Here is a 461,373-nt window from a genome sequence, read left to right as displayed (position 1 = left end):
TAAACGGTTGTTCATCTGGTAAAGGTCCTGTATGATGGCAGCCTGTTCTCCCGTTATGCCGGGCTGTTGTAACAATATATCGAGCTTGCTTTGGAATACGGCAAGCGGTGTTTGCAATTCGTGTGAAGCGTTCTCGGTAAACTCTTTCTGGGTACGATAACTGTTCAGACTATCTGCCATCAATTTATTCAAAACAGTATTTAGTCGAGAGAACTCCTTTATCCCGCTGTTGGGTAAGGCCGGAATCGTACCGTTCTCCAACTTAAAAGCCTCGATTGCCGTCAGAGTCTTGTCGAACGGGAGCCACAATCGTTTGGAAATAAGACGCATCGTCAATACGATGGCGACCCCCAATATGGTAACGATAAGCATGAACTGTATGACAATGCCGTGTAAGATATCTTCTTCGAGATCTATTGCCGGAACAGGCTTGCCCTGCTGTACGGCTTCTATGATATCTATCATGTCTTCAGCATAAAAATTTTTCGTCAGCAGGTAAAACAAGGGCGTTGCCAATGCCAAAAGGATCGCCACGCAGATAATGAAACGTGTCAGCGATTCATACATAAGGCTTTTCTTTTTCATAGCTCCACCCATTTATAACCTGTACCGTATATGTTCTTTACACAATCCTTGCATCCCGCATCGGCAAGTTTGGCTTTCAGATTTTTGATATGCGTATAAACGAAATCATGGTTATCCATCATATCGGCCATCTCACCGCTGAGATGCTCCGCCATCGCGCTTTTCGATATGACACGGTTTTTGTTCCCGATGAAAAACAACAGAAGATCGTATTCCGATTTAGTAAGCACGATCGGCCTGCCATTCACGGTGACGGACTTTTCCAGTAGATTAATCTTGATGCCGTTATTTTCCAGTACATTGCTTGCGGAAAATGCCTTTCTTCGTATAACCGCGTAAATACGCATGCTCAACTCTGCCAAATGGAACGGTTTTGCCAGATAATCGTCGGCTCCTATCTCCAGCCCTTTTACTTTATCGTCTAACGAATCTTTGGCCGATACGATAATCACACCGGCAGGATTGCTTTTGCTTCGAATATCACTTAAAATATCAAGGCCGTTTCCTCCCGGCAACATCAAGTCGAGCAGAATGCAATCATACTCGTACATATTTACTTTCATCTTGGCATCGGCATACGTGAATGCCTGTTCGCATAAGTATCGTTCGCCATTCAAATAGGCGACGATACTATCCGATAATTTTCTTTCATCCTCTACAATCAATATTTTCATAAAATCCGGTCTATTCCATTAACATGACGATACAACCACCTATTTATCGCAAAATTAGTGATTTGTACGCGAATTATCATTTCTTTTTATAGATTAAAAGCATCATACCCGGTAATACCAACAGAAGTAGGGGTAGGCCGACGGCGAAACCTCCTATTACAGCCACGGCCAACGGTTGTTGCATCTGTGCGCCCAAGCCGATACCGAGTGCGAGTGGCATGAGGGCAAGTACCGCACCGATGGCTGTCATGAGTTTCGGACGGATGCGCAAAGCGATGGCATAATCGACTGCTTCGGAAATATTGCCGCCGCGATTCCGATTCATCCTGTACTGCCAGACTGTAAAGATGGCATTTTCTGCAATAATACCCACCACCATGATAATACCCGTATAACTGCTTACATTGAGCGGTATTCCCGTCAACCATAAAGCCAGCAAGCAACCGCAGATGCCCAAGATGGAAATAAAAAGTATGATAAGTGAGATACGCCATTCTCGGAAAAGAAACATCAACACCGCGAACACGAGCAATATGGCAAGCAGGAGAATCATCGTCAGTTCGCGAAAAGATTGTTGCTGCTCGGAATATGCACCGCCGTAGGAGATATTGTACCCGAAAGGCAGGGTGAGCTTCGTGCTCAATGCTTGTTGCAGGTCGGAAACCGTGGTCCCCAAATCCCTGTCTTCCAAACGTGCGGTTAGTGTAATATCGCTTTTCAGATTTTCGCGGCGTTGCTCGATTTCTCCGGGAACCACGCGGACTTCACAAAAGAAACCGATCGGACGAGTACTGCCGTCCGGCAGGAAAACGGGCTGCTGTTTCAGCAATTCCGGGGAATTCTCCCCGAAGTCCGTGAAGCGCAACAAGATGCGGCGCATCTGTTCTCCCTCTTGCACGGAGCCGATTTGTAGTCCGCCCGTCATGGCAGCTTGTGCGGGATTGGGCTCGATCACGTGGGCGGGTTGGCAGAGTGGGATACCTCCCGTATGGGCTGTAAGTTGTTCTTGAAAATCGGTTAAGCTGATTCCGAACAGCGATAGTTTGTTTTGGTCGGGAATGAACACCAATGACGCCCCCGCGGGTACAAGACCATTGTCTATATCTACAACTCCCGGTACGGATTGCATGATTTTTTCCACTTCTTTTGCCAACTCTTGCAGGGTATTGTAGTCATCGCCGAAAATCTTTACTTCGATAGGCTTGGGCGTACTCATCAGGTCGCCCAGCAAATCGGAAATACGCTGTCCGAAATCGATGGTCATCAGCGGTACGGCAGCAGAAAGCTGGTGGCGCAAGTCGCTGATGACTTCCGGGGTACTTTTCGTCCTGTCTGTTTTCAATTGAATCAGATAATCGCCGAAATTACTGGGGCGCGTCTTGAACGACATGCCTAGAGCTGTCCGGCGCGAATAGGTCTGCACATCGGGATGTGCCATGATGACATGTTCCATTTGTCTGCAAAGCCGATCGGTCTCTTCAATATCCGTTCCGGCGGGAGAATGATAGTCCAGTACGATCGTTCCTTCATCCAAATCAGGCAGGAAACCGGAAGATAAACGGGTAGAAGCGTACCATCCACCTACCCCCAAAGCTAAAACAAACAGAAAAGCGGCTATCGGTTTTCGATAAATTACGGTCAGAAAATGTACCTTTTTTATCGAATTCTCTTCAAGCGACTCGGTATCCGGAGTCTTCGGGCGCAACCGTTCTTTGTAGCCGATGATCAAATGCAGTACAGGTAGCAGCAACCACGTTACCAGGAACGAGGCCACGAGCGTGAGTTGCATCGTGTCGGAAAGCTCCTTGAAAAAACTGCCGGCCAGCCCGCTCATCAACCGGAACGGGAAATGGATGACAATCGTGGAAAGAGAAGAAGCCACCATGGCGGGGAAAAGATTGCGAATGGCATGACGTACTACGGTGAAACGGTCCACGCCAGGTCTTTCTTCATGTTCTCGATAGATTTGTTCGATAATGACGATGGCATCATCGATAATCAACCCCACCGAAGCGGCCATTGCACCAAGCGACATAACATTAATGGTTATGCCGGCCAGATAACAAAGCAGGATACTGAATGCCACGGTGACGGGAATGGTAAGCATTACCACCAGGCTCGACCGCCATGACCGGAGAAACAGCACCATCACGATAATAGCCAGAAACAGCCCCTCGTATATGGTTTTCAACACGCTGTGGATACTGTCACCCACAAAGGCACTCTGGTTATAGTAGGGGTTCAACTCGTACCCGGATGGCAGTTGCTCGCGTATCTCTTCGGCTTTGCGTTCCACGTCGCTCGCGAAATCCAGCAAATTCACACCAGGTTGCTTTACTAAATCCACCAACACGGCATCACGGCCGTCAGCATTGATCTTCAAAAACTCCTGCTGCTCTTGGATTTCGACCTCGGCTATATCGTTCAGGCAGACGATTCGCTTGCCGTCATTGCGAATTATGACGTTGCGAATATCTTCGATGTCATTTAGCCGCGTATCGGTCAGCGTTAGGTAAAGGCGGCTGTAATCCGCCACGTTACCGTTACCAAGCACGAAATTCGTTTCGTTGAACGCTGCTTTTATCTGTGCCGGAGTAATTCCGAGTGCCGTCATCTTCGCCGCGTCCGGTTTTATAACAAACTCCTTCGCCTTGCCCCCGCGCACAACCACATTGCTGATGCCGTCCACTTGCGAGAACATCGGACGGACAATCAGATTACCCACGTCCCGCAGGGCAATGCGGCTGTGAGTATTGCTCTCCAACGTGAAACCATAGACCGGAAAGAGCGACTGGTTCATGACTTCTGTCGAAATAACCGTACCGTCTGGCAGGTAATTCTTTATCTCGCTGATTCGACTTTCCAATTGAGTTTTCAGGGCATAGATATCCATCCCCCAGCGGAAATATACATCGATCACGCAACTGCCCCTACTGGTACTGCTCTTCACGACAGTTACTCCCTGTACCTTCTTCACGGCACTTTCCAGAGGTTTGGTTACAGTGATCATCATGCGGTCGACCGGCTGCTGTCCGGCATCGGCTATCACCGTGACACGAGGAAACAACACTTCCGGGAACAAATTGGTTTGCATCCGGGTGTAACTCCATATTCCGGCAAGCAATAGCAGTAATCCTACAAATAGGATGGGGCGACTGTACAACTTGTGCAGGCATTCTTTCTGTATCCCGTTCATAACGCTTCTTGTTTTATGACTTCTACACTTGCTCCATTCTCCAACCCGTAGCCTCCGGTAAGGATGATATTGTCCCGCGGAGAGAGACTGTCCGATACAATTTCTATCGAGATAGAATTGCGGCCTACCACCTCTACGGGAACTTTCACGACTGTACTGTCGGTGGAAAGTTTCATCACCCAATATTCCGAGAGCGTTTCATCGCTTTGTACGGCACTCTTGGGGAGTATCATGCTTTTCCCGTTAGTTGGTTCGCTTACAGCAAACAAGGCTTTGACATACAACCCCTCGGGAAGAAACGGGGATGGAGCGGATGCAATCACGCGTTCGGACTGTGAAACCGTGTTCATCGTGGCCAACGGCAACTGTACGGTTGCTGGTAAACGAGTCCCCTCGGGAAGTTCCAACGTGAATCTATCTCCACTCCGCACGTGTTGCTGTTGTTCATAAGGGACGTTTATCTCGAAAACGAGACTTTCCGACTCGGCAATCGTGCAAAGAGTTGTCCCTTCCGCCACGTAATCCCCTATCTGTTGTTGTACGTCGAGAATAATACCGTTTCGCATCGCTTTTATAGGGATAACACGGTTCGTACCGCTTTCTCCCATGGCGTGTTGTTCTTTACTTTCAAAATTATAAAGGAGTTGTCCGCCTTTCACTCTACTCCCGCTTTGTACGAACATTTCCGCGATAAAACCGGAAACGGGAGCTGTTATTATGGACTTGTTGCGATACACGGTGGTTGCCGGCAAGATCATCGTCTGTTCGATATGTCCATAAACTCCACGCGTAAGCGTGACTGCGGTTTTGGGTTGTTTCGTGGATATTTTATCTTCGGACGAGCTTTTCATGCCGCAGCCGGCAAGGCACAGCACGAGCGATAAAAAAACAATAAGATATTTCATAATTGCAAATGATTTGATGTTACCAATTCCAATAGTTATAAGCCGCGATGACAAGCTGTCTATTTGTTTGCAGCAATAAATAGTCCCGTTCCGTTTGGATCTTGTTTCGCAGCACGGTGATATAATCCAGCACCGAAACCTGCCCGGCCTGCATCTCTTTTTCGTAGCCCGACAACACGTGTTCATACTCCGAGAGTTGTTTGTTTAGCGATTTTCCCCGTTCGTCGTACCCCGCGAGTTCCGACAGGCACTGGCTTATCCTCATGCCCCGTTGATATTCGGCATGGCTTTTATAGTTCTGTATACTGCTCTGTTGCAGTTGCACTTGACGCTCTTTCCAACGTTTCTGCCTGCCATCGAAGATCGTCCAGGAGAATGTAATTCCGGCACTCCATCCGAAATGCCGGTACCAACCGGCAAAATCACCCGTCTGCATACCGCCATTCACGAACAGATCCAAACGGGGTTTGTATTGCAGGTTGAAGGAATGTAAGGATGCGGCAACATTCAGACTGTCCAATCTGTATTGTTCGGAGAAAAGGCTTCGTTCACCGACGGGATGCGACAATACCGATAAACACTCCTCCGTCAAAGCGACATCGTCCGTGTTGTCGATACCGCAAAGTAAATTCAAATCCATCAGGTGGGTATGATAGGATTGCCGGAAAGCGGTACGCGTTTCAGCATTGGATTGCTGTTCGATCAGAAGCAGACGCACGTCCGACTGCTTGGCCATCCCGTTTTCTGATAATTTTTGAACGGTACGTATCTGTTTTTCGAGCAACGAGGCGACAGAATCGGCAAAGTGGATTTGTATTTTGTCGAGCAGGCAAAGCAGGTAATGTTCTGTAACGAAGCGTTCCAATTGGTGTTTCTCAACGCGGATATGATTATTCGCCAAATCCTCGTTAATCATGGCTTGTTCCCGTGCTGCTTTATAGGAACTTTTGCCCAACAGAGGTTGGGTCCATGTAACTCCGGCATGAAAATAACCGCTGCTTTCACCTAAATCATAACCATAATAATCTGTAGCGTCTTGCGCGTTCCATTTGAAGGCCGTATGCCCACCGTCCTTTGAAATGATAGGTACGAACAGGTAATCACCGTTCAACTCCAAGCGGGAGTGCATGTACATAGCTTTCAACCGTTGGAGTTCTGCTTGTTGCATTAACGTTTGGTTCGCGTAGTCTTTTATCAACGGACTATTTTCTTTGGCAGTTTCTATATAGTAATGCAGAGACCGCTCATGCTTTTCTTGACCGTGTGAATACAGGCAAGTAAAGCCAAATACAAGAGACAATAATAATCGAATCATATTTTAGTTTTTTCACAAAAATGGAATATGATTTTGTGGAAATTTGGAAGATCGTATGCGATGTCCTGTTATACGCGTTTAAAAATATCATTTCCTGGCTTGAAATGCTCGTACTCGGTCTTCCTAATTTTTCGTTTTTTATCACTATCTTTGTGTTTAGATAAAAAATTGTAAAACTCAATACGTGCGAGGGAAACAGAGGCATACGATTCATTTTTCTAGGGGAAAATCTTTCTCTGTGGATGAGTTGTATGACTGTTTTTACGATGAATTGGTTTTGTGGGCTGATACCATATTGAATGATATGGGGGAGGCAGAGGATTTGGTACAGGATTTCTTCGTGCGGTTGTGGGAGAAAAAATTGAACGAGAATCTGGAGGGAGAGCGGGTAAGGTCGTACTTGTATGTTTCCGTGAGAAATATGGCTATCCGGAAAGTAAAAGATCAGAGTCGGCTTCGGAGGATTCCGGATATATCAGTCGTGGAAAGAGTGTGGGAGGACGAAGAGGTAATGCACGATGAAATGATAGATCAAGTGTTGAAAGCCCTTGAGGCGTTGCCTCCCAGAAGCAGGGAGGTGTTGGAATGCGTGCATTTGAAAAACATGAAATATGCCGAAGTGGCAGAATTATTGGGAATTTCGGTGGCTACGGTAAAAACATTGCTGGTGCGTAGTTTGAAGACATTGAGAGGTCTTGTTTCAGATACAGCTTTGTTGTTGTTGCTTGTTTATAGGGAAGACGGCGGTAAGCATTCGAATGTAGGAATGTTCAATAAAAAGTTCATTTGAGTAAATGTTAAGTAGTATGATCAAAATGCTATCATGTTGGTATTATATTCCTATCATGTAGCAAGCCGCTCCCATTCCGCTCCCATTCCGCTCCCATTCCGCTCCCATTCCGCTCCTATTAGAATAGTAAAATATTAGATTATAATAGCAATTATTAGCAATCGGATAGGTATATGATAGGAACTTGCTCGCAGTACAATAGCTCGAAGAGATAGATGTTTGATTAAAATACTTGTTTTACAGGGACAGACTTTTGTTTGCCGAGGTTTCCCGTTGGCATGATGAGATGGATGATAACGATTTTTTTTGTATCCTTAATATGCTCTCTATGAGGAGAGAAATAAATAATTGCGATAAATTTTGAAAATATTTTCATTTTTCAGTCAACCGTTTTGCTTTTTGATGTCTACTATATATGAACATTGAACGAAACAATATGAATCGAGAAGAATGGGATATACGGTTACTTGAATACTGGCAAGGGGAATCACTCTCTCCGGAAGAGATACGAGCCGTGGAGAATTGGCTGGGGGAGAAAGTCGAGAATCACCGGTATTATGAGGATTTACAGCGCTCGTTTTTACGTCAGCGTTGGGTGATGCGGGAAAGATTGGTTAGCCGGAAGGGGGAACGACGTTTCCGGCAGGTGGCAAGGAAGAGGACGATGCTCCGGCGAGCCGTGGCGGTTGCCGCTTGCGTGAGTGTTTTTGTTTTGGCAGGAATCGGGTATTACTGGAGGGGCGAAGAGATGAAGGACGTGCAATTGGTGGAAAACGGGGCGATCCATCACGGTTCTTCCAAGGCTTGCTTGTATCTTTCGACGGGGGATATGGTGGAATTGGGAAAGGAAAGGAAGTCGTTACAAGAGCGGCAGTCCGTTGCTATTAACGTGGAACAGGAGGGGATGGTGGCTTATCGGGATTCGATGACTACGAGAGAGGTAGGGGATATGGTGTATAACAAGCTGGTGGTGAATCGAGGAGGAGAGTACCGGATCGTGTTGGCAGACGGTTCCGAGGTGTGGGTGAATTCCGAGAGCGAGTTAGTCTACCCGGTACGTTTCGCGGGAGAGAAGAGGGTGGTGCAGTTGAAAGGAGAGGCTTATTTTAAGGTGCAGGCAGATGCCGACCATCCGTTTATCGTGGAGGCGAACGGGGTGGACGTGGTCGCTGTCGGGACGGAGTTCAACGTGAATTCCCGGAAAGAGAAAGTGGTGGAGTCCGTGTTGGTGAAAGGGCGAGTGGAGGTGGAAAATGGTATCCGGCAGGTGATGCTAAACCCGAACCAGCTGGCTGTTTGTGACGTGGAGACGAATGGAATCATGGTGAAGGAGGTGGATGTCAGGAAGTACATTGATTGGAAAAACGGGGACTTTGTGTTTAGTGACGATCGCTTGGAGGATGTGATGAATAAGTTGGCTTTATGGTATGATTGTGACGTGGTTTATTCCGATGAAAGCTTGAAAGACATCCGCTTGTCCGGCGACATGAAACGGTATGGCGAGGTGGAGGAGTTCCTGCACTTTTTGGAGATAAGCACGGGAGCACGTTTTAACGTGAAAAATAAAACGATTGTAGTGAGTATAAAATAAAAACGGAAAGATTGGCAGATCCTTCCGTCTTGTAGTGAACGCCAGTTGGCTCTGGCTAATAGTAATTTATGAAAACAAAGTTATGAAAAAAAGTGGAGAATGTAAAGGAAATTTACGCTCGGCTCAAAAAATCTTTAGAGTGATGAAAATGATGTGTTTTCTGATGTTCGTGTTACTGGTTCAGGTTCGAGGTGATGTGATTGCCCAGAATCAAGTGGTCAGCGTGGACATGAAAAATTGTAGTGTGGAAGAATTTCTTCGGGAGATTAAGGAGCAAACGGGTATTCGTTTTATGTACAAGAGTGAGTACGTGAAGGCAATTCCTCGTTTTGATGTACGGGTAGAAGATCGAGGAGTGATGGATTTGTTGGAAGAAGTTTTTGCCGGTAAAGGGATCAAGTGTTTGTATGACAATGGCGTGATCATACTTACGAAACATGAAGCGAATGATGGAAAAGAGGATCGTGTGACGGTTAAAGGTGTCGTGAAGGATTCTCGAGGAGCGGCTTTGCCCGGGGTAACAGTTGTGTTGAAGGGTACGACGACGGGGGTGGCTACTGGAATTGCAGGGGATTTTGTTATAACGCTTCCTAAACGGGATTCTTTGATCTTGGTTTTCTCGTTCGTGGGGATGAGGACAAAGGAAGTGAAATGGAAGGGCGAACCGGAGCTTCGTGTCGTGTTGGAAGAGGATGTGAGCGAGATGGATGAGGTCGTGGTGACCGGTTACCAGGTGATTGACCGCCGAAAGTCTACGAGTGCTATTAACTCGGTGAAAATGGAAGATATTATGATTCCTGGTGTAACGACAATAGATAAGATGCTGGAAGGTCAGATTCCAGATTTGATGGTGATGACGAATTCCGGTGAATCGGGTGTTGCCCCGAAAATTAGGATTCGGGGAACTTCGACGTTGATTGGGAATCGGGAACCATTGTGGGTGGTTGACGGGGTGATTGTTCAAGATCCTGTTCAGATTTCCCCGGACGAGTTGAATGATCCGGATTATATCAATCGTATCGGTAATGCGATTTCGGGTATTAACCCGCAGGATATTGAACGTATTGACGTGTTGAAAGATGCTTCTGCTACGGCTCTTTACGGTACGAAGGCGGCTAATGGTGTGATTGTGATCACCACGAAGCGGGGACATGTTGGGGAACCGCAAATTTCTTACCGGGGAACCGCCACGTTGAAATTAAGACCTCGTTATTCTGACCGGAATATTGATTTGATGAGTGCTAAGGAGCGGTTGGGTGTTTCCAGAGAGTTAGCGGAAGCGGGATATCAGTATTCTTCTGACGTGACGTGGGTGGGATATGAAAAGTTGTTGCGGGATTTGTATAACCGGACGATTACTTATAAGGAGTTTGAGAATCAAGTAGCTTATCTTGGAAAGACAAACACGGATTGGTTTAAGTTATTAACACGGGATGCTTTATCTTCTTCTCATACGTTAAGCGTGACGGGAGGTACGGAGAAAATTCGATATTATTCATCGGTTGGAGTGAATATAGAGGAAGATGTGGTGAAACCCAATCTGGACAGACGATATACGGGTACATTAAATTTGGATATGAATTTTGCGTCTTGGTTGGCGGCCTCATTCAATATGAATGCTAATACTTCGAAACGGAAATATTATCAGGATGAGATTGCGCCAATTAATTATGCCTATAATACCAGTCGTGCGATTCCTGCTTACACGGAGGATGGAGAATATAGTTTTTATCAGGTACCGGGAGGATCGTTTAGTTATTATAACTATAATATATTGAATGAATTGGAGAATAGCAATAAGGAACAGGAGAGTTCTGCCGTGACGTTTCGAGCGAATCTGGATATAAAACCATGGGAATGGTTGAAAATAGGAACGATCTTGTCCTATTCTGTTACAAATACGGATATTGAGGGATATTGGGGGGCTAAAAGTTATTATGCCGCAAATATCCGGTATAGTAATTATGGTGATAAATTGGACGAGAGTACTCTTATGCCTAAAGGGGGAGAGTTGACCGTGCAGAATGTTCGAAATAAAGCCTATATGTTTCGTTTGCAGGTAGATTTAAATAGGTATTGGGGAGTAAGTCAGCAACATAGTATAAATGCCTCGGCCGGGATGGAAGTGAACTCTACGAAATATGATGCTTATCAGAATATCACCCGGGGGTATGATCCGGAGCGGGGAAAGCAATTTGTTACGGTGACTCCGGGAACTTACCCGTCGTATGATGAATGGGTGGCAACAAATGTACCGCAAATAACAGATAATCTGAGTAATATGTTGTCGTGGTACGGTAGCGTATCGTATAGTTATGGGAATTTATTCACGCTGAATGCCAATATGCGTTATGATGGTTCGAATCAATTCGGGGAAAGAAGTAATGATAAGATTTTACCGATTTGGTCGGCTTCGTTTACTTATAATATTGCAGAGCATTTCGCGGGTGATGGCGATTGGTTCGATGATTTGCGTTTGAAGATGTCTTACGGGTATCAAGGGAATATGTTGGATAATCAGTCTCCAGTGATGGTTATTACCAAGAAACCGGAAGATAATCATTACGGGGAGTATGTATCGAACATTAACATTTACCCGAATCCTGCATTGAAATGGGAAAAAACGGGATCGTTGAATCTGGGAGTGGAATTTTCTATGTTTAAACGTCGTTTGATGGTAAGTGCTGCTTACTATCGGAAAAAGACTACTGATGCTTATATGGAAAAGGAAATATCCGAAGTGAACGGGATGGCCTCGTACGTGGTGAACGGTGGTGAGGTCGTAAATAGTGGGTATGATGTTTCATTCACTGTGAGCCCGATAAAAACGGATGATTTGCGTTGGTATATCTCTACTTCATTCTCTCATGCGAATAATGAAGTAAGTACTTTGCCTTCGGCCGATCAGTATGAACGTTCAAACTTTCTGAATGGGACGGCTGTTGTGAAAGGAAAGTCCGTGAGTTCATTCTATTCTTATAAGTTTATTGGACTGGATCCGGAAAATGGTCTTCCCTTGTTTGATGACATGGAAAATGAACGGGAAAAGCTTTACGGGGCGACAAAGTATGAAACGTTCACGCAAGTATTGGAGTCATCCGGACGAAGAGAACCAACCGTATTTGGAGGACTAAATACGACGGTGAATTATAAACGTTGGCGGTTGAATGCGGCATTTACTTACAGTTTGGGGGCTAAAACACGATTATTCAAGTTGTATTCGGATAATTCAGCCCGGATTCGTCCGGAGAGTAATTTGAATAAAGTTTTTTTGAAACGTTGGCAACATGCAGGAGATGAGAATTACACGAATATTCCGGCTTTTATAGCGGATGGAAGTTCGTCTGCTAATTTGTATCACTGGTCGGGTTTCACTTCCGGTCAGGTGCCCGAAATTGCGAGTACTCGGTGGGAAATGTATAACTATAGTAATATCCGGGTGGTCCGTGCCGATTATTTGAAGTGTACAAATTTAGGGTTGACTTACTCGTTTGATGCGGGTTGTTGGGGAATTTCGTTGTTGGAAGTTTCGGCTTCTGTCAGTAACCCGTTTATTTGGACTTCAAGCAAGTTAAAGGGCCAGACACCGGTGCAGAGTGGCTTTACTGAGGTACAACTATCTGAACGAACGACTTTTACTTTTGGATTAAATGTGACGTTTTAAATGTGATGTGTTATGGCAAATAATTTTTTTATATCGATAATTGTTTCTTTGCTTTTTTGTATATCAGCATGTAGTGAACAAGGAAAATATTCTATATCTGGAACATGGAAAGGGGGAAACGGTAAAGTAGTTTACTTGTTAAATAGTTGGGCGGATACGACGGTACGTGATTCTGCCGTGGTTAAAAATGAAAAATTTCACATGGAGAAACCGATTGACCGCATCGAGCGTTGCGTATTGATTGTTGGTGATGGCAAAAGGGAAATTATGTTGGATGAAGTACCTATTGAAATAACCATAGAAGGTTTTTTGGGTGGAGTTTTGGAGGAGTTGATTCCCAGAAAATTAGTCGTAACGGGGAGTCCGGAACAGGATTTGTTGGAAAAAGAATGACTAAAAAAGCAAAAAATAGCAGATTTGAGCTTTTGTTTTGAGTTTCAAGTGGTTGTGGCAGTCGTTGGCTTTTTGTGGCATTCGTGAGGAAATGCGAAAATGGCGGATTTGAGAAGTAGAAACGCTTTCAAGTCATTACCTCAAAGAAACGCTCTAATAAGCATTTTTAACGGCTTCGGTTTTTACTTCTCAATTCTGCACAGGTTGTGAATTTGCCATGCAACTCTCATGATTTAATTTTGCACAGAACAAAAAGCAAGGAATTATGAGAAGTACATTCAAGACAGTCTTCTATGTAAACGGAAGCAAGGAGAGAAACGGAATTGTCCCTATCATGGGACGTGTGACAATCAACGGAACTATCGCACAGTTCAGTTGCAAGCTGAGCGTGACCAAGGCGATATGGGATGCCAAGGGCAACAGAGCCAAAGGCAGAAGCAAGGAAGCCAATGAGGTGAACTTTGCGCTTGATAACATCAAGGCTCAAATCGCTAAGCATTACCAACGGCTTTCCGACCGTGAGGCGTTCGTTACCGCTGAAATGGTGAGAAACGCATATCAAGGCATAGGTACGGAGTATGAGACATTACTCAGAGCTTTTGACAAGGAGAACGCAGCCTTTGCCCAACGCGTGGGAAAAGACCGAGCTGTCCGAACCTACCGCAAGTATCTGACGGTAAGAAAGTACGTTGCCGAGTTCATCAAATTTCAGTACAAGCGCAGCGATATGTCCATGAATGAGCTTACCGAGGAGTTCATCCGTGATTTTTGTCTGTATTTGAAGAATGTCATTGGACTCACGCAATCTACTATTTGGATATACTCCATACCATTGAAGCATATCGTCACGGCAGCACACTACAACGGCAAGATACAGAGAAATCCGTTTGCCATGTACCACGTTGACCCAGACCACAAGGAGCGTGAGTTCTTGACAGAGGAAGAATTGGACATATTTGCAGGAATAGAGTTGGAAAATCCCAACTTTGCTTTTGCGAGAGACTTGTTTATGTTTGGTTGTTGGACAGGTATCTCTTTCGTTGACATCAAGAATCTTACAGAGGACAATGTTGCCATTATAAGTGGGTCTCCATGGATAGTTTCTCAGCGTCAAAAGACAGGCGTACCATTCAAAATTAAACTGATAGATGCAGCCATACAGATAATTGAACGTTACAAGCCATTGAGAAAAGATATGCACTTGTTTAATATTGGCTCACTTGACATGGTAAACAAGCGTATAAAGAAAGTGGCAAAAATGTGTGGCATCAAGAAGCGAATTTCATTTCATGTAAGCCGGCATTCGTTCGCAGTTTTGGCTTTAAACTACGGTATGCCGATAGAGAGTGTAAGCAAGATACTGGGACATACGGACATCGCCACAACACAAATTTACGCAAAGGTGACAAGTACTAAATTGGAGCATGACATATCAGCTTTTGAAAGTCGAATCAAGGGGCATATGCCGACAATGGGGGGAATGGCATGAAAAGGACTGTAATCACCGTGGACGGAAATGGAATGTTATCCATTCCGTCCAACTTGCAAGACTTGTGGATGAGTGAGGGTGAATTGGTTGATATGCTTCATGTCACCGCCATGAAACTCCATGCTGTGATAAGGTCAATATACAAGGATGGTTTATTGACGGTGTCGGAAGTCCAACAGAAACAGGAAACTTCCAATGGCATTTGGCAAACGTTGTATGGCTTTCCGATGATTGTTGCCCTTTGCTTCCGTATAAACTCATACGGGGCAGCTCGGTTTCGTGCCACCATCTTCAAGAGATTGTACGGGGCAAAAGAGAAAAGTAGTGTCATTATCCTACAACTCAATAGAAGAACAACCGCCTTTAGTTGAATGTCCTCTTGTTTGTTGGCTTGGCGCTGTCGTACTGTCGTGAATAAGTACTGAAGCATAAGCATGACATTCTTACTTGTAGGGGGATGAGTTCTGTTCATAAAAATGACGGACAAAACACCCATTATTTTTGTTGAATTGTTGAATATGATGAAAGAAGTATTGAACATCAGGCATTTACGGCTCAACATATTCTCAACAAATCTCTCAACAAAAGAAAGATAATGTTGAAAAGAGAAAACCATGAACACCATTCCTTTCTTTCTTTTTTGCCCAGTAATTTGTTGTGTAGAGCTATTTGTTGAGAGTTTGTTGAGGGTATAAGTGGCTGGTTCTCATAAAGATAACACCTATCTTCAACAATTCAACGTTTTACATGCCCTCACTTGGTACGCTGTAAAATGTGCTTGTGGATTAATTGGCAACCGCTCTATTCTCCGAAATGGTTGCAGCAACGTTCCTTGGAGGCTTTGCGCCTCCAGCCACTTGGGCGAACCTCCGCAGTGTTTTAGCATGGCATTAGATTTATGCAGACTATACCGAGGACACACAGCACACTCGGCATAGTTCACAAAGGAAATCAACAACACACAACTGAAACACTTGGCAAGTTTCACACTGAAAATATCACCTTTTCCTTTGCAAACTCCATGTACAAAGTAGCTTGTGTCTGTGACCTTGTTCTTTCAATGTGGCAGCTTTGATGTTTGGCGTAAATTGAGAGAATTAAGGTCTGCAACCTTGGGCATGGAAAGCCGAAAGGCAAATATCTCGTCTTTTGTTCTTAGAGGAGGGAGCGAGGTTATGTTTTGGGAACCCCAAAACGCCTCGCTCCACCATGAGGGCGAAGAAATTTTGCTCCCAACGGTTGCAGAAAGTGAGTGTACCAACTGTAGGCAGTGCATAGAAATATGTAAATAGATTTGTCAGGTGTAGTTTATTCTTCCTTTATTTGCACAAAAGTATGTTTTGAGTGTTATAAAAAATAAAAAAATGCACTATTACGTTGATACTTTTGTATTTTTGCACTCAGTTATCTTGGACAGCAGAATTTGAAACACTGAAAATCCGTAATCTGTCTATATGTAAAATCTTTAAATTTGGATTATTATGACTAAGAAGTTTTGGTTAATAGCACTCATCGTAGCTTGCACTGTTGTATTTGGCAGTTGCGATAAGTCTGAGGAATTGAGTGTTGAGCAATGTAAGTTGGATATGAATCTATTCAACCAAACCTATACTGTTAATGATGAGGGGTGCTGTGTGCTAAAAGGGAGAAAGCCAATAGCAGCAGAAGAAATACAGAGTAAGGTCAAGGGCTATGGTTGGGAGAGTATTGCCACTTATGAGGTACAGGAAAACGGAAAGTTGAGCAAGGAGGAATTTTGGAAAGACAGATTTGGTGGCAGCCCTACACACTTTTGGTTTGAGACATCACAGCAAGCTTTTAGTTATTTTTATAGTGATGCCTTGCCAGCCTTTTGTTTCAGTCGTGTATCATGGACTTATGACATGGACAAAGGCTTCATACTGTTTGGCAGCAACAAGCAGACAACAGACAGCAGATACATGCAGATTCTTAAGCTTGACGAGTCGAATGGCAAGACCTTAATGTACACCATACAAAAATTGGGAGCGACGAGTGATGGCAGCAATGGTTACAAGTCTATATATGGCATGATTGTATATAAACGCATGACCGAAACCGATTTGGAAATGATGAAGAAAAGTTACACGTATGATACGGATATTGACCGTTCTGTTCCCGACAACTGCAAGTTTAAGATTAAGGCATACTATGCAGAAGACGACAAAGACAACACAGACCCTGTGTTTCAGACCTTCTGCCTTGTAACATTTGAGCTTACCGATGAATATGGTTTCAACTCTTCAGATAATGCCTATTACAACTACTACGATTCAATTACTTGGACGAGTGATTGTCGTGATATGCCAGATAGCTTTGGAATCATGGAACGTAAGACAAACTGTTTGAATACTTCCTATTGGTGGAGCACATACTTCTTCACGCCTCATGACAATACTATTGTCTATGCCAATGGCTATAAAGATGGCCGTATTGTCTATCAAGCCCGAAAGAGGCTCTATTTGGTGAATGATGGATTCTTTGGTTACGATTGGGATAACGTAAGGTATAATTCCAAGAACCCCGAACTAACAGAATATTGCTTGCTGGACAAGAGCCGTGAGTTTATCCTAACTCCACCTACTGCCTACAAAGAAGACATTACAAAACCGTATGCAGAGTTACGTATTGTACTGAAAGGAGCAAAAGACAAAAACGACAAGGAATATATGTTAGGCGTGCTTGAACGTGAAAGAGAAGGTCTGTTGAAGATTATGGACCAGTACTATGAAGCACATAGTACTATAAAAGAAACAGAAAAGGCTTCGCTGTGTAAAACGTTTAAGGCACTACCCGAAGATGCTGATATTAAAGCATATTGGCGTACAAAACATTCTCGCATGGTACTGATACTTAAAACTGACGGGGAAGACCCTATAAACAGTGAATACTATGTGCATGCGGAACCAATTAAATGATAAATAAGTTTAATGTGGACAACAATAGTCATAAGGCGAAGTTAATCTTTGTTTTATGACTATTGTTTTTTTGCACCAACATAGTGTGGTTTCATTTTTATTTTGTATTTTTGCAACTGTAAAGAGTTGTTAGGCAAAGCAAACATATGCATATTGCAGAAGTTGTGACTATTGCCAAATCATTACCTCTATTGAGGTTGAACACTTATAAATCGCTCATTTTAAGCTATTCAGCAGATTATAGAAGAATTTTTCGGAAAAATATTTGAATTTGAATCTTTTGCGTACCCTTGCCATGGGATTTCCCTTGCCGGATGAAGAATGGGAGGCTCATAATGCGGAGATAGATATGCTTGTCGATTCGAATCTGAATAGGATTGCGACAGTCTATTTCCTTGAAAATTTAATTACGATGAACAAATATCCTTCTGCGAAGGTTTTGGAACATTATGATCATTTGACCCAAGATGTGAAAAATTCTTACCCGGGGATGTTGTTGAAAGAAAAGTTTGATATACTTAGGCAAACGAGTGTAGGGGGAATTGCTCCGGATATTGATTTGCCGGACGTGGATGGGAATCACGTGACGTTATATTCTTTGCGAGGGAAGTATGTGCTAGTGGACTTCTGGGCCTCTTGGTGCAGACCCTGTCGGGAAGAGATCCCGAATCTGAAAATGATTTATGAGAAATATAAGAATCAAGGATTTGAGATTTATAGCGTTTCTTTGGATGATAAGCGAGAATCTTGGATTGCGGCGATTACTGAATTGGATTTGCCGTGGATTCACGTGTCTTCATTGAAAGGATGGGATTGTCCCGTGGCAAAGCATTACAATGTAACAGGAGTTCCAAAGATGTTTTTATTGGATCCGGAGGGGAAAGTTGTTGCCATAGATTTACGTGGTGAAGATTTGGAGAAGAAAGTGAATTCTTTTTTTAATATATAATACGATCAGCATGAAAAAAGTTATATATATAGTAGTTTGTGTCTTTGCGTTATTCGGATGTTCGGGATTTCTCGAAGAGTATTCGCAGGATAAGGCTTACATCCGAAGTTATGAGGATTTGGATGAATTGTTATTGGGAAATGCTTATTTCGTGAGATATCAGACGCGCAATAGCTGGCAATTTTCGGGAGTATCCGGGGATCTTTACTATCCATGGATTCACGTGTTGGCTGATGAATTGTGTCAACAAACGGGAGGTTTTTCGTGGGTTGCGGGTGGTGCTTGTGGTTCTATTTATGGCTACTATACCTGGCAGTACCGTGTTTATGAAAACGTGGAAGGGAAACAAGTATGGGATGACGGGGCGGATTTCAGACATCTGTATTCCCATATAAATGCTTGTAATATGATTTTGGAGGAGACGAAAGCATTTGAGGAGATGACGGAGGAGGAAGATGTGCAGAACGTGAACCGGATTAAGGGCGAATGTCATTTTTTAAGAGGGTGTTACTATTTTTTATTGGCTAATTTTTACGGGAAACCTTATGTAGCATCAACGGCAGAGAGTGATCCGGCAGTTCCGATCAAGACATCAAATTATGTGGAGGATAAGTATTACAGTCGAAATTCCGTGGCGGAGGTATATAAACAGATTGTGACGGATTTACTCGATGCGGAGAAGTTTCTGAAAGATGTTCCGAAGAAATCCATGTGGAGAGCGGATATAAATGCCGTGAGATTGATGTTAAGCCGGGTGTATTTGTATATGTGTTTGTATGAAGAGGCAGAGAAGTATGCGGCATTGGTAACAGAAAATGGACCTCAACTAGAAGATTTGAATAGTTTTTCCGGGAAAGAATTTCTAAGTACGAATTTGTCTGAATTGATTTTTTCGACCGGGGCGTCTTCATTACCCGGAAACGTGACATTTTATTCTCGCAATGATGGGACGGAACCGGGTTTTGTTAGCGGTAATGATATGCGAATTTCTAACGAATTGTATGAAGCGTATAATCCTCGAAATCCGATAGATTTGCGTTTGCAATATTTTGTTCTTGACTATGATGGGTCTATTCGTTATCGAAAATTACAAGGAGAGACTTTTCAGACAACAGATTTGTCAGATGTTTTCTTGATGCGAACAGCGGAGGCGTGGTTGAATCTGGCGGAAGCGGCGGCCTGTGCAGGTGATGAACCGACAGCAAGGAAAGCTTTAAATACTTTGCGAGAGAAAAGAATTAAGCGAGAGTTTTTTGATGAATCGGAAGTAAATGGTCTTACTGGAGAGAACCTCGTGCAGTTTATCCGGGAGGAACGTAGACGTGAACTTTGTCTGGAAGGACATCGATGGTTTGATTTAAGGCGTTACCGGGTGGCAGAAAAGTATCCGCAGGAAGTAACTGTGGAGCATGTTTATGTCAATAAAACGTATAATAGTTCGACGTATGAATATGAGACATTATGGATACGAAAATTTGTATTGACAACGGATGATCCCGCATGGGTAATGCCTTTGCCTAAAGCGGAGATCGATAAGAATACAGGAATGCTTGATAATCCTCGGAACGAGAGGGGGTATGAAGATGTAAACAATTAATGATGAATACAATGAAAAAGTATATATTGGGATTTGTAATTGCGGTTTGTTTATGGGCTTGCAGTAAGGAAGACTGGCCAAGTAACGATCAGTTAGAGGTTAATTTTTTTGCCGTGCCAGAAGGTGCGACAGGAGAGGAAGCTGAGTTACGTCGAAAATTTTTTGACAAGACGGGGGTGTATTTGTTGTTTAGTGATACATTGGGATGTCGGAATATTACAACGTTATCGGGGGAAACAATTGTAGAATGGCAAGTGGTTGATTTGATGTGGAATATGAATACAAATAGTTTTGCAGATTCTTTGGGTTTCTTTCCTTATCAGGTTATCGGGAAAAAAGAGGCAGCAGCAAAATTTGTACAAGATGAGTTATTAACGGGTTTGCCGGAATTGTTTTATCCCTATTCAATTTTGTTGACAGAGCGATTGGTGCTTTTTGAAAATTTTTATGGAACGTATGTTCCGGGTGAGGTTGCCGTTTATTCCGGAATGCAGGCAACGGCAATCGCTTTAGGGGATATTGCGACGGCATCGGACGAGGAGAAAGAAACCTTGAAGAACGAGATCATGAAAGCGATGATTGTTAATAACCTTTCTTTGATTAAGGATAGTGATCTTGCCGTTTTTTATAGCTATAGTACAGATTATTATGATATTTCTTCGTGGAATGTGCCTTTCCCTGTGGAAAGTGTTGGATTTTTGCCCACCTATGCTTCTAGCTGGATGGTGACTTTTAATACTAAAAGTTTAGATGTTTTGGCTTATGTGGAGGAGATTTTTAACTTGTCGGAAACGAAATTCCGGGAAACCTATGCCGAGTATTCCGTTGTGATTGAGAAGATGGAAGAGATGGTGAAGGTGTTGCGAAAATATGGAGTAAACGTGTACTAGTTATGAAAAGGTTTATTATAATCAGTTTGTTGTTGTCTTTTGTCGGGCTTGGAGTTTCGGCTCAGGAAAAAGGGTTTGTCATCAAGGGACAAATACCCGGGATGAAAGATGGCATTAAGGTTTCGCTTTTGACGGCAGAGACAGCACCTTCGGAAGTAATTGTTGAAACAACCGTGAAGAACGGTTGTTTCGAACTCAGGGGACAGGTGGAGGGGCCGATGTTGTGTACTTTGATTACGAATAATCTGGCTCTTGTTTCTGATCAGGATGAAACCGAGAAGATTAGATGGACTTATACACCGGTGTTTGTGGATAACGTGGAGATGGCAGTAGAAACGGAGCATTATGATAGTATCCCATTTTCAGACCCGATAACTCCTTGTTTTAAGATTATAGGAGGAGAGGTGCAGGCAGATTTTAATGCATATAATCTTTCAATCGTGAAAGATAAAGATAGTAAAGAGAAACAATGGGAGTTTATTCTTTCACATCCTCATTCCGTGGTATCAGCTTATTTGGGGAATATTATGATGCGGGGTGGTTATGAATTAACCCGAGAAGAGGTGGAGAAGTTAGAACAAACGATTGTTTCTATTCCTGCAGATCCCGTTCGTTTTAAGGAGTTCAAGCAGAACTGTGAGTATGCAAAACAAACGGTGAAGGATAATGTTATCGTGAATTTGGCCTTAAATGACGTGAATGGGAAGGCTTGTGATTTATCGGGGGTAATTCCTCTAGGGAAATATGTGTTGGTTGATTTTTGGGCTACATGGTGTGGACCTTGTATGGCAGCGATTCCACATGTAAAGAAGTTAGTAGAGCGGTTTCCTGATACTTTTACAGTGATCGGAATATCTTGTGATACAAATTTGAAAGCTTGGAAAGTTGCAATTGAAAAAGAGAAAGCCACATGGCCGCAGTATGTGCTCACGAAAGAAGGCTACAAAGATTTTTTGACCAAATATCAAACAAGTGGAGTGCCTTATTTCTTAATTCTGAATGAGGAAGGAAAAGTGATTTGTAATCCGGGATACATTGAGGATGTTGAACGGGAAATAGAACGTTTGTGTAAATAGTATTGGAAGATGCATAGGATTGTTTTAAGTATATCGATTTGTCTGTTAATGATGAACGGATACGCTCAGCATGGCGTGAAGTTTATGGAGGGAAATTTTCAAGAAGCCTTGGAAATCGCAAAACAGCAAAATAAAATGCTTTTCGTGGATGTTTATACTTCTTGGTGCGGACCTTGTCGCTGGATGAGCGAGGAGGTGTTGCAGACGCCGGAGGCTGCCAAGTATTTCGATAAATATTTTGTGTGTTTCAAGATTGATGCGGAAAAAGGGGATGGGATGGCGTTTGCTGAAGAATATGGCGTACGTGCTTATCCTACTTTTTTGATGATATTGCCGGATGGTACGTTGCGGCATAAGATTGTGGGGGCAGATACGTTGCATATTTTTATTTCCCGGGTGGCGCGGGGATTAAAAGAGAAAACTTCGTGGGGGTATTTTATGAAGAAGTACTCGGAAGGAACTTTGCAAAAAAAAGAAATTCCGATGGCGGTGGGTGTGTTCCGGGAAGCCGGGATGAAAGAAGAAGTGAAAAACTTGTCGGATTCTTTGTTTGGACTGTTGTCTTCGAAAGAAAAATTTGCTTCTCGTTATTGGGTGGTTTATGAAGAGTTAAAATATAGTGATCTGTTTGCTCCCCGGTTTAAGTTTTTCGTGGAGAATAGGGGTGAAATAGCAGGCAAAAAATATGAAGAGGTTTCTTTCAAGATTATTTGTACGATGTTGTCTGATCATTTGATTAATAACACGACAGGACGAATTACGAGTAAGGAAAATCCTTGGAATTGTGGGGACGCAAACGAGATGCCTTACATGCGTTCATTGATCAAGATGTCCGATTTGCGTGATAAGGAATTTTTCCTTGTTTGGTGCGATTTGGCTGAGGCTTGTTATTTCGGGCAGGCGGATCAAGTAAAGGAATATATTCGTAAAATGACGATTTTACCTGAGGCAATTGAATTTGGACGTTCTTTTGTTTGGGCATTTCAACAGTATTTCCCGGATGAAAAGGAGGAGTTAATAAAATTGAGAGAATTGTGGAATTTGGACGAGGATAATTGCAGAAAGTGATAGGAATTAAAAATATGTTTGATGGCCGCATCTTTTTTGATGCGGCTATTCTATGAAGGAGTTTGGCGAAGTTGGGAGGAAGTTGGTTTTACATATCTTCTATTGACAAACAAATGATTTCAATTTGATAATTGGGCAATAGTTTATTTTTAAGATGTTCTACATTGGTAGCTAATAATTCGGGTTTGAAATTTTTCTTTTGTCATTTTACTTCAGTAACGATAGTTTGATTTTTCTCCAATTTCAAGGTGAAATGAAATCCTGTACAATTAGATCCATTTTGAATTTTTTTGCAATAGGTATTTCAAATGTTTGATATGTTGCAGTATATCAATTTATAGACGTTATGTTCTATTGTAAAATTTTATGCTCTTAACTTTGTGATGCTCGTAATTGTTACGGTCGTAACAAAGGTAGTCTAAAATTTAAATATAAAGATTGATTATGGCGAACTATTGATTTATTGATATATTTTTTATTTTTGGAGGAAGATTTTTGAAAACTGCTTTCATGGATATAATTGAAGGGATAAACGGGAAAAATAATCGGGTGTTCAAGGTTTTTTTTGAAGAGAATTTCTCTTCCATCGTGATGTTTGCCGATAAATACTTGGACGATATGGAGGCGGCGGCAGATGTTGCTCAGGAGTGTTTTATCCGTTTGTGGCATGGAAATCAGACTTTTGAGTCGGAGGATAAAGTGAAAGGTTTTTTATACACGACCGCAAGGAATTTGGCCTTGAATGAATTGAAGCATGATGCGCTTGTCTCCCGGTATGTACAAAAGGGAATGTTGGAATCGGAGGAATATTTGCGGGATAACGTGGTTGAAGAAGAGGTGTACGCGATAATTTATAAGGCGATAGATGAGTTGGCACCACAGTCTCGAAAGGTTATTCTGTTGTCGCTTCAAGACCTTTCAAATGGAGAAATTGCCGAGAAGTTGGGAATTTCGGTTAATTCGGTGCGAACATTGAAACAGAATGCTTATAAGAGGCTAAAGGGATTGTTGAAAGAGTATTTTTATTTTCTTTTCTTGTTGGATTTTACGAGCTGGTCTTAGTTTTTATATTTCTGATATTCACGTGTTTTTAGTGCTTGCTTTCGAAAAGTGATGAATAAAAAATAATTTTTTTTGTAAGGGGATTCATCGTTTTTGTTTTTTCAGTTGTTATATGTATGTAATCAAAATAAAAATATGGATGTGATTTCACGAAATAAGAGGATTTGTCAGTTAATTGCTAAACAACTTTGGGAGGGATTGGGTGATGATGAAAAACAAGAGTTGCAGGAGTGGATTCAAGCGTCCCCAGAGAACAAATTGCTTTATGATGAGCTTGTAAAACGGGAACGGGTGAAGCAATATGTGAAGAAACGGGAATCTATTGATGTCGGTCGATACGTGACGATGTATAAACGGGAGCTAGGAATAAAGAGCAAGTGGAGAGTAATTAATCGGTGTTGGAGATATGCGGCAGCTATTCTAGTGTTGTGCGTCGTGGGTGTTTGTATTTGGATGAATAAACAAGAAAAGGTTGGAATTAGTGAAATTGCCCAAGCCGTGATAGAGCCGGGGAAGGCGAAGGCTTTGTTGGTTTTGGATGATGGTCGGGAGATTGAGCTGGGGGACCAGAAAGCAAGTAAGGATTTAGAGGAGAGTGGAATTGTGATCGTAAGTGATTCTTCCCGGATAAAGTATAATCAAGAAGAGAAGGCGGAAGAGAAAGAGGTTATGAATAAAATCATTGTTCCCACGGGTGGGGAGTATAATTTGATTTTAAGCGATGGAACATGGGTATACTTGAATGCCGAGAGTGTGATTACATTTCCAAAAAAATTTGTAGGAGAAAGACGGGAAGTTATTTTGGAGGGAGAGGCATACTTTCACGTGACGGCTTCTAAGGAGCATCCCTTTATTGTAAAAACGAGAGATATGGATGTACTTGTGACTGGGACTGAATTTAACGTGAAGGCCTATCCCGATGAATCGAATGTGCAGACCACGTTGTTGCAAGGGAAAGTGGTCGTTTTTGTCGGAGAGGATAAAAAAGAAAAAGTGGAGATTCGGCCTAGTCAACAGGCGGAATGGGATCGGGGTAGAGTGAAGTTGCAAGTGCGAGAGGTTGATCCGGATTTGTTCGTGGCATGGAAAAACGGGCATTTTATTTTCCGGCAGGATCGTTTGGAAGATATCATGAGGGCATTAGCACGGTGGTATGACATGGAAGTAATTTATTTGGATGCATCAATAAAAGATATGGCTTTTGCCGGTAAGCTAGATCGTAGTGAAGATATTACACCGATATTAAACGTGTTGCGAGCTACAGATAAGTTAACGGTGAAGGTGAATGGAAAACGAATTATTCTGGGAGTGAAATAAAAACAGGTGATACTGCGAATATCACCCGTTAAGACTTTCACTTTGTATATAAAGTGTTTTAATTAAATCTGTACTACAAAATTATGAAAAAAAAGTGGAAAGGATACTTTCCCCACGGGGAAATGTATGTAAAAATTTTTAGAATGATGAAATTGTGTACGTGTCTGCTATTATGTTCCGTCATGTCAATATCGGCAAATGTGCGGGGACAACATGCCAAAATGAGTTTAGACCTAAAGAGCGTGACGTTGGAAGAGGTGATCTGGGCTTTGGAGAAAAAGAGTGATATAACATTCTTTTATAATGTTACGGATATGGAGGGGATTGACAAGATGAATGCCGTGTTTAAAGATGTACCTTTAGAGAATATTTTGAATGAGGTACTGAAAGGTACAGGACTTTATTACGAGATTCAGGGAAAGGTGGTTGTGATCAAACGGAATTTGTCGTCGTTTGTCGCAGATAGTTTGAAATCTATAACGATTAAAGGAATCGTTACGGACAATAGGGGAGAGGCTTTACCCGGAGTGAGCATAATTTTGAAAGGGATGCAGACGGGAGTTGCGACTGGGATAAAAGGAGACTTTTCATTGAACATATCTAAAAGGGATTCAGTCGTGTTGGTTTTTTCTTTCGTGGGGATGAAAACGAAAGAGGTAAAATGGACAGGACAAGCTTTATTGAAGGTTGCTTTGGAAGAGGATATTAACGAGATTGGGGAAATTGTGATTACGGGTTATCAGCAGCTAGATCGTAGAAAATCAACCAGTGCAACCAATTCATTTGGTATAGAAGAAATCAAAATCCCGGGAGTGACGAATTTGACTCAAATGTTGGAAGGTAAGATTCCAGATATGGTTGTTTTATCGAATAGTGGTGAAATAAATGCTACTCCTCGTTTACGAATTCGGGGAACTTCCACGATTATTGGTAATCGAGAACCGCTTTGGGTTGTAGATGGTATTATTGTTAGCGATCCGGTGAATCTGTCTCCTGACGTGTTGAATGACCCGGATTATGTGAATCGTATCGGTAATGCAATTTCAGGGTTGAATCCACAGGATATAGAACGTTTAGATGTTTTGAAAGATGCTGCCGCCACGGCTCTTTACGGTACACGTGCTGCTAATGGTGTTATTGTAATTACGACGAAGAAAGGGAGAACGGGTAAGCCCATTGTTTCTTATTCAGCAACAGCAACTTTACGTCAACGTCCACGTTATACGGATCGTAAGATTAATTTGATGAATTCGAAGGAAAGAATCCAATTTTCTCAGGATTTAGTTGCTAATCATTACGTGTATCAACAAAATATGCCTTTGGTTGGATATGAGAATGCATTGAGTAAATATTATGATGGAACCTACACGAAGGAACAGTTTCAAACGGAAGTTGCCAGGTTGCAGACTGTTAACACGGATTGGTTTGATTTGTTGACACATGATTCTTTTTCTCATGATCATAGTATAAATGTATCTGGTGGTTCCGAGGCGGTTCGTTATTATGCATCACTTGGGTATACGAATGAAGATGATGTGATACAATCAACTACAAATCATCGTTATACGGCAACGGCCAAATTAGATATGACGCTCTCTCCCAAAATACAGTTGTCATTTAATTTGAATGGTTATTTGAATGATAGAGAATACAATCAAGGTGAAGTGAATCCGATTGATTATGCCTATCATACAAGTCGTGCAATTCCGGCATTTAATGAAGATGGTACGTATGCTTATTATCAAAAATATGTATATTTTGTAGGTTTTTTGAATTATAACATACTGAATGAGTTAGAAAATAGTTTCCAAAAACAAAGTGTGAGTGGTTTTACTGTCACGGCCAATTTACGTTACAATATAACAGATTGGTTGAACGTGAATGCTATCCTTTCCGGTACTACTTCTGCCGCAGAGATTGAAGGCTATTGGGGAGAAAAGACGTTTCATGTTGCGAATTTACGCCGTTCGGAGTATGGCGAGAAAGCTCCGGAGAATAGTATGTTACCTTATGGGGGAGAGTTGACAACTAATACGACGAAGACTAAAAGCTACACGGCTCGTTTACAAGCTAATTTGAGTAAATATTGGGGAAAAAACCAAGAACATTATTTGAATGTGGCGATTGGTGCGGAAGTGAATGCAACAAATTATAACGCTTTTTCTTACACACAGAGGGGATATTATGCAGACCGGGGAAAGTCGTTTGTAACAGATATTGATCCGGGGTATTATGCTACCTATTATGCAAGTTGGGTAAAAAGTAATGTTCCGGTCATCACAGATAGTCGTACTAATTTGTTGGCTGTTTACGGAACGGTTTCTTATAGTTATAAAGATTATTTCACATTAAATGCTAATACTCGGTATGATGGGTCAAATAAATTTGGTTCTCGTAGTAACGAGAAAATATTACCGGTGTGGTCCGTTTCCGGTATGGTCGATTTGAAGACGGTAACAAGGATTAATGCTACTTGGCTTAATTCTTTTACGATGAAGGCTTCCTATGGGGAGCAGGGGAATATGCTGGATGGACAGACTCCAGTTTTAGTACTTAAGAAAGGTAGCTATAGTGATTATTACGATAAAATGACTTCTACTGTGGCTAACGGAGGTTTTGCTAATCCTGATTTGAAATGGGAGAAGACGCATTCTTCTAATTTTGGTCTTGAAGCCTCATTCTTTAAAAGCCGTTTGATGGTAGGTGTCGAGTATTATTATAAGAAAACTACGGATGCTTTTATGAGTAAGCAAATTTCGGATATTAATGGGTTTACTTCTTATACAGTTAATTCTGGAACAGTTATCAATAAAGGGTATAATTTGAATCTAACAATAACTCCTGTTAAATTGGAAGATTTTAATTGGATTTTTTCCGGCTCATTGTCAAAAATAAAGAACGAGATGAATACTGCTCCCGGCCAAAATACCTATGAATTGAATGATTTCTTAAATGGTACGGCTGTCGTGAAAGGGAAAGCTATAGGTACGTTTTATTCTTATAAGTATGTCGGATTGAGTCCTGTGGATGGAGGACCATTGTTTGATGATTGGGAAGAGCGTCGTGTAGAATTAGTGGGACTTGATAAGTATAATACTTATACCCGTGTGTTAAAAGCTTCCGGCCAGAGAGATCCGGATGTAACAGGTGGTATTTCGAATACATTTACGTATAAGCAATGGAGACTGGGGATTCAGATGAATTATAGCTTGGGAGCAGAGACTCGCTTGTTCCGAATGATGGAAGATTTTGTGAATGGTTATTCGGCGGAATCGAATGTTAACAGGGATTTACTTAAAGCTTGGAAAAAGCCTGGAGACGAATTATATACAGATGTACCGGCTATTATGGGGCGGGGGTCAAACGGATTCGGTTATTATAGTTATCATTGGAGTGCCAGTACTTCTGCCGATGTGGTGAAAATTGCAAATAATGCATGGACAATGTACGATTATTCAGATTTGAGGGTTGTAAGTGCCGATTATCTCAAGATTTCCAGTATCTCTTTGACGTATGAGATTCCCAAGAAAATATTGGAACGTTGGCGATTGAACCGCTTGGCATTGACTTTAGGAGCTACAAACTTATATACTTTTTGTAATAGTAAGTTGAAAGGACAAACCCCAACGCAAGGAGGTTTTTCTGAAATTCAGTTGTCTGATACACCTACTTATACGATAGGATTAAACCTTCAGTTCTAGTATGATTATTTAATAAAAGAGAAAAGATATGAGATATTTAGTATATATAGGAACGGTAACAATCTTTGTCTTGTTGGCGAGTTGTTCGGATTTCTTGAAAGAATATTCCCAAGATACCTATTATGTCACATCGTATGAGGATTTAGACGAGTTATTGGTCGGGGATTGTTATTTGCCAGTTCAAAATTCAGGATCTTCTTCTAATTATGGTTTTTTTATCCATTTTTTGGCAGACGAATTGGAAGAGCAGAATAGTTATTGTATGGCATGGGGTGGAAGTGGTGTCGGTAGTCTTAAAGGTGACGTGTTTGGCTACTACACGTGGCAGCAAAGAGTCGGACAGAATGATGCTTATTCCGGGTTCTTGGCAGAAAATGCGACATGGACAGAGACTTATCGATTGATTAATGTGGCTAATAATATTATTGCTAGCGTTAAAGATGTCCCACAAAATTCTGATGAAGAGAAAATAGGAGCCTTGCGTGTGAATGGAGAAGCTCATTTTTTACGTGCAACTTATTATTTTTGGCTAGCTAATTTGTATGGTAAATCGTATGATCCTTTAACAGCGGCGACCGATCCGGCAGTCCCGATAAAAACAGAGGAAAAGGTGAATGACATAAAATATTCTCGTAATACAGTGCAAGAGGTGTACGAGCAGGTTCTGGGCGATTTGAAGATAGCTGAAGAATGTTTATCGCAAACAACGCATCAGAGTATATATCAGGCTGATATAAATGCTGTGAATTTGTTATTAAGTCGAGTTTATCTTTATATGCAAAATTGGAAGTTAGCGTCTGATTATGCAGATAAAGTGTTGAAAGCAAATGGTTATTTGATTGATTTAAATAGTCGGAAGTCTTATGATGGTTTCCTGTCAAAAAACTCTAAAGAAGTTCTTTTTTCTATGGGAGGGAATGATGTGCCTTGTTTCTTGAAATATGATTACCAAAATTTCCGGGTGGCACATGAGTTATATGATGTGTATGCGGAAAATGATTTACGAAAAAGTCAGTGGTGGTGGAAGCGCAACACGTTTATCGGGTATACCAAGATCTCTTTCGGGCCGGGGGTTACAGGCTATCTTGATCCGGAAACAGATGCTAATTATTATAATGTAGAGTATAATACCGGTTGGTTTAATCAACAATGTGAGGTTTCTGATAAGTTCCTTTTCCGTACGGCAGAGGCGTATTTAAATAAAGCGGAGGCAGCTGTTTATTTGGATGACGAGGATGAGGCGAGGAAGCAATTGAATGCATTGCGTGAAAAACGTTATCTTGATGGTAGTAATTATGAAGTTACTGAGGCTGGGAGAGACTTGGTTGAAGTAGTTCGAGAGGAACGTCGTAAAGAACTAGCGTTGGAGGGACATCGTTGGTTTGATTTGAGGCGTTATGGTGTGTGTGAGAAGTATCCGGATTCGAAATTATTGACACATAATTACACGTATTATGATAATGGCGCCTCAACACAGATGTTAGAAACTCATGTATTTACGTTGGAGCCTAATGATGCGGCTTATATTTTACCTATTCCTCAGGAAGTTCTTGATTTCAATACCGGTATGGTAAATAATGAACGTCCTTGGAGAGCGTATACAGTAACAACCCCTAAAGATTAAAGTAAAATTATGAGATATTGTTTTATATATATAAGTGTATTGCTCCTGTTAGGAGTGGTTGCTTGTGGTGATGAAGATGCATTGACTCCTGAGGTAGACACGATAACGGATTGTTTTGCACCAGATCCGAATGCAACGGATGAGGAATCTGTTTTGCGTCGAGAGTTTTATACAACAGAGAAAAGTTATTTACTTTTTAATGATACTCTTCGTCATGAAGAGTTAGGCATTGATTATAACGGTGATATGCAGTATAAAACTGAACTATTGGATATCGGATATACGTTAGGTAGCGGCATGGTTGGTGGCTCTATTGATTACAAGTATGGCTATTTACAATCCATTGAGGATAAAAGGGCTGCAGTAACTTTCTTGAAAGAGTATGTTTTGCCGCATTTGTCAACATCGTTAAAACCTTTCTCTTGGTTTGTTCCTGCTTCTATTTCTTATATGTCCGGTAATACTATGGTTACTTTAACGGCTGTTGCGGGACAACGGAGTGTCGTAATTGCAGTAGGGAGTGACATCACGAGTAAAACAGATGTACAGAAGAAAAGTTTGGCTTCTTCTATTTTTGCGAGTTATTTAGGTAATCAGTTTATTAATAATGAAGCGGCGTTAGAGGAGTTTTATGCTGTATGTGATGGATTGCATGGGGGAAAATTTAGCACAAAAGATAACCCGACTCAGAGCGAGGAGATTAACATGAAGCATCAGTATGAAGCAGGATTCGTGACGCAACATTATATTCGGTTCGGTTCTTTTGAGATGCGAACAGTGGGCCTCTATCCGACAAAGGATGAAGATATTACCTCTTTCACGGAATTTATTTTCACGTATACAATGGAAGAGATTAAAGCGAAATTTGCAGATTACCCTAAAGTAATCAAGCGGGCTCGGATGTTAAGTGATTTAATAGTTGATTTAGGTTACATATATTAAAAGATATAGCGATGAATTTATACAAGATTGCCGTATATATGCTACTAGCTCTATTGGGGCTTGGCTGTAGTGATGATGATAATTTTACATTGCCTGCTATTACACCGGAGGCATCCGGAACCTTTACAGACGAACGGGATGGTTTTGAATATCATTGGGTACGTATTGGTGGAAAGGATTGGATGATGGAAAATTCTCATTATAAAATAGATGATCAGACCAAGTGTCGTTTTTATGTAGATTATGCACATAGTGGAGAGGGGAATCCTGAAGATAAATTTTCTGAAAAATATGGGTTTCTTTATACTCGTCAAGGTGCTTTAGAAGCTGTGCCGGAAGGATGGCGTTTGCCTTCGGATGAAGATTGGAAAGGATTGGAACAAGCATTAGGAATGTCAAGAGCGGAAGCGGATGAGTTGGACTGGAGAGGTGATGTGAGCGGAGCATTGATGAAACAAACTGACGAAGGTGCCATGCTAGGTTTTCAAATGGCAGGTTATTATACTCCTTACATGATCATGGCAACTCCGGGATACCGATTTATTGGGACTTATGGTTTCTATTGGACCTCGACGAGAGATGATTCTAAAGAGGGAGAATATTATTATTATAGAAAATTGTATTATGATTCTTCGCAAGTTTATCGTCAAAGTATGGAAGCAGAGGCAGAAATGTTGAGTGTTCGTTTTGTACGTGATGTAAAATAATAAATATGGAAATGATGAAAATATTCTCTTTATTTATAGTTTCCCTTTTTGGGTGTATGTCCTTATTTGCACAAGAAAAAGGTTTTGTGATTAAGGGACGTATTCCCGGGATGCCGGATGGCGTGGAAGTATCGCTTTTGGCAGCAGAGAAAGATTTGTTGGGAGGTGAAAGTTCTACATTGGTTGAGACTACGGTGAAAAATGGTTATTTCGAATTACGTGGTAAACTTGACGCTCCTCTCTTGTGTACGTTAATAACGAATAATCAGATGCTGCATTTGAAAGATACTTCATGCCAGATAAAATGGACATATACTCCATTATTTGTAGAAAATGTAGAAATTGCGATAAAAGCTGATGATTATGATAGCGTTACTTCTGAAACCCCTTTCATTGTAGAGGGGGGAGAAGCACAGCGGGATTATGCCGAGTATCAGCGTTTGAAAGAAGAGCGACGAAGAGGCGAAAGTGCTGAATGGGAATTTATTCTATCACATCCTCGTTCTGTTGTTTCTGTTATGTTTGCTAATCAAATGCTATTAAGAGGGTATAACCTGACTGGAGAGCAAGTGAAAACATTGGAAAAGTCTATTCTTTCAGTACCTACAGATACTGCACGTTTTGCGCTTTTCCAAGAACGGATCGCACATGCTAAATTGACGGTTATCGGGGCTCCATTAATGAATTTAGAAATGAATGATCTTGACGGAAAATTAATAAATCTAGTGGATGTTGTCCATGAAGGTAAATTTATGTTGGTTGACTTTTGGGCAAGTTGGTGCGGAATGTGTATTCATGCTATGCCCAAAGTGAAAGCTTTACAGGATGAATTCAAGGATCGTTTGTTAGTGATCGCTGTTTCATGTGATAAAAATTTGAAGGCATGGCATAAAGCAATGGAAAGGATAAATGTTCCTTTCCCGCATTACGTGTTGACGAAACAAGGGTATAATGACTTTTACGTGAATAAATATCAAGTACGTAACGGGGTTCCCTATTATATATTGATTGACCCGGATGGGAACGTGGTAAAAGCACCAAGAGGGGCAGAAGAAGTACGTGAGATATTAAAACAGAATAAATAGGACGTGACATGAAGAAATTTGTAATTGTTAGCATGATAATTTTGTCCGCTTTATCTCTTTTTGGACAAAAGCATGATAAAATTTATTTTAGTGGTAGCGTGAAAGGGTTTGTCAATACTCCTTGTGTGGTTTGTGATTTTTCAATGGAGGGAGTAGAGCCTGATACGTTGAAAGTGGCTGCAAATGGAACGTTTTCTAAAGAATATATGTTATCACGGGCCAAGGAGGTCTTTTTGAAGATAGGTGAAGGGAAGCAAACAAAGTTTTATGTGGCATATTTTGTCCCGGGAAAATCTTTACATGTTGATTTTGTTGCTGAGGGTGAAAGTGTTATTCCCCATTATAGCGGAGATACGGGAAAAGAAACGGCCTATCTTAATTTGCATCGGGAGCTAATCACGCTTTCCCCGATGTTTTCAGCACAAGCATGGCAAGTGGTGCCTGATTTTAAAGCTTGCGTCCGTTATGTTGATGAAAAGCTTGTTCCGATAAAGGAAGCGCTGGATAAAGTGGATGATAAGGTCTTTGTGGAAAAAGAAAAGAAAGGTTTGAAGAATGAACTTGCCAGTCATTATTTCAGTTATGCAGATGCTAAACAAAAGATAGGTGTGGACATGGAGAAGGATGTGGACTTCATGAAGTATGTAAAAGGGATTGATTTTAATGATACTTTACAAGAGAGAGCTTTAATGTATTATTTGAATTGGTATGTGGGGGCACACCCGAATTTATACCCAAAGGGAATGCCTGTAAATGCAGTGAAATTGCGTTGTTTGAAAACGTTCGTGTCAAATCAAGATATGCGAAATAAGGTTGCACGGACACTTCTTACGGCACATTTGTTCATGCAGATGTTGGGTGCTAATATTTCGGAAACACTTCCCTGTGTTTATCGAGAATATTTAGATGTTTCTACGGATGCGCAAACTTGTGAATATGCACGTGCTCAGTTAAAAATAATTGATAACACTGCCGTGGGTACAGATGCTGCAGATTTGAAAATGGTAGATATTAATGGAAAATCTTTTTCTTTAAAAGATGTCGTGGGGAAAGGTAAATATACTTATATCGATTTCTGGGCGACTTGGTGTGGACCTTGTTGTAAAGAAATTCCATTTATTGAAAAATTAGTAGCGAAATATAAAGATCATTCGGTTATTCGTTTTGTTAGTATTTCAATAGATACAGATATTGCTGCATGGAAAAAGAAATTGATTACGGATAAGCCAACTTGGGAGCAATATCTTATCCCGGAGGCGAACCAAAAAACTTGTGCAGAAATTTATGGTATTACAAATATTCCTCGTTTCATGATATTTGATAAAGAAGGAAAAATGATGGATGCTTCAGCTCCTCGTCCATCAGAAACTAAAACTGACGAGCTATTGAATGGGTTAAAATAAAGAGATAAAAAGATGAAAAAATTAATCATATTAGGATTGTTTATTTGTATTGTGTGTGTTGCTGAAGCTAGTAAGCCTTATCAAGTTAGTGGAAAATTGAAAGTGCCGAGCGATACACTTCTAGTTATATCTGTGAATACAAGTACTGGTGTTGCTTCTAAACTGGATACGCTTGCATTACAGGATGGAACGTTTGCTTTTAATATGCCGGATACGACTGTAGTTTATTCTGTCGGTTTGATTTGTAAACCCTTGGCTGGTGATGTGAATGGCTTGATTGCTGCTATGTTCAACCCGATTCGTTTGATTGTTGTCCCCGGAGAGAGGGCCGTTGTAACAGGGGAGGCCGGAAATTATCAGATTATGGGGAGCGAATTTTATCAAAATTTGCGAAGTGTCGAAAATCAATTAAAGAGTTATCAACAGGAATCAAATAGATTAAGTTCTCGAGTTGCAGAGATGGAGGGACGAGGGGATCATGTTGATCTTATCAACCTTGTGCGGGATTCTTTAAAAATGGTTCAGAATGAAATTTCAGAAACCGTGATCACATATATAAAGAATAATCCGGTGAAAAAAGTTTCTGCTGCTTTAATCAGTTATGTAGTAGATGAAAAGAAACGGACAGCTTTTGACATGTTGGACAGTAGTATAAAAGGTGGGGTGATGGCTACTTATGCTTTGACGCTTATCAAAATGGCTGAGAAACAAATGGCACAAAAGAAAGCTGCAGCTAAAATTCAACCAGGAATGCCTGCTCCACAATTCACCTTGAAAGATCTGCATGGAAAAGATGTTCATCTTGCTGATTTTCGGGGTAAATATGTTGTACTTGACTTCTGGGGTAGTTGGTGTGGATGGTGTATTAAAGGGATTCCCGATATGAAAGTTAGCTATGCAAAGCATAAGGATAAAGTGGAATTTATCGGAATTGCATGTAATGATACAGAAAAGAAATGGAAAGCAGCTGTTGAAGAGCATGGATTACCATGGGTGCAATTGATTAATGATGAAAACGTGAATGTATCTTTGATGTATGCCGTATCGGGGTATCCTTCTAAATGTATTATTGATCCGGAGGGGAATATTGTGAAGATGATTTCTGGTGAAGATCCTAAATTTTATACGTTTTTGGATAATTTGTTAAAGTAAGAATCTGTTTTGAAATGAAAGTTGCGTTGGCGAGTTGAATCTGCGGATATATAAATAATTGGTTATCATTTGACTACTTGAAATTGCTTTCATAGCTTAATGGTGTCCAATTATTTATATCATGGGAAACAGTTATTTTAACATGATATAGGAATGATTGGAATATGGTAGAATCGGAAAATAGAAAAGAGAAGTACACGATTCCTTTACGGGAGTTTTTTGACAAGGGAACGACAAGGGATGTTGCTTGCAGGATAGAACGTTTAAAAGCGTTGAGACGGGCTATTATCGGACAAATGAAAGAGATAAATGCGGCCTTGTGGAGTGATTTGAGAAAATCAGAGGGTGAGGCTTACCTGACGGAGATTGGTATGGTGCTGGGAGAGATTAACTATCATGTGAAACATTTGAGACAGTGGGCGAAGTCTCGACGACAGGCAACCCCACTGGCTGTTTGGCCCTCGAAAAGCTGGATCATGTACGAGCCGTATGGTGTTGTGTTGATTATTGCCCCTTGGAATTACCCGTTTCAATTATTGTTGGAACCTTTAATTGGTGCCATCTCTGCCGGAAATTGTGTCGTGTTGAAACCGTCTCCTTTTGCCCCGGCAACGGCAGAAGTTATAAAAAAGATTGTAGCAGCAGTTTTTGAACCTGGTTATGTTTCTGTGTTTGATGGAGAAGGGAATGTGGCAGAGCTATTGTTGAGTGAGCGTTTTGATTATATTTTTTTCACAGGAGGTTCCCATTTCGGACAACATGTTATGGAAATGGCGGCGAAACATTTAACCCCAGTAACTTTAGAGTTGGGAGGGAAAAGTCCTTGTATCGTGGGACGTGGTGCGAACGTGGAGATTGCGGCTCGTCGTACGGCTTGGGGAAAATTTATTAATGCCGGGCAGACATGTGTTGCCCCCGATTACGTGTTTGTGCATGAAAATCAAAGAGCAGAATTTGTTGAGGCTGTAAGATTGACCGTGAAACGATTTTATGGGGATCGCCCGTGTGATAGTCCCGATTATCCGCGGATTGTTCACCGGGAGGGAACAGAACGGTTAGCGAACTTAATACATGCTTCAGGACAAGTGGTTTTTGGAGGGGAAGTGAACGTGGAGGAAAGGTATATTGCACCTACGGTACTGATAGACGTGGAGGCTGATAGTCTGATCATGCGGGAAGAGATATTTGGTCCCATTCTGCCTGTGCTGACTTATAGGGAGATAGATGATGTGATTCGTTTTGTGAATAAACGGGATAAACCCTTGGCGCTGTATTATTTCGGACCTAAGCGAGAGGCTCGTGAAGTTTTAAGTCGGACTTCTTCAGGTGGGGCTTGTGTGAACGACACGATTGTGCATCTGGCAAATCCCCGTTTGCCTTTCGGAGGTGTGGGGATGAGTGGAGTTGGAAAGTATCACGGGAAAGCGAGTTTTGAACTTTTCAGTAATTTACGTTCCGTGGTAAAATCTTTCACATTTTTTGATAACCCTTTTCGTTATGCCCCGTATAAATGCTTAAATTTATTGAAAAGATTCATGTAATAAAAGTTCGTTAAAAGTTTGTCAAACTTAAGTGGCTTTGGCTATAAATAGGATGAGTTCTTTGAAAAGTTTGTAATAACTTGTGGAGCTGGGTTAATACCAGACACGCAAATAAATCGTTCAAGCATATCGGTTCAGATCCCAATTGGTAAAGTCTGCCTTTCCGTCATATTATTGTCGTTTTTTTGCTGACAAGATAATGGTTGTACTAATCAACTAGGTCCTTGGCCATGTTTTTCAAGATCTAACAATCCGGTGTTCGGATGTGATCTAAAGTCATGCATTTATGGTTATCGATGTCAATAACTCCGATGCCCGACAGGCACTCGGATTGATATTACTTATGTTTATAAACTACAGCTGCATGTGTAAAATAGGATATTCTTTCCCTTCACCGTCCAGGTTTGACCTTTTGTATATGTTAAAGCCTATATGTTTATAAAAACCGACAGCTTGAATATTTTGCTCATTCACATCGACTTTCGTTACTTGTAAATTATCTATGGCATAAGTAATTAATTTTTTCCCTATTCCTGTACCTCGATAATTATTGTCAATAAATAGCATTTCAAGGTTCCCTTCTGCAATCCCCATAAATCCGATTAAGATTCCCTCTTGTTCAAATCCGAATAGAGTGACATGCTGGAAATATATAGGAAGTTGTTCTTTGTAATATAAAAAGTCTTCCTCTTTAAGAAAATCATGTGTACTCGATACTGCACTTTCCCAAATTTCCATTAAACGAGGATAATCCGTAACTTTTATTTTTCTAATCATAATTGTAATTTATGTTATAAAGTTAGTAATTTATGGCTCACGTGAGCCTGAAAAGTAGGTAAATAAAAAAGAGGTCCTTTTTGAACCTCTTTCGTGGGCGCTGAGGGATTCGAACCCCCGACCCTCTGGGTGTAAACCAGATGCTCTGAACCAGCTGAGCTAAGCGCCCTTGTTACTTGATTGTGAAGCTCTACTGGCTTTCAACTTCTTGGCTCCTCAGGTAGGACTTGAACCTACGACCTACGGATTAACAGTCCGCCGCTCTAACCAACTGAGCTACTAAGGAATTTTTCTCAAAAGCGATGCAAATATAGAGGTTTTCAGGGAAACTGCAAAATATTTTCAAGAAAATTTCAAGAAAAATGTGGATGGAAACTATTAATTCGTGAAAATGGAAGAACAACATGCTGAAAAATTGTAGTTTTGTGCATCAATTAAAAAAATGGCAGCTATGGATTACATGAAAGAATTGAACGTGGCCATCACGGTGTGCGATAAAGAGGGAAAGATCCTTCAAATGAACGATAAGTCACAGAAAACAAATCACGGTGATCTCGTTGGTCAGAATGTGTTAGATTGTCATCCGGAACCAGCCCGCACTAAATTGGTGCAGTTGATGACAGAACATGCTACGAATGCTTACACGATCGAGAAAAACGGCGTGAAAAAATTGATTTACCAAACCCCATGGTACGAGAATGGCGAATTTATGGGATTGGTGGAATTTTCTTTGGAGATTCCTTTTGAGATGCCGCATTACATCCGCAAACCGAAAACGGAGTAAAATTTCGATTCGTTTGTAAAACTTTTTAATGATTAATAAGGTATAATCGGTATACATGATAACGAATATACCTATTAACCATGGAAAGAAAACAAAAACTAACCACCGAAGCCGGGACTCCGGTTGGTGATAATCAAAACATTCAGACTGCAGGGCCTCATGGACCAGCTCTCTTACAGAACGTTTGGCTAATCGAAAAATTGGCTCATTTTAACCGGGAGCGAATTCCAGAACGTGTCGTACATGCCAAGGGGAGCGGAGCATTTGGTACGTTCACGGTGACAAATGACATTACCCGTTACACCAAAGCGAGTATTTTTGCACGGGTTGGCAAGAAAACCGACGTGTTCATGCGTTTCTCCACGGTAGCGGGAGAGCGGGGTGCAGCCGATACGGAACGGGATGTTCGGGGATTTGCCATGAAATTCTATACCGACGAGGGAAACTGGGATCTGGTCGGGAATAACACGCCTGTTTTCTTTATCCGGGATCCGTTGAAGTTTCCCGATTTTATTCACACGCAAAAGCGGGATCCGAAGACAAACCTGAGAAGTAACACGGCGATGTGGGACTTCTGGAGTTTGTCACCAGAAACTTTGCACCAGGTCATGATCTTGATGAGTGACCGGGGGATTCCTCAGGATTTTCGCCACATGCACGGTTTCGGAAGTCATACGTTCAGTTTTTATAACGAATATAACGAACGTTGTTGGGTGAAATTCCATTTGCGTTGTATGCAAGGAATCGCCAATTTCACGAACGAAGAGGCGGAAAAGATCGTGGCGAAAGATCGTGAACATTCCCAGCGGGATTTGTTTGAGAGTATTGAGAAGGGAGATTTTCCCAAATGGAAAATGTGCGTGCAGATCATGCCGGAGAAGGATGCGGAAACCTATCGTTTCAATCCTTTCGACTTGACAAAGGTTTGGAGTCATAAGGATTACCCGTTGATTGAGGTGGGTGTGATCGAATTGAACCGAAATCCGGAGAATTATTTTGCCGACGTGGAACAGTCTGCTTTCAACCCGGCCAACGTGGTCCCGGGAATCAGTTTTTCACCGGACAAGATGTTGCAGGGACGTCTGTTCGCTTACGGTGATGCACATCGTTACCGTTTGGGGATTAATGCGGATTCCATTCCTGTAAACGCACCTCGCTGTCCAATGCACAATTATCACCGGGACGGTGCCATGCGAGTGGATGCTAACGGTGGCGGTGCCGTGAATTACGAGCCGAACAGTTTTGGTGGCCCGGTAGATAATCACGCTTATAATCAACCGCCTTTTGAAATTCAAGGAATGGCTAGTCATTATCAACAAGATAAAGATTATTACACGCAACCGGGTGATTTGTATCGTTTGGTTCCGGAAGATGAAAAAATGCGGATCCATACGAATGTTGCTGCGGCGATGGAGGGCGTTCCCATGGATATAAAAGTGAGGGTTGCTGCTCGTTTCTATCAGGCAGATGAACGTTGTGGTAAGGGAATTGCCGAGGCGGCAGGTTTGAATATGAAAGATGTGCTTGCTGAGGTGAAACGTCAGCAGCAAGAAGATTAATAATAATTTTTACAGACTGACGGTTGGGGAATACGTTGTGTGTTCAAAAATAAGTTAATGTAAAAATCTCCCCAACTGTTAGTCTTTGTTTATTCGGTTAGATGCAGTTAGCGAGAATTCTGGAAAGTTTTCTTTTATAAAACGTTGTGGGAATTTCTTTACGACTTCCCGGAATGAATGTTCGATAAGCTCTCCAATGAATTTGTCGGGAAGTGTGCCGTGCATATCAATTCCATTCCAGTATTTTTTATTGAAGTGAAATGCAGGGGTTATTTCCGGATATTTTTCACGTAACTCAAGGGCCCAGCTCGGATCACATTTTACAGCAATCCATTCGAATGGCATGATGTCCGTGCAACAAAACATTTTGTTGAAAACTTTGAAAACTAACGTGGTTTCGTCAAAAGGAAATTCTTCTGTCGTGTGCGGAAAAGATAGACAATATTCTCTTAATTCCAAGATATCCATAATTGTGACGTGCTAAAATGATAGAGAATGAACTTTGAAAATGATATAAAATTAGAAGCACCGATAAACAGTGACTTCTAATTTGAGGTGGAGTAGCAGGGAATCGAACCCTGGTCCAAACACGGAATCAATATGCTTTCTACATGCTTATCTTTTTGTTGGTTTTCGAGTATAGCCCGGAAAAAAGCACCCAAACTGTACCTTAGCTTCTGTTATTTCATCAACGTCACGAAGCAAAACGTTGACTAACCTCGTATTGCCTGCACCCCGAATGCTGGTTGGCACAAGGTGGGACCGCCAGCGGGATGTCTTGTCTCCACTACCTTGAGCGGAGATTAAGCCTCAATCTACTATTATTCGATTAGGCAGCAAGAGCGTAATTTCTTTCGCCAATTAAAATTTTGCGTCCGGGATTAACGGGCCGGCTTCACTACGCCCGACATGCTTACATACCTATTCTTCATGCTGTCAAATCCACGTCTACCCCCTAGATATGTGAGTGCAAAGATAAGAAATATAATTGAAAATGGAAAATTATTCCATCAAATGCTCGATGAGTATTTTGACTCCGATCGCGATGAGGATGATTCCACCGAATAATTCGACGTTGATACCTTTGATTTTTCCGAAACGGTAACCACCGATAACACCGATCAGGGAGAGGGCGAATGTCACGAAACCGATGATGAAGGCGGGGAAATAAATGCTCGTTTTGAGGAAGGCCATACTGACTCCCACGGCAAGGGCATCTATACTGGTGGCTACTCCTAACGTGAGAAGAGTTTTGGTGGAAAAAGATGAGATCGTGGTTTCTTCTTCCTCGAAAGACTCGTAGATCATCTTACCGCCTAGAAAACCGAGAAGGATGAAGGCAATCCAATGGTCAAAGGTGGTAATGTATGAACTGAAACTGACTCCCATGAGCCAGCCGAGTAAAGTCATCCCCCCTTGAAAACCACCCATTGTAAGGGCCAGACGTAAAGATTGTCGCATACAGAAAGGGCGCATGACGATCCCACCGCTGATACTTACGGCAAGACTATCCATGGCTAATCCGACTGCAATCAATAATATGGTGATAATTCCCATGCGCGAAATTTTTGACAAAAGTATAAAAATGATGAAGGAAATGAGCGTAAAAAATGTAACTTTGTATAGATAGAGTGATTATTTATAATAAATATAGATATGAATTTGCAAACGAAGATCACGATTGTTGCTCCAGATTTTTCAATAGATTATAATTCCAAGCTGATGATGTTGGGATCGTGTTTCGCGGAAAACATAGGGAGTAAGTTTTCCTATTATAAATTTGACGTAGATGTAAATCCTTGTGGGATAATTTATAACCCGTTATCCGTGGCCAATGTATTACGTTTAATCATGGAAGGAAAACGATTTGAAAAAAACGATTTGAGAAAGGTAGGGGAGAAATGGGTGAGCCTGTATCACCATGGGGCATTCTCGTCAACCGATCCGGACGAGTGTCTGAGCCGGATAAATGGACGTTTGGAGAAAGCTGCGGAAGAACTTTGTTCTTTAGATTTGTTGGTAATTACTTGGGGAACAGCTTGGGTGTACAAGCACGTGCGGGAAAATATGATCGTGTCGAATTGTCACAAGATCCCTGCGCAAGAGTTTGAGCGTAGTCGTTTGAGCGTGGAAAATATTGTGGAGGAATACGTGGAGTTAATCGAGCGTCTGCGAGAGATAAATCCTGGACTTCGCATATTATTCACGGTAAGCCCGATCCGGCATTGGAAGGATGGCGCTCATGGTAATCAGTTGAGTAAGGCTACATTATTGTTGGCTATCGATCAATTGCGGGAAAAACTGGAGTACGTGTATTATTTCCCGGCTTACGAAATCGTGTTGGATGAATTGCGGGACTATCGTTTTTACGCGGATGATATGTTACACGTGTCTGGCTTCACGGTAGATTACATTTGGGAACGTTTCCTGTATAGCTTTATCACTCCCGATGTGTTGGGGTTAATGAATCAGATCGGGCGAATCAATAAAGGAATGGCACATCGACCTTTCGATTCGAAGTCCGAGGATTATCAACGTCTGGTAAAGAAAATGTTGGCTGAGATGGCTATGATTTCCCATTCCTACCCGATGATTGATTTTTCGGCAGAAGAGGAAAAACTAAGGAATTTAAAGTTTAGAATTTAAAATTTAGAATTGCACAGGAGGCACCGCAACCGTATCTTGCTCCACGACGGGATTCAATTCTTGTAGGTAAATAGTTGTTTTTACCGGGTATGCACCTGAATATTTTTTACGGATTCGTTTCAAGGCGGGGATGGCTTCTATGCGGGTGCGGAAATTACCTACCCGGATTTTGAAATCGGGATCAGTGTATTGCAGGTATGCAGGTATGTCCGGAAACTCTTCTTCAAATCGTTTGGTATAGTTTTTCAACGAGTCGATATTCGTGTCGTATGAACTACGGGATAGGATTTGGATGCGATACCCTTGAAAGAGCTGTTCTTTCCGGCTCACGGAAATGCTCAGTTTTAATAGTTGTTCGATTTTCGGATCGGCATGAATGATCACTTTACCACCGGTAATGGAATCTGTTTCCGAGAGTTGTTTCACGAAATCGCTCTCTTTTTTGACCGGGGCAATAGAATCTGTTTGCGCCCAAGCGAAGGACGTGATGAAAAGTGATAATATGACGAGTGTTAATTTCATGGGTAAATATCTATCGTGTGTTCAACTAATTCGACTTCAGTAGGCAAAGATAGTATAATTTGTCTTTTTGTGATAGAAAAATAGATAAATAACACTATTTTTGTAATCGCAAAATTTAGCGTTCTACATGAAAAGAAGAATAAGATGAATCAAGTAACAGATCAACAAATCATTGAAATATTGAGAAAAGAGGCCGTTCCGGCCTTGGGGTGTACCGAGCCGGTAGCCTGTGCTTTAGCGTGTGCAAAGTGTAAAGAAGTATTAGGAGACGTGCCCGAGCATTTGGACGTACTGGTTAGTGGTAATATTTACAAAAATGGTATGGGTGTTGGTATCCCGGGAACAGGAATGGTCGGGCTGCCTATCGCCGCGGCTTTAGGAGCTGTTTGTGGAAAATCCGAATACGGCTTGGAAGTGCTGAAAGAGGTGAACGTGGGGGATAACTTGCAGCGGGCAAAAGATATGTTAGGTCAAGTGAAGGTTTCTTTGAAAGAGGATGCACCGGATAAATTGTACGCCGAGGCTTTGGCCACGAAAGGAAATGATACGGTAAAAGTGATTATCGTTCACACGCACACCAATATCGTTTTGGTGGAAAAGAACGGAAAAGAGATTTTCAAAAGAGAATTTCGTCTGGATACCTCAAAACCGGAAGATAAAGGACCGGAGTTGAGCGTGAAGCGGATTTGGGACTTCGTGCATCAGGTAGACGTGAAAGATATCGAATTCGTGTTGCAGGGAGCCGAGATGAACAAAGCGATTTCGGCCGAAGGATTGAAATCGGAATATGGATTGCAGATTGGAAAAACGTTAAAAGAAAATATAGATAAAGGATTGTTGGAAGATGACTTGCTGAATCGTACGTTAATTCGTGCCACTGCAGCATCGGATGCGCGTATGGACGGGTGCCCGAAGCCGGTGATGACAAATTCCGGTAGTGGTAATCAAGGAATCACGGTATATTTGCCGGTAGTGGTGGCTGCCGAGCAATTCGGGGCTTCCCGCGAGCAATTGGCTCGTGCCTTGGCATTGAGTAACCTGATTGCCGTGCATATTCACTATTATATGGGACACCTTTCAGCCCTTTGCGGTATTCTGATTGCCGGGACAGGGGCTGCCTCTGCAATCACCTATCTGATGGGAGGAACTTACGAGAACATGGTGAACACGATCAAAACAATGTGTTCAAACTTGACGGGTATGATGTGTGACGGGGCAAAACAGGGATGTGCCTTGAAGGTATATTCCGGGGTATCGGCTGCCGTACAAGCTGCCTTGTTGTCAATGAGAGGGATCAAGACGAACAATGACGGGATCGTGGAGGAAGATATCGAGCGTACCATCCGTAACGTGGGATTGATCGGTACAAAAGGAATGGAGGAAACGGACAAGACGATCTTGAATATCATGTGCAATAAAAAATAGCAGAAGGAATTGAATCCGTACGTGAATATACACACGCATCATGTTGGCGAAGGAATTAACATTCTGGATGTTGGTGAAGGAAAGGCGTGGGTGGAAAAAGAAGAAAAACGGGAATGGATAGAGGGGCAGAACGTGTTTTACTCCGTGGGTATTCATCCCATGAAGTTAAACGAATCGGGAGAGAACCTTTTTGCGGGAATAGAAGATACGGCACGGATGGAAAAAGTAATAGCGATAGGAGAGTGCGGTCTGGACCGTCGCTCTCCTATTGGCATGAAAACGCAGGAAGAGATACTGGCAGTTCAAGTCGGTTTGGCAGAAGCACTGCGTAAACCGTTGATTATTCATTGCGTGAAGGCGTATTCGGAATTGATTGCCATGAAGAGGCGAACGGGATCCTCCGTACCTTGGATTGTTCACGGGTATAATAATAACGAGCAGATATTAAGGCAATTGTTGAACCACGGGTTGTATATTTCCGTGGGAGCGGCTTTGCTGGATTCGCGCTCAAATGCTTTTCGATTATTGCGGATGATCCCGGCAGAGAGATTGTTTTTGGAGAATGATGACAAAGAGGTGGAGATTTCAGTCATTTACGAGGCTGCCTCTGCCATCTTTGAGGTCGACGTGGAGGTGTTAAAGGAAATAACGAGGAATAATTATAATAAAGTTTTTGGAAAATAGTATGGATTGGCTGAGTAGAACGGAGTTGCTTCTAGGAAAAGAACGGTTGGGTTTGTTGAAGAAAGCTCACGTGTTGGTGGCAGGATTAGGAGGAGTCGGGGCGTATGCCGCCGAACAGTTATGTCGGGCGGGGATCGGAGAGATGACGATTATTGACGGGGATCGCGTGGAGGTGACGAATAAAAACCGTCAACTTCCGGCGTTGGATAGTAACATCGGTAAAGCGAAAGCCGAGGTGATGGCAGCCCGTTTCCGGGATATAAACCCGGATATCCAATTACACGTCATCAATGATTTTATCAAAGACGATCGCATGATTGATATTTTGGAAATGGCGAAATATGATTACGTGGTGGATGCCATTGATACATTAGCCCCCAAGATATTCTTAATATACCATAGCTTGCAAAAGGGGTACCGGGTCGTGAGTTCCATGGGTGCCGGAGGGAAAATGGATCCTGAACAAATCCGGATAGCCGATATTTCGAAATCGTATAATTGTAATTTGGCTCGCATGTTGCGAAAAAGGCTACATAAGTTGGGCGTCTACAAGGGGGTGAAAGTCGTATTTTCTCCCGAAGAAGTCGATCCGGAAGCGGTTGTTTTAAGCGAGAGCGAGAATAAAAAGTCGAATGTCGGGACTATTTCTTATATGCCGCCCTTGTTCGGGTGTTTCTGCGCCTCTGTGGTTATCCGGGATATTACCAATCCGATTTGACAATATTCGTCTCGCACAAATTATTTCAAAAAACACTCCCGTCATTTCGTGCCAAGTGACGGGAGTGTTTTTTGAAATAAAACGACGTTTAATATCCTTTCCCCTTCTTTAAGCTCGTAACTTTTGTGCTGTCAGCCGGTCTATCTTTGACTCGGCGTATTCTTTGGTGATCGTGATCGATTCGCAATTTTGAGAGGGGATCTCGAACATCAAGTCTGTCATAATCGCCTCGCAAATGGAACGTAGTCCGCGGGCTCCCAGTTTAAATTCAACAGCTTTGTCCACGATATATTCAAAGACCTCTTCGTTGAAATTCAGCGTGATGTTATCCAGCTCGAATAATTTCACGTACTGGCGGATAATGGCATTCTTGGGTTCCGTGAGAATGTTGCGCAGGGCTTGACGATCCAGCGGTTCCAAGTAGGTCAGTACCGGAAGACGACCGATGATCTCGGGAATCAACCCGAAGGATTTCAAGTCTTGCGGTGCGATGTATTGCAACATATTATCCCTGTCCAGAACGGCAGTTTCTTTGCTTGCCGTGAATCCGACAACCTGCGTGTTCAGGCGTTGGGCGATTTTCTTCTCGATCCCGTCGAAAGCTCCCCCGCAGATGAACAGAATATTTTTCGTGTTCACGGGGATCATCTTTTGGTCAGGATGTTTACGTCCGCCTTGTGGGGGAACGTTCACGATAGAACCTTCCAGTAATTTCAACAACCCTTGTTGAACCCCTTCGCCGCTCACGTCGCGTGTGATGGACGGGTTGTCTCCTTTACGGGCAATCTTATCAATCTCGTCAATGAACACGATGCCTTTCTCGGCAGCATCCACGTCATAATCGGCAGCTTGTAGCAGGCGGGTCAGGATCGATTCGATATCTTCGCCCACGTAGCCGGCTTCCGTCAACACGGTTGCATCGACAATGGTGAACGGCACGTGTAGCATTTTGGCAATTGTGCGGGCCAACAGCGTTTTCCCGGTACCCGTGCGTCCGACCATGATGATATTTGACTTTTCGATCTCCACGTCATCATTGGAATGTTTCTGTGTCAACCGTTTATAATGATTGTAAACAGCCACGGCGAGATGCTTTTTCGCCTCGTCTTGCCCGATGACGTATTGATCCATGAATTGTTTGATCTCGATCGGTTTTTTGATCTCGATGTGATCCATATCAAGAGGGGTAGAGTGACCTCGTTGTTCTTCCTGCACGATGTCATACGCTTGTTGCGCGCACATATCACAGATAAAACCGTCTACCCCGGAAATCAGAAGATCGACCTCACTGCGCGATCTTCCGCAAAATGAACATTTGTCTTGCATTACTTGTGCTCCCGAATTAATACTGTGTCAATCATCCCGTATTCTTTGGCTTCTGTTGCCGTCATCCAGTAATCGCGGTCAGAGTCTTTTTCTACTTTCTTGATCGGGTTTCCGGAATGATCGGCGATGATTTGGTAAAGTTCTTTTTTCAATTTCATAATCTCGCGAGCCGTGATCTCGATGTCGGAAGCTTGTCCTTGAGCTCCCCCCATCGGTTGATGGATCATGATGCGCGAGTGCTGCAATGCCGAACGTTTCCCTTTTGTCCCGGCCGTCATCAGTACGGCACCCATGGATGCGGCCATCCCGGTACAGATGGTTGCCACGTCACATTGAATGTATTGCATCGTGTCGTAAATACCTAATCCGGCGTAAACCGAGCCACCCGGGGTGTTGAAATAAATTTGAATATCCTTGCTCGGATCTGCCGATTCCAGGAATAGCAATTGTGCCATAATAATATTGGCAACGTCGTCATCAATAGGCACTCCGAGGAAAATGATGCGGTCCATCATTAACCGGGAAAACACGTCCATGCTTGCCACGTTCAGCTGGCGTTCCTCGATGATGGTCGGATTTATATAGCTAGAGACGGCAGACTCGAACCGGTGAAGGTTCAAGCTGCTAATCCCTTTATGCTTGGTGGCATATTTTTTAAATTCATCTTGTGAAAACATAATCTATGTATTTTAGTTATACGGGTGCTAAGTTACGAAAAAAAGGAAGGAAAAAAGAGACTTTTGTCTATATTTGGGTTTAAAATTTGTGTTGTTGTGTTTAATCTAATAATGTATTGCTATGCGGAAACAGAAAATTTGGTTATTTATCATGTTTTTCCTCCCGGCAATTTCGGTTTGCGGTGATGGGGTTTACAAGAAAAGCGGGAAGGGATTTCGGGATTTGAACAAGAACGGCAAGCTGGACCCTTACGAGAATCCGGCAGAGAGCATGGAGGTGCGTCTGCAGGATTTGCTCCGACAAATGACGTTGGAGGAAAAAGTAGGGCAATTGGCTCATACCTTGGGATGGAATTATTACGAGAAAGATGAACGTGGTCAGGTCCGGTTGACCGACTTGTTTCGGTCTGACCTGAAAAATCGTCATATCGGGTGCTTTTGGGCGACGCTACGGGCTGACCCGTGGACGCGAAAAACGTTAAAAACAGGTCTATCTCCGGAAGAAGCCGCGGAAATGACGAATCTCATGCAACGTTATGCTCAAGATAGTACCCGCTTGGGTATTCCCTTGTTTCTGGCGGAAGAGTGTCCGCACGGGCACATGGCCATCGGGACCACGGTGTTCCCCACGGCTATCGGGAGGGCGAGCACGTGGAACCCGGAGCTGGAGAAACGGGCGGCCGGGATCGTGGCTTTGGAGGCCCGTTTGCAAGGGGGACATATCGGTTACGGGCCCGTGCTGGATGTTGCCCGGGAATTACGTTGGTCCCGGGTAGAAGAAGGGTATGGGGAAGATCCTTTCTTGAGCGGGAGCATGGGAAGTGCTTATGTCCGAGGGTTACAAGGAGAAGACGTGGGGAGTGGCGAAAATGTTATCGCCACGTTGAAACATTTCACGGCTTACGGGGTACCTGAAGGCGGACATAATGCCGGAATGGCACACGTGGGGGTGCGGGAATTATTGACGGAATTGTCCTACCCTTTTGAAATGGCCGTGAAAGCGGGAGCTTTGTCGCTGATGACGGCCTATAACGAGGTGGATGGAATTCCTTGTACGGCAAACCCTTTCTTGACAAATCAACTGTTACGGGGGCAGTGGGGATTCTCGGGATTCGTGGTTTCAGACCTCTATTCGATCGACGGGCTGGTATCGCAGCGAGTGGCTGCCAATCGGGAAGAGGCCGGGATGCTAGCCTTACGTTCGGGAGTGGATTCCGATTTGGGGGGAAATTGTTTCGCTGCCGGATTGGTGAAAGCTTGCCGGGAGGGACGATTGGCAGAAGCTGACATTGATCGGGCCGCGTGTCGCGTTTTGCGATTAAAATTTGAAATGGGATTGTTCGATAATCCGTACGTGGAGGTGAAGAAGGCGGGAAAGCAGATTGGCACGCCAGAACATCGGGAAGTGGCGAGAGAGGTGGCTCGTCAATCTGTCGTGTTGTTGAAAAATGAAAATAAATTATTGCCATTGTCAAAGGAAGTGAAGCGGGTAGCGATTGTCGGTCCGAATGCCGATAATGTTTATAACCAACTGGGGGACTATACGGCACCGCAGGCTCCCGGTTCGGTGATTACCGTGTTCGAAGGTATCCGGCAAAAGTTGCCCGGGGCCGAAATCCGTTACGTGAAAGGGTGTGCCGTGCGCGACACGTTGAACACGTCGATCGAGGAGGCTTGCGAGGTGGCAAAGAATTCCGACGTCGTGGTGGTTGTTTTGGGTGGTTCCAGTGCACGGGATTTTGAAACAGACTTCTTGGAGACTGGTGCCGCCATCACGAATGCGCGAAGAGTGAGCGATATGGAGTCGGGAGAGGGATTTGACCGGACGGGGTTGTCGTTAATGGGCAAACAGCTGGAATTATTGAAAGCGTTGTATGCCACGGGTAAACCGATCGTGTTGGTCATGATCCAGGGACGTCCTTTGGAATTAAACTGGGCGGCGGAGCATATTCTGGCCATATTGACGGCTTGGTATCCGGGCAGTGAAGGTGGTCGGGCGATAGCGGACGTGTTGTTTGGGGATTATAATCCAGCCGGGCGACTCCCGTTGTCTTATCCTCGTCACGTGGGGCAATTGCCCGTGTATTATAATCATAAATCTGCCGGGCGGCAGGATTACGTGGAAGGAACTGCTGCTCCGTTATACCCTTTCGGGTACGGGTTGAGCTACACGACATTTGCTTACGATGGGGTGAAAATGCGTGTAGAGGGAGATTCGGTGCGGGTTTCGGTAGATGTGAGAAATTCGGGGGATCGTGTCGGAGATGAGGTGGTCCAATTATATTTGCGAGATGAACAGGCGTCGGTAGTTACTCCTTTCATGCAGCTCAAGGCTTTCCGCCGGGTGTCGCTTGCCGCGGGAGAGAGCCGGACGGTTGAGTTCGTCCTAACCCGAGAACACCTGAAAATTCTCGATTTGTCGCTGAATTGGGTGGTTGAACCGGGCTTTTTCACGGTTTTAATAGGCTCATCCTCGTCGGATATTCGGTTGACGACGAGATTCCGAATAAATTAATCGCGTTTTTATGGCGAAATCATAAGGAAATAAGCTGCCACGAAGAAAAAACAATCGTGTAATTGGCAATACAAATTCGTTTCATCATTCGACTATGAAACGTGGGGGACACGTTTGTGATCTGTTTGTGGCAGCTTATTTCCCTATTAACCTGGAATTATTTCCAAGTGATCTCTAACACGTGATCGATATCTGTGGGAACTTGTCCTAATTGCAATAAAATTCCTTCTTTCGTTTTCGTGTATTTCACCGGAGTTTTGTCTTTGAAATGCACGATGGCTTTCACTTTTTTATTCGTGATCGGGAGTAAAAGTTGGTCTTTGTTCAAGTTTAGGATGTGGACGTAGAGTTTATTCCCTTTTTGGGTCGTGACACCCCACTCTTGATGAGGAATGATTCCGGCACGGGTGCCTTGGACGGTTTCGCCGTAGACGCGCATCCATTCACCGATTTCTTTCAAGTGGATTACTGATCCTTCGGGGAAATCTCCTCCCGGACGGGGACCCACGTTTAATAGTAAATTTGCGTTGTTTCCGGCAGCCCCCACCAGCGTGTGGATGAGTTGTTTCGTGGATTTGAAGTTCCGGTCGTTGATGTTATATCCCCACGTGTTGTTCATCGTTTCACAACTCTCTAACGGCAAGGCGCTGATTTCTGCATCGGCGGAGTAGCCGGCTTTGTTTTGTCCCGGTAGATCCCGTTCGAACATCTGAAAATCTTCCCCGTCAAAAGGTGCTTTGTGGTGATTATTCCCGATCAGACATCCCGGTTGAAGACGGTGAATTAAGGTGTATTGTCTTTCCAGTTGCCAATCCGCGTTGGGTTTGTCCCACCAGCCGTCGAACCAGATACCGCCGATCGGGCCGTAGTTGGTGAGCAATTCGGTCAACTGGGCATCCATGAATTTCAAATAATCTTCCCACGTGCCGGAAGGGGTACGTCCCGTGTTCCGTCCCGTGCGTCCCCACGGGTAGTAATCCGGGCGATGCCAGTCGATGTGGGAATAATAAAGGAATAGTTTGAGCCCGTGTTTTTGGCAAGCCTCGGCAAGTTCTTTGATCACATCCCGTTTGAAAGGAGTGGCTTTAACAATGTTGTAATCCGATTGTTTCGTGTCGAACATTGAAAAGCCGTCGTGATGGCGGGAGGTGAAACAAATGTATTTCATCCCGGCATTTTTGGCGATACGAACCCATTCGTCAGCGTTAAATTTCGATGGGTAAAATCCGTCGGCCAGTTTTTGGTACTCCTCTTCATTCAAGCTTTTGTTGGTCAGCACCCATTCGCCATCTGCCAGCATACTGTATATTCCCCAGTGGATAAACATCCCGAATTTGGCATCCCTGAACCATTCCCGGTTTTCGAGGTTTTCCTTGGAGGGGATGTACTTGTTCTGGGCAGAACAGATTGAGGATGAAAGTAATAATAGTGTAATGATGAATAATGTATTTTTCATAGCAAGGTTTTGATTAAATTTTCACGAAATTAATGAATGTGAGCTAATATTGAAAGATGATATTGTTTATATTTTTTTACACAAAAAGACTAGTAATTCCAAATGCTTTGAGAAATGAGAACGTAGATGCTTGATCCCGTTGCGAAGTAGAGTCTTAACCGTGTTGATAGAGATGTGCAATTTGTTGGCAACTTCTTGATATTTCATGTTTTGCATGAAAATAAGAGTAATGATTTTTTGTGTCTGTTCTGGCATTTGGGCAAGTTCATTCTTGATTTCTTGAAGGATTTTTTCATCAAAAGTGCTTGTTTCTTCATCAACAACTTCTTGTTTGATCATGTCAATGTGGTAACACATGATGTCTTTTTTTTCAATTTTGTCAAGACAAGCGTTTCTGACGGAATTGAAAAGATAAGTTTTAATCACTTTTTCGCCTGATGATAGAATTTCTTTTTTTTCCCAACAACGCATGAAAACGTCTTGCACGATATCTTCAGCATCGGCGTCTGTTTTTAGGTAATTGAGAGCATAAAGACACAAATTTTTTGCGTGCTTGTCGAAAATGTCTTTAATGCTTAGATTAAAAGAGTTCAGAGTTTCCATTCCATACGATATAATTTTACAAATTTAAATGATTATTTTTAATCAAACAATAAAGAAGGAATTGTTCGTAAAAGAATTACCAGATTTAAAAAAAAGATTACAATTCGAGTCACCCGTTTTTTGATTTTTCCGTCTTTGCTAACGAAATGAAATAATGGGTAAGTATTTATGGATAGAATCAACGATCATATTATTGAGCAAATAATTGCTTTTTATCTCGGAGAAATTTCCGATAAGGATAAAAAAGAGTTGGAAGCTTGGGTCAATGAATTCAAAGAGAATGAAGATGATTTTAAACAGATTTTGAGAAAATGTCAACATTTGCGATTGGGTTTGCTTGAAGAGAGAGCGATCGTGATGAAAGCTAGAATTATGGAAGAGTGGCGTAAACGTGAGCGATTGAAGTATCGGTATCGGGTGTTGCGGCTGGTTTCTTGTGTGGCGATACTGGTTTTGGGAATTGTAATGGGATGTGTGTATTACGAGAGCCGGAATTTTGAAAGTAAAAAACTTGAGCAAGAGATAAGTTTGTTGGATGCCAAACAAGGGGAGAGAGTGGCAGTATTGCAATTAGCTTCGGGCGAGAAATGGATTTTGAAAGAGCGGGATGAACGGGAATTGGAAATTGGAGATGGGGTTGTGCTAAAAAAAGATTCGATACAGGGAATACGAAATTTTGTGAGTCCTGAAGATACGATTACTGAAAACACCTATAATACCGTAATGGTTCCGAGAGGAGGAGAGTATAATTTGACATTGGCAGACGGGACAAATGTTTGGTTAAATTCTGATTCCGAATTGAAATTTCCGGTTCGTTTTCATGGAAATTTTCGAGAGGTTTATTTGAAGGGAGAAGCTTTTTTTGAAGTGAAATCTAACCCGGAACAACCTTTTGTCGTGAGGATGGGAGAGGCTGACATAAGGGTTTTAGGAACATCATTTAATGTGATGAATTATGAAGATGAAAATCGGGTAGAGGTGGCCTTGCAGACCGGTAAAGTAAACTTTACGGTTAATAAGACAAAGCAGGTTTATTCGTTGAGTCCAGGGAATGTGGTTCGGATGGATAAGAAAAATCTGGACGTTCAACTGGCAGAAGAGGATGTGAGCATGATTAGTGCTTGGAGAACGGGATATTTTTATTTTGAGAACATGCCAATGGAGGAATTAGTTGTTAAGTTGGAACGTTGGTATCAAGTAAAATTTGTTTTTGCTAATGATGAGGTGAAACGGATGCGTTTTTCAGGAGCTGTAAGGAAGTATCGTGAATTAAAGTACGTGCTGAAGATTATAGAGAAAACGAAAGATATTTCTTTCGTGGATTTTGGAGATCGGATAAAAGTGTATCAAAAATAAAATTCCCACAATGTGGTTGCAACACATTGCGGGAGAGTCGTAATATTTTTTAATATTAACTAATTCGATAACAAAAGTATGAATAAAAAACGAAAGATTAAGCTTGTTGGGTACAACAAGCTGACAAAAATTTGTCTGATTATGAGATTGAGCGTTTTTTTTATGTTTGCGTTTATCATGAATATAACGGCAAACACAGTAGCTCAGAAAACGATGACACTAACTGCTAGGCAGATGACGTTCAAAGAAATTTTTCTTGAGCTTAAAAAGCAAACAGGTTATACCGTAGTGTATAATAACCAACGATTGAATGTTGATCGGCAATTGAATGTTGAATTTAAGGATGCTAGTGTGAAGGATGTGTTGGATAAGATTTTGGTGGGGTCCGGTTTAACTTACGAGATGATGGATGATTTTATTATATTGTCTTCTATTGCCCAGCGTCAAAAGGTCGGTGTTCGGATTGTGGGGAAAGTAACTGACGAGAAAAATTACCCGCTCCCCGGAGTGACAATTATTGTGAAGGGACTAACTCTCGGGACAGTGACAGACAAGGATGGGAAATATGCGTTAACATTGATGAAAACGGAAAAGTTGTCGTTGCTTTTTTCTTTTATCGGGATGGAAACTCAAGAAGTGAAGTACGTGGGAAAAGATACGATAAATGTTACGATGAAAGAAAGTGCAGAACAATTGGAGGAGGTTATAGTTAACACAGGTTATCAACGAATTGATGCAAGAACGACGACAAGTGCAATTACATCCATTAAGGCTGATGATATCAGAGTGCCTGGTATTACAACAATTGACAAGATGCTGGAAGGGCATGTGCCGGGAATGATATTTATGCAGAATTCAGGACAGGTCGGTGCGACTCCGCGATTGCGTATTCGAGGAACGTCGACCGTGTTGGGAAATCAAGAACCCTTGTGGGTTGTAGATGGAATTGTGCAACAAGATCCCGTGAACGTGGATCCTCAGCAGTTGAATGATTTGGATTTTGTGAATTTGCTAGGAAATGCTATTTCTGGTTTGAATCCGGAAGATATCGAACAGATTGACGTGCTAAAAGATGCGTCTGCAACAGCCATTTATGGTGCAAGGGCTGCCAATGGAGTTATCGTGATAACTACAAAAAAAGGGAAACAGGGGCCTCCGTCCGTGTCTTATTCTTTCGCGGGGACTTATGCTCGTCGTCCTCGCTATTCTGATAGAAGCGTGGATATGATGAATTCACAGGAGCGTGTGGAGTTGTCTCGGGAATTGATTGAGCGAGGAATGACATACCCGAATATTTCTTCATGGGTGGGGTATGAAAAGGCCATTCGGGATTATTATAATCGAGAAATTTCTTTTAGCGAGATGAAAAAAGAGATTAATCGTTATGAAACAGTTAATACCGATTGGTTTGATTTATTGACGAGGGATGCACTTACCCACCAGCATACGTTGAATCTGTCGGGAGGATCTTCTCAGTTAAATTATTATGTTTCTGTTGGTTATACAAATGCTCAGGGGAATATAAACGGTGAGTTGAATCGGAATTACACGACGTCTGCAAATATATCAGCAAGTTATGACCGATTCTCCGTGCACTTTAAATTGAATGGAAGCGTGGAGAAGCGTAAATATAAACCATCGGATATTGCTCCTATGACTTATGCTTATCAAACTAGTCGAGCGGTGCCGGTTTACTCGGAAGATGGAAATTTATGGTATTATTATCGTACGGGATATGAAAATGATCAAATCACGTTTAATATTTTAGAAGAAATTGCCAGTTCTTTTTATGATATAAATACGAATAGGATGAGTTTTTCAACTTCGGTTGACTATCGTGTGACAAGTAATTTGAGCCTTTCGACTACGTTGGCTTATAATTTTTCGAATAATTATCAAGATACGTATTATAATGAGAAGTCTTATCGTGTAAGAGCATTAAGGAAGGATTATATATTAACTAGCATAAACGGGGGAGAGAGTGCTTGGAAACAAGCGACAGGAATACCTTTTGGTGGCGAATTGACAGACGAGTATCAACGAAACAATAGTTACACCGTTCGTTTGCAAGCTAATTATAATAAGTCATTGGATCAAGATGACAAGCACGTGATTTCAGCTGCAGTTGGTGGAGAATTGTCCTCTTCAAGATATGTGGGAAAGAAACAGATGTATAGAGGTTATTTGCCGGAACGTGGCAAACAAATGGCGCAAGTGGATCTTGCAGAATATCAGACATTAAAGAATTGGTATCGTGATGACCCATTGGCTGCTGGGGTGAATACAGATAATCTGACAAATATGATTTCGGGTTATGCGACGGCATCCTATACCTATAACAGGAATTATACTTTTAATGCGAATATGCGGATGGATGCTTCTAATGCGTTCGGAGATAAGAGTAATGATAAGATTTTACCCATTTGGTCTGTGTCCGGTTATTGGAATATTAAAAATAGTGTGTTCTCTAATCAAAAATTCCTAACAGAATTGTCATTACGCTCTTCTTTTGGTTATCAAGGAAATATGCTTAGTAGTGAGAGTCCGGAAATGATTCTGAAACGTGGAGCTTTGAATCCTCAATTTGATGAATATACGTCGTCAATCGTGTCTTTTGCTAATCCTTTTTTAAAATGGGAGAAAACACAATCAGTAAATTTCAGTTTGGATTTTGGATTTTTAAAAAATAGGATAAACGGATCTGTTTCTTATTTTTATAAAAAAACTCGAAATGCATTCTTGAGCAAGACTGTGTCAGAAATTAATGGGGTAGATTCTTACACGGTAAATCAAGGTACGATAACTAATCAAGGTGTAGAACTCTCATTGAGAGTAACTCCCGTGAGTTCTGTTTCAAAAGGGAATCCGGATGGTTTCCGCTGGACATTTGATCCTCAATTGGGAAGAATTGTTAATACGTTGATTGATAAAGCATTGAAGCGTAAAGATAAGACTCTACACGACGAATATACGTATAATGATTATTTGAAAGGAAATGTACAAGTTCCAGGACGTTCGTTGAATTCGTTCTGGTCCTATCGATTCAAAGGTTTGGATGAAACGGATGGAAGGCCTATGTTTTATGGGGCAGAGGAAACTTGTTTGGTTGATGGGGAAGATAAGAAGACACTTGACGTTTATAATGCAATGTCTAAAGATGATGTATTTCTTGCGGTAATGGATTATTCTGGTCGCCGGGTTCCCACCTTACAAGGCGGACTTAATAATACGTTTTCTTTTAAACGTATGGTCTTAAGTTTGAATTTGGCCTATAGTTTGGGTTCGAAAATCCGTTTATTGAATTTGTATAATGATGTTGCCCGTCGTAATGCATCTATTGCTCCTCAACCTTTGGCAAATGTACGACGAGAGTTTCTGAAACGTTGGCAATACCCCGGAGATGAAAATTATACAAATATCCCGGGTATTATATCTGGACAAGAGTTCACTGCAACATTGAATCCATGGTGGAAAGGGAAGCCGTGTGAATTTGCCGAGAATATTTGGCAGATGTATAATGATGCGGACATACGTGTTGTGAGTGGTAATTATTTGAAGTTGCAGCATTTGTCGTTTCGTTATAGTTTGCCGGAGAAGTTTTGTGAGAAATTGTATTTGAAGTCCGCTTATTTTGGTTTTGCAGTAACAAATTTATTTACGATATGTAACAAAAAACTGAAAGGACAGGCACCAACGCAATTCGGAGGTTCTTCTTCGAATATCAATATGTCAGAACGACCAACATTTTCGATGAATTTTAGTGTTTCTTTTTAATGAATAGGATATGAAAAAATTTATCTATATTATTATCAGTTTTTTCCTAGCCGGATGTTCCGAATTTTTGGAAGAAAGGTCACAGGATAAATATCACCCTTCTTCGCTTGAGGATTTGAATGAATTATTGGCCGGTAGTGGGTATTGGGACAAGAGCGTTGCTTTTCAAGGTATTCACGTGATGGACGATGACGCTAGGGAAAAAAATGGGCAACGATTTTCGTCAACAATACCTGACGGATTAGGCTTTTTTAAGTGGGAGGCGAATCCTTATTATGAGGATGATGATCCGATATGGAAAATGATGTATAAGCATATCGCTGTGGCTAATGCTATTCTTGTTAATGCAGATCAATTCAAGGATGATGAGTTGTATAATAAAATAAAAGGTGAGGCTTATTTTATTCGGGCTGTAAATTATTTTGAATTAGTCAATCTGTATGCTTTGCCTTATGTGAAAGCTACGGCAACTACAACATTAGGGATTCCATTGAAATTGACTAATTATGTTGAAGATAGGTATTTTTCTCGATCTCCAATTGATAGTGTATATCATGTTATCGTACATGATTTGCAGATGGCGGCATCTTTATTGAAAGGAGTTGAACAGCCGAGTGTTTTTAGAGCTAATGCAACAGCAGCTAATGCTTTGTTGAGCCGGGTATATCTTTATATGGGTGAATACGAAAAAGCAGTACAGGCTTGTGATAGTGTGCTAGAGGATTCGAGATATGTTTTATTTAATATGAATGGACAGGAGCCAACAGCTAGTTTTACGAAATTAGCTACTTCTGAAATTATATTTTCTCAAGGAGGATATACGACACCTCAACAATCCGCTTATTTTTTGAAGACCTATTTTTTTGGTTGTTCTTCCGTGTTACGAGATTTATATGTAGATAAAGATCTGCGTAAAAAAATATTTTTTAAAGAAAGTTCATCGGGGAGAGCTATAACTTATTCTAATAAAATAGGTGTGAATGATGTAAAGCCTGTGTCTGATTGGGGGATGATTCGTTTGGCGGAAGTATTTTTAAATAAAGCGGAGGCTCAAGCATTATTGGGGAATGAATCCGATGCAATCAATACTTTGCAAGATTTGCAAAAAATGCGTTATTCTGAAATACCGGAGTTCGTTGGGAGTGGGTTGGAGTTGATAGAGTTCATTCGAACGGAAAGACGTTTGGAGTTATGTTTTGAGGGACACCGTTGGTTTGATTTGCGTCGGTATTCTGTTTGTCCGAAATACCCGAGTACGCAAGAAATTATTCACGTGGTTCATGAATATACCACGAAAGAGGTGCCGACGGAGATTTATAAATTAGCTGCTTATAACGTTGATAATCGAGGATGGGTGTTACCGATTCCAGGGTATACAATCACTTTTAATGGCGTGATAATGATACAGAACGAGAGAGAGGAAAGTAAAAAATATGAATATATAGCATCTGAACATGAAAAATATGATTAAAATGTATTATTGGGGACTGATCTGTTGTTTTTTGAGCTTCTGTTGGGCATGCACGGACGATAGTGAGGATGTGAATTCGACGGATTTGGATATAGATTGGTTTGTTGTAGAAGATAGTGAAAATCCTATAGATCATTTGATTTATACGGTGTATGAAAAGTATGGTGTTCCTATTTATTATGATGATACGATTGGCAAGCGTGATCGTGGGGAATATAATATGTCGGGAGAGAAAATTATTTTTTACAAGGTGTTACAGCCGGAGTACACGATTTCTTCTCACACATCCACTTTGACAATAAAGAAAGTGGATAAGGCGAATAAAGAGACGTTGAAAGACATCGTGGAGATCTTGAGGGATGAGGTGTTGCTTCTGTTGCCGGAGAAATTTTTTCCATTGTCTTTTTATGTTGTGGATGAGTTGAAAGAGTCTGGGACAGAGAGTAGTTTTTATAAAGGTTTAGAGACAACAATTTTAGGAAATGTTGTGTCATTGGCCTCAATGTCAGAAGAGGAAAGAGTAAAATATTCGACAGATGTTCTGGCACGACTTTGGGCTGCCGGATTGATGAAGTTTCATGAGAGAGAGATAAATGAATTTTTTCGTATCACGAATGAAATTTTCGGGGCGAATATATACGACAAAGATTTAACGACAACAACTATTCCTCATAAGGAGTCCAATCCGGAAGATGCAGGAATGCTTTATTATCATACCACATATTTGGAAGATTGGGATTGGTGGACAGTAAAAACTCCGACACAAGAGGAGGATTTACGTTCTTTTTTGATTGAAATTATTAATGGTGATCAAGAGGTGTTCTTGGATAAGTATAAGGATTGCCGATACGTGCTTGCAAAATATAATTATTTGAGAGAGTTGATGAATAAAATATTAATTGGTAACAAATTTTAGAGATGAGAGGTTTATTATTAATTGTTTGTTTTTTAGGGATTGCAATACAAGGAATTTCACAGGGCATTGTGTTTCGAAATGGGAGTTTTCAAGATATATTGAGAATGTCCATGAGAGAAGGAAAGCCAATTTTTATCCATATCAGTAAAGCTGGGGATAAAGAAGGAGATTTAATGGAGAAGAATGTGATATATAATAAGAAGGTCGGAGATTTTTTTAATGCTAATTTTATATCTTTTCACGTGGATGCGGATAAACAAGAAGTTCTGCCGTATAAACAGGCACCGGAAGGTGTGCATTATTGGTTTTTGAACGAATGGGTTGAATGGATTGATAGAGCGGAAGGTTACAAAGATGTAAAAGATTTTATCGCTTTAGGAAAGGCTATTTTAGACAAATGCCAGAAAAGAGAACTTCTAGGAATTCAGTTTCAAAATAAAAATTTGGAGGAAGTACTTAAAGTTGCACGCAAGGAGAAGAAGCCAGTGTTTATAGATGTCTATAAAATTGATGATGGGATGTGTAGAACAATGGAGAAGAGGGTGATTAGGGATGAAAAAGTAGGCGAATTTTTTAATGCTCATTTTTTATCGATAAGAGTGGATGTGGACAAGGAAGAGAATGTTGCCGTATTGAAAAAATATGGAGTATCGAAGGGTATGTATTATTTATTTTTGAATGAAGATGGTGAATTGATCCATAAAACTTTTGGAATTATGGATACTGGAGATTTGATTTTTGAGGGGAAGAAAGCATTGGAAAAATATGGTAAATTATAGGTCGTAAAAGATGAGGAAATTGTTATTAGTATGTTTTTTCCTTGGGTATTCCTTGTGTGGGAGTACCCAAGGAATAGAATTCAAGGAAACAAATTTTGATAAAGTACTTGAAATAGCAAAGAAAGAGGGAAAGATGATTTTTTTGGATGTTTACACTGTTTGGTGCGGACCGTGTAAGATGATGGCCAAAGACATCTTCCCTCTTCAAGAAGTTGGGGAATTTTATAATACCCATTTTATTTCCATGAAAGTGGATGCTGAAAAAAAGAGAATATATTCATTAAAAAGTATAATGTTAATTCCTTCCCGACATATTTGTTTTTGGATGAGAATGGTGAATTGATTTATCGTGCTTTAGGGCATATGGAAGCGAAGGATTTTATAAATGTGGGACAATGTGCTTTAACAGAAATGAAATGTAAGGATAATTACTCCTATCTGTTGGAGCAATATAGTATTGAATGGCGGAAACCTCACTTTTTAAGGAATTTTTTGCAAGTTTCTTTGGATCGTGGATTTTATTTGGCAGATCTGATGAAAAGATATTGGACGTCTCAGAAAATAGGCGTGATCAATTCTTGTGGTGTGGGTGAAATATTGAAAGAAGGTAAGACAATATCTATGGACGTTGACAGCTTTATGGCTGATGTAAATGCTCGAAATAGAAAAGCGGAAGAGAATGTTCCTGAATTTTTTAAGAAATATCCGGCAGAACCGATTACTAGTAAAACTGATTTTTGCGTGGGGATAAGTAATATGGTTGCTGAAGGTTTGCTGAAAGAAATGAGCGAGCAAATTATTTTTCAAGTAAAAGAGTATGCATTACAAATGAAAAGTCGTGAATTATTTGATTATGCGTTAAAATTATGGGAACAATTGTCAGGTGCTCAACAAATGGATGAACGTGATGTCATGGAACTTGAATTTTTGCAAGCAACGGATAATCGTAAAGATTATTTGAAAAGGGCAAATCAATTTTTAGATCGTATCATGGGAACATTGTCACGCGAGAGATTGTTGGAAAAAGGGAACGAGGAAATAGCTGTTTTTGAAAAATATGGTATCGTAGATGATTGGAAGGAGCGCATCCGAGAGATGTATTGCGATCAGTATTTCAATTATGTGGAAAGTATCGGACGGCAATGTATGCAATTTTCTAAAAATAAAAAAAAGCTGTATTCTGAATTAATTCGTTGGGCGGAATATGCTATGCAATTGAAGCCGAATGGCGAGCGTGCTAAGAATTTTCAGAAAGATATACAAATTTGGGGAGGCAAGAAGTAATGTGAATTTGCCGAAAGTAAGATTGTAAACTTTCGGCGATTTGGTAGTGTAAAATAAACTGTGTTAGCAAAGTTAATACTTTATTCCTTGCTGACACAGTTTAATTTACATCCTTGCGATTTTTTTATTATATAATGAGAGTTCGATATAATTCAAAATGGAATAATATTTTTTTAATAGCAATATTATTGATGTACAAAAGAATAGCTTGGTTTTTATATCAAGTTTACGTTAATATACCAATTTATTTTTGAAAATAATTCCGTAATATACTTGCAAGTCCGAAATATAACCTTACCTTTGTTCCAGATTGAGTTGAATTATTTGTATTTAAATCACTTTCCTATCAATGTATTTGTATCGTTAAGTAGACTTTTTTCCAATGAGACCATTCTCAATCCTTATTTATTAATTAATCAAAAATTGTACTTGATGAACATTTACATTTCAAATTTAAGTTATGGCGTTGATGACGCAGATTTAAACACGTTGTTTGCAGAATATGGAGAAGTTACTTCTGCAAAAGTTATTATGGATCGGGAAACTGGTAGATCAAGAGGATTCGGTTTTGTTGAAATTGCTGATGAGGCAATGGGACAAAAAGCAATCGATGAATTGAACGGTGCCGAATATGATGGTAAAGTAATTACCGTGAACGTGGCTAAACCGAGAGAAGAAAGATCAAACGGTGGAGGTCGCGGAGGATATAACAGAGGTGGCGGAAGTCGCGGAGGTTATAATTCAAACAGAAGATATTAGGATATTTATATTTATTCTGAAGGAAAGAGGCTTGGAAACGGGCCTCTTTTTTTATTTTTAAAGATGTAACAACCAGAATAACAAGCCTGCAGGAAGGTAGTCGGACAGTTCTTGCCGGAGTTTTTTCAAGGCAACTTCGATGTGTTTTTCTACCGTGCGGGGCGAGATTTCCAATTCTTCGGCGATTTGGGCAATGCTTTTGTCGTTGAAACGATTCATGATAAAAATTTTCCGGCATTGGGGTGGAAGTTGGTTGATCGCTTTTTCAATATGTTCTTGAAGTTCTGACTCCACGTAATATTCCCAGGTGAGTAATCCGGTAATGTCTCCTTTTTGTAAAATTTGTTCTTGATATTTGTTGCGAACGTTTAATTGTTCCAGGTAATTCAGGCAACGGTTGTGAACGGATGAGAAAAGATAAGCTTTCGCGGATTCCATGAAGAGGGAATCTTTTTTCTCCCAGAGAGCGATAAAGACATCGTGCACGATGTCTTCCGAGATCTCGATCTGGTTCGTGAAACGATTGGCATACACGATTAATCCCGAATAGTACAGGTTAAATAAGGATTCGAACGTCTTTTTCTCTATCTTTATCATACATCTGGTTTCCTACATCAAAACAAATTTAGGATTAATATTTTAGATATTGATAAAATAAAAATGCATTTTTTTCAGAAAATGACTACGTGTATTTTTTTCTTGGCCTGTCTTGGTTATAAAAAGAGAAAAAAATGATGAATGCGAAAGAGCAGATCGAGAAGAATACCACGGAGTATGATGAAGCCCGCTTGGAGGAGGCGTTGGATATTTTGATGCAAATGCGGGCGGTGGATAAAACGAAAGGTTATCGTCGGATCATGGCCTCCGTGAATCGTGGCACTTGTCGCCGCCGATTCATTTTATGGAGTCGATATGCCGCGATTGTTGTCGTGATCGTGGTAGTGGGGGTGATTTGGGGCGTGAGAGGGAGAGTTGATCGTGTTGTTCCGGTCATGCAGGTGCAAGAGATTGTTCCCGGGGGGATGAAGGCCAGGCTTATTTTAGCGACGGGGGAAAATGTGGTTTTGGACACGTTGACATTGGAAACTGCAAGTATCTGGGAGGCTGGCGCCACGATCCGGAAAAACGGGGGAGTTCTGACTTACGAGAACGCGAGAAAGGAGGAGGTTCGTCCGATGGAAGTGATGTATAACACGTTGGAAGTTCCCCGGGGAGGGGAGTATGACTTGGTGTTGGAAGATGGGACGCGCGTGTGGCTGAACGCGGATTCCCGGTTGAAGTATCCGGTTGTTTTCCCCGGTAGTGAGCGTCGCGTGATGCTGGAGGGAGAGGCTTATTTTGAAGTGGCTAGAGACACGAATCGGCCGTTTCTGGTGGAAACGGGGGTGCAATCGTTGCGGGTGTTGGGAACGGCGTTCAACGTGTGTGCTTATCCGGACGAACCGGATATTTACACGACATTGGTGCATGGGAGCGTGGCGTTATCGACTGGCGGGCAAGGACACGAGTGCGTGCTTGTACCCGGAGAACAGGCTGTTTGTCACGTGCATAACGGAAGTTTTACAGTCGGGAAGGTGGACGTGAGTCAGGTGGCGGCTTGGAAAAAGGGACTTTTCGTGTTCGAGAATCAGAATCTGGAACAAATCATGTTGAAATTGGCTCGCTGGTATAACGTGACGGTGTTTTTCCGGAATGAAGCCGCCAAAACGATCGAGTTTAGAGGAAATTTACCCAAGTATAGTAATTTTAGATCGGTGTTGCAAGTGATAGAAAAGAGTAGTTATGTGAAGTTCGATGTGAAAGGAAAAACGGTTACCGTGAGTATATAAAAAAATCGGGGGAATTTGACAGCTTCCCCCAAGATTTGAAAACATCTGTTGACAGCAGATGTAATGTTAAACAAAATCATAAGCAAAGTTATGAAAAAAAAGATCAGATGTGAACATTTTCCGGAAGGGAAGTGGCAAAAAATTTTGTTGATTATGAAGTTGAAGCTTTTTATTTTGTTGTGTTGTATTCACACGTTGGGTGCCACGACTTATTCTCAGAATCAAAAGCTGGATGTGAAGTTCGAGAATGAATTAATTGTTTCGGTGCTTGATTATTTGAAGATGCAAACGGGGTATCAGTTCTTTTTCCAGAAGGGGGTCGTGCCTGAAACGGAGAAGATTACGGTGAACCTAAAAAATGCCACGTTGATAGAGGTGTTGGATAACGTGCTAAAAGACCACGGGTATTCGTACGAGGTTTTGGAGGGGGTGATTATCGTGCGGTGCGTAGAGGAACAAAAGCAAGTCAAGAAAATGGTTGTCGGTATTGTCACGGATCAGAGGAAAATCCCGATGCCGGGAGTTACCGTGAAGATTTTTGGTACGAACATCGGGACGGCGACGAATGCCAAAGGACAGTTTTCGTTGATCTTGCCTATGGAGAAAGGGGCGTTGGAATTTTCTTTTGTCGGGTATAAATCTCAGAAAGTGAATTTTACCGGAGTAACAAAGGATTCTCTTCGCGTGGTGATGGAGGAGGATATTCAGGCGTTGGATGAGGCTGTCGTGGTGGCCTATGGAACGACGAATAAAAGAGAGATGACGGGGGCCGTGTCGGTTGTGAAAGCTGAGGAGTTACAAGGCATACCGTCCTCGGATATTGCCTCTCTTTTACAGGGGCGGGTGGCCGGTTTGGATATCACGAATATGTCCGGGGCTCCGGGAGGTGGTGGAACGGCAATCACTATTCGGGGATATAATTCTTTGAATGTAGAGCAGGGAAGGCGTTTTTCTGATCCTTTGTGGGTGGTTGACGGGGTTCCGTTAAATTCTTTTTCTTCACCGATTACCGGTACTAATTTGTTGGCAGATATCAATCCGGATATGATTGAGTCGGTCCAGATATTGAAAGATGCTTCTTCGGCTTCTATTTATGGTTCTCGTGCTGCTAACGGGGTGATTATCGTGACAACTAAAAAAGGGAGGAAGAATCAAAAAGCGACGTTCTCTGTAAATGCTTCTCAATCTTGGGGTGTTGTTGCTGAATTTCCAACGGTGGTTATCGGGAAAGGAGAGCGGGATTTACGTCTTAAGACACTTGAAGGAACACAAAAGGCTTATCTGGATAAGACAACCAAGCGATATAAATATCCCGTGTCCAATGAGGAAGTCTTTTGGAATGATCAAAGTGCGTCGTATGATTATTTCTTTTCTGCCCGGCCAGGTTACCCCGCTACCTTGATTTATCAAGATAGTTTGAACGCTTTTTATAATAATGCGACGAATTTTTTCCCGGCGTATTTTCGTACGGGAAAGGTGACGAATGCCAATATCCAGACTTATGGTGGAGGGGAGAGAATGACTTACGGGATCGGTTTGGGATATTACAATGAAACAGGGGTGTTTGTCGGGACCGGGTATAATCGGATGGATTTGAATTCATCGTTGAACGTTGTGCCAGTCAACCGGGTAAACGTGGATTTACGTTTTAACGCGACGTTAACGAATCGCGACAGGGGAGAAAAGGTTGAAGGTTTTGGTACGGCACCCATGGTTGAGGGTGTGCCGGGTGATCCTTTTTGGCAAAGTACGTTGTTACCGGGGAAAGGGACTGAAGCCTGGGAGGCCACGATTGATAAATTGAAAGGGACAAAGGAGAAGAATCGTTCCGTCCGTTTGCGTACTAATTTTAAGATCGGGTACGAGATTATTGACGGATTAAGTGTCTCAACTTCTTTGGCAGCAGATTATTCCATCCATCGTAGGAATTATTTCCAACCCTCTTATCTGAGCGGTAAGGGGTATTCGATGAGTCTGGGTGAGACGGGAATAAATTTGATGGTGCTGAACGAGAATTTGTTATCCTATCGAAAAACGATAGGTGAAGATCATATTTTTGATTTTCTGGCGGGTTTTTCTTATCAATACGATCAAATGGAGTATAACGGGGGAACGGCTGAAAATTCTCCGAGTGATAAGATTTATTATGCACCAAGTGGATTACCGGATTTGGGACAGGAAGTAAATGAATGGTCAGGAGAAACGGTCCCGGTGGCGTTTCAACATTATCAGTCAAATATGGAGGAACAAAAGTTATATTCTTATTTTGGACGTTTGGAGTATAATTACCGCTTGAAGTATTTGTTGTCTCTAAGTTTTCGTCGAGATGGGAGTTCCGTGTTCGGGCGGAATAATAAATGGGGAACTTTCCCCTCGGTGGCTGCCGGATGGAGTTTTTCAGAGGAGCCTTTTATTAAAGATAATTTGGGGTGGCTCTCGTTCGGAAAGTTTCGGGCTAGTTGGGGACGTTCCGGGAAGATGTTTGAATCCCCTTATTTAGCCTACGGTTTGATGGGTCCCGGAGATTATTCGCATTTAGGAAATCCTACATTGAAGCCAGTATATGGCGGGGGACTTTATAATGAAGATCTTTCTTGGGAAGAAACCGATCAGTATGATTTCGGTTTGGATGTCGATCTTTTTGAGTATCGATTGGGTGTTGTTCTTGATTATTATTACCGGTACACGGATAAGTTATTGTATCGGGTTCCTCTTCCCGGAGATTATAATGGTTTTGGGATGCAATGGGCGAACGCGGCCGCTTTGTCGAATGAAGGGCTTGAGTTGTTGATTAAATATGAAATATTCCGTCGTCCCGATTTGTATTGGAAAATTTCTGTAAATGGGGCTAGAAATTGGAACCGGATTGAAAAATCGTACAATGGCAAAGATTTGGCATTTGGTATTACGGGTAAGCCTCTGAATCGTATTTATGGATACAAAACGAATGGATATGTGCAAAAACAGGAGGATCTTCCTCTGTATTTCACAACACAAGGAGAAAGCTATTATCTCTATCCTCTGGCAGGTTCTTACACTTCTTTTTATCGTCCGGGTGATTATCATTACGTGGATGTAAATAGTGACAGTTATATTTTTAATGATCAAGTATTTTTGGGAAGTGCCTTACCTATTATAAGTGGGGGAATTGTAAATGAATTCCGGTGGAAGAATTTTGATTTGAATTTTTCGATGCATTATTCCATCGGGCGGCACATGGTGAATCAGTTACCTTCTATATCCTTGGTTTTTTCGACTAACCCGACCGAGAAATTTTACAAGCATCCCGTGTTCGTGGATATAAATAAAACGACTTTCTGGCAACAAGAAGGGGATGATTCGGATTATGCTAAATTACGTATCGGGAGTGAAGGGGAGGTTTTAGACAGGCAAGTGGAGAAGGTGAATTATTTGAAATTGAAGACATTGACGGTCGGTTATAATCTACCCAAATCGTTGATTTCTAAATGGGGAATGGAGCAATTACGGGTGTTTGTGAGTGGTGAGAATCTTTTGACTTTTTCCAATTATTCAGGGGTAGATCCTGAAGCGGTGAGTATTGTGAGCGGGGTGGATTATGGAACGAATTATCCATTAGCCCGGAAGTTTACTTTAGGTCTAACAGTAAAATTCTAGTTATGTGTAAAATACGATATTTTGTGATAGCGCTATTCGGTTTATACTTGTTGTGTGGGTGTGAGGATGCGTTGACCGTGAAACCGGAAAATTCACTTACCTATGAAAATGGTTTGAGTACCCCGAAAGATTTTGAATCTTTCATCAATGGGATTGATAAAGCACTAAAAACAGTGACTTATATGAATGAACCCAATCTGCAAATAAAAAAAGGGGTGTACGTGGATGAGTATTACGATGATTCAGAGATGGAATGGGCGCAAACATTAAGTTACCCTTCCTCTGAGCTTTCCTATTGGAATACCTGGAGTTGGCAGATGTATTATGAGCCGATAGCTAGTGCTAACGTCGTGTTAACTTACGCGGATGCGGCAGATTTGTCTTCAGAAAGGCGTGATTTGTACAAAGGACAGGCATGGTTTTACAAGGCTTTATTGTATTTGGAGATTATCCATCAATGGGGGGATTGTATGTTGATTCGCGATCAGGTGGAGCTGTTGCCGACGGCAAAGACGGCTTGGGACGAGGTGGCTGATTACGCGATTGATATGGCAACGAAGGCGGCCGAGGCATTACCCGAGTTTGATAAAATCAGAATGGCAAACGGGAATGTGGCAACATATAAATCTATTCCTTGTAAAGGAAGTGCAAATGCTCTATTGGCACATCTCTGTGCTTGGAAAGCGGGAGGGAAATATTTTGCTCATCATGATGCTTATGATGAAATGGAATTGTGGAAAAAGGCAGAGGAGGCATGTACTCAGGTTATTACTTCCGGTCAGTATGATTTGGCAGCCAATCCTGAAGAGGTGTGCACGAGCGTGTTATTGGGTGGTAGTAGGGAGAGTATTTATGAAACGATCACGCGTAATTTTTGGAACGAGGATATATTAGCGCCTGTAGGACCTAAACATATTGTAGAGGAATATGCCGGATGGCCAGTATTTCCAACAAGCCAACCTTCATTTGTTGCATACAATACTTGCCGTATAAAAGCTTCTTCCATGAAGGAGATGTATCCTCAAAATGATTTGCGTCGGGAATCTTATTTTTATAAATTGGATTCTATGAGTCATGATACGTTATTGCCGGTGACCGGAGGATACGCTTATATGTACAAATATCGTAAATTTTACACGGAAAGGACGGATGACGGGTATATCATGCTCTATGGTTTGGATCAGAATAAGATTTGGTGGCGCTTGGCGGATATTTATTTGTTGCGCGCAGAATGTCGTGCCCGTTTAGGAGGTAGTTATGTGGAGGGGGCTATTGATGACTTGAATAAAATCCGGAAGCGTGCAGGTGCTAAGCTTTACGATGCCTCGGAGTATGGGGGAGACCTGAGATATGCCATTTTTAAAGAACGGGAGAAGGAGTTGTTGCTGGAGGGGCAACGCTATTATGATATTATCCGGAATGATTATGTCCGGACAGAGTTGAGAGGGAATTTCCGGACGGTAACTAATCAGGATTTGAAAGATGGTGCTTTGTTTTTGATGATCGGCTCCGGAGCTTTCAACCGGAATCCCTTGCTTCGGCAAAATGCGTATTGGCATCGACGTTTGTAAATGAATTTGTTGAATCATGAAAAATAAGTTTGGTTTATGAAAAAGATATGGCTATTATGGGGAATTATTACTCTTGTCTGGGCTTGTGATACGGAGCAAAAGGTGATTGACACGGGTGTTTCTAATCCTTATTTTGATGGGACAATTATGGATTATTTGCGTTCAAATAATAAAAATTGGGATTTGACGGTGGAGATGATTGAACATGCCGGTCTGACGGATTTGTTCGAGGGGCAGGTGGATACTTGTCCGGCAATCACGTTTTGGGCACCGCCGGCGTATTCTATTTTACGGTTTATGCTGGAGTCTCAGAAAGCTGCTGTCCCCGGTGAAGTTTATACACAAGTTACGGATATTCCTAAAGAATTATGCCGGACCTTCTTGTTGAAACATGTGGTGAACAAGAAATATTTGAAGTCGGATATTGCCTACATTAATAAAGATTATTTTATCAATGAAGAGAAGCAAGATGGGGGAACGGATATGACTTGTATCGGGGGCAACAAGCTTCGAGCTTATTTACGAGGGTCTTCGTGGGCCGGAGTGGCAGATGTCGGGGCCGTGACACTTAATCTTTATTCTATGGAGCACGGGGATATTCCTGTGGCTTCACCGGATATACAACCCAAAAATGGTGTTGTGCATGCATTAAATTACAGTTATAATTTTGGGAAAATATAAAAGTCTGGAAGATGAGAACGATAATAATACTTTTTATGCTGGCTATTCCATTCTCGATTATTAATATCGGATGCCAGGATGTTGAAGTCGGATATTTGAGCACGGAGTATGCCGGGTATAGTCTGGATTCCTTAGTGATAAATTACGAATTGGATGCGACTCCACCGGAAGAGGTGCCGAATCCTGAATACCAGATGTATTTGGATATGGGATTTAGTCCGGAAGAGATCGCGATGTTCTTTCAAATTTACCCGACAATGTTAGTCGGAGGTGGAGCAGACTGGTTGCGGGTGACGTATGGTATGCCTTGGACTAGTACTCCAATTGAAGGTATTGAAGGAAGTAATCCGATTTGGTGTCAAGTGAAATCAATTACTTCGGAAGGCGGAGATGCTGATAAATTAGCCGCTTGTATTTCTGTTCGAGGGAATGGCGTTCTTTCTGTTCCGGTGGAAAATGACATTCCTCGGGGCAGGTATAGTATATCTTTAAATTTTTGGAATGAAGGGTGGTCAAAAGATGTGAATGACTGTTTTACGATTATCGTGAAATAATAATTGCACGGGGTGTGTCAAAACTCCATATTCAAACTCCCTCTTCCTTCGGAGTATTCTCTCTATAAACAGGGGGAGAGTTAAAATGAGTTTTTGGCACACCTTCGTTTTTTATTTTATAGACTTTTCTTGGCTTTATGTATTTCCGGTATTTAGTTTCTCTTCAGTAAAAGTTCAATTTAATTTTTCCCATGAGGGAATTTTTGAGGAGATTATTTTACTTTTGCTGTAGAATTAAACACATAAAAATAGAGAAGAAATGACAGCAAATTGGTTTGAAGCGAAGGTAAAATACGTGAAAGTGGGTGAGGATGGAAAAGAGAAAAAGATGTCCGAGTTGTATTTGTTAGATGCAATGTCCTACACGGAGGCCGAGAGCCGGATTACGGAAAATCTGCGGGAGATGATCCAAGGTGATTTTTATATCGTGGGGTTGAAAAAATCGAATATCACGGAGTTGGTGGAGTCGAATGATGGGAATGATGATAAGTGGTTTAAGGCGAAAGTGGCGATCATAGATGCGGACCAGATTAGTGGTAAAGAGAAAAAATCCCATCAGTATTATCTGGTAGCAGGAGCGGATATTGAAAGGGCATTGGTTAATTTGCAGAAGAGTTTGTCGACTTACGTGGTGCCTTTCGAGATCAGTTCCCTGACCGATACAAATATCATGGACGTGTTCCCTTATTTCTCGGATGATGCGGAGCAACCGCTTCCATCTAACTTGAAGCCTTTAGATGGCATGGATGCAGATGTGGAAGAATTTAATTAAGAAATATTTTTTCAGACGAAAACGTTTGTGAAAAAAGCCTTTTCCCGAGCTTTATTTTGTTGAAATGTTTTGTATTGTATTGATTTACAAAAATATAACATGGATAAAATAAGGCTCTATTTTTTTCTTCAAAATTAGTATTCTACTTTTAACTTTTTTACCTTTGCCGGATTAATTTTCTTCAGGTCGTTTGTTATGGACAAGAGACATGTTGTTATTGTTATTAACGATCGGATGAAACTTGAAAGAGATTCAAACGTATTTGGAAATAATTAATCTATAAAGTTATGAAGACAAGAATAGAACATGATTTACTCGGCAATAAAGAAGTGCCAATGGATGCGTATTATGGCGTTCAAACTTTGAGAGCTATCGAAAATTTTGCTGGTATCAGCGGGTATACAATCGGTATGTTCCCGAATTACGTGAAGGCTTTGGCTATGGTAAAGTGGGCTGCTGCGAAGGCAAACTTTGAATTAGGTTTGATTCCTGCTGATATTACAAATGCGATTACCGCAGCTTGCGAAGAGATTATCGATGGTAAGTTGGCAGATCAATTCCCGGTAGATATGGTTCAAGGTGGTGCCGGAACTTCCACGAACATGAATATCAACGAGGTTGTTGCCAATCGTGCTTTGGAATTGTTGGGACACCAGAAAGGTGAATACCAATATTGCCATCCGAATAATCATGTAAATCTTTCTCAATCAACAAATGATGCTTATCCTACTTCATTCCATTTGGCAATCATTTTAACCAATAAAGAAGTAGTTGCTGAAATTAAGTTGTTGGTTGATTCTTTCAGAAGAAAAGCAAAAGAATTTGAACACGTGTTGAAAATGGGACGTACCCAACTTCAAGATGCAGTGCCGATGACTTTAGGACAAGAGTTTGAAGCTTATGCTGTAACTTTGGAAGAGAATATCGAGCGTTTGAACGAGGCTGCCAAATTGTTCTTGGTAGAGAACATGGGAGCGACGGCTATCGGTACGGGTATTAACTCAGAACCGGAGTACGCGGAAATTTGCGCTCGTGAACTTCGTATTATCAGTGGTGAAGAGTTTGTTCTGGCTCCGAACTTGATTGCTGCAACCCCGGATACCGGTGCTTGCGTGTCTTACTCTTCAGAATTGAAACGTTTTTGCGTTCAGTTATCTAAGGTATGCAATGACTTGCGTTTGTTGTCCAGTGGTCCGAGATGCGGTTTGAACGAGATCAACCTGCCTCCTATGCAACCGGGATCTTCTATCATGCCGGGTAAAGTGAATCCGGTTATTCCGGAAGTGGTTAATCAGGTTTGTTTCCGCGTGATTGGTAATGATACGACCGTAATGATGGCTGCTGAAGCTGGTCAGTTGGAATTGAACGTGATGGAGCCGGTAATCGTTTACGCTTTGTTCAACTCTATGCAGATGTTGACCAAGGTGATGGATCGTTTGAGAATTTTGTGTATCGATGGTATTACAGCTAATGCTGACCGTTGTAAGGATATGGTGATGAACAGTATTGGTATCGTTACTGCTTTGAATCCAACTTTGGGATATGAAAATTCATCACGTATTGCCAAGAGAGCTTTGACGGAGAACAGAAGCGTGTACGACTTGGTATTGGAAGAAAAATTGTTGACGAAGGAGGAGCTGGATAATCTGCTTCGCCCCGAATTAATGATTGCTCCGAAAAAATTCTATAAGAAAAAATGATTAGAAGTGTTTTTTGTAACAAAAAATAAATACTTTTGTGAAAATTAATTTAAAGCATGAGTTATGAAAAAGAATTTTAATCAAATGATTGCAGTTGCGATGATTGCCGTATCATCAATCGCTTTCACCGGATGTTATGGTTCATTCTCTTTGACTTCCAAGTTGTATAATTGGAACGGACAAGTTTCTAACCAGAAATTTGTGAATGAGTTAGTATTTTTGGGATTGTGCATTCTTCCTGCATACGAATTGTGTACTTTGGGTGATGCATTGATTTTTAACTCTATTGAATTCTGGGGTGGTCAGAATCCGATAACAATGAAAGCCGGAGATGTTGAAGAGGGACAGGTTATGTATGCCGGACATCCTTATCACGTAACAAAATCTTTGAATAAAGTTGTTGTCGCTAGTGAAGAGACTGCTGCTGTTGCTGAATTCCAATATTTCCCGGAAGAAGAATCTTGGTATTTAATGGATGGTCAGAACAAGGCTAAGGTGATGAAAAATACGAAAAAGATGATGAAAGCTGTTGCAGCTATCGACTAATTTTTTTCGGTTCAGATAATGAAAGGACGTCTTCGGGCGTCCTTTTTTTATGGAGTTTAACTGATATATCGCCAGTTGATTTTAGTTTTGAAAAGACGTTTGACTTGGGTGGCAAAGGTTTGATTCACTTCCTTTTGCAGGAGGGGATCGTCTTCCAGAATAATCGTGGCCGCTTGAGCTGCCTCGTTCAGGATACGCCCGTCCTTACCGAGATTGGCAACTCTCAAGTTGCACGTTAACCCGCTTTGTTGCGTGCCTTCGATGTCTCCAGGGCCACGTAGTTTTAAATCGACTTCGGCAATCTCAAAGCCATCATTCGTGGAGGTCATGGTTTCGATTCTTTTACGGGACTCGTTAGACAGTTTGTAGGAGGTCATCAGAATACAGTACGATTGTTCGGCTCCCCGTCCGACACGCCCGCGTAGCTGGTGCAATTGGGATAGTCCGAAACGTTCGGCACTTTCAATGACCATGATGGAGGCGTTGGGAACATTCACCCCGACTTCGATCACGGTGGTTGCCACGAGAATACGGGTTTCTCCCGATACGAAACGCCTCATGTGTTCCTCTTTCTCTGCCGGTTTGAGTTTCCCGTGAACGATGTCCGCCGTATATCCCAAGGGAGCGAAATAACTCATCACGTGTTCATAGCCTTCTTCCAGGTTTCGGTAATCCATCTTTTCCGATTCGGAGATCATGGGGTACACGATGTAGGCCTGCCTGCCGAGCTCCAGTTCTTTCTGGATGAATTTGTAGACTTGCAGGCGTCTGGTTTCAAAGGCGTGGTGCGTGGTGATGGGTTTCCTGCCGGGAGGAAGTTGGTCGATCACCGATACATCCAGGTCTCCGTAGAGGGTCATGGCGAGCGTCCGGGGAATGGGAGTTGCTGTCATGACCAGTATGTGTGGAGGGATCGTGTTCTTTTGCCACAGTTTAGCTCGTTGGGCAACACCGAAACGATGTTGCTCGTCGATAACAACAAGTCCCACGTTTTTAAAATTCACCACGTCTTCCAGTAGGGCGTGTGTTCCGATCAGGATTTGCAGACGTCCGTCGGACAGGGCCTCGTGAATGATTTCCCTTTCTTTTTTCTTGGTGGAACCTGTTAGTAGGCCGACGCTGATCGGGGTGTCCTTCAGAAGCCCGGATATGGTTTCGTAATGTTGGGTGGCGAGAATCTCCGTCGGGGCCATGATGGCGGCTTGGTAACCGTTGTCGAGGGCGATCAGCATACACATCACGGCAACAAGGGTTTTGCCGCTACCCACGTCCCCTTGTAACAAGCGGTTCATTTGTTTGCCGGAGCCGCAATCGGAGCGGATTTCTTTAATAACCCGTTTCTGTGCATCGGTTAGGGGAAAGGGTAGGTGATTGTGGTAGAAATCGTTGAAATAATCCCCGACTGTGGTAAAGAGATGACCTTGGAAGGCTGCCTTGCGGTTGAATTTCAGTTTTAGTATGTTGAGTTGAATGTAGAACAACTCTTCAAATTTAAGCCGGTATTGGGCCTTGCGGAGCATGTCCGGGTTTTCCGGGAAATGGATGTTGTACAAGGCCTCGTGCAGGTAGATCAAGTTGTGTTTTTTGATGAACCATGCCGGGAGGGTTTCTTGAATCCTGCCGTTGATAGCTTTGAAAATATTCGCTTGTATCTTGTTGATCAGCCGGGAGGTCAGGTAACTTTTTTTCATCTTCTCCGTGGTGGGGTAGATGGCTTGGAAGCCCACGAGTTGCTTGGCACTCGTTTCATACAGGTCCATTTCCGGGTGGACGATATTCATCTTGTGGTTGAAGATGGTGGGCTTGCCGAAAATCAGGTACTCCTTATCGGGGTTGATCTGGCTGGCGAGGTATTTGTGACCCGTGAACCAAACGAGTTCCAGTTCCCCGGTTCCGTCGTAAGCCGTGGCGACCATGCGCATCTGTTTGCCTGCTCCGACGGACGTGAGGTTCATGATTTTGGCTTTTACTTGAATATAAGGAAGGTCTGAGGTGAGCTCCCGAATCGTGTAGATGCGGGTTCGGTCGATGTATTTATAGGGAATGTAATAGAGCATGTCCTCGTAACTTTGGATGCCCATTTCCTGCTCCAGCAACGAGGCTCTTTTCTCCCCAACACCCGGTATGAATTTTATGTTCAGTCCTGCCAGTTCCAAAATGCAAATTTTCGGTGGTTCATTTCTCGAACGAAAGTAAAAAAAATAGATGACTTTAGTTGAGCATATCGGGAATAAATTTTAATTTCGTGGTATAAATAATCAGACAGACAGTTTACCGGGAGATGTATAATTATTTAAAACAACGATTTAAACATGCCATTCGTTTCCGACATAAAAGAGGGTACGGGGTGCATTCTCCGTTTGTTTTTGATTTGATCACGAATGTGATAAAGGAAAAAGCGGTTTATTACGATTTCGAACGGATCGAGGCGATGGGGAACATTCGGGAGAAAGAGCGGAAATTGTATCGTTTACTTTTTCGGTTGGCAGAATATTTTTCTTACCGGAACGTACTGTGTGTTGGGGAACGGTCGCCATGGGCCTCCATGTATTTGGCGGCGGTTTCGAAGCAGATGGTATTGTTGAACGGGGGATGTGCATGTTCGGGGGCCGAGTACACGGAACAGGTAAAACCGGGAGATTTGAAAGGTCGCGAGATCGATATGATTTTCTTGGGAAGAGCGTTCGAGGAAGACTGGGATGAAGCTTGGGAAGAGGTTTTGCGAGCGCGAAGACGAGGTCCTTTATGTATCGTGGTTAAAGATATTTATAAGGGGCGTTTTAATTCGTTGGTATGGCGCCAGTTGAGGCAGGAGGGAACTGTTTCGATCGATATGATGTGGTACGGGATTGTATTCTTTGACACGAGGTTACAGAAGGGAAGGTATAATATGATAATTTAAAATTTAGAATGTAGAATTTAGAATTTAGAATGAGGAGGGTGGGGGTGTGTGCGGTTGAAATCTAAAATCTGAAATTTAAAATCTAAAATAAGCATGAAGGTATATACAAAAACAGGAGATAAGGGGACGACGGCTTTGATCGGGGGAACCCGGGTCGCGAAAAATAACGTAAGACTAGAGGCTTACGGGGGTGTTGACGAATTGAATAGTCATTTGGGAATGATTCGGTCGTACCCGATTGCCGCGGAGCATGTGGAGCAGTTGATAGAGATTCAAAACGTGTTGTTCGTGGTTGGGGCCAACTTGGCGACGGACACGACGGTGAGTAATATGCAGAAGAAGTTGCCTTGTACGGACGAGGACGTGGCTTTTTTGGAGAGGGCAATAGACAAGATGGACGAGGAGTTGCCACCATTGCAATATTTCGTGTTACCGGGGGGGCGACCGGAGGTGTCGGCTTGTCATATAGCCCGCACGGTTTGTCGTCGGGTGGAACGCCGGATTATTGATATGAGTGAGGAAATTGAGGTGGAGGATGCTATCGTGCGGTATGTGAATCGTCTTTCCGATTACTTGTTCGTGCTAGGACGTAAGTTGGCAAAGGATTGCGGATTGGAGGAGGTGAAATGGGTGCCGAGGAGTTGAAAATTAATCCATTTACGATGTATGAATTACGATTGACGAAAAGCGTTGATTCGTAGGAGGGAATCTAAAATTAATAAGGGATTGAAAATGAAGAAAATTGTAGATAGTGGCCGGCAAGGTGGTAACTTTTCAATGGCGGAAGTGTTTCGCTTTTTGAAAGAGTTGAGGGAGAATAATAATCGGGAGTGGTTTCATGCACATAAAGAGTGGTATTTGACCGTGAAAGCGGGACATGAGGATTTCATCAACCGGGTAATTCCTGCATTAGCGGTGAGAGAGCCGGAAGTGGACGGATTGATGGCAAAAGATTGTATTTTTAGGATTTACCGGGATATCCGGTTTTCGCCAAACAAAGAGCCTTACAAGACGCATATCGGGGCGTACATGGTGAAGGGTGGTAAGCAAAGTCCTCGGGCGGGGTATTATGTGCATATCGAGCCGGGAAATTGTATGATCGGGGGCGGAATCTGGTGTCCGGAGCCGTCGTTGCTAAAGGCTTTGCGGAAAGACGTGTATGACAATATAGATGAGTTTACGGGGATTATCAGGGACACTGAATTTCAGAAGTATTATGTGTTGGAGGGGGAGAAACTGAAAAAGGTTCCAGCTCCTTTCCCAAGTGATTTTCCCGAGGGAGAGTTGTTGAAATACAAATCTTACACGGTGTCGAATTATGTTCCTGATTCATTTTTCGAAGGGGAGGATGTGGTCGAACGGTGTGTGGAACGACTTTTATTGATGCAACCTTTTAATCGCTTTTTGAATTACACGGTGGAGGAAACGTGGAGGTGATTGCTTGTGGCAGTTGGTTGGTTAAAAGGGGGAAATTTGTGGCAGAATTGCTTTGATAATAAGGAGGAAAGTAGTATATTTGTAATATGGAAAAAATAAAAGAAAAGATGCCGCAGCTTCTGAAAAACGCCACGCAGAGGGAAGAGATTTTACAAGGAATGATAGCTTCATTTCAATTGGAAGGGATAAAAATTTCCCAAGAAACGGCTTATACTATTTTGGAACGGGTGGATTTGAAACTTAAAATGTGTAAGCAATGATCTGCTCCATTCTGGAGTAGTCTTTTCGTGCGACTTGCTGAACAGCGATAATATATTCATTGAAATCAATCTTTTTAAAATTTAAGCCGGGGTACCCTTGTTTTCGAGCCATGAGGTTGGCGAGGATGCGGAAGGTTCTGCCGTTGCCTTCCCGGAAGGGGTGGATGAAAAGTAATTCACCGTGAACCTTGGCGATGTCTTTTATCAAATCCTGCTGGCTGGTATAGCGGTCGGGAAGCTGGGAAAGAATTTCTTCTTCGAAGATGCGCATGCTATCCGGAATGAATCTTCCGGCGGGGAAGACGAAACCACCTTTAGAGATATTTACAGAACGGAAATGCCCGGCAAAAGAGTAGAGTTCTTTTAGTGCCATACGGTGGATGTCGCAGATATATTTGACGGAAAATTTTGTCTTGGGGGTTAGCTTTTCCGTGAACAGGATTTCTGCCATCAAGAATCCTTCGAACTCTGCATTGTGAAGCGTCTCCTCGTCCGTGATCCCGAGTAAATTCGGGAGAATCTCTCCCTCTTCGCCATTGGTGGTGTATCTGTTCATGGCATTGATTTTTAACAAAGTTATAGAAATCTGTCAATTACTCCAAATTTATTTGTGATTTATGATTTATGATTTATGCTAAAGCCTTATCTTTGTACATTCGGCAAGGCCGAGTTACAAGTTGACAGGTTGTAAGTTACAAGTTCTTGGGAATAGTGGCTCACCTGCCGATGGACGTGTCGGGATTCAACTTGTAACCTGTAACTTGTAAATTTGTAACTAAAAAAGGATGAAAGTATTATTATTGGGTAGCGGTGGACGCGAACATGCGTTGGCGTGGAAAATAAATCAGAGTGAAAGATTAACAAAGTTATATGTTGCCCCGGGAAATGCCGGAACGGCAGAGATAGCTGAGAATGTAAATATTAAGGTAACGGATTTCGATGCGTTGGCGACTTTCGTGGAAAATAATGCGATCGATATGTTGGTTGTCGGACCGGAAGACCCGCTGGTGGAGGGGGTTCGAGATTATTTTGAGGCAGATGCTCGTTTTGCTCACCTGATGATTGTGGGACCGGGAAAAGCGGGTGCTATTCTGGAAGGTAGCAAGGATTTTGCGAAGGAATTTATGTTCCGTCACCATATTCCGACGGCCGGTTACTTGACGGTGACGAAGGACAATCTGGAGAAAGGTTTTACCTTTTTAGAAACATTGAAACCGCCGTATGTACTGAAAGCAGACGGTTTGGCTGCCGGGAAAGGAGTGCTTATATTGGAGAATCTGGAAGAGGCGAAGAGGGAGTTGGAGTTGATGTTGGGAGGAAAGTTCGGGAAGGCCGGGAATCAGGTGGTGATCGAGGAATATTTGAAAGGAATAGAGCTTTCCGTGTTCGCGTTGACAGACGGAAAAAGTTATAAGATATTGGGATCTGCCAAGGATTACAAGCGTATTGGAGAGGGCGATGTCGGTTTGAATACGGGGGGAATGGGCGCCGTTTCTCCTGTACCGTTTGCTAATGACGAGTTCAATCGGAAGGTGGAAGAGCGGATAGTACGCCCTACGATTGAGGGATTGCAGAAGGACGGTATCGACTATAAAGGGTTTGTCTTTTTCGGATTAATGAATGTCGGGGGTGATCCTTACGTGATCGAGTACAACGTGCGTATGGGAGATCCGGAAACAGAGGTGGTGATGCCTAGATTGAAAACGGATATTTTAGCTCTTTTCAAGGCAATGGCCGAAGGTGAATTGGAGCAGGCGGCATTCGAATTGGATGATCGTTTTTGTACGACCGTAATGCTCGTTTCGCAAGGGTATCCCGGAGATTACGAGAAAGGAAAAGAAATCACGGGAGTGTCGGACGTGAAAGGAAGTATCGTTTTCCATGCGGGGACGAAGTTGGCCGAGGGAAAGGTTGTGACGAACGGGGGACGCGTGATTGCTGTTAGCTCGTTCGGAAAGACGATGCGGGAAGCATTGGCTCAGTCTTACGAAAATGTAGCTAAGATTCATTTCGAGGGGATGAATTTCAGAAGGGATATAGGTTTTGATTTATAAAGGGTCGGATGATGGGATTTAACGCCATTTTAAAAACCAAGAGGGTTTATATGCTGTATTTGCTGCCATTTATTTTGGCAGCAATCGCTTTTCTACGTTTTACTTTCGGGTCTGATGATTTTTCCGTTTGTTCGGATTTGGGCGTTATTTCTATTCCGGCTTTTCAAGAACAGGGCGGTTTGGGGTGGAAGGGAATCGGAGTGTTGGCTTTGCTGTGCTTGTCATTTCTAGTATTTTTTGTTGCGGACAGGTATAAGTTTTTATCCCAAATTACGGTTCTCCCGGCGGTAGTTTATGCTTTGCTATGTATAGGTGTGATCTGTCGTTACGGGGTGAGTAATTATTTGGTGGCGGCCCTGTGTGTCGTGTTGGCGGTGGATCGTTTGCAGTCGGCCATCGTGAACACGCAATCTAATGCTCCTGTGTTTGGCTTCGGACTTTTTTCTGCGCTAGCGGTTTTGCTTTGTCCGAAATTGATCATGTTAATTGTATGGGCGATTATCGTCCTCCCTTTTTCGGGAAGGGCGGCGTTGAAGGATTTGGTGGCATTGTTTATTGGTATATTTTCTGCACTATTCTTTACGGGGTGCTATTATTTTCTGACCGATCGGTTGGCGACGTTACCGAATGTGTTCGTGCAGGCATTGATGGGCGGGCAAGTATTTTGGAAAATCATGCCAGAGAAAATGGTCGCCTTTGTGGTGATCGGTGTGCTGATCATTGTGTCCTTGTATAATGTCGTGGTAAATTATCCGATGGCGATTGTGGCGCAGCGGCGCGGGATGTTGTCTATGTTATCGATGCTGCTATTCGTGGGGAGTTCGTTGTTTTTCATCCCGTTTAATTGTCACGGGATCACCTTGATTACAGCGATCCCGTTATCTTATATGTTTACCCAATATTTTATTTCACACCGGACCCGTTGGTTGGGGAACGTGTTGTTTTTGTTATTTATCGCGGCTTGTGTGCTTTTTATTTTGTAGGTTAATAGAATGTCAGCATTTCCCCGCGCACATGGTCATTGATCTTTCCATGATCGTACACGATTTGCCCGTTCACGAGTGTCATGCTTACCTGATAGGTAAAGGACATTTCTTCGAGGGGAGACCAACCGCATTTGTAGAGTAAATTTTCTTTCTTTACCCTCCACGGGTGTTTTTCGAAGATGGCAATGTCTGCTTTGTAACCTTCCCGTAGATAGCCTCTTTCTTCGACATGGAAAATGTCGGCGGGTGCATGACACATTTTGTCCACGATATTTTCAAGCGTGATCTGACCTTTCTCCATGAGTTCCAGCATGACAACCAGCGAGTGTTGCACCATCGGGCCTCCGCTGGCTGATTGGGTGTACACTCCGGCTTTTTCTGCCGGAAGATGGGGGGCGTGATCTGTGGCGATGATGTCCAGACGATTGTCATTCAAGGCTTGCAACAGGGCTTGACGATCTTCTTCGGTTTTGATGGCAGGATTCCACTTGACGAGGTTCCCTTTGGTGTGGTAGGCCTGATCGTTGAACCAAAGATGATGAACGCATACTTCTCCGGTGATATGTTTTTGAGTGCGGGGCCCTTGATCCAGTAATTCCAGTTCTTCTTTTGTGCTTAAGTGAAGAATGTGCAGGCGGCTACCGTACTTGCGTGCCAGCTCGGCAGCCAGCGAAGAGCTGGTGTAGCAACACTCTCGACTACGGATTAAGGGGTGGCAGAACGGAGGAATGTCTTCCCCGTACTGTTGCTTGTAGAGTTCCAGGTTCCAGTTTATCGTGGGCGAATCCTCACAATGGGTTGCGATAAGAATGGGGGATTCTGCGAATATTTTTTCCAAGGCTTCCCGATTGTCCACTAGCATGTTTCCCGTGGAAGAACCCATAAATACTTTGATTCCGCAGGTTGTGTGTGGGTCTACCTTTTTAATTTCCTCGATATTATCAACAGTGGCACCGAGGTAAAATGAATAGTTGACAGCCGCATTCTCCTTGGCTATCTGTTGCTTTTCCCGGAGTAACGCGTTGGTTACGGTGGGAGGTTTCACGTTAGGCATATCCATGAAAGAGGTCACACCTCCTGCAGCTGCCGCCCGACTACCTTCCCGGATATCTCCTTTGTGTGTGAGTCCGGGTTCGCGGAAATGTACTTGATCGTCGATCACTCCCGGTATGATATATTTTCCCGTGGCATCAATAATTTTGATGTCTCCGGGGACTGCATCTAGCTTACCTTCTATGATTTTTTCGATACGATCGTTGTGAATCAAGAGGTCTCCCTTGAAGGCTCTCCCTTCATTTACGATGGTTCCACCTTGAAATAATAAACGCATATTGATTTTAGATTTTAGATTTTAAATTTTAGATTCCGGCCGCATGGGGCTGACGCTTTAACTACCCCCTCTGGCTCCCCCTTGCACAGGGGGAGGACTGAAATGCTCACCGTCTTTGGCATAGCTACCAGTTCCTCCTTAATTTTTAATTTTCTTACGTTTTCCCAGGCTCCGGAGTTTCATCGTGATAACTCCCCAAAAGGCTTCGTTGAAGATGCCACCACTCATTTTGGATGTACCGAGGGTACGGTCGGTGAAGATGATAGGAACTTCTTTCAGCTTGAATCCCATGGTCCATGCCGTGAATTTCATTTCGATCTGGAAGGCATAGCCTTTAAAACGGATGTTGTCGAGATCAATGGCTTCCAAAACTTTCCGGGTGTAGCAAACGAATCCGGCTGTGGCGTCATGTATTTTCATGCCCGTGATAAATCTCACGTACTTGGAGGCGAAATAGGACATGAGTACTCGTCCCATAGGCCAGTTCACGACGTTAACACCTGTGACGTAACGGGAGCCGATTGCCATATCGCCTTCCCCACTTTTGCAGGCGTGATACAGTTTAATCAGATCATCGGGATTATGGGAAAAATCGGCATCCATTTCGAAGATGTAATTGTACCCGTGTTCCAATGACCATTTGAATCCGGTGATATAGGCCGTGCCGAGTCCCAGCTTTCCTTTACGTTCGATCATGTGAAGTTGCGGGAATTCGGATTGAAGACGTTTGACAATTTGAGCCGTGCCGTCGGGAGAGTTGTCCTCTATAACGAGCACATCAAACTTTGGTTCCAATTTAAAAACATAACGAAGAATATTTTCGATATTCTCTTTCTCGTTATAAGTCGGTATGATGACAACTCTGTCGTTCATGGTCTATTGTTTTATAAATATTCTGTAATCCTTTCCAATTTGTTTCCCCTCGAACCTTTTATCAGAATAAAAGCATGGCGGATCTCGTGCACTTTGAGATACTCGATCAGCGTGTCCGTGTCGGGAAAGTAACGCGTAAAGGTATAGTTATTTGCAATGGTTTCAAAACTCGGTCCCACGAGGAATACTTGGGGAAAATGGTTTTTCTTCATGAGCTCCACGATGTTTTTGTGGGATTCCTCGGAGATGGCTCCCAGTTCACGCATCTCCCCGATAATTAGTAATTTGTTGTCTGCCTTCATTTCTGCAAAATTGGAGATGGCGACTTGCATACTACTTGGGTTGGCGTTGTAAGCATCCAAGATGATCGTGTTGCGATTTGTTTTCAGTAGTTGCGAGCGAAGGTTAGAGGGGGTATAAGCCTCGATGGCGGCTTGTATTTGCAAAGGATCGATATTGAAATACATTCCTACCGTGGTAGCAGCCATGGCGTTATCAAAGTTATATCCCCCGATGAGCTTCGTCCGGATATATAGTTGTCCGTGGTGGGTCTTCAGTGCATACACGAGGTAAGGGGTGGTCTGAACGATTTCCCCGTTCGTGAAATGACCATCTATGCCGTAGGTGTATCTTTTCTGATTTTCTGATAATTGGCATAGTAATTTGTCTTCTCCATTTACGAATAAAATTCCCGATTTTTCCTTCACGACTTCGTAAAGGGCGCTTTTGGTTCGGATGATATTTTCGTAACTTCCGAACCCTTCCAAGTGGGCATATCCGATGTTCGTGATGATACCGTAATCCGGTTCAACGATCTTGCATAGTTCTTTTATTTCCCCCGGATGATTGGCCCCCATCTCCACGATGCCGAATTCCGTGGAGGCATCCATGCTTAACAACGTGAGGGGTACTCCGATGTGGTTGTTTAAATTGCCTTTTGTGGCAATGGTGTTATATTTTTGAGAAAGAACGGCGTGACACAATTCTTTGGTAGTCGTTTTTCCATTTGTGCCAGTGATTCCCAAGATAGGAATATTTAATTTCCGGCGGTGATGGTTCGCCAATTGTTGCAGGAATTGCAGGGTGTCGGGAACGAGTACGCATTGGGGTGCCGTGTTGTAGGCAACTTCGTCAATGACGACGTGTTTCGCTCCTTGGGCCACCGCCTTCGCTGCAAAAGTGTTACCGTTATGATTTTCACCCTTCAAGGCGATAAATATATCTCCATCCTTTACCTCTCTAGAGTCTGTTGTAATCCGGCTACCCGCCAGAAAAGAGTTATATATTAGTTCGAGCTCTTTCATTTTTTCATAATATCCGATCAGAGTGACAAATTTATAAAAATAAATGAACCCTGAAACGATTTTGGAGGTATTGATTTTAGATTTTAGGCTTCAGGGGTATGACCGAGCGGTTTTTTCATTAATATTGCAGAAGATTAATACAATTACGATGAAAATAAAAACAGGTATAGGGATTGATATCCACCGCTTAGAGCCGGGATTGGACTTTTGGCTAGGAGGAATTAAACTGGAACATGAAAAAGGGTGTGTAGCCCATTCGGACGGGGATGTGTTGATTCATGCGATATGTGATGCACTTCTGGGTGCTGCCGGATTGGATGACATCGGGGTATATTTCCCGGATACGGACCCCGCTTACAAGGGAATTGATAGTAAAATTCTGTTGAAGAAAGTGATCGACATGATCGAGGACAAAGGGTTTGCTATCGGTAATATTGATTGCGTGGTATGCCTGCAAAGGCCCAAAATCAAAATGCGTACCTTGGAGATGCGGGAATGTTTGTCTGAAATCATGGGGATTGATGTAGATGAGATTACCATCAAGGCTACCACGACGGAGAAGTTGGGATTTGAGGGGAGAGAAGAAGGGGTTTCGGCTTACGTGACGGTGTTGATTATTAAGTTATAAAAAAGGGACTCATTGCGAGTCCCTTTTTTATAACTACTTCTTTGCATGCAGTTTCAATACTTTCCCGTCAGGAAGGGTTAGTTCCGCCTCTTCCCCTTTTCCAATCAAGCTTACTTGATCCTTTTTGTACATGAAACCGGAAGCCATGCGTTGTTGCGATAATTCGTATGTTTGGTCGTCAAGTTTCACAACCGCCAGTTCTTCCGCGGGATAGAAGGTGATTTCTACTTGGTATAACATTTTGGTTTTGCCATCACCACCTTGGAATATCATGTTGACCACGCTTTCTGGGGTTTCGGTGTATAATGTTTCTCCGCGTTGTTCGATGATCCATTGTCCGTTTACTTGTCTTACGTTATAGGTATCATCGTCCTCCACGTTCCAAGCATAACCGCCTCCCGGTAGTTCGCGTCTGTTCAGTAACGGGAGGTTTTCCATGTCGGGAATGAATATTTCTGCCAACGTGGAGTCGGTTGAGAACACGATGAACGTGGAAAGCGTGGCTTGCGGGTCGTTGATCGGGTTCATGCGAATGCCAGATTCAAACAAACGGATACAGTCTTTTCTAGCTTCAGACCAAGTGTAGCCTGCAGCACCGTTACATCCGTGAGCGTCGTTTGCGACACCGATGATTTCTTCTTCTGTTTTAGGCACGAAAACGAGAGTTTGTTTCCGGTCTTTGTCCGTTAATTTCAATTCTTTGTTTTCAATGCTGTACGAGGTCATAGTGGCCAACGTCTGCATGTACTCGCCCTCGAACTGGAGATCCGGACAAGCCATCATGGTGCTTCCGCCCGGTTCAAACTTGATGGTATTCCCTTTCGTGGAATATTTCCCAAAAAATCGGTTACATCCGGAGAAGCCGTACATCGTGTTGGTGTCGGTCAACATAAGGGTGGGAACTCGTTGCGGAAGAGCGGTTTTCCCCTTTGTGGTTGTCATCTCTTTCAATTGCCATTCATTGGCCGTCAGTTGCGCTTTGTCACCGTTATTGCTTTTACAGCCGGAGAAACCAAGCGTCACGGCGATCATCATTAAAATAGTTGTTTTTCTCATATGTGTGTGAATTTGCTTTATCTGTGAAAAATTTATTATTTGAATCTTATCATGAATTCATTTTTAGTAATTCGTCAATATGCGTACGGTCGTTCCATAGCTGCGGTACTTTATTCTGTCCACCGAGTTTCCCTTTTTCTTTCAGCCAGTCGGTGAAGAGGTTGGGTCGTGCTGCATGAAGAATCAAGCGCTGAAGAGACATATCTTTATAACGTTTGGCCTCGTAGTCTGAGTTTACTTTCTTTAGTTCGGAATCGAGAATATCGGCAAAATTTTCCAAGTCCGCGGGTGGAGTACCGTATTCGATAATCCATTCGTGGGCTCCTTTTTTACCATTATCCATGAAGACCGGGGCTGCCGTGAATGCCGTGACCGTAGCTCCGGTTTTCTCACAAGTCTGTTTTAAAGCCTCGATGGCGTTATCAATGATCAGTTCTTCCCCGAAAGCGTTGATAAATAACTTTGTCCTTCCCGTGATTTTGAATTTGTAGGGGCGGGTAGAGGTGAACATAATCGTGTCTCCGATCATGTAGCGCCAAAGTCCTCCGTTGGTGGAGATGACAAGCGCATAGTTCACACCGGTTTCCACTTCTTCCAGAAGAAGTGCGCGGGGATGCGGTTTGGCCAGTTCGCTGATCGGCACAAATTCATAGTAAACACCATAGTCCAGCATCAGGAGCATGGACGAGTCGTTGGGGTCATCTTGTAACCCGAAAAAGCCTTCCGATGCATTGTAGGTCTCCATGTATTTCATTTTCGGATCGGGCAACAAGCGTTTGTATTGCTCCCGGTAGGGGGTGAAGTTTATGCCCCCGTGGATAAACAGTTCCAGGTTGGGCCATACTTCGTGAAGGTTGCTTTTGCCCGTGCGCTCCAAAATCCGGTTGATGAGCGTGAGAAACCAAGAGGGTACTCCCGCGAGACTGCGTACATCTTCTTTGATGGTGGTGTCGCATATCTTTTCGATCTTCTCTTCCCATTCACTCATGAGCATGATCGATTGGTCGGGAGTCTTCATCATGTTGGCCCAAAACGGGGTATTGGAAATCAGTATGGCAGACAAGTCTCCGTAGCGACAATTGTTGTTCGTCTTGGATATTTCGCTACTTCCCCCTAGGGCTAAGGTCTTTCCGTTGAATACTTGTGCCTCCGGGTAAAGTTTGTTGAATATGGAGATTACATCTTTACCACCCCGGAAATGGCAGTTTTCCAAAGATTCTTTACTGACCGGGATAAACTTGCTTTTCGCAGCAGTTGTTCCTGACGATTTGGCAAACCACGTGATGGGTTCCGGCCATAGAAGGTTTTGCTCGCCGTTCATTAATCGTTCGGAATAGGGCGCCAGCTCTTCATAATGAATGATGGGAAGGCGCTCCCGATATTGTTCGGCCGTCAGAATAGAATTAAAATCGTATTTTAGTCCGTATTCCGTTTCGGCAGCTCTGCGAAGTAATTCAACCAACGTGTCTCGTTGCACTTGAATCGGATTTTCTTTGAAGAAATCGATTTGTGCTAATCTTTTGCTCGAGAACATGGATATGATGGAATTGATTACGGGCATAGAATTAAGTTAAAAGTTATAAGTTAAAAACTAAAAGTTGATCCACACTACAAAGTGTAACAACTATTGTACCATTTGTTATTTTTAATGATCGAAATCCAGTTTTAATTGCGGGTCGAGCAACGTGAAACTTTGTCGATGGTAAGGGGTGATACCATGGAGTAAAATGCCTGCCCGATGTTTTTTAGTCGGGTAGCCTTTGTTGCTGATCCAATCGTAAACGGGATACTTGTCATGCAATTTTTTCATGTATTCGTCCCGGTGTGTTTTGGCCAAAATGGAGGCTGCCGCGATGGCCATGTATTTCCCGTCCCCTTTTACGATACAATGGTGTTCGATATTCCGGTAGGGTTTGAATCGGTTGCCATCAATCAGAATGTGTTCCGGAGTGATTCTTAATTGCGCCAGAGCCCGGTGCATCCCTTCGATGGAGGCATTGAGGATGTTGATCTTGTCGATCTCGTTGTTGTCCACGCTGGCTACGGCCCATGCCAAGGATTCCCGTTCAATGATCGTGCGCAACTCCTCCCGTTTCTTTTCGGAGAGTTGTTTCGAGTCATTGAGCATTTCGTTGGAAAAGTCTTCAGGGAGGATTACCGCGGCCGCGAAAACCGGTCCTGCCAGACATCCTCTACCGGCTTCATCGCATCCGGCCTCGATTTTATCTTGATAGTATTTTAATGTCAGCATACTTCAATGGATTCATAAAATCAAACTAGCAATGTTATCATTAAGACAAATATAGAAAGAACTTGTGAAATAATGGCGGGATTTGGATAAATAAATAAATTTTAGGGGTAACATATTGCAGGAATTATTGCTGGGATGTAATTTTGTATAATTATTGTAATACTTGAAAGGATGAAAAAAATATTGATTGTATGGATGGGTATTTGTGCCTTTTTCTTTTACTCTTTTATTCCGGCACAAACTGAATTTAGCACAACGAAAGAGGTGGAGGATATAGATTCGACTCTAGCTGTGATTGCCTATTTTAATAAACACGATACACTTGTTTACTGGATTAGTGAGGCGGAATGGAGTGTGAATGGCGAGGACACGGTGAGGACATCCGGCGTGTGGACAAAAGTTATGGTTACGGTTACGGATTCGACAAAGAAGGGATACGCGATGGAATACCGTTTCTTGGCATTTGAAGGCGACTCGACAGTCTCTTCTGAAATAGGTGATTTCCAAAATCAGCTTGTTCGTAAGTTGAGTGAAAAGCTGGTTGGCACAACCATTCGTTTCCGCACGGATGAGTGTGGGCAGATTTTGCGATACGATAATTTGAAAGGGATAAAGAAACAAGCAAAGGCCCTTTTCAAGGAGGCATGTGATGAATTGATGCAGTTGCCACTCATGGATAGTTTGCGAATGATCGGTTTGGATATGACTTCTTATTTGAAATACGTGGATATGGATGAATTGGTGAAGGGATATGTGGAGGAGTTGGAATTACTGTTTCAATGCCATGGTTATTCCTATGAATTGGGACAGACACAAACGAGTGAGGAGGCCACGGAAGATCAATATGCATCGGATTCTTATACATCGGTCGAATATGATGCCGAGACGGGCGATTATGAATTGGTGTTTGATGTAAATAATAACATTCCACGGGAAGAGGTTAAAGATTTGCTTCGGGCGCTGATGCAAGGCGTGAAGGGAAATGATGAGTTAACTTCTAATTTTGAGCAGGAATTTGACAAGCAGGTGAAAGATGAGGCGGTTTTGAATACTTATTTTCGAATAAAATATTTTCCAGAGGGATGGCCTTCCGAGGTGGTAAGTCAAACGAACTGGATGATCGGAAATAGAGGAAAGTTAAAACAGACCTATATTAGATGGGATTATATTTCTACTTGTAATTAAGATGTAAAGCATTTCCCGTTGATTGACGTGAATGATGTTTTTTAATATGAACGTTTAAATTGTAAGGAGTGTTCACGAAAGAAGAGGCAAAAGAGATGCGAGTAAAGTTCTGGGATGGTTTCAAGCGTTATTGCAAACGGAAACATATTTACCGGAAATGGGTGCTGACGGGGGTAAAAATACGATCTACGCAATTGAAGTTTTACGTGGATCGGGAGAAAGCTCTCGTGTTGTTTCAGATAGATCATAAGAACGAATTGCGTCGATTTGAGGTGTATGAGTGTATGCTCTCTTACCAGACATTATTTCGGGCAGAGTGTGGTGACGATTTGAAATGGGAAGAGGAGTATTGGGGTGTTGAAGGACAGGAGATCAGTGCTATTTATTTTGAATTGCCGGGAGTGAATCTTTACCGGGTGGAAGATCATGAGCGGATATACGCGTTCTTTGCCGAGAAAATGCCTTTGCTTGAAGATCTTTATTACGAGTATAAAGATTTGATAAATGAACGATTAAAACAAGATAATAATTAAAACGCTGGATTGCGATGAAAATAAATAAGAGTGGGGCCGCTCTTTCCCGTATCGTGCAAATCGGGGAGACGCTGAAAGAACTTTCCCGGAAGAATGGGAAAGAGTATTTGCCGTTGAATAGGGGTGTGAACCAAGTGGTAAATATCGACTTGACAGAAGTCGTGAAATCGATCGACTTTAATTCTCCGGAGATTCAAGTCTACCCGCATGGGGCCGGACGTCCGGACTTACGGGTGGCGATTAACGAGGAGTTCTTTGCCGGGAAGTCTTCACCGGATAATATACTGATCACGGCAGGAGGGATGCATGCCCTTGATCTCGTGGCACAGACCGTGAATATCGGAAAGTTATTCTTGCCCTCGTACTATTGGGGATGTTATTTCAAGATGCTCAAGATTCGTTCCGTGGAGAGCGAAGGATATGACAGTCAGTCGGATTTACTCTCTATGATCGATCGTCTACGGGGAAATGCCGTGCTGATCAGCGATCCGAGTAACCCGTTGGGAGACAAGCACGATGACGAAGAACAGTTGAACATCATTCGGGTGTTGAATGATGCCGGAGTGGTGATTTTTTATGATTGTCCTTATCGTCGGTTGTTTATGGATGCTTCGGACGATTATTATACGCATCTGATGAACTTGGATAACGTGATTATTACCGAGAGCTTTAGTAAGTCGGTCGGTTTAAGCGGACAACGACTTGGATTTATCCACACGTGTAACAAGGAATTGCATGATGAATTGGAGGTGAGAGTAATGTATAACACGAATGGAATTAACGGTTTCGCACAGGAACTTGTATTGCGTTTACTGACAACGCCGGAGGGGAAAAAGGCCGTGACTGAATTTAAAGAACGTACCACCCGGGATATAGCTTTAAATATCGAGTATTTGCGGGGAAGAGGTTTGTTGGCTGAAGAGTTTTATCATGGAACCACACCGCGGGGTATCTTCGTGATCGTGAATCGTAGTGAGGAAGAGCTACTGAAACATTATATCGGTGCGGTATCACTCTCTTTCTTCACGAAAACCCGACAAGAGTACGCGAAAGATTATTCCCGTATCTGTGTCTCCGTACCTCACGACAAGTTGATGAAATACTTTGAAACGGTTTGATAAAGTCTTACAGATTCCTCCTCTTTGAGGATTTGTAAACTTTATGAACTTTGTAACTAAGTTTTTCGTAACTTTGTCTAAATAAAAGCAAACAGAACGGTTATGAATCAAGCATTATCCTTTCCTCGTAAGATGCCTATTGGCATACAGAGTTTCGAATACATTCGTCAAAACGATTTCATGTATGTAGACAAAACAGAGTTTGTCTATCGTCTTGCGACTATGGGTAAGCCCTATTTTCTCAGCCGTCCCCGGCGCTTTGGTAAGAGTCTGTTGCTTTCAACGATGGAGGCTTATTTTCTAGGCAAACGGGAACTTTTCAAGGGACTTGCCATTGAAAAGTTGGAAACGGAGTGGAACGTTCATGCCGTGCTGCATCTCGACCTGAATGCCGAAAAATACGATTCTCCCGACCGATTACACGATATGTTGGAACGGCAGTTGCTTCACTGGGAAGAGATTTATGAAACCGGAGGCAAGGGGATTACTCACTCCGGTCGTTTCATGGAAGTCATTCGAAAAGCGTACGAGAAAACCGGACGGGGGGTTGTTGTCTTGATTGACGAGTATGATAAACCTTTGCTCAACAGTTTTCATGATGAGACTTTGCAAAAAGCCTTCCGTGATACGCTGACCGCTTTCTACTCCGTGTTGAAAAGTGCTGACCCGTGGTTACGCCTTGTTTTCATTACCGGGGTAACCAAGTTTGCACAGATGGGAATATTCAGTAATCTCAATCAACTTAAAGATATTAGTCTCGATCCCCGGTACGCCACGCTTTGCGGCCTTACCAGTGAAGAGATTCGAGCAAACTTTACCCCGGAGTTAAAGTCTCTGGCCGAGGCAAACAACCTTGACGGGGAGGCTTGCATGGAACGTCTCACCCGTATGTACGACGGGTATCATTTTAACTACCGAGATTGGGTAGGTGTCTATAATCCGTTTAGTATACTTAATGTGTTTGACACGACCATGTTCGATAACTTCTGGTTTGCTAGCGGGACTCCCACTTTTCTTGTTGAAATCTTGAAAAAGACAGATTTCGATTTACGTGAACTCGATGGTATAGAGGTTTCTGCCGCATCCCTTACTGATGACCGGACTGACATCAACAATCCAATTCCCATGATTTACCAAAGTGGTTATTTGACTATTAAGAAATACGATGAACGTTTCCAGATATACACTCTCGGTTTTCCCAATGAGGAAGTAAAGTATGGGTTTCTCAACTTTGTTACTCCATTTTATACTCCAGTCAAGGAAACAGACACGAGTTTCTATATTGGTAAATTTATCCATGAGTTGGAATCGGGTGATCCCAATGCCTTCCTCGCTCGCCTGCGAGCTTTTTTTGCCGGAATCTCTTATGAGTTGAACGATCGTACTGAACGTTATTACCAGACCATCTTTTATCTCGTTTTCAAGCTCATGGGACAATTCTCCGAGGCTGAAATACGAAGTGCCAAAGGACGGGCTGATGCTGTTGTGAAAACTGCCGACTACATTTATGTCTTCGAGTTCAAGCTAGACGGCAGTGCAGAACAAGCCCTTGCACAGATAGACGATCGGGGTTATCTCATCCCCTATACTGTCGATGGTCGGAAACTTGTGAAAATCGGAGTCAATTTCGATCCGAAAGAAAGAAATATCGGGGAATGGAAAACGAATTAATTTAGCCTCAATCATCTACTGTCAAGCTAAATTCCTTGTCGGCAAATAACTCTGCTAGGCCGGAGATTTGCTTTAAACGGAGCAACTCGTCCTTATCCATCCCGATGTTGCGCATGATCCAACTGTCGGACATTCCGGCTTTGGTCAGCTCGGCCACGATTTCCGTCATCAATTCGATACTGTGTGTTCCTCTTGCCCGGTTGTGCCGGATAGTAGAGGCCATACGGTTGGAAATATCTTTATTGATGACAACGACCGGGAGTAACCCTTTTTCCCGTTCGAAGATACGTTGGGAGGTCTTCATGACTTTATAGCGGTGAAAACCATCCACGAGTTCATAAATATCCTTTTCCGGAATGTAGTAACAGACACAGGGCATCGTGTAACCGTCTTCCCAGATGGATAGTTCCAATAGCTTCATTTCCGGGGGAGCGACGACATTCGGGTTGTAGGTATTGGCCACCACCTTGTCAACCGGGACGGCAATAACGTTGTACACGGGACTTTTATATTCTTCCATAAGACTCTATGATAGATTTATATTTTTGCATAACCTTAGCCCGGCGTTCTCGTTCGGCTTTCAAGGGGGAAAATCCCATGTATTTGCAGGCGTGATCGTTTTTCAAGATGCAAATACAGATACGCTTGAACGTGGGGAGTTCTTTAAACTCCGGGATATGTATATCATCTTGATAATCCATGCGCACGGGCTTTTTATCTGTCTTGTAATTTGTCGATTCACTAACCGTGATGGGGATTCCCATTTGTCGGAGCTTGGCGATGGTCTCTTCTGCCAGGCAACCACCTTTGTTTCGCCAGAATTCCATGCTCACGGAGAGCTTGTGCAAGTAGTTTTCCCTTGCCTCTTCCGGTAGGGTGCAAAGGAGAAATTTGAAGTAATCCGACCAAGTCATGTTCTTCGGTAGGGTGATGGCTTGCCAGCCCATGGCGGATGTTCCCCCGTATAACCCGGTAAAATTAACCCCGTTGACCCGGCTGATCATCTTACCCCACGTATCCGGGTCGATGGCCCGGTAGAGCTTCAAGCTGGAAAGGGCCTGCGAGATAAACGGACTAGCCACTCGCTGCCTTTCAAGAGGCACCCCGGCTTGGTAGTAAAGATCGTACAAGTGGTTGTAGTCCCATTGAAATTTTCCGTTGGCCGTCCAGACATCCGTGGTGAGCCAGTCGTATATGGGGTAAGCGTTGAAGATGTTTCTCGTTACCTTGCGTGTCCATTTCAGGTGCTTGTAACTGTGGTAATTCCTATCCCGGTGGATGGCTTGCCAGCGGTGGTAACTTTCCTGCGTGCGAATCCCGATGAGGCAACAAGTGCGCCGGGCATTTTTCTTCCGGTGATACCATTCCGCGAACCCGACTTGAAAATCGTAGTCCCACATCTGTTCGGTGTAAAAATCAAAATCTTCTTTGCGATAGCATGTTTGGGGCATATCCCTAACCCATAGTTCTCGTAGATTGTCGTCCCACGGGCGCCAGAAACGCTGGTACATGGAGGTACAGGTGGAGACTTTGAACGGGATACATACCCGGTAAACTTCCAGCAAGTCCGCGTTGTCTGCGAGCGTGCGGTCCACGTACCGGATCGTCTCGTTGTACTGCACCTCGTAGTCCATGTGGAAAACGCCCAGTTTTCGATTGAGCTTATGCTGACGGATATAGTCAATACAAAGGTTCAGTAAAACCCCGCTGTCTTTGCCACCGGAGAAAGACACGTACACGTTATCGAAATCGGAAAAGATTCGTTCCAGTCGGTTTTGCACGACATTATACACGCTTTTTTTTATTTTCATAAGCTGGCGGATATACCATTTTTATATACAATTTCCACTCTTTTGAAACGATAAAACCGTTTGTCTTGAAGGTTTCTGCATCTCGAGTGTGGGAAACGGCAAAAAGAGGTTGTTCCCCTGCAAATTCTTTTTTCGCGAAGTCAATCAAGGCAGATAGTAACGAGGGAGTGCTTCCCGACACGTAATAATTATCAATACAAGCGCCCGTGCTCTTCATGTCAATAGGCATGAAACCTTGCACCACCCCCTTGTCTGTAGCCACAAGCCATTTGTGGTGAGCGGAGGTCTTAAACGGATAGTTGTTATTGTACCGGAGTACGGGAATACTCATTACCAACGGTGCCACGAGTTGGTATAACCGAGGGTCCGTACCGTGTAATTTTTCTATGTCCATTACCGATCGCTTTTTGCAAAACTAATAAAATTAAGCAATGATTCAAAATAATAATAAATAAACCTTTTATCGTGGGCTTGGGCTAGCTAGTATCCAAGGTGTTTCTATGATCTTGTTTTTGTTGTTTTAGGCATGGGGACTATAACCTAATGTCTTGTTCTGACGTTTATAGGGTGAATATTTTTATTCTAACTAAACTAAATTTGGTCTATGGCAGGTACAACAGTAACAGTCCCCGGTAAAGGGGAGAAGAGGAAAATCGTATTCTTGATTGTTTTTATTGTTGCGGCAATCGTGGTTGCAGTCCTATGGTGGCTGGATTATAGGAAATATATCCGCACGGACGATGCAAATCTTGACTCGTTTCGAGTGAGTGTTTCGGCCCCGGTGGCGGGACAGGTCGTTCGCCTGTACGTGATGGAAGGGGACACCGTGAAACGGGGTGACACGCTGTTGATGCTTGACCATAGTGCCTGCACGGTGATGGCTCCTGTAGATGGCATTATCGGGAAACGTTGGATACTACCGGGTGACCGGATTGAAGCGGGACAAACGGCATTGACCTTGAACCGGGCGACAGATATTTGGGTGGCAGTTTATTTGGAGGAAACGAAGTTCAAGGAGATCTATCTCGGGCAGAAGGCTCAATTCACGTTGGACGCGTACGATAAACTGACTTTCGAGGGACGGGTGTATTACATCGGGGACAACACGGCCTCGGAGTTCGCTCTTGTCCCGCCGAACAATGCCTCCGGTAATTTCACGAAAGTAACCCAACGCATACCGTTGAAAATATCTATCGATAAAGTGGAAGGTGACGACGAGCAGAAGGCCCGGGTAAAGCTGGTTTCGGGTATGTCTGCGACGGTTAAAATCAAAAAGGAGCGACCATGAACGCTATTGCCGCTACGCCGTTAGGAAACGGGAGTTACAAGTGGTTCGTGTTGTTTAACGTCATGTTGACAACGTTCATGGCCGTGCTTGATTCCACGGTCGTCAACACGGGTTTACCCGTGATTATGGGAACACTTGGTGCCTCCATGAATAGTGCCGAATGGATATTAACCGGTTACATGCTTTCCATGGCAACCATTCTTCCGGCCGCCGGGTGGTTATCCGATCGTTTCGGTTACAAGCGAATCTTTATTTTCTCGCTGACGGTATTTACCATCGGTTCGTTCATGTGCGGCAATTCCACGGCAATCGGGGAACTGGTATTCTGGCGTATATTCCAAGGAATCGGGGGTGGTTTGCTGATGCCCGTGGGGATGGCTGTGGTCACCACTGTTTTCCCGGTGGAACAACGGGGTATGGCACTCGGATTCTGGGCGATCGCCTCGGCAGCCTCTGTCTCCTTCGGACCGCTTATCGGGGGGTATCTCGTGGATAACCTGAATTGGAATTATATCTTTTTCGTGAATATCCCGATAGGAATATTCAGCATTATATACACGATGATCGTGCAGCGGGAATACAAGTTGGGGACGAGGCAAAAATTTGACATACCGGGTTTTATCACGTCTGCCATATTTTTGCCCGTATTCCTATACGGGTTGTCCGAGGTGACATCAAGCACGAACACGAAAGGATGGTCCAGCCCGTTGGTGTTGGGATGTATGTGGGTGGCGGTAGTTAGTTTCGTGTTATTCCTTTACACGGAATTGACGGTAAAACATCCCATGATTAATCTCAAGATCTTCAAGGATCATAATTTCTCACTGGCAAACCTGATCGTGTTTATATTCGGGATCGGGATGTTCGGGAGCACCTTCCTAATCCCTTTGTACATGCAGGATTCACTGGGGTATTCGGCCTATCAGACGGGATTGTTCTTCCTGCCCGTGGGATTTTTGCAGGCAGTGGCATCCCCGTTGGCGGGCAATGCTTCCCGGTGGGTGAACCCGAAAGTGGTGATCGTGCTGGGATTATTCCTGTTGTGTGCCAGCTTTTACATGAACTACTCCTTCTCCTTTCTCACGGATAAGTGGTACATTATGGTTAGTCTCTATTTGCGGGGAGTCGGGTTAGGAATCCTTTACCCGCCTTTGCTTAACGTGTCGTTGCGGCAAATCGACAACCGGCAAATGGCACAGGCATCAAGCGTGACGAACATCGTGCGGCAAATCGGGGGAAGCTTCGGGGTAGCCATGTTCAGCCATTTGTTGAGCCAGCGCCAGACATACCACACGGAGCGTTATCACGAAACGATTGCCTACACGGGAGAAACTTATTCGAACATGGTGGACGGGTTAAGTCGCTTTTTTAGGTCGAATGGTGGATTGGGACACGCGGAATCCGTGTCTTATGCGAAACAATATATACTCGAACACGTGGATATGGAAGCCTATATCAGTGGTATTAACGATGTATTTTTCGTGGCTTTCATAACCGCGTTGATGGCCGTGATTCCCATGTTTTTCTTGAAAACCAAACGAAAATAGATCTGTCAGCTTACCCCTCGATTTCCTCCCCGTAGTCTTCTTCCGCGCTGAAACAGTTAAACGAGTAGATCGTTTTGTGGCGATACCGTTCGCCCGGATTCAAACGGGTGGAAGGAAAATGAGGATGGTGAGGACTGTCTGGAAGCATTTGCGCCTCCAGGGCAATTCCCGAATAAGGACCGTAGTGCTTTCCGCCTTTTCCGTTGGCCACGTTAATCTCTTGGCCCGTGTAAACTTGCAAGCCCGGGTAATCCGACAGAATGGTAACCGTGATCCCGTTTTTCGGGTGGGACAATTCGGCCATGAGTTGGGGTTCTATCGGGTTCTCGAACGTGTAGCAATCATCCAACCCCTCTTCCTGCAAGGTGAGGAAAAGCGGTTTGTTGAAATTGAAAGCGTGTTTTTTATCCGCCGATAACACCGTCCCCGTTGGGATTAAATCGGGCGTTATTTCCAAGTATTGCGAGGTATAAAGCCGTAGTTCGTGATTCCCGATATTTTCGTCGGTCGGTCTTAAATTGAAATAGGGGTGTTGCGTGAGGTTCACGTGTGTCGGTTGATCGCAACTGGCTTCGTAAACCACCCGGAACACGTTGTTTTCAATGGAATAGTACACCGTCGCGTCCAGCGTGCCGGGAAAGCCGTTTTCCCCGTCCGGGCTTGTGTAACGCAGGATGAGGTGTTCGTCGTCCGGTTGTTCCACGTCCCACAGGCGTTGGTCGAAACCGGGCGTTCCCCCGTGGAGGGTATTCCCTTTTTCATTCTTGTTCAACGTGTAAGTCGTGTTGTCAATCGTAATCTCCCCGCCTTTGATACGGTTGCCGTAGCGCCCGATGAGCGCGCCGAAATAAGGATAATTCTTCCGGTACTCCGGGTCAATATATTGTTCAAGGGTATCAAATCCTAAAACCACGTCTACGAGCTTCCATCTGCAATCGCGTACAAATATGTTTTTAATAATTCCACCCAGATTACATACGTGAATTTCAAGGCATTCATTCTTGAGAATATATTCTTTCAGTTCCATAATCTATGATTTTAATCGCCTCATAAAAATAGATAATAGAACGTAATTTTCATTCATGTCGGATATAAAATTTAAAAGAAAATACGTTAACTTTGTAGACATGTGGCATTAGCCCCCATTTTAAATTCTAAATTTTAAATTCTAAATTACTTAAAATGGATACAGGCGTGTTGGAAAAAAGATTTGAAGAAATTTACGGGACAACAGTAGAACACCTGTACTTTGCTCCCGGGCGGGTAAATTTGATCGGGGAACATATTGATTATAACGGGGGACGGGTTTTCCCGTGTGCGTTGAGTTTCGGGACTTATCTGGCCGTGACTCCTCGGGACGATCAGAAAATAGCTTTCGCCAGTATGAACCAAACTTTCCGGCTGGAATGTGATCCGACTATTTTCGAGCATAAACCCGCGGAATGGGTAAAATATCCATTGGGCGTGGTGAAAGAATTCGCGGATCGAGGATTTAACCCGTGGGGTTTTGACATCTTGTACTTCGGGGATATTCCGAACGGGGCCGGCTTGTCTTCGTCTGCCTCGATCGAGGTGGTGACGGCGTTTATGCTGAACGATCTGTTGCATGCCGGACTGGACGTGGTGGAGTTGGTGAAAATGTCTCAACGGGCAGAGAATCTCTTCGTGGGGATGAATTGCGGGATCATGGACCAGTTCGCCGTGGGCATGGGAAAGAAGGAACACGCGATCGCGCTGGATTGCGGTACGTTGGATTACGATTTGATTCCGCTACATCTCAATGGATATAAATTGGTGATCACCAATTCAAATAAAAATCATGATCTGGTCACTTCCGAGTATAACGTGCGACGAAGCCAGTGTGAACAAGCGTTGCTCGATATAAATCAAGCATTGAACGTGAAACACCTGTGTGATTTGAGCGAGGAAGAGCTAGAACGAGCGCGACATCTGATTTCCGATGAAACCGTTTATCGTCGGGCTCGTCATGCCGTCACGGAGAACGCCAGGGTGAACGAGGCCATTGATGTGTTGCAAAGGGGAGATTTGGTGCGTTTCGGGGAGTTGATGAACGAATCGCATCGATCCTTGAAAGAGGATTACGAGGTTACCGGTGTCGAGATGGATACACTGGCCGAGGAGGGGCAAAAGTTACCGGGCGTGCTGGGTTCCCGGATCACGGGCGGAGGCTTCGGCGGGTGTACGGTGAGCCTCGTGAAGGAGGACAACGTGCAGGAATTCATCGAGAAACTGGCTTCCGTGTATCACGATAAAGTCGGGTTGAATGCAGAGTTTTACGTGGCGGATATTGGTGACGGGGTAAGAAAGATATACTAAGTATAAACCATAACAATAGGAAAAATGTTGAACACGAGTTTTGAGTTCTGGGATTATTTCATTTTCGGGGCGTATGCCTTAATGATAATCTCCATGGGATTATGGGTATCAAGAGGCAAGAAAGGCGTGCAAAAGACAACGGAGGATTATTTCCTCGCCAGTAAATCGTTACCGTGGTGGGCCATTGGAGCCTCGTTGATAGCGGCCAATATCTCTGCCGAACAATTTATCGGGATGTCCGGATCGGGATTTGCCGTGGGCTTGGCCATCGCTTCCTACGAATTCATGTCAGCCTTGACCTTAATCATCGTGGGTAAATTCTTTTTACCTATATTTATCAAGCAGGGACTTTACACGATTCCCGAGTTCGTGGAAAAACGTTTTTCCACGAACCTGAAGACCATCCTTGCCATTTTCTGGATCGCCTTGTTTATTTTCGTGAACTTGACTTCCGTGCTTTTCTTGGGGGCAAAAGCCATTGATACGATTATCGGTACGGGTAACGGGGAGTTATTTATTCCAGCCATCGTCGGGCTGGCCTTTGTCGCGGCGGCATACTCCATTTACGGGGGATTGTCGGCAGTGGCTTGGACGGATGTGATTCAGGTGGCCTTGCTGATCGTCGGGGGTGTTATCACCACGCTGATCGCTTTGGATAACGTGTTGCCCGGTGGCGGCGTCGTGGAGGGATTTAACCACGTTGTAGACACGGCGGAAGATAAGTTCCACATGATTATCTCGAAAGATAATCCAGAATTCAAGAACTTACCGGGTATTGCCGTGCTTATCGGTGGCTTGTGGGTGGCAAATCTCTATTACTGGGGATTCAATCAATATATAATCCAGCGGACGTTGGCGGCCAAGTCGTTGAAAGAGGCTCAACGAGGTATTGCTTTCGCTGCGTTTCTGAAATTGATCGTGCCTTTAATCGTGGTTATTCCGGGAATCGTGGCTTTCGTGATGTACACCGAATCCAAAGACCCATCCGTGACAGCCATGTTCGAGATGACGGGAGGAAATGATAAAGCCTACCCGTGGCTGATCGGGACGTTTGTCCCCACGGGATTGAAAGGTTTGGTGTTGGCAGCGTTGGCGGCAGCTATTGTTTCTTCACTGGCTTCCATGCTCAATTCGACTTCCACTATTTTCACGATGGATATTTATAAGCCTTACATCGATCGGGATGCCTCTCACAAAAAATTGGTGAGCGTGGGCCGAATCACGGCAGCCGCGGCCTTGGTTATCGCGGGTTTGATTGCCCCCATGATGGCTAATTTCGATCAGATGTTCGTGTATATTCAAGAATACACGGGATTAGTGAGCCCCGGTATTCTGGCCGTCTTCCTGATGGGTTTATTCTGGAAGAAGACAACGAACCGGGGAGCAATAACCGGAGTGCTGATCTCTATTCCCGTGGCGTTGTTGTTGAAGTTCCTGCCCATCGAAATGCCATTCCTCGATCAAATGATGTACACGTTCCTGTTGACGATGGTAACGATTGGTATGGTCAGCTTGGCCACCTGCAAGACGGATGACGACCCGAAGGCCCTCGTGTTGACATCTGAAATGTTCAAGACGGATAAGGCATTTAATATTTGTGCCTACGTGATCTGTATTTTGTTGGCCGTGATTTATACAACTTGTTGGTAAGTCCTATGGTATCAGTCTATCTCCCCTAGCACTCCTTACATGGTAAGGAAAACTGCTTGCTTATAGCGTATAAAACGCTGAGTTTGTTATTTTTCTTGCCAAACGGAGAGCGATTGCCAGTATTGGGGGAATCCCATATCTTTAAGGTCAAGCAGTCGATAATCGGATTTGAGCAATTCTTTGATATTTCTTTTAAAGTCGCTTCCGGGACTGATAATATCAAGAATCCAACTTTAAGGATTGGAACAAGCGGCTCAATGTGGCAAACGATACTACTTCGAGTGCCATCCAACTTGGCGGCATAGGAGGATTATCGTATTTTGATTTGTAGTGCTTGATAAAATCTTCGTTGCTGCGGTTTACATCTGTTTCGATATGCTTTATTAGGTCGTCATAGCCGAAACGATATAAACTTTCATCATCGTACCAATGGCTACCACCTGTGCTTTCGGCGTATACCTGTACGATTTTTGTACGCGCTGCCACTTCTATTTTTTCAATAGCATTGAAAATAAGAGAACGCAGTCTGCGGTCAAAACAATAAAGGTCTATTATGTCTTTGAAGTGAATATCTTTGCGAGTAAAGTTGTGTCCAGAATCTTCGCCATTTTCTTGAAACGGATAAGTGTATGCACGAAGTCGGTAGTAGCTGATATTAAACAAATAAGCAGATAAACGTGTATTATCTAGGAAAAGTTTACTTTATATTTCGTTGTAAAGTGGTGTATAAGTACTAACATTATTTATCGCGGTATTGGCCGTTGTTGTCATTTATTTGCCTCAACCTGTAAATGGCGACAGAATCCTCTTGCGGAGGAGCATATGGGATATTGTTGAGATGTTACTCAAATATAACCCAAATAAAGAAGTAAAGTTACCCAAATAATCCCACTTATTCGTTGCTCAACCGTTGCACATCCGTTGTTCAACCGTTCCCCAATGGTTAAGCTTCGAGTAAGCTTCGGGACATCATCGAAAAAGGGGTATTATTTCCCTAGTATTTCAGTAGGATTTCCCTTGGTTTTCATTAAGAAGTCCTTTCATTCTATCGGCATCTAGTACAGACAATGGAGCCGGACGTTTCACGGTTTTGTTATTAAAAATGTCAAGACGTTTGTATCTGGGAAAAAAATACTAATTTTGAATCCATATAAAGTAAGTATTTTTTTATAATTATTACGAATAGTCTTGATAAAATCAGAGGATGTTTTCATAAAGAAGTTTCGAGCGGGAAACGGTAGTGTTTTCAAGGAGATTTTTGACAATTATTATCTCCCCGTGAAATCATATGGTTTCCAGTATGTCGAAAATGACGAGATGGTGGAAGATTTTGTTCAAGATGCTTTCCTGAAGGTGTGGGAGAAGCGGGAAGACTTTTATTTTGTTGCGGCAATCAAGAGTTTCTTGTATATGAGTGTAAGAAATGCTTGTTTGGATTACCTGCGTCACCAAAAAGTGCAACGTCGTAATGAGCCGGAATTAATCCTGTGGCTCACGGAGGAAGGAGAGGAAGAATTTGTTCTTGAGGAGGAAGTGCATGCGATGGTGTACGATGCAATAAAAGATTTGTCGGAACGTTCTCGCCGAGTCGTGATCATGACGATGGAAGGTCTTTCCAATCCTGAAATTGCAAAAGAACTGGGGATTTCCGTGAATACGGTGAAGACGATAAAATTGCGTGCTTACAGAATGTTACGGGAGCGATTGAAAGGTGTCCAGTGGTTGTTGTTACTTCTTTTGGGGCTTTAAACTTTAAAGAATTTTTTTTAAGAGGGTGTCACCCTGTGGGGAGGTATTCACGTTTTAGGGGAAATTTTTGAAAAAATGGAGAAAATTGATCCTAGGATAGAGTTTGTTATTTATCGTTTTTTGCATGGGAAACTCTCCACATCTGAACGAGAAATGCTCGAATCTTGGTTGCGTGAAGGAAAGCATAGGGAATTGCTCGAGAAAATTTGCAACAAGGAGAATATGCTGGAAAAGTCGTTCTATTTTGATCGACTGAATAGAGGAAGGGAGAAAACTTGGTTGCGTTTGGAACGGGCCACCGGGTTACGTCGTCGTGTCGTATTACGTCGTTGGACGATTGCGGCTTCATTGATTGTTCCTCTTTTGATCGGGGCGTTATATCTAAACGAGCGTCAGATTACCTCGAAAGTACCTGGACGACAGTTGGAACGGATTGTCCCGGGAATCTCTACGGCACAACTTTACCTGCCTGACGGTAATGTGGTTGACCTTGGTAAGGATAGTGTGTGTAATTTACTGTTGTTGAAAGGTGGACGTTTTGTGAACGAGCGGGGTACGTTGACTTACAAGGGGGATAGTTCGGGGGTGAAAGTTGCGCAATACAGTGAAGTTCGGATACCGAGAGGGGGAGAATACAAGGTTGTGTTGCCGGACGGTACAATCGTGTGGTTGAATGCCGAGTCGTCACTTCGTTTCCCAACCTTATTCACGGGAAAGGAGAGAAAGGTGTACGCGAAAGGTGAATTGTATTTTGATGTGAAACACGACGAGACCAAACCTTTTATCGTGGAAGTGGAGAAAGATTATGCGGTTCGGGTACTCGGGACAGAATTTAATCTCCGGGCATATAGCGGGTCTCCCATTGCAACAACCTTGGTGGAAGGACGTGTACAAGTGAAGGGAATGGATAATATAGTATTGTTATCTTCGGGACAGCAGGCTCTCGAAGTGCCCGGAACTCATGACATAGAAGTGTTTGATGTCGATGTGGCACCTTATGTGGCGTGGCACGAGGGAAAGTTCCATTTTGTTCATGCCCCGTTGAAGGATATAATGGAAGAGTTGGCACGTTGGTATGATGTTGAGGTCGTGTTTGAGAATCCGGCAGTGAGAGATGAATGTTTCACGATCGAGATGCAGCGGTTTGATGATTTTAACAAGGTATTGAGATTAATAGAACGAACAGATATAGTGACCATTTCGGTAGATGGCCATATCGTAACAGTGAAATGATAAAAACGAGAGATCTAGTCCATCTCCCGTTTTTAAGTAAGGTGCCTGAGGCACAATGTGAAATTTTAATTCTACAAATTTATGAAAAAAAACAGAACGAGTGGGTTCTTTAGGCGAACTTATGGGAATTTTTTGTTGATGATGAGATTGACAATGTTGTTCCTGCTGATGACGTTTGTCTCGTTGACGGCTACAGCCTTGGGCCAACGAATGACAATCAAGTTGAACAATGTTGATTTGCAAGTTGCTTTTAACGAAATTAAACAGAAAATGGGGTACACGTTTGTGTACAATGATCAAGTGGTGAAGAATGTGGGGAAGGTTTCTATTAATGTTACATCTTCGGATATAAAGTATATCTTGGCTAGATGTTTAGAAGGGACATCTCTCGATTTTTACATTGAAGATAATATCGTGGTGATTAAATCAAAAGTAGTCCAGACTCAGGAAACAGAGAAAAAGCCAGTAACCGTGAAGGGGAAGGTAGTTGATGAGAAAAAACAACCTTTACCTGGTGTTACTGTTTTGCTAAAGGGTACTACCTTGGGAGTAACAACCGGGGGAGAGGGGGATTTTTCGATTATGATTACTGACACAACCAAGGCTGAACTTGTATTTTCATTTATCGGTATGGAGTCTCGAACAATCCCTTATAAAAGTATTCCTAAAGGGGAGTGGACGATCATTTTAAAAGATGATGTACAAGAGATGGATGAAGTTGTTGTTACAGGTATTTATTCTCGTAAAAAAGAGAGTTTTACCGGGTCGTCGACAACTTATACGGCAAAGGAGTTGAAAACTATCGGTAACCAAAACGTGCTTCAAAGTCTGAAAACGATGGACCCTTCATTTGCTATCATGGAAAATAACCAGTTTGGATCGGACCCCAATCGTTTGCCGGATATTAATGTACGGGGTAAAACTAGCGTGATAGGTTTAACACAGGAGTATGATATTGATCCGAATCAACCCCTGTTTATTTTAGACGGGTTCGAAACGACTTTAAAGACTATCAGTGATTTGAGCATGGATCGCGTGCAAAGTATCACGGTGCTGAAAGATGCGGCGGCCACGGCAATTTATGGTTCGAAAGCGGCGAATGGTGTTGTTGTGGTGGAGACGAAGGCTCCCGCTCCCGGTACATTGAGGTTAACGTATAATGGAAATTTGAATCTTTCTTTTGCCGATTTGTCAGATTACAATTTGATGAATTCTGCTGAAAAATTGGAGTTTGAACGTTTAGCTGGGTATTATGGAGATTTGGATGTTAATGGAGAGATTGTGTCGGAGGGTTATCAGCAATTGTACTATCAGCGTTTGGCTGAAGTGAAACGAGGGGTGGATACCTACTGGATGAGTGAGCCGTTACGGTTTGCAACTTCTCATAGCCACAACCTTTTTGCTGAAGGGGGGGATGACAGAATGCGTTACGGATTGGGATTCAGTTATAACAAGACTCAAGGTGTGATGAAAGGATCTGATCGGGACGTGATTAATGGTAACGTGCAATTATTGTATCGCTACAAGTCGTTGTCATTCAAAAATTATTTGAACTTGGATTACTCGATGTCTTCACGCGAGAAGGTGGCGTTTTCGAAGTTTTCACAGGCAAACCCGTATCACAGGAAAAAGAATGAAAATGGTGTGGTAGAGCAGGTGTTAGAAATTTACTCTGATTCAGATGCAAATTCATCCACTTATCTTCAAGAATTGAAAACGTACAATCCTCTATATGATATGCGTTTAGGTTCTTCCGATGAAACCACGTCTTTCGGTTTTACTAATAATTTTGAGATCGATTGGCAGGTGTTTGATGGTTTGAGGGCAAAAGGTCGTTTTAGTATTTCAAAATCAACGGACCGGGGAGAAGTTTTTAAATCTCCCAATGCTTCAGATTATGTCGAAACCGCTTCAACTGAACGCGGATCGTACCGGGAAACAAGAAATGAAAATTTGAGTTATGACGGGGATCTTAACGTGACCTATGCTAAATTGTTTAACGAGGTACACATGGTGAATGCCGTAGGGGGAATTCGTTTGGCATCAAGTAAATCACAATCTAGTGGTTACGAGACTATTGGGTTTATTGATGACCGTTATTCGAATCCTTCTTTTTCTTCTGGGTATCCTACTGGAAGTAAGCCGTCTTATTTTACTAGCGAGAAACGTTCGGCGAGTTATTACCTGAATGCTGGTTATGCTTATGATGATCGTTACTTGCTAGACGTGAATCTTCGTTCAGATGGTTCTTCCGTGTTCGGCTTATCTCAACAATTCACGACAACTTGGGCCATCGGGTTAGCGTGGAATATGCACAAGGAGGACTTTTTTCAGAACCAAAACTGGTTGAATCTTTTGAAATTGCGTTTTTCTATAGGTAATCCTGGGAATCAAAATTTTGATGCTTATATTTCCATGAACGTGTACAAGTATGCGACTAGTTACCCAAATCCTTTTGGGGTAAGCGCTATTGTTTCTACTTGGGGAAATGACAATTTAGATTGGCAAAAAACAATCGATCAGAATTACGGTATTGATTTGGCTTTTTTAAATAATCGTTTGAAAGTTACAGTTGATTATTTTTATAAAAATACGGATCCTTTACTAGTTTATGTCCAGACGCCAACTTCTACCGGGACGTCGACAGTTCCTATGAATCTGGGTAAACAGGTTTCTCAGGGATTGACGTCGACATTGAATTACATGATCCTGCAGCGAGAGAACATGAGTTGGAATTTTAATTTTAACGCTCGCCATATTACTTACGAGTATCGGAATATCGGGAACGCTTTGGATAAGTTTAATCAGGAGAACAGGAGTTCGAATTTGGTGAGATATTACGATGGTGGAAGTCCTTCTGATTTGTGGGCCGTGCGTTCTGCGGGAATTGATCCGGCTTCCGGGCGAGAGATATTCATTAAAAAAGATGGTACGCAGACATTCGAGCACGACTATGCGGACAAGGTCGTTGTCGGGAACTCTGATCCGAAGGTGGAAGGGGTAATCGGTACTTCTTTCTATTACAAGGGATTTTCTGCTTCTATTAACTTGCGGTATCGTTTGGGAGGGCAAATATTTCTATCAACGTTATACGACAAGGTGGAGAATATCTCGAAAAACGCCTTGCAATACAACCAAGATAAGCGGGCATTGTACGATCGCTGGCAAAAACCGGGAGACGTGAGCAAGTATAAAGCAATTTCATTGACAGATGTGACCCCGATGTCATCTCGTTTTATCGCAGACGAGAAGACCTTGAGCGGGGAGTCTATTTCTTTTGGATACGAAACTCAAGCCAAGTGGTTGCATCGTATCGGGGCATCTTCGATGACTATCCGGGGATACATGAATGATATTTTCCGGGTTTCTACGGTAAAGAATGAACGAGGGTTAGATTATCCTTTTGCGCGTGCCGTGGCTTTTTCTCTTGGATTAACGTTTTAATGAATTAAAAAGTTTGTTTATGAATTTAGTAAGAAATATAAAATCGGGTTTGATTGTCGGCGTGATGTTGTTGCTCGTGTCGTGCAATTCATGGTTGGAGGTTGATCCTGACGATAGAATAATGGATAATTCTTTGTTTAAAGATAGAGAAGGTTTTCTTGCGGCTTTGAATGGCGTGTACTCGGAAATGAATGATCCGAAATTGTACGGAGCTAATTTAACAATGGGGATGCTTGATGTTATGGCACAATATTATAATTGCAACTTTACAGATCATGATTATTCTGTTTATGCGAATTATTCATACACGCAAAAGGGATTTAAAAGTACGCTGGATAATATTTGGTCCGGGTTATATTCAATGATTGCAAATTGTAATGCGATACTCGCTCATTGCGGGGATGGGAATCCGGTTTTATCTGATACTTATTATCGCCTTGTGAAAGGTGAGGCCCTAGGTTTGCGGGCAATGATGCACCTTGATCTTGTACGTATGTTTGGGCCTGTTTATTCGGAAGAGAACAAAGAAATTAAATGTATTCCATACATGACTAAAGCGGACCGGGGCGTGCAACCATTGTTGTCTGCCGATAGCGTGATATATTACGTTATCAAGGATTTGGAAATAGCGTCGAGTCTACTTTCAACAGTTGATCCCGTTATCACGGAAGGGGCTAGGAATCATGATTCGGAAAAAGGTACGAATGATTTGTATTATAGACAATATCGTATGAATTATTTTGCCGTGAATGCTTTGATGGCTAGGGCTTATTTGTGGATAGGGAACACGCAAAAAGCAGGGGAATGTGCACGGACTGTGATAGCAAAAGTGAGTAACGAGGATAAGCCTTTATTCCCGTTGGTGAATGTTGACTATATGACAAAGAATTCGCCAGATGGGGTGTTTTATCCCGAGGTATTGTTTTCTCTTTATAATACTTCTCGCGAGAGTAAAGTGTATAAGACTTTTTTTGATCCCTCTTTATCAGTAGTTAAAATGTTGACTATGAGTGGAAATCTTTCAACGGGACGAGTAAATGGCACGTATGATGATAAGGATGATTATCGTTATAGAATGTGGGCTTCTACAATATCCAATAGCAAGGAGGTGACCTATTTAAATAAGTATAAAGATGAAACAGAGGCGGATTCCGCGTATCATTATCGTTATATGATTCCTTTAGTTCGTGTTAGTGAGTTATATTTGATCGCAGCCGAGTGTGAAACGGATGTTCCGACGGCTCTTGAAAAGTATTTTAACAAGTTACGTTTTGCTAGGAATTGCGTAAATCAGAATGCATCATCCGTGGAGGAATTAAAGGGTTTAATTCGTTCTGAATACGTGAGGGAGTTTATAGGAGAAGGACAATTATTTTTCTATTACAAGCGGAACGGTTTGCAGACTATTCCTGATGGTGCGACGACTAGCGGCACGATGAATATGCAATTGGAAAACTACGTGTTCCCTTTGCCAGATAGCGAGACGAGCCAACGAGCAGGGTCTCAAGATAATGTTTCACAAGAATAAGTAATGGTTATGAAAAAAATATTATATATTCTCGCTCTTGCATGGCTTGTTTGCTGCGTGGCGGGTTGTGAAAAGGAAGTTAAGAATTACGATGGACGGGAAGGGGTTTATTTCTACGTTCAGTACGGGGCAGAATGGGGGGATACTACGATTTGGGCGAACCAGTCTTTTACCCCGGTAGAGTTTGTTAAAAGTACAGGTGATTATCACGATGTGAAATTGCGGGTAATGACAACCGGTAGAATTAAGGAATATGACAGGACTTTCCGGGTTGTTGTTGACAAGGACTCGACTACTGCTGTCGAGGGGGTGAATTATGATCCTTTCGACGAGTTTCAAGTGGTTAAAGCTGGGAGTCATTATGCAGATTTGGTGATTCGTTTAAAGCGAGATGAGAGTATTCAAATCGAAGAACGGGTTTTAACATTGAAGTTAGAACCGACGGATGATTTCGAAATTGGAATTAACTGGTGGGGAGAGGTTCCCGGGTTATGGTCTAGTACTGGAGGTAATGATTTTGACGTTTCTATGCACAAAATTACCATGAATGATTTTCTTGTTCGACCAACCCGTTGGATACCTGCAATTGATTATGCACCAGGACAAACAGAGGGGGGACTTTGGGGGGCTTTTACGAGAAAGAAATATGACTTGATTTGTGAAAAGTTTAATCTGACGTATGATGATTTTGCCTCGGAAGTGACAATGCCAAATGCCAAACGAACAATGATCGCAAATTATTTTGTGGATTACTTGCAAGAACTTTATGACAAGGGTACCCCGGTATTGGAAGAAGATGGCCGTGCCATGTGGTTCATGGGAGTATCGTGGAAATCAATCGTGGGACAACCCTGGATTCCGGCAGAATAATGGTTGAACAATGTAAATCTGAAAATTATGAAACGAGTTATATTATTTTTTTTAACGAGCGTGTTCATTTGTTTGGCCGTGGCTTGTTATGACGACAAGGGTTCTTACAATTACAAGGACGTGAACGAGATTGAAGTGGATAGCCTAGGAAAATCACATAGCGTGATTTTTAAGAAAGACACATTAAAAATAACCCCCTTGCTGAAATTTACGGAAGATAGTTTATCCCTTGATCGTTACGTTTATGAGTGGCTGGTAGTCCCGTCTACCGAGGAACTAACCCGGAAAGTGATCGGTACGGAACGTGATTTGAACTATTTCGTGGAGTTGGAACCGGGGGCTTATACTCTTTACTTGAAGGTGAGAGATAAGTCTACTGGTTTGTTGTGGATGAATTATACTTCGCTTGTGGTCAGAACTGCGACAAGTTTGGGATGGCTGGTTATCGGGGAAGATGTCGAAGGGTTCGTGAACTTGGATATGGTTGCTATGGCGGGTGATACAATGGTGTTATATAATCAATTGTCTAATAATGGTTTGCCACGATTGAAAGATCCCAAGAGAGTTGTGTACACGGGACGTGTGAGAATGTCTTCTTACGCACCTCACGAGAGATTATGGATAGCAACCGGGGAACGTTCGTATCACGTGAATCCATCAACCTTTGAAGGTGATCTGGCAAGCACGTTTGAACCGTTGGTTTACTCGTATTTTGAGCTGCCGCAACAATTGAATCCCGTGTACATGATTACTAAAGCGGCGGGTAATGGCGTAATGAATAGTTCTAGGACGGTTGTTTGTGAAGAAGGACACGTGTTCCATTTATCTAGTTTTTTGTCAAGTAGTGAATATGCAGATCCGATCAATCGGACAACGGATTCTCCTAACGTATTGTTTAAAGCGTACCCCTATATTTTTGCTTCTTTGGGATACGCTTCCGGTGGGATACTTTATAATACTGATAAGAATCAATTTGTGAGATATACAAGTTATTCCACAACTTGTTCATCTTTATCTGATAAGGCTGATGATGCTTTCCCGTGGGTGCAACCCGAGGGGCGTACGCTCGTGTATGGAGAGAATACCATGGATACCGAGGGTGGGGGAAATGGTAATTCATTCGCCTTGATGAAAGATGCCGGGACGAACGGGTATTATATCTATAAATTTAAAGCTTCTGGTCAGAAGGTGGCTGGATATGAGGTAAATAAGTCGCTTGCGACGGATATTGACAAGGCTGAGTTATTCGCTTTTGCCTCCAATCGTTCCATTTTATTGTACGTGGTGGGTAAAACCTTACATGCTTATGATTACAAGAGAGACTACGAGAAGAAATATTCGATAGAAATGGAAGATGAGATTACGATGGTTAAATTTGATGTTTTCTCGGGATATGGAGATTATAACGATTTATATGTAGCAACTTATAATAGTATAATGGGAGGAACTTTACAAAAGTATGTGTTGGGAACCGATCAAAACACGTTTGAGTTGAAACCGGACGAGAAATGTAAATGGAGCGGGCTGGTAAAGGTGAAAGATATCGATTGGAAAAATGGTAATCAGTAATATGAAGATAAAATTAGTTTTTTGTTGGATGATAGCGGTAATTTTGCCGCTGTCATCTTTTGCCCAAGGGGTAGATTTTAAGGAGTTGACAATGCAGGAGGCTTTGGCTCTTGCGGGGAAAGAGAAAAAGATGATATTTATTGACTTCTACACGACGTGGTGCGGACCGTGTAAGATGATGTCTTCCGAGGTGTTTACACAAGAGCAGGTGGGGACCTATTTTAACCGGGTGTTCGTGAATATGAAAGTGGATGCAGAGAAAGGGGAAGGAGTGGAGTTGGCAAAGAAATATCAGGTGAGGGCTTACCCGACGTTTGTGGTTTTGAGAGCGGATGGGACGGAGGTTTATCGAACATCCGGGGCTCGTCCGGCGGAGGAATTTGTTGATAAGATTCGTAAAGGGATTGATCCCAAGTGGTCACCTGAAGGGTTGAACCGTCGTTATAAAAAAGGAGAACGGACCCCGGAACTGGTGAACGAGTATGCCTTGTTGCAGATGGAAACAGGGAATATTGAGCTGGGAAATCAAGTGATACGGGAGTATTTTGATAAGTTGTCTGCCAAGAAAAGGGTGAAGCCGGAGAATTTTTTCCTTTATACTCGTTATACCTTGAATTACGGGGATCCGAAAGCGGATTACATGTTTGCCCATAAAGATCGTTTTGTAAAGGAGAATGGACGGGAGAAAGTGGAGAGTTTGTTGTATAACTGGTTACGGCAGCAGATTATGCTTTTTGTTTCGGCTCGGGTAGTTTCAAACACGGAAGTAAACGAGGAGAAATGGATACGGTTGAAAGAGAAGATTCATGATGCGGCTTTGGCGAACGGGGAGGTGCTGACAGCACTGGAAGGGATTGCCGAGGTACGGTTGAAAAATAGCATGAAAGATTATTTGGATATCTGTCGGGAGAAGTTTCCACAACTGGAAGACCGGGATCGTTTCTCGATACTGGTCGGGTTTGGTGTTTTGAAGGAGCAGAATGAAGAAATTCGACAGGCTGCGGCGGATTTGTTAAGGGATAATCTAAACGTGGCGGAAGGATTCAATAAACGGGTTCTTTACTCGATCATGCTGGATTTGGAGGGAAAGAAGGAGTTCCGTTTACGAGCCGCGATTGATGCCGCGGAAAAGGGGAAAGTGATTGTCACCTATTCTTCTAAGGGGAAATTTATGCAGGAAGAGCACGAGTTTGATAACTATATGCTGGATATCAGTATGGCGGGAAAAGATACTGTATCCGCGGGGATAAGATTTTTGTGTGATGAGTTGGCGATGCCGACTGCTGAGGGAACCAAGCAGAATCCGCATTTTAGTTTTATGATTGTGCCGGGAGAATTTGCCGTGTTAAAACTTGATTTGGAAAAGGGAAAAGTGCCCGTGGTGAAGTGGGAGAAGGGAGGACCTGTTTCCCGTGATTTCGTGCGGCTAAATTACGATTTGCTGACCCCGGAGGAAAAGGCCTATAACCAGTTAATGATTGATAATGTCATTCAAGGGGGAGATATTCGGAATTATCCCGAGGAGTTTCAGCGGTCATTTGATGCAAATAAGCGTAAAACGATGGAGTTTATACGGAATAATCCGGATAGTTATATCGCGGTTATGAAGTTAGCCGAACATTATATTTGGTTTGATGAGAATGAAACAGAGGATATTTACAGTCGTTTCCCCGCGAATTTGAAGGGAAATTCTTATGGCCGTATTATTGCACAACGTTTGAAAAGAAGTCAGGATTTTAGGATAGGTATGCCTGCCAAGAATTTCGAGAAGAAAGATATGAACGGGGAAACGGTGTCTCTTGAGAAGCTACGTGGAAAATACGTGTTGTTGGATTTTTGGGGAAGCTGGTGCGCTCCTTGTCGGGCATCGCATCCTCATTTGAAGGAGTTGTATGAAAAGTACAAGAAACAAGTTGTTTTTATTAACGTGGCCCAAGAGAACGTGAAAGATCAGAACGAAGCCCGGAAGCTTTGGAAAACGGCAGTGAAAGAAGACGGGTTGACATGGACTCAAATATTGAATAACGAGGGACGGGAAACGTGCGATATGATCCGTCTGTTTAATATTTATTCTTTCCCGACCAAGGTGTTGATTGATCCGAACGGGATTGTGGTTGCAAGGATGGTGGGAGGATTGGTTGATGCGGGGGAGGTGTTAGAGAAATTGATTGACTAACTGTATTTTAATACTTAGATTATGTATGTCCTGTTAATTTTGATCATTGTTGATATTTTAGGTCTATTTTCAGTTTTAAAAAGAAATGATTTAGACCCGATGTATAAAATTGTTTTCACGTTATGTATCATTTTGTTACCCATTGTAGGTATCATCATTTATTATTTATTTTCATCAAGAAGGAAGAGAAAGAAATTTGATATTTCGAAACGTTGGGGGAGGAGTTCTAAAAGGTGATGTGATAGAGCGTAAAGAGGGGAATATTCGTAAAATAGCTGTAAGACTTTTTAGTGTTACAGCTATTTTTAGGAATTTACTGAATATCTTTTTAGACAACTTCTTTTCATTTATTAATGTGTTGCTTTCAAATATTGTAGGTCTCCATACCAGTAACTTGCAGTTGTTCCTCCATCAATGAGGATGTCTGCACCAGAAATGAATCGTCCCCGACTTGACATTAAGAATTCTGCCAAATCACCCACTTCATCGGGAGTTCCGGCTCGTCCGGCTGGTGAAGCTTGAATCATCTTCAGATAGCCCTCTTTGCGAGGTCCTTGTAATTCGGCATTTGCTAGTGGCGTGATGATGATGCCGGGTGATATGGAATTGACAGTAGCTCCACGTTTACCCCATCGAGTGGCTTCGTATGCCACCTTCAATACATTGCATCGTTTGGAATATTGGTAAGCCTTAAGTGTATCGGTGATTGCTGTTACGAAGTCTAGATTTAAAAGGTCTTCCGGTTTACTCATTGCTAAGGCATCATTTTGTTCTTGTGGAAGAGCCGGCAGACGATGGCCACTTTGTGAAGAGATGATTACGGCACTACCTCCTTCCGCGATCACTTTGCCAAATTCTTCCAAAAGGACACTTGTCCCGTACATATCCACGCGAAGTATTTCGTGTACAGGTGCTTGCGAAGGACTAACTCCTGCAGCATTAACGACATACTTTACTTCCCCCCATTTTACTGCTTCTGCGACTACAGCCAATATGTCTTCCTTGCTACCTAAGTCAGCCTTGATGATGCTACTCTCGAAGCCTGCATCACTTAGCATTTGGGATGCAATTTCAGCATTTTTTAAGTTATAATCAGCTAAAATGATATGTTTACCTGCAGATACACGGCGAATAATTGCAAGTCCAATACTTCCTGTCCCGAAAAGTACGACTACTTCTTTTTTGTTTGTCATAATGTCTCTATTTTGTTTTAATAAAGCAAAATTACAACAAGCCTTGGCAATTTATCTAATACAAATAACGGAAATGCTTACCAATATTACGGAAAGTAAAGGTGTATAAACAAATAACCCCGCCGAAAGGCGGGGTTATTTGTTTTATAGTTGGTTAACAACTTCAACGCTGTTCATACCGGTTTGGATGGCCTCGATGTTCATCGGGATCATCTTGTGGTGACGAGGGGGTAAAGATTTTTGCAAACCTTTTTCCACGTTGTCAAGTTTTACGATCGGTTTTACCTTCAAGAATCCACCAAGAACGATCATGTTGAATACTTTCGGGTTTCCTTGCTCTGCGGCAATGGCTGTTCCTTCGATCTTGTAGATATTGATATCTCTTCTCGTCGGTTCGTGAGTGATACCGTTCGGGTCATAGATCAAGGTACCTCCCGGTTTTACCATGCTTTCGAACTTATCCATGGATTGTTGGTTCAGAACGATAGCGGTATCGTATTTCGTTAAGATCGGGGAGCTGATGCGCTCGTCGCTCAAGATAACGGTCACGTTGGCGGTACCACCGCGCATTTCAGGACCGTAAGAAGGCATCCAAGCAACTTCCTGATCTTGCATAATTCCGGAGTAAGCAAGAATCTTTCCCATGGAAAGAACTCCTTGTCCACCGAATCCTGCTATAATGATTTCTTCTGTCATAATCTTTAATTTACGATTTATGATTTGGGATTTACGATTCAGATAATCTAAAATCGTAAATCTAAAATCTCAAATTATTAAATGTCTTTGATGTCTCCTAACGGGTATTTCGGGAACATGTTTTCCACCATCCATTTGTTGGCTTCTACCGGGGTTACTTTCCAACCGGAGTTACATGTACTAACGATTTCCACGAAAGAAGTACCCTTGTCTTTCCGGGTGTTCTCGAATGCCTTGCGGATAGCGGCTTTTGCTTTACGCACGTTAGCCGGGGTGTGAACTGACTGACGGGTTACGTAGCAAGTTCCATCCAGTTGGGCAAGTAATTCGGTTAATTTCATCGGGAATCCGTTCAATTTGGCGTCACGTCCGTAAGGAGTGGTAGCGGTTACCTGTCCCAAAAGGGTGGTGGGTGCCATCTGTCCTCCGGTCATACCGTAGATCGCGTTGTTGATAAAGATTACCACGATGTTTTCACCACGGTTACAAGCGTGCATGATTTCCCCGCATCCGATAGATGCCAAGTCACCATCACCTTGATAAGTGAACACGTAACGATCGGGGTGAACACGGCTGATACCGGTTGCAACGGCCGGGGCACGTCCGTGTGCTGCTTCTGCCCAATCAATATCCAAATAGTTGTAGGCAAGTACAGAACATCCTACCGGAGATACACCGATGGTTTTGTCCTGGATACCCATTTCTTCAATCACTTCCGCGATAATTTTGTGAACCACGCCATGGGAACATCCCGGACAGTAGTGCATCACGTTATCGGTAAGCACGGGAGTTTTCTTGTAAACAATATTCTCCTCTTTTATTATATCTTTTAATTCTACTGACATAGCTTATGCTCCTATAATTTGTTTTTCAAGTGCTTCAACGATCTCTTCCGGTGTCGGGATTACTCCTCCGAAACGTCCGTAGTGTTCTACCGGGATGTTATTGGCCACGTTCAAACGAACGTCTTCTACCATTTGACCGGCGCTCATTTCTACAGTTAAGATTCCCTTCACTTGTTTAGACAAGCGTGCGATTTCTTTTTTCGGGAAAGGATAAAGGGTAATCGGACGAAGGATACCTACTTTAATTCCTTTTTCACGGCATAATTGTACTGCTTTTTGGCAAATACGAGATGCTGATCCATAAGCCACGAATATGTATTCCGCGTCGTCACATTGGATTTCTTCAAAAAGAACATCGTTTTCTTCCATCATTTTGTACTTCTCTTGAAGTTTGTGGTTGAATACCTCTTGTTTGTAAGAGTCCAATTCCAAGGAAGTGATCGTGTTGTGAGAACGATGTGCTTTCTTACCGGTTAAAGCCCAATTGTCAGACATCTTGTCGATATCTTCTTGAGTCCAACGGGGTTTGTATTCGCTCAATTGAACTTTTTCCATCATCTGTCCGATAACACCATCGGCAAGGATCATGGCCGGGTTACGATATTTGAATGCCAAGTCAAAACCAAGTCCTACGAAATCGTTCATTTCTTGAACGGAAGCGGGAGCGAGGACGATCAAGTGATAGTCTCCGTGACCACCACCTTTGGTTGCCTGAAAATAGTCACTTTGTGCCGGTTGGATGGTTCCCAGTCCTGGGCCTCCACGTACAACATCAATCACCAAGCAGGGAAGTTCTGCTCCTGCCAAGTAGGTTAAACCTTCTTGCATCAACGAGATACCGGGGCTGGATGATGATGTCATTGCCTTTTTACCGCAAGCAGCGGCACCGTATACCATGTTGATAGAGGCCAATTCACTTTCGGCCTGCAATACGACCATTCCTGTTTCCTCCCACGGTTTGCGTAACATGAGAGTCTCCATGACTTCGGATTGCGGGGTAATAGGGTAACCATAATAAGCATCACATCCACAACGGATAGCAGCTTCGGCTAATACCTCGTTCCCTTTCATTAATTTTACTTCTGCCATTTTCGGTAGTTTTTATTCTTATTGTACATTCATTTTGTAAACGGTGATTACCGAGTCTGGGCATACCAACGCGCAGCTGGCACATCCAATACATGCTTCCGGGTTTACCATCTCGGAGTAGTGGTATCCTTTGCCATTCACTTCTTTCGCTAAGTCAAGAGTTTTGGTAGGACACGCGACCACGCAAAGGTTACATCCTTTGCATTTTTCTTTGTCAACGACGACAGCGCCTCTAAATTTTGCCATAATTGAATTGATTATGATTTATAAATAAATTCTCTTTTTGCCTTATATTTTGTAACACATCTACGGGATAAAATTACAAACTTAAATTGAATCGTGAAATAGTTTTCCTGTATTTTAACATTGTTTTACTTTCATGTTAAGGCTGTTGAGCCGGAATTTGTTTCGATTTAATTTCAGTAAATTGAAAACTTGAAGTTGAAAATTGAAAATGAGATTTTTGTAAGACATTTTCAATTTTCAATTCTCCATGTTCAATTATTTCGTGTGATCTGCCGCGAAGCGTTTCAAGCGTTCTTCCAGTTCCGGCATTCGGTTGAGTCCGGTTTGAGAAACACAAGCACGAAGACCTTGTTTCTTGGAACCCGTGTCGCGTAACGGGATGGCTGATATACCGTAATATAGAATCTCTTTCGTGAGGTCTCCTCCGGTGAAGCCCGGGTAGATAATCGTGAAATAGAATCCGTCGGCGATAGGTTCTTCCAGATCCCGGTCGTACACGATCTCGAAACCATACTTGGTGAACAGCTCTTTCATGGCGTGAGCCCGCTCTGCATATTCCCGTACCCCGTCGAGGATGTTGATGCGTCCCTCGTTGGCTGCTTTCAAGATGGCGGCCATGGCGTACTGGCAGGAGTGAGTTGTCCCGGATGATAGCGTGTATATGATCCGGTTCACGATGGTATAACCCAAGGTGCCCATTCCCCCGAAACGATCGTGCAAGTTATCATATTTCCGGTTGTATAAAGCGTCAGAAATACACATGATTCCCAGACGTTGTCCGGCGTAACTGAATAGTTTGGAACCGGAGATCATGACAATGTAATTGTCCGTGTATTTACCGACTGACGGTTGGAACGGAGCTTTACCCGGTACGGAAAGGTCCCGGCGGAAGTCCATGGCGAAATAGGCTAGGTCTTCCAGTACGATCACGTCATATTTGGTGGCCAGCTCTCCGATAATCTTCAGTTCCTTGTCGGTGAGACATATCCAAGCCGGGTTGTTCGGGTTGCTGTACAGGATGGCGGCGATGTTTCCCTTGGAAAGGTATTCTTCCAGTTTTTCCCGTAATTTTTCACCCCTGTAATTGTAAACGTCAAATGATTCAAACGGTTTGCCGATTACTTGCATTTGTGTTTTTTGTACGGGGAATCCCGGGTCAATGAAAAGGACGGTGTCTTTTCCTTTTTTGCATTCCGTTACAGCCATGAATGCGGCGAAACAGGCTTGCATGGAACCCACCGTCGGGATGATGCCTTCCGGTTTGATGTTGATGTCCACGAAGTTCTTCACGAACTTGGAGCCTTCTTCCTTGAACTCCTTGTGTCCTTCGAGCATCGGGTAGAATTGAGCGCAGCCGGCACGTAGCGCCTCGATCTCGGCATCGATACCGATTTTAGAGGGGGCAAGTCCGGGAACACCCATTTCCATGCGGATGAATTTCTCCCCGCTTTCGGCTTCCACCATGTTTACCACTTTCACGATGTCGCGTATCGTGGCATCTTCCATGTCACGGATTCCGCAAGCTTCTAGCTTCTGGTCAACGATTTTTTTGTCAATTAGATTATTTTGCATGACTATTTTATATGATTTATTCTATTTTTCTCAGCATGTACGCGAGTTTAATAAAAAAATGTCATTATATATTCCGGAATCGTTTTAAATTTGAAGTGGAGTGTCTAATTTAGTTTGATTCTGAAATTGATTATTAAATACGGTACTTGTATACCACTTTACAACGAAATATTAAAGTAAACTTTTCCCGGGTAATACACGTGGCATATTCGATGTTCTTAGGGATTAAAGACGTATCAAAGACGAATCAAAGACGTTACAAAGGCGTTCGTGAACGTCCCTGACACGTCTTCGTGGCGAAATGAATTGGCGCTTGTCTTGGAAGCTAATCCCTTATCCATTTGATTATGAATGGTAAATATGCCTTCTTGTATGCAGGAGTTAACCTCTCACAACGAAATCGAGTATAATTACCTTAAATACATTCTTGTACATACCCTTTCGAATCTGTTTTTGTTTTCGTAGTTTTGCACGATGATAATAGCAAGGTTGAGATGTTGATATGACATCACATTTTCAATTTTCAATTTTCAATTATTATGAATCTGGAATGGTACATTGCGCGTAGATTGTTGAAAGGAGACGGCACGAAATCCGTGTCGGTGCCGATCGTGAGAATTGCGATTGTTGGGATTGCTTTGGGGTTGTGCGTGATGTTATTGTCGTTGTTTATTATCACGGGTTTTAAGTATGAGATTACTGAAAAGTTGTCGGGTTTCACGGCTCACTTGAGTGTGGTGCCTTTTGTCCCCGGCTCGGTGGGTGAGGGAGGAGTGGTCCGAGAAGCGGAGAGTCTGATGCAAGGCTTGAAAGACGTGAAAGGTGTGAAGAACGTGTACGGGTATATTGAGAAACCTGCTATTTTCAAGAGTAAGGAGGAGATTCACGGGGTTGTGTTGAAAGGGGTGGATGTGGGGTATGATGTTGCTTTTTTCAGGGAGAATTTGAAAGAGGGGGAGATCCCTGACTTTAAAACAGAAAAGGCATCGAATGAGGTGTTGATCTCCGCGTCGGTGGCGGATATGTTGAAAATCGGTGTCGGTGGAAAAGTTACTGCCCATTTCGTGCAGGACCCGCCGAGGGCAAGAGTGTTTACCGTTGCCGGAATTTACGACACGGGGTTCAAGGAGTATGATGACGTGATGGTGTTGGTTGACAAACGGCATTTGGCAAAATTGAATGATTGGGAACCGGGGGAGGTTTCCGGGATTGCCATCGAACTGGAGGACGTGGAACGATTAGATGAGGTGATCGTGGGGGTGGAGAATGTCGTGTATGATGCAAATGGAAATTACGAGGTGCAGACGCTTGCCGATGTGGCTCCGCAGATTTTTGACTGGTTGGCCTTGCTGAACATGAACGTGTGGGTGATTCTGATTTTGATTGTCACGGTGGCCGGTTTTAATATGGTGTCGGGGTTATTGATCTTGATTTTGGATAAGACCTCGTTGATTGGAATATTGAAAGCGTTGGGTTATAAGAATGTTTCCTTGCGAAAATTGTTCTTGTATATATCGGCGGGATTGATTATTAAGGGGATGTTGTGGGGGAATGTGCTGGCCTTTGTTTTGGCAGGAATTCAGGCGATGTTCCGCGTGATTCATCTTGATCCTGTGACGTATTATATGGATACGGTTCCGATTAATTTTGGTTTGGGGTACGTGGTATTATTAAATGTAGGGGTGATTGTGGTAACCGTTTTAATGCTGATTGTACCGACAATGCTGATCTCCAAGATCAGCCCGGTGAAGGCGATTAAATTCGAGTAAAGTTATGAACGTGAAGAATGATTACGTTGGTAGAGATTGTCTCTTGGCTTGGTTGAAGGAACACCGTCATGGCGTGATGGGAACGGTGATTTTTCATCTCGTGCTGGCTATCTTTTTAGTTTGTGTCGGAATTTCACGCTTGGATTCGCAACAGCGGATAGAGATCGAGATTGATATGCCGGAGCCGGAAATTGTGCAGCAAAAACAAGAGGAACAAGAAAGAAAAGAGCAGATCCTTCGACAAAGTGCAGACGAGGAGGTAGACGAACTATTGCGTTCGCTGGCGGTGAACGAGGATGTAGTGAAGAAAAACGCGGAGACCCAACCTCATGAACGGGTAAAAGAATATATCGAACAAATTCAGGAAGAGATTGATAGTGATTACGGAGGGCGTTATCGGGCGAATAAAAACAAGCATTACAAGGAGGATAGTATTCGTGCCCAGCGCGACAAGAAGGAACGGATGCTGGATTCACTTCAATCCACGGTATACGTGGGGAAGAGTAGCGTGTCATATAATATAAAGGGGCGTTACAAGACTTATTTGCCGATTCCGGTGTATAAATGCGAGTTTGGTGGAAAGGTCGTGGTGGCGGTAGTCGTGAATCGACAGGGACGGGTTATTAAAGCCGAGATCGTGGATGCAGAGTCAAATAAAGATGATACTTTGCGAGAGGTGGCAGCGGATGCCGCTTTGAAATCGGAGTTTAATGCTGACGAGAAAGCCCCGGAGCGACAGTCGGGAACGATCACGTATAATTTTGTCAAACAATGACATGGCTTTCTTCTTCCTTTTTTTCCAATTTTTTCAGGTTATTGTATCCTCGGGCGTGTGTAGTGTGTGGTGACGTTCTGGTTGATGGAGAACCTTTTTTGTGTTCTGTTTGTTTGAGCGGATTGCCTTTAAATGACGGAATTGACGAGGAGGCGGATGAGGTGCTTGCGAATGATTTGGGGATCGGACATTTGTATTGGTTGTTCCGCTATGATCGGGCAAGTGATTTTCATAAACTGGTGTATGCTATCAAGTATCGTTTCAACAAGGAGTTAGGTGTATGGGCGGGGAAGATGCTGGGAGAACGGATGAAAGATATCAGCGGAATTGACTGTATTATTCCCGTGCCGTTGCATCCCAAACGGGAAAAGGAACGAGGTTTTAACCAGGCTTTTATGATTGGCACGGGGATTGCAAGTGTCTTAAGTGTTCGGGTGGCGTCGGGTGTGTTGAAGCGAGTGGTAAATACTCCTTCGCAAACAGGTTTGGAGCGGGGACAGCGGGCTGATAACGTGGCAGAGGCTTTCGAGTTGGGAGATACGGCTTGTGTGGAGGATTGTCATGTGTTGCTGGTGGATGATGTTGTGACAAGCGGGGCGACTATTCGGGCATGTATGATGGAATTGAGTAAAATCAAGGGAATACGGGTGAGTGTTGCTTGCTTGGGAAAGTCCGGCAGCATCTAAAAAAACTTGAATCTTACATCTAAAATTGAAAGGATTTTAGCTTTTTTTCCCTAGTTTTGTAAAGTTAATATTTTTGAGGACTATGAATAAATTTTTTTGGAACGGATTCTGTTTTGTCGCTATTATCGTGGCGTTGATTATATATGCCTGTGCAAACAGGGGTTACCCGCAGGGAGGAGAAAAGGACGAAACACCACCACAGGTTGTCAAGGAGGTCCCGGAGTCTTTTTCAACGAATTTCAAGGGTAAACAGATCGATATTTATTTTGACGAATATGTTCAGCTAAAGGATATTAACAAGAAATTCGTGATGTCTCCCCCGATGAAGAAAAAAGCCCGGGTGAGTTTGCGAGGAAAATACGTGCGGGTGACGTTTCAGGATTCTTTGAAACCGAATACAACTTACACGTTGGATTTTGCTGATGCGATCGTGGATAATAACGAGGGAAACCCGCTTGGTTTTTACCGGTACGTGTTTTCCACCGGGCCTCAATTGGATTCGATGGAATTAGGGGGACAGGTGATCGATATGGAAACGCAGTTGCCCGTGCTGGGGGCCACGGTGATGTTTTACCAGAATACGGCGGATTCTGTCCCGTTGACAGACTTGCCGAGTTACGTGGCTAAAACGGATAGTGCCGGAATGTTTCGGGTGACCAATATCAAGAATGATACTTATCGGGTTCTGGCGATAGATGATGCCAGAGGTAATTATCTGTTTGTGCCTTCGGAAACAAAAGTGGGTTTCGTCGATTCTTTGGTTCAAACCATATCATTCCCCACGACGGTTTATGATACAATTCATCCGGACACGACGGTGATTGAGGGGCGGAGAACGAAGAAGGGCGTGGAATTCAAAGTATTATCAAAAGATACGGTTATTCGACGTGATTTCACGATGTTCGGGCCGACAAACTTATTTATCCCCATGTTTGATGAGGAAAAGACGCTATTATACCTGGTTGATGAGGCTCGTAAGGAACGGGAGCGATTGGATTTTACTTTCAGTGTTCCTGCTGAACATCAGTTAAAGGTGCGATTGCTTGGACTACATTTGTTGGATAAGGTTGATCAGGATGATTGGTATATCGAGGAGCGTTCTGCCGGAAGGGACACGGTCCAGTTGTGGATAAAGGATTCTTTGGTGTACAAGGTTGATTCGCTTGTGGCTGAAGCTAGTTATTTGCGAACGGATTCACTCGGTAAGCGTGTGTTGCTTGCGGATACGATTAAATTCTACTACAAAGATAAACCGGACCCCAAGGGAAAACGTAAGAAGGAACAGGATTCCATCCCGGCGATCAAGTTTATGGAGATTAGCGCGGGTGTCGGTAGTACGATGGATTTGAACAAGAGCATAACGTTGGAGTTTGACCGCCCGATCGTGGAGGACGGGTTGAAGAATATTCAGTTGTTTGAAATGGTGGATTCTGTTTTGACCCCGGTTGACTTTAAATTGAAACATGACAGCCTGAAAATCCGTAGGTATTATTTAGAGAAGGAATGGAAACCGGAAACGGAGTACCAGTTGTCGATTGATTCGATGGGGATATATAGTATTTACGGGTTGTATAACAACAAACTCGAGAAGAGTTTTAAAACGAAAGCGATCGAGGATTACGGGAGTATTATCGTGAACGTGAAAGAGGCAACAACCCCGATCATTTTACAACTTTACCAGGGTGATAAGGAGATCAAGGTGCTGGAAGAACGAACGATCAAGGGAAATGGTAAAGTGGTCTTTGATTACCTGGGAGAGGGAACTTACATGATCCGGGCTATTATTGATCGGAACGGGAATGGGAAATGGGATACGGGTAATTACCTGAAACATTTGCAACCGGAAGAGGTGAAATATTTGCCTACGGAGATAAAATTGAAAAAGAATTTCGATGTTGAGCAAGACTTTGACATGAGTAAAACGTATAAGAGGGAAGATCCGAGTAAAAAGAAGAATACAGAAGGAGATAAAAAAAGAAATAGAACTAATCGATGAGAACGATTATACTGATAATTACATTGTTTGTGAGCCTTCCTGCCATATCGCAGAAGAAGTTGCCTAACGTGATAGAGAAACTGACTTACAGGGGCTATTACAATTGGAGCTTCATTTGGATTAACGCGGGTTCGGTGGAAATGACCGTACAGCCTTCCGGCAAGTACCCGAATGCCCAGCGCATATTTGCCGTGGGGTATTCCAATCCTTCGTGGGATTGGGTGTTCAAACTGAGAGATACGTTGATTTCGTATCATGACAGCTTGACCTATAAGCCTTACGAGTTTTCAAGGAAAGCACACGAGGGGAATTACCATAAAACTTTCGATTACGTGTGGGATTATGATAACGGTGTGGTTCATGCCGATATACAACGGATCGGGAAGTATCAGCGCAAGGACACGATTAAGTTATTGCCCGACACGTACGATATGTTGTCCGTGGCATGGTATGCCCGGGAGTTGGACTTTGACAGTTATAAAAAGGGAGACCAGATCCCGATACGTATTTTACTGGACAATAAAGTATACGATTTGTACGTTCGCTACTTGGGAAAAGAGAAAGTGAAAACGGATAGCGGGCGGCGGATGTGTCACGTGTTTTCTCCCTTGCTCGTGGCCGGAGACGTGTTTAAAGGGGGAGAGAATATGAAGGTCTGGGTAAGTGATGACGAGTATCGTATTCCCGTGATGGTTGAAGCCAAGATTATCGTGGGATCGGTGAAAGGCATCTTGGATGAGGCCAATAGTAAGTTTTAGCAATTGAAAATATTGATTACTATGAAAAATATTGTATTTGTTTTCGTGATGGTTTTAATGTTAGCTTCTTGTAAGGAGGCTACGAAGAATCTGATGTCTTCCGTGACAGGGAAAATCAATCAAGTATTGGTTATTGCCGAGAAGAACACGTGGGATGGTCCTGTGGGGGACACGATACGGGAATTTTTTGGACAGGATCAAGATGGATTACCACAGTCGGAGCCGATTTTTGATGTGCTTAACTTGCCGGAGAAGTATTTCGATAAAAATATGAAGGGGCATCGCAATGTATTGCAGGTCGTGATTTCTTCTGCTATTGATTCTGCTTACGTGCAATACGTGGATAGCCCGTGGGCCAAAACACAGAAGTTTATAAAAATTGCGGCACCGGATCGAAAAACGTTTTTCAAGTTGTTTGACGAGAATAAGTTGAAAATTCTCGGTATATATGCCAAGGCCGAGCGTGATCGATTAATATCAATTTACAAGCGGACGGCGGATACCCGGATCTTTAACTTGTTCAAGAAAAAGTATGATATCTTGTTGTATTGTCCTACAGGTTATTACGTGAATAAAGACACGACGGATTTCGTGTGGATGTCGAGTGAAACAACCAAGAATAGTAAAGGTATTATATTCTTTACTGAAAAGTATGAACATGAAAGTCAGTTTAATTACGCGATTATTTTTGATCGGGTGAACGAGGAGTTGAAGAAACATATCCCTGGTCCGCGTGAGGGTTCGTATATGGCATTGGATTTGGAGGTGCCTTACACTGCCGTGCAATACAAGTATAACGGGCATTACGCCGTGTTGTTCCGCGGTTTGTGGATGGTCGTGAATGATTTTATGGCGGGACCGTACGAGTTGAACGTGGTGCTGGATGAAGAGCATCAGCGGGTGATTTATATGATGGGGTACGTGTATTACCCGAATGAGGAGAAACGGGATATGATGAAACAAGTGGATGCTATTCTGAATACCATGGTGATTGATTATAAAGATAAGGAAGAGAAGACGAAGTAATCGATGAGATATTTGATATTATTTTTGGTGATAGCATCCGCATGTACGGATGCTATTTCCGTGAATGTACAGGACGGGATTGAACGGTTTGAGGTTTATCGGAATCTGGTGGAAGGTAAACGGGTTGGTATCGTGGCCAATCATACGTCACGTGTAGATACTATGCATAGTGTAGATTTTTTGTTGGGTAGAGGCATTAACGTGGTACGGATTTTTTGTCCGGAACATGGATTTCGGGGAACGGCTGATGCCGGGGAGGCTGTGGGGGATTATATCGATGCTGGGAGTGGTTTGAAAGTGGTATCCCTGTATGGAAAGAAAAAGAAGCCGCTGCCGGAGGATCTGTCGGGAATTGACGTGATGATTTTTGATATGCAGGATGTGGGCGTGCGTTTCTACACGTATCTGTCCACGTTGCATTACGTGATGGAAGCCTGTGCAGAGCAAGGTATTCCATTGATCGTGATGGATCGTCCGAATCCGAATGCTTTCTATGTGGATGGTCCGGTCCTGCAGAAAGAGTTTAAGTCTTTTGTCGGGATGCACCCGGTTCCGGTCGTGTACGGGATGACGATAGGTGAGTATGCCGGAATGATTAATGGGGAAGGTTGGTTGAAAGATAGCGTGCTTTGTGACCTGACCGTGATTCCTTGCGAGGGATGGAGCCGGGAACAACCCGTGGCATTACCTTATGCCCCGTCTCCGAATTTACCGGATTCTGTTTCTATTATGCTTTACCCGTCAACTTGTTTTTTCGAGGGAACGGTAATTAACGAGGGACGTGGAACATTACGTCCGTTTCAAGTGTTCGGGCATCCGAGCTTACAAGGTATGCCTTATGCTTACGTGCCTCGTCCGATCAAGGGTATGAGTATGCAGCCAAAGTGCAAGGGACAAATTTGTTACGGTATGGATTTACACGGGGAATATGACACTATTTTAAAAATGAAACGTCTGAATCTGGCTTGGTTGTTACTAGCTTATAAAGAGTATAAAGGCAAGGAACCCTTCTTTAATGCTTTATTCAATAAGTTGGTAGGAAATGATAAAGTGCAGCAACAATTGAAAGATGGTGCGACGGAAGAAGAGATTCGAGCCGGATGGCAGGATGAAGTTGCAGAGTTTATGAAGATGCGAGAGAAGTATTTGATTTACGATTGAAAAGACGTTGGTTGGTGGGGGAGGAAGCTGTGTTGTCGTTTTTTGAATAGAGATTTTAAAAAAGAAATTTATTCATATACATTTGTAGAAAGAATTCCTTGTCGAATATTTGAATGGGGAAAAGGTTTTGGATTATGGAAAAGGATGAACGGGATATTGTTGATCGTTTGAATGCCGGGGATAACAAGGCATTCGAATATGTTTTTGTCCAATTCTATCAATCATTATGCTATTTTGCTGATAAATATATTAACGATAAAGAGGCAGCTCAAGATATTGTTCAAGAGATTTTTATTTGGTTTTACGAGAAACGAAAGACATTTGACAGTTTGTTGACAGTCAAGTCTTATCTTTACGGATGTGTATATAATAAGGCGATAAATTTCTTGAAAATGAACCGGAATCAAGCTCGGATTCGAGAACAGATGAAAGGGCTTCTTGTTGAAGAGGATGAGAGTTATGAAGAGTTTCAAGTGGAGACGGAAGTGTTTGAGGAAATATTTAGGGCAATAGAAGAACTTCCGGTTGAATGCAGGCGTATTTTTAAAATGAGTTATATAGAAGGGCAAAGTATAAAATCAATTATGGAAGTGTTGAACGTGGCAGAGTCTACAATTAAAACTCAAAGACAAAGGGCAAAAAAAGTACTGAAAGACAGATTGCAACATCTTTATCCATTAGCAATGATAATTTTTTCTATAAATTGATTTACTTTTTTGTCATCCTTTTTCTTTTTCACTTGCTTTACTAAAAAAAGGAATAATGAAATTAGTAGAGCGAAAGAGAATAGCACATTTAATATTTCTTTCTCTTTTTGATTTGACAAATAGGGAGCAGCAGTTTGAGTTGAATGAATGGATTGAAAAACGGAAAGAGAATCAAGAGCTTTTAAAACGTTTAGAGAATTCTACGTATCAGTCTCAGCGTTATTCGGCATATTCCGAATTTGATGCGCTTGAAGGGTGGAAGAAAGTAGAACCTCGTTTAAGAAAAAGGAGTAAAAGATTGTTTTATCGTTTTATTCCTTATGCGGCAGTTCTACTTGCAACTATAGGTATCGTGACATTTTTGTATACCGGATCATTTGTTCACAGGGAGATCGATAACAGGCATGGAGTTACCACATTACCTTCGGGGGTACGGTTAGTGTTGGAAGATGGGAGAACATTGGAGTTGAATACGAGCCGGAGTGTTGGGAATGATTCTGTTGCTGGGATTTTAGAAAATGATGGACAACGACTTGTTTACAAACATTCCAAGTATGCTGTTATCCCTCAACGGCATTTGTTGCAGATTCCACGGGGAGCAGAGTATATGTTGGTGTTATCGGATGGTACGAAAGTATGGTTAAATGCTGAAACAGAATTGAGTTATCCTAGTTTTTTTTCAGGAGAAAGTCGTAAGGTTCATTTAAAAGGAGAAGCTTATTTTGAGGTGACATCCGATGCTTCAATGCCTTTTATTGTAGAAACGGATCGTATGCAGGTAAATGTTTTGGGCACGTCTTTTAATGTTTCGGCTTATCCGGGGGAAGTACAGCATACCACACTGGTGGAAGGAAAAGTTCGAGCTCTGTCAGATGGGACGAGTGTGGAGTTAATGCCTGGGGAACAAGCACTGCTTACGGATAGTGGGATAACCGTGCAGACTGTGGATGTCAATAATTATGTGGGATGGAAGGAGAAAAGGTTTGTATTCAAAAATAGACCGATAGAAGAGGTCGTACGAGAGTTAGAACGCTGGTATGATGTTCATTTTGTAATTTCTCGGGAAGTGCAAGGAATTCGTTTAACGGCTAATTTACCAAAGTATGAAGATGTTGATAAAATATTGGATATTATCGAGGACATAGCTCAAGTAAAATACGAAATAAATGGAGGTGAAATTATTATAAAATCAGAACAAAGAAAAACAGGAAAGTATTAGCACTACTTCCCTGTAATTGATCAATTAAAGTACCCTATTGGCGTAGGGCATAATATTAATTCAAAGACAAAGTTATGAAAAAGAATCAAGAATTTGACGTTGGAAGAAATTCTTATGTCGTTAAAAAGATTTGTTTGATGATGAAACTACTCGTGTGTTTATTGACATTGGGGTTTTCAACGGTACTGGGAAATACCCATGCACAAGTGAAATTGAGTTTGTCCATGACAAACGCTACGTTACCGGAGGTGTTTGAAGAAATAACCCGGCAGACCGGTTATCATTTTGCCTATAGTGATAATCTGTTGGAAAAGCAGAAAAAGGTAACGGTGTCTTTTAGTAAAACTGATTTAGAAGTTGTATTGAAAGAGTGTCTGAAGGAGACAGGATTGGGGTATCGTGTAGAAGATAGGATTGTGATGATTTCTTCAAAGTTCTTGCCCGTTGAAGAAGAGCCCGTTAAACGGGAACTTCGCGGAGTGGTTCGGGACAAGGAAGGATTGCCTTTACCGGGAGTTACTGTCATGATAAAAGGGACTACTCAAGGCGTGGCTACCTATCATGATGGAACGTTCGGCCTCATGATTACTAAAGGGGAAAAGATTACTTTGGTTTTCTCATTTGTGGGAATGCAAACCAAGGAAGTTGTAGTGAGTGATGCGGATAAAATGTTAGAAGTTATACTTGAAGCTGTTGTTGAGGATTTACAAGAGGTGGTTGTTACGGGATACTCTGTTTTACCTAAAGAACGATCTACGGGATCGATTAACGTGATTTCCAAGCAACAATTGGATAAACCGGCAACTAATTTCGCTTCACGATTGATAGGTACTACGGCAGGACTTGCTTCAACTCTTGATGCTGAAGGAAATCCGACATTTGAAATTCGGGGACAAACCTCCTTGTATGCTAATGCACAACCTTTACTTGTGGTTGATGGATTTCCTGTGGAAGGAGGTTTTAATAGTATTAATCCGAATGATGTTGCCAGTGTGACGATCTTGAAAGATGCTGCCGCTGCTTCTATCTGGGGAGCACGGGCTGCTAATGGTGTGATCGTCGTGACAACAAAAAAAGCCGAAGCTGGGAATCGTTTGAAAATAGAGTTGAGTGCTTTTGTGAAAGTCAGTCCCAAACTGGATCTTGATTATATCAATCCCTTGGCTAGTTCGTTGGAAACGATTGATTACGAGGTGAAAGGTTTTGATCGTTGGGGGACAATTCAAAATAACGGTAACTTGCAACAGGATTATTATCGGGCCTATTCTCAAGGATTGACTGCATTGAATGAGCATCGCCTTGGGAATATATCTGAGAAGGATCGGGATGATATTTTAAATTCTTTAAGAAAGAATGATAACCGAGACCAGATTCGGCGTTATATGTTGGCAGTGCCTTTTAGCCAGCAATACAATCTTACGATTTCCAGTGCTTCACAACGTAGCAATAATGTATTATCATTGATGTTCTCGGACCATCAATCTCGGTTTAAAAATACGGATTCTCAAGAATACATGTTGAATTATCGTAATATGGCAGAGGTTACGAAGTGGATGGATTTTAGTCTTTCTGGTATGTTGCATTATAGTAAGGATAATAATAACGGTTGTTCTTTAACGGATATTCAGAATCTTTCCCCTTATGATATGCTAAAAGATGAGGCAGGGAATTATACGAATGTGATTCGTGATTATTATCAACCAATTATTGATAATCAAGTTCCTGTCGATAGATTCCCTTATTCGGATTGGAGTTATAACCCGTTAGTAGAAATGAATAATCGAGATCTTACGACTCAACTCCTGAACGTCCGATTGCAGGCTGGGGTGACGCTAAAGCTTATGAAGGGGTTTACTTATGATGCTAAATTTCAATATGAATTACTACAAAATGAAACGCGTAATTTATATAAAGAAGGCTCTTTCTATGTTCGGAATATGGTGAATACGTCATCTACCTGGAATAAGGCGAGCAATACGATCACTCCGAATCTGATGAACGGGGAAATACTCGATGAAAGACAAGTACGAACAACGGGATATAATTTACGTAATCAGTTAAATTTTAGCCGGAGATTTGATAAGCATGAGATTGATGCTATCGTGGGAACAGAGATTAGTAATTCCATCACTAAAGGTACAATTTCTCCAACAGTTTACGGTTACAATGATGACCGTTTAACCGTAGGGGCGTTCCTTAACGGGACAACAGTGACAGATTGGATGGGATATAGTAAATCGTTTGCGTACACACCGACTTACTCTTACCTTACGAGCCGTTATTTTTCTTTGTATGGAAATTTAGCTTATACTTTCGATGGCAAATATACTTTATCGGGTAGTGTCCGTACGGATGCTTCAAATTTAATCACGGATGATCCGTCGTATCGTTACTCTCCTTTCTGGTCGGTAGGTATGCGTTGGCAATTATATCGGGAGAAATTCATGGATAATATCGAATGGTTGGATCGTTTGACCTTGCGTGTCACTTACGGGTACAATGGAAATGTAGACAGCAGTACATCCTTTAAACCTCTTATTTCATTACAATCTACCCCGGATTTGTACACGGATGATGTGGTGGCGACGATTGCCAGTTTCGGAAATCCAACTCTCCGTTGGGAAAAGGTGGGTACACTTAATGTTGGATTTGATTATTCTCTGTTTGAAGGTAAGTTGTTCGGAAAATTGGATTTATACCAGAAAAAAGGAAAAGATTTGTTGGCGACAATATCCATCCCTTCTATTAATGGTACCACAAGTCAAAAGTTTAATAATGCAGCTATGCAGAATCATGGAATCGAACTGGAAGTTGGAACAACTATTCCAATCACGGAAAATATCACTTGGTTTGGAAATTTGAACTTTGCATGGAATCGTAATAAGATTACAAAACTTTTCCGCCAGAATTATCTTTCTTCCGATTTGGCTTATGGAGATGCAACCAGTGCTTACGTGGAGGGGAAAAATTCACAAACTCTTTGGGCATACAAGTATGCAGGCGTTTATAATGTAGGAACTGACGATTCTCCGAATTGGCAGCCTATGATACAGGGACCGGATGCAGAAACTCGTTTTGCCCTTTCAGACGGATGGCCAATCGGGGATGCAACTACTTATATGTTGGATATGGGAACTAAAGTAGCACCTTACACGCTGGGTTTTACCAATCAGTTTAGAATTTATGATTTTGATTTTTCTTTTATTATTACCGGAAAATTCGGTCATGTCTTTAATCATCATTCGTTCAATTATCCAAATGTTACCTCCAAATCTTTACCTAATGCGAGGTATTCTGAGGTGTTGAATTGTGATCCGATGAAGATGTTACCTTTGCCTCAGAATGATGTAGAAAGAACATACAGTAATTGGTTTACCATGTACAAGAGTATGGATTATTTGGCAGATAATGCCAATCATGTTCGTTTGCAGGAAATTAACCTAAGCTATAATGTTCCGTCCCGTTTGTTGAGTAAGATTGGTCTTTCAGCTTTGCGTGTTTATGCACAGGCTAACAATCTGTTTGTGATTACGAATAACAAATATAATGAAGATCCTGAAAACCCGTTGGGGACTTATCGCTTACAAGCTCAGTATACCTTTGGATTTAAGTTGGATTTCTAAAACATGAGGCCATGAAAAAAGTAACTGAATTATTAAAAAAAGTAACGTTAATCGTTTGTGGAATCCTGTTGTTTACAGCGTGTGATGATTATTTGGATGAATTACCTTCCAAGAGTTCTCGTCTTCCTGTTACTAAAATAGAGCAATTGGATGCGATTTTAGCTAAATATCAGGATTTTTGTATAGAAGCTAATAAAGCGGCTTTTTGTGGGCATGATGATTTTGGTTTTCCGATAGCACTATATGATGCACAGCCTATGTTTTTCCCCGGACCCAACCAGATTCTGCAAAGTTATTTATGGGATTTTGAAAATTTGGAGAAGGCAGGAAGTGATGTATTCTGGGGAGGAAACGGGTACAATCAAGCGGGAGAATATAGTAAAATATTCCGTGCGAATATGGTGCTTGCTGGGTTAGATAATGTTGAAGGAAGTCGTGAGGATAAAGCCCGGTTAAAAGCGGAAGCTCATTTTATAAGGGCTTACAGTCATTGGAATTTGGTTAACACGTATTGTTTACCTTACACGGAGGCGACAAAAGCAGAACCCGGTTTGCCTTTGAAAAAGTTCACGAGTTTTGAAGAATCAGCCGCTCGAGCTACGCTTGAAGATACGTATAAATTCATCGAGTCTGATTTGCAGGAGGCGTTAAAATGTCAGACGGCTTTGGTGCAAGCCGGAAAGCCTAAACATTGGCGGGCAAATACGGCAGGCATTAATGGTTTTGCTGCTCGGTACTACTTGAACCGGAATGATTATGTGAATGCGTTGAAATATGCCGATAATGTGTTGTCAGAGTATAACACATTGGTGGATTACAATACGGAAATGGGGGAAGAAGATGCGATGGGATTCGGGATTTATTTTCCAACAACTTTTGATTGGGATACGGATGTTTATACCAAACGGATCGAATGGAAAGAGACACTATACATGAGATATCTTTATGCATCAAGTGTGGATGGTCTCTATTTCCCCAGTCAGGATTTGCAAGATCTGTATGATAAGGAACATGATCTTCGTTATAAATATCATTTCGTGGAAGGTGTTATGGATATGTATCGTTGTGACTATTCTTATCCGGTGTATGTTTTTTTCTCGATGACTCATATGCCTAGTGGACCGAGTACTGCCGAAATGTATCTTATTAAAGCAGAATGTCTGGCTCGCCAAGGTGATTACATGTTGGCGATGGAAACGTTAAATACGTTGAGAGCTAAACGTATGCTTCCGGGAGAATGGGTGAAATTGCAGGCAAATAATCCGGCAGAAGCCATTCGGCACATTTTAGAAGAAAGACGTCGGGAAATGCCTTTTGCCCAACGTTGGTTTGATTTGCGACGGTTAAATAATAACGAAGATCCCAATGATGATGTAGAGGCTGTTTCCCGTACTTTCTATCGGGTCAGTTCGACAGCTATTTATAGTAAGGAGGCTCCGGTTACTTATACTTTGGAAAAGAATTCCCGTAAGTATGCTTTCCCTATTAATCAGAATGAAATAGAGGTATCAAATGGTGAGATGAAACAAAACACGTATTAAAATGAAAAACTTGGTATTATATTCTTTTTATACAATAATCATTGCTTGGTGTTGTGCTAGTTGTGCAAAAAACGTTACAACTGTAGAAGGCAATATCGGATCGGAATGGAGTGGTAAAACTATTTATTTACAATTGATTAATGAGGAAAAAATGATTCCGGAGATCATTGATTCTACAACGATTCATGAAGGCCACTTCTTTTTTGAACAACAGGCTCGTGAGCCACAAACTGCTTTATTGAGTATTGTTGATCAACATAAAGCGGTATGGACTTCCCAGTTTATTTTAGAAAAGGGAGATATTAAGATTATTGGAAATGAGCAAGGAGGTGTGCGAATTTCTGGTACTCCGAATAATGAGTTATTGCAAGAGTATTTGAATCATTGGTATGTCCCATTCAATAAAATGAAGCAAATATCCAACGAAGTATCTCGTCTGGAAAAAGTAGGGCAGTTAACGTCAGCCGTGTATGATTCGTTAGATAGAATCAGTAGTGGTTATATGCGGGAGATGCGTTTGCTTGCATTGGAGTTTGTTAAAGAAAATATCAATACCCCTGCAGGTAGGAGTCAGGTCATGGAGATAGTGGGACTTCCAGAACGTTTGCTGGTAGAGATCCCGGAGAAGGCAGATTCTGTTAGTTTACGTCATCCGTTAGTACGACAGATCGTGAAACGGGTTAATACTTACAATGCTGTTGCTGTAGGGAAAACCTATCAAGATGCAATAGTTCTTGATGTTCAAAATCAAGAAGCTCATTTGTCTGATTATATGGGGCAAGGTAAGTATGTCCTGATTGATTTTTGGGCTTCATGGTGTAAGCCTTGTTGTGCCGAAATGCCTGAGTTAAAACGATTGTACGATCAATATAAACAACAAGGATTTGAAATTATCGGGATCTCTTTGGAGCAAGATAAAGATTCATGGAAAGCAAAAATAGAAGAATTACAGATGGATTGGCCACAACTACTTGATGTGAAAGAAGAAGCCGCTCGTAAATATGTTGTTGGTGCTATACCCCATACCGTGTTGATCGATCCTTCCGGGGTTATTATCGCTAAAAATTTGAGAGGAAAAGAACTAGAAGAAAAAATAGCACAAAGTATAAAAAGCAATGATTAGAATGAAAAAGTATATTGTCTTATTTTTATTGTTTGGTGGAATCGTAAGTACAACCAACGCCCAAATTAAAATACAGGGGACCGTTAAACATTACAAAGGAGAATGTTTGACTCTATCGTATTACGAGGGAAAGCATGAATTGATAGACACGCTTCAAGTAGGGAAAAGCGGTAAGTTTGTCTATCAGCATGATCAACATCTTCCGGCTTCGTTATCTGTAATGGAGCAGAAAACCCCTCTTTACTTGGAACCGGGTGATCAGTTTAGTGTCGTGATTGATTTGAAAAAAGAAGGTAGCGAGCGTGTTATTTTTAAAGGAGATCGGTCGGCTGAGAATAATTACCAATATGCGATGTCTCAATTAGCTTCTTTACAGGAAGAACTGGTGTCTGGGGAATATGTTGCTTTTAAAGATTACCAAAAAAAGTTAGATGAGAAAGCCCGTATTGCTCAAGAACGGTTGGAGAAGGTTGCAGATGAGCAGATTCGGGAAAAATGGACTCGTTTGCAAAATGTAATACCATTGTATATGGGATTGGATTATTATGGAATCGTGCATCGGGTTAATCCGGATAAAGTCGTTGTAGATCCGGACTTTACCACTTTTGTACAAAGTATTGATTTGAATGATCGTAACCGGGTGGATTACAATGTGATTTTTGGAGTTATTAATTGGTATTTGGATAAAGCTGATAAAACAGATACCCGTGATCGGTCTATTCGTTATCTTGAGAGGGTGGAAAAGATGATCACTGATCGGCAAATTAGGAACGAACATGCCACTGCTTATATGAATTGGAGATTAAAAGGGAAGAAAGTAACTAATATGCAGGAAGTTTTTGATAAATATAAAACAGTTTGTACCGATACAGCTTCGATTGCGGCTTGTCAGGAAAAACTGAATGTATATCTGAACTATTTTAAGATTCGCAATGGGATAGAGGCTCCCGACTTTGAAATGGTGGATGTAAACGGACAAAAATATCGTTTGTCTGACTTTCGGGGAAAGATGGTATATATTGATGTTTGGGCTACATGGTGTGCTCCCTGTAAAGCGGAAATCCCTCATGTGGCAGCGTTACACGAGGAATTCAAAAATGATGACCGGATTGTGTTTATAAGCATCTCGGTTGACACTAGAGCTAAGGTTTGGAAAAAGATGGTTGAGGAGAAGAACTTGGCTTGGCAACAATTTATAGTGGAAGGAGGAACGAATTCTTTTTTCTATAAGCAATATGCGATTGAATTTATTCCTCGTTTTATGTTGATTGATAAAAATGGGATAATTGTTGAAGTCGATTATATGAAGCCTTCTGTCCTCGGATGCGCTAATCATATAAAATCTATATTGGACAAGTAAAACAAAGGCGGGGTGATCCTCGCCTTTGTTGAATATATATAAATTTAATTGAAGAAACCCACGGTTCAGTATATGAACTTCCCGAGTTCGCTGATAATCGTGAGCTTATTACCTTTCCCCTCCTCGTTGTCGTAACAACGGCCAACGATTTGGGCATCAATATTAAAGCTTTTGGAGATGGCGATAATGTCATCGGCAATCTCTTCGTCCACGTAGATCTCCATGCGGTGGCCCATGTTGAACACCTTGTACATCTCTTCCCACGGGGTCCCCGATTGTTCTTGAATCAACTTGAACAAGGGAGGAACGGGGAACATATTATCCTTCACGATGTGCATGTTCTCTACGAAATTCATGACCTTGGTTTGGGCTCCACCTGAACAGTGAACCATGCCGTGGATTTGTTTCCGGTACTTGTCAAGCACCTGCTTGATTACCGGGATATATGTACGGGTCGGGGATAGCACCAGTTTCCCGGCATCAATTCCTAAGCCTGCGATTTCGTCTGTCAGTTTGCATTTTCCGGAATAAACGAGCTCTTCCGGTACGGAGTTATCATAGCTTTCTGGGTACTTTTCGGCCAAGTACTTGGCAAATACGTCGTGTCGGGCAGAGGTCAGGCCATTGGAACCCATTCCACCATTGTATTCTGTCTCGTAGGAGGCTTGCCCGTATGATGAAAGTCCAACGATTACATCTCCCGCTTTGATCCGGTCGTTTGAGATCACATCTGAGCGTTTCATCCGGCAAGTTACAGTAGAATCCACGATAATAGTTCTTACAAGGTCTCCTACATCTGCGGTTTCTCCCCCGGTAGAATAGATATTGACACCTAATTTCCGGTATTCCTCGATCAGCTCTTCCGTCCCATTGATAATGGCGGCAATTACTTCTCCGGGAATTAATTTTTTATTTCTTCCAATGGTAGAAGAGAGTAAGATATTATCCACTGCTCCCACGCACAGTAAATCATCGATATTCATAATCAAGGCATCCTGTGCGATCCCTTTCCACACGGATAGATCTCCGGTTTCTTTCCAATACATGTAGGCAAGTGAAGATTTTGTCCCGGCCCCGTCGGCGTGCATGATGTTACAGTAGCTTTTCTGTCCTCCGAGGTAATCGGGGATGATCTTACAGAAAGCTTTCGGGAAAATACCTTTGTCGATGTTCTTTATGGCATTATGCACATCTTCTTTGGATGCAGACACTCCTCGTTGGTTATATCTTTCGTCTTTTCTCATAACAATTGAAAATTGAAAATTGAAAATTGAAAATGAATGCTTTTTGTGCATATTCAAATTCAATCGTTCAAATTATCTTGATGTTAGCACTGACTTATTATCTCTGCGCAAAGGTAGATATAATTTTCAATTTTCAATTTTCAATTTTCAATTAATTGCTCGTTTATCCAGTAATTCCATGAAACGTTCCTTGTAAGAATCAGAAATAGGGATATAGAGTTTTCCGAACACGATGCGATTACGTTCGATGGTTTTAATTTTATTGATATTGACGATATAGGAACGGTGTACCCGGATGAATATATCCCCGGGAAGATGATCCTCGATACTCTTCATGCTCATCAGCGTGAGGATGCCGCCCTCCTTATCTTCGGTTTGGATGCGAATGTAATCCTTCAAACCTTCGATGTAGAGAATGTCTTTCAACTGGATTTGAATCAGTTTGTAGTCGCTTTTCACGAAAATAGAATCCGGCACATTAGCGGAAACGTTCTCTGCCCGGCTCATCTCGATCCACCGTAAGGCCTTCGTGGCTGCCCGGAGAAATTCCGTGTAGTTGAATGGTTTCAGCAGATAGTCTAGCGCATCAACCCGAAAGCCTTCCAGTGCGTACTGTTCGAAAGCGGTGGTGAATATGATTTTCACTTTGTTGCCCACGAGCCGGGACAGTTCTAACCCGTTGAGTTCGGGCATCTGGATATCTAGAAAAACCAGATCTATCGGCTCTTCCTCTATGACGGAAAGCGCTTTCACGGCACTATCGCATTGTGCGACCAAATGTAGGAACGGAGTTCGGCTCACGTAACTCTCTAACAAATCCAAGGCTAACGGTTCATCATCCACGATGAGGCAATTCAGAGTCATATCCTTTCGTTTTAAAGTTGAATAAGTAGTTCCGTGATAAATCGGTCGTTAAGGGTTTCTGCTTTAAAAATATATTTTCCCGGGTAGAGTAATTCCAGACGGCGTTTTAAGTTCGTTAACCCGATACCGGAACCACTCCGGTCATTATCTTTTTTCGGATAGTTACTGTTCTCCACGAGACAGTTAAGCCGGTTATTTCCCTGTAATTCGAATTTGATGTTGATAAATGATTCTTGCGTGCTGCTAACCCCATGTTTAAATGCGTTTTCGATCAGAGGGATAAACAAGAGCGGGGCAATCATGGCCCCGTTGCCTCTTTCCGGGATGGAAACTTCCAGTCGTGTACTCTTGGGCAAGCGGAGGCTCATTAGCTCGATATAGCTTTTCATGAACTCGAATTCTTTATCTACCAACACGAAATGCTGGTTGTTCTCGTATAAGACGTGACGCAGCATACGGCTGAGATCATGGACGGCATACTGGGCCTTGTCTTGGTTGATAGCGATAAGCGAGTAGATATTATTTAACGTGTTGAATAAAAAGTGCGGATTCAGTTGGCTCTTTAAGTTTTGAAGTTCTGCCTCGGCCTGTGCCTTCTTTAGTTCTTGCTTCTCGTTCTCTGTTTCATACCATCCTCCGGTCATTTTGATCGCCACGCTAAGGGCGACAGTCAGTGCCATGAGCATCATGTCCCGGGCGATAAACACGTATCGGGGAGGTTTCGGTAAGGAAGCCTGTAATTCTTTCATGGTTTCTGGAACGGGTTCTGACAAATGTTTCCGGTGAAAGTCCTGCCAGAAATGAAGGCTGACTCCCAAAAGCATCACGAGAACGATATTACTTAAAATGAATGTTGATACTTTTCGGCGGAAAAGTTGTCGTTCGATCAGCCAGAGGAAATTAGTGTAAAATATAATAAGGCAACTTAACGGGACAAAACAATACCCCAAATATCTATTCAAGGTAATCGAAACACCTTCTCCGCGATAGAAGAAAAAGGGAAGAGCAAAGAATATACCCCATCCAAGCACATGGATAGCTCCCGTTAATATCTTCTTGTTTCTAGTCTTTTGCATTATATCATCTTTCTCCACTTGCAAAGGTAATAAAAAGTTACAAGTTATAGGCTTGCAAGTTACAAGTTTATGGAAGAAGTTCTGTCGAACCGGTAACTTGTAAACTTGCAGCCTATAACTGCCGGATTTCCCGGCAATCTATTCGTATCGTATTGCATCAATCGGGTTTAGCTGGGATGCCTTTTGTGCCGGATACCAGCCAAAGAATATTCCGGTAACTGTGCAGACCAGGAAGGAAAGCACGACAGAATACATCTGAATGTATACGGGCCATCCGATAACGTATTTAATAATAAGTGATGAACCGATTCCAAGGAATACCCCGATAATACCTCCCGTGACGCTGATAATGACCGCCTCGATAAGGAATTGGAATAGAATATGTCGTCCTTTTGCCCCGATAGACATACGGAGACCGATCTCCCGGGTTCGTTCGGTGACAGACACGTACATGATGTTCATGATTCCGATACCACCGACAAGCAATGATATACCGGCAATACAGGCTAACAGCACGGTCATCAAGTCGGTTGTCGTGCTCATCATGGAGCTGAGTTCTTCTTGCGAGCGCACGTGAAAATCGTCTTCATCCCCCGCGGCTATTTTGTGATTCTGACGTAGGATAGCAGATATTTCCTCGATAGCCTCTTCCGAATCGTCCTCCGTGACGGCCGAAGCGAATATTCCTTGAATATAGGTGATGGCCAACAGGCGTTTCTGGATCGTGGTATAGGGTGCGATAATCATATCATCCTGATCTTGTCCCATGGAGTTATATCCTTTGGGGGTTAAGACCCCGATAATTCGGAAAGGAGTTTTGTTGAACCGGATGGTCTTTCCCAGCGGTTCTTCTCCTTTCGTGAATAGGTTATCGACAACGGTTTGTCCCACGATACATACTTTTGCCGAAGTTTTGATGTCGTGATCCGTGAACATTTCGCCTTCTCCCACGCTGAACTTCCGGATGTCAAGATAATCTTGATTTACTCCATAGATAGTTGTCGGGGCATTATTGGCTCCGTATATCACCTGACCGCTTGAATTGACGGAAGGGGTACATTTGTCTATCAAGTCCACGTCACGAACGATCGCCTCGTAATCCTCCAGTTTCAGTGTCTGCATACTGCTGGCACTTTGACGGACGCCCCCGAACTTCCCGTTCCCGGGATGGATCATGATCATGTTGGACCCCATCTCCGATATTTGGTCACGAATGCTACGTTTTGAACCTTGCCCGATAGCCAGCATGGAAATCACGGATCCAACCCCGATAATGATTCCCAACATGGTCAGAAATCCCCGAAACTTGTTGTTAGCCAAGGCTCGTAAAGCTATTCGTATTAAATTTGCGTAGTTCATGTGTTAATTTTAGATTTATGATGTTAGATTTTAGATTGAACCACCTCTCACTTTCAGGTAACAATTCATACTAAATTCTAAATTTTAAATTCTACATTTTAATCATTCTCCTTCGGTAGCGAATCCAGTACTTTTTTGGCCGAGGCCACGTTTGGGTTAACCGTGTCTTCCGTGATGTGACCATCCCGCAGAACGATATTTCGACTACTGAACTGGGCAATTTCGGGATTATGGGTTACGAATATAATGGTTCTTCCTTCTGCGTGAAGGCGTTGAAAGAGCGTGAGAATTTCAAAGGAAGTACGGGAGTCCAAGTTTCCCGTAGCCTCGTCGGCAAGCAGGATCACCGGGTCGTTTACGATCGCCCGGGCGATGGCAACACGTTGTTGCTGTCCTCCGGACATCTGATTGGAACGATGATTGATCCGGTCGCTTAGACCCACGGCTTTTAAAGCTTCCATCGCTTTTTCCCGACGCTCCCGGGATGAAACGGCTGGGTTGTAAAGTAACGGTAATTCCACATTTTCCAAGGCTGTCGTTTTGGGTAACAGATTGTATGATTGGAACACGAATCCGATCTTGCGATTTCTCAGTGTGGCCCTGTCATTTTTCCCCATATCCCGGACTGCAATCCCATCGAGATAATAGTCCCCCGAGGTGGGTGTGTCGAGACATCCGAGGATATTGAGCAAGGTGGATTTCCCGGAACCACTCGTACCCATTATCGTCACGAACTCTCCGGCACGGATCGAGAATGATATACCGCGCAAAGCATGAACGGTTTCAGATCCGACCTTAAAATCCCTCCTCAGGTTTTCTATTTTTATAATATCATTTGCCATGATTTCAAACTTATACGATGATTATTTTTTCTTTTGTCCCGGACGCGGTGGCATGAACGGATTGGATTCCTCGCTACCTCCTTGAGGGGCTATCTTTTTACCGCGTTCAATACCCACGATTAGGCGGGAACCTTCCTGTATCCCCTCTTTCACTTCCGTGTATATTCCGTCGCTGACCCCCACTTTGATCACTTTGGGAACAATGCCTTCTGCCGTTTGCAACCAAACCACTTTTTCTCCTCTTCCTGCTTGTGGAACTTGTGGGGTTTGCGGATTTGCTGGGTCAGTTTCCGGGGTAAAGCGGAAAGCTTTTAACGGGGCTAGCAGAATGTCGTTTTTCTCCATCGTGTAAACCGTGATATTTGCGGTCAGTCCCGGTTTCAGTTTTAATTCGGGATTCGGGGCATCAATAACTACCTCATAAGTTACCACGTTAGACTCTGTGGTCGGATTCAATCGTACCTGAGTCACGTCTCCCTCGAACGTGTCATCCGGGAAAGCGTCAACCGTGAACGTTACGCGTTGCCCTTCGAGCACCTGACCGATGTCGGCCTCGTCCACGTTAGCGATTACTTGCATCTTACGCAAATCGTTAGCAATCGTGAACATGGTCGGGGTTTCGAAACTGGCGGCAACCGTTTGTCCCTCTTCCACTTCTCTGGATAAAACTACGCCATCGATTGGCGAGTAAATTGTGGCATATTCAAGATTTGATTGTGCTTTTACCAGCGTGGCTTGTGCTTTTTCGTAAGCTTGTTGTGCTTTCTCGTACAAGTATAATGCTTCTTCGTATTCTGTTTCGCTAATTAAATTTTTTTCATGTAACTGGCGCAGGCGTTTGAAGTTTTTATCCTGGTATTCGAATTCACTTTTGCTTGATTTTAGATTCGCCATTTCGGATCTCAGTTCGGCTTCCAGTAGTTTCCTGTCTAGTTCGGCGAGTAATTGTCCTTTTTTCACGACAGAATTGTAATCCGCGTAAATGTGTGAAATCGTTCCGGAAACTTGAGTACCCACGTCTACTTTGGTGATTGGCTCTATCGTTCCCGTGGCAGTCACCGTGTTATTGATGGAGCCTTTTTTCAGTTCGACAGTCTCGTACGCTATCACTTTTTTATCTCCCGAACGGAAGAAGAAAAAGGCCCCGACAATAACGGCTATGATGATGATTATGGTAACAATCTTTTTCATGTTGTTCTATAATTAATATTTTACATTAGATTTCGATAGGTTGATTGCGGTAGAAATTGAGTAGCTTGAGTGAAAGAATCGCCTCGAACTTTGCTTGAATCTGTTCCTGCAAAGCCGAAAGATAATTGTTCTTCTCCGTGAGCAGTTCCACCGTATTTTTCATGCCGGCATTGAATTGTTCTTGAACGAGGTTATAACTCATCGAGGCCGATTTCACGCTGTTCGTGGCTGCCACATATCTGCTTTGCGCTGAGATTACATTCTGGTGGAGAGTCTCTACCGTTTTCCACAATTCCTTGCGGGTATTCAATTCTTCCAGACGGGCTGTTTCCGTTTGTAATTTTGCTTTTTCAACAGCTGATTTAACCTGGCGATTTTTAGAAATGGGGATACTGATATTGATCCCCACATTCTCGTTTAGTCGATTATTTAGTTGCTTTGAAAAAGAGTGGTCTGATTTCGAGTCATGATTCGTCCCCACGGATGCGCTAAGTGAAATGTTGGGTAAACGATCACCTGCCGCAATCTTTTCTTCCAACTGGGATGATTCCACGTTTAACTGGCTATTCTTCATCTCCGGCATAGTTTCTAGGGCTACCTGATAAACTTCCATGAGGGAGGGCGCCGGGGTGAGTACCTGGGTATCCTCCAGTTCCGGGAAATAGACTTCAAAACTATCCGTTGGTTCCAATTCCAATAATTGTTTTAGTTGTAATTTATTTAAAGTGAGAGTATTCTCTGCCATTGTCACGTTGTACTGATCGTTGCTGTATTGTGCTTCAATTTGGGCGTAATCGCTGGCAGCAATTGAACCGGCAGCCAGTAATTCTTTGGAACGTGCCAACTGGGCGGCAGAGGTTTCCAACGTTTGCCGGTTGGTTTTTAGCGATTCATTCGCGTAAAGTATTTGCAGGTAGGCCTCTGTGACGGCAATTTCAATGTCGTTCTCAGCCATGTTTACCTGATACTCCTGTGCCGTGTTCGTGATTTGTTGTTGACGGATGGAGCGGGTTAATTTGCCTCCGTTGTAAATCGTCAGTCCCCCGTTTAGGGTGTAACTACCCGTGTAGGCGCTCTGTGATTTAAATGTACCATTTGTTTGTTCTGTTTTTTGGTGTCCCCAACCTTGAGAACTACTGAATGTCAACGAGGGAAAAAGTTGTGCTTTCGCCTGTAACAAATCCACGTTAGCGCTTTGTTGCGTTACTTTTGCCGATTGCACCTGGATGTTATTTTTCCGGGCATAATCGATACAATCCTTCAAATTCCAGGAAGAAGTGGGCTTTTCCTGTGAAAAGCCCACTAAGGACGGAATGATTATAAAAAGGATGGTTGCAATGTTCGTTTGTATATTCATCTTGTTTTCTTTTTTTGCTTTTTACAAAGATATAAGGTGTTGAAAGCGAATACAATTAATTTAGATGTTGAGATTTTTTTTCTCGATGAATAAGTGTTTTTTCTCGACGAGAGGGTATTATTTTGGGGGGAGAGCTTCGTAAACTTTGGGCTATGTCATCGTTATACTTTCGTTTACCTTGATTTTTATGAATTTATTCATTACTTTAGGACGGAATTATGAGAAAGTTGTGTTTTGTGTAAAATTCTAATCTAACAAATTTATGAAAAAAGTGACTCTTGTATTTGTCGCGGTTGCTGTTTTATGCGGGATGATTTGTTTCTGTACGAATGGTGTATCTGAAAAAGAGACAAAAAAAAGTTTAATGATTGAGGTACCTGTTCCCGAACGTCCCGCGGGACAAAAGGATGTAGTGAATTTAGTAACGCCGAAACTGGATACCGTGCGGGTTGGGTTTATCGGTTTGGGAATGCGGGGACCCGGTGCCGTGGAGCGGTTTTTACATATTCCCGGAACGAAGGTGGTTGCCTTGTCTGATATTCGTCCGGAACAAGTGGAGAAATGTCAGGGTATTTTGAGGAAAGCGGGAGCTCCGGAGGCTGCCGGTTATTCCGGGAGTGAGGATGCTTGGAAGCAACTTTGCGAACGGGATGATATTGATTTAGTGTATATTGTAACCGATTGGCTACATCATACCCCGATGGCTTTGTATGCCATGGAGCACGGGAAACACGTGGCGATTGAGGTGCCTGCCGCCATGAATATGGAGGAGATTTGGGCATTGATTAATATGGCAGAGAAGAAACAGTTACATTGCATGATGTTAGAGAATTGCGTGTATGATTTCTTTGAGTTGACGACGTTGAATATGGCACAACAAGGGGTATTTGGCGAAATCCTGCATGTGGAAGGAGCTTATATCCATAATTTGGAGGAATTCTGGCCTTATTACTGGAACAATTGGCGTATGGATTATAACCGGAAACACAGGGGAGATGTTTATGCTACTCACGGTATGGGACCGGCTTGCCAGTTGCTGGATATTCACCGGGGTGACAAGATGAATTACTTGGTATGTATGGACACGAAGGCCGTTTCTGCCCCCGAGTATTTGAAGAACAAGACCGGGGAAGAGGTGAAAGACTTCAAGAACGGGGATCACACGATCACCTTGATCCGTACGGAAAACGGGAAAACCATCCAGATTCAGCATGACGTGGTCTCTCCTCGTCCGTATAGCCGGATGTACCAGTTGACGGGAACAAAAGGATTCGCCAACAAGTATCCGGTTTCGGGATACGCTTTGAAACCGACACAAGTTTCATCGGATGTGGCTCCCGATCATGAGAATTTGAATTCACACGGGTTTGTTCCGGAGAATGTGAAGAAGGCTTTGATGGAAAAATATAAACACCCGATTCAGATCGAATTGGAAGAGCAAGCCAAGAAAGTCGGGGGACATGGTGGAATGGATTTTATCATGGATTACCGTTTGGTATATTGTTTACGGAACGGACTACCGTTGGATATGGACGTGTACGATTTAGCAGAATGGTGTTGTTTGGGTGAGCTGACAGCTCTTTCGCTAGAGAATAACAGTGCTCCCGTGGCGATTCCTGATTTCACCCGCGGAGGTTGGAACAAGACGAAAGGGTATCGTCACGCGATGGTGAAATAGATTTTTTTAATGACTACCTCCCCCAACCCCTCCTTACACAGGAGGGGAAACCGCTTGGTAATCAACCCTCCCCCTGTGTAAGGGGAGTTGGAGGGGGTAGTTTGTTAATTCGGAATAAGACTTATTCGACAGAGCCTTTATTTCTGTAGCATATTTTATTTTTCCAATGCTTTCTTGATCTGTCGTTTTGCCAATGTCAGCGGGGCCAACGAACAAGGTCCGTTCACACAACCTCCGTCACAAGCCATCACTTCAACAAACTGAGCTTCCGGTTTCTTCACCATAGTTTTCAGTAAAGTTTGGTTCTTCTTATCAAGTCCCTCGATAGCGAGAGTCGTGTAACCATTTCCAACAGCTTCTACAATGGCATTGCGAACACCTCCGGCTTGGGCATATCCGCGGGAGAATTTCGTTACTTCCGGATTCAAGGGTAATTCTTCACAATTTTCCGGATTGATATCATAAGCTACCATGAATGCACCCAACTCTTCGAAGCTCATCACGTAGTCCACTTCCGGAACATACATTTCAGCCTCGTAACGTTTAGCCAGACACGGGCCGATGAATACGACTTCGGCATCCGGATGTTGTTCTTTTACCCGGCGGGCGGCGTACACCATCGGGCTACGGGTGTCGGAAACGAACGGTTTTACCATGGGGGCGTGTTTGTCCACCCAACCCACGTATGCCGGGCAGCAAGAAGTAGTCATGAAAGGTTTTCCTTCTTCCATGCGTTCCAAGAACTCGGCAGCCTCGTTACGCGAGGTATCTTCTGCTCCTAAGGCAACTTCTACCACGTCATCGAAACCGATGGCCTTGATGGCGGAAAGAATCTGTCCCGGAGTCGCGTTGAACTGTCCGTAGATAGCCGGAGCCGGTATAGCGATGATTTTCTTGTCCGGAGCGGTAATACCCTTGTACACGTCGATCACTTTGGAACGTTCCATGATGGCCCCGTAGGGACAAGTTTGCATACATTTCCCGCAATAGATACATTTATCTTTATCGATGTGCTCGGTGCCGTCTTCCCCTTTGGTAATTGCCTTTACCGGGCAAACATCCTCGCAAGGTACGGGCGTGTACACGATCGCGTGGTAAGGACAAACTTTAGAGCATAGTCCGCAACCCACGCAGTCTTCTTGCGTGATGCAAGCTTTACCCCCCTTGAAAGAGATGGCTGCTTTCGGGCAGTTCATCAAGCAGGGACGCCCTTCGCAACCGCGACACATGTTGGTCACGAAATACTGGGATTGCATACAAGCACTACAAGCCTCGTGAACCACGGAAAGAATATTCTCTTTCGTGTTCTTGTTGTCAAGTGCTTTCTGTGCGAATTCAGACAAGGGGATCAGGTCAATTTCCTCGTCCGTGATCTCGAAGCCCAAGATGGAAATAATCTTATGCTTCAAGATGTAGCGATCTTTATGCACGCAACACTTGATCGGTCTTTTATTTTTGGGGCGCATTTCTACTGGAATGTACTTCACCCCATCTACTAGATTTTCTTCCTTTAAAAGTTTTACAATTCTAATCAGTAACTCACGTTTCGTGAGCATAGCAAAATTGTCATATAACATTTCTTACTTCCTCTTTAACGATTTGTATTAAACTATTTTTACTAACGCCAGCAATACGTTTTCCATTTACTTCAATAAACGGTGGGGCTTGTTCACTTTCGCCACACTCTAAACAGGGAGAATAGCTTATATTAAGATGTTCGAGGATATTTTGGGGAAGAGATTCAATCACATCTCTCAACTCTGCGCCACCCATGACATAACACATGGTGCCCACGCATATTTTTACATTTACTTTTTTCATCATGTTGTGAGTTGGTTTTGTTTTTGATTTCATTCCCTAAATATACATAATCTCTACATCTTTCAAATACTTTGTCTCCAATAAAAATTTTATTTTTTTGACCACGTTCCTCCGGATCTCCAACTCCACGGGGAGATTGGGATCTTGGTGTGCCGTGTTGATACGGGTTCCCACGAGTAACGTGATCTTATCACTATTCAACAACATTCTCACCATCATTTCTGCCGGTCCGGCTTCCCGACGGTGGTCAATATCTCCTTCCGTCAGGATGCGTTCCACCTTACCTAGCGTCAGGATTCCTTCGGTGACAAGATCAACGCCATCCATCTTGGAGATGGGAGGGAGCTCTTTGTCCACGATGTTCATGTCGACTTCCATTTTCGTTCCCAGTTCACGGGAGATAATGGTTGCCGTGGTTCCCCCGCACAGGATCTTTTTCCCTTGAAATTCCCGAACCCGGTTAGCCAGGTATTTATCGTTCTTTTCGTCGTAGGGAGGACCCGTACACACAAGCAAGTTACGGGGTTTTCGCATATAGATAACACAACAACTCGTGTCGTCCTTCAACGAGTAACCGTCGTTCTTTTCCGCTTGATTCACTATTTTATGTGCCAATTCCTTGGCCGATATATCATTGTATTGATTTACCAAGTTTGCAATATACTCCTTTGCCCCGTCTTCCCAGCCAAAGGGCATTTTAGCCGTGCCCATTCCGGATTGGCTCACCCCGTCACTGAAGAAGATAATCCGGTCTTCTTTTTCCAGCGTGAACTCGGAAATCCACAGGAACGTGTTCTCAAGGTCTTCCCGTTCCACCGGGATTTTTTCCTTGGATATGCTGACGAAACGCCCATTCCGGTACAAATAGTAGGAGGGAGTTTCATACTCTATAATTTTCACGTTACCGAAACAATCGATGTCACAGATGCAAAAGGTCGAATAACTGATCTTTCTCACCATGTCTTTCGGTAAGGTATTCATGATCGAGGTGGAGGTGCGCAGGATGCTCTCGTTCATGGCGGTAAAATTCATGGCCATGGTTGCCGTCATCGTGGATAGGACACAGGCTTTGATCCCGCTTCCCAAACCATCTGACAGCACGCTGATAACACGCCCTTCGCCTTTTAATTTTTGAGACATGAAGCAATCCCCGCAGACCACGTTGCCCGCTTTATTCTTCTGGAAGAAGTCAACCTCGATGAAATTACCGTTGTTTCTCAAGACAAATGAAATTAGAGTGGTTTCTTTTGATCATTTTTCTTGTAAGCCTCCATCACGGTGCGTAACGTGGCATCCGTGAACGCGGCATTTTCCCCGAGCAAACAAGCTACTTGCTGGACGGTTTCCATGTGTTTCTTGATTACCTCCTGGGTCTTTTCAAGCATCCATTCCTTACGGACGTAAGGTTCGCGTAAATCTTGCAATAACCCGAAAACCAACCGGTGAGGTTGTATATTGTAGATGGATATAATCCATGTCCGGTCTTCTTCCCGAACCTGCCGTTCGATAATTTCCTTTCCGGTTGTCAACACGGCACGGAACAAGTCCTCGTAGGAACAGATGTTTTTCAGTGCCACCCCGTTTAATCCGGGATCGACCTCGTAAATGGAGGCAATGTCCTCTCCCATGAGCGTGGCGCAGGATTGATTCATGTCCACTACTTTCAATTCCGAGTTGACGAGTAACACTCCGGCCGAAATCTTCTGGAGAAGTACAGTGGCCTTGTCATGTGCAATTTTTCTCATGTAAGATACACACATGTTCTCTTCAGCCCGTCCTTCCAGCATGGCAATGGCGAAGTCGCGACAAGTGTCGTAGCCGCAACCACTACAATTTAATTCATCCTCCGGTCCGGTTTTACCCACGACGGCCATGGCCTGTTTGATCTCCTCTTCCGTGTAGGAATGATCTTGCACGTGGGGGTCTTTACAGAACAGAATCTGCAAATCGATATTTTTGAAATCATCCTTGGGATTCCCCAATTCCGATTGATGAATAATCTCGTATCTTTTCAAGGCGGGGGATATATGGCTTAATTTGGCAGGCCCGTTGATACATCCGCCCTTACAAGCCAGTAATTCCAAGAAAATGGAATCGTTCTCCCGGTGCGCATCCAACTCTTTCAACACGTCTTTCACCGTAGAAAGCTCCGAGAAAGCCATGTGATGTATTTGTTTTTTGCCTTCGTGCATTCCTTTTAGCATCCCTCCTTCAATGGGGTAGTAAGCGCCCATGCCGGAACGGTAAGGAACAAAACAGGCTTCCGGCTGATGCGGTGCGATATTTTTCAAGTTGATGTCGGATTGCTCAAACCATTTTTTCAAGTCTTTGAACGTGATCACCACGTCAATGAGGTTGTTAAAATAGTCGGCTTCCAGTTTTTTGCAGATACAAGGACCTGCAAACACGATTTTCACGTCCTCCCCGTACAATTGTTTCAAAATCTTGGCGTGAGCCAGCATGGGAGAAATAATCGGGGTAATAAAACGCACGTGTTCCGGGGAATATTTCCGGATGTATTCAACGACAACCGGACAAGCCGAGGAGATGTACACGCCACTCTCGGCTTCTTCCAAGAATTTTTCAGTCCTATCCGTGACAATTTCAGCTCCTAACGCGGTTTCCGATACACTTGTGAACCCCAACCGCTTGATGGCAGCAATCAACACGCTGGAATGAATCCCTTCGAATTCACTCACGTACGAGGGGGCCAGTGATAGAATGACTTTCGGGTTTTGCGTCAAGGTCAATTTCGCACGGGTTAACCCGTCACGAATTTTTTTAGCCCCTGTCGGGCATACTTGCGTGCAATGCCCGCAGTAGATGCAACGGTCTTCAATGATGGATGCCTGGTTGTTTTCCATCCGGATTGCCTTCACGGGGCATTCCCGGATACATTTGTAGCAATCCTGACAATTGTCCGGTTCTGTATAGATGGGTCTTAGTTGCATGGGAACTCTTCTTGTAAGATTTTGTACAAACGCGATAGATTTACTTCTTCATACACTTTGTCATCGATCCGGATAATAGGCCCCTTGCTACACAATTCTTCACACAAGTGCCCGCAGAAATCGATATCTGCTTCCAAGTTGTTTTCACTCAGATATTTCTTGATTGCACCGAGGTTGGTATTGTTCCCCCGGGAAAAACAAGAACTTCCTAAACAGATTCTGATCTGACGCTTTGGCATACTTGTAATTGTTCGATTATCCTATTGCTGCTTTTTATGCTGCAAAAGTAGAATATTTATTGTTATAAACCCAATTATATTGCAACTTTAATATTGATATCTCATTTTTACTTTCAAATTGTAACTTTTTTATGCTATTGAAGGGAAATCGCGTGTACATTGCAATACCTGTAAGCGTATCTTTTATCTAGCGCACAAAAAAAATAGCTCCTTTTTACGGGAGCTATTTTTGTATGAACTTGAAATATGTTTATTTCTTCTCTTCTGCTTTCTTCTTGAATCTTCTAGCCAAGTCGAAAGAAATAGGAGTTGCGATGAACAGTGATGAATATGTACCGACAATGATACCTACTAACAAGGCGAAAATGAATCCCTTGATAGATGCACCACCGAAAATGAATATCGCTAACAACACGACGATGGTTGACAATGAAGTACTGAACGTACGACGTAGCGTGGAGTTCAACGCATCATTTACTACTTGTTCATCGTCCCGTTTCGGGTATAGTCTGCGGTACTCACGGATACGGTCGAATACAACCACGGTATCGTTGATGGTGTAACCCACAACCGTCAATACGGCAGCGATAAAGGATTGGTCAACCTCCAAAGAGAACGGCAACAGGCCAGCAAACAAGGAGAAGGCTCCGATTACGATGATCGTGTTGTGAGCCAAGCCGACAACAGCTCCGGCACCATATTGCCATTTTGAGAATCGTACCATGATGTAGATAAAGATACCGACCAAGGCAAACAATACCGACCAAACGGCAGCTCTTGTCATGTCTTCTGCCACGGCAGGTCCGATTTTTTGGGTCTGTTGTAAGTTCACGCTACGGAATGTTTCGTAATCCGTTCCGGCAGGAAGCATCTCCTGTAACCCGACATATAATAATGAGTCAACATTTGCATCAACATCAGCTCCGGTTTCAGCAATCCGGTATTTCGTGGTGATCTTCACGTTGTTTGCAGTTCCCACGGTCTTCACCTCGGGAGCACTTCCGTAAACACCTGCCAGTTTCTCGGCAACATCACCCACATGTACATCTTGTGCGAAAGTTACGGTATAAGTTCTACCTCCCACGAAGTCGATACCTTTATCCAAACCTCTGGTGAACAGGGATATGAAACAAAGTAGGATTACGATACCTGAAAGCGTGTAACTGATTTTCCGTTTTTGCAAGAACGGGAATTTAGTATTTCTCAACCAATCTGCAGTAAACGAGGTTGTGAAGGTAACATTGTCACTCTTGGATGCAGCTCTTTCAAGGATCAGACGAGTGATGAAGATAGCTGTGAACAGTGAAGAAAGGATACCGATAATCAATGTGGTTGCGAAACCTTTGATCGGGCCTTCTCCGAAGTAGTACAGGATAAATCCGGTTAATAACGTCGTCAACTGACCGTCGATAATAGCCGAGTATGCATTACTGTAACCTTCCTTGATAGCAAGTTTCAAGCCTTTTCCGGCTCTGATTTCCTCTTGAATACGTTCGTAAATCAACACGTTGGCGTCGACAGCCATACCCATGGTCAACACGATACCGGCGATACCGGGTAAGGTCAGCACGGCTCCGATGGATGCAAGAATACCAAACAAGAAGAACAAGTTGGCAAGCAACGCGATGTCAGCGGCCAAACCGGCACTCTTGCTATAGAAGAATAACATGTAGGCCAATACCAACACGAACGCGATGATGAATGACCACATACCGGATTGAATAGCTTCTTGTCCCAATGATGCTCCTACCACCTCGTCCGCGATGATACGTGCGGGTGCAGGTAATTTACCGGATTTCAAGATATTTGCAAGGTCACCTGCTTCTTTCACGTCAAAACGTCCGGAAATTTGAGAGCTACCTCCCTTGATTTCATCGTTTACGTTAGGAGAAGATGCAACCATACCGTCAAGCACGATAGCGATGCAACGTCCGATATTATCTTTCGTTAAGCGAGCCCATGTTTTGGTCCCCTCGCCGTTCATTTGCATGGAAACCACCGGACGACCTTGTTGATCGTAGTCTTGTCTTGCATCGATTACAGCATCTCCTTCAAGCGGAGCTTTGCCGTTACGAGTGGTAATCTTGATAGCATGTAAAGGAACCATACCGTTTACAGCTTTCATTTCCCACAATAAGCGTGCGTTTCTGGGGAAAGCTGATCTTACTTGCGGTAATCTTAAATAGGCGTTGATTTTAGCCGTATCTTTTATGTTGGCATATCCGATGGTTGAACCTCCAACGGGTTGTCCTTGCTGGGTCATGTTGGGCGACAATACGGCAAAAAGCGGGTGCTCTTTCTGGTATTCGGCCATGCTGCTTACCGTTTTCAAAGAATCGGATTCGCCTTTGATCGCGTCCAGAATAGCAGATTCCTTATCTTGTTCTTGTGCCGTTTCGCTTACTTGTGTGGTTGTTTCTTCATTTACTACATTGGAAACTTGTGCGTCAAGAACCTCTTTTAGTTTTTGATCTGCAGCAGCCAAATAGTTGATGAATGCATCTTCTCCGGCATCTTGTCCTTTCGCGTTGTCGAATGTTTCATAGAATTCCAATGCAGCAGTTCCTTGCAACAACTCTCTCACACGTTGCGGTTCTTTGATACCCGGCAACTCGATAACGATTCTTCCGGAGATGTCGGCTTTACGGATATTGGGTTGAGCGACACCAAAACGGTCGATACGAGTACGAAGAATGTTGAACGTGTTGTCGATTGCTCCGTCAGCTTCTTTGCGGATCACGTCAAGAACTTCCTTGTTGGTGGCTCCAACCTTGATCTTTTCTTTCATTTCGTGCGTACCGAAAATAGCCGGGGATGCCAGTTGCGCTCCCGGGGCAATCTTTTCGAAAGCCTCACCGAAAAGAGTCACGAAGTCTTTCGGACTGGAAACTCTCATCTTCACGGCTTCCTCTATCGCCTGATTGAAAGCGGGATCCGTGCTGTGGTTTGCCAGACTTTTTACCACGTCTACCACGTCAACTTCCATGGTTACGTTCATACCTCCCTTCAAGTCCAAACCGAGGTTAAGTTCCAGTTCCTTACATTCCTTGTAAGTGAATTTGGCTAAACCGAGGAAATTGTAGACGGGTTGGTTCGCAACCGAATCTAAATACTCTTTCTCTTTAATAGGGTTACCGTTGGCGAACTCCTTCGCCGCGTTCTCTACCTGGTTGGTTTTATAAGTAAAAAACAACTGATAAAGACTCACCAATGCCAAAGCAACAGCGAGTAGTGTAATCGCTCCTTTATTCTGCATCTGTTTAATGAATTTATAATTACTTAAGCTTCAATTCTTCTTTTAACACATATTTAGTGCGCAAAAGTATAACAATTTTTTCAAAATTACTATACAATTAGGCAGATACTTTTAATGTTAACGCCTTATTTCCATAATCAATGACCGCCTCGTGCCTGACAAGAAAGTCGCTTCCCAACAATCCGGCAATCCTGCGCTGCAGGTGTTTGTCGTATAGAGAGTTCACGTACTGCAAGTCGATGACCGCCGCGTGTACGTTCTCTATCGTGTGGTTGCCAATTTGTAAAGCCGTGATATTCACAAGCTGAACCTCATTGATTTCTCCGCACACCCCCCCGGAGTTAATCTCGGAAACATCATCCAGCGGCTCGTAAGTAAACGGCGTAAGTTTATCTATGACCGTCACGGATGCTCCCGTGTCTATAATAAAATCACCCTCAATGCTACCGATTTGCAGAGAGACGATGATGTGAAAACTGTTATCTTCCAGCTCAACGATCTCTATCGGAATTTTTATCTCCATATTTTAAAGTTTGCACAAACATACGCATTTTCGCCGAAATCCAAAAAAGTGGAATGTTAATTTCGAGAAGAAATCGAGGAAAAAGTGGTTATTGGTTATTGTACCAGTTTATTTTTTGAGAGTAATACATGATGATCGCCAAAATAACGAAGGTAGTTATATCCGATTTTGTCGTGAGATGCTAACTCTTACATGCAAGAAGGAATATTTACCATTCGTAATCCAATGGACAAGGAATTCATTTCTAAGACAAGCGCCAATTCATTTCGCCACGGAGGTGTATCAGGGACGCTCGTGAACGTCTTTGTAACGTCTTTGATTGGTCTTTGATACGTCTTTGATCCCTAAGAACATCGAATATGCCACGGAAGATATGCGTGTATTACCCTGAAAAAGGTTACTTTGAATTTCGTTGTAAAGTGGTATAGAAGTACCTAAATTTAAACGGTGTGGAATATTGGTGTTTGATATGTGTAAAAATTCTACGCTTTCCTATTGCCTCGTGATGAAACCTGAAAACCTTTTTTGCAGGAAATCAATTCGATATATTTTTTCCCTGTGTTTTGGTGTATTTGTTGTGTTGGAAAAATTGCGAGAATGTTTGATTGAAAATTAATATATGTGATATAAAAATGAAGAATCTAGATTTTTTTCAGAAAAGCGTTAGTAAAATCGGCATGATGTTATTGCTTGGTGGCCTGTGTATGGTGGGAACAATTTCTCGAAGTGTTGCGGGCGAAGTCGATTCGACGCGAGTGACAAAGTGGAAAATATTTGGTCGAGTGATTGATGAACAAGGAGAACCAATTATCGGGGCCGCCATCTTGGAACAAGGAACAACCAATGGATGCGTGACCGATACGTTGGGCAATTACAAGTTAACGGTAAAGGCCGGAGCCGTACTTCGGGTTTCTTTTGTCGGGTATGTTACCCGGGAAATCGTGTTAAAAAAGGAAGGGATGCGAAATGTCCGGCTGCGGGTGGATCATGAAGAGTTGGATGAGGTGGTTGTCGTGGGATATGGTTCCGTGGCCCGGAAGAATTTTACGGGGTCCGTGAGCGTGATTAACACCGCCGAATCTCCTTTGGCTTTGTTGCCGAATACGAACTCGATGGATGCGTTGCGGGGAACGGTAACGGGTATTACCGTGTCGCAACAACAAGGAGCGGGACAGGCGCCTTCTTTACAAGTACGAGGGCAAAAATCGATCGGGAGATCGACATCCAACCCGTTGATCGTGATGGATGGGGTGATTTTCATGGGGAGTTTGCGGGATATAGACCCCAATATTATCGAAAGCATGAGCGTGTTGAAAGACGCGACGTCTTTGGCTGCTTATGGATCACAGGCTGCCAACGGGGTGGTGATGATCACGACGAAACAGGGGAAATTGGGAAAACCCGTGCTGAATTTTAATGCATCGTGGACGTTGTCGGAGATGGCGAATCGTCCGGAGGTGTTGAGTCCGGAGAATTATATTAAAAAAATTAATGCGACCCAGCATCTGGCGGAGGACGCCGATCCGTCAGCTTGGATGAGTGGATTCGAGCTAGAGAATTATAAAAACGGCAAGACTACGGATTGGTTGGATTACGTGAGCCGGGCGGGACTGATGCAGAGTTATTCGGCATCCGTATCCGGAGCGACGGAAAAATTGAATTATTTCCTATCCGCTTCTCACGTTGATCAGGAGGGGGTGATTGTTGGCGATGATTATAAACGGGAGGCTTTGTCGCTCCGTTTGCAAAGTGACGTGGCTTCTTGGTTGCAAGTCGGGACACAGATGGGATATACCTTTAATGATTACTCCGGTCCCACGACTTACAATCTGGTACAGGCCTTGCGTTTGACCCCTTACGGCCGTGTGACTCGTCCGAACGGTGAACTGGAGAAGTTCCCGAGAGAATTGGGGGCCGGGTTGACAAATCCCTTGTGGCTCGTGAATAGCGGTATGGTGGATGATCATGATACTTATGCCACGACTTTAATCAAGGGGCATGTGCTTGTGAAATGTCCTTGGTTGGAAGGACTGACTTACCGGGTAAATGCCGCTTATTCCTGGGAGAACGTGGAACGGGATTATTTCGAGCATGAGGGGTATTTTGTGGCAGAGGGAACTTCTGAAGATCGGTATTCAGCCTCGGCATTATCCGGTTTCTTGAGTAAGGCGAACGGGTATAGCGCCCGCACGAAGAACACGTACTGGGTAATGGACCATATCGTGAATTTTAATCGTCAGTTCGGGAAACATTTTATTGATGCGACCTACGTTTACACGAGGGATTCCAAACGGTATGACTACCGGAAGATGACCGGAAGTGATTTCTCGGATCAAGGGAATACCGTCTTGGGAGCCGATGGACTGGTATATGCCAAAACACAGAAAATCACGAATATCGATAAGACAAAGCATAATAATATCGGGTATCTGGGGCGAATCAGCTATAATTATAACGACACGTATCATGTAAGTGTTTCCGTGCGTCGGGACGGATCGTCCGTGTTCGGGAAGAATTCGAAATGGGGAGTTTTCCCGGCAGTCGGGGTGGCATGGACGGTTTCAAATGAACGTTTTATGAAACGGGTGTCGTTCATCGATTATTTAAAGTTGAAGGGATCGTGGGGTAAGAATGGTAATCAATCTCTGGATCCGTACATGACATTGTCTCGGATAAAGTTAGGACAACAAGGCGGCATCGGTTATCCTTTCGGCAATGAATCGACGATTAGCTGGGGCCAACGCTATGATAAACTGGGAAATGCCGATCTGGGTTGGGAGACAACAGAGGCATTTAACTATGGGTTTGACCTCGGTTTGTTGGGTAGCCGGATTTATTTGGAATTTGACGGTTATTTCTCGAAGACGACCGACCAGATTTTTGATCGATTGTTGCCCGTGATGAATAACGGGTTGACAAGTATGAAAGCCACGATGGGGCAGATTGATAACTGGGGGATAGAGGCCACGTTGACCACGCGGAATGTCTGGACGAAAGACTGGAATTGGAGTACGGCCGTGACGTTCTATCTGAACCGGAATAAATTGAAAGATTTATACGGTGACGGGAAAGATGATATCTCCAATAGTCTGTTTATCGGGAAATCCTTGGGAGCCATTTACGGTTATAAGTCAATAGGAATTGTACAGGAAGAAGATATTGAATACATCGAGGCAAATAACGCGGCACCCGGTGACGTGAAGTTTGCTAATTTGGACGGGAGCGAGGATGGTAAGATTACGGCAAACGATCGTACCATCCTGGGATATAACAAGGAAAACTTCCGGATGAGTTTGAGTAGCACGCTTAAATACAAGAATCTGGAGTTGTATTTCTTGTTCGCTGGCGTGTTCGGGGGAAATGGTTACGGGCTGAGCCAGAACACGTATGCTTACCAAACGGCAACGGGAACCGTGTGGGATAATAACCTGAATCATGGTTGGTGGACCCCGGAAAATAGGAGCAACAAGTATCCTCGTGTGGATTATGCCGACAATCGTTTTACCCCGCTGCAAAGTTATGGATTCGTGCGTTTGCAGGATTTAAGCCTTTCCTACACGTTCCACCAGGATTGGTTGAGTCGTTTGCAAATAACGGGTTTGAAGGTGTTTTTTGCAGCCAAGAACTTGTTCACGATCACGAATTGGGATGGTGGTGATCCGGAGATAAAGCAAACCTTGGGCGGTAGTTACGGTTATCCGTTAGCAGCCATGTATTCATTTGGAGTTAATTTGACATTTTAAATTTGGAGCGTGATGATGAAAACTAGAAAATATATTGCGGTTATTTTTGCCGTTATGGTAATGGGAATTTCCGGATGTAACGATGATCTTTTTTTGGAAGAACATCCCGACACGTTTTACACGGCTGAAGATGCTTTCAAGACCGTGGATCAGGTAAAGGCTTGCGTGACGAATATGTATGCCCACGCTCGTTATTGGTTACAGAATGACGTGTTTTTAAAGGGGGCAGGTACCGATATGTTTGATACCCCGATGTGGCGGTCAAGCGGTAACGGGATGTCTAATTTCTCTTCGTGGTCCACGGATAAAAGTGAAGTGAAGAATATTTACGAGGCTTATTATCAGTTAGTGAGTTATGCCAACCAGACGTTGGAAGGGACAGAAGTGAAAACCTTGAACTGGGATAGCGAGGATGACCGGGCGCGGGTACGGGCACAGGCTAATTTCTTCCGGGGATTTGCTTACCTCACTTTGGGTGAGTTGTTCGGGGGAGTTCCCGAGGTGACGAAATTCTACCAGGAGCCCCGCTATGATTTTACCCGGATGACCCGGGAGGAGACGTATCGGTTCGCCATTCAAGATTTGAAGCATGCGGCGGATACTTTGCCTGATTATCCGGGAGAGGCGGGAGACGTGGCGAAAGGTGCGGCCTATCATTATTTGGCAGAGGCTTATCTGGCCTTGGCTACCGAGCTGGGGGATGATCGGGAATTGTTGCAGCAATCCATTCTTTACGCGACCAAGGTTACCGAGTTACACGCTTTGATGACCGAGCGGTTCGGTTCCCGGGCAAAGCCGGGGTCCGGTGAGGCCATGAATGGAGTCGAGGCTTATTACCCGGACGGGGATGTCTTTTTCGATCTTTTTCAACGGGGGAACTTGGATTATGCCGAGGGAAATACCGAGGCTTTGTGGACGTTGCAAAATGATGTGACGGTTTGGCATAACTTCGGGGGAAGTCATTTTTTGCCTTACGCCGGAAGTTTTTCTCCCGTGTTGAGGGAGATGCGTTGGAAAAGCGAATATTCGGAATCGAATGCCGGGTATGGCCCGTGGAACACGAATATTGACGAATCTGTCTATCCCGGGGGAAATCTCTGTGCCTACGTCGGTGGCCGGGGGGTGTCTTTTAATGCCCCGACAAACTACATGATCAATGATATTTGGGCGGGTGATTTTGCCACGGATATTCGGAATTCAAAGGCGAATATCCGTCGGGAATTCGTGTGTATCGATACGAAACACAGTAAGTACGGTCAGATCGTGACGGCCGATATGCTGGACGAATCAAACATGGATCACTATTACCCGGTATGGACCAAATTCGCTCCCGTGGATGATTGGGGATACGAGGATTTGGTATACGGGGGAAATCGTACGAATACTTTCCGGGACGAGTATGCCTGTCGTTTAGCCGAAACTTATTTGTTACGGGCGGAGGCTTATTTCCGTATGGGGGATGCCGGTAGTGCCGCGAATGACATAAACCAGTTGCGCGGTCGGGCGCAATGTAGCCGCATGGCAACAGCGGGAGATATTTCTTTCGCTTTTATCTTGGACGAGAGAGCAAGGGAGTTGTTTATGGAGGAAAGAAGATGGTGTACGTTGTTGCGTATGCAAGGCTCTGTCATGGAGGATCAACTGCGGGCTCACGCGTATTACATTGCTGATTACCCGACTTACACGGGAACCATCGAGTGGAAATTATTCCCGATCCCGCAGAAAGCGATTGACGCGAATATTGATGCCAAGTTGGAACAGAATCCGGGTTGGAACTAGAAAACTGAATTCTGACATAGGTTTACCTTGGTTTACAGTAGCTTTTTTAGGATAATACATCCTTGAACCTACTGTAATCCTACTGAAAAGCTATGGAAATAATCCTGCTTATTCGTTGCTCAGCCGTTGCGCGTACGTTGCTCAGCCGTCCCGTAATGGCTGAGCAACGGGTAAACTTCGGGTAATCGCCGGGTATGTGGGATTATTTGGGTATGTTTACTACCTGATTTGGGTTGGATTTGGGTAAGATTGCGGGGATAAATTTCTTTACTTTGCAGTTCGCTGCCCTTTAAAAGAATAGGGAGGGTATATTGGAAATAAAAACCGTCCCGGCGCCCCAGAACGGTTTTTTAAAGAATGATCGTGAAGTACTATTGTTAGTTAAAATAATTTCATGTTGTCAAGTACATCCATTACTGATCTAACAGCTTTAGCTGATTGAGCTAATAATTCTTGTTCATCTTTATCAAGTTTTACCTCGATGATTTTTTCGATACCGTTCTTGCCCAAGACTACCGGAACTCCTAGATAGATGTTGTTCATTCCGTATTCACCGTTTAACAAGGCGCAAACCGGGAATATTCTTCTGTGGTTGCATACGATAGCTTCAACCATTTGGGCTGCTGCTGCACCGGGAGCGTACCATGCTGAGGTTCCCATCAATTTAACCAACTCTCCACCGCCAACTTTCGTTCTTTCGATGATGGCGTTCAACGTGTCATGGTCAATCAAGTCCGTTACCGGAATACCTGAAACCGTGGTGTATCTTGGGAGCGGAACCATCGTGTCCCCGTGTCCGCCTAATAACAAGGCTTGAATATCTTTCGGGGAAACATTCAATGCTTCAGCCAGGAATGCTCTGTAACGAGCCGTATCCAGAATACCGGCCATACCGAACACGCGGCTTGAGTCAATCTTGGCCGTCAAGTAAGCGCAGTAGCACATTACGTCAAGCGGGTTGGACACGATAATGATCTTGGCATTCGGGGAGTGCTTGATAATATTTTCAGTAACTGATTTTACAATACCGGCGTTTGTTGCGATTAAGTCATCCCGGCTCATTCCCGGTTTACGGGGAAGACCTGAAGTGATTACCACAACTTCTGAATTATTGGTAGCCTCGTAATCGTTCGTTACACCTTTGATACGGGTGTCATAAAGATTGATCGGGGCGGTTTGCCACATATCCAATGATTTACCCTCAGCAACGCCTTCTTTAATGTCCAAAAGAACAACTTCATTGACAATGTCCTTTTCTGCGATGCAGTTCGCGCAAGTTGCACCAACGTTTCCTGCTCCTACAACTGTTACTTTCATTTCTGTAATTTTTTATTGTTATACGTTTCTTAAATGGCTATTTGTTGCTTTTTTAACGCCGTCAAATGTAAGCCTTATTTTTTACATCAACAATCTTTATGCCGAAAAATTACAGAATTTTTTCTGTAATAATTTCGTGACATAAAGGCACGAAAAGAACGAGATTCTTATTGAATACCGGTTTATGCTTACAATTTTCAATTAAATTGCTGCCAAAGGCGACTTGCCACGGCGTGCATTTTCCCCAGAATTCCGGCGGGTTTATATTGCCCGTTTTCCAGACGTTTCTGAAAAGATTGGTACCAGATGGCCAGCACGATGCCCTTCATGACGCTGGAGAGGGATATGCTCCACCAGATACCGTCTAACCCGAGTGAAGGGAAGGTAACCAGGTAATAGGCCAGCGGGATGCGGGCTCCGGTAAGGATGATGCCCACGATGGCGGGCGGGGTGGTTCGTCCACATCCGTTGAAAGCCCCGGCAGTGACCTGTTCTATGGCCGAGAATATCTGCGAAATAGCGAGAATTTTCAGGTACGCGCTTCCTGCAATCAGGGTCTGTGGTTCGTTGATAAACACGCTGAATATTTCTTTACTGAAGAACAGGAAGGCGAGGCAGGCAATTAGGGCGATTCCCCCGGCTAGCTTCAACGTGTAATGGTATCCCAAGCGTATGCGGTCCAAGTTGCGGGCCCCGAAGTTTTGTCCCGTGAAGGCAGCCAGGGCCGTAGAAAAGCCTGCGGCTGTCATCCACGTGATGGCCTCGATCTGCGCGCCCACGCTCTGCACGGCAACCCCGATATGGCCCCATTGGGCTGCCACGGTGGCCAGTGTCAGGGAGAACATGGCGAATAAAGCGCTTTGCATGCTTACGGGTAAGCCGAGAGAAACGATACGTTTCACGAACCGGGCTCGCAGTCGGGTGATAAAATAGAGTTTCCCGATGGATGAATTACGGAAATAAAGGTTCCAAATGAAGATGGAAAATACGACTAGCTGGGAGAATGTGGTGGCGATGGCCGCACCTGCTGTTCCCAGTGCCGGAACGAAACCGTACCCGTATATTAACAGGGGGTCGAGGACGATGTTGAATATTAATCCGGTGGCGACGATTTTCAACGGGGTTTTACTGTCCCCTTGCCCGTTGTACAGTCCGCTATACGTGTTGTTGTTGAACGTGAAGAATAGGCCGGGCGTGACCAGGCGCATGTATATGATGGCCAATTCCGAGATGTTTGCTTCCAGATGGAACAATCCGACCAACATGGGGGCCGCGATGTAAATCATGCAGGCGTATCCCAAGGCAATGATGGATGACAGCATGGCCGATTGGTTGGCATATGCCCGGGCTCTTTTGCTTGCCCGTGCCCCTAGGGATTGGGAAATCGTGACTTCTGCCCCGACTTTACTGATAAATGATAAAGCGTTACATATCCACGTGAAAAATCCGGCCACGCCGACGGCTGCCACGCTCTCGCTACCCAAATGTCCCAGCCAGATCATGTCGGTCATGTTGTATGCCATTTGAACGAAAGAGGCCGTGATAAGGGGAATCGCCATGCTCCAGATTCCCTTGCTGATGCTCCCTTGTGTCAAGTCGTTTGTCTTTGTCATTTCCTTGTGTTATTGAGGCTTGCAAAAATATAAACTTTTTATCATCTCCTATTCTCTTTTTTGTATTTTTGTCACGTTATAAAAGATGAATTCAAAATGAAAAATATTGCCATTATCGCCGGAGGAAATTCCTCAGAGTATGAGGTTTCCATAAAATCCGGGAAGAATATATACGCCGAGGTGGATGAAACCAAGTACAACAAATATCTCGTTATTCTGAGAGGACGGGATTGGCACGTGGAGATCGGGGAGGAAAAGTACCCCGTGGACAGGAATGATTTCTCGTTTACCCGGAACGGGGAGAAGATTCTGTTTGATTTTGCCTATATCACGATACACGGTGTTCCCGGGGAGAACGGGTTGTTGCAGGGGTATCTGGATATGATGGGTGTGCCTTACGGCGGTTGTAACGTGTTGGCTTCTGCTTTGACTTTCGACAAGCATACGTGTAGTACTTATTTGAATAGTTACGGGGTAAACGTGGCCGATTCCGTGATGTTGAGCCGGGGAATGGAATATGACGTGAACGAGATTATCAACGAGGTGGGGTTGCCTTGTTTCGTGAAACCGAATGCAGAGGGTTCCAGTTTCGGGGTGACGAAAGTGAAGGAGGCTGCCCAGTTGGAAGAGGCTTTGAAGAAAGCTTTTGCTCTCTGTCGGGAAGTGTTGGTCGAGACGTTTATAGACGGGACGGAATTGACTTGCGGGGTCGTGAAAGCCGGGGATATGGATATTACCATGCCGATTGCCGAGGTGATACCCAAGAATGAGTTCTTTGATTTCGAGGCAAAATACAACCCGACAAAGTCGGATGAAATTATCCCGGCTCGTATCTCTCCCGAGTTGACGAAACGGATCAAAACCTTGTCCTCGATGATCTACGATATATTAAGGTGTGAAGGGATCGTTCGGGTGGATTATATCGTTCGGGAGGACGAGATTTTTATGTTGGAGGTGAACACTACGCCGGGAATGACTTCCAATAGTTTCGTGCCGAAGATGGTACGTGCCATGGGAGGCACGCTTCGGGAGGTGTTGACGAAGATTATAGATAACAAGTTAAACGGATAAATTTAAATTTTTGTGTTCAGATAATGATTCCTCCCCCCACGACATCGGGCCCTTCGTACAGGACGGCACTTTGTCCCGGGGTGATCGAGTCCATGCCTTCGTGAAATTCTACCCGGAGCAAGTCGTTTTCGTGATAGACGGAGGCTTGCGCTCCCCGGTTGCGATAACGGATTTTGGCGTTTACTTCGAAGCCATCGGGTAGGGAGGCGTATTTCATAAGGTTGATGTTCTTTGCCCGGAACGTGGTTCCTTGCAATTCTTCCCGGGTTCCCAGTACGACTTCATTGCTTTCCGGACGGATGTCGACCACGAACATGGGATGCCCCAGGGCAATGCCAAGTCCTTTGCGTTGGCCGATCGTGTAGTTGGGGAATCCCCGGTGTTCTCCCAGGCGTTTGCCGGAAGTGTCGACAAATAATCCGGGACCGTATTTCTCGGCAAAGTTTTCCACGTTCTCGGCGAGGAAGGTGCGATAATCATTGTCTGGGATGAAACAGATTTCCTGACTCTCGCTTTTCTTGGAGAGTTTCTCGTATCCTTTCTCTAGGGCAATTTGTCGTACTTCAGGTTTTGTTAATTCACCCAGAGGAAAGATCGTGCGGGCAAGATTCTCTTGGGTTAACGTCCAGAGGAAATAAGTCTGGTCTTTGGTCTCGTCCACTCCTTTACGCAGGAAATAACGTCCGTCTTGTTGACCGATGCGGGCGTAGTGTCCCGTGGCAATATAATCACATCCCAACTCGTCGGCCAGGGTGATCAGTTTTCCCCACTTGATTGTGGAATTGCAGAGAACACAAGGATTGGGGGTGTGTCCTTGCAAGTATTCATCAATAAAATTCCGGATCACCAGATCATTGAAATCTTTACGAATATCGAGAATATGATGTTCGAATCCCATTTGTTGGGCCATGTGTTTGGCCTCGAAAATAGCATTCACGCTGCAGCACCCTTTTTCTTTCTCCATGCAAGCTTGGGAGATTTGATCGTATACCCGATAAGTAACTCCTACCAGTTCGTACCCTTGGTCTAGGAGTAGCATGGCAGCTACCGTGCTATCAATTCCGCCGCTCATCGCCATTAACACTCGGGGTTTTGCCTTCGGCGAGTTACAAGTCCGATCTATTTTAGATTTCATAATCTGTTTAGTTTCTTGATTTTAGATTTATGATTTTAGATTCTTTTCTATGAATGAATGTTTTTCAATCATAAATCGTAATTCTTAAATCGTGAATTAGTTCGTTTTCAATTATCTCATCATGAATTGTGTTTCACTGTGATAATCATCCTTTTCAATGTCGATTTCGGGTTCCACGAGTTGGGGCGACCCGGCTAATGAAAATTGGATGTATTTAATGGTTTTCCCTCGTGATAACCATTGTCGTTCGTAAAACGTTTTGATGCCTAATATCTTATCATCCAGTCCGCTCCCGTAAAGATCGCTCGTGTTGATGTTCACGGGTAGATGATTGATTTTCACAAGCTCTGCCGTGTATTGATAGAGGAAAGGACTGTCTGTTTTCAAATGAATGAGCCCGTTCTCTTTTAAGAATTTTCGATATAGGGAAAGGAAACGGGTTCCCGTGAGACGCTTGCGGGCTTTTGCCATTTGCGGGTCGGGAAAGGTGATCCATATTTCGGAAATTTCTCCGGGAGCGAAAATGGATTCCAGTTCTTCCGCGTGGGTACGCAGGAAAACGACGTTTTTCATCCCTTTTTCTTCTGCCGCTTTTGCACCTGTCCACATGCGGGCTCCCTTGATGTCCAATCCGATGAAATTCTTCTCGGGATAAAGTTCGCCCAATCCCACGGAGTACTCTCCTTTGCCGCATCCCACTTCTAAAACGATCGGGTGATCATTGCCGAAAACTTGTTCTCCCCATTTCCCTTTTAGTTTGTAATCCGTGCGGAATACTTCTTCATGGGTGGGCTGGAACACGTTTTCCAAGGTTTCCATTTCGGCAAATTTCGCCAGTTTATTCTTCGCCATAATAAGTTGTGGATTTTATTTTAATGCCAATATTTTTAATCCCTGTCAGTTGTTTATCTTTCATCCGATGTTTGATTTCCACGGTATAAATACCGGTGGAGTCAAAATGGAAAATCCGGTCAATCGGTTGCACGACTGTTTTTAGTCCCGTGAGTCCTTGACCGACCCACCTGCCGTTATTGTCGACAAGGATGATGTCAGAATTCTCTTTATCCACTTCTAATCCTTGATGTCGGATGGTCAAGTAGCAACTGATGTTTCTTTGTTTATAGTCGGTAGAGTGACGGATGCAGGTGCTGAGGTGGTAAGTGCCGGGTTGCGTGATGTCGAGTTCGAATTTGTAATTACTATCTCGTTCCCATGTCTCGTTGGCAAGTGTTTTGTATTTCCCTTGTGTAGTGGAAAAATTACAAGCTATGCAGCCAAGTAACAGGAAGAGAATGTATATGCAAAGTTTGTTCTTCATCTCGCGTTCAGTCATTTATTGCTCGTTTTTTACCAAGGCTTCCAGTTCCGCGATCATCATGGCCGTGGCTCCCCAGATGAAATTTTCTCCGATCTTGTACCCCGGGGCAATAATTTTTTGCTCCTGTCGGTACAATACCTGACTTGTTTTATTCCTGTCGTCCAGTAAGTCTTTTAACGGGATGATAATCACTTTTTCTACCTCATTTTTCGAGAGTACAAAATTAGGCATTTCCGGGATAGTTCCAACAAAGGGAGTTATATTAAAGTTACTTAATGGAATATACACGTCGCTTAATTCCCCGATAACCGTGACCTCCTTGGAAGTCACTCCGATCTCTTCCTCGCATTCGCGTAATGCCGTGTGCAGGCTGTTCCCGTCTCCCGGTTCCGTTTTACCGCCGGGCAAGGCTATTTGTCCGCCATGGTATTTGCCCACGTTTGTTCTTTTGATGAAGGGTATCGCCAGATCACCTTGGTGGGGGATAAGGAGTAGCATGACGGCACTATTGATGGGAAGACCTTGATGAATTCCCTCTTTCCCCTCCACGTATTTCGGCTGGGGAGACATCCGGTCTTGTGCCGCTTCCCCGGGTAGTTTGCTCGTAAATTTCTGGCGTAACGCTTCGATTGTCATGGTTTGAAATGTAAATTGCGCGTGAATTGAAAATAGTAAGATCGTATTTTAATTTTGTACGCTATTCAACACTCTCAATAGATTATCTCCCCATAATTTATGCAGTTCCTCGGCGGTGTATCCTTGTCGGAGAAGTTCCACCGTGAGGTTGATCACTTCGTTGGCAGCCCGGCAGCCGGTTAGTTTTTCTGTGTCATCCCCGTCAAAGTCCGTGCCGATACCCACGTGGTCAATGCCGACCAGTTGCACGATGTGATTGATGTGTGCCACGGCGTCCAGAATCGTTGGGTTCGGTTGTTTGCTTAGAAACCAGTTGTAGAGGCATACCTGTACCACTCCACCTTTGGCTGCGATCGCTTTGATCTGATCATCCGTGAGGTTGCGCGGGTGATCGCATAAAGCCCGTGCGGAGGAGTGGGAAGCGATAATGGGTGCCGTGCTGAGTTCCAGTACATCCTGCACTGTTTTTGCGCTGGTATGCGAAATGTCGATGATGATACCGAGGCGGTTCATCTCTTTCACGACTTCCCGACCGAATGGGCTCAAACCGTTGTGTTCCGGTTCTCCTTTGGCGGAATCACAAATATCATTACTTCCGTTATGACATAAGGTGATGTAAGTGATTCCCATGTCTTTGAACATGGTAAGATTACCGAGATCTTTGCCTATGGCATACCCGTTCTCGATGGCAAGGAAGATGGCTTTTTTCCCGGCATTCTTTAAATAGATCAGGTCGTCGACAGTATAGGCAATGCCTACTTGGTCCCCGTTTTGTTTTACTTGCTCGGAAATTTGGTAAAGGATGTCCACTGCTTTTTGCGTGGCTGCTTGCAGGGATTCATCATCCCGGGCGTCCTGATGAAGATAGGCAACCATGAAAACGGCATCTTCTCGTCCTTCTTGCATCTTAGGCAGATCCACTTTTACATTCTCATGGCGTTGTCCGAAATTGAATCCTTCGGTGAACTTCATCGGTGTGTCGCAATGGGAATCCACGATGAGGCTGTTCCGGTGTATTTCTTTGGCTTTCTTAAACAAGGTGGCCTCGTCCACGAAATAATAGAATAATTTCATCATTTGTTCGTCCGGGCGGACGGCCATTTTCTCCGGGTGCCATTGCACGCTGAATATGCGGTGGCCGGGCATCCCTTCCATGGCTTCCACGATGCCGTCGGGGGAGGTGGCACTTACCCGGAAACCGGGTGCTACTTCTTTGATGGCCTGGTGATGATACGAATTCACGATTAGCGAGTCTGTTCCGAGGACAGCATGAAGCGTGGTGTTGGGGATAACGTTTACCGTGTGGGAACCGTATTCCCGGCTGATGGACTGGCTGTGTTTCAGTAGTTGCTGGTCATGCTGGGAATAGATGTCCTGATAGTTTGTCCCCCCGAAAGCCATGTTGATGATCTGGTGGCCGCGGCAGATTCCGAAAATAGGTATTTGCCGGTCGGCAGCTAGTTTTACCAGTGTGAAATCGAATTGATCTCTGGCAGCATCAATGTTACCGAGAGGGGGAAGAGGTTCCTCGTTCCCGTACAGCGGATTAATGTCCCCGCCTCCGGTAAGCATTAGTCCGTCGAGCGTTTCGATGGTCTTTCGGAGCGTCTCGATGTCGTTATGTACGGGAAGTAGCACGGGGATGGCTCCTGCTTGCAGGATCGAGATCACGTACGAGTGTTCGATACATGAATTTCCGTTTTCAAAATTGGCGGAGATGCCGATCAAAGGCAAATCGTGTTGTGACTGGCGATTGTCGATCGCCTGGTATAGGGTGTCCAGCTTGGCCGGATAAACAATATTGTTCATTGTCGTGTAAATTAAAAATAGGGTTACCAATAAAATTCTGTGCATGGCGTGTACGTGATCAGGGGAAATGTAGTTCCGCTCCTTTCGGGTGAACGACTAATTCCACGTTTGCACCCAGGATCAGGGGAAAATTGTTGCGTACGTGTCCGACCGGAAGGCCGAAGCACACGGGGTACGTGTAATCTTCCACGGCTTCATGGATCAGTTGATACACTTCTTCTTTAAATCCCGGGGTCGAGTCTTTCCCGAATTCCCCGACGACCAGTCCGGCCAAGTGCTGGAATTTCCCGGCGTATTTCATACATTTCACGCTCCGGTCGATTTCGTACAGATCGTCAGACGGGTCCTCGATGAAAAGGATTGTTCCTCTCGTGTTCCGTTCGATGCAAGTGTCATGCAGGTTATTCACCCATTGCAGCATACCGCCGATCATTTCGGTTTCCACGATTCCCGTCCGGTTGAACGGGTGGGCGGGGATGGCGTATGAGGAGATGATCCCGAAAAGGAAATTCCGTAATTGCGTGACTACTTTCGGAGAGGTGTTCTTGTAGTTGGACGGCATGAAGGCGTGTAAACTCTCGATCCCGAGAGAATGGAGTTTGGCATGTAATACCGTGATGTCATTCATACCGATCACCCATTTGGGGTTTCCTTGGAATATGGAGTAATCTGCTTCCTGCACGATACGTAACATACCGTAATCTCCCGCCATGCACCAGATGGCCCGGATGTCCTCGGCGTCAAGGGCTGTTTGCAAATCATGTAATCGTTCTTCGTCCGTGCCTGCCAATCTTCCGTGTCGGGAGAGAACGTGTTGTCCGGGTACGGGTTCCAACTCCCAAGAAGTCAGGAGCGAACATGCTGCATCCAGCTGTTCTTTTGTCGCGATACCCGAGGGTGAAATTAAAGCCACCTTGTCTCCCGGCTGCAGGTATATAGGTCGTAACATAAAAGTTGAAGTTTTGTTATTATAGTACGAAGGTAACTAATATTTTTCTAACTTTGCGCCACTAGAGTTCAAAAGTTTATAAACAGGATATATGAGTAAGTTCAAGAGAAATTTGGTTACCACGGCCTTGCCCTACGCGAATGGACCCGTGCATATCGGACACTTGGCAGGGGTATACGTGCCTGCCGATATTTACGTGAGGTATCTGAGGAAGAAAGGCGAGGATGTGGCATTTATCGGTGGATCGGACGAACACGGGGTGCCGATCACGATCAAGGCTCAAAAAGAGGGAGTGACCCCGCAGGATATTGTTGATCGTTATCACAAGATCATTAAGGATTCTTTCGAAGAACTGGGTATTTCGTTTGATATATATTCCCGGACAAGTTCAAAAACGCACCACGATTTGTCTTCCGCTTTTTTCAAGAAGTTGTATGACGAGGGGAAATTTATCGAGAAGACTTCCATGCAATTCTATGACGAGAAGGCCGGACAATTCTTGGCAGACCGTTATATCGTGGGGAAATGTCCCCATTGCGGAAACGAACGGGCATACGGGGATCAGTGTGAGGCTTGTGGAACTAGCTTGAACGCTACCGATTTGATTGATCCGGTGTCTGCCATCACGGGAAACAAACCGGAACTGAAAGAGACAAAGCACTGGTATCTGCCTTTGGATCAGTATGAAGGTTGGTTGAAAGAGTGGATATTAGAAGAACATAAAGAGTGGAAACCGAATGTTTACGGACAATGTAAATCCTGGTTGGACAACGGTTTGCAACCTCGTGCGGTGACCCGTGATTTGGATTGGGGTGTTCCCGTTCCGATCGAGGGAGCCGAAGGAAAAGTGCTTTACGTGTGGTTTGATGCCCCGATCGGGTATATTTCAGCCACGAAAGACTTGACTCCGGAATGGGAAAAATACTGGAAAGATCCGGAGACTCGGATGATTCATTTTATCGGGAAGGATAATATTGTTTTCCATTGTATCATTTTCCCGGCCATGTTGAAAGCCGAGGGTTCTTATATATTACCGGATAACGTGCCGGCTAACGAGTTCTTGAATTTGGAAGGTGATAAGATTTCCACTTCCCGGAATTGGGCGGTATGGTTGCACGAGTATCTCGTGGAGTTCCCCGGTAAACAGGACGTGTTACGTTACGTGCTGACGGCAAATGCTCCCGAGACAAAAGATAATGACTTTACCTGGAAAGATTTCCAAACCCGGAATAACAGCGAGTTGGTGGCTATCTATGGAAACTTCATTAACCGTACGCTGGTATTGACGCAAAAGTATTTCGACAACCGGGTACCGGAACGGGGAGAGTTGACGGATTACGATAAAGAGGTCTTGGCCGAGATTCCACAAATCGTGGAACGTGTGGAGAAGAGTCTGGAGACCTTCCATTTCCGCGATGCGTTGAAAGAGGCAATGAATCTGGCTCGTTTGGGGAATAAATATTTGGCGGATACCGAACCTTGGAAAGTGATCAAGACGGACGAGGAACGGGTGAAGACGATTTTGAATATCTGTTTACAGATTTCTGCCAACCTTTCCACGTTGATGGAACCGTTCATGCCGTTCTCTTCCCAGAAATTGCGAGAGTTCATGAATATTGACGTGATCGATTGGGATAAAATGGGAGATGGCGTGATTCCTGCCGGACATGAGCTGGGAGAGGCCGGGTTGTTGTTCGAGAAGATCGAGGATGCAACGATTCAAGCCCAGATCGATAAATTGTTGGCCACGAAGAAAGCAAACGAGATGGCTTCCGTGAAGGCTGCCCCTGCCAAGGAGAACATCCAGTTCGAGGATTTCATGAAGATGGATATTCGGGTAGGAAAGATCATTGCTGCCGAGAAAGTGGCTAAGACCAAGAAGTTGATGAAGTTGACCGTGGATACGGGAATTGATCAACGTACGATCGTTTCCGGTATCGCTGAGCATTATACTCCGGAAGAGGTGATCGGTCGCCAAGTCAGCGTGTTGATAAATTTGGAACCGAAACCGTTGAAAGGTATCGTATCGCAAGGAATGATCTTGATGGCCGAGAATGCCGATGGAACGCTTTCTTTTGTCTCTCCGGATAAAGAGGTGAAACCGGGCTCGGAAGTACGATAACTAATCACTACCCCCTCCAACTCCCCCTTACACAGGGGGAGAGTTGATTACCAAGCGGTTTCCCCTCCTGTGTAAGGAGGGGTTAGGGGAGGTAGTCTGATAGGAAAGGGACTTTTTCATTCCCTTTATCCTTATTCATTTAACCTTAGATCAAGATTTCCCGATAAATCGTTTCCCTTAAAAATTTGAACTTTAAAGGGGTGAATTAGGATTTCGTTAACGTGTGATCTTTAGTGTGAAATACCCGTTAAACCCTTTGCCGAGCGGGGAAAGCCGACTTGGTTAAAAAAACTAAAAGAGAGGATTTTCTTTTTTAAGCCTAACATATATTTAACCTTATGACAACTAAAGTATAACTTGGATAATTTCCCCGCTAAAGGGAAGTGTCGTACTTTTGTATTGTTGAAAGACAACAACAACGAAATAAAGAGAGTTAACAAAAATGGTTGTTTAATTTTTAAATATAAAATAAAATGATGAAGTATATTATCATAGTATTCGTGGCTGTAATTACAGTGTTTATCGGTGGACGTAGTTTGAATCATGCCAGAGCAGAACATATCGTGTGTGCTTATGCTGATCACGAAAAAGTGGAAAACACGACTGCAGTTGCTCCAATGCAGCAAGTAGCAAGTCAAGACACGATCTTCGGACCGGTTAGTCTTCCCGAGGTGAAAGTGTATGTGAAGAGAAAAGTTAATCACGTGATATAAGACAAGGTTATCGACAAAAAAAAAAGGTCGGCGTTGCATCAGTAGCGCCGACCTTTTTTATGATTTGTTACTTGTTTTTTTAGAGCTCATATCTCTTTATATTGAACCCGGAGGAACAGTCAGGTTCCTCCGGGTAGTAATTATTTGGGTCATACCACCATCGTTGCGTTGGTTCTGTCAATTGACAAGATGGCTTTGATCCGGTTTTCTTTAGCTATCAAGCATAATCCCACTAGTGGGTTTACTCAATTTCTTGGGTACAACGTGTTCCCGTTTTCATCAACAATAGAGCCGGGACCGGTGATATTAATCTCGTCGATGTTGGCGATTTGGCCTACGGTCAATGTAGGGGATACTTTTACCTCGTTGCCTTTATTATCTTTATATGTATACCCAACGGTGAGTGTCGTTCCACTCGGAATATTGATAGTCCCTTTCGTTTCAGAACATTGGGTGAGGTCGCAATTTTGGTAGATGGTAATATCTTTCCCGTTCGTCAATTGTTTGTAAACGTATTTTACGTACACCCAGCAATCCTTGGCTACACCATCGACTACCACTTTAGGAGTGAAAGCTTTACCTGTAGGACCGTAATAACCTGCCCACCAGCCGATGTAGTCATCGGTACGGCCGTCCAAAGTAGGAATATCCGTTATCTGTTCAGCCACCTTATTGTTGCGTAACTCGATAGTGTATGTGTTGTAAGCGTCAGCATCTGCTGAGTAGTTGGCAATTGTTCCGATAAAGGCGTGTGAATAACATTGTTCCAAATCATAAAGTTTGTCTTTAACAGAATCTGCCGGAGCATATACCTTTTGGAAGGAGATACCGCTCACCGAGTTACCCTCGATAAGTACGTTGCGGTCAAATGATTGTAGGTAACCGATAAGACCTCCGGCCTGATAAATACCATCCGTGTTAGGGGTGTTAAGCTTGCATTGATCGACCGAACAATTGCGAATCGTCACATCTTTGGCGCTGCTGCTTACAAAACCAACTAATCCGGCAACCTTTTGGATACTCGTGACCGTAGTGTTCTTTACATGGCAGTTTTCCAACGTACCACAATCCATGCGGCCAACTAGCACACCGCCACGTAAACAGGTTACGTTAGCCACCTCGATTGTCAAGTCTTTGATAGTGCTCTGAAGAACATAGAACAGACCTCCATACTGATATCCTGGTACATCACCTTTTTGGGGGTCGATATTATTCACATAAAGATTGCTAATCGTATGGTTGCCACCATCGAACTCAATGAAGACGTTGTTTTCTGCATTGATCGGAGTCCAGAGGTTGTCGGTGCTGCCTTTCAGGTCGATATCGGCCGTTAACACGATCTTAGCACATTGGCGGTTAGCAACCAGTTCGGCTGCCTTTTTCAGTGTTTCGGCATCACCTACAGCGTAGGTCTTTACGATTCCGGCACCCTCTTCGAGTGTGATTTTGTTAACCGTACCGTAGATCTCCACGTTACCTTTCTTCACGATCAAGGTTTCTATCGTAACATCTTCGGGGATGATCAACGTGTTATCGGCTGTTGTGGCACTTACCTCATTGTAGTTGGCGCCATTCAGCGTAACGGTTGATTGGGGCAATTCAATGACCAGGTTGTTCGTGTTGGGAGCCGTGATATTAACGGTCTTGGGAGCAGCACCGGTCTGTTCAGTAGTATATTGGATGGTTACTTGTTGATTCGTAGTCGGCAGCGAGATGGATAATTCTTTGGCGGCCTGTTCTTCGGTCAGCGTGTGCGGAATCTCTATTGCTGCATCGCTCGTCGGGGCTTCTTTCACAATGATTGTGGTTGCACCGTTTTTGATAGCCTCTGTCACATCGGCTACCGTAGCTACCTCTACAATTTCTTGTTCGATGTCTGGTTGCTCAAAATCCGGATCGATGGTAACGTTGATCGTACCTTGCTTCGTCAACAAGTTACCCGATACGTTCGTTTTGTAGTTACGGCGAACCGGAATGTTCTTGAAGTCGTTATTCTCGCAAATCAGTGTTTCGTTATTGTAGAATTTCATCGAAAAGTTAACCAAAGCTGCCTCTTCAACAGGTGCCCAGATGTAGTCCACCGTCAGTTCACCGTTTGCTTGGTTGATGACTTTGGCTTCGTATTCCACATTGGCAGTTTGCTCTCCAACCGTACCCGTCTTGGCGTTGAATGAGGTTGGCAGGGCCGTAAGGGCAACTTTTACCTTCGTCGGTTTCAGTGTGTTGTCGGGAATAGCAGTCATATCATTGGTCTTCACGTTCAACTGACCGAAAGGACGACGAAGTACCCAACTTGTTTCTGCAAAGGATTCGGTAACCGTGTAGTCTGTTTTGCAGAAAAAGAAAGCATCGAACTCATCGTTGTTACCCACATAGTCACCTATTACCGTGATGTTGGTCAAATCACTGGTATTGTAATGCAGGTCACTGAACGTACCGTTGTTAGTTTCAGTAGCGCAGTCAGCCCAGAACACGAAATCGTATTTCTGCTGAGCCACCAAGCGCAGGTTGAACGTGGCGGTCTTTTTATTCTCGCTGGTTTGTACTTCTACGACCATGGGATCGCCGTAAGCCACTCCTTCACGGTAAACCTGGAGAATACAACGATTAATTTCTACTGCCTTACCGTAATCGGCTGCGTTGGCATACGTTCCGACTGCACGGCTCTGCATCCCTTGCGGAATGGAGATGGTAATTGTCTGAGTGTTTGCTCCGTCGGGAGCGAAAGGAGCTTCCTCCTTCTGACACGCGGTAAGAGCCACAACGAGGCTCACTACCAATAGAAAAACTTTTCTCATACTTTGTTAAATGTTGCTGAATCATCCCTACACATCCGTTTTAGGAAGGGAGGAATAATTCAAATTGTTTATATATCAGTTTTCAGTTCATTCATCTTACGTTTAATTGCCACCGCTTTTCTCGAACGTGGCCGTTATGTTGGTCGCGTAGTTCCGTTGCAAAGGCAGGTTCACGAACTGTCTGCTCACGTTTCCCACGGTCACATCGATGGCTTGTTGGCACTTATCCTCAGGGACGAGAATGAAATCCTCACAGATTATGTCCGATCCGGCAACCGTCGGTGAAAATGTATGTGCTATATTTTTCCATTCGGATACGGCCTTGGTCCTGACGTTGTATTGCGTCGCTACTTGTCGGTAGGTGACCGAAACTGCCATACCGCCGGTGACGAACGGTGCGGAATTCCGTATGTTCACCCGGCCGAAAGGGCGGGTGAGTATTACCGTCCCGGAGGAGTTCCCGGTAGCCTTGTAAGAGACGCAAGCGGAAAATGCATCGTATTCGTTCGCTTCCGTGTACTGGTCATTGTTCCCGAGGTTTTTCAGTGTGACGGCTTCCAGATTCCCTGTGTCGTAAAACTTATCCTCGAATCCATCCTCGTTACGGGTTGCGCAGTCTGCCCAGAATACGAGATCGTAGGTCTGCTGACTGCTCAGGCTCACGTTGAACGTGATGGTCGATCCCGTTATGGCTACCGTTTGTCGCTCCCCGACAGGTTGCTCGTTCCGATAGACCTGGAGAATGCAACGGTTGATTAGCGAACCATCGCCTGTGCTACCGCGTGTTCCCACTTCCTGTGGGATCGAAACGGTAATCGTTTGGAAAATCGTTTCATCGGGACTGGTCGTTTCCTCCTTTTGACATGAGGTGAGCACCATCACAAGTCCCATCATCCAGTATAATTGTTTTCTTATCATATCCTTATCTATTTATATTATCAATCGCATTCTTCATCAATCTTCGAAACGAGCTGTTACCACGGTCCTGTAATTCGATTGCAAGGGCAACACGCCGAGTTCTCTCGTTACACCTCCTACGGTTATCACAAGGCCGACGGGCGTTGCGTCTTGGGTGGGCACGAAAAGAAAATCCTCGCCGACCATAGCTGATCCTGCAGCTGTCGCCGGGAAGGAGTACGTGATTTCCTGCACCGGTTCAGAGGTCAGTCCTGTCAGCACGTCGTACCTTGTCGGAACGTTCCGGTAAGTAACCGAAACTGCTTTGTCGGCGGTAGTAAAGGGCTCGGTGTTCTTTATGTTCAACTTCGCCATGGGGCGGCGGAGCGTTACTGCACTTTCACCACCTTTCCAGGTTACGCGTTCCACTGCGGCGAACGCATCGCGTACGCTCTCGAATACCGGCATGGAAGAATTCCCCTGCCCGATGTTCGAATTATGTCGGTTGTCGAGTACCTGCCGTAAGTCCTCGGTCGTGTACTCTCCTTTGCCGTAGTCTGCCCAGAAGAGAAAATAGTAGTCACCGGGTACCAGTGTAATCTCGATGGCGGCTGCAGAGAGAGTCCCGGTTGTCGTTTTATGCATCACGCGACGTGGGTTCGCATCGCACGTCCACGCTTCGAAAGTATAGACCAATAATTCATCATCGGGTATTTGGATGTTGAACTCTCCATCCAAATTTGGATTAATGGCAATACCGAAATCGCTGTTGTGCGTGAGGAATGCTCCGCTAATGGTTGTCAGTTGGCCCTGTTGGATGGGAACCGCATCGAAATGCTTGCTATTCAGTAGTTCCCCCTCGTTGTTGTATATCGACAAGACTACTTGCACGGATGATTCCGATCCGGTAACGAAGACATAGTCGCTGGCGAGACGAGCCTTCCCGTTCGCAAGTCGTGTCATGGAACAGTTGAACGATATACCCGCACTAGCATCGCTGGGCTTATTCGTGTAAGCGTTGAATTCCGTTGGCAAGAAATCCGAATATGCCACATGGACCTTGAGTGTCGAGAGATCGAAATCGTCGGCCTGCTCGCCGAGGAACTTCTCGATGTCGGTGGTGATGAACTCGAATTTACCCATCGGTTGTTTGAGCGTCATATCCAGAGTTGCGGCACCCGATACCTCGATTACCTGTTGTGCAACGTAAACCTCCTTAAAGTCATCGTTTCCGACGTAAGGCGTATTCACACTGATGGATGATAGCGAATTTGTCTCATAGTATTTGTCCTCCACCGAATTTTCGTCCACGTAGTCCATCCATACCGTGATATAATATTTACCGTCAGCCAATTCCAAATTGATTGGGTACTGTCCGTTCGATGCCGGTTTGTAGGACTGGACTTTCTTCTCAAGTAATCTACCTCTGTCCCCATTCTCATCTTGACCGGATATTTCGATGATAAAGCGTACGTCACACGTTGTGGAAGAAGTCTGTGTGTCGAATTGCATGGATGGGTCGAGTTTAAGATTCAAGCTCACGTTACTAGTGCTTGTCGGCGTCGGGAATTCACTTGTGATGCCGGAGGTAACCGAAAGCTTCTGCGTGACACCGGTCATTGAGTTGTCTTTTAACTCGCTTTGTGTACGCAGCGAAATCACACCCCCCACGGGTGCCAAGTCGGACGTGGATTCTGTCTCCTTGTTGCAACCGGCAAGGAGCGTCAGTGCGAGAAGCAGGAAAACTATCTTTTTCATTTGAATTCTTTTTAGTCGGGAATAACAATTTCTATATCGGGACCTTCGAAACTGGGATCGATGCCGATACCGGGGGAATAGTTACGCGTGAGGAACTCATCGCGTATGGTTGTCAATTTGCCTCGTACGATTGGTACGTTGATACCTTCGATTCGATTCAACAGGTTACCTTCGCTGTCCCGGATGACAAGATTGACCTTCACGGCTGATTCCGATCCGTTGACAAAAATGTAGTCGCTGGCCAGATGTGCCTCCTTTTCCGAGAGTGGCATCATGGAACAGTTGAACGACATTCCCATGCGGGCATCGTTGGGCTTGTTCGTGTATGCATTGAAGCCCGAGGGGAAGTACCCGGCATACTCTACCTGTACCCGTATTGTTGTCAGGTCGGGAGAATTGGATAACAAGTCTTTGGATATGCTGCTGGTTTTCAGACCCCGTGTGGTCAGTTTGTCGAGGAACTTGTCGATATCGGTGGTAATGAACTCGATCTTGGCCATCGGTCGTTGGAGCATCACGGTATCGTCTACCGTCTCGTTCCACCGGTCGCGGTATTCTCGCAGATCAATCTCCTGTCGTGCGGTGTAGGTGTCCTTGTAATCCTCGTCGCCAATATAGCTCCCGGCTTCCGGCACGCTGATCGCGGAGAGCGAAGGAATGTTGTAATATTTATCCGTCACGGAACCGTTGTCCACGTAATCCATCCATGCCACAACGTGGTATCGGGCAGCATGCAACGCCATTGAGGTGCGGATCGTGTGGTGTCCGTCCGATGCTTGGTCGCAAGTAAGTACTTGTCGTTCTACGGGTTCATCGCCGATCTCATCGCGGAACACCTCGATGATCCAGCGCACATCGTGTAGCTCTGCTCCCGACGCTTTGGAGCGTCCTGTCGGTTCATACGGCTCTATCTTCGGGTCGATCGCAAGACTCAGGTTCATGTTGACCAACGTGGGATCAACACCATCGTCTTTCGGAAATTCCAATATGGTCTTCTTACAGCCCGTCAATACGAGGACGAGCAAACAGGCGATATATAATTGTCGTTTCTTCATCTTTCACTCCTTCCTTATTTTCCAAACCGGTAAACCAGATTAACACCTACCTTCGTCAAGCCCCAGTAGTTGTAGGACATGCCTTTTTCAAAGCGTGCTCCGTTGGGTATATTATAATAGGTGTCGTATTTCGTGTAGATGTATCCCGCACCGAGCGTGAACTCCGCAGCCCAATGGCGGATGAGAGGCAGCGCGTAGCCGTAGCTCAGGCCCGCGCCGTAGAAACCGTCAGGTGACTGGTAGCGGTTTTTGTCATTGACCGAGATGTTGAAGGAGCCGATATTGAGATGGGCGCCAAAAAAGTGCCCTTCCATCGGGGTCTTCAGCCAGTAGCGGAACTCGGGTTGGATCACGAGAAAGCGCAGACGGTAGTCGCGTGCCACGGTGTAAGGGCTGTAAATAATCGGTAGATCAACCGAGTAATGGTCGCCGAAGCTGTACTCCACGCCGAGATTGGCGACCGTGGCGGCCAGATACGCCACGTTGGTCTTCACGGCCCAGCGGTAACGGCTTTCGGGTTGCGGCTTCACGACGGGTTCGGTTATTTCGACAACCGGTTTGGGGTGCGGTTTTGTGGGTACCTCAACGACAGACGTTTCGGCTTTCGGCTCAGATTCGGGCATTACGGTAGTCTCTTCCGACTTCTGTTCGGGTGCAGGCGTGGGAGCGTCGCAGACGATCAGCATGCGGGCACCGCGCAAGGCCGGAAAGATCTCGGTAATCATCCGATGCCACGTTTGCCCTCCGTCAATGGAGCGGATAGCAGCCTTGCGACTATCCTCGTTTGCAACGGAGGAGATGATCTTCAGAATACGCTCCTTGTGGGGAAAATTGTTTGCACGTAGATAACGTTCCACCGAAGACCAGTCTTCGCCCAAGTTCTCTATACGTAACACACCGGGCGGAAAACTTACAATTTCCCGCAGGTAGGAGGCTAGAGCCTCAACACGCCGATCCGCCAGTGCGCAGTTCTTGGCGGTTACACCGTCCGGTGAGGAACTCACCCCTATGCGCACGTATTGCAGGCCTGCCTGCTTGTCTTGTACCAGACGGTCGACATAGCGCACGAGGTCAACCAGTTCGCCCGAGGGCGTTACGGTTACGGCATTTACCTTATACACGAAGGGGAGCCGTGCCGCATCGTACAGCGACACCGTATCGCGTCCATCTGTGGGTAGTAAAAGTACATATTTCCGGTATTTTTCATGACCTCCGGCAGGTATATCCTCTCTTACATTCTGTGTCATAGCGGTAGGTCCGCACAGCAGAAAGCCGAGCAAAATAGCTGTTCGAATCTGTTTTAAACGATACTTACAGCCTGAAATATTTTTGTACTGGCTATTCATATTCATTCTTTTATACATATTATCACCAAAATAGGAAATGTTCCTCCTTCGTCTGTTTCGATATTGATTAAAACGCTGATCCTTAACCGCAAAATTATAAAAAATAGTTGAAAATATTATTCTTCCACACGCTGCTTTTTATATTTTATGAATTTTCAATTTATAAAAATGAGTGTTTATTATGTTTATATAAACACTTGGTTATATTATGCCGTTATATTATTTTTGTAAGCAAAAGAAAAATTTTATAGTTATGATGCAAATTCGCAAAATGTGGGTTGCATATATGGTAATGTGCACCTGCTCGTTCTGGTTATCCTCTTGCACGGATGATTACAATGACTCGGAACTCAGAAATGACATTGAAAATCTTGAAGACCGAGTTACAACCCTTGAAAAATGGCAAAAGTCCGTCAACGGAAACATTCAGTCTCTTCAAAACCTCGTTGCAGCCCTTGAAGACAAGGATTATGTTACGGGAGTGACCCCTCTTGAAGACGGAACGGGATATGTCATCACATTTCTCAAAAGCGGTAACATAACCATCAAGCACGGTGAAAAGGGGGAACAAGGAAACAAAGGAGATACGCCCGTTGTCAGCGTGAAGCAGGATGCCGACGGGAAATACTACTGGACAATAAACGGCGAGTGGCTGCTTGACAATGGAAATAAAATACCCGTAACCGGAGAGAAAGGCGACAAGGGGGATACCGGTTCTGCCGGAAAGACGGCCATTGCTCCCCAAATGCGCATCAATGCCGAAAGCAATGAATGGGAAATTTCAACTGATAACGGCACAACTTGGACTTCAACGGGCATAAAGGCTACCGGAGAGAAGGGCGATTCCATGTTCAGTGCCATAGACACGAATAACGGGGATTACGTTGAGTTGACTCTCGCGAACGGCACCACAAAAATCAAGTTACCCCGCTACACCTCTGCAATACGTTTCGAGAGCTATGAAATAGCCGATGTTTATGTGGTGGGAGAAACAGAGTTAAATGTCATCTTGCCCAACAACCTGACAAGCAGTAACTACAACAATCTTATGGCAACGGTAACTCCCACGAGTGGAACATATACACGTGCCGGCAGTAATGGCTGGTCGGTAAGCGTTGATTCTCCCGACTTTTCTAACGCATTGATAACAACAACTGTAACTGTTAAAGGCAACAGTTCGCTTACCATTGGCGACCAAGCTCTGCTCAGCGTGATATTGACATACACGGATGGAACACAGGTGACGGCATCCCGTCTCGTGAAAATCACTCCACTCGGCACCAAAATGGCAACTGACAATAACATAGTCAAAGGCGACTATTACATGAGTGACGGGTCGTTCGTGAACAAGAGTGAAACTCTGACAGAATTGCAAAAAACGGCGTGTGTCGGCATCGTTTTCGCGTTGGCGAATGAAGTCGACCAGTCGGATTATTCAAATACGGGTATCGGGCAACAAAAATGTCACGGCTATGTCGTAGCCTTGGCTGATGCCACTGCCACGGTCTGTATGTGGGGTGTTAAGGGCACGGCATTGAATCTCTTTCCGGAAAATGTTTCGAATAATCTGACTTCCCCGGAAATGGATTGGAACGGTTATGATTATACGCAAACAATCATCACTCAAGTTCGTGGTACAAGCAAGCTGAAACCGGATAAAGCGGAAGGTTATCCCGCTACCTACTATGCTGTTGTGGATTATGAGAAGAAGGTAAAAGCCCCGAAGAACAGCAGTGGTTGGTTCCTTCCCTCCATCGGTCAGATGTACGAGGTTTACCAACAGCGTGATTTACTTGCCGCTGATCCCCTCGGTAGAGCCTTGAGGAGCAACTGCTATTGGTCCTCTTCTGAGGTGTCTTTCAGTTCGGTGAACGACGCCCCCTTCGTGTACGTAGAGACTGGTCGCGTGGCCAGCAACACGAAGAATGCTGATGGCTACGTGCGTCCCATTTTGGCTTTCTAGCCAACTCTCCCCCTGTGTAAGGGGGAGTTGGAGGGGGTAGTATTTCCTCTCCTAAAGGACGTTCTTCGCCCCCTCGCAAACAGCGAAGGGGCAGCATTTCTTACCGAAGACGGATCGTATTTATTTTGATTTGATAAAATAATACTTATTTTTGTAAGTGTTCCTATTTATCGGAAGTCTGATAGGAAAGCGTGATAGCAAATTAAGTATAGGAATTTGATGTATAATATTGATATTCAGTCACCGGAATTTGTGAAATGTTTAGAGCAGGGAAAACAGGAAGCATTTCAACAATTGTTCGAAACATTCCATAAAGCGTTATGTTTCTTTGCAGCCCGTATCGTGCGGGACCATTCGGAGGCGGAAGATATTGTGCAGGATGTTTTCCTTTCTTTTTGGAAAATGGACCGGGGTGGCTTTCCTAACGTGAAAACGATAAAAACTTTTCTTTACAATAGCGTACAGCATCGGTGTTTGAATTATCTCCGGGATTTGGAAATTCGGGATCGGAATTATAAGAACCTGGGACGGGAAGAGTTGGATGAAGACTATTTTCTTTGTCAGCAAATTCGGGCTGATGTAGTGGCAGAACTTTTTGGTGCGATTGACGAGTTACCGGATAGATGCAAGGAAATCTTTAAGCGTTCATACGTGGACGGCCAAGAGGATCGGAAAATTGCCGAAGAGTTGAATATATCTTTGAACACGATAAAAACTCAAAAGCAGCGGGCAAAGTCCTACTTGCGGGAAAGGTTGGGAGATTTGTTCGTTTATGTGGGTATGTTTTTCCCAGGTTTATGATTCTAGGGGATTGCCCTAAGGTTCCCCTATCTTTTCGTGTACTCCAATTGATATTTTATTTGTTAAGCTACACAATTACAGCCTTGTAACCTTTGCATTATAAAACTTCAAAAACTCCACTTCACCCACTTGCTTTAAAAATTTCTGATTTTCGATAAAGTTTTGCCCATACTTTAACCAACGTTTCGTAAAACCTTTGAACTTGATACAAGGGAATAGATGACACTGGTAGCAGTGTGTTATTCCTTTCTCAACACAACATTGGTGAAATGTGCTACATTTTTCACAGCGGGTTTTGTTTTTCTCTGCTCCTGGACAAGGTTTTTCCTCTCGTGTATAGACGGGACAACCACCGCAAAACACACCACAAGCAGGAATGCGACCGCGGTATGGTTTTATAACAGATAAGGTCTTTGACATCCAAAAATTAGTCAAACACAATTTATTTGCCTGTCGCTTTTGTTCCTTTTCGACCACGTATCCTTTTTTTTCAAAGAATGGACGAGCGGTTAAACTCACTTCTGATGTGATTTGTATAATACCTTTTGTAATGGCATATCGTTCTATTTCTTTCAAAAGCATCGTTGCGATGCCTTTGCCCTGAAAGTCCGCGTGAATGAACATGGAGTGCAGATAGCCTTGCGGCGTAATGGACGAAAAGCCTACAATCCGAGATAGCTGATTAACAGCCACAATAAAATAGTGAGTCTTTATCATTTCTTCTATGTTGGAAAGATCATCTCCGCATGAAGCCCAATCTTCAACTTCTTCCTGTGAATAATCACGCTTGTTTACTACGAGTACGGTATTCTTATATAAGTCTCTTAACTCTGCACTATCAGATGGTTGTGCTATTCTGATTTTAAAATCCATTTTCATCTTTGGTTTTGTGTTTTTTTGTATAATATTTTATGGTACTTATATACCACTTTACAACGAAATATAAAGTAAACTTTTCCTAGATAATACACGTTTATCTTCCGTGGCATATTCGATGTTCTTAGGGATTAAAGACGTATCAAAGACGAATCAAAGACGTTACAAAGACGTTCGTGAACGTCCGCGATACGTCTCCGTGGCGAAATGAATTGGTGCTTGTCTTAGAAATGCATCCCTTATCCATTGGATCACGAATGGTAAATATACCTTCTTGCATGTAGGAGTTAATATTTGGCAATATCCATTATCGTTGGCATATTGCTGATGTAATTACGGACTTCTTCAACTGAATCAGGAAACCATCCCTGATACTTATTTCCTGCAAAGTCAGAATGGTAAGAAAAAAAATGTCGTATGCATCTTTCGGATTTAATGAGATATATCATCTTGTTATATGTAAATTCATGAGTTGAACAAAGGTATGAAAAAGCATGAATGATTACCCACGACGCCTGCTTTTTATTTAATAGACAATGAAATAGAATAGCATTCCCATCTCAGACGAGGAAAGTGGAAGGTGGCAGTGAAACTGACGGAGAAGGGGGAGAATGAGTTTTATACTGTAAACTCGTATATAAATTCTTGAATTTTTTTAATACCCTTGTCACCTATTTCCCGGTTGAGTGTGTTTAAGGTGTAAAATCAGATGTATGAAAATGGAAAAAGAGATACATGAATTGCTCCTGGCCTATTTGCGGGATGATATTTCGGAGGAGGAGATGATTCGGCTTCAAGGGTGGCTGGATGAAAACGAGCGGCACCGGAAGTTACTGGATGAGCTTCGGGATAAAGAGGTTCTGCAACAGGAAATCGGGGCGTACGCGTCGTTTGATACTTCCCGGCGTTGGATTCAGTTGAAAGAGGAGATGGATAAAACTTCCCGGAAACGTCGTTTGTTGTTGCGTGTATGGAAGAGCGTGGCGGCCGTGTTCGTGGTAGCTGTCGCGGGGGGATTGTTGTATTGGCAGATAACGGATTCAGCCCGACCGGTGGAGGAACAAGTTCTTGTCGCACAGATCCGACCGGGGGAAACTCAAGCGGTGTTGATCACGGGAAAGGGACAACAATTGTTGCTACAGGGATTGAAAGATACGTGTTTGGATATCACGGGAAATGAAACCTTGAAAATAAGCAAGGACGGTAGTTTGGAATACTCCTTGTCAGCCCTCTCGCGGATGCCGGAATGGCACACGTTGCAGGTCCCGAGAGGAGGGGAGTACAAGATCGTGTTGGATGATGGAACGGAAATTTGGTTGAACAGTGCTTCTGAATTGAAGTATCCCGCTCACTTTGTCGGTAATGAAAGGCGGGTCTGTTTGGTTGGAGAGGCCTATTTCCAGGTGGCTCGGAATGAAGCGGCCCCGTTTATCGTGGAAACACGGGATATGGATGTAAAGGTGTTGGGAACGTCCTTTAACGTGTCGGCCTATGAAGATGAGGAGAACAGTCACGCGACTCTTGTGGAAGGCCGGGTTGAAGTCGATGATAAGGTTAACGGGGAAAAGGTGACATTGACACCCGGTGAACAGGCGTTGCTACAGGGAAAAGAGATGGTTGTTCGGGAGGTGAACACCAAGTTGTATTCGATGTGGAGGCTGGATCGGTTTACGTTTGCCAGCGAGGACATGGAGGGGGTAATCCGGAAATTATCCCGTTGGTATAACGTCAATTTCTTCTTCTCGAACTCTTCGATGAAACAAAAACGTTTCACGGGGTCTCTACCGAAATACTCGGATATATCCCAGGTTTTGAAGATGATAGAGATGACAACGGATATTAAATTTCAAGTGAAAGGAAACACGATAATAATACAATAAAAAACAGGAAGTGTTCGTACCACTTCCCGTTTCATTGAAAAATTGATTCTGAAATAAACAATTTAACTTCACAAAGTTATGAAAAAAAAATCAAACTTGTGGGCATGGTATGTCCATGGCTTGCGGAAAATTTTGCTAGTTATGAAAATTTGTTCTTGTTTACTGTTATGTATGATGCTGTCGGTTTCGGCGATGAGTTATTCTCAAAACAAGAAATTGACGATGGAGAAAAAGTCGGAGAATTTACTTTCGGTCTTGAAAGAACTGGGACAGGTAAGTGATTACGAGTTTTTTTACAATGATAACGAAGTGAATCGTTACCAGGTGAGTTTTTCGGTGAAAGATGCCAGCGTGGTGGATGTTTTGGAGGAGATACTGAAGGGGATACCGTTATCTTATCGGATGGTGGATAATGTCATTGTGATTACTCCCCGGGAGCTAAAGGAGGAAGCTCCGAAGAAAATCGTGATTACCGGAATCGTGAAAGAAAAAGGAGGGGATATTTTGCCCGGGGTAACCGTGTTGTTGAAAGGAACGGCGATTGGGACGGCGACAGATGCGTCGGGACAGTTCCGCCTGGAGTTGCCCCGTCAGGATTCGCTCGTGTTGCTTTTTTCCTTTATCGGTATGAAATCTCGGGAGGTGAATGTCGGGAAGCAAACGGAATTGATAGTCTTCATGGAGCCGGACGTGGAGGAGATGGAAGAGGTGGTTTGCACGGGTTACCAGACTTTAAAGAAGGTGAATACCACGGGGTCTTTTTCCTCGATTTCTCCGCAGGCGATAGAGTTGAGGGGAAGTGCCGGCTTGAATCGGTTGTTGGAAGGACAGGTACCCGGTTTGACGATTTACAACAATGATGTACGTATTCGGGGTGGTAGCACGATTTCGGAGAAGGTTGGAACGAAGCCTCTCTATATTGTGGATGGGTTTGAAGTGGACGAACTGCCGGAAAATATGGATCAAGTGGAGCGTATCACCGTGCTGAAAGATGCGGCAGCAGCTGCTATCTGGGGTACACGTGCGGCAAATGGCGTTATCGTAATCGAGATGAAGAAAGGGGCAATCGGACGGGGTAAGTTGTTGTATTCCGGGAACGTGAATGTAATGATGAAGCTGGATTTTGACGATCTGAATCGAGCCGATTCGAAAACGGTTGTTGATTATGATTTGGAGGTGTTTGACAAAGGTTTGTTGCATGGCAGTACGTATAATGGGCGTGCTTACGGGTATTCTCCTTCATACGGGTTGATCTTTGACTACGAGAATAATAAAATCAGTCGTACGGAGTTGGAGGAGAAATTGGCGGCTTTGGGGACGATTTCCAACGAGAAGCAGATTGAAGATAAATTATTGCGATCGGCAATAAGGCATAACCACACCTTGTCTTTGTCCGGAGGAAACGAGGCGTTTGCTTATTTCTTGTCGGGAAGTTATACGGGTGAAAATTCCGTGTACAAGGATGGGAGTGAAAATTCAACGTTCAATATCTTATCCAAGAATAGTTATTCGGTTACATCAAGAGTGAAGGTCCGTGCAGATATTAACGCGGTATACGGGAAGGAAAATTTGGGGTATAATGTTGAAAGCGAGATCCGCTCGATTCAACCTTACCAGCTATTGGTGGACGAAGAGGGGAATCGGGTGAAGGATTATGCCAAATTCAATGTTGTCAAGAATCAGGACTTGATGGAACAAGGGTATAAAGATTACGGTTTCAATATATTGGACGAAGTCGATCTGGCAAATAACAAAACAAGTAAGTTTAGTTTGCGGACGAAATTGGGACTTGACGTGACTATTTTGGAAGGATTGCAAATGAATATGGATTACCAGTACGAGCGGATACATAGCAAGAATAAAAATCTTCGGGATGAGGAGTCTTATTATGTGCGGGACCTGTTGAATTACATGACAAACGTGGAAAATGGTGAGCTTGTGAATCATTTGCCGATGGGGAATATTTTGGATATGACAACCACGGATTTGACGGCTCATGCCCTAAAGGTAGGAGGTGTGTTGAATCGGACTTTCGGGAAAAAGGGGGAGCATTACGTGAATGTTGTCGGAGGTTTTGAATTGCGTAAACGTACAAGTGAGTCGAGTAATTATCGTAGATTGGGGTATAATGATGAATTGTTGACCTACCAATTGTTTGACGAGCAGACCTTGGCAAAAAATGGCATTTATGGTTGGAACGGTTGGCACAGGTATTATGCCGATTCGTATAATAGTTTTTCATATCGGGATAACCGGGAAGTATCCTATTACGGCTCTGCGGTTTATACTTACGATGCGCGTTACACGCTGAGTGGAACGTTCCGGGTGGATGAGTCCAATTTGTTTGGGGCTGCCAAAAAATACCGTCGGAACCCGTTGTGGTCGGTCGGGATGAGTTGGAACGTGCATAACGAAGACTTTTTCCATTCGAACGTGATCAATCGTTTGACAACCCGGGTAACTTATGGGTTAACGGGTAATTTTGACCGGAGCGGTTCGTCCACGCCTTTATTGACGGTGCGTAGAAATTTCAATAGTGCGATTGGTGCTTATTACGCGAGGGTATCTAACGCGCCAAACCCGAAGTTAAGATGGGAACGAACGAAAACATTGAATCTCGGCGTGGAGGCCGAATTGTTCCATTGTCTGGCTCTGTCGCTGGAATATTACGATAAGCGTAGCTACGATTTGTTGGGGAATATACAATTGGATCCGACTCTTGGCTTTGACGGGGAATATATCAATGGCGCCAATATGTGGAATAAGGGGATTGAGGCGCAACTGAATGCGAAGGTATTGGAGAGGCAGGATTTTCAATGGTTCGTGAATTTTGTGTTCGGGTATAATAAAAATAAGATTACCAATAACGCTATTTTAGATAGTAATCCGGCTTATAACCTCACGCATGGATTGACTGAATTTGTGGCAGGTCACCCGAGAGAGGCGTTGTGGAGTTATCGTTGGGCGGGGTTGGACGAGAACGGAAATCCGTTGACATACGATGCCGATGGAAATAAGACCGATGTCGCGGTGGCGGAATCGGTGGAGTGTAATGGTACTTACCGCCCGAAATATAGCGGAAGTTTTTCAACGGACTTCAAATACAAAAGTTTAACGTTGATGTTCTCTTTTATCTATAATTTCGGTCACGTATTCCGGGTGGCTTACCCGACGATGGATGCCGGTTCGGCTGCGAAAGGTTCTACTGCGAATCTGAGCGCGTTTGTCGGAAAGCGTTGGATGAAGCCGGGAGACGAGGCGATAACGGATATTCCCTCTATCCGTACCAAGGATTATAGGAGTAATGACAGGGCCAGCTTGGCTGTTTATTCTTCCAATAGCGTGCGGAAAGGGGATTTTATCCGGTTGCGGGAGATAACTTTGAATTATGAATTGCCCAAGCAGTTGGTTAAGAAATCTCCGTTTGCCCGGGTAAGTTTGACAGCCCAAGCAAACACGGTGTGGATGTGGACGAAAAATAAAGAGGGTTTTGATCCGGAGGTGGTAGAGCCTGTTCGCGGAACTTTGGGATTAAGTGAAGCTCCCTCTTTCACATTTGGTTTGAAAGTTGAGTTTTAATCATGAAATAAGGATGTTATGAAAAAGATATATATTATCGTTTTAACGACTGTTTTGTTGTGCGGGTGTAACTCTTTTTTAGATGTGACGCCGAAAGGGAAATTGATACCGAATAAAGTACAGGATTTCGATGAGTTGATGGGCGATCCTTTAAACGTATCGGCAGCCTACCCTTTGATGGAGATGTGTAGTGATAATATTTGTATGAAAGAAGACTATCTTACCTATTATATCTTGTCGGACAATGGAAAGGCTTATACATGGCAGGAAGAATTTTACCGGGCAGAGGAAGACGATATGACTTGGAACGGAGCCTATTCGATTATATATACGTGTAATCTGGTTTTGAGCGAGGTGCCCGGAATAAATGACGGAACGGACGCTTACAAGGCACAGGTCATGGCAGAGGCAAAAGTGAACCGGGCATTTTATTACTGGTTCCTGCATTCCTGTTATGCGCCTGCTTATGACCCGGAAACGGCAAGTACGGATTTAAGCGTGCCGTTAGTATTGGAGCCGGATTTGAACGCTAAAGTGAGTCGGACGACTTCAGACAAGGTAGTCGCGCAAATATTGAAAGATTTGAAAGATGTGGCCATGGATTTACCGGAAAAGAGTGCTTCGGAATATCATATTCCTCGCGTGGCGGTGTATGGTTTGGCCGCCCGGGTGAATCTTTTTTTCGGGAATTATGACGCGGCACTTGAAAATGCCGAAGAGGCGTTAAAGTTGAATAGTGAATTGTTGGATTACAATACGTTTCGTTTTAACGACGAGAGTAATCCATACGGAGGTGTAGATAATCGTCCTGATCCGGAGTATTCTCCGGAAATGATCATGTATCGTTCTTCTGCTTATAGTAGTATTCTTACGACCTCCATGATGTCTCCTGAATTATTGGAAGTTTTTGATACGGAAGCCGATTTGCGTTATAAGTTTAATTTTACCACGCTTGGTTGGGATGGAGAACCGAGCGGGGATCCTTACCCGGCGATTTTGCCAGATTTGGATTATAATATCGGTGTACCCGAGATGATGTTGATTAAAGCAGAATGTTTGGCGCGCAAGAACGATCCGGAAGCGTTGAACATATTGAATACGTTGCGCAAAAAGCGGATTGCCGCGGATAAGTATGCCGATTTGCCACAAGTGAGCGCGGACAAGTTGTTGAAAGTGGTGTTGGAGGAACGGCAGCGCGAATTGGCATTTAACGGGGTACGTTTCTTTGATATGAAGCGGCTTGCGAAAGAGGGAATTTACACTCGAACTCTTACTCGTCAATTCGAGGGAACGGTTTACACGCTGGAGCCTAATTCTAATCGGTATATGCTCCCGATTGCAGCGAAAGTTCGGTTATTGAATACGAATATCGTGCAGAATCCGAGATAGTTATTTCTATTATTAAAGCCCGAGTAACCGGAGTATTTTTTACTCGGGCTGTTACACTATAATTTTTAATTGTATGAAAAAAGGGATTTTATTGTTCGTTTGTATTGTTATGTTGTTACCCATCCTGTTGCATGGTGAGGTGAAACAAGTGAAAGTGTGGGGTAAGATTACCGGGTTGGCCGGACGGGAGGTCGTGTTATTGGATTCGGATTGTAAAACTGAGATCGTACGGGTGAAAGGGAATAAAGACCGTTTCGAATTGACGGCAAAAGTGGAAATAGAAGACGCTAGACCTTATTTCCTGTATCTGCCTGCTTTGGGGGATTTGGATCTTTCGATGCATGTCCCCGTGATGTATTTTTTTATCGATACGGAGAATATTCAAATTGAGGCAAGGATAGAGAATGGGAATTTAGCTAGGAAATGGATAAAGGGCTCCCCGGTTATGTCTGAATATTTGGCATTTATTGCCGCAAATCCATATCATGAAGAGTTGAATAGGGCCGTGGATGCTTATAATATAGCATTCAATGAATACAATAATGTGAATCCGACGGAAGAGAATCTTCAGATTTTAAGACAAGCAAGACAGCGAGAGGATTCTTTGGCTACGAAGCAAGCGGAAGCATTTTGGGCTATGATTCCGGAGAACCGGGATAGTAAAGCCTTGGCAGTGATTATTTGTAATCATTATGGCGGAGCTTCCGTGGATGTGTTAGAGAAGATTGTTGATCAATTTGGCGAGAGCGTTCAAGCGTGTTATCCCATTCAAAAAGTAAAAAAACGGATTGCTCAAGTGAAAGCTTCTGCCGTGGGGAGCGTGGCACCGGAATTTGAGTTGAAAGATTTGGAGGGTAATCCGGTGAAGTTATCTTCTTTTAGGGGAAAATACGTGTTGATTGATTTTTGGGCTTCTTGGTGTGGACCGTGTCGAAAAGAGATACCCAATATAAAGCAGGTGTATAACTCTTTTGCTGACAAGGGGTTGGTTGTGATTGGTGTTTCGGTAGACCAACATGAGGGAGAATGGCGGCAAGCGGTGGAAGAAGAGCAGGTGAAATATTTGCAGTTGTCTGACATCGAAGGAATCACGTGGAAATTGTATAATTTTAATGGGATACCTTTTATCACGCTGATTTCTCCGGATGGTGTTATTTTGGAAAGAAATTTGAGAGGGACGGAGTTAAGAAAAAAGGTGGAGGAGTATATCTTGGGTGCTCCGTATGCTTCCGTTAAGAAGGGAATGGACGAGATAAACGAACAATATAACAAACTGGTAGAGGTGTATCGTGGAGTAGGGGATGTTATGAAAAAAGCCGAGATGTGGGAAAAGGTGAAACTTGAAAGACAGAAAAGAGCGGATTTCTTGTTAAAGGGATTAAAGCAATTGGAAGGAAGTGTGTTGGGGGTGAGTTTAGTGAAGGATAATTTGTTCTGGTTGGAAGGAGATTATAATGTTTTCCAATCGGCTGTTCAGGCATTGGGGAATCGGGTGCCGGAATCGGAGTTGAAAACAGAAGTTTGGAATAAGTTTGAGAAGTTGAAAGCAGAACAATTGACAGGGGAAGCCCCGGATTTTGTGTTACTGGATAAGCGGGGGAAAGAGGTCCGGTTGTCTTCGTTTCGCGGGAAAAAAGAGGTGTTGTTGGATTTTTGGGCATCGTTTTGCGCTCCTTGCCGGAGTCAGAATAAAGAGCTGAATAAGCATTACAAGGAATTGAAAAAGAGAGGTATTCAGGTTATATCTGTCTCTTTGGATCGAGATAAAAAGAAATGGTTGGAAGCGGTGAAGCAAGATAAGATTTCATGGCTACAATTGGCTGACTTGGAGAGAACCGGAGAATGCGAGGTCGAAGTAGCTTATAAAGTGAAAGTACTTCCGACTGTATATTGGATTGGTAAAGACGGAATGGTCAAAAAGAAAAATCCGACCGTGGAGGAGCTTCTTGAATCGGAAGTTTCCGATTAACTTTTTCCGATGTTTTTGAAGTAATGGGGACTCTGGGGGGAAGGGACCTCTACCCCCTCCAAGGGAGTGTCTAGCAAGTCCGTCTTTTAATGACTACCTCCCCTAACCCCTCCTTGCACAGGAGGGGAAACCGCTTGGTAATCAACCCTTCCCCTGTGTAAGGGGGAGTTGGAGGGGGTAGCTTGTTAATAGGAATAAGATTTGTTAGACCGTCCCGGTTGATTACCAAGTGGTTTTTGTGAGTTCGATATCATCATCAGAAATTGCTTCTACTGAAAACTATAGGAAATCCTACTGAAAACCTAGGGAAATAATCCCACTTATTCGTAGCTCAGCCGTCGCGCATCCGTTGCTCAACCGTTACGGGACGGCTGAGCAACGTGTAAACTTCAAGTGATCTCCGGGTAAGTGGGATTATTTGGGTTTGTTTACTACTTTATTTGGGTAAAATTTGAGTAGTATCACGGGAGTGGATTTCTTTGCTTTATCGATTGAGTTCACGTTAATTTAATGTATTTCACGGCAATGAAACTGGGTATCGTGCAGAGCATGATCCAAAGAAAGAAGTACTGATAACCGATTAATTCTTGTATGTAACCGGAGATCATACCGGGAAGCATCATGCCGAGGGCCATGAACCCGGTGCAGATGGCGTAGTGGGCGGTTTGTTGCGGGCCTTTACTGAAGAGCATCATGAAGTAGGTGAGGGCCGTGAAACCGAACCCGTAGCCGAATTGTTCGATGGCGACAGCGGAGGAGATGAGCCAGATATTGGAGGGGTGGGCAAATGCCAGATAAACGTACACGAGGTTGGGCAGGTTCATAGCGGCCGTCATCCACCAAATCCAATGCTTCAGCCCCTTGCGGGCCATGAATATTCCCCCCAGGATTCCCCCTATCGTGAGGGCTATCAGTCCGACAACCCCATAGATGGTGCCGACTTGCATGGTGCTTAAGCCTAAACCGCCGACTTCGGGATTGTCGAGCAAGAAGGGGGAGGCAATTTTTACAAGTTGTGATTCTGCAAAACGAAAAAGTAGGATAAAGGCTAATGCAGCGATAATTCCCTTCTTTTGGAAGAAGGTGATGAAGGTTTGGAAAAAGGCATTTAGCGGGTTACCGTTTCTCACGGGAGTATCGTTTTCCGGCTTGGGGAGAATGAATTGATGGTAGAGGAAGAGAAGTACGAATATGGCTGTCAACAGGTAGAAGGTGACCGACCATGCCCGGGGAACGGCAATCTCTTCCGGGAGCGTGGAAGAATAGGTTTTTTCAAGCCAACCGGCAAGCATGACGATGAGGCCTTGTCCCGTGAGCATGGCGAGGCGGTAAGCCGTGTTGCGGATGCCGACGAAGAATGCCTGTTTTTTGGTGTCTAGTCCCAGCATGTAGAATCCGTCGGCGGCGATGTCGTGGGTGGCGGAACTGAAAGCTAACAACCACATGAATGCCAGTGAATAGCGGAAGGCGTGGGGACCGGGAAGAGTAAATGCTATTCCGGCCAGCCCGCCACCGATTACTAACTGCATGGAGATTACCCACCAGCGTTTGGTTTTCACGATGTCTACCAGCGGGCTCCATAGGGGTTTTATCACCCAGGGTAAATAAAGCCAGCTCGTGTAGAGGGCTATGTCCGTGTTGTTTATTCCCAAGCGTTTGAACATGATGACGGCAAGTGTCATGACAATGACGTAAGGCAGACCTTGCGCGAAATATAGGGTGGGGATCCAGGACCAAGCGGATGTTGTGATTTTAGATTTCATGATTTATGATTTCATTTTCAATTTTTTGTAGTTGTGTGCCGGGAAAATAGTGGGATAGTATTTCTTGATAATCGTAGCCTTGGGCACTCATGACGGCAGCCCCGATTTGACAGAGACCGACCCCGTGACCCCATCCTGCTCCTCTCAAGGTGAAACGGGTAATGGCCCCGGAGGTGTTTTTCTCTGTTTCCACGATAAAAGCCGAGCTGTACAGATGGCTTGTGGAGAATGCCTTGCGGATGACAAGTTCTTTCCCGATGGTCATGCTTCGTTTTGAACCTTGGATACGGAGACGGATGATACGTCCGGATGCACCTCTTTCCACGGGGTCTATCGATAGGATGTCCCCGAAGTCTATCCCGATGCGGGACTTTATTAATGCAGATAGTTCCGAGGGGGTGTAGGACACTTGCCAACGGAAGAAATCCTGGGTTTCTTGATCATAATCGTTGAGAACATTTGACAGCACGGCTTTGTCTCGGGTATTGCAGAATACATCGTCCGGGGTGGAGAGAATCCATTCCCGGGCGTTTTCTTCTTGGGATAGGTCGGGGACGGAGGACCGGGTGGCGCTATCGACCACTTTGGTCAAATAGGGATGTGCCACGGGTTCCCACGTGTTTTCAAAATATTCGGTTACTCCCCCGCAGCATTTCGAAAATCGAGCATCACAAATTTCGCCATGATACATGAGAACTTCTCCCCGGGTGGCATCGATGGCTTGCCTGACAAATGGCGTGTAGGCTTTGCTGATTCCTTGGTAGCGTTGACAATGGTCGTCCGCGCACACGTCGAAATGCTCGTGGTCCTCCCGGTCGTACCACCGGATGTATTGTTGTTCATCCTGTATGCAGGATTGGTAGGTGTCGGTTAGTTTCTCGCTTTTTATTTTTTGCGCGATCAGCCAACTGCGGGAAATAACCGCGTGAGCTTTCAAGAGTTCCAAAGACGAGGTGGCACTCATTTCGGAAGAGATGACGCTTAGCAGATAATCTTCCAGGGGTAATATGTTGATTGCCGTCAGATGTTTTCCTTCATCGATGATTTTCAATGTACCCTTGAATTTCTGGTCTTCCGTGCGTTGCCAGTGAAAATTGATTCCGATCATGACGTTGAGTAGGTCAAAGTCTGCTGTTTCTTCATTTTCAGGGATCAGCGTGAAATGATCCGGAACAATTTGTGTCTGGGAAGATGAGTGTAGAATCAAGTCTTCGCCTTCCTTGGAAATGGTATATTCCCCGGAATATTTTTGATTGTTGTTCCAATAGTTTCCGTTCAGGCGGAAGGTGATGCTCGGGGCAAAAAGGATTCCGACGGAAAGAGTAATCGCCTTCGGCGAAGTATAGGTTGACGGGTTACAAGTTACAGGTTCTTTCATCTTCATAAATCATAAATCGCAAATCGTAAATCGTAAATTCATAAATTGTTCATCGGTAAGGGTTAATTGGGAAAAGAGTTCTTCCAGTAAGGGGGCGTCCAGACGGTTGAAGTCTTTTTCCCGGGGGGAGATGATCAGACCGGCGAAGTCTACGCAGCCGGGACTGAACAGGATGTTTTCCTCTCCTTCCGCGAAGAATTGCCACGGGCGGTGTTGGCGACGGGGAAAGATGACCACCCACCATTCGTCGTTTTCGTACCAGGCAAAGAGGTTCATCATGGGTTCCGGGTCATTCGGGATGTGATGTCCCATAACTGATCGTATTTTTTCAAACGTGTCGGTCAGTTGTTTCCGGTTGCCGGAATGAAGAATGATATTTTTGCGCAGGTAATTGTTGATGCTTTCGATGGTTGTTTCCCGGGATTCGGAAATCCACAAGATTTCTTTCGGGCAGCGGTTTACATCGGTTTCCAGGGGCATGATGTGACGGGGTGCCAGTTGGAAATGAAAGTGATCCGGGGCAGAGGCTCCGCTACGGGGACCGTTGTAAAAAATCGTGTACTCCGGATAAGTTTCTGCTATGGCCAGCATATCTTGGAAATGTCCCTCGATGAGCTGGGGGGTATGTTGTTTTGCCGGAACCGTGTAATGGCGGTCGAATATGGGATAAGGGTTTACTCGTATATCCAGTGCGGAATTATAATCGAAACTGATTTGTTCCGGTGGTATGTTTCCTTTACACAGGAAGCAGGCTCTCGCCTTGAGCGACTGCTCGTCTATTTTGGCCACGGCTGATTGAATCCGGTCCGGGTTGTGCTGGATGCGAATCTGGAATCCCTCGAAATCGATCGTGCGATAGATGACATTTCGCAAGCGTTCGTAATTACCCCGGGCCAAGGGCCAAGAGGCTAGTTGTGATTGTGTAAATTCGTCGAAAAACATGACAGGGGATGGATTTTGGATTTTTGATTTACGATTTTTGATTTATGATTTTTCTTCGTTTTCAATTTTCTGTTGTCTGGCCAATATCTCGATCATACGTATTTTGTCCTTATAGTAGTTATTCGCGTTTACACGTTGGATGTTCAAGTCCGCATCGGAATTGCCTTCCCAACGGCGACACAAATATAATGGTTCGTAGATACGTTCGATCCGATATTCGCGAGAAATGGCGAGTGCCGTGGCGTAATCTTCCCCGTAACTGACGTTCGGGATTCTGATTTGCCGGAGTAATGGCGTGTAAAATGCACGGGGAGCCCCCAGTCCGTTGACGCGTAAGGCGTTGTTACGCCCGTTGTCCGGCGTCCACTCCTTGTGGTCAATGATGCCGGGAGGTATCTCTTCTAGCTTGAAGTTCACCATCTTGTAGCTGCCGATGACCATGGCACACTGGTGTTCGTGGAACGTGTCGACGATGCGTTGAAGGACGTGGTGATTGATGTACAAATCATCGCTATCCAGTTGAATGGCAAATCGTCCGCAATGTTCGTCCATGATGGCATGTGTCCAGCATCCCCCGATGCCCAGGTCGGTGCGGGAAGGGATGATGTGGATGATTTGAGGGTGTTGTTGGGCCATTTTTTGGATGATGGCGGTTGTGTTGTCGGTGGAATGATTATCGACAGCGAGAATATTGTACTTGAAATTTGTCTGTTGTGAAAGGACGGATTCGATGGCTTCCGCTATGGTCTTTTCCCGGTTACGGACGGGAATGATGACGGATGCTTCGGTTTCAAATTTCTCCTCTTGGAACGGGACGGTTTTGAACACGGGGGAAAGGTAGGCCCCGATAGCCTTCAAGTGGGCGGTGAACGCCTGTTCCATTTCAATTTGTACTTCCCGGTTACGAGGGTTCACGTAATCAAATTGCTTTTCACCGGAACGCCGGGAGTCGTGTTCTTTCTCCGTGTACAGGAATTCGGGGATCCGGAAAATCAATCCTTCCCGGGAAAGACGCAGGCGCAGATCGTAGAGTGCGGCGAAATGGTACTCCGTGTCCATTTCACGGATGACTTTCTTTAACGCGTCTGTTCTGAATAAAAGTATTGATCCGAAGTCAAAATCGTCCCTGACGCTTCCCGGTTGATAATCAATCGTCGGGTGTGCTGTTGGCTGTCCGTTTTGTTCCGAGTAATAATCCGAGTAAAGCATGACGGCTCCCGTGGCTTGTGCTACCTGGAGAAAACGTTCTTGAGCGTGTTCCCCAAGCCGGGGAGTCGGGTATTTCGTGTAAAAAAAGACATAAGGGGTATCTATCGCGGTTGCGATTTTCCGTAACGTGGCCGTTTGTTCAAAATGCACGTAGGTATCTGTCTGTTCGTCTCTTTTTAGCCTGTGTATGATACAAGAAATGATAGACATAAATTACAAATTTAAGGTTTAAGCCAAAGATATATCTTTTTGTAGAAAGAGTATGAATTTCGGCGTATTTAAAGTGAAAATATCTATTAGGATTGAAGTATTAATAGAGCATTTTTGGATAAGTGTTTCCATGAGCCTTCCTTTTTTGCAAATATACAAAAAGTGTACTTTTAAAAGTACACTTTTTGTAGAAAAACGTTCCGCGTAAGGAACACTTTGTCGTGTAAGAAGGTGTGTTAAAACTCCATCCCTCTCTTTCTGGTTACTTCTCCTCAGGCAGGAGAAGAAAGAGGTGGCAGCGAAGTTGACGGAGGAGTTTTATGTGAAAAACAAATTTTGACACATTTACTTGACAATATTGTTGTGAATTGTTTCATAAATTTTAGTGTTATTGTTTTGTTATTCTTGGGCAAAGATCGTTTTTTTACTACTTTTATACACGCGTAAATCAGTATAATAATCCTTGGGAAAAATGAAATGGTGCAGGATGAGTTATTAATCGAGCAGTTGAATCAAAAGCAGGTGGGAGCCTTTAAAATATTGTTTGACCGGTTCTATCGTTATCTCGTGTTATATGCCATGAAATGGGTGGAGAGACAGGAGGTTGCCGAGGATATCGTGCAGGATTTGTTCGTGCAGGTATGGGAGCGGGACACGCTTTATAGTTCTTATTACGGTTTTAAAAACTTTTTGTACCATTCGGTGAAGAATGCTTCCTTGGATTACTTGAAACACAAGGAGGTGGAGGGAAAATACGTTCGTTATGCGCTTCGGCATTCAGAGACCGGGGAGATGCCGGAGTTGGAGATGATGAAAGAGGAGGTGTATCGTCGTTTGTATCTGGTGCTGGATGAATTACCGAGGCGATGTCAGGAAGTGTTCAGGTATTATTTGGATGGGAAAAAGAATAGTGAGATTGCGGAAATATTGCATATATCGGAATTGACCGTGAAGGCTCAAAAACGGGATGCGATAAGTTATTTACGGAAAAGATTGGGAAACGTGTATCTGCTATGTGTTTTATTTAGAGTTGGTTTCATGTAATGAAAAATATATTCTAAAAAAGATCGATTTTTTATACTCCTTTTTATACCTCTTGTCGTCTTTGGTGTAAAATAACAGAGATGATGAGAGATTACGATGAGAATATAGTACAGCTAATCCAACTTTACCTCACGGGAGATTTGTCCGAGGAGGAAAAAGTGAAGTTGGAAGACTGGATTCGCGGGGACTCTTCACGTAAACGGTTGTTTGATGAAATTTGCGAAGAGAGGAATGTTGTCCGTGATCTTGAAGTTTACGAACGGGTGAACAAGGAGAGTGCATGGGAAAAGGTCGTTTGCCGGGGGAATATTAAGCTGCAACATTCACCTCGTCGGTTGGGGTGGTATCGCTGGGTGGCTGCCGTGATGCTTCCGGTGATGGTGGCTGCGGGATATTTTATAAGAGAAATGAAGCGGGATTCTTTGCAGCAGGGAGTGGAGATCGCAAGTATTGAACCGGGAAAGAGCAAGGCAATTCTGCGGTTGGGAAATAATCGCGTGCTTGAAATAACGAAGGAGCGAGAGACCCATGTTGACGTGGCGGAAGGAATTGCTGCAACCAATAACTCGTCGGGAATGATTTATCCGGAACAGGTGGCAACCGGCAAAACAGAGTATAACGTGTTGGAGATTCCCCGCGGGGGCGAATACACGGTGACGTTGTCCGACGGTACGGTGGTTCACCTGAATTCCGGAAGTGAGTTACGTTATCCGGTGGCTTTCGGTGCGGAGCGGCGGGAGGTATTCCTTTCTGGGGAAGGGTATTTTGAGGTGGTAAAAGATTCTGTCCGTCCTTTTTTCGTGAACGCGGATAAGTTGAAAATCCGGGTGTACGGTACTTCATTTAACGTGAATACCTATGATCTTGAAAATATACAGACCGTTTTGGTTGAGGGAAAGATTGGCATTCAGACGATGAATATGAATACGGAGTACATGGTGAAACCGGGACAATTGGCCCTTTATAATCAAGAGAAAGGTACGATGGAGATTCTGAACGTGGATGTACAGCTTTACGTGGCGTGGAAGGACCATGAATTTATGTTTGATGACGAAAGTTTGGAGAAGATCATGAACCGCTTATCTTTATGGTATGATGTAGATGTATTTTTCCAGACGGCGAGTTTGAAACAGTTACACTTTACCGGGCATTTAGGGCGATACGATGATATTTCCCATATCCTTGATGCTATATCGGGTGTGACCCAAGTGAAATTCTCTGTAAAAGGAAGGACGATTATAGTGATGGAATAAAGAAATAGCGGAAAATGTTACGAGCATTCTCCGCCATCAATGATAATAGGACAAATAGGCTATTGTTACGAGCTGAGCCTACTTGTAAATACTAACATTCTAATGACAAAGGTATGGAAAAATTTCTGTTATGCCTTCGGGTTTACCGACTTCATGGGCAAAAATTCTGGAAAACTATGAAACTTTTTATGATTTTGATGTGCTGTTTCACATTTTCCCTTTCGGCAAATAGTTTTGCCCAACAGGAAAAAGTTAATCTGGATTTGCGAGATGTGTCGATCAAGACATTATTTAGTGAGATCCAGCGTCAAACCAAGTTGCATTTCATTTTTAGTAGCGAGCAGGCGAATCGTTTGGACAAATTGACGGTGAAGGCAACGGATGAAACGGTGAAATCTGTTTTAGATCGGATTTTCGAGGGAACGGGTTTTAGTTATACGTTTCGGGATGATATTATCATGGTGCGGTTTGAAGGAGAGCAAGCGGCACAGCAGGTGAAGAAAGAAATGGAAATCCGGGGTGTGGTGAAAGACAAAAACGGGGATCCTTTGCCGGGAGTGACGGTGCTTGTGGGGGGAACCACTTTGGGTACGGCCACAGATGGGAAAGGGGAATTTCTGTTGAAAGTTCCCGAACAGGAGAGTGTGGCGTTGCATTTTTCTTTCGTGGGGATGAAGACGCAGGAACTTGTATTTAAAAAAGGCCAGCAACCGTTGACGGTGGTGATGGAGGAAGATTCTGAAAGTATCGAGGAGATTGTGGTGACAGGGTATCAACAAATTGAAAAGAGAAACCTGACGAGTTCCGTGGTAACGGTGAAAACCAGTGAGTTGCAAACGATTGGAGCATCCAGTATCGAACAAATGCTACAAGGTGTGGTTCCGGGGCTTTCCGTGGTAAATACTTCGGCCTCTCCGGGAGCGGCTCCGAAAATTCGTATCCGGGGTACGGCAACGATTGCCGGAAATGCCGATCCTTTGTGGGTGTTGGATGGCGTTATATTGGAAAATTCTGTGCCGGTTACGGCTGCCGATTTGAATAGTCCGGACGTGATGAATATGTTTAATTCCGTGATTGGTGGAATTAACCCGAATGATATCGAGAGTATTACCGTGTTGAAAGATGCATCTGCAACAGCCATTTACGGAACTCGTGCAGCAAACGGGGTTATTGTTGTTACCACGAAGAAAGGGAAAGCGAATAGTTTTAATATTTCGTACCAACATACGTCAAGCATAAGTATCCGGCCTCATTATGACGATTTTGATTTATTGAATTCAAAAGAGCGTGTTGCCTTGGCTTGGGAAAATTATGAGGATGGTTTGTCGTTGTGGGGTGGAACTTACGCGGATGGAATTTCGGGATTAGAGGGCTTGTTGAATAGTTATGCTCTAGGACAGATTTCGAAAGACCAATTGAATACGATGGTTAATAAATTGGAAGAAGTAAATACGGATTGGTTTAAAATCCTGTTCCGAAATGCTTATACTCAAACTCACAATTTGAGTGTTTCCGGGGGAACAGAGAAAACGAATTACTATATTTCGCTAAATTACAACGGAGAAGAGGGAGTGGATAAGGCGAGTGAATATAAAAATTATGGAGGGATGGTAAAACTCAACACTCAGTTGTTTCAAGGAGTGAATATGGGGGCTATTGTTCAAGTCGATCGTCGGGACCGTGAGATGTATCATTCTTCGCTAGATTTATTTAATTATGCGGTTCGTTCCTCTAGGGCAATCCCATTACGGGAAGATAATGGCGATTTGCATTATTATATAGGAAGCGTGTCTGGGCGTGCAAGTAAAATTAATGTATTGAATGAATTGGCAAATTCCGGTAACGAGAGCACCCAAACCGATGCGAAGGGTATTGTCAATCTTACAGTAAATCTGTATAAAGGCTTAAAATATGAAGGGTTATTCAGTTATGCCTCTTCCCATTCGACCGCTCGGGATTATGCCACGGAAAAAACGGCTTACGTGGCAACGATTAGAGGTTATGGATATGGAGAAGGATCGGAAGACAATGTAAAGAAATCTCCTTTACCTTATGGTGGCGTATATAACGAAACAACCTACGAGCAACGCTCTTCGTTGATTCGGAATGGACTGACTTATAAAGGTAGTTTGATGGACGATTTGTCAATCGATGTTTTATTAGGGCAAGAGTTTAGAAATACGAATTATAAAGGCTTAACGTCAAATATTTACGGGTATTTCCACGACCGGGGGAATACATTTTACGAACCGGCTTTAGGAGAATCAACGGGACATTTGAAACGGAATAAAACGACCCGTAATCTGGTCGACCGTTCCAATATATCTTATTACGGGGTGATCTCTGCCATGTATGACAATCGTTACGTGTTGAATGCCAATATCCGCTTTGACGGATCAAATCTTTTCGGGTCAAATCCCAAATATCGGTATTTACCTTTATGGTCTGTTTCCGGAAGATGGATTATTAGTAATGAATCGTTTTTATCGGATAACACGCTTATAAGTAACCTGGCACTTCGAGCCTCTTACGGGTTGAGGGGAAATATCGTGGAGGATAGCAGCCCTTCGATTATTGCGGCGGCCTTGCCACCGAATGCGGTAACCGGTTTGTTTGAAATGGAAATACAACAAGCTCCTAATCCCGATTTGAAATGGGAAACAACCGCTTCATTTAATGCCGGTTTGGAAATTGCCTTGTTTGACAATCGTTTATCATTGGATATCGACTATTATTTGGATAAAAGCAAGGATTTGATTGCTTACAAGGGCGTGTCGTCCGTGTCCGGTTTCTCGGGAAAATACGTTAATTACGCGAATGTCACTAATCAAGGACTTGACGTTGCTTTGAGTGGAACAATTCTCAAGAGTAAAGATTGGAATTGGACGGCTGCTTTTAATATGGGGTATGTAAAAAATGAAGTGACAAAATCCAAAAGTACGGCACAGACAAAATATTTGGTGCAAAGTGTTTATACCCCCGGGGAAGTCTACGAGGGAAAACCTGTTAACGGCATGTTTTCGTATCGTTTTGCGAAGTTGGACGGTAAAGGAATGCCGATGTTCTACGATAAAGATGGAAACGTGTTAGGCGTGGATAGCGATGAAATCGTGAACTTCCCTTATGATATTGAAAATCTGAAATATGAAGGGACAAGGGATCCGATGTTATCCGGTGGATTGAATACAAGGGTTGCATATAAAAATGTCTCTTTATCCATGTTGTTTGCTTTCGGGTTGAAAAATGTTGTTCGTCTGCCTTCTCGGGCTTATGTATCGGCACCCAATTCGGATGAAAATGCAAATAGCAGTATAAAAGATCGTTGGAGACCGGGACAGGATAACACGGGAAAGACAATTCCGGCCTTATCTTCCGGAGATGGTTTGATCATGACGGCTGACGATAATTTCTATGCCACGGACTGGTATAATTTGTCGGATGCTACCGTGGTTCCGGGAGACTATCTACGTTTTAGAAATTTAATGATCGAATATCGATTGCCTCTTCGTTGGGTGAATAAAGTGGTTATTGGAGATAAAAAATTGAGTAGTGTTACATTGAAATTCCAGGCACAAAACCTGTTTGTGTTGGCAGACAAACGTTTAAAGGGCTATGATCCGGAAACGATTAATTACACGACGAATGCTTACGGTTCCTTACCCTTAGCCAGAACATTTACCTTGGGATTGAATGTCAATTTTTAAATGAAAGATTATGGAAAAGAAATATTTATATAAATTATTCATCGTGAGTCTCTGTCTGTTTTTGGGGGCTTGCGAGGGGTATTTGAACGAGATTCCTCAAAACAAACAGAAGCTATCGACAACGGATGATTATGATCAGTTACTTAATAATGCGTACTTGACCAAGGCCGTACTTCCTTATATCGATGTTCTAACGGATGACGTGGATTATATGGCGGCAGATAGGCAACCGAATTTTGCCAATAGTGCCGATACGTATTTAGGAGCTCATTTGTGGGATAATAGCATTGAGACTACCATGCCGAATGGCGATGAGACATTTGAAAAATTTTATAATAGCATCTTTAATACCAATGTAATTATTGGGAATATCGACAATGCCATTGGAGACGTGTTGGATGAAGCAATTGTTCGACAAACTCGTGATCATATTAAAGGAGAGGCGTATGCTTTACGGGCTTTCCGTTATTTTTATCTGGTAAATATGTATGCGGCACCTTACGATCCGGCTACTTGTGAGAAAGAGCCTGGAATTCCGATTAATTTGGAAATGACGGCAGAAGATAAAGCTTATCATCGATCATCGTTAAAGGTTGTATATGAACAGATTGTAGATGATTTGGAAAAAGCCATTCCCCTGTTGGAAAATAATCCGATGGATACTGACAAAACCCGTTTTTCTGCTCTTGCGGCAAAGGCGTTGTTGGCAAAAGTGTATCTGTATATGCAAGAGTGGGATCTTGCAATAGAACAAGCGGAAAAGGTGATAAAAGCTAATCCTGCACTGTTTGATTTGCGAGATGCGGGAGAGAACCCGGTTATCTATACGGAGACACCTTTAAGTTATTGGAGTCCAGAGGATGTTCCCGGTATAGGTTATTTGGATGAGGAAAATGATAATGTATTGTTCGTTAATGGAATTAATGAGCTTTATATGATTTTAAGTGGGGATATTGCCGAAACCGTTTTTTACCCGAGCGAAACTCTATTTAATGTGTATGAAGCAGGGGATGTACGCAGGTATTATTTCATGAAGAGAAATTTGTCGGGCCGTCTTCGTTATGTAAAAAACAGGTATTATTCATTGAGCTACTCTAATTTTGTCGTTCAATTGAGTTCTGAATATGGTTATACCCGAGCAATTCGGACGGAAGATATGTATTTGATTCTAGCGGAGGCTTATGCTCACAAAACTGATGGAATTGCTACTGCCGTGGGATATTTGAATACGTTGCGCGAGGTGAAATTCAGAACACAGGACTTTGAGACCACGGGAAGGCTTCATGCTACTGATTTTAATCAACAGACATTGTTAGAAACCATTTGGAATGAAAGGAGACGGGAATTCTGTTTTGAAGAGCAGCGTTGGTTTGATCTTCGGCGTACGACCCGGCCTTCCATCACCCATTATGGAATTACCGGAAATGCTACTTTGCAGAAAGATGATCCTCGTTATGTATTGCAAATTCCGCAAAAAGAGTTGAATTCAAATCCTGAAATCGGTGCTAATCCCAGATAAACGCATGAATATGAAAACAAAATATGGAATAATGATATTATTAGGCTGGTTGTTATTAGGATCGGCTTGTAATGAAGGTGATTTAACCTCGGAATTCACTTATAACGGTCCGATTCCGGCAATTGCTGACGGGCCTTCGGAGGCTCAAAAAATTTGTTATGAGTTGTATCAAAAATACGACCATCACGTGTATTACACGTTAAGCGGCGATGAAGCGTTGCATACGAATGTCGGTATTACTCAAACAAATATGATTGCGTATAATTATCCGGATGCATTACCTTTGGTGGCTGCTGACGAGAAAACGGCAGAGTCTTTTCTAAAATTATTACAAACATTCTATAATGCTTTGCCTGAAACGATTGTGAAAACGACAGTTATCAAACGCCAAGTTTTGATAAAGGAGAATATTTGGTTTGATGAACTAGGAAGATATATGGGCTATTTCGGGATGATGGTGCCGACTCCGAATTTGAGCATCGGTTATGCCGAGGAAATGCAAGGTATTATTTATTGGGGAGGAATGAATGATGCTATTGGCGTACAACCGGAACTTTGGAAATATAGCCTTGCAAACAGTTTCTTTAAAGCTAGAACGATATCTTATTATGCGTTAGATATGCCTTCTCCGGATGCTTTTATTCTAGTGTCGAAAGGGAAATATTTTAATGAAATGTCATATGAAGAACAAGGCGATGCAATGATGGAAATGTTGGATTGGATGACGGGGGAATGGAATATGGATTATATAAGAAGTTTAGGTTTTGTAGATCCTTATCCGTTTTTTATGTTGCAAAGTAATTACATGCCGAATGAAGATATGGCTACTTACGCGGCGTGGATAGTTTGTAATCCTCTCGAGGAGCGTCAGGAAATATTGGATAATTATCCGCTTGTGAAAAAAAGATATGATCTTACGTTGGAATATTACAAGAAGAATTTAGGAGTAGATTTAGAAGAATTTTGTGAGTTCTGGGTGAATGTAACGATTGAATGAATGAAAAGTTTGTAAAAGATAAATATTTGAATATGAAAAAATATTGTATATTCTTTTGGTGTTTAGGAGTTTTAGCTGCCTGTCAACGAGAATCCGGGTATAAGATTATTGGATCGGTTCCCGGTACTCCCGATGGCATGAAAGTATATTTATATAATTGGAATACTCCCGTGGACTCCGGTGTGGTGAAGAGTGGTAAATTCGTGTTAATGGGGAAGGTGGATGTGCCTGTACGTTACCAGTTATGGGTTGATTTGTCGCCGGATAAAAAGGCAAATTTTGAGAAAGATATGCGCGGTTCGGATATTTTCGTTGATAACACGGATATACGATACGAGACGCCTTCGATCGATTCTTTAGCTTCTCGAATGAGTTTCCAAAGAGAAGCGGTAAAAGGCAACGTGTCGGTAGTAGGTTCTCCAGCGCATGATTTGTATCTGAAATATAAGGAAAAAATCAAACCTTATCGTGATAAAAATAGTGCGGCTTGGAATAAATATTTGGAAGTTTATCATATTCCGGCTCTTGATGGGGTATTTAATACCCGTGAGGGTATTGCCTTGGTTCGGCAAATACAAGCTGCAGAAAAAGAAATGAAAAGAATACAGTGGGATTTTATAGCTGAAAATCCCATGTCATCGGTATCTATTGATGTTGCTCAAAATATCGTTTTTTCTTCAAAACTTTCAAAAGCAGAAATGGATAGACTTTTACAAATGATCGATCCTTCTTTGCATCATGTTGTGGCGTATAAGGAATTAAAAGAAAGTATGGAAGATTTGTACCCAATCGCAATTGGAGAGAAATATAGAGATATAGAGGTTGTTAACGAGGAAGGGAAGACCGTGCATTTGGCTGATTACGTGAAATCGGGACAGTATAATATGGTGGAATTTTGGGCGTCTTGGTGCGGTCCCTGCCGGGGAGAGATTCCTCATTTGCGTCATGTGTATGATATCTACGGAAAAGGTGAAGATGCGTTTAACATGATAAGTATTTCTATTGATAATAAAGAAGACGATTGGAAAAAAGCTTTGAAAGAAGAGGAAATGAAGTGGGTTCAATTGTGTGATCCTAAAGGGTTTGAGGGGAGCGTTGTCAATAAATATAAAATTAGAGGTATTCCTTTCTGTTTGATTTTGGATCGGGAAGGGCGTATCATAGATCACGGGGTGAGAGGGGCGGAATTGGACGTGGTATTAGTAGATTTGTTGGGAGATCGTTATGAAAAGTAAATAGCTTCTCGTAAACTATACACAGTGGAAAATTCTTCCAGCTTCTGAAAAGAAGTTTGGAAGAATTTTTTGGGTATTAGGGCAATCTTTCATAACAACCGATGTGATGTTGTACGGTTGCGGTTCATGCCTGTTTCCCTTTTGTTTTCCATGGCTTGAATACCGATATGATTACTACCACAGCAAGCAGAAGTAATTGTATAGGTCCCCATATAGCACTTACAGCGAGATTTCTGTTATAAACATCCTGATTGACCATATACCAATCAATTTCATGAACATTCCCTTTTACAGCCGGTCCCATGATAATCCACCCGATCAGTACCATTACTATAGTCAAAATCCATTTAACTGTCAACCAATGCTGCTTGAAGAAGCCCCATTTTGTCCATGCTCCGTAAACAATTGCGGTAAGAATAATGCCAATGACTCCGCCGAAGATCAGCAGATCGTCGAGAATTTTTATCGCTAATGATAAAGTGAACATTCCTTCAGGGGTAGTAGGCGTAATCGTGACCCTGAGCAAGTTCATCGCTATTCCGCAGCCAATCCAAAGGATTGCGGCAAACAAATGAAATATTTTCAACCATTTCAGGTTAACAGAATTAGCAGTTTTCATAATTCGTCTTTTTAACGCGAAAATACAACAATGATTTGAAATAACGCAGATTTTCCTCCCCACTGCGTCTGGCTTAATGCCAAAAACAACTGCGTGCCTATACAGCACTTGTGGCAAGATTTCCGTTATAGACGTGACAAACATTTGGTGGATAACGGCAAAAACGTCAAAAACATTTGGTGGATAACGGCATTTTGCGATTTTAAATTTGGTGGGATGCTTTTTTTGGATTATATTCGCCATAAGAATTGAGAATAATGGAAGAGAATAAGATCTATTTTAAAAGAAAAATGTACGATACCATGCTCAAATGGAAATCTGAGCGCAATGGTGATACCGCATTATTAATCCAAGGAGCCAGGCGTATTGGTAAATCAACAATAGCAGAGGAATTTGCTCGTCATGAGTATAAATCATACCTATTGATAGATTTTTCAAGAATATCCAAGGAAGTAACTGATTTGTTCAATGATATCTCGGATTTGAATTATTTGTTTTTAAGATTGCAATTTATCTATCAAGTGCAGTTGTATGAAAGGGAATCTGTAATAATTTTTGATGAAGTACAATTACAGCCTCTGGCGAGACAAGCAATCAAACACCTCGTGAAAGATCATAGATATGACTATATAGAGACGGGATCCTTAATATCAGTTCGATCAAAAAGTCGTGATATAATAATTCCAAGTGAAGAGACAAAAGTCGATATGTACCCCATGGATTACGAAGAATTTAGATGGGCACTTGGTGATACTGCAACAATTCCCTTATTGCGAACCGCTTTTGAAAAAAAACTCCCGTTAGGAGATGCCGTTCATCGTAAACTGATGCGAGATTTTCGCCTGTATATGCTTGTTGGAGGGATGCCTCAGGCGGTTTCTGCTTATATTAAAACGAATAATTTTTCAATTGTTGATGTCGCGAAACGGGATATCATCGCTTTGTATGAAGAAGATTTTGGGAAAATCGATGATTCGGGAAAGGCGAAGTCGATGTATGATGTGATTCCTGCACAATTAAGTAAAAATGTGTTACGTTATCAAGTGGGAAAGGCTATTCCTAACGAAAAGGTGGATAGAATAATAAATATTGTGAAGGAAATGGAGGATTCGATGACGGTTAATGTTGCATTTCATTCTGACGACCCGAATGTCGGTTTGGCGTTGACAAAAAATGACGAATATTTCAAAATGTATGCCTCGGATACAGGTCTGTTCGTAACACTTGCATTTAAAGATCGTGATATTACAGAAAATGTCATTTATGATAAATTGCTTAGCGATAAACTTGGTACAAACTTGGGATACGTTTATGAAAATGTCATAGCCCAAATGTTAAAAGCTACCGGGAAGAATTTATTTTACCATACAATTCCCTATGCCGAAGGTAAAAAGTATTATGAAATCGATTTTGTCATACCCGATGGGCATAAGATATCTCCCATAGAGGTGAAATCTTCAGGGTATAAATCTCATAAATCATTGGATCAGTTTTGCATTAAATACTCCGATCGGATCATGAATAAATACGTGATTTATACAAAAGATTATAAGAGAGAGAATGGCATCGATTATATTCCGGTTTATATGACCATGTTTTTATAACCGTATACAAAGGAAAATTTATAACTTTTGTCGAAATACCTGCAAAAGTTACAACATTCGCGGGTAATAAACCGCAAAATCTGCGGTTTATTACCCGCGAACGTACCCAGCCAACGGGCTACTCCTTGTAGTACACTCGTTTCACGCGGAAAGAGATGCCTGTAAGTACTTCGTACGGGATGGTCCCCAGTTGTTCCGCCAATTCGGTCACGGGAATGTGTTTCCCGAAAATCTCGACCTCGTCCCCGATGGCGGCATCCGTGTCCGTGATGTCGATCATGCAGGTATCCATGCAGATGTTACCTATAATCGGAACCCGTTTCCCCTTGACGAATACGTTGCCGATGCGGTTGCTCAAATGACGGTTGAGCCCGTCGGCATACCCCACGGGGATCACGGCAATCCGGGAGGGGCGGGTCGTGTAGCTTTTACGTCCGTAGCCGATGGATTGACCTTCGGGAACGTTGCGGATGGAGGAAATGTAGGTTTTGAAACTGCTTACGGCTTGGAGTTGGGCATTCGCGGCACTGATGCCGTGTAAACCGATACCGAGACGAACCATGTCGAAATGGTATTGCGGGAACCGTTCGATGCCGGCGGAATTCAAAATGTGACGCCAGATTTTGTAGTTAAATTGGGCTTGGATGCGTTCGGTCATACGTTCAAACAGGTGGATTTGGCCCAAGGTGAATTCATCGTGCTTGGCTTCGTCACTTCCCGCGAGATGAGAAAACATGGAACGGATGTACACGGAACGTTCGGTATTGAAAAATTCCAATAATTGCGGGATATCCTGTTCATCAAAACCGGAACGGTTCATGCCGGTGTTCAGTTTGATATGTACGGGGAAACGCTTGATCCCGTGTTTTTTCAGTGCCTGGTTGAAATCTTCCAAAATGTCCAGGGCGTAGATTTCCGGTTCCAAGTTAAACATGATCATGTTGTCAAAAGCTTCCCGTTCGGGGTTCATGACAGCGATGGGAATGGTGATGCCCGCGGCACGCAGTTCGATTCCCTCGTCGGCAAAAGCGACCATGAGATAATCCACCCGATGGTATTGTAGCAAGGAGGCAATCTCACGGGAACCGCTACCGTACGAAAAAGCTTTTACCATGACGGCGAGGTGTGCGTCGGTCAATGACCGGAAGTGATTTAGATTGTAAACCATGGCATCCAGGTCGACTTCCAGAATGGTGCTGTGGGATTGCTTTTGCAGGAACCCGGCGATATATTCGAATTGGAAGGCCCGCGCACCTTTGATCAAGATTATTTGGTTTTTGAAATTCTCCCGGTCTTCCTGGCGGAGAAAATGTTCCGTGTCTTCGTAAAAGCGGGAATTGACCGCGAAATTATGGCGATGTTCACAGAGGTGTTTGCCGATACCGATAAATAAAGAGATGTTTGCCTGTCGAAGGGTCTCCGCGATAGAAGGGTAAAGATCGTCTCCAGCTTTTCCCGTGTCCATGAAATCGGAAAGGATAACAACCCGCTCTTTCGAGGAATCCTGTGTTGCCAATATGTTCAATGCCAGTTGGAACGAGGAGGGGTCTGAATTGTAATAGTCATTCACGAGCGTGCAATTGTTGATGCCGTCTTTGATTTCAAGGCGCATGGCTATGGCGGAAAGTTGTTGCACTCGGGAATAAATGGTATCCGGAGAGTAGCGTTTTAACAGCATGGTGCTGACAACGTTCATGCAGTTCTCGAATGAGGCGATGTCCGCGAAAGGAATGTCCAGCCTGAAATTGGTACCGTTGTACGTGATTTGTACTTCCCGGTGCCCCCCCGTAATATTTAGTGTTTTTACTTGAATTTGCGCGTTCTCGTCTTCCCCCCAGAGTAAGCACGAGACGGTGGCGGGCAATTGTGTTTTGATATATTCCATGGCCTCTCCCGATTGCCCGATCACCCAGGAACAGGACGTGAAAAGTTGGGCTTTTTCGGCTAGTTTTTCTTGCGTGGAGGCGAAGTTTTCACCGTGTGCATCCCCGAGATGAGTGAAGATTCCTACCGTTGGCCGGATCATTTGTTGCAGGCGTTTCATCTCCCCTTTTTGGGATATTCCCGCCTCGATGATGGCGATTTCGGTGCGGGCATCGATTCCCAACAGAGATAGGGGGACGCCTACTTGAGAGTTGTAACTCCGGGGACTCCGGTAGATTAGGAAGTCCTTTGACAGGAGTTGGTATAGCCATTCTTTCACGACGGTTTTCCCGTTACTTCCGGTAATGCCGATGACTTCGGCGTTGACCTGTTGACGATGGTGGGCTGCCAGCTGTTGCAAGGCCGCCAATACGTTTTCAACGACGATCAGGTTGGCTTCTGTCAGTAGTTTGAATTCTTCCCGGAATTCACTGATGACAAATGCTCGAACCCCATCCGCGTATAGGGTTGGGATGTAATCGTGCCCGTTGTGATTGTTACCTGTTAAAGCAAAAAATAGCGTGTGTTCGGGCGTGACGACCGAGCGGCTGTCGATGCTATATTCCGTGATCTCCACGGGTATCCCGCTATGTAATGTACCGTTAATGATTTCGGCGATTTCGTTCATAAGATTTGAAAATTGAAAATTGAAAATTGAAAATGAAGGATTTGCAATTTTCAATGATGTTGTTTTTATAAAGGCAAAGCTACGGATTTTAGGGGTTGGATTTACCTGTGGGGTAAAGAAAATTTTGCTGTCGGAGTGGCAAGTTGTATGGTGTTGTTTGGGGGGTGATTCGTAACAGTTTGGGGCGTGTTAAGCGGCAATAGACGTGTGACAGAGGTGTCCCCTAGGTTTCACGGCCGTTTGGGAACTGACTTTGCTCACTCGGGGACATGTGATACTTAGGGGGTTGACCGCTTATTTCGGGCTTATTTCCCGATGAATTGTGTCGAATTAGAGTAGGGGCGCGAAGAGACGGGCCAGGGATTCCCGGATTTTATCTCGTTTGGGGCGGAATTTCCAGCGTTGGATGCTGATTTCAGTGCTGCCTTTCAGGTCGTTCAGAAAATCAGAACCGAGTTGGCGGCTGACGTTGCGGTCGTAGATGATGAGGTTGACTTCGAAGTTTTGTTCGAAACTACGGATGTCCATGTTGGCGGTACCCACGGAAGATACCAGCCCGTCCATGACGATTACTTTGCTATGGTTGAATCCTTTACGGTATTGAAATACTCGAACCCCGGCTTCCAGCAGTTCCTCCACGTAGGAGCGCGTGCACCAGTGCGTGAGTGTCGAATCGGATTTGTACGGGATCATGATGCGTACATCCACTCCACTCATGGCCGCGGTTTTCAGCGAGTTGATCGTGGTTTCACCCGGCATGAAATAGGGTGTCGAGATGAAAACGTACTTCTTGGCCATGTTGATCAGCGTGAAGTAGGCTTGCTGGATGGATGTCCAGTCGCTATCGGGACCTGAGGCCACGGTTTGAACGACCACGTTGCCGTCGACTTTCTTGTTGGGAAGGTATTCCGCTTTGTTTAGCAGAAGTTCCTGACGGACGAAGTACCAGTCGAACAGGAAGACCACTTGTAACGAGGTGACGGCTTCCCCTTTCACTTTCAGGTGGGTGTCGCGCCAGATACCGATGCCGGGTAATCCGTGCAGGTAGCGATCGGCGAAGTTTAACCCGCCGATGAAACCGGTGTCGCCATCCACGACCACAATTTTCCGGTGGTTCCGGTAGTTTACCTTGTTCGTGAACAGGGGGAAACGTACGGGGAGAAAGGGGTATATCTGGATTCCGGCAGCCTGCATCTCTTTGATGTAGCGTTTGGGTAATTTCCAAGATCCCACGTCGTCATAGATAACGCGCACTTCCACGCCTTCTTTGGCTTTCTCGATAAGCAGTTCTTTCAGTTGTTCCCCGAGTTCTCCTTTGTCAATGATATAGTATTCCAGATGAATGTATTTCTTCGCCTTGGCGATGGCCTTGAAAATCGAGCTGAAGGTGGCTTCCCCGTTGTTGAGAATTTCGACCGTGTTGTTACGGGAGAGGAGCGCCTTGCTGTTGTTTAGGAGCAAGGTCATCAACGGTTTGACCGCTTCCATGTCTTCTTTTTTCAGTAGTTCGGTTTTCTTGATACGTTGTTTCTGGTCCTCGCTCATGTATTGCAACCACTTGAAGTCGCCCAGTCCTTTCATGGAGAACATTTTGATCTTCCGATAGTTCATACCGAAGTAGATATAGAAAAATAGTCCGATGCCGGGGACGAGGATAAGGACGAGCATCCACGCGAGTGTACGTACCGGATTCCTGTTTTCCAGTATGATCGTGTATATGATCGCCAAAATGGTGAGGATATACAGCAGTATGCCGAGGTTAATCGCAATATTCGTCCAGTTCACGCAATTAAATTTTCAGTTTTCAATTTTCAGTTTTCAATTAAACCGTATCTTTGTTTCATGAATACGATGTTTGATTTACAACAATACGCATTACAGGAGCTAAAGGATGCTTATACCGAGCATGAAATAAAAGTTTTATGCTCGCTTGCCTTTTGCCATCTGTTGCATTGTACAAATATAGAAATCCATCTTAAAAAACACGAATTTTTAGAGAAAAGCTTTATCGATAAATTCGTTCAAGTTGTGGAAGAGTTAAAAACGGATAAGCCGATTCAGTATATTTTGGGTGAAACGGAATTTGCCGGTATTGATTTTCAGTTAAATAGCGAAACGTTGATTCCCCGTCCGGAGACGGAAGAGTTGGTGATGTGGATTGTGGAATCGGGAGTACGGCCGGGTGCGAGGGTGCTGGATATAGGTACCGGAAGCGGGTGTATCATCGTGTCTTTGGGAAAGTTGTTGAAAGGGGGAAGGTTTTATGGGGTGGATATTTCCCCGGAGGCCGTGCGTCAAGCTGCCGATAATGCCCGGAGGAATGGCGTGGAGGTGGATTTTGAGGTTCGTGATATATTGCACTACGGTGAATGGGAATGGCCCGGTTTCGACGTGATCGTGAGTAATCCGCCGTATGTAAGGGAGTCGGAGAGGGAGTTTATGCATGATCGGGTGCTGAATTATGAGCCTTCCAGGGCTCTTTTCGTGCCGGATGCCGACCCGTTGATGTTTTACCGGAAGATTGCCGAATTCGGTCGCGATCATTTGAACGAGGGGGGGGCGTTGTTTTTTGAAATCAACGAGGCTTTGGGGAAAGAAACCGTCGAGTTGCTCCAGAAGATGGGGTACGAGGAGGTTGAGTTGCGGAAGGATATTAACGAGCGGGAAAGAATGGTAAAAGCCCGGGGAAATTTTAAATTCTAAATTCTAAATTTTAAATTACATCGAAAGTGGATGCGAAAAAAGCGTTGAATATAGTTGCCGGGCAGTGTAGTAAAAAGGAGTATTGTAGTTTTGATGTACTTAAGAAGTTACAACGCTGGGAGTTGGAGGAGAAAGATATTGCCGCGGTCATGGAGTTTTTGGTGAAGAATCATTTTTTGGATGATGCCCGTTTTGCCGAGGCGTATGCCCGGGATAAGCATCGTTTTAATCGTTGGGGGAAGTTGAAGATCATGCAGATGCTCCGCCAGAAGCGTGTGCCGGAACGGCTGATCGAACAGGCTTTGTCGGCTCTGCCCGATGAGGAAAACGATACGACGTGTCTGGCGTTGTTGAAACAAAAGAACCGGGGTTTGAAGGAGGAAGACCCGTATAAACGAAAAGCAAAGCTTTTTCGCTTTGCCTTGAGTCGTGGCTTTGATTATGAAACCATTAGCCGGTGTATCGATCAATTACAAGATTGAATCATCCCATATCACTTACTTTTTCCAACGCTTCCATGTTTGTGATCTTGATTTGCTTGCCGGAAAGTTCCAGTATACCTTCCGAGGCGAAGTTGGATAGCGTGCGGATGGCGTTGGACGTGGTCATGTTCGAGAGATTGGCCATATCTTCCCGGGAAAGGCAAATTTTCAGTGTTTTGTTATCATCTTCGAACCCGTACGTGTCTTTCAGTACAAGCAAAGCTTCGGCCAGGCGCCCGCGAATGTGTTTTTGCGTGAGCGTGACGGTTCGGCGGTTCGAGAAACCCAGGTCGGTGGCTAATGCCCGGATCACGTTCATGGCAACATCCGAGTTGCTGCGTACGATACCGAAAATGAGTTCGGTTTTCATGATGCAGACGATGGAGTCTTCCAAGGCTTCGGCCGATGCGATGTGCATTTCTTCGGCAAAGAAGGCCCGGTAACCGATGAACCCGACGGGTTTTGCCATGCGCACGATTTGTTCCCGTCCCGCGATGCCTTTCTTGGCGATTTTAGCTTTTCCGGTAATCAGACAAATTAACCCGAACGGTTTATTCCCTTCTTCGTAAATCAAGTCCCCTTTTCGGTACATCTTGCAAATGCTGGTTTGACGAATGATGCTTTTGCTGCTTTCGTCCAGGTTGGCAAAAAGGGAGTTGGGACTGTCAATGCAAATGTTGCAATATTTTTCGTGTAATTCTTTGTCTTTTATCGTTCTCATAAATTTATTTGGTGTTATAATTTGGCTACGAGTGGCACTCGGCGTCCGCTACCGAATGCTTTTTTACTGACTTTCAGTATCGGTGGACATTGGGCCCGTTTGTATTCGTTACGATTGACCAGGGTGAGCGTTTTTTCAACGACTTCGGGGGCAAATCCTTTCGCGATGATTTCTTGCTTGGAACTGTTTTCTTCAAGATATAATTTCAAGATAGCATCCAGCGTGTCGTAATCCGGCAGGGAGTCCTGGTCTTTTTGCCCGGGCCGCAGTTCGGCAGAGGGGGCTTTCGTGAGGGTATTTTCCGGGATCAATTCCCCGTTGCGGTTCATGTAACGGGATAGTTTGTACACGTCGGTTTTGTACACGTCTCCCAGCACGGAAAGCGATCCGCACAGGTCGCCGTATAAGGTGCCGTATCCCACGGCAGCCTCGCTTTTGTTGGACGTGTTTAGAAGGATGTTCCCGAATTTGTTGGAGATCGCCATAACAAGCGATCCGCGGATACGAGCTTGCAGGTTTTCTTCGGCCACGTTGAAGGGGGTGTCCTTGAAGACGGGTTTTAGCGTGGTAATAAAGCTATCGTATATCTCTTTTATGGGCAAGGTTTCGTGGGAGATTCCCAAATTTCTTGCCAGGTCGACGGCGTCCGTGACCGAGTGGTCGGTTGAAAATCGGGAAGGCATCAGTATGCCCAGCACGTTTTCTTTTCCAAGGGCTTCTGTTGCCAACGCGGCAACAAGGGCAGAATCAATTCCCCCGGAAAGCCCGAGTACGGCTTTCGAAAATCCGTTTTTGTGGAAGAAATCTTTTATTCCTAGAATGAGAGCATCGTGGATAAGGGCTATGCGGTCCGGTCCTTTTTCTTTGAGAGCCGGGGCGTTAAGCAGTCTTTCCGTGTCGATGATCATGAAGTCTTCTTTGAACGCGGCTAATTTGTACGTGGAAATTCCTTTGCTATTGACCACGAAAGAGTTTCCGTCAAATATCAAGGATGCGTTCGCTCCCACGTGATTGAGCGATATGAGCGGGCATTTCTGTTTGTGGGCGATGTATGACAGACTTTCTTTTCGATAAGCGAAGCTCTCCGTGGTGAAGGGTGTTGAGCCGACATGCACGATGAACGAGTCGGTTTTCTCGATCATGTTGGATTCGTATTCGTCGAAGATTACTCGGATGTTCTGATTCTTGTAGTGCAGGGGGGTGTTGGATTCCCCCGGGATGAAATACCGGCTTTCGTCGAAGACGTCGTAATCACTCAAGATGGTTTTGTTGACCCCGCCTCGTACTTCCCCGTCATACATGAAGAACATGGCGTTCATCAGTATACCGTCTTCCAGATCCAGGTTCGGGCCGCCTACTAATGCCGCGATGTTATGACATTGTTCTGCAATTTTTTCAATGTTGACACGACATTCGTTCACGAAATGTTCTTTCTCTAAAAGATCTTGCGGGTAAGCACCACAGATGGCATGTTCCGGAAATAGAACAAGTTCAGCCTTCATGGTCTTTGCCTTTTTTATGGCAGCAATAATAAGATCCCTGTTTTTGGAAATATCTCCGATGTGGTAGTTGATTTGAGGTATCGCTATTTTCATAATTCTGCACGTTGTATCCCTTGGCGGGATGGGTTGTTTGTAAGCGTCCAAATATATCTGGTAACTCTTTGGTAGCTTGTTTTGTTTATTTCTGCAAAAGTACGATTTTTGCAGAAAATAATGAATAAAGATTAGGAAGATTGTTTACCATGGATAAAAAAGAATTGCGAAAACAGATTAAAGTTTTGAAAAACCAGTATTCACTGGAGCAAAAGATAGAAATGTCTCGTCCCTTGTGGGAGGAGCTGGAACAAACGGATTTTTTTAAAGAGGCTCGAACCGTGTTGCTCTACTGGTCTATGGACGACGAGGTGTTCACGCATGATTATGTTTGCAAGTGGGCAGGAGAGAAGACCATCCTGTTGCCTTGCGTGAAGGGGGATGTGTTGGAATTGCGGGTGTTTAAGGGGATGGAGTCTCTGCAACCGGGAGAGGCTTTTGGTATACTGGAACCTGTCGGCGAGTTGTATACGGATTATGATGCAATAGATTTGATCGTGGTGCCGGGCGTGGCTTTTGATCACCGCGGGAATCGTTTGGGACGAGGACGCGGGTATTATGACAAAATTTTAAAAGAGACGCGGGTTGCCCGGAAGGTGGGGATTTGTTTCGGTTTCCAGTTCGTGGAAGAGGTGCCTGTTGATGAGTTGGACGTGCGGATGGATCTCGTGATCCATGGGATGGTGTAGTCTCTATAAGAATAAAGCTGCCCTTGAGGGGGCAGCTTTGTTTTTTCTTTTTTTATGATGATTAAGCTTCTTTCGGAGCTCCAACAGGACAAGTACCAGCACAAGCCCCGCATGAGATACATTCATCAGCATTGATTTGATAGTGATCATCACCCATAGAGATTGCTCCTACCGGGCATTCTGATTCACATGCTCCACAAGAAATACAATCATCAGATATTACGTAAGCCATTTCTAAAAAAATTTGTTTGTTAATAATGACGCAAAAATAAGACCTATAATTGAAACAAAAAACTTTTTCGAAATAAAAAGGGGTGTTCCGTGTGAAAAATTGTTGCTGAAAGGGGCAAGTTTTTGATTTTTTATTATTGATTATCAGTCTTTTGGTTCTAATTTGTTAAGGAGAGAGTAGGTGCTTATTTATATTGATTGTAAATGATGTTAATTCGTGATATTATTGTGATGTTTGGATTGTTATTCATATCTTTGTATCTATAAATGAGGATTTAAAAATCATTGAAATGAAAACACAAAAAGTAGAAACGAAAAGTTTTTTTCAAAAATTGTTGGAGGATAAGCGTGCTATTCGGGAGTGTATTCAGAAAAATGGTGATTTGAAAAAATTAGCTAAAAAACGTGATATTAAATTTGCAACTCCCGTATCATATCGTTCTGACAGATGATCTGACATATAAATTTATAACACAAAGCGGTGTTGTTTATGCCGCTTATTTTATTGACATTAGTGAAACTTTCGGGGCTGATCATGTTTATTCCTTTTCTTTTGATGCCGCAGGGAAAACAGTGAATGATGGGAGGGTTCGTCACACCATTGTTAAGATATTAAGTGATTTTTTTCAAGTAAATCATAATTCGCTTATTGTTGTTTGTGAGACTTGTGATAAAAAGGAAAATGCCCGATTCCGATTATTTGAAAAGTGGTATGACCAAACTGGTAAGCATGATATTGAAAAAGTCGACGCCTCGGTGGATCATGCGGATTATAATTTCCGGTCTTCTCTTTTGCTTTCCAAAGAACATCCTTGTTACGAGGAAATCAAGAGCATATATGATGAGTGGGTTAAAAGTGAGATGGAGAAATGAGGATAATCGCCTTGAAAAAAGTGTTGTGATTCTGATAATTTGTTCGTACATTTGCGCCGCATTAAAAGTACGGGGATAGTTTTAAACGTGCAATGGGAATGCAGACGTGGCTTATAACCCCGGGGCATCAGTCTGGATTTGAGTAGCACAAGCAATTTTATTATTATGCAAGTATTTGATTTAAAAGGAGAAGTAAGAAACGATTTAGGTAAAAAAGCTACCAAGGCTGTAAGAAGAGAAGAGAAAGTTCCGTGTGTTCTTTATGGTGGAGGGGAAAATGTTCACTTTGCAGTTCTTGATAAAGATTTGAAGAAACTTCTTTATACTCCTAAGGTATATTTGGTAAATTTAGACCTTGATGGAAAATCTTACAGCGCCGTGATGAGAGATATTCAATTCCACCCGGTAACGGATAAGGTTTTACATATTGATTTTTATCAGACTGCAGAAGATAAGCCAGTTGCTATGGAAATTCCTGTTCGGGTAACCGGACACGCTGTCGGAGTACAAGCCGGAGGTAAGTTGGCTATCGTTTCTCGTAAATTGAAAGTAAAAGCTCTTCCGAAGGATATGCCGGATGAAGTTGTTCTTGACGTAACTTCTTTGGGCGTAGGTAAGTCTATCAAAGTACAAGATATTCACGTGGAAGGTGTTGAGATATTGAATGCTAAGAGCGTTGTGGTTGCTCAAGTTAAATTGACAAGAGCTGCAAGAGCTGCGCAGAATGCTCAATAATGGTTTGAAAAAGTAGACAGATGAAATATCTTATTGTGGGATTGGGCAACATAGGTCCCGAGTACCAGAATACACGACATAACATCGGATTTAAAGTATTGGACGCCTTTGCAAAGGCGTCCAATACTGTTTTTGAAGATATGCGTTACGGTGCGGTTGCCACAGTGAAATTGAAGGGACGTACACTGATTTTGTTGAAACCGAATACGTACATGAACCTTAGCGGTAAGGCTGTCAGTTATTGGATGCAAAAAGAGAAGATCGAGTTGTCGAATCTTTTCGTGGTGGTGGATGATCTGGCGTTACCTTTCGGGACAATCCGCTTGAGGGGCAAGGGAAGTGACGGGGGGCACAATGGTTTGAAGAATATTAATCAATTGTTGGGAACACAAGATTATGCCCGTTTGCGTTTCGGTATCGGAAACGAGTTCCCCAAGGGGAAGCAGGTGGATTACGTGTTGGGAGAGTGGTCGCCGGAGGAAGAGGAACGTTTACCCGTCATGTTAAAGCATTGCGGGGAGGTGATTGAGAATTTTATTTTTATCGGGGTTGATAAAACGATGAGCCTGTGTAATAATTTACGATTTTAGATTTACGATGTATGATTTACGATGTATGATTTTGAAGTCGTGATTCAGAATTTGAAAATGAAGATTTCAGATTCGTGATTTCAGATTGGCATTTGTTTTGTCATTTGCAGAATAAGTTATAGCTTTGGAATGACAGATTGTAAGTTATAAATGAATAAGCCGTGGAGAAGGTTAGAATAGATAAATGGTTGTGGGCGGTTCGAATTTTCAAAACCCGCTCGTTAGCTGCGGAAGAATGTGGTAAAGGTCACGTCTCTATCGGGGATGCCCACGTGAAGGCATCCCGGGAGGTGAAGGTCGGGGATGTAGTGAAAGTACGGGTCCCGCCAATAGAACGGGAGTACATGGTGAAACAAGTTACCGATAAGCGGATGTCTGCCCAGTTGGCTGTTGATTTCGTGGAAGAGATCACCCCGCAGGAAAAGCTCGATATTCTCCGGGGAGTTTTCATGCAATTTGAAAGTCGAGATCGTGGTTCCGGACGTCCCACGAAACGGGATCGGCGGTTGATAGATAAACTCAAAGAATTGTAAAATTGTAGATTTAATGATTTTAAATTCCAGCCGCGTAAGGCTCACGTTTCTAATCATAAATCATAAATCGTAAATCATAAATTAGTATGTTGATAGCACGCGAGAAGAGAAAGAGCAATGTGGCTGAATATATCCTGTATATGTGGCAGGTGGAGGATATGTTGAGGGCGATGCAAATGGATATCGAGCTAGTAAACCGAAACGTGGTGAGCCAGTTTGGGGGAGATGATGCGGCACGAAAAGAGATCAGTGATTGGTATGACAACCTGATCGAGATGATGAAGAAAGAGGAGGTGGTGAAGAGCGGGCATGTACAGGTGGTGAAGAATATGGTGAACGAGTTGACGGAATTGCATTACCATTTGCTCCATAACGTGCAGGATATGAAGTATAAGCAGTTGTTTATGATGGCTGCAAATAATTTGTTGGATTACCGTCGGAAGACGAACCTGCCGGAAGAGGTTTCCGACGTGGAACTGGCGCTTCATGCTCTTTATGGACATTTGATGTTGCGATTACAGAAAAAAGAGATAAATTCGCAAACAACAATGGCAATGGAAACGTTTAGCCGGATGCTAGCTTACTTGGCACTTCGGTACAAGGAAGTAGAAGAGAACGAGGAGATGATATGATTTGTTGTCGAGTAATTCATGATTAAACCGATTGATATGAAGAGATTAATATTTTTAGTGATTGTTTTGTTAGGGGTGATGAACGCTTGGGCAGAAGAGGGATCGAAGGAGTTTAAGAAGAGTTTTCCCGCGGATGCCATTGACGAGTTGACGGTTACAAATCGGTATGGAAACATCGATATTAAGCAGGAAGGCAATGAATTTTCCATCACGACTTCCGTGTGGGTGGAGGCGAAAAACAAAGCCAAGGTAGACGAGATGTTAGAGTATATATCCATAACGGCCAAAGAGCAGGGAGGTGTGTTGAACGTGGAAACCTTATTCCAAAAAGACATGAGCTTGCGGCAGATGTTCGCGGGGGTGACCGTGAGTGTTGATTATCATATCAAGGTGCCGAAAGGTAAGAAAGTGCGTTTGGTATGCACGGAGGGGGGAGCTTCTGTTGCCGATTTCGTGGGGGATATGAGCGTGGAGATCGTGTCCGGAAATTTTAAAGCCAACTCGGTGACGGGAGGAGAATTGTCGGTGAAACAGAATAAGGGAGAATTTGACGTGGAAAAATTGGAAAATGTAATCGCCGAGTTTAAATCCTGTAAGGTAAAAATCGGGGAAGGGAAGGATATGAAGTTGGATTGCACGTCGACAACCTTGCAGTTGATGGAGGCGAATAAACTTTCGCTAAAAACATCGGGTGGGACTTGTTATTTGGGAATGGTCGAGGATATGGACGGAACTTCTTTCTACACGAAATACGAGGTGCAGGATATTGGCGGGTCGCTCAATATGGATATGCGTTGGGGAGAGTTGAATGTGCGTAATGTTAATTTTTCGTTCGCTTCTGTTAACGTGAAAGGTTCTGCCACAAAGGTGGGATTGACTTTCATGGAAGGGTGCGGTTATACGTTGGGGTTGACACGTAATAAAAACTTAAAGGTGGATTTACCTCAGGGTGTGACGCTGGAGAATAAACCGACGGCGGACAAGAATATTTTGTTTGAAACCGGGTTCATCGGGAATAAGAAATATGCGGGGAAAGTGAATCTGAACCTGTCGGGAGGAAGTCTTTTTATTCAATAAAATGTATCAAACACATATATTTGCTAATGGATTAAGGTTAATCCATAACTATGTACCGAATAAGGCCGCTTATTGCGGATTGATTATAAACGTGGGGAGCCGGGATGAACGAGAAGATGAACTGGGGATGGCTCATTTCATTGAACACGTGATTTTCAAAGGTACGGAAAAACGTAAAGCCTATCATATATTAAGCCGTCTGGAGGATGTCGGGGGAGAGTTGAATGCTTATACCACGAAGGAGGACACGTGCGTGTATGCCACGTTTATGGCGAAGGATTACGAGCGTGCGCTGGAATTGTTTGCCGATATCGTGTTCCATTCGGTGTTTCCGGAGAAGGAGATCGAGAAGGAGAAGGACGTGGTGTTGGACGAGATCAATTCGTACAAGGATAACCCGGGTGAGTTGATTTTTGATGATTTTGAGGAACTGATTTATACCGGCTACCCGATCGGACGGAATATTCTGGGTGACGAGGCTTCCGTGGAGAGAATTTCCCGGGATATGGTGCTGGATTTCGTGAAACGTAATTATTTCCCGAACCGGATGGTCATTAGTTCGGTCGGGGATATCCCGTTCGAGAAGTTGGTGCGTTTGGTGGAAAAATATTTTTCGCCTTACGAGGTCGGGACTCCGTTAAGGACTAGGATCAAGCCTGAAATATATACACCCCGATTCGTGGAGATGGATAAGGATACGCACCAAAGTCATTGTATTATAGGGAATATCGCTTACGATTACACGGAGGATAACCGGTTGGCCTTATCGCTGTTGATGAACTTGTTGGGCGGGACGGGGATGAATTCCCGTTTGAATTTGAATATTCGTGAAAAGTATGGTTTGGCTTATAATATTGAGGCTTCCTATACGCCTTATTCGGACACGGGGGTATCGATGATTTATTTCGGGTGTGATCCGGAAAATGCCGAATGGTGTTTGAATTTATGCAAGAAGGAGATGCGGGCCTTGTATGAAGAGAAGCTGGGGCCCTTGCAGTTGAAACGGGCAAAGGCTCAGATGGTGGGGCAACTGGCAATCTCGTCGGAGAATTATGAAAATTTGATGTTGTCGATCGGGAAGAGTTTTTTGATTTACGATAAGGTGGATAGTCTTGAAGATATTTATACCCAGATCGAGGAAATTACTCCGGAATTGCTGATTCGAGTGGCGAAGGAGATTTTTGATGTGGATAAACAATCTGTATTACTATATAAATAAAGGCCGTTATGTTGGAAATGGATGCCGAATTGGAACAATATATACTGGCGCATAGCGAGCCGGAGAGTGAGGTGTTAGCCGAGTTATCGAGGGCGACCCATCTCCATGTTCTGCGTCCGAGGATGTTGTCGGGGAATTTGCAAGGGCAGTTTTTGAAAATGATATGCCGGATGATTGGCGCTCGTCGGGTGCTGGAGATCGGGACCTACACGGGGTATGCCGCTATTTCAATGGCTGCCGGATTGGAGGAGGGGGGAGTGCTGCACACGATTGACGTGAATGACGAGTTGGAAGATTTTACTCGTTGCTACATGGAAAAGAGTGGTTTGCAGGAGCGTATCGTTTTTCACGTGGGAGATGCTTGCGAAATTATTCCCACGCTGAATGAAGTGTTTGACCTGGTGTTTATCGATGCCGATAAACGGGAGTATTCGGAATATTATCGGCTCGTGTTTGATAAAGTGCGGAGTGGGGGAATGATTGTTGCGGATGACGTGTTGTGGGATGGTAAGGTGGCAGATCCGCAAGTGAAATTGGATGCTCAAACCAAAGGTATCCTGGATTTTAATGAAATGGTGCAGGCCGATAGCCGGGTGGAGAATATCCTGTTGCCTATTCGTCACGGGTTAATGGTTATAAGAAAAGTTTAGAATTTCAGATCATGTAGCATTTAGGATTTTAAATTTAAAGTTTATCTTTGTTCTATCATCTTTTGAAAGTTGAATGGCACATTTTCAATTTTCAATTTTCAATTTTCAATTATTATGAGGCAATATTTAGATTTACTGGATAGGATTTTGACGGAGGGGACGGTAAAAGAGGACCGGACGGGGACGGGAACGATCAGCGTGTTCGGTCACCAGATGAGGTTTAATTTGGAAGAAGGTTTTCCTTTACTGACCACGAAAAAGTTGCATTTAAAATCCATTATATACGAGTTGTTGTGGTTCCTGAACGGTGACACGAACGTGAAGTATTTGCATGATCACGGGGTGAGCATCTGGGACGAATGGGCCGACGAGAACGGTGATCTGGGACATATTTACGGGTATCAATGGCGTTCGTGGCCTAAACCGGACGGGACTGCTTTGGATCAGATTGCTCAAGTGGTGCATGACATCAAGCATAATCCGAATTCCCGTCGGTTGCTCGTGAGTGCATGGAATGCGGGGGATATTGAAAATATGGCCTTACCCCCTTGTCACGCGTTATTTCAGTTCTACGTGGCTAACGGAAAATTGTCCTGCCAACTTTATCAACGTAGTGCCGATACCTTTTTAGGCGTGCCGTTTAATATTGCCTCGTATGCTTTGTTGACCATGATGATGGCTCAGGTGTGCGGTTTGAAACCGGGCGAGTTCGTGCATACGTTGGGCGATACGCATATCTACTTGAATCATATCGAGCAGGTGAAATTGCAGTTGACGCGTGAGCCCCGTGCTTTACCCCGGATGGAAATCAACCCGGACGTGAAAAGCATATTTGATTTTAAATACGAGGATTTCACGTTGTGCGATTATAACCCGCATCCGCATATAAAGGGGGCGATATCGGTGTAATTTAGAATGTAGAATGTAGAATTTAAAATTTAGAATGGGAAGATTTTTGAAGGTGGGGACTAATTTGATTCTTCCCTATGAATAGGGGAGACGAACAAAGGCCGGAGGGGGGTAATCGTAAATCTAAAATCGTAAATCAAAAATTAATTCATGGTTTTATCAATAATAGTAGCAGCGGCAGAGAATAATGTTATCGGAAGGGATAACGGGTTGATATGGAGGCTCTCGGCTGATTTGAAACACTTTAAGGCTTTGACCACGGGGCATACGATTCTAATGGGACGGAAGACGTTCGAGTCGATCGGTCGGGCTTTGCCTAACCGGAGAAATATCGTTATATCCCGGAATCCGGAATTCGAGGCCGCGGGATGTGAGGTTGTACATAGTGTGGAGGAGGCTTTGGAATTGACAAAAAATGAAGACGAGGTATTCGTAACCGGGGGCGGGACGATATACAAGAAGTTGTGGGATAGAGCTGACCGCTTGTATCTTACCGTTGTTCACCAAGAATGTGAGGGCGACACCGTGATCCCGCCTGTAGACCCCAAAGTTTGGAAAGAGGTGGCGAGAGAAGCGGGTAAGGCGGATGAGAAAAATGAATGTGATTACACGTTTATAAATTACGAGCGGATAAAATGATTGACTACCAAATTAATCCGAAATATAAGTCTTTGGAAAAGGCCATTCTGGATATTCCTCGTCGTTTTGATCAGGAAGGAGAGGTCATTGATGACGGGCGGAATGTAATTAAGATCCTGGACGTGGAAGGAGAACGTTTTAACGTGAAATCCTTTAAAAAACCCAATATCATTAATCAATTCGCTTATGCCTACGTGCGGAAGGGGAAGGCTCAACGCTCGTTCGAGTATGCGAATATATTGTTGGAAAGGGGAGTTGGAACCCCGGAACCGATTGCTTATATCGTTTATCGAAATGTTTTCGGGGTAACCCGTAGTTTTTATATTTCCCAACAGGAAGAGTATGATTATACTTTTCGGGATTTGCGAGAGAAGCATCCGGCTGATTTGGAGACGATTTTACGGGAGTTTACCCGGTTCACGTATCATTTTCACACGCAATCCATCTATTTTATAGATCATTCTCCGGGGAATACGTTGATTCGAAGGGAAGGAAATCAGTTTCATTTCATGTTGGTTGACTTGAATCGAATCAAGTTAATGACGATTTCTCCGCTGGTGGGTTTGAAGAATTTTTACCGCTTGCACGCGACAGATGATATGATTGATGTTATCGCGGACGAATATGCCCGGTTGACGCATTCGGACGCGATGGAGATGACTCGTTTACTGAAAGAGTGGACCCATGCCCATGACGAACAGGTGCGCAAACGAAAAGCCAAAAAGAAGAATTAGTTTTATCTTCTTTTGACTTTACCGAATTTCTTGATGCTGGTGTATTTGCGCCAAAGATTTAATTTCCGTTTCTGGGGTACACCGTGGCGGGATATATAATCTCTGACAGCATCGAGCATACGATGGCAGACTTTCCCGTCCAGGTAAGGATCGTAGTTGTCGATGATCCATTTGCGCTTGGCGGCGAGTACGGCATCTTGAAGTACGAGATCGAAAGCATCGGGAAGATCTTCCGCGTTCTGAATATCCTGCCAGTAGATATCTTTTGCAATGGTTCGGTACGTGATGACCGGTTTGTCGAGTAACAAAAATTCATACACGGTCGATGAGGTATCGCTAATCATGACATCGGCCATGAGCTGGTACTTCGTGATGTTGTGATCTTCTACCCATAGCATGTTTTCATACTCCTCGGCTAGTTGCCTGTATTCTTCCATCCACTCACTTCGGGTTAACGGGTGGAATTTCAAGATGAGCAGAACATCTTTTTCCCGCGCTAATTTTTCCAATCCCTCTTTTATGAACGGCAGGGAAGTTAGTGACGGAGAAAAGGTGGGAGCATATAAAACTAATTTATTTTTTTTGTGTTTTCGGAGCAAGTCGTTTTTTTCGGAATCAAAGGTGTGTAGATTTTCGTAAATCCAGTCCTGACGAGGCCATCCTGTTTCAACGACTTCAAAATCCTTGTATTTTTGAGCGAGAGCCTTAAAGCCTTTCGTGAAGAAAGGCCCTTGGGTGAAATAGGTGTCAAAATAGCGGCGGATGACCCAATGATCCTTTTTCTCGGCAGCGTAACCGTGGAAAATTTGTATTTTCACTCCCGGCAGATAGTAGGGAACAATATTGCAGGGAACGAATATGGCATCCGGGGAAAAGTTGTAAATATCTTGTATGCTATTGGTCCATTTCACCTCATTTTTTAAGGGGAAGTCCGGGATATTTTTAGCGTGAACATACCAAATCACGGAATGTCCCCCTTCTTTATGGGCTTCGATTTCGAGGGGCTGCAATATATTTATCGCATATTTTTGCTCGCAGAATAGTACAATTTTCATGCTTGTAGATGTTTGGGTATTCGATTCATGGCATCGTGAAAATCTTCGGGGGTGTCAAGCTCCATGGAGAAATAGGCACTCGTGTCTACCGGATAAAAGTATTGCCCCCGTGCAATTAAACGTTCGAAGGCTAATTCATAAAAAACATTGTCCAATTTTTCGTGCTTGATCATCTGTTCCAATTCTTCGTGTAGGGCAAGGAGATAGGCATGGGACATTTTTTCAATGCCGATGGATTCGCCGATAGCCTTTTCAATGGAACAGGTTTTACTGATTTCCGTGATCTGATTTCTCTCGTTCACGATGACCTTGATCTCTTCTTCCCCGAGTTTATGGCTGTCCAATGCCAGGCAGTTGTCATGAGAGGCGTCCAGTAATATTTTTATAATCAACGGATCAAACAGAATGTCGCTATCGAGTAGGATGATCTCTTTTTCCTGCAACACTTCGGGTAATGCTAGCCACAAGGAGTATATGTTATTGGTGGAGGAGTAAAGTTCATTATGGATGAACTTTACGTTTAAAGAGGGATAACGGGTTTGCACGAAGGTTTCCAACATGTCATGCAGATACCCGGTGACAATAATAATTTCACGAATATTATTTTCCAATAAGGCATCGATCGTTCTTTCTAGCAAAGAACGATCGCCTATTTTTAGCAAGCATTTCGGTCGATCGTTTGTGAGCGGTCGTAACCGGGAGGCAATGCCTGCGGCAAGGATTATCGCTTTCATACACGTTGCCGGATTAGGATTGGGTTGACACGACTTCTTTGATGGTATCTATAACCAAACGGTTTTGTTTTTGAGTACCCAATGTGATCCGCATATGCGTGTTAATGTCTTCCTCATTCATGAATTTGATAATTAAATCTTTCGCTTTAAATGCTTCTTGTAGTTGAGGTTTTAATGAAATCGGGTATTTGACTAGAATAAAATTTGCATCCGAGTGATACACTTTGAATCCTTCTAAAGCTCCGATTTCCCGCATATAGGTTTCCCGATCCTCGGCCATCAAATCAGCCACGTGCTGGTAATAATCCTTCGCTTTCAACACGGCGATGCCGATTTCTTCGGAAAGCCGGTTGTAGCCTAAATATTTCGTGCTGTAATTCAAGAATGAGGACAATCCTTTCCCGATAAAAGCAAAACCGAGACGTAATCCGGGAAGCCCGTAAAACTTGGAGAGGGTTCGGATGATCAATAAATTCGGAAATTCTTCGATAAGCGGTTTTATATATGACGTGTCTTTGTTGCTAAAAGATGCGTAAGCCTCGTCAATGACAATCGCTGTTTCCCGGGGTATAAAAGAGAGAATTTCGTGTAACTCTTCTTTCGTCAAGGAGTTTCCGGTCGGATTGTTCGGGGAGGCGATTAACACGATTTCCGGTTTTTCCCGTTCCACCGTTTCCCGGATGCTCGGAATATCGTATTTGAACGTGTTCCCGTCCTCGAATAGTGGGTAGAAGATGGTTCTTCCGTTCACCTCGTCCGCGATGGATTTGTAGTACCACCATGAAAATTTAGGGATTAATAGCGTTTTTTGTTTCTGCCCGCCGGATAGGAAATAGTGAACAACCTGTTTTAATATGTCTTCCCCTCCATATCCTAAAATGACTTGTTTCTCTGGAATATCGTATAATTCGGCAATGTAATCGGATAGAATACTTTTTTTGCCTTCATCGTAGATTCTGGTGTAAAAACATAATTTGTCCGGATCAAAGTTTCTTAAAACTTTTTCAATCTCTGGGGCGGGACCGTAGTTGTATTCATTGCGGTCAAGGTATGCAATTTTCTTTCCCATCATAAATTGATCATTTATTTAATTTTAGCAACGTGCTTTTCTATCTTTTGAAGATAATAATGGTTATTGGTATTATTATCTTTGCAAAGATAATAACTTTCTTCTATTTATTTACAATTGACTTGTGGATTGATAAGCTCTTGGATGGATTTGTGCCTTGACACGTTATAATTGGAATACTTTTTGCTATTATTGTGATAATAATTGGATTGAAAATCGGGTATTATGTTATTTGCAGAGTTGTGCTATCAAATTTTTGAGGAGAGTACGTCGTGCTATCACCAGAAAGATTGTGTTGATGCAGAGATGGTTAATCCATACGAGTATAAATCAATAGAGTATTATTTGTTTCTTAAAAACTGGATAGATGCTATCCAGTGGCATTTGGAAGATATGATTCGCGAGCTGGATATAGAACCCGTGAAAGCCTTGGAGATCAAACGACGTATTGATCAATTGAATCAGCGTCGGACAGATTTAGTCGAGTTGCTGGACGGATATTTCTGGAATAAGTATAAGGACGTGAAAACGTTATCTTCTGCCACCGTGAACACGGAAAGTCCGGCATGGGCGATAGACCGCTTGTCTATCTTGTGCCTGAAAATTTATCACATGTCACAGGAAACACAACGCGGTGAGGTTACACAAGTGCATGTAAAAGCGTGTGAGGATAAATTAAGCGTGTTGCTAGAACAGAAACGGGATTTAATACGTGCGATCGATCAACTTTTGGATGATATTGAAACAGGACATAAATATATGAAGGTCTACAAGCAGATGAAGATGTATAACGATCCGGAGTTGAACCCTGTGCTATATAGAAAGGGGCAAGAATTATGAGTGTAAAAAAAGTATTGGTGATTCGCTTCAGGAGAATAGGAGATGCCGTGCTATCCGTCGTGATTTGTAGCTCTCTTCGAAAGAGTTTTCCCGAAGCGGAAATTCATTACGTGTTAAATGGCCACATCGCTCCTTTATTTGAAAATCATCCGGATATAGATAAAATTATTGCCTTTTCTGATGAGGAAAATAATCATTTTTTCAAGTACCTGCGGAAAGTCCGTCAGTTGATGAAAACGGAGCAATATGACGTGATCATTGATACCCGTGCCACGATAAAAACATTATGGTTTAGTGCGCTTTCTTTAAAAACGAAATATCGCATCGGAACTTCGAAGTTTTATAACCATTTTTTTCATAATTACCGGGTGCGCAATCAAGAGCATAATGATTTGAACGAGGTCGAGAGAAATCTATTATTGCTGCAGCCTTTGGAGCGGGAAGGAAAATTGCTAATGACCTCTGATTTCCGATTGTATGTGACAGAACAGGAAACGACAGAATTCAGGAAGTACATGGAGCAAAAGGGAATCGATCTTTCCCGTTTCATCGTGGTGTGTACACCCTTTACCCGTGTTGTAGGGAAGGCTTGGGATATGGCGAAAATGAAGGAGATATTTTCTCGCATCATTCAGCGTTATGATGCCCAGTTGATTTTTAATTATTCCCGGGAAGAAAAAGCCGCGGCTTTGACTCTGTACGAGGAAATGGGAAGGAACGAGCATATTTTTATTGATGTGGAAGCTGATTCGTTACGGAAATTGGTATCTATGCTGGAAACAGCCGATTTCTTTTTTGGAAATGAAGGAGGCCCCCGGCATATTGCCCAAGCATGTCACTTACCGAGTTTGGCTATTTATCCGCCTTGGGTTGAACTACCTAAGTGGTTGTCTTCTAACGATTTGTGTTATCAGGGTGTTACCCCTTTTGACATGTTCCCCGACCAGGTTATCGAGGGGAGAACGGAAAAAGAGATGTTCGATCTACTTACCGTGGAATACGTGTGGGAACGCCTGCAACCGATGATGGATAAGGTGTTTATTGATTGTGCTTTTGTTTCCAATAAAAAATAAGGAATAGAGGCCAATATGAATAAATATCATATTTCATTCTTCAATGCTTCCCGGATTTTCGTGTACGCCTCTTTTTTATAGTGTCGCACGGTGTTGTACTCCATTCCCGTTTGCTTGGCAATCTCTTTCGTGTCGTAGCCTTGTATAGATAACTCTAGGATCCTACGTTCACGAGAGGGCAAACGATGAATCAATTCGTACATGTAATCATGGGTGTCCACGACAATAAATTCTGTCATCAGATCCGGAAGAGCATCCATGTACACGGGACGGGAGTTACGAATAAAATTCAAACACAAATTCTTCACCGTGGAATAAAGGTAAGAACGTTGTTCCGCTTCATTTCGTTCTTCCACGATCTTATTGTACCCATTCAAGAAAGCCTGATGCACGATGTCTTCTGCCTCGTCAGGACAATAACGAGCAGCATAAGTATGTAATTCCCGTCTCAACTTACAATACAGGCGGGCAATCATTTTTTCTTGTTCTTTCATCATAACATCCGTTCACATGCCATTCCCGTTTTCATTCCCCCAAAAAGTTAGACTTCGATTATTCAGTTTACGGTCATTCTCCTTCTAAAAAACTGTTCCAAATATAGTTCTTATATTCAAATTTTAAAAATATACCTAAACCGTTATACAAAAAACTTCGGTCACGTTCAGAATGGACGTGACCGAAGGCATTTTACATTACATCTATTGTTGAATAACCTTTCAATATCAGGCAACCAACTAATCAAATAAATAGTTCAATTTTAATACAAGTAATCGATAGTGTTCTCTCGTCTTATCATTTCCCACATTCATTCGATTTTTAGCCATTTGATAAGTTTTTCGTAAATATTTCATCACAACGGGACGTTTATTACTCTTATCAATTTGCGGGGACAACACAATTTCACTCAACGGATTAACAGCATCAAAGCTACGATGAGATTCACAATAGGCGTGACAACTGCAAGTCGTTTCGTTATGAGCTTCTCTTAACGAGCGACTTCCCCCATGTGAAAATTCTCCTTTCTCTATAAATTTGGAGAGACTTTCCACAAACGAGTTTTGGAAAGCCATATTTGCCAATTGCAATGAACCCGTTTTTTTAGAAAACATCTCATCAAAAATAATTCCCAGGTACTCATCCAATGTAAATACATTTTTCCCATCCACTTCGTTGATTTGCAGACGCCCCAATACTTCACGAGTCAATAATTCATTAAAGAATTGAGTTTGTGCCACATAATGTTTTGCCGTCGGCCCGATTATAGCAGTGATTTTATCATTTATAATCCAATCCTGAAATTCATTCAAACTTTTCAGCACGAACTTCAACGCGGCAATTTGTTTTGCCTTGGGAACATACTCGTAAAGAGGTTCCGGGTCACCATAATATTTTGGATTGATGTACATACCCCCAACACTTACCATGGCATGATTCATAAAACGAAAGAATTGGTTGATGATTTCCTTGTACGTGCTTTCAACAGCCGCGTAACCTTCATCGTTTACAGCCATCCAATCCGTGAAATTGGCCGTCACGTATTTTAAATTTTTCAGACCGTAAGTATTTGCTTTAACCACGTCATCACCCAAATCTTCTGCCATGGAACGAGGGTCGAAGTTAAATTGAAAAACCTGCTTCCCGTAGAAACACATTTTGTTCCCGATCTGTTCTTTCACCCAACTTCTCAAGGTGGCTTTCTCGTCTTCAGGATCTTTCACGTTAGGAAGAACTTGATAGCCATACTTAATGGCAAATTTGTCATACACACCAATAAGCGGGGGCGTCAATTTAACCCCTTTCTCCATATCTCCGGGTTGAGCCACGTAGTTAAATCTGGCATAATCCATGATTGACGGTGTTGTCCCGTATTTTTGAGTAAATTCGGGATCTCTCAACTTTTCTACCGGAAACGCGGCTGATGCCCCAAAATTATGCATTAATCCCAAAGTATGACCGATCTCATGAGCTGCCACGTAGCGCATGGCCTCTCCCATATTTTCATCTGTCATCACGGGACAACGAACGGAAGGATCGACCGCACCGGTTTGAATCATTCTCCATTTGTTCAGCAAAGTAACCACGCCATACCATGAAATTACATCACCGCACAATATCTCTCCCGAACGGGGATCAATCCACGACGGACCCATTGAATTTTCCCGGGCAGAAGCCACAAAGCGGTAACAATTGTAATGAATGTCGTCCGGATCAAAATTCGGATCGTCCGTGGGATAATCTTTCACAACAATCGCATTTTTAAAACCAATCGCTTCAAAAGCAATATTCCAATCGGCGATTCCCAACTTCACATACTTCCTCCATTTTTCCGGGATAGCCGGATCGACATACCATACAATCGGTTTTACCGGCTCCACCAATTCCCCGGCCAAATACTTATCCATATCCTTCGGTTGCAGGTTCCAACGATTAATTATTCCATACGTCTGCAGCCGATCGTGATGCTCGTCAAACAAGAAGCGGATCTCTTCAAAGAAACCGACCCTTTCATCTGCATACCTGGGCACCATGGGAGTTTCTGGCAAAATCACAATATTGCGCGCTTCTATCGTGGTCAAGGGCCCCTCTTTGTCTGTTGTATAGGTCATCATGCTTTTCACGATGATATTATCCTCGAATGCCTTGAAGTCCTCGATCCGAGAACGATCACTCTGAAAGGTCCCGCCAAAAGGAACAAGCATTCTCACTTCTGCCGGAAGATCGGGAAAAGGAGAAAATTCGGCTATCGATGATAAAAATAACGAGGTAGCATCAATCACGCAACTGGATGAATCTTTCGACATCACCTCGATCTTAAACGACTTCCAAATAGGAGGATTACTATGTCTTTTATGGGCTTCGTACATCTCCGAAGAGGGCTTGCACACGTAGTGCAAATGAGGGAAATGCATGTACACTTTATTCTCATCACATGAGAAAGTAATCAACAACGGTGTCCTATTAATGGTTCCCGGATCGATTTGCCACGTACGACTAGTGGAAGAAACACGAGAACTGATCAAGAAATCGCGGCTCATCAATTTTTTCGGAATCTCCAAATAAATTTTATCCTTTTTCTTGATCACGTTAAACATTCCTTCTTTCACCGTAGCCTCTTTCATGAATTTGTCGTATTCACTTTCGGAAGCCGACTTGGAAAGGGAATCGTTTGATACCGTTTTCTCGGTTGCCGCTTTTTTCTTTTTCTTCTTCCCCCATGCACCATCAGCAGCATACGTACAAGTAGCACTAAAACACAGTAAAATAACAATATACAATACTCTATTCATACAACATACAATTAATGATTATTCAAATTTTAGCTTTATATCCCATATTTCTATAATCTATTCCGATCTCCTCCAATGCGTTTTTCACGCAGTTGTAACGAATGGCAACTTTAGGATATTCATCCACAAGCTGCAACAATTCATCATGATCCATGGTACACATCGTTTTCAAAAACAGAGATAAATCGGTATCCGGGTAAGACGGGAAATCCGTGTACCAGTAAGGATCCCCCCACCAGCCACTATAATAACCGGAATCGCTTATCGCCAAGAAACCTCGTTTATACCACTCCTCTTTAGGCAATACGGCATCCGGATCCTTGTAACGTCCGTAATATTCCTTGCTGGTTGAATAAAAGGCATCATCAATATTCAATCCTTTTCCTCGAATATCAGTACAATAATCCACCAAGAATTTCATCAGCCAGCTAAAAGAAAGGTCTTGTTTCTCTGTCTCGCTCAAATTCAACGTGTGTTCGCTGATCAAGAAAGATATTTGGGTTTCAACGGGGTATATCGTTTTCGGATCCCATTTTGTACTAGAAAAACCTCCGGTAAAGACAACGGAATCCGCCAGGATAATGCTATACGGGAAAAACTCTTTCTTGAACTCATCCGTAAAGGAGTTGCTAAACATCTCTTCAAAGAATTTTATCCCTGCCAACAGATGTTCCTGGCTCTGATCCGGCATCTTCAACCAAAGCGTATTTTTCCATTGAAAATTGAACAGATAATCTGAACTATCGGGATCCGTTATCAAAAGTTTCCCATACTTGTAGTAGTACTCCGATACATATTTCCATACCGGATCGGTAGAGGTGGTATCGTATTTTCTTTTATAAGATTGCTCTTCCACATGAATATCATCTTCATTAAAACACCCCGCCAACAATCCTCCGGCAATCAGTAGTAATAATATATACTTTTTCATCATGGTCTGGCATTAATTTTTTACAATAGTTTCTACTCGTTGAGCTTGCTCGATTTTATCGTTTCTTCGTTGAAGATCCATCGGTAATGACAACACATAATTGGGACTTTCAGCCTCTAAAACATAGGTTTCGTAAACTTCCTTGTTATTTATATTTTGATACACATGTTCAACAGCCAATCCCCAACGCCGGATATCGAACCAGCGAATATCTTCGAAACAAAACTCTTTACGTTTCTCTTTTCTGAAAATTTTCACCGCCTCTTCATCGCTGGCAGCCTCCAGTTTGGGGTTCGCCTCGTTCATGATGCGTTGCTTGTAGACTTCCGTTAAGTCCGCCATGGCCAAATCTCGTTGATTGGTGTTAAGATAAGCCTCGGCCCGGTTGAAATAAACCTCCTCTATACGATAGTTCATACCGAAACATTTGGAATAATCCGACTTGTATTTGTATAACTCCGTTCCGTTATAATTCCAAAACGTGTAACTATTTCCTCGAATATCGTTTGAATTTTCAGTGGCAATAGCCATTAGATCAGGAGAAACACAGAATTTTCCTACCGAATATTCCGTCACGTTAAAACCTGCCACGGCACCCCTGTTCCACCACGAGAAAAGTAAATTGGTTGCATCTCTTGAAATAATCGGGTCATAGCTGGTCCAATTGTCATAATTTATCCTCAACCGCTCCAACGTCATCACCGATTTTGACGTTTCCTCCAACAAATCACTGCAAACCGTTATCACCTCGTCAAAACGCTTTTGTTCCAAGTAAATCCTTGACAAAAATAGGCGAATCACCTCCTTGTTGGGACGGAAAACCGTTTTCATAACTTGTCCTTTTCCCAAATTGTTTAACGCGCTTTTCAAATCCGCCTCGATCAACTCGTAATTCTTGGCCAACGTTTCGCGCACGTAGGTCTTGTCCACAATACTTGTCTCCGTGTTTACAGGAACTCCCATCGCCGTTTTGGCTTGTTCTTCGCTACGCCAGGGTTCTCCATACATGTTTATCAAATACCAATACGACATCGCCCGTATGGCCTGCACTTCTCCTAATAACCGAAATTTCATGCCTTCGGCATCGTCTTCAAATTCATTCACCTTCTCTTCTATCATATTGCATATTAATATTTTATGATAGAAAAATTCCCATGCCGGATCAATCAACTCATCCCCGTTCTTTTTCATCTGAGGCTCTTTTGCCCAATTATACCAGCTCAAATAATCATCCCGATAATCTCGTTCATTTCCATTCACCATACTCCCCACATCGTCACTCATGATCATGATATTGTAACAAACAGCCTCCGATGATTTAGCGATTAATTCACCAAACACCAATTCGTTGTATTCATCCAAATTAGAAGGTATCACCTTATCCTTGTCTTTGTAATCCAAAAAATCACTGCATCCGCCAAGGAACAAAAGCAATGGCAATATATATTTATATATCTTCATGACTTCACCGATTTAAAAAGTTAAATTCAACATCAAAGAGTACGATTGCTGAGGAGGTATCGTACCCGAACCCAACGTTACTTGCTCGGGATCGCGTCCTTTTAGTTTTTTAGATTTTATCACAAAAGGATTCGTTACACCCAAACTCAAAGAAGCACTCTTCATGAATAATTTCCGTACAATATGATCTGACAACGAGTATGAAAAAGAGAGCCCCGTACAACGCAAAAAGTTACCTGAAACCACACGCAAGTCGCTGTCATTATACATCTGCCAATAGCTATAAGCAACCGTAGACGATGCATTCATCACGTTTCCTTTATTGTCCGGGTTCATGCCCGCTATCGTAAGAAATTCATCCGACAGCGCCGGAATATTGGTATGCTCTTCGTCACCCGGCTTTTGCCAGCGATCAACGAATTCGGAACTCATGTTTTGTGCCGGATAAGGCAGTTTGAAACTATCACCGTCATACAAATCATTTAACCGAATCTTATTTCCCAACGACAATGAGAACCTAGACGACAACATCATTCGTTTATAACGGAAAGACAGTGAAAAACCTCCGGAGAAATCTGCTTCCCGCTTTCCGCTATACTTCAACGCGGATGCCAAAGCCTCTTCTTTATTCGATATAATCACATTCCCCTCTTCGTCATAATCTTTCAGTCCCTTAAACTTCGGACGCCCGGAACTATCCAATCCATCAAACTGATAAGAATAGAATGAATTCAACGCGTACCCGTTCTTTACGATGGAACCACTTAAATAATCACTATACGTTTCCGTTCTATTCACGATATTCGAAACGCTGTTATAATTTTTTCCCGTGTTAAAAGATAAATCCAAGGCGATGTCTTTGGTCTTTATCGGACTAAAAGCGAGGGACAATTCCCATCCTTTATTAATCAAGTTTCCTCCATTAATCATCACAACCTTGCCTCCGTTTGTAGATTCAATCTCAACCGTCATCAATTGATCCTTACTCTTCCGATGGTAATAATCAAAAGAACCGTATAAAACTCCTTTGAATAAATCAAAATCAACCCCAAGATTAAAGCTATTTGTTTTCTCCCACTTCAAATCCAAGTTCGGCAAGGAAGAGACGGTGGCTGCATATTGCTCGGAATTCGCGTGCAAGGAACCCAATGATATAATCAAATTGGGATTGTGTGCATCCGTCACTTGTGCTTGAATACCATAAGATCCGCGAACGTCCAAATTACTCAACACGTTTTCTAACGGAAGCATAAAATTTTCATCCGTGATATTCCATCTTCCCGAGAAAGACCATATCGGTAAAAAGCGGGCCGTCTCACCTAATTTATTGGAACCGTCACCGCGCACGTTGGCCGACAAAAAGTATTTCCCACGGAAACCGTAAGAAAAAGAAGCATAATACGAGATAAAATTAGACGTGTTATCAGATACCGATGTCTTCAATCCTTGCATAGCCAAAATGGCTGCGGGCCAATCCGACAAATTTTCCAAAGTCACGAACTTCTTTCCTCGTTCGGGCAAATATCCCCAATCCTCTCGGGCATACCCTTTATATTTGGAACTGGTTGCCTCAAATCCGGCCGTCAATGAAAAACTGTGTACCTCGTTAAACATCTTGTTCGCATTGAAAGAAGCACGAATCATGTAAGCATCGTTTCCATCATTACTCGTGTTCAGGATTCCACCGTAAGGAATCAAACAAGTGTACTCTCTCAAATTTTTCAATTGGGAATCTGACAGCGAACTACGGTCAAAACCGTAGGGGGTGTTGCGATAAGTGCTCACTTTAAAACTACGTTCGCCATAGGACGTTTCTGCCAACGTGGAACTCGTGTTGTACGACAAGGTAAGGTCCAAATTCAACCACGGAGCAGCGGCATAACTCACATCCACGTGCGTATTTATGGAACGCACGGTTTGCGTAGAACCGGAATGTGCCAACTCGTTAAATACATTGTAATTCAAAACAACCGCTCCTCCTAAATTCGTGGCAGGCTCCTTCCCGTAGAAATAGTAAGAACCATCTTCATTATAAGCCGGTATGGCCCGGGATGTCGTGTAAGCGTACTCGTTCAAATCCACCGTGGGACGATCGGTCCGATTAATACTGGCAGCCATGTTGACCGTTGCCCGCAAGCGTTCTGAAAACTTGAATCCCAAGTTCGTCATGAAACTAAAACGCTCCCCTTGTTCTTGTAACTGAGAACCCTGTTGATTAGAATATCCCACCGAGAAATAGTAGTCAGCCCGGTCCGTTCCTCCGGATGCCGACAACGTGTAGGATTGGCTAAACGAATTGCGGAACAACAAATCGTACCAATCCGTGTTCTCTTCTTTCATTTTTTTCACCTCCCGGTAAAACTCGTTCATCGTGATCTGCCCATCCCACAAACGATATAGCGCACCTTCATATCCGACATCACTCGGAGAGAAACCGTCAAATTGCAATCCCCGGTTTTGAATCTCTTCCGACACTTCGATCCTCTCCTTCGAATTCATCCGAAATTGCTTATTGTAACTAGGTCTCTCCATAAAACTCATCGAAGTACTGAAACGAATGGAAGGAGCTCCCACTTTTCCGCGTTTCGTTGTGATCACAATCACACCGTTAGCCGCCTTCGATCCGTAAAGTGCCGTTGCCGAAGCGTCTTTCAAAACATCAATACGTTCTATATCCTCGGGATTCAACCCGGAAATAGCATTACCGATCAAATTCACGCGGTCCATGCTATTCAATTCCGTCGGATCCAGTTTCACGGGATCGCTCAGCACGATACCGTCCAGCACCCACAACGGCTCCCGGTTACCAATAATCGTGGAAGAACCGCGAATACGAATTTTCGGGGCCGCACCCACCGTGGAGGTCATTTGCATAACAGACATCCCCGGCACCTTCCCCTGCAACATCTGGTCGAGTGACGAACCTACCGGTTCAATAATATCTTCCGCACCCAATGACACGATAGACGATGTCAACTCTCTCTTTTTAAATATCTGGTATCCGGTAATCAACACTTCGTCCATCTCGTTCACCCGCTCTTTCATGACAATCGTTACCGGATCTTCCGAATCGCAAAGCAAAGATTCGCTCTCCATGCCCAAAAATGAGAAAAGCAAAATACTATTTTCCGGCACCCGGATCTGGAAATTACCCTTCGTATCGGTAGATGTACCGGTCACCGTACCTTTGATAATCACGGACACTCCCGGCATTGGCTCTCCCTTTTCATCTTTCACCACGCCCTTTGCCACAAGAGTTTCATCTTTTTTCACCTCTTTAATCGTGATCAAATTCCCGGTTATTTTATAAACCAAATTTGTGCCTTTAAATGCTTCATCAAGCACTTGCGATGGAGTTGCCCCCTTCATCTTCAACGTCACTTTTTTCTTACAGGCCTCAATCACCGCCGTTGAATACACCAAGCGATAATTATGTTTCTTCAGCACCTCCAAAACCTCTTTAACTGCGGCATCTTTTACATCGATATTCACATTTGCCTCCTCACTTTGAGCGTAAACCGGACAACTCAAATACAAAATCCAAAGGCATAACAACCCTAAGAGGGGGATTTTTTTTACATGATTACCCCCTGTAATCAAACATTTTTTCATACATTTATCTTTTAGAATTTAACATTTATGCCTTTTCGGCATAGAGAGGCGAGTGTTGGTAGCACTCGCTTTCTTTATTCATACACTGTTACTACTTTTCCTTTAATTTTAAATTTGACATTACCGACCTCCGAAATCACTTCCAAAATCTTATCCACCTCCTCGTATTTATCCACACGTACAAAAAATTTCTCCTGCTTTGCTTCTGCATTTTCATAAAAAACAGTGAAGCCATACCATTCTGCCAATTTTTCCAATATCGTCTCCAACTCCACGTCTTTAAAAAAGAACATGTTGTCCTTCCAACAAATAATCTCTTCCACGTCCACGTCCGTCACCGTGATCACGTTCACCACATTCCCTACTTCCGCTTGCTGGTTCGGGTGTAACAAAACTTCTGCATCCGCTCTCTTCACTTGCACGCTTCCCTTGACCAACGTGGTAAACATCCGGTCTGCCGACAAACACTTCACGTTAAACTCCGTGCCCAATACCCGCACGTCTCCATTTTCCGTGTGTACGATAAACGGGTGTTCCTCGTCTTTTGCCACATTCAGATAGATCTCACCTCGATCTAAGAATACCTCACGCACCTCTCCGACAAAATCTACCGGAAACTTCAATCGAGTCTCTTCATTAAACCAAATTTTTGTTCCATCGGCCAACACCACATGATACTCACCTCCTTGGGGCGTGACCACCGTGTTGTATGCCACTTCTTCACCTTCCGCCGTTTTGTCTTTTTTCGAATAAATCAACTCGTTACCATTCGTTATCGCGTTAGACGTCACCTCCCGTTCTTCATTTGCACGATGAAGTTGCAACACAGAACCATCATCCAACACCAATGTCGGTTGTTTCCGTATCGGGATAGGTAATTTATCCTCTACCTGGCTTCGTGCCATTAGTTGCGATTGCGGGTTGCTTTCCTCGTGCAACAAAAGATAAATAGCAACACACAGCGGTAGAATCAACACCGCTGCATAACGCACCATTCGGATCCATCTATTCGGTTCGCGTCTCGCATGCTCTATCCGTTCATGAACATCTCGACTCGTGATCATGGCCTTTAACCGCTCGTAAGCCTTGTCGTCAATATGCCATTCGATACGCAAAACTCGTAATCTCTCGGCATCTTCTTCCGATAAGCAATTAAAGATATCTTTTACAATTAATTTATTTAATTCTTTCATCATCATTTTCGTCATATACCCTTGTTACACATGAAAAGCAAAAATGTATGAAGATAATCTAATGTTTAACGCTTGTTAACAAAATAGGATAGAAATATTCATCTAGCAATCACCTTTTTCCAATCGCCAGAAAACATCTCCATAAAAATAGAACATACCTAATAATAGTAAAATCATTAATCTTGAATTATTTAGCGCTAACAAAATGCATGTATTATTCATCACGAATATAATAACAAGTAAAGCACATATCAACCAAGAAACTTTCTGCGTTCTTAACATGCGATAGAGAGGAGCACAAAAAAGAAATACGATCATTGCCAAACCCAAAACCCCACCTTGAATCCAATAATGTATAAATGAATTGTGCACATTGGTAAATGCCCCCAATCCATCTTTCGAGGACTGAAGCCACTGGTTTACTCTATGTTTAGCGTATATTCCCAATCCCCAAACACCGAACTCGTCAACATGAATGAAACTTTCTCGTATAAAACCGATGCGAGGGGCTATCGTTCCTCCGGCGTATACACCTCGTTTTACATTTTCAACTTCTCTCTTGATCTCCTCCGTACGCTCTTTATATTTTTCCTTCAAACCATCAAACACGAAGATTCCAAATATAGGAACCAATAACACGATCCCGATAAGTATTGCCGAACGCACACGGAACGAGCTATGTTTTAAGAGGTAGAAGTTTATAATCCCAAAACCTAAAATGAAAGCTAGAATACCGGCTTTGGTTACTGTAAACGACAAAAAAATCGTAAGCAATAAAAACATTATTCCTGAAAGAATTTTTACCCCTTTATTCCTGTAAATAAAAATCAAGAAGTAAGCGATTAACGCGGTCAAAGCCATATGAAGTGTTTGGGGCTCCAAGTATAAATTACCCCCTAAAAAATCCAGTTTATTTTCACCCAAACGATTTGCATACAGGAAATTAATAGCGGATGAAGTGTCTGTAAATAAACTAATCCCGACAAGATCAAAAATGACATATATATTTAATAGCAAACATCCGGTACAAAATAAGAAAAGAAAACGTGCAAGCAATCGGGGAGTCAAGTATTCTTTTAAAGAAACAACGTATATCGGAATCAAAATAAAATTGAGCAACAAATCTTCAAATATCCCGTAATATGGCTTATCTGTGAATGTACAACCCCACGTCATGAACAAAGATTGCACTAAAATATAAATAAAATAAATGCCAAACACGAGAATATATTTCTTCCCTACGCGCAACTCTTTTACGAAAGAATTCCACTGAGTAACCGCATGAAAAAGAACCATGAAAAGGAGAAAATAATTAAATGTTTTCCCGTATAAAGGAGCTAAACTACCTAGTAAAAATCCATTTACTAAAAAACATATTTCCTGTATTCTTTTCATGCTCATTTTAGTAAAAAACAATTTCAATTTTCTGGTTTTATCGAAATATATTTGTTCCAAAATTTTAACTCCTTATACCAACGGTGGCAACCAAAAGGAAGATGCCCCTTGGAAAGTTTGAAACCTATCTCCGGGAATAGATCAAAGGAAAAACCGAGAGCTTCAGACCAAGAAGGAATAATAAAGTTATCGTCTTTAATCGCTTCTATTCCCCAAAATACATCTTCATTATACCGGCTGCTTTCCCGAACGTGTTGAAGATAATACCGGATCAATTTTTGTTTGGCAACCGTCATCCTGTAACATGAATCGGTCTTCCGCAATGAAAATCCTCCATTACCTACTTTATAGAAACATTGCTGACGGTGCTTTATCTTCAAAATAGAATAAATGCCTCCCCTGATTTTCAAAAATGCTTTCATCCACGGTTGCTGATATTTTCGCTTGTTTAACCAAGGAGCTCCTATGTAGTCGTAATTCAAGCTACACCAATAGGCCAGCTCATCACGAAAAACAAATGCATCCAATTGATATATCAAAATATATTTAGAATCCTCAAAGCGTCCATAAAATTCAGGAGATAACATCAACCGATTGTAGCCAACGAGATCTGTAAAATAATCGTCATCGAAATCTTGAACGTCAAATTGATTATCATATTTGTCAAGTATAGCTTTCACATCAAGATTCGTGGGTTTAATAATAATTTTCGTGTAATTTTTTAAAACATCTACAACCTGATTCAACGAGACTGTTTCATAAACATTCAAATCAGTTTTATAAATGGGAATAACAATTTTCACTAAATGTTGAGAATTACATTCCTTGTTGGGCATCATTTCTATTTTTCGTTCTATTTACTAACATATCCACATTTTTGCAAATAATTTCCGGAGTAATATTCTTTATATAATCCGCTTCATTGATCAGGTTATTTTCAATCTTTAAAAACACGCTTGCTTGCGTCCTTGGGAGAATGGTGGAGGTAGGACTCGTAGATAATCCAAGAAGTGCGATGAATGCTGTTTTTACCGCCGCTGCAATATGCATGGCTGCCGAATCGATCGTGATCAATACATCCATATTCGCGATACTTGTCACCAATTCCCCCACGGATGTTTTTCCCGACAAGTCTAAAACGTTGTCGATCCCGGCTTTTTGTACATAAGAGGACTGTGTAACGGCATCATTGGCGTCTCCAATGAAGACTAAATTATAATTCCGCAACATCCTCAATAGTGCAACAGCCTGCTCCTCCGGATAACGACGAAACTTTTTATTCGTTCCGCCTAAATACAATCCTATGATGGGATTATTATTCGCGAAATGAAAATTACGTTCTTGTTTATAATACAATTTCAAGGGTGGTAAATAAGTGAACTTATTCCCCAACCATTCATTAACGAGCATGGCATATCGATTAATATAGTGCACGTTACGATTCAAAGGACGTTTGAAATTCAACAAAAAACCTCTACATTCATTTTTATAGCCAACAAGTCGTTTCACAAATGCAAGCCTCAATAACAAGGCCGTCATAAACGTATTCGTAAATAAAATTCCCCAATCATACCTGCCCCTCGATATGGCAAAAATATTTTTGAAATAATTCTTTTTCTTCTTGTTAGAAACAATTATGTTAGAAATTCTAGGATCATATTTGAACAATTCTTTCAAGAAAGAAGGACCCAATAAGGTAATCTGTGCTTGAGGAAAGGTTTGCCAGATTAATTCAATTGCAGGAATTGTATTTATTGAATCCCCGATAAAATTAGGCATACAGATAATAATCCTCTTCATTTTGATTTATAATGAATGTTCATTTATTAATCTACAAAGATAATATCATTTTTGCCTAACACAATTTTTTTCCTATATCTTTTTTAGGTGTTGTTAATTGATTGAATGTTAGCTGTTTGTGATTATCGTACGGGAATGTATTTAATTTTGTTATTACCTTAAAAATGCTTCTAGACCTTATATTTGCACATTCATAGATGTAGTCGTTTTCGATAAGAGATCAATGTGAATTAATGTAACATATAGCTATTAAAATGCCATCATGTTGGTATCATCTTGCGAGCCGCTCCCATTCCGCTCCCATTCTCCTCCCATTCCGCTCCTATTATAAATGCAAAATATTAGACTAAAATGGTAAATGTTAACATTGTGATTCATTTATGATATCAACTTGATGACAAGGTAATAGCTCTATCGGGTAGGAATTCCAATAGAATACTCGTTTTGCAGGGACAAACCACTGTTTACCCTGTCAATTATTGGTGTCGGAGTTGTGTTATTTAAGGAGTTTGCCCTTGCGACTAAGTTTAATCGTGAACCCGAAATTGTCTTTAAACAAGTCACCTAGATCGCCGTAGATACCCGTTTCCACGGCAAACGGTAAGTTCTTGAATGGCAAGGTGATTTCCAAGGCCCCGGAGAGTTGATTTTTTTTCATGGGATTCCCGTAAGTACCGTAATTCCTGGAGTAGGAGAGCATGAGTTTATAGGGGGTGGTTTGCCATGCCCTGCCTTTCATCCCGACGTGGTGGGCTACAACGCGGTTGTTGATAATGCGGGTGATGTTGCCGGAAAGGCCGGGCGTCATGAAAGGGCTGCCGATGACTCTTTCGTATAACGTCCACCCGCTTCGATACTCGCCATTGTTGAAGTAGTTATCACATCCACCCAGTACTTTCCGGCCATAAAAATGACTCTTCGGGTCTTGTTTCTCCATTTCTTTTGGCGTGGCGGGCCGATCATGCCGGGAGCCGGATTGATATTTCGTGTAATAGAATTCGTAGATAATGTCCGTGATCCATTGATCCTTTTTCTTGGAACCGTAATAAAAACAGTAGGTCCCATCCGGAAAGGAACGGAAATCGGTGCCCGAACCATCTTCAAAAGGGATGTCGTGGTAGAAAGAGAGGGTGTAGTTGTCTGCCAAATAGTTAATGGCCAAATGTTCTCTTCCCAAATGATTGCCCAAAGCGTTGATCGAGTCGCTGACGCTCGCTCCGATGCCTCCTTCTTTGGCACAAATGATGCGGAGGTAATCATGGAATGAGGAGGGTTGTTTACCCTTGTCGGGAGAGGTCCCTGCCCATTGGGCCCAATGTTCAAGGCCGACGATGATTTCCCAGCGTTGGTGGGGTTTTATTTTTAAAAACACGGATTTGTTATGCAGACGGGTGTCTTTCACGTAGCGATCGTCAATCATCATGTAGTCGGCCCAGTTGAATTTGATGGATAAAATGCCTTGGGTGCAGGGAATTTTCATGTATTCGCTATTCAGGTTGTAGCCCGGGAAGGTTCGGGCATTTCCGGAACGGATGAAATTGCCGTTTGTGGAGGATATGCCCTGGTATTCTTCTGCGGGATGGATCATGCCGAGGTCTAGGCGAAGGTTACGCCAGCGAGCACGTGCATATAGTTGATCTAAAATCAGGTGGTTGTCCGGGCGGGATAAGAATCCGGCAACTGATACACCGTAAGCAAATTGAATTTTATGACGGTTCGTGAAGTCGGAGAAAAGACCGACTTCCAGTAGGGCCCCATGGCCATTGGGTATCAATCCATGTTTGTTGTTTATAGCCCAAAAGGGTAACGTGTTTTGGCTTGCCACGAATCCGGTAAGTGAGGTTTTGTAATCGACACTTCGTTTTTGTCCCTGTGTGTAAAAGAATAGTAAGAAGAGGAAGAGGAATAATGATATTTTTTTCATGTTGCTGTTTTACGCGGGGCATTATTTTAATTCGGACAAAAGTAACCTTTCTATGATAGAAAGATCTTCTTTATAGGTTAATTTAATATTAAATGGCAAACCTTGGGTTATTTTAATGGGAGTCTCCGGTAGGTATCGTTTAACCACCCCGCAGTCATCCGTGCTGAAGAACTCGGGGTCTGATAAAGCTTTGTTGTAGGCTTCCGTTAGGATGTCGGAATGAAATCCTTGAGGGGTCTGGACTTGGAAGAGCGTGGAGCGGTCCGGGATGTTGTCCACGAATTGGCGAGAGGTGTCGCTTTGCAATATCGTGTCGGTTGAAGGGATGGCCGCGGTACAGGCGGCGTGGCTTTCGAGGGCTTCAATGACATGATCGATGATTCGCGACGTGACCAGCAGGCGGACAGCGTCGTGGATGATTAAATGGCAAGGCTCGTCTTTGTACACGTTTAAGGCGGCGAGGGTGGAGTGATAACGTTCTTTGCCGCCCGGGACGATGTGCTTTACTTTTTGAAATCCTTCGAGGCGAACGATTTCTTCCGTTTCCTTGATGTAATCTTTATGTACGACAAGGATGATTTCATCAATGCGTTCATGTTTTTCGAATGTATGAAGCGTGTGTGCCAATACGGTTTTCCCGGCAATTACGATGAATTGTTTGGGTAGCTCGCTTCCTAACCGTCGTCCGGAACCTCCGGCTAGAATGACTCCGATGTTTTTCATTTCCTTGTTTCTATTTTTTATTTTTGGGGGATTTCGGGGGTCAACACGAATTCCAATTTCCCGCCATTCATGATTTCGTCATGGGTGATCCAAGTGCGGTCGAGTTTGTCGCCATTTAGTAAAACTTCCTTCACGTAGATGTAGCGGTCGTTTTCCCGGTTTGCTTGGATGACAAATTTGCGGTCTTGTCCCAGTTTGATCGTTACTTTCTTGAACAGTGGGGTGCCCAGTTGGTATTTCCCGTCGCTCGGGTTCACGGGATAGAAGCCCATGGCTGAGAAGATGTACCATGCCGACATTTGTCCGCAATCTTCATTGCCGCAAATGCCGTCGGGACGATCCGTGTAGAGTTCCCGTCTGATTTTATCCACGTAATATTGTGTCTTGTAGGGGGTGTCCGTGTAATTGAACAGGTAAGCCACGTGGTGGGAGGGTTCATTCCCTTGGGCGTATTGTCCGATCAGTCCGCTGATGTCGGGGGAGACGTTGTCCCCTCGATGATGGAGTGAAGGGTGAACAGGCTGTCCAGTTTGTTGGCGAAGGCGGTTTTTCCCCCGTGTAATGCGATAAGTCCCTCCACGTCGTGTGGCACAAGCCACGAGTATTGCCACGCGTTTCCTTCGGTGTAGTCATCATCCCGGTGAGCCGAGGCGAACGGGGAGAAGGGTGTTTTCCAGTTCCCGTTGGAAAGTTTTGCCCGCATGAATCCGGTGGTGGCGTCGAATACGTTTTTGTAGTTTTTGGAAGCTTTTATGAAGAACAGGTAATCGTCTTCTTTGTTCAAGGCTTTGGCCATTTGAGCCATGCACCAGTCGTCGTAAGCGTATTCGAGGGTTTTGGCAACCGATTCTTTTTCCAGGTCGCAGGGTATGTAATTGTAGGTTCTGAAGAGGCCCAACCCATCTCCTCGCGATAGTGAGGTTTCTTTCATGGCTTCATAGGCTTTTTCGACATCGAAGTCCCGAATGCCTTTCAGGTATGCTTCCGTGATGACGGGTATGGCGTGATTCCCGATCATGCAATACGTTTCATTCCCCATGAGTTCCCATCTCGGGAGTAAACCGTACGCTTCGTAATGACGGATAAATGATTTGATCATGTCATTTACCCTGTCTTTCTGGGTGATCGTGAACAGGGGATGAGTGGCACGGAAGGTGTCCCACAATGAGAATACGGTGTATTGGTTTGCTTTGCCCACGCTGTGAATTTCTCCGTCCGGTCCTTTGTAATTCCCGTGCACGTCAGAGAAGAGGTAGGGAGCCAGGTAGGCATGGTATAGTGCCGTGTAAAAAACTCTCGTTTCTTCTTTGTTGGCACCTTCCACTTTGATGCGGGATAGGATACGTTTCCATTGTTGTTTTGCTTCTCGTTTTACTTTGTCGAAGCTCCAATGAGAAAGTTCTTTATCTAGGTTGGCGGCAGCCCCCTCGCAGTTCGCGGATGAGAGGCTTACTTTCACGAGGACCTTGTTGGTGGTTGTTCCGAGATCAATGAAGGCGTACCCTTGGTTGGAGACGAGTTTCTGTCCGTTTTTTAATAATTTCAGCGTGTCGCTTCCTGCCCAGATGTCTACATCTTGGGAGAATTCCATGAAGAAGTAGACGTGCTGATCCTTTGCCCACCCGGTTGATTTCCGGTATCCTTGTATGGTCCGGTTGTTGATTTTCTTGATCGAGGTCATCACGGTCCGGTCCCAATTGCGCGCGGTTGTCAAGTCAAGAGTCAACCCGTGCACGGAGTTTTCCGGGTATTGGTAGGCGTGCATCCCGCAACGCGGGGTTGCCGTTAGCTCGGTTTTGATTCCGTTGTCGAAGGTTACGCTGTAATATCCCGGCTCTGCCGTTTCGTTGGCATGGGAGAATTTGGCATATCCTTTCTCGATGAAGTCGATCGCGTGTTCATCCGGTCGCGGACGGGTTGTAACGGGTAGCAAGCGGATGTCTTGCAAGTCCCCGATTCCCGTTCCGCTTAGATGCGAATGGGAAAACGAGGATATGATGCTGTCGCTGTAATGGTAACCGGAACACCATTCCCAAGCACTTCTTGGATTATCCGGGCTGAGTTGAATTCCACCAAACGGGACGGTAGCCCCGGGAAAGCAATGTCCCTGACCGGCAGTGCCGATGAAGGGGTCAACAAAGTCCGTTACTCGAGTTTCTTTTTCCCTCTGGCAAGATGCCAAAAGGCCGGTGAAACAAAACAGAAGTAGAAGGAGTCGTGTTCTCATGGTTATCAATGTCTAGTTGTTTAATTCGGTCCATACAAGCGCGGATGCTCCATAAATGGCTGCATTCGTGGGAAGTGATGAACGAAGTATTTTAATTTTTTGTTTGAATATGTACAGCATGTTGGCTTCCATTTGTTCCTGCGTGGTTTTGAAAAGCCATTCTCCGGCATTCGCTACCCCTCCTTGAAGGAATATGGCTTCCGGGCTGGTGATGGCTACCAGGTTGGCCAGTGCTTTTCCCAACTGCTCGCCCGTGATCCGGAAGGCTTCCAAGGCGATCGGGTCGCCTTTTTGTGCCGCGTCGTATACTTTTTTGGCCGAGATTTCCGTGTAAGGAATATCTCTTAGTGTGCTGGGTGTATTTTCGAGGGCGAGTAATTCGCAGGCGGTACGTTTTATTCCGGTGGCGGAGGCGTAGGTTTCCAAGCATCCCCGGCGTCCGCAATTACAGTATCTATCCCCGCCACAAACCAGCGTGTGACCGACTTCGCCAGCCAGACCGTCATGCCCGTACACGAGTTTGCCGTTTACCACGATACCACTTCCCAGACCTGTTCCCAGCGTGATCACGACGAAGTCTTTCATGCCTTTTGCCCCGCCGTATACCATTTCTCCGATAGCGGCTGCTTTCGCGTCATTCGTGATAAAAGCCGGGACGTTAAATTGTCTATTCAGGAGTTCTACCATCGGGATGGTTCCTTTCCAAGATAAGTTTGCCGCGTTTTCGATGGTTCCGTTGAAGTAGTTTCCGTTGGGAGCGCCCACCCCGATGCCGACAAGTTGCACGTCTAATTGGGTTAGTTCTTTTTTCACGGTTTTGTACAAGTCTTGGACAAAAGCTTGTGGTGTGTTGTATGCCGTTGTGGGTAAAGATCCGTTTGCCAGACAGTTACCGCTTTTATCAATGAGGCCGAATGCAATATTGGTTCCTCCAATATCAATACCTAGTGAGACAGTTGTTTGCATAATAATATATAAATTTGACAACAAAAAATAATTGCAACCTAATTCGTGGTTAAAAGTAATAAAAAAAAATAAGAGACCGATGGGGCGATCTCTTATTTAATTACTAACTACTAACCTAAACATACAAACTTATGAAAAAAAACTGTGTCTTCTATCTGTTTTCTACATTACAAAGATAGGGGGTATTCCTATATTCGATAGTTAATAGATCGTTAATCTTTTCTGTAAGGAGATTTAAATCCTGGTGAAGATGTGAAATAGGATAAACCTTCGGGGATCAGAGTTTCAAGTAAAAGTCCTTGGTCAGGTTGGCATAGCTTTCGTGAAGTACATGTCTCTCTATTTCAAGTGTTATCGAATTTTCTACGAGGTGTTTTTTTATTTTCGAGAGTTCGATGAGCTGACGTTTGGGGGCTTTGTCGGGGGTGGGGTAGACGGTTGTCAATTTGTTAAGAAACCATTTTTTGTTTTGAGCGAGTTCTAGGAATTGTTTGGCTTCGTTAACAGGTAGTATGACACAGAGTTTGCCTTCCGGTAGTAGTAGATGGTCGCTGACTTGGAGAATGTCCTCGTGCGATAGTGTTTCGCAATGTCGGGCCAAGGTGCGATTGTGTGCCGGATTTTTGGTCGAATTAATAAAGAAAGGCGGGTTACAAACGATGGTGTCGTATTTGTATGCGGGTGCAAATGTTTGTACTTTGCCTTGAAAAATGTGGATGCGTTCCCGCCAGGGGGTATTGTTCGCGTTCTCTTGCGCCTGTTCAAAAGCCGCCGGGTCAATTTCAATCGCGTCAATGATTAATTCGGGGTTGCGTTGTGCTGCCATGATGGCTATCAGTCCGGTGCCCGTACCGATATCAAGCAAACGCCGTGCCTGGGTTACGTCAGCCCAAGCTCCTAGAAGAACACCGTCCGTGCCGACTTTCATGGCACATTTTTCTTGTCGAATGGTGAATTGCTTGAATTGGAAGTAGTCGTTTGCCATGGGTGGGTGATGGGTTTGTAAAGTTTGAACGTTTATAAGGTTTATAAACGTTCAAACTTTATAAACTTACTCTTCTTTTTTTTCTTCTTCCGGTTCGTCGAAGTTCAGAAGGTTTTTGTCTAATAGTAAGTTGTACCATTGGATCATTTTCCGCATGTCTGAAACGTATACGCGGTCTGCATCATATTCCGGGATGACAGATTTGATGTAATCCGTGATCACATCGGCTGATTCTTTGTGGTTGATAGCCGGTTTACCCTCTTCTTTTTCATACATACGTTTGAACACGGTTTTCAGAGGCATGTCTTCATCTTCCGTGTAAATTGAAATATCTTCGAGGGCGATAATTTTAGCGTTAGAATATGCAGGAAAGCGTTTCCCGTCAAGTAATGATTCTACAATCAAGGCATTGGCGGTGTTATTGATCAACTTGTATAAGCCGGGTTTTCCTGATATGGATAAAATTTCTTTCAACATATTGCTTTCTTTTTGTGTTTTGTTATTGGTGGGCAAAAGTACGAATCAATGTTTAAAAGTAAAAGTAATGAAATACTTATTTTTTTATATCATTCTCTCTTGTCCGACTAATTGATGCCCCGTTGTTTTTTGATTTTTTCGTAAGCCTCGTTGATGGCCATGAATTTTTTCTCTGCAGCTTTGCGAATATCTTCACCCATGTATCCTACTTTGTCCGGATGGTTTTCGATGGCCATTTTCCGGTAAGCTTTTTTTACTTCCTCGTCGGTAGCGGAGGAGTGAATGCCCAGGATGCTGTAAGCGGAGTCCAAATCGTCGTAGTACATGGCTTTGACTGACTGGTAGGTGGTTGAATCGATTCCCAATAAGTTGGCTATTTTGTCCAGCAGGGATATCTCGTGTTGGCATACCATTCCGTCTGCCTTGGCCAGTCCGAACAGAAAGTATAGTAGTTGAGTGCGAGAATAGACGTTCATGTTCACGCGGATCTGGATACAAACTTGGTCGATCTCGATGTCTTTGTTCAATAGATCTTTGATGATGGCCAAGGCTTCACGCTCTCCTTCTAGTCCGAAGTTGTCCCGGAAGAATTTTTTCACGTAATCCAATTCGTTTCGGGTTACTTTTCCATCGGCTTTCATCAAGGCGGTCGCGAGAACGACAAGGCTTAACAGAAAATCACCTCTTCCCGTGGGACGGGTTCCCGGATCATTCCCCGGGGCGGATGTTACCATTGTTGCCGTGTCGAACGTGGAGCCGATGAAATAACCGAATAGGGCTCCTATGGGACCTCCCATGACAAATCCTAAACCGGCTCCTATCCATTTTCCGTATTTTGCCATACTATGTTTGTTTTGAATGAATGTTGTTTAATTGGTGAATGATGGAAAGGATTTGTCGGATCACTTTGTCATCATTGTTGTTGTAAATTACGAAATCCGATTTTGATTGTTTTGTTTCATCGGGCATTTGATTGTTTATACGTTCAATGACTTTTTCCCGGGTGGTGGCGTCTCTTGAGATCACTCGTTCCACGCGGGTTTCTATGTCTGCCGTGATGAGAATGATGTAATCGAAGAGATTTTCGAGTTTTGCTTCAAAAAGGATGGCTGATTCAAAGAACAGGAGCGGGCTCCGTTGTGTTGAACACCATGTCGTGAAATCCCGTGTTACGGCGGGATGGACGATGCCATTTACTTGTTTGATGGCTTCTTTGTCATTGAATATGATTTCTGCCAGGCGTTTTTTGTTCAGTAGCCCGTCGGGTTGGTAAATGTTGTTGCCGAATAGTTCGGTTAAATGTTTTTTGATTTCTTGATCCCGGTTGATTAGTTCGGATGCTTTGGAGTCACTGATATACACGGGGTATCCCAATGTCTCGATGATTTTGGCTATCGTGGATTTTCCACTTCCGATGCCTCCTGTCAAACCAATTTTCAGCATGGGCTTATTTTTTCTTTTCGATAAGATATTCAACGGTTTCCGGGGTGAATACCAGGTCTTTTATGTGACGGGGTGATCGCTCGATTTGAATTTTCAAAGCTGCCGGGTTGTTCTTGATTTGGGTGTAGTCCACGTAGAATGAGAAGCTGGTGTCGGAGACTACTTCATAGCGACTTAGTCCCACGTCGAATGTCACGTCTATCGCGTGAGGGAATAGACGGATCAAAAGTGAGTCCGGGAGATTTTTGACCACGAGGGGAATTGTTTTTTTCGATTCCGTGAAGCGTTCTACTTCTATCTTGATTTTCGCGTCGTTTTCGTTGATCTGTGTCCCGTAGATGTCTTCAAACCGGACGGTTTTGGTCACGTCTTTGGAGAGGTCTTTTAAGGAAAGGGGTTCCGTGTACACCGCTTTTAGCGTGTCAAGGATAGAGGCCGGTCCACTGATGTCCACGTGATCGGGAGTGACAGAAATATCGTTTTTCAGCATGTACTGGCGTTTTAACGTGTACTCGACCCGGGGAATAACCGGGACTCTTTTACTTTCGAACCGGGAGAATTTAAATGTGATGCTCTCCGGTTTGATGGATATTAGCTGTATGTCCGTGTTCAACTGGGTGGTGATGCGGTCTTTTATCTCGGACGTGTTTATGGTGTATTCCAGCAGGTCTTTTTTGTCCAACAACGAGTTTACGTTGAGGACGATGGGTAAGAAGGAGGTGCTGATGCTGTAACGCAGTAGGGCGAAGCCGTGCGCCTTTATTGTTAATGTCATTTCTTTCGGCGGCTCGGAAACAAGTAGTTTTCCCTTGGGAAGTTCCGTGTACTTTATCGGGTAAGAAATTTCCGTGGTGTACTCTTTGTTCAGCGCGTTTAGAAACCACAGGACGGTTGCGATGATAACGCAGACACCGTATGTGATCACGTTACGCTTGATGTGCAGTTCTTGGGATGAACCGAAATAACCGAGTATTTTACCGATAAGACCACGCATAGGCTGGAAGAGTTACAAGTTGCAGGTTACAAGTTGCAAGGTACAAAGAACGAAATTTGTAACCGGAGAACTTGTAACCTGTAACTAAAATTATTTGCTAGCCGGAACGTCCGTCATGTCTTTCACGATGGCTTCCTTGCTTACTTTTAATCTGGCTTGACTTTCTACTTCAATGATAACGGTAAAGTCGTTGATCTCGACAATTTTCCCGAAGATACCGCCGGTAGTCATGACTTTGTCGCCTTTTTTCAACTCATCCCGGTATTTTTTCAATTCTTTTTGTCTTTTCATCTGGGGTCTGATCATGAAGAACCAGAATACGATGACAATTAATATAAGAGGTAAGAATTGCATGAATGCATTACCTTGTGTAGCCGTTTGTTGTAATGTTAACATGAAAATTGTGTTCATAATTTTACTTTTTTATTTATTCTTGATATTTGCGATTATTTTTAGTTCAATCACTTTTTCCGGAACGTTTGCAAAGATATTAATTACTTTGTATTGTTTACCATATCTGCCCGAAGAGTTAAATTCAACTTCGATTTTTCCTTCTCCTCCGGGAGGAATCGGTTTTTTGTCATACTTGGGGGTGGTGCAACCGCAACTGGCTTCCACGTTGTGAATGACAAGGCTTTTGGTGCCCGTGTTTTTGAAATGGAACGTGTGCGAGACGATTTCTCCTTCTTGCAGGTCGCCAAAGTTGAATGATTTTTGGGGAAATTCAATTTTGGCAATGGCGTTGGAATCATTCACGTTGGTGGGGGTGTTTGCTTCCTGTTCGTTTTGTTTTTTACTTTTGCTGTCACATGAGCAGGCCAGCATGATTCCTAAAAAGATGTAAAATAGTCCCTTCAGCATATGCAATTAATTTGACAACGAAAATACGACATAATATTTAAAAAATGAGATGCCTCATGGAATAATTTTTATCCTTGATGTATTGCATGGTTTCAATGCCGATGTCGAGGTGTTGCCGGACGAAGTTTTGCGTGACGATTTTATCTGATTCTGATGTTTTTATACCGTCGGAGATCATGGGTCTGTCGGATATCAGGAGTAAGGCTCCCGTCGGTATGCGGTTGGCGAATCCGACGGTGAATATCGTTGCGGTTTCCATGTCCACGGCCAAGGCGCGTGTTTTTATCAGGTATTCTTTGAAATTCTCGTCGAATTCCCATACTCGTCTGTTGGTGGTGTACACGACTCCCGTGTAGTATTGCCTGTCATGGTTTGTGATGATTTTTGAACAGGCTTTCTGGACGCTGAAAGAGGGTAGGGCAGGGACTTCTTTGGGCATGTAGTCGTTGGATGTTCCCTCTCCTTTGATGGCGGCAATGGGAAGGATGTAGTCCCCTTCATGGTGCTTGGCTTTCAGTCCCCCGCATTTCCCGATGAATAGTACGGCTTCCGGTTCGATGGCGGAAAGTAAGTCCAAAACGGTGGCAGCGTTAGCACTGCCCATTCCGAAATTGATCATGGTGATCCCGTCGTGCGAGACATTGGGCATGTTTTTATCCTCCCCGATGATGGGTGCGTTGAATTTTTCTGCGAATAGTTCCAGGTAGTAATCAAAGTTGGTGAGGATGATATGTTTTGAAAAATCTTCCAAAGCCCGTCCCGTGTACCGGGGTAACCAATCCTCCACAATATCTTTTTTTGTTTTCATGTTCATCATGTTGTCGGTCGGAAAATTTGAGAATGGAATATCTCATTTCCTATTTTTCGTTATTTATCATTATTTTTGCAGCCTTAAAAGTAAGATATTATTGCCGAATGACAAAAAAAATGGCCATCGAAAATTCTCGAGACATGGTAGAGAAGCTAAAAGAAATTAGGATTGAGGATTACACGTATGATTTGCCCGACGAGCGGATTGCCAAGTTTCCCTTGGAAAATCGGGAGGCGTCGAAGTTGTTGATTTATGAGGAGGGCAGGATTGAAGAGAGGCATTTTTACGAGGTGCCGGAAATCCTGGATGCCGGGAAGATGTTGGTGTTTAATAACACGAAGGTGATTTATGCCCGGATGCTTTTTCAGAAAGTTACGGGAGCTGTAATTGAGGTTTTCTGTTTGGAACCCTACCGGCCTTCTGACTACGTGCAGAGTTTTGCTGCTTACGGGAGGTGCGAGTGGAAGTGTATGGTCGGAAACTTGAAGAAATGGAAGGAGGGGACAATTTTTTGCCATTACCGGTTTGAGGGGAAAGAGTATCAGTTGGCTGCCACGTTGAAGTGTCGCGAAGAAAATGATGTTATCGTGGAATTTACGTGGGACACCCCGGCCAGTTTCAGTGAAGTGCTGGAGTGTTGCGGGCGTATCCCGATTCCGCCATACTTGAACCGGGAGTCGGAAGAGGATGACAAGATTCGCTACCAAACGGTGTATTCCAAGAACGAGGGATCGGTGGCCGCCCCGACTGCCGGGTTGCATTTCAGTATCCCCGTGTTGAAAGCCTTGCGGGAAAAAGGGATAACGATCGAGGAGTTGACCTTGCACGTGGGAGCGGGAACATTTCGTCCCGTGAAAAGCGAGACCATCGGGGGACACGATATGCACACGGAACACATTTCCGTTCGGCGGGAGGTCGTGGAGCATTTGCGTGCTCATCCGGAAAATATAGTTGCCGTGGGAACTACATCCGTCCGTACGCTGGAAAGTTTGTATTGGATGGGGGTGAAACGAATTTTGGGAGACGAGAATTTCAATTCCTTGGGACAGTGGGAAGCTTACGACTTACCTTCCGGTTATTCGTTGAAAGAGTCGATGACGGCTTTGCTGGGCTGGTTTGATGAGCGGGATGCCGAGTTGTTGAAGGCGAAGACTACGATTATTATTGTTCCCGGTTATTCGTACCGGGTGATTACGGCGATGTTTACCAATTTCCATCAGCCGCAGAGTACATTATTATTATTGGTAGCGGCGGCTATCGGGGATGATTGGCACAAAGTGTATGATTATGCCTTGGCTCACGATTTCCGTTTTTTGAGTTATGGGGATAGTAGTTTGTTGAAAGTAAGAAAAGATAAAAAGTGATCGCGTGAAAAGTTTGAACTTACCTCCTTTCGAGTACAAGGTGAAAAAGCAGAACGGGCAGGTCTGGATTTTCGATATTATCCGGAAAAGATATGTCGTGTTGACTCCGGAAGAGTGGGTGAGGCAGCATTTTATTCATTTTTTGATCGAGAGTAAGGGGTATCCTGCCCAGCTGATTGCTGTCGAGAAAGAGATTCAAGTGTGTGGCATGAAGCGGCGTTTTGATTTGGTGTGTTATGATCGGCAGGCGGTTCCTTATCTTATTGTGGAGTGTAAGGCGCCCTCGGTGGCCTTGTCGCAAGTTGTTTTTGATCAGGCATTCCAGTATAATTTGTCTATTGCAGCTCGTTTTATCGCGATAACGAACGGGTGTCTGCATTTTTGCGGGGAAATTTCCGGGGATGGAAAATTTCAAATGTTAGCTGAGATTCCGAATTTTCGCGGGTAAGTTTAAATGAATTGAACATGTCCCCGGCATCGCTTGGGCGATGCCGACGGGGGTATAATATGTTCTTGTACGTGCCATGGGGAACCCTAGAGGCGGACGTTGAATTTTTTTAGACTGTATTGTTGCAATTATAGTTGCGTGTCTTTTTTGAAATAGTTGTCTAACAAGCGGAATGCGGCGGCGAAGGAACTTTCTTCGTTGTGCTGCACTTTTTCTTCCGCTTCTTTTATTTGTTCTTTTTGACTTTGATAGAAACGATTTCTCAGTTGTTCATCGATGGTTTCATACATCCAATATTTGGCTTGTTCACTGCGACGGATATCGAAATATTTGTTTTGTTGGGTTTCACTGCAGTAATGTAGTATGTTTTCCCATATTTCTTTTATTCCGGTTTTCTCGTAGGCGGAACAGGTCATCACTTTGGGTTCTACGCCGGATTCGTGAGGCGGGAACAGATGAAGTGCATTTTGTAACTGAACTTTAGCGAGTTCTGCACGGGTGATGTTGTTTCCATCTGCTTTGTTGATGATGATACTGTCGGCCATCTCCATGATTCCTCGCTTGATTCCTTGTAATTCGTCTCCCGCACCGGCAATCTGTACTAGCAGGAAGAAGTCGACCATGGAGTGTACGGCGGTTTCACTTTGTCCGACTCCCACGGTTTCGATCAGGATGATATCAAATCCGGCAGCTTCGCATAATAGCATGGCTTCCCTTGTTTTGCGAGCGACGCCACCTAAAGAGCCTGCTGATGGGGAAGGACGAATGTAGGCATGCGGGTCGCATGATAATTCTTCCATGCGGGTTTTGTCTCCCAGGATGCTTCCTTTTGAACGTTCACTACTGGGGTCGATGGCCAGTACGGCGATCTTGTGCCCCTCTTGCGTGAGGAATTTTCCAAAAGCTTCGATGAAGGTACTTTTCCCAGCTCCGGGTACTCCCGTGATTCCGATACGGACGGATTTGCCCGTGTTCGGGAGGCACCGGTTAATAACCTCCTGCGCCATGGCTTGGTGGTCGATGCGGGCGCTTTCCACAAGGGTGATGGCTTGGCTTAAAATATTGATGTCTCCCCGGAAGATCCCGGTTACGTATTCATCTGCAGTCAGCGTTTTTTTCTTTAAATGTTTTAGTCTTTCTGCAATAGCCGGATTCACCGGATCCGGTTGTTCGATGCCTTTATTTACGGCTAAACTTTCGTAACAAGCGTCATTTTCGGGATGTTCTATATTTTGTTGCATGGCGTTTTAAATTAATCTTTTGACAAAGATAGGGTTAATGTGGGGAAGTTGCAAGTAAAAATGTGATATGGTTTGTTGCTTTAGAAGGAGTGTTAAAGCATAAGTTCCACGTTACTTGATGAAATGTGTTTGTACGGATGGGGTGTGAAACTTGGATAACGTGTAAAAAAATAGCTTGGGAATTTCCCAAGCTATTTCCTTGATATGTCTGTTTTTATTTTTTCGCATGCATGATGGCAGCCTGTGCGGCGGCCAAACGAGCGATAGGCACACGGAACGGTGAACATGAAACGTAGTCCATACCCACTTTGTCACAGAAGATCACGGAAGAGGGTTCTCCACCATGTTCTCCACAGATTCCAAGTTTCAACTTGCTGTTGGTTGAACGTCCTTTTTGGGCACCCATTTGAACTAATTGTCCAACACCTTCTTGATCCAATACAGCGAACGGATCGGTCTTCAAGATACCTTTCTTGATGTATTCCGGTAAGAATTTACCAGCGTCATCACGAGAGTATCCGAAAGTCATTTGTGTCAAGTCGTTGGTACCAAATGAGAAGAATTCGGCAACTTCAGCAATCTGATCTGCGGTTAATGCAGCACGGGGAATTTCGATCATGGTTCCTACCATGTAATCTACTTTCACTCCTTTTTCTGCGAATACCACATCGGCTGTGCAACGGATGATGTTCGCTTGTTGTTTTAATTCTTTCACGGTACCAACCAGCGGGACCATGATTTCCGGTTTGGGGTTGAAGCCTTTCAGTTTCAAGTTACAAGCCGCTTCAATGATGGCACGGGCCTGCATTTCGGTGATTTCTGGGTAAGTAATACCTAAACGGCAACCACGGTGGCCTAACATCGGGTTGAATTCGTGTAGAGCCTCCACTTTTTCTTTAACAACTTCTGCTGAAATACCCAGTTTTTCAGCCATGTATTTTTGAGATTCCGGTTCATTCGGGGTGAATTCGTGTAATGGCGGGTCTAACAAACGGATGGTAACTCCAAACCCGTCCATAGCCTCAAGGATTCCTTCGAAGTCACTTCTTTGCATCGGAAGGATTTTGGACAAAGCAATACGACGTTGTTCAACGGTATCAGACAAAATCATTTCACGCATTGCATCGATACGGTCTCCCTCGAAGAACATGTGTTCTGTACGGCAAAGACCAACACCTTTGGCACCGAAATCACGTGCTACTTTGGCATCACGAGGTGTGTCAGCATTGGTTCTTACGTACATACGGGTGTGTTTCTCTGCCAAATCCATGATGGTTTTGAAATCATGATCCAGAGAGGCTTCCGCTGTGGCAACCTTGCCCAAGTAAACTTCTCCGGTAGAACCATTCAAAGAGATCCAGTCGCCTTCGTTGATGGTAATGCCTTTCACGGTAAAGGTACGTTTGTGGTAATCAACAACGATTTCTCCGGCTCCGGAAACACAGCATTTACCCATACCGCGGGCAACAACGGCCGCGTGAGAGGTCATACCTCCGCGAGCGGTAAGGATTCCTTCGGAAACATTCATTCCGCGTAAATCTTCGGGAGAAGTTTCCAAACGAACTAATACTACTTGTTCACCTCTGTTTTTCCACTCTTCAGCCTCGTCAGCAAAGAATACTACACGTCCGCAAGCGGCACCCGGAGATGCCGGTAAACCTTTGGTTAATACTTTTGCTTTGGATTGTGCTTCTTTGTCGAATACCGGGTGAAGTAATTCATCCAGCTTAGCTGCTTCAAGGCGAAGAAGTGCGGTTTCTTCATTGATCATGCCTTGTTCAAGCATGTCAACAGCCATTTTTACCATAGCCGTACCGGTACGTTTCCCGTTACGGGTTTGCAACATCCATAATTTACCGTTTTGGATGGTAAATTCAAGGTCTTGCATATCGTGGAAATAGTCTTCCAATTTTTGTTGAACAGCATTTAATTCAGCGTAAGCGGTTGGCATGGATTCTTCCAATGAAGGATATTTGGCGGCACGCTCTTCTTCTGAAATATTCTGCATTTTAGCCCAACGGCGAGATCCCTCAATGGTAATCTCCTGCGGGGTACGGATACCGGCAACAACGTCTTCTCCCTGGGCGTTGATCAGGTACTCTCCGTTGAAAATATCTTCTCCGGTAGCGGCATCACGCGTGAAAGCAACTCCGGTAGCGGAATTGTTACCCATGTTTCCGTAAACCATGGCTTGAACGTTCACTGCAGTACCCCATTCTTCCGGAATCTGATTCAACTGACGATACAGAACGGCACGTTCCGTCATCCATGAATCGAACACGGCGCAGATGGCTCCCCATAATTGCTCCCACGGGCAGGTCGGGAAGTCTTTACCGGTTTTGGTTTTAACGACAATTTTGAAACGACGAACAAGTTCTTGCAGGTCTTCAGCCGAGAATTCGGTGTCGTTAGAAATATTTTTTTCTGCTTTTAATTTGTCAATTTCAACTTCGAACGGGTTGTGTTCGCCTTTTCCGGCAGCAACACCCATCACAACATCTCCATACATTTGTACGAAACGACGGTATGAATCCCATGCGAATCTGGCGTTACCTGATTTTTCTGCCACGATTTTAACGGCATCATCATTCATTCCCAAGTTCAACACGGTATCCATCATACCCGGCATGGATACTCTGGCGCCGGAACGTACGGAAACTAAAAGAGGGAAAGCCTCTCCTTTTGATCCAAATTTGGCATTCATTAACTTTTCTGTAGCTGCAATGCCGGCTTTAACGTCATTCTCGATTAATTTTACGACAGCGTCTCTTCCTTCTTGATTATAAAGGGTACAAACTTCTGTTGTAATAGTAAAACCTGCAGGAACAGGAACTCCGATGAGATTCATTTCGGCAAGATTGGCGCCTTTACCACCTAGCAGGTTTCTCATGTCTGCTTTTCCTTCTGCTTTTCCGTCACCAAAGGTGTAAACGTACTTCGTACTCATAATTCTGTTAGATTTTTGCGTTTACCTCCTGACATTCAGGAGTGATTGTTTATAGATCATTCTTTTCTCAAAATTTTCATCTTGGAGTACAAAGATAATTTTTTTCTTGAATATATAAATAGAAAAAAATGGTTAAAATTCACGCAAACGTATGAAATAGGTCGCTTCTAGGTAAAAATGAATGTGCTAATAAAAAATTAGAGAGATTTGTTAAATTTTAAACAGATAAATATTTATTTTTGCGACCTGTTAATATTTTGTTCCAGATGAAATTTGAACCCGGTAAAAAACGATATAATGATTATCCGACTTATTTTAGGACTCTTTTTCAGGAAAGGGTGCAAAAGTTGTCGATAGATGGAGGTTTTACTTGTCCTAACCGGGATGGAAGTAAGGGTGTGGGAGGATGTTCATTCTGTAATAACGAGAGTTTTAATCCTGGCTATTGTCGAGCCGTACGGGGAATCACGGAACAGATCGATGAAGGCATCCATTTCTTTGCCCGAAAGTATAATGGGCAAAGATATTTGGCTTATTTTCAGGCGTATTCGAATACATACGCACCGTTGGACGTGTTGAAACAGCGTTACGAGGAGGCTTTGGCTCATCCGATGATTTCGGGATTGGTAGTCGGGACGCGGCCGGATGTTGTAAACGAGGAGATTCTGGATTATTTGGGAGGGCTGGCTCAACGATATTATGTCTGCGTGGAATACGGGGTGGAGTCTGTGAATGATACTATTTTACGCCAAGTGAACCGGGGACATGATTTTGCTGTTGCGGAGCAGGCTATCCGGGAAACAGCAGGACGTGGAATAACGATTGGAGCACATTTGATTTTCGGGTTACCGGGAGAAAGTCGTGAATCCATGTTGGAGGGAGCCATTCGTTTGAGTGAATTGCCGATTCATGTATTGAAACTTCACCAGTTGCAAATCGTGAAAGGGACTCGTCTGGCAGAACAATATCTGGAAAATCCGGCTCTTTTCCACCTTTACACGTTGGATGAATATTTGGATTTTGTCGTGGAAGTGATTGAGCGAATCCGTCCCGACGTTTACTTGGAACGTTTCGTGAATCAATCTCCCTCCGAATATTTAATCGCTCCGCAATGGGGGATTAAAAATTTCGAGTTCACGGCGAAGTTGGATAAACGTTTGGAGGAGTTGGATACGTGGCAGGGAAAACGAAATGAATTTAAAATCTAAAATGGTTAAATTTAGAATTAGCACATGGTAGGACAGGAGAAAGTATATGAAACGTTGGCAGCTCTGGGGATAGAGTTTGAATATACGGAACATCCGGCTGCACCGACGATAGAGATTGCCAGACAGTATTGGAAAAATCTGGATAGTACGCATTGTAAGAATTTGTTTTTCAGAAATCACAAAGGGAATCGTCATTATCTGGTGATCCTTCAATGTGATCATGATATGGCCATTCATGACCTGGAAAAAATGCTGAAACAGGGTAAATTAAGTTTTGCCTCTGAAGCTCGGATGGAGAAATATTTGGGATTACGTCCCGGTTCGGTTAGCCCTTTCGGTTTGTTGAATGATACGGAACATCACGTGTACGTGTTTTTAGATAAACATTTGCAAGAAGCGAAAAGATTGTCATTCCACCCGAATGACAATCACGCCTCGTTAGCCATAAAAACGGAAGATTTCATTCGTTACATGAATTACGTGGGAAATGCTTACGAGTGGATCGAATTATATTAATCATGAGAGAGATAATTTTCAACTTTCAACTTTCAATTTTCAATTAACATGATCAGTGTAGCCCAGGCGGTGGAAGGAATCGTAAAGCACAAGCCTTATTTGTCGGAATCTTTGGCAGCAGGGATTATTAATATCTCGGCTTTGGCCAGACAGATACAGGGAGAAGTGGAGAAATTATTGGGAAAGCCGGTAAATGCAGGTGCAATCGTGATGGCATTGAATCGGTTGGCTCCTTATTTGCAAGTGCGTGAACAGGTGCAATTAAACAAGTTGCTGAATAATATGGGGGATATTATCCTAAGGAGTAACTTGTGTGATTATACTTTTAAAAATTCAAATACCTTGATGGATTGTCATATCCGAGTGTTGAAATCCATTGCACGAAGAGATGAGGTCTTCTACACGGTGGTACAGGGAGTTTTTGAAACCAACTTAGTCGTAAGTGAGGTCATGGAAGGAATGGTGGATGAACATTTTAAGGAAGAACAATGTATTTTCAAAAAGAACGGTTTGTCGTCCGTTACGCTAAAGCTTCCTAAAGGAAATATACTTCAACCCGGTTTCTATTATTGTATAATGAAGGAGTTATCTTGGGAGGGAATCAATTTAACGGAAGTTATTTCTTCCACCAATGAGTTTACCGTTGTGGTGGATAACTCGTTAATAGACAAAACGTTTGTTGTATTGAAGAACATCAGTCGAAAATAGTAAAAAGAAGAGTCTCGTAAAATTGAAAGTGAAAATGTATGTTTTCGGGTAAAATTATTAATTTTGCGGGGAATGAATTAATTAAGAGTTATAATAGCGAATCTTGGAGATCAGATGTAAGAGCATTTTGATTCCCAATTTTCGAATTTCAATTGATAAATTATGTTTGAGAATCTATCGGAGAGGTTAGAAAAATCGTTTAAGATTTTAAAAGGACAGGGAAAGATCACCGAGATCAACGTGGCAGAAACGCTTAAAGAGGTGAGACGTTCATTGTTGGATGCCGACGTAAACTATAAGATTGCGAAAGAGTTTACCAATACGGTAAAAGAAAAGGCATTGGGAATGAACGTGCTGACTGCCGTTAAGCCAGGGCAGATGATGGTGAAGATCGTTCATGATGAATTGATCCAGTTGATGGGTGGTACTCATGTCGATATTAATATAAAAGGTAATCCGGCTGTTATCTTGATGTCGGGTCTGCAAGGTTCCGGTAAAACAACGTTTTCCGGTAAACTGGCTAATTTATTAAAAACCAAGCGGGGGAAACATCCTTTATTGGTTGCTTGTGACGTTTATCGTCCGGCAGCAATCGAGCAGTTAAAGGTGCTCGGGGAGCAAATCGGAGTACCCGTGTATAGCGAGGAAGGAAATAACGATCCGGTGAAAATTGCCTTGAATGCCGTGAAAGAGGCCCGGGCAACAGGTAAGGACGTGGTGATTGTCGATACTGCAGGTCGTTTGGCTATTGATGAACAGATGATGAACGAAATCGCTGCCATCAAGAAAGCGATCGATCCGGAAGAGACTCTTTTCGTGGTGGATGCCATGACCGGACAGGATGCCGTGAATACAGCGAAGGAATTTAACGATCGTCTGGACTTTGATGGCGTGATTCTGACCAAACTGGACGGTGATACCCGTGGTGGAGCAGCATTATCTATTCGTACCGTGGTAAATAAGCCGATCAAATTTGTCGGTACGGGTGAAAAGTTGGAAGCTCTTGATGTATTCCATCCCGAACGTATGGCTGACCGTATCTTGGGTATGGGTGATATTGTTTCTTTGGTTGAAAAAGCCCAAGAGCAATTTGATGCAGAAGAGGCGAAGAAGTTGCAGAAAAAGATTGCCAAGAATCAATTTAACTTTAATGATTTCTTGAGTCAGATACAACAGATCAAGAAAATGGGTAACATCAAAGATCTGGCATCCATGATCCCGGGTGTAGGTAGAGCGTTGAAAGACGTGGATATTGATGATGACGCATTCAAGGGAGTTGAAGCTATTATTTACTCGATGACCCCGGAAGAACGGGAGAATCCGGAATTAATTAATGGTTCTCGCCGTAAACGTATTGCATCCGGTAGTGGTACTACCATCCAAGATGTAAACCGCTTGTTGAAACAGTTTGAAGAATCCAAAAAGATGATGCGGATGCTGTCTAAAGGTGGTAAGATGATGGGGAAGGCTCCGATGAGAAAACGCTAAGAATTTTAGGATTTATGATTGATGATTTTCGATTCTGATTTGCGTTTCATCAATCATAGATCATAAATCGTAAATCATAAATTAATAAGTTTGATGGAAATTATTGACGGTAAAAAAATTTCAGCACAGGTAAAGCAAGAACTTGCAGATGAAATCGCTGCTTTCGTGGCAGAAGGGAAAAAGATTCCGCATTTGGTTGCTGTACTTGTAGGAAATGACGGGGCTAGCGAAACGTATGTTGCTAGTAAAGTGAAAGCCTGTCAGGCGGTAGGGATGAAAAGTTCAGAATTGCGTTATGGTGATGATATCACTGAAGAGCAGTTGTTGACAGTCATTGATAAGTTGAACGATGATCCGGATGTAGACGGATTTATCGTGCAGTTACCTCTCCCGAAGCATATTTCTGAAGAGAAAGTTTTGAACCGTATCAATCCGGATAAAGATGTTGATGGTTTCCATCCTTGTAACGTGGGACGGATGGTTCTCGGTTTGCCGACTTATTTACCGGCAACGCCGGCAGGAATTGTGGAATTGCTGACCCGCTATAATATCCCGACAGAAGGCAAGCATTGTGTCGTTGTAGGAAGAAGTAACATTGTGGGAACTCCCATGGCGGTGTTAATGTCCCGGAAAGCCAAGAATGCCAATTGTACCGTTACATTGTGCCATAGTAGAACGACGAATTTGAAAGATATCACTCGTCAGGCGGATATCCTTATTGTGGCCATTGGCGTTCCGCATTTCTTGAAAGAAGATATGGTGAAAGAGGGGGCTGTTGTGGTGGATGTCGGGATTCATCGTATTCCTTCGGAGACGGCAAAGAATGGTTGGAAACTGGTAGGAGATGTGGACTATGATCACGTGGCTCCTAAATGTTCATATATTACCCCTGTTCCCGGTGGTGTGGGACCGATGACTATCGTGACTTTGTTGCAAAACACTTTAAAAGCGTGTAAAGCAAAACATTAAATAATTGAAAATTGAAAGTTGAAAATTGAAAGTTGAAAAGAAAAACTCACCTTTTGTTTTCAATTTTCAATTTTTCGTTTTCAATTGATTTTATGGTTCTCAATTATATCTGGATTTTCTTTTTTGGCGCGGCATTTATCGTGGCGCTTGGTAAATTGATCTTCATGGGTGATACAGAAGTTTTTTCTGCCATCGTGAAGGCCACCTTTGATATGTCGAAAACGGGGTTTGAAATTTCGTTGGGTTTGACGGGGGTATTGACCTTGTGGATGGGTATCATGAAAATCGGGGAGCGAGGGGGAGCCGTGAAAGTAATGTCGTGGTTGATCAGTCCTTTTTTTCGAAAGTTGTTTCCGGAATTACCACCGGATAGTCCTGCGTATGGTTCGATTATGATGAATATTGCGGCGAATATGCTTGGGTTAGATAATGCTGCGACTCCCGTGGGTTTGAAAGCGATGCAGCAAATGCAGGAAGTTAATCCTCGTAAAGACCGGGCCTCCAATGCGCAGATCATGTTCTTGGTGCTGAATACATCCGGTTTGACAATTATTCCAGTTTCGGTCATGGTGTACCGGGCACAGATGGGGGCAGCGAATCCTGCCGACATCTTTATTCCGATATTGTTGGCAACTTACGTGTCCACGTTAGCCGGTTTGATTGCAGTGGCCGTGTACCAGCGATTGAACCTGTTCAACCGGGTTGTCATGGCTTATTTGATTGGGGGAACATTGGCCGTGGGTGGTTTGATTTGGTATTTTTCCGGGTTAGATAAAGAGACGATTACAACGATTTCTACGGTAGCTAGTAATGTTATTCTTTTTTCGATTATTATTGCCTTTATTGCGATGGGAGCTTGGCGCAAAATAAATGTCTACGATGCGTTCATTGATGGTGCAAAAGAAGGCTTTTCTATTGCGATAAAGATTATTCCTTATTTAGTGGCGATTCTTGTTGCAGTCGGGGTGTTTCGGGCGGCGGGAGCGATGGATATGTTGATGAATGGATTGGAACGTTTGTGTTTGGCTTGCGGGTTGGATGCTGATTTTATACCCGCTTTACCGACGGCTTTGATGAAGCCGCTTAGTGGGAGTGGGGCTCGGGGGCTTATGATTGATACCATGAATACCTTTGGGGCGGATTCTTTTGCCGGACGCTTGGCTTCAACTTTCCAAGGGGCTACAGATACGACTTTTTACATTATCGCCGTGTATTTTGGTGCCGTGGGAATTAAAAATACACGTTATGCCATACCCTGTGGCTTGATTGCCGATTTGGCCGGCATCATTGCTGCTTTGGTGATGGCCTATATCTTTTTTGCATAGTGGTATCCCGGGGGAATATTTGCCCAACATAACTGATTGGCACCCTATTGCGGTCGCTAAAATATAAATAGCAGGTGCCGTCATATTGAATATCCAGGTTCAGATAACAAATATTTTGGTTTGTGCGAACGGTTATTTGATAGGCAATGGCTTTCTTTTTTCCATCTTGATAAATTTTTACCGTGCGACTGAATAATACCGTGTTGAAAGAAATTGAATCTAAGTGTGAATTGGAAGTCCATGTAGCTCTGCCGAAATAAGGAAGTTGTGTCGTTACCAGTGAGTCGTTTATACTTAAGTAACAGTTTTGTGGGTTGATGTCTATGTTGGCACCCGCTCCCGGTGGCGTGAAAAGTGTTTGTACGGTAGGGGTAGCAATATAGAACTTCATGGTGAATTGATCACTATTTACCAGAGCCAGCGTTTTCTGAAACTCTTTTTCGAAGCGTATTTCTTTTTTATTCTGTGCTTGACCTGTTGCAAAAAACAGTATGCTCATCAAAAAAATGAATGTAATTCTTTTCATATTTCCCTTTTTGGGGATATTATACGTGGGTGGGTAGAAAATGTTATAAATATATTTCCTACGAAAAGTTTGTGTTGTTACGAAATTTTCGTAGATTTGCGAAAGAATCGTAAATAAGTAGTTCGTATGGAAAAATTGACGCATCAAGAAGAAGAGGTCATGTTGATCATCTGGCAGGTGAAAAGTGGCGTGATAAAAGATTTTTTAAATCGAATGGAAGAACCGAAACCACCTTACACGACAGTTGCTTCTATCGTGAAGAACTTGGAGAAAAAAGGATTTTTAACCAGTAAGAAGCATGGAAATATCTACGAGTATATTCCTGTTATGGATGAAAATGAATATAAAACAAAGTTTATGTCCGGGGTAGTTCGTAATTATTTTGAAAATTCTTACAAGGAGATGGTAACATTCTTTGCTAAAGAGCAAAAGATTTCGGCAAAAGATCTTGAAGAGATCATCCGGCTAATAGAGAAACAATAAAATGTACAAGCCATGATTACCAATGCGACATGGATCTATTTGATAAAGGTAAATATTGCGCTAGTCGTGTTCTATCTTTTTTATCGGCTATTATTCAGTCGGGATACTTTTTTTACTTTCCGAAGGGTTTATTTGTTAGCTAGTCTTACTTTGGCATGTTTGTATCCAATGTTCTTATTTTCTTTTGGAGAAGATCAAAAGGTCGTTATTCATCATGCGATTGCCCAATATGCGAGCAATCTCTTACCGGAAGTAGCCGTGGGAGCGCCTTCAGTTCCCGTGGAAATAAATGTGTTTGACGTGTTGTGTTTGGGATATTTAGGTGTTGTGATTTTTTTATTGGGACGAATCATGATTCAGGTATTTTCGATTTTTCAGTTGCTGAAAAAGAGGAGTAGAGCGGTTTGTTTCTCGACGCCGATTATTTTATTAAAAGGTGAAGTTGCTCCTTTTTCTTTTTTCAAATGGATATTCATCAATCCGTCATTATATGAATCGAATGATTTACAGGAAATTATGATGCATGAAAAAACTCATGTAGATCAGTATCATTCTTTGGATGTGATGGTATCCGAATTATTATGTACATTGTTTTGGATCAATCCGGCAATGTGGTTATTGAAGGGGGAGATTCGTCGTAATTTGGAATTTCTGGCTGATAAGCGGGTTGTAAACTCCGGTATTGACCGGAAAGCTTATCAATATCATCTCCTTCGTCTTTCTCATCCTTCGGCTGCAGCTCAAATAGTAAATAAATTTAATGTGACACCATTAAAAAAGCGTATTATGATGATGAATAAAAAAAGGACTTCGAAAATGGGATTGCTCAAGTATGCACTGCTATTTCCGGTTGTTGCGTTATTGGTTTTGTCTAGTAACGTGCAGGCGGTTGTGTATCAGGGAGATTATCGGGATACGGTAATTCTGGTCGATAAAGGCAAGCTGATTGTATCCGGAACTGTTGTTGACCAGTATAACAGAGCTTTGCGCGGGGTTTCCGTGTTGATTAAAAATACTGCAGAAGGGACGCATACCGGATGGGATGGGAAGTTTATGTTGGCAGTTGATAAAGGTACAGAACTTGTTTTTTCTCATGCTGGTAAAAAGAACATGTTGGTTCCGGTGAAAGTTGGTGATCGGATGCGTGTAAGAATGTTGGATGACACCAGTCTGCCAATGGTGAGAGAGCTTGAATATGAGGGTTCGGATAGTGACATTTTTCAAGTGGTTGAAGATATGCCACAATTCCTAGGTGGAAGTGTTCAAAAATATGTAGCACAACATATAAAGTATCCAAAAGAAGCGATGGAGAAGAATATCCAAGGAAAAGTATTTGTCCAGTTTATAATCTCGAAGACAGGAGAAGTTACAGATGTGAAAGTGGCTCGTGCTGTACATCCTTTATTGGATGCAGAGGCTATAAGGGTTGTACAGGAAATGCCAAATTGGAAACCGGGGACACAGAGAGGAAAAGCCGTGAGGGTTTCATATACCGTGCCGATTAATTTTCAGTTGCAAGAACCTGTATCGAAAGAAGTCGAAAAGAAATAGACTTGGGAATATAATGCTTGGAATGAAGAGCGTGCGTTGAAAGTCAATCTTTAAACAACAACTTCTCCACCTTCCCTTTGTACAAGGGGAGGTGGAGAGAATTGTCAAGCATCTTTCCCGGCGGTCACAATATACATATCGTCCACGTTCAAGTATTTTTGAGCCAGACGCATGATGTCTTCGGCAGTACAGGTACGGATCTTGTCGATAGCCCGGAGATAGAATGTATTATCCAGTCCGTAATTGAGCTTGTGTTTCAAGGCATCGGATTGGGAGAAAACACCGTCTAATTCCCGTAGTAATTCCCCGTTAAAATAACTCTTCACAAGGCTTAGTTCTTCTTCGGGTACGGGTTCTTCCTGCAGGCGGCGAATCTCTTTTATACACTCTGTTATCGTGGCGTCCGTGGCCTCTGTGTTGACATCCGTGGCAATCATCCAGTGGGCGGCTTGTGGCATGGTAACGTTGTATGAACCGATACCATAGGTGTATCCTTTTTCTTCCCGGATATTCGACATCAGGCGGGAGCCGAAATAACCGCCGAGTACCATGTTCAAAAGTTGAAAATACGTGTAGTCTTCATCCAATAAAGCGACACCGCTTTTCCCGATTCGAATGCTGGTTTGTACGGCATCGGGCTTGGAAATATGATACTTACCGGGACTACTCGGTTGTATGGTGTAATTCTTGTCCGGAGGTAACGGGTTACTGCTCATCGGCGAAAAGGCCTGGCTTACTTCCTGTAGCACCGTATCGCTGACATTCCCGCAAATCATGATTCTGCATTGCGATGCTTGCACTCTTTCCCGGTAGAAATCGAGTAATAATTCCGGTGTTACTTGATCGAAATCTTCCAGTGTGAAATAATTAGCGTAAGGATGTTCTTTCCCGTACATCCGGTATATGAACTCCATTCGGGCAAGGTAAGATGTCTTTTCGATATTCACCAGATGCTGTTGTTTCCGGTTACGGATATACGTTTCCAATTCTTTTTGCGGGAATGTGCTTTCAAGCGTCATCTCTGCCAACATACGAATGGTTTGCGAGGCGTATTTATTAAGCGAAATCAGGCTTAATTCTGCTTTATGCATACCGCAATTGTAATCCACGTATGCTCCATGATAATCAAACAACTCCGCAATTTCAGCAGAGGTATGTTGTCGGGTTCCCTCGTTAAGCATATTGATCATGCTTGATGCGATAACCGGGCGGGATTGATTATAAATCCCGGCCGCGAGTACCACGTCCATCTTGAAAACCTCTTGGTTGGGATCGTGGAGGTACACGATCTCGATGCCATTGGGAAGCGTGATTTGTTGATGCCCCCACAAGGTGGGACGAGAGATTTCTGCAATAGGCGGTTCTATATTTCTGTTCATATAAAGTAGCAATTATTTGTCTTTTAGATACCACAAGGTAGAGCAATTCTTTGCGGAAAATAGTTTTCGTGCGGTCTGTCTTATCGAATCAAGGGATACTTCCGCGTATCGGTTACTCTCCGAATTAATCAGGTTAATATCTCCCAGGTAGTCAAAAAATGCCAGGTTAGCTGATTTACCCTGGTAATTGATCTCGCTGTAAGAGATACGAGCTTCCGTTTTATTAATTACTTTTTGGAGTTCCCGTTCGGAAATCGGATCCTCGATAAAACGATCGATTTCGTTTTGGATGGCAGCTTCAGCTTCTTCTATCGCTACCCCTTCCGAGAGTTTTCCGGAAAAGATGAATAATCCCGGATCCATGTCCCCGGTGATATAGGCGTCTACCTCCGAAAATAGTTTTCCGTTTTTAATGAGGTTGATATATAATCGGGAGGATTGCCCGTTGGATAGTATATCCGAGATCGTGTCGCACGTGTAGAAATTATCCGATTGCCGGTCGCCCATATGGTATACTTTATATATCGCATCAGCCGGAACTTTGTTGTGTTCGCACACGAGGCGACGCTCTTCGGTTTGTTGCGGTTCCATCGGTAACGCTTTTCTCGTGTAGTGGACGGGAGGAATATCTCCGAACCATTTTTTCACGAGCTCAAGGGCTTTCTCGTCGGTAATATTCCCGCTGATGCTTAGTATGGCGTTATCCGGGGCGTAGAAACGATGAAAGAAATCTTCCACCTCTTCCAAGGAAGCTCCTGCAATATGGTCTATGTTTTTCCCTATAGTAGGCCATTGATACGGGTGTACCTTATAGGCTAAAGGACGTAATTTCAACCAAATGTCCCCGTAAGGATTGTTGAAATAGCGTTGTTTGAACTCTTCAATGACCACGTTGCGCTGAACGTCAAGTGATTTCTGGGAGAAATCGAGCGCCAGCATCCGGTCTGATTCCAACCATAGGGCCGTTTCGATATTGGGAGCCGGAATCGTGATGTAATAATTCGTGTAGTCGTTATTCGTGAAAGCGTTACTATCCCCGCCTGCCTTCTGCACGTGATAATCGTAGTCGGCGATGTGTTTGGATCCCCCGAACATTAAATGTTCAAAAAGATGAGCAAAGCCCGTGCGATTGGGATCTTCATCCCGGGCACCTACTTTATAGAGGATGTTCACGGATACAAATGGCGTGCTGGTATCCGTGTTGCAGATCACCGTTAAGCCGTTGTCTAATGTATGACGTGTAAATTTTATCATAAATATAAATTCATTTTCATAGTTTCAAATCGCCCAAATTACTCATCGTTTTGTTGAAATCAGCGATAATATCTTCCATAATTTCAGCCACGGTTTCTTCTTTGTGCAACATGGATGCGATTTGTCCGATTTCTAACTCGCCTTCTGTCATGTCTCCTTCGAAGATACCTTTCTTAGCCCGTCCTTTGCCTAGAAGTTCAGTTAATTGAGCGGCTTCTGCTCCGGCGTCTTCTAAAGCTTTTACTTGGTTGAAAAATTCGTTTTTAATCAAGCGGGTGGGGGCAAGTTTTTTCAATGCCAGTAGGGTGCCGCCCTCTTCCGTGTTGAATACCCGTTGTTTGAATGCCGGATGAGCGGAAGATTCTGCGGCAACGGCAAAACGGGTTCCGATCTGCACGCCTTCTGCTCCAAGAGTCATGGTGGCTGCCACGGATTTTCCGGAAGATATTCCTCCCGCGGCAATAACTGGAAGTGAACAGGATGCCGCCACGTTGGGAATCAACGTGAGCGTGGTCGTTTCTTCCCGTCCGTTATGTCCCCCGGCTTCAAAACCTTCTGCAACAATGGCATCCACTCCTGCTTCTTCACATTTCTTTGCAAACAAGGCACTACTAACCACGTGTACCACGGTAATGCCATGTGATTTTAACAAGGGAGTCCATTTCTTCGGACTTCCGGCAGAGGTGAAAACAATCTTAACGCCTTCTTGGATGATAATATCCATAAGCCGGTCAATCTCCGGGTAAAGTAACGGGACATTGATTCCCCACGGTTTATCCGTGGCCTCTTTCATTTTCCGGATATGTTCCACCAGCATCTCCGGGTGCATGGAACCGGCACCCAGTAATCCTAATCCCCCGTTGTTACTTACCGCAGAGGCTAGGCGCCATCCGCTACACCATACCATACCCCCTTGAATGATCGGGTATTTTATATTGAACAGTTTAGTTACTCTATTTTCCATGATGTAATGTATTTTAATATAAGAATCCGAATAGCCATGATGTCGAATATCGATAAGACGTGATTCCCAATGTTTTTGTTGCATTAAGCTACGTGTAAAAAAAGTATTCGAGTATTGCAGTTTTTGGTAAAATCGTTCAAACTGGGTTTCATGTATTTTATTTTTATATATAGCAAAGATAACAAAAATGCTTTCCGCAGACAACATTTCTCCACAAGAATGTTTCCACGGGAAAAAGTTTTTTGATATTCTGTCATGCCAGACTGAAATCCGGCAATTCCCTTTTATTTTGGATGCCCCGTATTTTTAAAGAATAACAATGATTCTCTATTAAAAATAAATATTATTTTTGTTGCAAAATAAATTATTTACTTAGATGTGAAGAGGTAAAGGTGCGTGGTTATAGAAAAACATTATTTATTTTCTTCATTTCTATAAAAAATAAATTCAAATGACAGAAAAGCTTACTCTTAGAGACAATGCAGCCGTTCGGTGGGCTGCGTTATTGTTGCTGGCATTAGCCATGTTTTGTTCATACATATTTATGGACATCTTATCACCGATTAAAGATTTGATGCAATCGGAACGTGGTTGGGATTCATTGGCATTTGGAACAATGCAGGGTTCTGAAACATTCTTGAATGTATTCGTATTCTTTTTAATTTTTGCCGGTATCATTCTTGATAAAATGGGTGTTCGTTTCACGGCTCTTTTATCAGGTGGTGTAATGTTAATCGGTGCGATTATTAAATGGTATGCTGTTGCAGAAGGTTTTAAGGGAAGCGGGTTGGAAGCATGGTTTACGAACAATTTGAATTACATTCCGGGTTTTGACGAGTTGGGAATCTCCCCGTTCTACCAGGGGATGCCGGCATCTGCTAAACTGGCTGCGGTTGGTTTCATGATATTCGGCTGCGGTGTGGAAATGGCTGGTATCACGGTTTCTCGCGGTATCGTGAAATGGTTTAAAGGTCGTGAAATCGCTTTGGCCATGGGGTCAGAAATGGCATTAGCGCGTTTGGGAGTTGCCACGTGTATGATTTTCTCTCCTTTCTTTGCGAAACTTGGAGGACAGGTTGATGTTTCTCGTTCTGTTGCTTTTGGAGTAGTGTTATTGATGATTGCGTTGATCATGTTCATTGTTTATTTCTTCATGGATAAGAAATTGGATGCACAAACGGGTGAGGCAGAAGAAAAGGATGAACCCTTTAAGATTAAAGATATCGGGAAAATCCTGTCAAGTGGCGGTTTCTGGTTGGTTGCATTACTTTGTGTGTTGTATTACTCGGCTATTTTCCCGTTCCAGAAATATGCGGTTAACATGTTGCAATGTAACTTGTCGTTCACTCCTCCCGCCGAAGGTTCTTTCTGGGCAGGAAATACGGTGACGATTATTCAATACTGTATCATGTTGGTCGTTGCAGCTACTGCATTCGCGTTTAACTTCACAAACAAGAAGTCATTGAAAACATTGTTGTTAACTATCTCCGTGATCGGTTTGATTGTATTCTGCTACATGGGTTATATGCGCCAGTCGGCAGAGACTATTTTTGCCGTATTCCCGTTATTGGCAGTAGGTATCACGCCGATTCTTGGTAAAGTGGTTGACAATAAAGGTAAGGCTGCTTCCATGTTGATGTTCGGTTCTATTTTGTTGATTGTATGCCATTTGACATTCGCATTCATCTTACCTTTGTTTAAAGATAGTGCCATTGGAGGTGTCTTGATCGCGTACGTAACAATCTTGATTCTGGGTGCATCATTCTCATTGGTTCCGGCTTCATTGTGGCCGAGTGTTCCGAAATTGGTTGATCAGAAGGTGATCGGTTCTGCTTACGCCTTGATTTTCTGGATTCAAAATATCGGTTTGTGGCTTTTCCCGTTGCTGATCGGTAAAGTGTTGGATAACACGAATCCTCAAGTTGTAAATGACTTGAACAACCACTTGATTACCCCGGAACAAGCTGCTGTTTCCTACAATTATACATGGCCTCTTGTCATGTTGGCTTGCTTGGGAGTTGCCGCTTTGATTATCGGTGTTATCTTGAAACGCGTTGATAAGGTGAAAGGCCTTGGTTTGGAATTGCCAAACGTTCAACAGTAAGGAGAAAACTGAAAATATCCCTATTGAAAATGTCCACTTCAAATGAGGTGGACATTTTTAATTTAGGAATATAATGATTTATATTTTTTTCTCGATTCTATAAACATTCCGGTCGCTGGCGCTTCGTGAAACTAACTCTGCCAGAAAACCGGACAGGAAAAGTTGCGAGCCGATGATCATGCACGTTAGTGCAATATAAAAATAAGGGTTGTTCGTTACCAGAGGGGCTCTCAGATTGTTGGCCACGGCGATCAACTTTTCAACACCAATCCAGGCAGCGGCACAGAATCCGATAATGAATAACAGGGTCCCCAGAGCACCGAATAAGTGCATCGGTTTTTTAGCGAACCGGGTAATAAAAGTTACGGAAAGTAAGTCAAGGAAACCGTTAATAAAGCGGTTGAGCCCGAATTTTGTAACCCCGTATTTCCGTGCTTGATGATGAACCACCTTTTCCCCGATCCGGGTAAATCCGGCTTGTTTGGCTAGAATCGGGATGTAGCGGTGCATTTCCCCGTACACTTCGATATTTTTTACTACCGTGTTTTTATAAGCCTTCAACCCGCAATTAAAGTCGTGTAATTTTATGCCGGAAAACTTTCGGGCAGTTGCGTTGAAGAGTTTTGTTGGAAGCGTTTTGGTTATTGGGTCATATCTTTTCTTTTTCCATCCGGAAATCAAGTCATAATCTTCTTCCATGATCATGCGGTAGAGTTCCGGAATCTCGTCCGGGCTATCCTGCAAGTCTGCATCCATGGTAATAACCACGTCTCCCTGTGCATCCTCGAAACCACAATGTAACGCGGCCGATTTCCCGTAATTACGGCGAAATTTAATGCCTCGTATGTGATTATTTTTTGCGGATAGTTGTTCGATCACTTTCCACGACTTATCATTACTCCCGTCATCTACCATGATAATTTCGTAGGTAAAATTGTTCGCTGCCATGACTCTTTCGATCCATGCCGAGAGTTCAGGTAATGATTCTTCTTCGTTATATAACGGTATGACTACTGAAATATTCATGTTTAAAATTCTTGCGGGTTAAACGGTAATTTACTTCTTCTGACCAACCCGGCTATAAATAGCGAGAAGGCTGCTCCTACGAGGATTCTATTGAATAGCTCCCCGAAAGCAATACTGGCGGGAACAAAATATACATCCATGTTTTCTTCGAGCATTTTGAAAAGCGGGGAGTTCTGACCGGTAATCTTTAGCGTGGTTATTGTCACGTTTTTGAATTCAGTCAGCAAATCCGCGTTAAACGTGTATAAAAAGAACACGTACACGGCATAACATAATGAAGCGATGCAAAGAATATATATTCCTGTTTTCAGTGCTTTCCCGTAAGAAATGACACCAGCCAGTTGTTCATCTCTGTATTTCCGGACACCCATGAAAATTCCGAAAATAGTCAGCATCATGATGATGTTGTGAAATTGTGCGTTCACCACGACGCCTTTGCCTGCCAAAATAAATAACAAAGATGCAAAAATGAAGGTACCTCCGATCAGGCATCCGAATATAAAATTCTGTTTAAAGAATGGCTCGTTATTTTTTTTCATTTAATTTTTCTCCTTTAGTATAATTGAGCAGGACCTCTTAGCGAGATCATTTCTCCGACCTGGGGTTTTTCACCGTTTTCCATATAGTTATACTGCAACAATTTGGCGAGTTTGATCCCGTATATCTGGGAAATCATGTACATGGTGTCTCCCGCTTTTGTTTTATGGAAGGTGTAACCCTTGGGGGCCTTGTTCTTTTTCTTTGCCAAAAACACGTGCATCCCCGTACGGATAGAGAGCTCGTTTTTATCGTTGTATTTCAATAATTTTTTCAACGGAATGTTGAAATACTGGGCAATGCTTTCAAACGTGTCGCCTTCTTTCACTTTCACGGAAGGGATTTTGTTGATATATACCACTCGGCTCTGGTAGTTTTTGCTTTCGCTGAGTTGATAGTTTAATTCATTGGGTATCGGACGGATCTTTTTACCCGGGCGATCGAATTGATATAACTCTTCTTCCTCGATAATTTTAATGAGTTTCTGCGCGTAATCGGAAGCGGTTGCATACCCCGCTTTCTTCAATCCTTTTGCCCAGCCTTTATAATCTGTTTTGGGCAGGTCGAACAGGAAGGCGTAGCGGGGACGGGTAAGCAAAAATTCACTGTGGTCAATCCATGATTCTTCCGGGTTCCTGTATTTCCGGAAACATTCATTTCGTTTATCATCGTCCATGGTGAAGCTAGGGCCATTCCAATTGTGGCATTTGATACCGAAATGATTGTTCGCGTTGATTGCCAGTTGGGACTTCCCACATCCGGATTCCAATATACCCTGGGCGAGCTTAATGCTGGCGGGGATTCCTGTACGATCCATCTCTTCGATGGCAATATCTTTATATTTTTTAATAAATGCTTTGCGACTGTCCGTAGAGGCTCCACAAATGTTAACACATATAAAACTTAAAAATAAAATAACATAAATCTTGTTCATAGTTTCCGATAATGTTTTATATTGGCGGTAAAATTACGAAAAAAAATAGAATGGAGAAAGTGGAATTGAAGATTGATTACACGATATACCGGGAATCTTACCCGGAAGAATACGAGGATTTGTGTCGTGCGGCCTTGAATGTCATAAAAAAGGCATATTGTGTGTATTCGGGTTTTGCCGTGGGGGCTGCCGTGTTGATGAATAACGGGGAGGTCGTTTGCGGTACCAATCAGGAAAATGTGGCTTACCCTTCTGGTTTATGTGCCGAGCGGACCGCTTTGTTTTATGCCTGTTCCACTTACCCGGAGACGGGAATCAAGGCAATCGCCATTGCAGCCCGTGATCATGGCATGGAAGTGGAGGATCATGTCACGCCATGTGGGGCTTGTCGTCAAGTGATGGCCGAAATTGTTCAACGCTATAAAGCGGATTTCGACGTTATCATGCTTGGTCGGAAGCGGACAATTATGATCAAGGCCAGTCAATTATTGCCTTTTTCATTTGTCATGTCTTAAATAGATTTAGGTAATTATATCCGGTATTAAAAATTGATTTTGTAGCTGATGTTTGGTAATATATTGGCTTCACGTTCGGCTTCGACTGTATGATCTCGGAAATTATAGCGATGCCCGTAATAATCCTTATACCCCGTGACATTTATCAGTTTTGCCGCAAATTCATGTGATACTTTTTTCCGGTTGATCCGGTAGCTTATTGTCAGATGTGCCAGTACCATAGGGGCGAACCGGCAGGAATAAGGATTTCGCTCATTATAGATGGCTTCTTGTTGCAACAAGGATTTTTCTGCATCGATGGGCGAGTAACGATCGCCTCCTTGAACAGTTACTTTCCCGCTTGCACCTAACATATTCTGCTTGTTTTTGCCCAACATCCACTCCTTTCCGGTAAGTAAATTGACTGCAAAATGGCGGTTGTAGCGCGAGTCATACCATGTGCCCTTGTCGGAAGTCCGGTATTTCGAATCATAAAGCGAGGCTGTCGCCATGTAATAGAATCCGCGGGACATATACTTTTCGAACGTAATGTCGATACCGTAATTTATGGCGTTGCCTGCGTTTATCAGCTGATCTGAAATAAACCAATCTTCGTTACCTTGCAAGTTGAGCATTGCGAAGGTACTTCCGGGTATAACAGGCACATCGTAGAGCCATTGAAAGTAAGGTTCTATCCGCAGGTGGAGATTTTCGCCGGGCGAAAGGTCGTATCCGAGCGAAACGTGATGCGCTTTCGTGAAATCGAGGTCTTTGTTTATCATCCGGCTGTTTTCATCTTTTGTGAAATAGTAATTCAGCATCTCCAACCGGCTATGCATGCCGTAGGCGAATGAAAGCGATTGCCGGGGTGCGAATTTCCACTTCACGCTCAGCCGGGGTTCAATGGTATAACGGTCGTTGAGCGTGAACCACTGTCCGGTGATACCGATATTCATTTTCACTTTATTTCCGAGGGTAAGCATGGATTCGGAATAGATATTCACGAGCGAGCTGAACCCCGATTCATCGGCAATCTCGACCAAATCACCGATGTGTCCGGCTGCATCGGCAAATGTCAGGTCGTATCGAAGTCCCGTCCACCGGATGCCCGTGCGGTTTGTGTGTATCCTACCGAAGCGTTTTTGGAAATCGCTCAATGCAATGAAATTGAGGTAGGTGTTACGAACTATGTTCTTGGGTAACAAGCGGTCATCGTTACCGAGTAGTTCGGTATGCATATCGATATTGTTGATGGTTGTGGCAAATGTGGATTGAATTGAAGCATCTTCTCCCACGTAAATTTTGTGTTTGATACCGACCGCTCCCATATACTGTTTTACGTCTTGATTTTGCTTGTCCTGTTCGTACTTCCATTTGTTGCGGTCCGGTTCTGGTGTTGTACCCGAATGATCAATCAATCCGACTCCCCATATCGAGAATATGCCAGCTTGCCCCGCGGGCAGGAAGATGTTAAACGACAAATCTTGATAGTTCGTTCCATCGGCATCTTCGGGAAGCATAAATGAGAGCAATGAAAGGGTAGAATAGCGGTAATTGAAAAGATAAGAGCCTTCATAGCCTTTTTTGAATGGACCTTCGGATGCGGCTTCGACTCCGAGCGAACCGATTTGGACTGCATGTTCATGGCTAGTATTACTGCCACGGCGTATGTACATATCAAAAACACCCGAAAGTGCGTTGCTGAACTCTGCGGGGAAGGCTCCCGTAAAGAAATCGGAATTGCCGAGTACTTGATTACTCAAGGCTGTGAAACCGCCACCGCCGAAGCTTGTAACATCGGCAAAATGATTGGGATTGGGGATCTCCACGCCTTCCATACGCCATTGCAGGAATTTGGGCGCATTCCCTCGAACTACAATACCATTATTCCCCACGCTTTGCGTCACTCCTGCAAAAGAGGATACCAACCGGGCCGGATCATCCGCGGCACCGGCATAACGCCCTGCCTCCTCTACACTGAGCATCCGGCCGCCAAGAGCCATGTTGTTAATCGGTTCCTGCTTGTTGATTCGGGGATGCACAACTATCTCTTCGAGTACCGTCTGACTTTCAATCATCTCCACTTCGATGAATGTTTCTTTACCGCCACTGACAAGCAATTCTTTGATGATTACCGGCTCGTAGCCGATAAAACTTACATGGATATCATAACGTCCTATCGGAACCCGACTTAATACGAAATTCCCTAAAGAATCGGTCGTGCAACCCATCGTGTGATCATTCCCCGATAGCACAATTGTGGCGTAGGGAATCGGTCGGTTGCCGTTTTGCTCCTTTACCGTTCCTCGAACCGTTTGGAAACTTTGTGCGTAAACGGTAGCAGATAGAGATAGTATCCCAAATATCAAAATAATGAACCTCTTGTACATATCAACTTTTTTGTTGCAAAATTAGGCTGTTGTCAAGAGGTGGAAAATACTGATTTATCAGTATTCTATCAAGCCGAGCGACAAGGCACAACGTACAGCTTCGTGCGAGTTGTCCACATTCAGTTTTGCCAATATATGTTGGCGATGGGTATCGACGGTATGGATGCTTATGTGTAAATTTTCCGAGATTTCCTTACTCAACTTTCCTTGTGAGATGAGGTTTAATATTTCTAATTCGCGCTTCGTTAATATTAATTCGCGTTGAAAATATTTTGTCAGAGGCGAAAACACCTCTCCTGTAGCGGTATTGATGATCTGAGAATTGACCGTGAATGGCGGCATTTGATTGGGTGAAATTTCGAGGATACACAGCGCTAGCCATATATTCCCAAGTTGATCTGTTTCCAAAACTTGCAATGACTCCGTGACACGGCGGAATCGACCTCCCACTTTGGCCCTGTACTCGCGGATGACCTTCATGTGAGTGAAGTTCCTGTTGCCTTGGAACACGTGTTTGAGTGAGGCTATTGCATTTTTCAGCACATCATTCAAATCATCGGGATGTACTTCGATCTCTCCGTTCCCAAACTGTCTCTTGTGGTATTCTGACACATAGGCGTGTTCGAAACGGAAGTTGTCATATATAGTTACGGCTTGACTCCGCAACACATCGGATCGAGAGAATACTTCAATATGTTGTCGCAATAGGTCATAATTCAAAGACCCACTGTCAATTCGTTGGGACAGTAATAACCGCCTGTATTCCTTGTCTAACTCTTTTGTCATAAGTTGAATATGATGACAAAGATAGTATTTTTCCACCACATTGGGGTTTATTTCCCCGTTATCGCAATCTTTATCACCCCGTCAAGTTTGTTTTCGAAAATGCGGTAGGCCTCTTCGATTTCATTTAGCGGGAAACGGTGAGTGATGAGTGGTGTGGTATCAATTTCGCCTTTTTCTATCAAGCGAAGGATTTCGGCACAATCGCAACCATCCACACCTCCGGTCTTGAACGTGAGGTTTTTGCCGTACATATCGGGTAACGGTAAAAGTTGCGGTTTATCGTAGAGGGCAACCACGGTTACCACGGCGTTGGGGCGGGCGCATTCCCATGCCATGCGGAACGTGTCATCGCTCCCGGCAACTTCTAGTACCACGTCGGCCCCTCCATGATCGCTATGCTCAAGGACGAACTCTTTGCATCTTTCCGGTTCGGTTACTAGTACTTCGGGGTAGTGTTCCCTGACAAACCGAATCCTTTCGGGAGACTTTTCGCAGACAATAATTCGTTTTGGCTTCTTTAGCATCACGCAAAGCAGGGTACATATTCCGGTCGGCCCGGCCCCGATAACGAGTACCGTGTCGTCTTCTGCGATCTCCGAAATGCGTGCGGCCCAAAATCCGGTAGCAAGTACATCACCCACGAAAAGCGCTTGTTCATCGCTCACCGTGTCGGGGATGCGGTTGAGTCCACTGTCGGCATAGGGAACACGAACGTACTCGGCCTGTCCCCCGTCAATGCGGCATCCCAATGCCCATCCCCCGTTGGGATCGGTGCAGTTGTTCACGAATCCTTTCTTGCAGAAAAAGCACTCTCCACAAAAGGTTTCCACGTTAATGATCACTCGGTCTCCAGGTTTCACGGTCGTGACGTTAGTCCCCGTTTGTTCCACGACACCTACCATTTCGTGCCCCACGGTAATACCTGGTACGGCACGGGGTACACTCCCGTGTTTGATGTGTAAATCACTGGTACAGATGCTGCTTAGCGTGACACGCACGATGGCATCTCGTGAATCCGCTATTTGGGGAAGTGGCTTCTCTTGAAGTCTGAAGTTTCCTTTGTTGATGTAGGTGTATGCTAACATTGGGGCGTAATTATTGATATTACTATCGTGGATGTTCAGTTGTGTTGTAAACTTGAGTTTGAAAGCAATCGCAGTCAAGGATGTCTTTGGGCCTCTCTCTGCCTTGTCAGTTCGATTGCCTCCTTGCCTGTGAGGTGTTCTATCGAAAACTCTATAACTGCCACCCGATTAATACTACTCTGTATTTCAGTATCCAACGCTTGCTCGTCATTCGGGTTGTATCGTTTGCCCAGTAGATACAATGCGTTGAGTTTTTCTGTTGCGTCATCAATGATTCGCAAATGTCCAAAGCAAATCACGCTGCGGAAGTAAGTGGTGAATGTTTCAGGATGTACCTCGTCCTTGCATATAATAGTGAATGAGGCTTTGTCAGAATGGCGTATCGCATCTATCTTATGCCCGTTTAATGCTGAATGGAAGTACAATTTGTTATCATCGTAAACATAGCTGATAGGTACTCCGTATGGATAGCCACTTTCATCAAGTAGAGACAGTACACCTGATGTCGCATGGCGAAGAAGATATATTGTTTCTTCTTCTGGTAGTTGCTGGCGCTTGCGGCGCATATTTCTTAATTCATTCATACTCTTTGTGTTTGTGTTACAAAGGTAGTATATTGTTTCCTAACAACGATACGGAATGGTACTTTTCGTAATTTGGTTACTCCCGAAAGAGCTTACTTCATTGGGAAATAGCTCTTTCAATGTCGGACTATTAGTTGCAAGCAAAAGACAAAAAACAATAAAAAGTTTCTGATTTTTCTTGTAAATAAGCACATTTATCTATCTTTGCGTCAAATTAGAAACAATGATAGAGCAATTAAACATACTATACAGGCTACGGATTTTTACCATAGAAGAGCTTTCAGAGGTCTTAAATGGTAAATTGAAGTCTGTGAAAGGGTTGATTGCAAGATACAAACAGCAAGGGTGGATTGTGTCTATACGGCGCAACACCTATTGCATGGTGGATATTGCATCGAAACAACCAGTTTGTGATAAATACGAAATCGGGAGTCATCTATCTCATACGGCTTGTATCAGCTATCATACAGCATTGGAATTTCATGGGCTGGCACACCAACCTTTCAACGAGGTATTTGTGAAAAGTCTGTCACGTTTTAATTCCTTTTCCTTTGAAGATGTCGATTACACTTATTGTCGTCAAACAAAAGAAATCATTGGCGTGATGACTCCCAAAGGAAATCCATACGTGCGAGTTACAGATATAGAAAGTACATTGCTGGATTGTTTCGACCGCATTGACCGAGCTGGTGGTATAGAGGAATTGTTACATTGTATGGAAGCCATCGTACTGCTTGATGAAGAGAAAATCATCAATTATCTTGAAAAGAATGACAAGACTTTCCTATACCAAAAGACAGGCTATCTGTTGGAGCGCATCAAGGAGCAAGCCAACATCTCGGACTCCCTTATTGAACTATGCCGAACAAAAGGTACTAAAAGCGTAAAATGGTTGACCAATGATGAAGATTCGGATACCTTTGTAAGCAAATGGCGTATGTATGTGCCACAAGAACTAACCTCAAAAGAAGAATATGAACTCATATAATAAACAAGTTCTTGACATCGTAGCCAAAGAACAAGGCTTTATTCGTGACAACCTCGAAAAGGTTATGCGACTTGTGGAGATACTCAACTATTTTCATAATAACCCATTATTGTCGAAATCCTTGGTGCTGAAAGGTGGTACAGCCATCAATCTCACAGTTTTCCAGTTGCCAAGATTGTCTGTAGATATTGACTTAGACTTTACGGTAGATTGCGACCGTGAGTTGATGCTATCCATTCGCCAAGAAGTGAACAGTGAGATACTTCGCTATATGGAAACGGAAAGCTATCATCTTGCCCCAGGCTCAAAAAATCCTCATACCCTTGACTCATGGGTATTCCATTACACCAATGCTGCTGGCAACAATGACGGCATCAAGATTGAAATCAATTATTCTGACCGTTGTCATATATTGCCAGCCATTGAAACTCATGTAGTCATCCCATTCCTGAATGATGTGAAAGTGCGTTCGCTATCACCTATCGAACTATTTGCCACCAAGATAAATGCCCTTATTGGCAGAAGTGCTGCACGTGACATTTATGATGTATATAATATGGTGGAGCATCAACTATTTGCAATTGATGATGAACAAATACTATTAAGAAAGGCAACAGTCTTTTATCTAACCGTTGGTTCAAGCAGAAAAGACAACAACACGCCAACAGATTTTGCCGATTTTCCACAAATAGACAAGATACGCTTTCCACAAATCCGTTCGCAACTTTTGCCTGTGCTACGAAGAAGTGAGCATTTCGACTTTGAGAAAGCCAAGACGGAGGTGAAAAATTTCCTTATGAGTTTACTGGTTCTTACAGATTCCGAAAAAGAATATGTAAGAAATTTCAACAACAGAACGTTTGTACCAGAATTGTTGTTTGAAGACAAGGACATCGTTGACAGAATCAAGTCTCACCCAATGGCTTTGTGGAAAACAAGGAATTGTTGATAGTTTTGCCAATGCCAGAGAAAGAAGTGCAAGAAAGATACCCGTGATATTACTCAATTCTAACCCAAATAAAGCAGTAAATAAACCCAAATAATACCACATACTCAGAGATCATTCGACGTTTACTCGTAGCTGAACTATCCCGTAACGTCTGAGCAACGTCTGAACAACGTCTGAGCAACGACTAAGCGGGATTATTTCCCTAGGATTTCGGTAGGATTTCCTATAGTTTTCAGTATAAAGATGGTATCGGTCAAACGGTATAATCATATCGAAATCACGTAAAATATATTTCGTTGTAAAGTAGTATTTGTTCAGATTACGCAGATTCAACTCGCCAATGCAACCCTTCACTTCAAAGCTTTAAAAATATGCTCTTTAGGTGTGGATGATGATGTATCGTGATGGTGTAAATGTAAGATATGCTACATTGGATAATTTTGATTGTTAATTTTTGAGGTGATACTTGTTTTTTGTAAAAATGTTTATATATTTGCAATGCATAATATACTCAGAGGTGGGGAATCCTGCCATAGTGTAGCAGGCATTTTTTTTGCTTGTTAACTCCATACGGCGGTTCCGTACCCCCGTGTGGAGTGTTAATGCACCCACAGCCTCTGAGTGGTGTTATGCAACGGGACAGGCGGAACCGTTTTTTTCGCTCTAATCTTAAACAAAAAAGCTTATGGAGGTAAATCGTAATTGTATTTTTGCGTGTAAAAGGGGAAGCCGACTTCAATAACTCTTTTGATTTTTAGTATTAAAGAGATGAAATAAAGATATCATCATTTACTTGTAGCGAGGTTGACGTGAAGAACATTTGTGTTGTGAGTTGGGAATGTTCTGGTCTTTGTATTTCTTCATCAGTTTTTATATAATCTTTGTATTGAATGACAAGGTGGTGTTTGGGTATGTCATAGTTGTCATGACAAAGTTATAGCCGTTTTGGTTAAAATGAGAGAATAAAATGGAATAATAGATACGAAATATGGTACAAAAAGAGACAGGGAAATAAAATAGAGGGTGTATTCTATGCCTGAGAAACGTTGAATATCACCCCCTTGTGAGAATCAATTTTATCAATTAATTAACAATCAAAGTTATGAAAAAAACTTATGACAGGAAAGTTTTTAAGCGAAAATTACTGTCGGATCGAAAGACGGTGACCGTGACAATCCGGTTATTTATGATTTTATTGTTGGGGTTTCCGCTATTGACGAGGGCCGGAACGATGGATTCTACCCGGGTGGAGAACCGGGAGGTGAGGGGAAAGGTGATAGACGAGAAGAAGCAACCCATTCCGGGAGTTTCGGTTCGCCTGGGAGGAACATCGATGGGAACAGCCACGGACGTGGACGGGAAGTTCAAGTTGTTGATCCCGGCAGACACGGCCACGCTGGTGGTTTCCTTTATCGGGATGAAAACGGAGATCGTGAGGATTCCCCGGTTGAGGGCGGGCGTGGAGCAGAAGGAGTTGACAATCGTGTTGCGGGATGAGGACGTGAGGTTGGAGGACGTGGTGGTGACGGGTATCTTTACCCGTAAGAAGGAGAGTTTCACGGGTTCGGCTTCCACCTATTCCGCCGCGGAGTTGAAAACGATGGGAACGCAGAACATCCTGCAGGGGTTGAAGACGCTGGACCCGGCTTTCGCGATACTGGAGGATAACCAGTTCGGATCGGACCCGAACCGCTTGCCGAACATGGAGATCCGTGGCAAGTCGAGCATGCTGGGCTTGAGGGACGAGCTGGACGCCGACCCGAACCAGCCGCTTTTTATCCTGGATGGTTTCGAGTCGACGTTGGCGGCGATTAACGACTTGGATATTAACCGGGTGGCCTCGATCACGATATTGAAGGATGCAGCCTCGACGGCCATTTACGGTTCGAAGGCGGCCAACGGGGTAATCGTGGTGGAGACGGTGAAACCGGAGGCGGGCAAGTTGCAGGTGAGTTACACGGGAAACATGAATCTCTCGATACCGGATTTGTCGAGTTATAACTTGATGAACGCGAGGGAGAAATTGGAGTTCGAGCGGTTGGCGGGGAGGTACGAACCTGTGAACTGGTCCACGACAAACGAGATAGAATTGACAAACCTGTATAACGAGAAGTTGAAGGTGATCGAGAGCGGGGTGGACACGTATTGGTTGGCGGAACCTTTGCGGGTGGGTGTGAACCAGAAACATTCGCTTTATGTGCAAGGTGGAGAGGGTAATTTTTTGTTCGGTTTGGGTGCCGGTTATAACGGGATTTCCGGGGTGATGGAAGAATCTGATCGAGCGGTAATGAGTGGTAATATCGATTTGATTTACCGGGTGTCGAAGTTCCAGTTCTCGAACAAGTTCTCGTTTTCATCTACCGACTACAAGAACCCGATCGTGGCCTTTAACGAGTACGCGCGGGCGAACCCGTACTACAAGAAACACGGTGCCGACGGTACGATCGAGAAATGGCTGGAGAAGAACGATTTCTTCGAGGCTTCCAACCCGTTGTGGAATGCAAGCCAGAACAGCCGGGACGAGGGAAAGAATCTCGCTTTGAGTAATTATTTTATCGCGGAGTATTTCCCGACACAAGAATGGCGAGTGCGGGCCCGAATAGGTTTGACCTATGGAAACGATGACACGGAGAAATTTTATTCCCCGAATGATACCCGGTACGAGAACGTGGAGATGATCAAGAAAGGGCAATACACTTCGACAAACACACGTTCGAATCAAGTAGAGGGAGAGTTGAGCGTGACGTACGCGAAAGTGCTTGGTAAACATCGAATTAATTTGGTCGCCGGGGGAAACGTGTTTAGTAACAAATCGCTCACGCAAGGATATTCCGCGGTCGGGTTCCCGGAAGGAGATTTCACGTATCCCTCTTTCTCAAACGGTTACCCGGAGAACGGGACCCCGACTTATTACGAGTCCGTGTCTCGATCCGTGAACGGCTATTTCAACACGGGCTACTCTTTCGACGATCGTTACCTGATGGATTTCAGCTTGCGGACGAGCGGTTCGTCTGTTTTCGGAACTTCTCGTAAGTATAACACGACATGGTCGGTGGGATTGGGATGGAACTTGCACAAGGAAAAGTTTATCATGGACAATCTCGGGTGGATCGACTTGCTGAAGTTGAGGGCCTCGATCGGTAATCCGGGAAACCAGAGTTTCGATTCGGCGCAAACGTTGCTGACTTACGCTTTCCAGTACGGTTCGATGAACTATTTCGGGTTGGGTGCCGTGTTGTCGCAGATCGGGAACGCGGACTTGAAATGGCAGGTAACCTTGGACAAGAATATCGGGTTGGACGTGACGTTGTTCAACAAACGTTTCGCGTTGACCCTTGATTATTATTACAAGATAACAGACCCGTTATTGATAAAAGTGAGTACCCCGTTGTCCTCTGGAACCTCGACCTACATGACTAACGCTGGGGAACAAGTGTCACAAGGTCTCACGGCGTCCGTGTCGTATTACATTTTTCAAAATTTCGAAGAACGTTTCTCCTGGATGGTGCGAGCGAATCTCCGCACGCAGAAAAACCGAATAGATAAAATCGGGGACAAGCTTTCCACGTTGAACGCTAGCGGGAAAGGAACTAACACGGTAAGGTATTCTTATGATTTATGCAAATATTTCATGAATAAACAGGGGTATAAAATTGATCTTTTTTGATGACAGCAAACATTCTCGCGATCAGCTTTGCCCTGATCGCGTTAATGACCGTCATCTTGTTCTTTCCTTCCTTAACCTTTCTCTCGTAATACGCCTTTAACTCACCAGACTTCCTTCCCGTGATCGACAAGGCAGCCACAGGGGGAGAGTTGGTACTTCTTCCCGAAGATGGTGAGTTACTAATTGAATTTCTTTTAGTATAAATATAAGATTTCTTTCAGTATGATGAAAGAAGTTGTAGGTAATGAATTTTGAGGGGTAAAAAAGAAAGGAGAAGGTTACGATGTTAGTCCCTTGAATAAGGTCTTTGCGATTTTGCATCGTTTCACATAGTTTTTGTGATTTGGATTCAATTCCGAATGTAAATACAGAGGTTAATAGGGTTATTTCAAATAATATCCTCCTATTTTAGGTGCTCCCCTAAATTCAATCAAGTCTAATTTGGATAAAGTACTTAAATACCGCTTTACTGTTGGTATGCTCTTTTTTAGCTCTTGTGCTATCTCTGTAGCATTTAATCCTCCTTGTTGCCTTAGTAAGTTAAGAACTTCCCGCTCCTTCTCATTTACTGTATCATTTACTGTATCACTCATGATGCCGTGTTTCCTTTTGAATACTACCGTAAACATCCCCTCCGTATGAAATTTCGGTTCGGGCAGATTTGCTTCTCTCATGGCTTCCTGCATACGAGGAATACCGGATGCGACTCTTTCAACCAAGTGCATGCGGGTAAATAATCCAAAGATTAACGGGTTACGTGTCATACTCTTGTGCCCGAAATCTTTAGCCACAACAGGCAGAAGTCCTCCGGGATTGGAAATCTCTACCCGGTCGTCAAACATTTCTATCATAATGTTTGCACCTTGTTCGTAGTAGTCACGGTGTGACAGGGCGTTTATAATGGCTTCTTTAAATACGGTCAGAGGTATTTCCCAAATTTCTTCTCTTGGTCCTGCTCCCTCTATTTTATAAGCTACCTGCAGTTTGCTTTCCAACCAAGACATAGCCTGTAGATATTGCTGGTACAGTGAACCTCCGAAAGTTTTATCATCTATAATATAGACTTTATTCGTTCCCTTGAAAAGAACACATCTTGTATTTTAGGTTTATTACAAAAGTAGTGATTTTAATTAGTAATGGAGATAAAAAAGTTGTAAATAATAAATTCGATAAGGGGAATTATAAACTTATTTGAGTTGACAAATTGGTTTAAACATGGTTTAAACATCAAGCCTAAAACACCTAAAAATGACCATAAAATGAAAGAGAGTCACTTTCGTAACTCTCTTTGTTTCAGTGGTGCCACCAGGAATCGAACCGGGGACACAAGGATTTTCAGTCCTTTGCTCTACCAACTGAGCTATGGCACCATCGTTATTGTTTAACGGGTGCAAAAGTAGAGAAAATTTTTGAAATCGCAAGCGTTTAGGGAGAAAAAAGTCGAAGGGGACTAAAAAAATGATGAAGGGAAGAATTGGAGTGAGTAAAATAGGCTGTGATTCAGTATTTATGACGAGGGGATGAATCTAGTGTAAAATAAAGAAAAAATGCGTGATTAATTTTTGATTATTAAGAAATTACTTATATTTGTCGCGTTAGAAGATAAATAGTTGTTTATCGTTGAAACCAAAGATATACCTCTACGTACCCTTCTATATGTATTATTAATTTTAATTATTTTTATTGTGAATATTTTTGTTGCAAAGTTAAGTTCTACGACCACGAGTGAGGACTTACGGGCTCTTTTCTCAGAGCATGGTTCTGTTTCTTCAGCCAAAGTTATTATGGACAAAGAAACTGGTAACTCTAAATGTTTTGGTTTTGTTGAAATGGAGGATGAAACGGAAGGCTTCAACGCGATCAATGCCTTAAATGAAACTGAATTTCAAGGAAGAAAAATTGTTGTAAAAAAGGCTAGACCCAGAGAAGAAGGTGGCGACGATAGAGGTCAAAGATTCCCAAGAGAAAGAAGATTTAATTCGAATCGTTAAGAATCAAGAAAACAGAGAGTTTGAAAAAGCTCTCTGTTTTCTTGTATCTCATTTGCGGTACTTCGCTTTCAGATAGGCGTATAATACTTGATGCATTAATTGTGCTTCCGTTAGTTCTTCGTCAGTGAGGTTGGGAGCAAGTTCGATGTCGTTGCAGACGTCTGTTAGTTGTTCATCCCGGTCAATACGGTCATCGAAATTCTGTTCTATCAAGAAAATATCAAACAATTGCATTCGTTCGATGGATTCTAAGGCTAGATTCCGGGCCTCCAATAGGTTGTTCTCCCGGTATTTTTTCAGGAAGACTTCAATTAGGCTGTCCGTGAAATAATCCGAGAAATAGTGCATCAAAATGATACGTTTCTTAAGGCTCTCGTAGATATGTGTCGGAACGGTTGAAATGGATTCACTGATGCCCAAGTAGGCGAGTTCTGCCAGCTCGATGCTTTCCTCTTCTTCTTCATCCAGTTCGAGCAGGAGGATTTTGTATAATAAATCAGCATATTCTTCCTGGCGGGTGATATCCCGGCTTTCGTGGTAATAGTGGAAACGATCGGGAATGACTTTCTTAAGTAACAGACGGAGGGCCTTCCGGTCCCCGCTGGCACTGTGTAGTAAAGATTCGTCAAGTATATTTTCCAGTTTGTTCATGGTGGTTTGTTATTTATCCTCGGATGGGGCGAAGTTTACCCAACCTTGGGCTTTCAGTTCAAATGAATTACCGTCTTTCGTGATTAAATTGTAACCTTCGCTTTTGGCACAAGTGTGTCCGATGATGCTGATTTCTTCCATGGTAATCAGTTTGTCGTAAGCGTCGAGTGGAGCTGTGAACAATAGTTCATAATCTTCTCCCCCGGAAAGGGCGCACACGGTAGCATTCATGTTGAGTTCTTCGGCCATTTTGAAGGTCTGGTAATCAATCGGAATTTTCTCCTCGTAGATGTTACAGCCAAGGCCGGAATCATGACAGATGTGCAATACCTCGGATGAGAGACCGTCGGAAACATCCATCATGGCTGTCGGTTTAATACCTTTTTCTTTGAGTAATTGGATAATATCCATTCTCGCTTCCGGTTTTAGCTGACGCTCAAGGATGTATTCATATCCAGAGAAGTCCGGTTGGGCGTTGGGATTTTCTTTGAACACGACCTTTTCTCTTTCCAGCAATTGAAGGCCCATGTAAGCTGCACCCAAATTTCCACTGACGCAAATCAGGTCATTTTCTCGTGCGGTGTTACGGTAAACGATGTCTTCCTCGTTGGCTTCCCCGATCACCGTGATGCTGATACACATTCCTGTTTGTGAAGAGGTCGTGTCTCCACCCACGAGGTCAATCCCATAGTGGTCACAAGCGAGATAGATTCCCTCGTACAATTCGTCGACTGCTTCTAGGGAGAAACGGTTGGAAACGGCAAGGGAAACGGTAATCTGTCGAGGTGTCCCGTTCATGGCGTATATATCGCTGGCATTTGTTGCAACAGCTTTGTATCCTAAATGTTTTAACGGGGCATAAGCCAGATCGAAATGTACGCCTTCAATCAGCATATCCGTACTGACTAATATTTTCTTGTCTTTGTAATCGAGTACGGCGGCATCGTCACCAACTCCTTTTAGGGAAGATGGGTTTTTTAATTTTATATCTTGTGTCAGGTGGCGAATCAGTCCGAATTCCCCTAACGTGGATAGTTTTGTTAATGGTTTGTTTTCACTCATGTTTCAGTTCTTAATATTTAAAACAAAAATACGCTAAATTGATGAATCGAGCAAATGATAATGGGGCAGAGCCACGTGACACGTTACAACTTTTCGGTTACAAGTTTGTGGTGAAGTGTTTTGAGAAAGGGAATGAATCATAATGGAGATTTATTACGTAATAGATATTATCTACGTGAGAGATGATTGACAGGTAATATTTTTTTGTACTTTTGCACAGATTGATAAATTGGTGATAATAGGGTATAAAAGTTATGGCTAAAGAACAAGACGATATATTGAATGAAGTAACAGAGGGTGAGTATAAATACGGTTTTGTTTCTGACGTGAAAACCGAGATGATCGGGAAGGGATTGAATGAATCGGTGATCCGCTTGATTTCACAAAAGAAGGAAGAGCCGGAATGGTTACTAGAATTCCGTTTAAAGGCTTACCGTCACTGGCTTACGATGAAAATGCCCACGTGGGCGAAATTGAATATTCCTCCTATTGATTATCAGGAAATCGTGTACTACGCGGCCCCAAAACAAGAGGAGAAAAAATCATGGGATGAGGTCGATCCTGAATTGAAAGCGACGTTTGATAAGTTGGGAATTCCTTTGGATGAGCAAAAAGCGTTGTCCGGGGTGGCAGTGGATGCCGTGATGGATAGCGTTTCGGTGAAGACGACATTCAAGGAGACGCTGGCAGAGCGAGGGGTGATCTTTTGCTCGTTTTCAGAGGCCGTGAAGAATCATCCGGATTTGGTGAAACGTTATCTGGGTTCGGTTGTGCCCTATTCCGATAACTTTTTTGCAGCATTGAATTCTGCCGTGTTTAGTGACGGATCATTCGTTTACATCCCGAAAGGGGTGCGTTGTCCGATGGAGTTGTCTACTTATTTCCGAATCAACGCGGCAAACACGGGGCAGTTTGAGCGCACGTTGATCGTGGCGGAAGAGGAAAGTTTCGTGAGTTATCTGGAAGGATGTACTGCTCCGCAGCGGGACGAGAATCAGTTGCATGCGGCTATCGTGGAGATTGTGGTAGAGAAGAACGCGGAGGTAAAATATAGTACCGTGCAAAACTGGTACCCGGGAGATAAGAACGGGAAAGGCGGTATCTATAATTTCGTGACCAAACGAGGTATTTGTAAAGGGGATAATGCCAAATTGATTTGGGCACAGGTGGAGACGGGTTCGGCTATCACTTGGAAATACCCGAGTACGATATTGAAGGGCGACGGGTCTGTCAGTGAATTTTATTCCGTGGCCGTGACGAATAATTACCAGCAGGCAGACACGGGGACTAAAATGATCCATATTGGGAATAACACCCGTAGCCGGATTGTTTCGAAAGGAATTTCTGCAGGATATAGTTCCAATTCTTACAGAGGAAAGGTAAAGGTGGTTAAGAATTGTAAGAATGCCCGGAATTTCTCTCAATGTGACTCTTTGCTTTTGGGCGATAAATGTGGGGCTCATACGTTCCCTTACTTGGAAGTGGCAAATCCCACGGCCCAGGTGGAACATGAAGCAACGACTTCCAAAATCGGAGAAGATCAAATTTTCTATTGCAATCAGCGAGGAATTTCAACAGAGGACGCTATTGGCTTGATCATTAAAGGGTATGCCGGAGATGTGATTAACAAGATGCCTATGGAGTTTGCTGTTGAGGCACAAAAACTGTTGCAAATCAGTTTGGCGGGGAGCGTTGGATAAAAAACTAAAAGTTAAAAGATAACAACTAAAAGTTGATAGATTTACGATTTATGAATTACGATTTATGATTTTAGAGTAGAGACGGTTTGAGCAGTGGAAATCTAAAATCTAAAATTTAAAATCTAAAATAAAATGGGTTTATTAAAGATAAAAAACTTACATGCCGCGATAGACGGAAAAGAAATATTGAAAGGGATTGATTTGGAGGTGAATGCCGGAGAAGTCCATGCGATTATGGGACCGAATGGGGCAGGGAAGAGTACTTTGTCGGCCGTGCTTACCGGACGGGAGTGTTTTGAGGTAACGGAGGGTGAAGTTTGGTTTAACGGTAAGAACCTGTTGGAACTTCCGGCAGAAGACCGGGCTCGGGAAGGAATATTCCTAAGTTTTCAATATCCGGTAGAGATTCCGGGGGTGAGTACCGTTAACTTTTTGAAGACGGCAGTAAACGAGCAACGTAAGTACAAGGGATTACCTCCTTATCCGGCTAGCGAGTTTTTGAAGATGATTCGGGAGAAGATGGAGATGGTGAGCATTGACAGTCGTTTGTTGAACCGTTCTCTGAATGAAGGTTTTTCCGGAGGGGAGAAGAAAAAGAACGAAATATTCCAAATGGCGGTATTGGAGCCGAAACTGGCTATTCTGGACGAAACGGATTCCGGTTTGGACATCGATGCATTACGTATCGTTGCCAGTGGGGTGAACAAGTTGAAACGTCCGGATAATTCTACTATCGTTATTACTCACTACCAACGTTTGTTGGATTACATTGTGCCGGATATTGTACACGTGTTGTATGACGGGCGCATTGTGAAGACGGCAGGCAAAGAGTTGGTATTGGAGTTAGAGAAGTATGGTTATGATTGGATTAAACAGGAAGTTGAGTCCGGTAAGTAATGGAAGATGGAAAGATTAGAAAAGATAAATAATGATTTTGCGACTCTGTTTCGGGAGGGCCAACGATTGCTGCAAGAGGGATGCGGTGACGTGATGAACCGACACCGGGAGGAGGCGTTTCAACGTTTCAAAGCCTTGGGTGGAATTCCCTATAAAACGGAGGACTATCTTTACGCGGACACCTTACCGGTATTTGATCGGGATTATAAGGTGGTACTGAAATATATCAAGCAAGAGGTGGAAGTGGGAGAGGTGTTCAAATGTCACGTGCCGAATCTGGATACCAATCTGATTTTGACGATTAACGGTTGGTTCGTGCAGGAGAATGCAACACCGGAGATACCTGAAGGCGTGGTGATTTGCAGTATGGCTGAGGCTAGCGTGAAGTACAAGGAGTTATTCGAGAAACATTATAACCAGTACACGAAACCTGCGGATACGGACGGATTGGTGGCGTTGAACACGGCATTTGCTCAGGACGGGGTGTTCGTGTATGTTCCGGATCGGGTGGTGATGGAGCGTCCGTTGCAGATTGTGAATTTGATGCGGGCCAATGCTGATTTGATGGCATTCCAACGGAATATGGTTATCTTAGGGCGTGACGCTAAAGCCACTATTTTGGTGTGCGATCACACGCTTTCCGATGATTGTTTTTTGTTGAATAATGCCACGGAGGTTGTTGTGGGAGAGAATTCGGCTTTTGAATATTATCATGTTCAAAATCAGCATATAGAAGCTTCGCAGATAAACAGTGTATTTGTTTCTCAGAAGCGTAATTCCCGATACGATGCCAACGTGATCTCTTTGTATGGCGGGTTTATTCGCAACAATCTGTTTGCCGCTTTGACGGAAGAGGGATGCGAGAGTAATTTGTACGGGATGTATTTGTCGGATAAAAAACAACAGGTGGATAATTTCACCTTTATCGACCATATCGCACCTCATTGTACGAGTAACCAACATTTTAAGGGAGTGTTGGACGATGCGGCACTGGCTAATTTTGCCGGACGTATTATTGTGCGTCCCGATGCACAGAAAACAGAGGCGTATCAAGCGAATAATAATTTGCTATTGACGGATACGGCGCAGGTGAACACGAAACCTCAACTGGTGATTGATGCCGACGATGTGAAGTGTAGTCACGGAGCCTCGGTTGGTCAAATTGATGAAGAGGCCATGTTCTATCTTCGTTCCCGCGGGATCGGGGAGGCGGAAGCCCGTATGATGATGATGTTCGGTTTTGCACACGAGATCGTCGGACGGGTGAAACTTGCACCTCTTCGAGAAGAGATCGATAGTTTGGTGGATAAACGATTAAGAGGAGAATTAACCAAGTGTCACAATTGTGTGATGCATTGTAAGAAATAATTTATGTTTGACGTCAATCGGATTAGAAAGGATTTCCCGATACTGGAGGAAACAATTTATGGTAAACCGTTGGTCTACTTGGATAACGGGGCAACGGCCCAGCGACCTTTACAAGTGGTGGAAAAAATGACGGAATATTATTTGCGTTATAATTCCAACGTGCATCGGGGAGTGCATTATCTGAGTAATAAATGTACGGATGCCAATGAACAAGCCCGGGAGACCGTAAGAGAGTTTATACATGCGGAGTCCACGGACGAGGTGATATTTACCCGGGGAACGACCGAGAGTATCAATCTTGTGGCTTACACTTTCGGGGAGGCTTTTATACGGGAAGGCGACGAGATTATCGTGACGGAGATGGAGCACCATGCCAATATTGTGCCTTGGCAAATGTTGTGTGAACGTAAGAAAGCCGTGTTGAAGGTTGTGCCTTTCAATGATAAAGGGGAGTTGGATATGGAGGCATTCCGGGGGCTTTTGAACGAGCGGGTAAAACTGGTAGGTGTTGCTTATGTTTCCAACGTGTTGGGTACGGTGAATCCTGTGAAGGAAATGATTGATGCGGCTCATGCCGTTGGGGCTTATGCCTTGGTTGATGGGGCACAGGCTATCCAACATATCCCGGTTGACGTGCAGGCATTGGATTGTGACTTTTTCGCTTTTTCAGGGCATAAGGTATATGGACCCACGGGAGTTGGTATCTTGTATGGGAAACGTAACTTGTTGGAACAGATGCCACCTTGGCAAGGCGGAGGAGAGATGATAAAGGAAGTCCGTTTCGAGAAAACGACATATAATGAATTACCTTTTAAATTTGAGGCGGGTACTCCTGACTTTATTGGGGTTATAGGTTTAGGTAAGGCTTTGGAGTACGTGAAAAGTATCGGCTTGCAAGAGATTGCCGAATATGAACATGGCTTGATGGATTACGCGATGAGGCAGATTCGAGAAATCCCGAGTATTATTTTATACGGGGATGCGAAGAATAAGTCTTCCGTGATCTCGTTCGGTATTGAGGGGATACATCCTTTCGATTTGGGTACTTTGTTGGATAAGATGGGGGTTGCCATACGTACGGGACAATTGTGTGCGGAACCGGTGATGCAACATTACGGGGTATCGGGTATGGCCCGTGCTTCCATAGCCATGTATAACACCCGGGAAGAAATTGATGTTTTCTGTGAAGGATTAAGAAAGATAGAAAAGATTTTCAAATTATAAGAGCAATGATGATAGAAGAGATCGAGAATCAGATTGTGGATGAGTTTTCCATGTATGATGATTGGATGGATAAATATGCTTACCTGATAGAAATAGGTAATGGACTGAATGCGATGGATGAAACGCATAAGACGGATGATAATTTGATTAAAGGATGTCAGTCCAGGGTATGGTTTCATGCTGAACTGCGAGATGGTAAGTTGTATTTTGAAGCAGATAGTGATGCTATTATCACGAAAGGTATTGCCGGGTTATTGATTCGGGTATTTTCCGGTCAGACGCCTCACGATATTGTAAATGCTAATCTGGATTTTATCGACAAGATCGGCTTGACTCAACACCTGTCACCGACACGTTCTAACGGGTTATTGTCGATGGTGAAACAAATAAAGTATTATGCCTTGGCATACGAGGGAAAATAACGAGAGATATGGGAAAAAGTTTAATGGAAGATTTAGTAATCGAAAAGTTATCTACCGTTTATGATCCGGAGGTCCCGGTAAATATTTGGGAATTAGGGCTTGTTTATAGTATTGAATTTCCCAAGCAGAACGAGGTGATTATAACCATGACCCTGACTGCTCCGGGATGCCCTATTGCTGACCAAATCGTGCAGGAAGTGCATGATGTCGTGCTGACGATAGACGGAATCGATGAGGCTACGGTAAATTTAACTTTTGAGCCGGCTTGGAGTCCGGAAAGAATGAGTGAAACGGCCCGGTTGGAACTGGGATTTGATATTTAAGTTCATAAAGTTTGTAAGGTTTATAAAGTTATTTTGCACCTTATCAACTTTTCAAACTTTATCAACCTTATAACTTTATAGATGGAGTCACTATCAGAGATAGCCAAAGCATGTGGGTTTGATGCCTGTGGTGTTGTTCCGGTGGATATTTTATCCCGGGAGCGGGAGCGGTTGGAGCAATGGGTAGAACGAGGATTTCATGCAGGAATGAATTACATGGCGAATAATATGGAGAAGCGGGAGAATCCCGCTTTACTTGTTGAAGGGGCTCGCTCGGTCATTGTGACTCTGACAAATTATTATACTCCGAAACTTCAGTTGGAAGGTGTACCAGTAGTTGCTCGCTATGCTTACGGGAAAGATTATCACAGAGTAGTAAAAGATCGATTATTTAAATTGTATGCTTGTTTGGAAGAGACGATCGGGCGAAAAATAATGGGGCGGGTTTTCGTTGATTCAGCTCCCGTTTTTGAACACGAGTGGGCGAGACGGGCCGGATTAGGATGGGTTGGTCGAAACTCCTTGTTAATTAATCCTCGTCTGGGGTCCTATTGTTTTATTGGTGTTATTATTTCTGATTTTGAACCTTCCACCTATTCATTACCTGAGAAAAGAAATTTTTGCGGACAATGTAACCGTTGCGTGGAAGCCTGTCCCACGGGGGCTCTTTCCGCGTATGAAGTCAATGCCAATCTTTGTATATCTTATAACACGATAGAGAGAAAAGGTGAGATTCCGTCGGAGATAAAGAAAAAGATGGGAGTCCGTTTTTTTGGGTGTGATGCTTGCCAGGATATTTGCCCGTGGAACCGCAAAGCGGTGGCGCATCATATTGATGAGTTTTCTCCCAATGAATGGCTGATGTGGATGAGTCGGGAGGATTGGTTGTCGCTTGATGAGGAAACTTTCAGAGAACGTTTTAAGAATTCTCCTCTTTTACGACCCGGATTGGAGCAGATTAAGCGAAATGTCAAGTGATTATTCTTTTCGAGGACGACTTTTGTATGTTCTAAATTTTATTATTTTTGTGTGGTATTTGGAATACAGATGTAATGGTTAGGGATAAATCAATGAAAAATGATATGGTAAATAATCGAATTGCTTCGGAAAAGGAGTTCGAAGAGGTATTTCGTTACTATTATCGTCCGTTGTTTTTATTTGCCTATGGTTATGTAATGGATGAAGAAGAAGCGGAAAACATCGTGCAGTCTTGTTTTACCGTAATGTGGGAAAAACGGAAGAAGTTGCCGGAGAACTTGAACCTGAAAGCTTATCTTTATTCTTCTGTAAAACATGCTTGTTTACGTTATTTCAGGCGCTTGCAACTTTTGGATGAATACAAAAAGCGGCAGGCTGAAGCATTGGTATTGTCTTTTGCGGATGATGACGTTGAAGATGATAGAGAATTAGTTGCTTTGGTTCAAAAGGCTTTATCTCAATTGTCTGAACAACAGCGTAGGATTGTGGAGCTACACGTGATGGAGGGTATGAAGTATTTGGAAATAGCCGATTTACTTCAATTATCAGAAAATACCGTGCGAACTCATTTGAAACGAGCGTATAAGATATTAAGAGAAAACCTTTCTTGTCTCGTTTTGGATATCTTTTTTTGAAAAATAGAGAAATAAATTGATTTTTTGTCACCCAAAATGAAGGTTCATGTCTTTTGGTGTAAAATTCGAGAAAAGATATGAATCAAAAGCAAATCGATTGGACTTTAATTCGGAAACAAATAGACGATTGTCTTACGGATGAAGAACGTGAGCGTTTGAAGCGTTGGGTAGGGGATGATGAGGGACGTCGGCATTTTGTGGAACATGCTTGTCAATATTATAAAAGGGATTTACCAGTGATTGACGAGACTCGGATCTCGGAAGCTTGGTTGCATTTTATCCAAAATCAAAGGGAGAAACGGCGAAGACGTATATTTTCATTATGCACGTGGAGTGCGGCAGCTGTGGTTATTTTGGTTGTTGGCACTTGGGTGTGGTTATCGAATTCTCCTGAAATTCCGATAAAGAGACCTTCCCCTATGATTGCGTGGGGAAGTAATAGTGTTCGTTTAATTATTTCGGATGGAACAGAAATCAACCTTGCGTCTAAAGAACCGGGGCAAACTATTGTAGACAAAGGGGTAAATGTTCAGTTGAATAAAGAATCGCTTTCTTATGAAGAAAACCAATTGACGAAAGATACGCTTTACCATACGGTGGAGGTTCCCCGGGGGGGAGAATATCATCTTACATTAAGTGATGGTTCCCAAGTGTGGCTGAATGCAGAGAGTCGTTTGACTTATCCAGCGGCTTTCGGAGCATCGGAGCGCCGGGTACGGTTGGAGGGAGAAGCCTATTTTGAAGTAGAATCGGGGAAAGGGCGTTTCGTGGTGGAAACCGGTGATATGAATGTGCGGGTATTGGGAACGGCTTTTAACGTGAATGCTTATAAGAATGAAGCTGCGACACGTACGACTTTAGTTCATGGAAAGGTGGAAGTAATGACAGGAGGGGATGAGTTGCAACAGGTATTGGTTCCCGGTGAACAAGCAATATTTGATAGGGAAAGCGGACAGTTGGAGGTTAAGCAAGTAAATACAGATTTTTACACCCGTTGGATAAAAGGTCAGTTCGTATTTAGAGATACGCCTTTGCGGGATATCATGCGGACGTTGGCTCGTTGGTACGAGATGGAGTATGAATTTACCGATGCGGAATTGGAATCACTCTGCTTTTACGGTGTGATCAGTCGTTTTGAACGAGTGGAAGGTTTATTGGAACAATTTGAGAAAACGGGTAAAGTGCATTTTGAATATCGAGGGAATAAAGTTATAGTAAAGAAATAAGGGATGCTGGAAACATCCCTCAAGTTTAATCAACGGACTGCTGGAAACAGTCCATAATATTAACATCATTACAAATGTATGAAAAAAAAGTTGAATGCTTGCTATTGCCGAAGGCAGTGGCCGAAAAAAATGTTACGAGTGATGAAAATTGGATTTTTTCTACTAGTATTGGGTTTAACTTCTGTGCATGCGACCACGTTCTCGCAGCAAAAGGTAAATTTGAATGTGAAGAATGTGACTCTTTTACACGTGTTGGATCTTCTGCAGGAACAATCGGAATTTTCTTTTTTGTTTTCTAGTGAAGATGTGAAAAACGTGACAAATCTTTCTGTGAAAGCAAAAAATGAAGATTTGTTTGAGGTGTTGAGACGATGTTTGCAAGGAACCGCTTTAAGTTTCGAGGTAAATGGGGACTTGGTGGTTTTAAAGCTTCAAGCAAAGACTGGTGAGCCGGAGAAAAAAACGCTAAAAGTGAAGGGATTTGTGTTTGATGCTAAAAAACTTTCTATGCCGGGAGTTACGGTAAAAGTTGTGGGAACTTCCATTGGAACCGTGACTGATGCACGTGGGTGGTTTCAGATACTATTACCCATGACACACGGGAAACTAGAGTTTTCTTTTGTAGGGTATAAAAGTAAACAGGTCGACTTTACGGAGAAAGTTGACACACTTCGGGTGATGTTGGAGGAGAATATTGAGGAATTGGAAGGTGTGGTTGTAACCGGTATGTTTACACGTAAAGCAGAAAGTTTCACCGGATCGGCATCCACGTTCAAACGTGAAGATATTTTACGTGCTGGTAATCAGAATTTGATCAAAAGTTTGAAAAATTTAGATCCAGCTTTCCAAATTTCAGAAAATTTGGAATTTGGTAGTGACCCGAATCGGATGCCTGATGTACAATTGCGAGGGCAGACCTCTTTCGCTAATGTGAGAGGTGATTACGAGGGAAATCCGAATCAACCGTTGTTTATCCTCGACGGTTTTGAAACGACCATCGAGAAGGTGTTCGATTTGGACATGAACCGGGTGGCTAGTGTAACTTTGCTGAAAGATGCTGCAGCAAAGGCTATTTATGGTTCTAAAGCTGGTAATGGGGTGGTCGTTATTGAAACCGTACGTCCTAAATCTGGAGAACTTAGAGTATATTACTCTGGGGATTTCGGTATTGAGGCTCCAGATTTGACCAGTTATGATTTAATGAATGCAGAAGAAAAATTAGCTTATGAAGTAAAAATTGGCATGTATAGTCCAGATACTCATCCGGGAATAATTACGGCACATCAATCTTATAAAAAGGTGTATGACGATGTGCAACGCGGTGTGAATACTTATTGGTTATCTAAACCGTTGCATGTCGGTTTTAGTAATAAGCATTCGTTGACTTTAGAAGGTGGAGATGAACAGATGCGTTATCAGTTTGGAGTTTCGTATAATAGTGTTTCCGGTGTTATGAAAGAGTCTGGACGTAATACGTTAAATGCTAATACGACACTTTCTTATACTTATCGAAACTTACTTTTTAGGAATACGATAGAATTTACCCGCAATTGGTCAAAAAATTCTCCTTATGGTTCTTTTGCCGAGTATACTTCATTGAATCCGTATTGGGCTCCTTATGACGATGAGGGAAATTTGAATCGAGTATTTTTGGTTCATTCGGGTAAGGATGACAATACTTCGTACAGCGACATTGAAGTATATAATCCGTTATATAATGCGACTTTGAATACAAAAGATGAGTCTAATTATACAGAAATTCGTGATAATTTTTCCATGGATTGGAATATCAGTGGCGCTTTGCGGGTAGTGGGTGGTTTTTCTTATTCTCGACAAGAAAATGGGGCAGATATTTATTACCCGAAAAATCACACGAAATTCATTCATTACGATGAGAATGGTATGAGTGATCGTAAAGGACAATATACTAAAAAGGATGGATACTCAGAAAATATTGCCGTACAAGCTGGTTTAAATTTTAATAAGACTTTGGGAGAGCATTTGTTTTTTGCTAACTTAACTTGGAATATTGCTACTTCGAATAGTCGCTCCACGAGCACGGTGGGCGAAGGATTTGGAAATGATAGTATGGACGATCTTTCTTTTGCCACGAAGTATGAGAAAAATGGAAAACCAACCGGGAATAATGGGAAAATGAGGGAAGTTGGAGTCATTGGAGCGCTAAATTACGCGTATGCTAATCGTTATCTTTTTGATGCTTCTATTCGTAAGAGTGCTTCGTCTGTTTATGGTAGTGATACTCGATGGGGAACTTTTTGGTCATTGGGGATTGGTTGGAATATTTACCATGAGAAGTTTTTGGAGGGAAATAATTGGTTGACAAACTTTAAATTACGAGCTTCTATGGGGTATACGGGAACACAGAATGTTGATCCAGCCCAAGCTCGTTATCGGTATGACTATTACGATTACTCGTATGGAGATATGATTGGGGCTCAGTTGGTTGCGCTTGCTAATAATAAGTTGAAATGGCAACGAAATATGGATTATAATTTCGGTGCGGACATTGCCATTCAACGCCTCCTGACATTGCGTGCCGAGTACTATATTCAAGTAACAGATGATTTATTGTCAGACATTTCACTCCCCCCGTCCAATGGTTTTACCAGTTATAAAGAAAATTTGGGTAAGATTGAAAACCGAGGATTTGAATTAGCTGTGGCCCTTACACCGTGGCGTAATGAAAAACAACATGCCTATGTTACATTTACCGCTACGGCCTTGCATAATGAAAATAAAATCAAAAAAATTTATGACATTTTTAAGAATAGCAATGATGCACAAAATTCTTCGCTTGAAGAAACTTATGATGGATATATTCGAGATACGGAGGTATTGAAAAAATATTTGAATAAATACACGAAGCCGGCAACTCTTTATTATGAAGGGTGTTCTATGACAGCTATTTGGGGTATGCGTTCATTGGGGATTGATCCTGCTACAGGACAGGAGATGTTTTTGACTAAAGAGGGTAAGAGTACTTACACGTGGAGTGCTGCAGAGCAAGTCGTAGTAGGAGATCAAACTCCTAAATTGAGTGGAACAATTGGGATTAATGCAGGTTACAAGGGATTTACGCTTTCTGTTGCTTGTAGTTATAAATTGGGAGGCGATCTTTATAATTCCAGTTTAATTGCTCGTATGGAAAATGTAAATGGTTATGAGAATTTAGATCGTCGGATTTTGAAGGCATGGCAAAAACCAGGTGATATATCTCCATATAAAGCAACTATTATAAATGGCGATGCTGAAAATGGTTTTACTAAGCCTACTTCTCGTTTTGTGCAAAAAAACAATGAATTGTATGTATCATCCGTGAATGTCGGGTATGATTTTGTCGGAGCCAAGTGGTTGAAGAAAGTGGCTTTGCAACGATTGAAACTCTCTTTTTACATGAACGAGTTGTTACGATTGTCTAGTGTTGACATAGAACGAGGAACTTCTTATCCGTTTGCTCGTAATTTTTCATTCTCATTGCAGGCAACCTTTTAATCGAAAAATATGAAGATTATGAAAAAAATAAAGATATTGGGATTAGCAGCTTTAATGTTCTCGATGACGGCGTGCGAGGATTGGTTAGATGTGAGTGCTTCAAATCAATTGGATCGTAACGAATTATTTAAAACAGAAATCGGATATGGAGAAGCGATGACCGGGGTGTATGCCAAAATGTGTGATGCCTCGCTTTATGGACGAGAATTAACTTTTAATATTGTGGATTTGTTGGGAGGATATTATGTTATCGAATCATTTAATCACAAAAATTGGCCTAGATATAAGTTTGCAGATCAGTCAAATGCCTTTGCAATGAATTATTGTGCTGCATATATTGAAAATATATGGAATGGTATTTATGGTCAGATTGCTAATTTGAATTCGTTATTGGAAACCATAGATGGTAATAAAGGGATTTTTTCAGATGATAATTATAATTTGATTAAAGGTGAAGCTTTGGGATTAAGAGCCTATTTGCATTTTGATCTGCTGCGTTTGTTTGCAGAGGCTTATACTACCGGAAAAGATAAAAAATCTATACCTTATGTATCTAGTTTATCTCCGGCTGTTACCCCCCTTTTCTCACAAGAAGATGCGATTGCGATGATGTTGGAGGATTTGGAGAAAGCAAAGGAATTATTGATAAATGATCCCATGCGTTTAGGGACAACACCGGCAAACTGTTTGGCTTCATTGCCTTCTGGAAGTAACTTAGCCTCAGATAATATTCCGATTTGGCATAATCGCCGTTTTCGCTTTAATTATTATGCGGCAGTGGCCACTATGGCAAGAATTTATCTTTGGAAAGGGGATCGTGTAAATGCTTTGCGTTATGCAAAGGAGGTGATTGCCGATCAAGAAGATAAGTTTCCTTGGGTTTTGACAGAAAATTTGACAACAATCGGTTCCACTAGTAGTAATCAAGATCGTTCTTTTGCGACAGAACATATTTTTGCGTTAAATGTAACTAATTGGGAGGATCTTATGGATACCTATATTTTTAGTGGGGAAGTAGGCATCCCAGGCTCTATTACTGAAGGCGAAAATACCTTGTTTATTTCAGCCGAAGAACGTAGTTCCATGTATGAGGGGTATACAGCTGATTTACGATATCAATATTGTTTCGAACCTTTTGGTACAAAATTTTTTATATCGAAATTTTATCAAAACACCAAGGCTGCTCGTTATTTTCAAGAACGATTGCCATTAATTCGTTTGTCCGAGATGTATTATATTGCGGCAGAGTGTGCTGAAACTGTTTCTGAGGGTGTGAATTATCTTGATCAGGTCCGTTCGCATCGAGGATTAACTAGTTATGCATTGGATCGCTCGATGTCGAAAGACAATCTTGCACAGGAAATACGGAAAGAGTATAAAAAAGAATTCTGGGGAGAGGGACAATTATGGTATTATTATAAACGTAAAATGGACATGACCTTCTCGACTTACATGACAGATATTAAGTTTTTTACTTTTGAAATTCCGGATATAGAGCAATCTAATGCCGGTCGTGAGTAGTCCAAATAAAAATGATAAACAATGAAAAAGATATTATATTATGCAATAGCACTATTGCTGGGAATCATGGCGTGTGCGGAAAGTGAAATCGAAACGTGGAAAGCAAAACCTCGTGTATGGTTCACGAAAGCAAATGATACGATCATATTTTCGTTTTACTCCCAACCGGCAGAGATTACGGAGTATACGGTGGAAATCCCAATTTCCATGGCAGGACCCTTGTCTGATAAGGATCGTGTTGTGAAAGTAGAAGATTTGGGAAATGCCGATCCAGAATCCAAATATGAGTTTATAGCGATGATTCCAGCCGGAGAAAAAACAGGAGTATTACAAGTTACTGTGCAAAAAACTGGTAATTTGAGTGTTAAAGAAGATACTCTTGGTTTCAAAATTTGTGTTTCAGATGATTTTGAAGAGGGGTTGGAGGAATATTTGAATAATACGCTTGTGATATCCAGTAAGTTAGCTAGACCTTCTTGGTGGAATGAATCTAGTTTGGGATATTATTCGAATAAAAAAATGGAGATTATTTATGCTGTGCCCGGTGTTTTTGAATTGTTAAATAGTGATGGTTATTTATGGTGGGATGCTGAAATCCAAGTTGCTATTTATAAATTGAATAAATACTGTAGAGAAAATAATATTAAGTATAATCCTAGTGATGAAAATGTAATCACTTTTGCATATAATAGTAAATAAACCAAGGGGTATGAAAAAATTGTGTTATATACTTTTCATGGCGATTACGTGGTGTAGTTGTTATGAAGATAAAGGTAATTACAATTATCGGGATTTAGCCGATGTTGAAGTTGCGTTGCCGGACGAGGCTTATTGTTTGTCTTTTGGCGAAAGTTTGAAAATTACCCCAACTATTAATACGGTTATTCCGGAAGTTGATTTGCGATATGATTGGGAATTTTTGACGGATACATTAGATACATGGTGGAATCAATATATATCCGTTTTTCAAGAACGGGATTTAGATTACGTGTGTACAATGGGTAGAATATTTCCTACTGAAGGTTCGTATAAATTACGTCTTAACGTAACGCAAGTTAGTAGTGGGCGTCATTTTTATTCCAATGAAGTGGATGTAAAATTGATAGCGCAAGCCAGTGTTTTGGGGGCTATGGTGCTTCATGGAGATGGGAATGCTTCTGACATTGGAATTGTTGCAGCAAAAGAGTTTCAATTGGCACCTCCATCGGGAACTTTCGTAGAACAAATTTTACCTTGTTATTATTCCGAGCAAAATGGTGGGGCAAAGATTGATGGGAAGGGGATAAGTATTATACAAACTTATCTGTCGCAGGATTATATGGATAATGTTGTTATTATTGCCTTGACAGATGAGAGTTCTGCTGTAACAGAAAGCAAAACAATGCTGAAAATAGATGAATGGAATGATTTATTTGTTGGAAATTTGAATCGAGGCATACCACAGGGATTTTGTGTAAAGGATTATAATGTATATGTTTTTGATGATGGGGATATTTTTACTCGACAAGCTTATACATATCCATTTACAACACCTGTTTATGAAAAGGATGTATATGGTTATGATTTTTATCCTCAAATTTTTTTCCCATCAGGGAGTTTATTGAATAATACGGGGATGTTCTTTGAAAAGAATAAACGTGCTTTTATGATTTTGCAGAACTTGTTCAATTTTGATAATTGGACTATTATGAATGCCGATAGTGGTGTTTTCAATCCCGGTGATATGAAAGCGGATTTTGTTTACATGGATGCAGGAGGACGTTATGGAATGCTTGCTGTGATGAAGGAAGATAATGGAAATTATTTCATTGCAGAAATGGATTGGAATGCGGCAAGTTATGATCAAGTCCCTGTATATAGGTATGATTTGATGCATTTACCGGAGGTCCAAAATGGAGATGTGGTAAACTGGGCTTTCGGAACTGCGCAAATAAATATGGCATATTATGCCACAGCTAACGAGGTGAAGCAATTTTCTGTGGATGCTGGTCAGAAAATTATACCGGAAACATTGAAGATGACAAATAACGATCCAATAATTTTTGAGGGTGAAATAACGATGATGAAGATATTGAAACCGGCAATATTAACGGACTATTACATGTCTAATGTGGAAATGGTAATAGGAACGTATGGTGGAACGATAGGGTCTGGTAAATTGTATAGCTTGGAATTAGATCCGACCTCTGGGAGGGCTAAGTCTGTGAAAAGTTATTCAGGATTTGATAGAATTTATGATGTAGTACTTAAAGTATATTAGCTGAATATTTTATCGGTAGCATGATTGCGCTACCGATAAAATATGATACTCTATTGAAGATCAGATTTATTTCAACAACGGTTGATTCCGAATTTCCTAAAGGAGTGACAAAAGTTGGGGAAACAAGTTCATCGAAACCTTCTTACGTAGGGCCTTATCCAGTTTACGAGGGGAATCAAGAAAGTTTCAAGCAACAGGTATGTAACGAAAAATATGTGTATGTTTCCGGTGGAAGAAACATGGTAGAAGTCAATGAAAAAGTAAATTGAAATAAATAATAAGATGATGAAAAGAATAGTGTTGTTAGTATTTGTGTTATGCGGAAGTATAGCCTTGTTTGCACAGAATAGAAAAATGACATTAAAAGGTGAATGTTCACCAGCAAGGAATGGAGAGAAACTCTACTTGTTGATGGGGAGTGAGATACCATGTGATTCAGCCGTTGTTGAGAATGGGAAATTTGAGTTTCCTCTTAAAAATCTCCAACCGGAAGAGGTGCTAGTGGTACGTGTGGGTAAAGATGGAACACAGGAATGTGTATTACTTTATCTTGATTATTGTGATACTTATTTGAAGCTGGAGGAAGAAACGTATAAATCATTTTATACGAATTTTATAAAATGTATTGTATCCGGTAATCAGACGGATGCGGTGCTTCGGGAGGTTAATGATATTTTTCTCGATGTTACTTGGCTTGAACAGCCGGATACGGCAATTGAGAAATTGAAAGAGGTAGCGAAAAGACATGATCTGGCTTCGGCCTACGCTTTGCGTAAATGTAACCAATTTGTGTTTGAACATGGATTAGCTTCTGTGGTAAAAGAAAGTCTTGATAAGATGCCTCCGACCGTGAAAATGTCTGCTGCCGGACAAGCATTGCAGATGTACTATAATCGTTACATCCGACTTGCTCTGGGAGCTGTAGCTCCGGATTTCACATTGAACACTCCGGATGGGAAGCCGTTATCTTTGCATGAATATATTAAGGACAAAAAGCTTGTTTTAATAGACTTTTGGGCATCTTGGTGTGAACCTTGTCGTAAAGAGGGGGAGAATATAAAAGCGATCTACAAGGAATATCATGCTAAAGGGTTTGATGTTTTAGGAGTTTCCTTGGATTCCCAAATGGAGGCGTGGAAAGAAGCTATCGAGAAAGATGGTATCACGTGGGAGCAAGTATCTGATTTGAAAGGTAAGAAAACGCCACTCACTGAATTGTATGATTTCATGGGTATTCCTTGTCTTTACCTTGTTGATGGAACAGGACGTATTATTGCAAAAAATTTACGAGGAGAGGAGTTACGTAAAAAAGTAGCTGAGCTTTGTAAATAACTTGTTCATGTCGTGAAATTTGAACCCCGTAAAGTCGAAAAAAGTAGACTTTACGGGGTTTTCTACATGTAAAATATTACCCATTTTCGATAAGAAATACAACTTTTCCTTTGTTCACCCTCCCCATCCACTCTCCCTCAGGCAGGGGAAGAAGGAGGTGGCAGCGAAGCTGACGGAGGAGTTTGAGCGTGAAAACAAGAGGAGCGGCCACGCAAGGACTCGGAATGAATTAAAAAATAATTGTTGGAAAATAATCCGGTATAACGTCCGATTTAACGCTTGAGATCTGGAATTATAAATGTGTACTTTCCTGAAAATGGTTGACCCGAATTAAACAAAAATTTTAACAAACACGCTAAACACGTTTCAAAAATACGACATGTAAATTTAATTACCTATAAACTTGGGAACTAAACTTGTTAGCAGCTTCGGTTGGCCGCCTTCAAGAGACATGAGTCAACCGTTCGAGTAGCAAAATACCAGAAATTTCTTCTTGAATTAGTACATGTGAAAGGCGAACTTTCCCGTCAAGTCTCGGTAAACCGAATCCGTCGTCATCACCCGCCGTTTCTTGTGCTTGACCATCTAGTTGTGAGCCTGAAGCAAGTGGTAAAGCTCGACCGACCTTCACTCCACTAGAATTTAGCTTTTTCTATAGCTTCACACCGCCGAGGTTGGACATTTCCTCGCAGATGTCCAGAACAAGCGAGAGAAGGTAACACACTCGCTCGAGTTTATCACCCGTACGTTGCCCCTGGTTGTAAGCCTGCTTGCTGTAGTCGAAGTGACCGCACAACAAGGCTACTCGTTGTTGTCCCTTATGCGAGACACTTCCTTCAAGAACTCGCCGGATAACATCTTCCTCCCGCTTAACGTTGCGTTACAGATCCCATGACGATTACGAAGAGTGCGGAAGCTACTCTCTTGAAAAATTCGTTGACGTACTGTCTCTATTTTTCTTCTATGGTGTGGTGAGACAAACCTCTCGATTTCGTCGGTACTGACATAAGTTTACTTTGTTTCGAGTAAACTTTTCCAGGAAAACTTCCGAGTCATTCCCGTATCTTGCACGATGTTCCCGGGCGTTAAAGACGCATCATGGCCGCATCAAAGACGTATCAAGGACGTTCGGGAGCGTCCTTGATACGTCCTTGTCACCTTGTTGACGTGTGGTAGAGTCGTTCCCTCCCGGTTCCAGGCACGCCCCGGGGCCGTGAAACGTTCCCCGGAACGCGTTGAAAACCAGTATTGATTGAAAAAGTTGATAAAAAAGTGGTTGAAAAATTTGGAAAAGGGGGAATCTTTGCCTTATCTTTGCACCCGCTAAAACGGAACGGGGGGCGAGACGAGGGGACGGCGAGTTCGCGTGGCGGTGGCGTTCTGGAGTTGTTGACGACGATCTTTCCCGGCGAGTGACCTTTAAACGGGGGGCTCGAAAAAAAAGTTCGAAAAAACTTCGCGAAAGATTTGGAGGGAAACGTGAAAACGCCTTATCTTTGCAACCGCTTTCGCTTCTAAAACGAGCGACGCGAGAAAAGAGAGAAGAAGAGTTCTTTAACAATATTGACGTGAAAATAACAACGTAGCGAGCGTGAATCGGAAATCGACGCGAGTCGAGATTCATACACATGACCCTGCCAGAATAAAAATTTCTGTAAAGTAACTTTTACCATGAAGAGTTTGATCCTGGCTCAGGATGAACGCTAGCGACAGGCTTAACACATGCAAGTCGAGGGGCAGCACGGGGTAGCAATACCCCGGTGGCGACCGGCGCACGGGTGAGTAACACGTGTGCAACCAACCCCGTACCGGGAGATAACCCGCGGAAACGTGGACTAACACCCCATAAGACCTTTCCCCCGCATGGGGGGGAGTTTAAAACCCCGGTGGTACGGGACGGGCACGCGCGACATTAGGTAGTTGGCGGGGTAACGGCCCACCAAGCCGACGATGTCTAGGGGTTCTGAGAGGAAGGTCCCCCACACTGGAACTGAGACACGGTCCAGACTCCTACGGGAGGCAGCAGTGAGGAATATTGGTCAATGGGCGAGAGCCTGAACCAGCCAAGTCGCGTGAGGGAAGAATGGTCTATGGCCTGTAAACCTCTTTTGTCAAGGAAGAATAAGCGGCACGAGTGCCACCTTGCCAGTACTTGACGAATAAGCATCGGCTAACTCCGTGCCAGCAGCCGCGGTAATACGGGGGATGCGAGCGTTATCCGGATTTATTGGGTTTAAAGGGCGCGTAGGCGGGACGGCAAGTCAGCGGTAAAAGACTGCAGCTAAACTGTAGCACGCCGTTGAAACTGTCGACCTGGAGACGAGACGAGGGAGGCGGAACAAGTGAAGTAGCGGTGAAATGCATAGATATCACTTGGAACCCCGATAGCGAAGGCAGCTTCCCAGGCTCGGTCTGACGCTGATGCGCGAGAGCGTGGGTAGCGAACAGGATTAGATACCCTGGTAGTCCACGCCGTAAACGATGCTCACTGGATCTTGGCGATACACGGCCAGGGTTCAAGCGAAAGTATTAAGTGAGCCACCTGGGGAGTACGTCGGCAACGATGAAACTCAAAGGAATTGACGGGGGCCCGCACAAGCGGAGGAACATGTGGTTTAATTCGATGATACGCGAGGAACCTTACCCGGGTTTAAATGCAGGTTGCATGAGGTGGAAACACCTCTTTCCCTCGGGACCACCTGCAAGGTGCTGCATGGTTGTCGTCAGCTCGTGCCGTGAGGTGTCGGGTTAAGTCCCATAACGAGCGCAACCCCTATCGCCAGTTGCCATCGGTTTCGGCCGGGCACTCTGTCGAGACTGCCACCGTAAGGTGCGAGGAAGGCGGGGATGACGTCAAATCAGCACGGCCCTTACACCCGGGGCGACACACGTGTTACAATGGCCGGTACAGAGGGCAGCCACGGGGCGACCCGGAGCGAATCTCTAAAGCCGGTCGTAGTTCGGACTGGAGTCTGCAACCCGACTCCACGAAGTTGGATTCGCTAGTAATCGCGCATCAGCCATGGCGCGGTGAATACGTTCCCGGGCCTTGTACACACCGCCCGTCAAGCCATGGAAGCCGGGAGTACCTGAAGATCGTGACCGCGAGGAACGGGCTAGGGTAATACCGGTAACTGGGGCTAAGTCGTAACAAGGTAGCCGTACCGGAAGGTGCGGCTGGAACACCTCCTTTCTGGAGCTGGAGTCATGCTGCTCGCTACAGCGTTTCACGTTATTTTCAATCGCCCGCTAGCGGGTTAACCATAGTCTCTTAGCTCAGTTGGTTAGAGCGCTACACTGATAATGTAGAGGTCCGCGGTTCAACTCCGCGAGGGACTACGATTCTGAATTTAGAATTTGAAATTTAGAATTTAAAACGGGGGTAACTCCATTCTAGATTCTACATTTTGAATTACAACGCCGGGGGATTAGCTCAGTTGGCTAGAGCGCCTGATTTGCATTCAGGAGGTCAAGGGTTCGACTCCCTTATTCTCCACGTGAGTTCAAGAGATTGAACGACGAAGTTCTTTGACATGCTGGAACGTTAACGGATCATTTGATCCGCGAAGTATAAGAATGTAGTAGAATAACACAGAGCCGCCGTCGTCGGGAGACGATGGCAAAGGTGAAATTATTAAAGACACACGACGCTAACGAACGTGAACGATCAAGGGCGCGCGGTGGATGCCTAGGCTCTCGGAGGCGATGAAGGACGCGATAAGCCGCGATAGGCCACGGCGAGGTGCAAGTAACCCTTGACCCGTGGATTTCCGAATGGGGCAACCCGACCGTCTAGATGACGGTCATCCAGCAATGGAGGCGAACGCGGGGAACTGAAACATCTCATTACCCGCAGGAGAAGAAAACAACAGTGATTCCCCCAGTAGTGGCGAGCGAACGGGGAAGAGCCCAAACCGGTGCCGTTTCGGCGACACCGGGGTCATGGGACCGCGCCATTCGACGATGGACGAAGTGCAATTACCTGGAAAGGTAAGCCGCGGAGGGTGATAGCCCCGTGCACGACAACCCCATCGAAGATAGCGGGATCCCGAGTAGGGCGGGACACGAGAAATCCTGCCTGAATTCGCCAGGACCCCCTGGCAAGGCTAAATACTCCCGAGAGACCGATAGTGAACCAGTACCGCGAGGGAAAGGTGAAAAGTACCCCGAGCAGGGGGGTGAAATAGACCCTGAACCCGCGCGCCTACAAGCGGTCGGAGCCATGAAATATGGTGACGGCGTGCCTTTTGCATAATGAGCCTACGAGTTAGTCGTCACCAGCGAGGTTAAGGGCTTCAGGCCCGTTAGCCGAAGTGAAAGCGAGCCTTAACAGGGCGACGAGTTGGTGGCGCTAGACGCGAAACCTTGTGATCTACCCACGAGCAGGTTGAAGTCGCGGTAACGCGTGATGGAGGACCGAACCGGTAAACGTTGAAAAGTTTTCGGATGACTCGCGGGTAGGGGTGAAAGGCCAATCAAACTGGGAAATAGCTCGTACTCTCCGAAATGCATTTCGGTGCAGCCTGTGATGTTCTGTTCCAGAGGTAGAGCTACTGGTTGGACGCGAGGGCTTCACCGCCTATCAAATCCGGATAAACTCCGAATGCTGGAACACGAAATCATGGAGTGAGCCCGCGGGTGCTAAGGTCCGCGGACGAGAGGGAAAGAACCCGGACCACCGGCTAAGGTCCCGGATGGACAGTTAAGTTGATCAAACGAGGTGGGATCGCGGAGACAGCTAGGATGTTGGCTTGGAAGCAGCCATTCATTTAAAGAGTGCGTAACAGCTCACTAGTCGAGCGATCCCGCGTGGATAATACACGGGCATCAAACTGTCAACCGAAGCCGTGGGGTCAGTGTTGAACTGACCGGTAGGAGAGCATTCCTGCCAGCGTTGAAGGTCACCCGCGAGAGTGACTGGAGCGGCATGAAAAGCAAATGTAGGCATAAGTAACGATAATGGGGGCGAGAACCCCCCACGCCGCAAGACCAAGGATTCCCCGGCAATGTCAATCAGCCGGGGGTCAGCCGGCCTCTAAGGCTAACCCGAAGGGGGACGCCGACGAGAAACGGGTTAACATTCCCGTGCTTCTCGTCACCGTGACGCGGTGACGGGGTGATGAATGGACCGCGCGCTGACGGAATAGCGCGTTGAAGACCGTACCCTTTGACGGTGGTAGTCAAGCACGCCACCGGAGGCGAAAGTCGATAGTACCTCGAGGCCTCGGCCGAGGGGATAGCGTCCAGGCAATTTACCCCCGAGAAAACCCGCTAAACTTCAAGTGACGAGGAACCGTACTGTAAACGGACACACGTGGTCGGGTAGAACATACCAAGGCGCTCGAGTGATTCATGGTCAAGGAACTAGGCAAAATAGTCCTGTAACCTCGGGAAAAAGGACGCTCTAGTGATAGAGCCGCAGAGTAATGGCCCAGGCGACTGTTTACCAAAAACACATGGCTATGCCAAATCGAAAGATGACGTATATGGCCTGACACCTGCCCGGTGCCGGAAGGTTAAGAGGAGAGCTCAGGGGTGACCCGAAGGTTCAAATTGAAGCCCCGGTAAACGGCGGCCGTAACTATAACGGTCCTAAGGTAGCGAAATTCCTTGTCGGGTAAGTTCCGACCTGCACGAATGGTGTAACGATCTGGGCACTGTCTCGACCATGAGCTCGGTGAAATTGTAGTTCCGGTGAAGATGCCGGGTACCCGCGACGGGACGGAAAGACCCCGTGAACCTTTACTGCAGCTTCGCGTTGTTCCCGGGCACGGGACGTGTAGGATAGGTCGGAGGCAATGAAGCGGTTTCGCCAGGAATCGTGGAGCCATCGTTGAAATACGACCCTTCTCTTGTCTGGGATCTAACCCATGTGATGGGGACACCGCGTGGTGGGTAGTTTGACTGGGGTGGTCGCCTCCAAAAGCGTAACGGAGGCTTCCAAAGGTACCCTCGGGTTGGTTGGTAATCAACCTTGGAGTGCAATGGCACAAGGGTGCTTGACCGGGAGACTTACAAGTCGATCGGGTGCGAAAGCAGGGCATAGTGATCCGGTGATCCCGCGTGGAAGGGTCATCGCTCAAAGGATAAAAGGTACTCCGGGGATAACAGGCTGATCGCCCCCAAGAGCTCATATCGACGGGGCGGTTTGGCACCTCGATGTCGGCTCGTCACATCCTGGGGCTGGAGAAGGTCCCAAGGGTTCGGCTGTTCGCCGATTAAAGTGGCACGCGAGCTGGGTTCAGAACGTCGTGAGACAGTTCGGTCCCTATCTGTCGTGGGCGTTGGAGATTCGAGAGGTCCTGACTCTAGTACGAGAGGACCGGGTTGGACGCGCCGCTAGTGAACCTGTTATGACGCCAGTCGTACGGCAGGGTAGCCACGCGCGGACGGGATAAGCGCTGAAAGCATCTAAGCGCGAAGCCTGCCTCGAGATGAGATCTCCTTGCAGGGTCGTCGTAGACGACGACGTCGATAGGCCACAGGTGTAAAGCCGGTGACGGCAAAGCCGAGTGGTACTAATCACCCGAAAGTTGACGTTCGGCGGGTGAGATGATCCGGTTAACGTTCCCGGCGATTGTCAAGCGGCAATCGCGAGAAAAGCATGAATAAACGATCTTCAAGGGTATTTGTCACGCCGGCCGGAGGGCCGCGAGAAGTGACGGGAATCTGGAAGGTGTTTTTGGGTGACGAGAGGTCATTTCAAATTCCACGTTCTAAATTCTAAACTTATTAAAAGGTATCTATAGCTACGGTGATCCACCTCTTCCCATCCCGAACAGAGAAGTTAAGCCCGTTAGCGCCGATGGTACTGCCCCCGGGTGGGAGAGTAGGTCGATGCCGAATTTAGGGAGAGCGAGTCAACACGACTCGCTCTTTTTTTATTTTCTCGTTTTCAACTTTTAATTGTCTGACGAACCTGTAACCCGCCAACTTGTAACCTGTAACTTGCCGAAGGCAATTATCTGATTTCCGGTAATTCAATACCTTTTATCTTGCGATATAAATTTAAAGCGTACGAGTCGGTCATCCCTGAAACGTAATCCGTTACTGTTTGAATCTTTGTATATATAGAATCGTCTTGATGAACTTTGTATTGTTCTGGCATGACGGATAGAATATTCCGAGCATAGTAGGTTTCCGGTTTCAGAACGGCATCAATATATTCTTTTAATATGGTGGCAAGGATTTTGAAACCTGCAATCTGTATTTGTGTAACGATATTTGTATGATAGATCCGGGAATAGGCTACCTCAGTACAGGTTTCGTAGGCTTGTTTGTTAGTTCCTGTTAAGTGCTGTATCAGGCTGCCTTGGAGGCTCCCGTTCATGATTGCTTCGTAGTTTTGACAGAAGATGTCGGCGCAGGCATTGATTAATTTATTAATGATTCCTGCACGTAAAAATGCGATACATTCGTTTTTATCCGTGACGATTTTGAAGGTTTTAGAGATTGTCTTTAAATCTTCCTTATCTATATCTTTATCATAGAAGTTAAGAAGAATCCGTGTTGTTTCATCATATGAAAGAATTTTTAGTTTATGAGAGTCTTCTATATCCATGATTTGATAACAAATATCATCGGCGGCTTCTACTAGATAAACGAGTGGATGACGCACGTATTGTAGTGGTTTCGTGTTGAGTTGGATAATGCCAAGTTCTTCAGCCATTTCCTTGTATATTTCTTTTTCACTTTGGAAAAAGCCATATTTATGACCTTTAATGGAGGCTTTGGATTCGAATGGATATTTAACAATTGACGCGAGTGTGGTGAAGGTCATCGTGTATCCTCCCGGTCTGCGCCCGTTAAAGCTGTGGGTTAATAGTCGAAAGGTATTGGCGTTGCCTTCAAAATGGCTAATGTCTGCCCACTCCTCGTCAGTCAGGAGTTTCTTTAAATATTGTCCTTCTCCTTCTGTGAAGAAATAAGAAATAGCTTCCTCTCCGGAATGTCCGAAAGGTGGGTTGCCTAAGTCATGAGCCAAACAGGCCGTACTGACAATGGTTCCGATTTCTTCGAGAATTTCCGGGTGTTCCAGTGTTTCTTTGGTTTTGACAAACTGTGCAATCTTGTTTCCGAGTGAGCGTCCCACGCTAGCCACTTCTAGACTATGAGTTAGACGGTTATGTACAAAGATATTGCCCGGTAAGGGAAATACTTGTGTTTTATTTTGTAAGCGTCGGAATGGAGCGGAAAAGATTAAACGATCATAGTCTCTTTGAAATTGTGATCGGTCATGAGAGCGAAACATGGTGATCGTACTTCCCGGTTGATAACGTCTCGATGATAATAATTTATTCCAGTCCATCATGGTAGTTCTGATTACAAGTTTTAGCTACAGGTTTAAGTAAAATATCTCAATGGACCTGTAACGACTATACAAATGTAGTAATAAAAAAAAGAGGAAGCAACTGCTCCCTCTTTTGATCTTTATTTTGAAATGAAGTGGTAGTGACTACCAAATCTTTCGAATGCTGCTTTATCAAGCATTTCACGGTGATCGGGGTGAGCAATGTTGATTAAGGTTTTTGCTCTTTCCTGAAGTGTTTTGCCATAAAGGTCTGCAATACCGAATTCCGTGACAACGTAGTGTACGTCAAAACGAGTGGTAACAACTCCAGCTCCGTTTAATAGGGTCGGGCAGATTTTGCTCACGCCTTTGTTTGTTACTGCCGGTAAGGCGATAATCGGTTTTCCACCTTCGCTGGCTGCTGCACCGCGGATGAAGTCTAATTGACCACCGCTACCGCTGTAAAATTTGATACCTAAAGAGTCGGCGTTTACTTGACCCGTGATATCAACGGAAAGGGCCGAGTTGATAGCCGTCATTTTGGGTTGTTGTGCGATGATAAACGGATCGTTCGTGTAGCCCACGTCCATCATGGCAACTCCTGGGTTATCATCGATGAAGTCATATACTTTTTTAGATCCCATCAAGAATGTGGATACGATCTTACCTTTGTCAAATTTCTTGTTCATGTTGTTGACAACACCTTTTTCATACAAAGGCAATACGCCGTCAGCAAACATTTCCGTGTGAATACCCAAGTTTTTGTGGTTCCCCAGTTGAGAAAGTACAGCATTAGGGATTGCTCCGATTCCCATTTGTAGGGTTGCTCCATCCTCGATCAAGGAGGCTACATTTTTACCGATGGCAATATCTTGTTCTGTTAATGTTGCCGGATGAGCCTCGATAAGCGGGGTGTCATCCTCGCAAAAAATATCGATGTCAGATAATTTGATAATGGCATCTCCCCATGCTCTAGGAACATTCGGGTTGATAACAGCGATAACTGTTTTAGCGTTTTGTACGGCTGCTAACGTGGCATCAACGGAGGTTCCCATAGATACATAACCATGTTTGTCCGGAGGGCAAACTTGAATCATGGCAACATCAACCGGATGAATACCGCTTCTAATCAATTTTTGGGTTTCACTCAAATGAACGGGTACATAATCAGCATACCCTTCTTGAGTTGGTTTTCGTACATTACTACCCACGAAGTAGGACTCCAAGAAGAAGATTCCTTCAAATTCTGCTTCTGCATACGGGGCGCTACCCTCCGTGTGTAAGTGTTGTAATTTCACGTCTTTCAATTCTCCTGCACGTCCTCTGTTGCAAAGAGCTTGAATTAGACCTTGGGGGGCACAAGCCACACTGTGAATGTGAATCCGGTCTCCGGATTTTACAACCTTTACAGCCTCTTCAAATGATACTGTTTTGATTCCTTGATACATAGCAAGTTATTTTGTTTTGATTTCTTATGATTTTATTATTAGCTCATCTCTTAAAAGAGGTGTGCAAGTTAGCAACACTCTTTTAATTAATCAATTTTTTCCGTAATTATTCGCATTCAAATTGTGCCAATAGTCCTGTTACATTAAACAGCCTAGGATAGCTTTGCCCGTGAAAAGATAGATGTTTAGGCCGATGATGTCATTCGTTAAGGTGATAAACGGACCGGTAGCGAGAGCTGGGTCAATTTTTAATTTGTTGAGTAATAGAGGAAATGCAGTCCCGAACAAGGATGCGAACATGATCACGATAAACAAGGAGGTGGTTACCGTGATAGGCATGGCAAGCGATGTCAAGTTGAAACAAAGTGATAAGATAAAAATGATCGAAGAACAGATGCAGGCATTTATGACCGCACATGAAATTTCTTTTGAAATGCTCTGGAATATATTTTTTGACGTTAGCGTGTTAGAGGCAAGTCCTTTCACCACGATAGCAGAAGATTGGATGCCCACGTTTCCCCCCATGGCGGTGATAACAGGAATGAACATGGCCGTTGCAGGAAATAGAGCGATGTCCGCCTCGTAGAAAGAAATCATATAAGCCGCGAGCATTCCACCGAATAAACCGATGATTAACCACGGAAGGCGTGCCTTTGTTTGATCCCAGATCGTGTCAGATGATTCCACGTCTTGCGAGATACCGGACATCATCTGGTAGTCTTTTTCGGCTTCTTCCCGGATCACGTCAACCACGTCGTCGATAGTGATTCGTCCGACAAGCCGTCCGATGGAGTCAACCACGGGGATGGCAACCAAGTCGTACTTCTGCATGATGCGTCCCACGGATTCTGCTGGTTCGTCCGTGGTCACGTAGGTTACGTCCGGGTTGTATATGCTTTGTATTTTGGTGGATGTGGGGGAAAGAATCATCTTTTTCAATGAAAGTCTTCCTTTCAAGATGTTGTCGTCATCAACAACATAGATGTAGAATATTTCATCTAGGTTCTCTGCTTGTCGGCTAAGTTCACGGAGGCAGGTGAGGACGGTCCAATTCTCGTTGACTTTCACCAACTCTTTACCCATAAGTCCTCCGGCGGTATCTTCATCGTAATGCAACAGATCGACGATGTCTCCCGCTTGTTCGAGGTCTTCCATGTGTGAAAGGACTTCCTGCTGCTGTTCGTTAGGCATACTACCCACGAGGTCGGCAGCATCGTCCGTGTCCATGTTGTTCACGAAACGTTTGGCGATAACTTCCGGGGGAAATGAATCGATAAATCGTTGTCTTTCGTCTTCTTCGATTTCAGCTAGAACGTCTCCTGCTTTCTCTTCATCTAGTAGCAGAAATAGGAACTGGGCTTCTTTGGTGTCCAATTCATTCATGATTTCGGCAATATCTGCCGGATGAAGAGGTTCTACCAGTTTGGCTACATCCTCTTTGTTATTAGCTTTAATCAGTCCCTCAATTTGGGAAACTAATTCTTCTGAGAGTTCAAACTGTTGCATAGTTCATCAATTACTTGTTGGCCTGCCCAATTTCTTTACATAGTGTAATGAAATCTTCTACACTCAATTGTTCCGGACGCAAAGATAATGTTTCTGAGGCAAAATCCGGAGGAATAATTGATTTTAAAGAGTTTCGTAGGGTTTTTCGTCGTTGATTGAAGCCCGATTTTACAATATTGAAAAAAAGCTTTTCATCACAATCGAGTTTTTCCCTTTTATTCCGGGTGAGTCGGATGACTGCGGATTTTACTTTTGGTGGCGGGTCGAAAACTTGTTCGCCCACGGTGAAAAGATACTCGATGTCGTAGTATGTTTGCAGGAAGACACTTAGAATACCATACGTTTTACTCCCATGAGGGGCACTGATGCGCTCGGCAACTTCTTTTTGTATCATGCAGACAACTTGGGGAATCAGATCCCGGTTTTCCAAAATACGGAAAAAGATTTGCGACGAGATGTTATAAGGAAGATTTCCGATAATCGAGAAAGGTTCGGTATAAAAATTTCGAATATCCGATTTAAGAAAATCCCCGTATATAATTTGCTCTTTGTGTTCAGGTAGTTCTGCGTGCAGATACTCGATGGATTCCTGGTCGATGTCAATGGCAAGCACGGAAAACCTGGTGTCTCTTAATAAATGGCGTGTCAGTACACCCATGCCCGGTCCGATTTCCAGTACTCCTTTGGTAACAGGTAATAAACTCGCCGTGATTTTGCAGGCGATGTTTTGATCTTTCAAGAAATGTTGCCCCAGATGTTTTTTTGCTCGAACGATACTCATAGTATGAATTCAGGGTGTTATGGGTTAAACTTCCAATTATTTATTTACTTTTGCAACCGACTTACAAAATAATGCTTTTATTTTGATTTGTGAAAATTATTAGAGTGTCAATCTTGACGAATTTTGTGGATGAAGCCATTTTATAAACAGGTTATAAAGTTTTTTGCTTTTTTGCTGGTAACAATTTTTTTGTTCTGGCTGGTATATCGGGATCAGAATTTCGATGACTTGATGAAGGTTTTGTGTGATGATGTCGACTACACATGGATATGGGTAGCGATAGTTTTCGGCTTACTTAGCCACGTGAGTCGCTCTCTGCGTTGGCAGATGTTGACGAAATCTATGGGGTACCGGATCTCTTTCATGAATAGTTTTATGGGGGTGATGATTGGTTATTTTGCTAATATGGCGATTCCCCGAATGGGAGAGTTTACCCGTTGTGGTGTGGTGAGTAAATATGAAAACGTGCCCTTCTCGAAGTTATTGGGGACAGTCGTTACCGAGCGGGTATTTGACATGATCATGTTGCTGTTGCTTACCTTGATTGTTGTTGTCTCACAATTTAAACAGGTGGGAATATTCCTAGATAGTAACGAAGAGATTAAACAGAAATTATACACGATGGTTCATTCTTCTTGGACTTACGTGGCGTTGGGGGTGCTGATCGTGGGAATAATGGGATTTTTTTGGTTTGTGCGGAAAAGTGTTTTCTTCACCCGGTTACATCGTTTCTTGTCGGGAATGAAAGAGGGGTTGTTAACCGTAAAGAACGTGGAGCGTAAATGGCTATTTATCGGACATACGGTATTTATATGGCTGATGTATTTTCTGATGCTATACGTTTGTTTTTTCTGCTTTCAGTTTACTTCACACTTGGGTCCGATGGTTGGGTTAACCGTCTTTGTCCTTTCTAGTTACGGGATGGTGGCTCCGGTGCAGGGAGGGGTGGGAGCATGGCATTTTATGGTGGTGGCCGCTCTGATGATTTATTTACCGCATACGGAGGAGATTGCCAGCCTGTCGAAGACGTTTGCTTTATTGACACACGGCACGATGACGTTGTTGTATATTGTGGTCGGTGTGTTGTGTTTGTTATTTTTGCCAATATATAATCGGAAGTGAATCTCATGTTTATGGATATTGTTGAAAAATATTTTACGGGGTTAAGTGATAAGCAAGTAGAACAGTTCCGACAATTGGAGGGACTTTACCGGGAGTGGAATGAAAAGATTAATGTGATTTCGAGGAAGGATATAGATGCGTTGAGTGTGCACCACGTTTTACATTCGTTGGCGATAGCAAAGGTGATTTCTTTCAAAGGGGGAACTAAAGTGTTGGATGTCGGTACTGGCGGAGGTTTTCCGGGTATCCCGTTAGCGATTATGTTTCCGGAGGTTGATTTTTTTCTGGTGGATTCTATCGGGAAGAAGATTAAGGTGGTGGAAGGTGTTGCTGGAGCTTTGGGATTGAAAAATGTAACGGCAAGACAAGTGAGGGTAGAGACGATGAAAGAAAAATTTGATTTTATCGTGAGTCGTGCGGTGACGGCTTTCCCTGCTTTTGTCTCCTTGACAAGGAATCGTATACGTGAAAGTAGTTTCAATGATTTGGCTAATGGAATCCTGTATCTGAAGGGGGGAGATTTTGAGGAAGAGATAAAGGATTTCAGAAATAGAGTTTCTATTTACAACATTCCTGATTTTTTCGAAGAAGAGTTTTTTGAAACGAAAAAATTAATTTACATGAAAAATTTGAAATAATTTTCTACTAACGATTTGGGAATAAGAAGAATTCTTCTTAAATTTGTCGCAGTTTACATTTCCACCTGGTTCATGCCGGGTGATTTTACTTACGTAATGAGAATTATCCAAATATAACGTGACTATATGTACGATATTTTAGAACTGAATGAAAAGTTACTTTCAGATTTGCGCCAAATTGCAAAAGAACTGAATGTTAAAAGGGTTGAATCCTTTAAAAAGAAAGAATTAATATACAAGATTTTAGATCAGCAAGCCATGATTGCTACCGAGGAGACGACTCCCGTTGAACCGAAGGAGAAGAAACCTCGCGTGAGAGTGATGAGAGGTGGTGCTGAAAAAGTAGGAGATTCGAAAGGTGGATTAGCCAAGTTTAATCGGAATAAAGACAAGACGACTGACGCCAAACAGGAGAATGTCCCAAATGAGACCGTTAAAGAAACTCCCGAAAAGAAAGATGCAGAATTGCCTGTAAATGAACTACAGCCAATCAATGTTGTACATAGTGATATTTTGGATAAGGATCTAGTTCTCAGTCGTACGGAAAACGGTATTGTCGTGGAGAAAAAAAGCGAGGTCGTTTCTGAATCCCGGGAGTCAGAGGTTCAAAATGAAGCTTCTGAAAGGCCTAAGTACGAGCAAACCGGACAAAAACAAGAACGCAAATTCTTTGATAAGCGTGGCCGGAAACCCTTAGCTTCGAAGGTTGTTAAAAGTGAAGAGGTAAGAGAGAACGTAAAAGAGGAAAAAGTAGCTGAAGAGGCTAATAAAGAAGAACAACCGGTAGAGAAAACAAACCGTCCTAAATTTGTAAAGCGAAATAGACGTGTTGAAAGAGACGAGGAAACGATCCGTCAAGATGTAGAAGAGGAAGCTTTCGAAGATGTAGAGGGTGAAGTCGTTGCTAAGGACGAGATTGAAAATGATAATTATGAAAACGTACCTTCTGAGTTGGAAGAAAGAAGAGAGAGTCCTAATAAGATGCGTTTTGATAAACGTGATAAATATTACGAGTTCGAAGGAATTATTTTAAACTCGGGTGTGTTGGAAATCATGCCTGACGGATATGGATTCTTGCGATCTTCTGATTATAATTACTTGAATTCTCCGGATGATATTTACGTGTCTCAAAGTCAGATCAAGTTATTCGGATTGTCAACGGGTGACACGGTAGAAGGAACCGTACGTCCACCGAAAGAAGGAGAGAAATATTTCCCGTTGATTAAGGTTTCTAAGATTAATGGGAAGTCACCGGAAGCGGTGCGTGACCGTATCCCATTTGATCATCTGACCCCACTTTTCCCGAATGAGAAGTTCAATCTTACCGGGAATGGACGGGCTACCATTTCTACCCGGGTGGTGGATATGTTTGCCCCGATCGGTAAAGGACAGCGGGGTTTGATCGTGGCACAACCGAAAACGGGTAAAACCATGTTGCTGAAAGAAATTGCTAATGCTATTTCAGCTAATCATCCTGAGGTTTACCTGATTATTCTGTTGATTGACGAGCGTCCGGAAGAGGTGACCGATATGGCTCGTAGTGTGAATGCAGAGGTGATTGCTTCTACTTTCGATGAGCCGGCAGAGCGTCACGTGAAGGTGGCTAATATCGTGCTGGAAAAAGCTAAACGTATGGTAGAGTGTGGGCACGACGTGGTGATCCTGTTGGATTCAATCACTCGTTTGGCACGTGCTTATAATACGGTATCACCTGCATCGGGAAAAGTACTTTCGGGTGGTGTGGATGCAAATGCATTGCACAAGCCGAAACGATTCTTTGGAGCAGCCCGTAATATCGAAAACGGTGGTTCATTGACGATACTGGCAACAGCTTTGACGGAAACCGGGTCAAAGATGGACGATGTGATTTTCGAGGAATTCAAGGGAACTGGAAATATGGAATTGCAATTGGATCGCAAATTATCCAATCGTCGTATTTATCCGGCTGTGGATATTACGGCTTCAAGTACGCGTCGTGACGACCTGTTGTTAGAGGACTACACCTTGAATCGTATTTGGATCTTGCGTAACTATTTGACGGACATGAATTCCGTGGAGGCAATGCAGTTCGTGAAAGATCGGTTGGAAAAGACAAAATCTAACGAGGAATTCCTGATCTCGATGAATGATAAATAATATTGTATGCTTTTATATGGAAAAGCGGGTTCCAAGTGGGCCCGTTTTTTTGTATCTCCAATATAGAATCATTTTAAGTACGTGCTTATATCGCAATGGTGTAGCGGGTTATATGTAAATGCAAGTTTATTGGTAGGTATGAAATGTATGTTTTGCAACATGTGGATTACAAAACGATGCTTTTTTTATTACCTTTGCATTGCAAAGAATAAAAAATGGAGAGTTTACGTAACACACATAAAATCTTGATGAAAGAAAGGATGTCGGCCATCCGTCGCGGTTTATTGGATACGATAGATTCTCGTGCCCGGTTGATCGCGATAAAAGGAAGTCGTGGTGTGGGGAAGACAAATTTTCTGCTCGACTTTTGTAAGGATCATTATAAGGATGATCCCTCTTGTCTTTACGTGAACATCAATAACTTGTTCTTTGCGATGGAAGGATTGTTTAATTTCGTGGAACGTTTCTACAAGTTGGGAGGGAAAGTCTTGTTGTTGGATCAGATACATAAGTATCCAAACTGGGATCGGGAATTACGGGATGCCTACGATCGTTTTCCGGATCTGCAAATCGTTTTCACGGCATCTTCTATTTTGCGGGTCAAATCAAACAAATATCTACATGGGATCGTGGAGATGTATAATTTGAGTGGCTTGTCATTCCGGGAGTTTCTGGAGTTAGAAACAGGGTATAAATTCCCTGTTTATTCTTTCGAGGAGATCGTCGAACATCACGAGGAGATCGTGAATGATATCCTCGAAAAAGTACGTCCATTAGCTTTTTTCAATAACTATTTAAAATATGGTTATTATCCCATATATTTAGAGGAAAAATCGCATATCGATTATTTATTGAAAAATATCAATTTAACATTGGAGTTTGATATCCCGTACAATAATCAAATCGAACTGAAATACTTGACGAAACTAAAGCAATTACTTTTTATCGTGGCAAACGGTAATAGTAATATTAATATCAGTAAGTTGAGTGCACAGATCGGTGTGTCCCGGGCAACGGTGTTGAACTACCTGCATTACATGAAGAATGCCAGGTTGTTGACGTTGTTGTTTGACCGGGAGAGTGATGACGAGAACGGGTTAAAACCGAATCAAGTGTTTTTGCATAATCCGAATTTGTTGAATGCCGTCTGTTTGGATCAGACGGATTCTCTAATGGTTCGAAAAACATTTTTAATAAGTCAGTTATGTGCCGTGGCGAAATTGAATTTTTCGGGGAATGAAGATTTGTTCGTGAACCAGAAATACGAGGTTTCCGTGCGGCAACAAGGAGATAAAGGGCGAGTCCGGGATTCGGTAATTCTGATGACCGACATGATCGAACGAGGTAAAAAGAATGTTATACCCTTGTGGCTTGCCGGTTTTGTGTATTGAAAGAAATAAAAATCTTAAATAGAGTGATCAACTATTGTTAGTTAATGTTTAAAAAAATGGCAAAAGAAAAGAAATTTATCACATGTGATGGTAACGCGGCTGCTGCTCATGTAGCTTATATGTTCAGCGAGGTTTCGTGTATCTATCCTATTACTCCGTCATCTCCGATGGCAGAGTATGTAGACGAATGGGCTGCTAAAGGTAGAAAGAACCTGTTCGGGGAGACTGTAAAAGTGATGGAAATGCAATCAGAAGCAGGTGCTGCTGGAGCCGTTCACGGTTCTTTGCAAGCTGGTGCGTTAACCACGACTTACACGGCTTCTCAGGGATTATTATTAATGATTCCTAATATGTATAAGATTGCAGGTGAATTACTTCCTTGCGTTTTCCATGTGAGTGCTCGTGCTTTGGCTGCTCATGCACTTTCTATTTTCGGTGATCATGCAGACGTTTACGCTGCTCGCCAAACCGGTTTCGCCATGTTGGCTTCCGGTTCAGTGCAAGAAGTGATGGACCTTTCTGCCGTATCGCATTTGACCGCTATTAAGTCAAGAGTTCCTTTCGTTAATTTCTTTGATGGTTTCCGTACCTCTCACGAGATTCAGAAAATCGAAGAGTTAGACATGGAGGACGTTCGCGGATTGGTTGATATGAAAGCTTTGCAGGAATTCCGTGATCGGGCTCAAACTTCTGAGAACCCTGTAACAAAGGGAACTGCACAGAATCCGGACGTCTATTTCCAAGGTAGAGAGGCTGCCAATAAATTCTATGATGCAGTACCTGATATCGTGGCTGACTATATGGATGAAATGTCCAAGATTACAGGTCGTACTTATCGTCCGTTCGTATATTACGGAGCTAAAGATGCTGAGAATATCATCATTGCTATGGGGTCCGTGACCGAGACTATTCGTGAGGTGATCGATTATAAACTTGCTCAGGGAGAAAAAGTGGGTATGATCGCCGTTCATTTGTATCGTCCGTTCTCTGCTAAATATTTCATGGAAGCAGTTCCTGCTACCGTAAAACGTATTGCCGTTCTTGACCGTACGAAAGAGCCGGGAGCAACCGGAGATCCGTTGTACCTTGACGTGAAAGACGTGTTCTACGGACAAAAGAATGCCCCGATGATCGTTGGCGGACGTTACGGATTAGGTTCTAAGGACGTAACCCCGGGACAAATCATTGCTGTTTACAAGAATTTGGCTATGAACGAGCCGAAAAACCAATTTACTATTGGTATCGTGGATGATGTGACATTCCGTTCTCTTCCTGTTGAACCGGAGGTGAAAGTGAATTCCGATCACATGTACGAGGCTAAGTTCTATGGTTTAGGTTCTGATGGTACAGTCGGTGCCAATAAAAACTCTATCAAGATTATCGGTGGAGCAACCAATAAATATTGTCAAGCTTATTTCGCTTATGACTCAAAGAAATCAGGAGGTTTCACGGCTTCTCACCTTCGCTTCGGGGATGATCCTATCCGTTCAACCTATTTGGTAACCACTCCTGACTTCGTGGCTTGTCATGTGCCTGCATACATTCACATGTATGACGTGTTGAAAGGTTTGAAAAAAGGTGGTTCTTTCTTGTTAAATTCTCTTTGGGATGAGAAAGAGATTGGAGAACACCTTCCGAATGCCATGAAACGCTATTTGGCTGAAAACGAAATTAATTTCTATATTATCAACGGAACGAAGATCGGTCAGCAATTAGGTTTGGGTAACCGTACGAACACGATCATGCAGTCTGCTTTCTTCAAAATCACGAACGTGATTCCTTACGATTTGGCTGTTAGCGAAATGAAAAAAGCTATCGACAAGTCATACGGAAAGAAAGGTGAGGCTGTTGTGAAAATGAACTATGCTGCTGTTGATGCCGGTGGTTTGGCTGAAAACGTGGTGAAAGTTTCTGTTCCTGCCGAGTGGAAAAATCTGAAAGATGAAAATTGTACTTGTGATGAAAACCGTCCGGAATTTATCCGTAACGTGGTTGATGTGATGAATGCCCAGAAAGGGGATGATCTTCCTGTTAGTGCATTTACGGGACGTGAAGACGGAACTTTCCCTGCCGGAACTTCTAGATTCGAGAAACGCGGAATTGCGATCAGTGTTCCGGAATGGCAAGTGAATAACTGTATTCAATGTAATCAATGTGCTTACATTTGTCCTCACGCAGCTATTCGTCCGTTCTTGATTTCTGATGAAGAATTAGCTGCTGCTCCTGCGGGAACGGAGGCTAAACCAGCTATCGGTAAGGAACTTGCAGGATTGAAATTCAAGATTCAGGTATCTCCGTTGGATTGTACGGGATGTGGTAACTGTGTTGATGTTTGTCCGGCTAAGGAAAAAGCATTGATCATGAAACCGCTTGAATCACAAGAAGCTGAAATCGCTCGTTTCGAATACATGGATCAAAAGGTGGGCTACAAGAAAGTAGTTGAGCCGAATAACGTGAAAAATTCTCAGTTCCAACAACCTTTGTTCGAGTTCTCCGGAGCTTGTGCCGGTTGTGGTGAGACACCGTATATCAAGTTAATTACTCAATTATTCGGAGAGAGAATGATGGTGGCAAATGCTACCGGATGTACCTCAATTTATGGAGGTTCTGCTCCTTCAACTCCGTATTGCAAGAATTATCAGTCAGGACGCGGTGTGGCTTGGGCTAACTCGTTGTTCGAGGACAACGCCGAGTATGGTCTTGGAATGGCAGAAGGTAATAACCGTTTGCGTGATCGTGCTAAGAGATTATTGGAAGAGAACTTATCAAGCTTCTCTGCTGATACTCAGGCTGCCGTTAACGAATGGCTTGCTGCTTTCGAGGATGGAGAGAAAACGTTAGTCGCTAGCGATAACATGTCTGCTGCTTTGGCTAAAGAAAATTCAGCTATCGCTAAAGAAATATTGGAACTGAAGGCTTACTTCACGAAGAAATCTCAATGGATCTTCGGTGGAGACGGATGGGCTTATGACATCGGTTACGGTGGTTTGGATCACGTGTTAGCAAGCGGTCATAACGTGAACGTGTTGGTAGTTGATACCGAGGTTTATTCAAATACCGGAGGTCAATCTTCCAAATCAACTCCTGTTGGTGCCGTGGCTAAGTTTGCTGCTAGCGGTAAACGTGTTCGCAAAAAAGATTTGGGTGCAATGGCAATGTCATACGGTTATGTATATGTAGCACAAGTCGCCATGGGATCCAACCAGGCTCAATACCTGAAAGCGTTGAAAGAGGCTGAAGCTTACGACGGACCTTCATTGATCATCGCTTACGCTCCGTGTATTAACCACGGTCTGAAAGCAAGCATGGGTAAATCTCAAGCTGAAGAGAAGAAGGCTGTTGAATGTGGATACTGGCAATTATACCGTTATAACCCGGCATTGGAAGAAGAGGGTAAAAACCCGTTCCAATTGGATTCTAAAGAACCGGATTATAGCAAATTCCGTGACTACCTGATGGGTGAAGTGCGTTTCAACTCCTTGTTGAAAGCTGCTCCGGAGGAAGCTGAAAAATTGTTTGCCAAGACTCAGTCAGACGCTAAATGGCGTTATGAAGGTTACAAACGTCGTGCAGAAATGAAATACGGCGAGTAATACTCCATATTAGTAATAGAAAAGATCGCTCGGAATTATTTCCGGGCGATTTTTTTATGCGGGTACCTTTGTTAATCTATAAATGTAACTCTTTTCTATTATTCGTCTCCTCGTTTTAATCTATTTTGGAAAATGAAACAAAATATGTTGGTTATCCCATTTTTTCACTAAAATCGTTATCTTTGAGGTGCTGTTAAAAATAAATCACTTACTATAAAGAAACAATGGAGCAAGAGAACAAACAAATGAATTCACTCCCGGATAACGCGTACCGGGAACTCGCCCCGGGCGAGGAGTACAAGCCGATGATGCCGGCAAATGCAAAACCCAAGGAAGTTACGCCTTATTCCGTGACATTCGGTATTATCATGGCGGTCATTTTTTCCGCGGCAGCAGCTTATCTTGGACTGAAAGTGGGCCAAGTATTCGAGGCTGCAATTCCTATCGCTATTATTGCTGTTGGTGTGGGCAATATGTTGGGAAAGAAAAATATGTTGGGACAAAACGTGATTATCCAATCTATCGGGGCTAGTTCCGGTGTGATCGTGGCCGGGGCAATCTTTACGCTTCCGGCTCTTTACATTTTAGGACTGGAGGCTCAATTTTACCAGATATTCCTTTCTTCTCTATTCGGAGGTTTTTTGGGTATCTTGTTATTGATTCCTTTCCGGAAATATTTCGTGAAAGACATGCACGGAAAATATCCATTCCCGGAGGCAACGGCAACCACGGAAGTACTGGTTTCCGGAGAAAAGAAAGGTAATCAGGCTAAACTACTGGCAGTAAGTGGTCTGATCGGAGGTCTGTATGATTTCTGCGTGAGCACTTTCGGTTGGTGGGCAGAAGGAATCTCTACCCGTATCATGGGATGGGGAGAAGTACTTGCTGACAAAATGAAAGTGGTGTTTAAAGTGAACACGGGGGCGGCTGTACTCGGATTGGGATATATTATCGGCTTGAAATACGCGGCGATTATTTGTGCCGGTTCTTTCACCGTCTGGTTCGTGCTGATCCCTTTTATCAGCCATTTTGCTGATGGACAGACATTGGCTGTCGGAGAGGGAATTACGGTATTGTTGCGGGATATGACCCCAGAACAGATATTCTCAAATTATGCCCGCCATATCGGTATCGGTGGTATTGCGATGGCTGGTGTGATCGGTATTATCCGTTCTTCTAGTATTATCAAACAAGCTTTAGGCTTGGCCGTTAGTGAATTAGGAGGTAAGAAAAAAGGGAATAGCGTGGTGGAGCGTACACAGCGTGATATCTCCATGAAATTCATCCTTTCCGGGATTATCTCCGTGTTGATCGCAACGTTTGTGTTCTTCCAATTTGGCGTGTTGGGTAATTTGACTCACACGATCATCGCTACTTTGATTGTATTCGTTATCTCCTTCTTGTTTACGACCGTGGCGGCAAACGCTATTGCTATCGTGGGTTCGAATCCGGTATCCGGAATGACATTGATGACATTGATTTTGAGTTCATTGGTATTGGTTAGTGCCGGGTTGAGCGGAACAAGCGGAATGATGGCTGCCATGATTATCGGTGGTGTTGTTTGTACCGCGTTGTCTATGGCTGGAGGTTTCATTACCGACTTGAAAATCGGTTACTGGTTGGGTACAACTCCTGCCAGACAGGAAGGATGGAAATTCTTGGGAACGGCCGTTTCTGCTGCCACGATTGCCGGTGTTATGATGGTGTTGAACCAGACTTACGGCTTCGTGGGTGAGAATGCATTGGTAGCCCCGCAAGCAAACGCGATGGCTGCCGTGATCAAACCTTTGATGGAAGGAGGGGCAACTCCTTGGTTACTATACTTTGCCGGAGCGGCATTGGCATTAATCCTGACGATGATCGGAGTTCCTGCGTTGGCTTTTGCCTTGGGAATGTTTATCCCGTTGGATTTAAATACCCCGTTATTGATAGGTGGTTTGATTAGCTGGTACGTGGGTACTCGTAGTAAAGACGAAAATGTGAACAAAGCTCGCCGTGAACGCGGTACGTTAATCGCTTCCGGATTTATTGCCGGTGGTGCGTTAATGGGTGTGGTTAGTGCCATCTTAAAATATTGTGGTGCTGACTGGTTTATCAGTTGGAGTGGTGCCGAAGTGTTGGCTGTCGTGATGTATATACTGATTATCCTTTATTTCATCTACGATTCGATGAAAGCTAAACTGGCAGATTAATTTTAAATTTTAGATTGTAAATTTTAAATTGAACAATGCAATTGAAATTTGCAATCTAAAATGATGATTAGGCCGTTTTAATTTAAAATCTAAAATTTAAAATCTAAAATAGAAATGGTGGATTTAAAAGATCGTTTTTTGAAATACGTGAGTTTCGACACGCAGAGTGACGAAACGAGCGAGACTTTCCCTTCTACCGAAAAGCAAAAAGTGTTGCTGAAATACTTGGTAGAAGAAATGAAATCTCTTGGATTAACCGAGGTGGAGATGGACGAGCATAGCTATGCCATGGGTACGATTCCTGCTACTCCGGGATACGAGAATCGCCCGGTGATTGGTTTTATTTCTCACGTGGACACGAGCCCGGATATGAGTGGTGTGAATGTCAAACCGCAGATTATCGAGAATTACGACGGAAAAGATATCCGTTTGAACGAGAATTTGATGATGACGGTAAAGGATTTTCCGGAATTGTCTGCATTCAAGGGACACACGTTGATTACGACCGACGGGACAACGTTATTGGGAGCTGACGATAAGGCGGGTGTTGCCGAGATCATGACGGCTGCCGAGTATCTGATGACACATCCCGAAATCAAACATGGGAAAATCCGTATCGGTTTCACGCCGGACGAGGAAGTGGGCCGGGGAGTCGACTATTTCAACGTGGAGAGATTCGGTGCGAAATTCGCTTACACCATTGATGGTGGTTTCGAGGGAGAGTTGGAGTACGAGAACTTCAATGCTGCCAGTGCCAGGGTTGCGATTCAAGGACGAAACGTGCACCCGGGTTATGCCAAAGATAAAATGATTAATGCGTTGCAGGTTGCTGCCGAGGTGAATAGCCTGTTGCCGGCATGGGAACGTCCGGAACACACCGATGGATACGAGGGCTTCTATCATTTGGTAGGATTGAACGGTTCCGTGGAGAATGCAGAAATCAGTTATATCATTCGTGATCATATCCGGGAGAAATTTGAAGCTAAAAAGCAATTCATGACCCAAGTGGTGGAACTTTTAACCCGGAAATATGGCGAAGGAGTGTTAACGTTGACCTTGAAGGATCAATATTACAATATGCGTGAGATGGTTGAACCGCATCCGGAAGTGATCGACAAGGCATTCAAGGCGATGGAACAGGCCGGGGTAACCCCGATTGTCCGTCCTATCCGCGGGGGTACCGACGGGGCTCGTCTTTCATACATGGGATTGCCTTGCCCGAATTTATTCACCGGGGGGATGAACTTCCACGGTAAGTTCGAATATTGTTCTTTGGACACGATGAGACGTGCACAACAGACGATTTTGAACTTGATTCAGCTTTGGGCAGAATAAGGGTGAAATGTGAGAGTTCGGAAACGAGCCTTATCTTGTATCAACAAACTACCCCCTCCGATACCCTTTTACACAGGAGTGCGTACCGCTTGGTAATCAACCCTCCCCCTGTGTAACCTTAGCTTTGTATCATGAAAAGTAAATGGAATAAAAAAGTAATATTTATATTTGTAAAGTATGAACTAATTTGAAAGAAAGGAAACCGAGGTGTGAACCGTGAGCTGTGTTTGAAAACAGCTTCATCCCCCTATTTGGACACCTTGGCTTTCTTGAACGGGGACCTGTATAAGAAATTAACTTTCTTGTTGTTAAGGTTTTTAGGTGACGTTCAATATCCTTTCCCTCTTCAAATTGCTAAACACAAAGATATGGAAAACTTTTATTTTATCGGGGTAGACGTTAGTAAAAAGAAACTTGATTTTTGCGTGTTGCTAAACGGCACGATAGTTCTTGAAGAAGTAGTAAACAATAACATCCCGTCGATACGTCGTTTCCTGGAAACGTTCTTGGTTGATTTTAAAACCTCGATCGATAACCTGCTAGTCTGTGCCGAGCACACGGGGCAGTACACCTTCCCCCTGTCAATCGCTTGCCAGTCTCTCTCTTGTGGTTTATGGCTTGAAAATCCAGCGCAGATCAAGTATTCTTCGGGCTTCTCACGTGGGAAGAATGACAAGGTCGATGCTCACCGAATCGCTCGCTACGCCTCTCGTTTCAGTGACAACGCTCGTTATTACCAGCGTCCTCGGGAAGAGATCGAGCGCCTCAAGCAGTTAAGGAACGAGCAAGACCTTTACAAGTCGGACTTGGCCAAGTACAAGGGGCAACTCTCCGACCAACGAGAGTTCATGCTTGATCGAGTCTATCAAGAGAAGGCTCAAAGACTGGAACGGTTGATAGAAGAGCTGGAAAAATTGATCAAAGATATCGATCTACTCGTCGAGACAATTATCCGTTCCTGCCGTGTTCTCTGGCGTCAGCGGGAGTTGTTGCTATCAGTCGAGGGGGTTGGGCCGAGTGTCGCCCTTTGCTTGATCATCGAGACAGAAGCGTTCACGCGCTTCGATGATCCCCGCAAGTTCGCCTGTCATGCCGGGGTAGCACCTTTCCGTTACACCTCGGGAAGCAGTCAACATTCCAGGAACAAGGTATCCCAGCGGGCGAACAAGCAAATCAAGACGTTGTTACACATGGCTGCCTTGTCGATCACGGGAAGGAAGTCTGGTGAGTTAAAGGCGTATTACGAGAGAAAGGTTAAGGAAGGAAAGAACAAGATGACGGTCATTAACGCGATCAGGGCAAAGCTGATCGCGAGAATGTTTGCTGTCATCAAAAAAGATCAATTTTATACCCCTGTTTATTCATGAAATATTTGCATAAATCATAAGAATAGGGGGAGTTGGAGGGGGTAGTTGTTTAAGAATAGACCTGGTAGGCAGTCTCTTTTTATTTTTTAGGGTTAGTATTTTACCGATTGTTTAGGAAGTCTCCTAATTTTCGGTATAACACGATGAATTCTTTGAATGATAAATCCCGAGATTTCATTTCATTCACGTCAATTTCATACGTAATTTTCGCTTTGTAGAAATCTCCCTGTTTGATGTATTTCGTCACGCAAGGTGTTGTCTCAAATAAGGATAAACGATTATCTTTTTGGATTTCAAAGTTAATCCCTCCAAGGGTTTCCGGTGGATAATCATTTGTATCCCATGTTATCTTTTTATTCCCATCTTCTTCATATTTTTCTAGGAACTTCAGCATCATGTTTGCCGCTCTTTTCATTTGCTTTGCGGACATGCAATCCATATCAATATCAAAGGAATCAAGGGAATATTCCACGGAGAAATCTTCTTCTCCTGATTCTAACGAGATAGTTTTGATAATATCAATGCAATATTCATCGGAACTTTTTGTTTTGTATTTGAAGGGGGCTTTTTCTCTTTGGATGAATGTTCCGATCGTTTCGTGTAGATCCGTTAATTGTTGGATGCTAACACCGTAGATCTCAGTTTTACCAATAGTCATACGATAAGTTTCATTGGAATTTGTTTCTGTCTTTTTCATGGGCATATGGGGTTTGTGGGTTGTTCTGCTTGTTGGGTAGCAGAATCTAGCAGAAATAAGAAATGTGCTTGTTCGAGATAATACTGCTTGAGTTTTTCACCTTTTCGATGGTCGTCAATTTGTCCAGCACCTGTGAAATTTGTAACAGGAATGCTGTTTTCATCTTTGGTCATGATGTTAATGTATTAAATTGGCAGGAGAATGAATAGAAACGGTTCCCGCCTGTCCCGTCGCTCAACACCCGAAGGCATGTGAGGTGCATTAACACTCTCTACGGGGGTACGGGAACCGCCGTATGGAAATAACAAGCATAAAAAATGCCTGTTATATTGTAGCAGGACTCCCTGCCTTCGGTATGTTGAGCACATCAAATGTACAACATTTTTTATAGAGTCCCAATTTAAACTCCGTAAATGTAAGATTCGAAGATTCAACTCCCCAATTCAACTCGTCATATCAAGAATAGGGAAAATCTTTTTTAGGGAGTATTGAATGTATATCGTATCTGTTTAGATTGTAGTAAGCTTGTGTTAAGCGAATGGATAAATAACAAATCATGACTACTAGTGGATCATTTCCGGATATAAAGTTTGTAGTATGCTTATAAATCCCTATTAGAACGCTATTCCGTATAGCGTTTTAATAGCGTTCTAATAGCGTTCTAATAGCGTTTTACACGGTAGTGATTCGGATGTAATCATGTATTTATTTTCATTTGGTGTATAAAATCGGATTCAGTACCGGATTATTTCCCCACGATAGCCTTTTCTAATTCTTATGTGCTTTGAATTTATACTAAAATAGCATTAAATAGTATTATTGAGACAAAACCTCTAATAGCCATTTGTTTCGTTTGCTGTTTTGAAAAGAAAGTTCTTAATGTAATAGTTATCAACAATATATAATTGTTAATTTAATTTTTCCTAACGTTTTAAGAGAGTGTGTGGTTGATTTTGTTGGTAATCAAATGTTTATGTATGCATCTATGATGAATATAAATTTTGTCTATATGCCAATAGATATTTTCGAATCGTTTCGTTGTTATTTTGTTCGAAATAATTATATTTTTGCAACGAAAATGGTAAAAGGTGATGATCATATTGGCGAGTGTTAATAATATTTCAAGAAAACTTCTTCTTTTCTTTTTGTTGTTTTTGGGTATTACTTCTGTTTTTGCCCAAGAGCTACAAGATTCCGTATCTATTTATTTTCATCAAGGAAAAACAAATATCGATCTTCATTTTCGCCAAAATGGACAAGTGTTGAACCACATTCGTACGAACCGACCGGATTCATCTTTCGTTATCCGTAAAATTCTGATTATCGGAGGAGCCTCTCCGGAAGGAAGCATTCCACTAAACCGATGGTTATCAGAACAACGAGCAGAGAATTTATTCGCTTACATCAAGCGTTACCATGCATTCCCTGACTCGCTAAAGCGATTCGTGTTTCTTGGTCGCGACTGGAAAGGATTGCTTCAATTGACGGAGAACGATGCCCGGATGCCCTATCGTCAAGAAACGTTGGATGTACTACGAGAGATTGTTGCAGAAACGGGCAACGGGGCTGATGGTGCTCTCAAAATCACGGAATTGCAACAACTTCATGGTGGTGTTCCTTATAATTACATGTATCGGGAGTTTTTCCCCGACTTGCGTAATTCCAGAATATACGTATGGTACGAATTTGTCGGTAAGTCGCACTCCGCGAATGCTCCTATGCGTGGCTTGAGCAATGAAATTCTTCCTGTTCGTATGCTTGATACTACACATTTGAAAACACGGAGTTTACCGGCTATCAGTGCTTCTCGCAAACCGATATTTTTGGGTATAAAGACCAATGTGCTTTATGACTTGCTGTTGATTCCCAATATTGGCGTGGAGGTTTACCTCGGGAGAAATTGGTCCGCAAGTGCCAACTGGATGTACGCGTGGTGGAAAAGCGATCGAAGACACAATTACTGGCGCACGTATGGCGGGGATGTCGAAATACGCCGTTGGTTTGGCAAGCGGGCGGAAGAGAAGCCGTTAACCGGACATCACGCGGGTGTATACGGGCAAATCGTCACGTACGATTTCGAATTAGGCGGTCGAGGTTACTTGGGAGACAAATGGAGCTATGGGGCCGGCATTTCCTACGGGTACGCTCTACCAGTTGCACGTCGCTTGAATTTAGACTTCACTCTTGCCGTCGGGTATTTACGAGGAAAGTACAAGGAGTATTTGCCCATTGACGATCATTATGTGTGGCAAAGTACACGCATGAGGAATTGGGTGGGGCCTACCAAATTGGAGGTCTCTTTGGTATGGCTGATCGGGCGAGGAAATTTTAATGCGAGGAAAGGAGGTCGGTCATGAAACTGATTCGATGGACATTCCTTTGCGTCTTGTTATTCATCGCTTGTGAGCACAAGGAGTTGTGTTATTCACACCCTCACTTTGTTTCCGTGCGAGTGACGTTTGATTGGAGTCAAATATATAACCACGAAAAGCCATCCGGCATGAGGGTTATATTTTTCCCGAAAGATGAAAAGGGGGAGAGTTGGACATTTGATTTTCCCGATGGTAAAGATCGGGTGATCGAGATACCGGAAAACGATTATCAGGTTGTATCCTTTAACTATGATACGGAAGGCATCGCGTGGTGGAATAGTGAACGGTTTGCCGATTTTACGGCCGGAACCCGGGAGGCTTCTTCGCCGGAAGGTGTCTTGATGTACACCACCCCGTCCTGGTTGTGTGGGGATGACCTTTCCGATGTTCGATTAAAAGGAATTCCGGCAGGGACAGAAGTTTCTGTTCCGATTGTGCCGAAGAATCGGGTGTGTCGATATACCTACGAGGTAAACGGTATCCGCAATTTGTCACGGGTGACAGACGTTCGGGCTAGCCTATCGAATATGGCAAGTTCGCTGCTCATGGCAGGAGATCGCTTGCCGGAGGAGCTTTCGGAAAGTTTACTTTTCGGGGGAACGTTATCCGATAAGCAGGTGAAAGGGGGATTCTATACGTTCGGATATTGCCAAGAAGGCTCACAACCGAATGTGTTTAAATTGTACCTTAAGAATCGAAACGGGGGTATGTATGTGTTGGAACAAGATGTTTCACAACAGATTCGCGGCGTTCCGGTCTCGGGCCATCTGGCAGATGTACATCTCGTGATTCATTTGGATTATGACATTCCGGATAATCCTGGTGAAAGTGGCGCAGGCTTTGAGGTGGATGTTGATGATTGGTGTGATGTGAATGAAGATATAAAATTGTAAACAAATATTTGAGTTTTTTTATTCGTGCTATGAACAAAATGAGTGTGACATGGGTAGCGATCTTTGGGGTATTATTGGCAGGATGCTCCGATATGGAGATTGCGAATGTGGAAACTTCTTCTCGGAATGTAATAAGTTTTAATGTTTTGAGTAATGCGGTAGAGACAAGGGTTACTCCTATCAATTCATCTAATTTGAAGAGTGAGGACTTTAGCGTTTTCTGTTATACTACGAACGGTGTGCCTTTTATCGGATGCGTTGATGTGAACTATAATCATCATGGCGTGAGGATAAAGTGGTATGACAAGCTAAACAAATGGTATTATTCTAACTTGAGCGAAGTTCACTATTGGCCTGTGGATGTGTTGAATTTCTACGCGATATATCCGGGAACTACAATCGGACGGTCGGATGAGCATTATGAATGGGAATTTACAAATAAATTCCAAGGAGTTCACTACAAATGTCTGGATGAATTTAATACCGACTTGCCGGATGATAATATACAGGTGAAGCATAAGAACCACGATGTGATGTATGGTATCGCTAGGGAACAGGTGTATAGTACGAATAACGGCGTGGTGAAGTTTCATTTCAAGCACATCCTTTCGCAAATCGTTTTCAAGGCGAAAAAGAATTTGGAATCCATGACGGTAACCATAAAAGACATAAAATTGCACAACATCAAGCAAGGCGGAACTTTCACCTATCCTGATGTTCAATATACGAAGGCTGATGTAGAGACGAGTAGAGATTGCTGGTCGAAGGTCGATGAAGCCGATACATATTCCCCTTATATCATAAAAGATGGGAATATAAGTGTCGGGACTGACGATACGGATATTACTGTAAGTGGAGATTCTCCTTCGCTTGTTGTACCGCAGGGCGTGACAGCATGGGTTGTTTCGGGCGACGACAAGAAAAACATAGCAGGGGCCGATGAAGTCGGACAGAGTTATTTGTCGGTTACATGTATCCTTAAGCAAAACGGACAGGATTTAACAACAACGGATGACGCTGGTTACTCAACATCTATATACCGTTCAGCGCAGACTGGATGCCGGGTAAACGCTATGTTTATACGTTGATATTTGGAGGTGGTTATGACTCCGACGGAAAAGCTATTCTTACCCCGATCAATTTTGATGCAGCGGTGGAAAACTGGAAAGATGGAGATCATGACATCAACTGCTAAAAGACTGAAATAATTATATTTTTATTTTTTTAATTTATTCTTTTTATGAAACAAACATTTTTAATGCTAGCAGCAATCTCTGGAGCATTGCTGACTGGTTGTTCAAACGAAGAAATCGCAAGCGTGGATAACCTTTCACAAAATGCAATTGGTTTTCACGTTGTAGGGAATGCTGCAGAAACTAGGGCGACGCCTATTACACCGAATAATTTGACGACGACGGATTTTGATGTGTTCGCATATACGGCAGATGGAACGGCCTTTATGGGAAAGGTTGATACTGAGTTTGCTCATGACGGTGTAAAAATTGTGTATAAAGGTGGCAAGTGGGATTATGATGATCCTGAAGAAATTCATTATTGGCCTACCGAGGCTTTGGATTTTTATGCTATTAGCCCTGCAAGTCTTGTAGGTAGCGATCCAGCACATCATTATGTATGGAATTTCAATCATGACAGTCAGAAAATTTATTATAATTGTTTGGATGAATATAATCCAACAGTTACAGACCCAAATATACATGCCAATCACGATGTTATGTATGGCATAGCCAAGAATCAGACGAAGACTGCGAATGGAAAAGTGAAATTTACGTTCAGGCATATCCTTTCACAAGTAGTTTTCAAGGCAAAAACGGAACTTGCTACAATGAATGTTGTCATAAGTGACATAAAGATTAAAAATGCCAAGATGAGCGGATATTTTACTTTGCCAAATACTGGCATAGCTCCGACATCTGCCAATTGGGAGGTAGTTGGTGTTGGAAATATTAAGCTGGGTACTTATGCTCCTACCGTAGTAGGAAATGCTGCAATCGAAGTGAACAGCAATACAAATGCAACGGATATTTCCAGCGATCATCCATTATTGACGATTCCGCAGACATTGACAGCATGGGGTGTTAAGGATGGTACGAAAACTAAAGAAAATGCTGATGATGCTGGGCAGTCTTATTTGGAGATTTCTTGTAAAATCCAGCAGTCGGGAGTTTATTTGTGTGGTTCAGCAAATGCATACGGAACAATTTATGTTCCATTCGGAGCTTCATGGGAACCGGGTAAACGTTATATCTATACGTTGATTTTTGGGGGCGGTTACGATGCTGAAGGGGATGAGATCTTGAAACCAATTGAGTTTGATGCGGAAACAACAGATTGGGTTGATGATCCTAACAATGTGATTGAGTTGTAACCTGTAAGAAGAGGCTATGTGAAAACTTATTTTTCACATAGCCTCCTCTTTTTGAATATCTACTTCCCGTTAATCCGTTTGTTTTTATTCTATCTTGTTCTATTGAGGTGGCTGTTTCGGGAGAGGTGTGCATTTCGGGACTGAATATTTCTATAAACAAATTCATGTTTTATGAGATTTTCAATGAAAGATGTGTAACTTTAGCCATAAATTCGTTAGACAAGAATAATATGACAAATCGTGTGTATGTAGCTGGGCAGGCTACTCTTTTTCCTTTTACCCCGCCGAAACATTCGGATAGTTTGTGTATTCCCGTTCAGACGTGGGAATTTTTATGTCACACGCTCTATTTGAAGCGGTATCCTTTTTTGCTCGGCCCGAAAGGGTGTGGGAAGTCTTCTATTGCCAAGGAGTTGGCAGATGCCATGGGGATGGAGTATTTCGCTTTTGATATGGGACAGGCTTTTAAGCCGAAAAAGATGTTCGTGGGAGGATTGATTATCGGGGATGACGGGAAGACGAAAGCGGTGCATTCGGAGTTTTTCAAGGCTTTTGTGTCGACTAAGCCTACGTTAATATTTCTGGATGAGTTGACGCGTACACCGATGGTGGCCGCCAATTTCCTGATGACTATTTTGGATCGTCAACAATCGTATATTTATGACGAGGATTCCGGAAAACGCTATAATAAAGGCGAGAATGTGCTTTTCGTGGCAGCAGGTAACGTGGGATTCGCTTATGTTTCCACGCAGCGTTTGGATACGGCTTTTGAAGATCGGTTTATCAAAGTTCGGTTGAATTACTTGACCACGGCGGAAGAGGCTGCACTGATTCGGGCTCGTTTTCCGAAAGTGCCTCGCGATGTGGCTACTCAATTAGCGAAGGTGGCTGAGGTGTTACGTTTGGCCGAGCAAAAAGAAACGTTATCCGTTTCCCTTTCGACTCGTCAGGTGTTGGATGCGGCGGCTTATATTCCGTTAGGGTATCGGTTGGATGAGGTGATCGAGCGAGTGATCCTCACGAACTACGTGATTACGGGGGAAGAGACGGTAGCTCGTTCCTTAATACAAACTCTTTGAACGGGCGGTCATGGATTATCGACGGATAGAAGAGATATATGACGAGCAGTTTATTGATCGGGATTGGTGGGGTAATTTCCCCACGGCCCGAAATTTACTGGATCGGGATCTGGGAACCACGGATTTGTTGAAATTGGTTCCAGTGTGCGCGAGGATCGCTTTTCATGTCACGGGGGAGATTCCCAAAATGGTACTTTCCAATCGGGTTCCTAGTTTGTCGATGAATCCCAAGCATATTACCCTAAATTTGAAATTGTTGCGGTTGGGGGTGTCGGATGAGACGAGGGTATTTGTTTTTTTCGGGTATTTCGTTCACGAGTTGGCGCATCTGGTTTACACGGGGCAAGATGTTGCGGGGTTGAGTGACGGAGAGTTGCGCTACACGCCGATGCACTATGATATGATTCATTTCATCGAAGATCGGCGGGTGGAGTCGAAGCTTGTAAAGGAGTTTCCCGGTTATCACTATTATTTGTACGCAGCTCGCAAGTTGGGGTTGGCCATGGGGTTGAATGCCGTGGAACATTACATGGGATTCTATGGCGGGCAGAGTGAAGATGGGGTACATCGGGGAATGGATGGTTCCGAGGCTTTGTATGATTACATCTGTTCTAAAATATTGTACCCGAATCTGCTGGATGAGAGTAATTATATGCGGGAAGTGTTGTCGTTTCCCGGTAATGACGGGAAGGTGCGGCAAGTGAATGCCATTTTGAAATCAATCAAGGATTACGGGGAGTTGACTTACAAGGAGGTTGTTTGGTACGCGGGAATGTTGACCGATTTGTTTCAGGAGAAGGAGGTATGTCCGGATCATTTCTTTTTGCAGGAGATGAAAAAGGCGATGAAGAGGATTGAGGATTTTAAGACGGATAAGCAGATTAAAATGGCAGAATCCGTTATTCGTGATTTGCGGAAAACATTGAATCAGGAGCCTGTCTTTTCGACCCAACTATACGTGAGTCCGGAGCGGTCGAAGCTGGAGTGGAAGGGAACATTGGGTGTTTGTGACCATATCGAGGAGTTCGAGGCTGATGTAGCTGAAATTTCGGATGATTTATTGAACCGGGCAAAGGAATTGGCTGCCAAAATACAATTGAGTCTGGCCATGTTCTCCGGGAAGATGGATCGTGCCCGGGTGATCTACGAGCAGGATTCCGGGGAGTTGGATGAGGATGAATTGTATCAATCCCGATATAACCGAAATATATTTTTTGAAGAAGTAATGGCTCCTTCGGCAATACTGGAGGTGGTTATTCTTTTGGATTTATCCGGTTCGATGTGTACGGGGGAGAAGATTCCCACGCAAATTGTGATCTCTTCCGCGTTGGCTTTGGCTTTCAACAAGTACCCGAACGCGGTGTATTATTCGATATACGGGCATCGCTGTGGGGATGAGGGCATCGAGATTATTCGTTTTCACGACCGGGGTGAAAAACTGCAACTGGGGAAATTGTTTTCTCAACAGGCGTTACATGCCAATGCCGACGGGTATGCCATGCTGTATTGTTTTGACAAGTTTAAGTCGGATGCCAAGAATAAATTGTTTTTCATGATTTCCGACGGGGCTCCTTCTGCCACGGGGTATGACGGGGAGGATGCCCGTGAACACGTGTGGGAAGTCGTGCGGGAAGGAAAGAAGAGGGGCATCGAGGTTTTGTCTGTGGGAATTGATAATTTTGAGCAGGCGGATATGTATGAAGAGTTTATTCCTTATTCCGGTCCGGAAATCACGACGAAGATCTCTCAATGGATACGTAAGAAGTTTATGTCGATAGCGGATGATCATTCATTTTAACGATAATAAAAAACAGCATCATTTTGATGCTGTTTTTTATTATCGTTATAATCCTAATTTCTTGCGAATTGCTTTCGGAATCGCATCTTTGTGCACCATGATTGCCACGGTCTGCAAGCGGCAGAAGGGTTCGGACATATAAAGATAACCACCGAAGGAGTTACGGTCTTCTCCCCATGAGTTTTTGGTCTTATAGTAAATCGTACCGTTTTGATCCTTTAGCATGCCGGTGATGTGCATCAGGTGATCGTCTGTTGTCTGGCGGTTGTTAAAAGTGAATTGACGTTTGTTGTCATCCACTTTCATTTCCGGCACGGGAGATTCGAAGGACTGCATTTTACGTTCCCGATCTTTTGCGCTAAGGGTGGTCCACTTGTCGATCTCGGCATTGATCATCTCTTCCGGGTTGTTTGTCGGGAGAATGGCCAATCCGCTCGGGTGGCTGAAACCGTTGTGGCTTACGTCGCCATCCCAGCATACGGAGTATCCGTTTTTCAAGGCATTGTTCATTACCTCCATGAGTTCGTCAATCGGCAGGTTGTAGTAACGGGCGTGCATCCAGTTGTCGGGAATCGTGAGTTCCACTTCTTCGTAGAAAGGATACATCTGGTAAGAGGTCAATTCCACGTAATCACTCAAATTTAGATCCAGGGATGTCGCAAAACTTTGCGGGGTGTACTCTTTGCCCTCGTAAGTGAATGTTTGCGGGGTGTCACCCAGGTAAGCCTCGATGTATCTCATGAAACCTTTGGTCCACACAGGAGTAATTTGCCGGTTCGGGTTTTTGTTCACGGCGTCAAGGATTCCTTGCAAAGCAGCCACCATTTCTGCATGAATGTGAAAGTCCCGTCCGTATTGCAATCCGGTATATACTTCTTCCGGGACAATACCGTACTTTTTGATCATGTCTATTACGTCGTGAGCTTGTCCGCCTTCGCTGAAGTTTGTCTTCCCGTGGAATTGGACGTAACGTAATCCTTTCTCGAAGTATGCGTTTTTAGCCACGTAAAGTTCTGCCAGGTCATAGACTGGTTTGCCTTTGCGCAGTAATTCGGATTCCAGGAAGGAGAGGGTCGCGTAGTCCCAGCATGTTCCCACGCTTTGTTGATTCTTTACCGGGGTCGTTTTCAAGTCAACGATGGTTGTAAAGTTGTAGCCGGAACGAGGTCCGCCTTTTTGTGCAAACACGGTCGTGCTGATGGAAACAAGCAGGATGACCATGCATAAGAACGAATGTTTTATCATATTTGATTGATTTTGGTATTTTTACTTTGATGGCGAAGTTAATTAAAATTTTGCATACGCTAAAAATAATCTTTTAACTGCCAAACGAATGCTTTGTAGCGGATAATCTATATCTTTACCTTGTTTTTGTGGACGTGGAGATAAATATACTTAAATATAAATTACTTTATTCATGAAAAAGAGCGTTATATTACTTTTGAGTGTTACCGCGTTAGTAACGTCTTGTAAGGATGGTGCTAAGCAAGTGAACAATCCGTTGATGCAGAAGTTTGAAACCCCGTTTCAAACTCCTCCTTTTGATAAGATAAAACCGGCGGATTATAAGCCGGCTTTCGAGGAAGGCATGAAACAACACAAGGCAGAAATCGAGGCTATCGTGAATAATCCGGAAGAACCGACTTTCGAGAATACGATCGTAGCTCTTGATCGGGCCGGGGAGTTGCTGAATCAGACCTCATCGATATTCTTCAACCTGTATGAGGCGATGAAGAATGACGAAATGCAGCAGTTGGCCCTGGAAATCAGTCCTGCCGTAACAGCCCACGGGGATGAGATTAACATGAATCCTAAATTGTTTGCCCGGATCAAGGCTTTGTACGATAAGCGGGAGACTTTGGGATTGGATGCTCTGGCCTTGCGTACGTTGGAATTGTATTACAATGATTTCGTGCGTGGAGGTGCGAATCTGAATGATGCCGATAAGGCTAAGATGATGCAGATTAATGGTGAATTGGCTAAATTGAGTTTGCAGTACGGGGATAACCTGTTGAAAGAGACAAATGCTTTCACGCTGGTTGTTGATAACGAGAATGACTTGGCCGGACTTCCGGAAACTTCTATTGCTGCCGCTGCTGCCGAGGCTAAAGAGCGGGGGATGGAAGGTAAATGGGTTTTCACGGTTCAAAAACCAAGTATGATTCCTTTCCTGACGTATGCCCAAAATCGTGATTTGCGGGAGAAGTTGTACAAAGGATATTACATGCGCGGGAATAATGACAATGCTAACGATAATAAGGTCGTGTTAGCTAAAATGGTGAACTTGAGAACGGAAAAGGCTAAATTGCTGGGATTTGACACTTATGCCGCTTACGTGGTAGACGTGAATATGGCCAAAACTCCGAAGGCTATCTATGATTTCATGGGGCGTGTGTGGGAACCGGCATTGAAGGTTGCCAAACAGGAATTAGCTGAAATGCAGGCCATCGCTGCGAAAGAAGGAATGAAGTCTAAGTTGGAAAGTTGGGATTGGTGGTATTACGCGGAGAAGTTGCGGAAACAGAAGTATGATTTGGACGAATCCGAGATGGCTCCTTATCTGAAACTGGAAAACGTGCGGGATGGGATGTTTGCGGTTGCCAATAAATTGTATGGAATCACCATGCATAAGAGAACGGATATTCCGTTGTATCACCCGCAAGTGGAGACTTACGAGGTGAAAGAGGCTGATGGGACTTCTCTCGGTATTTTGTATTTGGATTATTACACGCGTGCCAGCAAGTCGGCAGGAGCATGGATGACCGAATTCCGTCATTACACGAAAGTGGACGGGCAGGAGGAGATGCCGTTAGTTTCTCTGGTTTACAATTTTTCTCCGGCCGTGGGGGATGCTCCCGTTTTGTTGAGTTGGGATGACACGGAAACGATGTTCCATGAGTTCGGACATGCCTTGCACGGATTCTTTACTCGTGGCGATTACCAGCGGATTGCGGGTACTATTCCTCACGATATGGTAGAGTTGCCTTCACAGGTGATGGAGAATTGGGCGAGTGAACCGGACGTGTTGAAAATGTATGCAAAACATTACCAGACTGGCGAAACGATGCCGGATGCGTTAATCCAGAAGATTCAGGAGAGCGGACATTTTAACCAGGGATTTGCGACGGTGGAATACGTGGCGGCTGCTTTGCTCGACATGGATTGGTACTCTAATACAGAAGTGAAGGATTTTGACGTGAACGCTTTCGAGAAAGCCTCGATGGATAAATACGGTTTGATCAAAGAGATATTACCTCGCTATCGCTCTACGTATTTCTCTCATATTTTTGATGGAGGTTACAGTGCGGGATATTACGTGTATCTCTGGGCCGAAGTGTTGGATGCGGACGCGTTCCAAGCATTCAAGTCTTCCGGGGATATTTATAATAAAGAGTTGGCTGGTAAGTTTAGAAAATATGTTCTGTCAGAAGGCGGATATGCAGATCCGATGCAGCAGTATATCAAATTCCGCGGTCAGGAGCCGTCGGAAGATCCTTTGTTGCATAAGAGAGGACTGAAGTAACGAATAGTCCCTGAACTTATTGTATCCCGGTGCGAGAAAAAATATTGAATTTTAAGCCATGAATTGAAACTTTATAGCGTCCCTTTCGTTTCTATAAGTGTTGAAAACGAAATAGAAATGAACTTTTAAATATTTATAGTTATGATGAAAGGAAATATCGGTTTAGATGCTGCAATGATTAAATCCAGCAAAACCATTTTGAATAACCTGTTGGCAGACCATTTTGTTTTACTTGCTAAAACTTGGAATTACCACTGGAATATGAAGGGCCCGAGTTTCAGGTCTTACCACACTTTTTTGGAAGATCTTTACAATGGCTTGATTGAAGATATTGATAGCATTGCCGAGCGTGTTCGTGATTTGGACGAACGCCCTATCGGTTCTCTGAAAGGATGCTTGGAGCATAATCGCATTAAAGAACAGGATGAGGAAAAGGCCTTGCCTGATGCCAAGGGAATGTTAACCGCTTTGCTGGATGACAATGCCGAGTTAATCCGTCAAATCCGTGAAGATTTGGAAACAATAGATAAAGAAGAGTCAAAGGACTTCGGGACATCCAATTTCTTGGAAGATATGATTGAGAAGAAAGAAAAAGTAACTTGGATGATCCGGGCCCATTTGGAATAGGGATAGATTTTTTTGTTATTAGTGAATGGAAAGGGATTGCCGTGATGGTGATCCCTTTTGTTTTGAGTATAGTAACCTTTTGATCCGATGTTTTTACTATCTTCGTGGCGAATAATTACACGAGATGGAAGATAGAGAGATTAGCGACATATTGATTCATTGGTACGAGGGAAACAAGCGGGATTTACCGTGGCGAAAAACTTCTGATCCTTACCTGATCTGGATTTCGGAGATCATACTTCAACAGACCAGGGTGGTACAAGGATTGGAGTATTTTAACCGATTCACGGAACGGTTTCCCAATGTGGCAGCACTTGCCGGGGCGGATGAGGATGAGGTGATGAAGTATTGGCAGGGGTTGGGGTATTATAGCCGGGCTAGAAATCTTCATGCAGCAGCCCGGCAGATTATGAATGATTTTGGCGGCGTTTTCCCCCGTACACGAGAAGAGGTTCTTTCGTTGAGAGGAATTGGTGATTACACGGCAGCAGCCATTTGTTCTTTTGCTTACCGGTTGTCTTATGCTGCTGTGGACGGAAATGTTTTTCGGGTGTTGGCCCGGTTGTTTGATATAGATTTACCGATTGATGGGGGAGAAGGGAAGAAGTATTTTACGGCATTGGCACAATCCCTATTGGATGAACGTCGTCCGGATTTGTTTAACCAGGCGATGATGGAGTTCGGGGCGTTGCAATGTGTGCCCAAATCACCGGATTGCGAGAGTTGTCCTTTAAACGGAAAGTGTTTGGGATTGTCTGCCCGGCGAGTGGAGCGATTACCCGTGAAAAATGGGAAGACCGTGGTGAAACCTCGTTATTTTAATTATTTGTATGTACATGGGCAGGGAATGACCCTTTTATCCAAGCGGATGGGGAATGATATTTGGCGTAATCTCTACGAGTTTCCGTTAATCGAAACGGAACGAGCGGTTACGTGGGAGGAATTGTCCGGGATGGTTGTTTTTCAGGAATTATTTGATGGCATCGAAAATATTGAAATTGTTCGGGAGTACGTGGCGAAGAAACACGTTTTGTCCCATCGGGTGATATTTCCTGTATTTTATGAAATTCGAATTGATTCATTTTCGAGGAGTATGGGAAAATATTTGAAAGTACCTGATGATCGGGTGGGAGAATATGCTGTCTCCCGATTAATTCAGTCATATCTTGAAGTGCGGGATGGTTTGTTGTTTTAAGAAATATAAAGTTCGTTGATTCGATTATTGTGTATTTGAATATTTCGGAGGAATAGTTATTTTTGTAGCACTATGAGTGCTATTATTCAGTCCAATAAAGATTTTGAAGTATTCTTTCGGGAGAATTTTTCCTCCGTGTATGCTTTCATGAAACGGTACACGGGGGATGATGAATTAGCGGCTGATTTAGCACAAGAGACTTTTATTCGGGTGTATGAACGGCGAGATGAGATCGTTTCGGTTGATTACGGAAAAGCTTTTTTATACACGGTTGCACGCCATTTGTATTGGAATCATTGTAAGCATCAACAGGCGAAGGAACATTATTTTGCACAGTTGGATGAGAATGACGTGGATGATTATGATTTTTTGCAGGAGGTTACCCGACAGGAAACCATGCGGATTCTATATACTGCTATTGACCGGTTGTCACCACAGACTCGTAAAGTGATTCTTTTGAATTTGGAAGGGAAAACTAATCCGGAAGTTGCAGAAGAATTAAGTATTTCCGTGAACACGGTGAAGTATTTGAAAAAATCTGCTTACGAGGCCTTAAGAAGTTTGTTGTCAAAGAATTATTTTGTGGTTTTTATGTTCCTGTTAGGGGAGTAAATGTTAAATCTTTTCTTTTTTTGATTTTTTTTCTTGTTTTACCTACCCACTTTTCATTTGAAGTAATCTCTATGATAAAATGACAAATGTAAGAGTATGGATTTACTAAAAAAACGTTTGGATATAGCCCGGCTCATTGCCGAAGAGTTGACCGGAACGATTGATGAAAGAGATCGGGCCGTGTTGACCCGTTGGTTGGATGAGGATGAGCGTCATCGGAAGGAATATACGAATATTCTGGAATCGTTAAAGACTGGGAATGAGGTCTGTAAGGATCAAGAGCGGGGAAGACAAATAATGGAATCCCGGTGGAGGACGGTGAAATCTCATACGATCCGGAAAACAGTTCGGTGGATTACGTGGAGTAAATATGCGGCAGTTATATTATTGTTCGTGAGCATGGGGATTTTTTGGTTTGTAAATGAAGAAGAACAAGAGGTGGAGAATGTTGCTGTTACCAAAATCGAACATGGTAGTATGAAAGCACAACTTGTACTTGCCAATGGAAGGAGAGTAGATTTGGTACCAGAAACGAACTTGCAATTGGAAGAGGAGGGAGGTACCCGAATTTTAACATTGGATAATATGGTGAAATATTCGGGAATGGATTCTTTAGTTGGACAATCGACAGAAGTGAAGTATAACACGTTGATCGTGCCGCGGGGAGGAGAATTCTCGTTGGAATTGGCTGATGGAACCCGCGTGTGGTTGAATACGGAATCGAAGTTGCGTTATCCGGTGGCTTTCACGGGCGATGAAAGAAGAGTGGAGATGGATGGAGAGGTTTATTTTGAGGTGGCAAAGAATAGGGAAAAACCTTTTGTTGTGACCGTGAACGGGGTAGATATTCGGGTTTTAGGAACAAGTTTTAATGTTTCGGCTTATCAAGAAGATGTGGTGACCACGTTGGTAACAGGAAAGGTGCAGTTGAAGAAAGGTGATGAACAGGTTGTTTTATTGCCTAATCAGCAAGCCATTTGGTCTGATGACAAGTTTAAGGTGAAACAGGTTGATGCCCGTAATTATGTGTTATGGAAAGAGGGAATTTTTTATTTTGAGGATGTTGATCTGGAGATGATACTGGACGATATGGCCCGCTGGTATAACGTGAATATTTTTTATGTGAATCCGACGCTGAAAAAGATGAAATTCTCGGTTGAGATTAAACGATACGAGGATATAAACGAGATATTGAGAAGAATAGAACAGACTAAACGTGTGAAATTTGAAATAAAAGATAGAACTATAAACGTGTATGAATAAAAAAGACAGACAGCACCCCCATGCTATCTGTCCGAATACATTCAATATTTAATTCAATGTAAAACTCAAGAACAAAGTTATGAAAAAAAAATGTAACTCTAGTAGTCTTATGAAAATAAGGCTGCGAAAAACATTGTTGACTATGAAATTTTTGTGCTTTTTTTTCTTGTTGTCCGTTTCTGTCTCGGCGGCAAGTTATTCACAGAATGCGAAATTTACAATTTCGTTGAATAATGTAGCTCTGACAGAGGTGTTTTCAACGATTCGGGCAAATAGTGAATTTACGTTTATCTATAACGTGGATGACGTGAGAAATATCCGGGTAAAATCGATCAATGTGCATGAAGCTACGATTCAAGAGATTCTGGATGAAGTTCTTCGCAACACGGGCTTCGAGTATAAAATCGAAGATCATGTAGTTGTGATTCAACCTCAGGATATGAAAGAGAAGAAAAAATCGGTGAGAGTGAAAGGTTGGGTACATGATAAGAGTAAGCAACCGCTTCCGGGAGTCACCGTGAGAATGGTTGGTGTTTCATTAGGAACGGCAACCAATGCTCAAGGATGGTTTGCGATAGATTTACCCGTGGAGAAAGGGACGTTGGAGTTTTCTTTTGTGGGGTATAAGAAGAAACAAATTGATTTTACAGAGAAGACGGATACTCTTCGTATTATGTTGGAAGAGGATTTTCAGCAAGTGGAAGAGGTCGTTGTTACAGGAATCTTCAACAAGCCGAAAGAGAGTTTCACGGGGGCGGTAACTTCTGTGACAAAAGAGGATTTGAAGGTAAATTTTTCACGGAATTTAATTCAAACATTAGCAAATATAGATGCCAGTTTGTTGATCGTTCAGAACAACGAGATGGGGTCGGATCCGAATACATTACCTGAAATACAGTTGAGAGGGGCATCTACGATGTTGGATATTTCTGATTTGGAGAATCAAAAGAAACGTCCGGAGTATAATCAACCCTTGTTTATTATGGATGGTTTTGAGGTTGATTTGGAACGGGTAATGGATTTAAATCAGAATGATATAGAGAATATTACTATTTTGAAGGATGCGAGTGCGACTTCGTTATATGGGTCTCGCGGGGCCAATGGAGTAATTGTTATTACGACAACTTTGGCCAATGCGGGGTCATTGACTGTTTCTTATGAAGGACGGTTGAATCTTCAAATTCCGGATTTTAGTACGTATGATAATTTAATGACTGCATCGGAAAAATTTGAAACGGAGAAATTATATGGGGTGTGGGATAATTTGAATTCATATTTGCCCAATGGTCAAAAGATGGAGGATGCCTATAAGGAACTTGAGGCGGCAATTGCAGACGGGGTAAATTATGACTGGTTAAAAGTTCCGACACGTACAGGTGTAGGACAAAATCATGTTTTGCGTTTTATGGGGAGTCAAGAAAATTGGAATTACATGTTGAGTTTGGCGTATGATGATACTCAAGGTGCGATGAAAAAGTCTGATCGTAAAAACTTTAATGGAACAATGCAATTAGGGTATCATAAGAATAAATGGAATGTACGGCAAAGTTTGTCTGTAGGTATAAACAAGAGCCAGGATTCTCCTTACGGACAATTTTATTATTATGTACAAATGAATAGGTATTGGGAACCGTATGACGAAAATGGAAAGCCGGTTGATTATTTTTATCATCCTCTTTCTACTTATGGTCCTATTGACAATCCATTATATGATTATGCCGTGGGGAAATGGAATAAAACGAAATACACTAATTTGCGCAGTAATACGATAATTGATTTAACTCTTTCTGAAAATTTGAAAGCATCGGCAACATTAGGGTTGAATCGTAAGAGCAAAACATCAGATACTTTTACTCCTCCTGAGCATAAGAATTTTCAGTATGTGACAGAAATAGAGAAAAAGGGGTCTTTTGCTCGGAGAGAAAGTGAGGAGACAATGTGGCAAGTACGACTTGCGTTGAATTATAATAATATTTTTTCGGAAAAGCATATGGTAACTCTCGGGGTTAGTGCAGAGTTAAGTGAGACGATTTCGGATGATGTTAATTGGAGTGCGACGGGATATATTTCTTCTAATGTCAGTCATCCGGGAATGTCCATGTCTTATCCGAGTGTTGGGGGAACTAGTGGAAGCGAGAGTACCGTACGTAGAGCATCTTTGATTGCGAGTGCCAACTATTATTATAACCAGCGTTATTTTGTGGATTTATCCATAAACTACAATGGAGCTTCTTCTTTTGGTGAAAATAATCGTTTCCAATATTTTTACTCTTTAGGTGCGGGATGGGTTGTTAGCAATGAAACGTTCGTGAAAGAGCATCTGCCATTTATTAATGAAATGCGTTTCCGTTATTCTTTCGGTGTGACAGGGAATATGTTTGTTTCTCCTGAAAAATCTTTAGAGGTGTTCAATAGAAATTCGTCTTATACTTATTTGGGGGGAATTGCTTGGACTTTGAGCCAATTTGCGAATTCGGATTTGGAGCAACAAAATACGTATCAACATAACGCAGGTTTGGATGTAGGTTTATTCAATAGTCGAATAAGAATTTCATTGAATTATTATAATTTTCTAACTAATAATACGTTGACAGATATGAATTTGCCAATATCTCATGGTTTTGATCGGGTTGCGGGAAATGTCGGAAAAATTCGGAATGAAGGATTCGATGGAAACGTGAGTGTGGGTTTGTATCGGAATACGGAGAAAAGAATTAATTGGTCATTAAATGCATCTTTCTCTAAGCGGAAGAATGTTGTGGTGAAATTATCTGAAGGTTTTAAAGAACGGATTAGTATGCATAATAAAGGTATGAGTACAAATACAGATTTTGTGAAATATCAAGAGGGGCGTTCTTTGGAAGCTATTTATGGGTTGCGTACGGTAGGTGTCGATCCTACATCAGGGCAACGTGTATTTTTAAAGAAAGATGGGGTAACGACAACGCTGGAGCAGAATGCTGATGATTTGGTTTACTTGGGAGATCGACAACCGAAATTGAATGGAACTTTCAGTACTTCATTTTTTTATGGCGGATTTAACATGACAATTGGGTTTGGAGTGAAATGGGGAGGAAAAGCCGTAAACCAGACAGAAATGACAAAAGGAGAGAATGCTGGTTTGACCTATAATTTGGATCGTCGGATGACAAAATATAGTTGGAAGCAGATAGGGGATCAAGCCCGTTATAAGAATAAGTATGGCGATTATGGTAATTTGAGTACCTATATATGTGATGCTTTTATACATAAGGATAATGTGTTTAGTTGTAATAACATTAATCTTTCTTATACATTCTCTCAAGATTGGTTTAAGAGGGCTACAAGGTTGCAAAGTTTATCTATTTCAACTTCTTTGTCAGACATCTTTTATTTCTCTACCATTGAACGGGAAAGAGGAACTAGTTATCCGTTTTCTATTAATCCTAATTTCTCAATTTCATGTACATTTTAAAGGTTGGTATTATGATGAAAAAAATTATATATGTAACGGGGCTGAGTTTGACAATGGCATTAAGTGCTTGTACGGATTGGTTAACCGTTCAACCGGAAACAAGTATGACGGCTGAAACATTATTTCAAACGGATAACGGGGTGAAATATGGTTTGAATGGGGCGTATCTGCTCGCAAGTCAAACTGTTTACGGGCCGTCTGGATATTTTGGTGGGCTTAGTGCCGTGGAGAATATGGCCAATACATACCTTTATGCAGTGAATACAGATGGTTATAATTGGGCCAATCATAATTATGAGCAGACAGATTCACAAAAGAATGTGAATAGTTATACTTTTCAGTATCCTTATAAAATCATTGCTAATCTGAATTCTTTATTAAAAGAGATGGAGCCTCACCGGGATAAGATTACTCCTGAGGTGTATCATATGGTACGTGGAGAGGCTTTTGCATTACGTGCTTGTTGTCATTTTGATTTATTACGTACTTATGGTCCCGTTCCTTCCCAAGTGGATGCAGGTAAGACGTATTTGCCCTATGTACGGGTAAATGATGTAGGGAATTATGAGTATCACACTTTTGCTCAATTTATGGAATACGTACAGGCAGATTTGGATAGTGCCGAATTTTTGTTGAGTAAATATGATCCGGTGCTGACGACTAATATTTCCTATACAGAGTCAACTTCATACACGTGGTCGTATCGTAAGAGTCGTATCAATTATTATGGTGTATTGGGTTTGCAGGCTCGTGTGGCTTTATGGATCGGAGAGAAAGAAAAAGCATTGCGTTATGCCAGGTTAGTAAAAGATGCTAAGGATTCAGCAGAGTCATGGGCTCAATTACAATTTAAATTGACCACACCGAGTGATGACGTGAATAGTTTTACTTCTACGGATTTGTCTCATTATTCTGAGCATATTTGTGGAGCAAAATGTGAAACATTTGATTTCAGTACTTCTGGTTGGGCTTTTGGGCGACTTTCATCATCAAATGATCCTGATTTTGGAAAAGTTCTGTATGGAGAAAAGTATGAGGAGGATTTGCGATACCAGCATTTCTGGCGGACAGGTTCTGGAACATGGTATGCTCCTGATGGAAGTATATTAGATAAATATAAGGTAACATCGATCACGATTAATAAGTTTAGTCAGTTCTTAACTAATTCAACGAGTAATTGTAAAGACAATTTTCCGATTATGCGTTTACCTGAGATTTATTTTATTATCATGGAATGTGGAACATTGGATGAGGCAAATACCCTTTATCAAGAATATTGCGCTGCACGTAACATTGAATACGTGGCATTGACAGAAGGAGATCGTCAGGAACGTATCATGTTAGAAAGTATTCGTGAATATGTAGGAGAAGGACAAAACTTTTTCACGTATAAACGGAATAACGTAAAACGTATGATCGGGGCAACAACAGATTGTTCTGAGAATCAATATATTGTACCGATTCCGGAAGCAGAATATTTAGATGTAAAATAATAGAACTATGAAAAAAATATTAATGATGATATGTTTTGCATGCTTGTTATTAGAAGCATGTGACAAAGCGGAAGTCCCTTCCACGTATAGCGGTCCGGATGGAATAAATTTTTATTACGATCAAGTGGGACCTTATGATGCAGATCCTTATCCTAATTCAGATAAAACAGGGTCATTGTCATCTTCACGCCAAACCGATACTCTTTGGTATAAGATATTGGTCATGGGAAATATTTGTGAGAAAGAACGAACATTTTCATTGAAACAGAGTACACTTTCCGCTCTGGATAGTGCTTCTTATTATACCGGTTTGACACCTCAAGTGAAAGTAGCCGTTCCAGGGGTGAATTATGTATCATTTGACGATCCTCAGATGAAGAAATATTGTGTGATTCCTCCTCATACATCAGAAATATTGGTACCCGTGATTTTGATGTATGATCCCCATGCAGAATTTGGTTCAGCTTTTAGTTTGAAATTTAGATTACATTTTGAGATCGTTCCGAATGATGATGTGAAAATTTTAGATTCAAGATTTTATAGAGGAACGGCTCAATTTACTCAATACAGTTGGTAAAATTGAATTGTTATAAAATAGTTTTAGGTATTATTGTAAATTAGAACGTATGAAAAAGTTTGTATTATTATATATTTATATTTTTTTGATGCTACCCGTGTTTGCCCAAACAAATTTTCAAGAACTAGGTTTAGAAAAGGCATTGGAGAAAGCAAAGGGGGAGGGAAAGATGGTGTTTATTGATTGTTATACCTCATGGTGTGGACCATGCAAGATTATGGCTAAAGAGGTTTTACCTTTGAAAGAAGTGGGGAATTTTTTGAATGAACGATTTGTGTGTGTGAAGTATGATATGGAGCAAGGAGAAGGGCCGGAGATTGCTAAAAAGTATAGAGTGGACGCTTATCCTACATTTTTGTTGTTAAATGCAGATGGAAGTTTGATAAATTCTATAGTGGGGATGACTCCTTCGGGACAAGAGTTTGTTTATAAAGTGAAGTTGGCTTTAGGGGAGATTTCTACGGTGAAAATGGATTCGATGTATGCAGCTGGGAATCGAATGAGCCGTTTTGTCCTTTCTTATTTGAAGGCGTTAGAGGCAACTAAGCAATATGATAAAGCAAAAGAAGTTTCAGCGGAATTGATGAAAAATTTGAATGATAGCGAAAAGTCGTATGCAACATATTGGTTCCTTTATGAAAATCCAAATATTTCTCCAATGGGTTCTGAGAATATGAATTATTTGTTAGGTCATGTGGATAATTTCCGTAAAGGTGTGGGTGTGGAACCTGTGAATGCAAAATTGACTTCGATATTTGAAACTCAGTTGGAGGATATAATTCGGGGTAAAAATAAAACTACGAATATTGTTGATGTAGAGGAAATAGAGAATAACTTAAAAGCTTGTAATTTGCCGGGTAAGGAATACTTATATGATTATGTGGCATTGCTCAAAGGAATGTTTTCATTGGATGCTGATGCGACATTTGCCGTTTTCATGAAGATTTTCCCAACCATGGAAGAGGGTAAATTAAGCTATTTGTATTTTCGTCCGATCACCTTTTTGAAAGGTAAATGGAGTGAACAGCAGAAGAAGGAATTGATCGATTTGTCGTTGAAATTATCCCCCAAGGTGAAGAATGTCGTGTTGCAGGATGGTTTGAAATTCTTTACGGAGGAGATAAAGAAATATTAGTATTGTCCTTTATTTTGGGAATAAGGAGCAAGTAGGGGGGAGTTTAAATAAGCTCCCTCCTAGTTTTGCCATATTCTCTCAATTTATTTTAGATTTATGAAAAAATTACTCGTTATATTTTTATTGTGTTTGCCTTTATTGAGTTGGGCGGTTAAAGAAGGAAAGGTGAAAGTATTGAAAAAGGGAGATTTATGTCCGGAATTTGTGTTCAAGGACATGGAGGGGAAAGAGGTGTCTTTAGAACAATTCAAAGGGAAATATGTGGTAATAGACGTGTGGGCTTCGTGGTGCCAACCCTGTAAACGAGAATTTCCGTATTTGAAGGAGTTGGAGGAAAAGTATAAAGATAAAAACGTTGTGTTTGTGAGTATTTCCTGTGATGCACAAGAGCGGCGTTGGCGTTTTGAACTTGGTTTCTTGCAGGAAAGGTTGAAGTTACAATGGTGGATTGCCGGTAATAAAGAGTTCATGAGTGTTTTTGAAATAGCAGCTCTTCCTCGAATGATTTTGTTGGACAAAAAAGGACGGGTTGCCGAGCTTGGGTTGCCTAAACCTTCTGATACAAAATTTGAGAAGATGTTGGAGAAGTTGAAAGGATTGTGATTTTACATTAGATTTGGGTATATATAAATGATTAAGTTATGAGATTTATTTTTATACAGTTATTTGTAATATTCAGCATTTTTGCAGAAGGATGCCAGTCGGAAAAATTGAAGAATAATTATTCCTTAACGGTGACGATAGAGACCAATCCGCAGAATAAACTTTTCGTGTTTTATAAAGGTGTGAATGACAGTATTCGGGTAGATTCTGCTATTTACAAGAATGGAAAATTTGAACTAAAAGGAGAACTTCCTTACTCCCAACGGGCGTTGGTGCGTTTAGGGCGGGAAACACAAACTTTTTTTGAGGATGCTGTTAAATTCACGGATGACGCCATGTTCGTATTTCTCGAAGAAGGAAATATTCAGGTCGTGGCGAAAAAGACGTTGAGAGGAGCTAAATTAAGTGGAACCCCCTCTAATGATGATTTACAGGTATACACGGATAGTACTCGATTTTATCGAGACTGGTTGGACGGATATAGACAACGATTCGGAGAGGCTTACCGTAATCGGGATAGCAAAACTCTTGATAGTTTGAATAAAGAGAATGCCTTGATGGCGAAGAAACTTAAGGGTACGGAAAAGAATTTTTTTGATAGTCACCTTGAATCGTTAGTCGCTTTGGATTGGTTAGCTCGATCTTATAATATAGCTCGAGAGAAATCGATGATAGATCCATTGTTCGCAATGTTGGATGAAAAGGTGAAAAATTCGATACTGGGACAAAAATACAAAGCGTTGTTAGAAAAGACCGTGTCCGTGGAGATTGGGAGTTTTGCCCCGGATTTTGTAGCTAAAAACGTGCAAGGAAAGGATTTGGCGTTGAGTTCATTCCGGGGACAATATGTATTATTGGATTTTTGGGCTTCGTGGTGTGGCCCTTGTCGGCGGGAGAATGTGAACGTGCTAAAAGTGTATGAACGTTTTAAAGATAAGGGATTTACTGTAGTCGGATATTCACTGGATAATTCCGAGAAAGCATGGATAGGGGCTGTTGAGAAAGATGGAATGCCTTGGGAACAGTTGTCTGGTATGCATGGCGTGAAGATTGATGCTTCGAAATTGTATGGTGTGACAGCTATTCCCAGTAACTTTTTGCTTGATCCGGAAGGAAAGATCGTAGGGATAGATTTGAGAGGAGAAAGGTTGGAGAGAACGTTGGAGCGGATATTTGAAGGAGAGAAGTAAAATCAATAAGTAGCGTAGTATGAAAATTATGAATTATTGGTGCAAATTCTTGTGTGTCGGTTTATATTTGATTGTATTCGGTTCTGTTGCATGTCAAGGACAAAAAAATAAAAAAGAGGTCGTGTATCGTGATTATACGCACATGGAGGCGGATCTGTTGGATTCCTTGAAACGGGATGAGGTAAAAACATTATTCTGTGGGGTACATGCGTTACGGCAGCAGGCTCAGCAAGTGAAAGAGAATACCCCGGTTCGGTTGGTGCCTCGGCGGGCGGAGAAAAAAAAATTGAGTCCACAAGATATGATCGAAGGAAGAAGGGAAAGTGTGTTGACGGTCAACAAGTATCATCGTGCGATGATGGGTTCGGAAGGGGTGGCAGGCTGGGCAACAGCCGTCGTGTTGTCGGAAGACGGGATTTGTGTTTCGAATTATCATGTGTTTTGGGAATTTCTTGACTCAACGGCCCAATTGAATCCACGGGATAGTATCATGTTTGTTGCCACGGAAGAGGGACGGGTGTACCCGATTTCCGAGATATTGAGTTTTAATAAGGCCGCGGATATGGCTTTTTTCAAGATTGATACCCGGGGAGATGTACTTACCCCGATGCCGTTGGGAAATGATCTCCCGGCGGGGATGGGTGTACATTTGTTAAGCCACCCGGAAGGATACCCGTATGCATATACGAATGGGGTGGTTATGCGGACAACTACTTCTGATGCTAAAGACCCCTTTACTCGTCGGATGGAACTTACCGTCGATTATGCCAAGGGGGCAAGTGGAGGTCCGATCATGGATGATTGTGGAAACATGGTGGCTATGGTGTCTTGTATACGTGCGATATTTTATTCGAATCAGCCGCCTTATAGTCAGCAGATGAATGTGAAACTGACGATTCCCGTGAGTTCATTCCGAAGATTGATACAATAAGTTTGCTTCGATATATTTTCTCGCTATAAATCGAGAATTTTTTCTCCCATGGGAGAAAAACGAATAGATATACGAAAAAAAATGTATCTTTGCCATGTATTATCGTAAATGTATTGAATGAATGCTTTTGTGAAATATTGTGTGTTGCTTTTGGTGGCGGTAATTTATCTCGGGCAAGGGATAGATTCAACCCGTTATCTTACGAAGGCAACGGAACAAGAGCGACTTATTTCACATGAGAAAGATAATTTCGAGCGGTTAGCCATGTTGACTGCAATGAACGGTAATGCTTTGCCAGTGAACACGATTCAAGATGGGGCAAGTGTTCAGCCAAATTTCCGTTATTTGCAAAAGAATCATGCATTCGTGCATTTAGAAGAATACAGGAAAATTTTTATTCCTTATTTCAGGTATATTGAAAACGATTATCTTGACTCTTTCGCGTCAAAGCAGGACGGTGGGTACTATGTCTTTGCCTTGTGCGAAATCATTGTATGATTTTTAGTTTATTTTTTTTGAAAAGCACTACTTGTTAATTGCTAACGGGTAGTGTTGTGTCTTATCCGATTGGGATTTGAGAATAAGGATAGGTATATGTGAAAAAAGTAAACCAGTTAATTGTACAAAATTATAAAGTCATGAGTGATAGTAAATTTGAATATATCGATAATGTTATCTTGAACGTAGATAAAGATAGAGTAGAAAAAAAGAAAAAATCTCCAGTAAAACCTTTGGCATTGCTAATATTGGGTGCTGCTATTCTTTGGTATGGAGCCAACCATGTTAATACAGCGCAAAGTGATACTCTTTCTTCTGTGGTAATTATGCTTGGTTTGGGAATTGCAATTTGGGGTATAGTGGCATTTTTGGTAAAAAAGGAGTGTTATGTCTACAAGCCAACAGGGAAAGTGTTGAAAAAGCATAAAGTGTATATTGCTGCTAATCAATCTTCACGTTTGTATGATATTTTGGAGCAAGATAGATACGATGATTTGCAATCATTGACCCGTTCCGGACAATCTAATTTGAGTTTAGAGGCATATTGTAGTGAAGATGAGCAATATGCTTTATTGCAAGTCATGGAATTTATTCCTTACAATGATGTACCGATGACTCCTGTAAAGGTATGTGAAGGAACTCAAGCTAAACAAGTTGCATACTTCTTGAAATAGAGAAACTCTGGATTATCAGGTATTCCAGAGTTTCCATGAATAATCGGCTTGCAGATAAAGCATCTGTAAGCCGTTTTTTATTTGTGCCCCTTGTTGTTTTCCGCGGTACATGAATTCGGTTATTTCCGGATTATAGATAAGGTCGAAAAGGTAGTGATTTGGGGTGAGAAGGTGGTAAGGAATGTCTGGACAATCGGTTACATGAGGCCACATCCCCACCGGAGTAGCGTTAATAATTAGAGGGGTATTGGGCAGAAAGCAGGCAACTTGATCGTAGGAAATTTCAGAAGGGGAATGAGGGGTACGGCTAACTGTGAATACTTCAATCCCCAAGGAAACGAGTGCATGCCGAACGGCTTTGGATGCTCCGCCAGTACCTAAAAGTAAAGCTTGTGTAGGTGGTGTTTGGATAAATTGTAATAAAGATTCTTTGAAACCCAGGATATCCGTGTTGTATCCGGTCAGGATGGAACCGGAACGGGTGTGCTCGACTTTCACGGAATTAACAGCTCCGATTTCTTTGGCTTCTTCGCTGATATGATCTAGGTAAGGAATGATTTTTTCCTTGTACGGGATCGTGACGGCAAATCCCTTTAGCGATGGGGTTGTTTTAATAACTTGTAGTGTCTGTTCAATATTGTTAGATGCGAAATTCACAAATTCCGCATCTATTTTTTCTGCCTTGAACTTCTTCGTAAAGTAAGCTTTTGAAAATGAGTGTCCCAAAGGGAAACCGAGTAATCCGAAAAGTTGCATGAGGAAGTTTATAAAGGTTGTAACCTATTTTTTTATTGCTACAGCTAGTTTTTCAATACCCCAGATGAGTAAAATACCAATGACACACATGAGGATTGCCTGCCATACTAAAGGATCGCTCCCGTTAACTTGTTCGAAGGTATTGGGAAGAACGTTTTTCTCAACATCAAAAGCAATCCCGTTAATCAGTTCTGTGTCTATAATTTTCCATGGCCAGATTTTATTTAGAGACCCGACCATAAATCCTGTCAGCAGGGCAACAGTCATGCCGTGGTAATTTTTCAATAGCCAGGATAGTAAGTGAGAGAAAGCTATAATACCTGCAACGGCTCCAACTAAGAAGGTAAGTAGAATGGGGATATTAAATTCGCTAACGGCGGTGATGATGTATTCGTATTTTCCTAGAAGTAATAATATGAAGGCTCCGGATATTCCCGGTAGGATCATGGCGCAAATGGCGATCGCTCCGGAAAGAAGGATAAACCACCAGGCATCTGGCGTGCTGGTCGGGGTGAGTACTGTGATCGTGTAAGCAATGATGGCTCCGATGATTAATGAGGTGATAGTTAATAGATCCCACTTTTTTATTTCTCTTGACACCATGAGAGCAGAAATAATGATGAGGCCAAAGAAAAAGGACCAAATGTATAACGGGTGAGTTTCTAGCAAGAATTTCATCAATTTTGCCAGAGAAAATATGGATATGGCTATACCTGCAACAACAGAAATCAGGAAGTTTCCGTTGATGTGTTTCCAAAATTCTTTTAATTGGAAGGCTCCCAGTAAGCGTAATGCTTTTAGGTTTATTGCCCGGATAGACTCGATCAACTCTTCGTAGATACCTGTGATGAATGCAATCGTACCTCCTGACACGCCTGGAATCACGTCTGCGGCCCCCATGGCACATCCCTTAAGTACTAATAGTAAGTGGTTCTTTTTCTTTTCCATGAACACCAAATTAATTTCTTGATTTTAAATTTTAGATTTCCTTTCTCGAATCAACATTTTTGATTTACGATTTATGAATAATCTGAAATCATAAATCGTAAATCTAAAATTCATTTATTCTACTTTAAATACGTTACGATGTTCAAAACGTAGCAAATCAAAAACAGTTTTTACCGGGGTAAAGGTGGATAGCGGGACTTCCACGAATATCGTGTTCCAGTTGGCCATTGCACCATTCCACAATCCGGGTAGTTCTTGAACTTTAATGTCTTTCCCTCCCAGTGATTTGCTGGTGATGAATCCCTGAGTGTTATCAATGTATTTGGTCAAGTCATATTTTTTACCTTTATAGTTATAGGTACTACATACGATATCCACTGGATTAAAGTGAGTCGATTGGGTGAATATTTTTTTCTGGTTTCGATCTTTCAGGTTGACTTGAGCACTTTCCACGATCATCAAACGTGTTGCATGTTCCTTGTCTTCTACCCAGAATGGTCCTCCACCTGGTTCTCCTTCATTTTTTACCATCCCGCATACACGCAATGGCCGATCGAGTAATTGTTTTAGATAGGCCACTCTTTCTTTACGATCGGTATGAGTTAATCCCTCCTTGGGTTTATAGCCAAGGTGATCATAGATATATTGCTCGATTTCATTTAGATTTTCATCTGTGATACTATTTTTCTTGCTCAGGATTTTCATGTAATTGAAAATTCGGTCCTGTGTTTTCAATAAAACTCCGGCAAGGATTTTTTTGAATTTAACCGTATCAGCTTTGCTACGATCGGGGGCTACGTTGTCAATGTTTTTGATGAAGATCAAGTCTTCTTTCAGGTCATTGAGATTGTGAATCAATGCGCCATGACCCCCAGGACGGAACACGATGTTGCCCTCGTTGTCTCTCACGAGGTTACCTTCCGAGTCAAGACTCACGGTGTCTGTTGCTGGCGATTGAATAGAATACGTGATGGCGTACTTCAAGTTGAATTCTTTCTGGTAATTTTTGAGAACGGATTTCATGAGAGCCTTAAATTTGCCTATATGTTCTTCTGATACGGTGAAGTGAATATGAGCTTCTTTACCGTCATTGGCGTAAAGCGCCGCTTCTACCAAGTGTTCTTCAACAGCAGTACGGATGTGATCTTTATAAATATGGAAATCAATTAACCCCTTGGGTGTGGCATTGTAGTTGAGACCTTTGGGGGTAAGGATGTATTCCAATATCTCCATAAACTGGTTCTTCCAGAGTAGTTTGTCTAGATCAAGACGATCTTTGTAAAGGGCCTCTTTTAGGTGCGGGTAGAATGGAAATTCCTTTAATTTTTCGAAAAACGAGAATATACTTCCGGGTTCTTTGTCCTGTCGAAATTTTAAATAGTCTTCATCACTACCGGTGTATGTGTTGAAAAACGTGTTCAATGTTTTGAACATGCGCGAAGCGGAGCCAGAGGCTGGAACCATTTTCACGATTTTCAATGAATTCATTCTTTCCTCGAAAATGCGGATGAATTCATCGGCTTGTTCGTCATTCAAGCCGTGGATTCCGTTGTTTATTGTTGCCGCATCTCGAATCTGCACGAAGTCAAACCCCTTCTTGAAATTTTCAAGCTGGTTTTCAATTTGCTCGGGTTTTATTCCTCTGCGTCTAAATTGTTTGAGATCACTTTTCGTGTACATAATTTCAGGTTTGTAAGTACGTAAATAGTTTTGCAAGTTACGAATTATTGTGCAGAAAGCAAAATTTGTCTTTTGTGTTACAAGCCACCGAGGAGTTTTCAACTACTGAAGGTGGTGGATGTTATCGTGAAATTGTAACTTATTAGCTTGTGATTTATACGAAGAAGACAATTAATTGTCTTCTTCTTCGTCATATAATTCTTCTTGATTCTCTAATTCGGTTTCGAAAAATTCTTCAGCTTCTTCCATGAGAGTTTCAATGTCGTCAGTGCAAAGAGGCTCTTCATCCGTCCAGTAAATTTTTTGGTTACTATAAAAGCCATCTATGTCACATTGAATAATGCATCGAGGCTTTTCCGTGTGCACAACGTATACTAAATCTGGCGCTTCCTGAGAATTGTCTGCAATAAGAAATTTTGGTAACATGATGTTCACTGTTTTTAATTTACGTGGCAAATATAGAAATAATTGAAAACGGAGATATTGAAAATTGAAAATTATTTTGTGGGTGAAATTTACTGGGGAAAATAATGTATCTTTAGGGCGATAAATGAAATAAATATGATTGCATCAAGTTTACTGTCGAATGTTGTTCCTGTATTGAAAAAAGATGATACTTGTGCCCAAGCGTTGGGGTGGATGGATTTATTTCGGGTGTCTCATCTGCCTGTATTAGAAGGGGAAACGTACGTGGGGTTGCTGTCTGATGAAATCATGTATACGCACGGGAGTATTCATGACACGATCGGTATGTTGGATATACCCCGTGAGATGACTTTTGTTTATGAAGATGTACATATGTATGATGTTATCGGGGTGGCCTCTTCCCGGCTTTTGTCTGTAGTACCAGTCTTGAACCGGAAAGAGGTGTATCAGGGATCTATTTTATTAACGGATATCCTGCATAATATCGATAAACTTTTGTGTATAGACGATCCCGGTGGAATTATTGTGTTGGAAGTGAATAAAATTGATTATTCTTTGGCAGAGGTCGCCCAGATCGTGGAATATAACGAGGCGAAGGTATTGAGTTGTTATGTTACGTGTATGCCGGATTCTAATAAAGTGGAGATTACTCTTAAAGTGAATACGGCTAGAATTGAGCCGATCCTGGATACTTTTATCCGTTATCGCTATGTGATTAAAAATACGTTTGTTTCCGGTGAAGACATAAATGAAGAGATGAGAGATCGTTATGGACAATTGTTGAAGTTTATGGAAATGTAGGAGGTCTGAAATTTAAATTAATTGAATCTAAATAAATGTGTTCAAAAATAAGTAAAGTTGCGATTTACGGGCGGGTGATTCACGAAGAGTTTTATCCTTATTTCAAACAAATGCTGCATGATCTGAATGAGCGAGGGGTTTGTTTGACTTGTTATAGACCTTTCTATGATTTTTTGAAGGAGAAATGTGACGTTTCTGATGTTTTTCAAGCCTTTTATGACGAGGATGTTGATAAGGATACGGATGTTTTATTTAGCGTGGGTGGAGATGGAACTTTTCTTGATTCCGTTATGCGTGTAAAAAGTTATGGCGTTCCCGTGTTGGGAATCAATAGCGGGCGGTTGGGTTTTTTGGCTAATATAGCTCAGGAAGAGATTTCACAGGCTATTCGTTGGTTGTGTGCCGGAGAATTTGACGTGGAACAGCGTGCACTGGTGAAATTCGAGATGAAAGATAACCCTTTTGCTAAATTTAATTATGCATTGAACGAGATTAGTATATTGAAGACAGAACGTTCTTCTTTGTTGAAAGTTCATGCTTATATCGAGGGGGAATATCTCACAACATACTGGTCTGATGGTGTGATCGTGGCGACGCCAACCGGGTCCACTGCCTACTCGCTAAGTTGCGGAGGACCGATCGTGGCTTTTGGCTGTGATAATTTGATCATAACTCCGGTCAGTCCGCATAATTTGAATATGCGACCGTTGATTTTGCCCGGTAATGTGAAAATTCGTCTAAAAGTGGAGAGCCGTTCGGGGAATTTCATGTTAAGTGCTGATTCTCGTATGCAAAGAATGTCGGATAATCATGAATTATTTATATCTTCGAGCGATTTTAAAATGAACGTTGTGAAAATGCCGGATCATAGTTATTATGAAACGTTGCGTAATAAATTGAATTGGGGAGAGGACAAGAGGAACAAGAAAGATAGAAGTTAAAAACTAAAAGTTGAAGTGATTTTAAATAATAGAGTTAATTTTATTGGAGAGTGAAAAGTAATTTTCAATTAATTATGGATAAAGAGAATATTCCGGAACACGTGGCAATTATTATGGATGGAAACGGGAGGTGGGCCAAAAGTCGCAGTTTGGAGAGATGGGAAGGTCATAAAAAAGGTGTAGATGCAGTAAGAGCAGCACTAGAGGCTGCTGGAGAGATCGGCGTGAAGTATTTGACTTTATATGCTTTTTCGATAGAGAACTGGAAACGTCCGAAAAAAGAGATTGACGTGTTAATGGGTTTGATGGTGGATGCCATTTTGGCTGAAACTGATAATTTGATGGAAAAGCAAGTCCGGGTGAAGGCTATTGGAAATTTGTTGGATTTGCCGGAAGAGGTGTATAATAAGTTGCAGGGCTTGATAACGAAAACAGCATCGAATACCGGACTAACTCTAGTATTAGCGTTAAGTTATGGGGCAAGATGGGAAATTTTGACTGCAGTCAAGCGAATAGCTCAAGACATACGAGATGGTAAAATTGAAGATATTGAGGCATTTACTGATGTGGATTTTTCTTCCTATCTGACTACGTCTGGAATTCCTGATCCCGATTTGTTGATCCGAACAAGCGGTGAATGTAGGCTTAGTAATTTCCTTTTATGGCAATTAGCGTATACTGAACTATATTTTCTTGATAAATTTTGGCCTGATTTTGAAAAAGAAGACTTATATTTGGCCATTCGTAATTTTCAAAAAAGAGAAAGACGTTTCGGGTTAACCGAAGAGCAACTAAAAAAGTGACTCAGATGATAGGAAAAATAACGCTTTTATTGATCTTTATACTGTGTGTGTACGGGGCTAAGGCCCAAGTCGCAGATACGACACAACAATATGATATTTTTTATTCTTCACCTAAAACTTATGAACTAGCTGGAGTGCGAGCTGTTGGGGGGGGGAGAACTATGATGAGGATTATTTGGCTCAGATGGCTGGATTGTCTATTGGAATGGCAGTACAAATTCCTGGCGAAACAATTACTCGTGCAATTAAAAGATTGTATGGGCACGGAATTTTTTCGGATGTATCAATTGCTATAGATAAGATAGAAGGAGATAAAGTTTATCTGGCTTTATATATTAAGGAACGTCATAAGCTTTCCAAGATTAATTATGTTGGATTGAAAAAAGCGGAGGAGAATAAGATCAAGGAGAAAATGAATTTGTTACCAGGTTCCCAAGTGACAGACTTGATGAAGTCGAATTTAAAGATGCAGATTGAAAAATATCTGAAAGAAAAAGGATATTATAATACGAATATCAGGATTATTCAACGTGATGATCCGGAACATAGTAATTTCGTGATTCTGGATGCTATCGTGGAAAAACATAACAAGATCAAAATTGACGAGATTATTATTACCGGAAACAAGTTAATGAAAGATGGTCGTCTGAAAGGGGCTATGAAGAAGACGAAAGAAAAATCTCTTCGTAATTTCTTCAAGTCGGCTAATTATATAGAAAAGAATTATGATGAAGATAAGTTTCTGCTTGTTGATAAGTATAACGAGAAAGGTTTCCGAGATGCTGTAATTCTTTCGGATAGTGTGGTACAAATCTCTCCTAAGCGAGTAAAGATTTATATTGACGTGCAGGAAGGAAATAAATATTATTTCAATAATATTACTTGGGTGGGTAATACCATTTACTCTTCAGATGTTTTGAGTGATGTGTTGAATATCAAGAAAGGTGATGTTTATAATAGTAAATATCTTGGAGAGCGAATGACGTCAGATGATGATGCTGTTTCTAATCTGTATCAGAATAATGGTTATTTGTTTTCCCGATTGGTTCCGGTAGAGACCATATCTGGAGAAGATTCCATTAACTTGGAAGTTCGGGTGGTTGAAGGTCCTCAAGCTACTATTAATAAAGTAATCATCAAAGGAAACAATCGTACGCACGAGCATGTGATTCGTCGAGAGTTGTATGTTTATCCGGGTGAATTGTTCAGTCGCGAGGATATTATACGAAGTGCCCGAGAGTTGGCAAATATGGGACATTTTGATCCGGAACAAATTCAGCCCGATTTGGCAAATGTGAATGCTGAAGCAGGAACAGCAGATGTTGTATTCAGTTTAGTAGAGAAAGCGAACGATAAAATTGAGCTTTCCGGAGGATGGGGAGCTGGTATGATCATTGGTTCTGTCGGGTTGACGTTCACGAATTTCTCTATTCGTAATATATTTAATTGGGATTCTTATCGTCCTTTGCCGCAGGGTGATGGACAAACGTTTAGTTTGAAAGCTCAGACGAACGGTAAATATTATACTTCTTTCAGTTTATCTTTCCGGGAGCCTTGGTTAGGTGGAAGGAAGCCGAATTCATTGAGTGTATCTTTGTATTTCTCACGTCAAACGGGATATTCTAGTAGTTACCGGAATTCTTATTATATGAGCAATAGTTCCCAGATGTACGATTCTCGTCAGTTGATGTTGACTTACGGTCTTAGCGTAGGATTAGGACGACGCATTAACTGGCCGGATAACTGGTTTACAATGTATAATGAAATTTCATTCCAACGTTATCAATTGAAGAATTGGCCGTATTATATTTTTAGTGATGGTAATTCCAATAACTTGTCTATTGCTACTGTTATCAAGAGAAGTTCTGTTGATAACCCGTTATTCACTAGGATGGGTAGTGAATTCACATTCTCTTTAACATTGACTCCACCGTATTCTTTGTTCTCAAATCGTCATTTCGAAGCTGAGAAGGATCGGGTGAAGTATAGATGGATTGAATATCACAAGTGGAAGTTTAGCGGAAAGGTATTCATGCCATTGACTCGTAGTGAAAAACGTCCATTGGTATTATATGCTTCGGCACAATACGGGTACTTGGGTTACTACGATAAGAACAAAAAGTCTCCGTTCGAAGGATTTGAGATGGGTGGTGATGGAATGTCTGGATATAGTTTGTATGGTAGAGAGTACGTGGGATTGCGTGGTTATGAAAATGGATCGTTGACTAATGCAGGTTCATCTTTTATTGCCCCGAAATCTTCAGATGCGAGCTTGTATTCCAAGTTTACAATGGAATTGCGTTATCCGATTTCTTTAGCCCAATCAGCAACAATTTATGCTTTAGGCTTCTTGGAAGCAGGTAACTCTTGGTTTGAGTTGAAAGATTTCGAACCATTTAATTTATATCGTTCTGCTGGAGTCGGTTTGCGTGTATTCTTGCCGATGTTCGGTTTGCTTGGGATTGACTGGGGGTATGGATTTGATGATGTGCCGGGACGTAGTGGCGCTGGTGGTTCACAATTCCACTTCGTGTTGGGACAAGAATTTTAACCATGTTAGATTTTGAATTTTAGATTTAGAATTAGCTTTAATCTTCATCTGAAATTTAAAATCATTAAATCATAAATTATTTTAGCTTCTTTGCATACATTATGTATGTAGGCTAGGAAAAGGAATTTAATTTTATTATTTTTGTAGATTATTTTAAAGACAAACATTATGAAGAATACGTTGAAATTATTTGCTTTAGTAGCATTTGTGTTTGCTGTTTTTACAGCTTCTGCTCAAACTGCAAAACCCATTAAGTTAGGTCATCTTGATGTCCAAAAGGTGATGACGAGTATGCCTGAATTCAAGAAAGCTCAGGATGATTTAGCAGCTAAGGAGCAAGAGATTAGAAAAGAATTGACAGCAATGCATGATAATTATCAGAAATTAATGCAAGAATATCAAGCAAATGCTAAAACATTAACTGAAATAAGCCGGACAGCTAAAGAACAAGAAATTCAAGGTTTGGCAGAGAGAATTCAAAATTTCCAACAGTTAGCTCAAGAACAAATGGCAAAAACTCAGGAAGATTTGTTAGCCCCGATTATTACTAAAATTCAAAATGCAGTTCAAGCCGTAGGTAAAGAAGGTGGTTTTACCTATATTTTTGCGGCAACTCCTAATTTTGGTCAAGGTGCATTATTGTACACGGCTGATAATAGTGAGGATGTATTACCATTGGTAAAGAAAAAATTAGGTATTCAATAATTTATTATATAATAAAATAAAGTCGCCCTTTTGGGCGGCTTTTTTTTTGCATTCTTTGGGAATAAAGGGTATATTAGCAGCTATAAATTTAATGTAATAGACATATGTCTTGTCCGATTGGGGTGTTTGATTCCGGGTATGGGGGATTGACAATATTGAAAGATATTGTAAAAGAGATGCCTGAGTATGATTATATTTACTTGGGCGATAATGCTCGTACTCCTTATGGAACTCGTTCTTTTGATGTTGTTTACAAGTACACGCGAGAGGCGGTTTTAAAATTGTTCGGGATGGGGTGTAAGCTGGTTATTTTAGCATGCAACACGGCTTCTGCAAAAGCCTTACGGACAATCCAGCAAGTTGATCTGCCTCGGATAGATCCTCAACGAAGAGTGTTGGGGGTTATTCGTCCCAGTGTAGAAGCAGTGGCGGATTTTACCAAGAATGGGCATATCGGTATTTTGGCAACATCTGGGACTGTGGCATCGGAGTCATATTTGTTAGAGATTGCCAAAATTCATTCGGAGAAGGGTTTTTTGGTTACGCAGCAGGCTTGTCCCATGTGGGTCCCAATCGTGGAGAATAACGAGATGAATTCCCCGGGAGCAGTTTTTTTTGTGCAGAAGTATATAGATATGATCCTGCAAGTTGACCCTCAGATTGACACTCTTGTGTTAGCTTGTACACATTATCCGTTATTGAGAAGTGTTATTGATCTTTTTATTCCAAAAGAGATAACTATAATTCAGCAGGGTGAAATTGTAGCACGAAGTTTGAGAGACTATTTGTATCGACATCCGGAAATGGAGCGAGAGCTTTCCCGGGGAGGACAGATTGAATTCTTGACCACGGAGAAAGATGGAATGTTTGATAAGATGGCAGCGCTATTCATGCAGGCGGACGTGACTTCCCGGCATGTAGAACTGTAAAGTTTAGTGATTAAGCGATTTATGATTCCAATTTGTGATTGATATTTAATCTTAAATTTAGAATCTTAAATCTAAAATTATTTGGGTTATGGACGAGCAGGAAATGATTGAAATGGCTTTCGATGATTTGATAAAATCTTTGCGAAAGGGGACGACTGAGGAGAGTGTGAAAATGATTCGCAGGGCATTTGAATTTGCCCGGGAAGCTCATCAGGGGGTTAGACGTAAATCGGGAGAGCCTTATATATTGCATCCTTTGGCAGTGGCGAAGATTGCGGTAAAGGAGATCGGATTGGGTACAAAATCAGCTGTAGCAGCGCTTTTGCATGATGTGGTGGAAGATACCGATTACACGGTGGAGGATATAGCTAATCTTTTTGGTCCTAAAATAGCATCGCTTGTTGACGGATTGACGAAAATCAGCGAGGTTATGGGGTCTAACACGACCAAGCAGGCCGAGAGTTTTCGTAAGATGATTCTGACATTGGCGGATGACGTACGGGTAATTTTGATAAAGATTGCAGACCGTTTGCATAATATGCGAACGCTTGATTCTATGCCGGAACATAAACAAGTGAAAATAGCAAGTGAAACACTTTATATATATGCACCTCTAGCGCATCGGATGGGATTGCATGCGATCAAAACAGAGTTGGAGGATTTGAGTCTGAAGTATGAGAATCCTGTTGAATATCAAGAACTGGAAAAGAGAATTCATGATTATCGGGATGAACATACCGGTTTGTATCAGCAATTTATTGCTCCGATTCGGGAGCGTTTAACAGAAAATGGGTATCATTACGATATAACAGCACGAACGAAGAGTGTCTATTCTGTGTGGTCAAAAATGCAGCGTAGACACATTTCTTTTGAAGAGATATATGATTTGCTTGCCGTGAGGATCGTGTTCGATCCAAAGGATAATCAGCCGGAGAAATGGCAATGCTGGAATATTTACTCGTTGATTACTGATATGTATAGCCCAAAACCGGAGAGAATTCGGGATTGGGTGAGTGTTCCAAAGGCAAATGGTTATGAGGCGTTGCATCTTACTGTCATGGGACCTGGGGGAAAATGGATCGAGGTACAAATTCGTTCTCGTCGAATGGATGAGATTGCAGAGAAGGGATTGGCTGCACATTGGAAATACAAGGGAGATAATGCTGAGGCAAGTAATGAGGTGGACAAGTGGTTGGCGGGAATTAAGGAGATGTTAGAACAACCTGGAACTGATGCGTTGGAGTTTTTAGACGAGTTTAAGCTTAATCTTTTTGCTAAGGAAATTCGGGTGTTTACCCCGAAAGGGGAGATGCGAACCCTTCCGAAGGGGGCTTCTGTCTTGGATTTTGCTTATGATATTCACACGGAGATAGGGAACTCATGTATTGGCGGTAAGGTGAATCATAAACTGGTTCCGATGAGCCATCGATTACAGAGTGGAGATCAAGTTGAGGTGCTGACTAGCGATAAACAGAAACCACAGGGTGATTGGCTTGATTTTATCGTTACAGCTAAAGCACGAAATAATATACTTATGGTTTTCCGAAGGGAGAAAAAGGAGCAAATCCGTATAGGAACCACTATGTTTGAAAAATTGCTGGAAGATATGAAATTGCCTTTCGGGGCAGAAAATCTGAATAAGGCTTTATTGCATTTGAAGTTGCAACATAAAGATGATTTATACGTGAGTCTTGCTAAAGGGCATTTGGATATAGAAGAGGTGCGTAAAGCCTTAAAGAAAAAGTCGGAAAATAAATTTGTCAAGTATTGGAAACTCCAGTTTTTCAAGAGCGATAAGGATAAGTCTGTGCAAGATAAAGACGAAAAAAAAGGAGAAGTGATTAATGATATTACTGCTGATGATGCTTCGGACTTTATCATTGCTCCATGTTGCAATCCTATTCCCGGCGACGATGTTGTTGGCATGAAGATTGACGGGGATAAGATTACTGTGCATAAACGGAAATGCCCGGAGGCAATCCGGTTAATGTCCAGCTATGGGGACAAAATTGTTCCAGTGAAATGGGTTAGCCATAAAATCATGTCTTTCCTTGCTGTGATCAAATTAAATGGCATTGATAGCACTGGAATAGTGAGTGATATTACAATGATTATATCAAAAGAGAGTAACGTGAACATGAGAACGGTGCATTTTGAAACCAAGGATGGAATCTTTGAGGGAATGATTCATTTGTATGTACATAATACGGCAGATTTGAATAATTTGATGATGAAGATTGCTTCTTTGAAAGGAGTAGAGAATGTTTCCAGGGTAGAGAATTTGGATAACTAAATTGAATTTTGTCTAAATAAAGATAGAACTTCGGATAATTATTGTAACTTAGCGATGTTGTAAATAGAATTAGCTTTGGACTCAATGGAAAAAATAAAGGAAACGGTGAAAGAGATTTTTACCACTTACCTGCAGCAGAAGGGGCATCGTAAGACGCCAGAGAGATATGCTATTTTAGATGAGATCTATTCTCATGCCGGGCACTTTGATATAGAATCCTTGTATGTATTTATGAAGAATAAGAACTATAGGGTTAGTCGTGCAACATTGTACAATACGATTGATTTGTTGTTGGAATGCAAGCTAGTGATCAAGCATCAGTTCGGGAATAACATCGCACAATTCGAACGTGCGTATAATAACCGAAAACATGAACATATTGTATGCAAGATATGTGGAAAAGTGGAAGAGTTCGCTGATTCTCGATTGGAGGAAATTGTTGAACACGTGGAAGAAAAGTATGATTTTACTGTCCATCATCATATGCTTTATATTTATGGTATTTGCAGTAATTGTAAGTTGGCAGGTAAGAAATAAATATTAATTTTGTACGTTCGTTTTATAAAAATATAATATCAGATGAAAGTAGATGTATTGTTGGGATTACAGTGGGGAGATGAAGGTAAAGGAAAAGTAGTTGACGTGTTAACCCCGAATTATGATGTTGTGGCTCGTTTTCAGGGAGGGCCTAATGCCGGGCACACGCTTGAATTCGAAGGTCAAAAATATGTGCTTCGTTCCATTCCATCCGGAATTTTTCAAGGAGATAAAGTCAATATCATCGGTAATGGTGTCGTAATCGATCCTGCTTTGTTTAAAGCGGAAGCAGAAGCGTTGGCAGCGTCTGGTCACGATTTAAAAAAAAGACTTCATATATCTAAGAAAGCACATCTGATTTTGCCGACCCATCGATTTCTAGATGCTGCTTACGAGGCTGCCAAGGGCGATGCTAAAGTGGGAACTACCGGAAAAGGAATCGGACCGACGTACACGGATAAAATTAGTAGAAACGGTGTTCGAGTAGGTGATATTTTACATGATTTCGATGTAAAATATGCGAAGGCGAAGGCTCGTCACGAACAGATATTGAAAAGTTTGAACTTTACTTATGATTTAGCAGTTGCAGAGAAAGAGTGGTTGGAAGGAATCGAGTATTTGAAACAATTCGAGTTGGTAGATAGTGAGCATGAGATTAACCGATTATTGGATGATGAAAAGTCCATTTTGGCAGAAGGAGCTCAGGGTACCATGCTGGATATAGATTTTGGTTCTTATCCTTTCGTCACTTCTTCAAACACGATTTGTGCTGGGGCTTGTACAGGATTGGGAGTTGCTCCTCGTCGTATTGGAGAAGTTTACGGTATCTTCAAAGCATATTGTACCCGTGTTGGTAGTGGACCATTCCCAACGGAATTGGAAAATGAAACTGGTGATAAACTTTGTGAGTTTGGACATGAGTTCGGTTCCGTGACAGGTCGTAAACGTCGTTGTGGATGGGTAGACTTGGTGGCATTGAAATATGCAATTATGGTTAATGGGGTGACCCAGTTGATTATGATGAAGAGTGATGTGCTGGATACTTTTGATACAATTTCTGCTTGCGTTGCTTATGAGGTGGATGGGAAAGAGATAGATTATTTCCCGTATGATATTACGGAAGGTGTGAAACCAATCTATGCTGAGTTGCCGGGTTGGAAATGTGATATGACAAAAATGACTTCAGAGGATGAATTCCCAGAAGAGTTCAATAATTATTTGGCATTTTTGGAAGAGGAGACCGGCGTCCCGATCAAGATTGTATCCGTGGGGCCGGATCGAGAACAGACGATTATTCGTTATATGGAATAAGGGAATTTCGATAAAATAGAAAAACCGTTTTGCTGTTGGGCAGAACGGTTTTTCTTTTTTATCGAAATTTTGCGTAGATTAGTTTATCTTTGTGTGAAGATAAGGATCAGGTAAAAGAGATATGGATATGATGACATGGGATTTTTTCTTTAGGTTACTTGTAGCCGGAGTTTTAGGGGCTATCATTGGTTTGGATCGTGAATATCGGGCGAAGGAAGCGGGGTTTAGAACTCATTTTTTGGTAGCTTTAGGTAGTGCACTTTTTATGATCGTTTCAAAATATGGATTTTGGGATATTCTTGGAGATACGGGGATCGGTCTTGACCCGAGTCGTATAGCGGCTCAAGTGGTGAGTGGTATAGGTTTTTTGGGGGCCGGGACTATTATTATTCAAAAATTATTTGTAAGAGGATTGACTACGGCTGCTGGGATATGGGCCACTTCTGCTATTGGTCTTGCAGTCGGAGCCGGACAATATTGGTTGGGGATCAGTGCAATGTTGTTGACTTTATTGGGTTTAGAAGGATTGGGATATATTTTTCAAAAGTTCAGCCAACGGAATGTATTGTTAATATTTACGACAACAAATCAAGAGGTAATCAAGGAGGTTACTGATGAGATAAAGAGTAAAAAGCATACAATCAGTTCTTATTCTACTGAGTCATCCAGGTTAGGGGATATAATCACTTATCGGGTGACAATGGTTATTCGTACTCATAAGACAGGGGATGAAACTTTGCTATTCCAGTTTATACAGCATTTGCCGGATGTGATGATTGATCGGATGGAATAAAAAAAGCGACTTTAAGTCGCTTTTTTTAATTTCCATGTTTGGAGTGTAGTTTCAGTCTCATTAGACGAAGATCTTCTTCCGAATAGTCTCCTTCGAATTCTTCATAGGCATCTCCAATATTATCACTTTTAGCTTCCATAAAGTAATCCATGATTTCTTGCTGTTGCTCTTCATCCAAAATTTGATTGATGTAATAGTCAATGTTGAGTTTGGTCCCGGAGAAGACGATGGCTTCCATTTCTTTGATCAGTTCCTCAAAGGTAAGACCTTCTGCAGAGGCAATGTCTTCCAGGTCAATTTGACGGTCAATATTTTGAATGATATATACCTTGAATTTTGACTTATTGGCGACGGTTTTAACAACTAAATCTTGCGCTCTTTCGATTTCGTTGTCTTCAACGTATTGTTTGATTACTTCAACGAATTCCTGTCCGTACTTTTGCGCTTTTCCTGAACCTACCCCCTGTATGTTGGCTAGTTCTTCCAATGTGATGGGGTAATTAGTACACATATCCTCTAGGGATGGATCTTGGAAAATCACGTACGGTGGCAGATTGTTCTTCTTGGCAATCTTTTTCCGTAAATCTTTCAGTATGGCAAATAAGGTGTTGTCGAGTGCTGATACTCCCCCTTTTTCCTGAAGTTTCTCTTCTGATTCTTCAAAATTATGATCTTCCATCAGCATAAAGTCTTTAGGTTCTTTTAAAAATTCGTGGCCTTTTTCAGTTAGTTTTATGACCCCGTATTGTTCAATATCTTTTTCTATATAATTAGCAATTAAAGCGCGTCTGAATACCATGTTCCAGAACTGTGCATTCTTTTCAGAACCGACACCAAAAGATTCCAGTTCGTCATGATGATACGATTTTATCATGGAATCGGTTTCTCCAAGAAGAATATTTACCATGTGGTCTACCTTGAATTTTTCTTTTACTTCAAGGATGACATTCAAGGCATCAATTAAGTATTCTTTGCCTTCGAATTCTTTTTTCGGGAATAAGCAGTTATCACAGGCTCCACAATTTTCTTCATCATAGTTTTCACCGAAATAGTGTAACAGTACTTTTCTGCGGCAAAGAGAAGTCTCTGCGTAAGAAACAGTTTCCATTAGGAGTTGTTTCCCGATTTCCTGTTCGGCAATCGGTTTACCTTGCATGAATTTTTCCAGTTTTTGGATGTCTTTGTAGCTGTAGAATGTCAAACAATAACCTTCTCCTCCGTCCCGTCCTGCTCTTCCGGTCTCTTGGTAATATCCTTCGAGGCTTTTGGGAATATCGTAATGAATGACAAAACGTACGTCTGGTTTATCAATGCCCATTCCAAAAGCGATTGTTGCTACGATAACGTTGACTTCTTCCATCAAGAACTTGTCTTGATTGGCACTACGGGTCGATGCGTCCATACCGGCATGGTAAGCGGCAGCCTTGATTCCATTCACGCAAAGGACTTCCGTGAGTTCTTCCACTTTTTTACGGCTCAGGCAGTAAATGATACCTGATTTGCCTTCGTTGTTTTTAATGAATTTTATGATATCTTTTGTCGGGTCCACCTTTGGACGTACCTCGTAGTAGAGGTTTGAACGATTGAAGGAAGACTTAAACACTTGAGCATCCAGCATGTCCAAGTTTTTCTGAATGTCATGTTGGACTTTCGGAGTCGCTGTTGCCGTTAAAGCGATAATCGGGGCTTTCCCGATTTGCTCCACGATCGGTCTGATTTTGCGATACTCTGTCCGAAAATCGTGTCCCCATTCGGATATACAGTGGGCTTCGTCTACCGCAAAGAAGGAGATAGGTACTTTTCGTAAGAATTCAATATTACTTTCTTTGGTTAGAGATTCTGGGGCTACATATAATAGTTTTGTTTTACCACTCAACACGTCTTCTTTTACTTTTAGAATATCACTTTTGCTAAGAGACGAATTCATGAAGTGGGCAACTCCCTCCGATGCGCTGAACGAACGCATGGCATCAACTTGGTTTTTCATTAAAGCAATTAGTGGCGATATCACTATTGCTGTTCCGTCAAGTATTAAGGCTGGTAACTGGTAACACAAAGATTTTCCCCCCCCCGTTGGCATCAGTACAAACGTGTTGTTTCCAGCGAGGACGTTTTTTATTATTTGCTCTTGATTCCCTTTGAAGTTATCAAAGCCGAAATACTCTTTTAATTTAGCATGTAAATCTATTTGCAATCCCATTGTTTTTTTAATTTTCACACACCCCATTTTTACACGGGTGCGCAAATTTATAACTTAATTTGTTTTTACAAACAAAATCTTCTATAATAAATCTATCATCACTCGTTTTTGAGCTATCATAAAAAATGATACTTTTGTCCCTAGTAAAGTTATAGCAAAAAATGATAAGTGCAATATTTTTTTTCTTTTTTTGCTTTAAGGACGACTTTTGAATGAATATTTATAATTAGATAGTCATGGTAGATATAAAATCGGTTGCACGCAAAGTGATTCAAGATGAGACAGTAGCTATTCAAAATTTGATAAACTATATAGATGATGATTTTGAGGCTGTCGTTAGATTAATTTATAAAAATAAGGGGCGGGTGATTATCACTGGCATTGGGAAAAGTGCAATTATTGCGACAAAAATTGTGGCAACAATGAACTCCACGGGAACCCCAGCCGTGTTTATGCACGCTGCGGATGCTATTCATGGTGATTTGGGAATGATCCGGGAAGAGGACGTGGTGATATGTGTTTCCAAGAGTGGAAACACTCCGGAAATAAAAGTTTTGATCCCGTTGATACGAAATAACGGAAATAATAATATTGTGGCAATGGTGTCAAATACGGACTCTTTTTTGGCTAAAAACTCCCTTTATGTACTGAAGGCGAAAGTGGAAAAAGAAGCTTGTCCTTTAAATTTAGCTCCCACAAATTCAACTACGGCACAGTTAGTGCTGGGAGATGCATTAGCAATGTGTTTGGTAGAGTGTCGTAGTTTCTCAAGCAGGGATTTTGCAAGATTTCATCCGGGCGGAAGTTTAGGAAAACGTTTGTACACGAGGGTTTCGGATGTTTATGATGAAACGAATCGGCCTTGTATCACGAGAGATGCGGGAATTCGCCCCGTGATTCTAGCCATGTCGAAAGGACGTTTGGGTGCAGTGGCAATTGTGGATGAGGAAGAACGTTTGGAAGGAATTATCACGGATGGTGACTTGCGGCGGATGATGGAGAAATATGATGATGTGGATGGGTTGACGGCAAAAGATGTCATGTCAAAATCTCCCAAGACAATATCGGAGGAAGAACTGGCGTACAATGCTTACCGGATGATGGAGCAAAATAGTATTACCCAGCTGGTTGTCGTTGATAATGAACGTCATTACAAAGGAATGGTACACATACACGACATATTGCGTGAAGGAGTGGTTTAATGTATGATTTGTGATTGATGATTTATGATGGGGATTATCTTCATTTTGAATGGTTGTTCCTAACTCGAAATTGTGAATCTAAAATCGTAAATTTTTTTGTAATGAAATATCTGAAATTGTGTTTTGTCTTGTTGTTGTTGGCGTGGGTGTCTGTAATAGAGGCGCAAACGACGAAGGTTAGAGGAAAAGTAGTGGATGCTGAAACGGGGGAACCGATGCCATTAGTAAGTATTGTATTTGTAGGTACAACGATTGGTGTTACGACCGATTTTGACGGAAATTATGATATTGAAACAAGAGAGGATGTTAGCGAAATTATGGCATCCTTTGTTTCTTATGAGCGTCAAACCGTGGAGGTTAAGAAAGGAGCTTTCAATACGATTGATTTTAAATTAGTGCCAATCGTGACCAATTTGGACGAGGTAAAGGTGATACCGGGAGAGAATCCTGCACATGCTATCTTGCGGAATATTTCAAAGAATAAGAAGAGAAACAATCCGGCAGAAAAGGATTCCTATAGTTATGCTACCTATACGAAGATGGAATTGGATATTGCGAATATGAAGCCGGAGTTTAAGAATAAAAAATTGCAGAAAAATTTCGGTTTTATTTTTCAGTACATGGACACTTCGAGTATTACAGGGAAGGCTTATCTACCGGTGATGATTTCTGAGGCTTCGGCAGATTACTATTATCGGCGCTCTCCGAAATTGTCAAGGGAAATCGTGAAAGCCAGCCGAATTTCGGGTATCGAGGAGGATTACAGTTTAGCTCAGTTTACGGGACATCTACATGTGAATGTGAACTTGTATGATAATTACATTAATATTTTTGAGGTGAATTTTGCTAGCCCGTTGAGTGAACACGGGTTGATGTATTACAAGTATTTTCTGGTAGATAGCGTACAGAAGGAGGGACGAAAGATATATAAGATTCGTTTTCATCCTAGGGGAAAGTCTACCCCGGTGTTTGATGGGGAGGTAAATATAGATTCCACTACATGGGCGTTGGAGTCCGCTCGTTTACGTATGGCTAAAGGATTGAATGTAAACTGGATAAAGGATTTGGCTATCGAGAATACGAATGAATTAATTAATGATTCTACTTGGTTTTTAAAGCAGGATAAAATATTGGCTGATTTTACCGTACAGATGAAGGATTCCTCCAAGTTAATCTCGTTTATGGGACATCGTCAGATTGACTATTCAAATGTGAAGGTGAATGAAGATATCCCTACCGAGATTCTGAAACTGGATAATGACGTGATCATTAATAAGGATGTCCTTCAGAGTGATGAAAGTTACTGGCAAACAGTACGTCCTTACGAGTTAAGTGAAAAGGAACAGAATATATATAATATGGTGGACTCAATAAAGAATGTCCCGTTGTATAAAAATATATACGACATCATTCAGACCGCCTTACTTGGCTACTATAACACGAAATATATCGGTTTTGGACCTTATTATAAATTGATGAGTTTTAATAAGTTGGAGAGATGTCGTTTCCAGTTGGGAGTCAAAACTACGAGTGATTTTAGCAAGCATGTGCGGCTTACCGGGTACGGGGCTTATAGCACGAAAGATGGTGAATTTAAAGGAGGCGGAACTGTTGAATATATCTTTAATAATCAACCGACATCGAAGTTCACGATTGGAGGACGGCATGATGTATTACAGTTGGGAGCCAGCGAGAACGCCTTTACCACAGGTAATATATTGAGTTCGATATTTTCTAGGGGGAATAATGATAAGTTGACTTTAATTAATTCATTTGATGTACGTTACGAAAAGGAATGGTGGCAAGGTTTTTCGAATTCCTTTGCATTGGAATATCGTCAGATGTTTCCCACGAAATATGTCGATTTTGTTCGCCCGAATGGAGAAGTCGTGGATCAGATTCATACAACCCAGTTGCGTTTGGGAACACGTTTGTCGAGGAACGAGATTGTCGTGCGACAGACGTTTGATAAAGTTTCCATGGGATCGGATTTTCCGATCGTGGGAATTGACGTGGTGGCCGGGTTAAAGAATATATTGAATGGGGATTACGAGTATTACCGTTTGGAATTATCTGTGAAACATGATTTTGATATTGCCCCGTTAGGATATAGTGATATAATGTTATCTGGGGGAAAGATATTTAATAAGGTACCTTACCCGTTGTTGAAATTACACGAGGGGAATGCTACTTATTTTTATGATCCTTATGCATTCTCTTGCATGAATTTTTACGAGTTCGCATCCGATTTATGGGGAGCAGTGTTTTGGGAACATCACTTTAGAGGATTTTTCTTAAGTAAGATTCCATTAATGAAACGGTTGAAATGGCGTGAGGTGGCGACAGTGAAAGCCTTGTGGGGCACATTGTCGAATAAGAATAATGGTAGTCTGCTTAACACGGATGCTATTTTCCGGTTTCCGGAGGGTATGTCTTCTGTGTCGAAGCCTTATGTTGAAGCCGGAGTCGGGATTGAAAATATTTTCCGGTTTATTCGCGTGGATGCTATCTGGCGGTTAACGCATCGTGGTGATCGTTCGGGACAGGACGTGGATAATTTTGCGATTAATTTCTCGTTACATCTAAATTTCTAATATTTTTCAATTTTCAATTTTCAATTTTTAATTGTAAAAGACTATCTTAGCGCGGTAAATATAGTAAGATATGAAATTAAGAGCTGAGGAATTAGTAAAAAAATACAAGAGCCGTACGGTAGTGAAAGGAGTTTCCGTGAACGTGGAACAAGGGGAGATCGTCGGGCTATTAGGACCGAATGGGGCAGGAAAGACCACGTCATTTTATATGATTGTGGGATTGATTAAACCGAATGGGGGACGTATTTTCTTGGACGACACGGAGATTACGACAGAACCTGTGTATCGTCGTGCTCAGCTTGGAGTGGGGTATCTTGCTCAGGAAGCTTCCGTGTTTCGGCAGTTGAGTGTGGAGGATAATATCAAAGCTGTTCTGGAGATGAGTAATTTGCCGAAAGATTACCAGCGTCACCGACTGGAGGAAATGTTGGATGAGTTCGGTTTGCAGCATATTCGCAAGAGTAAGGGAATTCAATTGTCGGGAGGAGAGCGTCGACGCACGGAAATTGCGCGAGCGTTGTCGATTGCTCCGAAATTTATCTTATTGGACGAACCTTTTGCTGGAGTGGATCCGATTGCCGTGGAGGATATTCAGAGCATCGTGATCAAGTTAAAAGAGAAAAATATTGGGATTTTGATCACGGACCACAACGTGCAGGAGACTTTGTGTATTACAGACCGGGCTTATCTGTTGTATGACGGGAGAATTTTACAATCCGGTTCAGCAGAGGATTTGGCTAATGATCCGGAAGTTCGAAGGGTTTACTTGGGAAAAAATTTCGAATTACGTGGGAAAAAATAAAAAAACGGTAAAATCGTTTTGTTTTTCACGGAAAAGCAATATATTTGCACCGTCAAAATAGCAAGCGGGCGTGGCGAAACTGGTAGACGCACTAGACTTAGGATCTAGTGCCGCAAGGCGTGGGGGTTCGAGTCCCTTCGCCCGCACTTGAAGAGATGGCCGCCTTACAAAGAGGTGGCCTTTTTGTTTGTTTTATCAATTATAGTATTATCATAGAGAAGTATGAATGTAACAAAGAACCAAATCGATGATCTTAATGCAACCATTAAGATCCAATTGGATAAGGAGGATTACGCAACTCGCGTGAGCGACGCGTTGAAAGATTACCAGAAGAAAGCGGTGATTGATGGTTTCCGGAAAGGGAAAACTCCTTTCGGTATTATCAAGAAAATGTATGGTAAAGCCGTTTTGATTGAGGAGATCAACAAGTTGATCGGAGAGAGTTTGTCTAATTATATCCAGGAGAACGATTTGAATATCTTGGGTGAACCACTTCCGAGCGAGACGGAGCAGAAGGAGTTGAATCTAGACGAGGAAAACTTCGAATTTGTTTATGATATTGCTTTGGCTCCCGTGATGAATGTGAAATTAAGCAAAAGAGAGAAAGTTCCTTATTACATCATCAAAGTGGATGATGAAATGATTGACAAACAGATTGAAAGCATCTGCAAGAGTAATGGTGAATTGATTTCGGTTGACACGATTGAGGGGTCAGAGTATGTGAAAGGAGAGTTGATAGAGTTGGGAGAAGACGGAAAACCTAAAGAAGGCGGAATTCATGTTGAGGATGCCTCTTTGTCTGTTGAGCATATGAAGGATGAAGAGCAAGTGAAAATCTTCGTTGGTAAACAGGTTGGGAATGAGGTGATTTTCAACCCGTCAAAAGCTTATCCCAATAAAACGGATTATGCCGCTCTGTTACAAATAAGCAAGGAAGAAGCTGAGCATGTTACATCTGATTTTTGTTTTATCATCAGCGAGATTAAACGTTACGTTGAGGCAGAAGTGAATCAAGCTTTATTTGATAAAATTTACGGAGAAGGTAACGTGAAGAGCGTTGAGGAATTTCGGGCTCGAGTGAAAGAAGACTTGGCTAAACAGTTCAGAGCTCATAGCGAGTACCGTTTAACAGTAGATGCTCGAGACAAGATGTTGAAGAAAAACGAGGATGTGGTCCTTCCTGAAGCATTCTTGAAACGTTGGATGTTGGCTACCAATAAGGAATTAACCCAAGAGGCTGTTGATAAAGATTTCAATTCTTACCGTGATGAATTTAAGTGGCAGTTGATTAAGGGCGATATGATCAAGGAAAATAACATCAAAGTTGAGGATGAGGATATGAAGGCCGTGGGACGTGAAGTCGCTGCTGCACAATTACAACAATATGGATTATATGGTTTGTCTGACGAGCAATTGGATGGTTTTGCTGTTCGTTTGCTTGAAAATGAGAAACAGCGTGCCAGTCTTTACGATCGTGCATTGGAAAATAAAATTTTCAGTGTTATTAAAGAGGGAGTGAAACTTGAAGAGCAAGAGATTTCCATGGAGGATTTCGGAAAGTTGTTCGAGAAGTAATCAATCAAGATTATATAAGGTAATCCCGTCTCGTTGAGGCGGGATTATTTTTTGCTTAAAGTTTGCTGTTACACCCGGAATTAATCGAGTTCATTGTGATTGCAGATAATTAACGAGATGCTGGTGAGATTTCCTGATTGGAGTGCCGAGATCAGTTGGGGAATGAAAATTGGAAATAAAAAAAGCTATCCTATGAAGGATAGCTTATATAAGTAATTCTGAATTCTTATTTCATATGTAGTTTTGCACGAGTGATGTATTTTTCGATGTCACGAGCTTCATAAGAAGCGGGGAATTCTTTTTCTAGTCTTTCATACATGCTCAATGCACTTTTATAATCGTTTGCTTTCTCGAAAGCAAGTCCGGCTTTCATCATGATAACTGGAGTTGTAACCATGTTGGTCATTCCGGTTGTCGCTTTTTGATAATAGTTAGAAGCTTTTTTGAAATCGCCCAACTGCATGTAAGCATCACCCAAGTTTGCCATTGCCATGCTGGAGAAAATTACGTCGTTGGAAGAAAATTTTTCCAAGTGTTTGATAGCATTTTTGTTGTCCCCCAAGTGTAAATAGCAAATTCCGGCATAATAATTAGCCAAATTTCCACTGGGAGTAGAGCTGTATTTGTCAATGATTTCCAAGAAGCCAGGAGCGTTTCCATCACCATTAAGAGCCATATTAAAAGAATCTTTTTCAAAAAGGTTTTCGGCAACAAACATTTGTTTCAATGCTTCTTCTTTCATTGGGGTCTTGTAAAATCTATAGTATCCCAAGATTGCACCTACTACGATGATGATAACGAGGACTCCTCTTACCAATAACTTTTGATTTTTCTCGATAAATTGTTCGGTCGAAATCGTGGCTTCTTCAATTTGTTCAAAGCCATCCACACGTTTCTGTTTCTCTTTTGACATGGTTATATGTTTTTGTTATTTACTTTTCTTATTTCTAGACGTATTACTCATCAACGTGCAAAATTAATTTTTTTTTTGATATCAAAAGGGGCTCCATGAAATTTTGTGCAAAAAATTATCTGCTCGATGGATGATATCCTTCTTTTCCTTACTTTTGGTCATCAGTTTCACGTTCGTGTTGGAACTTGTTGCTTGTAACCACTAACAGTTGAAATGAATGATTTTAAGGAATTTGAATATTGTGAATTATAAAAATATCGCCGAGGTGAGTGTCACGTGTTGTCCCCGGTTTAATTGTTTTATCGGGAATAACGGTGTGGGGAAGACCAATATTCTGGATGCCGTGTATCAGTTGTCGATGTGTAAAAGCTATTTCAATCTGCCCGATGCGCAAAATATTCGCCACGGGGAGGCTTTTTTCATGATTGAGGGTCAATATGTGCACGGGAACGAGGAGATTGACGTGTACTGCGGGGTAAAACGAGGTCAGAAGAAAATTTTTAAAAAGAATAAAAAGGCTTATATGCGGCTTTCTGATCACATCGGGTTGTTGCCGTTAGTTATTATTTCGCCTGCGGATGTGGTGTTGATTGATGGTGCTAGTGAGGAGAGAAGACGTTTTATTGACGGGGTGATCAGCCAGTGTGATAAAGAATACTTGCAATTATTAATTCGCTACAATCGGGTGTTAGTACAGCGAAATAGTTTTTTGAAGGAATACGCGGGACGATCCATTGATGCGGACATGTTGTCCGTGTGGGATGAACAACTCGCGGATTGTGGGTGTGTCATTCTTGAACGACGTAGGGCTTTCGTGTATGAGTTGGAGGAAATGTTTCAAGTGTATTATGACCGGGTTGCATTGGGAAGGGAAAAAGTTATGCTGGAATATTCGACGACTATAAAGAATGATGATTTCTTGGCTTCATTGCGTGATAGTTTCGATCGAGACAGAATATTGACTTACACGACAGTGGGAGTACATCGGGATGATTTGAACTTGAGTCTGGAAGGGTATCCCGTGAAGAAACTGGGGTCTCAGGGACAGAAAAAGAGTTTTCTGACAGCGTTGAAATTGGCACAGTTTGCTTACTTGGTGAAGCAGAAGGGGGTGAAGCCGTTGTTATTGTTGGATGATATTTTTGATAAGTTGGATGCTGATCGGGTAAGTCAAATCATTCAAATAGTTTCAAGTACGGACTTTGGTCAAGTTTTTGTTACGGATACCAATCGTGAACATATTGACGAAATTTTGCAGCAACATGCCATGGAGTATAAGATATTTCATGTTGTGGGAGGGAATGTCGCAGATTTAAAATATTGAATAGAAAGAATCTAAAATTTAAGGTACTTGTATACCACCTTTACAACGAAATATGAAGTAAACTTTTCCTAGTTAATACACGCATATCTTTCGTGGCATATTCGATGTTCTTAGGGATTAAAGACGCATCAAAGACGTATCAAAGACGTTACAAAGACGTTCGTGGACGTCCCTGACACGTTCCCGTGGCGAAATGAATTGGCGCTTGTTTTAGAAATAGATCCCTTATCCATTTGATTATGAATGGTAAATATACCTTCTTGCCTGCAGGAGTTAATATCTCACAACAAAATCGTGTATAACTACCAAATTTAAAATCTAAAATTCATTTGGGTTATTCAGAAAATCGTATTTTTGTAGAATAAATTTAATTGTAAAATTATTATAAACTAGGAATATTTTGAAGCAGGGTAAGACGTTGACAATGGATGAATTGGTAAATCTTTACTTGGAGCAGATGGGGTTATCCCGTCAGTTTAAAGAGAGGGAGGTGTGCCAGGTTTGGCCGGATGTCGTGGGGGGAATGATTGCTTCTCGGACAAAGAGTTTACGGATTTCAGAGGGAAAAGTGTTTGTGAGTTTCACTTCTTCCGTGGTAAAAAACGAGATCTTGATGGTGAAAGAGGGATTAATAAAAGCTCTGAATGATCGGGTCGGAGATAATGTAGTGAAAGATATTGTAGTGTTCTAGTCGTAGAACATTTAAATAAGAATATAGATGAAATTAATTGATACGAACGATTTTTTACTTGGCTCTCATGGGTTGAACCGGTTTCGGGAAAGTTTGGTTTCCAAGTTGGTGATGTATATTTTACGGTTGCATAAACTGGATAAGTTGAATGTGAAGGTGAGTGATGATGATCCTGAAGTTCTTTTGGATAGTTTGATTGAAGCTTTGGGGGTGACGATCGAGGTGAGTGAGGAAGATTTGGAGAAGATTCCCAAGAATGGTACTTTCATCACAGTTTCCAATCACCCGTTTGGGGGACTGGACGGTATCGTGCTGGTGCGTTTGCTGTGCAAGTTGCGTCCTGATTACAAAATCATGTCGAATTTTCTGTTGAAGAAAATAGTTCCGCTGCAGGATTATATCTTGGGGTTGGATCCGGAGGAAAGCAAGAAGGGTTCGAATATGCGGGTGATTAAAGAGGCGATACGTCATGTCATTGATGGGAAACCCTTGGGAATATTCCCTGCTGGAGAGGTCTCTTCTTACCAAGCTGACTCGAATCACGTGGAGGATAAAGAGTGGGATTCTTCCGTGTTGAAGTTGGTGAAGATGGCGAAAGTACCGGTTATTCCGATTTATTTTAAAGGGTCTAATAGTTTGTTGTTTTATTTGTTAGGAATGATTCACCCGGTATTGAAAACGATCAAGCTACCTTCCGAGTTGTTGAACAAGAAAAATCGAGTGGTGAAGTTAAGGATCGGGAGCCCGATTAGCGTGGAGACTCAGAATTCATTTCATGATATTGCCCAGTATGGTAAGTTCTTGCGGGCAAAAACTTATTTGTTGGGATCCGCGTTAGAAGTAAAGAAGTTTTTCATCAAATCACAGAAAGCAATGCCTAAAGCCGAATCGATTGCAGCAGAGACCGAGAGTGTAGTGTTGAAGAAAGAAATCGAGGGAATTGCCGAGGACTATCTGCTGTTTAACATGAAAAATTACGATATATATTGTTCCCCTTCCGTGAAGATTCCAAACGTGTTGAACGAGATTGGTCGTTTGCGGGAAATTACTTTCCGCGCGGTGGGAGAAGGAACGAATCGTAGTATCGATTTGGACGAATATGATCTTTATTACTATCACCTGTTTATTTGGGATCGAGAGGAAGAGAAAATTGTGGGGGCTTATCGTGTGGGGAAAGGAAAAGAGATCATTGATCGTTACGGCATGAAGGGATTTTATATCAACTCGTTGTTTAAGATGCGGAAGGAGATGTTACCTGTGTTGTACGAGTCGATAGAGTTGGGACGTTCTTTTATCACGGAGGAGTATCAGCGTAAACCGCTTCCCTTGTTCATGTTGTGGAAAGGTATTCTTTATTTTTTGTTGAAAAATCCAGAGTATCGTTATCTGATCGGTCCGGTGACTATCAGCGGGAAGTATACGGAGGTATCGAAAGAATTGATCATGCGTTTTATTCAAGAAAATCATTATAACCGTGAATTGGCCAAATACGTGATCCCGCGCTCCAAGTATCAGGTACATTCGGAAGAGCCTGGAGTACAAGTGATGCTGGATGCTGCCCAAAAGGATATATCCGTGCTGGACAAGATGATCGGGGATATTGAGCCATCGAGTGATAAGCTGCCGGTTTTATTGAAGAAATATATTTCGTTGAATGCCAAAATTATCGGTTTTAATATCGATCCTAAGTTTAATATGTGTTTGGATGGTTTACTTATTTTAGATATTTTTGACGTGCCGATGAAGACGATCGAGTCGTTGTCAAAAGAGATAAATGATGACACGATATTGAGTCGATTCTCCTCGGATAGTGTGGAACTGTAAATTTCCGATAGAATAGCATGTACGATATATTGTATCTTTTCAAGGGGATGTTGGTTGGTTTAATGGTGTCGATTCCATTAGGGCCAATGGGTGTATTAATTATCCAGAAAACCTTGCATAAGGGTGCGTTATCAGGTTTTATTGCCGGCATGGGTGCTGCTTCCGCGGATTTCTTTTATGCTTCGGTGGCGGCGTTCGGGCTGGGGTACGTGATAAATACCGTGCAGACTCACGAGTTGTTGTTACAAATTATCGGTGGTATATTTCTTTTGTGTATCGGGTTAAAAATTTATTTTGATAACCCGATTCGCCAAATTCGTCAACGACGCCAAGGTCGGGTGAGCAAGACGGGGTTGTTGGGTGATTATCTTTCATTGTTTTTCTTGACGGTTTCCAATCCGATCACGGTGGTCGTTTTTATGGCTGTTTTTGCCGGGATGTCTGTTTTCGGAGAATCTTCTTCTTTACTTGGAGAGTTGCTGGTGGTGATCGGGGTGCTGTTGGGTGGTGGCGTGTGGTGGTACACGCTTTCGACGTTGGTAAATATCTTCCGTAAGAAATTCCGGTTGCGCGTGTTAATCACAATTAACCGGGTTTCCGGGTTAGTCATCACAATTTTAGGAGCATTGGTTATTTTAGCTGCTTTTGCTCCTTTTAAGAATTTAGTAATTCATTAATTACCCGGTTCGGAGTCTTGGATGTGATTTTCAATTCTTGATTGAAAATGTTGTGAGTCTCCCCAAGTCCCGTAGGCTACTTTACAACCGCTTTTTAAAATGCTTTCTTCCAGTTTTCGCATAGATTCTGCGGCTCCTTCATGGGTGCCCGGTTTGTTCTCGTAGAGTTTGTAAAGGGTACGGTTCGTTGTGGGAGTAATGTTTGGCATCACTACGTTTGCCCCGATTTCCAGTGCTTTTTCTCTTCCGGTGGGGTCAATGGCTTGAAGGGCTGTGGTGGCGGCGATGTTAATGTCCGGCATGAGAAGTCGAAGTGCAGCCACCATATGGATGGACAAGTGCAATCTTTCCTGGAGGGGAAGGAGTAAATGGCGGTACTCGTAGAGGGGGGTGGCATGGTGTTCCAGGTAAGGCCCCATGCCTACCATGTCAATGTCCATGGATTGCAGGAACAGCAAATCATTTGCCAGATCAGTAATGGTTTGAAACGGTAGTCCGATCATCACGCCAGTACCCGTTTGATACCCGCAGTGTTGCAGGCTTTCCAGGCATTTCAAACGTGTTGAATGGGAATGATGCGGGTTGTTCGGGTGAATCTTGGCGTATAATTCGGGATTGGAGGATTCGATACGTAACAAATAGCGATGTGCTCCAGCATCTTTCCAACGTTTATAAGTGTCTTCCGTTTGTTCTCCCAGTGAGAGTGTGATACCTAACTCGTTGTTACTGTTCTTTTTGATTTCTTGCAACAAACGGGTGATACGATCCACGAATTCTTTATCGGAACGTTCTCCTCCCTGCAATACGATGGAACCGAAATGATGCTTGTAGGCAAAGTCCGCTGCTTCAATGATTTCTTTGTCTGAAAGCGTATATCGGGCTGTTTCTGTGTTAGATTTTCGGATACCACAGTAATAACAGTCTTTGGTACAAATGTTGGAAATTTCAATTAATCCCCTGAGGTAGACATTTTCACCAACGGTTGCGTTCTTTGTATTTTTTGCTTCCAAGTAAAGCCGATTTTCTTCTTCTCCCCGACAAGTCAGCATATTTTCCACTTCCGGCAGTGTATATATTTTTTTCATACGATTTTCCTTTTTACAAAAGTAGGAAAAAGGCTTGATTTTATTAAATTTGTTCCTGTGAAAAAAACTTATCAATTTTAGAATGGATGATTTTAGATTTCAACCGACAAGGCGAACATTTCTTTTCATCGAATGATCTTTAATCCTCAATCTAAAATTTAAAATCTAATATTAGAACGTGGTGAAAAAAATTGCATTAATCGTTTTTGGGATTGTTCTTCTCGGAGGAATAGGATTTGCGCTATGGTGGGTGAGCGAGCGGGAGCGGACGGTTGATGTCCCGAAGGAATCGTTTATTCCCTATAATTCTGCTGTCGTGATTAATGTGAATGCAAATGCGAATTTATCTCCGAAGATTGCAACCGCTTTTGACCGGGAAATTAAAGCATTTCGGAAGAGTATGTTATTTCGGGTAGTAGATACGTTGAAACAGATGTCTCAAGTAGATACTTCCTCTTATGTGATGGCGATTCGGGTGGAGGGAAAACAATCGATTCGTTTTTTGTATGTGTTAAACCGGAGCGGATTGTTTTCTAGGGGGGATGCGCATGCTTTTTTACAAAAGATGTTTGCCGGAGAGCCGGTGAAAGAGCGAAAATATAATAACCAGAAAATATATTTGGTAAGTCGGGGAAAAGATGAAATGTGTTATGCTGCCGTTGGTGGTATGGTGTTGGTCTCTAATTCTGAACTATATGTGGAAGATGCCGTAAACCAATTAGGCAATTCCGGTGAGAACGAAAAAGACGGGGTCCCCCGTTTTAAAAATGTGAATCGTTACTTCTCTGCAGGTGCTGGTTTGAATGTGTTTTTGAACACGACTTGTTTTTCCGATTTACTTCCGTTATTATTACAAAAAGATTTTATTGCTAAACAGACGAATATAGCCAAATGGTTTAAGTGGGGGGCGTTAGATGGTGATATAAAGTCGAATGGGATCAGTTTTAATGGTTTTGTACATTGTGACGGGTTGAAAGCTGCGTTTCCTATCGCGTTTAAGGGACAAGTTCCCCAGGATTCCAAACTGGACGCGGTGATGCCTGCCGACGTGAAGTGTGTTAGTATTCTGGCCCTGAGTGATGTGAAAAATTACTTGTCTTCTCTTGAGAGTTATCGTTACGGGGCAGGACAGATTGAGAATGTCCGGAAACGGAAACAGGAGTTTGCTCGTCTTTTTGGGGATAAGCTAGATGAGGAGTGGCAGGCTTTGTTGAAAGGAGAATGGGGAAAAGGAACACTTTTTTATGATGCGGAGCGGAAACAAGAAGAGGGTATCGTGGTGGTTCACGTGAAAGCCGGAAGTTTGGCTAAAGGTTTGTTAGAAAAAATGTTGAAGTCGTATGCCTCGAAATCAGGGATTTCTGAAGCTTCGTTATATCGTTCATTTGCCTTGGATAAAGATAAGAAAGTGTGTTACTTTAAGATGCCCATTCCCGATTTCGTCGGGGTGATGTGGGGATATGTGTTGGGAGGGATAGCGACGAATTACGTGTTGGTAGAAGACAATTACGTGGTGTTCGCTTCTTCTGAAAAAGGAATTCACTCCTTTGCGAGTCATTATATGCATCGTCTGAGTGTGAGGGATCAGGAATGGTACCAGAAAGTAAGAACAAAATTGTCTTCGAAGTTTAATTGGATGTATTTGTCTGAAATGGTTTCCATGTTACCTTATTATGAACAGGTGACTAAAGGAGGGTTACGTGAATTGTTAATGAGAAATGAAGAAGAGATGGAGGTATTTTCTTCTCTCGGGTTACAATGGGGGTGTGAGAGCAATATGCTATATCACACGTTATTTTTAAGTACGGAAGAGGTGGAGCAGAAACAAGCTCAGATCATGTGGCAGACACGGCTGGACGCTAGAATGAGCATGAAACCGGCGATTGTGGTGAATCATAATACGGGAGAACGTGAACTTTTCGTGCAGGATGAGGGTAACACGATTTACTTGATTAATGATGTGGGACGGATCTTGTGGAAATTGCCGATCGAAGGGAAGATCAATAGCGAGGTTTATCAAGTGGATATCTTTAAGAACGGTAAATTGCAATATTTATTTTCTACACCTAGTCATCTTTATTTGATTGACCGGAATGGTAATTATTTACCTCGGTTCCCGCTGGCATTTAACTCTCCCTGCGAACGGGGAATATCGGTGGCTGATTACGAGAATAATAAAAATTATCGGGTGTTTGCTCCTGGAGCTGATCATCGCGTGTATTTGTATGAGGTGTCCGGTAATTTTGTGAAAGGCTGGGATGTGCCAAAAAGTGATAATGATATTGTTTCTAAAATTTATCATTTTCGGGTGGAAGGAAAAGATTATCTCGTGTATGCAGACCGGTATCGTTTGTATATCTTGGATCGTAAGGGAAAGGAACGGGTGAAAGTGTCTACTTTATTGAATTTATCTGCTAACACGTCTTTGTATCTGACGAAGCAGAATGGTCAGATGAAGATTGTTTTTACTGATGCCAACGGAGAAATTATATTGGTAAATTTTCGAGGTCAAGTAGAGCAAATCAAGGGAGAAGAGATGATTGGCGGGGGTATGTTCAACGTGGAGGATGTTAATAATGATGGACAAAGTGAGTTTATTTACGCGTTGAAAAACAGGGTTTTGGTGATGGATAACAAGGGAAAGTTGTTGTTTGAAAAGCATTGGGAGGGTTCGGAATTGGATTTTCCGTATGTCTATCGTTTCTCGACCCGGGATTCAAGAATCGGGATGATGGATGGCAAAGGTGGACGTCTTTTTTTATTGGATATGAAAGATGTTTCCAAAGGTTTTCCAATACGGGGTAATTCACCGTTTTCAATTGCTTTCGGTGGTAAAGGAAGTGCCGGTTTTTACTTGTTTGCAGGGAGTGACGGAACGCATTTACTTAAATATAGGGTGTTGAGGTGATAGATGAGGTGTCGAATATGATAATTGTGGAATGAATATGATGAAAATTAGATTGTTAGTACTTTATGTACTTGTAAGTGCGGGGGTATTTGCACAGAATACGGGAAAGTTGAAAAAATACTTGAAGGAGAATACATTGGGAAATGTGGCAGATCAAAGGTTTGCCGACAAAAAACTGACAGCGAAGGGTGCGATTGAGGCGGAACAGGTTTTGCTTGAAGCGTGGGAGAAGGAGGTGAAGAAAAAATATCATCGTTTTTGGATGTTGAAAAATTTTTCCAGAGAGGGGTTGCAGATGAAGTTCGATTATCGGGTGTTCGGCGAACGTCCGGAAGATGGAAGGAGTTTGTTTATTTCTATGCATGGAGGGGGGAATGCACCGGAAGCATTGAACACGCAGCAATGGAGGAATCAGATTCGTTTGTATGAACCTCGGGAGGGAGTTTACGTGGCTCCAAGGGCTCCTTGGGATGATTGGAATATGTGGTTTAAACCGGGATTGGACGAGTTTTTTGAAGCTTTGATTCAGACTGCCGTTGTGGAGATGGGAGTTAATCCTGATAAGGTATATTTGCTGGGGTATTCTGCTGGAGGCGATGGTGTCTGGAGGATGGCTCCCCGTATGGCTGATCGTTGGGCTGCTGCTTCTATGATGGCCGGACATCCGGGAGAAGCGTCGCAAGTGAATTTGCGGCATGTGCCTTTCATGATTTGGATGGGGGAGTATGATGGAGCTTATGACCGGAATAAGTTGGCCGTGGAGAAAGGACTAGTGATGGATTCTTTGCAACGAGTAGAACCGGCAGGTTATATACATGAATCACATATTGTGAAGGGGAAAGGGCATTGGATGGATCGGGCGGATACGGTGGCAATCGCATGGATGACAAAATATAAGCGAAATGCTTTGCCGAAAGAGATTGTTTGGCGTCAAGAAGAAGTCGTACGTCCTTTCATGTATTGGTTGGGAGTAGACCTAGAAACAGCTCGTCCGGGAATGACAGTGGTAGCTGAGCTTTCCGGTAATGAGATTGAAATAGAAACCTGTGATTATTCGAAGTTGAGAATTTATTTAAATGATCGTATGGTGGATATGGATAAACCTGTCAAGGTGACTTATAAAGGGAAGGTTTTATTCGAGGGAAAGGTGGCGAGAACGGCAAAATGTATAGCACAAACTTTATGTGAACGAGGTGATAGGGAATTGGTGTTTAGTGGGTATGTGGAGGTCGGAATATAATTTTGAAGATGAAGAGTGCGGAAGTTCTTCCCAAAGTTATTGGAATTGCTCGTCATCGTTTACAAACGGACGGGCAAGGGGTTTCTACGTTGGTGGCGTTTCATGGCTGCCCATTACATTGTAAGTATTGCTTAAATCCGCAATCATTGGACCGTGGAAGATTTTGTCAAGGAGGGGTATCAAGTACAGAAAGTAAGAATTAAAAAAAAGAGAGCTTTAGGTCTCCGGGTCGTATTGAAGCGAGAGGTTTGTGACACAGGGAAATAATAAATCAGCCCCGAATGTTCAATATCTGAATTTCGGGGCTGATTTATATTATTATATAGCTTCTTGGAATATTAAAGAGCGTTGGCATCAACAACCACGTCTTTATTGTATTCTCCGTTGGCTAATTTTTTAGCAACATTTTTAAATGCTTTTACTGTGTATTCCACGTCTTCTAAAGTATGCATAGCAGTCGGGATCAAGCGGAGTAATAACTGACCTTTCGGAATAACCGGATAAACCACGATAGAACAGAACAAGTTATAGTTCTCTCTTAAGTCCATGGCTACTTGGGTCCCTTCAGCCACGCTACCAGATAGGTAAACGGGAGTTACGGGAGAATTGGTTCTTCCAATATTCAGACCGTCAGCTTTTAACCCGGCTTGTAAAGCACGAACGATAGTCCATAATCTCTCGCGTAATTCAGGTCTGGTTCTCAATAATTCCAAACGTTTGATCGCACCTTCAACCATAGGCATCGGGAGTGATTTCGCAAAAGTCTGAGAACGCATATTGTATCTCAAATACATGCAGATATCTTCATCACAAGCGATAAATGCTCCGATTCCGGCCATTGCTTTTGCGAAAGTGGCGAAGTAAAGGTCAATACCGTCCATTACTCCGAAATGATCACCTGTTCCGGCTCCATGAGGTCCCATGGTTCCGAATCCGTGTGCATCATCCACGAGCAAGCGGAAGTTAAAGTCCTTTTTCATCGCAACAATTTCGTCCAATTTCCCAAGGTCTCCAGCCATTCCAAACAAACCTTCCGTAACAACTAGAATACCACCACCGGTGTTTTCTACCCATTTGGTTGCTCTTTCTAGTTGCTTGCGTAAACTTTCCATGTCGTTGTGCTGGTACACATATCTTTTTGCCGGAGATAGACGAAGACCGTCCATGATACAAGCATGGTCTTCGGCATCATACACGATACAATCATGACGACTGGTCATGGCATCGATGATGGAAACCATTCCCTGGTAACCGAAATTTAATAAGAACGCATCCGGTTTACCTACGAATTCTGCCAATTGAGATTCCAAGTACTCGTGACGAGAAGTTTGTCCGCTCATCATACGAGCCCCCATCGGGTAAGCCATACCGTATTTTGCAGCAGCCTCGGCGTCGGCTTTACGTACTTCCGGATCGTTTGCAAGACCGATATAATTATTTAAACTCCAGTTTAAAACTTCCTTACCACGGAATTTCATGCGGGGACCAATTTCGCCCTCTAATTTCGGGAAAGAGAAATAGCCATGAGCCTGTTTAGCGTATTGACCAATGTTTCCCTTTTGTTGTCTTACTCTTTCAAAAATGTCCACTTCGATAAATATTTTGAAATTCTTAATCTTATTTGTTTACAATATGGAAACAAAGGTAACTAAAAAAATGTATTCCAAATAAGTTCTTTTGAAAAGTTGCAGTTTCGGGTGTGGAAATACGTTTAAATACTTATTTGTTTCTCTTGTTCTGAAGAAAAAAGTTGCGAGTTTATAGGTTACAAGTTATAATTTTGTAAATTCAGTTGCTTGGGCACTTTTAATTTAAAATCTAAAATCGTCAATCATAAGTCGTAAATTATTTTGTGGATTGATATTTATAATTTATCTTTGCGTGATGCAAAAAAGGCACTTTATGATGAAGAATTTTATAGGATTTCTGCTTGTAATAATTTTGATGAGTTCATGTAGTGAGTATCAGAAACTTTTGAAAAGTGGTGATTCTCAGGCTATGTATAAAAAAGCGGTAGAGTATTATAATAATGGTGATTACACGAAAGCTTCCAATTTGTTTGATGGGATTCGGATGGTTTTTCAAGGAACATCCAAGGCACAGAGTGTAGCTTATTATCGAGCATTCTGTAGTTATAACCAGAAAGATTACGAAGTTGCGGCAGAATTGTTCAAACAATTTGTTTCGATTTATCCGGAAAGTTCTTACGCGGAAGAATGTCTGTACATGATCGGCTATTGTAATTTTCTGGCTTCTCCGAAAGCACGATTGGACCAATCTGTAACCGAGAAGGCGATGGAAAGTTTTCAACTTTATCTAAGTCGTTACCCGAATTCTTCTCGTAAAGAGCAAATTAATGAATACATGGACGAGATGCGGGATAAGTTGTCTTACAAGGATTACTTGAGTGCGAGAAATTATTATTTAAGAGAAAAATATAAATCAGCTGTAGTTAGTCTTGAGAATTGTTTGAAGGACTACCCGGGGTCAAAATATCGGGAAGAGATCATGTATATGCTATTCAATTCCAAGTATGAGATGGCTGTAAATAGTATTGAAGATAAACAATACGAGCGTTATAATGCTGCTAAAGAGGAGTACTATTACTTCCTCAATGAGTATCCGGAAAGTCGTTATGTCAAGGAAATGGCTCGAAAATATGAAATCATCAACGAGTTCTTGAAACCGTATGATGTTGATGAAGAAGAATAATCAGATAAAACAAATAATATTCAAATTAACCATGGTAGATTTTAAGAAAGTTAAAGCGCCGAATAATACTATTACCCGGAATCCAGCATCATTGGCTAGTAAAGCGGATAACATCTACGAGGCGGTAGCCGTGATCGGTAAAAGGGCTAATCAGATTTCGGTTGAAATGAAAGAGGAGTTAAGTAGAAAACTTCAAGAGTTTGCTTCTTATGCGGATAATTTGGAAGAGATATTTGAAAATCGGGAACAGATCGAGATTTCCAAGTATTATGAGCGTTTACCGAAACCGGTGTTGATTGCTACCCAAGAATTTGAGGATGGGGATATTTATTTCCGTATTTCCTCGAAAGAGAAAGGTGATGCAAATAATGCAGACGAGGAATAGTCCCTGTCTTTAAGGAAAAGAATATACCTGAGAGTGAAATGCTTTCAGGTTTTTTGTTTTACAAGTTCAACTTTCCTTGGATGTAGAGTTGTTTTAGGATCGTGAATTTATAACGTTATAACTAAGTGATGTTAAAAGGAAAACATATTATACTGGGAGTGACAGGTAGTATTGCTGCATATAAGGCTGCTACATTGACTCGTCTGCTTGTGAAAGAAGGGGCAAGCGTGAAAGTGGTGATGACTCCTTTGGCGAAAGAGTTCATAACTCCTTTAACGATGGCAACTCTTTCCAAGAGTCCGATTATGGTTGATTTTTATAATCCGGAAAATGGAGATTGGAACTCGCACGTTGATCTGGGATTGTGGGCTGACTTGTATTTGATAGCCCCGGCTTCGGCAAATACAATCGGGAAGATGGCGGGAGGCATTGCTGATAATCTTTTATTGACAACTTACCTGTCTGCCAAATGTCCGGTAATGGTTGCTCCCGCAATGGATTTGGATATGTATAAACATCCGGCGACACAGCGAAACTTGAAGGTATTGCAATCTTTTGGCAATATTATTATCGAGCCAGAAAGCGGGGAGCTAGCTAGTGGTTTGGTCGGAAAAGGACGGATGGAGGAACCGGAAAGGATTGTTTCTTTTATAACTGCTTATTTTGCTAGTCAAGTTGATTTTAAAGGTAAAAAGGTGGTGGTAACTGCGGGACCTACATACGAGAAAATAGATCCTGTTCGTTTCATCGGGAACTATTCTTCCGGTAAAATGGGATTGGCTATAGCGGAAGAGCTTGCAGGACGAGGGGCAGAGGTGGTACTTGTGTGTGGTCCAGTGAACCTGAAGACGCACCATCCGGCAATTCGTCGGGTAGATGTGGAGTCTGCTGCCCAGATGTATGAAGTGACATCTAGGGAATTTGCCAATAGTGATGTAGCGGTTTTAAGTGCCGCTGTGGCTGATTTCACCCCGAAAGAGAAAGCTGATCATAAGATTAAGCGAGGAAAGGATGATCTGGTGTTGGAATTGTTGCCGACAAAGGATATTGCTGCAGAATTGGGAAAAATGAAGAATGCTTCACAACTATTAGTTGGCTTTGCCTTGGAAACAAATGACGAAGAGGTGAATGCTCTTTCTAAGATGCAACGAAAGAATTTGGACATGATCGTCTTGAATAGCTTGAATGATAAAGGGGCGGGTTTTGGAGTGGATACGAACAAGGTAACAATCATGGATAAAGCGGGGAATAGGACGGTCTATGAGTTAAAAACAAAACTGGAAGTTGCTAAAGATATAGTAGATCAGATAGCTTCCCGTCTGTAGTTTGATATTTCATGAGAAATATTTTGGAAAATAAATTGGGAAATCGTTTTGTTAGGATGAAAATTATGCATAATTTTGTATTCCGATATGAAGATAGAACATCAAAATATTCGGCGAAGATTGTTTTTATGCCTGCAGTTTAGGCAGAGACATGATCGTTATTCTAACAAGATACAAAAAACCAACATTGTCGTTAGTTGACATTGTTGGTTTTTTTTTATACTGAAAAATATATGAATGAACATAAACACTTTTAATATATAGAATTATGAATAAACGTAGCTTAGTATCCATTACCGACTACTCGAAAGAGGACATTTTGGAAGTATTGAAAATAGCTTCTGAATTTGAGAAAAACCCAAATCGCAATTTATTGGAGGGTAAAGTGGTTGCTTCCCTGTTTTTCGAGCCATCTACTCGTACACGGTTGAGTTTCGAAACAGCTATCAGTAGAATGGGAGGTCGTATTGTCGGATTTTCCGATGCTTCATCTTCTAGTACGACAAAGGGGGAATCGTTGAAAGATACGACCAAGATGGTGGATAACTACTGCGATTTGATTGTGATGCGTCACCCTTTGGAGGGGGCAGCTCGTTTTGCCAGTGAAGTTGCTGATGTGCCGGTAATTAATGCGGGAGATGGAGCTAACCAACACCCGACTCAAACCATGTTGGATTTGTATTCTATCTATAAAACGCAGGGGACCCTTGAAAATCTGAATATTTTTATGGTCGGGGACTTGAAATACGGAAGAACAGTTCACTCCTTATTACAAGCCATGAGTCATTTTAACCCGACGTTCCACTTTATTTCCCCGAAAGAATTGGAGATGCCGAAAGCTTACAAGTTGTTCTTGGATGACTTACATATTCCTTACTACGAGCACACGGAGTTGGATGATGTGATCAATGATGCGGACATTCTTTATATGACACGCGTACAACGTGAACGTTTTGCAGATCCATTGGAGTACGAGAAAGTGAAGAATGTTTATATCTTGAAAAACTCCATGCTGGCAGGGACAAAAGATAACATGAGAATCCTCCACCCGCTACCTCGTGTGAATGAGATCAGTGAAGATGTGGACACGAACAAGAAAGCATACTACTTCCAGCAAGCTTTGAACGGGGTGTATACTCGTCAAGCAATTATTTTCAAAGCATTAGATTTAAAATGGTAATTAAAGGATAAAAAGATATGGCAGCAAAGAAAGAATTACAGGTTAGTGCCGTGGAAAACGGAACGGTAATAGATCATATTCCTGCGGAGAAATTATTTGACGTGATTAACGTGTTAGGGATTCAAAATCTGGAGAATACGGTAACTTTTGGTTACAATTTGATTAGCAGTAAATTGGGAAAGAAGGGAATTATTAAAATTTGGGACAAATTCCTAAAGGATGACGAGATTAACAAGTTGGCATTGGTTGCTCCAACGGCTAAAATCAATATCATAAAGGATTTTGAAGTGGCAGAGAAAAAAGCGGTTATGGTTCCAGAGCACGTAGAGGGAATTGTTAAATGTGTAAACCCGAAATGTATCACGAACAATCAGAATGTTCGTACAAAATTTGATGTTGTCGGAAGTTCTCCTATCGTGTTGAAATGTCACTATTGCGAGAAACTAACAGACCAGGAGCACATCGTAATCCTTTAACGATAAAACTAATTGCAAAAAAATAGAGATACATGTGTATCTCTATTTTTTTGCCTCTAAACTTCTCGCTTTTTGCTTGTTCTTTAACGATTTACTAGTGATAAACTTGATATAATCGTACGAGTCATATTTTTCCACTTTTTTAGTGATCAAATTAAACCTTTCTCTTGTTTTTTGTTGCTTTACGGCTAACGTTCCAAAGTCTTGAATTGTAACTTTTTCACCTGCTTCAAGAGATTCCAGTATACAACTGATAAAGGTGTTAATGATTAATGCTGAAGTTGCTTGAGTGTGTCCACTTCTTTCTGCGACTTTTTTAGTGAGTTCTCTTTTGTTCATAATCAATTTGTTATATAATTCTACATCTGAATGTAAATATGATTTTCATATGATTTAACGCCTTATTTAAAACAATTTGTCAGACAAAACGTTCATTTTGCTAGACAAATATAGCAAATTTTAGAAGAAACATGATGAATTCTTGCAAAAATATTACTAACAAGACCTTTACACGAAAGAAAAGGTATATAAAAAAATCTTATCATTCGTGCCAAAAGCAGTGTCTAGCAAAATGAACGTTTTATTTGACACCTGTGTGATTGGTTTGTTTATGTTTGTGTTTCTGATTATTTCATAAAATAGTTATTAATGTCTTTGTTTTAATTTATTTTATAATGTGGAAGAATTATGACAATAGCATATTTAAGAGTAAGTACTGGGAAACAACATCCTGAAAATCAAAAAGAAGAAATTGAAAAGTTTGCAGCACGAAAGAACTTAACCGTAAACCGTTGGGTTACGGAAGTTGTGAGTGGTAAAAAGAAAGAGAATGACCGGAAGTTGGGCCGATTGTTGAAAAGTTTAAAGAAGGGAGACGTGTTAATCGTTACTGAATTATCCCGATTGAGCCGGACTTTGCTAGACATAATGTCTATACTTCATCGTTGTCTTGAAATGAATATAACGGTTTATAGCACGAAAGACGGTTATGCTTTTGACAATAGTATTAATAGTAAAGTCTTAGCTTTTGCTTTTGCCTTGGTGGCAGAAATCGAGCATAATCTAATTTCGATGAGAACTAAAGAAGCTTTAGCTCACCGGAAGTCTGAGGGAGTGCGTTTGGGACGCCCGCCAGGAAAAGGTAAACAAAATGTATTGCTGGATAACCGGGAAGAGATTCGTCATTTGCTTGACGAGGGAATGTCTGTGTCGGCTGTCTGCCGAATTTATAATGTATCGCGAGAAACTTTTTATGCTGTGAATCGGAAGCATCAACTTTTTTCATGATATGTTCATGGTCTAGAGAAAGAGTAGCCCAACCATAAAGAAAGGATGGGCTAGGGGGAAATTCTATTACAATTACGCTCGTTTACTATGGATATATAATTGCTAAATTTTATTCTTCTAAGAAATTAGGATACATATAATTTGTTGCTGGGACAAATGTTTCTTTGATAGCTTGTGGAGAAACCCAGCGCAATAAATTAAAGATTGTCCCTGCTTTATCATTGGTACCGGATGCACGACCTCCTCCGAAAGGTTGTTGATCAACAATAGCTCCTGTAGGTTTATCATTGATGTAGAAATTGCCGGCCGTGTGGGTTAAACGCTCTGTCATTTCCTCTATGTTTGCACGATTTTTAGAGAAAATAGCTCCGGTAAGAGCATAGGCCGACGATTTATCAAGAATATCTAATGTTTCATCTACTTTTTCGGGATCGTAAACGTAAACGGTTAAAATCGGGCCGAATAATTCTTCTCGCATGGTAATGTAATCCGGTTTGAAGGCTTGGATAATGGTCGGTTGGATAAAATATCCGGCACTCATATCATAGTGTCCACCGATAATCACTTCTGCATCTGCTGACTTGTTCGCGGCATCAATCGCATTCGATAATTTCATGAAGGAGGCCTCGTCAATAACTGCGTTGACAAAGTTCGTGAAATCTTCAACTCCACCTACTTTTATGTTTGCCATATCCTCTTGCACATAGTTTTCTACTTCGGGCCAAATGTTGGCAGGAATGTAGGCACGTGAGGCGGCTGAACATTTTTGTCCTTGATACTCGAAAGCCCCGCGTACGATAGCTGTTGCCACTTCTTTAGGACATGCTGTCGGATCGGCGAAGATATAATCCTTGCCTCCGGTTTCACCGACAATTCTCGGGTAGCTTCTGTATTTATCGATATTTTTCACGATAGTAGCCCAAATATTATTGAATACCTGAGTTGATCCGGTGAAATGTATACCTGCAAAATCTTTATGAGAGAAAACAACGTCAGCAGCTGTCGGGCCTGAACAGTAAACCAAATTGATGACACCGTCAGGTAATCCGGCTTCTTTTAGTATTTCCATGATCAAATGTGCCGAGTAAACGGCAGTCTTGGATGGCTTCCATACGCAAACATTACCCATTAACGCCGGGGCTCCCGGTAGGTTACCCGCGATAGAGGTAAAATTGAATGGAGTAAGTGCGAAAACAAATCCCTCCAAAGGGCGCCATACCGTACGATTCCAGATGCCCGGGGCTGAATTCGGTTGCATATGGTATATTTCGTACATATTTTTCACGTTGAAACGGAAAAAATCAGCCAATTCGGCCACACAATCGATTTCTGCTTGGAATGCATTTTTAGATTGTCCCAACATCGTAACGGCATTCATACGTTGACGGTAAGGTCCTGCTAAAAGATCGGCCGCTTTTAAAAATATAGCAGCTCGACTTTCCCAATTCATTTTTTCCCAAGCCGGTTTAGCTTTTAATGCTGCATCAATTGCCATTTGCACGTGACTGGCATCCCCTTGATGATATTGTCCGAGTAAATGATGGTGGTCATGCGGTGGACGAATATCTACCAGTTTCCCCGTGCGAACTTCTTTCCCGTCAATGATCATTGGGACATCGGCAACGATAGAACGTAATTGATTGATTTGTGATTTCAATTCTTTCCTTTCCGGAGAACCCGGTGCATAACTTTTGATGGGTTCATTGGTAATGTTCGGTAGTTTAAATACTCCTTTGGGCATATTTATTCTTTTATGTAGTTAGTATTCTTTGTAAATTTCCCAAATATAAAAAATATTTAATGGATAAAACAAGATAATTGTCATTTTTTATATGATTTCGTTGGGTTGCAGGTTATTTTTATGTGCAAATTTTGAATTTGCAACCTGTAACTTGTGAACTTATAACTTGTAACACACAGGAAACCCGTTTGCCCATGTCTATAAGTTTCGTATATTTGCACTCGTTAAAAATAGAAGGTTTTATTTTGCATGATAAGATATGATTTCAGTTAATAATGTAAGTGTTTTATTTGGAGATTACGCGTTGCTTGATTCAATTTCTTTTTTGGTGAATAAAAGGGATCGGATTGGTTTGACCGGGCGTAATGGGGCGGGAAAGTCTACATTATTGAAGATATTGGCCGGGGTGCAGGAGCCTTCTGAAGGAAGTGTATCAGTCCCTTCCGGATTGAAAATCGGATATTTGCCACAGACGAAAGTGTATGCAGAGGGTAAAACCGTGCGGAAAGAAGCGGAAACCGCATTTAATGACGTGTTGGATTTGCAGGAGGAATTGGAATGTTTGCATCGGGAATTGGGAGAGCGTACAGATTATGAGTCGGATAGTTACATGGCGTTGATTGATAAATTGAATGTGAAAACCGAAATGTTGCATATGCGAGGGGCGGATAATATGGACGGGGAAGTTGAGGTCGTGTTAAAAGGATTGGGATTTCGGCAAGAGGATCTGGAACGTCGTTGCGAGGAGTTTAGTGGAGGATGGCGTATGCGAATCGAGTTGGCTAAAATATTGTTGGCACGTCCAGATGTTTTTTTGTTGGATGAACCGACAAACCATTTAGACATAGAGTCTATATCTTGGTTGGAATCATTCTTGCAAGGCTATCCCGGGGCCGTGGTTCTCGTGTCGCATGACCGTGCTTTTTTGAATAATATTACGACTCGGACAATTGAGATCTCGTTAGGAAAGATATATGACTATAAGGTGTCATACACGCGGTTTACTGAATTGCGTAAGGAGCGTATCGAGCAACAGCGACGTGCTTACGAGAACCAGCAAAAGCAGATTAAGGATACAGAGGATTTTATCGAGCGTTTTCGTTATAAGGCGACGAAAGCGGTACAGGTACAATCCCGAATCAAGCAATTGGAAAAAATAGAACGAATAGAGGTAGAACAGGAAGATTCTGCACGGATTAACGTGCGGTTTCAACCGGCCGTTCGTTCGGGAGATATTGTCGTGTGTGGTCGGGATTTAAGTAAAGCGTATGGCGATCACGTGGTATTACATGAAGTGAATCTGGATGTGCTGAGAGGAGAGAAAGTTGCTTTTGTCGGAAGAAACGGAGAGGGTAAAACAACTTTGGTGAAGATGATCATGGATCAGATCCCTTATGAGGGAAATTTGAAAATCGGATATAACGTGAATATCGGGTATTTTGCACAGAATCAAGCTGATTTACTTGATCCTTCGTTGAGTGTTCTGGATACGGTAGATCAAGTGGCAGTAGGTGAGATTCGGAAGAAAATCCGGGATATACTAGGAGCTTTTCTGTTTTCCGGTGAGGATGTTGACAAGAAAGTGAAAGTACTTTCCGGGGGTGAGCGCACCCGTTTGGCGATGGTACGTTTATTATTGGAGCCTTATAACGTATTGATATTGGATGAGCCGACGAATCATTTGGATATGCGCACGAAAGATGTATTAAAGGATGCGTTGAAGAAATTCGAAGGTACAGTGATTGTCGTTTCCCATGACCGGGATTTCCTGCTTGGGTTGGCAGATAAGGTGTATGAATTCGCCAACAAGGGAATAAAGGAATACCTGGGAGGTGTCGCACATTTCCTAGAGGCTAAGAAACTGGAATGTTTCCGGGAATATGAACAGATGCATCCTCGGAAGTTGCAGCAAGAGAATGTTGTGGAAGAGGAGAGTGTTTCTGAAAATAAGATCGCTTTTGAGGAACGGAAACAATGGAATAAAGAGATCAAGAAGTCGGAAGTGAAAATCGAGAAGCTAGAAGGAGAAATTGCTGATTTGGAACAAAAGATCGGGGAAGCAGAGGGGAAAATGGCAGAAGGCGTGATCAACGATGAGTTGTTAAAAACTTATGACGAGATGAAAAAACACTTGGAAGCCTGTATGGAAGAGTGGGAAGAGGAGAACGGGCATTTGGAAGAATTGAAAGCTAGAAATTAATAATAACGAATAAAGATGGCAAAGTTTAAACAAGAGTGTATTTTCGGAATCCGGGCCGTGATGGAGGCTATACAGGAGGAAAAGGAAATTGACAAGGTGATGTTCCGTCAGGGAATAAAGGGGGAGTTGTTCCAACAATTATTTTCGCTGGTGCGTGAACGTCAGATTCAGTTCCAGTATGTACCCGAAGAGGTGTTTAAACCGTTTGCAGGGAAAAATCATCAAGGAGTTTTGGCCGAAGTGTCTCCAATTCCTTATCAAGATATAAACACGGTCATGGATTCTGTGGTGGCGGAAGGGAAAATGCCATTGATACTTGTGTTGGACAGAATTACTGATGTACGAAATTTGGGCGGAATTGCCCGTACGGCAGAATGTGCCGGGGTGAGTGCTATTTTAATTCCGAATAAGAATTCTGCAAAAATATCTTCCGATGCGATTAAAACGTCAGCCGGGGCTTTGTATCATTTGCCCGTTTGTCGGGAGAAAAATCTCAAAAAGACGCTAAAAGAATTGAAACGGAGAGGTTTAACTTTATTTGCTGCCACGGAGAAAGCTGATAAATTTTATACCGAAGTGGATATGAAGGAAGGGTGTATGATTATTATGGGGGCAGAAGATACCGGTATTGATGAGGAGTTGTTGGCGTTGGCAGATCAACAAATTAAAATTCCCCAGTATGGGAAAATTGAATCTTTGAATGTTTCGGCTGCTGCGGCAATTTTGGTGTATGAAGTGGTGAGACAAAGAAGATAGAAATTTTGCTTATAGTATAAACGAAATAAAGCAGACTAAATGTCTGCTTTATTTCGTTTATTTATTTGAAAATTAAAGTCTTCGATCATACCAGGAATCCCGTTTGGTCAATTTCAAATCTCGTAATAACGAGGATCGGACGTGAATTTCAAAGTTATAAGACTGGTGCTGTCCGAATGGCATACAGTTAAATGTCATTTCCCAGCAATGCAAATCTCTCGTGACACTAAAACTAGTTGAAGTTACTTCCTTGTTTTTAATGTCATATCCTGATTGGAAAGCGAGTTTCCATTTAGGAGTTAACGAGAGGTCTCCCGAGAAGTTGATGATCTGAGAGATTGTTGGACTTCTATAAGGGTTAGATCTGGAATAACTGAAGTTATAACTAACACTGATATTCCAAGGCACGTCAAAATCAACGTAGTCATCATAGAATCCACCTACCAGATCGTTCTTTTTTTCTTTATTTTGTCCGTTATCTGCGGAAAAACTGAAATTAGTGGAAATTGTTGCGTTGGTTAAACGTCCTAATTTTCCATGATATTTATTATATCTTATATTGTTTGTGTCTATTGCATAAGGATCAATGGTACCACTGAAATTCAAATCAACTTTGTTATTCAATATTTTGGTACGTGCGCTTATGGAGATGTTTGAAAAGTTCATACTATCGGCAAAAGGATTATAAGATGTCGAAAGTCTGAAACTCTCCAAAAGCTTTACTTTTTTGAATTCTTCATCTCCAGTTGTATCCTTGTCGTTCCGAACTTTCATTTCTATATTATTATCCAAACTGAAACTGATGCTTCCGGATTGTTTACTACCGGTAGTATTCGGACGATAGGTTAAACCTTCGTGAATATCATATTCAATCTCTTTTTCTCCATCGAAGTAACTCTTTTTGTATTTACCCAAGGGTTTGATGGCAGGGGTATAAGATGCCGATATGGATGGACGTATCATGTGCCGGATGGCAACAACTTTACATCCTGGTTTGAACATGAACATACCATATATAGTTGGAGTATATCCGATTGACCCACTGGCTGAATAGTCATGCGAGTAATTCAACCCGGGAACATCCCGGGTGATATATTGTCCACCGGCGGCACTCGTGTCCGGAATCCATATCTTTTCAATGGTTTTGAGGTTCAGGTATCCATTGTAATTTAAGGAGGGAGTAAAGGTCACGTCCTTGGCAATCTTAAATTGCAAACTGATCGGAATATTGTGTTTGAATCCATTATTCCAATCTCTTTCAAAAGAGGATTTGAATAATTTGTTTTCTTTGGTTTGGATACTGTTCCTTAATTCGGCAGAATAAGAAACACCAATATTGTCATACCATTTCATTTCACCACTTTTCCCTTTTTTACGGAAAGGATAGATTTGTGTCATACGGAGACTCAAATTCGGCAATGTTATAGCAATAGAGGTATCCCGACTGTTCTGGCTGTGATTGAACGAGCCACTCAAACTGAACGGGCTTTCCGGCCATTTTTTACTCCACGAAATACTGGATTGCTTTCTTTGGTTGGCGATACCGTTCACCGTGTTAGCATTATAGTAGTTGTTGTTGGCGGATGACATATCCACGGAGGCCGAGAATGAACTGTACGGGTTTGCTTTGCCATCCTGCGTGTGAGTCCAGCGTACAGACCAGTCGGATGATTCTTGATAATCAGGCAATCCCTTTTCACTGACATAGTTTTTACTGATCGTGAAGTTCAGATTACCATTGAATTTATACCTTTTGCGATATTGGGTGGCGTATTGTAATCCCCAAGAACCGTTGGTGTAAATATCCCCGGTGATGTTCATGTCAATGTAGTCATTGATATAAATATAGTATCCACCACCTCTTAAGTTAAATCCTCTCATCCGTTCCTCTCCGTAAGTGGGCATGATAATTCCCGACGTGGCTTTTTTCGTGACCGGGAAAAAGCCGAAAGGAATGAATATCGGCAAGGGAATACCTTCTAATTCCAAGTTGGTGAAACCGACAAATATCTTTTTATCCTTGATCATCTTCGCTTTGCTCATGTTAAGCCCGAAGTGTGGGTGGTTGTGTTCATCGCAGGTCGTGTACATACCGTGTTTCACGCAATAGACGGAGTCACTCATCTTTTTGGTGATTTTTCCTTGGATATAACCTTCTCCTTCTTGGGTGATGATCTCGGTTACATAACCTTTTTTTGTGTCAAAATTATAGTGCAATTCGGTACTTTCAAATTCTTGTCCACCGTCTTTAAATTTGGGAGTTCCTTTCAATTTTCCTACAGAATCGAGTACTCCTGTTGCCATGGCTAGTTTTTTATCCATGTCGAGTTCGATGTAATCAGCTTTTAACTCGGTTGCCAGGTATTTCACGAAACCATTTCCGTACAGATATACTTTTTTCTCTTGTATTGAAAATTTGACCGAATCGTCTGCGTTATATTTGACGAGGTCTTTGAATAGAGGTTTGGGTTGTGCGGAATCGTTACGAATGGTATCTATCGGGATGCCTGCGGAGTCATAAACGATACGAATGCTATCACCGGGTTGTCCCGTTGTGTCAATGGTTGTGATAAAGAGGTCTTGTCCGAAAATAATCTCGGACGCCAAGCCATTTGACGAGAGTATTACGGGCAGGGCGATCATTGTTAAAATGATACATTTCTTAATAAAAAGCCCTGTATATAATCTAACTTGCAATTTTATAATTATTTTTGTGACTAATTATTGCATTACGCATATTGCATTTTTGCTTTGCAAATGTAAGAAATAATGGTTGTTAATGCTCATGATTCTTTTTAAAAAGTTTTAAATACATGATAAATCAGTGCCGGTTCATATGTTTCTTGTTGGTAATCTTTTTATTAGAAGGTTTGAATTCTTTGATGGCACAAGAGACTTTGGGGAAAATAAATTGTATTTGTATTGATGCCGGACATGGAGGAAAAGATCCGGGAGCTATTAGTGGGAAGTTGAGGGAGAAAGATATAACGTTGGCGATAGCCTTAAAATTGGGAAAGTTGGTGAAAAATGCCTATCCCGATTTGAATATCGTGTACACGCGGACCAAGGATGTCGCCGTGGATTTGAGGGAACGGGGACGGATAGCGAATAAAGCGAAAGCGCAATTGTTTATCTCCATTCACGTGAACAAGTTTTCCAAATCGAGCGTGAGAGGCGTGGAAACTTACGTGCTGGGGTTACACAAGTCAGAGGCCAGTTTTCAAGTTGCCATGAAGGAGAACGAGGCCATTCATTACGAAGAGGATTATTCAGTGAAATATGATGGTTTTGATCCGAAAAAAGCGGAGTCATATATCATGTTTAATTTTTTGAAAAATAGTCACTTGAAAAATAGTATGGAATTTGCTGCACCTATTCAAAAGGAGTTAATAGCGAGAACTCGTATGCCGGATCGGGAAGTGAGGCAAGCGGGATTTATCGTGTTGATGGACGTGGGGATGCCGGCAGTCCTGATTGAGACTGGTTTTATTTCGAATCCGCATGATCAAAAGATTTTAACGTCTGAGTCAGGACAAACCAATATAGCCCGGGCGATATTTGCGGCTTTTCAAGCATATAAAAATAGCGTGGAACGTAACAGTGTCGTGTTGACCGGAGGACTGGAAGAACAAAAAGTGGAGCAAAAACAGACTTCGCAGGTGCAAAAGCAAAATCAGAAAACTTCTACGGTAGAAAAGAAAGAGGTCGAGAAGGTTGTTGGGGAATCCGATAAGAATGATTTGTTTTATGCCATACAAGTAGCATCTTCCAAGACACGAATAAAGGATTTCCGGTATCTGAAATTGAAAGACAAGGTGGAGGTATTGAAGGGAATAGATCGTTACCGGTATTATGTGAAGAAAACTTCGAGTTACGAGAAAGCGTTAGAGTTTCAGCAGGAAGTTCGAAAAACGGTAAAGGATTGCTTTGTTATTGCGGTCTATAAAGGAAAACAGATTTCCGTGGCAGAAGCAAGAAAGTTAGAATAGAAGAAATGAATGAAGAAATAAAATAATACTCATGAAAATTAAAAGAGAAGCGAAATTAGCCCTGACCGCGTTGGCTGCGGTTTTTATCTTGATTTGGGGAATAAATTTCTTAAAAGGTTCGTCCCTGTTTGAATCCAAAAGTACATTTTATGGTGTGTATGATAGTGTGGAAGGGTTGAAAGTGTCTAGTGGCGTTATTTACCGGGGATATCAGGTAGGCCAAGTGATTTCAATCCAGTTTACGGGGGAAAGGTTTGATCGGGTACTCGTGAAGTTCTCGGTGAATAAAGGGCTGGAACTACCATCAAATACATTGGCCATGATTCAGAGTGCTGATTTAATGGGTTCAAAAGTCATTGCTTTAATGCCGGGAGATTCCCGCGTGTCTGCGGTAAGTGGAGATACCTTGCGGTCGCAAGTGGAACGTGGACTTATGGAACAGGTGAGCCAACAAATGTTGCCATTGAAACAGAAAGCCGAGCGTTTGCTAGGGTCATTGGATTCCGTGATGTTGATCGTTCAAGGATTATTTAATGAAGAGACAAAAAAGAATTTAAGTAATAGTTTCGGAAGTATCGACCGGACATTGCGTAATTTGGAGGGTGCCTCGGGAAATTTGGATACCTTAATACAAGGAGAGTCCGTGAGAATCAGTTCCATTTTGCAGAATGTAAATAGCATCACGGGTAATCTGAAAAATAATAACGAGGAGATTTCTAATATTTTGAGTAATGTGTCCGCGATAAGCGATTCTTTACGGCGAGCAAGCTTGCATCAGACACTAATGAGTCTGGACTATATTTTGGCTACAACCGATTCGATAATGAACAAAATAAATAGAGGTGAGGGTACGATAGGTGCACTTTTAAATGACAATGATCTCTATTATAATTTGAATCAAGTGAGTGAAAATTTGAATCGCTTATTGGTCGAATTCAGGTATAATCCGAAACGCTTTATAAATCTTTCGCTGATTGATTTTTCTTTTGGAAAAAATGCTCTTGAAGAGTATGGCGTGGTAATTTTCGAGTCTTCGGAACGATTAGATATTAATTCTGAATTGTATGTTCAAAATCCTGGATTAAAGGAAATTAAGTATAAAGATAAATATCTTTACATCATTGATAGCTACAAGAAATTGAAACCTGCCCAGCGGAAATTACATGATGTTATAAAATGTTATAATGGTGCATATATTGTTAAAATTGACTTTATTTGAAAAATAGAATAATTCTAAATAACGATCTTTAGCCTCTGAATTTTGTTAACATAAAAGGTGGATTTTTAGAATCAAAAAAATATAGCGTAGTTTATTTTTTCCCCTTAGGCGTTAAAGCTTTATCCCTAGGGTAGGTTAATCGGAATGTTGTGTTTATGTTAAGAGCTCATTGCAAAAAAGAGACGCTTGTTGATTATTTTGTTGTGTTGTAAGGTATTGATTGTCATTATTATATATCTAAAGAATTGATACCTAAAACGTAAGCAAGAAACGATAAAAAGCAAGTGAAATCATTATTTTTTTTCCAATATTTTTTTTCGAATTTAGCGTTCCATTTCCTAGAATGGATAGGGATATAAATAATAGATAAATGAAAAAGGATTGTAAAAGTGTTTGGTCGGAATGTCTAGACTTGATCAAGGAGCAAGTGTTGCCAAGAACGTTTAAAACTTGGTTTGCACCGATTCGTGCCTTGAGTTTCAAAGATGATGTGTTGACAATTCAAGTGCCAAGTCAATATGTTTACGAATGTTTGGAAGAGCATTTCGTGGATATTTTGCGAAAAGCTGTTCGTTCCGCGATTGGTCCGAATGCAAAACTTGAATATTCAGTTGTAGTAGAAGAGAGCCATCCTCGTGATCCTCTTTCCGTGACAATGCCTTCCAATAACATGAAAAAGGTGGAACCGAACACGGTGTACGTGAATGGTAAACCGGATAGTGTTGCTCCTAAAAATCCTTTCGAACGCAATAATAATCGTTTACAGATAGATCCTCAATTAAATCCTTCCTACACGCTGGATAGTTATATCGAGGGAAGTTGTAATCGATTGGCAAAATCTGCCGCCGTGGCGATTGCGCAAAATCCGGGCGGTACGGCTTTTAATCCCTTGTTAATATATGGTGGGTCTGGATTGGGAAAAACTCATTTGGCACAAGCTATCGGTATGGAGGTTAAACAAAATTATCCCAACAAGGTGGTATTGTACGTGACCACGAATGTTTTTCAGACTCAATTCACGGAAGCTGTGCGTAAGAACGAGATCAATGATTTCTTACATTTCTATCAATTAATCGACGTGTTGATTTTGGATGATATTCATGAATTAGCCGGTAAAACTGCCACTCAGAATACATTCTTTCATATATTTAACCACTTGCATCAGTCAGGGAAACAACTGATACTGACATCCGATCGTTCACCGGCAGAGTTGAGTGGCTTGGAGGAGCGTTTACTTTCCCGTTTCCGTTGGGGGTTGTCTGCGGAGATAAAAGCTCCTGATTTTGAAACTCGTATGGAAATAGCTCGTTTTAAAGCGCACAAAGATGGTATAGACTTTTCGGACGAGGTGTTGGAATATATCTGTAAATACGTGAGCAATAATGTGCGGGAATTGGAGGGAGCTATGATTTCTTTACTGGCTCAAGCGACTTTTAATCATAAAGACCTGACGGTTGATGTGGTGAAGGAGATCTTGGGTAAAATGGTGAAGAACCAGAAAGTCGAGTTGACCGTGGAAGATATTCAGCAAGTTGTTTGCAAGCATTTTAACATGGCTCCCGAAATGTTACAGGAAAAAACGAGAAAGCGAGAAGTCGTTCAAGCTCGCCAGTTGGCCATGTATTTCAGCAAGACTTACACGAATGCATCGTTAGCATACATTGGTAAGCAAATCGGTAAAAAGGACCACACGACCGTGTTGTATGCTTGTAAGGCTGTTACCGATTTGATGGAAACCGATCGTGCTTTTAAAGCTCAGGTGGAGGAACTCCAGAAGAAACTTTATTGTCGTAACTAATTATTGCGTTCCTTTATGGAGGAGGATAAATATAGAACTGTAAATACGATTGCCGAGGGCCTGTACAAGGAAAAAGGCAGTCGCTTTATTTCTTTTATTTATCCCGTGAAATCCGAAGAAGAGATTAAAGATATTGTTGCTGGGCTTAAAACGAAATATTATGATGCCCGTCACCATTGTTATGCGTATTGTCTGGGTGCAAATCGGGAGCGTTTCCGGGCGAATGATGACGGGGAACCTTCTTCCACGGCGGGAAAACCTATCCTTGGACAGATTGTTTCCAATGATTTATCTAACGTGCTTATCGTGGTAATCCGGTATTTCGGGGGAATCAAATTAGGCGTATCCGGCTTGATACAAGCCTATAAAGAAGCTGCTGCTGATGCGATCAATCATGCAGAGATCGTGGAGCGTACTGTGGATGAGGTTATTCGCGTGCATTTTGCTTATGTCGTGATGAACGACGTGATGAAAGTGTTGAAAGAAGAAGAACCGGACATATTATCCCGAAATTTTGAGATGGAATGTGAAATGACTTTGTCTATCAGGCAGAAAGATATGCCTCGTCTTAGAGAACGTTTGCTGAAGATAGAATCCTTGTGTATCGAAGAATAGTCGAAAAGCCTTTTCCCGTTCAGAATATCTTATATTTTTCCGTAAAAAAAATCTGTTATCTTTTTGGGAGTTCAGATAGAATTACTATCTTTGCACCGCAATTGAGAAACACGATTGAAGGATTCAGTAGCTCAGCCGGTAGAGCACAACACTTTTAATGTTGGGGTCCTGGGTTCGAGTCCCAGCTGGATCACTAAAAGAAAAGCCAAAAGGCGACAACAAAAAGACAAGTCCTACAAAATCAATGTTTTGTAGGACTTTTTTTGGTATTCAGTAAATTCCTAAAAATAGGGGCTCACGTGAAAAATTAGAGATAGTGTTTGATAGTGTTTCAAAAAGTGTGTAAATCCCAAATTTTTTATTTCAGCAGGGGTAATTGATGTAGCATATTTTTGATCCTGATTGCCGTGCGAGGCATGGGTTCTGCAATTGTCAAGCCTACTAATTCTTTTTCTGCGGCAATGTCCTTTATTACCCGAATGACTTCTTCCATTTTCATCCCATCGGGGTCAGTTCCAACTGCAGCGATGATTTCGGCAGGATCAAGTACGTCCATATCAAAATGGATAACGACTTTCGACGTTCCGCATGATTTCAACCAAGTTTTAATAGCATCGCTGTTTCGTGCAACATCTTTTGGAGTGAGATGTTTTATCCCGTATTGCTTTTGTCGTTCTTTGATTTCTTCACGTTCCCAGTTGCGTAATCCCACGAATAATATGTTTGATGGGGTAAATTGGGCAGGTAATTCCGCTAGGATTTTGGAGTCGCCATGCCCCATGCAGGCTGTTACGGCCATAGCGTGAAATCCGGGATAGATGTCTCCGGGGAGCGTGATATCGGGATGTGCATCAATCCAAACCAGGGCAACATCGTTCTTGTATTTTTGAGCCAAGTAAGTAAAGGGAGCGACACTGACCGAACATTCTCCGCCAAGTGTTACGATTTTATCAGGATTACTGACTTGTAGCATGTCTAATGCAGCTCTTGTTTGACGGGCTATAATATCCCGGTCGAGGACTCCGTCTGTCACCTTGCGATCCGTAATTTCAGTCGCAACTGGAACGGTTAGTGTTTCTTGGCCATTGTCCGGGGCTAGAAAATTTAAGAGTTGTGCCCCCAATAAATATCCCCTTGAGGCATCATTGGGATTTTCAACCTCTGTAATCAAATTTACGATATTGGCACCTTGCCATTGAGGATAGATCAAACGAATTGTTTTTGTTTCCTTTTTCATGTTTTGATGATTTATTCTATTTTGCCCTTTATTGTTTTCATACAAAGTTACATAGTCCTTCCCCCTTAAACAAGTTACCTATCCTCCATTGAAAAAAGCCTGCTCTCGACTTCATACTTAAACAGGACTTTTTCATATTCTATCTCTTTCATATTTTATTTTGCCATCATAAAAATTACCATCGTAAAATTTACGACGGTAAAATTTAAAACTAATAGCGAAGTTACTAATAATTTCGAGAATATAATATGATTAAGGGCTTGAAAATCAAAAAAGATGAATACTTGCCAAATGAAACGATGGATTTGAACATCTCGTAAACTTATGCAGGGATGCTGATTGCCAAGTGATTCTCTCTCTTGGTAAGGAAAGGTTTGGAAGATGGACTTTCCAGGATGTTAATTCCTTTTCCCGATAGGACTTCCATATTCTGTTTCTTCATGAAAATGGGCATGCAACAAAAAACTTTCCACTATAACAAATGAAACTGCTTCGAAGAAAAAAAAGTCGGTTTCCAGAATGAACTTAAAGCGAGAGGGGGCAGTTTCTCTCACCCTTAAGTTTCTTGATAGAGGGGTGCGGGTTCTCCCTTAGTTTTTGATCTAATTATTTTGCAAACTATCAATTCATTATATTCATCAGATCAGGTTGTCCTACGTTCAAATATCCGCAATCAATTATATACCAGATAATAATTTCTAAAGAAAACAGCCGGATTGTACTAATGTGAGAAAAAGAATGTGCTTTACTTCTGCTTTTCCGGCTGCTTTCAAATTTACATGCTATCAATAAAAACCAAACGTATTGCATTCTGTCATTACAAATGATTAAAAATAATTATCTTATACACAAAAAAAGTTTAAAATATTTTCAATCTAATGCAATGTAACGTGCTTATACTCATTATTCTACGATCACTGTAAAGGCTGAATCAATCGTGTAGTCATGATCTTTATTGCCGATCTTGACGCTTAAAACATACCGACCGTTTGGAACTGTATGATTACATGGAAGTTCGATTACTCCCGTGGGCTTTATCGTGAATTGATTCATGATTTCCGGTTGTTCCCCGTTAATGTTCCATATCTGAAAGCAAATAGGTAATGTCCCTTCCACTCCGTCCATTGCGTTCGATTGCCACGGTATTTTATGCTTTATTTGATAAGCGTCCTCTTCCTCGTCCAATTTTGCTTTCACCACAAGCGAATCTGGTGAATACAGGGCATTTGCTACGTTCAAATACCCGATTGCAATATCTTTTTGACAACCGATAACCAAAAGAAGAATGAATAATGATAATATAACTGTTTTCATAGTTCTGATTTTATAATTTTGTAAACATACAAGTTGCATCAAGTGAGTGTACCACACCGTTGTTCATTTCTATGTTGCACGAGGCAACCGTACCGATATAGTCGTCAGGGGCTTGGAATGCCAACTTTTCCGCCCCAAGATCGGGAATGTCATAAAAGGTGGATGTAATCCTGTACACTCTCAAATCTATACCCGACAAGGCTTGCACTATAGTCCCGCCCGTTAGAGTACCTTTCACCTCGTGATCGAAATCCTGCAAAAACTTTTTTCCGTGCATCATGTACGAGAGAAGCATTTCACGGCACTCGTTAGCGGGAATTTCCGTCACCTTCTCGTAAAAACGTTCCCCGTTGTCATCCAGTGTTTGAAACAAATATTGATTAATTGAATGATTGGTCGGGGCGAAAATAGTAATCTCGTCTTTGTTCGTTCCGTCAAAGTATTTTATCATACTTGCGTGGCGGATCATCACGATCAGGGAATCCCAATTCGCATGGTCGGTTTGAAAATACTCCCAAATCGTGCAATCGTGCTTTCGCTCGTGTATGCCAGAATCTATATAATTATCTTTATCGCAGCACGCCATCAACGCGGCAATCGTCAATACAAGTGATATATTTTTCATAACTTTATTATTTATGTGGATAACCGTTTTTTTTCCAGTATGTAGTTTGAATCATGCGGGTGTTATTGCTAAACGCCATTGAACTGACTGGAACAAACAAAGCCCCATTCTCCACGTCTTGATCGCTCAAGGTTTTAAATTTGCCTCTCAGTTTCTTCCGGAACATACCGTTTCTTACCATATCAAAGAAGCGCGTGTTAATACCTTCAAGAAATAATTCTCTGTCCCTTTCATTCTGAATAGCTTCTTTCAGGCTACCCTCGCTTGCATCATAAGCACTCGTGTTGGCTCTCCGGCGAATGCGGTTTAAATCCACTTCCGCACCTGCCTGATCCCCTGTTTTCGCTTTCAATTCTGCGCGTAACAAAATAATGTCAGCAAGACGGATAATGATCTCGTTATCAAGGTAACTTTTTATACGTCCTACCTGCGTTCCATCCGTGTATTTGCTATAATGACGTAGCTTTTGAATGTATGCTGCCCCTTGCGTGATAGAGGTACTTTGCGAGTTGTAATAATCCAGTTCATAAAAATATTCTTTCCGTCGATCGTCGTTCGTATCTGGGTAAAGCGCATAAACTGTCGTGTTATTTATTCTTAGATTCCTTCGTTTGGTTTGCGGGGTAGCAAGGGGTACGATCGGGAATGACTGACAAAAACCCGCTAACCGTGAACCGGATGTCACGAAATCGAAATCGGTATCCCTGTAATCCAGTTCAAAAATTCCCTCGCTACTATTGCCAAGCATCACCGTTTCGCAAACGTCATGAATACTTCCCGCCAATTGATAATACTTGTAAGATAATACCGTGTCGCACTCCGCGATAGCGAGTTGATTCAGTTCCGGTTCTTTATTTAATGTTGCTTTCCATGCGTAAAGGTGAGCCAGTATAGCGTGAGCCGTCCCTTGGGAAGCGATTTGTTTGCTCGTGAGAGTTTCGCCATTCGCGTCTTCTTGTGCATCGGCATGAGGTAACAACTTGGCGGCTTCCTGTAAATCCGTTATGCATTGAGCGGCGATTTCTTGCCACGCTGTCCGCCCTATCTCTCCCGTATCTTCTGAATTTAAGATCAAGGGGGCATCCCCCCATACTCGAAGTATATAGAAGTACATATAGGCTCTTAACACGAGGGCTTGTCCCATGTAATGATTGTACCTTTTTTCCGCAAGGTTTTCTTTTTTCAGGTTATAAATAATTTCATTTGCAAAAGTGATAACCTTGTATTCCGGTCGCCAATCCAACTCGGGGCTTATCATACTCCAATAACGGGAAAGTTCATTGTTACATGGATTCTGCCATGAAGCGAGGTTATCGAATAGTAGTCCCCGATCCCGGTATTGGACGATGACAGAACCGTGGGCGGATCTAAAAAGCGAATGCAAACCCATTGTTGCAGCTTGGAAGTCTTGATCGGTTTTCCAAAAGTTATTGTTCGTGACCGAAATTTTCGGCTCTTCCACTAAAAAACTATTCGAACAGGAATTTAAGATAAATACGAACGGGATGAATATATAAAGAATTGATTTCATGCTTATAAGTTTAAGGTTAATCCAAATGTTAATCTTGTTGACAAGGGGTAATTTCCAAGCCCGTCAATACCCGTTACTGTATCCACGGATTCGGGATCTGCTCCTTTATAATTAGTAATGGTGAAAAGATTTTCACCCGTTGCGAATACCCGTACACCAAATCCGATAAATTTTTTCACGCTTTTAGGCAAGGTGTAGCCTATTGTTATTGTTTTCAATTTGATATAACTCACGTTTTGAACGTTAGCTTCTATTGCCGTGCCAAAATTATTTAATCCCGCTTCCAGCCTGTTCATGGGATAATCGGTGTTATCCCCAGTTTTCTGCCAAAAGGTGGCATTCGACAAATCTTCGAAAACAGGCTTGGCAATATCTTCTGCGGTCATGCCTGTGGTTGTACCCACGGATGTGCCGGTACCTTGATTTAAAATATGTCTTCCAATCACGTAATTAAAGAGAATATTCACGTCAAATCCTTTATAGTTTAACGTACTGATAATGCCACCTGACACGAGAGGAAGTGGGGAACCACAGAAAACTCGGTCTTCATAATTGATTCGTCCGTCTCCGTTATTGTCAATGATAACCCGATCCCCAGCACGATAGAATTGTCGCCCCGTTCCGAGGGGGGTATTTTCTCCAGCGATGTAATTGCGGGGTACGTCTTTATCGTTTTGATAATATCCTAAGGTTTGATAGGCGTAAATCCCGTTTAGAGGTTTACCGATGATATTCAGGTTGTCGAAGGAAGAGTAATTCGTGAAATCTCTCTCATTCTGGCTTTTCTCCAACCTGTTCCAGTTACGAGCGATATTAAATTCCAAGTTCCAATTAAGATGTTCACGTCGTATCACGTTCCATTTAATATCTAACTCCACGCCTTGGTTACTGATACAATAGGCGTTCTGCCACTGTTGTATATAACCGGAATAGTTACCCGGTAAAACGATAAGATATAACAATTTATCCGTGTACCTGTAATAATAATCCAGTGTCACGGCGAGACGATGATTAAACAAATCCATATCGATACCTAAATCGTATTGATCTGTTTTTTCCCATGTCAAACCTTGATTTATTAGTCCCATGCCAAAGTCGGGTGTTACGGTCGGGTAACCGAGAAACGGGTCATTAGCTTCTAGCAGACCCAAAGCGATGTAAGGTTGGTCGAATTGTCGCCCCGATTTACCCAAACTTGCACGTAGTTTGCAATAATCCAATGTTCTGCGACTCCAATCCATGAATTTTTCATCTGATATAGTCCAACCTAAAGCGATGGACGGGAAACTACCCCAACGTACATTTTCCCCGAATTTGGAACTACCGTCCCGCCTGAACGTGAATGAAAACAGGTATTTTTGAAGATAATTATAATTCACCCGACCAAAAATTCCCATGAGCGTGCTACGTTCCATGCTTGTCTTGAAATCTTTCAGTTGCCGTTTGTTCTCAGTATCGTAAGCGTTACCCGCCCACGGAACATACTGGATCAAGTTTGATGGTGCGGCTTTTCCCCATCCTCCAATATCGTCTTTTTGATCCATTTGGTACGATAAACCTGCGAGTAGATCAATGTTGTGTTTGTTTCGGAAACTATGCTTGTACGTGATTAAATTTTCATTCAGAAGCATTTGTGTCCGGTTATGCTGCCCGTTGGAATAAGTTTCGTTATATTCGTCCAAGTTGGACGGCATGAATAAGTTTTGATATTGAAGAGATATATCTGCCGCAACGGAGGATTTTAACTTCAGACCCTTCACAATCTCGTAACTCAAGTCAAAAGAACCTCTAAGCCGATAGGTTTCGTTTTTCTCTTTTATCTCATCATACAGTTTGATCGCTTCTTGAAAAACTTTCGAACCGGGGCCGGGGAGCACGGTAGAATATTCTAGCAACTGAGACGGGATTTGTTCCAATTCCACCCCCTGACTGAATCCGCTCACGAGCATATCGTATGATGAGCGATCTCGTCCCGTTCGAGCGATATACATTCTAAAATTAGCTTCTAACTTGTCAAAAGGACGCAAGTTGAAATTACCGATCAAGTTTACCCGGCTGAAGCCCGTGTTTTTTAAAACACCTTTTTCCGTGTAATACCCCAAGCCAATATTGTAAGAGAAAGTACTGTATCCTTTACTTAGCTGTATATTGACATCCGAGACTTTTCCTGTTCTAAAGTAGTATTTGAAAAGGTTCATGGAATTGTTGTAGAACGGGTTCAAGCTGTCTTGGTAAATTGGCATGTTCGCACCATAACCTTGGTTCCAAAAGTAATTATAATGTAATCCTTCGTTATAAGATTCATAATAATTGTCAACGTACTTATACGTATTTGTTTCGGGATCGTAATATGCTTGTGTGAAATTGTTCAATGCGGCCATGCGAAGTCTCCTTTCCGCTTTCCCACCCGTTAATTTGGGAAGTTTGGGGTTGAAAGAATACGTTTGTGACACGTTGATATTGAATTTAGCACTTTGATTCAAACCTCCCTTTTTTGTTGTCACGAGAATAACTCCATTTGCCGCACGGGAACCGTAAATAGAAGCGGAAGCTGCGTCTTTCAGAACCTGCACGCTTTCAATCGTGGAGGGGTCAATATCCGCTAACGTGTTTGAACCAGTTATAGGCGAAGTGAATGATAGCAAGGGTATACCATCTATCACCCACAGGGGTTCGCTACCTCGTCGGGTACTTTCGATACTCAAACTATTAAATCCCCGGATCGTGATAGATGTTCCTCCGCTACCCGGTGCTCCTGTCATGTTCGTGACGTTCATGCCTGCAACTCGTCCTTGCAATAAATTTGCGATCGAGGGAGAAGGAATATCTTTAATATCCGAGGCTTTGACGGTTGACATCGCCCCGATCACGTCCCTCTTGTTCTGTGTTCCATAGGCAATTACCACCACCTCGTCAATCGTCGACACGTTCTCTTTCATTGTCACTTGCAACGGTTCCCCTCCTACAAAACTTGCCCTCACTGTTTTGAATCCCACGAACGAGAAGACTAGCATGCCTTTTTCCTGCGGTAATGTCAACAAGAAATTTCCATCTTGATCAGTAGCACTCCCTATTGTTGTGCTATCTAGAAGCACCGTAACACCTGGCATGGGCATCCCTTTCTCGTCTATAACGTTTCCTTTTACATACCAGACTTCTGTGCGGGTGGAATCCCTTGCCCAGTCACTTGCCATTAATGGACATTCTAGTAATAGCATCATGATTAAACTGGTCATCATGTTTACCATCATTATCTTGAATGGTAATTTTCGCTTAAAACCTTTCCTGTCATAAGTTTTTTTCATAACTTTGATTGTTAGTTGGTTTATAAAATTAATTAACACAAGGGGGTGATACTCAACGTTTATCAGGTGTGTGATATCAGCCCCTTTTTTTTATTTTTCACTTCTATGGAATTTATTCTTTATATCTTTTTTAAACTGTTGTGCAAAATCCATAATTTCTCGGGTTCTTCATTTTCCGAATGTACTACCGGATAAAGCAACGGTATTCGTTCAAGAAGAATCGTTTAATTCTTTATCACTAATTATTTTCATTATTTATAGTTCGTTTTTCCATAATTCAAAAATAAGAATACGATGATGTGATTACATCTATTCATGTAGAGTAATTGTTCAAAAAAACCTTCATTTGCCTATAATAATTAATTATGAAATCAAAAATAGAAATATACGTAGGCTTAAAGGTTCGTGAATTTCGTAAAAAGAAAGATTGGACGCAACAATATTTAGCTGATGTCTTAAATCTTTCCAATACATTCATTGCAAACCGAGAAAATCCAAATGAAGATGATGCTTTCAATTTAGATCATATTGATTCTATTGCAAAAGTGTTGGAATGCAAAATATGGGATTTACTACCCCAAAATCCTATAAACGATGAAGATTGGCCTTTAAAATAAGTTCTGAGTGTTCGTTGTTTCATAATTTAAAACATTTTCATTTTGCCCAATCCCCCAAACAAAAAATAATACAATAAAAAAGCGAGGATTGTAAATTCTATCTTACTTGAGGCATCGCCATGCCTTGAAACAAATAGACAACAATCCACGCTTAACCAGCGTGAATTTTATGTCTAATCTTGTTTCTCTAAAATTGGCGATTTTTCAAGTAAAGATTAGAATAAACTCACAATATTTTCATGCAGACTATTCCACATTTATTCCTTTATCTTTGTCAAAGATACAATTTTTTTTGCAAAAATCAAGTCTTTTGTCTTTTTTAGCTATCTGCAGATTCAATTTCTCAATACAAACCTTCAGCGTAAATTCTTTACTTGCTAAAATTTATCCATAAATAGAACGTGGACGGTTAGCTACCCATCCACGTACATTCTCCTACACAATGTCTTCCTTTTCTCTTAGAAATAGTAAAACTTTCTCTTGATTTAATTTAGAGCAAGGGGTACTGATAGATCCGAACAATCTTCTTTGTTCATGTCAAAACTCATGGTACTACTTTGGTAATCCCCAGAAGGATCACTAAAAGTAATCATGGTTCTTGATTGAGTTGCGGTCAAAGAGAAATGCCCGTCACCATCTGTCTTGGTTGTTTGCATAACTTTTCCTGCAACAATTTCAGAAATTTCAATTCCACCGAGCGGCGTCAAATCCTGAGAATCGTAAACCGTCCCCGCAACTGTACGAGAGTAAGTCGCTGGGGCTGATGCGTTCGTGAAAGCGAAACATACGCTCGCACACGCTAACAAGCTGATTAAAACTAATCTTTTCATGTCCGTTTTTTTAAGGTTTTACAATTCTAATCTAAAAAGTAACGCGTCCCTTCTCACATTAGTATCTCTAAAGGTATAACATTTTTATCAAAAATCAAAAATAGTTGTGCGAATAAAATTCTGTTTAGGTAGGTTTTAGCAAAATGGCCAATTTTGATTCAAGTTTAATGACTTAAAAACGACGTCTAACCTGCAAGAAATAGAACAAGATTAGCTTTGGGGATAGGTGGTTCTACCAATTTCAGTTCAAACTTAAAGCCATACGTGATATTACTCAAAATTACCCCAAATAAAGAAGTAAACTAACTCAAATAATACCCCTTACACAGAGATCATACGTTGCTTAGTCGAAGCTCATATATTACGGGTTATCTGAGCTCTGAATAAGCCTCGGATGCCCCTCGAATAAGTGGGATTATTTCCCTAGTATTTCAGTAGCTTTTCCCTTAGTTCTTGAAAGCAATACGGATTAATGTGAAAAATTATATCTTTGCAGAGGTGTAGAAGTAATAAATGCGATAACAATGGGACTGCATGGAATGAAAGATCGACAAATTTGCGATTTGCTTAATTCTCATGATAAAAGAGGCATGGAACTTCTGTTTGAAGTTTACTATAAATCTTTGGTTTCATGGGCAAATACTTTTTTGAATGATCTGAATTTGGCAGAGGATGTTGTGCAAGAATTTTTTATCGCTTTATGGAACCAAGAGATTCATCGGGACTTGAGGCCGGAAACTCTTTCTTCATTTTTGCGTGTACTCGTACGTAATCGCTGTTATAATCAGTTGGGAAAGCGGGATATTTTTAGCCGTTTTGTAAGTCTGGAAAGCATTGATTGCATGTTCGAGGAGTATGATGATTCGAAAGATCAGATTGTAGCTAGGATCATGAGGGAAATAGCTCTTTTGCCTACTCGTAGTCAGGAGATATTGAATTGCGTGTTTATTGAAGGGTTAAAATATCAAGAAGTTGCTGATCGATTGGGAATATCGGTTTCCACGGTGAAAACATTGTTAGGTATTTCAGTTCGCAAACTCCGGGAGCGCATGGGGAAAGAACGCTTTGCTGATTTTTTGCTTTTCTATTGTGCTTATTGTTAAATTTTAAATCAAAGTTGATTTTTTTGAAAATTCATTAGACTTTTTTGCTCGTTATTTTGTACAGAGAGTGAAAAAGAGATGATTTATGGAAAAGATAAATTTGGATCAGGAGACTGAAGATTGGTTAATCGCTTTTTTTAACGGAGAGTTGGAAGAGAATGAAATAGAAAAAATTGGCGAGTGGTTAGAAAATGGCGAAGAAAATAGAAATGCTTACGAGGCACTCATGCGGGATTATTTGCAGTTGCGTTGGGCGCAGGAGAATATGAATATTCAAGAGAAGCGGGCGAAAGAAGTTATATTTTCTTCTTTGAAAAAACGAAAGAGTGGAAAGTTGTATTATGGGATGGCGGCGGCAGTAGCCCTGTTATTTGTTTTTTTCGGATATTGGTTCTTGGGTGAAAAAACGAGGACGTCACCCGTGGAAGTGGTGCAAACAGAGATAAAACCTGTTCAATCCCGGGCAATTTTAGTGTTATCATCGGGCGAAAAGGTTGATCTGGAAAAATCTCATGAAGAAATTCGAGAACGTGATGGTTCGATAGTGAAGGTGGATAGTAGCTTGGGCATTCGCTACGATTTATTAAATCAAGAGGAAAAAACGGAATTGTTGTACCATAAAATTGTGGTTCCTCGCGGAGGAGAGTATTTTTTGACTTTGGGCGATGGAACAGAGGTATGGTTAGATGCAGACTCGGAGTTAGAGTATCCGGTTTGTTTTGCGGGAGATCGTCGAGAGGTGAGATTGAAAGGAGAAGCTTATTTTAAGGTGGTGAAAGAGGAGGGGAACCCTTTTATCGTGCAGGTTGGAACATACACTGTTCAGGTTTATGGAACGGAGTTTAATGTAAATGCCTATGATCCTCGCCAAATAGAGACCGTGTTAGTTCGGGGATCTGTCGGTTTCAAGGCGAATCCTTCTATGCCGGAACGAATGTTGAAACCGAATGAATTGGCGATTACGAATGTGGAGAGCGGGGAAAGTGAAATTCGGACAATAGATATTTTACCCTATGTTGCATGGAAAAATAAAGATATTGTGTTCGTGAATGAATGTTTGGAGTCGATCATGGAAAACGTTTCTCGCTGGTATGATGTACAGGTATTTTTCCAAAATGAGGAATTGAAGGACTTGCGTTTTGATTGTAATATGCAACGTTACGCGAGTATTGAAGATTTGTTCTTTTTCATGGAGAAGACATCAAATGCCCGGTTTACGATCAATGGTCGTACGGTCGTGATAAGTAAAAAGTGATGAAGAATTGAGCCTCTTCATCACTTATTGTGAATCAACAGATAGGTTCCATTAAACCCAACCTATCCAGTATTAATTTAATTGCAATACAAATGTATGAAAAAAAGAAGAATCATGTGCCATTTTTTTGACAAGGCACATAAAAAACTTTGGATGATCATGAGGTTATGTTTCATTTTTGTGGTTTTGCTTGAATTTGCATCACGTGCGAATGTTAAGGCTCAGGATCAGGTGGTTAGTCTGGACCTGAAAAATGTGCATTACTATGAATTATTTAACGAAATTCATAAGCAAACAGGGGTTCGTTTTATTTATAACACGAACCAATTGGAGAAGATGTCTTTAATTAATGTACATGCGAAAAAGAAGAAAGTGAGTGATTTACTGACGGAAGTGCTGGCGTCTACTCCTTTTACTTTTTTGTATGATCAAAATGTGGTGATGTTGGTGCAACGGGAAGAAGAGAAGAAAGGTATCCGGATCACCGGTATCGTGACAGATACGAAAAAGGAGCCTCTGCCGGGAGTGACTGTAATTATTAAAGGTACTCAATTAGGTGCGGCCACGGACATGGAGGGAAGGTATTCATTGACTTTTCTTGAGGGAAAAGAAAATCCCGTATTGGTTTTCACGATGGTAGGTATGGAGACGGTGGAGGTGAAGTATCAAGGAAAAGATACGATTAACGTGGTGATGAAAGATGCCGTGAATGAACTGGAAGATGTGGTGGTAACCGGAATTTTTACCCGTAAGAAAGAGAGTTTTACCGGGTCGGTTTCTTCTTATACCAAGAATGAGTTGAAAAAAGTCGGGACTTCAAATGTGCTTCAGAGTCTGAAAACGCTTGATCCGTCGTTTGCTATTTTGGATGACGTGCAGTTTGGTTCCGATCCCAATCGCCTTCCTAACATGGAGATTCGAGGAAAATCCAGTATGCTTGGTATGCGCGACGAATTGGAGGCGGATCCCAATCAACCGCTTTTTATACTTGATGGTTTTGAGTCATCGCTTGAAGCGATCAATGATTTGGATATAAACAGAATAGAATCTATAACAATATTGAAGGATGCCGCTTCCACGGCAATCTATGGTTCCAAGGCGGCTAACGGTGTTGTGGTTGTTGAGACGGTGAAACCGCAGGCGGGGAAATTGCAGGTTAATTATAATGGTAATTTGAACGTGACGATGCCAGATTTGTCCAGCTATAATTTGATGAATGCGAGGGAAAAGTTGGAATTCGAGTCTTTGGCCGGACGATATGATCCGAATATCGTGGGGTCTCCTTACCGGACAGAAACGGAGATCCGTTTGGGTGAGATGTATCATGAGCGTTTGCGTTCTATTGCTGAAGGTATTGATACTTATTGGCTGGCGGAGCCGTTGCGGGTGGGGGTTAACCAGAAGCATTCGCTTTATGTCATGGGTGGTGATGAGCATTTTATGTTCGGCTTGGGAGGAGCTTACAATGGCGTGACCGGTGTGATGAAGGAATCTAATCGTCAGGTACTAAGCGGGAATATCGATCTGATATACCGGGTTTCCAAATTTCAATTTTCGAATAAATTTTCAGTCAGTACGACCGATTACGATAATCCGGTTGTTTCTTTCAGTGTTTATGCAAAGTCAAATCCTTATTATAAGAAACGGAATAGCGATGGGACAATCGAACAGTGGCTTGAATATAACGATGATGTTAAAATTGCCAATCCTTTGTGGAATGCAAGTTTGAATAGTCGTAACACGGGAAACAATTTGAATTTGAGTAATTATTTTATTGCCGAATGGACTCCTTCTAATTTGTGGAAGGTGAGGGCTCGTTTCGGGTTGACATACAGTAATGATGATACAGAGAAATTTATTTCCCCGGAGGATACGGATCAAGTGTTGAATAAGGAAAGTGGCAAACGGGGCGAGTACACCACCACGAATTTACGTGGTAATCAGTATGAGGGGGAGTTTACTGTGACTTTTGCTCAATTGTTCGGTAAGCACCGGATAAATATTGTTGGTGGAGGTAATGTGTTCAGCTCGAAAACATTGTTGCAGGGTTATTCCGTGGAGGGATTCCCTGCAGGTGATTTCACCTATCCTTCTTTTGCCGGCGGTTATCCGGAAAATGCTTTGCCTACTTACGTCGAGACTGTTTCGCATGCCGTAAATGCTTATTTTAACACGGGATACTCGTTTGATGATCGTTATTTGATGGATTTCAGTTTGCGGTTGAATGGTTCTTCCGTGTTTGGGAGCACGAGTAAATATAACACGACTTGGTCATTGGGCTTGGGATGGAATCTACATCGGGAAAAGTTTATCGCTGATAATTTGCCTTTTGTGAATTTGTTCAAAATCCGGGCATCTATCGGTAATCCGGGTAATCAAAGTTTTGATTCCGGGAGAACTTTGATTACTTACGCTTTTCAGTCCGGGATGTTGAATTATTTTGGGTTAGGTGCGTTACCGGATCAGATCGGTAACCCGGATTTGAAGTGGCAAATCACGCAAGATAAAAATATCGGGATGGATTTGACGTTATTTAATAGTCGTTTCTCGTTGACTGTCGATTACTTTCATAAGCTGACGGATCCGTTGTTAATCAGAGTTACGATGCCTTACTCTTCCGGAACGACAGAGTATTACACGAATGCCGGAGAACAGGTTTCTCAAGGGATTACATTTTCAACGGTTTTCCATATTTTGCGAGATACTGATAGACGGATTCTTTGGTCTGTACGGGCTAACGGGAGGACTCAAAAAACACGAATCGACAAAATCGGAAATAAGCTTGATGTTTTCAATAATAACGGGCGGGGAACTCGCACGCAACGCTATTATGACGGTGCTGATCCCGATGATATCTGGGTGATCAAGTCTGCCGGGATAGATCCGTCAACGGGTAAAGAGTTATTTTTTACCAAAGAGGGAGGTTTCACGTATGATTTTTCTTACGACAACGAGGTGATCTGTGGTAATACGCGGCCTGATATTGAAGGTGTGATCGGCTCTTCTTTCACCTACAAAGGATTGACATTAAGTCTTAATTTCCGTTATCAACTAGGTGCGGATGTGTTTAATTCCGCCTTGCTTAATAAAGTCGAAAATGTAAACTTGTATTATAATCAAGATCGCCGTGCACTTTATGAACGGTGGCAAAATCCCGGTGACATCCGTATATTTAAAAATATTCGAGATGTGAATTCCTCTCCGATGAGTTCTCGGTTCGTACAGCGTGAAGACGTGTTGGCATTGGAATCGCTATATCTTGAGTATGAATTTATGGGCGGGTGGATCAAGCAAGTGGGTTTGAGTAACTTGAAAGTCTTTTGCTCCATGCGTGACGTGTTCCGTTTCTCGACGATACGTTCCGAACGAGGTATAGATTATCCTTTTGCAAGGTCGATAGATGCAGGTTTGTCGTTTAATTTTTAAAAGACAATTATTATGAAACTGAAAGTATACATTTTATTATTGGGAGGTATGTTTTTACTGGCGGGTTGTTCTGATTTCTTGGATGTCGTCCCCAAAGATAAGCAAACAGCGGAGCAACTTTATAGTACGAAAGCCGGGTTCTATACTGCGGTAAACGGGATATATAATCGTTTGTCTTCCGAGGATCTTTACGGCGGTAAGATGAGTTGGGAAGCAATTGATATCATGTCTAAGAGATATGAAACGACAAAAGCTAAGCTTTATTTTAAAGATTTGAGTAATAATGATTATTCTTCTACTTACGTGGCGGGGGCACTTAGTATTATTTGGCAGAAATCTTACGAATTGATTCTGGCAGCCAATTTGTTGATAGAACAGGTTGATAACCAACGGGGAATTCTGTCGGAAACGGAAGCTAATTTGATGAAAGGAGAGATGTTGGCCGTGCGTGCTTTCCTGCATTTGGATATGTTTCGATTGTTTGGTCCTCGTTGGGATAATAATCCTGATGCTTTGTCGATTCCTTATAATGAATCAACAAAGGTAACCACGCTTCCGTTACTTCCGTTCAGTACAATCATGGAGAAGATCATCCGTGATTTTAATAACGCCGAAGCATTGTTGGTTGATGATCCGGTGATCATTAACGGGCCAATGGCCTCAGAAGTTGAGGGCGAATCCGTGCAATTGCGTTTCCGCCAATTCCGTTTTAATTATTACGCCGTGATCGCTCTCAAGGCCCGGGCTTATTTGTGGGGAGGTGACAAGGTGAATGCGTTGGTTGAAGCTAAAAGATTGCTTGAGGATCCCAAGGTAAAGGAATATTTTCCGGCAGTGGACCCGAATAAATTATTGGCGAATAACACGAATCCGGATAGAGTGTTTTCTTCCGAGGTGCTGGCCAGCGTGTACATGAAAAGCCGGGATAGGATTTTCCTCAATTATTTTTCTTCAACGGTTTCATCAAGTAATTTTTTGCAGCCACATAGTACCTATGTTTCCGGGGCTCAAACATCATTATTCACGCATTTGTTACTAGGTTCAGAAACTATGGATTATCGTTTCCAATCGCAATGGGAAAGAGTTGTTGAGGAAAATGCTAAAGGTTATGTGTTCACGAAATATAAAGCTATTGATAAGCCCAATTCGGAAAGTTCTGATTCTGAATATTTTTATTCTAAAATGATTCCATTGGTGAAGTTGTCCGAGTTGTATTACATTGCCACGGAATGTGAACCTCAAATAGAGGATGGTCTTAAATGGTATAACGAAATCCGGGGAAAGCGTGGATGTCCCGCTATTTCCGAATCTCGGGTTTCCCTTATTACGAGTCTCGGTTGGTCGAGATTACTTGCACAAGAATATATACGAGAATTTTATGGGGAAGGACAAGTGTTTTTCTTTTTGAAACGAATTACGATTATGGCAGGGTATCCTGCGGGGACTGTTCTGCCTAATGATAATGGGAAAGAATTGTCGAGGGCGACTCTTAATATCGTACCTCCACTTCCCGAGGGCGAGATGAAATAGTAATTAAAAGGATTTGTTATGAGAATGAAAAATGTTTTGCCGTTTATGCTCCTATTTTTTCTTGTTGGGGCTTGTAATAAAGATGAGATTATGCTTTTCGACCGGGGTGAAGCCGGAGTCTATTTTCAGTCGGGCAACCGTACAGCTAACTTTGTAAATAGTGAGTTATATGTTGATTCTACCGATTATTCGTTCTATACCGAGTCTGATACCGTGGTCGAAATTATTTTGACAACAAAGATTCGTACTATGGGTAAGGTGAGAGATTACCCGCGACCAGTTAAACTTGTGATCGACACTGAGAATACGACTGCGATCGAAGGGGTACATTATGAAATGAACCCTGAGGATGCCGTGATCCCGGCAGGAGAGAGTAGTGTCTCTTTTCCCGTAAGATTTTTTAGAACGTCTGATTTAGGGGATCGAAAGATTCAGTTGATGTTGAAGCTGGAGGATAACGAGTATTTTAAAGTTTATTTCAACGAACAGAAAAATACAAATGTTTATTACGCTACTGGAGAACAAATTATGGCAGACCGTTATAAATTTTTGATTAGTGAAATCTACACGAGACCATTGTATTGGTATAGTGCAGAAGATTATTTCGGACCGTGGTCGGTAGCAAAGTTTCGTTTGGTAAATGATGTGTGTGATATTCCGGTGGAGGATTGGTTACGAGGGGGATATAGCGATAGCAAGGTACGAGCGGGATGTTTCCCTATTTACGCATATATGGTGCGTAATGTTTTGCAGGAATTGGCTGATATGAAAACGCCGAAACTAGATGATGATGGAACGTATATGCAATTAGGTCCGAATTTTAAGGTCGACTATTCAGGTTGTATTGAATAAAAAAGTGATGGTATATGAAAAAGAATATTTTAGCATTTCTGTTTATAATTTCCCTATTTGCGGCTTCTTGCATTGATGACAAGGGAAGTTACGATTACACGGAATTGGCAGATATCAAAATAGAAGGAATACCTTCTGTTGTAGAGGTCTTGGGGTACGTGGAAAATATAACTGTTTCCCCTAAAATCACCTCTTCCATTGAAGGGGAGATCAAGGCTGACAATCCGAATTACACATTCCAATATCGTTTAGGATATAAAGGAATGGGTAGTTTGGGAGGATATGATGCAGAAGGTATTTCACATCCTTGGGTGGATGTGACCCCTGAAAGCGGTTTTGATCTTGATATCCCGGCAAATTATAGTGCGAATTCCTATGTTTGTTGGTTTACGGTTACGGATAAGCGAAATAATGTTGTGACGTCATGTTTTTTCGATGTCATAATAAGTTCAACGACTTTTGAGGGGTGGCTGGTATTATGTAACGAGGGAACTAACGAGCGGGTGCGTTTGGATATGATTTCCCAGATTTCGTCTACTCGAATAGAGACCATACATGATATTGCTGTCGGATTGCCGGAGATTCATCATGCTACGAGTTTGGGATTTTTACCTCAGTTGGGTAATCCTGGTGACGAATTGAGTATATTTTCAACAGAAGGGTCCTATTTGATTGATAACGAATCGTTAGAATCAAGTGAGTTGATGGAATTTAACTTGAATCAATTTGCTTTGGATCCGGGGGAAACGATGATTGCGGAAGTTCCATTTCCTGCATCAACGTACTCTTGGCAAGTCAAATATCGTTTTGCTTTCTCTGAATCCGGGAATGTATATTTGGAAGATGCTACTGACGGAGGTAGTGCATACGGGTTCCCGCTTAATACCACGGAAGCCGGCTCTCCTGCCGAGTTTAAAGTAGCACCGTTTGCCGGTTTTAGTTGGGTTCGACCGTGGAATGGCATGACTCCTAAAGTGGTGTTTTATGATATAGATAATCAGCGATTTGTTGCATTTCAAGGAGATGTGCGTGATGTCGCACAACAAAAAGTGAGTTCAATACGTGAGCCGAGTAAGAATAAATTATTCTCTTATTCCACGGGTAAAGATATGGTGTACATGGAGGGGACGCGTCGTTCTAATGGGTTGGTTTATGCTATATTGGAGGACGGGGTTGGCAAGCGTTCGATTTATGGTATTAATGTGGGAGGATATGGTTTTATACAAGAATTGTATATTGATGAGGTAGTTGCTCCGGACTTCGAACAAGCCGAGCATTTTGCCTTTCATAGTCAGTTCCCGTTGATGTTTTATGCCGTGAAAAATAAGGTGTACCTTTATAATCTAGGGACAAAAACGGCCAAGGAGCTTACTGATATAAAATTGAAAGATTCTGAGACGGTAACTCGTCTTAAATTTAATCTTTACAGAAATTCAAGTTATACCTCATTAACAAACCAAAGCGAAGAGTTCATGAATCAGCAATACCATTTGATTGTAGCTTCGTATGATGATGCTGCGGCGGATGAAACGCAGGGGGGGAAAGTGGCATTTTATTCTGTTGACGGGGTGAATGATGTTGTCTCGAAAGTGGTGGAATATACGGGTTTTGCAAATGTTGTTGATGTGGTTTATCGTGAACGTGCACAATAAGTTTTGATGAATAATAACAAATACATGAAAATGAAAAAGATATTAGGACTACTGGTTTGTCTTGCATGTTTTTCTTGTAATGTTTCGGTGGATAACAGAAAAACGACAATAAAAGGAACATTGGATGAAAAAAAAGATGTTACGCTTTGCGTGGTATACGTGAATGATAAAGGGTATGTGGAAGATACTGTTAATGTGAAAAATGGGAAGTTCGAGTGGAGTCGACCGCTTGATTACCCGACAGAGGTTAAGTTTATGTTGGGAGCTTCGCAGACCGCTTCCATGTGGACGGAGCCCGGAGTAATGAAGCTTGCTCTTAAGGTCGGTAATTTTGCTGATTACACGCTTGAAGGTTCTAAACTCAATGAAATGGCAAGGGCTTTCGAGAAAGAAGTTCAGGAGGAATATCAGAAAATGAAAGAAGTCGGAGAGAAAATTCAAAACGAGAATTTTTCCGATGAGGAGAAAAAACAAGCGCGTGAAGACTATAAGGTTATAAATCAACAAATAATAACTAAGAATTTAGAATTCGTGAAAAACCATACAAATTCTTATTATGCTGCTTCGCTTTTATTCAACATGCAATTTCGGAGGGGGTTATCCTCGGAAGAAGCCCGGCGTTATTTGAATTTGCTTACAGGAAAAGCGTTGGATAGTCCCTACGTGAGAAGGTTGCGACAGAATCTTGATGGTGAGATTAATGGTTCAGTTGGTCGGAATGCATCACTTTTTTCAACGAAAGATATAAATGGAGAATTATTTGATTTGGTTCAGTTGATAGGGAAAAAATACGTGATTCTAGACTTTTGGGCAAGTTGGTGCGGACCTTGTCGTAAATTGAATCCCCATTTGAAAGAAATCTATGAGAAATATAAGAAAGAGGAACTTATTGTTGTGTGTGTGGCTGATGACGATTCTTCTAGAGAGATGTGGCGCAAGGCGGTTCATGATGATGGACTTGAACAATTTGTTCACGTTCTTCGGGGATTGCGTGGAATGGAATATTTCTTTGATGTAGAGGCGGATATTAGCTTGAAGTATGGAGTACATTCATTGCCAACAAAGTTCTTGATCGACAAGAATGGTGTGATTGTCGGACGTTACGGGGAAGGGGGAAAACCGCATGAGGTGATGGATAGTGAATTGAAAAAGATATTTGGTTATTAGAGTAAACTTATCGTACAAAGAGGGTGTGTCACTTCATTTTTGACACGCCCTCTTCGTGTTTCATTAATTTCTTATTACACTTCGATAGAATTTTCGTTAGGTTGTTTCAATTTCTAGGCATTTATACACGGGAGAATCCGGATGGTTCGTGAAAGTACGGCTCAAACCGAATTTCTTTTTCCAATAACGGGAGCTAGATGCAGAATAGGCTTCATTCTAATAGAGAAATTTTTGCCGTCATAATGTGTACTTTATCGTATGTTTACGTTTTGGTGATCATTGTCAATGAAATCCTAGTAATGATTCCGAAAAAGTTAAAGAATTCTCGGAATTGATTCCGAAAAAGTTGAAGAATTTTTGGAATTGATTCCGAAAAAGTTGTATTTTTGAGGAAAATATGAAATCATGATAATCAAACGGAAGTTGCAAGATATTATAGAAAAGAAGCTTTTTGATGGGAAGGCGATCTTGTTAATGGGGCCTAGACAGGTCGGGAAAACAACTTTATTGAAAGAACTTTTTGGCGGTCGGGAAGATGTTATGTGGTTAAATGGGGATGAGTTGGATGTGCAGGTGTTGTTTGAAGGGGTTTCGGCAACTCGTTTGAGGGCGATGTTTGGTCGTAAAAAGGTTATCATTATTGATGAAGCCCAACGAATTCCTGATATAGGCTTGCGCTTGAAATTGGTGACTGATCAGATAAAAGATGTGCAATTAATTGCGACGGGGAGTTCGGCATTTGAATTGGCAACGAAGACGGGAGAACCTTTAACCGGACGGAAATGGGAATACAAGATGTATCCCTTCTCTTTTGGTGAAATGGTTGATGAGCATGGATTGCTGGAAGAGAAAAGGATGATCCCGCATCGTTTGATCTTTGGGTATTATCCGGAAGTCGTGATGCGGCTGGGAGAAGAAAGGGAAATACTAAGATTATTGTCGGATAGTTACTTGTATAAAGATGTATTGATGTCTGACCAAATCAATAAACCGGATAGTCTTGTTAAGTTATTACAGGCTCTTGCCTTTCAGGTTGGTAGTCAGGTTTCTTACAACGAATTGGCGCAATTGTGTGGTTTGGATTCAAAAACGGTGGAAAAATATGTTGTTTTATTGGAACAGTCGTATGTTATTTTTCGATTGAACTCCTTTAGCCGAAATTTGAGAAATGAGTTGAAAACCAGCAAGAAGATCTACTTTTATGATAACGGGATCAGAAATGCCTTGATCGCCAATTTTAATCAAATTGAAGGGCGGGCTGACCGAGGGGCTTTGTGGGAAAATTTTTTAATATCGGAAAGGAAAAAGTTTTTGGAGTATAACCGTTTGTGGGGAAATTCATGGTTTTGGCGAACCAAGGAACAGAAAGAGATCGATTGGGTGGAGGAGCGAGATGGAAAGATTATAGGATATGAATTTAAATGGAACCCCGATCAAAAGGTGAAAATCCCTCGTTTATTTTTGGACTCCTATGAGAATAGTGACTTCCGTGTGATACATCGGGATAATTGTGATTCGTTTTTGCTTGAATATTGAGGAGTAGTGGTTGAAGAGAAGCGTGATCCAGTATGCGGATATGTGTTACACAGAGTTGTTCGGTTGGGTAAAAAAAGTTAATTTTACGTTGTAAAAAATAGGGAAAGTATGATACAGGAATATCAAGTTAGCGGTTTTCGGGTGAGGGAGTACGAGGAGTTGAGGTCCACGAACACGGAAGCGGAACGTGTGGGGTGGGACGAATTGGAAGACAAAATGGTGATTTTGACATACAAACAGACGCAAGGACGGGGACAAGTCGGGAATCATTGGGAAAGTGAGCCGGGGAAAAATATATCCATGACGGTCGTGTTTAAACCGCGGGAGTTACCGGCGGGGCAACAATTCGCAGTGTCAATGGTGATTGCTTTGGGGGCTTGTGATTTTATTTCCCGTTACGTGGCCGGGTGTACTGTGAAGTGGCCGAATGATATTTACGTGGGGGATCGGAAAATTTCCGGGATATTAATCGAGCATTCCATCATGGGGCGTTACGTGGGAGGTTCATTGTGTGGCATCGGGGTGAACATCAACCAAGAGCATTTTTTGTCGGATGCCCCGAATCCGGTTTCGCTGTTTCAGCTGATCGGGGGGAAAATGCCCGTGGAACGGGCGTTGGAGGAGTTGCTGGACTGTATTGGACGGCGTTACGAATCGATACGGGATTACGAGGGGTTGGAACGTGATTTTTTGAAGGTGCTTTATCGCCGGGAGGGCATGTATCATTGGGAAGATGAAAGGGGCGTGTTCCGGGCATCGATCCGGGGGGTGAACGAGTTCGGGCAGCTGGTGTTGGAGGACGAAGGGGGGAATGAGCGGGTGTATGGTTTTAAGGAGATCTCGTATAAATTTTAGATTTACGATTTATGATTTACGATTTATGCTCTTAAATTTTAAATTTTAGATTTCAATTTGCGGAGTTTTGATTATTTTTGTGCAAAACAAGGTAACTTATGGTAGAGAATTATTCGGAAGATTCTATTCGGACGCTGGACTGGAGGGAACATATACGCTTGCGCCCTGGTATGTATATCGGGAAATTGGGGGACGGAGCGGCGATGGACGATGGAATATATATATTGGTTAAAGAGGTGGTGGATAATAGTATCGACGAGTTCGCGATGGGAGCGGGAAACGAGATTATTATCAACGTGGAGGAACGGACAGTTTCGGTACGGGATTTCGGACGAGGAATCCCGTTGGGGAAATTGATTGACGTGGCCTCGAAGATGAACACGGGGGCCAAGTATGATTCCGAGGCTTTCAAAAAGTCGGTGGGATTGAACGGTGTCGGTATAAAAGCCGTGAACGCTCTTTCCGAGAGTTTTATTATCCAGTCCTTCCGTGACGGGGAGACAAAACGGGTGCGCTTTAACAAGGCCCTGATCGAGGAAGATCAGGCGATAGCACCGACCACGGAACCGAATGGTACGTTGGTGACTTTCGTCGCTGACAAGGAGCTGTTCGGCAACTACCATTACATCATGGATTACCTGGAGGCCATGTTCAAAAACTACGTGTTCCTGAACTCCGGCTTGACAATTAATTTCAATGGTCAGAAATTGCATTCCAAGAGAGGATTGTATGACCTGTTGGCGGAGAACATGAGTGGAGAGGGGTTGTACCCGATCATTCATTTGAAGGGAAATGACATCGAGATGGCGATGACACACGGGCGGCAATATGGCGAAGAGTATTACTCGTTCGTGAACGGCCAGCACACGACGCAGGGGGGAACGCACCTGGTCGCTTTCCGGGAGGCCGTGGTGAAAACAATCCGTGATTTTTACAAAAAAGATTTTGATTTGGCCGATATTCGTACTTCGATTATCGCAGCGATCAGCATAAAAGTACAGGAACCGATGTTCGAGTCGCAGACGAAGACAAAGTTGGGTTCCAAGGATATAGCGCCGGATGGTCCTTCCGTGCGTAATTTTATTTTTGATTTCGTGACGAAGGAGTTGGATAACTACCTGCACCGGAATCCGGATACGGCAGAGTTGCTGTTGCGCAAAATTGTCGAGACGGAAAAGGAGCGGAAGGCCATGTCCGGGATCCAGAAAATCGCGAGAGAACGGGCCAAGCAGGTGAGCTTGCACAACCGGAAATTGCGGGATTGTCGGGTGCATTTCAATTCCAACCATGAACGAAAGACGGAATCATCGATATTTATTACCGAGGGTGATTCTGCCAGCGGATCGATCACGAAATCGCGGGACGTGAACACGCAGGCCGTGTTTAGCTTGCGGGGTAAGCCGTTGAATTCTTACGGGTTGACCAAGAAAATCGTGTACGAGAACGAGGAGTTCAATCTTTTGCAGGCAGCGTTGAATATCGAGAACGGGATAGAGGAACTACGTTATAATAATATCATTATCGCCACGGATGCGGATGTGGACGGAATGCACATCCGGTTGTTGCTGTTGACCTTCTTCTTGCAGTTCTTCCCGGACGTGGTGCGGTCGGGACACTTGTACATTTTACAGACCCCGTTGTTTCGGGTGCGGAACAAGAAAGAGACGCGCTATTGTTATTCTGACGCGGAACGGGAGAAGGCGATCAAGCAGTTGGGACCAAAGCCGGAGATCACGCGGTTTAAAGGTTTGGGAGAGATCTCCCCGGACGAATTCGGCGGGTTTATCGGGAAAGATATCCGTTTGGAACCGGTGCGTATGACAAAGCAGGACCCGATAGGTACGATCTTGTCTTATTACATGGGCAAGAACACGAACGAGCGGCAGGATTTTATTATAGATAATTTGTACGTGGAGAAGGATGAAATCTAACCATTTTAGATTTTAAATTTTAGATTTTAGATTGCAACTTTCAATTTTCAATTAATATGAGCGAGGAAATAGAGAATGGGGAAGTAGAGAGCGAGGACGTGAATGAAGTAGAGAACGAGGAGCCGGAGCAACAGGAAGAGAACGGGCGGGTGCGCTCGATTCAGCATTTGTCGGGAATGTTCGAGAAATGGTTCCTGGATTATGCCTCCTACGTAATTTTGGAACGTGCGGTACCTTACGTGAATGACGGGTTGAAACCCGTGCAGCGTCGTATATTACACGCGATGAAGGAGATGGATGACGGGCGATTCAACAAGGTGGCCAATATCGTGGGGAGTACGATGGCTTATCACCCGCATGGAGATGCCTCGATCAAGGATGCCTTGGTGCAGTTGGGACAGAAAAACCTGTTGGTGGACTGCCAGGGAAACTGGGGGAATATCCTGACGGGGGATGATGCGGCTGCCGGACGTTATATCGAGGCGCGTCTTTCGAAGTTTGCTCTGGAGGTGGCTTTTAACCCGAAAACGACGAACTGGAAGCTATCGTACGACGGGCGGAAGCGGGAACCGGTGACGTTGCCCGTGAAATTCCCGTTATTGCTGGCCCAGGGAGTGGAAGGTATTGCCGTGGGATTGGCCTCGAAGATATTGCCGCATAACTTCAACGAGTTGTTGGATGCCTGTGTCGCTTATTTGAAAAATGAAGATTTTGTATTGTATCCCGATTTTCCGACGGGGGGCATGATTGACGTGTCGAAATATAATGACGGGTTGCGCGGGGGAGTGGTGAAAATTCGGGCCAAGATAGAGAAAGACGCCGGAAATAAAATATTGCGGATCACGGAGATCCCTTTCGGGCGGACGACTTCTGCCTTGATTGATTCGATCTTGAAAGCGAACGAGAAAGGGAAAATCAAAATCAAGAAAATTGATGACAATACGGCGGCAACAGCTGAAATCTTAGTGTATTTGGCGGCCGGAGTCTCTTCCGACAAGACGCTTGATGCTTTGTATGCCTGCACGGATTGCGAATTGTCGATTTCTCCCAATTCTTGTGTCATCGAGAACGATAAACCCATCTTCATGCCGATTACCGATATTTTGCGCAAGTCGGTGGATGAAACCGTAGCCTTGTTGTTGTTGGAGCTGAAAATCAAGCTGGGAGAGCTGGAAACGGATTGGCAATATTCATCGTTGGAAAAAATATTCATAGAAGAACGTATTTATAAGGATAAAGAATTCGAGGAGAGCGAGATGATCGATCAAGTGGTGGTTCACGTGCGGAAACGTTTGGAACCGTTTCTGCCGGAATTGATTCGTCCGGTGACGGATGACGATATAAAACTTTTGCTGGAGATCAAGATGAAACGTATCTTGAAATTCAACTCGGAACAGGCAGAGAATTATATCAAGGAGTTGGAAAAGGAGATTGCCCGGGTGAAATTTGACATCGAACATATCATCCCTTACTCGATTAACTATTACGAGAATATCAAGAAAAAGTACGGTAAAGGCCGGGAACGCCTCACGGAGATTCGGAATTTCGAGAATATCGAGGCCACGAAAGTGGTGGTGGCAAACGAAAAGTTGTACATCAACCGGGAGGAAGGTTTCATCGGGACAGCCTTGAAGAAGGACGAATTCATCTGCGAGTGTTCGGACATTGACGACGTGATCGTGTTCCGGAAGGACGGTACGTATTACGTGACCAAAGTGGCCGATAAACTGTTCGTGGGAAAAGAGGTGCTGTACGTGAACGTGTTCAAGAAAAATGACAAGCGTACGATATACAACGTGGCTTACCGGGATGGCAAAGTGGGACCGTCTTACGTGAAACGTTTCTTCGTGACGGGAACGACGCGCGATAAGCAATACAACCTGACGAAAGGTACGCCGGGATCGCGGGTGCTGTATTTCAGCGCGAACCCGAACGGGGAGGCCGAGGTCATCAAGGTGTGCCTGAAACCGAAACCGGGGATGAAAAAACTGGTATTCGAGTATGATTTTGCCGGTTTGGCAATCAAGGGACGCGACTCGCTGGGAAACGTGTTGAGTAAAAATGATATTCATAAAGTTTCCTTGGTACAGAAAGGGGCTTCCACGCTGGGCGGTCGGAAGATATGGATCGACGAGGATGTGTTGCGCTTGAATACGGACGAACGCGGCCGTTACCTGGGAGAATTCCAGGGGGACGATCGGATTTTGGTGGTAAATAAAAATGGTACTTACTACACGACGGATTACGATTTGAGTAATCACTACGAGGAGGAATTCTTGGTGATCGAGAAATATGAGCCCGAGAAAGTCTGGTCGGCCGTATTCTTTGATGCGGAGCAGCAATTCTATTATCTGAAGCGTTTCCGTTTCGAGAACGTGGCGCGTCACACGCTGTTTATCGGGGAAACGGAAGGGTCGTATCTGGTTGCCTTGAGTGGCGAAAAACGCCCCCGGTTCGAGATCGTGTTTGGCGGACGTTACGAGGGGCGTCCGGCCGAGGTGATCGTTGCGGATGAATTTATTGCCGAGAAATCGTACAAGGCACGCGGAAAGCGGATGACCACTTACGAGGTGAAGCAAATTAATGAAATCGAACCTTTGGATAGCGGGGAAGGGGAAAGCGAGGAAACACCTTCGAACGATGTCGATTTCGAGATCACGAACCCGGATATGCTGAATGACGAGACGCAGATGAAGTTGGATTTTGAATAAATGGCGGAAGTGAGAAGTATGAAGTACTTTATCGTGGGATATATGGCAAGTGGCAAGTCCACGTTCGGGAAGGAGTTGGCCAAGGATAAAGGACTTCCTTTTCTGGATTTGGACGAGAGTATTGAAGCACGGGAGGGACGGTCGATCTCGGAAATCTTTGCCAAAGAAGGGGAGGTGTATTTCCGGGAGAGAGAACGGGAAATCCTGCATGAAATATGTAATGAGAGGGATGAATTCGTGCTGGCCGCAGGAGGGGGAACGCCTTGTTTTTTTGATAACATGGACTATATGAACCAAGAGGGAACGACTGTTTTCTTGAACACGTCACCTCTTGTGATCGTCGATCGGTTGAAACGGCAACGTACCGACCGGCCTTTATTGGCGAAGTGTTCCGATGATGAGCTGGAATTTTTTGTCCGGGAACATCTGGCATCCCGGCTTCCCTTTTATTTGAAAGCGAAAGAACAGGTATAACATTCGTGTGGCGGGGGAGTTAAGCATGAGTGAATGGAGAACTTGGCGGGTATGTGGCAATTAGAACGGTGTGCCCCACGGGTCAAATTCGATTCATTAAACGGCTTTAAAACGGAGGGGAATGGAACGGGAAACGTCCGTGGCCGCTTGTTTCCCGCTTAACTCCGGCCGAAATGATTCCAATTTTCCATTATTTTCGTTTACAGATTGCGTTATACGAGCAACTGCGGCACTTTTCCGATAGTTCCGTTTGAGTGAACGGTACTTCGGGGGAAAAGAGTTTTTCCAGTAATTGCACGAGTAAGTCCTGAAATTCAGGCTCGTATGGTTTGAAGCGATGAATCGGCTCCTTGTTACATTTCAGCAGATAACTGTAATTCGGGGTGAAAAGTAATTTTGTGCTGTATATTCCCGGAAGGATCGGGTCGGTGCCGGGATTTTCATATTCGTACATCATGCAATAGAGCAAGGTTTGGAAAGCCGCTTTGTTTCGTTGTTTGTTATTTGAGTCAAAGATGGACGGCAGGTCCTTCAGGTCGGTTTTGTCGGTTCCGGTTTTGTAGTCAATGACACGAGTTCCTTGGGCCACCCGATCCACCCGGTCGATATCTCCCTCCACGTAAACCGCGATAGGATGGTTAAAAGCGGAAATCGTGACGGGCATACGGTATGTTTTTTCCATGGAAATCACGCGGAAAGGGCATAACGTTTTATCAAATTCGAAAACCTTCTTCACGTATTTTTTCACGACAGACAACACGAGATCGTTGGCCCCGCTCTCCAGCATTTTGGATACGGTAGTATCGTACAGTTTCTCGTAGGCTGCCTGGATATGTTGTTCGATCAGCGAGTCGTTTTTCATCAAGGCGTCGAGACCTTCTGACGTGATCTCCCCGTTGGGAAAAGTTTGGTAGAGGGATTGCGTGCTTTGATGGAAAATGGTTCCCAACAGGCGGTGGTCCAACTCTTCGGCCATCTCTTCTTTCTCCTTGATCCGGGCGATGTATTTGAAATAAAATTTCAGATGGCACTCCATGTACGTGTTGAGCGCAGATGGCGATATGCCCCGTTCGTTTTCATCCGTGTAACTTTTCAGTTTTTCTACTATCGACGGATTTTTAGGGATGGAAATGGTCGGGTTGTCCTGAACCGATATTCTATTTTGGAAATGGGTTTCCCGGATGGGAAGTCCCGATTCGTATTTTATCTGGTAAAGGAAACGACTCATCTCGCCGCTACTCATGCCTTTCGTGACATCCGTGTACAATAGTTTGATGTTTTCAGACCGTTGTAGCAGGCGGTAAAAGTAGTAGGCGAAGAGGGCATCCATGTGTTCCGGGGTGGGTAGTCTGAATCCCAACCGCAAGTTGTAGGGGATGAATGACGAGGCGTGTCCGCCTTTCGGTAGGATTCCCTCATTGGCCGACAGGATAATCAGGTTTTTGAAATCCAGCATACGGGTTTCCATCAATCCCATGATCTGCATGCCTTCCAGCGGTTCTCCCGAAAAAGGGATGGATACACCTTGTAATATTTTGTGAATAATCTGGAGATAGAATTTGTTGTCCGGGAGGATGTTCTCTTCGATAAACGTGTTTTTAATGCCTTGAATGGTCGTGAAAATCGTGAATAGAAATTCCTTTTCAATGGCCAGACCTTCATGGCCTTCGGGTTGTATGGAGGTGATCAGTTGCTTCAAAATGCGCAACAGGTACTCGAGTAAATTCTCTTCCGACGAGGAGAATATGGCCCGGGTGATTTCGCTGAACTGGAGACTTTTTTCGGCCACGTACACGATGTTGTTCGTGTTGATGTAGTTCGTGATTTTGGGAACGTCTTCCGGGCAGGAGCTTTTTATCAGTTTGTGGTTCAGTAGGGCAATGACCGGTTTGTAATAATAATGGGTCATTTCTCCCTCTTTTTTGGCATAATGTTTTAAATCTCCCAGCATGGCAATCAAGGCGGCAACCGAGGTGTTCTGCGCCGGGTATCCCATCGTGATGTTGATTTTGTCGATTGTGTCGGGAATGGAGTGGATGACCGGGGTGAGTAGGCTTTCGTCGCAAAGGACGATGGCCGTGTCCGTGTATGCATCTTGTCGTTCCGGGTGGATTTGTTCTAGCAGTGTCGGGATCAGTTTTGCCTGCCCGATGGTGGAGGGAACGGAGATGTATTCGATGGCTTTGTCGTTGTACCGGAAGTTGTTGAAATGTTCCAGTCCCAAAGCGTTGGGGAATAGTTTCATGTTCTCCCGGATGTAAAGTCCCGCTTCGTGGTTGTCATTGGCCGAGTAGTACAAGTCGTAATCCCAGTAAAAGAGGGCCTGTCGGTTGTCCCGGAAATAGGAAAATATTCTTTTCTCGCATTGATTCAACGCGTTGAATCCGGCAAATATCAGTTGACGATCCGTGTGATGCCGGGAGAGTTGTTCGCAGAACAGGCGTTGACCCATGCCTTCGTAGCACAGGTTTTCGGCAAGTAATTTTGCCTTGAAACGGGTGTAGGTCGGGTAGAGTTTATCCCACACGTTCAAAAATTCCTGTTGCTCCCGGCTGTATTTTTCCGAGTTGAAGCTTCGCCAGAAACTTTGAATAAATTCCACCTGTTCCGGCGTAAGGTAGGGGAAAGTGGATTCAATTTCCTGCAATGCCGTGATGTTGGAAAAGAGGTCTTTCGCGTCCACGAGATATTTGTCAATATCGTCAAAATCGCCCAGTAACATGTTGCCCCAAAAATAGAAATCGTCGAAGCGTTCGGTCGTCCCGGCGTACTCTTGATAGGTTTTGTAAAGTTTGATGATAAGGGTTAGCTCTTCGGCTTTTTTCAGCCCGGTCTGGCGTTCGATGAATTCGCTCAAGGTCAGTATCTCCGGCATCCACACGGGACGATCAATCAATTGTGCCAGCTCTTGTGCCAGAAATAATCCGGCCCGTTTGTTGGGGAAGAGAATGGTCAGGTTGTCAAAATGATAACCGTATTTCTGAATCAGATCTTTTGCCAGGAGATGGAGAAACGAATTCATATTTTATTACTATTTTTGTTTCGGAACAAATTTACAATTTAATCATTAGATTCTATATAGATTTATGCTGAAAGAACTGTTATTAAAAAATAGGAGCTACCGTCGTTTTGTTCAGGATGTTCGTATCACGCGGGAGGAGTTGACGGAATGGGTCGGGCTGACCCGTTATTGTGCATCGGGAAGAAATGCGCAGGCGTTGAAGTATAAGGTCGTGGCGGATGCAGGTTTGTGTGACAAGGTGTTTCCAAACTTGGCTTGGGCAGGTTATTTGAAGGATTGGGACGGTCCGGAAGAGGGAGAACGCCCGGCAGCTTATCTGATCCAATTGTTGGATACTTCTATCGTGGAGAACTGTTTGTGTGATGACGGGATTCAGGCGCAAACGATATTGTTGGGAGCCGTGGAGAAGGGGTATGGCGGTTGTATTATCAAGGCTTTCAAGAACGAGTCTTTGCGGGAGGTGTTGCAATTACCGGAGCATTTGAAGATTATGTATGTTATCGCTTTGGGCAAACCGAAGGAAACGGTGGTGCTGGAAGAGATGAGGGACGGGGATTACAAGTATTGGCGGGAGGCGGACGGATCGCATCATGTGCCGAAGCGGGCTTTAGATGAGTTGGTGATTTTGTGATAATTGGAGGTTTGATTCTAAATTCTGGATTTTAGAAATGAAATTACTTTGTGCGGAGTATAATGAGGCGGGAGAGGTGGCTTATAATGTTATCGGTGACAATGCCCTTTTGCGAAATAATGATGATTTCTATATTCCGGCTTTTGCCACGGAGTTGAGTTGTGTACCACAGGTTGTATTACGGATCGGGAAGATCGGGAAGCACGTGGCCGAGCGTTTTGCCGGACGGTATTATGAAGAGGTGGGGGTAGGCATCCGTTTTTACGCGGACAATTTGGAACGGGAATTGCTGGCAGCTTCTTTATCTCCCGCGGCCGCGATGGCTTTTGATTCTTCGGCAGCCCTTTCACCGATGAAGTCGTTGACGGGTGTTTCGCCGGAAAATATGATTTTTTCGTTTGAATTGAACGGGAAGAATGTTTTCACGCGTGAAGTGGGTGAATTGGCGCGGAGACCGGAGGAGACGCTTGCTGCGATGTCTGAGTATTATATGTTGAAGATCGGAGATTTCCTGTTTTGCGGGGGAACTTTCCGGCAGAGAGATTTGTCTATCGGGGATCACCTTCGGGTTCTCTTGGATGGGGAGTGTTTACTGGACTTTCAGATAAAGTAATAAAGGGACTGTCTAACAAGTCTTATTCCTATCAACAAGCTACCCTCTCCAACTTCCCCTTATACAGGGGAGGGTTGATTACCAAGCGGTTTCCCCTCCTGTGCAAGGAGGGGTTAGGGGTGGTAGTCATTAAAAGTCTGACTTGTTGACACTCCCGATTTTTTATTTTATTTGCAGTACAAGAAACGTTTGATCTTGTGAGTGGGGGTCTTTTCAAAAGGTTCGTGTTGTACGAGTACAAGTTGTAGTTTTGAGAAGTTATTCACCCGGGCGTTCACGTAATCCCGTAGTTCTTGTTTTTGTTCTTCGATGTAATCGTTGATTTTTTCCTTGTAGTTTCCGGCTTGGTCTTTCAGTCTTTGGTATTGTTTTTCAAGTTCTTCCATGTTGAAATGAACCATGGCAACCAGTTTTCCGCTATTTTCCACTACCAAGGATTCGTTCACAAAGCGGAAGTTATTAATGATGGATTCAATCTCTTCCGGGTAGATGTTTTCTCCGGATGCACCGAGGATCATGGTTTTGATTCTTCCGCGGATGGCTAACCTGTTCTTCTTGTCGAAAGAACCCAAGTCGCCGGTTTTGAACCAACCGTCTTCCGTGAAGGTTTCCGCGGTGAGTTCCGGACGTTTGTAGTATCCTTTCATCACGTTGGGACCTTTGATCCAGATTTCTCCTTGTCCGCTATTGTCGGGATCATTGATTTTAATTTGCACACCTTCCATGACAGGGCCTACTCCTTGAAGGAATGTCTGTGACGGGTTGGAACCCGCGGCCATGGGAGCTGTTTCCGTGAGTCCGTAACCGATGGCATAAGGGAATTTGGCTTCCCGCAGGAATTGTTCTACGGTACCATCCAGTTTGGATCCACCGATCCCGAAGAATTTTAATTCACCACCGAAGGTTTCCATCAGTTTCTTGCCGGCCAATCGGTTGAATAGTTTACGGGCCGGGGCGAATTGATAGAGTTTACTCATCCATTTCGAACCGGTGAATTTAGGTAACACTTGCGATTTGTAGATTTTCTCGATGATCAAAGGCACGGATAAAACTACTGTAGGACGGATTTTCTGCATGGCCGGAACAAGTAGTTTCGGCGTCGGCACCCGATCCAGGTAATATACCTGTGCTCCGTACATCAAGGGTAACAATAGTCCCAGCGTATTTTCGTAAGTATGTGCCATCGGTAGAATACTCAGGAAACGGTAGGTTTCGTCCACGGGCTGGATGGTGTGGCACTGGCGTGCATCCCATACCAGATTTTTGTGTGTTAAGACCACTCCTTTTGAGAATCCTGTGGTACCGGAAGTATAAATGATTGATGCAATGTCCTCTTCTTCAATCGAAACTTCGGGGAGAGGGGTTGTGTTGTTCAAACTAATATCCGGGACCAATTTATCCAATTCTTCCGGTTGGTAGCATCCTTCTGGGATCGTTGAGAAGTTGTTGATCAAGATTTTATGCTTAAGGAACGGTGTTTTTACTCCTTCCAGACATTTTGCCAGTAAGCGAGAAACGAAGATCACTTTAACCTCTGCATGTTCCAGTATATTTTGGAGTTCTGTAGAACAGAATCCCGGTAGGACAGGTACGGCAATAGCTCCAATGTTTGCGATGGCAAATTGGGTGATTCCCCAGTTTGGCATGTTGGCACTTAAGATGGCTACTTTGTCTCCTTTCTTTACCCCTAGATGCAGTAAATGGTTGGCAATAGACACAACTTCGTTATATAAATCTTGGTAAGTTTTTTTTCCGCTTGCGACAAAATTTAAAGATAAATTTTTTGAAAACTTGGAACAGCTATTTTTCAAGAGTTCCGGTAACGTCAATTTCTTTAAAGTCATGTTTTAATAATATGAATTTTCCCTACAAAGATAATACAGAAAACGATACGATGTGGTTAAAATATTAAAAAATAGAGTAAATGGCTGGAAAGTGAAGGGGAAATTGAAACTATCGCGGGGGTTTTACGTACCGGCAACGCTTGATTTGTCGGGGGATTTCGGCTTTTTTATTTTTTTTCTGAACTACCTCCCCGAACTCCCCCTCCCCTTACACAGGAGGGGGAACCGTTGGGTAATTGCCCCTCTCCTGTGTAAGGAGGAGTTGGAGGGGGTAGTTTGTTATTTTGTAGGAATTGCAGCTAAAGTAGCTTTCAAGAATTCCCAGAATTTATTTACGGATTCGATGTTCACTTTCTCGTCCGGAGAGTGAGGAGAACTGATGGTCGGTCCGAAGGATATCATGTCCCAATGGGGGTAAGCAGATCCCAGGATACCGCATTCCAATCCGGCATGGATGGCCATGATGGCCGGTTTTTTGCCGTACAGTTTCATGTAAACTTCTTCCATTTCTTTGCGGATGGCTGAGTCCGGGTTCGGTTTCCAGCCCGGGTATTCTCCGGTGAAGTTGATTTTGTTGGCTTCAGCTAGTTCAAAAACGGATTGTACGACTTGTGCCAAAGACATTTTAGCTGTTTCAACGGAAGAACGCATTAACATGTATATTTCGATCTTTCCGTCACCACCTTTCACGATGGCCAGGTTGTTGGAGGTTTCAACCGTGTCAGGCATGGAATCGATCATTCTCATGGCACCGTTCGGGCAAGCTTTGATGGCGTTGATCAGGTTATATTGTACTTTTACCGGCATCACGTTTTGCGGCAGGGCGGTTTCTTCGGCAAAGAGAGTAAGGGTGGGTTCTTTAGCACTTAATTCTGCTTTGAAGATTTCCTCGTATTCTTTTACTTTAGCCAAGAATTTGTCTGCATTGGCAGCCGGAACCGTCACGATGCCGAAAGCTTCACGCGGGATGGCATTTCTCATGTTTCCACCGGATACGGAAGAAAGGCGAAGATCCAGCTCTTTGCTGACGGCTTTCAAGAAACGGAAATATAATTTGTTGGCATTTCCTCTACCCAAGTTGATGTCCATTCCGGAGTGACCACCCTTTAAGCCTTTCAGTGATAATTGGAATGCTTTGTGTCCCGCGGGAACTGCTTCGGGAGTATAGTCGAATACGATCTCTCCGTCGATACCGCCGGCACAACCGACATACAATTCACCTTCTGTTTCAGAGTCAAGATTCAACAAGATGTCTCCTTTTAACCAGTTGTGGCGGATACCGTTTGCTCCGTCCATTCCGGTTTCTTCGGTAGCCGTGATCAACACTTCAACCGGACCGTGAGGAATGTCCTTTGATAATAAGATAGCCATTCCGGTGGCAACGCCGATACCGTTGTCTGCTCCGAGGGTGGTGCCGTCTGCGGTTACCCATTCCCCGTCGACATAGGCAGAAATCGGGTCTTTGGTGAAATCATGTTGTTTGTCTTCATTTTTTTGAGGCACCATGTCCAAGTGACCTTGCAGGATGACTCCTTTGCGGTTTTCCATGCCCGGGGTTGCCGGTTTGCTCAATAATATATTGTGAGCCTCGTCCATTTCAGCATGGATTCCGTTTTCTTTTGCCCAATTCATAACAAATTCTCTGGCTTTTTCTTCATGGTTTGACGGACGCGGAACTTGAGTTAGTTTATAAAAGTTTTCCCAAATAGCCTTGGGCTCTAACGTGCAGATACATTTATTCATAACGTTTTTGTTTTAAAATTTATGATTTAAGATTTCAGCTGGATTATCACGGGGATAATTGCACCGAGATCATGTTTATTTCTATCGTTTGCAAGATATAAAAAAAACAGATAAGTTGTGATTCAATCACAACTTATCTGTTTTTTTTGTTTCAAGTTGGCAGGTTACAAGTTACAGGTTCTTGATTTACAAATATTGGTGCGAAACCTGTAGCCTGTAACCTGAATTAACTTTTGAATTTTTATTTCAAGTGCTGATTCAAATAGTTCACAAATTTAGTGTACAGTTGTAATCGCGTGTAACCGCCATATATGCTATGGTTCCGGTTGGTGTAAATTTGCATGTCGAATTGTTTGTTCGCTTGTACGAGAGCCTCGGATAGTTCGTAGGTGTTTTGCACGTGTACGTTATCATCCGCGGTTCCGTGGCATAACAGTAAATTCCCTTTTAAGTGTTTTACCCAGTTAATCGGGGAGTTGTCGTTGTAGCCGGAAGGATTGTCCTGCGGACGTCTCATGAAGCGTTCCGTGTAGATGGAGTCGTAGAAGCCCCAGTGAGTAACGGGAGCGACCGCGATAGCCGTGGAGAACACGTCATTCCCTTTCATCAGGCAGAGTGATGACATGAATCCGCCAAAACTCCATCCCCAGATGCCTACTTTTTTAGCGTCGATGTAAGATTGTCCGGCAAGCCATTTGGCCGCGGCGATCATGTCGTCACTCTCGATTTTACCGAGTTGCATGTAGGTGCATTTCCGGAATTCTTCTCCTCTGGCAGCCGTTCCGCGGGGGTCGATACAAGCCACGATGTAACCTTCTTGTGCGAGGTATTGTGTCCAGTCCATACCCCAGCTATTGCTTACTTGCTGAGAGTTCGGACCACTGTATTGGACGATTAGTAGCGGGTAAGATTTTGACGCGTCAAAGTTCACCGGTTTCATGAGCCACGCGTTCAACAGGGTGGTTCCGTCAGCTGCCGGGATCTGGATGAATTCTTTTTTGGCAACAGCGTAATCTTCCAGTTTTGCTTTCAACGCGGCATTGTCTTCCAGCGTGCGGACGGCTTTCCCGTTTGCCGCGTACAGGGTGTACACGTGTGGCATATCCGCGTTGGATACTATATTAATATAGTATTTGAATGATTTGCTGAATTCTGCTTCATTCCATCCTTTGGTCGGGGTGAGTTTTTTCTTTTTGCCCTTCAGGTCGATGGAGTAGATGTATTTTTCCAGGGGTGATTCTTCGTGAGAGGCATAGTAGTAAAGTTTTTTTACCGGATCGTACCCGTAGAAGTCGACCACGTCGTATTTCCCGGACGTGATCGGCTGGATTTCTTTCCCGCTCATGGCATACAGGTAGAGGTGGGAATAACCACTTTTTTCGCTGCTCATGATGAAGTGTTGCCCGTCTTCCATGAAGATCAAGTTGTCCAAGTTGCTTTCCGCGATATAATATTTGTTTTCTTCCCGGTAAAGTACGGTTGTACTTCCCACGCGGGCATTGGCCAATAGGATTTCCAGGTGATTTTGGAAACGGTTCAGTTTCATGATGGCTAATCTCTTCGGGTCTTTTGTCCATTTGATGCGGGGGATGTAAATATCGGTTTCTTCACCAATGTTCATAGGGGTAGTCATGCGATCTTTAATGTCATAAACGTGAACGCTCACGATGGAATTGGTTTCCCCGGCTTTCGGGTATTTATAAGAGTAGTTTGAAGGATAAAGAGCGTTTTGTTCGTATGCCGGATATTGCCCTTTGAACATATTCATGTGGTAAGTTTTCACGGCCGATTCATCGAATTTAATGAACGCGATAGCTGACCCGTCGGGGGCCCACTCGAATGCTTTGTTGAATCCGAATTCTTCTTCATATACCCAGTCAGGGGCTCCGTTGATGATTTCGTTAAATTTCCCGTCAAAGGTGATCTGTATCTCGGAGCCGAAGCGTAGGTCAGCGATAAAGATATTGTTGTCTCTCACGAATGCGACTTTCGTTCCGTTGGGAGAGAAGGTTGCCAGACGTTGAGAACCACCTTCCGATAGAGGTTTCAATTCTTTGTTTTTTAAATCAAACACGAAATAATCTGCCGTGAATGAGCGACGATAGATGGGATTTATATTCGTGCAGATCAAAATCCGGTCTTCTTCCGGGCTGAATTCATAATTTTGGATGACCTGGACCGCTTTGTACTTGGGATCGTTTAAGTCTAGTAGCGTGCTGACGGCTTTCCCGGTCTTGTAGCTGTACATGACCAATTTTTTACCATTGTTTTCCAACACGGTATAGTGTTCCCCGTCATTTAACGAGCGGAGGCCTGAAACACCATGTGTCCTGAACGTGTAGGTCAAGTTAAAATCTTCCAGAGTGAATTTTTTGCTCTTGTTTTGAGCGTTTACGGGTAGAGCAAACCCCACGATAAACATACATACAATTAACTTGTAAAACATCCTCATGACAATTATTTTTTGTTTTTTTAATTTGGACCAAAGATATAAATAATTTTAGATTTATGATTTTAGATTTAATTATTCCTATCTTTGTACGCTCAAAATCATGATTAGATGAAATATACCCTTTTAGCGAAAGACAAGAATAG

At 42.8% G+C, this 461,373-nt stretch carries 362 protein-coding genes, 7 tRNA genes, 3 rRNA genes, 1 other RNA gene and 5 pseudogenes (2 of these 378 running past the window's edge); 233 read left to right on the top strand and 145 right to left on the bottom strand.

Annotated elements, in window-relative coordinates; genetic code table 11:
* The 5 genes from D8S85_RS09635 to D8S85_RS09615 form a co-directional block, all read right to left on the bottom strand.
* Positions 1-585: the 5' portion of a sensor histidine kinase gene (locus D8S85_RS09635; protein ID WP_127075020.1), read on the bottom strand. It extends 474 nt beyond the left edge of the window; 585 of the gene's 1,059 nt are visible here — the first part of the coding sequence; it begins with the start codon at positions 583-585; its stop codon lies beyond the left edge, outside the window.
* Positions 582-1,259 carry a response regulator transcription factor gene (locus D8S85_RS09630; protein WP_127075019.1) on the bottom strand — a complete coding sequence of 226 codons (678 nt, stop codon included), beginning with the start codon at positions 1,257-1,259 and terminating at the stop codon, positions 582-584. Before D8S85_RS09630 ends, D8S85_RS09635 begins: the two co-directional genes overlap by 4 nt.
* A gap of 76 nt (positions 1,260-1,335) precedes the next feature.
* The gene (locus D8S85_RS09625; RefSeq protein ID WP_127075018.1) at positions 1,336-4,455 is read right to left on the bottom strand and encodes an efflux RND transporter permease subunit; all 3,120 of its coding nucleotides are present in this window, start codon (positions 4,453-4,455) and stop codon (positions 1,336-1,338) included.
* On the bottom strand, positions 4,452-5,360 hold the full coding sequence (locus tag D8S85_RS09620) for an efflux RND transporter periplasmic adaptor subunit (RefSeq protein ID WP_127075017.1): 909 nt from the start codon (positions 5,358-5,360) through the stop codon (positions 4,452-4,454). Before D8S85_RS09620 ends, D8S85_RS09625 begins: the two co-directional genes overlap by 4 nt.
* A gap of 19 nt (positions 5,361-5,379) precedes the next feature.
* Entirely contained in the window at positions 5,380-6,675 is a 1,296-nt protein-coding gene (locus tag D8S85_RS09615) for a TolC family protein (RefSeq protein WP_127075016.1), read from the bottom strand.
* Between the two features lie 184 nt (positions 6,676-6,859).
* Here D8S85_RS09615 and D8S85_RS09610 point away from each other — a divergent pair, with 184 nt between their 5' ends.
* The 22 genes from D8S85_RS09610 to D8S85_RS09500 all read left to right on the top strand — a co-directional run bounded on the left by D8S85_RS09610 (position 6,860) and on the right by D8S85_RS09500 (position 37,652).
* On the top strand, positions 6,860-7,465 hold the full coding sequence (locus D8S85_RS09610) for an RNA polymerase sigma factor (protein ID WP_262708599.1): 606 nt from the start codon (positions 6,860-6,862) through the stop codon (positions 7,463-7,465).
* A gap of 436 nt (positions 7,466-7,901) precedes the next feature.
* On the top strand, positions 7,902-9,056 hold the full coding sequence (locus tag D8S85_RS09605; protein ID WP_172726500.1) for a FecR family protein: 1,155 nt from the start codon (positions 7,902-7,904) through the stop codon (positions 9,054-9,056).
* 82 nt (positions 9,057-9,138) lie between these two features.
* Positions 9,139-12,720, top strand: coding sequence for a SusC/RagA family TonB-linked outer membrane protein (locus D8S85_RS09600; RefSeq protein WP_127075013.1), 3,582 nt, complete (start codon positions 9,139-9,141; stop codon positions 12,718-12,720).
* 12 nt (positions 12,721-12,732) lie between these two features.
* The gene (locus D8S85_RS09595; RefSeq protein WP_127075012.1) at positions 12,733-13,113 is read left to right on the top strand and encodes a DUF4369 domain-containing protein; all 381 of its coding nucleotides are present in this window, start codon (positions 12,733-12,735) and stop codon (positions 13,111-13,113) included.
* Positions 13,114-13,378: 265 nt separating this feature from the next.
* Positions 13,379-14,602, top strand: coding sequence for a site-specific integrase (locus D8S85_RS09590; RefSeq protein WP_022459668.1), 1,224 nt, complete (start codon positions 13,379-13,381; stop codon positions 14,600-14,602).
* Positions 14,599-14,973, top strand: a complete 375-nt coding sequence (locus D8S85_RS09585; protein ID WP_038606222.1) for a hypothetical protein — start codon at positions 14,599-14,601, stop codon at positions 14,971-14,973. The genes D8S85_RS09590 and D8S85_RS09585 overlap by 4 nt, the downstream gene beginning before the upstream one ends.
* Before the next feature lie 1,263 nt (positions 14,974-16,236).
* The gene (locus D8S85_RS09580) at positions 16,237-17,538 is read left to right on the top strand and encodes a hypothetical protein (RefSeq protein ID WP_127075011.1); all 1,302 of its coding nucleotides are present in this window, start codon (positions 16,237-16,239) and stop codon (positions 17,536-17,538) included.
* Positions 17,539-17,809: 271 nt separating this feature from the next.
* The gene (locus D8S85_RS09575) at positions 17,810-18,487 is read left to right on the top strand and encodes a TlpA family protein disulfide reductase (protein WP_127075010.1); all 678 of its coding nucleotides are present in this window, start codon (positions 17,810-17,812) and stop codon (positions 18,485-18,487) included.
* 10 nt (positions 18,488-18,497) lie between these two features.
* Positions 18,498-20,084 (top strand): RagB/SusD family nutrient uptake outer membrane protein, encoded by a 1,587-nt coding sequence (locus D8S85_RS09570; RefSeq protein ID WP_127075009.1) that lies wholly within the window; start codon positions 18,498-18,500, stop codon positions 20,082-20,084.
* Between the two features lie 11 nt (positions 20,085-20,095).
* Positions 20,096-20,974, top strand: a complete 879-nt coding sequence (locus D8S85_RS09565) for a hypothetical protein (RefSeq protein ID WP_127075008.1) — start codon at positions 20,096-20,098, stop codon at positions 20,972-20,974.
* A 2-nt stretch (positions 20,975-20,976) separates the two neighbouring features.
* Positions 20,977-22,050, top strand: a complete 1,074-nt coding sequence (locus D8S85_RS09560; protein ID WP_127075007.1) for a TlpA disulfide reductase family protein — start codon at positions 20,977-20,979, stop codon at positions 22,048-22,050.
* Positions 22,051-22,059: 9 nt separating this feature from the next.
* A complete protein-coding gene (locus D8S85_RS09555) occupies positions 22,060-23,118 on the top strand; it encodes a thioredoxin family protein (protein ID WP_127075006.1) in 1,059 nt (352 codons plus the stop codon).
* Positions 23,119-23,628: 510 nt separating this feature from the next.
* Positions 23,629-24,180: a sigma-70 family RNA polymerase sigma factor gene (locus D8S85_RS09545; RefSeq protein WP_127075005.1), complete on the top strand. Its 552-nt coding sequence runs from the start codon at positions 23,629-23,631 to the stop codon at positions 24,178-24,180.
* Positions 24,181-24,315: 135 nt separating this feature from the next.
* Complete coding sequence (locus D8S85_RS09540) at positions 24,316-25,497, top strand: FecR family protein (protein ID WP_106480512.1); 1,182 nt, start codon at positions 24,316-24,318, stop codon at positions 25,495-25,497.
* A gap of 143 nt (positions 25,498-25,640) precedes the next feature.
* A complete protein-coding gene (locus tag D8S85_RS09535) occupies positions 25,641-29,198 on the top strand; it encodes a SusC/RagA family TonB-linked outer membrane protein (protein ID WP_240648925.1) in 3,558 nt (1,185 codons plus the stop codon).
* A 28-nt stretch (positions 29,199-29,226) separates the two neighbouring features.
* Positions 29,227-30,822 (top strand): RagB/SusD family nutrient uptake outer membrane protein, encoded by a 1,596-nt coding sequence (locus D8S85_RS09530; protein WP_228423178.1) that lies wholly within the window; start codon positions 29,227-29,229, stop codon positions 30,820-30,822.
* Between the two features lie 9 nt (positions 30,823-30,831).
* Positions 30,832-31,764 carry a hypothetical protein gene (locus tag D8S85_RS09525; RefSeq protein ID WP_106480510.1) on the top strand — a complete coding sequence of 311 codons (933 nt, stop codon included), beginning with the start codon at positions 30,832-30,834 and terminating at the stop codon, positions 31,762-31,764.
* An 11-nt stretch (positions 31,765-31,775) separates the two neighbouring features.
* A complete protein-coding gene (locus D8S85_RS09520) occupies positions 31,776-32,471 on the top strand; it encodes a fibrobacter succinogenes major paralogous domain-containing protein (RefSeq protein ID WP_106480509.1) in 696 nt (231 codons plus the stop codon).
* Positions 32,472-32,476: 5 nt separating this feature from the next.
* Positions 32,477-33,556 (top strand): TlpA disulfide reductase family protein, encoded by a 1,080-nt coding sequence (locus D8S85_RS09515; protein ID WP_106480508.1) that lies wholly within the window; start codon positions 32,477-32,479, stop codon positions 33,554-33,556.
* A gap of 8 nt (positions 33,557-33,564) precedes the next feature.
* Entirely contained in the window at positions 33,565-34,959 is a 1,395-nt protein-coding gene (locus D8S85_RS09510) for a TlpA family protein disulfide reductase (RefSeq protein ID WP_106480507.1), read from the top strand.
* Between the two features lie 12 nt (positions 34,960-34,971).
* The gene (locus D8S85_RS09505; protein WP_127075003.1) at positions 34,972-36,111 is read left to right on the top strand and encodes a TlpA family protein disulfide reductase; all 1,140 of its coding nucleotides are present in this window, start codon (positions 34,972-34,974) and stop codon (positions 36,109-36,111) included.
* Between the two features lie 164 nt (positions 36,112-36,275).
* Positions 36,276-37,652 (top strand): aldehyde dehydrogenase, encoded by a 1,377-nt coding sequence (locus D8S85_RS09500; protein ID WP_106480504.1) that lies wholly within the window; start codon positions 36,276-36,278, stop codon positions 37,650-37,652.
* A gap of 354 nt (positions 37,653-38,006) precedes the next feature.
* On the opposite strand, the gene D8S85_RS09495 is transcribed toward D8S85_RS09500, so the two are convergent.
* The 3 genes from D8S85_RS09495 to D8S85_RS09485 all read right to left on the bottom strand — a co-directional run bounded on the left by D8S85_RS09495 (position 38,007) and on the right by D8S85_RS09485 (position 38,715).
* Positions 38,007-38,429 carry a GNAT family N-acetyltransferase gene (locus D8S85_RS09495; protein ID WP_127075002.1) on the bottom strand — a complete coding sequence of 141 codons (423 nt, stop codon included), beginning with the start codon at positions 38,427-38,429 and terminating at the stop codon, positions 38,007-38,009.
* 94 nt (positions 38,430-38,523) lie between these two features.
* Positions 38,524-38,598, bottom strand: a tRNA-Val gene (locus D8S85_RS09490).
* A 40-nt stretch (positions 38,599-38,638) separates the two neighbouring features.
* Positions 38,639-38,715, bottom strand: a tRNA-Asn gene (locus tag D8S85_RS09485).
* Between the two features lie 165 nt (positions 38,716-38,880).
* Between D8S85_RS09485 and D8S85_RS09480 the strand changes: the two genes are divergently transcribed.
* On the top strand, positions 38,881-39,213 hold the full coding sequence (locus D8S85_RS09480) for a diguanylate cyclase (RefSeq protein WP_106480502.1): 333 nt from the start codon (positions 38,881-38,883) through the stop codon (positions 39,211-39,213).
* Positions 39,214-39,293: 80 nt separating this feature from the next.
* Positions 39,294-40,772: a catalase gene (locus D8S85_RS09475; protein ID WP_106480501.1), complete on the top strand. Its 1,479-nt coding sequence runs from the start codon at positions 39,294-39,296 to the stop codon at positions 40,770-40,772.
* Between the two features lie 78 nt (positions 40,773-40,850).
* Here the strand turns inward: D8S85_RS09475 and D8S85_RS09470 are convergent, their stop codons facing one another.
* From D8S85_RS09470 to D8S85_RS09460, 3 genes are all read right to left on the bottom strand, one after another.
* Entirely contained in the window at positions 40,851-41,240 is a 390-nt protein-coding gene (locus tag D8S85_RS09470; protein ID WP_106480500.1) for an MmcQ/YjbR family DNA-binding protein, read from the bottom strand.
* Between the two features lie 85 nt (positions 41,241-41,325).
* Positions 41,326-41,727, bottom strand: a transfer-messenger RNA (tmRNA) gene (gene ssrA / locus D8S85_RS09465).
* Positions 41,728-41,774: 47 nt separating this feature from the next.
* Positions 41,775-42,329 carry a manganese efflux pump MntP gene (locus D8S85_RS09460; RefSeq protein WP_106480499.1) on the bottom strand — a complete coding sequence of 185 codons (555 nt, stop codon included), beginning with the start codon at positions 42,327-42,329 and terminating at the stop codon, positions 41,775-41,777.
* A 99-nt stretch (positions 42,330-42,428) separates the two neighbouring features.
* Between D8S85_RS09460 and D8S85_RS09455 the strand changes: the two genes are divergently transcribed.
* Positions 42,429-43,418: a GSCFA domain-containing protein gene (locus tag D8S85_RS09455; protein WP_106480498.1), complete on the top strand. Its 990-nt coding sequence runs from the start codon at positions 42,429-42,431 to the stop codon at positions 43,416-43,418.
* Positions 43,419-43,421: 3 nt separating this feature from the next.
* Here the strand turns inward: D8S85_RS09455 and D8S85_RS09450 are convergent, their stop codons facing one another.
* Complete coding sequence (locus D8S85_RS09450) at positions 43,422-43,940, bottom strand: SPOR domain-containing protein (protein ID WP_106480497.1); 519 nt, start codon at positions 43,938-43,940, stop codon at positions 43,422-43,424.
* 144 nt (positions 43,941-44,084) lie between these two features.
* Between D8S85_RS09450 and D8S85_RS09445 the strand changes: the two genes are divergently transcribed.
* From D8S85_RS09445 to D8S85_RS09435, 3 genes are read left to right on the top strand one after another with little or no spacing between them, the layout of a single operon-like run.
* Positions 44,085-45,365, top strand: a complete 1,281-nt coding sequence (locus D8S85_RS09445) for an L-cysteine desulfidase family protein (RefSeq protein ID WP_127075001.1) — start codon at positions 44,085-44,087, stop codon at positions 45,363-45,365.
* Positions 45,366-45,386: 21 nt separating this feature from the next.
* Positions 45,387-46,049 (top strand): TatD family hydrolase, encoded by a 663-nt coding sequence (locus D8S85_RS09440; protein ID WP_127075000.1) that lies wholly within the window; start codon positions 45,387-45,389, stop codon positions 46,047-46,049.
* 1 nt (position 46,050) lies between these two features.
* Complete coding sequence (locus D8S85_RS09435; RefSeq protein ID WP_106480494.1) at positions 46,051-46,767, top strand: tRNA threonylcarbamoyladenosine dehydratase; 717 nt, start codon at positions 46,051-46,053, stop codon at positions 46,765-46,767.
* 108 nt (positions 46,768-46,875) lie between these two features.
* On the opposite strand, the gene clpX is transcribed toward D8S85_RS09435, so the two are convergent.
* Both clpX and clpP read right to left on the bottom strand, forming a co-directional pair.
* Positions 46,876-48,093 (bottom strand): ATP-dependent Clp protease ATP-binding subunit ClpX, encoded by a 1,218-nt coding sequence (gene clpX / locus D8S85_RS09430; protein WP_106480493.1) that lies wholly within the window; start codon positions 48,091-48,093, stop codon positions 46,876-46,878.
* Positions 48,093-48,770 carry an ATP-dependent Clp endopeptidase proteolytic subunit ClpP gene (clpP, locus tag D8S85_RS09425; protein WP_106480492.1) on the bottom strand — a complete coding sequence of 226 codons (678 nt, stop codon included), beginning with the start codon at positions 48,768-48,770 and terminating at the stop codon, positions 48,093-48,095. The genes clpX and clpP overlap by 1 nt, the downstream gene beginning before the upstream one ends.
* A gap of 121 nt (positions 48,771-48,891) precedes the next feature.
* Here clpP and D8S85_RS09420 point away from each other — a divergent pair, with 121 nt between their 5' ends.
* A complete protein-coding gene (locus tag D8S85_RS09420) occupies positions 48,892-51,285 on the top strand; it encodes a glycoside hydrolase family 3 C-terminal domain-containing protein (RefSeq protein WP_205702823.1) in 2,394 nt (797 codons plus the stop codon).
* A 157-nt stretch (positions 51,286-51,442) separates the two neighbouring features.
* Here D8S85_RS09420 and D8S85_RS09415 read toward each other — a convergent pair whose 3' ends face one another.
* Both D8S85_RS09415 and D8S85_RS09410 read right to left on the bottom strand, forming a co-directional pair.
* On the bottom strand, positions 51,443-52,741 hold the full coding sequence (locus D8S85_RS09415; RefSeq protein WP_106480490.1) for an alpha-L-fucosidase: 1,299 nt from the start codon (positions 52,739-52,741) through the stop codon (positions 51,443-51,445).
* A 66-nt stretch (positions 52,742-52,807) separates the two neighbouring features.
* A complete protein-coding gene (locus tag D8S85_RS09410) occupies positions 52,808-53,344 on the bottom strand; it encodes an RNA polymerase sigma-70 factor (RefSeq protein WP_127074999.1) in 537 nt (178 codons plus the stop codon).
* Between the two features lie 168 nt (positions 53,345-53,512).
* Here D8S85_RS09410 and D8S85_RS09405 point away from each other — a divergent pair, with 168 nt between their 5' ends.
* From D8S85_RS09405 to D8S85_RS09370, 8 genes are all read left to right on the top strand, one after another.
* On the top strand, positions 53,513-54,700 hold the full coding sequence (locus D8S85_RS09405; RefSeq protein ID WP_127074998.1) for a FecR domain-containing protein: 1,188 nt from the start codon (positions 53,513-53,515) through the stop codon (positions 54,698-54,700).
* Between the two features lie 141 nt (positions 54,701-54,841).
* Positions 54,842-58,474 carry a SusC/RagA family TonB-linked outer membrane protein gene (locus D8S85_RS09400; RefSeq protein ID WP_240648923.1) on the top strand — a complete coding sequence of 1,211 codons (3,633 nt, stop codon included), beginning with the start codon at positions 54,842-54,844 and terminating at the stop codon, positions 58,472-58,474.
* A 10-nt stretch (positions 58,475-58,484) separates the two neighbouring features.
* On the top strand, positions 58,485-59,945 hold the full coding sequence (locus D8S85_RS09395; protein ID WP_106480487.1) for a RagB/SusD family nutrient uptake outer membrane protein: 1,461 nt from the start codon (positions 58,485-58,487) through the stop codon (positions 59,943-59,945).
* Positions 59,929-60,861: a hypothetical protein gene (locus D8S85_RS09390; RefSeq protein WP_106480486.1), complete on the top strand. Its 933-nt coding sequence runs from the start codon at positions 59,929-59,931 to the stop codon at positions 60,859-60,861. The genes D8S85_RS09395 and D8S85_RS09390 overlap by 17 nt, the downstream gene beginning before the upstream one ends.
* Positions 60,862-60,863: 2 nt before the next feature.
* On the top strand, positions 60,864-61,640 hold the full coding sequence (locus D8S85_RS09385; RefSeq protein WP_106480485.1) for a DUF255 domain-containing protein: 777 nt from the start codon (positions 60,864-60,866) through the stop codon (positions 61,638-61,640).
* Positions 61,641-61,650: 10 nt separating this feature from the next.
* Entirely contained in the window at positions 61,651-61,983 is a 333-nt protein-coding gene (locus D8S85_RS22245; RefSeq protein WP_127074997.1) for a thioredoxin family protein, read from the top strand.
* 242 nt (positions 61,984-62,225) lie between these two features.
* Positions 62,226-62,924 carry a hypothetical protein gene (locus D8S85_RS09375; RefSeq protein WP_127074996.1) on the top strand — a complete coding sequence of 233 codons (699 nt, stop codon included), beginning with the start codon at positions 62,226-62,228 and terminating at the stop codon, positions 62,922-62,924.
* Between the two features lie 432 nt (positions 62,925-63,356).
* The gene (locus tag D8S85_RS09370; protein WP_106625057.1) at positions 63,357-63,683 is read left to right on the top strand and encodes an RNA recognition motif domain-containing protein; all 327 of its coding nucleotides are present in this window, start codon (positions 63,357-63,359) and stop codon (positions 63,681-63,683) included.
* 57 nt (positions 63,684-63,740) lie between these two features.
* Here the strand turns inward: D8S85_RS09370 and D8S85_RS09365 are convergent, their stop codons facing one another.
* Complete coding sequence (locus tag D8S85_RS09365) at positions 63,741-64,280, bottom strand: RNA polymerase sigma-70 factor (RefSeq protein WP_106480483.1); 540 nt, start codon at positions 64,278-64,280, stop codon at positions 63,741-63,743.
* 134 nt (positions 64,281-64,414) lie between these two features.
* Between D8S85_RS09365 and D8S85_RS09360 the strand changes: the two genes are divergently transcribed.
* The 8 genes from D8S85_RS09360 (at position 64,415) to D8S85_RS09325 (ending at position 74,972) form a co-directional block, all read left to right on the top strand.
* The gene (locus D8S85_RS09360; protein ID WP_106480482.1) at positions 64,415-65,512 is read left to right on the top strand and encodes a FecR family protein; all 1,098 of its coding nucleotides are present in this window, start codon (positions 64,415-64,417) and stop codon (positions 65,510-65,512) included.
* A gap of 153 nt (positions 65,513-65,665) precedes the next feature.
* Positions 65,666-69,148 (top strand): SusC/RagA family TonB-linked outer membrane protein, encoded by a 3,483-nt coding sequence (locus D8S85_RS09355; RefSeq protein ID WP_106625056.1) that lies wholly within the window; start codon positions 65,666-65,668, stop codon positions 69,146-69,148.
* A 23-nt stretch (positions 69,149-69,171) separates the two neighbouring features.
* Positions 69,172-70,719: a RagB/SusD family nutrient uptake outer membrane protein gene (locus D8S85_RS09350; protein ID WP_240648921.1), complete on the top strand. Its 1,548-nt coding sequence runs from the start codon at positions 69,172-69,174 to the stop codon at positions 70,717-70,719.
* A 36-nt stretch (positions 70,720-70,755) separates the two neighbouring features.
* Positions 70,756-71,400 carry a fasciclin domain-containing protein gene (locus D8S85_RS09345; RefSeq protein WP_106480480.1) on the top strand — a complete coding sequence of 215 codons (645 nt, stop codon included), beginning with the start codon at positions 70,756-70,758 and terminating at the stop codon, positions 71,398-71,400.
* An 11-nt stretch (positions 71,401-71,411) separates the two neighbouring features.
* Entirely contained in the window at positions 71,412-71,954 is a 543-nt protein-coding gene (locus tag D8S85_RS09340; RefSeq protein ID WP_127074994.1) for a hypothetical protein, read from the top strand.
* Between the two features lie 259 nt (positions 71,955-72,213).
* On the top strand, positions 72,214-72,726 hold the full coding sequence (locus tag D8S85_RS09335; protein WP_106480478.1) for a DUF4494 domain-containing protein: 513 nt from the start codon (positions 72,214-72,216) through the stop codon (positions 72,724-72,726).
* A 287-nt stretch (positions 72,727-73,013) separates the two neighbouring features.
* On the top strand, positions 73,014-74,426 hold the full coding sequence (aspA, locus tag D8S85_RS09330; protein ID WP_106480477.1) for an aspartate ammonia-lyase: 1,413 nt from the start codon (positions 73,014-73,016) through the stop codon (positions 74,424-74,426).
* 63 nt (positions 74,427-74,489) lie between these two features.
* Positions 74,490-74,972: a DUF3332 domain-containing protein gene (locus D8S85_RS09325; protein WP_106480476.1), complete on the top strand. Its 483-nt coding sequence runs from the start codon at positions 74,490-74,492 to the stop codon at positions 74,970-74,972.
* Positions 74,973-75,028: 56 nt separating this feature from the next.
* On the opposite strand, the gene recG is transcribed toward D8S85_RS09325, so the two are convergent.
* The gene (gene recG / locus D8S85_RS09320; protein ID WP_172726565.1) at positions 75,029-77,131 is read right to left on the bottom strand and encodes an ATP-dependent DNA helicase RecG; all 2,103 of its coding nucleotides are present in this window, start codon (positions 77,129-77,131) and stop codon (positions 75,029-75,031) included.
* A 122-nt stretch (positions 77,132-77,253) separates the two neighbouring features.
* On the opposite strand from recG, the gene D8S85_RS09315 reads away from it, so the two are divergent.
* The 4 genes from D8S85_RS09315 to D8S85_RS21495 all read left to right on the top strand — a co-directional run bounded on the left by D8S85_RS09315 (position 77,254) and on the right by D8S85_RS21495 (position 79,571).
* On the top strand, positions 77,254-77,874 hold the full coding sequence (locus D8S85_RS09315) for a hypothetical protein (RefSeq protein WP_127074993.1): 621 nt from the start codon (positions 77,254-77,256) through the stop codon (positions 77,872-77,874).
* Positions 77,875-77,967: 93 nt separating this feature from the next.
* Complete coding sequence (locus tag D8S85_RS09310) at positions 77,968-78,519, top strand: cob(I)yrinic acid a,c-diamide adenosyltransferase (RefSeq protein WP_106480473.1); 552 nt, start codon at positions 77,968-77,970, stop codon at positions 78,517-78,519.
* Between the two features lie 87 nt (positions 78,520-78,606).
* Positions 78,607-79,311 (top strand): DUF2461 domain-containing protein, encoded by a 705-nt coding sequence (locus D8S85_RS09305; protein ID WP_228423176.1) that lies wholly within the window; start codon positions 78,607-78,609, stop codon positions 79,309-79,311.
* A gap of 86 nt (positions 79,312-79,397) precedes the next feature.
* Positions 79,398-79,571 carry a hypothetical protein gene (locus D8S85_RS21495; protein ID WP_158641544.1) on the top strand — a complete coding sequence of 58 codons (174 nt, stop codon included), beginning with the start codon at positions 79,398-79,400 and terminating at the stop codon, positions 79,569-79,571.
* Here D8S85_RS21495 and D8S85_RS09300 read toward each other — a convergent pair.
* Positions 79,552-80,127, bottom strand: a complete 576-nt coding sequence (locus D8S85_RS09300; RefSeq protein WP_106480472.1) for a Fic/DOC family protein — start codon at positions 80,125-80,127, stop codon at positions 79,552-79,554. The genes D8S85_RS21495 and D8S85_RS09300 overlap by 20 nt on opposite strands.
* Positions 80,128-80,356: 229 nt before the next feature.
* On the opposite strand from D8S85_RS09300, the gene purD reads away from it, so the two are divergent.
* On the top strand, positions 80,357-81,625 hold the full coding sequence (gene purD / locus D8S85_RS09295) for a phosphoribosylamine--glycine ligase (protein WP_106480471.1): 1,269 nt from the start codon (positions 80,357-80,359) through the stop codon (positions 81,623-81,625).
* 8 nt (positions 81,626-81,633) lie between these two features.
* Positions 81,634-82,608, top strand: a complete 975-nt coding sequence (locus D8S85_RS09290; protein WP_127074992.1) for a hypothetical protein — start codon at positions 81,634-81,636, stop codon at positions 82,606-82,608.
* 1 nt (position 82,609) lies between these two features.
* Here the strand turns inward: D8S85_RS09290 and D8S85_RS09285 are convergent, their stop codons facing one another.
* The 3 genes from D8S85_RS09285 to D8S85_RS09275 all read right to left on the bottom strand — a co-directional run bounded on the left by D8S85_RS09285 (position 82,610) and on the right by D8S85_RS09275 (position 86,118).
* Positions 82,610-83,941 (bottom strand): dihydroorotase, encoded by a 1,332-nt coding sequence (locus tag D8S85_RS09285; RefSeq protein WP_106480469.1) that lies wholly within the window; start codon positions 83,939-83,941, stop codon positions 82,610-82,612.
* A 138-nt stretch (positions 83,942-84,079) separates the two neighbouring features.
* Entirely contained in the window at positions 84,080-84,814 is a 735-nt protein-coding gene (locus D8S85_RS09280) for a polyprenol monophosphomannose synthase (RefSeq protein ID WP_106480468.1), read from the bottom strand.
* A gap of 11 nt (positions 84,815-84,825) precedes the next feature.
* Positions 84,826-86,118: a UDP-N-acetylmuramoyl-tripeptide--D-alanyl-D-alanine ligase gene (locus D8S85_RS09275; protein WP_106480467.1), complete on the bottom strand. Its 1,293-nt coding sequence runs from the start codon at positions 86,116-86,118 to the stop codon at positions 84,826-84,828.
* A 148-nt stretch (positions 86,119-86,266) separates the two neighbouring features.
* Here D8S85_RS09275 and ispF point away from each other — a divergent pair, with 148 nt between their 5' ends.
* Positions 86,267-86,746: a 2-C-methyl-D-erythritol 2,4-cyclodiphosphate synthase gene (ispF, locus tag D8S85_RS09270; RefSeq protein WP_106625054.1), complete on the top strand. Its 480-nt coding sequence runs from the start codon at positions 86,267-86,269 to the stop codon at positions 86,744-86,746.
* 33 nt (positions 86,747-86,779) lie between these two features.
* On the opposite strand, the gene D8S85_RS09265 is transcribed toward ispF, so the two are convergent.
* The 3 genes from D8S85_RS09265 to D8S85_RS09255 form a co-directional block, all read right to left on the bottom strand.
* Positions 86,780-87,802, bottom strand: coding sequence for an META domain-containing protein (locus D8S85_RS09265; protein ID WP_228423175.1), 1,023 nt, complete (start codon positions 87,800-87,802; stop codon positions 86,780-86,782).
* A gap of 49 nt (positions 87,803-87,851) precedes the next feature.
* Complete coding sequence (locus D8S85_RS09260) at positions 87,852-89,363, bottom strand: GH3 auxin-responsive promoter family protein (protein ID WP_106480465.1); 1,512 nt, start codon at positions 89,361-89,363, stop codon at positions 87,852-87,854.
* 84 nt (positions 89,364-89,447) lie between these two features.
* Positions 89,448-90,053, bottom strand: coding sequence for a ribonuclease HII (locus D8S85_RS09255; RefSeq protein WP_106480464.1), 606 nt, complete (start codon positions 90,051-90,053; stop codon positions 89,448-89,450).
* Positions 90,054-90,224: 171 nt separating this feature from the next.
* Between D8S85_RS09255 and D8S85_RS09250 the strand changes: the two genes are divergently transcribed.
* From D8S85_RS09250 to D8S85_RS09235, 4 genes are all read left to right on the top strand, one after another.
* Positions 90,225-91,238 carry a hypothetical protein gene (locus D8S85_RS09250; RefSeq protein WP_106480463.1) on the top strand — a complete coding sequence of 338 codons (1,014 nt, stop codon included), beginning with the start codon at positions 90,225-90,227 and terminating at the stop codon, positions 91,236-91,238.
* 68 nt (positions 91,239-91,306) lie between these two features.
* The gene (locus D8S85_RS09245; protein WP_106480462.1) at positions 91,307-91,771 is read left to right on the top strand and encodes a DUF4268 domain-containing protein; all 465 of its coding nucleotides are present in this window, start codon (positions 91,307-91,309) and stop codon (positions 91,769-91,771) included.
* A gap of 14 nt (positions 91,772-91,785) precedes the next feature.
* Positions 91,786-92,889, top strand: a complete 1,104-nt coding sequence (locus D8S85_RS09240) for a pyridoxal phosphate-dependent aminotransferase (RefSeq protein WP_106480461.1) — start codon at positions 91,786-91,788, stop codon at positions 92,887-92,889.
* 102 nt (positions 92,890-92,991) lie between these two features.
* On the top strand, positions 92,992-94,560 hold the full coding sequence (locus D8S85_RS09235) for an ATP-binding protein (protein WP_106480460.1): 1,569 nt from the start codon (positions 92,992-92,994) through the stop codon (positions 94,558-94,560).
* Between the two features lie 7 nt (positions 94,561-94,567).
* Here D8S85_RS09235 and D8S85_RS09230 read toward each other — a convergent pair whose 3' ends face one another.
* Genes D8S85_RS09230 through D8S85_RS09220 form a run of 3 tightly spaced genes read right to left on the bottom strand, consistent with a single transcriptional unit; the run spans position 94,568 to position 96,765 of the window.
* Positions 94,568-95,080, bottom strand: a complete 513-nt coding sequence (locus tag D8S85_RS09230) for an IbrB-like domain-containing protein (protein ID WP_106480459.1) — start codon at positions 95,078-95,080, stop codon at positions 94,568-94,570.
* Positions 95,067-96,371 (bottom strand): DUF3440 domain-containing protein, encoded by a 1,305-nt coding sequence (locus D8S85_RS09225; protein ID WP_106480458.1) that lies wholly within the window; start codon positions 96,369-96,371, stop codon positions 95,067-95,069. The genes D8S85_RS09230 and D8S85_RS09225 overlap by 14 nt, the downstream gene beginning before the upstream one ends.
* A complete protein-coding gene (locus tag D8S85_RS09220; RefSeq protein ID WP_106480457.1) occupies positions 96,346-96,765 on the bottom strand; it encodes a hypothetical protein in 420 nt (139 codons plus the stop codon). Before D8S85_RS09220 ends, D8S85_RS09225 begins: the two co-directional genes overlap by 26 nt.
* A 210-nt stretch (positions 96,766-96,975) precedes the next feature.
* On the opposite strand from D8S85_RS09220, the gene D8S85_RS09215 reads away from it, so the two are divergent.
* The gene (locus tag D8S85_RS09215; protein WP_127074991.1) at positions 96,976-97,659 is read left to right on the top strand and encodes an HlyD family secretion protein; all 684 of its coding nucleotides are present in this window, start codon (positions 96,976-96,978) and stop codon (positions 97,657-97,659) included.
* Complete coding sequence (locus D8S85_RS09210; protein WP_106480455.1) at positions 97,656-99,206, top strand: DHA2 family efflux MFS transporter permease subunit; 1,551 nt, start codon at positions 97,656-97,658, stop codon at positions 99,204-99,206. Before D8S85_RS09215 ends, D8S85_RS09210 begins: the two co-directional genes overlap by 4 nt.
* Positions 99,207-99,216: 10 nt before the next feature.
* Here D8S85_RS09210 and D8S85_RS09205 read toward each other — a convergent pair whose 3' ends face one another.
* A complete protein-coding gene (locus tag D8S85_RS09205) occupies positions 99,217-100,233 on the bottom strand; it encodes an aldose epimerase family protein (protein ID WP_106480454.1) in 1,017 nt (338 codons plus the stop codon).
* A 155-nt stretch (positions 100,234-100,388) separates the two neighbouring features.
* On the opposite strand from D8S85_RS09205, the gene D8S85_RS09200 reads away from it, so the two are divergent.
* Together D8S85_RS09200 and D8S85_RS09195 are read left to right on the top strand one after the other, a co-directional pair.
* On the top strand, positions 100,389-101,543 hold the full coding sequence (locus D8S85_RS09200) for a galactokinase (RefSeq protein WP_106480453.1): 1,155 nt from the start codon (positions 100,389-100,391) through the stop codon (positions 101,541-101,543).
* A 24-nt stretch (positions 101,544-101,567) separates the two neighbouring features.
* A complete protein-coding gene (locus D8S85_RS09195; RefSeq protein WP_106480452.1) occupies positions 101,568-103,193 on the top strand; it encodes a sodium/sugar symporter in 1,626 nt (541 codons plus the stop codon).
* A gap of 234 nt (positions 103,194-103,427) precedes the next feature.
* On the opposite strand, the pseudogene D8S85_RS09190 reads toward D8S85_RS09195, so the two are convergent.
* Positions 103,428-103,865 (bottom strand): annotated as a pseudogene (locus tag D8S85_RS09190) (Abi family protein); the annotation flags it as partial.
* A 516-nt stretch (positions 103,866-104,381) separates the two neighbouring features.
* On the opposite strand from D8S85_RS09190, the gene D8S85_RS09185 reads away from it, so the two are divergent.
* The 8 genes from D8S85_RS09185 (at position 104,382) to D8S85_RS22240 (ending at position 115,999) form a co-directional block, all read left to right on the top strand.
* Positions 104,382-104,942 carry an RNA polymerase sigma factor gene (locus tag D8S85_RS09185; protein WP_158641543.1) on the top strand — a complete coding sequence of 187 codons (561 nt, stop codon included), beginning with the start codon at positions 104,382-104,384 and terminating at the stop codon, positions 104,940-104,942.
* Between the two features lie 75 nt (positions 104,943-105,017).
* A complete protein-coding gene (locus D8S85_RS09180; RefSeq protein WP_106480449.1) occupies positions 105,018-106,175 on the top strand; it encodes a FecR family protein in 1,158 nt (385 codons plus the stop codon).
* Positions 106,176-106,256: 81 nt separating this feature from the next.
* Positions 106,257-109,619, top strand: a complete 3,363-nt coding sequence (locus tag D8S85_RS09175) for a SusC/RagA family TonB-linked outer membrane protein (RefSeq protein ID WP_127074990.1) — start codon at positions 106,257-106,259, stop codon at positions 109,617-109,619.
* Between the two features lie 19 nt (positions 109,620-109,638).
* On the top strand, positions 109,639-111,147 hold the full coding sequence (locus D8S85_RS09170) for a RagB/SusD family nutrient uptake outer membrane protein (protein WP_106480443.1): 1,509 nt from the start codon (positions 109,639-109,641) through the stop codon (positions 111,145-111,147).
* Positions 111,148-111,156: 9 nt separating this feature from the next.
* Positions 111,157-112,017, top strand: a complete 861-nt coding sequence (locus D8S85_RS09165) for a DUF4843 domain-containing protein (protein ID WP_158641542.1) — start codon at positions 111,157-111,159, stop codon at positions 112,015-112,017.
* A 27-nt stretch (positions 112,018-112,044) separates the two neighbouring features.
* Entirely contained in the window at positions 112,045-113,586 is a 1,542-nt protein-coding gene (locus tag D8S85_RS09160) for a PKD-like family lipoprotein (RefSeq protein ID WP_127074989.1), read from the top strand.
* 1 nt (position 113,587) lies between these two features.
* Positions 113,588-115,762: a TlpA family protein disulfide reductase gene (locus D8S85_RS09155; RefSeq protein WP_172726499.1), complete on the top strand. Its 2,175-nt coding sequence runs from the start codon at positions 113,588-113,590 to the stop codon at positions 115,760-115,762.
* A 21-nt stretch (positions 115,763-115,783) separates the two neighbouring features.
* The gene (locus D8S85_RS22240; protein ID WP_106480439.1) at positions 115,784-115,999 is read left to right on the top strand and encodes a PLD nuclease N-terminal domain-containing protein; all 216 of its coding nucleotides are present in this window, start codon (positions 115,784-115,786) and stop codon (positions 115,997-115,999) included.
* A gap of 113 nt (positions 116,000-116,112) precedes the next feature.
* Here the strand turns inward: D8S85_RS22240 and D8S85_RS09145 are convergent, their stop codons facing one another.
* From D8S85_RS09145 to D8S85_RS09120, 6 genes are all read right to left on the bottom strand, one after another.
* Positions 116,113-116,955 (bottom strand): SDR family oxidoreductase, encoded by an 843-nt coding sequence (locus D8S85_RS09145; protein ID WP_127074987.1) that lies wholly within the window; start codon positions 116,953-116,955, stop codon positions 116,113-116,115.
* A 144-nt stretch (positions 116,956-117,099) separates the two neighbouring features.
* Complete coding sequence (locus D8S85_RS09140) at positions 117,100-117,651, bottom strand: 2-oxoacid:acceptor oxidoreductase family protein (protein WP_106480438.1); 552 nt, start codon at positions 117,649-117,651, stop codon at positions 117,100-117,102.
* 77 nt (positions 117,652-117,728) lie between these two features.
* On the bottom strand, positions 117,729-118,496 hold the full coding sequence (locus tag D8S85_RS09135) for a thiamine pyrophosphate-dependent enzyme (protein WP_106480437.1): 768 nt from the start codon (positions 118,494-118,496) through the stop codon (positions 117,729-117,731).
* A gap of 3 nt (positions 118,497-118,499) precedes the next feature.
* Entirely contained in the window at positions 118,500-119,585 is a 1,086-nt protein-coding gene (locus D8S85_RS09130; protein ID WP_106480436.1) for a 3-methyl-2-oxobutanoate dehydrogenase subunit VorB, read from the bottom strand.
* A gap of 18 nt (positions 119,586-119,603) precedes the next feature.
* On the bottom strand, positions 119,604-119,831 hold the full coding sequence (locus D8S85_RS09125) for a 4Fe-4S binding protein (protein ID WP_027202850.1): 228 nt from the start codon (positions 119,829-119,831) through the stop codon (positions 119,604-119,606).
* A gap of 255 nt (positions 119,832-120,086) precedes the next feature.
* The gene (locus D8S85_RS09120) at positions 120,087-121,403 is read right to left on the bottom strand and encodes a pyridoxal phosphate-dependent aminotransferase (protein ID WP_106480435.1); all 1,317 of its coding nucleotides are present in this window, start codon (positions 121,401-121,403) and stop codon (positions 120,087-120,089) included.
* Positions 121,404-121,942: 539 nt separating this feature from the next.
* Here D8S85_RS09120 and D8S85_RS09115 point away from each other — a divergent pair.
* The 13 genes from D8S85_RS09115 to D8S85_RS09055 all read left to right on the top strand — a co-directional run bounded on the left by D8S85_RS09115 (position 121,943) and on the right by D8S85_RS09055 (position 139,147).
* The gene (locus D8S85_RS09115; RefSeq protein ID WP_106480434.1) at positions 121,943-123,172 is read left to right on the top strand and encodes an ABC transporter permease; all 1,230 of its coding nucleotides are present in this window, start codon (positions 121,943-121,945) and stop codon (positions 123,170-123,172) included.
* 4 nt (positions 123,173-123,176) lie between these two features.
* Complete coding sequence (locus tag D8S85_RS09110; protein ID WP_127074986.1) at positions 123,177-123,947, top strand: energy transducer TonB; 771 nt, start codon at positions 123,177-123,179, stop codon at positions 123,945-123,947.
* Positions 123,944-124,633: a ComF family protein gene (locus tag D8S85_RS09105; protein ID WP_106480432.1), complete on the top strand. Its 690-nt coding sequence runs from the start codon at positions 123,944-123,946 to the stop codon at positions 124,631-124,633. Before D8S85_RS09110 ends, D8S85_RS09105 begins: the two co-directional genes overlap by 4 nt.
* An 82-nt stretch (positions 124,634-124,715) precedes the next feature.
* Positions 124,716-126,629, top strand: a complete 1,914-nt coding sequence (locus D8S85_RS09100) for an Ig-like domain-containing protein (RefSeq protein ID WP_106480431.1) — start codon at positions 124,716-124,718, stop codon at positions 126,627-126,629.
* Entirely contained in the window at positions 126,626-127,387 is a 762-nt protein-coding gene (locus D8S85_RS09095; RefSeq protein WP_106480430.1) for a DUF3108 domain-containing protein, read from the top strand. Before D8S85_RS09100 ends, D8S85_RS09095 begins: the two co-directional genes overlap by 4 nt.
* Positions 127,388-127,408: 21 nt before the next feature.
* Entirely contained in the window at positions 127,409-128,413 is a 1,005-nt protein-coding gene (locus tag D8S85_RS09090; protein WP_106480429.1) for a DUF4837 family protein, read from the top strand.
* Positions 128,414-128,416: 3 nt separating this feature from the next.
* Positions 128,417-129,574: an exo-beta-N-acetylmuramidase NamZ family protein gene (locus D8S85_RS09085; RefSeq protein WP_106480428.1), complete on the top strand. Its 1,158-nt coding sequence runs from the start codon at positions 128,417-128,419 to the stop codon at positions 129,572-129,574.
* Between the two features lie 134 nt (positions 129,575-129,708).
* Positions 129,709-130,281, top strand: a complete 573-nt coding sequence (locus D8S85_RS09080; RefSeq protein WP_106625053.1) for an RNA polymerase sigma factor — start codon at positions 129,709-129,711, stop codon at positions 130,279-130,281.
* Between the two features lie 55 nt (positions 130,282-130,336).
* Positions 130,337-131,500 (top strand): FecR family protein, encoded by a 1,164-nt coding sequence (locus tag D8S85_RS09075; RefSeq protein WP_106480427.1) that lies wholly within the window; start codon positions 130,337-130,339, stop codon positions 131,498-131,500.
* A gap of 74 nt (positions 131,501-131,574) precedes the next feature.
* Entirely contained in the window at positions 131,575-135,123 is a 3,549-nt protein-coding gene (locus D8S85_RS09070; RefSeq protein WP_106480426.1) for a SusC/RagA family TonB-linked outer membrane protein, read from the top strand.
* A gap of 11 nt (positions 135,124-135,134) precedes the next feature.
* The gene (locus tag D8S85_RS09065; RefSeq protein WP_106480425.1) at positions 135,135-136,664 is read left to right on the top strand and encodes a RagB/SusD family nutrient uptake outer membrane protein; all 1,530 of its coding nucleotides are present in this window, start codon (positions 135,135-135,137) and stop codon (positions 136,662-136,664) included.
* A 1-nt stretch (position 136,665) separates the two neighbouring features.
* Positions 136,666-137,787: a TlpA disulfide reductase family protein gene (locus tag D8S85_RS09060; protein WP_106480424.1), complete on the top strand. Its 1,122-nt coding sequence runs from the start codon at positions 136,666-136,668 to the stop codon at positions 137,785-137,787.
* A 1-nt stretch (position 137,788) separates the two neighbouring features.
* Positions 137,789-139,147: a TlpA family protein disulfide reductase gene (locus D8S85_RS09055; protein WP_158641540.1), complete on the top strand. Its 1,359-nt coding sequence runs from the start codon at positions 137,789-137,791 to the stop codon at positions 139,145-139,147.
* 65 nt (positions 139,148-139,212) lie between these two features.
* On the opposite strand, the gene D8S85_RS09050 is transcribed toward D8S85_RS09055, so the two are convergent.
* The 7 genes from D8S85_RS09050 to D8S85_RS09020 form a co-directional block, all read right to left on the bottom strand.
* Positions 139,213-140,391 (bottom strand): AIR synthase related protein, encoded by a 1,179-nt coding sequence (locus D8S85_RS09050; RefSeq protein WP_106625052.1) that lies wholly within the window; start codon positions 140,389-140,391, stop codon positions 139,213-139,215.
* A 147-nt stretch (positions 140,392-140,538) separates the two neighbouring features.
* Positions 140,539-141,255 (bottom strand): LytR/AlgR family response regulator transcription factor, encoded by a 717-nt coding sequence (locus tag D8S85_RS09045; protein WP_087420950.1) that lies wholly within the window; start codon positions 141,253-141,255, stop codon positions 140,539-140,541.
* Between the two features lie 11 nt (positions 141,256-141,266).
* On the bottom strand, positions 141,267-142,331 hold the full coding sequence (locus tag D8S85_RS09040; RefSeq protein WP_106480422.1) for a sensor histidine kinase: 1,065 nt from the start codon (positions 142,329-142,331) through the stop codon (positions 141,267-141,269).
* 138 nt (positions 142,332-142,469) lie between these two features.
* On the bottom strand, positions 142,470-143,690 hold the full coding sequence (locus D8S85_RS09035) for an ABC transporter permease (RefSeq protein ID WP_106480421.1): 1,221 nt from the start codon (positions 143,688-143,690) through the stop codon (positions 142,470-142,472).
* Between the two features lie 98 nt (positions 143,691-143,788).
* Positions 143,789-144,532: an ABC transporter ATP-binding protein gene (locus tag D8S85_RS09030; protein ID WP_106480420.1), complete on the bottom strand. Its 744-nt coding sequence runs from the start codon at positions 144,530-144,532 to the stop codon at positions 143,789-143,791.
* A 21-nt stretch (positions 144,533-144,553) separates the two neighbouring features.
* Positions 144,554-145,723: an efflux RND transporter periplasmic adaptor subunit gene (locus tag D8S85_RS09025; RefSeq protein ID WP_106480419.1), complete on the bottom strand. Its 1,170-nt coding sequence runs from the start codon at positions 145,721-145,723 to the stop codon at positions 144,554-144,556.
* 25 nt (positions 145,724-145,748) lie between these two features.
* Positions 145,749-147,080, bottom strand: a complete 1,332-nt coding sequence (locus D8S85_RS09020; RefSeq protein WP_106480418.1) for a TolC family protein — start codon at positions 147,078-147,080, stop codon at positions 145,749-145,751.
* A 310-nt stretch (positions 147,081-147,390) separates the two neighbouring features.
* On the opposite strand from D8S85_RS09020, the gene D8S85_RS09015 reads away from it, so the two are divergent.
* The gene (locus D8S85_RS09015; RefSeq protein ID WP_106625051.1) at positions 147,391-148,758 is read left to right on the top strand and encodes a Gfo/Idh/MocA family protein; all 1,368 of its coding nucleotides are present in this window, start codon (positions 147,391-147,393) and stop codon (positions 148,756-148,758) included.
* A gap of 155 nt (positions 148,759-148,913) precedes the next feature.
* Here D8S85_RS09015 and D8S85_RS09010 read toward each other — a convergent pair whose 3' ends face one another.
* The 7 genes from D8S85_RS09010 to D8S85_RS08980 form a co-directional block, all read right to left on the bottom strand.
* Positions 148,914-150,335: a monomeric [FeFe] hydrogenase gene (locus D8S85_RS09010; RefSeq protein WP_106480417.1), complete on the bottom strand. Its 1,422-nt coding sequence runs from the start codon at positions 150,333-150,335 to the stop codon at positions 148,914-148,916.
* On the bottom strand, positions 150,325-150,582 hold the full coding sequence (locus D8S85_RS09005; RefSeq protein ID WP_228423173.1) for an NADH-quinone oxidoreductase subunit NuoE family protein: 258 nt from the start codon (positions 150,580-150,582) through the stop codon (positions 150,325-150,327). Before D8S85_RS09005 ends, D8S85_RS09010 begins: the two co-directional genes overlap by 11 nt.
* A 33-nt stretch (positions 150,583-150,615) precedes the next feature.
* A complete protein-coding gene (locus D8S85_RS09000; protein WP_106480416.1) occupies positions 150,616-151,800 on the bottom strand; it encodes a SpoIIE family protein phosphatase in 1,185 nt (394 codons plus the stop codon).
* Between the two features lie 11 nt (positions 151,801-151,811).
* Positions 151,812-153,530 (bottom strand): [Fe-Fe] hydrogenase large subunit C-terminal domain-containing protein, encoded by a 1,719-nt coding sequence (locus D8S85_RS08995; RefSeq protein ID WP_127074985.1) that lies wholly within the window; start codon positions 153,528-153,530, stop codon positions 151,812-151,814.
* Positions 153,521-153,769, bottom strand: a complete 249-nt coding sequence (locus D8S85_RS08990; protein ID WP_106480414.1) for a (2Fe-2S) ferredoxin domain-containing protein — start codon at positions 153,767-153,769, stop codon at positions 153,521-153,523. Before D8S85_RS08990 ends, D8S85_RS08995 begins: the two co-directional genes overlap by 10 nt.
* A gap of 250 nt (positions 153,770-154,019) precedes the next feature.
* Entirely contained in the window at positions 154,020-157,025 is a 3,006-nt protein-coding gene (gene secDF, locus D8S85_RS08985; protein WP_106480413.1) for a protein translocase subunit SecDF, read from the bottom strand.
* 97 nt (positions 157,026-157,122) lie between these two features.
* On the bottom strand, positions 157,123-157,548 hold the full coding sequence (locus D8S85_RS08980) for a retropepsin-like aspartic protease (RefSeq protein WP_106480412.1): 426 nt from the start codon (positions 157,546-157,548) through the stop codon (positions 157,123-157,125).
* Positions 157,549-158,180: 632 nt separating this feature from the next.
* Between D8S85_RS08980 and D8S85_RS08975 the strand changes: the two genes are divergently transcribed.
* Positions 158,181-161,291 (top strand): SusC/RagA family TonB-linked outer membrane protein, encoded by a 3,111-nt coding sequence (locus tag D8S85_RS08975; RefSeq protein WP_181951154.1) that lies wholly within the window; start codon positions 158,181-158,183, stop codon positions 161,289-161,291.
* 12 nt (positions 161,292-161,303) lie between these two features.
* Positions 161,304-163,070, top strand: coding sequence for a RagB/SusD family nutrient uptake outer membrane protein (locus D8S85_RS08970; RefSeq protein WP_228423172.1), 1,767 nt, complete (start codon positions 161,304-161,306; stop codon positions 163,068-163,070).
* Positions 163,071-163,451: 381 nt separating this feature from the next.
* Here the strand turns inward: D8S85_RS08970 and mdh are convergent, their stop codons facing one another.
* Together mdh and D8S85_RS08960 are read right to left on the bottom strand one after the other, a co-directional pair.
* Positions 163,452-164,387 carry a malate dehydrogenase gene (gene mdh, locus D8S85_RS08965; RefSeq protein ID WP_106480411.1) on the bottom strand — a complete coding sequence of 312 codons (936 nt, stop codon included), beginning with the start codon at positions 164,385-164,387 and terminating at the stop codon, positions 163,452-163,454.
* Between the two features lie 197 nt (positions 164,388-164,584).
* Positions 164,585-166,000 (bottom strand): MATE family efflux transporter, encoded by a 1,416-nt coding sequence (locus D8S85_RS08960; RefSeq protein WP_106480410.1) that lies wholly within the window; start codon positions 165,998-166,000, stop codon positions 164,585-164,587.
* 96 nt (positions 166,001-166,096) lie between these two features.
* Between D8S85_RS08960 and D8S85_RS08955 the strand changes: the two genes are divergently transcribed.
* Positions 166,097-167,071, top strand: coding sequence for a D-alanine--D-alanine ligase (locus D8S85_RS08955; protein ID WP_106480409.1), 975 nt, complete (start codon positions 166,097-166,099; stop codon positions 167,069-167,071).
* A 16-nt stretch (positions 167,072-167,087) separates the two neighbouring features.
* Here the strand turns inward: D8S85_RS08955 and mnmA are convergent, their stop codons facing one another.
* The 6 genes from mnmA to D8S85_RS08925 all read right to left on the bottom strand — a co-directional run bounded on the left by mnmA (position 167,088) and on the right by D8S85_RS08925 (position 172,918).
* Positions 167,088-168,206 carry a tRNA 2-thiouridine(34) synthase MnmA gene (gene mnmA, locus D8S85_RS08950; RefSeq protein ID WP_172726497.1) on the bottom strand — a complete coding sequence of 373 codons (1,119 nt, stop codon included), beginning with the start codon at positions 168,204-168,206 and terminating at the stop codon, positions 167,088-167,090.
* Positions 168,207-168,317: 111 nt separating this feature from the next.
* Entirely contained in the window at positions 168,318-169,058 is a 741-nt protein-coding gene (gene trmB, locus D8S85_RS08945; RefSeq protein WP_106480408.1) for a tRNA (guanosine(46)-N7)-methyltransferase TrmB, read from the bottom strand.
* Positions 169,045-169,539: a gliding motility lipoprotein GldH gene (locus D8S85_RS08940; RefSeq protein ID WP_106480407.1), complete on the bottom strand. Its 495-nt coding sequence runs from the start codon at positions 169,537-169,539 to the stop codon at positions 169,045-169,047. Before D8S85_RS08940 ends, trmB begins: the two co-directional genes overlap by 14 nt.
* Positions 169,540-170,160, bottom strand: a complete 621-nt coding sequence (locus D8S85_RS08935) for an NUDIX hydrolase (RefSeq protein ID WP_106480406.1) — start codon at positions 170,158-170,160, stop codon at positions 169,540-169,542.
* Positions 170,161-170,208: 48 nt separating this feature from the next.
* The gene (locus D8S85_RS08930) at positions 170,209-171,969 is read right to left on the bottom strand and encodes a gamma-glutamyl-gamma-aminobutyrate hydrolase family protein (RefSeq protein WP_106480405.1); all 1,761 of its coding nucleotides are present in this window, start codon (positions 171,967-171,969) and stop codon (positions 170,209-170,211) included.
* A gap of 58 nt (positions 171,970-172,027) precedes the next feature.
* Complete coding sequence (locus D8S85_RS08925; protein WP_106480404.1) at positions 172,028-172,918, bottom strand: S66 peptidase family protein; 891 nt, start codon at positions 172,916-172,918, stop codon at positions 172,028-172,030.
* A gap of 91 nt (positions 172,919-173,009) precedes the next feature.
* Here D8S85_RS08925 and metG point away from each other — a divergent pair, with 91 nt between their 5' ends.
* Both metG and D8S85_RS08915 read left to right on the top strand, forming a co-directional pair.
* Entirely contained in the window at positions 173,010-175,040 is a 2,031-nt protein-coding gene (gene metG / locus D8S85_RS08920) for a methionine--tRNA ligase (protein WP_106480403.1), read from the top strand.
* Between the two features lie 473 nt (positions 175,041-175,513).
* A complete protein-coding gene (locus D8S85_RS08915; protein WP_106480402.1) occupies positions 175,514-175,753 on the top strand; it encodes a hypothetical protein in 240 nt (79 codons plus the stop codon).
* A gap of 245 nt (positions 175,754-175,998) precedes the next feature.
* Here the strand turns inward: D8S85_RS08915 and D8S85_RS08910 are convergent, their stop codons facing one another.
* The 5 genes from D8S85_RS08910 to D8S85_RS21875 all read right to left on the bottom strand — a co-directional run bounded on the left by D8S85_RS08910 (position 175,999) and on the right by D8S85_RS21875 (position 183,613).
* Complete coding sequence (locus D8S85_RS08910) at positions 175,999-178,551, bottom strand: DUF6562 domain-containing protein (protein WP_106480401.1); 2,553 nt, start codon at positions 178,549-178,551, stop codon at positions 175,999-176,001.
* A 102-nt stretch (positions 178,552-178,653) separates the two neighbouring features.
* Entirely contained in the window at positions 178,654-179,469 is an 816-nt protein-coding gene (locus D8S85_RS08905; RefSeq protein ID WP_106480400.1) for a DUF6562 domain-containing protein, read from the bottom strand.
* A gap of 36 nt (positions 179,470-179,505) precedes the next feature.
* The gene (locus tag D8S85_RS08900; RefSeq protein ID WP_106480399.1) at positions 179,506-181,206 is read right to left on the bottom strand and encodes a DUF6562 domain-containing protein; all 1,701 of its coding nucleotides are present in this window, start codon (positions 181,204-181,206) and stop codon (positions 179,506-179,508) included.
* A gap of 11 nt (positions 181,207-181,217) precedes the next feature.
* On the bottom strand, positions 181,218-182,261 hold the full coding sequence (locus D8S85_RS08895; protein WP_127074984.1) for a DUF6562 domain-containing protein: 1,044 nt from the start codon (positions 182,259-182,261) through the stop codon (positions 181,218-181,220).
* Positions 182,262-182,275: 14 nt separating this feature from the next.
* A complete protein-coding gene (locus D8S85_RS21875) occupies positions 182,276-183,613 on the bottom strand; it encodes a DUF3575 domain-containing protein (protein WP_228423170.1) in 1,338 nt (445 codons plus the stop codon).
* A gap of 247 nt (positions 183,614-183,860) precedes the next feature.
* Between D8S85_RS21875 and D8S85_RS08885 the strand changes: the two genes are divergently transcribed.
* Together D8S85_RS08885 and D8S85_RS08880 are read left to right on the top strand one after the other, a co-directional pair.
* On the top strand, positions 183,861-185,570 hold the full coding sequence (locus tag D8S85_RS08885) for a PL29 family lyase N-terminal domain-containing protein (RefSeq protein WP_158641539.1): 1,710 nt from the start codon (positions 183,861-183,863) through the stop codon (positions 185,568-185,570).
* Between the two features lie 219 nt (positions 185,571-185,789).
* A complete protein-coding gene (locus D8S85_RS08880) occupies positions 185,790-186,371 on the top strand; it encodes an RNA polymerase sigma-70 factor (RefSeq protein WP_106480397.1) in 582 nt (193 codons plus the stop codon).
* Positions 186,372-186,446: 75 nt separating this feature from the next.
* Here D8S85_RS08880 and D8S85_RS08875 read toward each other — a convergent pair whose 3' ends face one another.
* On the bottom strand, positions 186,447-187,250 hold the full coding sequence (locus D8S85_RS08875) for a GNAT family N-acetyltransferase (protein WP_106480396.1): 804 nt from the start codon (positions 187,248-187,250) through the stop codon (positions 186,447-186,449).
* A 710-nt stretch (positions 187,251-187,960) separates the two neighbouring features.
* On the opposite strand from D8S85_RS08875, the gene D8S85_RS08865 reads away from it, so the two are divergent.
* From D8S85_RS08865 to D8S85_RS22145, 4 genes are all read left to right on the top strand, one after another.
* The gene (locus D8S85_RS08865) at positions 187,961-189,127 is read left to right on the top strand and encodes a FecR family protein (protein ID WP_106480395.1); all 1,167 of its coding nucleotides are present in this window, start codon (positions 187,961-187,963) and stop codon (positions 189,125-189,127) included.
* 141 nt (positions 189,128-189,268) lie between these two features.
* On the top strand, positions 189,269-192,706 hold the full coding sequence (locus D8S85_RS08860; RefSeq protein ID WP_172726496.1) for a SusC/RagA family TonB-linked outer membrane protein: 3,438 nt from the start codon (positions 189,269-189,271) through the stop codon (positions 192,704-192,706).
* Between the two features lie 18 nt (positions 192,707-192,724).
* Positions 192,725-194,095 carry a RagB/SusD family nutrient uptake outer membrane protein gene (locus tag D8S85_RS08855; protein ID WP_127074982.1) on the top strand — a complete coding sequence of 457 codons (1,371 nt, stop codon included), beginning with the start codon at positions 192,725-192,727 and terminating at the stop codon, positions 194,093-194,095.
* A 73-nt stretch (positions 194,096-194,168) separates the two neighbouring features.
* Positions 194,169-196,064: a peroxiredoxin family protein gene (locus tag D8S85_RS22145; RefSeq protein WP_106480392.1), complete on the top strand. Its 1,896-nt coding sequence runs from the start codon at positions 194,169-194,171 to the stop codon at positions 196,062-196,064.
* 497 nt (positions 196,065-196,561) lie between these two features.
* Here the strand turns inward: D8S85_RS22145 and D8S85_RS08845 are convergent, their stop codons facing one another.
* Genes D8S85_RS08845 through D8S85_RS08830 form a run of 4 tightly spaced genes read right to left on the bottom strand, consistent with a single transcriptional unit; the run spans position 196,562 to position 201,566 of the window.
* A complete protein-coding gene (locus tag D8S85_RS08845) occupies positions 196,562-197,827 on the bottom strand; it encodes an MFS transporter (RefSeq protein WP_106480391.1) in 1,266 nt (421 codons plus the stop codon).
* The gene (locus tag D8S85_RS08840; RefSeq protein ID WP_106625045.1) at positions 197,817-199,205 is read right to left on the bottom strand and encodes a SpoIID/LytB domain-containing protein; all 1,389 of its coding nucleotides are present in this window, start codon (positions 199,203-199,205) and stop codon (positions 197,817-197,819) included. The genes D8S85_RS08845 and D8S85_RS08840 overlap by 11 nt, the downstream gene beginning before the upstream one ends.
* 9 nt (positions 199,206-199,214) lie before the next feature.
* Positions 199,215-200,147: a DUF4922 domain-containing protein gene (locus D8S85_RS08835; RefSeq protein WP_106480390.1), complete on the bottom strand. Its 933-nt coding sequence runs from the start codon at positions 200,145-200,147 to the stop codon at positions 199,215-199,217.
* Positions 200,148-200,189: 42 nt separating this feature from the next.
* Positions 200,190-201,566, bottom strand: a complete 1,377-nt coding sequence (locus D8S85_RS08830) for a glycosyltransferase family 2 protein (RefSeq protein WP_106480389.1) — start codon at positions 201,564-201,566, stop codon at positions 200,190-200,192.
* 477 nt (positions 201,567-202,043) lie between these two features.
* Here D8S85_RS08830 and D8S85_RS08825 point away from each other — a divergent pair, with 477 nt between their 5' ends.
* The 6 genes from D8S85_RS08825 (at position 202,044) to D8S85_RS08800 (ending at position 211,318) form a co-directional block, all read left to right on the top strand.
* A complete protein-coding gene (locus tag D8S85_RS08825) occupies positions 202,044-202,610 on the top strand; it encodes an RNA polymerase sigma-70 factor (RefSeq protein WP_106480388.1) in 567 nt (188 codons plus the stop codon).
* Positions 202,611-202,690: 80 nt separating this feature from the next.
* Positions 202,691-203,863 carry a FecR family protein gene (locus tag D8S85_RS08820; RefSeq protein WP_106480387.1) on the top strand — a complete coding sequence of 391 codons (1,173 nt, stop codon included), beginning with the start codon at positions 202,691-202,693 and terminating at the stop codon, positions 203,861-203,863.
* Positions 203,864-204,039: 176 nt separating this feature from the next.
* Positions 204,040-207,567 carry a SusC/RagA family TonB-linked outer membrane protein gene (locus D8S85_RS08815; protein WP_172726495.1) on the top strand — a complete coding sequence of 1,176 codons (3,528 nt, stop codon included), beginning with the start codon at positions 204,040-204,042 and terminating at the stop codon, positions 207,565-207,567.
* Between the two features lie 10 nt (positions 207,568-207,577).
* The gene (locus D8S85_RS08810) at positions 207,578-209,086 is read left to right on the top strand and encodes a RagB/SusD family nutrient uptake outer membrane protein (protein WP_106480385.1); all 1,509 of its coding nucleotides are present in this window, start codon (positions 207,578-207,580) and stop codon (positions 209,084-209,086) included.
* Between the two features lie 10 nt (positions 209,087-209,096).
* On the top strand, positions 209,097-210,083 hold the full coding sequence (locus D8S85_RS08805) for a hypothetical protein (protein WP_127074980.1): 987 nt from the start codon (positions 209,097-209,099) through the stop codon (positions 210,081-210,083).
* 32 nt (positions 210,084-210,115) lie between these two features.
* The gene (locus D8S85_RS08800; RefSeq protein WP_158641536.1) at positions 210,116-211,318 is read left to right on the top strand and encodes a TlpA disulfide reductase family protein; all 1,203 of its coding nucleotides are present in this window, start codon (positions 210,116-210,118) and stop codon (positions 211,316-211,318) included.
* A gap of 124 nt (positions 211,319-211,442) precedes the next feature.
* On the opposite strand, the gene D8S85_RS08795 is transcribed toward D8S85_RS08800, so the two are convergent.
* Positions 211,443-212,180 (bottom strand): hypothetical protein, encoded by a 738-nt coding sequence (locus tag D8S85_RS08795; protein ID WP_106480382.1) that lies wholly within the window; start codon positions 212,178-212,180, stop codon positions 211,443-211,445.
* Between the two features lie 14 nt (positions 212,181-212,194).
* Between D8S85_RS08795 and D8S85_RS08790 the strand changes: the two genes are divergently transcribed.
* Entirely contained in the window at positions 212,195-213,541 is a 1,347-nt protein-coding gene (locus D8S85_RS08790) for an ATP-binding protein (RefSeq protein ID WP_181951153.1), read from the top strand.
* 118 nt (positions 213,542-213,659) lie between these two features.
* Here D8S85_RS08790 and D8S85_RS08785 read toward each other — a convergent pair whose 3' ends face one another.
* Together D8S85_RS08785 and cls are read right to left on the bottom strand one after the other, a co-directional pair.
* Positions 213,660-216,092: a bifunctional UDP-N-acetylmuramoyl-tripeptide:D-alanyl-D-alanine ligase/alanine racemase gene (locus D8S85_RS08785; protein ID WP_106480381.1), complete on the bottom strand. Its 2,433-nt coding sequence runs from the start codon at positions 216,090-216,092 to the stop codon at positions 213,660-213,662.
* A 330-nt stretch (positions 216,093-216,422) separates the two neighbouring features.
* Positions 216,423-217,877 carry a cardiolipin synthase gene (cls, locus tag D8S85_RS08780; protein ID WP_127074979.1) on the bottom strand — a complete coding sequence of 485 codons (1,455 nt, stop codon included), beginning with the start codon at positions 217,875-217,877 and terminating at the stop codon, positions 216,423-216,425.
* 57 nt (positions 217,878-217,934) lie between these two features.
* Here cls and prmC point away from each other — a divergent pair, with 57 nt between their 5' ends.
* On the top strand, positions 217,935-218,795 hold the full coding sequence (gene prmC / locus D8S85_RS08775) for a peptide chain release factor N(5)-glutamine methyltransferase (RefSeq protein WP_127074978.1): 861 nt from the start codon (positions 217,935-217,937) through the stop codon (positions 218,793-218,795).
* A gap of 26 nt (positions 218,796-218,821) precedes the next feature.
* The gene (locus D8S85_RS08770) at positions 218,822-219,277 is read left to right on the top strand and encodes a regulatory protein RecX (protein ID WP_106480378.1); all 456 of its coding nucleotides are present in this window, start codon (positions 218,822-218,824) and stop codon (positions 219,275-219,277) included.
* 1 nt (position 219,278) lies between these two features.
* Here D8S85_RS08770 and D8S85_RS08765 read toward each other — a convergent pair whose 3' ends face one another.
* On the bottom strand, positions 219,279-219,998 hold the full coding sequence (locus D8S85_RS08765; protein WP_127074977.1) for a Crp/Fnr family transcriptional regulator: 720 nt from the start codon (positions 219,996-219,998) through the stop codon (positions 219,279-219,281).
* Between the two features lie 14 nt (positions 219,999-220,012).
* Positions 220,013-221,593, bottom strand: a complete 1,581-nt coding sequence (locus D8S85_RS08760; RefSeq protein WP_106480376.1) for an NAD+ synthase — start codon at positions 221,591-221,593, stop codon at positions 220,013-220,015.
* 149 nt (positions 221,594-221,742) lie between these two features.
* Here D8S85_RS08760 and D8S85_RS08755 point away from each other — a divergent pair, with 149 nt between their 5' ends.
* Positions 221,743-222,282: a 5-formyltetrahydrofolate cyclo-ligase gene (locus D8S85_RS08755; protein WP_106480375.1), complete on the top strand. Its 540-nt coding sequence runs from the start codon at positions 221,743-221,745 to the stop codon at positions 222,280-222,282.
* Between the two features lie 61 nt (positions 222,283-222,343).
* Here the strand turns inward: D8S85_RS08755 and D8S85_RS08750 are convergent, their stop codons facing one another.
* A complete protein-coding gene (locus tag D8S85_RS08750; protein WP_106480374.1) occupies positions 222,344-222,514 on the bottom strand; it encodes a DUF362 domain-containing protein in 171 nt (56 codons plus the stop codon).
* A gap of 289 nt (positions 222,515-222,803) precedes the next feature.
* Here D8S85_RS08750 and D8S85_RS21490 point away from each other — a divergent pair, with 289 nt between their 5' ends.
* From D8S85_RS21490 to D8S85_RS08695, 12 genes are all read left to right on the top strand, one after another.
* Positions 222,804-222,965: a hypothetical protein gene (locus tag D8S85_RS21490; RefSeq protein ID WP_172726494.1), complete on the top strand. Its 162-nt coding sequence runs from the start codon at positions 222,804-222,806 to the stop codon at positions 222,963-222,965.
* Positions 222,919-223,386, top strand: a complete 468-nt coding sequence (locus D8S85_RS08745; RefSeq protein WP_127074976.1) for a DUF6169 family protein — start codon at positions 222,919-222,921, stop codon at positions 223,384-223,386. Before D8S85_RS21490 ends, D8S85_RS08745 begins: the two co-directional genes overlap by 47 nt.
* Positions 223,387-223,551: 165 nt before the next feature.
* Complete coding sequence (locus tag D8S85_RS08740) at positions 223,552-224,121, top strand: 50S ribosomal protein L25/general stress protein Ctc (protein ID WP_106480372.1); 570 nt, start codon at positions 223,552-223,554, stop codon at positions 224,119-224,121.
* A gap of 20 nt (positions 224,122-224,141) precedes the next feature.
* Positions 224,142-224,711 carry an aminoacyl-tRNA hydrolase gene (gene pth, locus D8S85_RS08735; protein ID WP_106480371.1) on the top strand — a complete coding sequence of 190 codons (570 nt, stop codon included), beginning with the start codon at positions 224,142-224,144 and terminating at the stop codon, positions 224,709-224,711.
* 161 nt (positions 224,712-224,872) lie between these two features.
* Complete coding sequence (locus tag D8S85_RS08730; protein ID WP_106480370.1) at positions 224,873-225,244, top strand: RNA-binding S4 domain-containing protein; 372 nt, start codon at positions 224,873-224,875, stop codon at positions 225,242-225,244.
* 86 nt (positions 225,245-225,330) lie between these two features.
* Positions 225,331-225,876, top strand: a complete 546-nt coding sequence (locus D8S85_RS08725; protein WP_127074975.1) for a DUF4924 family protein — start codon at positions 225,331-225,333, stop codon at positions 225,874-225,876.
* Between the two features lie 36 nt (positions 225,877-225,912).
* On the top strand, positions 225,913-226,953 hold the full coding sequence (locus tag D8S85_RS08720) for a hypothetical protein (protein WP_106480368.1): 1,041 nt from the start codon (positions 225,913-225,915) through the stop codon (positions 226,951-226,953).
* Between the two features lies 1 nt (position 226,954).
* On the top strand, positions 226,955-228,172 hold the full coding sequence (locus D8S85_RS08715) for a M16 family metallopeptidase (RefSeq protein WP_106480367.1): 1,218 nt from the start codon (positions 226,955-226,957) through the stop codon (positions 228,170-228,172).
* 8 nt (positions 228,173-228,180) lie between these two features.
* Positions 228,181-228,822 carry an O-methyltransferase gene (locus tag D8S85_RS08710; protein ID WP_106480366.1) on the top strand — a complete coding sequence of 214 codons (642 nt, stop codon included), beginning with the start codon at positions 228,181-228,183 and terminating at the stop codon, positions 228,820-228,822.
* 114 nt (positions 228,823-228,936) lie between these two features.
* Complete coding sequence (locus tag D8S85_RS08705; protein WP_106480365.1) at positions 228,937-229,731, top strand: thymidylate synthase; 795 nt, start codon at positions 228,937-228,939, stop codon at positions 229,729-229,731.
* A gap of 150 nt (positions 229,732-229,881) precedes the next feature.
* Positions 229,882-230,370, top strand: coding sequence for a dihydrofolate reductase (locus tag D8S85_RS08700; protein WP_106480364.1), 489 nt, complete (start codon positions 229,882-229,884; stop codon positions 230,368-230,370).
* Entirely contained in the window at positions 230,367-231,104 is a 738-nt protein-coding gene (locus D8S85_RS08695; RefSeq protein WP_106480363.1) for a Kdo domain containing protein, read from the top strand. The genes D8S85_RS08700 and D8S85_RS08695 overlap by 4 nt, the downstream gene beginning before the upstream one ends.
* Positions 231,105-231,106: 2 nt before the next feature.
* Here D8S85_RS08695 and D8S85_RS08690 read toward each other — a convergent pair whose 3' ends face one another.
* Genes D8S85_RS08690 through D8S85_RS08680 form a run of 3 tightly spaced genes read right to left on the bottom strand, consistent with a single transcriptional unit; the run spans position 231,107 to position 233,962 of the window.
* On the bottom strand, positions 231,107-232,159 hold the full coding sequence (locus D8S85_RS08690; protein ID WP_106480362.1) for a CDP-glycerol glycerophosphotransferase family protein: 1,053 nt from the start codon (positions 232,157-232,159) through the stop codon (positions 231,107-231,109).
* Positions 232,156-232,893 carry a phosphocholine cytidylyltransferase family protein gene (locus D8S85_RS08685; RefSeq protein WP_106480361.1) on the bottom strand — a complete coding sequence of 246 codons (738 nt, stop codon included), beginning with the start codon at positions 232,891-232,893 and terminating at the stop codon, positions 232,156-232,158. The genes D8S85_RS08690 and D8S85_RS08685 overlap by 4 nt, the downstream gene beginning before the upstream one ends.
* A gap of 13 nt (positions 232,894-232,906) precedes the next feature.
* A complete protein-coding gene (locus D8S85_RS08680) occupies positions 232,907-233,962 on the bottom strand; it encodes a pyridoxal phosphate-dependent aminotransferase (protein ID WP_106625043.1) in 1,056 nt (351 codons plus the stop codon).
* A gap of 225 nt (positions 233,963-234,187) precedes the next feature.
* On the opposite strand from D8S85_RS08680, the gene D8S85_RS08675 reads away from it, so the two are divergent.
* Positions 234,188-234,802, top strand: a complete 615-nt coding sequence (locus tag D8S85_RS08675; RefSeq protein ID WP_127074974.1) for a DUF4254 domain-containing protein — start codon at positions 234,188-234,190, stop codon at positions 234,800-234,802.
* The gene (locus tag D8S85_RS08670; protein WP_127074973.1) at positions 234,799-235,875 is read left to right on the top strand and encodes a glycosyltransferase family 9 protein; all 1,077 of its coding nucleotides are present in this window, start codon (positions 234,799-234,801) and stop codon (positions 235,873-235,875) included. The genes D8S85_RS08675 and D8S85_RS08670 overlap by 4 nt, the downstream gene beginning before the upstream one ends.
* 26 nt (positions 235,876-235,901) lie before the next feature.
* Here the strand turns inward: D8S85_RS08670 and D8S85_RS08665 are convergent, their stop codons facing one another.
* From D8S85_RS08665 to D8S85_RS08565, 22 genes are all read right to left on the bottom strand, one after another.
* Positions 235,902-236,372 (bottom strand): RNA polymerase sigma factor, encoded by a 471-nt coding sequence (locus D8S85_RS08665; RefSeq protein ID WP_106480358.1) that lies wholly within the window; start codon positions 236,370-236,372, stop codon positions 235,902-235,904.
* 237 nt (positions 236,373-236,609) lie between these two features.
* The gene (locus tag D8S85_RS08660) at positions 236,610-239,162 is read right to left on the bottom strand and encodes a zinc-dependent metalloprotease (RefSeq protein ID WP_106480357.1); all 2,553 of its coding nucleotides are present in this window, start codon (positions 239,160-239,162) and stop codon (positions 236,610-236,612) included.
* A gap of 22 nt (positions 239,163-239,184) precedes the next feature.
* On the bottom strand, positions 239,185-240,096 hold the full coding sequence (locus D8S85_RS08655; RefSeq protein ID WP_106480356.1) for a hypothetical protein: 912 nt from the start codon (positions 240,094-240,096) through the stop codon (positions 239,185-239,187).
* A gap of 9 nt (positions 240,097-240,105) precedes the next feature.
* A complete protein-coding gene (locus D8S85_RS08650) occupies positions 240,106-241,554 on the bottom strand; it encodes a RagB/SusD family nutrient uptake outer membrane protein (RefSeq protein ID WP_106480355.1) in 1,449 nt (482 codons plus the stop codon).
* A gap of 12 nt (positions 241,555-241,566) precedes the next feature.
* Positions 241,567-245,166: a SusC/RagA family TonB-linked outer membrane protein gene (locus D8S85_RS08645; protein ID WP_106480354.1), complete on the bottom strand. Its 3,600-nt coding sequence runs from the start codon at positions 245,164-245,166 to the stop codon at positions 241,567-241,569.
* A gap of 74 nt (positions 245,167-245,240) precedes the next feature.
* A complete protein-coding gene (locus D8S85_RS08640; protein ID WP_106480353.1) occupies positions 245,241-246,374 on the bottom strand; it encodes a FecR family protein in 1,134 nt (377 codons plus the stop codon).
* 87 nt (positions 246,375-246,461) lie between these two features.
* On the bottom strand, positions 246,462-247,220 hold the full coding sequence (locus D8S85_RS21485; RefSeq protein WP_172726493.1) for an O-antigen ligase family protein: 759 nt from the start codon (positions 247,218-247,220) through the stop codon (positions 246,462-246,464).
* A gap of 557 nt (positions 247,221-247,777) precedes the next feature.
* Entirely contained in the window at positions 247,778-248,593 is an 816-nt protein-coding gene (locus D8S85_RS08630; RefSeq protein WP_240648918.1) for a DUF5672 family protein, read from the bottom strand.
* Positions 248,571-249,554: a glycosyltransferase family 9 protein gene (locus tag D8S85_RS08625; RefSeq protein ID WP_106480350.1), complete on the bottom strand. Its 984-nt coding sequence runs from the start codon at positions 249,552-249,554 to the stop codon at positions 248,571-248,573. The genes D8S85_RS08630 and D8S85_RS08625 overlap by 23 nt, the downstream gene beginning before the upstream one ends.
* Before the next feature lie 496 nt (positions 249,555-250,050).
* Complete coding sequence (locus tag D8S85_RS08620; RefSeq protein WP_228423168.1) at positions 250,051-251,478, bottom strand: capsule assembly Wzi family protein; 1,428 nt, start codon at positions 251,476-251,478, stop codon at positions 250,051-250,053.
* A gap of 21 nt (positions 251,479-251,499) precedes the next feature.
* A complete protein-coding gene (gene ispD, locus D8S85_RS08615; protein ID WP_106480349.1) occupies positions 251,500-252,201 on the bottom strand; it encodes a 2-C-methyl-D-erythritol 4-phosphate cytidylyltransferase in 702 nt (233 codons plus the stop codon).
* A 17-nt stretch (positions 252,202-252,218) separates the two neighbouring features.
* The gene (locus D8S85_RS22090; protein ID WP_262708604.1) at positions 252,219-252,662 is read right to left on the bottom strand and encodes a glycoside hydrolase family 92 protein; all 444 of its coding nucleotides are present in this window, start codon (positions 252,660-252,662) and stop codon (positions 252,219-252,221) included.
* On the bottom strand, positions 252,662-254,428 hold the full coding sequence (locus D8S85_RS08610; RefSeq protein WP_262708598.1) for a GH92 family glycosyl hydrolase: 1,767 nt from the start codon (positions 254,426-254,428) through the stop codon (positions 252,662-252,664). The genes D8S85_RS22090 and D8S85_RS08610 overlap by 1 nt, the downstream gene beginning before the upstream one ends.
* A 12-nt stretch (positions 254,429-254,440) precedes the next feature.
* Positions 254,441-255,394, bottom strand: coding sequence for an ROK family protein (locus tag D8S85_RS08605; protein ID WP_106480347.1), 954 nt, complete (start codon positions 255,392-255,394; stop codon positions 254,441-254,443).
* A gap of 277 nt (positions 255,395-255,671) precedes the next feature.
* Positions 255,672-256,379 carry a tRNA1(Val) (adenine(37)-N6)-methyltransferase gene (locus tag D8S85_RS08600; protein WP_106480346.1) on the bottom strand — a complete coding sequence of 236 codons (708 nt, stop codon included), beginning with the start codon at positions 256,377-256,379 and terminating at the stop codon, positions 255,672-255,674.
* Between the two features lie 66 nt (positions 256,380-256,445).
* Positions 256,446-256,856, bottom strand: coding sequence for a DUF5606 family protein (locus tag D8S85_RS08595; protein ID WP_106480345.1), 411 nt, complete (start codon positions 256,854-256,856; stop codon positions 256,446-256,448).
* A 107-nt stretch (positions 256,857-256,963) separates the two neighbouring features.
* The gene (locus tag D8S85_RS08590) at positions 256,964-257,698 is read right to left on the bottom strand and encodes a TerB family tellurite resistance protein (protein ID WP_106480344.1); all 735 of its coding nucleotides are present in this window, start codon (positions 257,696-257,698) and stop codon (positions 256,964-256,966) included.
* A 1-nt stretch (position 257,699) separates the two neighbouring features.
* Positions 257,700-258,299, bottom strand: a complete 600-nt coding sequence (coaE, locus tag D8S85_RS08585) for a dephospho-CoA kinase (protein ID WP_127074971.1) — start codon at positions 258,297-258,299, stop codon at positions 257,700-257,702.
* Between the two features lie 4 nt (positions 258,300-258,303).
* Positions 258,304-259,293: a CdaR family protein gene (locus tag D8S85_RS08580; RefSeq protein ID WP_106480342.1), complete on the bottom strand. Its 990-nt coding sequence runs from the start codon at positions 259,291-259,293 to the stop codon at positions 258,304-258,306.
* Between the two features lie 90 nt (positions 259,294-259,383).
* Complete coding sequence (gene yajC / locus D8S85_RS08575) at positions 259,384-259,704, bottom strand: preprotein translocase subunit YajC (protein ID WP_181951152.1); 321 nt, start codon at positions 259,702-259,704, stop codon at positions 259,384-259,386.
* Positions 259,705-259,716: 12 nt separating this feature from the next.
* The gene (locus D8S85_RS08570; RefSeq protein WP_106480341.1) at positions 259,717-260,154 is read right to left on the bottom strand and encodes a DUF1573 domain-containing protein; all 438 of its coding nucleotides are present in this window, start codon (positions 260,152-260,154) and stop codon (positions 259,717-259,719) included.
* Positions 260,155-260,191: 37 nt separating this feature from the next.
* On the bottom strand, positions 260,192-260,962 hold the full coding sequence (locus D8S85_RS08565) for an AMP nucleosidase (protein WP_106625040.1): 771 nt from the start codon (positions 260,960-260,962) through the stop codon (positions 260,192-260,194).
* Between the two features lie 143 nt (positions 260,963-261,105).
* Between D8S85_RS08565 and D8S85_RS08560 the strand changes: the two genes are divergently transcribed.
* Both D8S85_RS08560 and D8S85_RS08555 read left to right on the top strand, forming a co-directional pair.
* Positions 261,106-262,329, top strand: a complete 1,224-nt coding sequence (locus tag D8S85_RS08560; protein WP_172726492.1) for an S-adenosylmethionine:tRNA ribosyltransferase-isomerase — start codon at positions 261,106-261,108, stop codon at positions 262,327-262,329.
* Between the two features lie 4 nt (positions 262,330-262,333).
* Entirely contained in the window at positions 262,334-262,777 is a 444-nt protein-coding gene (locus tag D8S85_RS08555; RefSeq protein ID WP_106480340.1) for a type I restriction enzyme HsdR N-terminal domain-containing protein, read from the top strand.
* Between the two features lie 128 nt (positions 262,778-262,905).
* On the opposite strand, the gene meaB is transcribed toward D8S85_RS08555, so the two are convergent.
* Positions 262,906-264,018: a methylmalonyl Co-A mutase-associated GTPase MeaB gene (gene meaB / locus D8S85_RS08550; protein WP_228423167.1), complete on the bottom strand. Its 1,113-nt coding sequence runs from the start codon at positions 264,016-264,018 to the stop codon at positions 262,906-262,908.
* A gap of 214 nt (positions 264,019-264,232) precedes the next feature.
* Entirely contained in the window at positions 264,233-266,965 is a 2,733-nt protein-coding gene (ppdK, locus tag D8S85_RS08545; RefSeq protein WP_127074970.1) for a pyruvate, phosphate dikinase, read from the bottom strand.
* Positions 266,966-267,231: 266 nt separating this feature from the next.
* Between ppdK and D8S85_RS08540 the strand changes: the two genes are divergently transcribed.
* The 6 genes from D8S85_RS08540 (at position 267,232) to D8S85_RS08515 (ending at position 273,179) form a co-directional block, all read left to right on the top strand.
* Positions 267,232-268,173, top strand: coding sequence for a TIGR01212 family radical SAM protein (locus D8S85_RS08540; protein ID WP_106625036.1), 942 nt, complete (start codon positions 267,232-267,234; stop codon positions 268,171-268,173).
* 24 nt (positions 268,174-268,197) lie between these two features.
* Positions 268,198-268,689 carry a prolyl-tRNA synthetase associated domain-containing protein gene (locus D8S85_RS08535; RefSeq protein ID WP_106480327.1) on the top strand — a complete coding sequence of 164 codons (492 nt, stop codon included), beginning with the start codon at positions 268,198-268,200 and terminating at the stop codon, positions 268,687-268,689.
* A 48-nt stretch (positions 268,690-268,737) separates the two neighbouring features.
* Complete coding sequence (locus D8S85_RS08530) at positions 268,738-269,397, top strand: aspartate kinase (protein WP_106480326.1); 660 nt, start codon at positions 268,738-268,740, stop codon at positions 269,395-269,397.
* A gap of 162 nt (positions 269,398-269,559) precedes the next feature.
* Positions 269,560-270,885: a signal recognition particle protein gene (gene ffh / locus D8S85_RS08525; protein ID WP_106480325.1), complete on the top strand. Its 1,326-nt coding sequence runs from the start codon at positions 269,560-269,562 to the stop codon at positions 270,883-270,885.
* A 93-nt stretch (positions 270,886-270,978) separates the two neighbouring features.
* The gene (folD, locus tag D8S85_RS08520; RefSeq protein ID WP_106480324.1) at positions 270,979-271,854 is read left to right on the top strand and encodes a bifunctional methylenetetrahydrofolate dehydrogenase/methenyltetrahydrofolate cyclohydrolase FolD; all 876 of its coding nucleotides are present in this window, start codon (positions 270,979-270,981) and stop codon (positions 271,852-271,854) included.
* A gap of 92 nt (positions 271,855-271,946) precedes the next feature.
* Positions 271,947-273,179, top strand: coding sequence for a nucleoside recognition domain-containing protein (locus tag D8S85_RS08515; protein ID WP_106480323.1), 1,233 nt, complete (start codon positions 271,947-271,949; stop codon positions 273,177-273,179).
* Here the strand turns inward: D8S85_RS08515 and D8S85_RS08510 are convergent.
* Entirely contained in the window at positions 273,139-273,705 is a 567-nt protein-coding gene (locus tag D8S85_RS08510; protein WP_158641532.1) for a DUF4251 domain-containing protein, read from the bottom strand. The genes D8S85_RS08515 and D8S85_RS08510 overlap by 41 nt on opposite strands.
* 126 nt (positions 273,706-273,831) lie before the next feature.
* On the opposite strand from D8S85_RS08510, the gene D8S85_RS08505 reads away from it, so the two are divergent.
* Entirely contained in the window at positions 273,832-274,188 is a 357-nt protein-coding gene (locus D8S85_RS08505; RefSeq protein WP_106480321.1) for a BlaI/MecI/CopY family transcriptional regulator, read from the top strand.
* 12 nt (positions 274,189-274,200) lie between these two features.
* The gene (locus D8S85_RS08500; RefSeq protein WP_106480320.1) at positions 274,201-275,739 is read left to right on the top strand and encodes a M56 family metallopeptidase; all 1,539 of its coding nucleotides are present in this window, start codon (positions 274,201-274,203) and stop codon (positions 275,737-275,739) included.
* Positions 275,740-275,843: 104 nt separating this feature from the next.
* On the opposite strand, the gene D8S85_RS08495 is transcribed toward D8S85_RS08500, so the two are convergent.
* The 3 genes from D8S85_RS08495 to D8S85_RS08485 are packed head-to-tail and all read right to left on the bottom strand — an operon-like array spanning position 275,844 to position 279,336.
* Complete coding sequence (locus D8S85_RS08495) at positions 275,844-277,118, bottom strand: M16 family metallopeptidase (protein WP_106480319.1); 1,275 nt, start codon at positions 277,116-277,118, stop codon at positions 275,844-275,846.
* Positions 277,119-277,130: 12 nt separating this feature from the next.
* Positions 277,131-278,372 (bottom strand): M16 family metallopeptidase, encoded by a 1,242-nt coding sequence (locus tag D8S85_RS08490; RefSeq protein ID WP_106480318.1) that lies wholly within the window; start codon positions 278,370-278,372, stop codon positions 277,131-277,133.
* A gap of 16 nt (positions 278,373-278,388) precedes the next feature.
* On the bottom strand, positions 278,389-279,336 hold the full coding sequence (locus D8S85_RS08485) for an NAD(P)H-dependent flavin oxidoreductase (RefSeq protein WP_106625035.1): 948 nt from the start codon (positions 279,334-279,336) through the stop codon (positions 278,389-278,391).
* Positions 279,337-279,787: 451 nt separating this feature from the next.
* Here D8S85_RS08485 and D8S85_RS08480 point away from each other — a divergent pair, with 451 nt between their 5' ends.
* Positions 279,788-281,440: an MFS transporter gene (locus tag D8S85_RS08480; RefSeq protein WP_106480317.1), complete on the top strand. Its 1,653-nt coding sequence runs from the start codon at positions 279,788-279,790 to the stop codon at positions 281,438-281,440.
* 78 nt (positions 281,441-281,518) lie between these two features.
* Here D8S85_RS08480 and D8S85_RS08475 read toward each other — a convergent pair whose 3' ends face one another.
* From D8S85_RS08475 to D8S85_RS08465, 3 genes are read right to left on the bottom strand one after another with little or no spacing between them, the layout of a single operon-like run.
* Positions 281,519-282,466, bottom strand: coding sequence for a glycosyltransferase family 2 protein (locus D8S85_RS08475; protein WP_106480316.1), 948 nt, complete (start codon positions 282,464-282,466; stop codon positions 281,519-281,521).
* Positions 282,467-282,468: 2 nt separating this feature from the next.
* Positions 282,469-283,005: a DUF4199 domain-containing protein gene (locus tag D8S85_RS08470; RefSeq protein WP_106480315.1), complete on the bottom strand. Its 537-nt coding sequence runs from the start codon at positions 283,003-283,005 to the stop codon at positions 282,469-282,471.
* A gap of 14 nt (positions 283,006-283,019) precedes the next feature.
* Complete coding sequence (locus D8S85_RS08465) at positions 283,020-283,937, bottom strand: glucosaminidase domain-containing protein (protein WP_106480314.1); 918 nt, start codon at positions 283,935-283,937, stop codon at positions 283,020-283,022.
* Positions 283,938-283,987: 50 nt separating this feature from the next.
* Here D8S85_RS08465 and cdd point away from each other — a divergent pair, with 50 nt between their 5' ends.
* Positions 283,988-284,452 carry a cytidine deaminase gene (gene cdd, locus D8S85_RS08460; protein WP_240648916.1) on the top strand — a complete coding sequence of 155 codons (465 nt, stop codon included), beginning with the start codon at positions 283,988-283,990 and terminating at the stop codon, positions 284,450-284,452.
* Between the two features lie 26 nt (positions 284,453-284,478).
* Here cdd and D8S85_RS08455 read toward each other — a convergent pair whose 3' ends face one another.
* The 4 genes from D8S85_RS08455 to D8S85_RS08440 all read right to left on the bottom strand — a co-directional run bounded on the left by D8S85_RS08455 (position 284,479) and on the right by D8S85_RS08440 (position 289,276).
* On the bottom strand, positions 284,479-286,821 hold the full coding sequence (locus D8S85_RS08455; RefSeq protein WP_106480312.1) for a TonB-dependent receptor: 2,343 nt from the start codon (positions 286,819-286,821) through the stop codon (positions 284,479-284,481).
* 57 nt (positions 286,822-286,878) lie between these two features.
* On the bottom strand, positions 286,879-287,607 hold the full coding sequence (locus tag D8S85_RS08450; protein WP_127074968.1) for a response regulator transcription factor: 729 nt from the start codon (positions 287,605-287,607) through the stop codon (positions 286,879-286,881).
* A 47-nt stretch (positions 287,608-287,654) separates the two neighbouring features.
* Positions 287,655-288,692 (bottom strand): alcohol dehydrogenase, encoded by a 1,038-nt coding sequence (locus D8S85_RS08445; RefSeq protein WP_106480310.1) that lies wholly within the window; start codon positions 288,690-288,692, stop codon positions 287,655-287,657.
* 74 nt (positions 288,693-288,766) lie between these two features.
* A complete protein-coding gene (locus D8S85_RS08440; RefSeq protein WP_106480309.1) occupies positions 288,767-289,276 on the bottom strand; it encodes a pyridoxamine 5'-phosphate oxidase family protein in 510 nt (169 codons plus the stop codon).
* Positions 289,277-289,499: 223 nt separating this feature from the next.
* On the opposite strand from D8S85_RS08440, the gene D8S85_RS08435 reads away from it, so the two are divergent.
* The 3 genes from D8S85_RS08435 (at position 289,500) to D8S85_RS08425 (ending at position 294,880) form a co-directional block, all read left to right on the top strand.
* Positions 289,500-290,264: a type IV toxin-antitoxin system AbiEi family antitoxin domain-containing protein gene (locus D8S85_RS08435; RefSeq protein ID WP_106480308.1), complete on the top strand. Its 765-nt coding sequence runs from the start codon at positions 289,500-289,502 to the stop codon at positions 290,262-290,264.
* Positions 290,251-291,213 carry a nucleotidyl transferase AbiEii/AbiGii toxin family protein gene (locus D8S85_RS08430; protein ID WP_106480307.1) on the top strand — a complete coding sequence of 321 codons (963 nt, stop codon included), beginning with the start codon at positions 290,251-290,253 and terminating at the stop codon, positions 291,211-291,213. Before D8S85_RS08435 ends, D8S85_RS08430 begins: the two co-directional genes overlap by 14 nt.
* Before the next feature lie 1,102 nt (positions 291,214-292,315).
* Entirely contained in the window at positions 292,316-294,880 is a 2,565-nt protein-coding gene (locus D8S85_RS08425; protein ID WP_127074967.1) for a SusC/RagA family TonB-linked outer membrane protein, read from the top strand.
* Here the strand turns inward: D8S85_RS08425 and D8S85_RS22340 are convergent.
* The 3 genes and pseudogenes from D8S85_RS22340 to D8S85_RS08410 form a co-directional block, all read right to left on the bottom strand.
* Positions 294,843-295,019 (bottom strand): annotated as a pseudogene (locus D8S85_RS22340) (IS110 family transposase); the annotation flags it as partial. The gene D8S85_RS08425 and the pseudogene D8S85_RS22340 overlap by 38 nt on opposite strands.
* Positions 295,020-295,263: 244 nt before the next feature.
* A pseudogene (locus D8S85_RS08415) lies at positions 295,264-295,977 on the bottom strand (ATP-binding protein); the annotation flags it as partial.
* A 200-nt stretch (positions 295,978-296,177) separates the two neighbouring features.
* Positions 296,178-296,250: transfer RNA gene (locus tag D8S85_RS08410), tRNA-Phe, on the bottom strand.
* A 315-nt stretch (positions 296,251-296,565) separates the two neighbouring features.
* On the opposite strand from D8S85_RS08410, the gene D8S85_RS08405 reads away from it, so the two are divergent.
* Positions 296,566-296,871 (top strand): RNA recognition motif domain-containing protein, encoded by a 306-nt coding sequence (locus tag D8S85_RS08405; protein WP_106625034.1) that lies wholly within the window; start codon positions 296,566-296,568, stop codon positions 296,869-296,871.
* Positions 296,872-296,919: 48 nt separating this feature from the next.
* Here the strand turns inward: D8S85_RS08405 and D8S85_RS08400 are convergent, their stop codons facing one another.
* Both D8S85_RS08400 and thiL read right to left on the bottom strand, forming a co-directional pair.
* Positions 296,920-297,522, bottom strand: coding sequence for a hypothetical protein (locus D8S85_RS08400; RefSeq protein ID WP_106480305.1), 603 nt, complete (start codon positions 297,520-297,522; stop codon positions 296,920-296,922).
* 9 nt (positions 297,523-297,531) lie between these two features.
* Positions 297,532-298,584, bottom strand: coding sequence for a thiamine-phosphate kinase (thiL, locus tag D8S85_RS08395; RefSeq protein WP_106480304.1), 1,053 nt, complete (start codon positions 298,582-298,584; stop codon positions 297,532-297,534).
* Positions 298,585-298,838: 254 nt separating this feature from the next.
* Between thiL and sufB the strand changes: the two genes are divergently transcribed.
* From sufB to rrf, 21 genes are all read left to right on the top strand, one after another.
* Positions 298,839-300,284, top strand: coding sequence for a Fe-S cluster assembly protein SufB (sufB, locus tag D8S85_RS08390; protein ID WP_106480303.1), 1,446 nt, complete (start codon positions 298,839-298,841; stop codon positions 300,282-300,284).
* Between the two features lie 132 nt (positions 300,285-300,416).
* Entirely contained in the window at positions 300,417-301,181 is a 765-nt protein-coding gene (gene sufC / locus D8S85_RS08385; RefSeq protein WP_106480302.1) for a Fe-S cluster assembly ATPase SufC, read from the top strand.
* A 6-nt stretch (positions 301,182-301,187) separates the two neighbouring features.
* Positions 301,188-302,549, top strand: a complete 1,362-nt coding sequence (sufD, locus tag D8S85_RS08380) for a Fe-S cluster assembly protein SufD (protein WP_106480301.1) — start codon at positions 301,188-301,190, stop codon at positions 302,547-302,549.
* A gap of 3 nt (positions 302,550-302,552) precedes the next feature.
* A complete protein-coding gene (locus D8S85_RS08375; protein WP_106480300.1) occupies positions 302,553-303,773 on the top strand; it encodes an aminotransferase class V-fold PLP-dependent enzyme in 1,221 nt (406 codons plus the stop codon).
* 5 nt (positions 303,774-303,778) lie between these two features.
* Entirely contained in the window at positions 303,779-304,195 is a 417-nt protein-coding gene (locus D8S85_RS08370) for a SufE family protein (RefSeq protein WP_106480299.1), read from the top strand.
* 8 nt (positions 304,196-304,203) lie between these two features.
* Positions 304,204-304,518 carry a metal-sulfur cluster assembly factor gene (locus tag D8S85_RS08365; protein ID WP_106480298.1) on the top strand — a complete coding sequence of 105 codons (315 nt, stop codon included), beginning with the start codon at positions 304,204-304,206 and terminating at the stop codon, positions 304,516-304,518.
* An 81-nt stretch (positions 304,519-304,599) separates the two neighbouring features.
* Positions 304,600-305,496, top strand: a complete 897-nt coding sequence (queG, locus tag D8S85_RS08360; protein WP_106480297.1) for a tRNA epoxyqueuosine(34) reductase QueG — start codon at positions 304,600-304,602, stop codon at positions 305,494-305,496.
* A gap of 104 nt (positions 305,497-305,600) precedes the next feature.
* The gene (locus tag D8S85_RS08355; protein ID WP_172726491.1) at positions 305,601-306,131 is read left to right on the top strand and encodes an RNA polymerase sigma-70 factor; all 531 of its coding nucleotides are present in this window, start codon (positions 305,601-305,603) and stop codon (positions 306,129-306,131) included.
* 77 nt (positions 306,132-306,208) lie between these two features.
* On the top strand, positions 306,209-307,357 hold the full coding sequence (locus tag D8S85_RS08350) for a FecR family protein (RefSeq protein WP_106480295.1): 1,149 nt from the start codon (positions 306,209-306,211) through the stop codon (positions 307,355-307,357).
* A gap of 141 nt (positions 307,358-307,498) precedes the next feature.
* Positions 307,499-310,870: a SusC/RagA family TonB-linked outer membrane protein gene (locus D8S85_RS08345; RefSeq protein ID WP_172726490.1), complete on the top strand. Its 3,372-nt coding sequence runs from the start codon at positions 307,499-307,501 to the stop codon at positions 310,868-310,870.
* Positions 310,871-310,888: 18 nt separating this feature from the next.
* Complete coding sequence (locus D8S85_RS08340; protein ID WP_158641530.1) at positions 310,889-312,391, top strand: RagB/SusD family nutrient uptake outer membrane protein; 1,503 nt, start codon at positions 310,889-310,891, stop codon at positions 312,389-312,391.
* Positions 312,392-312,412: 21 nt separating this feature from the next.
* The gene (locus tag D8S85_RS08335; protein WP_106480292.1) at positions 312,413-313,090 is read left to right on the top strand and encodes a DUF4843 domain-containing protein; all 678 of its coding nucleotides are present in this window, start codon (positions 312,413-312,415) and stop codon (positions 313,088-313,090) included.
* Between the two features lie 10 nt (positions 313,091-313,100).
* Positions 313,101-314,651, top strand: coding sequence for a PKD-like family lipoprotein (locus D8S85_RS08330; RefSeq protein ID WP_106480291.1), 1,551 nt, complete (start codon positions 313,101-313,103; stop codon positions 314,649-314,651).
* Between the two features lie 53 nt (positions 314,652-314,704).
* The gene (locus D8S85_RS08325; RefSeq protein WP_127074965.1) at positions 314,705-314,920 is read left to right on the top strand and encodes a hypothetical protein; all 216 of its coding nucleotides are present in this window, start codon (positions 314,705-314,707) and stop codon (positions 314,918-314,920) included.
* 13 nt (positions 314,921-314,933) lie between these two features.
* Positions 314,934-315,983 (top strand): TlpA disulfide reductase family protein, encoded by a 1,050-nt coding sequence (locus tag D8S85_RS08320; RefSeq protein WP_106480289.1) that lies wholly within the window; start codon positions 314,934-314,936, stop codon positions 315,981-315,983.
* A 1,248-nt stretch (positions 315,984-317,231) separates the two neighbouring features.
* Positions 317,232-317,399 (top strand): hypothetical protein, encoded by a 168-nt coding sequence (locus tag D8S85_RS21480; protein ID WP_172726489.1) that lies wholly within the window; start codon positions 317,232-317,234, stop codon positions 317,397-317,399.
* Between the two features lie 252 nt (positions 317,400-317,651).
* A 16S ribosomal RNA gene (locus D8S85_RS08315) occupies positions 317,652-319,176 on the top strand.
* Between the two features lie 72 nt (positions 319,177-319,248).
* Positions 319,249-319,322: transfer RNA gene (locus D8S85_RS08310), tRNA-Ile, on the top strand.
* An 83-nt stretch (positions 319,323-319,405) separates the two neighbouring features.
* Positions 319,406-319,479 (top strand) — tRNA-Ala (locus D8S85_RS08305).
* Positions 319,480-319,640: 161 nt separating this feature from the next.
* A 23S ribosomal RNA gene (locus D8S85_RS08300) occupies positions 319,641-322,525 on the top strand.
* 193 nt (positions 322,526-322,718) lie between these two features.
* Positions 322,719-322,829 (top strand): 5S ribosomal RNA (rrf, locus tag D8S85_RS08295).
* Together the 16S, 23S and 5S rRNA genes with 2 tRNA genes alongside form the textbook arrangement of a ribosomal RNA operon.
* 115 nt (positions 322,830-322,944) lie before the next feature.
* On the opposite strand, the gene D8S85_RS08290 is transcribed toward rrf, so the two are convergent.
* The 4 genes from D8S85_RS08290 to rsmA form a co-directional block, all read right to left on the bottom strand.
* Entirely contained in the window at positions 322,945-324,291 is a 1,347-nt protein-coding gene (locus D8S85_RS08290) for a deoxyguanosinetriphosphate triphosphohydrolase (RefSeq protein ID WP_106625033.1), read from the bottom strand.
* A 122-nt stretch (positions 324,292-324,413) separates the two neighbouring features.
* Positions 324,414-325,721 carry an acetyl-CoA hydrolase/transferase family protein gene (locus D8S85_RS08285; RefSeq protein ID WP_106480287.1) on the bottom strand — a complete coding sequence of 436 codons (1,308 nt, stop codon included), beginning with the start codon at positions 325,719-325,721 and terminating at the stop codon, positions 324,414-324,416.
* Positions 325,722-325,859: 138 nt separating this feature from the next.
* A complete protein-coding gene (mgtE, locus tag D8S85_RS08280) occupies positions 325,860-327,227 on the bottom strand; it encodes a magnesium transporter (protein WP_106480286.1) in 1,368 nt (455 codons plus the stop codon).
* Between the two features lie 10 nt (positions 327,228-327,237).
* Complete coding sequence (gene rsmA / locus D8S85_RS08275) at positions 327,238-328,008, bottom strand: 16S rRNA (adenine(1518)-N(6)/adenine(1519)-N(6))-dimethyltransferase RsmA (protein WP_106480285.1); 771 nt, start codon at positions 328,006-328,008, stop codon at positions 327,238-327,240.
* 171 nt (positions 328,009-328,179) lie between these two features.
* Here rsmA and D8S85_RS08270 point away from each other — a divergent pair, with 171 nt between their 5' ends.
* The 8 genes from D8S85_RS08270 to D8S85_RS08235 all read left to right on the top strand — a co-directional run bounded on the left by D8S85_RS08270 (position 328,180) and on the right by D8S85_RS08235 (position 341,782).
* Complete coding sequence (locus tag D8S85_RS08270) at positions 328,180-329,130, top strand: lysylphosphatidylglycerol synthase transmembrane domain-containing protein (protein WP_240648913.1); 951 nt, start codon at positions 328,180-328,182, stop codon at positions 329,128-329,130.
* 11 nt (positions 329,131-329,141) lie between these two features.
* Positions 329,142-329,768 carry a 16S rRNA (guanine(527)-N(7))-methyltransferase RsmG gene (rsmG, locus tag D8S85_RS08265; protein ID WP_106625032.1) on the top strand — a complete coding sequence of 209 codons (627 nt, stop codon included), beginning with the start codon at positions 329,142-329,144 and terminating at the stop codon, positions 329,766-329,768.
* A gap of 126 nt (positions 329,769-329,894) precedes the next feature.
* Positions 329,895-331,904 (top strand): transcription termination factor Rho, encoded by a 2,010-nt coding sequence (gene rho / locus D8S85_RS08260; RefSeq protein ID WP_106480283.1) that lies wholly within the window; start codon positions 329,895-329,897, stop codon positions 331,902-331,904.
* 248 nt (positions 331,905-332,152) lie between these two features.
* Positions 332,153-333,295 carry an AAA family ATPase gene (locus D8S85_RS08255; protein ID WP_228423351.1) on the top strand — a complete coding sequence of 381 codons (1,143 nt, stop codon included), beginning with the start codon at positions 332,153-332,155 and terminating at the stop codon, positions 333,293-333,295.
* A gap of 56 nt (positions 333,296-333,351) precedes the next feature.
* Positions 333,352-336,888 carry a pyruvate:ferredoxin (flavodoxin) oxidoreductase gene (gene nifJ, locus D8S85_RS08250; protein WP_106625031.1) on the top strand — a complete coding sequence of 1,179 codons (3,537 nt, stop codon included), beginning with the start codon at positions 333,352-333,354 and terminating at the stop codon, positions 336,886-336,888.
* Between the two features lie 224 nt (positions 336,889-337,112).
* Positions 337,113-339,080 carry an OPT family oligopeptide transporter gene (locus tag D8S85_RS08245; protein ID WP_106480281.1) on the top strand — a complete coding sequence of 656 codons (1,968 nt, stop codon included), beginning with the start codon at positions 337,113-337,115 and terminating at the stop codon, positions 339,078-339,080.
* 117 nt (positions 339,081-339,197) lie between these two features.
* Positions 339,198-340,415 carry a peptidase T gene (gene pepT / locus D8S85_RS08240; RefSeq protein ID WP_106625030.1) on the top strand — a complete coding sequence of 406 codons (1,218 nt, stop codon included), beginning with the start codon at positions 339,198-339,200 and terminating at the stop codon, positions 340,413-340,415.
* 368 nt (positions 340,416-340,783) lie between these two features.
* Positions 340,784-341,782 carry an IS110 family RNA-guided transposase gene (locus D8S85_RS08235; RefSeq protein ID WP_106625029.1) on the top strand — a complete coding sequence of 333 codons (999 nt, stop codon included), beginning with the start codon at positions 340,784-340,786 and terminating at the stop codon, positions 341,780-341,782.
* A 100-nt stretch (positions 341,783-341,882) separates the two neighbouring features.
* Here D8S85_RS08235 and D8S85_RS08230 read toward each other — a convergent pair whose 3' ends face one another.
* Complete coding sequence (locus D8S85_RS08230) at positions 341,883-342,479, bottom strand: hypothetical protein (protein WP_106480280.1); 597 nt, start codon at positions 342,477-342,479, stop codon at positions 341,883-341,885.
* Complete coding sequence (locus tag D8S85_RS21475; protein WP_172726487.1) at positions 342,476-342,652, bottom strand: hypothetical protein; 177 nt, start codon at positions 342,650-342,652, stop codon at positions 342,476-342,478. Before D8S85_RS21475 ends, D8S85_RS08230 begins: the two co-directional genes overlap by 4 nt.
* Before the next feature lie 918 nt (positions 342,653-343,570).
* Here D8S85_RS21475 and D8S85_RS08225 point away from each other — a divergent pair.
* From D8S85_RS08225 to D8S85_RS08200, 6 genes are all read left to right on the top strand, one after another.
* Positions 343,571-344,836, top strand: a complete 1,266-nt coding sequence (locus tag D8S85_RS08225) for a DUF3575 domain-containing protein (protein WP_106480279.1) — start codon at positions 343,571-343,573, stop codon at positions 344,834-344,836.
* Positions 344,833-345,744 carry a DUF5119 domain-containing protein gene (locus D8S85_RS08220; RefSeq protein ID WP_106480278.1) on the top strand — a complete coding sequence of 304 codons (912 nt, stop codon included), beginning with the start codon at positions 344,833-344,835 and terminating at the stop codon, positions 345,742-345,744. The genes D8S85_RS08225 and D8S85_RS08220 overlap by 4 nt, the downstream gene beginning before the upstream one ends.
* 29 nt (positions 345,745-345,773) lie before the next feature.
* A complete protein-coding gene (locus D8S85_RS08215) occupies positions 345,774-346,832 on the top strand; it encodes a fimbrillin family protein (RefSeq protein WP_317128932.1) in 1,059 nt (352 codons plus the stop codon).
* A 152-nt stretch (positions 346,833-346,984) separates the two neighbouring features.
* Entirely contained in the window at positions 346,985-348,130 is a 1,146-nt protein-coding gene (locus D8S85_RS08210; RefSeq protein ID WP_205702822.1) for a fimbrillin family protein, read from the top strand.
* 230 nt (positions 348,131-348,360) lie between these two features.
* Positions 348,361-349,209, top strand: a complete 849-nt coding sequence (locus D8S85_RS08205) for an AAA family ATPase (RefSeq protein WP_106625028.1) — start codon at positions 348,361-348,363, stop codon at positions 349,207-349,209.
* Positions 349,210-349,219: 10 nt separating this feature from the next.
* Positions 349,220-351,007, top strand: coding sequence for a vWA domain-containing protein (locus D8S85_RS08200; RefSeq protein WP_106480275.1), 1,788 nt, complete (start codon positions 349,220-349,222; stop codon positions 351,005-351,007).
* 45 nt (positions 351,008-351,052) lie between these two features.
* Here the strand turns inward: D8S85_RS08200 and D8S85_RS08195 are convergent, their stop codons facing one another.
* Positions 351,053-352,252 carry a C1 family peptidase gene (locus tag D8S85_RS08195; RefSeq protein WP_228423163.1) on the bottom strand — a complete coding sequence of 400 codons (1,200 nt, stop codon included), beginning with the start codon at positions 352,250-352,252 and terminating at the stop codon, positions 351,053-351,055.
* Positions 352,253-352,424: 172 nt separating this feature from the next.
* Between D8S85_RS08195 and D8S85_RS08190 the strand changes: the two genes are divergently transcribed.
* The 14 genes from D8S85_RS08190 to D8S85_RS08125 all read left to right on the top strand — a co-directional run bounded on the left by D8S85_RS08190 (position 352,425) and on the right by D8S85_RS08125 (position 368,782).
* Positions 352,425-354,530 (top strand): M3 family metallopeptidase, encoded by a 2,106-nt coding sequence (locus tag D8S85_RS08190; protein WP_106480273.1) that lies wholly within the window; start codon positions 352,425-352,427, stop codon positions 354,528-354,530.
* Positions 354,531-354,671: 141 nt separating this feature from the next.
* On the top strand, positions 354,672-355,157 hold the full coding sequence (locus D8S85_RS08185) for a Dps family protein (RefSeq protein ID WP_228423162.1): 486 nt from the start codon (positions 354,672-354,674) through the stop codon (positions 355,155-355,157).
* A 124-nt stretch (positions 355,158-355,281) separates the two neighbouring features.
* On the top strand, positions 355,282-356,352 hold the full coding sequence (gene mutY / locus D8S85_RS08180) for an A/G-specific adenine glycosylase (RefSeq protein ID WP_106480272.1): 1,071 nt from the start codon (positions 355,282-355,284) through the stop codon (positions 356,350-356,352).
* Between the two features lie 72 nt (positions 356,353-356,424).
* Entirely contained in the window at positions 356,425-356,964 is a 540-nt protein-coding gene (locus tag D8S85_RS08175) for an RNA polymerase sigma factor (protein WP_106480271.1), read from the top strand.
* A 96-nt stretch (positions 356,965-357,060) separates the two neighbouring features.
* Positions 357,061-358,227: a FecR family protein gene (locus D8S85_RS08170; protein WP_106480270.1), complete on the top strand. Its 1,167-nt coding sequence runs from the start codon at positions 357,061-357,063 to the stop codon at positions 358,225-358,227.
* Between the two features lie 142 nt (positions 358,228-358,369).
* Entirely contained in the window at positions 358,370-361,681 is a 3,312-nt protein-coding gene (locus D8S85_RS08165) for a SusC/RagA family TonB-linked outer membrane protein (protein WP_172726486.1), read from the top strand.
* 11 nt (positions 361,682-361,692) lie between these two features.
* Positions 361,693-363,174, top strand: coding sequence for a RagB/SusD family nutrient uptake outer membrane protein (locus D8S85_RS08160; RefSeq protein WP_158641526.1), 1,482 nt, complete (start codon positions 361,693-361,695; stop codon positions 363,172-363,174).
* Positions 363,175-363,181: 7 nt separating this feature from the next.
* Positions 363,182-363,751: a hypothetical protein gene (locus tag D8S85_RS08155; protein WP_106480267.1), complete on the top strand. Its 570-nt coding sequence runs from the start codon at positions 363,182-363,184 to the stop codon at positions 363,749-363,751.
* 49 nt (positions 363,752-363,800) lie between these two features.
* Positions 363,801-364,886, top strand: a complete 1,086-nt coding sequence (locus tag D8S85_RS08150) for a thioredoxin family protein (RefSeq protein WP_228423161.1) — start codon at positions 363,801-363,803, stop codon at positions 364,884-364,886.
* A 96-nt stretch (positions 364,887-364,982) separates the two neighbouring features.
* Positions 364,983-365,489, top strand: coding sequence for a TlpA family protein disulfide reductase (locus tag D8S85_RS08145; RefSeq protein ID WP_106480266.1), 507 nt, complete (start codon positions 364,983-364,985; stop codon positions 365,487-365,489).
* A gap of 38 nt (positions 365,490-365,527) precedes the next feature.
* Positions 365,528-366,679: a TlpA disulfide reductase family protein gene (locus D8S85_RS08140; protein ID WP_106480265.1), complete on the top strand. Its 1,152-nt coding sequence runs from the start codon at positions 365,528-365,530 to the stop codon at positions 366,677-366,679.
* A gap of 19 nt (positions 366,680-366,698) precedes the next feature.
* Positions 366,699-367,610: a S1 family peptidase gene (locus D8S85_RS08135; protein WP_228423160.1), complete on the top strand. Its 912-nt coding sequence runs from the start codon at positions 366,699-366,701 to the stop codon at positions 367,608-367,610.
* Between the two features lie 117 nt (positions 367,611-367,727).
* Positions 367,728-368,108: a hypothetical protein gene (locus D8S85_RS08130; RefSeq protein WP_106480264.1), complete on the top strand. Its 381-nt coding sequence runs from the start codon at positions 367,728-367,730 to the stop codon at positions 368,106-368,108.
* Positions 368,109-368,248: 140 nt separating this feature from the next.
* Entirely contained in the window at positions 368,249-368,782 is a 534-nt protein-coding gene (locus D8S85_RS08125; protein WP_106480263.1) for a hypothetical protein, read from the top strand.
* 15 nt (positions 368,783-368,797) lie between these two features.
* On the opposite strand, the gene D8S85_RS08120 is transcribed toward D8S85_RS08125, so the two are convergent.
* The 4 genes from D8S85_RS08120 to D8S85_RS08105 all read right to left on the bottom strand — a co-directional run bounded on the left by D8S85_RS08120 (position 368,798) and on the right by D8S85_RS08105 (position 372,592).
* A complete protein-coding gene (locus D8S85_RS08120; protein ID WP_106480262.1) occupies positions 368,798-369,538 on the bottom strand; it encodes a shikimate dehydrogenase family protein in 741 nt (246 codons plus the stop codon).
* Between the two features lie 24 nt (positions 369,539-369,562).
* Positions 369,563-370,486 (bottom strand): DUF368 domain-containing protein, encoded by a 924-nt coding sequence (locus tag D8S85_RS08115; RefSeq protein WP_172726485.1) that lies wholly within the window; start codon positions 370,484-370,486, stop codon positions 369,563-369,565.
* Positions 370,487-370,600: 114 nt separating this feature from the next.
* Positions 370,601-372,166, bottom strand: coding sequence for a DUF4301 family protein (locus D8S85_RS08110; protein WP_106480261.1), 1,566 nt, complete (start codon positions 372,164-372,166; stop codon positions 370,601-370,603).
* A gap of 171 nt (positions 372,167-372,337) precedes the next feature.
* A complete protein-coding gene (locus D8S85_RS08105; RefSeq protein ID WP_106480260.1) occupies positions 372,338-372,592 on the bottom strand; it encodes a hypothetical protein in 255 nt (84 codons plus the stop codon).
* Positions 372,593-372,727: 135 nt separating this feature from the next.
* Here D8S85_RS08105 and D8S85_RS08100 point away from each other — a divergent pair, with 135 nt between their 5' ends.
* The 10 genes and pseudogenes from D8S85_RS08100 to D8S85_RS08055 all read left to right on the top strand — a co-directional run bounded on the left by D8S85_RS08100 (position 372,728) and on the right by D8S85_RS08055 (position 384,256).
* Entirely contained in the window at positions 372,728-373,393 is a 666-nt protein-coding gene (locus D8S85_RS08100; protein WP_106480259.1) for a CBS domain-containing protein, read from the top strand.
* A gap of 35 nt (positions 373,394-373,428) precedes the next feature.
* On the top strand, positions 373,429-374,334 hold the full coding sequence (locus D8S85_RS08095; protein WP_106480258.1) for an NAD kinase: 906 nt from the start codon (positions 373,429-373,431) through the stop codon (positions 374,332-374,334).
* Between the two features lie 74 nt (positions 374,335-374,408).
* Positions 374,409-375,137 (top strand): isoprenyl transferase, encoded by a 729-nt coding sequence (locus D8S85_RS08090; protein WP_106480257.1) that lies wholly within the window; start codon positions 374,409-374,411, stop codon positions 375,135-375,137.
* Between the two features lie 5 nt (positions 375,138-375,142).
* Positions 375,143-377,688: pseudogene (locus D8S85_RS08085) on the top strand (BamA/OMP85 family outer membrane protein).
* A gap of 168 nt (positions 377,689-377,856) precedes the next feature.
* Entirely contained in the window at positions 377,857-378,393 is a 537-nt protein-coding gene (locus tag D8S85_RS08080) for an OmpH family outer membrane protein (protein WP_106480255.1), read from the top strand.
* A gap of 104 nt (positions 378,394-378,497) precedes the next feature.
* A complete protein-coding gene (gene murI / locus D8S85_RS08075) occupies positions 378,498-379,322 on the top strand; it encodes a glutamate racemase (RefSeq protein ID WP_127074963.1) in 825 nt (274 codons plus the stop codon).
* Positions 379,323-379,410: 88 nt separating this feature from the next.
* Positions 379,411-381,615: a RelA/SpoT family protein gene (locus D8S85_RS08070; protein ID WP_106480253.1), complete on the top strand. Its 2,205-nt coding sequence runs from the start codon at positions 379,411-379,413 to the stop codon at positions 381,613-381,615.
* A gap of 84 nt (positions 381,616-381,699) precedes the next feature.
* Positions 381,700-382,152 carry a Fur family transcriptional regulator gene (locus D8S85_RS08065; RefSeq protein ID WP_106480252.1) on the top strand — a complete coding sequence of 151 codons (453 nt, stop codon included), beginning with the start codon at positions 381,700-381,702 and terminating at the stop codon, positions 382,150-382,152.
* A 42-nt stretch (positions 382,153-382,194) separates the two neighbouring features.
* Positions 382,195-383,463 (top strand): adenylosuccinate synthase, encoded by a 1,269-nt coding sequence (locus D8S85_RS08060; RefSeq protein WP_106480251.1) that lies wholly within the window; start codon positions 382,195-382,197, stop codon positions 383,461-383,463.
* A 130-nt stretch (positions 383,464-383,593) separates the two neighbouring features.
* The gene (locus D8S85_RS08055) at positions 383,594-384,256 is read left to right on the top strand and encodes an MgtC/SapB family protein (RefSeq protein WP_172726564.1); all 663 of its coding nucleotides are present in this window, start codon (positions 383,594-383,596) and stop codon (positions 384,254-384,256) included.
* Positions 384,257-384,281: 25 nt separating this feature from the next.
* Here D8S85_RS08055 and recQ read toward each other — a convergent pair whose 3' ends face one another.
* Entirely contained in the window at positions 384,282-386,456 is a 2,175-nt protein-coding gene (recQ, locus tag D8S85_RS08050; RefSeq protein WP_106625022.1) for a DNA helicase RecQ, read from the bottom strand.
* 236 nt (positions 386,457-386,692) lie between these two features.
* Here recQ and D8S85_RS08045 point away from each other — a divergent pair, with 236 nt between their 5' ends.
* The 5 genes from D8S85_RS08045 to tig all read left to right on the top strand — a co-directional run bounded on the left by D8S85_RS08045 (position 386,693) and on the right by tig (position 392,629).
* Positions 386,693-387,658 carry a KpsF/GutQ family sugar-phosphate isomerase gene (locus tag D8S85_RS08045; protein WP_106480250.1) on the top strand — a complete coding sequence of 322 codons (966 nt, stop codon included), beginning with the start codon at positions 386,693-386,695 and terminating at the stop codon, positions 387,656-387,658.
* A gap of 101 nt (positions 387,659-387,759) precedes the next feature.
* Positions 387,760-390,252 carry a DUF5686 and carboxypeptidase-like regulatory domain-containing protein gene (locus D8S85_RS08040; RefSeq protein ID WP_127074961.1) on the top strand — a complete coding sequence of 831 codons (2,493 nt, stop codon included), beginning with the start codon at positions 387,760-387,762 and terminating at the stop codon, positions 390,250-390,252.
* A gap of 70 nt (positions 390,253-390,322) precedes the next feature.
* Complete coding sequence (gene lptB / locus D8S85_RS08035; RefSeq protein ID WP_106480249.1) at positions 390,323-391,054, top strand: LPS export ABC transporter ATP-binding protein; 732 nt, start codon at positions 390,323-390,325, stop codon at positions 391,052-391,054.
* Between the two features lie 64 nt (positions 391,055-391,118).
* Positions 391,119-391,200 (top strand) — tRNA-Leu (locus D8S85_RS08030).
* Positions 391,201-391,276: 76 nt separating this feature from the next.
* Positions 391,277-392,629, top strand: a complete 1,353-nt coding sequence (gene tig / locus D8S85_RS08025; RefSeq protein WP_106480248.1) for a trigger factor — start codon at positions 391,277-391,279, stop codon at positions 392,627-392,629.
* Between the two features lie 226 nt (positions 392,630-392,855).
* Here tig and D8S85_RS08020 read toward each other — a convergent pair whose 3' ends face one another.
* Positions 392,856-393,542 (bottom strand): tetratricopeptide repeat protein, encoded by a 687-nt coding sequence (locus D8S85_RS08020; RefSeq protein WP_106480247.1) that lies wholly within the window; start codon positions 393,540-393,542, stop codon positions 392,856-392,858.
* Between the two features lie 217 nt (positions 393,543-393,759).
* Here D8S85_RS08020 and recF point away from each other — a divergent pair, with 217 nt between their 5' ends.
* The 4 genes from recF to D8S85_RS08000 all read left to right on the top strand — a co-directional run bounded on the left by recF (position 393,760) and on the right by D8S85_RS08000 (position 398,058).
* On the top strand, positions 393,760-394,866 hold the full coding sequence (gene recF / locus D8S85_RS08015; RefSeq protein ID WP_106480246.1) for a DNA replication/repair protein RecF: 1,107 nt from the start codon (positions 393,760-393,762) through the stop codon (positions 394,864-394,866).
* Between the two features lie 400 nt (positions 394,867-395,266).
* Positions 395,267-395,557 (top strand): DUF721 domain-containing protein, encoded by a 291-nt coding sequence (locus tag D8S85_RS08010; protein ID WP_228423159.1) that lies wholly within the window; start codon positions 395,267-395,269, stop codon positions 395,555-395,557.
* 27 nt (positions 395,558-395,584) lie between these two features.
* On the top strand, positions 395,585-397,381 hold the full coding sequence (locus D8S85_RS08005) for a lysophospholipid acyltransferase family protein (RefSeq protein WP_106480245.1): 1,797 nt from the start codon (positions 395,585-395,587) through the stop codon (positions 397,379-397,381).
* A gap of 17 nt (positions 397,382-397,398) precedes the next feature.
* On the top strand, positions 397,399-398,058 hold the full coding sequence (locus D8S85_RS08000) for a LysE family translocator (RefSeq protein WP_106480244.1): 660 nt from the start codon (positions 397,399-397,401) through the stop codon (positions 398,056-398,058).
* On the opposite strand, the gene hydE is transcribed toward D8S85_RS08000, so the two are convergent.
* Positions 398,055-399,143: a [FeFe] hydrogenase H-cluster radical SAM maturase HydE gene (gene hydE, locus D8S85_RS07995; RefSeq protein WP_106480243.1), complete on the bottom strand. Its 1,089-nt coding sequence runs from the start codon at positions 399,141-399,143 to the stop codon at positions 398,055-398,057. The two genes, D8S85_RS08000 and hydE, sit on opposite strands and share 4 nt — an antisense overlap.
* 178 nt (positions 399,144-399,321) lie before the next feature.
* On the opposite strand from hydE, the gene D8S85_RS07990 reads away from it, so the two are divergent.
* The 3 genes and pseudogenes from D8S85_RS07990 to D8S85_RS07980 all read left to right on the top strand — a co-directional run.
* Entirely contained in the window at positions 399,322-402,051 is a 2,730-nt protein-coding gene (locus tag D8S85_RS07990; protein WP_127074960.1) for a WD40 repeat domain-containing protein, read from the top strand.
* Between the two features lie 37 nt (positions 402,052-402,088).
* Positions 402,089-403,291: an alpha/beta hydrolase gene (locus tag D8S85_RS07985; protein ID WP_181951150.1), complete on the top strand. Its 1,203-nt coding sequence runs from the start codon at positions 402,089-402,091 to the stop codon at positions 403,289-403,291.
* A gap of 8 nt (positions 403,292-403,299) precedes the next feature.
* Positions 403,300-403,440 (top strand): annotated as a pseudogene (locus D8S85_RS07980) (4Fe-4S cluster-binding domain-containing protein); the annotation flags it as partial.
* Between the two features lie 189 nt (positions 403,441-403,629).
* On the opposite strand, the gene D8S85_RS07975 reads toward D8S85_RS07980, so the two are convergent.
* On the bottom strand, positions 403,630-404,880 hold the full coding sequence (locus D8S85_RS07975; protein WP_106480241.1) for an aminotransferase class I/II-fold pyridoxal phosphate-dependent enzyme: 1,251 nt from the start codon (positions 404,878-404,880) through the stop codon (positions 403,630-403,632).
* A gap of 313 nt (positions 404,881-405,193) precedes the next feature.
* Here D8S85_RS07975 and D8S85_RS07970 point away from each other — a divergent pair, with 313 nt between their 5' ends.
* The 5 genes from D8S85_RS07970 (at position 405,194) to pyrI (ending at position 409,369) form a co-directional block, all read left to right on the top strand.
* Entirely contained in the window at positions 405,194-406,003 is an 810-nt protein-coding gene (locus tag D8S85_RS07970; RefSeq protein ID WP_106480240.1) for an outer membrane protein assembly factor BamD, read from the top strand.
* 31 nt (positions 406,004-406,034) lie between these two features.
* A complete protein-coding gene (locus D8S85_RS07965; protein ID WP_106625020.1) occupies positions 406,035-406,388 on the top strand; it encodes a DNA-directed RNA polymerase subunit omega in 354 nt (117 codons plus the stop codon).
* A 128-nt stretch (positions 406,389-406,516) separates the two neighbouring features.
* Complete coding sequence (gene coaBC / locus D8S85_RS07960; RefSeq protein ID WP_106480239.1) at positions 406,517-407,713, top strand: bifunctional phosphopantothenoylcysteine decarboxylase/phosphopantothenate--cysteine ligase CoaBC; 1,197 nt, start codon at positions 406,517-406,519, stop codon at positions 407,711-407,713.
* Between the two features lie 268 nt (positions 407,714-407,981).
* On the top strand, positions 407,982-408,893 hold the full coding sequence (pyrB, locus tag D8S85_RS07955) for an aspartate carbamoyltransferase (RefSeq protein WP_106480238.1): 912 nt from the start codon (positions 407,982-407,984) through the stop codon (positions 408,891-408,893).
* Between the two features lie 17 nt (positions 408,894-408,910).
* Positions 408,911-409,369: an aspartate carbamoyltransferase regulatory subunit gene (pyrI, locus tag D8S85_RS07950; RefSeq protein WP_106480237.1), complete on the top strand. Its 459-nt coding sequence runs from the start codon at positions 408,911-408,913 to the stop codon at positions 409,367-409,369.
* 42 nt (positions 409,370-409,411) lie between these two features.
* Here the strand turns inward: pyrI and D8S85_RS07945 are convergent, their stop codons facing one another.
* Positions 409,412-409,714, bottom strand: coding sequence for an HU family DNA-binding protein (locus D8S85_RS07945; RefSeq protein WP_262495153.1), 303 nt, complete (start codon positions 409,712-409,714; stop codon positions 409,412-409,414).
* A gap of 342 nt (positions 409,715-410,056) precedes the next feature.
* Here D8S85_RS07945 and D8S85_RS07940 point away from each other — a divergent pair, with 342 nt between their 5' ends.
* Complete coding sequence (locus tag D8S85_RS07940) at positions 410,057-410,656, top strand: recombinase family protein (RefSeq protein WP_106480235.1); 600 nt, start codon at positions 410,057-410,059, stop codon at positions 410,654-410,656.
* A 109-nt stretch (positions 410,657-410,765) separates the two neighbouring features.
* On the opposite strand, the gene pruA is transcribed toward D8S85_RS07940, so the two are convergent.
* Positions 410,766-412,397: an L-glutamate gamma-semialdehyde dehydrogenase gene (gene pruA / locus D8S85_RS07935; RefSeq protein WP_106480234.1), complete on the bottom strand. Its 1,632-nt coding sequence runs from the start codon at positions 412,395-412,397 to the stop codon at positions 410,766-410,768.
* A 259-nt stretch (positions 412,398-412,656) separates the two neighbouring features.
* On the opposite strand from pruA, the gene abc-f reads away from it, so the two are divergent.
* Positions 412,657-414,597: a ribosomal protection-like ABC-F family protein gene (abc-f, locus tag D8S85_RS07930; protein WP_127074959.1), complete on the top strand. Its 1,941-nt coding sequence runs from the start codon at positions 412,657-412,659 to the stop codon at positions 414,595-414,597.
* A 15-nt stretch (positions 414,598-414,612) separates the two neighbouring features.
* Positions 414,613-415,353 (top strand): 23S rRNA (guanosine(2251)-2'-O)-methyltransferase RlmB, encoded by a 741-nt coding sequence (gene rlmB, locus D8S85_RS07925; RefSeq protein WP_106480232.1) that lies wholly within the window; start codon positions 414,613-414,615, stop codon positions 415,351-415,353.
* Positions 415,354-415,425: 72 nt separating this feature from the next.
* On the opposite strand, the gene D8S85_RS07920 is transcribed toward rlmB, so the two are convergent.
* Positions 415,426-418,050, bottom strand: coding sequence for a putative LPS assembly protein LptD (locus D8S85_RS07920; protein ID WP_228423158.1), 2,625 nt, complete (start codon positions 418,048-418,050; stop codon positions 415,426-415,428).
* A 116-nt stretch (positions 418,051-418,166) separates the two neighbouring features.
* Here D8S85_RS07920 and D8S85_RS07915 point away from each other — a divergent pair, with 116 nt between their 5' ends.
* The 5 genes from D8S85_RS07915 (at position 418,167) to D8S85_RS07895 (ending at position 423,167) form a co-directional block, all read left to right on the top strand.
* Positions 418,167-419,342, top strand: coding sequence for an N-acetylmuramoyl-L-alanine amidase family protein (locus tag D8S85_RS07915; protein WP_106480230.1), 1,176 nt, complete (start codon positions 418,167-418,169; stop codon positions 419,340-419,342).
* A gap of 31 nt (positions 419,343-419,373) precedes the next feature.
* Entirely contained in the window at positions 419,374-420,561 is a 1,188-nt protein-coding gene (locus D8S85_RS07910) for an MlaD family protein (RefSeq protein WP_106480229.1), read from the top strand.
* Between the two features lie 370 nt (positions 420,562-420,931).
* Positions 420,932-422,359 (top strand): chromosomal replication initiator protein DnaA, encoded by a 1,428-nt coding sequence (gene dnaA, locus D8S85_RS07905; RefSeq protein WP_106480228.1) that lies wholly within the window; start codon positions 420,932-420,934, stop codon positions 422,357-422,359.
* Between the two features lie 15 nt (positions 422,360-422,374).
* Complete coding sequence (locus D8S85_RS07900) at positions 422,375-422,974, top strand: IMPACT family protein (RefSeq protein WP_106480227.1); 600 nt, start codon at positions 422,375-422,377, stop codon at positions 422,972-422,974.
* A gap of 120 nt (positions 422,975-423,094) precedes the next feature.
* Positions 423,095-423,167, top strand: a tRNA-Lys gene (locus D8S85_RS07895).
* Positions 423,168-423,332: 165 nt separating this feature from the next.
* Here the strand turns inward: D8S85_RS07895 and D8S85_RS07890 are convergent.
* The 5 genes from D8S85_RS07890 to D8S85_RS07870 form a co-directional block, all read right to left on the bottom strand.
* The gene (locus D8S85_RS07890) at positions 423,333-424,211 is read right to left on the bottom strand and encodes an arginase family protein (protein ID WP_106480226.1); all 879 of its coding nucleotides are present in this window, start codon (positions 424,209-424,211) and stop codon (positions 423,333-423,335) included.
* A 903-nt stretch (positions 424,212-425,114) separates the two neighbouring features.
* Positions 425,115-425,525 carry a hypothetical protein gene (locus tag D8S85_RS07885; protein WP_106480225.1) on the bottom strand — a complete coding sequence of 137 codons (411 nt, stop codon included), beginning with the start codon at positions 425,523-425,525 and terminating at the stop codon, positions 425,115-425,117.
* 10 nt (positions 425,526-425,535) lie between these two features.
* Positions 425,536-426,150 carry a fasciclin domain-containing protein gene (locus D8S85_RS07880; protein WP_106480224.1) on the bottom strand — a complete coding sequence of 205 codons (615 nt, stop codon included), beginning with the start codon at positions 426,148-426,150 and terminating at the stop codon, positions 425,536-425,538.
* A gap of 7 nt (positions 426,151-426,157) precedes the next feature.
* Positions 426,158-427,681 (bottom strand): RagB/SusD family nutrient uptake outer membrane protein, encoded by a 1,524-nt coding sequence (locus D8S85_RS07875; RefSeq protein ID WP_127074958.1) that lies wholly within the window; start codon positions 427,679-427,681, stop codon positions 426,158-426,160.
* 2 nt (positions 427,682-427,683) lie between these two features.
* Positions 427,684-430,986: a SusC/RagA family TonB-linked outer membrane protein gene (locus D8S85_RS07870; protein WP_127074957.1), complete on the bottom strand. Its 3,303-nt coding sequence runs from the start codon at positions 430,984-430,986 to the stop codon at positions 427,684-427,686.
* A 365-nt stretch (positions 430,987-431,351) separates the two neighbouring features.
* On the opposite strand from D8S85_RS07870, the gene D8S85_RS07865 reads away from it, so the two are divergent.
* Positions 431,352-431,603, top strand: a complete 252-nt coding sequence (locus D8S85_RS07865; protein WP_106480221.1) for a helix-turn-helix transcriptional regulator — start codon at positions 431,352-431,354, stop codon at positions 431,601-431,603.
* A gap of 485 nt (positions 431,604-432,088) precedes the next feature.
* On the opposite strand, the gene D8S85_RS07860 is transcribed toward D8S85_RS07865, so the two are convergent.
* Positions 432,089-432,433, bottom strand: a complete 345-nt coding sequence (locus tag D8S85_RS07860) for a hypothetical protein (protein WP_106480220.1) — start codon at positions 432,431-432,433, stop codon at positions 432,089-432,091.
* A 524-nt stretch (positions 432,434-432,957) separates the two neighbouring features.
* Between D8S85_RS07860 and D8S85_RS07855 the strand changes: the two genes are divergently transcribed.
* The 12 genes from D8S85_RS07855 to D8S85_RS07795 all read left to right on the top strand — a co-directional run bounded on the left by D8S85_RS07855 (position 432,958) and on the right by D8S85_RS07795 (position 450,925).
* Complete coding sequence (locus D8S85_RS07855; RefSeq protein ID WP_228423157.1) at positions 432,958-433,536, top strand: RNA polymerase sigma factor; 579 nt, start codon at positions 432,958-432,960, stop codon at positions 433,534-433,536.
* An 85-nt stretch (positions 433,537-433,621) separates the two neighbouring features.
* A complete protein-coding gene (locus tag D8S85_RS07850; protein WP_106480219.1) occupies positions 433,622-434,791 on the top strand; it encodes a FecR family protein in 1,170 nt (389 codons plus the stop codon).
* A 96-nt stretch (positions 434,792-434,887) separates the two neighbouring features.
* Entirely contained in the window at positions 434,888-438,217 is a 3,330-nt protein-coding gene (locus D8S85_RS07845; RefSeq protein WP_228423156.1) for a SusC/RagA family TonB-linked outer membrane protein, read from the top strand.
* A gap of 12 nt (positions 438,218-438,229) precedes the next feature.
* A complete protein-coding gene (locus D8S85_RS07840) occupies positions 438,230-439,747 on the top strand; it encodes a RagB/SusD family nutrient uptake outer membrane protein (RefSeq protein WP_106480218.1) in 1,518 nt (505 codons plus the stop codon).
* An 18-nt stretch (positions 439,748-439,765) separates the two neighbouring features.
* Positions 439,766-440,599, top strand: coding sequence for a DUF4843 domain-containing protein (locus D8S85_RS07835; RefSeq protein WP_106480217.1), 834 nt, complete (start codon positions 439,766-439,768; stop codon positions 440,597-440,599).
* A 14-nt stretch (positions 440,600-440,613) separates the two neighbouring features.
* The gene (locus tag D8S85_RS07830) at positions 440,614-442,251 is read left to right on the top strand and encodes a PKD-like family lipoprotein (protein WP_106480216.1); all 1,638 of its coding nucleotides are present in this window, start codon (positions 440,614-440,616) and stop codon (positions 442,249-442,251) included.
* Positions 442,252-442,281: 30 nt separating this feature from the next.
* Positions 442,282-443,418, top strand: a complete 1,137-nt coding sequence (locus D8S85_RS07825) for a TlpA disulfide reductase family protein (RefSeq protein ID WP_158641525.1) — start codon at positions 442,282-442,284, stop codon at positions 443,416-443,418.
* A 408-nt stretch (positions 443,419-443,826) separates the two neighbouring features.
* Positions 443,827-444,954: an ATP-binding protein gene (locus tag D8S85_RS07815; protein WP_106625017.1), complete on the top strand. Its 1,128-nt coding sequence runs from the start codon at positions 443,827-443,829 to the stop codon at positions 444,952-444,954.
* Positions 444,955-445,062: 108 nt separating this feature from the next.
* Entirely contained in the window at positions 445,063-445,809 is a 747-nt protein-coding gene (locus D8S85_RS07810) for a biotin--[acetyl-CoA-carboxylase] ligase (protein WP_228423155.1), read from the top strand.
* 98 nt (positions 445,810-445,907) lie between these two features.
* On the top strand, positions 445,908-447,740 hold the full coding sequence (locus D8S85_RS07805; protein ID WP_106480214.1) for a DNA topoisomerase IV subunit B: 1,833 nt from the start codon (positions 445,908-445,910) through the stop codon (positions 447,738-447,740).
* Positions 447,741-447,796: 56 nt separating this feature from the next.
* Positions 447,797-450,451, top strand: coding sequence for a DNA gyrase/topoisomerase IV subunit A (locus tag D8S85_RS07800; RefSeq protein ID WP_106480213.1), 2,655 nt, complete (start codon positions 447,797-447,799; stop codon positions 450,449-450,451).
* Between the two features lie 18 nt (positions 450,452-450,469).
* A complete protein-coding gene (locus D8S85_RS07795; protein ID WP_394345043.1) occupies positions 450,470-450,925 on the top strand; it encodes a shikimate kinase in 456 nt (151 codons plus the stop codon).
* Between the two features lie 190 nt (positions 450,926-451,115).
* On the opposite strand, the gene D8S85_RS07790 is transcribed toward D8S85_RS07795, so the two are convergent.
* Positions 451,116-453,947 carry a PD-(D/E)XK nuclease family protein gene (locus D8S85_RS07790; RefSeq protein ID WP_127074956.1) on the bottom strand — a complete coding sequence of 944 codons (2,832 nt, stop codon included), beginning with the start codon at positions 453,945-453,947 and terminating at the stop codon, positions 451,116-451,118.
* A 64-nt stretch (positions 453,948-454,011) separates the two neighbouring features.
* Between D8S85_RS07790 and D8S85_RS07785 the strand changes: the two genes are divergently transcribed.
* Both D8S85_RS07785 and D8S85_RS07780 read left to right on the top strand, forming a co-directional pair.
* Positions 454,012-454,578: a nitroreductase family protein gene (locus D8S85_RS07785; protein ID WP_106480211.1), complete on the top strand. Its 567-nt coding sequence runs from the start codon at positions 454,012-454,014 to the stop codon at positions 454,576-454,578.
* 37 nt (positions 454,579-454,615) lie between these two features.
* Positions 454,616-455,191, top strand: coding sequence for a fumarylacetoacetate hydrolase family protein (locus D8S85_RS07780; RefSeq protein WP_106480210.1), 576 nt, complete (start codon positions 454,616-454,618; stop codon positions 455,189-455,191).
* Positions 455,192-455,358: 167 nt separating this feature from the next.
* Here D8S85_RS07780 and D8S85_RS07775 read toward each other — a convergent pair whose 3' ends face one another.
* The 3 genes from D8S85_RS07775 to D8S85_RS07765 all read right to left on the bottom strand — a co-directional run bounded on the left by D8S85_RS07775 (position 455,359) and on the right by D8S85_RS07765 (position 461,230).
* Complete coding sequence (locus D8S85_RS07775) at positions 455,359-457,035, bottom strand: AMP-binding protein (protein ID WP_106480209.1); 1,677 nt, start codon at positions 457,033-457,035, stop codon at positions 455,359-455,361.
* A gap of 279 nt (positions 457,036-457,314) precedes the next feature.
* Entirely contained in the window at positions 457,315-458,778 is a 1,464-nt protein-coding gene (locus tag D8S85_RS07770) for an aminoacyl-histidine dipeptidase (RefSeq protein WP_106480208.1), read from the bottom strand.
* Between the two features lie 241 nt (positions 458,779-459,019).
* Positions 459,020-461,230, bottom strand: a complete 2,211-nt coding sequence (locus D8S85_RS07765; RefSeq protein ID WP_228423153.1) for a S9 family peptidase — start codon at positions 461,228-461,230, stop codon at positions 459,020-459,022.
* Positions 461,231-461,338: 108 nt separating this feature from the next.
* On the opposite strand from D8S85_RS07765, the gene tgt reads away from it, so the two are divergent.
* On the top strand, positions 461,339-461,373 hold the 5' portion of the coding sequence (gene tgt, locus D8S85_RS07760; RefSeq protein ID WP_106480206.1) for a tRNA guanosine(34) transglycosylase Tgt. It continues 1,096 nt past the right edge of the window; 35 of the gene's 1,131 nt are visible here — the first part of the coding sequence; it begins with the start codon at positions 461,339-461,341; its stop codon lies beyond the right edge, outside the window.

The sequence above is a fragment of the Butyricimonas faecalis genome (genome assembly GCF_003991565.1).
In the GTDB taxonomy this organism is placed as follows: Bacteria; Bacteroidota; Bacteroidia; order Bacteroidales; family Marinifilaceae; genus Butyricimonas; species Butyricimonas faecalis.
The sequence above is the reverse complement of the archived record's forward strand: the minus strand, read 5'-3'. Positions and strand labels throughout refer to the sequence as shown.

Bases quoted from the DNA above. Each gene is read 5' to 3' on its own strand.
- D8S85_RS09630 (WP_127075019.1), bottom strand. From the start codon at position 1,259: ATGAAAATATTGATTGTAGAGGATGAAAGAAAATTATCGGATAGTATC.
- D8S85_RS09625 (WP_127075018.1), bottom strand. From the start codon at position 4,455: ATGAACGGGATACAGAAAGAATGCCTGCACAAGTTGTACAGTCGCCCC.
- D8S85_RS09620 (WP_127075017.1), bottom strand. From the start codon at position 5,360: ATGAAATATCTTATTGTTTTTTTATCGCTCGTGCTGTGCCTTGCCGGC.
- D8S85_RS09615 (WP_127075016.1), bottom strand. From the start codon at position 6,675: ATGATTCGATTATTATTGTCTCTTGTATTTGGCTTTACTTGCCTGTAT.
- D8S85_RS09605 (WP_172726500.1), top strand. From the start codon at position 7,902: ATGAATCGAGAAGAATGGGATATACGGTTACTTGAATACTGGCAAGGG.
- D8S85_RS09600 (WP_127075013.1), top strand. From the start codon at position 9,139: ATGAAAAAAAGTGGAGAATGTAAAGGAAATTTACGCTCGGCTCAAAAA.
- D8S85_RS09595 (WP_127075012.1), top strand. From the start codon at position 12,733: ATGGCAAATAATTTTTTTATATCGATAATTGTTTCTTTGCTTTTTTGT.
- D8S85_RS09590 (WP_022459668.1), top strand. From the start codon at position 13,379: ATGAGAAGTACATTCAAGACAGTCTTCTATGTAAACGGAAGCAAGGAG.
- D8S85_RS09585 (WP_038606222.1), top strand. From the start codon at position 14,599: ATGAAAAGGACTGTAATCACCGTGGACGGAAATGGAATGTTATCCATT.
- D8S85_RS09570 (WP_127075009.1), top strand. From the start codon at position 18,498: ATGAAAAAAGTTATATATATAGTAGTTTGTGTCTTTGCGTTATTCGGA.
- D8S85_RS09565 (WP_127075008.1), top strand. From the start codon at position 20,096: ATGAAAAAGTATATATTGGGATTTGTAATTGCGGTTTGTTTATGGGCT.
- D8S85_RS09560 (WP_127075007.1), top strand. From the start codon at position 20,977: ATGAAAAGGTTTATTATAATCAGTTTGTTGTTGTCTTTTGTCGGGCTT.
- D8S85_RS09555 (WP_127075006.1), top strand. From the start codon at position 22,060: ATGCATAGGATTGTTTTAAGTATATCGATTTGTCTGTTAATGATGAAC.
- D8S85_RS09545 (WP_127075005.1), top strand. From the start codon at position 23,629: ATGGATATAATTGAAGGGATAAACGGGAAAAATAATCGGGTGTTCAAG.
- D8S85_RS09540 (WP_106480512.1), top strand. From the start codon at position 24,316: ATGGATGTGATTTCACGAAATAAGAGGATTTGTCAGTTAATTGCTAAA.
- D8S85_RS09535 (WP_240648925.1), top strand. From the start codon at position 25,641: ATGATGAAATTGTGTACGTGTCTGCTATTATGTTCCGTCATGTCAATA.
- D8S85_RS09530 (WP_228423178.1), top strand. From the start codon at position 29,227: ATGAGATATTTAGTATATATAGGAACGGTAACAATCTTTGTCTTGTTG.
- D8S85_RS09525 (WP_106480510.1), top strand. From the start codon at position 30,832: ATGAGATATTGTTTTATATATATAAGTGTATTGCTCCTGTTAGGAGTG.
- D8S85_RS09520 (WP_106480509.1), top strand. From the start codon at position 31,776: ATGAATTTATACAAGATTGCCGTATATATGCTACTAGCTCTATTGGGG.
- D8S85_RS09515 (WP_106480508.1), top strand. From the start codon at position 32,477: ATGGAAATGATGAAAATATTCTCTTTATTTATAGTTTCCCTTTTTGGG.
- D8S85_RS09510 (WP_106480507.1), top strand. From the start codon at position 33,565: ATGAAGAAATTTGTAATTGTTAGCATGATAATTTTGTCCGCTTTATCT.
- D8S85_RS09505 (WP_127075003.1), top strand. From the start codon at position 34,972: ATGAAAAAATTAATCATATTAGGATTGTTTATTTGTATTGTGTGTGTT.
- D8S85_RS09500 (WP_106480504.1), top strand. From the start codon at position 36,276: ATGGTAGAATCGGAAAATAGAAAAGAGAAGTACACGATTCCTTTACGG.
- D8S85_RS09495 (WP_127075002.1), bottom strand. From the start codon at position 38,429: ATGATTAGAAAAATAAAAGTTACGGATTATCCTCGTTTAATGGAAATT.
- D8S85_RS09480 (WP_106480502.1), top strand. From the start codon at position 38,881: ATGGATTACATGAAAGAATTGAACGTGGCCATCACGGTGTGCGATAAA.
- D8S85_RS09475 (WP_106480501.1), top strand. From the start codon at position 39,294: ATGGAAAGAAAACAAAAACTAACCACCGAAGCCGGGACTCCGGTTGGT.
- D8S85_RS09470 (WP_106480500.1), bottom strand. From the start codon at position 41,240: ATGGATATCTTGGAATTAAGAGAATATTGTCTATCTTTTCCGCACACG.
- D8S85_RS09460 (WP_106480499.1), bottom strand. From the start codon at position 42,329: ATGGGAATTATCACCATATTATTGATTGCAGTCGGATTAGCCATGGAT.
- D8S85_RS09455 (WP_106480498.1), top strand. From the start codon at position 42,429: ATGAATTTGCAAACGAAGATCACGATTGTTGCTCCAGATTTTTCAATA.
- D8S85_RS09450 (WP_106480497.1), bottom strand. From the start codon at position 43,940: ATGAAATTAACACTCGTCATATTATCACTTTTCATCACGTCCTTCGCT.
- D8S85_RS09445 (WP_127075001.1), top strand. From the start codon at position 44,085: ATGAATCAAGTAACAGATCAACAAATCATTGAAATATTGAGAAAAGAG.
- D8S85_RS09435 (WP_106480494.1), top strand. From the start codon at position 46,051: ATGGATTGGCTGAGTAGAACGGAGTTGCTTCTAGGAAAAGAACGGTTG.
- clpX (WP_106480493.1), bottom strand. From the start codon at position 48,093: ATGCAAGACAAATGTTCATTTTGCGGAAGATCGCGCAGTGAGGTCGAT.
- clpP (WP_106480492.1), bottom strand. From the start codon at position 48,770: ATGTTTTCACAAGATGAATTTAAAAAATATGCCACCAAGCATAAAGGG.
- D8S85_RS09420 (WP_205702823.1), top strand. From the start codon at position 48,892: ATGCGGAAACAGAAAATTTGGTTATTTATCATGTTTTTCCTCCCGGCA.
- D8S85_RS09415 (WP_106480490.1), bottom strand. From the start codon at position 52,741: ATGAAAAATACATTATTCATCATTACACTATTATTACTTTCATCCTCA.
- D8S85_RS09410 (WP_127074999.1), bottom strand. From the start codon at position 53,344: ATGGAAACTCTGAACTCTTTTAATCTAAGCATTAAAGACATTTTCGAC.
- D8S85_RS09405 (WP_127074998.1), top strand. From the start codon at position 53,513: ATGGATAGAATCAACGATCATATTATTGAGCAAATAATTGCTTTTTAT.
- D8S85_RS09400 (WP_240648923.1), top strand. From the start codon at position 54,842: ATGAGATTGAGCGTTTTTTTTATGTTTGCGTTTATCATGAATATAACG.
- D8S85_RS09395 (WP_106480487.1), top strand. From the start codon at position 58,485: ATGAAAAAATTTATCTATATTATTATCAGTTTTTTCCTAGCCGGATGT.
- D8S85_RS09390 (WP_106480486.1), top strand. From the start codon at position 59,929: ATGAAAAATATGATTAAAATGTATTATTGGGGACTGATCTGTTGTTTT.
- D8S85_RS09385 (WP_106480485.1), top strand. From the start codon at position 60,864: ATGAGAGGTTTATTATTAATTGTTTGTTTTTTAGGGATTGCAATACAA.
- D8S85_RS22245 (WP_127074997.1), top strand. From the start codon at position 61,651: ATGAGGAAATTGTTATTAGTATGTTTTTTCCTTGGGTATTCCTTGTGT.
- D8S85_RS09370 (WP_106625057.1), top strand. From the start codon at position 63,357: ATGAACATTTACATTTCAAATTTAAGTTATGGCGTTGATGACGCAGAT.
- D8S85_RS09365 (WP_106480483.1), bottom strand. From the start codon at position 64,280: ATGATAAAGATAGAGAAAAAGACGTTCGAATCCTTATTTAACCTGTAC.
- D8S85_RS09360 (WP_106480482.1), top strand. From the start codon at position 64,415: ATGATGAATGCGAAAGAGCAGATCGAGAAGAATACCACGGAGTATGAT.
- D8S85_RS09355 (WP_106625056.1), top strand. From the start codon at position 65,666: ATGAAGTTGAAGCTTTTTATTTTGTTGTGTTGTATTCACACGTTGGGT.
- D8S85_RS09345 (WP_106480480.1), top strand. From the start codon at position 70,756: ATGAAAAAGATATGGCTATTATGGGGAATTATTACTCTTGTCTGGGCT.
- D8S85_RS09340 (WP_127074994.1), top strand. From the start codon at position 71,412: ATGAGAACGATAATAATACTTTTTATGCTGGCTATTCCATTCTCGATT.
- D8S85_RS09335 (WP_106480478.1), top strand. From the start codon at position 72,214: ATGACAGCAAATTGGTTTGAAGCGAAGGTAAAATACGTGAAAGTGGGT.
- aspA (WP_106480477.1), top strand. From the start codon at position 73,014: ATGAAGACAAGAATAGAACATGATTTACTCGGCAATAAAGAAGTGCCA.
- D8S85_RS09325 (WP_106480476.1), top strand. From the start codon at position 74,490: ATGAAAAAGAATTTTAATCAAATGATTGCAGTTGCGATGATTGCCGTA.
- D8S85_RS09315 (WP_127074993.1), top strand. From the start codon at position 77,254: ATGTATAATTATTTAAAACAACGATTTAAACATGCCATTCGTTTCCGA.
- D8S85_RS09310 (WP_106480473.1), top strand. From the start codon at position 77,968: ATGAAGGTATATACAAAAACAGGAGATAAGGGGACGACGGCTTTGATC.
- D8S85_RS09305 (WP_228423176.1), top strand. From the start codon at position 78,607: ATGAAGAAAATTGTAGATAGTGGCCGGCAAGGTGGTAACTTTTCAATG.
- D8S85_RS21495 (WP_158641544.1), top strand. From the start codon at position 79,398: ATGGAAAAAATAAAAGAAAAGATGCCGCAGCTTCTGAAAAACGCCACG.
- D8S85_RS09300 (WP_106480472.1), bottom strand. From the start codon at position 80,127: ATGAACAGATACACCACCAATGGCGAAGAGGGAGAGATTCTCCCGAAT.
- purD (WP_106480471.1), top strand. From the start codon at position 80,357: ATGAAAGTATTATTATTGGGTAGCGGTGGACGCGAACATGCGTTGGCG.
- D8S85_RS09290 (WP_127074992.1), top strand. From the start codon at position 81,634: ATGATGGGATTTAACGCCATTTTAAAAACCAAGAGGGTTTATATGCTG.
- D8S85_RS09285 (WP_106480469.1), bottom strand. From the start codon at position 83,941: ATGCGTTTATTATTTCAAGGTGGAACCATCGTAAATGAAGGGAGAGCC.
- D8S85_RS09280 (WP_106480468.1), bottom strand. From the start codon at position 84,814: ATGAACGACAGAGTTGTCATCATACCGACTTATAACGAGAAAGAGAAT.
- D8S85_RS09275 (WP_106480467.1), bottom strand. From the start codon at position 86,118: ATGAAAGAGCTCGAACTAATATATAACTCTTTTCTGGCGGGTAGCCGG.
- ispF (WP_106625054.1), top strand. From the start codon at position 86,267: ATGAAAATAAAAACAGGTATAGGGATTGATATCCACCGCTTAGAGCCG.
- D8S85_RS09265 (WP_228423175.1), bottom strand. From the start codon at position 87,802: ATGAGAAAAACAACTATTTTAATGATGATCGCCGTGACGCTTGGTTTC.
- D8S85_RS09260 (WP_106480465.1), bottom strand. From the start codon at position 89,363: ATGCCCGTAATCAATTCCATCATATCCATGTTCTCGAGCAAAAGATTA.
- D8S85_RS09255 (WP_106480464.1), bottom strand. From the start codon at position 90,053: ATGCTGACATTAAAATACTATCAAGATAAAATCGAGGCCGGATGCGAT.
- D8S85_RS09250 (WP_106480463.1), top strand. From the start codon at position 90,225: ATGAAAAAAATATTGATTGTATGGATGGGTATTTGTGCCTTTTTCTTT.
- D8S85_RS09240 (WP_106480461.1), top strand. From the start codon at position 91,786: ATGAAAATAAATAAGAGTGGGGCCGCTCTTTCCCGTATCGTGCAAATC.
- D8S85_RS09235 (WP_106480460.1), top strand. From the start codon at position 92,992: ATGAATCAAGCATTATCCTTTCCTCGTAAGATGCCTATTGGCATACAG.
- D8S85_RS09230 (WP_106480459.1), bottom strand. From the start codon at position 95,080: ATGGAAGAATATAAAAGTCCCGTGTACAACGTTATTGCCGTCCCGGTT.
- D8S85_RS09225 (WP_106480458.1), bottom strand. From the start codon at position 96,371: ATGAAAATAAAAAAAAGCGTGTATAATGTCGTGCAAAACCGACTGGAA.
- D8S85_RS09220 (WP_106480457.1), bottom strand. From the start codon at position 96,765: ATGGACATAGAAAAATTACACGGTACGGACCCTCGGTTATACCAACTC.
- D8S85_RS09215 (WP_127074991.1), top strand. From the start codon at position 96,976: ATGGCAGGTACAACAGTAACAGTCCCCGGTAAAGGGGAGAAGAGGAAA.
- D8S85_RS09210 (WP_106480455.1), top strand. From the start codon at position 97,656: ATGAACGCTATTGCCGCTACGCCGTTAGGAAACGGGAGTTACAAGTGG.
- D8S85_RS09205 (WP_106480454.1), bottom strand. From the start codon at position 100,233: ATGGAACTGAAAGAATATATTCTCAAGAATGAATGCCTTGAAATTCAC.
- D8S85_RS09200 (WP_106480453.1), top strand. From the start codon at position 100,389: ATGGATACAGGCGTGTTGGAAAAAAGATTTGAAGAAATTTACGGGACA.
- D8S85_RS09195 (WP_106480452.1), top strand. From the start codon at position 101,568: ATGTTGAACACGAGTTTTGAGTTCTGGGATTATTTCATTTTCGGGGCG.
- D8S85_RS09180 (WP_106480449.1), top strand. From the start codon at position 105,018: ATGGAGAAAATTGATCCTAGGATAGAGTTTGTTATTTATCGTTTTTTG.
- D8S85_RS09175 (WP_127074990.1), top strand. From the start codon at position 106,257: ATGAAAAAAAACAGAACGAGTGGGTTCTTTAGGCGAACTTATGGGAAT.
- D8S85_RS09170 (WP_106480443.1), top strand. From the start codon at position 109,639: ATGAATTTAGTAAGAAATATAAAATCGGGTTTGATTGTCGGCGTGATG.
- D8S85_RS09165 (WP_158641542.1), top strand. From the start codon at position 111,157: ATGAAAAAAATATTATATATTCTCGCTCTTGCATGGCTTGTTTGCTGC.
- D8S85_RS09160 (WP_127074989.1), top strand. From the start codon at position 112,045: ATGAAACGAGTTATATTATTTTTTTTAACGAGCGTGTTCATTTGTTTG.
- D8S85_RS09155 (WP_172726499.1), top strand. From the start codon at position 113,588: ATGAAGATAAAATTAGTTTTTTGTTGGATGATAGCGGTAATTTTGCCG.
- D8S85_RS22240 (WP_106480439.1), top strand. From the start codon at position 115,784: ATGTATGTCCTGTTAATTTTGATCATTGTTGATATTTTAGGTCTATTT.
- D8S85_RS09145 (WP_127074987.1), bottom strand. From the start codon at position 116,955: ATGACAAACAAAAAAGAAGTAGTCGTACTTTTCGGGACAGGAAGTATT.
- D8S85_RS09140 (WP_106480438.1), bottom strand. From the start codon at position 117,651: ATGACAGAAGAAATCATTATAGCAGGATTCGGTGGACAAGGAGTTCTT.
- D8S85_RS09135 (WP_106480437.1), bottom strand. From the start codon at position 118,496: ATGTCAGTAGAATTAAAAGATATAATAAAAGAGGAGAATATTGTTTAC.
- D8S85_RS09130 (WP_106480436.1), bottom strand. From the start codon at position 119,585: ATGGCAGAAGTAAAATTAATGAAAGGGAACGAGGTATTAGCCGAAGCT.
- D8S85_RS09125 (WP_027202850.1), bottom strand. From the start codon at position 119,831: ATGGCAAAATTTAGAGGCGCTGTCGTCGTTGACAAAGAAAAATGCAAA.
- D8S85_RS09120 (WP_106480435.1), bottom strand. From the start codon at position 121,403: ATGCAAAATAATCTAATTGACAAAAAAATCGTTGACCAGAAGCTAGAA.
- D8S85_RS09115 (WP_106480434.1), top strand. From the start codon at position 121,943: ATGAATCTGGAATGGTACATTGCGCGTAGATTGTTGAAAGGAGACGGC.
- D8S85_RS09110 (WP_127074986.1), top strand. From the start codon at position 123,177: ATGAACGTGAAGAATGATTACGTTGGTAGAGATTGTCTCTTGGCTTGG.
- D8S85_RS09105 (WP_106480432.1), top strand. From the start codon at position 123,944: ATGACATGGCTTTCTTCTTCCTTTTTTTCCAATTTTTTCAGGTTATTG.
- D8S85_RS09100 (WP_106480431.1), top strand. From the start codon at position 124,716: ATGAATAAATTTTTTTGGAACGGATTCTGTTTTGTCGCTATTATCGTG.
- D8S85_RS09095 (WP_106480430.1), top strand. From the start codon at position 126,626: ATGAGAACGATTATACTGATAATTACATTGTTTGTGAGCCTTCCTGCC.
- D8S85_RS09090 (WP_106480429.1), top strand. From the start codon at position 127,409: ATGAAAAATATTGTATTTGTTTTCGTGATGGTTTTAATGTTAGCTTCT.
- D8S85_RS09085 (WP_106480428.1), top strand. From the start codon at position 128,417: ATGAGATATTTGATATTATTTTTGGTGATAGCATCCGCATGTACGGAT.
- D8S85_RS09080 (WP_106625053.1), top strand. From the start codon at position 129,709: ATGGAAAAGGATGAACGGGATATTGTTGATCGTTTGAATGCCGGGGAT.
- D8S85_RS09075 (WP_106480427.1), top strand. From the start codon at position 130,337: ATGAAATTAGTAGAGCGAAAGAGAATAGCACATTTAATATTTCTTTCT.
- D8S85_RS09070 (WP_106480426.1), top strand. From the start codon at position 131,575: ATGAAAAAGAATCAAGAATTTGACGTTGGAAGAAATTCTTATGTCGTT.
- D8S85_RS09065 (WP_106480425.1), top strand. From the start codon at position 135,135: ATGAAAAAAGTAACTGAATTATTAAAAAAAGTAACGTTAATCGTTTGT.
- D8S85_RS09060 (WP_106480424.1), top strand. From the start codon at position 136,666: ATGAAAAACTTGGTATTATATTCTTTTTATACAATAATCATTGCTTGG.
- D8S85_RS09055 (WP_158641540.1), top strand. From the start codon at position 137,789: ATGAAAAAGTATATTGTCTTATTTTTATTGTTTGGTGGAATCGTAAGT.
- D8S85_RS09050 (WP_106625052.1), bottom strand. From the start codon at position 140,391: ATGAGAAAAGACGAAAGATATAACCAACGAGGAGTGTCTGCATCCAAA.
- D8S85_RS09045 (WP_087420950.1), bottom strand. From the start codon at position 141,255: ATGACTCTGAATTGCCTCATCGTGGATGATGAACCGTTAGCCTTGGAT.
- D8S85_RS09040 (WP_106480422.1), bottom strand. From the start codon at position 142,331: ATGCAAAAGACTAGAAACAAGAAGATATTAACGGGAGCTATCCATGTG.
- D8S85_RS09035 (WP_106480421.1), bottom strand. From the start codon at position 143,690: ATGAACTACGCAAATTTAATACGAATAGCTTTACGAGCCTTGGCTAAC.
- D8S85_RS09030 (WP_106480420.1), bottom strand. From the start codon at position 144,532: ATGGCAAATGATATTATAAAAATAGAAAACCTGAGGAGGGATTTTAAG.
- D8S85_RS09025 (WP_106480419.1), bottom strand. From the start codon at position 145,723: ATGAAAAAGATTGTTACCATAATCATCATCATAGCCGTTATTGTCGGG.
- D8S85_RS09020 (WP_106480418.1), bottom strand. From the start codon at position 147,080: ATGAATATACAAACGAACATTGCAACCATCCTTTTTATAATCATTCCG.
- D8S85_RS09015 (WP_106625051.1), top strand. From the start codon at position 147,391: ATGATTTGTTTCTGTACGAATGGTGTATCTGAAAAAGAGACAAAAAAA.
- D8S85_RS09010 (WP_106480417.1), bottom strand. From the start codon at position 150,335: ATGTTATATGACAATTTTGCTATGCTCACGAAACGTGAGTTACTGATT.
- D8S85_RS09005 (WP_228423173.1), bottom strand. From the start codon at position 150,582: ATGATGAAAAAAGTAAATGTAAAAATATGCGTGGGCACCATGTGTTAT.
- D8S85_RS08995 (WP_127074985.1), bottom strand. From the start codon at position 153,530: ATGCAACTAAGACCCATCTATACAGAACCGGACAATTGTCAGGATTGC.
- D8S85_RS08990 (WP_106480414.1), bottom strand. From the start codon at position 153,769: ATGCCAAAGCGTCAGATCAGAATCTGTTTAGGAAGTTCTTGTTTTTCC.
- secDF (WP_106480413.1), bottom strand. From the start codon at position 157,025: ATGCAGAATAAAGGAGCGATTACACTACTCGCTGTTGCTTTGGCATTG.
- D8S85_RS08980 (WP_106480412.1), bottom strand. From the start codon at position 157,548: ATGGAGATAAAAATTCCGATAGAGATCGTTGAGCTGGAAGATAACAGT.
- D8S85_RS08975 (WP_181951154.1), top strand. From the start codon at position 158,181: ATGAAGAATCTAGATTTTTTTCAGAAAAGCGTTAGTAAAATCGGCATG.
- D8S85_RS08970 (WP_228423172.1), top strand. From the start codon at position 161,304: ATGATGAAAACTAGAAAATATATTGCGGTTATTTTTGCCGTTATGGTA.
- mdh (WP_106480411.1), bottom strand. From the start codon at position 164,387: ATGAAAGTAACAGTTGTAGGAGCAGGAAACGTTGGTGCAACTTGCGCG.
- D8S85_RS08960 (WP_106480410.1), bottom strand. From the start codon at position 166,000: ATGACAAAGACAAACGACTTGACACAAGGGAGCATCAGCAAGGGAATC.
- D8S85_RS08955 (WP_106480409.1), top strand. From the start codon at position 166,097: ATGAAAAATATTGCCATTATCGCCGGAGGAAATTCCTCAGAGTATGAG.
- mnmA (WP_172726497.1), bottom strand. From the start codon at position 168,206: ATGAAATCTAAAATAGATCGGACTTGTAACTCGCCGAAGGCAAAACCC.
- trmB (WP_106480408.1), bottom strand. From the start codon at position 169,058: ATGGCGAAGAATAAACTGGCGAAATTTGCCGAAATGGAAACCTTGGAA.
- D8S85_RS08940 (WP_106480407.1), bottom strand. From the start codon at position 169,539: ATGACTGAACGCGAGATGAAGAACAAACTTTGCATATACATTCTCTTC.
- D8S85_RS08935 (WP_106480406.1), bottom strand. From the start codon at position 170,160: ATGACAATCGAAGCGTTACGCCAGAAATTTACGAGCAAACTACCCGGG.
- D8S85_RS08930 (WP_106480405.1), bottom strand. From the start codon at position 171,969: ATGAACAATATTGTTTATCCGGCCAAGCTGGACACCCTATACCAGGCG.
- D8S85_RS08925 (WP_106480404.1), bottom strand. From the start codon at position 172,918: ATGTTACGACCTATATACCTGCAGCCGGGAGACAAGGTGGCTTTAATT.
- metG (WP_106480403.1), top strand. From the start codon at position 173,010: ATGAGTAAGTTCAAGAGAAATTTGGTTACCACGGCCTTGCCCTACGCG.
- D8S85_RS08915 (WP_106480402.1), top strand. From the start codon at position 175,514: ATGATGAAGTATATTATCATAGTATTCGTGGCTGTAATTACAGTGTTT.
- D8S85_RS08910 (WP_106480401.1), bottom strand. From the start codon at position 178,551: ATGAGAAAAGTTTTTCTATTGGTAGTGAGCCTCGTTGTGGCTCTTACC.
- D8S85_RS08905 (WP_106480400.1), bottom strand. From the start codon at position 179,469: ATGATAAGAAAACAATTATACTGGATGATGGGACTTGTGATGGTGCTC.
- D8S85_RS08900 (WP_106480399.1), bottom strand. From the start codon at position 181,206: ATGAAAAAGATAGTTTTCCTGCTTCTCGCACTGACGCTCCTTGCCGGT.
- D8S85_RS08895 (WP_127074984.1), bottom strand. From the start codon at position 182,261: ATGAAGAAACGACAATTATATATCGCCTGTTTGCTCGTCCTCGTATTG.
- D8S85_RS21875 (WP_228423170.1), bottom strand. From the start codon at position 183,613: ATGAATATGAATAGCCAGTACAAAAATATTTCAGGCTGTAAGTATCGT.
- D8S85_RS08885 (WP_158641539.1), top strand. From the start codon at position 183,861: ATGATGCAAATTCGCAAAATGTGGGTTGCATATATGGTAATGTGCACC.
- D8S85_RS08880 (WP_106480397.1), top strand. From the start codon at position 185,790: ATGTATAATATTGATATTCAGTCACCGGAATTTGTGAAATGTTTAGAG.
- D8S85_RS08875 (WP_106480396.1), bottom strand. From the start codon at position 187,250: ATGAAAATGGATTTTAAAATCAGAATAGCACAACCATCTGATAGTGCA.
- D8S85_RS08865 (WP_106480395.1), top strand. From the start codon at position 187,961: ATGAAAATGGAAAAAGAGATACATGAATTGCTCCTGGCCTATTTGCGG.
- D8S85_RS08860 (WP_172726496.1), top strand. From the start codon at position 189,269: ATGAAAATTTGTTCTTGTTTACTGTTATGTATGATGCTGTCGGTTTCG.
- D8S85_RS08855 (WP_127074982.1), top strand. From the start codon at position 192,725: ATGAAAAAGATATATATTATCGTTTTAACGACTGTTTTGTTGTGCGGG.
- D8S85_RS22145 (WP_106480392.1), top strand. From the start codon at position 194,169: ATGAAAAAAGGGATTTTATTGTTCGTTTGTATTGTTATGTTGTTACCC.
- D8S85_RS08845 (WP_106480391.1), bottom strand. From the start codon at position 197,827: ATGAAATCTAAAATCACAACATCCGCTTGGTCCTGGATCCCCACCCTA.
- D8S85_RS08840 (WP_106625045.1), bottom strand. From the start codon at position 199,205: ATGAAAGAACCTGTAACTTGTAACCCGTCAACCTATACTTCGCCGAAG.
- D8S85_RS08835 (WP_106480390.1), bottom strand. From the start codon at position 200,147: ATGTTTTTCGACGAATTTACACAATCACAACTAGCCTCTTGGCCCTTG.
- D8S85_RS08830 (WP_106480389.1), bottom strand. From the start codon at position 201,566: ATGTCTATCATTTCTTGTATCATACACAGGCTAAAAAGAGACGAACAG.
- D8S85_RS08825 (WP_106480388.1), top strand. From the start codon at position 202,044: ATGGTGCAGGATGAGTTATTAATCGAGCAGTTGAATCAAAAGCAGGTG.
- D8S85_RS08820 (WP_106480387.1), top strand. From the start codon at position 202,691: ATGATGAGAGATTACGATGAGAATATAGTACAGCTAATCCAACTTTAC.
- D8S85_RS08815 (WP_172726495.1), top strand. From the start codon at position 204,040: ATGAAACTTTTTATGATTTTGATGTGCTGTTTCACATTTTCCCTTTCG.
- D8S85_RS08810 (WP_106480385.1), top strand. From the start codon at position 207,578: ATGGAAAAGAAATATTTATATAAATTATTCATCGTGAGTCTCTGTCTG.
- D8S85_RS08805 (WP_127074980.1), top strand. From the start codon at position 209,097: ATGAAAACAAAATATGGAATAATGATATTATTAGGCTGGTTGTTATTA.
- D8S85_RS08800 (WP_158641536.1), top strand. From the start codon at position 210,116: ATGAAAAAATATTGTATATTCTTTTGGTGTTTAGGAGTTTTAGCTGCC.
- D8S85_RS08795 (WP_106480382.1), bottom strand. From the start codon at position 212,180: ATGGCGAATATAATCCAAAAAAAGCATCCCACCAAATTTAAAATCGCA.
- D8S85_RS08790 (WP_181951153.1), top strand. From the start codon at position 212,195: ATGGAAGAGAATAAGATCTATTTTAAAAGAAAAATGTACGATACCATG.
- D8S85_RS08785 (WP_106480381.1), bottom strand. From the start codon at position 216,092: ATGAACGAAATCGCCGAAATCATTAACGGTACATTACATAGCGGGATA.
- prmC (WP_127074978.1), top strand. From the start codon at position 217,935: ATGAATACGATGTTTGATTTACAACAATACGCATTACAGGAGCTAAAG.
- D8S85_RS08765 (WP_127074977.1), bottom strand. From the start codon at position 219,998: ATGAGAACGATAAAAGACAAAGAATTACACGAAAAATATTGCAACATT.
- D8S85_RS08760 (WP_106480376.1), bottom strand. From the start codon at position 221,593: ATGAAAATAGCGATACCTCAAATCAACTACCACATCGGAGATATTTCC.
- D8S85_RS08755 (WP_106480375.1), top strand. From the start codon at position 221,743: ATGGATAAAAAAGAATTGCGAAAACAGATTAAAGTTTTGAAAAACCAG.
- D8S85_RS08750 (WP_106480374.1), bottom strand. From the start codon at position 222,514: ATGGCTTACGTAATATCTGATGATTGTATTTCTTGTGGAGCATGTGAA.
- D8S85_RS21490 (WP_172726494.1), top strand. From the start codon at position 222,804: ATGAAAACACAAAAAGTAGAAACGAAAAGTTTTTTTCAAAAATTGTTG.
- D8S85_RS08740 (WP_106480372.1), top strand. From the start codon at position 223,552: ATGCAAGTATTTGATTTAAAAGGAGAAGTAAGAAACGATTTAGGTAAA.
- pth (WP_106480371.1), top strand. From the start codon at position 224,142: ATGAAATATCTTATTGTGGGATTGGGCAACATAGGTCCCGAGTACCAG.
- D8S85_RS08725 (WP_127074975.1), top strand. From the start codon at position 225,331: ATGTTGATAGCACGCGAGAAGAGAAAGAGCAATGTGGCTGAATATATC.
- D8S85_RS08720 (WP_106480368.1), top strand. From the start codon at position 225,913: ATGAAGAGATTAATATTTTTAGTGATTGTTTTGTTAGGGGTGATGAAC.
- D8S85_RS08715 (WP_106480367.1), top strand. From the start codon at position 226,955: ATGTATCAAACACATATATTTGCTAATGGATTAAGGTTAATCCATAAC.
- D8S85_RS08710 (WP_106480366.1), top strand. From the start codon at position 228,181: ATGTTGGAAATGGATGCCGAATTGGAACAATATATACTGGCGCATAGC.
- D8S85_RS08705 (WP_106480365.1), top strand. From the start codon at position 228,937: ATGAGGCAATATTTAGATTTACTGGATAGGATTTTGACGGAGGGGACG.
- D8S85_RS08700 (WP_106480364.1), top strand. From the start codon at position 229,882: ATGGTTTTATCAATAATAGTAGCAGCGGCAGAGAATAATGTTATCGGA.
- D8S85_RS08695 (WP_106480363.1), top strand. From the start codon at position 230,367: ATGATTGACTACCAAATTAATCCGAAATATAAGTCTTTGGAAAAGGCC.
- D8S85_RS08690 (WP_106480362.1), bottom strand. From the start codon at position 232,159: ATGAAAATTGTACTATTCTGCGAGCAAAAATATGCGATAAATATATTG.
- D8S85_RS08685 (WP_106480361.1), bottom strand. From the start codon at position 232,893: ATGAAAGCGATAATCCTTGCCGCAGGCATTGCCTCCCGGTTACGACCG.
- D8S85_RS08680 (WP_106625043.1), bottom strand. From the start codon at position 233,962: ATGGGAAAGAAAATTGCATACCTTGACCGCAATGAATACAACTACGGT.
- D8S85_RS08675 (WP_127074974.1), top strand. From the start codon at position 234,188: ATGTTATTTGCAGAGTTGTGCTATCAAATTTTTGAGGAGAGTACGTCG.
- D8S85_RS08670 (WP_127074973.1), top strand. From the start codon at position 234,799: ATGAGTGTAAAAAAAGTATTGGTGATTCGCTTCAGGAGAATAGGAGAT.
- D8S85_RS08665 (WP_106480358.1), bottom strand. From the start codon at position 236,372: ATGATGAAAGAACAAGAAAAAATGATTGCCCGCCTGTATTGTAAGTTG.
- D8S85_RS08660 (WP_106480357.1), bottom strand. From the start codon at position 239,162: ATGAATAGAGTATTGTATATTGTTATTTTACTGTGTTTTAGTGCTACT.
- D8S85_RS08655 (WP_106480356.1), bottom strand. From the start codon at position 240,096: ATGATGAAAAAGTATATATTATTACTACTGATTGCCGGAGGATTGTTG.
- D8S85_RS08650 (WP_106480355.1), bottom strand. From the start codon at position 241,554: ATGAAGATATATAAATATATATTGCCATTGCTTTTGTTCCTTGGCGGA.
- D8S85_RS08645 (WP_106480354.1), bottom strand. From the start codon at position 245,166: ATGAAAAAATGTTTGATTACAGGGGGTAATCATGTAAAAAAAATCCCC.
- D8S85_RS08640 (WP_106480353.1), bottom strand. From the start codon at position 246,374: ATGACGAAAATGATGATGAAAGAATTAAATAAATTAATTGTAAAAGAT.
- D8S85_RS21485 (WP_172726493.1), bottom strand. From the start codon at position 247,220: ATGGCTTTGACCGCGTTAATCGCTTACTTCTTGATTTTTATTTACAGG.
- D8S85_RS08630 (WP_240648918.1), bottom strand. From the start codon at position 248,593: ATGATGCCCAACAAGGAATGTAATTCTCAACATTTAGTGAAAATTGTT.
- D8S85_RS08625 (WP_106480350.1), bottom strand. From the start codon at position 249,554: ATGAAGAGGATTATTATCTGTATGCCTAATTTTATCGGGGATTCAATA.
- D8S85_RS08620 (WP_228423168.1), bottom strand. From the start codon at position 251,478: ATGAAAAAAATATCATTATTCCTCTTCCTCTTCTTACTATTCTTTTAC.
- ispD (WP_106480349.1), bottom strand. From the start codon at position 252,201: ATGAAAAACATCGGAGTCATTCTAGCCGGAGGTTCCGGACGACGGTTA.
- D8S85_RS08610 (WP_262708598.1), bottom strand. From the start codon at position 254,428: ATGAGAACACGACTCCTTCTACTTCTGTTTTGTTTCACCGGCCTTTTG.
- D8S85_RS08605 (WP_106480347.1), bottom strand. From the start codon at position 255,394: ATGCAAACAACTGTCTCACTAGGTATTGATATTGGAGGAACCAATATT.
- D8S85_RS08600 (WP_106480346.1), bottom strand. From the start codon at position 256,379: ATGGCAAACGACTACTTCCAATTCAAGCAATTCACCATTCGACAAGAA.
- D8S85_RS08595 (WP_106480345.1), bottom strand. From the start codon at position 256,856: ATGTTGAAAGAAATTTTATCCATATCAGGAAAACCCGGCTTATACAAG.
- D8S85_RS08590 (WP_106480344.1), bottom strand. From the start codon at position 257,698: ATGGCAAAATACGGAAAATGGATAGGAGCCGGTTTAGGATTTGTCATG.
- coaE (WP_127074971.1), bottom strand. From the start codon at position 258,299: ATGCTGAAAATTGGTTTGACAGGAGGCATCGGAAGTGGAAAATCCACG.
- D8S85_RS08580 (WP_106480342.1), bottom strand. From the start codon at position 259,293: ATGCGTGGTCTTATCGGTAAAATACTCGGTTATTTCGGTTCATCCCAA.
- yajC (WP_181951152.1), bottom strand. From the start codon at position 259,704: ATGAACACAATTTTCATGTTAACATTACAACAAACGGCTACACAAGGT.
- D8S85_RS08570 (WP_106480341.1), bottom strand. From the start codon at position 260,154: ATGCTGAAGGGACTATTTTACATCTTTTTAGGAATCATGCTGGCCTGC.
- D8S85_RS08565 (WP_106625040.1), bottom strand. From the start codon at position 260,962: ATGAAAACAAAAAAAGATATTGTGGAGGATTGGTTACCCCGGTACACG.
- D8S85_RS08560 (WP_172726492.1), top strand. From the start codon at position 261,106: ATGGTAGAGAAGCTAAAAGAAATTAGGATTGAGGATTACACGTATGAT.
- meaB (WP_228423167.1), bottom strand. From the start codon at position 264,018: ATGCAACAAAATATAGAACATCCCGAAAATGACGCTTGTTACGAAAGT.
- ppdK (WP_127074970.1), bottom strand. From the start codon at position 266,965: ATGAGTACGAAGTACGTTTACACCTTTGGTGACGGAAAAGCAGAAGGA.
- D8S85_RS08540 (WP_106625036.1), top strand. From the start codon at position 267,232: ATGAAATTTGAACCCGGTAAAAAACGATATAATGATTATCCGACTTAT.
- D8S85_RS08535 (WP_106480327.1), top strand. From the start codon at position 268,198: ATGGTAGGACAGGAGAAAGTATATGAAACGTTGGCAGCTCTGGGGATA.
- D8S85_RS08530 (WP_106480326.1), top strand. From the start codon at position 268,738: ATGATCAGTGTAGCCCAGGCGGTGGAAGGAATCGTAAAGCACAAGCCT.
- ffh (WP_106480325.1), top strand. From the start codon at position 269,560: ATGTTTGAGAATCTATCGGAGAGGTTAGAAAAATCGTTTAAGATTTTA.
- folD (WP_106480324.1), top strand. From the start codon at position 270,979: ATGGAAATTATTGACGGTAAAAAAATTTCAGCACAGGTAAAGCAAGAA.
- D8S85_RS08515 (WP_106480323.1), top strand. From the start codon at position 271,947: ATGGTTCTCAATTATATCTGGATTTTCTTTTTTGGCGCGGCATTTATC.
- D8S85_RS08510 (WP_158641532.1), bottom strand. From the start codon at position 273,705: ATGAAAAGAATTACATTCATTTTTTTGATGAGCATACTGTTTTTTGCA.
- D8S85_RS08505 (WP_106480321.1), top strand. From the start codon at position 273,832: ATGGAAAAATTGACGCATCAAGAAGAAGAGGTCATGTTGATCATCTGG.
- D8S85_RS08500 (WP_106480320.1), top strand. From the start codon at position 274,201: ATGATTACCAATGCGACATGGATCTATTTGATAAAGGTAAATATTGCG.
- D8S85_RS08495 (WP_106480319.1), bottom strand. From the start codon at position 277,118: ATGAACAGAAATATAGAACCGCCTATTGCAGAAATCTCTCGTCCCACC.
- D8S85_RS08490 (WP_106480318.1), bottom strand. From the start codon at position 278,372: ATGATAAAATTTACACGTCATACATTAGACAACGGCTTAACGGTGATC.
- D8S85_RS08485 (WP_106625035.1), bottom strand. From the start codon at position 279,336: ATGGAAAATAGAGTAACTAAACTGTTCAATATAAAATACCCGATCATT.
- D8S85_RS08480 (WP_106480317.1), top strand. From the start codon at position 279,788: ATGACAGAAAAGCTTACTCTTAGAGACAATGCAGCCGTTCGGTGGGCT.
- D8S85_RS08475 (WP_106480316.1), bottom strand. From the start codon at position 282,466: ATGAATATTTCAGTAGTCATACCGTTATATAACGAAGAAGAATCATTA.
- D8S85_RS08470 (WP_106480315.1), bottom strand. From the start codon at position 283,005: ATGAAAAAAAATAACGAGCCATTCTTTAAACAGAATTTTATATTCGGA.
- D8S85_RS08465 (WP_106480314.1), bottom strand. From the start codon at position 283,937: ATGAACAAGATTTATGTTATTTTATTTTTAAGTTTTATATGTGTTAAC.
- cdd (WP_240648916.1), top strand. From the start codon at position 283,988: ATGGAGAAAGTGGAATTGAAGATTGATTACACGATATACCGGGAATCT.
- D8S85_RS08455 (WP_106480312.1), bottom strand. From the start codon at position 286,821: ATGTACAAGAGGTTCATTATTTTGATATTTGGGATACTATCTCTATCT.
- D8S85_RS08450 (WP_127074968.1), bottom strand. From the start codon at position 287,607: ATGACAAAAGAGTTAGACAAGGAATACAGGCGGTTATTACTGTCCCAA.
- D8S85_RS08445 (WP_106480310.1), bottom strand. From the start codon at position 288,692: ATGTTAGCATACACCTACATCAACAAAGGAAACTTCAGACTTCAAGAG.
- D8S85_RS08440 (WP_106480309.1), bottom strand. From the start codon at position 289,276: ATGAATGAATTAAGAAATATGCGCCGCAAGCGCCAGCAACTACCAGAA.
- D8S85_RS08435 (WP_106480308.1), top strand. From the start codon at position 289,500: ATGATAGAGCAATTAAACATACTATACAGGCTACGGATTTTTACCATA.
- D8S85_RS08430 (WP_106480307.1), top strand. From the start codon at position 290,251: ATGAACTCATATAATAAACAAGTTCTTGACATCGTAGCCAAAGAACAA.
- D8S85_RS08425 (WP_127074967.1), top strand. From the start codon at position 292,316: ATGAAAAAAACTTATGACAGGAAAGTTTTTAAGCGAAAATTACTGTCG.
- D8S85_RS08400 (WP_106480305.1), bottom strand. From the start codon at position 297,522: ATGAACAAACTGGAAAATATACTTGACGAATCTTTACTACACAGTGCC.
- thiL (WP_106480304.1), bottom strand. From the start codon at position 298,584: ATGAGTGAAAACAAACCATTAACAAAACTATCCACGTTAGGGGAATTC.
- sufB (WP_106480303.1), top strand. From the start codon at position 298,839: ATGGCTAAAGAACAAGACGATATATTGAATGAAGTAACAGAGGGTGAG.
- sufC (WP_106480302.1), top strand. From the start codon at position 300,417: ATGGGTTTATTAAAGATAAAAAACTTACATGCCGCGATAGACGGAAAA.
- sufD (WP_106480301.1), top strand. From the start codon at position 301,188: ATGGAAAGATTAGAAAAGATAAATAATGATTTTGCGACTCTGTTTCGG.
- D8S85_RS08375 (WP_106480300.1), top strand. From the start codon at position 302,553: ATGTTTGACGTCAATCGGATTAGAAAGGATTTCCCGATACTGGAGGAA.
- D8S85_RS08370 (WP_106480299.1), top strand. From the start codon at position 303,779: ATGATGATAGAAGAGATCGAGAATCAGATTGTGGATGAGTTTTCCATG.
- D8S85_RS08365 (WP_106480298.1), top strand. From the start codon at position 304,204: ATGGGAAAAAGTTTAATGGAAGATTTAGTAATCGAAAAGTTATCTACC.
- queG (WP_106480297.1), top strand. From the start codon at position 304,600: ATGGAGTCACTATCAGAGATAGCCAAAGCATGTGGGTTTGATGCCTGT.
- D8S85_RS08355 (WP_172726491.1), top strand. From the start codon at position 305,601: ATGGTAAATAATCGAATTGCTTCGGAAAAGGAGTTCGAAGAGGTATTT.
- D8S85_RS08350 (WP_106480295.1), top strand. From the start codon at position 306,209: ATGAATCAAAAGCAAATCGATTGGACTTTAATTCGGAAACAAATAGAC.
- D8S85_RS08345 (WP_172726490.1), top strand. From the start codon at position 307,499: ATGAAAATTGGATTTTTTCTACTAGTATTGGGTTTAACTTCTGTGCAT.
- D8S85_RS08340 (WP_158641530.1), top strand. From the start codon at position 310,889: ATGAAAAAAATAAAGATATTGGGATTAGCAGCTTTAATGTTCTCGATG.
- D8S85_RS08335 (WP_106480292.1), top strand. From the start codon at position 312,413: ATGAAAAAGATATTATATTATGCAATAGCACTATTGCTGGGAATCATG.
- D8S85_RS08330 (WP_106480291.1), top strand. From the start codon at position 313,101: ATGAAAAAATTGTGTTATATACTTTTCATGGCGATTACGTGGTGTAGT.
- D8S85_RS08320 (WP_106480289.1), top strand. From the start codon at position 314,934: ATGATGAAAAGAATAGTGTTGTTAGTATTTGTGTTATGCGGAAGTATA.
- D8S85_RS08290 (WP_106625033.1), bottom strand. From the start codon at position 324,291: ATGGACTGGAATAAATTATTATCATCGAGACGTTATCAACCGGGAAGT.
- D8S85_RS08285 (WP_106480287.1), bottom strand. From the start codon at position 325,721: ATGTATCAAGGAATCAAAACAGTATCATTTGAAGAGGCTGTAAAGGTT.
- mgtE (WP_106480286.1), bottom strand. From the start codon at position 327,227: ATGCAACAGTTTGAACTCTCAGAAGAATTAGTTTCCCAAATTGAGGGA.
- rsmA (WP_106480285.1), bottom strand. From the start codon at position 328,008: ATGAGTATCGTTCGAGCAAAAAAACATCTGGGGCAACATTTCTTGAAA.
- rsmG (WP_106625032.1), top strand. From the start codon at position 329,142: ATGGATATTGTTGAAAAATATTTTACGGGGTTAAGTGATAAGCAAGTA.
- rho (WP_106480283.1), top strand. From the start codon at position 329,895: ATGTACGATATTTTAGAACTGAATGAAAAGTTACTTTCAGATTTGCGC.
- D8S85_RS08255 (WP_228423351.1), top strand. From the start codon at position 332,153: ATGAAAGAAAGGATGTCGGCCATCCGTCGCGGTTTATTGGATACGATA.
- nifJ (WP_106625031.1), top strand. From the start codon at position 333,352: ATGGCAAAAGAAAAGAAATTTATCACATGTGATGGTAACGCGGCTGCT.
- D8S85_RS08245 (WP_106480281.1), top strand. From the start codon at position 337,113: ATGGAGCAAGAGAACAAACAAATGAATTCACTCCCGGATAACGCGTAC.
- D8S85_RS08235 (WP_106625029.1), top strand. From the start codon at position 340,784: ATGGAAAACTTTTATTTTATCGGGGTAGACGTTAGTAAAAAGAAACTT.
- D8S85_RS08230 (WP_106480280.1), bottom strand. From the start codon at position 342,479: ATGAAAAAGACAGAAACAAATTCCAATGAAACTTATCGTATGACTATT.
- D8S85_RS21475 (WP_172726487.1), bottom strand. From the start codon at position 342,652: ATGACCAAAGATGAAAACAGCATTCCTGTTACAAATTTCACAGGTGCT.
- D8S85_RS08225 (WP_106480279.1), top strand. From the start codon at position 343,571: ATGATCATATTGGCGAGTGTTAATAATATTTCAAGAAAACTTCTTCTT.
- D8S85_RS08220 (WP_106480278.1), top strand. From the start codon at position 344,833: ATGAAACTGATTCGATGGACATTCCTTTGCGTCTTGTTATTCATCGCT.
- D8S85_RS08215 (WP_317128932.1), top strand. From the start codon at position 345,774: ATGAACAAAATGAGTGTGACATGGGTAGCGATCTTTGGGGTATTATTG.
- D8S85_RS08210 (WP_205702822.1), top strand. From the start codon at position 346,985: ATGAAACAAACATTTTTAATGCTAGCAGCAATCTCTGGAGCATTGCTG.
- D8S85_RS08205 (WP_106625028.1), top strand. From the start codon at position 348,361: ATGACAAATCGTGTGTATGTAGCTGGGCAGGCTACTCTTTTTCCTTTT.
- D8S85_RS08200 (WP_106480275.1), top strand. From the start codon at position 349,220: ATGGATTATCGACGGATAGAAGAGATATATGACGAGCAGTTTATTGAT.
- D8S85_RS08195 (WP_228423163.1), bottom strand. From the start codon at position 352,252: ATGATAAAACATTCGTTCTTATGCATGGTCATCCTGCTTGTTTCCATC.
- D8S85_RS08190 (WP_106480273.1), top strand. From the start codon at position 352,425: ATGAAAAAGAGCGTTATATTACTTTTGAGTGTTACCGCGTTAGTAACG.
- D8S85_RS08185 (WP_228423162.1), top strand. From the start codon at position 354,672: ATGATGAAAGGAAATATCGGTTTAGATGCTGCAATGATTAAATCCAGC.
- mutY (WP_106480272.1), top strand. From the start codon at position 355,282: ATGGAAGATAGAGAGATTAGCGACATATTGATTCATTGGTACGAGGGA.
- D8S85_RS08175 (WP_106480271.1), top strand. From the start codon at position 356,425: ATGAGTGCTATTATTCAGTCCAATAAAGATTTTGAAGTATTCTTTCGG.
- D8S85_RS08170 (WP_106480270.1), top strand. From the start codon at position 357,061: ATGGATTTACTAAAAAAACGTTTGGATATAGCCCGGCTCATTGCCGAA.
- D8S85_RS08165 (WP_172726486.1), top strand. From the start codon at position 358,370: ATGAAATTTTTGTGCTTTTTTTTCTTGTTGTCCGTTTCTGTCTCGGCG.
- D8S85_RS08160 (WP_158641526.1), top strand. From the start codon at position 361,693: ATGATGAAAAAAATTATATATGTAACGGGGCTGAGTTTGACAATGGCA.
- D8S85_RS08155 (WP_106480267.1), top strand. From the start codon at position 363,182: ATGAAAAAAATATTAATGATGATATGTTTTGCATGCTTGTTATTAGAA.
- D8S85_RS08150 (WP_228423161.1), top strand. From the start codon at position 363,801: ATGAAAAAGTTTGTATTATTATATATTTATATTTTTTTGATGCTACCC.
- D8S85_RS08145 (WP_106480266.1), top strand. From the start codon at position 364,983: ATGAAAAAATTACTCGTTATATTTTTATTGTGTTTGCCTTTATTGAGT.
- D8S85_RS08140 (WP_106480265.1), top strand. From the start codon at position 365,528: ATGAGATTTATTTTTATACAGTTATTTGTAATATTCAGCATTTTTGCA.
- D8S85_RS08135 (WP_228423160.1), top strand. From the start codon at position 366,699: ATGAAAATTATGAATTATTGGTGCAAATTCTTGTGTGTCGGTTTATAT.
- D8S85_RS08130 (WP_106480264.1), top strand. From the start codon at position 367,728: ATGAATGCTTTTGTGAAATATTGTGTGTTGCTTTTGGTGGCGGTAATT.
- D8S85_RS08125 (WP_106480263.1), top strand. From the start codon at position 368,249: ATGAGTGATAGTAAATTTGAATATATCGATAATGTTATCTTGAACGTA.
- D8S85_RS08120 (WP_106480262.1), bottom strand. From the start codon at position 369,538: ATGCAACTTTTCGGATTACTCGGTTTCCCTTTGGGACACTCATTTTCA.
- D8S85_RS08115 (WP_172726485.1), bottom strand. From the start codon at position 370,486: ATGGAAAAGAAAAAGAACCACTTACTATTAGTACTTAAGGGATGTGCC.
- D8S85_RS08110 (WP_106480261.1), bottom strand. From the start codon at position 372,166: ATGTACACGAAAAGTGATCTCAAACAATTTAGACGCAGAGGAATAAAA.
- D8S85_RS08105 (WP_106480260.1), bottom strand. From the start codon at position 372,592: ATGTTACCAAAATTTCTTATTGCAGACAATTCTCAGGAAGCGCCAGAT.
- D8S85_RS08100 (WP_106480259.1), top strand. From the start codon at position 372,728: ATGATTGCATCAAGTTTACTGTCGAATGTTGTTCCTGTATTGAAAAAA.
- D8S85_RS08095 (WP_106480258.1), top strand. From the start codon at position 373,429: ATGTGTTCAAAAATAAGTAAAGTTGCGATTTACGGGCGGGTGATTCAC.
- D8S85_RS08090 (WP_106480257.1), top strand. From the start codon at position 374,409: ATGGATAAAGAGAATATTCCGGAACACGTGGCAATTATTATGGATGGA.
- D8S85_RS08080 (WP_106480255.1), top strand. From the start codon at position 377,857: ATGAAGAATACGTTGAAATTATTTGCTTTAGTAGCATTTGTGTTTGCT.
- murI (WP_127074963.1), top strand. From the start codon at position 378,498: ATGTCTTGTCCGATTGGGGTGTTTGATTCCGGGTATGGGGGATTGACA.
- D8S85_RS08070 (WP_106480253.1), top strand. From the start codon at position 379,411: ATGGACGAGCAGGAAATGATTGAAATGGCTTTCGATGATTTGATAAAA.
- D8S85_RS08065 (WP_106480252.1), top strand. From the start codon at position 381,700: ATGGAAAAAATAAAGGAAACGGTGAAAGAGATTTTTACCACTTACCTG.
- D8S85_RS08060 (WP_106480251.1), top strand. From the start codon at position 382,195: ATGAAAGTAGATGTATTGTTGGGATTACAGTGGGGAGATGAAGGTAAA.
- D8S85_RS08055 (WP_172726564.1), top strand. From the start codon at position 383,594: ATGACATGGGATTTTTTCTTTAGGTTACTTGTAGCCGGAGTTTTAGGG.
- recQ (WP_106625022.1), bottom strand. From the start codon at position 386,456: ATGGGATTGCAAATAGATTTACATGCTAAATTAAAAGAGTATTTCGGC.
- D8S85_RS08045 (WP_106480250.1), top strand. From the start codon at position 386,693: ATGGTAGATATAAAATCGGTTGCACGCAAAGTGATTCAAGATGAGACA.
- D8S85_RS08040 (WP_127074961.1), top strand. From the start codon at position 387,760: ATGAAATATCTGAAATTGTGTTTTGTCTTGTTGTTGTTGGCGTGGGTG.
- lptB (WP_106480249.1), top strand. From the start codon at position 390,323: ATGAAATTAAGAGCTGAGGAATTAGTAAAAAAATACAAGAGCCGTACG.
- tig (WP_106480248.1), top strand. From the start codon at position 391,277: ATGAATGTAACAAAGAACCAAATCGATGATCTTAATGCAACCATTAAG.
- D8S85_RS08020 (WP_106480247.1), bottom strand. From the start codon at position 393,542: ATGTCAAAAGAGAAACAGAAACGTGTGGATGGCTTTGAACAAATTGAA.
- recF (WP_106480246.1), top strand. From the start codon at position 393,760: ATGATTTTAAGGAATTTGAATATTGTGAATTATAAAAATATCGCCGAG.
- D8S85_RS08005 (WP_106480245.1), top strand. From the start codon at position 395,585: ATGAAATTAATTGATACGAACGATTTTTTACTTGGCTCTCATGGGTTG.
- D8S85_RS08000 (WP_106480244.1), top strand. From the start codon at position 397,399: ATGTACGATATATTGTATCTTTTCAAGGGGATGTTGGTTGGTTTAATG.
- hydE (WP_106480243.1), bottom strand. From the start codon at position 399,143: ATGAAAAAAATATATACACTGCCGGAAGTGGAAAATATGCTGACTTGT.
- D8S85_RS07985 (WP_181951150.1), top strand. From the start codon at position 402,089: ATGATGAAAATTAGATTGTTAGTACTTTATGTACTTGTAAGTGCGGGG.
- D8S85_RS07970 (WP_106480240.1), top strand. From the start codon at position 405,194: ATGATGAAGAATTTTATAGGATTTCTGCTTGTAATAATTTTGATGAGT.
- D8S85_RS07965 (WP_106625020.1), top strand. From the start codon at position 406,035: ATGGTAGATTTTAAGAAAGTTAAAGCGCCGAATAATACTATTACCCGG.
- coaBC (WP_106480239.1), top strand. From the start codon at position 406,517: ATGTTAAAAGGAAAACATATTATACTGGGAGTGACAGGTAGTATTGCT.
- pyrB (WP_106480238.1), top strand. From the start codon at position 407,982: ATGAATAAACGTAGCTTAGTATCCATTACCGACTACTCGAAAGAGGAC.
- pyrI (WP_106480237.1), top strand. From the start codon at position 408,911: ATGGCAGCAAAGAAAGAATTACAGGTTAGTGCCGTGGAAAACGGAACG.
- D8S85_RS07940 (WP_106480235.1), top strand. From the start codon at position 410,057: ATGACAATAGCATATTTAAGAGTAAGTACTGGGAAACAACATCCTGAA.
- pruA (WP_106480234.1), bottom strand. From the start codon at position 412,397: ATGCCCAAAGGAGTATTTAAACTACCGAACATTACCAATGAACCCATC.
- abc-f (WP_127074959.1), top strand. From the start codon at position 412,657: ATGATTTCAGTTAATAATGTAAGTGTTTTATTTGGAGATTACGCGTTG.
- rlmB (WP_106480232.1), top strand. From the start codon at position 414,613: ATGGCAAAGTTTAAACAAGAGTGTATTTTCGGAATCCGGGCCGTGATG.
- D8S85_RS07915 (WP_106480230.1), top strand. From the start codon at position 418,167: ATGATAAATCAGTGCCGGTTCATATGTTTCTTGTTGGTAATCTTTTTA.
- D8S85_RS07910 (WP_106480229.1), top strand. From the start codon at position 419,374: ATGAAAATTAAAAGAGAAGCGAAATTAGCCCTGACCGCGTTGGCTGCG.
- dnaA (WP_106480228.1), top strand. From the start codon at position 420,932: ATGAAAAAGGATTGTAAAAGTGTTTGGTCGGAATGTCTAGACTTGATC.
- D8S85_RS07900 (WP_106480227.1), top strand. From the start codon at position 422,375: ATGGAGGAGGATAAATATAGAACTGTAAATACGATTGCCGAGGGCCTG.
- D8S85_RS07890 (WP_106480226.1), bottom strand. From the start codon at position 424,211: ATGAAAAAGGAAACAAAAACAATTCGTTTGATCTATCCTCAATGGCAA.
- D8S85_RS07885 (WP_106480225.1), bottom strand. From the start codon at position 425,525: ATGAAAACAGTTATATTATCATTATTCATTCTTCTTTTGGTTATCGGT.
- D8S85_RS07880 (WP_106480224.1), bottom strand. From the start codon at position 426,150: ATGAAAAATATATCACTTGTATTGACGATTGCCGCGTTGATGGCGTGC.
- D8S85_RS07875 (WP_127074958.1), bottom strand. From the start codon at position 427,681: ATGAAATCAATTCTTTATATATTCATCCCGTTCGTATTTATCTTAAAT.
- D8S85_RS07870 (WP_127074957.1), bottom strand. From the start codon at position 430,986: ATGAAAAAAACTTATGACAGGAAAGGTTTTAAGCGAAAATTACCATTC.
- D8S85_RS07865 (WP_106480221.1), top strand. From the start codon at position 431,352: ATGAAATCAAAAATAGAAATATACGTAGGCTTAAAGGTTCGTGAATTT.
- D8S85_RS07860 (WP_106480220.1), bottom strand. From the start codon at position 432,433: ATGAAAAGATTAGTTTTAATCAGCTTGTTAGCGTGTGCGAGCGTATGT.
- D8S85_RS07855 (WP_228423157.1), top strand. From the start codon at position 432,958: ATGGGACTGCATGGAATGAAAGATCGACAAATTTGCGATTTGCTTAAT.
- D8S85_RS07850 (WP_106480219.1), top strand. From the start codon at position 433,622: ATGGAAAAGATAAATTTGGATCAGGAGACTGAAGATTGGTTAATCGCT.
- D8S85_RS07845 (WP_228423156.1), top strand. From the start codon at position 434,888: ATGAAAAAAAGAAGAATCATGTGCCATTTTTTTGACAAGGCACATAAA.
- D8S85_RS07840 (WP_106480218.1), top strand. From the start codon at position 438,230: ATGAAACTGAAAGTATACATTTTATTATTGGGAGGTATGTTTTTACTG.
- D8S85_RS07835 (WP_106480217.1), top strand. From the start codon at position 439,766: ATGAGAATGAAAAATGTTTTGCCGTTTATGCTCCTATTTTTTCTTGTT.
- D8S85_RS07830 (WP_106480216.1), top strand. From the start codon at position 440,614: ATGAAAAAGAATATTTTAGCATTTCTGTTTATAATTTCCCTATTTGCG.
- D8S85_RS07825 (WP_158641525.1), top strand. From the start codon at position 442,282: ATGAAAAAGATATTAGGACTACTGGTTTGTCTTGCATGTTTTTCTTGT.
- D8S85_RS07810 (WP_228423155.1), top strand. From the start codon at position 445,063: ATGATACAGGAATATCAAGTTAGCGGTTTTCGGGTGAGGGAGTACGAG.
- D8S85_RS07805 (WP_106480214.1), top strand. From the start codon at position 445,908: ATGGTAGAGAATTATTCGGAAGATTCTATTCGGACGCTGGACTGGAGG.
- D8S85_RS07800 (WP_106480213.1), top strand. From the start codon at position 447,797: ATGAGCGAGGAAATAGAGAATGGGGAAGTAGAGAGCGAGGACGTGAAT.
- D8S85_RS07795 (WP_394345043.1), top strand. From the start codon at position 450,470: ATGAAGTACTTTATCGTGGGATATATGGCAAGTGGCAAGTCCACGTTC.
- D8S85_RS07790 (WP_127074956.1), bottom strand. From the start codon at position 453,947: ATGAATTCGTTTCTCCATCTCCTGGCAAAAGATCTGATTCAGAAATAC.
- D8S85_RS07785 (WP_106480211.1), top strand. From the start codon at position 454,012: ATGCTGAAAGAACTGTTATTAAAAAATAGGAGCTACCGTCGTTTTGTT.
- D8S85_RS07780 (WP_106480210.1), top strand. From the start codon at position 454,616: ATGAAATTACTTTGTGCGGAGTATAATGAGGCGGGAGAGGTGGCTTAT.
- D8S85_RS07775 (WP_106480209.1), bottom strand. From the start codon at position 457,035: ATGACTTTAAAGAAATTGACGTTACCGGAACTCTTGAAAAATAGCTGT.
- D8S85_RS07770 (WP_106480208.1), bottom strand. From the start codon at position 458,778: ATGAATAAATGTATCTGCACGTTAGAGCCCAAGGCTATTTGGGAAAAC.
- D8S85_RS07765 (WP_228423153.1), bottom strand. From the start codon at position 461,230: ATGAGGATGTTTTACAAGTTAATTGTATGTATGTTTATCGTGGGGTTT.